The organism is Haloferax namakaokahaiae (assembly GCF_042663225.1).
In the GTDB taxonomy this organism is placed as follows: Archaea; Halobacteriota; Halobacteria; order Halobacteriales; family Haloferacaceae; genus Haloferax; species Haloferax namakaokahaiae.
Window position 1 is genome coordinate 273447 of record NZ_JBHTAA010000001.1, and the last position, 442690, is coordinate 716136.

The 442690-nt window shown below is 62.6% G+C and carries 469 protein-coding genes, 10 tRNA genes and 1 pseudogene (2 of these 480 only partly in view); 243 read left to right on the top strand and 237 right to left on the bottom strand.

The window, feature by feature from the left end; genetic code table 11:
- A protein-coding gene (locus tag ACFQJC_RS01495; RefSeq protein ID WP_390221476.1) for a cupin domain-containing protein crosses the window boundary here: on the bottom strand, positions 1-355 show its 5' portion. The gene continues 56 nt to the left of window position 1, outside the view; the window shows 355 of its 411 coding nt (coding positions 1-355); it begins with the start codon at positions 353-355; the stop codon falls past the left edge of the window.
- A gap of 137 nt (positions 356-492) precedes the next feature.
- On the opposite strand from ACFQJC_RS01495, the gene ACFQJC_RS01500 reads away from it, so the two are divergent.
- The 5 genes from ACFQJC_RS01500 (at position 493) to ACFQJC_RS01520 (ending at position 5722) form a co-directional block, all read left to right on the top strand.
- Complete coding sequence (locus tag ACFQJC_RS01500) at positions 493-1326, top strand: phosphoenolpyruvate hydrolase family protein (RefSeq protein WP_390221477.1); 834 nt, start codon at positions 493-495, stop codon at positions 1324-1326.
- A gap of 25 nt (positions 1327-1351) precedes the next feature.
- Complete coding sequence (locus tag ACFQJC_RS01505) at positions 1352-2587, top strand: Tm-1-like ATP-binding domain-containing protein (protein WP_390221478.1); 1236 nt, start codon at positions 1352-1354, stop codon at positions 2585-2587.
- A gap of 105 nt (positions 2588-2692) precedes the next feature.
- Positions 2693-3589, top strand: coding sequence for a Vms1/Ankzf1 family peptidyl-tRNA hydrolase (locus ACFQJC_RS01510; protein WP_390221479.1), 897 nt, complete (start codon positions 2693-2695; stop codon positions 3587-3589).
- A 70-nt stretch (positions 3590-3659) separates the two neighbouring features.
- The gene (locus tag ACFQJC_RS01515; RefSeq protein WP_390221480.1) at positions 3660-4685 is read left to right on the top strand and encodes a DUF1611 domain-containing protein; all 1026 of its coding nucleotides are present in this window, start codon (positions 3660-3662) and stop codon (positions 4683-4685) included.
- Positions 4685-5722: a dipeptide epimerase gene (locus ACFQJC_RS01520; protein WP_390221481.1), complete on the top strand. Its 1038-nt coding sequence runs from the start codon at positions 4685-4687 to the stop codon at positions 5720-5722. The genes ACFQJC_RS01515 and ACFQJC_RS01520 overlap by 1 nt, the downstream gene beginning before the upstream one ends.
- Here ACFQJC_RS01520 and ACFQJC_RS01525 read toward each other — a convergent pair.
- Both ACFQJC_RS01525 and ACFQJC_RS01530 read right to left on the bottom strand, forming a co-directional pair.
- Entirely contained in the window at positions 5719-6852 is a 1134-nt protein-coding gene (locus tag ACFQJC_RS01525) for a DUF7972 family membrane protein (protein ID WP_390221482.1), read from the bottom strand. The two genes, ACFQJC_RS01520 and ACFQJC_RS01525, sit on opposite strands and share 4 nt — an antisense overlap.
- A 79-nt stretch (positions 6853-6931) precedes the next feature.
- On the bottom strand, positions 6932-7744 hold the full coding sequence (locus tag ACFQJC_RS01530; protein ID WP_390221483.1) for a PspA/IM30 family protein: 813 nt from the start codon (positions 7742-7744) through the stop codon (positions 6932-6934).
- 53 nt (positions 7745-7797) lie between these two features.
- Between ACFQJC_RS01530 and ACFQJC_RS01535 the strand changes: the two genes are divergently transcribed.
- On the top strand, positions 7798-8409 hold the full coding sequence (locus ACFQJC_RS01535) for an alpha/beta hydrolase (RefSeq protein WP_390221484.1): 612 nt from the start codon (positions 7798-7800) through the stop codon (positions 8407-8409).
- 103 nt (positions 8410-8512) lie between these two features.
- A complete protein-coding gene (locus ACFQJC_RS01540) occupies positions 8513-9259 on the top strand; it encodes a hypothetical protein (RefSeq protein ID WP_390221485.1) in 747 nt (248 codons plus the stop codon).
- Between the two features lie 121 nt (positions 9260-9380).
- On the opposite strand, the gene ACFQJC_RS01545 is transcribed toward ACFQJC_RS01540, so the two are convergent.
- From ACFQJC_RS01545 to ACFQJC_RS01605, 13 genes and pseudogenes are all read right to left on the bottom strand, one after another.
- The gene (locus tag ACFQJC_RS01545) at positions 9381-9815 is read right to left on the bottom strand and encodes an NUDIX domain-containing protein (RefSeq protein WP_390221486.1); all 435 of its coding nucleotides are present in this window, start codon (positions 9813-9815) and stop codon (positions 9381-9383) included.
- A gap of 48 nt (positions 9816-9863) precedes the next feature.
- Positions 9864-10193 carry a transcription factor S gene (locus ACFQJC_RS01550; protein ID WP_390221487.1) on the bottom strand — a complete coding sequence of 110 codons (330 nt, stop codon included), beginning with the start codon at positions 10191-10193 and terminating at the stop codon, positions 9864-9866.
- 35 nt (positions 10194-10228) lie between these two features.
- Positions 10229-10615, bottom strand: a pseudogene (locus ACFQJC_RS01555) (DUF8135 domain-containing protein); the annotation flags it as partial.
- 1 nt (position 10616) lies between these two features.
- Entirely contained in the window at positions 10617-11492 is an 876-nt protein-coding gene (locus ACFQJC_RS01560) for a hypothetical protein (RefSeq protein ID WP_390221488.1), read from the bottom strand.
- 85 nt (positions 11493-11577) lie between these two features.
- On the bottom strand, positions 11578-12414 hold the full coding sequence (locus ACFQJC_RS01565; protein ID WP_390221489.1) for an RAD55 family ATPase: 837 nt from the start codon (positions 12412-12414) through the stop codon (positions 11578-11580).
- Positions 12415-12492: 78 nt separating this feature from the next.
- Positions 12493-13458: a beta-ribofuranosylaminobenzene 5'-phosphate synthase family protein gene (locus ACFQJC_RS01570; protein WP_390221490.1), complete on the bottom strand. Its 966-nt coding sequence runs from the start codon at positions 13456-13458 to the stop codon at positions 12493-12495.
- Between the two features lie 273 nt (positions 13459-13731).
- On the bottom strand, positions 13732-14409 hold the full coding sequence (locus ACFQJC_RS01575) for a DUF4382 domain-containing protein (RefSeq protein WP_390221491.1): 678 nt from the start codon (positions 14407-14409) through the stop codon (positions 13732-13734).
- A 333-nt stretch (positions 14410-14742) separates the two neighbouring features.
- On the bottom strand, positions 14743-15651 hold the full coding sequence (locus ACFQJC_RS01580) for a DUF4397 domain-containing protein (protein WP_390221492.1): 909 nt from the start codon (positions 15649-15651) through the stop codon (positions 14743-14745).
- A gap of 275 nt (positions 15652-15926) precedes the next feature.
- Complete coding sequence (locus ACFQJC_RS01585; RefSeq protein WP_390221493.1) at positions 15927-17066, bottom strand: DUF4397 domain-containing protein; 1140 nt, start codon at positions 17064-17066, stop codon at positions 15927-15929.
- Between the two features lie 366 nt (positions 17067-17432).
- Complete coding sequence (locus tag ACFQJC_RS01590) at positions 17433-17750, bottom strand: DUF7126 family protein (protein WP_390221494.1); 318 nt, start codon at positions 17748-17750, stop codon at positions 17433-17435.
- Positions 17747-18664: a glutamine-hydrolyzing GMP synthase gene (guaA, locus tag ACFQJC_RS01595; RefSeq protein ID WP_390221495.1), complete on the bottom strand. Its 918-nt coding sequence runs from the start codon at positions 18662-18664 to the stop codon at positions 17747-17749. Before guaA ends, ACFQJC_RS01590 begins: the two co-directional genes overlap by 4 nt.
- Complete coding sequence (gene pyrG, locus ACFQJC_RS01600; RefSeq protein ID WP_390221496.1) at positions 18664-20310, bottom strand: glutamine hydrolyzing CTP synthase; 1647 nt, start codon at positions 20308-20310, stop codon at positions 18664-18666. Before pyrG ends, guaA begins: the two co-directional genes overlap by 1 nt.
- 105 nt (positions 20311-20415) lie before the next feature.
- Entirely contained in the window at positions 20416-20973 is a 558-nt protein-coding gene (locus ACFQJC_RS01605; protein ID WP_390221497.1) for a maltose acetyltransferase domain-containing protein, read from the bottom strand.
- Between the two features lie 363 nt (positions 20974-21336).
- On the opposite strand from ACFQJC_RS01605, the gene ACFQJC_RS01610 reads away from it, so the two are divergent.
- The 3 genes from ACFQJC_RS01610 to ACFQJC_RS01620 all read left to right on the top strand — a co-directional run bounded on the left by ACFQJC_RS01610 (position 21337) and on the right by ACFQJC_RS01620 (position 22766).
- Positions 21337-21621, top strand: a complete 285-nt coding sequence (locus ACFQJC_RS01610; RefSeq protein WP_390221498.1) for a HalOD1 output domain-containing protein — start codon at positions 21337-21339, stop codon at positions 21619-21621.
- Between the two features lie 55 nt (positions 21622-21676).
- Positions 21677-22477, top strand: a complete 801-nt coding sequence (locus ACFQJC_RS01615; RefSeq protein ID WP_390221499.1) for an aldo/keto reductase — start codon at positions 21677-21679, stop codon at positions 22475-22477.
- A 160-nt stretch (positions 22478-22637) separates the two neighbouring features.
- The gene (locus ACFQJC_RS01620) at positions 22638-22766 is read left to right on the top strand and encodes a hypothetical protein (protein WP_390221500.1); all 129 of its coding nucleotides are present in this window, start codon (positions 22638-22640) and stop codon (positions 22764-22766) included.
- 73 nt (positions 22767-22839) lie between these two features.
- Here the strand turns inward: ACFQJC_RS01620 and ppc are convergent, their stop codons facing one another.
- Positions 22840-25536 carry a phosphoenolpyruvate carboxylase gene (ppc, locus tag ACFQJC_RS01625; RefSeq protein WP_390221501.1) on the bottom strand — a complete coding sequence of 899 codons (2697 nt, stop codon included), beginning with the start codon at positions 25534-25536 and terminating at the stop codon, positions 22840-22842.
- Between the two features lie 245 nt (positions 25537-25781).
- Here ppc and ACFQJC_RS01630 point away from each other — a divergent pair, with 245 nt between their 5' ends.
- Positions 25782-26633, top strand: a complete 852-nt coding sequence (locus ACFQJC_RS01630; protein WP_390221502.1) for a ubiquinol-cytochrome c reductase iron-sulfur subunit — start codon at positions 25782-25784, stop codon at positions 26631-26633.
- An 85-nt stretch (positions 26634-26718) separates the two neighbouring features.
- Here ACFQJC_RS01630 and ACFQJC_RS01635 read toward each other — a convergent pair whose 3' ends face one another.
- The 3 genes from ACFQJC_RS01635 to ACFQJC_RS01645 are packed head-to-tail and all read right to left on the bottom strand — an operon-like array spanning position 26719 to position 29617.
- Entirely contained in the window at positions 26719-26982 is a 264-nt protein-coding gene (locus ACFQJC_RS01635; protein WP_390221503.1) for a ubiquitin-like small modifier protein 1, read from the bottom strand.
- A 23-nt stretch (positions 26983-27005) separates the two neighbouring features.
- The gene (locus ACFQJC_RS01640; protein ID WP_390221504.1) at positions 27006-28409 is read right to left on the bottom strand and encodes a DUF8167 domain-containing protein; all 1404 of its coding nucleotides are present in this window, start codon (positions 28407-28409) and stop codon (positions 27006-27008) included.
- Positions 28406-29617 (bottom strand): potassium channel family protein, encoded by a 1212-nt coding sequence (locus ACFQJC_RS01645; RefSeq protein ID WP_390221505.1) that lies wholly within the window; start codon positions 29615-29617, stop codon positions 28406-28408. The genes ACFQJC_RS01640 and ACFQJC_RS01645 overlap by 4 nt, the downstream gene beginning before the upstream one ends.
- A gap of 114 nt (positions 29618-29731) precedes the next feature.
- On the opposite strand from ACFQJC_RS01645, the gene ACFQJC_RS01650 reads away from it, so the two are divergent.
- Positions 29732-30949, top strand: coding sequence for an NAD-binding protein (locus ACFQJC_RS01650; protein WP_390221506.1), 1218 nt, complete (start codon positions 29732-29734; stop codon positions 30947-30949).
- Positions 30950-31014: 65 nt separating this feature from the next.
- Here ACFQJC_RS01650 and ACFQJC_RS01655 read toward each other — a convergent pair whose 3' ends face one another.
- The 6 genes from ACFQJC_RS01655 to ACFQJC_RS01680 form a co-directional block, all read right to left on the bottom strand.
- The gene (locus tag ACFQJC_RS01655; RefSeq protein WP_390221507.1) at positions 31015-32475 is read right to left on the bottom strand and encodes a universal stress protein; all 1461 of its coding nucleotides are present in this window, start codon (positions 32473-32475) and stop codon (positions 31015-31017) included.
- A gap of 7 nt (positions 32476-32482) precedes the next feature.
- A complete protein-coding gene (locus tag ACFQJC_RS01660) occupies positions 32483-33256 on the bottom strand; it encodes a nucleoside phosphorylase (RefSeq protein ID WP_390221508.1) in 774 nt (257 codons plus the stop codon).
- 84 nt (positions 33257-33340) lie between these two features.
- On the bottom strand, positions 33341-33865 hold the full coding sequence (locus ACFQJC_RS01665) for a hypothetical protein (protein ID WP_390221509.1): 525 nt from the start codon (positions 33863-33865) through the stop codon (positions 33341-33343).
- A 57-nt stretch (positions 33866-33922) separates the two neighbouring features.
- Positions 33923-34813 (bottom strand): ATP-dependent ribose-1-phosphate kinase, encoded by an 891-nt coding sequence (locus tag ACFQJC_RS01670; protein WP_390221510.1) that lies wholly within the window; start codon positions 34811-34813, stop codon positions 33923-33925.
- Positions 34814-34908: 95 nt separating this feature from the next.
- Complete coding sequence (locus ACFQJC_RS01675; protein ID WP_390221511.1) at positions 34909-35271, bottom strand: DUF7344 domain-containing protein; 363 nt, start codon at positions 35269-35271, stop codon at positions 34909-34911.
- A 185-nt stretch (positions 35272-35456) separates the two neighbouring features.
- On the bottom strand, positions 35457-36269 hold the full coding sequence (locus tag ACFQJC_RS01680; protein ID WP_390221512.1) for a DUF63 family protein: 813 nt from the start codon (positions 36267-36269) through the stop codon (positions 35457-35459).
- Between the two features lie 65 nt (positions 36270-36334).
- Between ACFQJC_RS01680 and deoC the strand changes: the two genes are divergently transcribed.
- On the top strand, positions 36335-36973 hold the full coding sequence (gene deoC, locus ACFQJC_RS01685) for a deoxyribose-phosphate aldolase (protein ID WP_390221513.1): 639 nt from the start codon (positions 36335-36337) through the stop codon (positions 36971-36973).
- Between the two features lie 25 nt (positions 36974-36998).
- Here the strand turns inward: deoC and ACFQJC_RS01690 are convergent, their stop codons facing one another.
- Both ACFQJC_RS01690 and ACFQJC_RS01695 read right to left on the bottom strand, forming a co-directional pair.
- A complete protein-coding gene (locus ACFQJC_RS01690) occupies positions 36999-38222 on the bottom strand; it encodes an outer membrane protein assembly factor BamB family protein (RefSeq protein WP_390221514.1) in 1224 nt (407 codons plus the stop codon).
- A 102-nt stretch (positions 38223-38324) separates the two neighbouring features.
- Positions 38325-38726 (bottom strand): DUF5518 domain-containing protein, encoded by a 402-nt coding sequence (locus ACFQJC_RS01695; RefSeq protein WP_390221515.1) that lies wholly within the window; start codon positions 38724-38726, stop codon positions 38325-38327.
- A gap of 285 nt (positions 38727-39011) precedes the next feature.
- Here ACFQJC_RS01695 and ACFQJC_RS01700 point away from each other — a divergent pair, with 285 nt between their 5' ends.
- Positions 39012-40310 (top strand): tRNA (N(6)-L-threonylcarbamoyladenosine(37)-C(2))-methylthiotransferase, encoded by a 1299-nt coding sequence (locus ACFQJC_RS01700; protein ID WP_390221516.1) that lies wholly within the window; start codon positions 39012-39014, stop codon positions 40308-40310.
- Between the two features lie 30 nt (positions 40311-40340).
- On the opposite strand, the gene ACFQJC_RS01705 is transcribed toward ACFQJC_RS01700, so the two are convergent.
- The 4 genes from ACFQJC_RS01705 to ACFQJC_RS01720 form a co-directional block, all read right to left on the bottom strand.
- Entirely contained in the window at positions 40341-41090 is a 750-nt protein-coding gene (locus ACFQJC_RS01705) for a class I SAM-dependent methyltransferase (protein WP_390221517.1), read from the bottom strand.
- A 93-nt stretch (positions 41091-41183) separates the two neighbouring features.
- Positions 41184-41612 carry a GNAT family N-acetyltransferase gene (locus ACFQJC_RS01710; RefSeq protein WP_390221518.1) on the bottom strand — a complete coding sequence of 143 codons (429 nt, stop codon included), beginning with the start codon at positions 41610-41612 and terminating at the stop codon, positions 41184-41186.
- Between the two features lie 68 nt (positions 41613-41680).
- Positions 41681-42622 (bottom strand): cation diffusion facilitator family transporter, encoded by a 942-nt coding sequence (locus ACFQJC_RS01715; RefSeq protein WP_390221519.1) that lies wholly within the window; start codon positions 42620-42622, stop codon positions 41681-41683.
- Between the two features lie 80 nt (positions 42623-42702).
- Positions 42703-43248 (bottom strand): HIT family protein, encoded by a 546-nt coding sequence (locus tag ACFQJC_RS01720; RefSeq protein ID WP_390221520.1) that lies wholly within the window; start codon positions 43246-43248, stop codon positions 42703-42705.
- An 82-nt stretch (positions 43249-43330) separates the two neighbouring features.
- On the opposite strand from ACFQJC_RS01720, the gene ACFQJC_RS01725 reads away from it, so the two are divergent.
- Positions 43331-44227: an EamA family transporter gene (locus tag ACFQJC_RS01725; RefSeq protein ID WP_390221521.1), complete on the top strand. Its 897-nt coding sequence runs from the start codon at positions 43331-43333 to the stop codon at positions 44225-44227.
- Between the two features lie 57 nt (positions 44228-44284).
- On the opposite strand, the gene map is transcribed toward ACFQJC_RS01725, so the two are convergent.
- Positions 44285-45175 carry a type II methionyl aminopeptidase gene (map, locus tag ACFQJC_RS01730; protein WP_390221522.1) on the bottom strand — a complete coding sequence of 297 codons (891 nt, stop codon included), beginning with the start codon at positions 45173-45175 and terminating at the stop codon, positions 44285-44287.
- A 156-nt stretch (positions 45176-45331) separates the two neighbouring features.
- Between map and ACFQJC_RS01735 the strand changes: the two genes are divergently transcribed.
- The 3 genes from ACFQJC_RS01735 (at position 45332) to ACFQJC_RS01745 (ending at position 48861) form a co-directional block, all read left to right on the top strand.
- Positions 45332-46033: a metallophosphoesterase family protein gene (locus tag ACFQJC_RS01735; RefSeq protein ID WP_390221523.1), complete on the top strand. Its 702-nt coding sequence runs from the start codon at positions 45332-45334 to the stop codon at positions 46031-46033.
- A 103-nt stretch (positions 46034-46136) separates the two neighbouring features.
- Positions 46137-48401 carry a polyphosphate kinase 1 gene (gene ppk1 / locus ACFQJC_RS01740; protein ID WP_390221524.1) on the top strand — a complete coding sequence of 755 codons (2265 nt, stop codon included), beginning with the start codon at positions 46137-46139 and terminating at the stop codon, positions 48399-48401.
- 49 nt (positions 48402-48450) lie between these two features.
- Complete coding sequence (locus tag ACFQJC_RS01745) at positions 48451-48861, top strand: hypothetical protein (protein WP_390221525.1); 411 nt, start codon at positions 48451-48453, stop codon at positions 48859-48861.
- Between the two features lie 6 nt (positions 48862-48867).
- Here the strand turns inward: ACFQJC_RS01745 and ACFQJC_RS01750 are convergent, their stop codons facing one another.
- From ACFQJC_RS01750 to ACFQJC_RS01760, 3 genes are read right to left on the bottom strand one after another with little or no spacing between them, the layout of a single operon-like run.
- Positions 48868-49128 carry a lipoyl domain-containing protein gene (locus ACFQJC_RS01750; protein WP_390221526.1) on the bottom strand — a complete coding sequence of 87 codons (261 nt, stop codon included), beginning with the start codon at positions 49126-49128 and terminating at the stop codon, positions 48868-48870.
- Positions 49125-50165 carry an alpha-ketoacid dehydrogenase subunit beta gene (locus tag ACFQJC_RS01755; RefSeq protein ID WP_390221527.1) on the bottom strand — a complete coding sequence of 347 codons (1041 nt, stop codon included), beginning with the start codon at positions 50163-50165 and terminating at the stop codon, positions 49125-49127. The genes ACFQJC_RS01750 and ACFQJC_RS01755 overlap by 4 nt, the downstream gene beginning before the upstream one ends.
- Positions 50165-51157 carry a thiamine pyrophosphate-dependent dehydrogenase E1 component subunit alpha gene (locus tag ACFQJC_RS01760; RefSeq protein ID WP_390222322.1) on the bottom strand — a complete coding sequence of 331 codons (993 nt, stop codon included), beginning with the start codon at positions 51155-51157 and terminating at the stop codon, positions 50165-50167. The genes ACFQJC_RS01755 and ACFQJC_RS01760 overlap by 1 nt, the downstream gene beginning before the upstream one ends.
- 167 nt (positions 51158-51324) lie before the next feature.
- On the opposite strand from ACFQJC_RS01760, the gene ACFQJC_RS01765 reads away from it, so the two are divergent.
- Positions 51325-51987: a dienelactone hydrolase family protein gene (locus tag ACFQJC_RS01765; protein ID WP_390221528.1), complete on the top strand. Its 663-nt coding sequence runs from the start codon at positions 51325-51327 to the stop codon at positions 51985-51987.
- On the opposite strand, the gene ACFQJC_RS01770 is transcribed toward ACFQJC_RS01765, so the two are convergent.
- Positions 51971-52123: a hypothetical protein gene (locus ACFQJC_RS01770; protein ID WP_390221529.1), complete on the bottom strand. Its 153-nt coding sequence runs from the start codon at positions 52121-52123 to the stop codon at positions 51971-51973. The genes ACFQJC_RS01765 and ACFQJC_RS01770 overlap by 17 nt on opposite strands.
- Before the next feature lie 140 nt (positions 52124-52263).
- Here ACFQJC_RS01770 and ACFQJC_RS01775 point away from each other — a divergent pair, with 140 nt between their 5' ends.
- Complete coding sequence (locus ACFQJC_RS01775; RefSeq protein WP_390221530.1) at positions 52264-54075, top strand: formate/nitrite transporter family protein; 1812 nt, start codon at positions 52264-52266, stop codon at positions 54073-54075.
- Between the two features lie 21 nt (positions 54076-54096).
- Here ACFQJC_RS01775 and ACFQJC_RS01780 read toward each other — a convergent pair whose 3' ends face one another.
- From ACFQJC_RS01780 to ACFQJC_RS01795, 4 genes are all read right to left on the bottom strand, one after another.
- Positions 54097-54729, bottom strand: coding sequence for a DsbA family oxidoreductase (locus ACFQJC_RS01780; RefSeq protein WP_390221531.1), 633 nt, complete (start codon positions 54727-54729; stop codon positions 54097-54099).
- Positions 54730-54788: 59 nt separating this feature from the next.
- Positions 54789-55220, bottom strand: a complete 432-nt coding sequence (locus ACFQJC_RS01785) for a DUF7522 family protein (protein ID WP_390221532.1) — start codon at positions 55218-55220, stop codon at positions 54789-54791.
- 73 nt (positions 55221-55293) lie between these two features.
- Positions 55294-56229, bottom strand: a complete 936-nt coding sequence (locus ACFQJC_RS01790) for an oxidoreductase (protein WP_390221533.1) — start codon at positions 56227-56229, stop codon at positions 55294-55296.
- A gap of 63 nt (positions 56230-56292) precedes the next feature.
- Complete coding sequence (locus ACFQJC_RS01795; protein ID WP_390221534.1) at positions 56293-57204, bottom strand: isoaspartyl peptidase/L-asparaginase; 912 nt, start codon at positions 57202-57204, stop codon at positions 56293-56295.
- 121 nt (positions 57205-57325) lie between these two features.
- On the opposite strand from ACFQJC_RS01795, the gene icd reads away from it, so the two are divergent.
- Entirely contained in the window at positions 57326-58588 is a 1263-nt protein-coding gene (icd, locus tag ACFQJC_RS01800; RefSeq protein ID WP_390221535.1) for an isocitrate dehydrogenase (NADP(+)), read from the top strand.
- A 79-nt stretch (positions 58589-58667) separates the two neighbouring features.
- Here icd and ACFQJC_RS01805 read toward each other — a convergent pair whose 3' ends face one another.
- Together ACFQJC_RS01805 and ACFQJC_RS01810 are read right to left on the bottom strand one after the other, a co-directional pair.
- Positions 58668-59219: a hypothetical protein gene (locus tag ACFQJC_RS01805; protein ID WP_390221536.1), complete on the bottom strand. Its 552-nt coding sequence runs from the start codon at positions 59217-59219 to the stop codon at positions 58668-58670.
- 50 nt (positions 59220-59269) lie between these two features.
- Complete coding sequence (locus tag ACFQJC_RS01810) at positions 59270-59614, bottom strand: cupin domain-containing protein (protein ID WP_390221537.1); 345 nt, start codon at positions 59612-59614, stop codon at positions 59270-59272.
- Between the two features lie 99 nt (positions 59615-59713).
- Here ACFQJC_RS01810 and ACFQJC_RS01815 point away from each other — a divergent pair, with 99 nt between their 5' ends.
- Positions 59714-60247, top strand: a complete 534-nt coding sequence (locus ACFQJC_RS01815; RefSeq protein WP_390221538.1) for a DUF5817 domain-containing protein — start codon at positions 59714-59716, stop codon at positions 60245-60247.
- A gap of 1 nt (position 60248) precedes the next feature.
- Here ACFQJC_RS01815 and ACFQJC_RS01820 read toward each other — a convergent pair whose 3' ends face one another.
- Both ACFQJC_RS01820 and hmgA read right to left on the bottom strand, forming a co-directional pair.
- Positions 60249-60395 (bottom strand): hypothetical protein, encoded by a 147-nt coding sequence (locus tag ACFQJC_RS01820; protein ID WP_390221539.1) that lies wholly within the window; start codon positions 60393-60395, stop codon positions 60249-60251.
- Positions 60396-60637: 242 nt separating this feature from the next.
- The gene (gene hmgA, locus ACFQJC_RS01825; RefSeq protein WP_390221540.1) at positions 60638-61849 is read right to left on the bottom strand and encodes a hydroxymethylglutaryl-CoA reductase (NADPH); all 1212 of its coding nucleotides are present in this window, start codon (positions 61847-61849) and stop codon (positions 60638-60640) included.
- A 120-nt stretch (positions 61850-61969) separates the two neighbouring features.
- Between hmgA and ACFQJC_RS01830 the strand changes: the two genes are divergently transcribed.
- The 5 genes from ACFQJC_RS01830 (at position 61970) to ACFQJC_RS01850 (ending at position 68170) form a co-directional block, all read left to right on the top strand.
- On the top strand, positions 61970-63505 hold the full coding sequence (locus tag ACFQJC_RS01830) for an amidohydrolase (RefSeq protein WP_390221541.1): 1536 nt from the start codon (positions 61970-61972) through the stop codon (positions 63503-63505).
- Positions 63506-64687, top strand: a complete 1182-nt coding sequence (locus tag ACFQJC_RS01835) for an MFS transporter (protein ID WP_390221542.1) — start codon at positions 63506-63508, stop codon at positions 64685-64687. It begins immediately after the preceding gene.
- A 347-nt stretch (positions 64688-65034) separates the two neighbouring features.
- Positions 65035-65832: an orotidine-5'-phosphate decarboxylase gene (gene pyrF, locus ACFQJC_RS01840; RefSeq protein WP_390221543.1), complete on the top strand. Its 798-nt coding sequence runs from the start codon at positions 65035-65037 to the stop codon at positions 65830-65832.
- A 64-nt stretch (positions 65833-65896) separates the two neighbouring features.
- Positions 65897-66442 (top strand): J domain-containing protein, encoded by a 546-nt coding sequence (locus ACFQJC_RS01845; RefSeq protein WP_390221544.1) that lies wholly within the window; start codon positions 65897-65899, stop codon positions 66440-66442.
- Positions 66443-66565: 123 nt separating this feature from the next.
- Positions 66566-68170, top strand: a complete 1605-nt coding sequence (locus tag ACFQJC_RS01850) for a GTPBP1 family GTP-binding protein (RefSeq protein WP_390221545.1) — start codon at positions 66566-66568, stop codon at positions 68168-68170.
- Between the two features lie 30 nt (positions 68171-68200).
- Here ACFQJC_RS01850 and ACFQJC_RS01855 read toward each other — a convergent pair whose 3' ends face one another.
- From ACFQJC_RS01855 to ACFQJC_RS01865, 3 genes are all read right to left on the bottom strand, one after another.
- Positions 68201-68686 (bottom strand): hypothetical protein, encoded by a 486-nt coding sequence (locus tag ACFQJC_RS01855; RefSeq protein ID WP_390221546.1) that lies wholly within the window; start codon positions 68684-68686, stop codon positions 68201-68203.
- Complete coding sequence (gene mch, locus ACFQJC_RS01860; RefSeq protein ID WP_390221547.1) at positions 68683-69615, bottom strand: methenyltetrahydromethanopterin cyclohydrolase; 933 nt, start codon at positions 69613-69615, stop codon at positions 68683-68685. The genes ACFQJC_RS01855 and mch overlap by 4 nt, the downstream gene beginning before the upstream one ends.
- 197 nt (positions 69616-69812) lie before the next feature.
- Positions 69813-70124 (bottom strand): MTH1187 family thiamine-binding protein, encoded by a 312-nt coding sequence (locus tag ACFQJC_RS01865; protein ID WP_390221548.1) that lies wholly within the window; start codon positions 70122-70124, stop codon positions 69813-69815.
- Between the two features lie 78 nt (positions 70125-70202).
- On the opposite strand from ACFQJC_RS01865, the gene ACFQJC_RS01870 reads away from it, so the two are divergent.
- From ACFQJC_RS01870 to ACFQJC_RS01890, 5 genes are all read left to right on the top strand, one after another.
- Entirely contained in the window at positions 70203-70397 is a 195-nt protein-coding gene (locus ACFQJC_RS01870) for a hypothetical protein (protein WP_390221549.1), read from the top strand.
- A gap of 49 nt (positions 70398-70446) precedes the next feature.
- A complete protein-coding gene (locus tag ACFQJC_RS01875; RefSeq protein WP_390221550.1) occupies positions 70447-71502 on the top strand; it encodes a YihY/virulence factor BrkB family protein in 1056 nt (351 codons plus the stop codon).
- Positions 71503-71540: 38 nt separating this feature from the next.
- Positions 71541-71816, top strand: a complete 276-nt coding sequence (locus ACFQJC_RS01880; RefSeq protein WP_390221551.1) for a DUF7130 family rubredoxin-like protein — start codon at positions 71541-71543, stop codon at positions 71814-71816.
- Positions 71817-71878: 62 nt separating this feature from the next.
- Positions 71879-72133, top strand: a complete 255-nt coding sequence (locus ACFQJC_RS01885) for a hypothetical protein (protein WP_390221552.1) — start codon at positions 71879-71881, stop codon at positions 72131-72133.
- 91 nt (positions 72134-72224) lie between these two features.
- On the top strand, positions 72225-72740 hold the full coding sequence (locus ACFQJC_RS01890) for a hypothetical protein (protein WP_390221553.1): 516 nt from the start codon (positions 72225-72227) through the stop codon (positions 72738-72740).
- A 167-nt stretch (positions 72741-72907) separates the two neighbouring features.
- Here ACFQJC_RS01890 and ACFQJC_RS01895 read toward each other — a convergent pair.
- Positions 72908-72978, bottom strand: a tRNA-Gly gene (locus ACFQJC_RS01895).
- Positions 72979-72989: 11 nt separating this feature from the next.
- Positions 72990-73060 (bottom strand) — tRNA-Gly (locus tag ACFQJC_RS01900).
- 289 nt (positions 73061-73349) lie between these two features.
- Here ACFQJC_RS01900 and ACFQJC_RS01905 point away from each other — a divergent pair.
- The 26 genes from ACFQJC_RS01905 to ACFQJC_RS02030 all read left to right on the top strand — a co-directional run bounded on the left by ACFQJC_RS01905 (position 73350) and on the right by ACFQJC_RS02030 (position 88990).
- Complete coding sequence (locus ACFQJC_RS01905) at positions 73350-74192, top strand: putative RNA uridine N3 methyltransferase (RefSeq protein ID WP_390221554.1); 843 nt, start codon at positions 73350-73352, stop codon at positions 74190-74192.
- 4 nt (positions 74193-74196) lie between these two features.
- Positions 74197-75213: a 50S ribosomal protein L3 gene (locus ACFQJC_RS01910; RefSeq protein WP_390221555.1), complete on the top strand. Its 1017-nt coding sequence runs from the start codon at positions 74197-74199 to the stop codon at positions 75211-75213.
- Positions 75214-75216: 3 nt separating this feature from the next.
- Positions 75217-75963, top strand: coding sequence for a 50S ribosomal protein L4 (rpl4p, locus tag ACFQJC_RS01915; protein ID WP_390221556.1), 747 nt, complete (start codon positions 75217-75219; stop codon positions 75961-75963).
- Positions 75960-76214 carry a 50S ribosomal protein L23 gene (locus ACFQJC_RS01920; protein WP_390221557.1) on the top strand — a complete coding sequence of 85 codons (255 nt, stop codon included), beginning with the start codon at positions 75960-75962 and terminating at the stop codon, positions 76212-76214. Before rpl4p ends, ACFQJC_RS01920 begins: the two co-directional genes overlap by 4 nt.
- 2 nt (positions 76215-76216) lie before the next feature.
- Positions 76217-76942 (top strand): 50S ribosomal protein L2, encoded by a 726-nt coding sequence (locus tag ACFQJC_RS01925; protein ID WP_390221558.1) that lies wholly within the window; start codon positions 76217-76219, stop codon positions 76940-76942.
- Positions 76943-76944: 2 nt separating this feature from the next.
- Positions 76945-77367: a 30S ribosomal protein S19 gene (locus ACFQJC_RS01930; protein ID WP_390221559.1), complete on the top strand. Its 423-nt coding sequence runs from the start codon at positions 76945-76947 to the stop codon at positions 77365-77367.
- Between the two features lie 4 nt (positions 77368-77371).
- Complete coding sequence (locus tag ACFQJC_RS01935; RefSeq protein ID WP_390221560.1) at positions 77372-77833, top strand: 50S ribosomal protein L22; 462 nt, start codon at positions 77372-77374, stop codon at positions 77831-77833.
- Positions 77833-78723: a 30S ribosomal protein S3 gene (locus tag ACFQJC_RS01940; protein WP_390221561.1), complete on the top strand. Its 891-nt coding sequence runs from the start codon at positions 77833-77835 to the stop codon at positions 78721-78723. Before ACFQJC_RS01935 ends, ACFQJC_RS01940 begins: the two co-directional genes overlap by 1 nt.
- The gene (rpmC, locus tag ACFQJC_RS01945; RefSeq protein WP_390221562.1) at positions 78724-78936 is read left to right on the top strand and encodes a 50S ribosomal protein L29; all 213 of its coding nucleotides are present in this window, start codon (positions 78724-78726) and stop codon (positions 78934-78936) included.
- Positions 78936-79370 (top strand): ribonuclease P protein component 1, encoded by a 435-nt coding sequence (locus ACFQJC_RS01950; RefSeq protein WP_390221563.1) that lies wholly within the window; start codon positions 78936-78938, stop codon positions 79368-79370. The genes rpmC and ACFQJC_RS01950 overlap by 1 nt, the downstream gene beginning before the upstream one ends.
- The gene (locus ACFQJC_RS01955; RefSeq protein ID WP_390221564.1) at positions 79361-79705 is read left to right on the top strand and encodes a 30S ribosomal protein S17; all 345 of its coding nucleotides are present in this window, start codon (positions 79361-79363) and stop codon (positions 79703-79705) included. The genes ACFQJC_RS01950 and ACFQJC_RS01955 overlap by 10 nt, the downstream gene beginning before the upstream one ends.
- Positions 79705-80103 (top strand): 50S ribosomal protein L14, encoded by a 399-nt coding sequence (locus tag ACFQJC_RS01960; protein ID WP_390221565.1) that lies wholly within the window; start codon positions 79705-79707, stop codon positions 80101-80103. The genes ACFQJC_RS01955 and ACFQJC_RS01960 overlap by 1 nt, the downstream gene beginning before the upstream one ends.
- Position 80104: 1 nt before the next feature.
- Positions 80105-80458 carry a 50S ribosomal protein L24 gene (gene rplX / locus ACFQJC_RS01965; RefSeq protein ID WP_390221566.1) on the top strand — a complete coding sequence of 118 codons (354 nt, stop codon included), beginning with the start codon at positions 80105-80107 and terminating at the stop codon, positions 80456-80458.
- Complete coding sequence (locus tag ACFQJC_RS01970) at positions 80458-81159, top strand: 30S ribosomal protein S4e (protein WP_390221567.1); 702 nt, start codon at positions 80458-80460, stop codon at positions 81157-81159. The genes rplX and ACFQJC_RS01970 overlap by 1 nt, the downstream gene beginning before the upstream one ends.
- Positions 81156-81674, top strand: coding sequence for a 50S ribosomal protein L5 (locus ACFQJC_RS01975; RefSeq protein ID WP_390221568.1), 519 nt, complete (start codon positions 81156-81158; stop codon positions 81672-81674). The genes ACFQJC_RS01970 and ACFQJC_RS01975 overlap by 4 nt, the downstream gene beginning before the upstream one ends.
- Positions 81671-81847, top strand: a complete 177-nt coding sequence (locus ACFQJC_RS01980) for a 30S ribosomal protein S14 (protein ID WP_390221569.1) — start codon at positions 81671-81673, stop codon at positions 81845-81847. Before ACFQJC_RS01975 ends, ACFQJC_RS01980 begins: the two co-directional genes overlap by 4 nt.
- A gap of 3 nt (positions 81848-81850) precedes the next feature.
- Positions 81851-82243, top strand: coding sequence for a 30S ribosomal protein S8 (locus ACFQJC_RS01985; RefSeq protein WP_390221570.1), 393 nt, complete (start codon positions 81851-81853; stop codon positions 82241-82243).
- 4 nt (positions 82244-82247) lie between these two features.
- A complete protein-coding gene (locus ACFQJC_RS01990) occupies positions 82248-82784 on the top strand; it encodes a 50S ribosomal protein L6 (protein ID WP_390221571.1) in 537 nt (178 codons plus the stop codon).
- Positions 82784-83494 (top strand): 50S ribosomal protein L32e, encoded by a 711-nt coding sequence (locus ACFQJC_RS01995; RefSeq protein WP_390221572.1) that lies wholly within the window; start codon positions 82784-82786, stop codon positions 83492-83494. The genes ACFQJC_RS01990 and ACFQJC_RS01995 overlap by 1 nt, the downstream gene beginning before the upstream one ends.
- The gene (locus ACFQJC_RS02000) at positions 83494-83949 is read left to right on the top strand and encodes a 50S ribosomal protein L19e (RefSeq protein WP_390221573.1); all 456 of its coding nucleotides are present in this window, start codon (positions 83494-83496) and stop codon (positions 83947-83949) included. Before ACFQJC_RS01995 ends, ACFQJC_RS02000 begins: the two co-directional genes overlap by 1 nt.
- Entirely contained in the window at positions 83949-84503 is a 555-nt protein-coding gene (locus ACFQJC_RS02005; RefSeq protein WP_390221574.1) for a 50S ribosomal protein L18, read from the top strand. The genes ACFQJC_RS02000 and ACFQJC_RS02005 overlap by 1 nt, the downstream gene beginning before the upstream one ends.
- A complete protein-coding gene (locus ACFQJC_RS02010) occupies positions 84500-85144 on the top strand; it encodes a 30S ribosomal protein S5 (protein ID WP_390221575.1) in 645 nt (214 codons plus the stop codon). Before ACFQJC_RS02005 ends, ACFQJC_RS02010 begins: the two co-directional genes overlap by 4 nt.
- Positions 85144-85608 carry a 50S ribosomal protein L30 gene (locus ACFQJC_RS02015; RefSeq protein ID WP_390221576.1) on the top strand — a complete coding sequence of 155 codons (465 nt, stop codon included), beginning with the start codon at positions 85144-85146 and terminating at the stop codon, positions 85606-85608. The genes ACFQJC_RS02010 and ACFQJC_RS02015 overlap by 1 nt, the downstream gene beginning before the upstream one ends.
- Positions 85605-86099, top strand: coding sequence for an uL15m family ribosomal protein (locus tag ACFQJC_RS02020; RefSeq protein WP_390221577.1), 495 nt, complete (start codon positions 85605-85607; stop codon positions 86097-86099). Before ACFQJC_RS02015 ends, ACFQJC_RS02020 begins: the two co-directional genes overlap by 4 nt.
- A 3-nt stretch (positions 86100-86102) precedes the next feature.
- Entirely contained in the window at positions 86103-87569 is a 1467-nt protein-coding gene (secY, locus tag ACFQJC_RS02025; RefSeq protein ID WP_390221578.1) for a preprotein translocase subunit SecY, read from the top strand.
- A 371-nt stretch (positions 87570-87940) separates the two neighbouring features.
- A complete protein-coding gene (locus ACFQJC_RS02030; protein ID WP_390221579.1) occupies positions 87941-88990 on the top strand; it encodes an RNA-guided endonuclease TnpB family protein in 1050 nt (349 codons plus the stop codon).
- A 240-nt stretch (positions 88991-89230) separates the two neighbouring features.
- Here the strand turns inward: ACFQJC_RS02030 and ACFQJC_RS02035 are convergent, their stop codons facing one another.
- Positions 89231-89692: a hypothetical protein gene (locus ACFQJC_RS02035; RefSeq protein WP_390221580.1), complete on the bottom strand. Its 462-nt coding sequence runs from the start codon at positions 89690-89692 to the stop codon at positions 89231-89233.
- A 97-nt stretch (positions 89693-89789) separates the two neighbouring features.
- On the opposite strand from ACFQJC_RS02035, the gene ACFQJC_RS02040 reads away from it, so the two are divergent.
- The 7 genes from ACFQJC_RS02040 to ACFQJC_RS02070 all read left to right on the top strand — a co-directional run bounded on the left by ACFQJC_RS02040 (position 89790) and on the right by ACFQJC_RS02070 (position 95752).
- Positions 89790-90401 (top strand): DUF8170 family protein, encoded by a 612-nt coding sequence (locus ACFQJC_RS02040; RefSeq protein WP_390221581.1) that lies wholly within the window; start codon positions 89790-89792, stop codon positions 90399-90401.
- A gap of 82 nt (positions 90402-90483) precedes the next feature.
- On the top strand, positions 90484-91467 hold the full coding sequence (locus tag ACFQJC_RS02045; protein WP_390221582.1) for a ring-cleaving dioxygenase: 984 nt from the start codon (positions 90484-90486) through the stop codon (positions 91465-91467).
- Positions 91468-91538: 71 nt separating this feature from the next.
- Positions 91539-92252 carry a hypothetical protein gene (locus tag ACFQJC_RS02050; protein WP_390221583.1) on the top strand — a complete coding sequence of 238 codons (714 nt, stop codon included), beginning with the start codon at positions 91539-91541 and terminating at the stop codon, positions 92250-92252.
- A gap of 74 nt (positions 92253-92326) precedes the next feature.
- Positions 92327-92680 carry a DUF8159 domain-containing protein gene (locus ACFQJC_RS02055; protein WP_390221584.1) on the top strand — a complete coding sequence of 118 codons (354 nt, stop codon included), beginning with the start codon at positions 92327-92329 and terminating at the stop codon, positions 92678-92680.
- Complete coding sequence (locus ACFQJC_RS02060; RefSeq protein WP_390221585.1) at positions 92677-93618, top strand: alpha/beta hydrolase; 942 nt, start codon at positions 92677-92679, stop codon at positions 93616-93618. The genes ACFQJC_RS02055 and ACFQJC_RS02060 overlap by 4 nt, the downstream gene beginning before the upstream one ends.
- A 60-nt stretch (positions 93619-93678) precedes the next feature.
- Entirely contained in the window at positions 93679-94917 is a 1239-nt protein-coding gene (locus ACFQJC_RS02065) for an ornithine cyclodeaminase, nickel-pincer nucleotide-dependent (protein ID WP_390221586.1), read from the top strand.
- A 115-nt stretch (positions 94918-95032) separates the two neighbouring features.
- Positions 95033-95752 (top strand): hypothetical protein, encoded by a 720-nt coding sequence (locus tag ACFQJC_RS02070; protein ID WP_390221587.1) that lies wholly within the window; start codon positions 95033-95035, stop codon positions 95750-95752.
- A gap of 3 nt (positions 95753-95755) precedes the next feature.
- On the opposite strand, the gene ACFQJC_RS02075 is transcribed toward ACFQJC_RS02070, so the two are convergent.
- Positions 95756-96157 (bottom strand): universal stress protein, encoded by a 402-nt coding sequence (locus ACFQJC_RS02075; RefSeq protein WP_390221588.1) that lies wholly within the window; start codon positions 96155-96157, stop codon positions 95756-95758.
- Positions 96158-96304: 147 nt separating this feature from the next.
- On the opposite strand from ACFQJC_RS02075, the gene ACFQJC_RS02080 reads away from it, so the two are divergent.
- The 4 genes from ACFQJC_RS02080 to ACFQJC_RS02095 all read left to right on the top strand — a co-directional run bounded on the left by ACFQJC_RS02080 (position 96305) and on the right by ACFQJC_RS02095 (position 100179).
- Complete coding sequence (locus ACFQJC_RS02080) at positions 96305-97318, top strand: DUF7490 domain-containing protein (protein ID WP_390221589.1); 1014 nt, start codon at positions 96305-96307, stop codon at positions 97316-97318.
- The gene (locus tag ACFQJC_RS02085) at positions 97315-97629 is read left to right on the top strand and encodes a hypothetical protein (protein ID WP_390221590.1); all 315 of its coding nucleotides are present in this window, start codon (positions 97315-97317) and stop codon (positions 97627-97629) included. The genes ACFQJC_RS02080 and ACFQJC_RS02085 overlap by 4 nt, the downstream gene beginning before the upstream one ends.
- A 62-nt stretch (positions 97630-97691) precedes the next feature.
- A complete protein-coding gene (locus tag ACFQJC_RS02090; protein WP_390221591.1) occupies positions 97692-99014 on the top strand; it encodes a phosphoribosylamine--glycine ligase in 1323 nt (440 codons plus the stop codon).
- Between the two features lie 79 nt (positions 99015-99093).
- Entirely contained in the window at positions 99094-100179 is a 1086-nt protein-coding gene (locus ACFQJC_RS02095; protein WP_390221592.1) for a sodium:phosphate symporter, read from the top strand.
- Between the two features lie 37 nt (positions 100180-100216).
- On the opposite strand, the gene ACFQJC_RS02100 is transcribed toward ACFQJC_RS02095, so the two are convergent.
- Both ACFQJC_RS02100 and ACFQJC_RS02105 read right to left on the bottom strand, forming a co-directional pair.
- A complete protein-coding gene (locus ACFQJC_RS02100) occupies positions 100217-101038 on the bottom strand; it encodes a ZIP family metal transporter (protein ID WP_390221593.1) in 822 nt (273 codons plus the stop codon).
- A gap of 86 nt (positions 101039-101124) precedes the next feature.
- Positions 101125-101817, bottom strand: a complete 693-nt coding sequence (locus ACFQJC_RS02105) for an SDR family NAD(P)-dependent oxidoreductase (protein ID WP_390221594.1) — start codon at positions 101815-101817, stop codon at positions 101125-101127.
- Between the two features lie 93 nt (positions 101818-101910).
- Between ACFQJC_RS02105 and ACFQJC_RS02110 the strand changes: the two genes are divergently transcribed.
- From ACFQJC_RS02110 to cruF, 3 genes are read left to right on the top strand one after another with little or no spacing between them, the layout of a single operon-like run.
- Positions 101911-103413, top strand: a complete 1503-nt coding sequence (locus tag ACFQJC_RS02110) for a phytoene desaturase family protein (protein ID WP_390221595.1) — start codon at positions 101911-101913, stop codon at positions 103411-103413.
- On the top strand, positions 103410-104285 hold the full coding sequence (locus ACFQJC_RS02115; RefSeq protein ID WP_390221596.1) for a prenyltransferase: 876 nt from the start codon (positions 103410-103412) through the stop codon (positions 104283-104285). Before ACFQJC_RS02110 ends, ACFQJC_RS02115 begins: the two co-directional genes overlap by 4 nt.
- Positions 104278-105150, top strand: coding sequence for a bisanhydrobacterioruberin hydratase (cruF, locus tag ACFQJC_RS02120; RefSeq protein ID WP_390221597.1), 873 nt, complete (start codon positions 104278-104280; stop codon positions 105148-105150). The genes ACFQJC_RS02115 and cruF overlap by 8 nt, the downstream gene beginning before the upstream one ends.
- A 35-nt stretch (positions 105151-105185) precedes the next feature.
- On the opposite strand, the gene ACFQJC_RS02125 is transcribed toward cruF, so the two are convergent.
- Both ACFQJC_RS02125 and ACFQJC_RS02130 read right to left on the bottom strand, forming a co-directional pair.
- On the bottom strand, positions 105186-106205 hold the full coding sequence (locus ACFQJC_RS02125; RefSeq protein ID WP_390221598.1) for a phytoene/squalene synthase family protein: 1020 nt from the start codon (positions 106203-106205) through the stop codon (positions 105186-105188).
- A gap of 164 nt (positions 106206-106369) precedes the next feature.
- Positions 106370-106522: an HVO_2523 family zinc finger protein gene (locus ACFQJC_RS02130; protein ID WP_390221599.1), complete on the bottom strand. Its 153-nt coding sequence runs from the start codon at positions 106520-106522 to the stop codon at positions 106370-106372.
- 202 nt (positions 106523-106724) lie between these two features.
- Here ACFQJC_RS02130 and ACFQJC_RS02135 point away from each other — a divergent pair, with 202 nt between their 5' ends.
- Positions 106725-107000: an ArsR/SmtB family transcription factor gene (locus ACFQJC_RS02135; protein WP_390221600.1), complete on the top strand. Its 276-nt coding sequence runs from the start codon at positions 106725-106727 to the stop codon at positions 106998-107000.
- Positions 107001-107004: 4 nt separating this feature from the next.
- Positions 107005-107301 carry a DUF8036 family membrane protein gene (locus ACFQJC_RS02140; RefSeq protein ID WP_390221601.1) on the top strand — a complete coding sequence of 99 codons (297 nt, stop codon included), beginning with the start codon at positions 107005-107007 and terminating at the stop codon, positions 107299-107301.
- Between the two features lie 178 nt (positions 107302-107479).
- On the opposite strand, the gene ACFQJC_RS02145 is transcribed toward ACFQJC_RS02140, so the two are convergent.
- Positions 107480-110581: an adenosylcobalamin-dependent ribonucleoside-diphosphate reductase gene (locus tag ACFQJC_RS02145; RefSeq protein WP_390221602.1), complete on the bottom strand. Its 3102-nt coding sequence runs from the start codon at positions 110579-110581 to the stop codon at positions 107480-107482.
- A 537-nt stretch (positions 110582-111118) separates the two neighbouring features.
- Between ACFQJC_RS02145 and ACFQJC_RS02150 the strand changes: the two genes are divergently transcribed.
- Positions 111119-111331 (top strand): hypothetical protein, encoded by a 213-nt coding sequence (locus tag ACFQJC_RS02150; RefSeq protein ID WP_390221603.1) that lies wholly within the window; start codon positions 111119-111121, stop codon positions 111329-111331.
- Between the two features lie 27 nt (positions 111332-111358).
- On the opposite strand, the gene trpG is transcribed toward ACFQJC_RS02150, so the two are convergent.
- The 4 genes from trpG to trpD are packed head-to-tail and all read right to left on the bottom strand — an operon-like array spanning position 111359 to position 115211.
- The gene (gene trpG, locus ACFQJC_RS02155) at positions 111359-111979 is read right to left on the bottom strand and encodes an anthranilate synthase component II (RefSeq protein ID WP_390221604.1); all 621 of its coding nucleotides are present in this window, start codon (positions 111977-111979) and stop codon (positions 111359-111361) included.
- A complete protein-coding gene (gene trpE, locus ACFQJC_RS02160) occupies positions 111976-113547 on the bottom strand; it encodes an anthranilate synthase component I (RefSeq protein ID WP_390221605.1) in 1572 nt (523 codons plus the stop codon). Before trpE ends, trpG begins: the two co-directional genes overlap by 4 nt.
- Positions 113544-114215 (bottom strand): phosphoribosylanthranilate isomerase, encoded by a 672-nt coding sequence (locus ACFQJC_RS02165; RefSeq protein ID WP_390221606.1) that lies wholly within the window; start codon positions 114213-114215, stop codon positions 113544-113546. Before ACFQJC_RS02165 ends, trpE begins: the two co-directional genes overlap by 4 nt.
- Positions 114216-115211, bottom strand: a complete 996-nt coding sequence (gene trpD / locus ACFQJC_RS02170; protein WP_390221607.1) for an anthranilate phosphoribosyltransferase — start codon at positions 115209-115211, stop codon at positions 114216-114218.
- A 246-nt stretch (positions 115212-115457) separates the two neighbouring features.
- On the opposite strand from trpD, the gene ACFQJC_RS02175 reads away from it, so the two are divergent.
- The 3 genes from ACFQJC_RS02175 (at position 115458) to ACFQJC_RS02185 (ending at position 116049) form a co-directional block, all read left to right on the top strand.
- Positions 115458-115532, top strand: a tRNA-Val gene (locus ACFQJC_RS02175).
- A 43-nt stretch (positions 115533-115575) separates the two neighbouring features.
- Positions 115576-115650: transfer RNA gene (locus ACFQJC_RS02180), tRNA-Val, on the top strand.
- Between the two features lie 213 nt (positions 115651-115863).
- The gene (locus ACFQJC_RS02185) at positions 115864-116049 is read left to right on the top strand and encodes a hypothetical protein (protein WP_390221608.1); all 186 of its coding nucleotides are present in this window, start codon (positions 115864-115866) and stop codon (positions 116047-116049) included.
- 21 nt (positions 116050-116070) lie between these two features.
- On the opposite strand, the gene ACFQJC_RS02190 is transcribed toward ACFQJC_RS02185, so the two are convergent.
- Both ACFQJC_RS02190 and ACFQJC_RS02195 read right to left on the bottom strand, forming a co-directional pair.
- The gene (locus ACFQJC_RS02190) at positions 116071-116508 is read right to left on the bottom strand and encodes a CBS domain-containing protein (RefSeq protein ID WP_390221609.1); all 438 of its coding nucleotides are present in this window, start codon (positions 116506-116508) and stop codon (positions 116071-116073) included.
- A 1-nt stretch (position 116509) separates the two neighbouring features.
- Entirely contained in the window at positions 116510-118810 is a 2301-nt protein-coding gene (locus ACFQJC_RS02195) for a methyl-accepting chemotaxis protein (RefSeq protein ID WP_390221610.1), read from the bottom strand.
- A gap of 134 nt (positions 118811-118944) precedes the next feature.
- Between ACFQJC_RS02195 and ACFQJC_RS02200 the strand changes: the two genes are divergently transcribed.
- Entirely contained in the window at positions 118945-119241 is a 297-nt protein-coding gene (locus ACFQJC_RS02200) for a zinc ribbon domain-containing protein (protein WP_390221611.1), read from the top strand.
- Here the strand turns inward: ACFQJC_RS02200 and ACFQJC_RS02205 are convergent, their stop codons facing one another.
- From ACFQJC_RS02205 to ACFQJC_RS02220, 4 genes are all read right to left on the bottom strand, one after another.
- Positions 119242-119616 (bottom strand): DUF6176 family protein, encoded by a 375-nt coding sequence (locus tag ACFQJC_RS02205; RefSeq protein WP_390221612.1) that lies wholly within the window; start codon positions 119614-119616, stop codon positions 119242-119244.
- A gap of 74 nt (positions 119617-119690) precedes the next feature.
- A complete protein-coding gene (gene sucD, locus ACFQJC_RS02210) occupies positions 119691-120560 on the bottom strand; it encodes a succinate--CoA ligase subunit alpha (protein WP_390221613.1) in 870 nt (289 codons plus the stop codon).
- Positions 120557-121702 carry an ADP-forming succinate--CoA ligase subunit beta gene (sucC, locus tag ACFQJC_RS02215; protein ID WP_390221614.1) on the bottom strand — a complete coding sequence of 382 codons (1146 nt, stop codon included), beginning with the start codon at positions 121700-121702 and terminating at the stop codon, positions 120557-120559. The genes sucD and sucC overlap by 4 nt, the downstream gene beginning before the upstream one ends.
- Positions 121703-121786: 84 nt before the next feature.
- Entirely contained in the window at positions 121787-122257 is a 471-nt protein-coding gene (locus ACFQJC_RS02220) for a DUF7979 domain-containing protein (protein ID WP_390221615.1), read from the bottom strand.
- Between the two features lie 121 nt (positions 122258-122378).
- On the opposite strand from ACFQJC_RS02220, the gene ACFQJC_RS02225 reads away from it, so the two are divergent.
- From ACFQJC_RS02225 to ACFQJC_RS02250, 6 genes are all read left to right on the top strand, one after another.
- On the top strand, positions 122379-123344 hold the full coding sequence (locus tag ACFQJC_RS02225) for an NADPH:quinone reductase (protein ID WP_390221616.1): 966 nt from the start codon (positions 122379-122381) through the stop codon (positions 123342-123344).
- Positions 123345-123418: 74 nt separating this feature from the next.
- Positions 123419-124126, top strand: a complete 708-nt coding sequence (locus tag ACFQJC_RS02230; protein ID WP_390221617.1) for an SDR family oxidoreductase — start codon at positions 123419-123421, stop codon at positions 124124-124126.
- A 230-nt stretch (positions 124127-124356) separates the two neighbouring features.
- A complete protein-coding gene (locus tag ACFQJC_RS02235) occupies positions 124357-125694 on the top strand; it encodes a sodium-dependent transporter (protein WP_390221618.1) in 1338 nt (445 codons plus the stop codon).
- Between the two features lie 173 nt (positions 125695-125867).
- Entirely contained in the window at positions 125868-127286 is a 1419-nt protein-coding gene (locus ACFQJC_RS02240) for a sodium-dependent transporter (protein ID WP_390221619.1), read from the top strand.
- 179 nt (positions 127287-127465) lie between these two features.
- Positions 127466-129010 carry an acyl-CoA carboxylase subunit beta gene (locus ACFQJC_RS02245; protein ID WP_390221620.1) on the top strand — a complete coding sequence of 515 codons (1545 nt, stop codon included), beginning with the start codon at positions 127466-127468 and terminating at the stop codon, positions 129008-129010.
- On the top strand, positions 129007-129270 hold the full coding sequence (locus ACFQJC_RS02250; protein ID WP_390221621.1) for an acc operon protein: 264 nt from the start codon (positions 129007-129009) through the stop codon (positions 129268-129270). Before ACFQJC_RS02245 ends, ACFQJC_RS02250 begins: the two co-directional genes overlap by 4 nt.
- Here the strand turns inward: ACFQJC_RS02250 and ACFQJC_RS02255 are convergent.
- From ACFQJC_RS02255 to ACFQJC_RS02285, 7 genes are read right to left on the bottom strand one after another with little or no spacing between them, the layout of a single operon-like run.
- Complete coding sequence (locus tag ACFQJC_RS02255; RefSeq protein WP_390221622.1) at positions 129267-129926, bottom strand: glycerophosphodiester phosphodiesterase; 660 nt, start codon at positions 129924-129926, stop codon at positions 129267-129269. The two genes, ACFQJC_RS02250 and ACFQJC_RS02255, sit on opposite strands and share 4 nt — an antisense overlap.
- Positions 129927-129983: 57 nt before the next feature.
- Positions 129984-130172, bottom strand: coding sequence for a 30S ribosomal protein S17e (locus ACFQJC_RS02260; protein ID WP_390221623.1), 189 nt, complete (start codon positions 130170-130172; stop codon positions 129984-129986).
- Positions 130173-130196: 24 nt separating this feature from the next.
- Complete coding sequence (locus ACFQJC_RS02265; RefSeq protein WP_390221624.1) at positions 130197-130844, bottom strand: DUF447 domain-containing protein; 648 nt, start codon at positions 130842-130844, stop codon at positions 130197-130199.
- Positions 130841-131695: a triphosphoribosyl-dephospho-CoA synthase gene (locus ACFQJC_RS02270; protein WP_390221625.1), complete on the bottom strand. Its 855-nt coding sequence runs from the start codon at positions 131693-131695 to the stop codon at positions 130841-130843. The genes ACFQJC_RS02265 and ACFQJC_RS02270 overlap by 4 nt, the downstream gene beginning before the upstream one ends.
- Positions 131695-132477, bottom strand: coding sequence for a tRNA-dihydrouridine synthase (locus ACFQJC_RS02275; RefSeq protein WP_390221626.1), 783 nt, complete (start codon positions 132475-132477; stop codon positions 131695-131697). Before ACFQJC_RS02275 ends, ACFQJC_RS02270 begins: the two co-directional genes overlap by 1 nt.
- Positions 132477-133469 (bottom strand): 2-phospho-L-lactate transferase, encoded by a 993-nt coding sequence (gene cofD, locus ACFQJC_RS02280; RefSeq protein ID WP_390221627.1) that lies wholly within the window; start codon positions 133467-133469, stop codon positions 132477-132479. Before cofD ends, ACFQJC_RS02275 begins: the two co-directional genes overlap by 1 nt.
- Positions 133470-133527: 58 nt before the next feature.
- On the bottom strand, positions 133528-133797 hold the full coding sequence (locus ACFQJC_RS02285) for a hypothetical protein (RefSeq protein WP_390221628.1): 270 nt from the start codon (positions 133795-133797) through the stop codon (positions 133528-133530).
- Positions 133798-133890: 93 nt separating this feature from the next.
- Here ACFQJC_RS02285 and ACFQJC_RS02290 point away from each other — a divergent pair, with 93 nt between their 5' ends.
- The 5 genes from ACFQJC_RS02290 to ACFQJC_RS02310 all read left to right on the top strand — a co-directional run bounded on the left by ACFQJC_RS02290 (position 133891) and on the right by ACFQJC_RS02310 (position 138752).
- The gene (locus tag ACFQJC_RS02290; protein ID WP_390221629.1) at positions 133891-135072 is read left to right on the top strand and encodes an HD domain-containing protein; all 1182 of its coding nucleotides are present in this window, start codon (positions 133891-133893) and stop codon (positions 135070-135072) included.
- A 209-nt stretch (positions 135073-135281) separates the two neighbouring features.
- The gene (locus tag ACFQJC_RS02295; protein WP_390221630.1) at positions 135282-135680 is read left to right on the top strand and encodes a DUF5518 domain-containing protein; all 399 of its coding nucleotides are present in this window, start codon (positions 135282-135284) and stop codon (positions 135678-135680) included.
- Positions 135681-135832: 152 nt separating this feature from the next.
- On the top strand, positions 135833-137056 hold the full coding sequence (locus ACFQJC_RS02300; protein ID WP_390221631.1) for an HD domain-containing protein: 1224 nt from the start codon (positions 135833-135835) through the stop codon (positions 137054-137056).
- Positions 137057-137108: 52 nt separating this feature from the next.
- Entirely contained in the window at positions 137109-138122 is a 1014-nt protein-coding gene (locus ACFQJC_RS02305) for an amidohydrolase family protein (protein ID WP_390221632.1), read from the top strand.
- A 78-nt stretch (positions 138123-138200) separates the two neighbouring features.
- Positions 138201-138752 (top strand): universal stress protein, encoded by a 552-nt coding sequence (locus ACFQJC_RS02310; protein ID WP_390221633.1) that lies wholly within the window; start codon positions 138201-138203, stop codon positions 138750-138752.
- Between the two features lie 18 nt (positions 138753-138770).
- Here ACFQJC_RS02310 and ACFQJC_RS02315 read toward each other — a convergent pair whose 3' ends face one another.
- Positions 138771-139850: a biotin--[acetyl-CoA-carboxylase] ligase gene (locus ACFQJC_RS02315; RefSeq protein WP_390221634.1), complete on the bottom strand. Its 1080-nt coding sequence runs from the start codon at positions 139848-139850 to the stop codon at positions 138771-138773.
- Positions 139851-139895: 45 nt separating this feature from the next.
- On the bottom strand, positions 139896-141689 hold the full coding sequence (pccA, locus tag ACFQJC_RS02320; RefSeq protein ID WP_390221635.1) for a propionyl-CoA carboxylase biotin carboxylase/biotin-carboxyl carrier subunit: 1794 nt from the start codon (positions 141687-141689) through the stop codon (positions 139896-139898).
- 208 nt (positions 141690-141897) lie between these two features.
- On the opposite strand from pccA, the gene asd reads away from it, so the two are divergent.
- A complete protein-coding gene (gene asd, locus ACFQJC_RS02325; protein ID WP_390221636.1) occupies positions 141898-142932 on the top strand; it encodes an aspartate-semialdehyde dehydrogenase in 1035 nt (344 codons plus the stop codon).
- A gap of 1 nt (position 142933) precedes the next feature.
- On the opposite strand, the gene ACFQJC_RS02330 is transcribed toward asd, so the two are convergent.
- The gene (locus ACFQJC_RS02330; RefSeq protein WP_390221637.1) at positions 142934-143497 is read right to left on the bottom strand and encodes a GNAT family N-acetyltransferase; all 564 of its coding nucleotides are present in this window, start codon (positions 143495-143497) and stop codon (positions 142934-142936) included.
- Positions 143498-143572: 75 nt separating this feature from the next.
- On the opposite strand from ACFQJC_RS02330, the gene ACFQJC_RS02335 reads away from it, so the two are divergent.
- Both ACFQJC_RS02335 and ACFQJC_RS02340 read left to right on the top strand, forming a co-directional pair.
- Entirely contained in the window at positions 143573-144040 is a 468-nt protein-coding gene (locus tag ACFQJC_RS02335) for an HPP family protein (RefSeq protein WP_390221638.1), read from the top strand.
- Positions 144041-144127: 87 nt separating this feature from the next.
- The gene (locus tag ACFQJC_RS02340) at positions 144128-144583 is read left to right on the top strand and encodes a universal stress protein (protein ID WP_390221639.1); all 456 of its coding nucleotides are present in this window, start codon (positions 144128-144130) and stop codon (positions 144581-144583) included.
- 7 nt (positions 144584-144590) lie between these two features.
- Here ACFQJC_RS02340 and ACFQJC_RS02345 read toward each other — a convergent pair whose 3' ends face one another.
- Entirely contained in the window at positions 144591-144989 is a 399-nt protein-coding gene (locus tag ACFQJC_RS02345; protein ID WP_390221640.1) for a VOC family protein, read from the bottom strand.
- Positions 144990-145523: 534 nt separating this feature from the next.
- Between ACFQJC_RS02345 and ACFQJC_RS02350 the strand changes: the two genes are divergently transcribed.
- The gene (locus ACFQJC_RS02350; protein WP_390221641.1) at positions 145524-145946 is read left to right on the top strand and encodes a PH domain-containing protein; all 423 of its coding nucleotides are present in this window, start codon (positions 145524-145526) and stop codon (positions 145944-145946) included.
- 133 nt (positions 145947-146079) lie between these two features.
- Entirely contained in the window at positions 146080-146592 is a 513-nt protein-coding gene (locus tag ACFQJC_RS02355) for a hypothetical protein (protein ID WP_390221642.1), read from the top strand.
- 1 nt (position 146593) lies between these two features.
- Here ACFQJC_RS02355 and ACFQJC_RS02360 read toward each other — a convergent pair whose 3' ends face one another.
- Complete coding sequence (locus tag ACFQJC_RS02360) at positions 146594-147472, bottom strand: hypothetical protein (RefSeq protein ID WP_390221643.1); 879 nt, start codon at positions 147470-147472, stop codon at positions 146594-146596.
- Positions 147473-147933: 461 nt separating this feature from the next.
- Positions 147934-148004: transfer RNA gene (locus tag ACFQJC_RS02365), tRNA-Pro, on the bottom strand.
- Positions 148005-148142: 138 nt separating this feature from the next.
- Between ACFQJC_RS02365 and ACFQJC_RS02370 the strand changes: the two genes are divergently transcribed.
- A complete protein-coding gene (locus tag ACFQJC_RS02370; RefSeq protein ID WP_390221644.1) occupies positions 148143-148415 on the top strand; it encodes a hypothetical protein in 273 nt (90 codons plus the stop codon).
- On the opposite strand, the gene ACFQJC_RS02375 is transcribed toward ACFQJC_RS02370, so the two are convergent.
- The 4 genes from ACFQJC_RS02375 to ACFQJC_RS02390 all read right to left on the bottom strand — a co-directional run bounded on the left by ACFQJC_RS02375 (position 148412) and on the right by ACFQJC_RS02390 (position 151635).
- Entirely contained in the window at positions 148412-149281 is an 870-nt protein-coding gene (locus ACFQJC_RS02375) for an RNA-guided pseudouridylation complex pseudouridine synthase subunit Cbf5 (protein WP_390221645.1), read from the bottom strand. The genes ACFQJC_RS02370 and ACFQJC_RS02375 overlap by 4 nt on opposite strands.
- A gap of 2 nt (positions 149282-149283) precedes the next feature.
- Positions 149284-149862, bottom strand: coding sequence for a (d)CMP kinase (cmk, locus tag ACFQJC_RS02380; RefSeq protein WP_390221646.1), 579 nt, complete (start codon positions 149860-149862; stop codon positions 149284-149286).
- 117 nt (positions 149863-149979) lie between these two features.
- A complete protein-coding gene (locus ACFQJC_RS02385) occupies positions 149980-150900 on the bottom strand; it encodes a DUF106 domain-containing protein (RefSeq protein WP_390221647.1) in 921 nt (306 codons plus the stop codon).
- 108 nt (positions 150901-151008) lie between these two features.
- The gene (locus tag ACFQJC_RS02390; protein WP_390221648.1) at positions 151009-151635 is read right to left on the bottom strand and encodes an adenylate kinase; all 627 of its coding nucleotides are present in this window, start codon (positions 151633-151635) and stop codon (positions 151009-151011) included.
- 337 nt (positions 151636-151972) lie between these two features.
- Between ACFQJC_RS02390 and ACFQJC_RS02395 the strand changes: the two genes are divergently transcribed.
- The 6 genes from ACFQJC_RS02395 (at position 151973) to ACFQJC_RS02420 (ending at position 158675) form a co-directional block, all read left to right on the top strand.
- Positions 151973-152968 (top strand): YeiH family protein, encoded by a 996-nt coding sequence (locus ACFQJC_RS02395; RefSeq protein WP_390221649.1) that lies wholly within the window; start codon positions 151973-151975, stop codon positions 152966-152968.
- Between the two features lie 72 nt (positions 152969-153040).
- On the top strand, positions 153041-153439 hold the full coding sequence (locus ACFQJC_RS02400) for a hypothetical protein (protein ID WP_390221650.1): 399 nt from the start codon (positions 153041-153043) through the stop codon (positions 153437-153439).
- Positions 153440-153646: 207 nt separating this feature from the next.
- Positions 153647-154126, top strand: a complete 480-nt coding sequence (locus tag ACFQJC_RS02405) for a universal stress protein (protein ID WP_390221651.1) — start codon at positions 153647-153649, stop codon at positions 154124-154126.
- Positions 154123-156339, top strand: a complete 2217-nt coding sequence (locus tag ACFQJC_RS02410) for an amino acid permease (RefSeq protein WP_390221652.1) — start codon at positions 154123-154125, stop codon at positions 156337-156339. Before ACFQJC_RS02405 ends, ACFQJC_RS02410 begins: the two co-directional genes overlap by 4 nt.
- 85 nt (positions 156340-156424) lie before the next feature.
- Positions 156425-157375 (top strand): alpha/beta fold hydrolase, encoded by a 951-nt coding sequence (locus ACFQJC_RS02415; RefSeq protein ID WP_390221653.1) that lies wholly within the window; start codon positions 156425-156427, stop codon positions 157373-157375.
- Positions 157376-157652: 277 nt separating this feature from the next.
- Positions 157653-158675: an AIR synthase family protein gene (locus ACFQJC_RS02420; RefSeq protein ID WP_390221654.1), complete on the top strand. Its 1023-nt coding sequence runs from the start codon at positions 157653-157655 to the stop codon at positions 158673-158675.
- 14 nt (positions 158676-158689) lie between these two features.
- Here the strand turns inward: ACFQJC_RS02420 and ACFQJC_RS02425 are convergent, their stop codons facing one another.
- On the bottom strand, positions 158690-159652 hold the full coding sequence (locus ACFQJC_RS02425) for an alpha/beta hydrolase (RefSeq protein ID WP_390221655.1): 963 nt from the start codon (positions 159650-159652) through the stop codon (positions 158690-158692).
- An 82-nt stretch (positions 159653-159734) separates the two neighbouring features.
- On the opposite strand from ACFQJC_RS02425, the gene kynU reads away from it, so the two are divergent.
- Together kynU and ACFQJC_RS02435 are read left to right on the top strand one after the other, a co-directional pair.
- Positions 159735-161012 carry a kynureninase gene (gene kynU, locus ACFQJC_RS02430; protein WP_390221656.1) on the top strand — a complete coding sequence of 426 codons (1278 nt, stop codon included), beginning with the start codon at positions 159735-159737 and terminating at the stop codon, positions 161010-161012.
- Positions 161013-161134: 122 nt separating this feature from the next.
- Entirely contained in the window at positions 161135-161605 is a 471-nt protein-coding gene (locus ACFQJC_RS02435; protein ID WP_390221657.1) for a hypothetical protein, read from the top strand.
- Between the two features lies 1 nt (position 161606).
- Here the strand turns inward: ACFQJC_RS02435 and ACFQJC_RS02440 are convergent, their stop codons facing one another.
- The 4 genes from ACFQJC_RS02440 to ACFQJC_RS02455 are packed head-to-tail and all read right to left on the bottom strand — an operon-like array spanning position 161607 to position 163788.
- Complete coding sequence (locus ACFQJC_RS02440) at positions 161607-162305, bottom strand: SDR family NAD(P)-dependent oxidoreductase (RefSeq protein WP_390221658.1); 699 nt, start codon at positions 162303-162305, stop codon at positions 161607-161609.
- A gap of 50 nt (positions 162306-162355) precedes the next feature.
- Positions 162356-162766: a desampylase gene (locus ACFQJC_RS02445; RefSeq protein WP_390221659.1), complete on the bottom strand. Its 411-nt coding sequence runs from the start codon at positions 162764-162766 to the stop codon at positions 162356-162358.
- Entirely contained in the window at positions 162753-163322 is a 570-nt protein-coding gene (locus ACFQJC_RS02450) for an NUDIX hydrolase (protein WP_390221660.1), read from the bottom strand. The genes ACFQJC_RS02445 and ACFQJC_RS02450 overlap by 14 nt, the downstream gene beginning before the upstream one ends.
- A gap of 52 nt (positions 163323-163374) precedes the next feature.
- Positions 163375-163788, bottom strand: a complete 414-nt coding sequence (locus tag ACFQJC_RS02455) for an Lrp/AsnC family transcriptional regulator (protein ID WP_390221661.1) — start codon at positions 163786-163788, stop codon at positions 163375-163377.
- A 97-nt stretch (positions 163789-163885) separates the two neighbouring features.
- Between ACFQJC_RS02455 and carA the strand changes: the two genes are divergently transcribed.
- Both carA and ACFQJC_RS02465 read left to right on the top strand, forming a co-directional pair.
- Positions 163886-164962 carry a glutamine-hydrolyzing carbamoyl-phosphate synthase small subunit gene (gene carA / locus ACFQJC_RS02460; RefSeq protein ID WP_390221662.1) on the top strand — a complete coding sequence of 359 codons (1077 nt, stop codon included), beginning with the start codon at positions 163886-163888 and terminating at the stop codon, positions 164960-164962.
- 175 nt (positions 164963-165137) lie between these two features.
- Positions 165138-166166, top strand: a complete 1029-nt coding sequence (locus tag ACFQJC_RS02465; protein WP_390221663.1) for a PAS domain-containing sensor histidine kinase — start codon at positions 165138-165140, stop codon at positions 166164-166166.
- A gap of 6 nt (positions 166167-166172) precedes the next feature.
- Here the strand turns inward: ACFQJC_RS02465 and ACFQJC_RS02470 are convergent, their stop codons facing one another.
- Together ACFQJC_RS02470 and gatD are read right to left on the bottom strand one after the other, a co-directional pair.
- Positions 166173-167078, bottom strand: coding sequence for a GNAT family N-acetyltransferase (locus ACFQJC_RS02470; RefSeq protein ID WP_390221664.1), 906 nt, complete (start codon positions 167076-167078; stop codon positions 166173-166175).
- Positions 167078-168325, bottom strand: a complete 1248-nt coding sequence (gene gatD, locus ACFQJC_RS02475; protein WP_390221665.1) for a Glu-tRNA(Gln) amidotransferase subunit GatD — start codon at positions 168323-168325, stop codon at positions 167078-167080. Before gatD ends, ACFQJC_RS02470 begins: the two co-directional genes overlap by 1 nt.
- A gap of 200 nt (positions 168326-168525) precedes the next feature.
- Here gatD and ACFQJC_RS02480 point away from each other — a divergent pair, with 200 nt between their 5' ends.
- Positions 168526-169017 carry a hypothetical protein gene (locus ACFQJC_RS02480; RefSeq protein ID WP_390221666.1) on the top strand — a complete coding sequence of 164 codons (492 nt, stop codon included), beginning with the start codon at positions 168526-168528 and terminating at the stop codon, positions 169015-169017.
- Between the two features lie 22 nt (positions 169018-169039).
- Here ACFQJC_RS02480 and ACFQJC_RS02485 read toward each other — a convergent pair whose 3' ends face one another.
- Together ACFQJC_RS02485 and ACFQJC_RS02490 are read right to left on the bottom strand one after the other, a co-directional pair.
- Complete coding sequence (locus ACFQJC_RS02485) at positions 169040-169693, bottom strand: ArsR family transcriptional regulator (protein WP_390221667.1); 654 nt, start codon at positions 169691-169693, stop codon at positions 169040-169042.
- Positions 169694-169758: 65 nt separating this feature from the next.
- Positions 169759-170436: a DUF1405 domain-containing protein gene (locus tag ACFQJC_RS02490; RefSeq protein WP_390222323.1), complete on the bottom strand. Its 678-nt coding sequence runs from the start codon at positions 170434-170436 to the stop codon at positions 169759-169761.
- A gap of 117 nt (positions 170437-170553) precedes the next feature.
- On the opposite strand from ACFQJC_RS02490, the gene gpmI reads away from it, so the two are divergent.
- The gene (gpmI, locus tag ACFQJC_RS02495; RefSeq protein ID WP_390221668.1) at positions 170554-172092 is read left to right on the top strand and encodes a 2,3-bisphosphoglycerate-independent phosphoglycerate mutase; all 1539 of its coding nucleotides are present in this window, start codon (positions 170554-170556) and stop codon (positions 172090-172092) included.
- Positions 172093-172125: 33 nt separating this feature from the next.
- Here the strand turns inward: gpmI and ACFQJC_RS02500 are convergent, their stop codons facing one another.
- Positions 172126-172785, bottom strand: a complete 660-nt coding sequence (locus tag ACFQJC_RS02500) for a TVP38/TMEM64 family protein (protein ID WP_390221669.1) — start codon at positions 172783-172785, stop codon at positions 172126-172128.
- A gap of 88 nt (positions 172786-172873) precedes the next feature.
- Here ACFQJC_RS02500 and ACFQJC_RS02505 point away from each other — a divergent pair, with 88 nt between their 5' ends.
- The gene (locus ACFQJC_RS02505) at positions 172874-173242 is read left to right on the top strand and encodes a DUF5830 family protein (RefSeq protein ID WP_390221670.1); all 369 of its coding nucleotides are present in this window, start codon (positions 172874-172876) and stop codon (positions 173240-173242) included.
- Positions 173243-173301: 59 nt separating this feature from the next.
- On the opposite strand, the gene ACFQJC_RS02510 is transcribed toward ACFQJC_RS02505, so the two are convergent.
- Positions 173302-174357 carry a DUF7115 domain-containing protein gene (locus ACFQJC_RS02510; protein ID WP_390221671.1) on the bottom strand — a complete coding sequence of 352 codons (1056 nt, stop codon included), beginning with the start codon at positions 174355-174357 and terminating at the stop codon, positions 173302-173304.
- Positions 174358-174485: 128 nt separating this feature from the next.
- Here ACFQJC_RS02510 and ACFQJC_RS02515 point away from each other — a divergent pair.
- Positions 174486-174634 (top strand) — tRNA-Met (locus tag ACFQJC_RS02515).
- A 74-nt stretch (positions 174635-174708) separates the two neighbouring features.
- Here ACFQJC_RS02515 and ACFQJC_RS02520 read toward each other — a convergent pair.
- Together ACFQJC_RS02520 and ACFQJC_RS02525 are read right to left on the bottom strand one after the other, a co-directional pair.
- On the bottom strand, positions 174709-176082 hold the full coding sequence (locus tag ACFQJC_RS02520) for a hypothetical protein (protein ID WP_390221672.1): 1374 nt from the start codon (positions 176080-176082) through the stop codon (positions 174709-174711).
- Between the two features lie 147 nt (positions 176083-176229).
- A complete protein-coding gene (locus ACFQJC_RS02525; protein WP_390221673.1) occupies positions 176230-178902 on the bottom strand; it encodes a DUF7827 domain-containing protein in 2673 nt (890 codons plus the stop codon).
- A 751-nt stretch (positions 178903-179653) separates the two neighbouring features.
- Between ACFQJC_RS02525 and ACFQJC_RS02530 the strand changes: the two genes are divergently transcribed.
- From ACFQJC_RS02530 to ACFQJC_RS02540, 3 genes are all read left to right on the top strand, one after another.
- On the top strand, positions 179654-180079 hold the full coding sequence (locus tag ACFQJC_RS02530) for a type IV pilin domain-containing protein (RefSeq protein WP_390221674.1): 426 nt from the start codon (positions 179654-179656) through the stop codon (positions 180077-180079).
- Positions 180079-180555 (top strand): type IV pilin domain-containing protein, encoded by a 477-nt coding sequence (locus ACFQJC_RS02535; RefSeq protein WP_390221675.1) that lies wholly within the window; start codon positions 180079-180081, stop codon positions 180553-180555. Before ACFQJC_RS02530 ends, ACFQJC_RS02535 begins: the two co-directional genes overlap by 1 nt.
- A gap of 96 nt (positions 180556-180651) precedes the next feature.
- Positions 180652-181125, top strand: coding sequence for a type IV pilin domain-containing protein (locus ACFQJC_RS02540; protein WP_390221676.1), 474 nt, complete (start codon positions 180652-180654; stop codon positions 181123-181125).
- Positions 181126-181163: 38 nt separating this feature from the next.
- On the opposite strand, the gene ACFQJC_RS02545 is transcribed toward ACFQJC_RS02540, so the two are convergent.
- From ACFQJC_RS02545 to ACFQJC_RS02560, 4 genes are all read right to left on the bottom strand, one after another.
- A complete protein-coding gene (locus ACFQJC_RS02545) occupies positions 181164-181358 on the bottom strand; it encodes a DUF8178 family membrane protein (protein WP_390221677.1) in 195 nt (64 codons plus the stop codon).
- 56 nt (positions 181359-181414) lie between these two features.
- Positions 181415-181978 carry a DUF1684 domain-containing protein gene (locus ACFQJC_RS02550; RefSeq protein WP_390221678.1) on the bottom strand — a complete coding sequence of 188 codons (564 nt, stop codon included), beginning with the start codon at positions 181976-181978 and terminating at the stop codon, positions 181415-181417.
- 39 nt (positions 181979-182017) lie between these two features.
- Positions 182018-183001 carry an aldo/keto reductase gene (locus ACFQJC_RS02555; RefSeq protein WP_390221679.1) on the bottom strand — a complete coding sequence of 328 codons (984 nt, stop codon included), beginning with the start codon at positions 182999-183001 and terminating at the stop codon, positions 182018-182020.
- Between the two features lie 111 nt (positions 183002-183112).
- On the bottom strand, positions 183113-183376 hold the full coding sequence (locus ACFQJC_RS02560; protein WP_390221680.1) for a DUF8028 family protein: 264 nt from the start codon (positions 183374-183376) through the stop codon (positions 183113-183115).
- A 289-nt stretch (positions 183377-183665) separates the two neighbouring features.
- On the opposite strand from ACFQJC_RS02560, the gene ACFQJC_RS02565 reads away from it, so the two are divergent.
- The gene (locus tag ACFQJC_RS02565) at positions 183666-184616 is read left to right on the top strand and encodes an asparaginase (protein ID WP_390221681.1); all 951 of its coding nucleotides are present in this window, start codon (positions 183666-183668) and stop codon (positions 184614-184616) included.
- A gap of 53 nt (positions 184617-184669) precedes the next feature.
- The gene (locus tag ACFQJC_RS02570; RefSeq protein ID WP_390221682.1) at positions 184670-184960 is read left to right on the top strand and encodes a transcriptional regulator; all 291 of its coding nucleotides are present in this window, start codon (positions 184670-184672) and stop codon (positions 184958-184960) included.
- Positions 184961-184995: 35 nt separating this feature from the next.
- Here ACFQJC_RS02570 and ACFQJC_RS02575 read toward each other — a convergent pair whose 3' ends face one another.
- The 6 genes from ACFQJC_RS02575 to ACFQJC_RS02600 all read right to left on the bottom strand — a co-directional run bounded on the left by ACFQJC_RS02575 (position 184996) and on the right by ACFQJC_RS02600 (position 192249).
- Positions 184996-185934, bottom strand: a complete 939-nt coding sequence (locus ACFQJC_RS02575; RefSeq protein ID WP_390221683.1) for a DMT family transporter — start codon at positions 185932-185934, stop codon at positions 184996-184998.
- A 104-nt stretch (positions 185935-186038) separates the two neighbouring features.
- On the bottom strand, positions 186039-187370 hold the full coding sequence (locus ACFQJC_RS02580) for an ABC transporter ATP-binding protein (protein WP_390221684.1): 1332 nt from the start codon (positions 187368-187370) through the stop codon (positions 186039-186041).
- Entirely contained in the window at positions 187363-188529 is a 1167-nt protein-coding gene (locus ACFQJC_RS02585; protein ID WP_390221685.1) for an ABC transporter ATP-binding protein, read from the bottom strand. Before ACFQJC_RS02585 ends, ACFQJC_RS02580 begins: the two co-directional genes overlap by 8 nt.
- A 1-nt stretch (position 188530) precedes the next feature.
- Positions 188531-189595: an ABC transporter permease gene (locus ACFQJC_RS02590; protein WP_390221686.1), complete on the bottom strand. Its 1065-nt coding sequence runs from the start codon at positions 189593-189595 to the stop codon at positions 188531-188533.
- A gap of 17 nt (positions 189596-189612) precedes the next feature.
- Positions 189613-190611: an ABC transporter permease gene (locus ACFQJC_RS02595; protein WP_390221687.1), complete on the bottom strand. Its 999-nt coding sequence runs from the start codon at positions 190609-190611 to the stop codon at positions 189613-189615.
- A 3-nt stretch (positions 190612-190614) separates the two neighbouring features.
- Positions 190615-192249 (bottom strand): ABC transporter substrate-binding protein, encoded by a 1635-nt coding sequence (locus ACFQJC_RS02600; RefSeq protein WP_390221688.1) that lies wholly within the window; start codon positions 192247-192249, stop codon positions 190615-190617.
- Between the two features lie 152 nt (positions 192250-192401).
- Here ACFQJC_RS02600 and ACFQJC_RS02605 point away from each other — a divergent pair, with 152 nt between their 5' ends.
- Positions 192402-193034, top strand: a complete 633-nt coding sequence (locus ACFQJC_RS02605) for a ribonuclease H family protein (protein ID WP_390221689.1) — start codon at positions 192402-192404, stop codon at positions 193032-193034.
- Between the two features lie 117 nt (positions 193035-193151).
- Positions 193152-193841: a twin-arginine translocase subunit TatC gene (locus tag ACFQJC_RS02610; protein ID WP_390221690.1), complete on the top strand. Its 690-nt coding sequence runs from the start codon at positions 193152-193154 to the stop codon at positions 193839-193841.
- A gap of 24 nt (positions 193842-193865) precedes the next feature.
- Here ACFQJC_RS02610 and ACFQJC_RS02615 read toward each other — a convergent pair whose 3' ends face one another.
- Together ACFQJC_RS02615 and ACFQJC_RS02620 are read right to left on the bottom strand one after the other, a co-directional pair.
- Entirely contained in the window at positions 193866-196121 is a 2256-nt protein-coding gene (locus tag ACFQJC_RS02615; protein WP_390221691.1) for an NADP-dependent malic enzyme, read from the bottom strand.
- A gap of 108 nt (positions 196122-196229) precedes the next feature.
- Positions 196230-197336 carry a M24 family metallopeptidase gene (locus ACFQJC_RS02620; protein ID WP_390221692.1) on the bottom strand — a complete coding sequence of 369 codons (1107 nt, stop codon included), beginning with the start codon at positions 197334-197336 and terminating at the stop codon, positions 196230-196232.
- 120 nt (positions 197337-197456) lie between these two features.
- Between ACFQJC_RS02620 and ACFQJC_RS02625 the strand changes: the two genes are divergently transcribed.
- From ACFQJC_RS02625 to ACFQJC_RS02650, 6 genes are all read left to right on the top strand, one after another.
- On the top strand, positions 197457-198287 hold the full coding sequence (locus tag ACFQJC_RS02625) for a COX15/CtaA family protein (protein WP_390221693.1): 831 nt from the start codon (positions 197457-197459) through the stop codon (positions 198285-198287).
- A gap of 222 nt (positions 198288-198509) precedes the next feature.
- Positions 198510-199325 (top strand): basic amino acid ABC transporter substrate-binding protein, encoded by an 816-nt coding sequence (locus ACFQJC_RS02630; RefSeq protein ID WP_390221694.1) that lies wholly within the window; start codon positions 198510-198512, stop codon positions 199323-199325.
- A gap of 49 nt (positions 199326-199374) precedes the next feature.
- Positions 199375-200202 carry an amino acid ABC transporter permease gene (locus tag ACFQJC_RS02635; protein ID WP_390221695.1) on the top strand — a complete coding sequence of 276 codons (828 nt, stop codon included), beginning with the start codon at positions 199375-199377 and terminating at the stop codon, positions 200200-200202.
- Positions 200202-200930, top strand: a complete 729-nt coding sequence (locus ACFQJC_RS02640) for an amino acid ABC transporter ATP-binding protein (protein WP_390221696.1) — start codon at positions 200202-200204, stop codon at positions 200928-200930. Before ACFQJC_RS02635 ends, ACFQJC_RS02640 begins: the two co-directional genes overlap by 1 nt.
- 377 nt (positions 200931-201307) lie before the next feature.
- Positions 201308-202924: a histidine kinase N-terminal 7TM domain-containing protein gene (locus ACFQJC_RS02645; RefSeq protein WP_390221697.1), complete on the top strand. Its 1617-nt coding sequence runs from the start codon at positions 201308-201310 to the stop codon at positions 202922-202924.
- A 202-nt stretch (positions 202925-203126) separates the two neighbouring features.
- On the top strand, positions 203127-203831 hold the full coding sequence (locus ACFQJC_RS02650) for a UbiA family prenyltransferase (protein WP_390221698.1): 705 nt from the start codon (positions 203127-203129) through the stop codon (positions 203829-203831).
- An 11-nt stretch (positions 203832-203842) separates the two neighbouring features.
- Here ACFQJC_RS02650 and ACFQJC_RS02655 read toward each other — a convergent pair whose 3' ends face one another.
- Positions 203843-205297: a replication factor C large subunit gene (locus ACFQJC_RS02655; RefSeq protein ID WP_390221699.1), complete on the bottom strand. Its 1455-nt coding sequence runs from the start codon at positions 205295-205297 to the stop codon at positions 203843-203845.
- Between the two features lie 159 nt (positions 205298-205456).
- Between ACFQJC_RS02655 and ACFQJC_RS02660 the strand changes: the two genes are divergently transcribed.
- A complete protein-coding gene (locus ACFQJC_RS02660; RefSeq protein ID WP_390221700.1) occupies positions 205457-206092 on the top strand; it encodes a GNAT family N-acetyltransferase in 636 nt (211 codons plus the stop codon).
- Positions 206089-206709 (top strand): GNAT family N-acetyltransferase, encoded by a 621-nt coding sequence (locus ACFQJC_RS02665; RefSeq protein WP_390221701.1) that lies wholly within the window; start codon positions 206089-206091, stop codon positions 206707-206709. Before ACFQJC_RS02660 ends, ACFQJC_RS02665 begins: the two co-directional genes overlap by 4 nt.
- Before the next feature lie 62 nt (positions 206710-206771).
- Here ACFQJC_RS02665 and ACFQJC_RS02670 read toward each other — a convergent pair whose 3' ends face one another.
- The gene (locus ACFQJC_RS02670; protein WP_390221702.1) at positions 206772-207971 is read right to left on the bottom strand and encodes a metal-dependent hydrolase family protein; all 1200 of its coding nucleotides are present in this window, start codon (positions 207969-207971) and stop codon (positions 206772-206774) included.
- Positions 207972-208109: 138 nt separating this feature from the next.
- Here ACFQJC_RS02670 and ACFQJC_RS02675 point away from each other — a divergent pair, with 138 nt between their 5' ends.
- The gene (locus ACFQJC_RS02675; protein WP_390222324.1) at positions 208110-208682 is read left to right on the top strand and encodes a DUF7978 family protein; all 573 of its coding nucleotides are present in this window, start codon (positions 208110-208112) and stop codon (positions 208680-208682) included.
- A gap of 30 nt (positions 208683-208712) precedes the next feature.
- On the opposite strand, the gene ACFQJC_RS02680 is transcribed toward ACFQJC_RS02675, so the two are convergent.
- Both ACFQJC_RS02680 and ACFQJC_RS02685 read right to left on the bottom strand, forming a co-directional pair.
- A complete protein-coding gene (locus ACFQJC_RS02680) occupies positions 208713-209255 on the bottom strand; it encodes a GNAT family N-acetyltransferase (RefSeq protein ID WP_390221703.1) in 543 nt (180 codons plus the stop codon).
- 78 nt (positions 209256-209333) lie between these two features.
- Entirely contained in the window at positions 209334-210029 is a 696-nt protein-coding gene (locus tag ACFQJC_RS02685; RefSeq protein WP_390221704.1) for a metal-dependent hydrolase, read from the bottom strand.
- Positions 210030-210168: 139 nt separating this feature from the next.
- Here ACFQJC_RS02685 and ACFQJC_RS02690 point away from each other — a divergent pair, with 139 nt between their 5' ends.
- Together ACFQJC_RS02690 and ACFQJC_RS02695 are read left to right on the top strand one after the other, a co-directional pair.
- Positions 210169-210876, top strand: a complete 708-nt coding sequence (locus tag ACFQJC_RS02690; RefSeq protein WP_390221705.1) for a helix-turn-helix domain-containing protein — start codon at positions 210169-210171, stop codon at positions 210874-210876.
- 75 nt (positions 210877-210951) lie between these two features.
- Entirely contained in the window at positions 210952-211257 is a 306-nt protein-coding gene (locus ACFQJC_RS02695; protein WP_390221706.1) for a DUF5789 family protein, read from the top strand.
- Positions 211258-211447: 190 nt separating this feature from the next.
- Here the strand turns inward: ACFQJC_RS02695 and hmgB are convergent, their stop codons facing one another.
- The 4 genes from hmgB to ACFQJC_RS02715 all read right to left on the bottom strand — a co-directional run bounded on the left by hmgB (position 211448) and on the right by ACFQJC_RS02715 (position 217047).
- Positions 211448-212785 carry a hydroxymethylglutaryl-CoA synthase gene (gene hmgB, locus ACFQJC_RS02700; protein WP_390221707.1) on the bottom strand — a complete coding sequence of 446 codons (1338 nt, stop codon included), beginning with the start codon at positions 212783-212785 and terminating at the stop codon, positions 211448-211450.
- A gap of 63 nt (positions 212786-212848) precedes the next feature.
- Positions 212849-215392: an Ig-like domain-containing protein gene (locus ACFQJC_RS02705; RefSeq protein WP_390221708.1), complete on the bottom strand. Its 2544-nt coding sequence runs from the start codon at positions 215390-215392 to the stop codon at positions 212849-212851.
- Positions 215393-215482: 90 nt separating this feature from the next.
- Positions 215483-216070, bottom strand: a complete 588-nt coding sequence (locus ACFQJC_RS02710; protein ID WP_390221709.1) for a DUF2150 family protein — start codon at positions 216068-216070, stop codon at positions 215483-215485.
- Between the two features lie 128 nt (positions 216071-216198).
- Positions 216199-217047 carry a TatD family hydrolase gene (locus ACFQJC_RS02715; protein WP_390221710.1) on the bottom strand — a complete coding sequence of 283 codons (849 nt, stop codon included), beginning with the start codon at positions 217045-217047 and terminating at the stop codon, positions 216199-216201.
- A 100-nt stretch (positions 217048-217147) separates the two neighbouring features.
- Between ACFQJC_RS02715 and ACFQJC_RS02720 the strand changes: the two genes are divergently transcribed.
- Positions 217148-217597, top strand: a complete 450-nt coding sequence (locus ACFQJC_RS02720) for a hypothetical protein (protein WP_390221711.1) — start codon at positions 217148-217150, stop codon at positions 217595-217597.
- A 31-nt stretch (positions 217598-217628) separates the two neighbouring features.
- Here ACFQJC_RS02720 and ACFQJC_RS02725 read toward each other — a convergent pair whose 3' ends face one another.
- The gene (locus tag ACFQJC_RS02725) at positions 217629-218096 is read right to left on the bottom strand and encodes an NYN domain-containing protein (RefSeq protein WP_390221712.1); all 468 of its coding nucleotides are present in this window, start codon (positions 218094-218096) and stop codon (positions 217629-217631) included.
- Positions 218097-218446: 350 nt separating this feature from the next.
- Here ACFQJC_RS02725 and ACFQJC_RS02730 point away from each other — a divergent pair, with 350 nt between their 5' ends.
- Both ACFQJC_RS02730 and ACFQJC_RS02735 read left to right on the top strand, forming a co-directional pair.
- Positions 218447-219739: a RimK family alpha-L-glutamate ligase gene (locus ACFQJC_RS02730; RefSeq protein ID WP_390221713.1), complete on the top strand. Its 1293-nt coding sequence runs from the start codon at positions 218447-218449 to the stop codon at positions 219737-219739.
- 123 nt (positions 219740-219862) lie between these two features.
- Positions 219863-220141 carry a DUF7999 family protein gene (locus tag ACFQJC_RS02735; RefSeq protein WP_465261316.1) on the top strand — a complete coding sequence of 93 codons (279 nt, stop codon included), beginning with the start codon at positions 219863-219865 and terminating at the stop codon, positions 220139-220141.
- Positions 220142-220159: 18 nt separating this feature from the next.
- On the opposite strand, the gene tuf is transcribed toward ACFQJC_RS02735, so the two are convergent.
- The gene (tuf, locus tag ACFQJC_RS02740; protein WP_390221715.1) at positions 220160-221422 is read right to left on the bottom strand and encodes a translation elongation factor EF-1 subunit alpha; all 1263 of its coding nucleotides are present in this window, start codon (positions 221420-221422) and stop codon (positions 220160-220162) included.
- Between the two features lie 431 nt (positions 221423-221853).
- Between tuf and ACFQJC_RS02745 the strand changes: the two genes are divergently transcribed.
- Positions 221854-222138 (top strand): hypothetical protein, encoded by a 285-nt coding sequence (locus ACFQJC_RS02745; RefSeq protein ID WP_390221716.1) that lies wholly within the window; start codon positions 221854-221856, stop codon positions 222136-222138.
- Here ACFQJC_RS02745 and ACFQJC_RS02750 read toward each other — a convergent pair.
- Both ACFQJC_RS02750 and ACFQJC_RS02755 read right to left on the bottom strand, forming a co-directional pair.
- Positions 222135-223211 carry a sensor histidine kinase gene (locus ACFQJC_RS02750; protein ID WP_390221717.1) on the bottom strand — a complete coding sequence of 359 codons (1077 nt, stop codon included), beginning with the start codon at positions 223209-223211 and terminating at the stop codon, positions 222135-222137. The two genes, ACFQJC_RS02745 and ACFQJC_RS02750, sit on opposite strands and share 4 nt — an antisense overlap.
- A 383-nt stretch (positions 223212-223594) precedes the next feature.
- Complete coding sequence (locus tag ACFQJC_RS02755) at positions 223595-224413, bottom strand: TrmB family transcriptional regulator (RefSeq protein ID WP_390221718.1); 819 nt, start codon at positions 224411-224413, stop codon at positions 223595-223597.
- Positions 224414-224791: 378 nt separating this feature from the next.
- On the opposite strand from ACFQJC_RS02755, the gene ACFQJC_RS02760 reads away from it, so the two are divergent.
- The 5 genes from ACFQJC_RS02760 (at position 224792) to gcvPB (ending at position 230210) form a co-directional block, all read left to right on the top strand.
- On the top strand, positions 224792-225592 hold the full coding sequence (locus ACFQJC_RS02760) for a TrmB family transcriptional regulator (RefSeq protein ID WP_390221719.1): 801 nt from the start codon (positions 224792-224794) through the stop codon (positions 225590-225592).
- A 378-nt stretch (positions 225593-225970) separates the two neighbouring features.
- On the top strand, positions 225971-227062 hold the full coding sequence (gene gcvT / locus ACFQJC_RS02765) for a glycine cleavage system aminomethyltransferase GcvT (RefSeq protein ID WP_390221720.1): 1092 nt from the start codon (positions 225971-225973) through the stop codon (positions 227060-227062).
- Positions 227062-227442: a glycine cleavage system protein GcvH gene (gcvH, locus tag ACFQJC_RS02770; protein ID WP_390221721.1), complete on the top strand. Its 381-nt coding sequence runs from the start codon at positions 227062-227064 to the stop codon at positions 227440-227442. Before gcvT ends, gcvH begins: the two co-directional genes overlap by 1 nt.
- A 1-nt stretch (position 227443) precedes the next feature.
- Positions 227444-228787, top strand: a complete 1344-nt coding sequence (gene gcvPA / locus ACFQJC_RS02775) for an aminomethyl-transferring glycine dehydrogenase subunit GcvPA (protein ID WP_390221722.1) — start codon at positions 227444-227446, stop codon at positions 228785-228787.
- Position 228788: 1 nt separating this feature from the next.
- A complete protein-coding gene (gcvPB, locus tag ACFQJC_RS02780; protein WP_390221723.1) occupies positions 228789-230210 on the top strand; it encodes an aminomethyl-transferring glycine dehydrogenase subunit GcvPB in 1422 nt (473 codons plus the stop codon).
- Positions 230211-230229: 19 nt separating this feature from the next.
- Here the strand turns inward: gcvPB and ACFQJC_RS02785 are convergent, their stop codons facing one another.
- The gene (locus ACFQJC_RS02785; protein WP_390221724.1) at positions 230230-230400 is read right to left on the bottom strand and encodes a DUF7838 family putative zinc beta-ribbon protein; all 171 of its coding nucleotides are present in this window, start codon (positions 230398-230400) and stop codon (positions 230230-230232) included.
- Positions 230401-230570: 170 nt separating this feature from the next.
- On the opposite strand from ACFQJC_RS02785, the gene ACFQJC_RS02790 reads away from it, so the two are divergent.
- The 3 genes from ACFQJC_RS02790 to ACFQJC_RS02800 all read left to right on the top strand — a co-directional run bounded on the left by ACFQJC_RS02790 (position 230571) and on the right by ACFQJC_RS02800 (position 234109).
- A complete protein-coding gene (locus tag ACFQJC_RS02790) occupies positions 230571-231011 on the top strand; it encodes a hypothetical protein (RefSeq protein ID WP_390221725.1) in 441 nt (146 codons plus the stop codon).
- 96 nt (positions 231012-231107) lie between these two features.
- Positions 231108-232508 (top strand): arylsulfotransferase family protein, encoded by a 1401-nt coding sequence (locus tag ACFQJC_RS02795; protein ID WP_390221726.1) that lies wholly within the window; start codon positions 231108-231110, stop codon positions 232506-232508.
- On the top strand, positions 232505-234109 hold the full coding sequence (locus tag ACFQJC_RS02800) for a glycosyltransferase family 39 protein (protein ID WP_390221727.1): 1605 nt from the start codon (positions 232505-232507) through the stop codon (positions 234107-234109). The genes ACFQJC_RS02795 and ACFQJC_RS02800 overlap by 4 nt, the downstream gene beginning before the upstream one ends.
- Here ACFQJC_RS02800 and ACFQJC_RS02805 read toward each other — a convergent pair.
- The 4 genes from ACFQJC_RS02805 to ACFQJC_RS02820 all read right to left on the bottom strand — a co-directional run bounded on the left by ACFQJC_RS02805 (position 234089) and on the right by ACFQJC_RS02820 (position 238205).
- Positions 234089-235222, bottom strand: a complete 1134-nt coding sequence (locus tag ACFQJC_RS02805) for a hypothetical protein (protein ID WP_390221728.1) — start codon at positions 235220-235222, stop codon at positions 234089-234091. The genes ACFQJC_RS02800 and ACFQJC_RS02805 overlap by 21 nt on opposite strands.
- A gap of 159 nt (positions 235223-235381) precedes the next feature.
- A complete protein-coding gene (locus tag ACFQJC_RS02810; protein ID WP_390221729.1) occupies positions 235382-236380 on the bottom strand; it encodes a metal ABC transporter permease in 999 nt (332 codons plus the stop codon).
- The gene (locus ACFQJC_RS02815; RefSeq protein ID WP_390221730.1) at positions 236377-237120 is read right to left on the bottom strand and encodes a metal ABC transporter ATP-binding protein; all 744 of its coding nucleotides are present in this window, start codon (positions 237118-237120) and stop codon (positions 236377-236379) included. Before ACFQJC_RS02815 ends, ACFQJC_RS02810 begins: the two co-directional genes overlap by 4 nt.
- Complete coding sequence (locus tag ACFQJC_RS02820) at positions 237117-238205, bottom strand: metal ABC transporter substrate-binding protein (protein ID WP_390221731.1); 1089 nt, start codon at positions 238203-238205, stop codon at positions 237117-237119. The genes ACFQJC_RS02815 and ACFQJC_RS02820 overlap by 4 nt, the downstream gene beginning before the upstream one ends.
- 182 nt (positions 238206-238387) lie before the next feature.
- On the opposite strand from ACFQJC_RS02820, the gene ACFQJC_RS02825 reads away from it, so the two are divergent.
- The 5 genes from ACFQJC_RS02825 (at position 238388) to ACFQJC_RS02845 (ending at position 240449) form a co-directional block, all read left to right on the top strand.
- Positions 238388-238630, top strand: a complete 243-nt coding sequence (locus ACFQJC_RS02825) for a glutaredoxin family protein (RefSeq protein ID WP_390221732.1) — start codon at positions 238388-238390, stop codon at positions 238628-238630.
- Complete coding sequence (locus tag ACFQJC_RS02830) at positions 238627-239160, top strand: cob(I)yrinic acid a,c-diamide adenosyltransferase (protein ID WP_390221733.1); 534 nt, start codon at positions 238627-238629, stop codon at positions 239158-239160. Before ACFQJC_RS02825 ends, ACFQJC_RS02830 begins: the two co-directional genes overlap by 4 nt.
- Before the next feature lie 230 nt (positions 239161-239390).
- Entirely contained in the window at positions 239391-239642 is a 252-nt protein-coding gene (locus ACFQJC_RS02835) for a hypothetical protein (RefSeq protein ID WP_390221734.1), read from the top strand.
- Between the two features lie 63 nt (positions 239643-239705).
- Positions 239706-239780, top strand: a tRNA-Val gene (locus tag ACFQJC_RS02840).
- 210 nt (positions 239781-239990) lie between these two features.
- Positions 239991-240449 carry a hypothetical protein gene (locus tag ACFQJC_RS02845; RefSeq protein WP_390221735.1) on the top strand — a complete coding sequence of 153 codons (459 nt, stop codon included), beginning with the start codon at positions 239991-239993 and terminating at the stop codon, positions 240447-240449.
- Positions 240450-241161: 712 nt separating this feature from the next.
- Here ACFQJC_RS02845 and ACFQJC_RS02850 read toward each other — a convergent pair.
- Complete coding sequence (locus tag ACFQJC_RS02850; protein WP_390221736.1) at positions 241162-242154, bottom strand: tyrosine-type recombinase/integrase; 993 nt, start codon at positions 242152-242154, stop codon at positions 241162-241164.
- 572 nt (positions 242155-242726) lie between these two features.
- Here ACFQJC_RS02850 and ACFQJC_RS02855 point away from each other — a divergent pair.
- Together ACFQJC_RS02855 and ACFQJC_RS02860 are read left to right on the top strand one after the other, a co-directional pair.
- Entirely contained in the window at positions 242727-242903 is a 177-nt protein-coding gene (locus tag ACFQJC_RS02855; protein ID WP_390221737.1) for a DUF5786 family protein, read from the top strand.
- A gap of 615 nt (positions 242904-243518) precedes the next feature.
- A complete protein-coding gene (locus ACFQJC_RS02860; protein ID WP_390221738.1) occupies positions 243519-244277 on the top strand; it encodes a hypothetical protein in 759 nt (252 codons plus the stop codon).
- A 101-nt stretch (positions 244278-244378) separates the two neighbouring features.
- Here the strand turns inward: ACFQJC_RS02860 and ACFQJC_RS02865 are convergent, their stop codons facing one another.
- Positions 244379-244882, bottom strand: coding sequence for a GNAT family N-acetyltransferase (locus ACFQJC_RS02865; RefSeq protein WP_390221739.1), 504 nt, complete (start codon positions 244880-244882; stop codon positions 244379-244381).
- Between the two features lie 156 nt (positions 244883-245038).
- Between ACFQJC_RS02865 and ACFQJC_RS02870 the strand changes: the two genes are divergently transcribed.
- Complete coding sequence (locus ACFQJC_RS02870; RefSeq protein ID WP_390221740.1) at positions 245039-245281, top strand: hypothetical protein; 243 nt, start codon at positions 245039-245041, stop codon at positions 245279-245281.
- Here ACFQJC_RS02870 and ACFQJC_RS02875 read toward each other — a convergent pair.
- Positions 245278-245604: a hypothetical protein gene (locus ACFQJC_RS02875; RefSeq protein WP_390221741.1), complete on the bottom strand. Its 327-nt coding sequence runs from the start codon at positions 245602-245604 to the stop codon at positions 245278-245280. The two genes, ACFQJC_RS02870 and ACFQJC_RS02875, sit on opposite strands and share 4 nt — an antisense overlap.
- Positions 245605-246089: 485 nt before the next feature.
- On the opposite strand from ACFQJC_RS02875, the gene ACFQJC_RS02880 reads away from it, so the two are divergent.
- A complete protein-coding gene (locus tag ACFQJC_RS02880) occupies positions 246090-247277 on the top strand; it encodes a DUF7282 domain-containing protein (RefSeq protein ID WP_390221742.1) in 1188 nt (395 codons plus the stop codon).
- Positions 247278-247322: 45 nt separating this feature from the next.
- Here ACFQJC_RS02880 and ACFQJC_RS02885 read toward each other — a convergent pair whose 3' ends face one another.
- The 6 genes from ACFQJC_RS02885 to ACFQJC_RS02910 form a co-directional block, all read right to left on the bottom strand.
- Positions 247323-247706: a hypothetical protein gene (locus tag ACFQJC_RS02885; protein WP_390221743.1), complete on the bottom strand. Its 384-nt coding sequence runs from the start codon at positions 247704-247706 to the stop codon at positions 247323-247325.
- Positions 247707-247799: 93 nt separating this feature from the next.
- Positions 247800-248483, bottom strand: a complete 684-nt coding sequence (locus tag ACFQJC_RS02890) for a haloacid dehalogenase type II (protein WP_390221744.1) — start codon at positions 248481-248483, stop codon at positions 247800-247802.
- Between the two features lie 76 nt (positions 248484-248559).
- A complete protein-coding gene (locus ACFQJC_RS02895; protein WP_390221745.1) occupies positions 248560-250467 on the bottom strand; it encodes a DUF7289 family protein in 1908 nt (635 codons plus the stop codon).
- A complete protein-coding gene (locus tag ACFQJC_RS02900) occupies positions 250468-252633 on the bottom strand; it encodes a DUF7289 family protein (RefSeq protein ID WP_390221746.1) in 2166 nt (721 codons plus the stop codon).
- A gap of 4 nt (positions 252634-252637) precedes the next feature.
- Complete coding sequence (locus ACFQJC_RS02905) at positions 252638-254758, bottom strand: type II secretion system F family protein (protein ID WP_390221747.1); 2121 nt, start codon at positions 254756-254758, stop codon at positions 252638-252640.
- Positions 254748-256967, bottom strand: a complete 2220-nt coding sequence (locus ACFQJC_RS02910; protein ID WP_390221748.1) for a type II/IV secretion system ATPase subunit — start codon at positions 256965-256967, stop codon at positions 254748-254750. The genes ACFQJC_RS02905 and ACFQJC_RS02910 overlap by 11 nt, the downstream gene beginning before the upstream one ends.
- Positions 256968-257345: 378 nt before the next feature.
- On the opposite strand from ACFQJC_RS02910, the gene ACFQJC_RS02915 reads away from it, so the two are divergent.
- Positions 257346-258488, top strand: coding sequence for a CBS domain-containing protein (locus ACFQJC_RS02915; protein WP_390221749.1), 1143 nt, complete (start codon positions 257346-257348; stop codon positions 258486-258488).
- A gap of 21 nt (positions 258489-258509) precedes the next feature.
- On the opposite strand, the gene radB is transcribed toward ACFQJC_RS02915, so the two are convergent.
- Positions 258510-259199 carry a DNA repair and recombination protein RadB gene (gene radB, locus ACFQJC_RS02920; protein WP_390221750.1) on the bottom strand — a complete coding sequence of 230 codons (690 nt, stop codon included), beginning with the start codon at positions 259197-259199 and terminating at the stop codon, positions 258510-258512.
- Between the two features lie 93 nt (positions 259200-259292).
- Here radB and ACFQJC_RS02925 point away from each other — a divergent pair, with 93 nt between their 5' ends.
- From ACFQJC_RS02925 to ACFQJC_RS02935, 3 genes are all read left to right on the top strand, one after another.
- Positions 259293-260027, top strand: a complete 735-nt coding sequence (locus tag ACFQJC_RS02925) for a RuvC family protein (protein WP_390221751.1) — start codon at positions 259293-259295, stop codon at positions 260025-260027.
- Between the two features lie 64 nt (positions 260028-260091).
- A complete protein-coding gene (locus tag ACFQJC_RS02930) occupies positions 260092-261042 on the top strand; it encodes an alpha/beta fold hydrolase (protein WP_390221752.1) in 951 nt (316 codons plus the stop codon).
- A gap of 44 nt (positions 261043-261086) precedes the next feature.
- Entirely contained in the window at positions 261087-261488 is a 402-nt protein-coding gene (locus ACFQJC_RS02935; protein WP_390221753.1) for a VOC family protein, read from the top strand.
- An 18-nt stretch (positions 261489-261506) separates the two neighbouring features.
- Here ACFQJC_RS02935 and larC read toward each other — a convergent pair whose 3' ends face one another.
- A complete protein-coding gene (gene larC / locus ACFQJC_RS02940; RefSeq protein WP_390221754.1) occupies positions 261507-263003 on the bottom strand; it encodes a nickel pincer cofactor biosynthesis protein LarC in 1497 nt (498 codons plus the stop codon).
- 198 nt (positions 263004-263201) lie between these two features.
- Here larC and ACFQJC_RS02945 point away from each other — a divergent pair, with 198 nt between their 5' ends.
- A complete protein-coding gene (locus ACFQJC_RS02945) occupies positions 263202-265427 on the top strand; it encodes a CDC48 family AAA ATPase (RefSeq protein ID WP_390221755.1) in 2226 nt (741 codons plus the stop codon).
- A gap of 84 nt (positions 265428-265511) precedes the next feature.
- On the opposite strand, the gene phoU is transcribed toward ACFQJC_RS02945, so the two are convergent.
- The 5 genes from phoU to ACFQJC_RS02970 form a co-directional block, all read right to left on the bottom strand.
- A complete protein-coding gene (gene phoU, locus ACFQJC_RS02950) occupies positions 265512-266192 on the bottom strand; it encodes a phosphate signaling complex protein PhoU (RefSeq protein WP_390221756.1) in 681 nt (226 codons plus the stop codon).
- 141 nt (positions 266193-266333) lie between these two features.
- Complete coding sequence (pstB, locus tag ACFQJC_RS02955; protein WP_390221757.1) at positions 266334-267176, bottom strand: phosphate ABC transporter ATP-binding protein PstB; 843 nt, start codon at positions 267174-267176, stop codon at positions 266334-266336.
- A gap of 49 nt (positions 267177-267225) precedes the next feature.
- A complete protein-coding gene (gene pstA / locus ACFQJC_RS02960) occupies positions 267226-268881 on the bottom strand; it encodes a phosphate ABC transporter permease PstA (protein ID WP_390221758.1) in 1656 nt (551 codons plus the stop codon).
- Positions 268882-269841, bottom strand: coding sequence for a phosphate ABC transporter permease subunit PstC (pstC, locus tag ACFQJC_RS02965; RefSeq protein WP_390221759.1), 960 nt, complete (start codon positions 269839-269841; stop codon positions 268882-268884).
- Positions 269842-269903: 62 nt separating this feature from the next.
- Positions 269904-270953: a PstS family phosphate ABC transporter substrate-binding protein gene (locus tag ACFQJC_RS02970; protein WP_390221760.1), complete on the bottom strand. Its 1050-nt coding sequence runs from the start codon at positions 270951-270953 to the stop codon at positions 269904-269906.
- A gap of 342 nt (positions 270954-271295) precedes the next feature.
- Between ACFQJC_RS02970 and ACFQJC_RS02975 the strand changes: the two genes are divergently transcribed.
- The gene (locus ACFQJC_RS02975; protein WP_390221761.1) at positions 271296-272297 is read left to right on the top strand and encodes a PhoU domain-containing protein; all 1002 of its coding nucleotides are present in this window, start codon (positions 271296-271298) and stop codon (positions 272295-272297) included.
- A gap of 126 nt (positions 272298-272423) precedes the next feature.
- Here ACFQJC_RS02975 and ACFQJC_RS02980 read toward each other — a convergent pair whose 3' ends face one another.
- A complete protein-coding gene (locus tag ACFQJC_RS02980; RefSeq protein WP_390221762.1) occupies positions 272424-272798 on the bottom strand; it encodes a 30S ribosomal protein S8e in 375 nt (124 codons plus the stop codon).
- A 132-nt stretch (positions 272799-272930) separates the two neighbouring features.
- On the opposite strand from ACFQJC_RS02980, the gene ACFQJC_RS02985 reads away from it, so the two are divergent.
- Both ACFQJC_RS02985 and ACFQJC_RS02990 read left to right on the top strand, forming a co-directional pair.
- Positions 272931-273377 carry a DUF2240 family protein gene (locus tag ACFQJC_RS02985; protein WP_390221763.1) on the top strand — a complete coding sequence of 149 codons (447 nt, stop codon included), beginning with the start codon at positions 272931-272933 and terminating at the stop codon, positions 273375-273377.
- Between the two features lie 48 nt (positions 273378-273425).
- Positions 273426-273809 (top strand): hypothetical protein, encoded by a 384-nt coding sequence (locus ACFQJC_RS02990; protein ID WP_390221764.1) that lies wholly within the window; start codon positions 273426-273428, stop codon positions 273807-273809.
- Positions 273810-273831: 22 nt separating this feature from the next.
- Here the strand turns inward: ACFQJC_RS02990 and ACFQJC_RS02995 are convergent, their stop codons facing one another.
- Positions 273832-274491, bottom strand: a complete 660-nt coding sequence (locus tag ACFQJC_RS02995) for an HAD family hydrolase (RefSeq protein ID WP_390221765.1) — start codon at positions 274489-274491, stop codon at positions 273832-273834.
- Positions 274492-274581: 90 nt separating this feature from the next.
- Here ACFQJC_RS02995 and ACFQJC_RS03000 point away from each other — a divergent pair, with 90 nt between their 5' ends.
- Positions 274582-275853, top strand: coding sequence for a DNA double-strand break repair nuclease NurA (locus ACFQJC_RS03000; RefSeq protein WP_390221766.1), 1272 nt, complete (start codon positions 274582-274584; stop codon positions 275851-275853).
- Positions 275854-275872: 19 nt separating this feature from the next.
- Here ACFQJC_RS03000 and ACFQJC_RS03005 read toward each other — a convergent pair whose 3' ends face one another.
- Positions 275873-276229, bottom strand: coding sequence for a DUF7113 family protein (locus tag ACFQJC_RS03005; RefSeq protein WP_390221767.1), 357 nt, complete (start codon positions 276227-276229; stop codon positions 275873-275875).
- A gap of 112 nt (positions 276230-276341) precedes the next feature.
- On the opposite strand from ACFQJC_RS03005, the gene ACFQJC_RS03010 reads away from it, so the two are divergent.
- The 3 genes from ACFQJC_RS03010 to ACFQJC_RS03020 all read left to right on the top strand — a co-directional run bounded on the left by ACFQJC_RS03010 (position 276342) and on the right by ACFQJC_RS03020 (position 279594).
- On the top strand, positions 276342-278288 hold the full coding sequence (locus tag ACFQJC_RS03010) for an ATP-binding protein (protein WP_390221768.1): 1947 nt from the start codon (positions 276342-276344) through the stop codon (positions 278286-278288).
- A gap of 70 nt (positions 278289-278358) precedes the next feature.
- On the top strand, positions 278359-278787 hold the full coding sequence (locus tag ACFQJC_RS03015) for a universal stress protein (RefSeq protein ID WP_390221769.1): 429 nt from the start codon (positions 278359-278361) through the stop codon (positions 278785-278787).
- A gap of 135 nt (positions 278788-278922) precedes the next feature.
- Complete coding sequence (locus ACFQJC_RS03020) at positions 278923-279594, top strand: nitroreductase family protein (RefSeq protein ID WP_390221770.1); 672 nt, start codon at positions 278923-278925, stop codon at positions 279592-279594.
- A 420-nt stretch (positions 279595-280014) separates the two neighbouring features.
- Here ACFQJC_RS03020 and ACFQJC_RS03025 read toward each other — a convergent pair whose 3' ends face one another.
- On the bottom strand, positions 280015-281127 hold the full coding sequence (locus ACFQJC_RS03025; RefSeq protein ID WP_390221771.1) for a KaiC domain-containing protein: 1113 nt from the start codon (positions 281125-281127) through the stop codon (positions 280015-280017).
- Positions 281128-281266: 139 nt separating this feature from the next.
- On the opposite strand from ACFQJC_RS03025, the gene ACFQJC_RS03030 reads away from it, so the two are divergent.
- Positions 281267-282088, top strand: a complete 822-nt coding sequence (locus ACFQJC_RS03030) for an NAD(+)/NADH kinase (RefSeq protein ID WP_390221772.1) — start codon at positions 281267-281269, stop codon at positions 282086-282088.
- Here ACFQJC_RS03030 and ACFQJC_RS03035 read toward each other — a convergent pair.
- Both ACFQJC_RS03035 and carB read right to left on the bottom strand, forming a co-directional pair.
- A complete protein-coding gene (locus ACFQJC_RS03035) occupies positions 282085-282807 on the bottom strand; it encodes an SDR family oxidoreductase (RefSeq protein ID WP_390221773.1) in 723 nt (240 codons plus the stop codon). The genes ACFQJC_RS03030 and ACFQJC_RS03035 overlap by 4 nt on opposite strands.
- Positions 282808-282908: 101 nt before the next feature.
- Complete coding sequence (gene carB, locus ACFQJC_RS03040) at positions 282909-286157, bottom strand: carbamoyl-phosphate synthase large subunit (protein WP_390221774.1); 3249 nt, start codon at positions 286155-286157, stop codon at positions 282909-282911.
- Between the two features lie 144 nt (positions 286158-286301).
- Between carB and ACFQJC_RS03045 the strand changes: the two genes are divergently transcribed.
- A complete protein-coding gene (locus ACFQJC_RS03045) occupies positions 286302-287324 on the top strand; it encodes a S66 family peptidase (RefSeq protein WP_390221775.1) in 1023 nt (340 codons plus the stop codon).
- A 121-nt stretch (positions 287325-287445) separates the two neighbouring features.
- Here ACFQJC_RS03045 and ACFQJC_RS03050 read toward each other — a convergent pair whose 3' ends face one another.
- The 3 genes from ACFQJC_RS03050 to ACFQJC_RS03060 form a co-directional block, all read right to left on the bottom strand.
- Positions 287446-287976, bottom strand: a complete 531-nt coding sequence (locus tag ACFQJC_RS03050; protein WP_390221776.1) for a DUF5815 family protein — start codon at positions 287974-287976, stop codon at positions 287446-287448.
- A 123-nt stretch (positions 287977-288099) separates the two neighbouring features.
- Positions 288100-288351, bottom strand: a complete 252-nt coding sequence (locus ACFQJC_RS03055; protein WP_390221778.1) for a hypothetical protein — start codon at positions 288349-288351, stop codon at positions 288100-288102.
- Between the two features lie 140 nt (positions 288352-288491).
- Positions 288492-288722: a hypothetical protein gene (locus ACFQJC_RS03060; RefSeq protein WP_390221779.1), complete on the bottom strand. Its 231-nt coding sequence runs from the start codon at positions 288720-288722 to the stop codon at positions 288492-288494.
- A gap of 166 nt (positions 288723-288888) precedes the next feature.
- Here ACFQJC_RS03060 and ACFQJC_RS03065 point away from each other — a divergent pair, with 166 nt between their 5' ends.
- Positions 288889-290106, top strand: coding sequence for a GNAT family N-acetyltransferase (locus tag ACFQJC_RS03065; protein ID WP_390221780.1), 1218 nt, complete (start codon positions 288889-288891; stop codon positions 290104-290106).
- A gap of 98 nt (positions 290107-290204) precedes the next feature.
- Here ACFQJC_RS03065 and yciH read toward each other — a convergent pair whose 3' ends face one another.
- From yciH to ACFQJC_RS03085, 4 genes are all read right to left on the bottom strand, one after another.
- Positions 290205-290510, bottom strand: coding sequence for a stress response translation initiation inhibitor YciH (yciH, locus tag ACFQJC_RS03070; RefSeq protein ID WP_390221781.1), 306 nt, complete (start codon positions 290508-290510; stop codon positions 290205-290207).
- Positions 290511-290671: 161 nt separating this feature from the next.
- On the bottom strand, positions 290672-290800 hold the full coding sequence (locus ACFQJC_RS03075; RefSeq protein WP_390221782.1) for a hypothetical protein: 129 nt from the start codon (positions 290798-290800) through the stop codon (positions 290672-290674).
- Positions 290801-290979: 179 nt separating this feature from the next.
- On the bottom strand, positions 290980-291156 hold the full coding sequence (locus tag ACFQJC_RS03080; protein ID WP_390221783.1) for a DUF1059 domain-containing protein: 177 nt from the start codon (positions 291154-291156) through the stop codon (positions 290980-290982).
- Between the two features lie 146 nt (positions 291157-291302).
- A complete protein-coding gene (locus ACFQJC_RS03085; protein WP_390221784.1) occupies positions 291303-292133 on the bottom strand; it encodes a hypothetical protein in 831 nt (276 codons plus the stop codon).
- A 306-nt stretch (positions 292134-292439) separates the two neighbouring features.
- On the opposite strand from ACFQJC_RS03085, the gene ACFQJC_RS03090 reads away from it, so the two are divergent.
- Positions 292440-292928, top strand: a complete 489-nt coding sequence (locus ACFQJC_RS03090) for a hypothetical protein (protein ID WP_390221785.1) — start codon at positions 292440-292442, stop codon at positions 292926-292928.
- Between the two features lie 187 nt (positions 292929-293115).
- Here the strand turns inward: ACFQJC_RS03090 and ACFQJC_RS03095 are convergent.
- A tRNA-Ile gene (locus ACFQJC_RS03095) sits at positions 293116-293189 on the bottom strand.
- A gap of 170 nt (positions 293190-293359) precedes the next feature.
- Entirely contained in the window at positions 293360-293845 is a 486-nt protein-coding gene (locus tag ACFQJC_RS03100; RefSeq protein WP_390221786.1) for an FxsA family protein, read from the bottom strand.
- A 157-nt stretch (positions 293846-294002) separates the two neighbouring features.
- On the opposite strand from ACFQJC_RS03100, the gene ACFQJC_RS03105 reads away from it, so the two are divergent.
- Both ACFQJC_RS03105 and ACFQJC_RS03110 read left to right on the top strand, forming a co-directional pair.
- Positions 294003-295649 carry a DUF255 domain-containing protein gene (locus ACFQJC_RS03105; protein ID WP_390221787.1) on the top strand — a complete coding sequence of 549 codons (1647 nt, stop codon included), beginning with the start codon at positions 294003-294005 and terminating at the stop codon, positions 295647-295649.
- A 72-nt stretch (positions 295650-295721) separates the two neighbouring features.
- A complete protein-coding gene (locus tag ACFQJC_RS03110) occupies positions 295722-296525 on the top strand; it encodes a TrmB family transcriptional regulator (protein WP_390221788.1) in 804 nt (267 codons plus the stop codon).
- Between the two features lie 19 nt (positions 296526-296544).
- On the opposite strand, the gene mptA is transcribed toward ACFQJC_RS03110, so the two are convergent.
- The 6 genes from mptA to ACFQJC_RS03140 form a co-directional block, all read right to left on the bottom strand.
- Positions 296545-297471: a GTP cyclohydrolase MptA gene (mptA, locus tag ACFQJC_RS03115; RefSeq protein WP_390221789.1), complete on the bottom strand. Its 927-nt coding sequence runs from the start codon at positions 297469-297471 to the stop codon at positions 296545-296547.
- Between the two features lie 88 nt (positions 297472-297559).
- Positions 297560-297955: a DUF7124 domain-containing protein gene (locus ACFQJC_RS03120; protein WP_390222325.1), complete on the bottom strand. Its 396-nt coding sequence runs from the start codon at positions 297953-297955 to the stop codon at positions 297560-297562.
- Positions 297956-298099: 144 nt separating this feature from the next.
- Positions 298100-298345: a hypothetical protein gene (locus tag ACFQJC_RS03125; protein ID WP_390221790.1), complete on the bottom strand. Its 246-nt coding sequence runs from the start codon at positions 298343-298345 to the stop codon at positions 298100-298102.
- A gap of 129 nt (positions 298346-298474) precedes the next feature.
- Complete coding sequence (locus ACFQJC_RS03130) at positions 298475-299716, bottom strand: NAD(P)/FAD-dependent oxidoreductase (RefSeq protein ID WP_390221791.1); 1242 nt, start codon at positions 299714-299716, stop codon at positions 298475-298477.
- Between the two features lie 106 nt (positions 299717-299822).
- Complete coding sequence (locus ACFQJC_RS03135; RefSeq protein ID WP_390221792.1) at positions 299823-300206, bottom strand: hypothetical protein; 384 nt, start codon at positions 300204-300206, stop codon at positions 299823-299825.
- A 96-nt stretch (positions 300207-300302) separates the two neighbouring features.
- Positions 300303-301202 carry a winged helix-turn-helix domain-containing protein gene (locus tag ACFQJC_RS03140; RefSeq protein ID WP_390221793.1) on the bottom strand — a complete coding sequence of 300 codons (900 nt, stop codon included), beginning with the start codon at positions 301200-301202 and terminating at the stop codon, positions 300303-300305.
- A 107-nt stretch (positions 301203-301309) separates the two neighbouring features.
- Here ACFQJC_RS03140 and ACFQJC_RS03145 point away from each other — a divergent pair, with 107 nt between their 5' ends.
- A complete protein-coding gene (locus ACFQJC_RS03145; RefSeq protein ID WP_390221794.1) occupies positions 301310-301906 on the top strand; it encodes a DUF6149 family protein in 597 nt (198 codons plus the stop codon).
- Between the two features lie 63 nt (positions 301907-301969).
- Here the strand turns inward: ACFQJC_RS03145 and ACFQJC_RS03150 are convergent, their stop codons facing one another.
- The 3 genes from ACFQJC_RS03150 to ACFQJC_RS03160 all read right to left on the bottom strand — a co-directional run bounded on the left by ACFQJC_RS03150 (position 301970) and on the right by ACFQJC_RS03160 (position 305563).
- Positions 301970-303454, bottom strand: coding sequence for an MATE family efflux transporter (locus ACFQJC_RS03150; protein WP_390221795.1), 1485 nt, complete (start codon positions 303452-303454; stop codon positions 301970-301972).
- Positions 303451-304110 carry a TetR/AcrR family transcriptional regulator gene (locus ACFQJC_RS03155; RefSeq protein ID WP_390221796.1) on the bottom strand — a complete coding sequence of 220 codons (660 nt, stop codon included), beginning with the start codon at positions 304108-304110 and terminating at the stop codon, positions 303451-303453. Before ACFQJC_RS03155 ends, ACFQJC_RS03150 begins: the two co-directional genes overlap by 4 nt.
- A 139-nt stretch (positions 304111-304249) precedes the next feature.
- Complete coding sequence (locus tag ACFQJC_RS03160; RefSeq protein ID WP_390221797.1) at positions 304250-305563, bottom strand: NAD(P)/FAD-dependent oxidoreductase; 1314 nt, start codon at positions 305561-305563, stop codon at positions 304250-304252.
- A gap of 95 nt (positions 305564-305658) precedes the next feature.
- Between ACFQJC_RS03160 and ACFQJC_RS03165 the strand changes: the two genes are divergently transcribed.
- From ACFQJC_RS03165 to ACFQJC_RS03175, 3 genes are all read left to right on the top strand, one after another.
- The gene (locus ACFQJC_RS03165; protein WP_390221798.1) at positions 305659-307368 is read left to right on the top strand and encodes a histidine kinase N-terminal 7TM domain-containing protein; all 1710 of its coding nucleotides are present in this window, start codon (positions 305659-305661) and stop codon (positions 307366-307368) included.
- Positions 307369-307428: 60 nt separating this feature from the next.
- Positions 307429-308310: a homoserine kinase gene (locus ACFQJC_RS03170; RefSeq protein ID WP_390221799.1), complete on the top strand. Its 882-nt coding sequence runs from the start codon at positions 307429-307431 to the stop codon at positions 308308-308310.
- 134 nt (positions 308311-308444) lie between these two features.
- A complete protein-coding gene (locus tag ACFQJC_RS03175) occupies positions 308445-308936 on the top strand; it encodes a universal stress protein (RefSeq protein WP_390221800.1) in 492 nt (163 codons plus the stop codon).
- A gap of 108 nt (positions 308937-309044) precedes the next feature.
- On the opposite strand, the gene pdxS is transcribed toward ACFQJC_RS03175, so the two are convergent.
- Positions 309045-309953, bottom strand: coding sequence for a pyridoxal 5'-phosphate synthase lyase subunit PdxS (pdxS, locus tag ACFQJC_RS03180; protein ID WP_390221801.1), 909 nt, complete (start codon positions 309951-309953; stop codon positions 309045-309047).
- A 112-nt stretch (positions 309954-310065) separates the two neighbouring features.
- Here pdxS and ACFQJC_RS03185 point away from each other — a divergent pair, with 112 nt between their 5' ends.
- Together ACFQJC_RS03185 and ACFQJC_RS03190 are read left to right on the top strand one after the other, a co-directional pair.
- Positions 310066-310827 carry a DUF1405 domain-containing protein gene (locus tag ACFQJC_RS03185; RefSeq protein WP_390222326.1) on the top strand — a complete coding sequence of 254 codons (762 nt, stop codon included), beginning with the start codon at positions 310066-310068 and terminating at the stop codon, positions 310825-310827.
- Positions 310828-310920: 93 nt separating this feature from the next.
- Positions 310921-311976, top strand: a complete 1056-nt coding sequence (locus ACFQJC_RS03190; RefSeq protein WP_390221802.1) for an enolase-like domain-containing protein — start codon at positions 310921-310923, stop codon at positions 311974-311976.
- Between the two features lie 30 nt (positions 311977-312006).
- Here the strand turns inward: ACFQJC_RS03190 and ACFQJC_RS03195 are convergent, their stop codons facing one another.
- On the bottom strand, positions 312007-312930 hold the full coding sequence (locus ACFQJC_RS03195) for an HFX_2341 family transcriptional regulator (protein WP_390221803.1): 924 nt from the start codon (positions 312928-312930) through the stop codon (positions 312007-312009).
- A 294-nt stretch (positions 312931-313224) separates the two neighbouring features.
- On the opposite strand from ACFQJC_RS03195, the gene ACFQJC_RS03200 reads away from it, so the two are divergent.
- Positions 313225-313668 (top strand): DUF7344 domain-containing protein, encoded by a 444-nt coding sequence (locus ACFQJC_RS03200; RefSeq protein WP_390221804.1) that lies wholly within the window; start codon positions 313225-313227, stop codon positions 313666-313668.
- Positions 313661-314023, top strand: coding sequence for a HalOD1 output domain-containing protein (locus ACFQJC_RS03205; RefSeq protein ID WP_390221805.1), 363 nt, complete (start codon positions 313661-313663; stop codon positions 314021-314023). The genes ACFQJC_RS03200 and ACFQJC_RS03205 overlap by 8 nt, the downstream gene beginning before the upstream one ends.
- Before the next feature lie 64 nt (positions 314024-314087).
- Here ACFQJC_RS03205 and ACFQJC_RS03210 read toward each other — a convergent pair whose 3' ends face one another.
- Positions 314088-314471 carry a hypothetical protein gene (locus ACFQJC_RS03210; RefSeq protein ID WP_390221806.1) on the bottom strand — a complete coding sequence of 128 codons (384 nt, stop codon included), beginning with the start codon at positions 314469-314471 and terminating at the stop codon, positions 314088-314090.
- A 546-nt stretch (positions 314472-315017) separates the two neighbouring features.
- Positions 315018-315194, bottom strand: coding sequence for a hypothetical protein (locus tag ACFQJC_RS03215; protein WP_390221807.1), 177 nt, complete (start codon positions 315192-315194; stop codon positions 315018-315020).
- 266 nt (positions 315195-315460) lie between these two features.
- On the opposite strand from ACFQJC_RS03215, the gene ACFQJC_RS03220 reads away from it, so the two are divergent.
- A complete protein-coding gene (locus tag ACFQJC_RS03220) occupies positions 315461-316171 on the top strand; it encodes a hypothetical protein (protein ID WP_390221808.1) in 711 nt (236 codons plus the stop codon).
- A 90-nt stretch (positions 316172-316261) separates the two neighbouring features.
- On the opposite strand, the gene ACFQJC_RS03225 is transcribed toward ACFQJC_RS03220, so the two are convergent.
- The 4 genes from ACFQJC_RS03225 to ACFQJC_RS03240 form a co-directional block, all read right to left on the bottom strand.
- Positions 316262-316822, bottom strand: a complete 561-nt coding sequence (locus ACFQJC_RS03225) for a cysteine hydrolase family protein (RefSeq protein ID WP_390221809.1) — start codon at positions 316820-316822, stop codon at positions 316262-316264.
- A complete protein-coding gene (locus ACFQJC_RS03230) occupies positions 316822-317619 on the bottom strand; it encodes a YqcI/YcgG family protein (RefSeq protein ID WP_390221810.1) in 798 nt (265 codons plus the stop codon). Before ACFQJC_RS03230 ends, ACFQJC_RS03225 begins: the two co-directional genes overlap by 1 nt.
- A gap of 72 nt (positions 317620-317691) precedes the next feature.
- A complete protein-coding gene (locus ACFQJC_RS03235; RefSeq protein ID WP_390221811.1) occupies positions 317692-319191 on the bottom strand; it encodes a sodium:solute symporter family protein in 1500 nt (499 codons plus the stop codon).
- Entirely contained in the window at positions 319191-319406 is a 216-nt protein-coding gene (locus tag ACFQJC_RS03240; protein WP_390221812.1) for a DUF3311 domain-containing protein, read from the bottom strand. Before ACFQJC_RS03240 ends, ACFQJC_RS03235 begins: the two co-directional genes overlap by 1 nt.
- A 158-nt stretch (positions 319407-319564) precedes the next feature.
- Here ACFQJC_RS03240 and ACFQJC_RS03245 point away from each other — a divergent pair, with 158 nt between their 5' ends.
- Positions 319565-320308 carry a sugar phosphate isomerase/epimerase family protein gene (locus ACFQJC_RS03245; protein ID WP_390221813.1) on the top strand — a complete coding sequence of 248 codons (744 nt, stop codon included), beginning with the start codon at positions 319565-319567 and terminating at the stop codon, positions 320306-320308.
- A gap of 217 nt (positions 320309-320525) precedes the next feature.
- A complete protein-coding gene (gene dnaG / locus ACFQJC_RS03250) occupies positions 320526-321839 on the top strand; it encodes a DNA primase DnaG (RefSeq protein ID WP_390221814.1) in 1314 nt (437 codons plus the stop codon).
- 12 nt (positions 321840-321851) lie between these two features.
- Here the strand turns inward: dnaG and ACFQJC_RS03255 are convergent, their stop codons facing one another.
- Positions 321852-322265 carry a GNAT family N-acetyltransferase gene (locus ACFQJC_RS03255; protein ID WP_390221815.1) on the bottom strand — a complete coding sequence of 138 codons (414 nt, stop codon included), beginning with the start codon at positions 322263-322265 and terminating at the stop codon, positions 321852-321854.
- Positions 322250-323563, bottom strand: a complete 1314-nt coding sequence (locus ACFQJC_RS03260; RefSeq protein WP_390221816.1) for a DUF92 domain-containing protein — start codon at positions 323561-323563, stop codon at positions 322250-322252. The genes ACFQJC_RS03255 and ACFQJC_RS03260 overlap by 16 nt, the downstream gene beginning before the upstream one ends.
- 154 nt (positions 323564-323717) lie before the next feature.
- On the opposite strand from ACFQJC_RS03260, the gene ACFQJC_RS03265 reads away from it, so the two are divergent.
- Both ACFQJC_RS03265 and ACFQJC_RS03270 read left to right on the top strand, forming a co-directional pair.
- Positions 323718-324326, top strand: a complete 609-nt coding sequence (locus tag ACFQJC_RS03265; RefSeq protein ID WP_390221817.1) for an undecaprenyl diphosphate synthase family protein — start codon at positions 323718-323720, stop codon at positions 324324-324326.
- 197 nt (positions 324327-324523) lie between these two features.
- Positions 324524-325882, top strand: a complete 1359-nt coding sequence (locus ACFQJC_RS03270; protein WP_390221818.1) for a serpin family protein — start codon at positions 324524-324526, stop codon at positions 325880-325882.
- A 42-nt stretch (positions 325883-325924) separates the two neighbouring features.
- On the opposite strand, the gene uppS is transcribed toward ACFQJC_RS03270, so the two are convergent.
- Positions 325925-326854 (bottom strand): polyprenyl diphosphate synthase, encoded by a 930-nt coding sequence (gene uppS / locus ACFQJC_RS03275; protein ID WP_390221819.1) that lies wholly within the window; start codon positions 326852-326854, stop codon positions 325925-325927.
- Between the two features lie 115 nt (positions 326855-326969).
- Here uppS and ACFQJC_RS03280 point away from each other — a divergent pair, with 115 nt between their 5' ends.
- The 7 genes from ACFQJC_RS03280 (at position 326970) to ACFQJC_RS03310 (ending at position 331922) form a co-directional block, all read left to right on the top strand.
- Positions 326970-327374 (top strand): DUF5778 family protein, encoded by a 405-nt coding sequence (locus ACFQJC_RS03280; protein ID WP_390221820.1) that lies wholly within the window; start codon positions 326970-326972, stop codon positions 327372-327374.
- 49 nt (positions 327375-327423) lie between these two features.
- Positions 327424-328485, top strand: coding sequence for a siroheme decarboxylase subunit beta (gene ahbB / locus ACFQJC_RS03285; protein ID WP_390221821.1), 1062 nt, complete (start codon positions 327424-327426; stop codon positions 328483-328485).
- A gap of 1 nt (position 328486) precedes the next feature.
- Entirely contained in the window at positions 328487-329134 is a 648-nt protein-coding gene (locus ACFQJC_RS03290) for a precorrin-2 dehydrogenase/sirohydrochlorin ferrochelatase family protein (RefSeq protein WP_390221822.1), read from the top strand.
- Positions 329131-330501, top strand: a complete 1371-nt coding sequence (gene hemA / locus ACFQJC_RS03295; protein WP_390221823.1) for a glutamyl-tRNA reductase — start codon at positions 329131-329133, stop codon at positions 330499-330501. The genes ACFQJC_RS03290 and hemA overlap by 4 nt, the downstream gene beginning before the upstream one ends.
- A gap of 47 nt (positions 330502-330548) precedes the next feature.
- A complete protein-coding gene (locus tag ACFQJC_RS03300; protein ID WP_390221824.1) occupies positions 330549-330824 on the top strand; it encodes a 4a-hydroxytetrahydrobiopterin dehydratase in 276 nt (91 codons plus the stop codon).
- Position 330825: 1 nt separating this feature from the next.
- Positions 330826-331188, top strand: a complete 363-nt coding sequence (gene lwrS, locus ACFQJC_RS03305) for an LWR-salt protein (protein WP_390221825.1) — start codon at positions 330826-330828, stop codon at positions 331186-331188.
- Between the two features lie 71 nt (positions 331189-331259).
- Positions 331260-331922, top strand: a complete 663-nt coding sequence (locus tag ACFQJC_RS03310) for an HAD family hydrolase (RefSeq protein WP_390221826.1) — start codon at positions 331260-331262, stop codon at positions 331920-331922.
- 44 nt (positions 331923-331966) lie between these two features.
- Here the strand turns inward: ACFQJC_RS03310 and ACFQJC_RS03315 are convergent, their stop codons facing one another.
- The 3 genes from ACFQJC_RS03315 to ACFQJC_RS03325 all read right to left on the bottom strand — a co-directional run bounded on the left by ACFQJC_RS03315 (position 331967) and on the right by ACFQJC_RS03325 (position 335900).
- Positions 331967-332713 (bottom strand): response regulator, encoded by a 747-nt coding sequence (locus ACFQJC_RS03315; RefSeq protein WP_390221827.1) that lies wholly within the window; start codon positions 332711-332713, stop codon positions 331967-331969.
- 77 nt (positions 332714-332790) lie between these two features.
- Positions 332791-334692 (bottom strand): molybdopterin biosynthesis protein, encoded by a 1902-nt coding sequence (locus ACFQJC_RS03320; RefSeq protein WP_390221828.1) that lies wholly within the window; start codon positions 334690-334692, stop codon positions 332791-332793.
- On the bottom strand, positions 334680-335900 hold the full coding sequence (locus ACFQJC_RS03325; protein WP_390221829.1) for a molybdopterin molybdotransferase MoeA: 1221 nt from the start codon (positions 335898-335900) through the stop codon (positions 334680-334682). Before ACFQJC_RS03325 ends, ACFQJC_RS03320 begins: the two co-directional genes overlap by 13 nt.
- Before the next feature lie 129 nt (positions 335901-336029).
- On the opposite strand from ACFQJC_RS03325, the gene ACFQJC_RS03330 reads away from it, so the two are divergent.
- The 5 genes from ACFQJC_RS03330 (at position 336030) to speB (ending at position 339896) form a co-directional block, all read left to right on the top strand.
- On the top strand, positions 336030-336449 hold the full coding sequence (locus tag ACFQJC_RS03330; protein ID WP_390221830.1) for an Hsp20/alpha crystallin family protein: 420 nt from the start codon (positions 336030-336032) through the stop codon (positions 336447-336449).
- 8 nt (positions 336450-336457) lie between these two features.
- Positions 336458-338134: an ABC1 kinase family protein gene (locus ACFQJC_RS03335; RefSeq protein ID WP_390221831.1), complete on the top strand. Its 1677-nt coding sequence runs from the start codon at positions 336458-336460 to the stop codon at positions 338132-338134.
- A 57-nt stretch (positions 338135-338191) separates the two neighbouring features.
- Positions 338192-338620, top strand: coding sequence for a DUF5518 domain-containing protein (locus tag ACFQJC_RS03340; RefSeq protein WP_390221832.1), 429 nt, complete (start codon positions 338192-338194; stop codon positions 338618-338620).
- Positions 338621-338696: 76 nt separating this feature from the next.
- Positions 338697-339071, top strand: coding sequence for a translation initiation factor IF-5A (locus tag ACFQJC_RS03345; RefSeq protein ID WP_390221833.1), 375 nt, complete (start codon positions 338697-338699; stop codon positions 339069-339071).
- Between the two features lie 15 nt (positions 339072-339086).
- A complete protein-coding gene (gene speB / locus ACFQJC_RS03350; protein WP_390221834.1) occupies positions 339087-339896 on the top strand; it encodes an agmatinase in 810 nt (269 codons plus the stop codon).
- 39 nt (positions 339897-339935) lie between these two features.
- Here speB and ACFQJC_RS03355 read toward each other — a convergent pair.
- Positions 339936-340023 (bottom strand) — tRNA-OTHER (locus ACFQJC_RS03355).
- Between the two features lie 278 nt (positions 340024-340301).
- Here ACFQJC_RS03355 and ACFQJC_RS03360 point away from each other — a divergent pair.
- From ACFQJC_RS03360 to ACFQJC_RS03385, 6 genes are all read left to right on the top strand, one after another.
- Positions 340302-341063 carry a Nif3-like dinuclear metal center hexameric protein gene (locus ACFQJC_RS03360; protein WP_390221835.1) on the top strand — a complete coding sequence of 254 codons (762 nt, stop codon included), beginning with the start codon at positions 340302-340304 and terminating at the stop codon, positions 341061-341063.
- Between the two features lie 101 nt (positions 341064-341164).
- Positions 341165-342217, top strand: a complete 1053-nt coding sequence (locus ACFQJC_RS03365) for a deoxyhypusine synthase (RefSeq protein WP_390221836.1) — start codon at positions 341165-341167, stop codon at positions 342215-342217.
- A gap of 123 nt (positions 342218-342340) precedes the next feature.
- Entirely contained in the window at positions 342341-343438 is a 1098-nt protein-coding gene (locus ACFQJC_RS03370; protein WP_390221837.1) for a hypothetical protein, read from the top strand.
- A 230-nt stretch (positions 343439-343668) separates the two neighbouring features.
- On the top strand, positions 343669-344670 hold the full coding sequence (locus ACFQJC_RS03375) for a DUF7972 family membrane protein (protein ID WP_390221838.1): 1002 nt from the start codon (positions 343669-343671) through the stop codon (positions 344668-344670).
- Positions 344671-345022: 352 nt separating this feature from the next.
- On the top strand, positions 345023-345340 hold the full coding sequence (locus ACFQJC_RS03380) for an amphi-Trp domain-containing protein (protein ID WP_390221839.1): 318 nt from the start codon (positions 345023-345025) through the stop codon (positions 345338-345340).
- A 49-nt stretch (positions 345341-345389) separates the two neighbouring features.
- Complete coding sequence (locus ACFQJC_RS03385; RefSeq protein ID WP_390221840.1) at positions 345390-345596, top strand: DUF1328 domain-containing protein; 207 nt, start codon at positions 345390-345392, stop codon at positions 345594-345596.
- A 218-nt stretch (positions 345597-345814) separates the two neighbouring features.
- On the opposite strand, the gene ACFQJC_RS03390 is transcribed toward ACFQJC_RS03385, so the two are convergent.
- The 6 genes from ACFQJC_RS03390 to ACFQJC_RS03415 form a co-directional block, all read right to left on the bottom strand.
- On the bottom strand, positions 345815-346900 hold the full coding sequence (locus tag ACFQJC_RS03390) for a GNAT family N-acetyltransferase (protein WP_390221841.1): 1086 nt from the start codon (positions 346898-346900) through the stop codon (positions 345815-345817).
- Between the two features lie 184 nt (positions 346901-347084).
- The gene (locus ACFQJC_RS03395; protein ID WP_390221842.1) at positions 347085-348926 is read right to left on the bottom strand and encodes a cation:proton antiporter domain-containing protein; all 1842 of its coding nucleotides are present in this window, start codon (positions 348924-348926) and stop codon (positions 347085-347087) included.
- Positions 348927-349294: 368 nt separating this feature from the next.
- The gene (gene eif1A, locus ACFQJC_RS03400) at positions 349295-349579 is read right to left on the bottom strand and encodes a translation initiation factor eIF-1A (RefSeq protein WP_390221843.1); all 285 of its coding nucleotides are present in this window, start codon (positions 349577-349579) and stop codon (positions 349295-349297) included.
- A gap of 266 nt (positions 349580-349845) precedes the next feature.
- Positions 349846-350040: a cold-shock protein gene (locus ACFQJC_RS03405; RefSeq protein WP_390221844.1), complete on the bottom strand. Its 195-nt coding sequence runs from the start codon at positions 350038-350040 to the stop codon at positions 349846-349848.
- A 216-nt stretch (positions 350041-350256) separates the two neighbouring features.
- Positions 350257-350511: a HalOD1 output domain-containing protein gene (locus ACFQJC_RS03410; protein ID WP_390221845.1), complete on the bottom strand. Its 255-nt coding sequence runs from the start codon at positions 350509-350511 to the stop codon at positions 350257-350259.
- Between the two features lie 73 nt (positions 350512-350584).
- Positions 350585-351232, bottom strand: coding sequence for a helix-turn-helix domain-containing protein (locus tag ACFQJC_RS03415; RefSeq protein WP_390221846.1), 648 nt, complete (start codon positions 351230-351232; stop codon positions 350585-350587).
- A gap of 103 nt (positions 351233-351335) precedes the next feature.
- Here ACFQJC_RS03415 and ACFQJC_RS03420 point away from each other — a divergent pair, with 103 nt between their 5' ends.
- The 3 genes from ACFQJC_RS03420 (at position 351336) to ACFQJC_RS03430 (ending at position 353680) form a co-directional block, all read left to right on the top strand.
- The gene (locus ACFQJC_RS03420; RefSeq protein WP_390221847.1) at positions 351336-352178 is read left to right on the top strand and encodes an ion transporter; all 843 of its coding nucleotides are present in this window, start codon (positions 351336-351338) and stop codon (positions 352176-352178) included.
- Positions 352179-352247: 69 nt separating this feature from the next.
- Positions 352248-352739, top strand: a complete 492-nt coding sequence (locus ACFQJC_RS03425) for an SRPBCC family protein (RefSeq protein ID WP_390221848.1) — start codon at positions 352248-352250, stop codon at positions 352737-352739.
- A gap of 125 nt (positions 352740-352864) precedes the next feature.
- Complete coding sequence (locus ACFQJC_RS03430; RefSeq protein WP_390221849.1) at positions 352865-353680, top strand: hypothetical protein; 816 nt, start codon at positions 352865-352867, stop codon at positions 353678-353680.
- Here ACFQJC_RS03430 and ACFQJC_RS03435 read toward each other — a convergent pair.
- Complete coding sequence (locus ACFQJC_RS03435; protein WP_390221851.1) at positions 353677-356160, bottom strand: methyl-accepting chemotaxis protein; 2484 nt, start codon at positions 356158-356160, stop codon at positions 353677-353679. The two genes, ACFQJC_RS03430 and ACFQJC_RS03435, sit on opposite strands and share 4 nt — an antisense overlap.
- A 363-nt stretch (positions 356161-356523) precedes the next feature.
- On the opposite strand from ACFQJC_RS03435, the gene ACFQJC_RS03440 reads away from it, so the two are divergent.
- Both ACFQJC_RS03440 and ACFQJC_RS03445 read left to right on the top strand, forming a co-directional pair.
- Entirely contained in the window at positions 356524-357495 is a 972-nt protein-coding gene (locus ACFQJC_RS03440) for an aldo/keto reductase (protein ID WP_390221852.1), read from the top strand.
- Between the two features lie 87 nt (positions 357496-357582).
- Positions 357583-358326: a fumarylacetoacetate hydrolase family protein gene (locus tag ACFQJC_RS03445; RefSeq protein WP_390221853.1), complete on the top strand. Its 744-nt coding sequence runs from the start codon at positions 357583-357585 to the stop codon at positions 358324-358326.
- 27 nt (positions 358327-358353) lie between these two features.
- On the opposite strand, the gene ACFQJC_RS03450 is transcribed toward ACFQJC_RS03445, so the two are convergent.
- Complete coding sequence (locus ACFQJC_RS03450; RefSeq protein ID WP_390221854.1) at positions 358354-358572, bottom strand: DUF8015 family protein; 219 nt, start codon at positions 358570-358572, stop codon at positions 358354-358356.
- A 201-nt stretch (positions 358573-358773) separates the two neighbouring features.
- Between ACFQJC_RS03450 and ACFQJC_RS03455 the strand changes: the two genes are divergently transcribed.
- Together ACFQJC_RS03455 and ACFQJC_RS03460 are read left to right on the top strand one after the other, a co-directional pair.
- On the top strand, positions 358774-359382 hold the full coding sequence (locus ACFQJC_RS03455) for a translation initiation factor IF-2 subunit beta (RefSeq protein ID WP_390221855.1): 609 nt from the start codon (positions 358774-358776) through the stop codon (positions 359380-359382).
- Positions 359383-359457: 75 nt separating this feature from the next.
- A complete protein-coding gene (locus tag ACFQJC_RS03460) occupies positions 359458-360465 on the top strand; it encodes a PAS domain-containing protein (protein ID WP_390221856.1) in 1008 nt (335 codons plus the stop codon).
- On the opposite strand, the gene ACFQJC_RS03465 is transcribed toward ACFQJC_RS03460, so the two are convergent.
- Complete coding sequence (locus tag ACFQJC_RS03465; protein ID WP_390221857.1) at positions 360462-361478, bottom strand: NAD-dependent epimerase/dehydratase family protein; 1017 nt, start codon at positions 361476-361478, stop codon at positions 360462-360464. The genes ACFQJC_RS03460 and ACFQJC_RS03465 overlap by 4 nt on opposite strands.
- A gap of 81 nt (positions 361479-361559) precedes the next feature.
- Between ACFQJC_RS03465 and ACFQJC_RS03470 the strand changes: the two genes are divergently transcribed.
- Complete coding sequence (locus ACFQJC_RS03470) at positions 361560-362375, top strand: helix-hairpin-helix domain-containing protein (RefSeq protein WP_390221858.1); 816 nt, start codon at positions 361560-361562, stop codon at positions 362373-362375.
- Positions 362376-362393: 18 nt separating this feature from the next.
- Here ACFQJC_RS03470 and ACFQJC_RS03475 read toward each other — a convergent pair whose 3' ends face one another.
- The 6 genes from ACFQJC_RS03475 to ACFQJC_RS03500 form a co-directional block, all read right to left on the bottom strand.
- A complete protein-coding gene (locus tag ACFQJC_RS03475; protein WP_390221859.1) occupies positions 362394-362666 on the bottom strand; it encodes a hypothetical protein in 273 nt (90 codons plus the stop codon).
- 125 nt (positions 362667-362791) lie between these two features.
- Positions 362792-363208 (bottom strand): peptide-methionine (R)-S-oxide reductase MsrB, encoded by a 417-nt coding sequence (msrB, locus tag ACFQJC_RS03480; protein ID WP_390221860.1) that lies wholly within the window; start codon positions 363206-363208, stop codon positions 362792-362794.
- Between the two features lie 59 nt (positions 363209-363267).
- Complete coding sequence (locus tag ACFQJC_RS03485) at positions 363268-363681, bottom strand: hypothetical protein (RefSeq protein ID WP_390221861.1); 414 nt, start codon at positions 363679-363681, stop codon at positions 363268-363270.
- A gap of 3 nt (positions 363682-363684) precedes the next feature.
- Complete coding sequence (locus ACFQJC_RS03490) at positions 363685-364386, bottom strand: RAD55 family ATPase (RefSeq protein ID WP_390221862.1); 702 nt, start codon at positions 364384-364386, stop codon at positions 363685-363687.
- 83 nt (positions 364387-364469) lie between these two features.
- Positions 364470-365243 (bottom strand): aldo/keto reductase, encoded by a 774-nt coding sequence (locus tag ACFQJC_RS03495; RefSeq protein ID WP_390221863.1) that lies wholly within the window; start codon positions 365241-365243, stop codon positions 364470-364472.
- Complete coding sequence (locus ACFQJC_RS03500; protein WP_390221864.1) at positions 365240-365926, bottom strand: HAD family hydrolase; 687 nt, start codon at positions 365924-365926, stop codon at positions 365240-365242. The genes ACFQJC_RS03495 and ACFQJC_RS03500 overlap by 4 nt, the downstream gene beginning before the upstream one ends.
- A 135-nt stretch (positions 365927-366061) precedes the next feature.
- Here ACFQJC_RS03500 and ACFQJC_RS03505 point away from each other — a divergent pair, with 135 nt between their 5' ends.
- Positions 366062-367099 carry an NAD(P)/FAD-dependent oxidoreductase gene (locus tag ACFQJC_RS03505; RefSeq protein ID WP_390221865.1) on the top strand — a complete coding sequence of 346 codons (1038 nt, stop codon included), beginning with the start codon at positions 366062-366064 and terminating at the stop codon, positions 367097-367099.
- 47 nt (positions 367100-367146) lie between these two features.
- On the opposite strand, the gene ACFQJC_RS03510 is transcribed toward ACFQJC_RS03505, so the two are convergent.
- Positions 367147-368892, bottom strand: a complete 1746-nt coding sequence (locus tag ACFQJC_RS03510; RefSeq protein WP_390221866.1) for a Rieske (2Fe-2S) protein — start codon at positions 368890-368892, stop codon at positions 367147-367149.
- Between the two features lie 143 nt (positions 368893-369035).
- On the opposite strand from ACFQJC_RS03510, the gene ACFQJC_RS03515 reads away from it, so the two are divergent.
- Entirely contained in the window at positions 369036-369899 is an 864-nt protein-coding gene (locus ACFQJC_RS03515) for a CehA/McbA family metallohydrolase (RefSeq protein ID WP_390221867.1), read from the top strand.
- 27 nt (positions 369900-369926) lie between these two features.
- Here the strand turns inward: ACFQJC_RS03515 and ACFQJC_RS03520 are convergent, their stop codons facing one another.
- Positions 369927-370118, bottom strand: a complete 192-nt coding sequence (locus ACFQJC_RS03520) for a hypothetical protein (RefSeq protein WP_390221868.1) — start codon at positions 370116-370118, stop codon at positions 369927-369929.
- Between the two features lie 128 nt (positions 370119-370246).
- Between ACFQJC_RS03520 and ACFQJC_RS03525 the strand changes: the two genes are divergently transcribed.
- A complete protein-coding gene (locus tag ACFQJC_RS03525; RefSeq protein ID WP_390221869.1) occupies positions 370247-371170 on the top strand; it encodes a 2-dehydropantoate 2-reductase in 924 nt (307 codons plus the stop codon).
- Between the two features lie 28 nt (positions 371171-371198).
- On the opposite strand, the gene ACFQJC_RS03530 is transcribed toward ACFQJC_RS03525, so the two are convergent.
- From ACFQJC_RS03530 to ACFQJC_RS03540, 3 genes are all read right to left on the bottom strand, one after another.
- Positions 371199-371609, bottom strand: coding sequence for a DUF8036 family membrane protein (locus ACFQJC_RS03530; RefSeq protein WP_390221870.1), 411 nt, complete (start codon positions 371607-371609; stop codon positions 371199-371201).
- Complete coding sequence (locus ACFQJC_RS03535; protein WP_390221871.1) at positions 371606-371887, bottom strand: ArsR/SmtB family transcription factor; 282 nt, start codon at positions 371885-371887, stop codon at positions 371606-371608. Before ACFQJC_RS03535 ends, ACFQJC_RS03530 begins: the two co-directional genes overlap by 4 nt.
- 119 nt (positions 371888-372006) lie before the next feature.
- Positions 372007-372639 carry a hypothetical protein gene (locus ACFQJC_RS03540; protein WP_390221872.1) on the bottom strand — a complete coding sequence of 211 codons (633 nt, stop codon included), beginning with the start codon at positions 372637-372639 and terminating at the stop codon, positions 372007-372009.
- Positions 372640-372798: 159 nt separating this feature from the next.
- Here ACFQJC_RS03540 and ACFQJC_RS03545 point away from each other — a divergent pair, with 159 nt between their 5' ends.
- The gene (locus ACFQJC_RS03545) at positions 372799-373428 is read left to right on the top strand and encodes a DUF7979 domain-containing protein (protein WP_390221873.1); all 630 of its coding nucleotides are present in this window, start codon (positions 372799-372801) and stop codon (positions 373426-373428) included.
- A gap of 21 nt (positions 373429-373449) precedes the next feature.
- On the opposite strand, the gene ACFQJC_RS03550 is transcribed toward ACFQJC_RS03545, so the two are convergent.
- Positions 373450-373902: a hypothetical protein gene (locus ACFQJC_RS03550; protein WP_390221874.1), complete on the bottom strand. Its 453-nt coding sequence runs from the start codon at positions 373900-373902 to the stop codon at positions 373450-373452.
- Positions 373903-374144: 242 nt separating this feature from the next.
- The gene (gene ahbB / locus ACFQJC_RS03555; RefSeq protein WP_390221875.1) at positions 374145-375188 is read right to left on the bottom strand and encodes a siroheme decarboxylase subunit beta; all 1044 of its coding nucleotides are present in this window, start codon (positions 375186-375188) and stop codon (positions 374145-374147) included.
- Positions 375189-375283: 95 nt separating this feature from the next.
- Between ahbB (ACFQJC_RS03555) and ACFQJC_RS03560 the strand changes: the two genes are divergently transcribed.
- Positions 375284-376363: an anthranilate phosphoribosyltransferase gene (locus ACFQJC_RS03560; protein WP_390221876.1), complete on the top strand. Its 1080-nt coding sequence runs from the start codon at positions 375284-375286 to the stop codon at positions 376361-376363.
- A gap of 1192 nt (positions 376364-377555) precedes the next feature.
- Here ACFQJC_RS03560 and ACFQJC_RS03565 read toward each other — a convergent pair.
- Together ACFQJC_RS03565 and ACFQJC_RS03570 are read right to left on the bottom strand one after the other, a co-directional pair.
- A complete protein-coding gene (locus ACFQJC_RS03565) occupies positions 377556-378569 on the bottom strand; it encodes a succinylglutamate desuccinylase/aspartoacylase family protein (RefSeq protein ID WP_390221877.1) in 1014 nt (337 codons plus the stop codon).
- A gap of 80 nt (positions 378570-378649) precedes the next feature.
- Positions 378650-379627: a bile acid:sodium symporter family protein gene (locus tag ACFQJC_RS03570; protein ID WP_390221878.1), complete on the bottom strand. Its 978-nt coding sequence runs from the start codon at positions 379625-379627 to the stop codon at positions 378650-378652.
- Positions 379628-379756: 129 nt separating this feature from the next.
- Between ACFQJC_RS03570 and ACFQJC_RS03575 the strand changes: the two genes are divergently transcribed.
- Entirely contained in the window at positions 379757-380275 is a 519-nt protein-coding gene (locus ACFQJC_RS03575) for a peptidylprolyl isomerase (RefSeq protein WP_390221879.1), read from the top strand.
- Positions 380276-380277: 2 nt separating this feature from the next.
- On the opposite strand, the gene ACFQJC_RS03580 is transcribed toward ACFQJC_RS03575, so the two are convergent.
- Positions 380278-381474: a hypothetical protein gene (locus tag ACFQJC_RS03580; protein WP_390221880.1), complete on the bottom strand. Its 1197-nt coding sequence runs from the start codon at positions 381472-381474 to the stop codon at positions 380278-380280.
- Positions 381475-381568: 94 nt separating this feature from the next.
- On the opposite strand from ACFQJC_RS03580, the gene ACFQJC_RS03585 reads away from it, so the two are divergent.
- From ACFQJC_RS03585 to ACFQJC_RS03615, 7 genes are all read left to right on the top strand, one after another.
- Entirely contained in the window at positions 381569-381913 is a 345-nt protein-coding gene (locus ACFQJC_RS03585; protein WP_390221881.1) for a ferredoxin, read from the top strand.
- 40 nt (positions 381914-381953) lie between these two features.
- A tRNA-Leu gene (locus ACFQJC_RS03590) sits at positions 381954-382038 on the top strand.
- Between the two features lie 158 nt (positions 382039-382196).
- Positions 382197-382787 (top strand): NUDIX domain-containing protein, encoded by a 591-nt coding sequence (locus tag ACFQJC_RS03595; RefSeq protein ID WP_390221882.1) that lies wholly within the window; start codon positions 382197-382199, stop codon positions 382785-382787.
- Positions 382788-382851: 64 nt separating this feature from the next.
- Positions 382852-383589: a tetratricopeptide repeat protein gene (locus ACFQJC_RS03600; protein ID WP_390221883.1), complete on the top strand. Its 738-nt coding sequence runs from the start codon at positions 382852-382854 to the stop codon at positions 383587-383589.
- 51 nt (positions 383590-383640) lie between these two features.
- Positions 383641-383817, top strand: coding sequence for a DUF8015 family protein (locus ACFQJC_RS03605; RefSeq protein ID WP_390221884.1), 177 nt, complete (start codon positions 383641-383643; stop codon positions 383815-383817).
- Between the two features lie 73 nt (positions 383818-383890).
- Positions 383891-386248, top strand: a complete 2358-nt coding sequence (locus ACFQJC_RS03610) for a methyl-accepting chemotaxis protein (protein ID WP_390221885.1) — start codon at positions 383891-383893, stop codon at positions 386246-386248.
- A gap of 333 nt (positions 386249-386581) precedes the next feature.
- Positions 386582-387085 carry a DUF5813 family protein gene (locus tag ACFQJC_RS03615; protein WP_390221886.1) on the top strand — a complete coding sequence of 168 codons (504 nt, stop codon included), beginning with the start codon at positions 386582-386584 and terminating at the stop codon, positions 387083-387085.
- A gap of 86 nt (positions 387086-387171) precedes the next feature.
- On the opposite strand, the gene ACFQJC_RS03620 is transcribed toward ACFQJC_RS03615, so the two are convergent.
- Together ACFQJC_RS03620 and ACFQJC_RS03625 are read right to left on the bottom strand one after the other, a co-directional pair.
- Positions 387172-387408 carry an Lrp/AsnC ligand binding domain-containing protein gene (locus ACFQJC_RS03620; RefSeq protein ID WP_390221887.1) on the bottom strand — a complete coding sequence of 79 codons (237 nt, stop codon included), beginning with the start codon at positions 387406-387408 and terminating at the stop codon, positions 387172-387174.
- 2 nt (positions 387409-387410) lie between these two features.
- A complete protein-coding gene (locus tag ACFQJC_RS03625) occupies positions 387411-388094 on the bottom strand; it encodes a potassium channel family protein (RefSeq protein WP_390221888.1) in 684 nt (227 codons plus the stop codon).
- A 108-nt stretch (positions 388095-388202) separates the two neighbouring features.
- Here ACFQJC_RS03625 and ACFQJC_RS03630 point away from each other — a divergent pair, with 108 nt between their 5' ends.
- Positions 388203-388436, top strand: coding sequence for an Lrp/AsnC ligand binding domain-containing protein (locus tag ACFQJC_RS03630; RefSeq protein WP_390221889.1), 234 nt, complete (start codon positions 388203-388205; stop codon positions 388434-388436).
- Positions 388437-388443: 7 nt separating this feature from the next.
- Here ACFQJC_RS03630 and ACFQJC_RS03635 read toward each other — a convergent pair whose 3' ends face one another.
- Positions 388444-389490, bottom strand: a complete 1047-nt coding sequence (locus ACFQJC_RS03635; RefSeq protein WP_390221890.1) for a thiamine pyrophosphate-dependent dehydrogenase E1 component subunit alpha — start codon at positions 389488-389490, stop codon at positions 388444-388446.
- 129 nt (positions 389491-389619) lie between these two features.
- Between ACFQJC_RS03635 and ACFQJC_RS03640 the strand changes: the two genes are divergently transcribed.
- A complete protein-coding gene (locus tag ACFQJC_RS03640; protein ID WP_390222327.1) occupies positions 389620-389940 on the top strand; it encodes a hypothetical protein in 321 nt (106 codons plus the stop codon).
- On the opposite strand, the gene tmk is transcribed toward ACFQJC_RS03640, so the two are convergent.
- Positions 389941-390537: a dTMP kinase gene (gene tmk / locus ACFQJC_RS03645; RefSeq protein ID WP_390221891.1), complete on the bottom strand. Its 597-nt coding sequence runs from the start codon at positions 390535-390537 to the stop codon at positions 389941-389943.
- Positions 390538-390725: 188 nt separating this feature from the next.
- On the opposite strand from tmk, the gene ACFQJC_RS03650 reads away from it, so the two are divergent.
- The 5 genes from ACFQJC_RS03650 (at position 390726) to cofG (ending at position 395867) form a co-directional block, all read left to right on the top strand.
- Positions 390726-391631, top strand: a complete 906-nt coding sequence (locus ACFQJC_RS03650) for a complex I NDUFA9 subunit family protein (protein WP_390221892.1) — start codon at positions 390726-390728, stop codon at positions 391629-391631.
- A 216-nt stretch (positions 391632-391847) separates the two neighbouring features.
- Positions 391848-393032 carry a tubulin/FtsZ family protein gene (locus ACFQJC_RS03655; RefSeq protein WP_390221893.1) on the top strand — a complete coding sequence of 395 codons (1185 nt, stop codon included), beginning with the start codon at positions 391848-391850 and terminating at the stop codon, positions 393030-393032.
- Positions 393001-393792, top strand: a complete 792-nt coding sequence (locus ACFQJC_RS03660; protein ID WP_390221894.1) for a hypothetical protein — start codon at positions 393001-393003, stop codon at positions 393790-393792. The genes ACFQJC_RS03655 and ACFQJC_RS03660 overlap by 32 nt, the downstream gene beginning before the upstream one ends.
- 5 nt (positions 393793-393797) lie before the next feature.
- Positions 393798-394412 (top strand): 2-phospho-L-lactate guanylyltransferase, encoded by a 615-nt coding sequence (cofC, locus tag ACFQJC_RS03665; protein WP_390221895.1) that lies wholly within the window; start codon positions 393798-393800, stop codon positions 394410-394412.
- Positions 394413-394703: 291 nt separating this feature from the next.
- Positions 394704-395867 carry a 7,8-didemethyl-8-hydroxy-5-deazariboflavin synthase subunit CofG gene (cofG, locus tag ACFQJC_RS03670; RefSeq protein WP_390221896.1) on the top strand — a complete coding sequence of 388 codons (1164 nt, stop codon included), beginning with the start codon at positions 394704-394706 and terminating at the stop codon, positions 395865-395867.
- A gap of 13 nt (positions 395868-395880) precedes the next feature.
- Here the strand turns inward: cofG and ACFQJC_RS03675 are convergent, their stop codons facing one another.
- Entirely contained in the window at positions 395881-396429 is a 549-nt protein-coding gene (locus ACFQJC_RS03675) for a metal-dependent hydrolase (RefSeq protein ID WP_390221897.1), read from the bottom strand.
- A 29-nt stretch (positions 396430-396458) separates the two neighbouring features.
- Positions 396459-397829: a 7,8-didemethyl-8-hydroxy-5-deazariboflavin synthase subunit CofH gene (cofH, locus tag ACFQJC_RS03680; RefSeq protein ID WP_390221898.1), complete on the bottom strand. Its 1371-nt coding sequence runs from the start codon at positions 397827-397829 to the stop codon at positions 396459-396461.
- Between the two features lie 131 nt (positions 397830-397960).
- On the opposite strand from cofH, the gene ACFQJC_RS03685 reads away from it, so the two are divergent.
- The gene (locus tag ACFQJC_RS03685) at positions 397961-398353 is read left to right on the top strand and encodes a DUF5518 domain-containing protein (RefSeq protein ID WP_390221899.1); all 393 of its coding nucleotides are present in this window, start codon (positions 397961-397963) and stop codon (positions 398351-398353) included.
- A 109-nt stretch (positions 398354-398462) separates the two neighbouring features.
- Positions 398463-398711, top strand: coding sequence for a hypothetical protein (locus ACFQJC_RS03690; RefSeq protein ID WP_390221900.1), 249 nt, complete (start codon positions 398463-398465; stop codon positions 398709-398711).
- A gap of 50 nt (positions 398712-398761) precedes the next feature.
- Here the strand turns inward: ACFQJC_RS03690 and ACFQJC_RS03695 are convergent, their stop codons facing one another.
- A complete protein-coding gene (locus ACFQJC_RS03695; protein WP_390221901.1) occupies positions 398762-399475 on the bottom strand; it encodes a DUF2270 domain-containing protein in 714 nt (237 codons plus the stop codon).
- A gap of 229 nt (positions 399476-399704) precedes the next feature.
- Between ACFQJC_RS03695 and ACFQJC_RS03700 the strand changes: the two genes are divergently transcribed.
- On the top strand, positions 399705-400724 hold the full coding sequence (locus tag ACFQJC_RS03700; protein WP_390221902.1) for a phosphoribosylaminoimidazolesuccinocarboxamide synthase: 1020 nt from the start codon (positions 399705-399707) through the stop codon (positions 400722-400724).
- 282 nt (positions 400725-401006) lie between these two features.
- Here the strand turns inward: ACFQJC_RS03700 and ACFQJC_RS03705 are convergent, their stop codons facing one another.
- Entirely contained in the window at positions 401007-401147 is a 141-nt protein-coding gene (locus tag ACFQJC_RS03705; RefSeq protein WP_390221903.1) for a hypothetical protein, read from the bottom strand.
- A 33-nt stretch (positions 401148-401180) separates the two neighbouring features.
- Positions 401181-402167, bottom strand: a complete 987-nt coding sequence (locus ACFQJC_RS03710) for a formyltetrahydrofolate deformylase (RefSeq protein ID WP_390221904.1) — start codon at positions 402165-402167, stop codon at positions 401181-401183.
- A 176-nt stretch (positions 402168-402343) separates the two neighbouring features.
- On the opposite strand from ACFQJC_RS03710, the gene ACFQJC_RS03715 reads away from it, so the two are divergent.
- From ACFQJC_RS03715 to purQ, 4 genes are all read left to right on the top strand, one after another.
- Positions 402344-402583: a hypothetical protein gene (locus tag ACFQJC_RS03715; RefSeq protein ID WP_390221905.1), complete on the top strand. Its 240-nt coding sequence runs from the start codon at positions 402344-402346 to the stop codon at positions 402581-402583.
- Between the two features lie 47 nt (positions 402584-402630).
- Entirely contained in the window at positions 402631-403509 is an 879-nt protein-coding gene (locus ACFQJC_RS03720; RefSeq protein WP_390221906.1) for a winged helix-turn-helix domain-containing protein, read from the top strand.
- Positions 403510-403581: 72 nt separating this feature from the next.
- Positions 403582-403833 (top strand): phosphoribosylformylglycinamidine synthase subunit PurS, encoded by a 252-nt coding sequence (gene purS / locus ACFQJC_RS03725; RefSeq protein ID WP_390221907.1) that lies wholly within the window; start codon positions 403582-403584, stop codon positions 403831-403833.
- A gap of 1 nt (position 403834) precedes the next feature.
- A complete protein-coding gene (purQ, locus tag ACFQJC_RS03730) occupies positions 403835-404509 on the top strand; it encodes a phosphoribosylformylglycinamidine synthase I (protein ID WP_390221908.1) in 675 nt (224 codons plus the stop codon).
- Positions 404510-404532: 23 nt separating this feature from the next.
- On the opposite strand, the gene ACFQJC_RS03735 is transcribed toward purQ, so the two are convergent.
- Both ACFQJC_RS03735 and ACFQJC_RS03740 read right to left on the bottom strand, forming a co-directional pair.
- Positions 404533-406011, bottom strand: coding sequence for an HTTM domain-containing protein (locus tag ACFQJC_RS03735; RefSeq protein ID WP_390221909.1), 1479 nt, complete (start codon positions 406009-406011; stop codon positions 404533-404535).
- A gap of 545 nt (positions 406012-406556) precedes the next feature.
- Positions 406557-407633: an archaeosine biosynthesis radical SAM protein RaSEA gene (locus tag ACFQJC_RS03740; protein WP_390221910.1), complete on the bottom strand. Its 1077-nt coding sequence runs from the start codon at positions 407631-407633 to the stop codon at positions 406557-406559.
- Positions 407634-407725: 92 nt separating this feature from the next.
- On the opposite strand from ACFQJC_RS03740, the gene ACFQJC_RS03745 reads away from it, so the two are divergent.
- Both ACFQJC_RS03745 and ACFQJC_RS03750 read left to right on the top strand, forming a co-directional pair.
- A complete protein-coding gene (locus ACFQJC_RS03745) occupies positions 407726-408814 on the top strand; it encodes a hypothetical protein (protein ID WP_390221911.1) in 1089 nt (362 codons plus the stop codon).
- 126 nt (positions 408815-408940) lie between these two features.
- Positions 408941-410872 (top strand): aldehyde ferredoxin oxidoreductase family protein, encoded by a 1932-nt coding sequence (locus tag ACFQJC_RS03750; protein WP_390221912.1) that lies wholly within the window; start codon positions 408941-408943, stop codon positions 410870-410872.
- A 100-nt stretch (positions 410873-410972) separates the two neighbouring features.
- Here the strand turns inward: ACFQJC_RS03750 and ACFQJC_RS03755 are convergent, their stop codons facing one another.
- From ACFQJC_RS03755 to ACFQJC_RS03780, 6 genes are all read right to left on the bottom strand, one after another.
- Positions 410973-412349, bottom strand: a complete 1377-nt coding sequence (locus ACFQJC_RS03755; protein WP_390221913.1) for an outer membrane protein assembly factor BamB family protein — start codon at positions 412347-412349, stop codon at positions 410973-410975.
- A 61-nt stretch (positions 412350-412410) separates the two neighbouring features.
- Positions 412411-412749: an AzlD domain-containing protein gene (locus ACFQJC_RS03760; RefSeq protein WP_390221914.1), complete on the bottom strand. Its 339-nt coding sequence runs from the start codon at positions 412747-412749 to the stop codon at positions 412411-412413.
- Complete coding sequence (locus tag ACFQJC_RS03765; protein WP_390221915.1) at positions 412749-413438, bottom strand: AzlC family ABC transporter permease; 690 nt, start codon at positions 413436-413438, stop codon at positions 412749-412751. The genes ACFQJC_RS03760 and ACFQJC_RS03765 overlap by 1 nt, the downstream gene beginning before the upstream one ends.
- Positions 413439-413565: 127 nt before the next feature.
- Complete coding sequence (locus tag ACFQJC_RS03770) at positions 413566-414006, bottom strand: DUF8048 family protein (RefSeq protein ID WP_390222328.1); 441 nt, start codon at positions 414004-414006, stop codon at positions 413566-413568.
- Complete coding sequence (locus tag ACFQJC_RS03775) at positions 414003-414260, bottom strand: MoaD-like domain-containing protein (protein ID WP_390221916.1); 258 nt, start codon at positions 414258-414260, stop codon at positions 414003-414005. The genes ACFQJC_RS03770 and ACFQJC_RS03775 overlap by 4 nt, the downstream gene beginning before the upstream one ends.
- Position 414261: 1 nt before the next feature.
- Complete coding sequence (locus ACFQJC_RS03780) at positions 414262-414540, bottom strand: ubiquitin-like small modifier protein 1 (protein WP_390221917.1); 279 nt, start codon at positions 414538-414540, stop codon at positions 414262-414264.
- 291 nt (positions 414541-414831) lie between these two features.
- Here ACFQJC_RS03780 and ACFQJC_RS03785 point away from each other — a divergent pair, with 291 nt between their 5' ends.
- Positions 414832-415614, top strand: a complete 783-nt coding sequence (locus ACFQJC_RS03785) for a DUF502 domain-containing protein (protein WP_390222329.1) — start codon at positions 414832-414834, stop codon at positions 415612-415614.
- Between the two features lie 226 nt (positions 415615-415840).
- Complete coding sequence (locus ACFQJC_RS03790; protein ID WP_390221918.1) at positions 415841-421000, top strand: beta strand repeat-containing protein; 5160 nt, start codon at positions 415841-415843, stop codon at positions 420998-421000.
- Between the two features lie 150 nt (positions 421001-421150).
- Here ACFQJC_RS03790 and ACFQJC_RS03795 read toward each other — a convergent pair whose 3' ends face one another.
- The 5 genes from ACFQJC_RS03795 to ACFQJC_RS03815 all read right to left on the bottom strand — a co-directional run bounded on the left by ACFQJC_RS03795 (position 421151) and on the right by ACFQJC_RS03815 (position 427898).
- Positions 421151-421468: a HalOD1 output domain-containing protein gene (locus tag ACFQJC_RS03795; RefSeq protein WP_390221919.1), complete on the bottom strand. Its 318-nt coding sequence runs from the start codon at positions 421466-421468 to the stop codon at positions 421151-421153.
- Between the two features lie 173 nt (positions 421469-421641).
- Entirely contained in the window at positions 421642-423597 is a 1956-nt protein-coding gene (locus ACFQJC_RS03800) for an archaea-specific SMC-related protein (protein WP_390221920.1), read from the bottom strand.
- Between the two features lie 30 nt (positions 423598-423627).
- Positions 423628-424287 carry a rod-determining factor RdfA gene (gene rdfA, locus ACFQJC_RS03805; RefSeq protein WP_390221921.1) on the bottom strand — a complete coding sequence of 220 codons (660 nt, stop codon included), beginning with the start codon at positions 424285-424287 and terminating at the stop codon, positions 423628-423630.
- Between the two features lie 358 nt (positions 424288-424645).
- Entirely contained in the window at positions 424646-425683 is a 1038-nt protein-coding gene (locus tag ACFQJC_RS03810; protein WP_390221922.1) for a DUF1616 domain-containing protein, read from the bottom strand.
- A 103-nt stretch (positions 425684-425786) separates the two neighbouring features.
- Positions 425787-427898, bottom strand: coding sequence for a DUF4129 domain-containing protein (locus tag ACFQJC_RS03815; RefSeq protein WP_390221923.1), 2112 nt, complete (start codon positions 427896-427898; stop codon positions 425787-425789).
- Positions 427899-427986: 88 nt separating this feature from the next.
- Here ACFQJC_RS03815 and ACFQJC_RS03820 point away from each other — a divergent pair, with 88 nt between their 5' ends.
- From ACFQJC_RS03820 to ACFQJC_RS03830, 3 genes are read left to right on the top strand one after another with little or no spacing between them, the layout of a single operon-like run.
- On the top strand, positions 427987-429405 hold the full coding sequence (locus tag ACFQJC_RS03820) for a DUF58 domain-containing protein (RefSeq protein ID WP_390221924.1): 1419 nt from the start codon (positions 427987-427989) through the stop codon (positions 429403-429405).
- A gap of 5 nt (positions 429406-429410) precedes the next feature.
- Positions 429411-429917: a hypothetical protein gene (locus ACFQJC_RS03825; protein WP_390221925.1), complete on the top strand. Its 507-nt coding sequence runs from the start codon at positions 429411-429413 to the stop codon at positions 429915-429917.
- The gene (locus tag ACFQJC_RS03830; protein WP_390221926.1) at positions 429914-430864 is read left to right on the top strand and encodes a DUF7982 domain-containing protein; all 951 of its coding nucleotides are present in this window, start codon (positions 429914-429916) and stop codon (positions 430862-430864) included. The genes ACFQJC_RS03825 and ACFQJC_RS03830 overlap by 4 nt, the downstream gene beginning before the upstream one ends.
- A 38-nt stretch (positions 430865-430902) precedes the next feature.
- On the opposite strand, the gene ACFQJC_RS03835 is transcribed toward ACFQJC_RS03830, so the two are convergent.
- The 6 genes from ACFQJC_RS03835 to ACFQJC_RS03860 form a co-directional block, all read right to left on the bottom strand.
- The gene (locus tag ACFQJC_RS03835) at positions 430903-431889 is read right to left on the bottom strand and encodes an AAA family ATPase (RefSeq protein ID WP_390221927.1); all 987 of its coding nucleotides are present in this window, start codon (positions 431887-431889) and stop codon (positions 430903-430905) included.
- 87 nt (positions 431890-431976) lie between these two features.
- Positions 431977-432885, bottom strand: a complete 909-nt coding sequence (locus ACFQJC_RS03840) for a DUF4350 domain-containing protein (protein WP_390221928.1) — start codon at positions 432883-432885, stop codon at positions 431977-431979.
- Positions 432886-433161, bottom strand: coding sequence for a hypothetical protein (locus ACFQJC_RS03845; protein WP_390221929.1), 276 nt, complete (start codon positions 433159-433161; stop codon positions 432886-432888).
- Positions 433162-433277: 116 nt separating this feature from the next.
- A complete protein-coding gene (locus tag ACFQJC_RS03850) occupies positions 433278-434534 on the bottom strand; it encodes an ABC transporter permease (protein ID WP_390221930.1) in 1257 nt (418 codons plus the stop codon).
- Positions 434527-435762 (bottom strand): FtsX-like permease family protein, encoded by a 1236-nt coding sequence (locus ACFQJC_RS03855; RefSeq protein WP_390221931.1) that lies wholly within the window; start codon positions 435760-435762, stop codon positions 434527-434529. Before ACFQJC_RS03855 ends, ACFQJC_RS03850 begins: the two co-directional genes overlap by 8 nt.
- Positions 435755-436504 (bottom strand): ABC transporter ATP-binding protein, encoded by a 750-nt coding sequence (locus ACFQJC_RS03860; RefSeq protein ID WP_390221932.1) that lies wholly within the window; start codon positions 436502-436504, stop codon positions 435755-435757. Before ACFQJC_RS03860 ends, ACFQJC_RS03855 begins: the two co-directional genes overlap by 8 nt.
- Positions 436505-436629: 125 nt before the next feature.
- Here ACFQJC_RS03860 and ACFQJC_RS03865 point away from each other — a divergent pair, with 125 nt between their 5' ends.
- Positions 436630-437163 carry a metal-dependent hydrolase gene (locus ACFQJC_RS03865; RefSeq protein ID WP_390221933.1) on the top strand — a complete coding sequence of 178 codons (534 nt, stop codon included), beginning with the start codon at positions 436630-436632 and terminating at the stop codon, positions 437161-437163.
- A gap of 74 nt (positions 437164-437237) precedes the next feature.
- On the opposite strand, the gene ACFQJC_RS03870 is transcribed toward ACFQJC_RS03865, so the two are convergent.
- The 3 genes from ACFQJC_RS03870 to ACFQJC_RS03880 all read right to left on the bottom strand — a co-directional run bounded on the left by ACFQJC_RS03870 (position 437238) and on the right by ACFQJC_RS03880 (position 441060).
- Positions 437238-438416 (bottom strand): cell surface protein, encoded by a 1179-nt coding sequence (locus tag ACFQJC_RS03870; RefSeq protein ID WP_390221934.1) that lies wholly within the window; start codon positions 438414-438416, stop codon positions 437238-437240.
- 110 nt (positions 438417-438526) lie between these two features.
- Positions 438527-440839 (bottom strand): PGF-pre-PGF domain-containing protein, encoded by a 2313-nt coding sequence (locus ACFQJC_RS03875; protein ID WP_390221935.1) that lies wholly within the window; start codon positions 440837-440839, stop codon positions 438527-438529.
- Between the two features lie 41 nt (positions 440840-440880).
- Positions 440881-441060, bottom strand: a complete 180-nt coding sequence (locus ACFQJC_RS03880) for a hypothetical protein (RefSeq protein WP_390221936.1) — start codon at positions 441058-441060, stop codon at positions 440881-440883.
- A 460-nt stretch (positions 441061-441520) separates the two neighbouring features.
- On the opposite strand from ACFQJC_RS03880, the gene ACFQJC_RS03885 reads away from it, so the two are divergent.
- Together ACFQJC_RS03885 and ACFQJC_RS03890 are read left to right on the top strand one after the other, a co-directional pair.
- Positions 441521-441772, top strand: a complete 252-nt coding sequence (locus ACFQJC_RS03885) for a hypothetical protein (RefSeq protein WP_390221937.1) — start codon at positions 441521-441523, stop codon at positions 441770-441772.
- Between the two features lie 533 nt (positions 441773-442305).
- Positions 442306-442690 carry the 5' end (the start) of a glycosyltransferase family 2 protein gene (locus ACFQJC_RS03890; protein WP_390221938.1) on the top strand. It continues 854 nt past the right edge of the window, so the window shows 385 of its 1239 coding nt (coding positions 1-385); its start codon is at positions 442306-442308; the stop codon falls past the right edge of the window.

Sequence of the window (442690 nt, forward strand, 5' to 3'; positions counted from 1 at the left end):
CGAGAACCTCTTCCGGTCCCGGCGGTGCGTAGACTGCTAAGAGCGTCAGCGTCTCCCAGCCCGTATTTACGGTTCCGTGCTCGACACCGGCGGGGATGTACACCATCTCACCGGCAGCGATTTCTCTCGTGTCGCCCGCGACTTCTTGTTCGCCCCGCCCACGAACGACGTACAGTATCTCCTCGCTGTCGGGATGCGTGTGGAGTTCGTGACCCTTCCCCGGTTCGAGTTGGACGACACCGGCACTGAAGCGTTCAGCGCCGGTCACCTCGGGCGAGCACATCCACTTGAGCGTTCCCCAGTCGAACTGCTGCGTATCGACCATCTCGGGACCGACGTAATTCGTGTTCGTCATTGACACACAATTGTTGATTCTGTGTTGATATTAATCCTGGTTCGGCAAAATATCGCTTCTTCAGACCGTCTACTCATCGTTCATCTTCTTGTCACCCGAAAGCTAATAATTATTCTTCACGTTTGTTAGGGCCACACATGATGTTCACACGAGAGGAGTCGCTCTCGCGGCTTCGTGAGACGGTCGAAGCGGGCGAACCAATCATCGGCGCGGGTGCAGGGACGGGAATCTCGGCCAAGTTCGCCGAGCGAGGCGGCGTCGATTTGCTCATCATCTACAACTCCGGCCGGTATCGGATGGGTGGCCGCGGGTCGCTCGCGGGGTTGCTCCCGTACGGCGATGCCAACGAAATCGTCCAGGAGATGGGCCACGAAGTGCTTCCCGTGGTCGAAGAGACACCCGTTCTCGCCGGTGTCAACGGGACCGACCCGTTCCGCCAGATGGACGTGTTCATCGCCGACCTCAAGCGCCGTGGATTCTCGGGCGTCCAGAACTTCCCCACGGTCGGTCTCATCGACGAGGACAGCGGGTTCCGCCAGAACCTCGAAGAGACGGGGATGGGCTACGACAAGGAAGTCGAGATGATTCGTGAGGCGGCCGAACAGGACATGCTCACCTGCCCGTACGTCTTCACGGAACAACAGGCCCGCGACATGGCCGACGCGGGCGCGGACGTGGTCGTCTCTCACATGGGGCTGACCACCTCCGGCGACATCGGAGCCGAGACGTCCTTGGACCTCGACGCCGCCGCCGAGCGCGTCCAGGCCCACTGTGACGCCGCGAAATCCGTCAACGACGACGTGCTCGTCATCTGTCACGGCGGCCCAATCGCCTGGCCCGACGACGCCGAGTACGTCCTCAACAACACCACCGACGTGGTGGGCTTCTTCGGCGCGTCGAGTATCGAACGCCTCCCGACCGAGCAGGCCATCGAAGGCCAGGCGCGGGAGTTCAAGGAGATAGATTTCTGAGCGCGACACCTCGCGCACTCTCACCATGAGCGTCATCATCATCGGTACACTCGATACGAAAGGTGCAGAGATTGGCTTCGCCCGCGACGTCCTGACCGCGCAGGGTCTCGACGTTCACGTCGTCGATACGGGCGTGATGGGAGACCCGGCGTTCGACCCCGACACCGCCGCGTCCGCGGTGGCCGAAGCGGGCGGTTCGACCCTCTCGGAACTCAGAGAACGAGGTGACCGCGGTCACGCCATGGAAGTGATGGGCGACGGGGCCGCAGCGGTCGTCAGCCGTCTGTACGAGGACGGAAATCTCGACGGCGTGCTCGGTCTCGGCGGGTCCGGAAACACCTCGGTCGCAACGGCGGCGATGCGGGCGCTCCCGTACGGTGTCCCCAAAGTGATGGTCTCGACGATGGCCTCCGGCGACACCCGCCCCTACGTCGAGTCGCGGGACATCATGATGCTGTACTCCGTCGCGGACATCGAAGGACTCAATCAACTCTCGCGGCGCGTCATATCGAACGCGGCGCTCGCGGTGGTCGGGATGGTCGCAAACGACCCCGACGTCGAGGTCGAAGACCGCCCGACCATCGGCATCACGATGTTCGGCGTCACGACGCCCTGTGTCAAGACGGCCCGCGCGTATCTGGAAGACCGAGGCTACGAGACCATCGTCTTCCACGCGACGGGCACCGGCGGGCAGGCGATGGAGAACCTCGTCGAACAGGGCGTCATCGACGGCGTCCTCGACGTGACGACGACCGAGTGGGCCGACGAACTCGTCGGTGGCGTCCTCAGTGCCGGTCCCGACAGACTCGACGCCGCGGGCGCGACCGGAACGCCGCAGGTCGTCTCGGTGGGCGCACTCGACATGGTCAACTTCGGCGCGAAGGCCGACGTGCCCGCGGAGTTCCACGACCGCAACCTCCACGTCCACAACCCGCAGGTCACCCTCATGCGAACGACCGAAGACGAGTGCGCCGAACTCGGGCGCATCATCGGCGAGAAACTCAACGCCGCCACGGGACCGACGGCGCTCGCACTCCCGCTCGACGGCGTCTCGATGCTCGACGTCGAAGGCGAGGATTTCCACGACCCCTTCGCCGACGCGGCGCTCTTCGACGCGCTCAGAGCGACCATCGACGACCACGTCGAACTGATAGAACTCGACACCGACATCAACGACGAGGCGTTCGCCGAGACCATGGCACAACAACTCCACGAGTACATGCAGGCGGCCGAACTCGCGCCAACGTTGGGCGAGGACTGACGCCGAATCCCGGCCGGAGGCTCACCGAAATCCTGCCCACGCGAGGCCGATTTTGACCCGTCATCGGACCGAACGCTCAAGTAACCGGACTGCACGCTACTGCGTATGTTGGACGAGTTGTTGGGTCGCGCCGAACTCAAAGACCGCATCGCGGAGCTAGAGGACGAACGCGACGCGCTCGAAGGCCGACTCGAAGGGGAGTCCCAGCGCCGCAAAGACGCAGTTCGAGCGAGGCAAGAGGCGGAAGTCGAGGTCAACCGCCTCGAAGACCGCATCGAGGAGTTAGAAGACCGCGTCGAACGAATGGGCGACGACGACGACGCGCTCGACTTTCGAGGGACCGAAGACCTCCGCGGCGGCCGTCTCCGCGAGGTTCTCCGCCGACTCGACTCGCTCGAAACCTCGCCCGAAGGCGCGCTGACAGCTGCCATCCCGAACGAGCGGTCGCTCCCGTCGTCGGTCGAAGACGCCTTCGGCGACCGAGCGCAACTCGTTCGCCGCGCGACGCCCTGTCTCGCACTCACCGACGACGCCGGACTCGTGAGTGTCGCGCTCGAACCACCGAGGCTCCCCGACGGATTCGACGCGTGGGACGATGGCTTCGCACTGGAAGACGACTGGTTCCTCCCGCAGTCGGCGACGAAAATCGCGCTCGTCCGCGCCGACCTGTTCGCCCTCGGCAGCTACGAGGACGGCGAACTCGTCTATCAGACCGGGTTCGAGAGCGACGTGAAGTCCGCTCACTCGAAAGGCGGCTTCTCGCAGGCGCGCTTCGAGCGCATCCGCGAGGGACAGATAGACGACCACCTCGACGACTGCCACGAGGCGCTCGACGAACACGCCGCAGACGGTGACCTCGTCGTCCTCGGCGAGCGAACCGTCCTCGGCGAGTTCAGAGACAGGGCGACACAGACCGCGACGGTCGATGCGAGCGGCGAGCCACGGGAGGCACTGGAGATGGCCGCCCACGAGTTTTGGACCACCCGACTGTACCGACTCTGAGGCACGACGCCGTCACCGGACGGCTGCCGAATTGGCCGCGTTTTTAGGGTGGCACGTCGTGGCACCCTATATGAGCGACCCACAACGAGTCGTCGTCCTCGCACACGAGAAATTCCCCGACCACGCCAAGACCGCGACTGGCGTTCTCAAGTACGCCGACTACGACGTAGTCGCCGTTCTCGACCGCGACAAACCCGGCACCTCCACCGCCGACCACCGCCGAGACCTCCCCGACGTACCAATCGTCTCCTCGATGGCCGACGCGCCCGACGCGGACGCCCTTCTCGTCGGCATCGCCCCCATCGGCGGCGGGTTCGACGAGACGTGGCGCGAAGACGTGCGAACCGCCCTCGAACGCGGCTGTGACGTCATCGCCGGTCTCCACTACTTCCTCAACGACGACATGGAGTTCAGCACGCTCGCAGAGGAGTACGGTTGCGACATCAACGACGTTCGGAAACCCCACGACGATATCGGCGTCGCCCAAGGCAAGAGCGCCGACGTGGACGCCGAAGTCGTCCTCACCGTCGGTACCGACTGCTCGGTCGGCAAGATGACCGCGACGCTCGAACTCGTCGAGGCCGCCCGCGAGCAGGGTATCGACGCCGGGTTCATCCCGACCGGCCAGACCGGCATCATGATTGCAGGCTGGGGCAATCCCGTGGACCGCGTCGTCAGCGACTTCACTGCCGGCGCAGTCGAGGAGATGATTCTGGAGAAGGGCGACGAGTACGACGTGCTCTTCGTGGAAGGCCAAGGCAGCATCGTTCACCCCGCCTACTCCGCGGTCACCTGCGGCATCCTCCACGGCGCGATGGCCGACAAACTCGTCCTCTGCCACGAATCGACCCGCGAGGCGATCCACGGCTACGAGTCGTTCTCGCTCCCCGACCTCTCCGAGTACGTCTCGCTCTACGAGAACCTCGCCGCCCCCGTCCACGAGGCCGAAATCGTCGCGGGCGCGCTCAACACCTCGAACATCGACGACGACGAGGAGGCCGCCGCGGCCGTCGAAGCCTACGGTGACGACATCGACGCCCCCGCAATCGACCCCGTTCGCTTCGACGCGACCGACCTCATCGACGAGGTGTTCTGATGCTCACCACCTCGTTCGAGCGTATCTCGATGCCGTTGGCCGACCCGTTCGAAATCGCCCGTGGAAGCATGACCGAAGCCGAGAACGTCGTCGTCAGAATCGAAGACGAGGGCGGCATGATCGGCGTCGGCGCGGCCGCCCCGTCGTCGCACTACGGCGAGACCGCGGCGACGGTCGAAGCCGTCCTCCCCGATCTGTTGGCGGTCGTCGAATCGGTGGGTGACCCGCACGCCCTCGAAGAAATCGAGCGCCTCATGGCCGAGCGCGTCCGCCGCAATCCCGCCGCGCGAACCGCCGTCAGTATCGCCCTTCACGACCTCGCGGCGAAACGCCTCGGCGTCCCGCTCTACAAGTTGTGGGGACTCGACCCCGAGCGAACGCCCACCTCGTCTTTTACCATCGGATTGGCCGACCTCGACACCATCCGCGAGAAGGCCGCCGCCGCGGTCGAGTCGGGGTACAGCGTGCTCAAAATCAAGCTCGGAACCGACCGCGACGAGGCGATTATCGAGGCCGTCCGCGACGAAGCGCCCGAGGCGACGATTCGCGTCGATGCGAACGAGGCGTGGACGCCCCGCGAAGCGGTGGCGAAGTCCGAGATGCTCGCCGACTACGGCGTCGAATTCATCGAACAACCCGTCTCAGCGGAGGATTACGAGGGCCTCAAGTTCGTCTACGAACGTTCTGCGCTCCCCATCGCCGCCGACGAGTCGTGTATCACCGCCGCCGATATCCCGCGGATTGCCGACCGCGTCGATATCGCCAACCTCAAACTCATGAAGTGCGGCGGACTCGTCGAAGCAAAGCGCATGATTCACGCCGCCCGCGTCCACGGCTTAGAGGTCATGCTCGGGTGTATGATAGAGACGAACGCCGCCATCGCCGCCGGGTGCCACCTCGCGCCCCTCCTCGACTACGCCGACCTCGACGGGTCGCTGCTCCTCGCCGAAGACCCCTACGAGGGCGTGCCGATGCCCGAAGGCGACATCGACCTCGAAGCACTCGACCGGTCGGGAACGGGCGCGAGACAGGTCTAATCCGACCCGTTCGACTCGTTCGACTCGTTCGACTCGCTCGACTCACCCGCCTCACTCGACCTATCCGCCTCCTCATCCGACCCCTCCCAGTCCAGATTGTCCTCTCTCGTCTCCGTCCGCAACACGAACGGCCCGATAGAGAGCGTCCGCTTTGCGACCGTCGCTATCCGAAGGACGTAGGCCGCGAGAATTGCGAACGGCGCGAGCGACACCGCGGAGACGAAGGCGGTGACGATGAGGAGGTTCGAGAAGCCGAGTGTCGAACCGGTGACGACGCTCGAATCGTCGAGAAAGAGAATCGCACTGATGCTCACGACGAGTGCGGGCAGTGCCGCGTAGAACATCGACCGCGAGAGGTTCACGAGCTCCCACCGGAAGTACAGCGTCTTGATGTGCTCTCTTGCAGGGCCGAATAGCTTCAACGCATCGCTGAGTGCGGCGAGCGCGTCGTTCGTCGCATCCGAGACGTCGTCGCTCGTGTTCCGCAGTCGCGCGGCCTGATACAGCTTCCACGAGTAGTTGAGGTCGAGTGCCGCCGAAATCACGTCGAACGTCCCGAACTGTTTGCCTTCGAGTCGCCCCGACACGGCGTTGGCGTTCTCCGAGACCTCCGAGGCGAACGTGGTGAGTCGAGACTTCGTCTCGGAGTCGGGTTCGTCCTCGACCGCCTCGATGAGCGCCTCTGCCCGCGCCTCGATTGCCTCGGTAAGCGACCGGAGAAACGCCGATGGTTCCGGCGGTGCGACGGGCGCGTCGATTAACTCCGAGACCGTGTTTCGGAAGTCGAGTTCGCCTTCCATCCGGTCTCGTTGGTCGCCCAGCGGACCGAGTTCCTGCGAGAGGACGAGTTGGTTGATGGTGACGACGAGCGTGACGCCCGTGACGATGGAGGTCAAAAGCCCCTGTCCGAGCGTCTCTATCGGGTCCGACGACTGGACGCCCGACGGGAACGCCGTTGGGTCGAACACCCCGATGGCGAGAATCGAACAGAAGATGACGACCAACGGCGCGACGGCGACGAGCCATCGATTCGCCTGTAAGTAGACCCTGAGTTTGAGCCGACTCGTCGTCCCGCGCTCGCGCATCTTGTCGCTCGGCTCACCCGACGATGTTTCGGTTGCATCCGGCACAAAAGGCAGTTCGTTGACAATCCTAAAAGCACTGACGACGACCGGTCACCCACCGAGTCGGTCCGTCGCAGCGCCGTGATTATGACGACTCTTCTTCGTTCTTCAGTTCTTCAAGTTCGGCTTCGACTTCTTCGTCCACGACCTCTTCTTCCACGTCAACCTCGACGTCGGCGTCCGATTCCTCGGCGGGTTCCGACTTCCCCATCTCGGCTTTCAGCGTCTCCAATTCGGCATCGACTTCCGAGTTCGACCGCCCCGCTTCGAGTTCGCGCTCGATGGAGTCCTTGTCCGAAATCACGTCTTCGAACGCACCGGAGTCCATGAGTTCGTCCATCGCCGCCGAGCGCGCTTCCATCTCGTCGGTGCGCTCTTCGGCGCGTTCGAGCGCCCGGCCAACGTCGGCCATCTCGTCGCCGACGCCCGACATCGCCTCGGAGACGCGACTCGACGCTTCGGCCGCCTCGTAGCGAGCCTTCATCGTCTCCTTCTTCGTGCGGAACTCTTCGATACGGCTCTGGAGTTCGTCCTTCTTCTGGACGAGCGAGTCCTGGGTGTCCTGCAGATTCGCAATTTGACCGTCGAGTTCCTCGATTTGGTTCATCTTGGTCTGCTTCTTTTCGAGGGCTTTGCGCGCGAGGTCCTCGCGGTCCTGCCGGACGGCCTCTCGGGCCTGGTCGTTGTGTTTTTCGACGTTCTCTTCGAGTCGCCGTTTCTGGATTTCGAGGCGCTTCTTCTGTGTCGTCAGGTCCGCGATTCCCTGCTTGACCTGCTGGAGTTCGTCGCGCATCTTCTCGTAGGAGTAGTCCAGCGTCTCCGTCGGGTCCTCAGCACGGTTGAGGAGGGCGTTTATCTTCGAGCGGATGACGTACGACGTGCGAGAGAGAATTCCCATACCACTACCTTGTTCACGTTCGGCTTAAAACCTCACGCGAATAACCAGTCCATATGGCCGATACAATCCTCGTCCCCGGCGCGCGCGACGTTCGCGGAACGCTCGACAGCGCCGCCGACGAGTCGAACACTATCGTCGTCGCTTGCCCACCTCACCCCCAACAGCGCGGCCACCGCGGCGACGAACGACTGGTCGCCGTCAGCGACGAATTGAACGACCACGGAATCGACTGTCTGCGATTCGATTACGGAACGTGGGACGAAGGCCGCGGCGAGAAGATAGATACGCTCCGAGCGGTCGAGTGGGCGAACGAGCGATACGAGCGCGTCGGCCTCTTCGGGTTCAGTTTCGGCAGTGCGATGGCGTTGCTAGCGGCGGCCGACGGGGCAGAGATTGAGGCCGTATCGGCGCTCGCGCCGCCCGCGACGATTGGCGATGGATTGGACGTTGTCGGCGCGTTCGAGCGGATTCCCGTGCCTGTACAGGTGGTGTACGGAACTCGTGACGACATCGCAAATTGGGAGCCAGTCGTCGAGGTTGCTCGGGAGTTCCACCAGCCAGTGGTGGAGTTCTCGGCGGACCACTTCTTCATTGGGCAGACTGGGAAAGTCGCTGAGAAGGTTGGGGAGTTTTTGCGAGTGAATGTTGGGGGGTCTCATGTATGAATAATATTTGAAACATGGAAAGAATACAGTTGAAGAGCTGGTTTTTCATCCCTTCGAGTATTGAGTAAAATAATTAATATGTCTCCATTCGATTGATTTGCGTATGGAATTTGGAAGAAGTATCGTGATGTTTGTGTTTGGGGGGACAGTTGTCGGTCTCATTGCACTGATTGCTTTTTCAGAATATTTTGGCCTTGGATACACAGGTGCGATTGAAGCATCCGGGTCACTCCTCTTTTCTGGATTGCTTGTTTGGTTATACCATCAGCAATCACAGATAATGAACAACCAGGAGGGACTGATGGAGCACCAAAACCAGATGATGATGGAAAGTCACCGTCCCCAACTCATGTTTGAAATTTCTGGATTTAAGCCGAAAGAGGACATCGTTTCATACGATGTGAAGAATGTGGGTCCAGGAGTAGCCTATGACATTGGCTTGGAACTTGAATTTGACCCGAGAATAGATGGACGCGAGACTCTGGTTTCGTACGGAACAATTGTCGGTGTACCAGAGCAAGAACCGACGTCACTTGGTGTTCTTCGGTCGGGAGAGGAGGAGACTATGGATTTCAAGATCAGTCTATCGAATCCAGACCAAAATGGAGACAATGAGTCACTTCCAGTTACTCAAGCACTTTCTAAGTTCGACTACTCGGAATTCAAGAAGGCGCGAATATACGTGAAAGAGGTCTATTCAGATGCACGTGGAGAAGGTTGGGGTAGTAGCGTAATTGAACAGATCCCATTTTATTCTCATGAACCAGTTGACAACGTTGAGAGCCTCTGGTCCTATGGGCTGGCGCACTTAGACCTCGAAGAGGCCTGGATTGATGTGGAGGAAGATTGACCGTCCTGGAAAAATCTCTCGCAGTAACCACAATCAGACTTTGGAGGGCATTTTTCATGGAACAAGTTTGTGAGAATATTCGCCCGCACTCATCACACACGACGTCGTCGGTCGGCTTGATTCATTTTACGTGCCGGTGTTCTTCCAAACGCTCCACATACTCTACGAGAAACTCCGGCGCATCTCTCTCACGAATCTCCTCGGCCGTCAGCCAGTGAACCGCCGCAACTTCATCTGACGCCCGCGGATGTGCCTCGCCACGCTCGTACTCACACAGCGTGACGACATTCAAACACGGCGTCCCGTCGTCGGCTTCGAAGGTGTTGCTCAGGACGTACTCGACTTCCCCGACTTCGATTCCCACCTCTTCTCTCAGTTCGCGTCTCGCGGTCACTTCGAACGAGTACGTTTCACCGGGACTCGTCTCGACTTTCCCGCCCGGAAACGCCAACATTCCCGGTGCGTGTTCTTCGTCCGCGCCGCGCTCGATGAGGAGGTATTCGTCGTCGCGGACGACTGCACCATCGACGTTGACGATGTACGCGTATTCGTCCATTGAACTGATTCCAGAGCGACAGGAGAAAAAGAGTGGGCTTTCGGTCGATTACCCGTACTCTCGCCACCGCAACCCGCACTCTTGACATTTAAAGAAGCGCGTCGGCGGTTCGTCGGCAGACCCGGTTTGCTTGATGGTGTACCACGCTTTCGTGTGGCCGCACTCGTCACACACCACGTCGTTGGCGGTCGGTTTGCCTTCGAAAGCCGCGCCTTCTTCGGTCTCGATGAGTTCGTCGTCTGACTGGGCTTCGGTGGAGACGAAGGTCGCCGCGAGTTCTTCGTCGCGGTCGGCGGTGGCTCCGCAGTCGTCGTTGGTACAGACCATCGACCCGTCTTGGGAGACCATCATCGTTCCGCAGTCGTCGCAGAACTGCATACCCTCTTCTACCCGCCCGAGTCACAAAGAAGCTATCACTCGCCGTCCCGCTCGACCATCGGGCAGTTTCGAACCCGGAAGTGGTCGCTATCGACGGCTTCGAGGATGCTCGTACCCTCGTGGCCGCACCCGAACGTCGGCGGTGCCTCGAAGTGCTCACAGCGCTGGCAAAAGGACTCCTTCGGGACGACGTGTTCGACACCCGATTCGTCCTCCTCGATGGGCGTCGCCTCGGCATCGACGCCGACGGCCGGTTCCTCTCTCTCCCCTTCGACCAAGGCGGTCCACACGTCTTCGTCCAACTCCTCGACGTCGATAGACTCGAAGAGTTCGTCCACCGACTGGCCCTCTGTCTGTGCGTTTCGGTCGGAGACGCGGCCTGCGAGGTCCGAGAGCGGCGCGCGCTTCGTCTCCGAAGCGTCGTCAGTCATCGCCCTCTCCGTCCGTCATCGCCGTCTCTTCTCGTCGGTAGCGAAATTCGACCTCGTCGGCCACCTCCTCGCCGTCCTCGGCGACGGCTTCGAGTATCTCTTCGACGTCTGCGTCGTCGCTCTCCGTTCCCGTGAGCGCCGGTGGGGGTCCGGTGTGGAGCGTCGCAGAACCGAAGAAGCCAGACGAGGGTGATAACTCCGTGAAGGCGGTCCGGCAGGCGGGGCACCTCGGTTCGGCGAGCAGGTCCAAGTGGACTTTCGTCTCGCACGACTCACAGGTCGCTTTGCGGTCGTTGTTGGCGTTCGCCACGCGCAGGAGTTCCGCGAGCGTCTCGCGTTCGAGTGCCTCGGCTTCGATATCGACCGTTCGCGCACGGAGATCGACGAGCACCTTGGCGACCGTCTGTAACTTCGTTTCGAGGTCTGTCGTCGTCTCGTCGAGATAGGTGAGAACCTCTTCGTAGTTCTCGAATCCGCCATCGACGTACTCGTCGAGTCGTTCGACCTGTTCGCGGAGCGCCTCGACAGTCCGAGTCGCATCGTCGATATCCGCCGTCAGTTCCGGGTGAGTGTGTTCTCGCGGTGCCTTATCGTCCGCCTCGCGTTTGACCTGGACGACCCGCATCCGAACGTCGTCTATCTTGTCGTCGAACTCGGATTCGGCTTCCGAGAGTTCCGATTCGAGCGCGTCGAGTCGGTCCGCCAACGATGCTACATCCCCCTCCCCTGCTGTTTCGCTCACCGTCAGTCGGTACAGTCCGACTGCTCGCGCGAGAATGGCGTCTGCGTCCTCCCCCGTCTCGTCTGCGTACGCATCGAGCCATTCGCGGAGGTCGTCCGGGAGCGACCCTCCAGTGTCCACTGCCATCTACCTCCCGTTTGTATGCCAAGGGTTAAGAATTATTGCTGACTGTCAACCAACCCGCACACTCGCCGAGAAGCGACCGAAGGCGTCACCGAATCTTCCGAACGTCGCTCACGTCGAGACCGCTCTCGTTTATCTCCGTCTCGAATTGGATGATGTTCTCGCTCTCCAGTTGCGAGAGGACGCCGCGGAACTCTTGGACGACCATCGTCCGCGCGCGTTTCGACCCGCCGCTCTCCCAATCGAACAGGAGGGTGCCATCTGTCGCGCCTTTGAGGACGCCGAGTTCCGTCTCCGAGAGCGCCTCCGTGCTCACGTGCACGAGAACGAGTCCACCCCACTCGTGGACTGCTTTGCCCAGTCCTTTGACGAGCATCGAGATATCCGCCCACGACATCTCCTCGGAGATGCTCGCTACGAGGTCGGTCAGCGAGTCGATGACGACGAGATTCCCCGGTGCGTGCTCGCTGAGCGTGTCTCCGAGGGCGTTCATCAGCGACTCACGGTTGTGTCGCTCCCCGAGGTCCTGGAGTCGGGTCGCTTCGCCGAGATACCACTCTCGGGGAATCGGACTCAGTTGAAAGTACTCGGCCGAGAGGTCGTGAAAGTGGACGTGGTCGCCCGCCGTCTCGACCACTTCTTCGTCCATCGTGTAGGAGATTTCGCGGCGAAGGTACGACTCGCCCGCGGTAAAGGAGATGTAATGTATCTCGGGTGGCGGCGTCGCCGACGACCCGAGTTGTCCGTAGTGGAGGTCGAACAACTCCTCGTCGGCGTTGACGAGCGCGTTCATCATCACGCTCGTGTAACAGAATTCGCGTGCGCCTGCCCCAGACTCCCCCGCGAGGAGGACGACGTTCCCCGACGGGACGCCACCGCCGATGATTGCGTCGAGTTGGGAGACCCCTAAGGGGATGTGGTCCATGTCCCTACCCTCACAATCTCGTGGGTTAGTCGTTTCGGGGACGAGACCCGACTTCACTCCAGCACCCGAACGGCACCGTTAGCGAATGGCGCTCGCGCCGACGTTTCGGCCTTCGGCGACGGTGACGGTTCCTTCGATGCCAGCGTCGTCGAGCGCGGCGTTACCCGCGTCGAGAGCGGCACCGACGTGGTCGGCGTCGGTCACGCCGTACACCGCCGGTCCCCACGACGACTGGCCAGTTCCGTACACCGCGGGCGACTCTGTGAGCGACGAGACGAGTTCGCCCACCGGCGGCCGATAGACGCCGCCCTGTTCGTCTGCGTACCACGTTCCGTTCAGACGACCGATGGTCTCCACCGCTTCGCCAAACCGCTCGGCCGACCCTTCTGCGAGTGCAGGCAAGAGCTTCTGCGTCACGATTCCAGAGATGCGGTCGCTCGTCGTCGCGTCGGCGCGCTCGACGACGCTCCGCATGCTCTCGTCTTCCGCAGCACCGCTCCGTCCGGGGTCTGCGTCGGGGACGACCAACAGGAATCGCCAGTGGTCGGGAATCTCGTGTCGGGCGACCACGGGTGGGACCGTCCACGACCCGATTGCCGGCCGGTCGGTGGTAAAGCGCGTCGTCGGGTGGCCTGCGTCCAACAGCGCACCACCGGATTCGAACGTCGCAACCCCGATTCCCGAACGCCCGCCGCGGCCGAGTTCTGGCGCGAGCGAGCGAATTTCGGCGGGCGTTTCGGTCGCCGTGGCAACCGCGCGAAGGACGGCCAAGGCGAGTTGCGTCCCGCTTCCGAGTCCGGCGTGTCGCGGCAGCGAGCGCTCGACGGACACCGCCGCGCCGGGGACGTCGAGGAGCGCGACTGCTCGGTCGGCGTACTCTTTGGCCGCGGGGTGACGGCATCGAACTTCGTCGGCGGGTTCGGCGGTGACGACCACCCGCGGCTCGTCGAGCGCGACGCCCACCCCGCCGTAGAGGCGGTCGCGGGCGAGGCTCAAGTTGCAAAAGCCGAAGTGGAGTCGTGCGCCGACCGAGACCCGAACCATGTCATCTCACCTCGGAGAGGTGTGATAAAGCGAGTTACGGCAATGGCAATTCGGGCCACTATTTTCGGTGCTCAGGAGGGAGAGGAGACCGAAGTTGGGGCGGAGGGCGAACGCGACAGGGGGAAGAAGACGGGGCAGACAGGGAGAGTGGAAAGGTGGAGGGTGGGAGACGGAGGACGGCGGGGGTGTCGCGGGGCCAGAGTGCCAGCCTTGGGGTAGCGAATGAACGGACTCAGTGTGTGGGAAGTCCGCGATGGAGCGTGTGAACGGCCGTTATTCGGCCGTCGTGGTCGTGTTCGACTCAGTCGTCGTCGTCGTCTCTGTCTCTGTCTCTGTCTCCGAGTCGGTTGCCGTCTCTTCGGTCGAACCGTTTCCTTCCGAATCCGTCGATTCAGACTGTTCTTCGCTCGATTCGTAGGTCACCGTCACCTCCTCGGCGACTGGTTGGAGGACGTACTTCCCCGAGCCACCGGCCTTCACGGGCGTGAAGTCTGCCGTGAACGACGTGGTCTGGTCGGCGCGAATTTCGAACTCCTTCTCGAACTTCAGCGGTGCCGACCCGGGGACTTCGACAGTCGCCTCGGAACCATCGGTGAGCGTCGCGTCTGTCTCGCTCACCTCGACCTGGAGGTACTCGTAGGTTCCCGTCTCAAGTTCGAAGGTAGAGACGAGCGCAGAGGCGTCACCTTGGAGGTTCACGAGGTCGAGTTCGGTCTCGTCCGCGTCGAGAGATTTCGCCTCCCCGTCGGCGGGTTTCACGCGGACAGTCGAGATGGTGACGAGACACGACTCGAAGTCTGCGATGTCTCCGGGCTTGTCGCTCACGTGCGTTGCCAGTGTGCCCGTCTCTGCGGAGGCCGTGCCCATACACCCGGCAGTGGCCACCGTACTTGCTGCGGCGATTCCAGCGACACGCTTCACGAGCGTTCGTCGATTGAGCTTCTTCGTCATTGTGATGTGTGTAGGTTCGCAAGCGCCGACCGAATCGGCAGTCGCGTGATTCCGTTTCGCTGCACTCGGCGCTGTGGTCGGCGGGTTATTCAATGGGGGAAATCGGGGCACCGAATTACGGTCGCTGGACGTGGATTTCGATACGTTTGCGCCGATTTGCACCGATTTTCGCGGGGATATCGGCGGTGTTCGAGCGGCTCGCCGAAAGTGGTGGTGAACCAGCGATGGGCGGTCATCCGCGCGAACGACCAGCAATAGCGACCGCTGTTCTCGATCCATGCAACCAGTAGAAAAATTCGCGTCGAGAGTGGATTTCGTATCGACGCTCGACAGTTAGCCGGCCGTCGTCGTCGTCTCGTTCCCACTCGGCGTTTCGGTCGTCGTCTCCTCTCTGGCCATCCGTTGGGCGAGCGTGTCGTTCGAGTTCAGGACGCTGAGTCCGGGAAGTTCCGGACCCTGTGGGGCCACGTAGCCGATGACGAACACCGAGTAGACTTGGTCGCCCTCCAGTTCGACGTCGCTGAGTCCCGCGACTACTTCTTGGGTCTGTGCGTCGTCGATGTCGATGCTGTAGACGCCTGCGTCGAGGACTTCGTAGCTAGACACCTCGCCGAATTCGAGGTTCGAGACGAGGTCGTCTCCGTTGGCGCGGGTGATATCGACGGCGGGCGCGTCCGAGGAGAAGTGGCCGAATCGGACTTTGGCTTGTGAGTCGGAGGCGGGTTCCTCGTCGTCTTCGAGGACGACGGCGCTGATGTTGTCGAGTTCGTCCGCCGCGACAATCGTGTAAGCGGACCCCGCATCGAGCGTGAGGTCTTCGTCGATAGCGACGAGGTCTTCATCGACCTCCGTCGTCGTCTCGGTCGTCCCCGTCTCGGACTCGTTGCCCATCGTTTCCGTCTCGGTGGCCGTCGTCCCGGTGTCGGTTGACGTTTCGTTGTCCGTCGGTGTCTCCCCTTCTATCATCTCACCGGCGAGTACGACCTTGACGTTGTACGTGTCCGCAGGGACGACGAAATACTGCGAGAGCGCACCGTACGGGACACCCTGTAGCTCTGGGAACGGTTCGTCGTCTATCAGTACGTTCACGACCGGTGTGTCCGGCGAGAAGTGCCCTACCCGGAAGAGTGCCGTCTCCTCTTGGTCGCCCATCTGTGCGCCGGCAACGTTGACGCCTCCGGCGAGCAGGAGACTCCCGCCACCGATTGTCTTCAGTATCGTACGCCGCGATAGTTGGCTCATCTGCAAATGGAATGACGTGTTGGTTCGCTATAAGCTTATTTCAGAGAAATTGTAGAGATATAAAGTAACGCATCGATGAGTTTCTGGCCCGTCTGACGGTCAGAAACTCGGCTCTCTGCGCCTCTTGTAGCAAGGTAGTTCGGGGACGACTAAGCCTCGAATGTCAGACGGACTCGTCTGTGAGCGATGTTCGACACACGGCAATCGCTCGCCTCAGCGTGAGTCGGAGCCTGCGCCTTCGTGAGAAAAAACCGCCGGGAAATCGACCGAGTGCGTTACGAGGTGGTCGTGGTCGTAGTCGTCCCCTCGGTCGTGGTTCCCTCTTCAGTGGTCGTTCCTTCTTCCGTCGTGGTACCTTCCTCGGTCGTTGTCCCTTCTTCGGTGGTCGTTCCTTCTTCCGTCGTCGTTTCGTTGCCGGTGGTGGTTCCGTTTGTGGTGGTCGTCGTTCCTTCGCCCGTCGTCGATTGCGCCATCGCGGCCGCCTCGGTGTCGTTCGACAGGAGGACTTCGAATCCCGGCCCTTCGGTCTCGACGTAGCCGATAGCGAACGCCGAGTACACGTCGCCGGGGACGAGTTCGACGCCCGGCAGTTCGAGGACCTGGTCAATGCCTTGCGAGGTGACGATTTCCAGGTCGTACGTTCCGCCTTCGACGGTTTCGTAATCGGAGACCTCGCCGTACGCGAGTTCGGTCAAGACGTTGGGACCGTCAACGACCGCGACGTCAACCTCGGGCGCGTCGGGTGCGAAGTGAGCGACGCGAATCTCGGCGTCGATTTCGTCCGCGTCGTCCGACGTCTCTATCTCGTCTTCGAGGACGACCGGTTCGATGCTCTCGAACTCGTCTATCGCGGCGATGGTGTAGTTGACGCCCGTATCGAAGGTCACGTCCTCGTCGATGAGAACGACCGATTCCTCGCTCACTGCGGTCGTCGTCGTGCCGTCGCTCGCCGTGGCCGTGCCAGTCGCTGTCGCGGTCGCGGTGCTCGTGGCCGTCCCGGTCTGGTTCATGGACGTATCCGACTCGTTCATCGACGTGTCGGACTCGTTCATCGAGGTCCCCGATTCGTTCATCGGCGTCTCGGTCGTCGCAGTCGCGGTCGAGGTACCGGTCGAATCGCTCGGGGTAGAGGCCTCGCCAGTCGCGGTGACGACTTGGATGTTGTACGTGTCCGCGGGCACCTCGAAGTACCCAGAGAGGGTTCCGTACGGGACGCCCTGCAACTCGGGGAACGGTTCGCCATCGACGAGGACGGTGACCGCAGGCGTATCGGGCGAGAAGTGACCGACACGGAACAGCGCCGTATCCTCGGATTCTTCGTCTGTCTGTGTTGCGACGATGCTCGCACCGCCCGCTAGGAGGACCCCGCCTGCACCGAGACCCTTCAGGATGGTGCGTCGAGTGATTGAACTCATGTGCAATCCGTATGACGTGTTGTACCATCATAAGTTTATTTCATACATTTCGACTAGAACTAAACTAAGGAAACTCTGAGTTACCCCGGTACACGACAGTCTCGAACGGGGTTTTCTCGGGGTTGACGAAAAATAAGGGTCGAAACACCATCATTTGTCGATGAAACTATATTACCTGATACTATCATCGTTTCCGCTCGGTTTCGACGAAGAGGTCCGCCTCGTCGTCTCGTCATCTCTGTCGGGTTCGAACGAGACGGGAACCGACCGAAGTAGCGAAGAGACAGGGTATCGAGCGCTTCGCCGCTACCTCGACGATAGAAAAGGAGAGACGGCGAAAGCCGATACTGGTCGAAACGCGTCGGCTCAGACGAGTTCTTCGGCGACGACGTCGGCCGCGAGGAGGTTCGGGTCGATAGCCAAGTCGGCCTGTCCGCTCGCAAACTCGGGAAGCGAGTCGTACGAGTAGGTGACGATGCGAATCTCCGAGTTCAGTTCTTTGGCGACCGAGATAGCCGTCGCGTCGGCCATGTCGGTGAGGACGAACAGGTCTGCCTCTTCGACGCCGGCGTCTGCGAGGGTCTCCGCGCCGACGGGGTCCGACAGGCGGACGATTTCGACGCCTTCTGCTTCGAGTGCTTCGCCCAGTCCGTCGCCGTCTGGTCCTGCGATGAGTGCAATCATTCGTATTCGATGGTCGCTGGTGGTTTGTGCGTCACGTCGTAGACGACGCGCGCGACGTTCTCGTTCGTTCCGGTGATACGCGACTGGATGCGCTGGAGGGTCTCCCACGGGAGTTCCTGTGCGCGGGCGGTCATGCCGTCGCGGGATTCGACCGAGCGGACGGAGACGATCCATCCGTGGACGCGGTTGTCGCCCTTGACGCCGGTGCCCTTGCCGATGACGGCGGCGAACGCCTGCCACGGTTCGTGTTTTGCGACTTCTTCTTCGACGATGTGGCACGACTCGCGGGCGACCTGTACCTTCTCGGGGGTGAGTTCGCCGATGACGCGAACGGCGAGACCCGGGCCGGGGAAGGGCATTCGCTCGGCGATGACCGATTCGAGACCGAGTGCGCGTGCAACCTCGCGGACCTCGTCTTTGTAGAGGTCGCGGACGGGTTCGACGATGCCGTCGAAGTCCACGACATCGGGGAGACCGCCGACGTTGTGGTGTGACTTGATGTTGCCTTCGGACTCGATTCGGTCGGGGTAGATGGTCCCCTGTACGAGGTACTCCGCGTCCGTGTCCTTCGCTTCGCGCTCGAACTCGCGGATGAACTGTTCGCCGATGACCTTGCGCTTTTCTTCGGGGTCGATGACGCCTTCGAGCGCGTCGAAGAATCGGTCTTCGGCCTCGACGATTCGAAGGCTCTCCATGAAGTCGAACGTCTCCGCGATTTCTTCGGTCTCACCCTTGCGCATCAGACCCGTATCGACGTAGACGGGCGTGAGTTGCTCGCCGACTGCTTCGTAGGCAAGGGTGGCCGCGACGGACGAATCGACGCCGCCCGAGAGCGCGATAATCGCGTGTTCGTCGCCGATTTGCTCTCGGATGTTGGCTTTGGCTTCCTCGATGAACTCTTCGACGTTCACCATTACGCCATCACCTCCTCGTCGAGTTTGCGCGCGTCCAGTTCGCCGAGTACCGCCTTCAGCAGGCCGACGAAGGGCGGACTCGCGCGGTCGGGGCGCGACCGGAATTCGGGGTGGTACTGCGTCCCGAAGAAGAACGGGTGGTTCGTGAGTTCGAGAATCTCCATACGGTTCTCTGCACGGCCGGAGAACCGAAGGCCTTCGGATTCGAGTTCGTCGATGAGTTCGGGGTTCACTTCGTAGCGGTGGCGGTGGCGCTCCGTACAGGAGTCGTCGCCGTAGAGTGTTTCGGCGAGCGTGCCCGGCGTGATGTTCGTCGTGTGCGCGCCGAGACGCATCGTCCCGCCCATGTCTTCGACTTCGTACTGTTCGGGGAGCAGGTCGATGACGGGATACGGGGTGTCCTCGTCGAGTTCGGTCGAGTGAGCGCCCTCGTGGCCGAGCACGTTGCGCGCCTGTTCGACGACGGCCATCTGGAAGCCGAGACAGAGTCCGAGGAACGGGACGTCGTTCTCGCGGGCGTACCGAATCGCGTCGATTTTACCGTCGGTCCCGCGAGACCCGAAGCCACCGGGGACGACGATGCCGTCGGCGTCCTGCAGGCGTGCTTCGTGTTTCTCGTCCATCTCGTCGGCATCGACCCACAGGATGTTGATATCGACGCCGCACTCGATGCCGGCGTGCTTGAGCGACTCGTGGATGGACATGTAGGCGTCTTCGAGCGCGTACTTGCCGACGAGCGCGATATCGACCGACCCGGTTCGCTCGGCGGTGACGAGTTCGCGCCAGCGACTGTCGCGTTCTTCCTTCGGAAGCGCCTCGCCATCGATTTGGAGGCGTTCCATCACGTACTCGTCCAAGCCTTCTTCTTCGACCATCAGCGGGACGTGGTAGATGTCCGGCACGTCGGGGTTGGAGAACACCGCTGCGTCCGGCACGTCACAGAACTGCGCAATCTTGTGTTTGGTCTCGGCTTCGAGTTTGTCGTCCGACCGGCCCACGAGAATATCGGGTTGCAGGCCGATGCTCCGGAGTTCCTTGACGGAGTGCTGGGTCGGCTTCGTCTTCTGCTCGCCGTTCTTCGAGTACGGGACGAGCGTGACGTGGGTAAAGAGCACGTCGTCGTCGTCCTCTTCGGAGGCGAACTGGCGCAGGGCTTCGAGGAAGGGCATCGACTCGATGTCGCCGACGGTGCCGCCGACTTCGACGATACACACGTCGGTTCCTTCGGCGGCCTCGCGGATTCGTCGCTTGATGTCCTCGGTGACGTGCGGGATAATCTGAACCGTCTTGCCGAGGTAGTCACCGGCGCGCTCCTTCTGGATGACGTGCTGGTACGTCTTGCCCGTCGTGATGTTGTGGTCGGCGGTCATGTCGATGCCCAGGAATCGCTCGTAGTTCCCGAGGTCCAAATCGACTTCCGCGCCGTCTTTGAGCACGTAGACTTCCCCGTGCTCGTAGGGGTTCATCGTGCCCGCGTCAACGTTGAGATACGGGTCGATTTTCACTGCTGTGACGTCGAATCCGGCGTTCTTCAGGAGACGGCCGGTGCTGGCGGCCGTGATTCCCTTTCCGAGGCCGGACATGACGCCCCCCGTTACGAAAATGAACTTGCGCCCGAGTGTAGGGTCGTATTCGTCCGTCGGCATACTGACTGTGCGCAACTGGACTTCAAAACGATTTCGGAGCCAACGGTGTATGGCAATTAAACTCACACTACCAATTGATGAAAAAACGGTGACCAAATTGCTCGTTTAGTCGAGTTCTTTGATGATTCTCGCGGGGTTGCCGCCGACCACGACGCCGTCCGGGATATCCTTCGTCACGACCGAGCCAGATGCCACGACGACGTCGTCGCCGATGGTCACACCGGGATTGATGACCGACCGACCGCCAATCCACGCGTTGTCGCCGATGGTGACCGGCTCGCCGAACTCCGGGCCTTTGATTCGCTCGGCGGCGTCGATGGGGTGGGTCGCCGCGTAGATGTGGACGCCCGGCCCGAGTCCGGCGTTGTCGCCGATTTCGATGGGGCACACGTCGAGGAAGACGCAGTCGAAGTTGGCGAAGAAGTGCTCGCCGACGGAGATGTTGTAGCCGTAATCGCATTTGAACGTTGGCTCGATTTCGAACGTCTCGCCCGCGTCGCCGAACAGTTCGCGGACGAGTCCCTCGCGGCGGTCCGTCTGCGTCTCGTCAGTGTCGTTGAACAGACGCGTGAGTCGTCGCGCGCGCTTGCGCTCTTCGACTAACTCCGGGTCGCCCGCGTCGTAGAGTTCTCCGGCGAGCATCTTCTCCTTCTCAGAGACCATTGGGTCGGGTTTTCGGGGCGAACGGGAAGTAGGTAACTCAGCCGGAGACCACACCGAACACTGTCTGTCCGGCCTCGAACGAGACAACGCCGAGCGACTGTCCGACACGTGGGTCATACCTCGGAGTCGTCACTTGTCCGTAGAGTTATACGTATGCAGTTGGATACCAACCTACGGAATCACAGGGCACCCAAATGTGTTCGGCTCCGCCTCTACAGGAGCCACTTGACCGAAGTCCCATTCGGTCAATTCACCTCGACCTATTCGTGTGGCCGTCACGCGGAACGCATCACAGAGTTCTCACACGTTCCGCAGACCACGATGACAGATTTCGATACACATACCTCGACGACTACGCAGACCGTGAATGCCGACGCAGACCGCTTTCAGACTGCGTTCGACCCTCGTGAAGACTCCGTCACCGAGACACTCATCCAAGCAGTCGCATCGGTGACGAACCGACGACCCAACCACCTCCCAGTGTTGAACGACTACATCGACCCGGACGCGCTCGACGCACTCTTTCGACCGAAGGGGAACGAAACGGATGCTGCGTCTGACCACACGATATTTTTCAGATACGCGGAGTGCAACGTCCGAATCGACGCGATTGGCGTCGTGACGATTACGTTCGACAATCGAGTGTAGCCTGAGGGCTACCGCAACCGTAGCGTTTGAACCTCTTCACCGAGTTCGTACACACATGACGAACTTCCCGCAACTCGGATTCGGGACGTACAAACTCGAAGACCGCGACGAGTGCGTGTCCGCAGTCACGACCGCCCTCGACGTCGGCTACCGCAACATCGACACCGCCCAGATGTACGACAACGAGGAGTACGTCGGCGAGGCGCTCGCAGCGTCCGACGTCCCTCGTGACGAGGTGTTCGTGGCGACGAAACTCGATACGAGTAACCTCACCGCCGAAGCGGTCAAAGAAACGACCAAAGAGTCCGCCGACAAACTCGGTCTCGACACTATCGACCTCCTCTATGTCCACTGGCCGCTCGACACCTACGACGCCGACGAGACGCTCGCCGCACTGGACGAACTCTACGACGAGGGCTTGATTGCGAACCTCGGCCTGAGCAACTTCCGGCCCGACCAACTCGAAGCTGCCATCGAGAAACTCGACGCACCGCTCTTTGCGCACCAAGTCGAGATGCACCCGCTGCTCCAGCAGCGCGAACTCCGCGAACTCGCCGACGAACACGACCACCATCTGGTCGCCTACTCCCCGATTGCACGGAATCAGGTCGCCGACAACGACACCATCGTCGAAATCGCCGAGAAACACGACGCTTCGCCCGCGCAGGTTGCGCTCGCGTGGATTATGTCGAAGGGTGCGACGGCGATTCCGAAGGCGTCCAGCGAGGCGCACATCCGCGACAACTTCGCCGCGCTCGACCTCGAACTGGACGCGGAAGATATCGCGGCTATCGACGAACTCGACGAGACGAACCGCATCGTCGATTTCGACGCCGCGCCGTGGAACCACGCCTAAGTTCGTTCACGACCGTCTGAAACTCTCGAATTCGGTCGTCTCAGAGGAACGTTTTTCGCCGCTGTTGTCCCGCTGAAAGCAGTAGTGAACATATATGATGGATTACTCCGTAGAGTCAATTATGGCGACAGTGGTGGTGGCCTGTCCACATTGCGGACAAATGGTGGAATCGAACTACGACGGTGACGCACACTTCGACGGGGTTCGGCAACGACTCAAGAGTGAGTACCGATTAGCGCGCGAGACCTGTCCGGTCTGTTCACATCCGTACGACCTCCGTCGCGCGTAAAAGTAGAAGCGAGAAAACGAGCACCGAAAACTGAGCACCGAAAATCCCCCTGGCGGGGTGGCCGTGGGCGTGCTTATCCGGTGTTTTTCATCCCGGCGGCAATACCTTTGACCGTCAGCCGAAGGGTTCGTTCTTCTTCGTCCGTCCGGTGGGTCTGTGACAGCAGGTGCGTCTGCAGCAGGTTCAGCGGGTCAACGTAGGGGTTCCGGCGTGAGAGGCTCTCTTCGAGCCACTCGCGCTTGAGCAGTCCGTCGCGGCCGGTGATATCGAGCATCAGCGAGACGGCGTCTTCGTACTCCGCCTGGAGCCGTGGGAAGTACTCGTTGCGCAGGTCTTCGTCCGCGAGGTTCGCGTACTCGGCGGCGATTTCGAGGTCCGTCCGCGCCAGCGACGTCGCCGCGTTGTCGAACACGCTGTGGAAGAACGGCCACTCGTCGTACATCTCTCGAAGGGTGGCGAGGTCGCCGCCCTCGTCGAGGTAGGCTTCGACGCCCTGGGCGAGCGAGTACCAACCCGGGAGGATACACCGCGATTGCGTCCACGAGAACACCCACGGAATCGCCCGCAGGTCTTCGACGGTGCGCTCCGCGTCGGAGCGAGAGGCGGGCCGAGAGCCGAGGTTGAGTTCCTCGATGACCGTGATGGGCGTCGCCTGCTCGAAGTAGGAGACGAAGCCGTCGGATTCGAGGAGGTCACGGTACTCGGCGCGGGCCGCCGCTGCCATGATGTCCATCGCTTCGACCCAGTGGTCGGGGACGTGCTCTTCGGGTTCCCGAATCGACTGGAGTCGCGCGCGAACCTGCGCGTTGAGCATCTGTTCGAGGTTGCGCTCGGCGATACGCGGGTTGCCGTACTTCTCGGCGATGGCCTCGCCCTGCTCGGTGAACTTGATTTGGCCGGTGACCGTCTCGTTCGGCAGTGCGAGCATGGCCTCGTTCATCGGGCCGCCACCGCGCGAAATCGAGCCACCGCGGCCGTGGAACAGTCGCATCGTCACGTCGAAGTCGTCGCAGATGGTGGCGAGCCGACGCTGGTTCTTGTAGAGGTCCCAGTTGGCCGCGAGGAAGCCGTTCTCCTTGTTGGAGTCGGAGTAACCCAGCATAATCTCCTGGACGTCGTTGCGGGCGGCGAGCGCCTTCTCGTAGGCGTCGTTCTCGAACAGCGTGCCCATGATACGGCGCGCGCCGTTGAGCGCGGACTCGGTTTCGAGGAGTGGCACCACGTCGAGACCACAGTGGTCGGGCAGGGAGACGACGCCCGCTTGGTCGGCCAAGAAGAGCACTTCGAGGACGTGCGACGGCTCTTCGGTCATCGAGATACAGTACGTGTCGATTGCGCCGACGCCGTACTCGCGCTGCCACTCGCCGAGTTTGCGGAAGCGACGAAGGACGCGCTGTGCGGTATCGGAGAGGTCTTCGACGGCTTCGAAGTCCACGACCGGTTCGTCCTGGAGAATCGCGTCGGTGAGGAGTTCGACGCGTTCTTCTTCGGTTCGCCCGCGGTAGTCGATTCCCTCGTGGGCGAGCGCGTCGTGGACGGCTTCCGTGTGGTTCTCTTGGTGGTCGCGCAGGTCGAGGCTGGCGAGCGTGAACCCGAAGGTATCGACCTGTCGCATCAGGGGTTCGACGTACACGTTTGCGACCTGTTCGGCCCCGATGCTCCGGAGACTGGCGTCGATGACCTCCAGGTCGTCCATGAGTTCCGCGGGTTCGTTGTAGCCGTTGGGTCGAACGTCCTCGATGCGGCGGAGGCGCTCGCGCATGAGCTTCAACTTCTGGCGGTAGGGTTCGTCGGGGTAGCGCTCGTCCGCCTCTTCGGCGACGACCGGCAGCAACTCGCGGTCGGCCTTGAGCGACCGTTCGAGTTCGTGACCGGTTTCGACGCGGGTCGCGTCCTGACTCAGCACGCCCGAGAGGCGCTTGAGCGAGTCGCTGTACTTTTCGAGGACGACGTTTCGCTGTCGTTCCAGCGTCTCCTCGGTGACATCGACGGTGACGAACGGGTTGCCGTCGCGGTCCGACCCCGCCCACGAGCGGAATTCGAACAGTTTGGGCACGTCGAGTCCCGGATACTCGCGGTGGATGACCTCTTCGAGTTCCTCGTACACCTCTCCGACGACGTCGAAGAGGATGCTTTCGAGGTACCATTGCACGTTTCGGGCTTCGTCTGTCGGTTCCGGGCGGCGATTGCGCACCTGGGAGGTCTGCCAGAGGCTCGTCACCTCTGCGACGATGTGTCGCCACTCTTGGTCGTTTTCGAGGTCGGTCAGTCGTCGTTCGTCGAGGGTTTCGAGTCGGTTCGCAATCGACCGAAGCTTCGCCTTGACCGTCTTCCGACGTGCTTCCGTGGGGTGAGCGGTGAACGTCGGTTCGATGAGCACGTCGTCGAGGACGGTACCCAGGAGTTCTTCGTCCACGTCTTCGTCGCGGAGTTCGTCGAGTGTATCTAAAATCCCGTCTTCGAGCGTGCCTTCCTGCGACCCTTCGCGGATGACACGCACGCGCTCGCGCTCTTCGGCGAGGTTGATGAGTTCGAAGTACGTCGTGAAAGCGCGCGCGACGATACTCTCCGTCTCGGGTTCGAGTTCCGAGAGCACTTCGTACAGGTCTTCTCGAGACCCGGTCTCGCCCTTTCGGTAGGCTATCGCCGCTTTTCGAAGCTCTTCGACCGTCTCGAACGACGCCGTCGAGGTTTGCGCCTCCAGTACGTCCCCGAGCAGTGCCCCAAGCTCGCGGACGTCTTGGCGGACGTCCCTGGTGTGCAATCGCATCGTTATACTCAGATACGAGTAGCAACTTGTAAAAGTGCACGAGTAGCGTCGAAAAATTGCCCGAGTTTCAGTTCTCAATGAATGTTTGACAACGACTACTGTTTTTCTCGGCACAGGCTTGAGTCGGACGCTCGGACGAACACCCGAGACAGGCGAGCGGACACACCCGAGAGCGACCGAGGTTCTGTGACCGAACAACAGGGGGGATTCGTCACGCTTTTACTGGCCCACTCGAAGTTCAGAACATGAGCGATAGCGACAAGTACCCCAGCGACTCAGGTCGGCGTCGGTTCGTCAAAGGCGTCGTTGGGGGAGCGGCGCTCGCGGGCGTGGGAACGACTGGCGCGGCCGCAATCAACTCCGCGACCACCTCACCCGGTGCGGGTGGCGGTGCGACGCAAGCGTACGCAATCGAGAACACTGGCGGCCCCGCCCCGCGCGGTATGCCACAGATTCCGGTCGAAATCGACTCGGACGGCTTCATCAAGGGCGTCTGGCCGGAAGTGAAGACCGAAAATCAGGGCGGTATCGAAGTCACCGTCGCAAGTACTGAAGACTACAAGGGCACTGGCGTCACCTACTCCTCCGAGTGGTTCCAGTACTGCGGTGTCGAGTCCTACGAAGGCATTCAGCCCGACTACGAGTCTGACAACTACTTCCTCTCCGACTCCGGTGCCTACGAGTGGCAGTCTGAGACCTACAGCGCCGGTGACCGCCTGAACATCAACGACTTCTCCGACTACACCGAGTGGGGCAACGGCATCGGACGAGCGGGTCTCGGCAAGCCCGCGACCGGCACGTGGCGCTCGCAGGACAGCGAGGACACGATTCCGATTCAGATAATCCGCTCGCCGCTCATCGAAGAAGCGGCCCAGGATAACGAGTGGCTGGCCGCTTCGACTGACCAAGGCGTCATCGCGTGGCTCAACAAGTGTACGCACTTCTGTTGTGTCCCCGGCTACAAGCAGGCCGCCGACGCCGCGAAGTTCGGTGCGGAAAACGACGTCTACTGTCAGTGCCACCAGTCGGTCTACGACCCGTTCTCGGTCGTCCAAACGCTGTTCACCGCTCGCCCGCGACCGCACAGCGGCGAATAACGAATTCGGTTCTTCTCTCTCCTCTCTCGCGTTGCACGCTCTGAGCGCCGCTCTTCGCCCGTGAACAGTCGAAAAGAGAACCTCGTTAGCCCCCGCTCACCGGCGGGAACAACGCGAGTTCGTCGCCCGTCTGTGCGGGCGTTCCGAGTTCTGCTGGTTCGCCGTTCCGAAGCACGTTGATGTGGTCGTGGAGACTGCCATCGGTGGCGAGCACCCGCGATTCGAGCGCTGGGTGAGATTCGAACAGCGCATCGAGGGCATCACCCACCGTCGCCTCGTCTGTGACCTCCACCGACACCGTTCGCGCCTCGGCGACTTCTGCGAGGTCTGCGAACAACTTCCACTCCATGACACACACTCCTCGTTCTGTGGTCATGAGGATTGCGCCCCCGTATCGAGACCCTCGCCACTGAGTTCGGTCCACTCGGGACCGTCGCCATCGCCGTCCGAGTCGTCGGTATCCGAGTCGCCGCCGTCTGTCTGGGCCATCGTCGCCCGCTGTTCGACCTTCCTGAGCAGTTCCGGCCGGGCGACGACGTAGAGTACGTCACCGGCACCGAGTTCGCGGGAGTTGCTCGGGATGGCATCGACCGGCTTGTTCGTGGGACGGATTGCGACGACGGCCGCCCCGACGTCCGCAACCGGCCGGCCGTCGAGTTCCGCGCCGTCGGCGACGGTGACGACGGCCATCGTCTCGTCGGCGTTCCGCAGCAACGACGCGAACTCCCGGTCGATGTGTGGTTCGGACGGCAGCGTGACCAGTCGGTACGTTTCCGCCGTCGAGAGCGCCGCGGCATCGTCGGCATCGAGCGCGATAGTCGCCGTGTCGTCGGCGACGCCGCGGAGTTCGCCGAAGGCGACTCGCTTCGCAGACGGCCGTTCGATGGGTTGTTCCGCCGCTTCCCCGTCAACGGCTGTTTCATCCGCGTTCCCGTTCGAAACGACGGCGTGTCCCTCGTCGGACGTCCCGCCATCTGATGACGTACTGGGCGTCGGTATCGACCACACCTGCACCGGGTCGCCGGCGGCAGCGCCCGGGCCGGGGTCGCCGCGAACCGGGACCGCGACCGTTCCAGGTGCGAGTGTCACCCCGAGTCCGGCGATTCGGCTCCCGAGTGCGAGGTAGGTGACCGCCCCGTCGTCGTCGAACTCGACGTCCACGTGGCCGACGCCGTGGTCCTCTTTCAGACGCGACGCGAGTCGGTCGCGGAGTTCGTCCGTCGAGAGACGTCGCGGGAAGAGCAGCGTCTTGCCCGCAAGCTGCTCTTTGACCGACTCCGAGACCGGGTCGTACGCCTCGATGTCCTCGATTTCGTCGGGGAGCGTGACCGACGTGACGCGCCCCACCGTTCGAACGAGGCGGCTCACTTCGGCGTCGAGTTCTCTCGCGCCCGCGACGGCGAACACGTCCGTGGCGATACGGTCGCCGACGAGACGGCCGACCGGCGAGATGAGCGCCGCACCGATGAGGACGCCGGCGTTGAACAGTACCGTCTCGGGGTTGAACACCTCACTACCGGTCTCACCGAGCACGTCTGCGAAGAGACCGACGGTGTTGAGATACAGTGCGACGATTGCCGACCCGAACAGCACGGCGAGCGCCTGCGGAATCTCCGCTTTCGTGAACCATCGATAGCCGAGCGCCGCCAGCGCGGCGGTCAGGAATCCACCGACGAGCAGTCCGATGAATCGCAGAATCGGGAGGACGAGCGCGTCGTCAACCTGTGGGACCGAAATCTGTGAGAGGACGGTGGCGAGAACTATCGGTTCGCTCATGCCACGACCTCCGAAAATCGGTTCAAATCGCTCCTCGTCCCGACGGCGAAGACGGTATCACCGGCGCTGACGCGGTGGTCACCACGAGGGGCTATCTTCCACGCACCCTCGTGACGGACGGCGAGAATCGCCACCCCGTACGTCTCTCGAACCTCTGCCTCGCGGAGCGTCACGTCGTCCAGCACACCATCGACGGCAGGGGTGACTCGCGCGAAGCGTTTCCCGGCGCGTCGGAGCAGCGAGACGAGTTCGAACTCGCGTCGGACGCCGCGCGAGCGGACTTCGAGTCGTCGAACGTCGCTGCCGAGCAGTGATTCGACGTTGCTGCGCTCGACGGCGAGCGTGACACTCCCGGCCCCGCCTTCAGCAGTCGGCGCACGAGGCGTGACGAGAGGCCGGTCGTCGCCCGCTTCGTCGTCTGTCTCCGACTCGGTCGAATCCGCCGAGGCGGTGATACCCGCGACGGTTGCATCGATTTCTCGCTCGTCGGTGACGACGGTCACCTCGTCTCCCTGTGCGAGTCCGGTCGGGACGAGCGTCGAGACGGAGACGGCGCGCGTCCCGGATTTCAGACGACGAGAGACACCCCCGCTCGGCGGGGCCGCGGCGACCGTCGCCTTCGCTTCTTCGTTGATGCTGACTTCGACCGCTTCGAGGTGGAACTCGCTTTGCAGCCGGTCGGCGAAGCGTGTCTCCAACTCTGGAATCGGAATATCGGCGGGGAACATCCACTCACCGTCACGAATCTTCGACCGCAACTCGGCCGAAATCGGCGGGTAGCCCTCGACGTCGCCAACGTCGCCGGCGACGGTCACGCGGACCTGCCCGCGCCCGCCGACGAGTTCGACCACGTCGGTCGAGAGCGTCCGCTCGGTGAGTTTTCGCAACGAGACCTTCCGCGGGATTTCGGTCGCAAACGCGTCGCCGCGATTGTGGGCGTAGAGCGCCCCCATCAGGACGACGAGGAGGGCGACGGTGAGTCGAACTTGGTTCGCAGACTGCGTGATGCTCGGGTCGGCCAGTGCCATGAGACCGCCGCTCGCGCCGGCGATGGCGACGCTGAGGACGACCACGGCGAGTCCGGGAACCGTGATGCCGGTGATGTAGCGAAACCCGAACCCGAGTGTCCACGCGACGAGCGCGGGCACCAGCCCGGTTAAGACGCCGAAGTAGAGACCATAGACGACTTCGACGGGTAATGAAGCCATAGCCGGTTCCACTCGCTGACGGACCAAATGTGTACCGGGGAGCGTGCGAACAAGTCACGTCCGTCGAGACCAGACCAATCCACTTTTTTCGTGGCACCTCGTGGACTCGGTGATATGGTGTCGGTACGTGACTGGTTCGGTGCTCGGACGACCATCGGCGTTGTCTTTCTCGCCGCGGTGTTCTCGACGGGTATCGGACTGGTGAACATCAGCGTTCCCGCGACGGGCGGCGTGCTCGCCCCGTACATCCCCGAGTCGGTCCGCCTGCTCGCCGGATTTACGGGCACGCTGACTGGCTTCTTGCTCCTGGCGAACTCCTTCGGGCTTCGTCGTCGCCTCCGGTCGGCGTGGTATCTCGCGTTCGTCTTGCTCCCCGTCTCGGCGATACAGGGCTTGATTCAGGGGTCGATTGGCGCGGTTCTACTTGTCGCCCTCTCGCTCGTCGGACTCGTCTTGCTCGTCATCAACCGCGGCGTGTTCGACCGTCCCGTCGATCTCTCGGTGACGCAACTGTCGGCACTGCTCGCCATCGTCGGGTCGTTATCCTACGCGACGGCGGGAGCCTACGCCCTCAGAGAACAGTTCAACGGCATCGAGACGCCTTTCGACGCGCTGTACTTCGCGCTCGTCACCGGCAGCACCGTCGGCTACGGCGACATCACTCCCGACACGGCGATTGCCAAGCTATTCGGCCTTTCGGCACTTCTCGTCACCGTTGCGAGCTTCGCGGTCGCCCTCGGTGTCCTGCTCACGCCCGCTATCGAAGCACGACTCACCAAAGCACTCGGACGAATGACTGACACACAACTCGACATCCTCGAAAACCACGTTCTCATCCTCGGCCACGGAGAACTGACCGAACCGATTCTCGAAGAACTCGAAGACCGGGCGTCCGTCCTCATCATCACGCCCGACACGGAACGCGCCCAACGGCTCACCGAACGCGGCTTCGACGTGCTCACGGCCGACCCGAGCGGCGAGGAGTCGCTCGAACGCGCCCGCGTCGAGACCGCTCGCGCCGTCATCGTGGCGACCAACAACGACGCAGAAGACGCCCTCGCCATCCTGACCGCGCGGCAACTCAACCCGGATATCCACATCGTCGCGGCCGCGACCCACCGCGAGAACGAGAACAAACTCCGGCGCGCCGGCGCGAACACCGTCATCAGTCCGGCCGCGCTCGGCGGCCACTTCCTCGCCGAGTCCGCTATCGGCGGTCGTGGACTCGAAGGGCTCGAGACGAAACTGCTCGACGAAGAACCGGAGAAAGTGATGGAACAGACCGGCGTGGACCCCGACGAGGAGTTCGGCGAGGACGCGGGCGACGACTGACCGACCGGCGACGACCGACCGGCGACGACCGCCCGGCGACTGACCGCCCGACGACCGCCCGGCGCTTACTTGGAGTGGCCGCGGTCGAAGACGGCCACGTCGGAGTCTATCTCTTTGATTCGTTCGAACGTCGGCGGCGAGATGAACCGCGAGGCCGCCGACCGCTCGCCGCTGGAACCGAGCACCACGAGGTCGTAGGTCTGGGCGTTCGCCGTCAGAAAGTTCGTCACGGGTGCGCGGGCGACGCGCGTCTCGATGTTGCCGTCGGCCGTCTCGACGAGGTTTGCGAGTTTCGTCTCGGCGCGCCGGCGTTCGACCTCCGAAGCGATACACGTCGTGACGCTCACGCTCCCCGTCTTGCCGGCCAAGCGCGTTGCGAAATCGACCATGGCGTGTGCGGTGTCGCCGGGCCGAGAGACGAGCACGAGCACACGCCGCCACTTGTGTCGGTCTTCGACCGACCGAAACGCCACCGTGTCGTACTGGCCGCCGAAGAGACCGCGAACGTAGTCCGAGAGGAAGCCTCTGTCTTCCTCGTACGGACACGCCACGAGGTCGCAGTTGGTGTTTTTCGCGGTCTCTAAGGTCGTCGGCAGCGGTTCGCCGCGGGCGACGACGACTTCGACCGGGACGCCGATACGCGTTCGAATCTGGTGGGCGACCCGTTCCAGTCGTTCGACTGCGGCGTCAGCAGTTGGATTTCCAGTGCTCTCCGCGGCGAGGTCACCCGGACGCCGCTGGGTCTCTTCGCTGGAGTCGATTGGCCGTGCGCCCTCGGTCTCGCGCGGTTCGAGCACGTCGAGGAGGACGACTTTGCCGGCCGTGTGTGCGGCCGCCAACCGTGCGGCGAAAAAGGCAGTCTGGTTCCCCGTGTCGCCCCGCATGGGCACGAGCACGTGGTCGTCGCCGCGGACAGTCTCGTAGAGGTACTCTGCTCGTCGCTCGTAGAACTCGTTACGCCACACCCAGAAGAAGAGCGCGATGACGACGCTGGCGAAGAAGATACTCACCACGTACTCGACGGGTTCGACGTCGCCCGTCACGAGCGTCAGCAACGCGGTCGAAAACGCCGATGGGGCTTCGACGTCGAGCGCCCACGTCGCCGCTCCCGCGAGCAAGATAGCGAGCGCGGCCGAGGTGGGGTGGACGATAACCGTCTCCGAGGGCACGTACGCCCACTGGGTAAACGCGAAGGCGACGAGACCACACAACGCGCCCACGGTGAGCGCGACGACGAACCGGACGGGCGACGCATAACGGCCTTCGGGGTCGGCAAAGAGCGTGTACGTCCCCGCCGCGAGCGGTGGAAACAGCAGGAACGAGAGTTCGGTAATCGCGTTCGAGATGAACGTCACCACCGCGATGAGGAGCGGGATGACGAGCAGAACCGTCAGGTGAAGGAGGTTGTTCGTGTTCTCTATCCAGCGCCGAAACGCCGCGAGTTCCCGTCGCTCTGCCCGTCGAACACGGGTAGAGAACGCTTTCGCGCGACCGAGAATCTTCTCGGGAAGGCGGCGCAGTCGCATCGAGAGCCTAGTGCAGGTCGGCGACGGCGTCGAGCGAGATTTTGATGGCGCGCTCGACGTTGTTCTTCGCCTTCTCGGGGAGTTCGTCGTCGGAGTCTGCACCCTTCTGCGTGCCGGCGACGAGGTTGCCATCGACCGTACAGATGGCACCGGCGCGGAGTCCCTTGCGGCGGGCGAGCGAGAACACCGTCGCGGCCTCCATCTCGATAGCGAGCAATCCGGCGTCGTTCCAGTCTTCGACGTACTCGTCGGACTCGTTGTAGAACGCGTCGTCGGAGACGATGGGACCGACGTGTACGTCTTCGTCGTTCGATTCGGCGGCGTCGCCAGACTCCGTCTGGCGGCCTGCTGAATGTGATTCAGCAGCGTCAACGAGCGACGTGAGCACGTCGTAGTCCGGAACTGCCGGGTAGACTTCCGACTCGTAGCGCTTCGAGGTGCCCTCCTCTTTGGCCGCGCCGGTTGCGACGATCATGTCGCCGATTTCGATGTCTTCCTGCAGCGCGCCGATTGTGCCGACGCGAATGAACGTCTCGACGCCGACCCGGGAGAGTTCTTCGACCGCAATCGCGGCGGAGGGACAGCCGATTCCGGTCGAGGAGATGGTGAGCGGGACGCCCTCGTACTCGGCGTTGACGATTTTGTACTCGCGGTTCGCTGCGACTTCCTCGACGTTCTCGCACTGCTTGGCGATGCGGTCTACACGCCCCGGGTCGCCGGGGATGAGTGCAATGTCGTGAACGTCGCCTTCTTCGACGAGGAGATGGGGCTGTTTCGCCATACTCGAACGTCTCGGGTCGCGGTGAAAAACGACGCGATTCGTGAGGTTCGAACTCGACGGTCTCGCCCCGTCCGAGTCGGGCGTTCAGGCGACACCGGCGAACACTGCCGGCGCGAGCACGAACATCGTCACCCCGAAGACGAGCGACGAACGGAGCCACTGGCCCCTGACGGCGGTCGCTCGCTCCTCGTAGATACTCCGTCCGGCACGAGGGAGGACGAAGTGGGCGAACAGCAGGTAAATCCACACCATCACGAACAGGGTTGCGACGAGATGGGGAATCGCATCGACGCCGAACAGTGGGAGGTCCGGGAACAGCATATCCGACGTGAGAAAGACGAAGGCGTACAGGACGCCGGCCATCGCACCCGCCAGGTAGTGGACGACGTTCGCATCGACGAAACTCACCTCGTCGGGTCGGCTTTTCCGAAGCACCGAAGCGGCGATGTACGCGGGCGTAAAGCCCTCGTCTTGTCGCCACATCGGGACGCCCATCACGATTGCGGCCGCGATACCGACGAGCGCGCCGAGGGCCAACTGCACCGTGAGCGAGGCCCCGGCTGCGAGCGCGTCGAGTACGACGACCGCGGTTCCCACCAGCGTCAGCATCGTTCCGACGATAGCCGGGAGGGACTAAAACGTGTGGGGTCGGACTGGTCGCGGGGGTTACGTCGCCTCGACGAGGTCGGCGAGTCGGTCCCAACTGAGTTGGGTTCGCGCCCCGGGTTCGGCGGCCGTGAGCGCGCCACACGCGTTCGCAACCGACAGTGCTCGCTCGTAGCTCGCGCCGTCGAGTCGCGCGGCGATGAATCCCGAGGCGAAAGCGTCGCCCGCGCCGGTCGTATCGACGGCATCGACCGGGTAGCCCGGGTGGACGTACCGGTCGTCGCCGTCACGAACTTCCGCGCCGTTCGGCCCGTGTTTGAGCACGAGCGTCGTCTCGTTCAACGCGTCGCTGATACCGCCGTTTCCAGCGGCTTCGTCGAGAGCGGTCGCCGCCTCGCGGTCGTTGAGGAAGACGAAATCGACCGTCCGAATCGCGTCGGCGTAGCCGCGGTCGCCGATTCGGCGGCCGGGGTCGAAGCTCACCGTGATGCCAGCCTCGGACGCGCGGTTGGCGAGAAGCGCCGCCGTCTCGGGGGACTGACTCGTCAAATGGAGGTGCTCTGCGGCTTCGAGCGTGCTCTCCGAGAGGTCGGCGGCGTGGAAGGCTTCGTTCACGCCCGGCGAGCCGAGGACGAACACGTCGCCCGCGGCATCGACGACGATGTACTTGACCGTCGTCGGCCCGGTATCGGCGGTCACGACGGACCGACAATCGACGCCTCTGGAGGCGAGTTCGGCGACTGCACCCCGCCCGTGGCTGTCGTCTCCGACACTCCCGAGCAGCGCGGCTGAAACGTCCAACCCGACGAGTCCGCTGGCGACGTTCGCGGCGCTGCCGCCGCCGGCACCGACGCGAGATTCGACCGTCGCCTCCCCGTCGGGGGCGGGAAGGGCATCGACGCGAAGTGTCACGTCCCAGTTGACGTGACCGGCACAGATGACTCGGGACATGCGTCTCCGTGAATCGTTTCGCCGGCCAGATAACTCTCTCGGGTCACTCGACGGGCAGGAAGGTAAGCTGAACCGAACCGTGTCTAAAAAGGGGGTTATTTTGCGCCAGTTCGACTACGCCGCAGAGATTCGAGCATCTCTTCACCTCTTTCGAGGAGGTAGTCGAGGCGCTCGTCGTCCAATGATAACACGAGTCTGGAAGACGGGTCGTAGGTGATGACTCCTGTGTCATCGAGCTTCGGAAGGTGTTGGTGGTGGAGTTGGGTCTTCGAACATCCACCATCAGGGACCACCGACTCGAACGCGTCGCCACCTGGCTCGTCGATGTGCATCGAGAGCGTGGTCAGCGCCATCGGTGTTCCGTGGGTCTGAAGCACGCGCAACACGTGGTTGCGGTGTCGATTTACGAGGATGTCAGACACGACCAGCCTGTCTTCCATCGAGTTCGAATCGTTCATTGGTAACACTAGTACCCCACCTACTGTTCGACGTATGTCAGCAAAAATGTGCGTTATTTTCAATAACCGCCCCCGAAAACGGGAACGAATTGGTATGGTTGGGTAAAATAACCTCTTTTTCTTGGGCGTATCCCGACTGTCCGTTTCTAATCGGGCACCACCGACGTGGGAAACCCGACGCCAGTTCACACGCCAGAGACGGCGAACAACAGCAGGTTGTGGACGCCCGGCCCGAGTCCGACCGCGGCGACGAAACCGAGGAGCAGCGAGCCTTCGGTCGGGTCGTCGCGTACGAGGTCCGCGAGGAAGACGACCACGAGCGATGCGATGGCGACTTTCACGAGCACGAAGAACCAACCGACGCCGAGCACGCCGGCCGTCGGGAGCGCCGCGCCAACGTCGAGGATGACCTGTGAGAGCGGGGTTCGCTCGCCGAACCCGAGCACGTCGATGCCGACTGCGGTCGAAACCGCGTCGAGCGTGTGGCCGAAGATTGCGAGCACACCGAGCGGTCCGGTGATGCTCACCTTCGGGTCGATTCGCTGGAGAATCCCCCACGCGAGCGGGGCGACGACGACGGAGGCGAAAAATCCGACCGCCGGCCAGAAGATGCTCAGCGTCCCACTCTGGTAGCCTGCGACGAGCGTGATACCGACGAGGAGGGCGGCGAACCCCACGCCGAGTATCGCAAGCAAACGGGCCGAAAACGCCCCCGCTGAGTCGAGACCGAGCCACGTCAATCCAGCGAGTACGGTGACGGAGAGGTACACTGCGGGCGTCCCGGCGAACGGTTCGATAATCGGCGGAAGCAGTCCCGTGACGAACTGGACGTGCAGTGCGGACCCGGCGACCATCCACGGGACGAGCGCGAGGACGTGGTCGGCCGAAACGGTCGGGCGACGGCGACTGAAGCCGACGCCGACGCCGACGAGTCCGGCGACGAGGACGACCAGATACGGAAGCGGCGGCAGCGCGAACCCTTCGGGCAGGATGGCCATGCAGGAGGCGCGGCCGGGCGCAGTGAAAGCCTTACGTTCTTTAGCCCGCCCGAATTTGAACCGGTATGAACCAATCCGACCTCGCCGCCCGCATCGACCACACCGTGCTCGGTCCCGAAACGACGATGGCAGACGTCGAGACCGTCCTCGACGAGGCCGACGAGTGGGGTATGAACGCCTGCATCCCGCCGTGCTTCGTCGAGGAGGCCTCGGAGTACGCCCCGGATGTCGTCCTCGCAACGGTCATCGGCTTCCCGCACGGCCAGAACACGACGGCCGCAAAGCGCGAAGAGGCGGTCGATGCGTGGCGCGCAGGCGCTGACGAACTGGACATGGTCATCAACGTCGGCCGCCTCAAAGCCGGCGACGACGAACTCGTCACCGAGGACATCTCGGAAGTCGTCGCGGCCGTGCCGATTCCGGTGAAAGTCATCATCGAGACGGCACTCCTGACCGAGGAAGAGAAACACCGCGCCTGCGAGGCGGCCGAAGAAGCCGACGCCGCGTTCGTCAAGACCTCCACTGGCTTCGCCGACGGCGGTGCCACGGTCGAAGACGTGGAACTGATGGCCGAGTACCTCCCCGTCAAGGCCTCCGGTGGTGTCGGCTCGTACGAGGACGCGCTGGCGATGTTCGAGGCCGGTGCCGAGCGCATCGGTGCGTCGTCGGGCGTCGAAATCGTCTCGGGCGCACCCGAAGAATAAGCTGGTTCGACTCTTTCGACTCTCACTACTCTGCGCGAAGCGCGACGAGTCTCGCCGGTTCGTTTTCGCCACCTGCTTCGACTACGAACAGCGCGTCGTGGGCGGGTGTCGGGCCGGTGAGCGCCCCGCCAGTGAGCGAGTACTTCCAGCGACGTGCCCCGATTCGAGTGTCGTCGATGCCGACGCCGCCGGAGCGGTCGAAGGCGATGACGCCGCCGCTGTCGTCGCTCGTATCCGAGACGAAGATGGTGTTGCCCGCGCCAGCGGGAGGCGCGAAGAAGTCGCCGTCTGCGGACCACTGTTCTTTGCCGTCGTGAACGTCGTAGGCGTAGAGACCGCTTCCGTCGGTCGAGAATACTCGGTCGGGAGCGACGACGACCGAGTCGTGCGGTGAGGATTCGTCGCGGTGCCAGCTCGGTTTTCCGGCGTGCATCGCCCCCCGTAGGTACGCAACACCCGCACCGAACGCCCCGGCGACGACATCACTCGAATTCGGCAGCGCGAGTGCTTCGATGCCACCGGGCAACTTGGTACGCCACAGTCCCGTCGGCTCTCGTCTCGGTCCGTCGTCGTAGAACATACTCACCTCGCCTCCTTCCGTCCCGACGACGAGACGATTGTACTCGGCGGCGAGAGAGATGACCGGTCCGAACACTCGTATTCGCCACTCGACGGTGCCGTCGCTGACGCGAATCCGGTAGACGTAGCCATCGATATCGGCGGCGTAGAGGTGGTCGTCGTCCGGTCTTGGCCGAACGATGGGTGCCCAAATCGACGAGACTGTGGGCGCGCGCCAGACTTCGTCGCCGTCGTGGGTGAGTGCGAGGACACCATCTTGGCTCCCACTCTGGCCGACGTAGACGTGGTCGGAATCGACCATCATCGACGGGTCGAAAGAGTTTCTCGTCGTTGCAGACCATCGCTCGCTCCCGTCGGCCACGTCGAACGCTCGGAGCCGGTCGGGTTCGAGGTAGTAGACGGTGTTCTCGAAGACTAGCGGACGGCTGAGGTCTAGTTCACTGACTTCGACGCCCCACGACTCGGTCGGTTTCGAATCTGGCCCGGTCGCCCGAGGGTTGTAACTCGTGCCAGTCGGCGAGAAGTTCGGAAATGGCCAATCGGCGCGGCCATCGCCGGTGCTTCCGCGTTCGCCACCGAGACAGCCAGCGAGTCCGAGTATCGAACTCGCACCGATGGCGTGGAGGAATCGTCGTCGTGTGGGGCGCAAAAAGAACTCACGGGAGGGCATTTGCTACGACTTCAAAACCGGGTGACAAATATCTTGTCGCCTTCGGGAGCGAATCCTCTCGAAAGCGCAGTCGTAAATGAGGAAGTCGGAAGGAAGGGACGCTTAGGCCGCGGGTCTGCTGCGGCGTGCTTCGGAGCGGTCGTGGAGCATGCTGCCGAGTGCGCCACCGACGACGCCGGGGATACCGGCGACGGCGATGAGCACGATGGCGGCGGCGAAGGTGGTCAGCCCGAAGAACACACCCTCGAAGAGGATGTTGAAGATGACCAGCCCGATGGCGACGATAATCGCGCCGAGCATGGTGGCGACGAGGCCGTTGACGGCACCGTCGGTCATTCCGGTTGCGACCATGTAGCCCGCGACGAGTCCACCGATGACGCCGATGAGACCGAAGCCGAGGACTGGCAGTGTGACGGTCGTAAAGGGAATTGTAAATCCACTGAGTAGGCCGAGCAGGAGTGTCGTCCCGAAGCCGTAAGCTATTGCACGTATGTTGAGTTCCATAGCAGTTCTATATTCGCTAGATAAGATGATGAATTATATTCGCGGAATAGCGTACAATACGTCGGGCGAGAGCATCCGTCTTTTCGCTCTATCCGGTTTTCAGACCGATTAGGTTCCATCTCGGCGTCCACTCTCGTTTCCAACGGCAGGACTGAAATCGTCACGTCACGGACGTGGCGGCGAAAGTATTTTTGTGGGCTGGCACTGGTTGACGAATCTCTGTTGGCGAGGGACGACCGATACCGCGGCCCTTTTGCCTGCCCACATGGTACGTGCCATAACCGAATGGCCCGATACCACATCGAAACGTACGGCTGTACCTCGAACCGCGGCGAGAGCCGAGCCATCGAGAGCGCGCTCCGCGATGCCGGGCACTACCGCGTCGAGGGTCCCGAGGAAGCCGACGTTGCCATCATGAACACCTGTACGGTCGTGGAGAAGACGGAGCGCAACATGCTCCGACGGGCCAAAGAACTGGAGCGCGAAACGGCGGACCTCATCATCACCGGCTGTATGGCCCTCGCGCAGGGCAACGACTTCCGCGAGGAAGGTATCGACGCCCAGATTCTCCACTGGGACGACGTACCGAACGCCGTCACCAACGGCGAGTGTCCGACCCCCGGCCCCGGCGTCGAACCCGTCCTCGACGGCGTCGTCGGCATCCTCCCCATCGCTCGCGGGTGTATGTCGAACTGTTCGTACTGCATCACCAAGTTCGCAACCGGGCGTGTCGATTCGCCCTCGGTAGAGGAGAACGTCGAGAAGGCTCGCGCGCTCGTCCACGCCGGAGCGAAGGAACTCCGAATCACGGGTCAGGACACCGGCGTCTACGGGTGGGACAAGGGCGAGCGAAAGCTTCCGGAACTCCTCGACCGCATCTGCACGGAAATCGAGGGCGACTTTCGGGTCCGCGTCGGCATGGCTAACCCCGGCGGCGTCCACGGCATCCGCGACGAACTCGCCGCGGTGTTCGCCGAGCACGATAAACTTTACAACTTCATCCACGCGCCGGTGCAGTCCGGGTCGGACGACGTTCTAGAGCACATGCGCCGGCAGCACCGCGTGGACAAGTTCAAGGAAATCGTCGAGACGTTCGACCGAGAGTTAGGATACTGGACGCTCTCGACGGACTTCATCGTCGGCTACCCCACCGAAACCGACGCGGACCATCAACGTTCGATGGACCTCCTGAAGGAGGTTCGCCCCGAGAAAATCAACGTCACGCGCTTCTCCAAGCGTCCCGGCACCGACGCCGCCGACCTGAAGGGTCTCGGCGGGACCATCAAAAAGGAGCGCTCGAAGGAGATGTCCGAGGCGAAGATGGACATCGTCGCCGACGCCTACGAGTCGATGATTGGTACCCAACACGACGTGCTCGTGGTCGAAGAGGGCCACGGCGACTCGGTGAAGTGCCGCGACGAAGCCTACCGCCAACTCATCGTCCAGAACGCATCCGAGTACGGACTCGAACCCGGCGACTTCGCCACCGTCGAGGTCACGGCACACCAGACCGTCTACGCGTTCGCAGAGCCGGTGGAGACGCCCGCCGAGACGGCCGTCGCCGGCGCGAAACAGCACTCCTAACGACTCCCCGTTCTCCCGACTCCCCGCAGTTCACGGCCGAATCGACCACACGAGTTCGTCCCGGGTCGAGTTCGGGAACTCGCCGTCGAAGTTCGTCAGTTCCCACGACGACGCGCCGACGAGTTCCAAGAGGAGTTCGAACTCCCGCTTCGTCATCGACTTGATTCGGTAGCTCTCGGAGACGACGAGTTCGTCGTTCGCATCGAACAGCGCCTTCTCACCGCGGACGATGCCTTCGATTTCGTCTTCGAAGTCGGCGCGGTGCATGATGCGATACGTCTCGCCGTCGAGTTCGACCTGTTCGGTCTCTTCGGTGCCGTAGTTCTCGATGACGAACTCGCAGTCCGGCGCGTAGAAGTTGAGTACCAATTCGCCGTCGTCGTCGGTCGCGGCGAGCAACGATTCGAGCGCCGCCAGTTGGTCGTCGATGGTGAGGTTGTGCAGGAACGCCCGAAACGGGACGATGACCAACTCGTAGGGGTCGTCCACGACGAAGTTCCGCATGTCGGCGTGCCACACCCGCGGGTCGAGTCCCTCCTCGTCGGCTTTCGTCCGGAGTCTGTCGAGCATCCCCGTCGAGATATCGATGCCCGTCGCATCGACGCCGTGGCGCAGGAGTTCGAGGTAGATACGACCCGTGCCACACCCGACTTCGAGCACGCGCCCATCGACTTCTCGGGCGCGCTCGACGTAGTACGACACGTCTTCTGTCGGCGACGTTTCTGCGTCGTACACCGAAGCCCACACGTCGTAGAAATCGACGACGCCGCGAGAATCCATAGACAGTCTCCGGCCGAGCCGGGTATAAAATTTGGCTAGACTGAAATCTCGATTGTCGGCAGTTGACTGGTGGTGGCTGGGTGTCGGCGACGATTACTCGCGCCGTGGAACGCCGTCGTCGGTCACCCGGAGAAACATCGCCTTCGATGCCGGTGCACTGTACTCGAAGCCCCACTGCTCGTAGAAGCCGTCCACGTCGGCGAGGAGGTTCACGAACGCCGACGGTGGCGCTTCGCGGTTCAGATACGCGACGAGTTCGTCCACGATTCGCGTGCCGAGTCCTCGTCCCTGGTGGTCCGGGTGGACCGCCACATCGACCACCTGATAGACGGTTCCGCCGTCGCCGACGAGTCGCCCCATGCCGACGATTTCCTCGCCGTCGAGGACGCGCACGCCGAACACCGTGTTCGGAAGCCCTCGCTCTGCGGCCGCGAGCGAACGCGGTGCCATCCCGGCCGCATCGCGGAGATTCACGTATGTTTCGGGGTCGGGAAATTCCGGGACGACGGTGTACTCGGTCATCGATTGAGGGTCACGCGCTCGGAGCCTAACGATTCTGTTCTCCGTGTCGCTTCACTCGAAGCTGTGCGCTACGGCCGCTTTCCGTCCCCGCCGTCCGGCGAGAAGGTCGTAAACCGCTCGGTCTCGTCGTCCTCTTTCCACTCGCCGAGTTCCTTGGGGTCCACGTGGACGAACACGTCGTCCACTTCGTCGATGTTGCGGATGGCTTGGACGACCCACGATTCGATTTCGTGGGCTTCGGTGACCGTCATGTCGCCTTCGACTTCGATGTGGAGGCTCACGTCCACTTCGGGACCGACGTAGTGGGCGACCACGTCGTGTGCGCCCTTCACGTCGGGGTGCGACAGCGCCGTCTGGATGATGAGCGCTCGAAGGTACTCCGGCGGGGCGGCACCGACGAGGTAGTTCACGTTGTCGCGGACGATTTCGTAGCCCGTGTAGATGATGCCGATAGAGACGACCATCGCCGCGAGCGGGTCGAGGATGGGATAGCCGGCTTGCGCGCCGAGGACGCCGACGAGCGCGGCACCCGCGGTCAGGATGTCGTTGCGGTTGTCGAGGCCGGCGGCGACGAGCGCGGGCGAATTTCGGTTTTTTCCGACGCGCTGGCAGTAGCGATAGAGACCGAACTTGATGACGGCCGCGGCGACGAGCACGAGCACGCCGTAGGTCCCCGCGGGGCTCCCGTAGGAGCCTTCGAGAATCCGGACCGTACTCTGCCAGAGAATCGCCCCGCCCGCGGCGAAGACGCCCACGGCGACGAACAGCGCGACGAACGGTTCGATTCGCTCGTGGCCGTGCGGGTGCTCGAAGTCCGGTGGCTTCGTCGTGAGATACAGTCCGGCGAGAATGATGATACTGTAGATGGAGTCCGAGAGGCTGTTGACCGCCTCGGATCCGACGGCCAGACTCCCCGTGGACCACCACACTGTACCCTTCCCGACGGCGAGCAGGAGGTTCGCTGCGAGGACGACGAACCCGACCCGACGAATCGCCTGCGTTCGGTCCATTACCCGACATTCGGGGGTGGGGTTGAAATGAGCTTCGGGCGAGAGCGACCGTTTAGACGCGGTTTACAAGAGTTTTAGATTCAATCAAAACTAAAGCGAACGGCGCTTTGGTCGTCTTCGACAGTCGCCCCGTCGAGGCTCGCAAACGCCTCGTGGAGGTGGTCGTACGACTCGTCGAGCGCCTGCACGATGACTTTCGTATCCGAGAGTATCGGCATGAAGTTCGTATCGCCGTTCCACCGCGGGACGACGTGGGTGTGGAGGTGGTCGTCGATAGAGCCACCCGCGGCAGACCCGCCGAGGTTCTCGCCCGCGTTGAAGCCGGCGGGGTCGAATGCGGCGTCGAGCGCGTCGATGGTCAGCGATTTGAGTCGGGCGTGGTCCAGCAGTTCTTCGTCCGTGAGGTCGGTGAAGTCGCCGGTGTGCTTGTACGGGATGACCATCACGTGCCCCGGCGCGTAGGGGGCGTTGTTGAGGATGACGAAGGAGTGTTCCGAGCGCGCGACGATTTTGCTCTCTCTGTCCTCGTCGCGTTCGGGGAGTGCACAAAACGGGCAGGAGTACTCCTCGTCGTCGCGGTCACGCGTCACCCACTCGATGCGCCACGGGGCGAACAGTTGGTCCATGTCGGGTGGACGAACCGAGAGGTGCAAGGCGTTTCGGTCGTCGGAAAGTCACCTTCATCCGTCAGGGATACGGAGACAGGGTATGGTCCTCAGCGATGGGTTGTTGGTGTACCTCTTTGCGCTCGTCCCGGCGGTCATCTGGGGCTTTACCCCCGTCTTGGACAAACGAGGGATGTCGTACGACGGCACCGCCTTGCAGGCGTCGCTCGTCGTCGTCGTTGTGGACCTCTCGTTGGTCGTCTCGTTGCTCTTGTTTCGCGGAACTGCGCCCTTCGCGGGAATCGATTTAGCCATCGTGGGCTTGTTTCTCTTCGCCGGGGCGACGGGAACGGCGCTCGGTCGGCTGGCAATCTTCGTCGGCGTGGACCGAGTCGGGGCGAGTATCAACAGCGCAGTCGTGAGCGCTCGCCCGCTGTTCGCAACGGCGTTCGCCTTCGGACTGCTCGGTGAACCCGTCTCGTTCTCTACGGGCGTCGGTATCGTCGTCCTCGTCGGCGGATTGGTCGTCCTCAGCCTCGCAAAGGGCGGCGACCTCTCGGGGTGGGAGACCCGTGACCTCGTCTACCCACTCGCTTCGGGCGCGCTCTTCGCCTTCGGAAACGTCCTCCGACGATTCGGACTGGAGACGGGCGGTGCGGACGTCCTGCAGGCCGTCGCCCTCAACGAGGCGGGTGCCCTCCTCGTCTTTCTCGGCTACGCCGCCGTCCGCGGGGTCGATGGGTTTCGCTCCGCCGACCGTCGGTCCTACGGCTACTTCGCCGTCAGCGGCACACTCACCGCCGTCGCCCTCATCTCACTGTTCAGCGCGCTCGCGCTTCCGGCGGGACAGGTGGCAATCGTCGAATCGCTCGCGGCGACTGCTCCGCTGTTTACCACGGTCTTCGTCTACTTCCTCCTGCAAGACCTCGAACGAGTCACCCGCGGCGTCGTCACTGGGGCGATGCTCGTCGTCGTCGGAACTGCGTTGGTGACGTTTTGACCGGTAGTGTGTGCCAAATCTACCGAAACAGAAATCGCACCGAAAAGTCGATACCGATTACTCGGTCAAATTCACGTAGCCGTCTTCGGTGACGATGACGGTGTGTTCTGCCTGCCCGACCATCGCACCGTCTTCTTCCTTCAAGACGGGGTAGCTTCGGAGGACGCCCTGCTGGACGAGGCGCCGAATCGCCATCTCGGAGCGGCCGCCGTCGAACCAGCGCCCGGCGAAGGGGAGCAGTTTGTACTCTTCTCGAATCTCGTCGAGGAGTTTGCGGGACATCCGGTCGCGGACCGAGCGGTCGTTGACGAGGCTGTAAATCTCGTTCTTCGAGCCTTCGGTCACCTTGCCCGTGCCGTCGGTTGCGAACGGTTCGATTGCGACCACGTCGCCGACTTCGAGTTCGACGCCGCGGTCCGCGCCGCGATTCGGAATCGTCGGGTCGGTGTGGGCGTCCCACTGCTCGACGCCGTGACCCGAGAGGTTGAGCACCGGCGTGTAGCCGTAACCGCGAATCACGTCTTCGATTTCCGCGCCGATTTTCCCGGTGTGCGCGCCCGCTTCGACCATGTCGAGGGCGGCGTCGAGCGCCTCTTCGGCGGATTCGACGAGTTCGTCGTTGCCCGAGAGGTCCACTGTCACCGCGGAGTCGGCGATGTAGCCATCGATGTGGACGCCGAGGTCCAGACAGACCATGTCCTCGCCGAACTCGGTGTCGTCGTTGCGGCCGGGACTGGCGTGCGAGGCTTCTTCGTTGATGCTGATGTTGGCCGGGAACGCACAGCCGTCGGCGAGTTCGCAGATGCGCTCTTCGGCGTACTCGGCGACTTCGAGGTGCGTGACGCCCGGTTCGATCATCTCGGCAGATTCGTCCATCACCGTGCGGAGGACCTCCCCTGCGTTTCGATACTTCTCGACCGTCTCTTCGTCGAGGGGTCCGATGCTCATGGCCGCGAGTTAGTCACCCCACGGGAAAGCGGTTGCGGGATGGGAGAGTTCGCCCTCGGCCAGCTCTGAGCCTGCCGCGTGACTATATAGCTCATACAACTTCTACTAGCAAGGTTTTCTAACGTATAGCGTCATCCTACGGGCAGACTGACTACTATGAGCGCACTCACATTCCACCCCGACGTTGCCGACAAGCACCTCCGTGTGAATCTCAACGAGTGGGACGACGTGTACGTCGTCGGCGACGTCCACGGGTGCCTCCCCGCGCTCGAACAACTGGTCGAACGCCTCGACCCCTCGCCGGAGGATTTGGTCGTCTTCGTCGGTGACCTCGTGCGCAAAGGTCCGGACAGCAAGGGCGTCATCGACTACGTCCGCGAGCGCGACAACTTCCTCACCGTTCGCGGCAACAACGAGGAGAAACTCATCCGCGGCACGAAGGAAATCGACGCGCTGACCGACGACGACCTCGACTGGATCGAGAGCCTCCCGGTGGCTATCTCGTGGGAAGGCGGTCTCGTCGTCCACGGGGGCGTCCACCCCGACAAGCCCCTCGCAGAACACGACATCGACGACCTCGAAAACACCCGCGCGATGAACCCCGGCGACAGCTACGACGGCCCGTTCTGGTTCGAACACTACGAGGGACCAGAACGCGTCTTCTTCGGTCACACCGTCATGGCCCACCCCGCGGTCTACGACTACGCGATGGGTCTCGACACGGGTGCCGTCTACGGCGGCGCGCTCACCGCCTACGACCTCCGCGCGGACGAACTCGTCGCCATCGACGTGGAGGAGACCCACGAGGAACGCTCCGACTCGAAGATTATCGAACCCCGCCAACCGGCCCTCGTCTGAGCGCGTTTCCGCCCCGTTTTCGTTTCGCCCCGTCTTCTGTCCACGCCTCCCGCCGAACGAGCGTCGCAGTAAAGTCCACCCGTGACCCACTTCTCGATACGAAATGTCTGAGGAAGATGGTTCGGTGCCCGACGGACGACCCCGGCTCTCGCTCGATGGCGGCGTCACGGACCCCGTCAGCGTCGGCCAACCGACGCGAACAGTCTCTGCTTCCGATGTGGACCTCACCGACTCGTCGCTGTATCTCAACCGCGAACTGAGCGAACTCGCGTTCCACGAGCGCGTGCTCCACGAGGCTATCGACGACCGGAATCCCGTGCTCGAACGCGTGAAGTTCCTCTCGATTCTCACCTCGAACCTCGACGAGTTCTTCATGAAACGCGTCGGCGGTCTCAAACAGCAAATCGACGCCGGCGTCACCGAACTGTCGCCCGACGGGCGCACGCCGAACGAACAGTGGCGACTCGTCCTCGACCGTGCCCGTGACCTGCTCGACCAGCAGAGCGCGTGCTATCACGAACTCGTTCACCCGGCGCTCGCGGACGCCGGAATCCACCTCGTCGAGTACGACGAACTCACCGAAGATGCACAGGTCGCGCTGCGCGACTACTTCGAAGCCTCGGTCCTGCCGACGCTCACACCGCTGACGTTCGACCCCACGCACCCGTTTCCGTTCATCTCGAACCTCTCGCTCTCGCTGGCGGTGCTCACCCGCGAACGCGACGACGACTCGCTGAAGTTCTCTCGGGTGAAGGTGCCCGGGAACCGACCGCGTCTCGTTCGCGTCGCCGACCACGTCGAAGCGGACGCCCAAGGGGAGACGAGTGGCGAGGGAACGGACGAGCGCGAGGGCGAACAGTTCGTCCCGCTCGCTCGCGTCATCGAAGCCAACCTCGACTTGCTCTTTCCGAACGTCGAAATCGTCGATACCTCGCTCTTTCGGGTGACGCGAAACGCCGAGGTCAGGCGCAACGAGGAGGTCGCAGAGGGTCTCATCGACACGATAGAGGACGTGCTTCGACAGCGTCGGTTCGCCACAGTCGTCCGCGTCGAAGTCGAAGACTCGACGCCCAAGCGGGTCTGCGACCTACTGGTCGAACAACTCTCGCTCTCGCCCGAGGAACTGTTCGAACGAGATGGTCCGCTCGATTACACGGGTCTCACGCCGCTGTTGGACCTCCCTCGGCCAGACCTCGCACTCGACAACTGGCGACCGCAACCACATCCTCGATTCGCGGGACTCACGGCCGACGAACCGGGGGAACTGTTCGCCGAAATCGCCCGGAAGGACGTACTCGTCCACCATCCGTACCACTCCTTTACGGGCACGGTCGGGAGGTTCCTCGAAGCCGCCTCGAACGACCCTCACGTCTTGGCTATCAAAGCCGCAATCTACCGAACCGCCCCCGACTCGGAGGTCATCGAGACGCTCATCGAAGCCGCGAAGAACGGCATCCAGGTCGCCGTCATGGTCGAACTCAAAGCCCGATTCGACGAGGAGAACAACCTGCGATGGGTCCGCCGTCTCGAAGAGGAGGGCATCCACGTCGCCTACGGGACGCTCGGTCTCAAGACGCACTCCAAGACGGCGCTCGTCGTCCGCGAGGAATCCGACGGCGTGCGACTCTACTCTCACGTCGCCACCGGGAACTACCACTCGCAGACGGCGAAACTCTACACCGACCTCGGTCTCTTCACCGCCGACCCCGACGTGGGACACGACCTCGTCCGCCTGTTCAACTACTTCACCGGTCACTCGCGGCACGACACCTACCGAAAACTGCTCGTCGCGCCGACCAACCTCCGCGAGGAGATGACGCGACTCGTCCGCCGCGAAGCCGAGAACGCCCGCGACGGCAAGCCGGCGCGAATCGTCGCCAAACTGAACGCACTCGAAGACCCCGAGATGATTCGAGAACTATACAAAGCCTCGATGGCTGGCGTCGAAATCGACCTCGTCGTCCGCGGCATCTGCCGACTCCGACCCGGAATCGAGGGAATATCGGAGAACATCACCATCTCTAGCGTCGTCGGCCGATTCCTCGAACACTCGCGCATCTATTACTTCGAAAATGAGGGCGACCCAGAGTACTATCTCGGTTCCGCCGACTGGATGGTCCGAAATCTCGACCGGCGCGTCGAGGCCGTCACACCCGTCGAAGACCCCGAACTCCGCGTCGAATTAGAGGCCGTCCTCGACGCACTACTCTCTGATAATCGCAAGCGCTGGGTGATGGATTCCGAGGGCCGGTACGAACAACTCCGACCCGGCGATGCGGAAGCAGTCGAGGCTCATCGGGTGCTGATGGACCGGGCGCTCGCCGCGACACATCGGGCGGAGTTGCTGGGCGACGTGGACGACGACTGAGAACATCCACGGCAGAAGACATTTATCGAAACTCGTCGCAGTCCAGACGATGCCCTCCTTCGAACCGCGGCGGCGGTTTTTGACGCGTGCTGGTGGCGTGCTCGGTTGTGGTGTTTCGCTGGCCGGGTGTCTCGGTGGCACGCCGAGTGCGGGTGACGAGCTATCGAACACCAGCGCAAAGCAACGCGCCCTCGACGCGGAGCGGGAATATCTCGAATCGCGTCTCGGGAATGCGTCGTGTCTCAGCGAATGGGGAATCACGGCGACGACGACAAGCAAAGAAGCAGCTATCACAAATCGAACGGCAGAGGGGGTATTGGTCGAAATTCGACATCCCTACTCGTACGAAGCGAAGCACGGTGATTCGTACAGTATCGCAGACCAGTCTTCGCAAGCCACCTATCTCGTCACGAACGAAGGTGCCGAGCGAGTCAGCGGCGACGATGTCTCACCCTGCTGACTCTCGCTACTCACTCGATTCGATTCGAGCCAGCACGTCACTCCTCCCAAAGTCGCCGCCTTCGGCGACCAGCACCTCCGAAATCGTCCCCGTCGCTGGTGCGGGCACGTCCACGCTCACTTTCTCGACTTGAATCTCGCAGATGACCTCGCCCTCGGAGACCGACGAGCCTTCGTTGACGAACCAGTTGGCGAGGTAGCCTTCGTCTACGTCCGCGGCGTCGTCGGGCCAGACGGACGCCGAGGTGACCTCGACGTCCCCGCTCATTCGTGGAGTTCCCGAATCGCTTCGGCGATGTCCGCGGTACCGGGGTTGACTTCGTCTTCCAGCGAGCGAGCGTACGGAATCGGCACGTCCGGAATCGCCAGTCTGCGGACTTCCTTCAGGTCGTCGAGCGAGTGTTCGGCGACGCGAGCGATAATCTCGCCGGTGACGCCGAACGACTGGTAGTCCTCGTCCACGACGAGGAGTTTGCCCGTCTTTCTCACCGATTCGAGGATGGTCTCGGTGTCGAGCGGAACGAGCGTCCGCAGGTCGATGACCTCGGCTTCGATGCCGTCCTCGGCGAGGTCCTCGGCCGCTTCGAGCGCGCGGTGGACGTGCAGGCCGAGCGAGACGACGGTCACGTCGCTGCCGACGCGCTTCACGTCCGCCTCGCCGAACGGAATCGTGTAGGCCTCCATCGGGACGCCCGTCTTCGGGCCGGTTGGCGACGGCATCCAGCCGAGACCCATCAGGCGCTTGTGGAACATGAAGACGACCGGGTCGTCGTCGCGGATGGCGGTGTGCATCAGGCCCTTGGCGTCGTAGGCGTTGCTCGGGACGACGACTTTCATGCCCGGCAGGTGGGCGAAGGTGCCGTAGAGGGTCTGGGAGTGCTGGCCGGCGTCGTTGTAGGTGCCGCCCACGGCCGTCATGAGCACCATCGGAACGGAGACGGAGCCACCGCTCATGTAGGTGTTCTTGGCCATGTTGTTGTAGATCTGGTCCATCGCAACGCCGAAGAAGTCCACGAACATCAGTTCCGCAATCGGGCGCATGCCGGACATGGCCGCGCCGACGGCGGCACCGATAAACGCCGTCTCACTGATGGGCACGTCCATGACCCGGTCACGGCCGAACTCGTCGAGGAGACCGGTCGTACTGGAGAAGATGCCGCCGTAGTCGGCGACGTCCTCGCCCATGACGAACACCTCGTCGTTGTCGCGCATCTCGGTGGCGATGGCTTCGACCATCGCCCTGCTCATGGTCAGTTGTCGTTCGGTCTCTTTCGCTTTGCTCGCGTCTTGTGGTTCTGTGGACATTATTGCTCACCTCCGTCGGTGACTGCGGGTGCCGGTGGGTTCGTGAATACGTCTTCGTAGGCTGTCTCCGGGTCGGGTTCTGGCTGGTCTTTCGCCCACTCGATTGCCTCTTCGACCTTCTCGTGTGCACGCGTTCGAATCTCGTCGATTTCGTCGTCGGAAACGTCGTGCGCGCGCAGGTCGTCTTCGAGGCGTTCGATGGAGTCGCGCTGTTTCGCGCGCTCGATATCGCCTTCCGGTCGGTAGGCTTCCGCGTCGCCCATGAAGTGACCCATCCGGCGGTGGACCTGCACTTCGAGGAGCGTCGGCCCGTTGCCGTCGCGGGCGCGACTCACTGCGCGCTTTGCGGCCTCGTAGACGGCGACTGCGTCGTCGCTGTCGATGCGCTCGCCGGGCATGTCGAAGCCCTGTGCGCGCTTCGAGCCGTCTTTCACGTCGGTCACGCGGTCTTTCGGCATGCTAATCGCCCAGTCGTTGTCCTCGATGACGAAGACGACTGGGAGTTTCTGCACGGCGGCGAGGTTGAGCGATTCGAAGAAGCCGCCTTGGTCGATTGCGCCCTCGCCGAGGAACGCGACAGCGACAGAATCTGTGTTTCGTTTCTTCGCGGCCATCGCCGCGCCGACGGCTGGGGGGCACCCTTGGGCGATGATACCCGAGCAGGCGAAGTTCACGTCGGTGTCGAACAGGTGCATGTGACCGCCCTTTCCGCGGCAAAGCCCCGTCTCACGCCCGAAGATTTCGGCTGTCATCTTCTTGAGGTCTACCCCCTTGGCGATGGCGATGTGGTGGGGTCGGTGCGGGGCGGTGACGGTGTCGTCGTCTCGCAGGTGAATGCACACGCCCGCGCCCGACGATTCGTGCCCGGCGGCGAGATGAAGTTCACCCGGAATCGGTCCTGCTGAGATGTCGAATGCGGGCTGTTTGCCGACGAGGTACTCTTCCTGTAACCGCTCTTCGTACTGTCGAGCAGTCACCATATTCTCGTACATCGTTTTCAGCTCGCTCACACTAGGCATAGCATTGGAACTGTTCTCTAGAAAATCTATTAATATTAATTGTGTAAGACATGACTGTCTCGACGGTGAGAATGCCGAAATCAGGGTTCTTGGCGCTTGCAGCGCACGAAGCTAAGTCACTCAACGGAGTACTCTACGGTATGACTGACACGATTGTAGTCCCGGTCACGATACCCGCAGACGGGGTCGAACTCGAAGGCGAGTTGGCGTTGCCGGCGGACGCAACCGGTCTGGTCGTGTTCGCACACGGGAGCGGGAGCAGTCGCAAGAGTCCGCGAAACAACTACGCCGCGAGCGTCATCCGCGAGTACGGCGTCGGAACGCTGCTCTTCGACTTGCTGACCGAAGAAGAAGACGAGACGTACGAGACGCGATTCAACATCCCGCTGTTGACCAAGCGACTCCTCGATACGACGGCGTGGCTTCGCCACCGAGAAGACACCGAGTCGCTCGAAGTCGGCTACTTCGGGTCGAGCACTGGCGCGGGTGCCGCACTCCTCGCCGCGGCGGAACTCGGCGACGAAGTCGGTGCGGTCGTCTCCCGCGGCGGCCGAGTGGACCTCGCCGAATCACGACTCGACGACGTGACGGCGGCCACGCTGTTCATCGTCGGCGGTGCGGACTCGGTCGTCCTCCAACTCAACCACGACGCCTTCGAACAGCTCGCGTGTGAGAAATCCATGGAAGTCGTCCCCCGAGCGGGACACCTCTTCGAGGGACCGGGGCAACTCGAAGCCGTCTCGGACGTGGCCGCCGAGTGGTTCGCCGGCCACCTCGCCAAGGCGGCTATCGAGCGAACTTGAGGTCGCGGGCGGGGCCTTCGACCGCAACCCACCACCGCCACCCGGTTCTCGGGTGTCGCCGCTCGACGTGGTGGCGGAACTGTTCGACCGAGTCGAAGTCGCGGCCGCAGGCATTGGGCCGGTGCTGACTGCTCATTATGCGTACCGAGACGCCGGCGAGCGGAACTCGCGGCGCACGGGACGAGACAGATACCTCTGGCCGAGGGTCTCGGCGTCGTGTCGTCTCCGTTCGTATCAGTACGTTTAGGCCGCCTTGATTGGAATCATCTCGCACTGATGACAGAGTCAGACCCTCCAAACCCAGAAGAATCGGTTCGGGAGGCGGTCGAACGGTCCCGAAGCGGCGCACCAGCAGTCGGGTCTGTCGTCCGCGACCGATTCTCGTCGGACGAGGTGTTTCAGCGAATCGTCGCCGCCGCCGACGAGGAGATTACCTCCGGCGCGCGCGAGTTGTTCTTCAGCGCGCTCGCCGCGGGGTTCGCCATTACAATCACGTTTCTCCTGTACGTCTCGATGAAGGCATCGACCGGCGGCGACCCGGTGTTGAGCGCGCTGTTGTACCCGCTCGGATTCGTCTACATCATCATCGGCGGCTACCAGCTCTACACCGAGAACACGCTGCCGCCGGTCGCGCTGACGCTCGAACGACTCGCCAGCGTCCCTGCACTCCTGCGCAACTGGGTGGTCGTCCTCGCCGGGAACCTCCTCGGCGGAACCCTCGGGGCGGCCGCACTCGCCTACGGTGGCGTCCTCTCGCCCGAAGCCGCGGATGCGGCGCTCGAAATCGCGCAGGCGGGCGTCGAAACTCCGTGGACCAGCCTCTTCTTCAAGGCCGCGTTCGCCGGGCTCATCGTCGCTGGCGTCGTCTGGGTCACCTTCGCCGCGCGCGATACGATTTCTCGGCTCGTCGTCGTCTACATGGCGTTTCTCGCCGTCCCGCTCGGCGGTCTCTTCCACGTCGTCGTCTCCTACACCGAGATGGTCTACCTCGTCATGAACGGGCGGTTGTCGTTCCTCGTCGGACTCAACGAGTTCGTCGTCCCCGTCTTGCTCGGTAACACGTTCGGCGGGGTTGTCCTCGTCACCATCGTCAACTACTTCCAGACGACCGAGAACCGACTGGAGTCCGCCCGATTCGAGGGCGCAAAACGACAGCTCTCGATGTCCGAGTGGGCGCTCGGTTCGCTCGTCGGTCGGTCGTACGTCCCGCTCATCGAGGCCGACGAGGCGGTCGAGAGCAATCCCGACGCCTATCATGTGGTCGTTCCCATCTCGAACCCGAGAACGGAGGCGCACGTCGTCGAACTCGCCTGCACGCTCGCCAAGGGGAGAGAAGACGCCGTCGTCGATATCGTCCACGTCGTCCAGGTTCCCTCACGCATCTCGCAGCGCTACGGCGCGGCGCAGAACGACCGAATCGTCCAGCACTCGAACCAGTTGCTCGAAGGCGCTCGGGAGCGGGCCGCGGGGTACGAGGTCGAAGCCCGCACCTCGACGGTCGTCTCTCACCGCTCGTTCGAGGAGATATTCACCATCTCCCAGCGCAAGGACGCCGACCTCGTCGTCATGGGCTGGGGCAACGACCGCATCTGGGCGGGCGGCAAAGCGGAGCGTCGATTGAACGAGTTGGCGAACCGCCTCCCCTGCGACTTCCTCGTCCTCAACGACCGAAACTACGACACCGGGCGACTCCTCGTCCCGACCGTCGAGAGTTCGCACTCGGAACTCAGCGCCGAAGTCGCGCGCGCCCTCCGCGACACGGTCGGGTCGGAGGTGACGCTCCTCCACGTCGTCGATGGCCCGGACGACCGCGAGCGCGGCGAATCGTTCCTCTCGGAGTGGGCCGAGACACACGGAATCCCGGACGCGAATCTCGTCGTAGACGACTCCGGCGACGCCGAGCGGGCCATCGAAGAGTACGCCGACAGTCACACCATGATTCTCATGGGCGCGACGGAGCGCGGACTCCTCGCTCGGTTACTGACCGACTCGCTGTACTTCGACGTGGTCAACGACACCGACCACCCGATTCTCCTGGCCGAACGAGCGACGAACAGAACCCTCAAAGAACGACTGTTCGGCCGCTGAATTCGGCCTCCGTTCGTCGTTTCAGAACCCTTCTACCAGTCGTTCGAGTTGCTCCGGCGGGACCGCACCGCGGGCCGCATACCCGTCGTAGGCGAACGTCGGCACGCCGGTGACGCCGTGTTGCTGTGCTTCGGCGAACTTCTCTCTTACTTCCGCTCGGAGTCCGTCGTCGTCGAGTGCCGAGCGAATCTCGTCGCCGTCGATGCCGGCGTCCTCGGCGAGTTCGACCAGCAGGTCTTCGTCGCCGATGTCTTTGCCCTCCTGCCAGAGCGCCTCGAAGATGGACACGTCGAATTCGAGCCACGTGTCGTTGTCGTAGTGCTGTTTGACGTGGTACGACGCGACCTGGGCGGGGAGTGAATCGATGTCCGTGGCGATATCGAGCGTCATCTCGACGCCGTACTTCTCCTGGAGGCGGCGCACGCCCTGTTTCGCCTGCTCGTAGTACTCGTCGTCTTTGCCGTCATCGACGGAGAAGTCGATAGTCCCGTCGGGTCGGCGCTTCTGGCTTCGCAGGTCGAAGGGATGCCAGTCGATGTCGAGTTCCTCCTCGCGGGAGTCCTGATAGCGCTTCAGCGATTCGCGGCCGAGGTAACAGAACGGACAGACGTAGTCCGAGTAGACCGTGATGTGCTCGGGTTGAGACTCGCTCATACACACTCGTATCGACTACGGTTACAAAAGAGCGTTGGGTGGACGTGCAGCGTCTCGCCTCACCGGACGGCACCGCGCAACATCTGTCGGATGGCGACTTCCATCTCTTCGAACTCTCGGAGTTCGAGTTCGTCCGTCGTCACGAGCACGCCCTGTGTGCCGCTGACGACGCGGCCGATAAAGCCCTCCGAGAAGACCCGGAGGGTGAACTCGTACTCGCCGAAGTCGGTGCGGGTTTCGGATTCGTACGCCTCCTTGTTGTAGCGTTCGTCCGGGCCGAATGCGACACGTTCTGCCTCGACGAGCGCGGCCTTCGCATCGCGGGTTTGCGCTGTGTCCCCGCCGTAGAGGTCACGGCGGATATAGAGCAGTTCGAACTCCTCAGGCGTGAAGTACACCACGCTCCGGAGGGAATCACCGAGCGTCGCCCGGCACGTGCTGACGAGCGCATCTGCAAAGGCTGGTGTGTTAACGTCTGACGCAGAGGACATGACCCCATATAGCACTCCTCAGTATTTTATTTCTCCTCTAATTTGGAGAAAAAGACGGAGGATGGAAAGAAGGTCAGGCGAGACGGAACCGGCGAGCGGTGAGGTCTTCGGAGACGTCCCACAGTCGCTCTGCGGTCGCCTCGTCTTTCGAGCGCGCGCTCGAATCCGCTTTGCCGGGGTATCCGCGCATGCCGAACAGCCCCTGTGGGCCGATGTAGTCGCCGCCTTCGACCGACTCCTCGGTCGCGGCGTAGAGCAGTGGAAGCGCGCCCATCTCGGCCGACTGGGCGATGACCGTGTTGGCGAGTTTGTTCATCAGGAGGCGAACCCGAGAGCCGGTGGCCTCGGGGCCGCGGTACTGGAGGTTGGTCGCGGCGTAGCCGGGGTGCGCGCCGACGCTGACCACGTCGTCGATGCCGGCCGCGTCGAGTCGGCGGTCGAGTTCGTACGTGAAGAGCAGGTTCGCCAGTTTGCTCTGGGCGTAGGCCTCCCACTTGTCGTAGTCGCGCTCGCTCTGGAGGTCGTCGAAGTCCATCTTCCCGCGCTCGTGAAGCCCGCTGGAGGTGTTGACGATTCGGGTCTCGCCCGGCGTGTCTCGGATGCGGTCGAAGAGTTCGGCGGTCAGCGCGAAGTGACCGAGGTGGTTGACGCCGAGTTGCATCTCGAAGCCCTGTTTCGTCTCACGACGGGGAACCGCCATGACGCCCGCGTTGTTGCAGAGGACGTGGAGTTCGTTGTGGTTCGATTTGAACTCGTCTGCGAACGCGTAAACCGATTCGAGGTCGGCGAGGTCCAGTTTCGAGCGCGTGAGTGACGCCGCCGAGACCTCCGAGCGAATCTCGTTCGCCGCGTCCTCGGCTCGGTCGAGGTCACGACAGGCCATCACGACGTGTGCGCCCTTCTGTGCGAACATCGTGGTCGCCTCGAACCCGAGACCGCTGTTCGCGCCGGTGACGACGACAGTCTTCCCCGAGCAGTCGGGGACGTTCTCGACGGACCAATCTGTCATATGCGAGCAGAAGGACGCCGTCGGCTAAACAGTGATGCTGGCTTCGAAATCTGCTGGTTCTCGCTATCGTTCGGCGGTGCTCGTCTGCATGCCGTCGGAGTTGAACGCCGACCCGAAGCCGTCGTCGTCGAGGAGGATGACGCCCGCATCGGAGCCGGTGAGTTCACCGAACTCCTCGATTGCGAGGTCGGCGGCGGTCTGTGCGTCGCATCCGCGTTCGAGGTGCCGAACCGCACGTCGTGCAAGCGTGACGCGGGCGATATCCTCGCCAGCGCCGGTCGTCGATGCCGCGCCTGCTGGGGAGGCGTAGAAGCCAGACCCGACCTGCGGCACGTCGCCGACGCGACCCGCGAGGGCGAACCACCGGCCGCCCGTGGAGGTCGCCGAGGCGAACGTCTCGCCGTCGGTGGCGACGGCACCGACCGTATCGTAACCGGGGAGGTCGGAAGAAGAGAGGTGCCCGTCGCTCGCCTTCGCCGTCGGGTCGCTCGTGCTGCCGCCGAATCGGTCCGCGAGCCACGCGAGGTGCTCGGTCGGTGAGCCAGTCGGCGCGTCCGCGTCCTCCCAGCGCTCGCGCGTCTCGTCCGTGAAGAGGTCCACCCCGGTTTCGACCCCCACGTCGGCGGCGAAGTTCACTGCCGGTTCCCCGGCGAGGAGGACGTGGGGCGTCTCTTCGAGCACCGCGCGAGCGACGGAGACGGCGTGTTCGACGCCCGCCATGCCGCTCGCAGCGCCCACTTCTCGGTCGCTCGTCATCACGCCCGCGTCGGTCCGGACGACGCCGTCGGATTGGACCGCGCCGCCGACACCGGCGTTGAATCGGCGGTCCGATTCGAGGTGGCGAACCGCGGCTTCGACCGCCGAAATCGGGTCGGGTTGGTCTGCACCACGTGTCGCTGCCTCGTCACACACTGCCTGTCGAGGGGCGGGTTCGTCGGGGACGCCACCGGCCCCACCGTGGACGATAATTCGCATACCAGTGGCGACTCGAGGGGTGTGCCTAAACGTACCGAACCGGGGCGAATGCGGTGAAGCTTGCGTATCTGGGGCGATAACGGCAGGACTTTTACCCCCTGTTCAAAACCCCCTATTGTTCATGAGCTACGACCAGATCGAGGTCCCTGCAGAGGGAGAGAAGATCACGCTCGCTGACGAGGAATCCGGCGAGCTTTCTGTACCGGACAACCCGATTATCCCCATCATCTACGGCGATGGCATCGGTTCTGACGTTGGTCCGGCCGCGCAGAAGGTCCTCGACGCCGCCGCAGAAGCAACCGGTCGCTCCGTCTCGTGGATGCGCGTCTACGCCGGCGCATCCGCCCGCGAGAAGTACGACGAGAACCTTCCCGAAGACACCGTCAGCGCCATCCGCGAACACCGCGTCGCCATCAAAGGCCCGCTCACGACGCCCGTCGGCGCTGGCTTCCGCTCGCTGAACGTCGCGCTCCGCAAGAAGCTCGACATGTACGCGAACGTTCGCCCGACCTACCACCTCGACGGCGTCCCGTCGCCCGTCAAGAACCCCTCGGCGATGGACATGGTCACGTTCCGCGAGAACACCGAGGACGTGTACGCCGGCATCGAGTGGGAAGCAGGCACCGACGAAGTCGAGCAGGTCAAGGAGTTCGTCGAAGAAGAGATGGGCGCGACGGGCGTCATCCACGACGGCCCGGTCGGCATCGGCATCAAGCCCATCACCGAGTTCGGAACGAAGCGTCTCGTCCGCGAGGCAATCGAGTACGCACTCGACAACGACCGCGACTCCGTGACCCTCGTCCACAAGGGTAACATCATGAAGTTCACGGAAGGCGCCTTCCGTGACTGGGGCTACGAACTCGCCGAAGAGGAGTTCGGCGACGTCACCATCACCGAGGACGAACTCTGGGAAGAGTACGACGGCGAGAAGCCCGAGGACAAGGTCGTCGTCAAGGACCGCATCGCCGACAACATGCTCCAGCAGCTCCTCACCCGCACCGCCGACTACGACGTCATCGCCACGATGAACCTCAACGGCGACTACATGTCGGACGCCGCAGGCGCACAGATTGGCGGTCTCGGCATCGCACCCGGTGCGAACTTCGGTGAAGGTCTCTGTCTCGCAGAACCCGTCCACGGTTCGGCACCCAAGTACGCCGGTCAGGACAAGGTCAACCCGACCGCGATGATTCTCTCCGGCCGTCTCATGTTCGAGTACATGGGCTGGAAGGACGCCGGTCTCCTCATCCGCGACGCAGTCGAGAAGACCATCTCCGAGGGCGACGTGACCTACGACCTGCACCGCCAGATCGAAGGCGGCAACAAGCTCGCAACGAGCGAGTTCGCCGAGAAGATTGTCGAAAACATCAACGAACTCGCGTAAGCGGGTTTCGCTCCCTCACAGGGATACTATCTGAGGCCATCTGGCCTCGTTTTTCACACGGTGAGCAACGGCGCTCTCCCTACTCCTCGCAGTCGAATCGCTGGTCGCCCTCCGCAATCGTAACGCTCCGGTTTGTCGTCGCCACCACGTCTCCCGACTGTCGAACCTGCGCCCTGAGCGTCGTCGTCTCGCCGACCGAGAGCGTCTCGTCGTCTTGGACGAGCCACGACACGTCCCACTGGTCCTCGCCCGTGCCGCGGAACGTCTCGGTTCGAGTCTCTTCGAGTCCATCGACGCTCACTTCGAGCGTGTAGGGGGTGTCGCCGTCGCGGTCGAAGCCGGTAGGTAGGCCGAGCGTTCCATCTGCTCTCACGTGCAGGCTGTCGCCGGGCGTTCCGTACGAGATACACGAGTACGCCTCCCCGGATTCGGCACCCTCGGGGTAGTCCATCTCGTCGTTGAGTTTGACCGAGGAATCTGCTATCTCGACGGTCACCTCGTCGGTCGAGAGTTCGTCGGTGAGCGGGGCGAAGAGAACGAGCGACCCGACGCTGAAGGCAGTGACGACGAGGAAAGCGAGAATCGACGCCGGACGTGGGGGCCAATCGAGTAACCACGGGAGGAGGTTCACAGCGGACAACTCTCGAAGGAGGGCCTAAAATTGTCGGCCCTTCGTCATTCCTACTCCTGCCAATCGGCGAAGTCGCGCGGTGGCGAAAAAATGTCGAGACCGGTTACCGTCTCTTCACCGCGATTCTCGGCGCTGTGGGGTTCGTTGGCGGCGAGCGAGTAGGCGTCGCCGGGGCCGAAAACGAGTTCTTCCTCGTCGTCGCCGACGATGAACGTCAACTCGCCGGAGACGATGTAGCCGACTTGCTCGTGGTGGTGGTCGTGCATGGGGACGACTGCGCCGGGTTCGATGCGGAAGTACTGGACGTTCATCTTCTCGCCGCCAGCGAGCACGCTCAGAAAGACGTCGTCTACGGCTTCGGTCGGGTCTACGTCGTCGAGGGATACGCGGTCCATGGTAACAGCGCGTAGGGAGACTGGATAAATCCGACCCTCAGTACGGTCCGAGGGACATCCGTCCAAACGTTCAAACCCGATGCCGCAAAACTCCTCGACATGTACGCGGTGGTCGGTTGCACCAACTGTTCGAACATGTGGCTTCTCTCGGATCCGAAGGCGTCGAAGACCGCCACCTGCCCTCGTTGCGGCCGTCGGCATCAGACGAAGAAACTCCGGCACTTCTTCGAGTCCGACGATAAGGACGCGGCGCGGCAGGCGCGCGCCGCTCTGCTCGCCAAGAAACACGGCGATAGCGCGGAGTTCGCACAGGTCGAGCACGTTTCCGACTTAGGCCGGCAAGTCGAGGAGTCGGGCATCGACGACCGCGAGTACCTCGAAGGCTCCGGTCTCGACGCCGACGAGGTGTTCCAAGCGGGAGAGCGAGCCGAAAACAAGGGCAACTCGGGGTCGCCGGACCGAGTGACGATTATTCGAGATGCGGTTCGTGACGGTGACCGACCGACCGAAGACGAAATCGTCGCCGTCGCCGTCGAGCGTGGTGTTCCCGCGGAGAAGGCGCAGGACGTGCTCGAAAAACTCCGACGCCGGGGCGAGGTGTCGGAGTCTCGCGGGCGATACAGGTTACTCTGAGTTAGAGCACGCCGAGCAGTTTCGCTATCGAGAGGGCCGCAGCGACGACGCCGAGCGTCAACTTGAGCAGTTTGAGTGCCAATGCGAGGCGGCGTATCTGTGCTTCGCTTTCTGTGTCGGGGTCTGACCAGTGGAGGGGGACGTTCATGGAGGGGGGAGCGCTCGCGGATGCTCACTGGGCGAGCGCGATAGCGTCCTACTGCGGACAGGAGAATAAAATCGAGCCAAGGGAGCGTGGTGAAAGTGAAATGCTGAGAATCCAGCACGAAGTCGAAGATTCGACGTAGAGAGTGTCACTGTCTCCCGATTGGCTCGATTCGGGCGCGCGAAAGTAGTCACCCGAGTTCCCGAGATGGTGGCCGGCTACTCACCCGCGAACTGGCCGACTGATTATCGGCCGTGTTCGGCGTGCGCGCTCGCAAGGTGCCGCGAGGCGAGCGCCGAGAGGAGCGAGAGTTCGCCCGCGAGCGCACCGACGGCGATACACTCTGCGAGGGCGTCGGCGTTCGAACCGGCCGGGTCGCCGCCGCCGCGGACGCCGATGATGTCCAGTCCCTCGGACTGCGTGGGGAGCTTCGTGCCGCCGCCGACGGTCCCGACTTCGAGCGAGGCGAGCGAGACGGAGACGTACAGGTCGCCGTCCTGCACGTCCGCGGTGGTGATGGCGTTCGAGCCTTCGACCACCTGCGCTTCGTCCTGTCCGGTGGCGAGGAACATCGCGGCGACGACGTTGGCGACGTGGGCGTTGAAGCCGAAACTGCCGGCCTTGGCCGACCCGATGAGGTTCTTTCGCGTGTTGAGTTCAGAGATGGCTTCGGGCGTCGTGTGCAGGCGTTCCTCGACGACTTCGCGCGGAATCAGCACGTCGGCGGTGACGCTCCGCCCACGACCTTCGACGGCGTTGATGGCGGCGGGTTTCTTGTCCGTACAGAGGTTGCCCGAGAGGGCGACGAGCGAGGCGGTCGTCTCCGCTTCGACGACTTCGCAGGCCGCACCGGTCGCAATCGTCGCCATGTTCATCCCCATCGCGTCTTTGGTGTCGTAGCGGAAGCGCAGGTAGACGGAGTTGCCGACGACGTAGGGCGTCACGTCGAGGAGTTCGCCGTGGTTGGTCGTCTCCTCGGCGGCGTCTTTGAGCGCCTCGAAGTTGTTTCGCGTCCACTCGACGAGGGCTTCCGCTTCGGCTACGTCCGCGACGCGGAAGACGGGCGCGCGCGTCATCCCCGATTTGAGGACGCGTGCGGTCGCACCACCGGCGGAGTCGATGACCGAGCACCCGCGGTTGACGCTGGCGAGCAGTGCGCCTTCGGTGGTTGCGAGCGGGAGGTACGTGTCGCCCGAGATGGCCCCGCCGTCGATGCTCACGGGTCCGACGACGCCCATCGGCACCTGAATCGCCCCAATCATGTTCTCGATGGCCGAGTCGGCGACGTCGGCGGGGAAGCCGTAGTTACCGACTGCGTCGAGCGAGGCACCCGACTGCTCGGTCACGAGAATCCGGCGCGCTTCGGTCGCAACGTCGGCGTCGGCGTGTGCTTCGAGTTCGTGGAATCGGAGTTCGCCCTCCCGAACACGGTCGGCGAGAGACGCGGCGTCAGTCATGCCTCAGGCTACCCAGTCGCGGCCCTAACGAGTTCCGGTTCCCGTCCATCCGCGACGCTCGGGAGGGACTTTCGACGGTTCATCCCACCCTTTTTGCCTTCCCGCATCGCGGAGTGAGATATGACTGCGCCAGCGGACCTCGTGCTCACGAACGCGGAGGTCCACACGCTGGAATCGCTCGACGAGACCTACGAGGCACTCGCCGTCCGCGACGGGCGTATCGTTCGAGTCGGCCGCGCCTTCGACGTCGAGATGCTCGCGGGCGTCGAAACCGAGGTCATCGACTGCGACGGGCGAGTCGTCCTGCCGGGGTTCATCGACGCCCACACGCACCTCCCGATGGTCGGGAAATCGCTCGTCCACGCCGACCTTTCGGGCGCGGAATCAGTAGCCGAAGCGCTCTCCCGTCTCCGAGAACGCGCCGAGGAAGTCGCTGACGAGGAGTGGATTATCGGCTTCGGCTACGACGAGAGCGCGTGGGACGACGCGCGGTACCTCACCCGCGACGACCTCGATTCGGTCTCCGGAACCGCTCCAGTCGTCGCCTTCCGCGAGGACATCCACACCGCGGGCGTGAACTCCGTCGTCCTCGACCGGTACGTGGACGAACTCCCGGACGAAGGCGTCAAACGAGAGGGCGGCCATCCGACCGGTGTCATCGTCGAGGGCGCGGTCGATGCAATCCGCGAGGCGACCGAACCCGACCGCGAGGAGATGGAAGCCCTCGTCCGTGCCGCCCAGGACGACGCAACGTCGAGAGGTGTCACCGGCATCCACGACATGATTCGCGGGTCCTTCGCGCCCGAAGTCTACCGTGACCTCGCCGAAAGTGGTGCGCTGAACCTCCGAGTCCGGACCAACTACTGGTCGGACCACCTCGAAGCGCTCGAAGAAATCGGCCTGCGAACCAACCACGGCGACGGACTCGTCCGGATGGGGGCCATCAAATCGTTCACGGACGGCAGTTTCGGTGGCCGGACCGCGAAACTCGGTGAACCGTACGCCGACGCGCCGGGCGAGACCGGCCAGTGGGTCGTCGAACCCGAGGAGTTGCAGCGACTCGTCGCCGAGGCCGACGGCGCGGGCTACCAACTCACGGCGCACGCAATCGGCGACGAGGCCATCGACGCCGTACTCGACGCCTACGAGACGACCGACGACCCGCGCGGCGCTCGACACCGCGTCGAACACGTCGAACTCGCCTCCGAGGAAGCCATCGAGCGATTCGCCGACCTCGGCGTCGTCGCCAGCGTCCAACCGAACTTCCTGAAGTGGGCGAAAGATGGCGGACTCTACGACGCCCGACTCGGCGACCGGCGACTGGAGACGAATCGCTACCGCGACCTACTCGATGCGGGCGTCCCGCTCGCGTTCGGCAGCGACTGCATGCCGCTCGACCCCCTGCTCGGTATCGACCACGCCGTGAATCATCCGAACCCAGAGCAGTCGCTCACCGTCACCGAAGCCCTCCGGGCCTACACGAGCGGGGCCGCCTACGCCGGATTCGACGAGGACCGATTGGGTACCATCGAGGTCGGGAAACTGGCCGACTTCGTCGTCCTCGACGAGTCGCCGTGGGAAGCCGAGTCGATTCGAGACATCGACGTGGCGATGACCGTCGTCGATGGCCGAATCGTCTACGAGGCACCGCGCTGAATGGAACGCGGTCTCCGCTCGCCGGTCGCCAAGTACTACGCCTACAAAGCGACCGAGTTCGTCTCGTTCACGGCCGCAATTTGGATTCTGTTCGTCCGGTCTCGGGGACTCTCGTTCGCCGAGGTCGGCGCGCTCAACAGCGTCTGGTGGGTCGCGCTCGTCGTCAGCGAAATCCCGACTGGCTACCTCGGTGACCGACTCGGTCGGCGCTCGGCGATGGCACTCGGGACGGCCATCATCGCCGTTTCGACCGCCGCGATGGGCGTCTCCACGACGTTTCTCCAACTCGCCGTGGTCTACGCGACGTGGGCCGTGGGCCAGACGTTCCGAAGCGGGAGCGACGACGCGTGGCTCTACGATTTGCTGGACGAGACCAACGAGACGCACGAATTCGCCAGTGTCAAAGGCCGCGCGGTCGGTATCGGTCTCGCAATCGGCGCGGTAACCACGTTCGCGGGCGGCGTGTTCGCCGACGCGGCGAACTACTCGGTCCCGTTCTTCGCAACCGCCGTCGTCACCGCACTGGGGATTCCAATCCTCCTCTCGGTGCCCGAAACCGGCGATGGCGGCGGCGACTTCTCGCCACGAATGGCGGTGGCGGTCATCCGCGACAAACTGGCGAAACCGCCGCTTCGGAGTTTTATCTTCTACTTCGCGCTGCTCTTCGGCGTCGTCAACATGGCCTACATCTTCGACCAACCGATTATCCGCGACGTGGTCCTCGAACTGGGGATTCCCGAAACGACATCCAACACGGCCGTGAGCGCTTCCTACGCCGTCTTCTCGCTCTTCGGTGCGGCCGCGAGCTATCGTTCCGGTTGGATTCGAGACCGCGTGGGGATTCGAAACTGGTTCGTCGGCGCACCCGTTCTCCTCGGTCTCTCGTATCTCACGCTCCCGATTTTCGGGCCGCTCGCGTTCCCGGTGTTCATGCTCGCCCGCGGTCTCACGAACGTCTCCACCACGCTCGGCAACCAGTACGTCAACGACCGCGTGGACTCGGTCGGGCGCGCGACGGTCCTCTCTGCGGCGGGGATGCTCTACTCGCTCGCCGTCGTCCCCTTCGAACTCGCCGGGGGCGTCGTCGCCGACGTGATTTCGCCGACCGGTGCGCTCGCGCTCTTCGGCGGTGTGTTGCTGGTCGGCGTTGGCGTGTCGTGGGTTGGCGGTCGTCCACTGTAATTCGACCCGAAGACACTCTCTCAGGAGAGTCCCCGCTCGAGTCTGACAATCTCGGCTCGAAATGTCTTGTGATTATGTGGGTGAACTGACGGCCTTATGTCATTGTGAATTCATATAGAACCTGCCGGGTCGCCTCTGACAATACCGGCATCCGTGCCCGAGTGGAGTGCCCGGTCCAGTTCGGGCAGTGTTGGGAGGTCCCCATCCTCCTATCTTCACCCACGAGTTGACATCACTGCCGACGGACGATTTCGATACACCACGCTTCGATATCGCCGTCGAACCTACGTCAGTTCCTCGGCGCCGAAGGGAAAACCCCTTACTCCCTGTCGTCGCACTCCGGTTCAATGGGCTTCTTCGACGACGTCGCCGCGCGCATCGAGCAAGTAGATAGTGTCGTCTGTGTCGGTCTCGACGCCGATATGGACCGGATTCCCGAACACCTCTTGGAGAAGGACCTCCCGCGCTGGGCGTTCAATCGGCGCATCATCGACGCGACCCACGGGCACGCCGCGGCCTACAAACCGAACGCCGCGTTCTACGAGGACGCCGACGGCTGGCGGTCGCTCCGCGAGACCATCGCCTACGCCCACGGAAAGGGCGTTCCCGTCCTCCTCGACGCCAAGCGCGCCGACATCGGTAACACGACCCGCAAGTACTCCCAACTTCTCGACGAAGCCGACGCGATTACGGTGAACCCCTACATGGGCCGCGACTCGATTCAGCCGTTCCTCGCCCGCGAGGACAAGGGCGTCTTCGTCCTCTGTCGGACCTCGAACCCCGGTAGCGCCGACCTCCAGTCACTCACGCTCGAAACCGGCGAACCCCTCTACGAGCGCGTGGCCGCCCTTTGCGACCTCTGGAACGAACACGGCAACGTCGGGCTCGTCGTCGGCGCGACCGGACCCGAAGAACTCGAATCCCTCCGCGAGCAGGTTCCGGACCTCCCGTTCCTCGTCCCCGGAATCGGCGCACAGGGCGGTGACGCCGAGGCCGCAGTCGAGTTCGGACTCGCCGACGGCGTCGGTCTCGTCAACTCCTCGCGCGGTATCATCTTCGCCGGCGAAGGACGGGGCGAGCAGTTCCACAAAGCCGCCGGACAGGCCGCCAAGAAACTGAAGAACCGACTGAACCAGTACCGGTAGGTCTCGTTCACCGATTCTGACGCATCGGCGAGACGTTTACGAGCATCGACTTCTAATCTCGTCTGTGGACCGCGACCGACTCGTCTTGGGCCTCGCGGCGGTGTTCGCGGGTCTCACCATGCTGCTCGTCGTGTTGGCCTTCGTCTATCAGCCCTTTTTGCTGGCGGTAGCCCTGCCGTTCGGCGCGACGACCTACTTCATGTACTCTTCGGTGAGCGGCCGCCTCGCGGAGCAGTTCGAGCGGGAGCGCGTCCGCGCCGACGAGTTCGGTGGCTTCGGCGCGAGACGGCAACGCGAGACGAGCACGGGTGGCTTCGGCGCTGGCCCGCGCGGCGACCCGCGCGAAGGTCCCGGCGCGGGACGCTACCGCAACGTCGGCGAACAGGAGTACCGATACGAGTACCAACGTCGCCAGCGCCCGCCGCAGTCTCGAAACGGGATGAACCGCGACAAGGCGCTTCGGACGCTCGGGCTCGACGCCGACGCGACGCAGGCGGACATAAAAGACGCCTACCGGAGACTGGTCAAAGAGACACACCCGGACTCGAAGTCCGGTGACCAAGAGGCGTTCAAGCGCGTCTCGAAAGCCTACGAGCGACTCTCAGAGTAGGAATTAGGCGGAGAGACGCCCACGTTTCCCCAAATTTACATCCCACTTACTTGTGTGTGCTATTGTACCACGGGTATTGCTATCGCGGAAAGCGTTTTCACGGTTGGTTTCCTACGCCCCGCCATGAGCGCCGATCGGGCCGTCCTCGAAGAGGCCCTACAGCGTGGTGAACAGGAGGGTGGGAACGTTGAGTTCAAAGAGCGTCTCACCCGCGCCGTTCACCTGGCAGATGGCCGCATGGAGTCGCTCGCCGCCCAGCTCCGCCACCGAGTGCTCTCCGGTGATGGTGTCGCAACGTACGTCGTCGGCGTGACAGACGACGGCGGAATCGCGGGAATCGCTCCCGAAGACTTCTCCGAGACACTCGACGTGCTCTCGCTGCTCGCCGAAGAGGCGGGCGCACACATCGAAGACGTCGAGACGTGGGGCGTCGGCGACGGCGCAGAACGCGGTCTCGTCGGTCTCGCAACCATCCGCGAGGGCGGCATCCTCGACGTTGACGACGACCACATCGTCGTCGGCACGGCCGGCCACGTTGACCACGGTAAGTCAACGCTCGTCGGGTCGCTCGTCACCGGACAACCCGACAACGGCAACGGCAGTACGCGCTCGTTCCTCGACGTTCAACCCCACGAAGTCGAGCGCGGTCTCTCGGCTGACCTCTCGTACGCCGTCTACGGCTTCAACGACGAGGGACCGCTGCACATGCAGAACCCCCACCGGAAATCCGACCGCGCGAAAATCGTCGAAGACGCTGACCGACTCGTCTCGTTCGTCGATACGGTCGGCCACGAACCGTGGCTTCGGACGACGATTCGCGGACTCGTCGGCCAGCGACTCGACTATGGCCTGCTCGTCGTCGCCGCGGACGACGGCCCGACGCGGACGACCCGCGAGCACCTCGGTATCCTCCTCGCCATGGAGTTGCCGACCGTCGTCGCCATCACGAAGGTCGATGCGGTCACGCCCGAGCGCGCCGAGGAGGTCGAGCGCGAAGTCGAGCGCCTGCTCCGCGACGTTGGCCGAACCCCGCTTCGAATCGAGCGCTACGGCGTCGAGGCCGCTATCGAGGAGATTAGCGAGTCGGTCGTCCCCATCCTCCGTTCGAGCGCGGTGACGATGGAGGGCATCTCCGAACTGGACCAACTGTTCGAGTCGCTCCCGAAGCGACAGGCCGACGAGGGCGACTTCCGGATGTACATCGACCGAACCTACTCGGTGACCGGCGTGGGTGCCGTCGCCTCGGGGACGGTCAACTCGGGGGCGGTCGAAGTCGGCGACCAACTCCTCGTCGGCCCGATGGCCGACGGCACGTTCAGAGAGGTCGAGGCTCGCTCTATCGAGATGCACTACTACCGCGTGGACCGGGCCAACGCCGGACGAATCGTCGGTATCGCGCTCAAGGGCGTCAGAGAGGAGGAACTCGAGCGCGGGATGGTGCTCGTCCCCGCCGGCTCCGAGCCGAACGCCGTCCGCGAGTTCGAAGCCGACGTGATGGTGCTGAACCACCCGACTCGGATTCGAGAGGGCTACGAACCCGTCGTCCACCTCGAAACCATCTCCGAGGCGGCCATCTTCCACCCCGAAGGCGGGCAACTCCTCCCGGGCGATACGGGCACGACGACGGTGGAGTTCAAATTCCGGCCGTACTTCGTCGAGGAAGGCCAGCGATTCGTCTTCCGTGAGGGTCGCTCGAAGGGCGTCGGCACCGTGACGAAGGTTCGCTAAGAGAGGACGGCCCGAGCGGAAAGAACCGAGTCAGGCGTCGGCGACGACGTAGCCCTGTTCCTGCGCTTCTGCGAGTTCGAACAACACCGCCCAGTCCAGCAGTCGCTCGACGCGCGTCCGCCAGCGCGACTCCCAGCCTTCCGGGTCGCGGTGACGCTCCCACCGAGGGACCCATTGCTCGAATTGGTCGAACACCTCGTCGGCGGACTGCGGGTCTTCAGTCAGCGTTTGGACGACTTCTCGTGCGCCGAAGACGTGCTCGACGAACGCCTTTCGCAGGTCGTCGGTCGAATGCTCGTCGCGGACGCGTTCGAAGCCGCGACTGGCCTCACGAGCGAGTCCGAGCGACTGGCAGAACACCAGCCAATCGCGGCCCTCGTCGCGCGACACGTCGAGTTGGTCGGCGATGCGACTGCAACAGTCGTCCTCCGAACCGGGGATGAGCGGGACGCCTCGATGCGCCTCCGACAGGCGGTCGAGCGACGCCGGTGCTGGCGGGACGGGCTTTCGTCTCACAGGTCGAACGAGTCGGCGAGAATCTCCTCGTCCGTCTCGCCGAGGGTGTACGCCGGGCCGTCGATAACGTCGATGGTCGCCTGTGCGGGACCGAAGACGTTCGGGTCTACCTCCGAGAAGTCCCACTCGGCGTCCTCGAACAGGTCCACGAAGGGAACGCTGTACTCGCTTCCGGCACTGGAGACGACGCCGTCGAAGTGGTCGAAGTCCTCGCGGACGGTCATGTGGACCTGCCCGCCGTATGCGACCGAGTCGTTGGTTCGGCCCATAGCGACGCTCTCGTCGTAGCTGACGGGCGCGAGCGGGGCGGTGCCGCTGATAGAGACCACGTTCGTCGGGTCGTAGCCGAGTTCGAAGAGGTTGAACATCGCCAACTCGGCGGTTCGGGCCGCGCCCGTGACGCTCCCGGCGAGCGAGCCGGTGGCGTACGTCGGCAGGAAGATGGCGCTCGGTTCGAGGTCGGTCATCTCGGCGACGTGTTCGGCCACTTCGTCGGTTGGGAGGTCGATGCTCTCGACGGCGAGGACGGTCAGGTCGAACTCGTCGTAGTAGCCGAGTTCGTGGAATTCCGCCTCTTCGCCGACGAGCGCGCGGGCGGGGCCGGAGCCGAGTCCGTCGAAGTCGTCGAAGACGAGTTCCCACCCGGCCTTCTGCGAGCAGAGGAGTGCGAGCGCGGGGCGGTCGGTCGAAATCTCGACGTGGGGTCGGGGCGTTCCCGCAACCTCGCCCATCCGGGTCTGGACGGTGGCGAGTCCGGCGGTTTGTATCTCCGTGAGGAGCATCCCCGCTTCGACGCCGCCGTCCGCATCGACGCCGAAGTCGATGACCGTCGCTCCGGAGTCGAGTTCGTGGCCCTCGATACCGAGTTCCGCGGCGAAGTCGAGCGCCTCGTCAACCAGTTCGATGGCCATTCGATTGATGCTGTCCATGCGCGCCGATTGCGCGTCTTCGCCTAAAGGGTTTGTCAGTCCCACCCCACCTTTTTACTTCGTCGGGGCCGCCTTCGGCGACCCACTCCTCGTAAAAATCTGGACCAAAAAGTGCTGCGAGGTTCGCTACACTCACATCGCAGTGCAGCAGCATGGTGGACCCACCAACACAGGCAACGAGTGTCGATATATAACTCTCAACGCTCGCGTTTCGCGGGCCGCCCGAGGTGCTCTTCGACGGCCGCGACTTTGTCGCTCGCCGACTGGCTCACCGTGCGCTTGTCGTCTATTTTCAGGAACGTGCTCACCCGGTCGCCATCGACGGCCTTGTGCGCCGCGCCGACCGCGGCGAGCAACTCGTCGATGTCGTCGGCTTCGATAATCGTCCCCATGGGATTCGTCTCGTAGGAGACATCGAAGTCGTCCAGCGCGGCCACGGCCTTGGCGACTTCGCCCGACATGCTGTCTTCGATGACCGGTGCGACGCTCAGCAGTGCGATGACTGTCATGACTCACTCATCGCGCCGGAGTGTGGTAAAAACGAGGTGTGAGACAGTCAACTATTCGTGAACGAAATCGACGCGGATATGAGGTGGATTCTCTTCGAATCCGATATGTTGCGCTCGATATCGACTCGCCGAACGCTCTTTGCGCTCTCGTCCGTTGCGACTGCCATCGGCATCTGCGCCGTGATTGGCGCGCTCGTCGGCTATCGCGCCGAGTGGACGGTGACGGGGCTGCTTCTCGGCGTTGCAGTCTTCGTCTTCGTCTCCCAGCGGTAGGTCGAAAATTCCGTCCTGATTTTTCTCGCCGGCTGACGTATCGAGGGGTATGAATCCACGCGTCGAGCGCGCGCTCCTCTACAGCCGAGCGATTTTCTTCGAGGTACGTACCGAACGGCTGACGTTCATGGCCGGCAGCATCGCCTACGGTGCGTTCGTCTCACTCCTCCCGCTGTTCTTACTCGTCCTCACTGCCGTCTCGGTGACCGGCAACGAAGACCTCCGGGGGAGCGTCATTCGACTCATCCAGTCGGTCCTCACACCCGGCGCGAGCGACGTCATCGTGGCGGAACTCGAAACGTCGAGTCAACTCGCCGGTCTCTCGCTCGTCGGCGTGCTCGTCCTCGTCTGGGGGACGCTCCGTATCTTCCGCGGTCTCGACACCGCCTTCTCGGATATCTACGAGTCCGAGGCCGCCAACACCTTCGCCGACCAAGTCTCGGACGGCATCGTCGTCCTCGTCGCCGTCTCGCTCACCGTCGTCGCCGCCGCGCTCATCAACTCGGCGCTCACGTCGGTCGGGGGGTCGGTCGGCTGGGTTCTCAACCGTGCCGTCCTCATCACCGCCCTCGTAGCGACGCTCTTCCCGATGTACTACATCTTCCCCGACGAGGACGTGACGCGCCTCGAAGTCCTCCCGGGGACGGTGGTTGCCGCCGTCGGGTTGGCGATATTCGAAGGGCTGTTTCGGTTCTACGTCCAGTTCAGTAGCCAATCGCCCGAATCGAGCGTCATCGCGGGCGTGCTCGTCCTCCTGACGTGGCTCTACTTCAGCGGACTCGTCATCCTCTTCGGCGCGGTCGTCAACGCCGTCCTCTCGAATCGGTCGCAGGACGTGAACGTCCCCCCGCTCTTCGGCGGCATCAGCCCACAGGAGAAAGCACACCTCGCCAACCGAATGGAAGTCGCAACCGCGCTCGAACACCTCGGCCGCCTCATCGATGGCTCCGACGACGATATCGAGATTCACGTCGGCGAGAACGCCGTCCGGATTCCCCGCCCCGGAAAGGTCGTCGTCGATACGGACACGAACAAATTCCTCCCGGAGGGACCGGTCCGACTGGAGCTTCGATGGTCGTCGTGGCCTGACAATCAGGAAAAATGAGAACGGCGATTATGCGTTCGGCGCGCGAACGTATCTCCATGGCAATCCGGACTCCACCCCACTCGACGAGAACAGTCGTTCCTGAGCGCGAATCGTGGGACGACGTAGAAGTGAGCGCGACGACCGAATCACGAGCGGTGCGACCACCGACCGTCGTCGAGAATCGGCGGATGGTAAACCACACCCTCGCCGAATCGCGTCTCGTCTGGCGGTGCGACGACTGCGGCGAACTCGGGCACTTGACGGCGTTCCCCGTCGCCTGTCCGAACTGTTCGGCTCCGCGCGAAGCACTATACTACTTCAGAGAAGACTGACTCGGCGACGGTGACCGCCCGCCGACCGCGACCGTTTTTTGGCTCGCATCCGCAGCACAGGTATGTACCTCTCTCACCCCGTTCGCCGGATGCGCGACGACCCCTTCGACGACGAGCGCGCGGAACTCCGCGTCCACCCGGAATCCGACGACGCGCGGTCGAAACTGGAGGCACTCGTCTCGGACCTCGGCGGTACCGTGGGGAACGAACTCCAGTTCGGCGGCATCATCGTCGTCGTGGACGAGACCGACGTCTCGGCGCTGTGCGAACTCGACGGTATCGAGCGAATCGAAACGTCGGATACGCTCGGCTATTAGTCGGATAAGCTCGGCTACTAATTTGTTCTCCGCTCGCACGTGCGCGCTAGGCGGCCTCAACTGATTTGTACCTCGGGGCGAGAGCGACAGTATGGCATCTGCACTGCCGCTCTCGCGGCTCGTCGGTCTGGTCGCGGCTATCGTCGCAGTCGGTGTCGTGGTTTCGCGTAGCGCACTCGAAACCGGCACCAACCCACGCGTCGATCCCACGAACGGGCTGTGGGCGGCCATCGAGGCACAACCCCTGTTCATCGTCGGCGCTGTCGCCGCCGTCGTGGGGAGTGCTCGCAGTCGTCCGGTTCCGTCTCTAGTAACCATGCTCCCGGTCGATTTCGACATCGCGCTCCTCGTGTTCTACGTGGCGCTTCTCGGAGTCATCGGCGTGCAGTACGCCCGCGGCGCGCTCCCACTGGAGCGAGTGGTGCTGCTCGTCTCGATGTGCGCGACGTGGCTCGCCTACAGTCTGTTGCAGGTGAGTCAGGACGGTCTCGTTGCGACCGGGACGATGCTCAATTCCGTTCTCGACGGCTTCTCTGTGGTTCTGCTTCTCGGTGGCCTGTATGGGTTGTACTGGTGGTGGCGGAATCGGGAGTCTGTGGGGTCGTAGGGAGTCGAGTCTGGGATAGAAACTCAAGGTGCGTCGGCTGGGATTGTGAACTTCACTCGCAACGCTTCGCGTTGCTCGCTAGTTCAAATCCCACCGTTTCGCATTCACTCACTCAGACGGAGCGACGCGACGAGACGCGTCGCTTGGTGAGTTGAGTTCGAGAGAAGTGCGTCGGCTGGGATTTGAACCCAGGTTGTGACCATGGCAAGGTCACGTGATACCACTACACTACCGACGCATGTCCGAAAGTGCGCTGGCTGGGATTTGAACCCAGGTTGTGACCATGGCAAGGTCACGTGATACCACTACACTACCAGCGCATTCCGCGCGTGTTGTGGCGCTTGCTGCGTTTCTGGATAATGCCGGGTTGATAAATAAGACTTGCGAATCTGGGGGAGAAATCGGACGACAGCGCGGCACCTGCTACCACATCAGTGGCATCAAAATGGATGTTTCAGATTTCCTGTTAATTCGTACCATGGGTCATTCGCTAATTCCTCACAAACCGGTGCGTGGGACGCTCTAACACCCCAGAAACGATTCGCTACTCTTTTAGGTAGGCCCCCGGTACAAACGCCACAGTCTAGATGAGACGAGGATGAATTCGGCATGACACGCAGCGTACTCGTGCCGTCCTCACTCGTCCGGGAAGCCGAAGACCAACGCGAGGCAACTCGCAAACTCGGCTACATCGCCCGTGCGGCGGTGATTTTCCGGGCGGACCGACTCGTCATCTTCCCCGACGAAGATGGCGAGACGCGATGGGGCGGTGGGTTCGTCGAAACCATACTTCGGTATGCCGCAACGCCACCATACCTCCGGAAGGAAGTGTGGGGCAAGCGGGACGAACTCCGCTACGCTGGTATCTTGCCGCCCATGCTCGTGTCGTCTACGACCGCAGGTGACTCAGACGAGTTGCCTGCGTTGCGAGAAGGAATCGTGACCGAGGTCGGACCTGACGACCGCGTTCGGGTCAATTGCGGAATGCAACACCCGATCTCCCTGTTCGTCCCGCCAGGGATGGACATCACAGAGGGAGAGCGCGTCGCTGTCAGGATCTCTTCGCGAGAACCGGTCCGTGCGCGGATTGTGGACAAGCCTCTTCCGGGCTTTTCCGTTTCCCGCATGGACCTCACGGAAGCACTCGGCCTACCAGATGCTGGCGTGCGAATCGCCACGTCTCGCTATGGCGAGTCGCTGTCGGTCTCCCGACTGGGAGAACTGACGACCCGCATCGCCGACGCCGACGGGATGACCGTCGTCTTCGGTTCTCCGGGCCGAGGCCTTCCGGACATCCTTGGGTTGGACCCCGAGGATGTCGCAGACGTCGAACCTTCCGGTGGTCCGGGGTTCGACCTCTGGCTCAATACGATTCCGCGACAGGGCAGCGAAGTGGTGCGAACTGAGGAAGCGATGTTCGCGTCGCTCGCGTCCCTGACACTCACGGAGTGAACACATGCCACAACCAAGCAGACCACGAAAAGGCTCGATGGGCTTCAGCCCACGCAAGCGCGTGACCAAAGAGGTTCCGCGCATCAAGTCGTGGCCCGATGATGACGGCTCCCCTGCACTGCAGGGCTTCGCTGGCTACAAGGCCGGCATGACGCACGTCATGATGGTCAACGACGAGGCAGACTCCCCCCGAGAGGGGATGGAAGAAGCCGTTCCGGTGACCGTCGTCGAGACGCCACCGATGCGTGCTGTCGCCATTCGCGCCTACAAGCAGACGGCGTACGGACTCAACCCGGAGATCGAGGTGTGGGCAGACGAGTTCCACGACGAACTCGACCGCACCCTCGACCTGCCGGCAGAATCAACGTTCGAAGAGGACGCAGAGGCATTCCGCGAGGCCGTCGAGGCCGGCGACGTCGATGACGTTCGCGTCATCACGCACACGGTGCCCTCGGACCTCAAGAACGTCCCCAAGAAGAAACCTGACGTGATGGAAACGCGCGTCGGCGGCGGCTCCATTCAGGAGCGCGCCGAATTCGCTCTCGAACTCGTCGGCGACGGCGGCGTTCACGAGATGTCCGACGTGTTCCGTGCCGGCGAGTACCTCGACGCCGCGGGTGTCACGAAAGGTAAGGGTACCCAAGGTCCCGTCAAGCGATGGGGCGTCCAGAAGCGGAAGGGCAAACACGCCCGTCAGGGCTGGCGGCGCCGTATCGGTAACCTCGGCCCGTGGAACCCGTCGCGCGTTCGCTCGACGGTTCCCCAGCTCGGTCAGACCGGGTACCACCAACGCACCGAACTCAACAAGCGTCTTATCGACCTCGGCGAGGGCGACGAGGCAACCGTCGATGGTGGCTTCGTCAACTACGGTGAGGTCGAGGGCTCCTACGCGCTCGTCAAAGGCTCGCTCCCGGGCCCGAACAAGCGCCTTCTGCGGTTCCGCCCGGCCATCCGGCCGAACGACCAACCGCGCCTCGACCCCGAGGTGCGCTACGTCTCTACCGCATCGAACCAGGGTTAAACCATGCAGGCAACTATCCGCGACCTGAACGGCGACGACGCAGGCAGCATCGACCTGCCTGAGGTCTTCGAGACGGCTTACCGTCCGGACCTCATCAAGCGCGCAGTCATCGCCGCGCAGGCCAACCGAAAACAGCCGTACGGTTCCGACCCCTACGCCGGCATGCGCACGCCGGCAGAGTCCTTCGGAAGCGGCCGCGGCATGTCGCACGACCCACGTCAGAATGGTGTCGCTCGACGTGTCCCGCACGCCGTCTCCGGCCGCCGCGCCCACCCGCCGAAGGCCGAGAAGGACCAGGGGAAGAGCATCAACACGAAAGAGCGCAAACTCGCAGTCCGCTCGGCACTCGCCGCGACGGCGAACCCCGAACTCGTCGCAGAGCGCGGGCACCAGTTCGACGACGACCTCGAACTGCCGCTCGTCGTCTCCGACGACTTCGAGGACCTCGTGAAGACGAAGGAAGTCGTTGACCTCCTCTCGTCGCTCGGCGTCTACGCCGACATCGAGCGCTCCGAAGACAACAAGAAGGTCAAGGGCGGCCAGGGCAAACTCCGTGGCCGCAAGTACACGCGTCCGAAGTCGATTCTCTTCGTGACGTCCGAGGAGCCATCGAAGGCTGCTCGCAACCTCGCCGGTGCCGACGTCGCAACCGCGGCGAACGTCTCGGCCGAGGACCTCGCACCCGGCACCCACGCCGGTCGCCTGACCATCTTCACCGAAAGCGCACTCGACGAGGTGGCTGACCGATGAGCACCATCATCGAGCACCCCCTCGTCACCGAGAAGGCGATGAACATGATGGACTTCGACAACACGCTCCAGTTCATCGTCCACATCGACGCGAACAAGTCCGATATCCGCGAGGAGATCGAGTCGCGCTACGATGTCGCCATCGAGAACGTCAACACGCAGATTACGATGAAGGGCAAAAAGAAAGCAACCGTCCGACTCTCTGAGGACGACGAGGCGCAGGAAGTCGCCTCCCGAATTGGGGTGTTCTAACGATGGGACGCCGAATTCAGGGCCAGCGTCGTGGTCGCGGTTCCTCCACGTTCCGTGCACCATCGCACCGCTACAAGGCCGAACTGTCCCACAAGAAGTCTGACGACGACGACACCATCTCCGGTACCGTCGTCGGCATCGAACACGACCCCGCTCGCAGTGCACCGATCGCACTCGTCGAGTTCGACGACGAACAGCGCATGATCCTCGTCCCCGAGGGCGTCGCCGTCGGTGAGGAGATCCAGATTGGCGTCTCCGCCGAAATCAAGCCCGGCAACACGATGCCGCTGGCCGAGATTCCCGAGGGTGTCCCCGTCTGTAACGTCGAGCGTCAGCCCGGCGACGGCGGGAAGTTCGCCCGCGCATCCGGTGTCAGCGCACAGCTGCTCTCGCACGACCGCGAGGTCGCAGTCGTGAAGCTGCCCTCGGGCGAAGTCAAGCGCCTCAACCCCACGTGCCGTGCGACCATCGGCGTCGTCGCCGGTGGCGGTCGAACGGAGAAGCCGTTCGTCAAGGCAGGGAAGAAGTACCACAAGATGAAAGCGCGTGGTATCAAGTGGCCGCGCGTCCGCGGTGTTGCCATGAACGCCGTCGATCACCCGTTCGGTGGCGGCGGTCGGCAGCACCCCGGTCAGCCGAAGTCCGTCTCGCGGGACGCCCCGCCGGGCCGGAAGGTCGGTGACATCGCCTCTAAGCGCACCGGTCGCGGTGGCAAGGGAGGTAAGTAATCATGAGCACGCAATACCGTACCGGCCGCGAAGGTGAGTTCACCTACCGTGGCTACACGCTCGAAGAGCTGCAGGATATGGAGCTCGACGAAGTCGCGGAACTGCTCCCCGCTCGACAGCGGCGAACTATCACCCGTGGCCTCTCGACGGACCAAGAGAAGTTGGTCACGAAGGCCGAAAACAAGACGGAAGAAGAAACGGCGAACGCGCCGATTCGCACGCACCTGCGTGACATGCCGATTCTCCCGTCCTTCGTTGGACTCACCTTCGCTGTCTACACCGGTCAAGAGTTCGAGCGCGTCAAGATTCAGCCCGAGATGATCGGACACTATCTTGGCGAGTTCCAACTGACCCGGTCGTCAGTGACCCACGGGCAGGCCGGTATCGGCGCGACCCGGTCCTCGAAGTTCGTGCCGCTCAAGTAAAACCATGGGAATCAACTACAGCGTCGAGGCCGACCCGGAGACCACCTCCAAGGGGATGCTCCGCGACCGGCCCATCAGCCTCAAGCACAGTAAGGCCATCTCCAAAGCGATCAAGGGGATGTCCGTCGCCGACGCCGAGGACTACCTCGAAGCCGTCATCGACGGCGAGCGGTCGGTTCCGTTCAAGCAGCACAACTCGGGCGTTGGCCACCGGAGCGATATCGAGGGCTGGGACGCAGGACGATACCCCGAAAAGGCGTCCAAGGCGTTCCTCGAACTCCTCGAAAACGTCCGCAACAACGCCACCGAACAGGGCTTCGATGGTCCATCGATGGAAATCATGCACGTCGCAGCCCACAAAGTCGGCGAGCGTCCGGGCCGGAAACCCCGCGCCTTCGGTCGCGCCGACCCGTGGAACACCCCAATCTGTGACGTCGAACTCATCATCGAGGAGGTCGAAGAATAATGGCTGACGAACACCAATTCATCGAAGACGGACTCCAGAAGTCCCAGATCGACGAGTTCTTCGCAAAAGAACTCGGCCGCGCAGGCTACGGCGGCATGGACGTCGCCAAGACGCCGATGGGCACCCAAATCGTGCTCAAGGCAGAGAAGCCTGGTATGGTCATCGGGAAAGGCGGGAAGAACATCCGTAAGGTCACCCGCGAACTCGAAGACCGCTTCAACCTCGACGACCCGCAGATCGACGTTCAGGAAGTAGACGAACCGGACCTCAACGCCCGAATCGTCGCAGACCGCCTCGCCAACGCACTCGAGCGTGGCTGGTACTTCCGCAAAGCGGGCCACACGACCATCGACCGCATCATGGACGCCGGCGCACTCGGTGCCGAAATCGTCCTCTCCGGCAAGGTCACTGGCGCTCGCTCGCGCGTCGAGAAGTTCAACCGCGGCTACATCAAGCACAACGGCGAACCCGCCCAGGAAATCGTTGACGAAGGTCAGGGCGTCGCCGTCATGAAGCTCGGCACCATCGGTGTCACGGTCAAGATCATCCCGCCGGGAGCACGTCTCCCCGACGACTTCGAAGTCGAAGAGGGCGCAGAGCCTGAAGCGGTCGAACAGATCGAAGAGACCGAGAGCGTCGAAGACCTCCTCGAAGAGGAACCGGAAGAAGTTCCGGACGTCTCCGAGGACGCCGACGCAGAAGCCGAAGAACTCGACGAGGACCTCCTCGAAGAGGAAGCCGTCGAAGAAGCAGAGTCTGACGACGAGGAAGTCGTCGAGGAAGAAGTCGTCGAAGACGACGAGGAACTCGACGAAGAAGTCGCTGAGGAAGCGGCCGACCTCGTCGCCGAGATGGAAGCAGAAGACGACGAAGAGACGGAGGAAGAATAAATGGCAATCCTCTACACCGAAGAAATCCGCGACATGACGCCCGCAGAGCGCGAAGCCGAGCTCGAAGAGCTCGAAACTGAGCTGCTCAACGCGAAGGCAGTCCAGGCGGCAGGTGGCGCACCGGACAACCCCGGCCGCGTCTCCGAGCTGAAGCGGACCGTCGCCCGAATCAAGACGATTCAGGGCGAAGAAGGCGACTTCGACGACGAATAATGTCACTCACACCCGAGACCCTCACGCGACACGAACTCAACGGTCTCCACACGGAGGTCGTCGATGCGGCGAACCCCGACCTGGTCGGGATAGCCGGTCGTATCGTCGTCGAGACGATGCAGACGTTCCACGTCGATGACGGGACTCGGGTGCGACAGGTGCCCAAACACGGGGCAACGTTCGAATTTGCGATTCCACGCACAGATGAAGCCGCCGACGCCGCGAAGGCGTCGGGGACCACGTCCAAACTTCGGTCGGATACTACTGGCGGATTAGATGCCAGTCAGTCTGGTCGGCGCGCCGAGGACCACTCGGCGGCTTCTCGGGACTCCGAGAATTGCGAGGGCGTGGCCTACGTTACGGTGGATGGCTCACAACTGCTCTCACGACCCGCATTGCGCACCGAAACAAGAGGTAGCTCGAAATGGCAATAGGACTTGACGTTCCAACGCCTCCGGAACCCGATAATCCGGAGGACTACGACTACGACAAGTGTCCGTTCTACGGCTCGCTCTCCGTCCGGGGTCAGACCCTGGAGGGGACGGTCGTCTCGACGGACATGGCAAAGACCGTCATCGTCGAGCGGGAGTACGACGTATTCGTTCCGAAGTACGACCGCTACATGAAGCGACGTTCCCGCATCCCGGCACACGTGCCGGGCGTGCTCGAGGGACTCGCTGTCGGTGACGAAGTAACAATTGCGGAGACACGCCCGCTCTCGAAGACCAAATCCCACGTCGTCGTGGAGGTCATCGGAGGAGACGACTGATGGAAGCACTCAAAGCCGACATCACGAAAGGCGTCGCCCGCGGCTCGCTGATCACGTGCGCCGACAACACCGGCGCGCGCGAACTCAAGGTTATCAGCGTCGCTGGCTACTCCGGCACGAAGAACCGCCACCCCAAAGCAGGCGTCGGTGACAAGGTGACCGTCTCGGTCACGAAGGGTACGCCCGAAATGCGCCGCCAGGTGCTCGAAGCCGTCATCGTTCGACAGCGGAAATCCATCCGCCGTCCGAACGGGACGCGCGTCAAATTCGAGGACAACGCGGCGGTCATCATCGACGAGATGGAAGAACCGCGCGGGACCGAAATCAAGGGTCCCATCGCGCGAGAGGTGGCCGAACGCTTCGGGAGCATCGCTTCCACTGCGACGATGATCGTATAGTATGACTCGACAACCACGCAAACAGCGAAACAAGACACGCGACGCACCGCTCCACGAGCGGCACAAGCAGGTCCGCGCGACGCTGTCCGACGACCTCCGCGAGGAGTACGGCCAGCGCAACGTCCGCGTCAACGCGGGCGACACCGTGGAGGTTCTCCGCGGCGACTTCGCCGGCGAAGAAGGCGAAGTCACCGAGGTTGACCTCACTGACACCGTCATCTACGTCGAAGGCGTCACCGTTGCAAAGGCCGACGGCGAAGAGGTCCAACGACCCCTTCAGGCCAGCAACGTTCGCGTGACCGAGCTGGACCTCGAGGACGACGTCCGCGAGGCCCGACTTGAGGAGGATAACTAATGACTCGACACCAGAAACGACTGTCCGTACCGAAGTCCTGGCCGGTCGAGCGCAAGGAAGGAACGTTCACGGTCAAAGCCGGAGCCGGCCCGCACGGCAAGGCAGGGGTTCCCCTGCTCATCGTCCTGCGCGACGTCCTCGGCTACGTGGACTCCAAGAAGGAAGCGCAGTACGCGCTCAACCAGCAGAGCGTCCTCGTGAACGGCGACGTCGTCTCCGACGTCCGCCGTCCCATCGGGATGTTCGACATCCTGGCGTTCGACGAGCGTGACGAATTCTACCGCGTCTTCCCCGACGAAGGTGGTCGTCTCGCACTCAGCCCCATCGATGCCGACTCGGCATCCAGCCGGCTCGGGAAAATCGTCCGCAAGAACCAGGTCAAGGGTGGCAAGTTCCAGCTCACCCTTCACGATGGCTCGACGCTCGTCATCGACGACGCCTCGGAGTACGACAACAAGGACTCCATCGTCATCGACAACGAGTCGAAAGACATCGTCGCACACTTCTCCTACGAGGAGGGTGCACTCGTGACGGCTATCGCCGGCTCCCACGCCGGTGAAATCGGAGAGGTCTCCGAAATCATCGTCACGCCTGGCAGCGGAAACAACTCGGTCGTCGTCGAAACGGAAGACGGCGGCTTCGAGACCATCGAACCCTACGTGGTCACCATCGACGAGAAGTTCGCAGGTGATGACGAATGAGCGAGAGTGAAGTCCACGAGATGCGCCAAGCGCGCATCGAGAAGGTCGTCGTCCACATGGGCGTCGGCGAAGGTGGTCGCACGCTCGCCAAAGCCGAGGACATCCTCGAAGAAGTCACGGGCCAGCAGAGTGTTCGTACCATCTCTGGCCGTGCCTCGCAGGACTTCGGCATGCGCCGCGGCGAACCCGTCGGCGCGAAGGTCACGCTCCGCGGTGAGCAGGCAGTTTCGTTCCTCGAAACCGCACTGCCCATCGCCGACCTCTCGTACTCGTCGTTCGACGAGACGGGTAACTTCGGATTCGGTGTCGAAGAGCACACCGAGTTCCCGAGCCAGGAGTACGACCCGCAGATCGGTATCTTCGGACTGGACGTGACGGTCAACCTCGTCCGCCCCGGCTACCGAGTGAAAAAGCGCGACAAGCGCGCTCGTCAGATTCCGTCTGCACACCGCATGACGGTTGACGATGCCGTCGCGTTCCTCGAATCCACCTTTGACGTGGAGGTCACAGAATGAGCGACAGCGAAACAGAACAGACGGGCGAGCACGCAACCCAGCGCACCGGCCAGCAGAACGAGTGCCGACGCTGCGGTCGGAAACAGGGACTTGTCGGCAAGTACGACATCAACCTGTGCCGTCAGTGCTTCCGAGAGATTGCCCGCGAAATGGGATTCAAGAAGTACCGATAAGCAATGGCTGACAACGACCCACTCAGTAACGCACTCTCCGGCGTGGACAACGCAGAGAGTGTCGGACACCTGTCCCACGAGATCCAGCCCGCCTCGAACATCATCGGCTCCGTCCTCGAAGTCTTCTACGACCGAGGATACATCGACGGCTTCGAGTTCGTCGATGACGGTAAGGCCGGCCTGTTCGAGGTCGAACTAAAAGGCGCTATCAACGAATGTGGCGTCGTTAAGCCCCGCTACTCCGCGGGTGCCGACGACTTCGAGAAATGGGAGAAGCGATTCCTCCCTGCCCGCGACTACGGGGCACTCATCGTCACGACGAGCCACGGCGTCATGAGCCACTACGAGGCCCGCGAAGAGGGCATCGGTGGCCAGATCATCGCCTACGTCTACTAGAACAATGAGCCGAATAGAAATCCAAATCCCGGACGACGTATCCGCCGAGGTTTCCAACCTCGAACTCACCGTCGAGGGGTCCAACGGAAGCGTCACCAAGCGCCTCTGGTACCCCAACGTCTCGGTTTCCGTCGAAGACGGTTCCGTGGTCATCGAGAGCGACGTCGAGAACGCGAAGACGAACGCGACTATCGGCACCTTCGAGAGCCACGTCGAGAACATGCTCCACGGCGTCACCGACGGCTGGGAGTACAAGATGGAAGTTCACTACGCTCACTTCCCGATGCAAGTGAGCGAGGAAGGTGGCGACGTCGTCATCAAGAACTTCCTCGGTGAGAAGTCCCCACGACGGACGCCCGTCCGTGGAGACACCAACGTACAGATCGACGGCGAAGAACTGACGCTTTCCGGCCCCTCGAAAGAGGACGTCGGGCAGACCGCCGCCGACATCGAACAACTCACGCGCGTCAAGGACAAGGACACTCGCGTGTTCACCGACGGCGTGTACATCACACAGAAGCCCACGACTGGTGATGCCTAATGTCTGAAGAAATCACTGAACTCGAAGACATCAGCGGTGTCGGCCCGTCGAAGGCCGATTCGCTCCGCGAAGCTGGCTTCGAATCTGTCGAAGACGTCAAGGCCGCAAGCCAGTCCGATCTGGCCGAAGTCGAAGGCATCGGCAACGCGCTCGCCGCGCGTATCAAAGCAGACGTCGGCGCCCTCGAAGTCTCCGAAGAGACGGAGGCAGAGGTCGAAGACGAGACCGAAGAAGCCGAAGCCGAAGAAGAAGCAGAAGAAGACGTCGAAACGGAGCTTCAGCCCCGCGGTCACGTGGACAAGAAGCCCCAGCTCGACGACGACACTGCTCGTGCGCTGACGCAGAAACTGCGCGAGGGTAAGCCGCAGTTCAACCGTCAGGACTACCACAAGAAGATTCGCACGCCCACCTCGTGGCGGCGTCCCCGTGGTGGTCTCTCGAAGCAGCGTATCGGCATCAAGGGCAAAGGCCCGAAGGTCGAAGCAGGCTACCGCACGCCCAAGGCGGCACGCGGCCTGCACCCGTCCGGCTTCGAAGAAGTCCGCGTCCACAACGTGGACGACCTCGAAGGCGTAGACGGCGACGTTCAGGCTGTACGCATCGCATCGAAGGTCGGCGCTCGCAAGCGCGAGCAGATCGAAGACGAGTGTGAGGACCGCGAGATTCGCGTCCTCAACCCCACCTACGTCGAAGTCGAGGTGGATAACTGATGACGGACCTGAAAGCACAGAAGCGAATGGCTGCCGACGTCCTCGACGTTGGCAAGGGTCGCGTTTGGTTCGACCCCGAGGCACAGGCCGACATCGCGGAGGCCATCACGCGCGAAGACATCCGTGAACTCGTCGAAGAGGGCACGATTCGCGCCGAGGACGCGAAGGGCAACTCCAAGGGTCGCGCACGCGAGCGCGCCGCCAAGCGTTCCTACGGCCACCGCAAGGGTGCCGGCTCCCGCAAGGGTCGTTCCGGCGCTCGACAGAACAAGAAAGACGCATGGGTCAGCCGCATCCGCGCCCAGCGCCGTCGCCTCAAGGAGCTTCGTGACGAGGGAACGCTCGACCGTTCCCAGTACCGCGAAGTGTACAACAAGGCGTCCGGTGGCGAATTCGACAGCGTGGACCGGCTCGAAGCATACATCCAGAACAACTACCAGGTGGAGATTCAATAATGGCGACAGGACCACGATACAAGGTTCCGATGCGTCGTCGCCGCGAAGTCCGGACGGACTACCATCAAAGGTTGCGCCTGCTGAAATCGGGTAAACCCCGCCTCGTTGCTCGCGTGAGCAACAAGCACGTCAGGGCGCAGCTGGTCACGCCGGGCCCACAGGGCGACGAAACGCACGCTGCAGCGACCTCTGCCGACCTCGCCGAGTACGGCTGGGAAGCCCCGACGGGCAACCTCCCCAGTGCGTACCTCACGGGGTACCTGGCAGGCAAACGGGCACTGGCCGCCGGCGTCGAGGAAGCGGTCCTCGACATCGGTCTCAACACGGCCTCGCCCGGGAACAAGGTCTTCGCAGTGCAGGAAGGAGCAATCGACGCTGGCCTCGAAATCCCCCACAGTGAAGCCGTACTCGCAGACTGGGACCGCAACCGCGGCGTCCACATCGCAGAGTACGCAGAGCAGCTCGACGAGCCGCTCTACAGTGGAGAGTTCGATGCCACGAACCTTCCCGACCACTTCGACGAAGTGCTCGGGAATCTTCAGGAGGACGAATGAGCAGAAACAACAACGGCTGGGAGCCGCGAACGCGGCTCGGCCGCATGGTGCAGAACGGCGACGTCACGTCGATGGACCAGGCGCTCGAATCCGGGCTTCCCCTCAAGGAACCCCAGATCGTCGATCAACTCCTCCCCGGACTGGAGGACGAAGTGCTCGACATCAACATGGTCCAGCGCATGACCGACTCTGGCCGCCGGGTGAAGTTCCGGTGTGTCTGTGCTGTCGGTAACCGTGACGGCTACCTCGGCTACGCTGAAGCCCGCGACGACCAGGTCGGCGGTGCGATTCAGAAAGCCATCGAGGTGGCGAAACTGAACATCATCAAGGTAGACCGCGGCTCTGGGTCGTGGGAAGACCGCGCAGGCGGTGTCAACTCCCTCTCGCGCAAAGCAGAAGGGAAGGCTGGCTCCGTGACGGTCAAAATCATCCCCGCCCCGCAGGGTCTCGGCCTTGCGGCAGCAGAGACGGTCCGCAACATCCTCGAACTCGCAGGCGTCCAAGACGCTTGGACCAAGAGCGACGGGAACACGCGGACGACGGTCAACCTCGCCAAGGCGACGTACAACGCGCTGAAGAACGCTTCGCAGTCCCGGACGCCACGCCGCGCGCGTGAAATCCGACGTGAGGTGAGCGAATAATGCAGGCTATCGTTCAGCTTCGCGGTGAAGTCAACATGGCCCAGGACGTTCGTGACACGCTGGAGATGCTCAACATCAACCGCGTGAACCACGCGACGTTCGTCCCGGAGAACGACGCCTACCGAGGAATGATTACGAAGGTCAACGATTACGTCGCACATGGTTCGCCCAGTGTCGAAATCGTCGCCGAACTCATCAGCACGCGCGCGGAGCCGCTCGAAGGCTCGGCCGACATCGACGATGAGTGGCTCTCGGAGAACACCGACTACGACGACGTCGCCTCGCTCGCGCAGGCTATCGTCGATGAGGAGACGACCCTCCGCGAACAGGGTCTCTCCCCGGTGCTTCGTCTGCACCCGCCACGCGGCGGTCACCGCGGCCAGAAGCACGTCACCAAGGAAGGTGGCCAGCTCGGTAAGCACGAGACCGACCAAATCGACGAACTGCTGGAGGCAATGCGATGACGTCTAAGAAACGACGACAGCGCGGCTCGCGCACCCACAGCGGTGGTACCCACAAGAACCGGCGCGGCGCCGGTCACCGTGGTGGCCGCGGCCGTGCCGGACGCGACAAGCACGAGTTCCACAACTACGAGCCGCTCGGCAAACACGGCTTCAAGCGCCCCGACGTCCTCCAGGACGAGGTCGCCGAAGTCAAAGTCCAGAAGCTCGACGAGGACGCCGCACTCCTCGCCGCCGACGGCGTTGCCGAGAAGGACGGCGACACCTACACCATCGACGCCCGCGACGTAGCCGAAGACGGCTGGGACGTGGACGTCGTGAAGGTCCTCGGTGGCGGGCAGGTCCGCAACGAACTCAACGTCGTTGCCGACGCCTTCACCGCAGGTGCCGTCGAACGCATCGAATCGGCTGGCGGAAGTGTCGAACTTTCTGAGCGCGCTCAGGAAGCCGAAGACGCCGACGAAGCCGAAGCAGAGACGGAAGACGAGGAATAACTCATGGGATGGAAGGACGCCGCTGAACCTGTGCTGACGCGGATGCCCGCAGTTGCGCGACCGGAGGGACACGTACCGTTCCGCCGGAAGCTCACCTGGACGGGTGGCATCCTCGTCTTGTACTTCTTCCTGACGAACGTGACGCTGTTCGGTCTCGATGCCGGTTCCGCGAACGACCTGTTCGGTCAGTTCCGGTCCATCTTGGCCGGCCAGCAAGGGTCGGTGCTCCAACTGGGTATCGGTCCAATCGTCACGGCGAGCATCGTCCTGCAACTCTTGGGCGGTGCCGACCTGCTCGGGCTAGACACGAACGACCCGCGTGACCAGATCCTCTACCAGGGTCTCCAAAAGCTGCTCGTCGTGGTCATGATCGTCCTGACGGGCCTCCCGATGGTGTTCGCTGGCGGCTTCCTGCCGGCAGATACGCAGGTCGCCCAGTCGCTGGGTATCGGCGTCGGTGGCGTGAAAACGCTCATCTTCGCCCAAATCGCCGTCGGTGGTGTCCTCATCCTGTTCATGGACGAGATTGTCAGCAAGTGGGGCGTCGGCTCCGGTGTTGGGCTGTTCATCATCGCCGGTGTCAGCCAACAGCTCGTCGGTGGGCTGTTCAGCTGGCAGGGACTCGGCGGTGCGTCGGGCTTCTTCCCGACGTGGATTGGCATCGTCACCGGTGCGGTCCAACTGCCAACGTCGCCGACCGACCTCGCATCGACGCTGATCCTCGGTCAGGGACAACTGCTCGCGCTCGTCACGACGGTCCTCATCTTCGGCATCGTCGTGTACGCCGAGAGTGTTCGCGTCGAGATTCCCCTCTCGCACGCTCGTGTGAAGGGTGCTCGCGGACGCTTCCCGGTCAAGCTCATCTACGCGAGCGTCCTGCCGATGATTCTCGTTCGCGCCCTGCAGGCGAACATCCAGTTCCTCGGGCGCATCCTCGATAGCCAGTGGGCGGGTATGCCCGCATGGCTCGGTCAGTACACGCAGGGCACCGTCACCGGTGGCCTGTTCTACTACCTCGCGCCCATCCAGTCGCGTGCCGACTGGATGTGGTTCCTCGGGCTCACCTCGGCCGACCCCTTGGACATCATGATTCGCGTCGCTATCGACCTCATCTTCATGATCGTCGGTGGCGCGATATTCGCGGTGTTCTGGGTCGAAACGTCCGGGATGGGTCCCGACGCGACCGCACGGCAGATTCAGAACTCCGGGATGCAGATTCCCGGCTTCCGTCGCAACCCACAGGTCATCGAGAAGGTCATGGAGCGGTACATCCCGCAAGTGACCGTCATCGGTGGCGCGCTCGTCGGGCTACTCGCCGTCATGGCGAACATGCTCGGCACCATCGGAGCCGTCTCCGGGACGGGGCTGCTCCTTACGGTCTCCATCACGTACAAGCTGTACGAGGAGATCGCCGAGGAACAGCTCATGGAGATGCACCCGATGATGCGCCAGATGTTCGGTTCGGAATAACGGACGTCTGAACCTCGGCCGCTCTTCGGCCGAATTCACTTTCTTAGGACGACTGACGAAGGCCAGAGACTGGTGAGGCCGCGTCTTGCTGTTCGACCATCAGATGAGACCGTCGATACAAATCCATATGAGTCGGTCAAAACAGACGTAAGTCCCGTTTCTGCACCGTGTGACACGTTCGACAGCCCTTCGAAACAGTCTCAGATACACCCGAGTATGACGGCCCGTTCGAGTCGTTACGGAAAATCGAGGAGAAAGCCCCGTGCTTTAGCGCGGGGATGAATCCGACACTACCTTTCACGAACCACCGCCGATATCACGGCCTGATATTCCAATAGTTTCTTAAGATAGCGCACCTGATTACAACTGTAATGGTCACGGTGACTGTCACCGCGAAGTTCCACAACCCATCCCTCTCACGGCGGAAAGAGTGGCAACAGGGCACCCGTCTCTACCGCGACACCAAGCAGTTCTGTATCGACGGATGGCAGAACGGCGACTTCGGCAAGTCCGTGACCACAGCCAGCATTGATAACGGCCTCTACTCGGCTATTCAGAACCAAGCCATCCGAGAGGCGAAATCCGACCACAACAAGGACGGAGAGGTTCGATACCGAGAGAGTCAACCGTTCGCCGTCAACAACCAGAACTGGGAAATCGACATGACCGAGAACGGCACAGTCGTCGTCGGCTTCCCGTGTGTCTCTCAGTGGTGGTACACGCCTATCGAAGTGTACGACGACATTTCCGACCCCGTAGACCGACTGGTCGAGGGCGACGCGAAGAAGACGCGACTTCAAGTGTACCGCCGTGGTGACGACTGGTACTGTACGTTCAACGTTGAGTACGACACTGACACGTCAGGTGAGACGCCCGTTGGTGTCGATATTGGTGAACGGCACATCCTCGCTGTGACGGCCTACGGTGAGGGTGAGTCAATGCTGGTGTCGGGTGGTGAGGCGAAGTACGTTCGACGCAAATATCGTTCCCTACGCGATTCGCTTTCGGAAGCGGGTGCGCTTCGCGCACGTAACCGTGTGGGTGACAAAGAACAGCGTCGAATCAAAGACCTGAATCACAAACTCTCCCGTCGCCTCATCACGTTCGCGGAACAATTCGAGAATCCCGTCATTCGGATGGAAGACCTCGAAGGTATCCGCGAGAACAGTTCGTGGTCGGGTGTCCACTCATGGCACTTCCACCAACTCCAACAGTTCATCACGTACAAAGCCGAACGTGTGGGTATTCGTGTCGAGAAGGTCGATGCGTACCATACCAGCCAACGATGTTCAGCGTGTGGTTCGATGGGAGCGCGTGATGGCGACCACTTTTCGTGTTCGGAGTGCGACCGTGGACGACACGCCGACCTGAACGCTTCAGAGAATATCGCACAACGGGAGGGAGAACCATGCACGGCGTAACAGTTCGGCTGACGCGAACCGTGCTACCTCGCTGGTTGAATAGCAAACCGTCTTTGACGCCCGCTGTATGCGGGGAGGAAGGCCCCATTGACAGGGCTACACGCGCTGAAAAGCACGCCGTTGGTCACAACTCGGTGGCAACCTTCGACGGGTCACGCGAAAGCGTACTTGAACCCCGAGGAAACGCGCAACCTGAATATCCACTTCGTGGAATCCTCGCCCTTTAGGGCGGGGAGGATGTCAAAACCAGTCGGGAGTGGGCCGATGCTCGTACGACTCGATATCTTCGAGCGTGACTGGATGGCTTTCGGGGTCTTGTAGTTCGAGGTCGGCCGCCGAGTACAAATCGTACAGGAGACCGATCTGTTCGTAGAGGCCCACCTGCTTGAGAAGGTCGATACCGTACTCGGTGACCGCGAAGTACGTGCGTGGAATCCCGTTCGGGACGGGCGACTCGGATGGTTCGAGCGTCGTCACGATTTGCGGCTCTCGACTTCGCAAGTCCGAGAGATGGTCGCGGATGGTGCTCTCGGTAATCTCGTTTCGAGCGCCAAGCTCTGGTGAGCTGAGTGCTCCGGTCGGGCTGGCGAGTAGTTGCTGCATGAGCCGCAATTTCGTCTCGCTCAATATCAGTTTGAGATCGGCAATTCGGTCCTCGTCGATGCCGTGGTCGGGGACATCTCGGGTGGAGACGGCAGCCATACGTATCCCATTGCATCCCACCGGCATATGTTTTGCGACGACTATCGACAAACATCTGCTGGAAACCATTACATTCTGCGGAAGAGTACGAAACACGATGTCCGACGACGCCCCGCCCCACATACGAAATCTTCCACGCCTCGACGACGCGAACTTCGTCTACCGAGGGTACGACGGGCAAGATGCTGCCCGAATCCACGCCGCTGCGATCGGTCTATTCGCCGATATCGACACGTTGACGCAGGCTGACGCGACGAAGTACTTCGTCCTCGGCAGTTACAAGTCCCCGCAGTCTAGTCGTGACGGTCCAAAAGACCGACTCAAACGCGCAGCCGAGCGTTTCAGAACCGAGCCGAAGGCGGCTGGGTTCCTCCTCGAAGAACTCGACCCCGACAACGAGGAGTGGGGGAATTTCTATCTCAAGTATCGGTACGCGCTCGTCGGCACGGACTACGCGGTGTTCGTCGTCGAGGACAACGACGGTGGCCACGAACTCGAACTGGGAACCGCACCACTCGAAACGACCTACATCCTCAAGCGAGACTACACGCTACCGTCTATCGACAACGACCTCGAATACGAGAAGTACGATGCGATGATGGCGACCCTGTGCTCGCTCATGGAGAAGAACGGACACCTCTATACCTGGCAAACGACAGACGACCTCGACGTGGCGCTCTCTGACCTCATCGACGACACCCTCCCGTAACGAGGCTTCAGCTCTCTCACCCACTCCCGGTAACACCCACGTCAGCGGATACTCAAGTTCTTCGAGTCCCTACAGTCGCCTAATGACGACACCCACACAGGGCATCCATCACGTGACCTGCATCGCCAGCGACCCGCAGGAGAACCTCGACTTCTGGGTCGAGACGCTCGGCCTGCGACTGGTCAAGCGCTCTATCAACCAAGACGACCCGAGTACGTACCACTTCTTCTTCGCCGACGCGGAGGGGAACCCCGGAACGAGCATGACGTTCTTCCCGTGGGAGAACATGTCGAGCGGGAAGGTCGGAACCGGGCAAGTCTCCCGAACTGCGTTCCGCGTCCCCGAAGGCAGTCTCGACTACTGGGAGGAGCGATTCGACGAGTACGGCGTCGAGTACGGCGACCGAATCGAGCGCTTCGGTGAGACGGTCCTACCGTTCGAGGACCCCGACGGCCTGCCGGTCGAGTTGGTCGAAGTCGAGATTCCCGACGACGACCCGACCGTACCGTGGACTGAGTTCGTCCCCGAAGAGAACGCCATCCGCGGCTTCCACTCGGTCACACTGTGGCTGGCCGACCCGCCCCAAACGAAGGACCTCTTGGAGACGATGGGATTCGAAGAAGTCGGCACCGAGCAGACCGAGGGCGACGTGGCCGGCGACGAGCGAACCCGATTCGCCGCGGCCGGCTCGGTCGGCAAGTACGTCGATATCGTCCCGACCATCGAGAGCGGCCGACAGGGCCACGGCACGGTCCACCACGTCGCCTTCCAGACGCCGACCGACGAGGACCAGTCGGCGATGCGCAAGGCGGTCCAGTCGAAGGGCCTGCGCCCGACGCCGCAAATCAACCGTCACTGGTTCCGGTCGGTCTACTTCCGCGAGTTCGGCGGCGTGCTGTTCGAGTTGGCGACGAGCGACCCCGGCTACGACAGCGACGAACCCCTCTCTGACCTCGGCGGCCGTCTCGTCCTCCCCGGCAAGTTCGAGGGCCAGCGCGAGCAAATCGAGGCGGGATTGACCGACGTGACGGTTCCGAGAGCGGAGTCCGCCGAAGCGGACGACTGAGACGGCACCGAGCGGAAACCGCCGACGACGTATCCGTCCCTTTTTTGAGATGCCTTACGCACGCCCGGAGTATGAACACGGGACGACTCGCGCTCGATATCGAGACGGCCAGCCCCCACGGCCCGCCGCGCGACTTCACGAACACGGACAAGTTCGAGTTGGTCGCCGTCGGGCTTGGATACCGCACAGACGGCGGCGACGTGGAGGTGACGGTGTGTCGCCGGCAGGGCGATTGGGGCGTCGAGCACACCGCGAACCTCCTCCGCGAGGTCGTCGAGTGGTGCGAAGAACGCGACGGTCCGGTTCTCACCTACAACGGCACGCACTTCGACGAACAGCACCTCCGCGCGTGGGCCGACCACGTCGCGGACGCTGGTGCGTGGCCCGGTGCTCCCGCACGTGTCGAAGCGCTCTTTTCGGACCACATCGACCTCGGACCGCTCGCCGCCGAGGCGTTTCCCCACGCGGTCAACGCCGGCCGCGACATCCCCGCGCTGTGGAAAGCCTGCGAGGAGGCGGGAATCGAGCAACCGAGCGTCTGGTACGACGACTACGACCTGCCGGCCGACTACCTCGAACAGTTGGGAATCGACGGGTCGGCCGTCAAAGGCGCGCACGTCGGAACCGCACTCGGCGAAGCCTACGTCGATGGCGTCGCCGCCGGCATCGACGGCACGCGGACGCACGACGAACTCGTGCGACTGCTCGAAGACTACGCCTCGGGCGACATCGAACCGCTATTCGCGTTACACGACGCGCTGAAGCGGGCGAACGCGCGGCAGTAGCGGGTTTTCGTCACTCTCTCGGCACGACGTGTCGCGCGGCAAACGTTTAGCCGACGGGTGCCGTATCACCTCGCATGAACGACCTCAAACCGAGGGCCGCGATAGAGGAGGAACTCCGCGGCAACGGTATCAGCGTCGAGTCGATTTCGCTCGGCGAGTCGGTGTCGCTCGTGTATCTCACCTCGTTTCCGGACGTGCAACCCGACCACGGAGAGGTCGGCCGCGCGGTCAAGGCGTTCCTCGAACTCTCGGAGGGTGAGTGGGACCCGAAGACCGTCGAGGCGACGATTCTCCGCAGCGACGACGACGTGCAGGCGACGTGGACACTCGAAGCCGAGTGGATTCGCGGCTACAACGAGTACCGTCTGGACGACTACGAACTGACCGACCGCGTCCTCGACAGCATCGAATCGGAGGACGCACAGTGAGCGCGTGGCGTCATCGCGGCCCGGTCACGCGCGAGCGCGGCCCCCGCCGACCGTCGCACTTCGACTACTCCCGGGTGACACTCACCTTCGACAGCGAAGGCACCGAGTGTACCGGGTGGCTCTACCGCCCGGACGACGTGGAGTCGCCCACGGTGGTCGTGCTGGCCGGCGAACTCGCCGCGGAGCGACGGTTCGGCCTTCGACGCTACGCGGAACGACTCGCAGAAGCGGGATTCGCCGCGTTTTGCTTCGACTACCGGAACACCGGGGACTCGTCCGGTGAACCGCGAAATCTCGTGGACCCGGACTCGCAGGTCGCCGACTGGCACGCCGCCATCGACGGCCTGCGCGAACAGTCGGAACTCGATATTGGCGGAATCGTGGTGATGGGAATCGGTCTCTCGGGTGGCTACGCGCTTCGGGCGGCCGCCGAGGACGGAACCATCTCGGCCGTCGTGGCGCAGTATCCGATGCTGAACGGAAAAGCAATCTTCGCCGGGCGAGGTGCGAAGGGGACGCTCTCGGCGCTCGTCGCGGGCGTCCGCGACAAACTCCAGTCTCGCGTGTTCGGTCCCCACACGGTGCCCGTCATCGGCGACGGCGCTTCGATGTCGGTCTTCGAGGACCCCGGCGTGCGAGGGTCATATCGCCAACTCGTCCCGCCGGGGAGCACGTGGAACGACGAGACGCCGGCGCGTATCTTCCTCTCGCTGTTCCGGTATCGGGCCGTCTCCGACCCCGAGGAGATTTACTGTCCGACGCTCCTCGTCTCGGGGACGCGCGACGACCTCGCGCCTGCGGACGCCGTCGCGTCCCTCGCCGACGACCTCCCGAACTCGACGCTCGTCGAGTTACCGGTCGGTCACTTCACGCACTACGACCGGGGATTCGAAGCGACGTTCGGGCACCTCGTGACGTTCCTGCGGGCGAACGAGTAGGCGAGACGCACAGTCGCCGCGTCCGTAACCGACTTCACCCCCTCGGTCAATTTTCCGTCAATGACGAAGACGCGCACCGTCGAACTCGAAGGCCACATCATCGACTCGGGGATGATGCAACAGGCCATGGGTATCGTGATGGACCTCGGTGGGAACTTCGATATCGAGGAGTTCGATGTCGGCCGCCAGAAGGACAAGACCTCGTACTGCCGGATGGCGGTTCACGCCGACGACGAACGCGACTTGCAGGAGATTCTCCACGAACTGCACCAAATCGGCGCGAACCTCACCGACCCGGTGGACGCACACGTCGAACCCTCTCCCGCAGACCAGGTCGTCCCGCTCGGCTTCTACTCGACGACCAACCACCCGACCGAGGTTCGCTACGAGGGTGAGTGGCTCACGGTCGAAGACATCGAGATGGACTGCGCGATAGTGGTCGAACCCGGCGACGACGGCGAGCCCGCCCGCGCCTACACGAAAGTCCTCAACGGCATCGAAGCAGGCGACCTCGTCGTCACCGACGAGGCGGGCATCCGCGTCAAGCCGCCCGAGCGCCCCCGTGATGCCTCCGGCCCGTTCGGCTTCATGCAAGGCGGCGTCTCCTCGGAGCGACCCTCCGACTCGCTCATCGAACAGGTCGCCGAGGCGATTCACGAGACGAAAGACGAAGGCGGTAACGTCCTCGTCGTCGCCGGTCCCGCGCTCATCCACTCCGGGGGTGGCGACGCGCTCGCCGACCTCATCCGCGAGGGCTACGTGGACATGATTTCGGCCGGCAACGGCTTCGCCACCCACGACATCGAACGCGGTCTGTACGGCACCTCTCTCGGCATGGACATGGAGACGATGGAACACCCACGGAAGGGCCACAAACACCACATCTACACCATCAGCGAGGTCATCCGCGCCGGCGGCATCGCCGAAGCCGTCGAAGACGGACTCATCAAAGAGGGCGTGATGTACGAGTGCGTGAAGAACGACGTGCCGTACGTCCTCGCGGGGTCGATTCGGGACGACGGCCCGCTTCCCGATACGATTACGGACACCATCGAAGCGCAGAACGCCATCCGCGAGCAGGCCCATCAGGCCGACATGGTGCTCATGCTCTCGACGCTCCTGCACTCCGTCGCGGTCGGGAACTGTCTGCCGTCTACTGCGAAAACCGTCTGTGTGGATATCAACCCCGCAACCGTCACCCAACTGCTCGACCGCGGGTCGTCGCAGGCGATTGGGATGGTCACCGACATCGGCACGTTCGTCCCGACGCTCGCCGAGAAAGTGCTCAACGGCGAGTGAGGCCGGGGGCTGAATGAGACGAGGAGACTGACCGACGACGAGTACGCGCGAGCGAACGTCTATTTTGCCTGCCAATTGGCGATGGGATTATCTCGTCGAACTCCGATGGGCGCGTATGAACCGACCGTGGAGCATCCTCGCCGTCTCGCTACTCGTCCTCCTCGCGGGCTGTGGCGGCGGCGTCAGTGGTGGACAAGACGGAACGGCCGCGACGACCGCGGCCGCGGGCGATGCGACGGCCGATGGAACGACGACTGCCGCCGAGGGAGAGTCCCAAGCGGCGATGAGCACGACCGAGTTCGACTTCAACCAATCGTGGGACACGCAGTACCGCGCGGGCCAGTACTACCGCTACGAGATAACGAGTCCGAACCTCGACGAGACGGCGAGCTACGAGTGGGAAGTCGTCGAGACGAACGAGACGAGCGTGACGATTCGAACGACCGTCGAAACGTCGAATGGGACGAGCGAGCAGACGGTGACCGCCTCGCGCGAGGAGTTGTACTCGGAACTGGCGGGGTCGCCCTCGGGGTCGATTGCGACGCTCGGATTCGACTCGCCGTACTACGCCAGCGTCGAGGGTGAGACGCTCGAAGTCGGCGACTCGTGGAACCTGTCGAGTCCGAGTGGGAACGTGAGCGTCACCGTGGACGAAATCGAGACGTACGCCGACCTCCGGTGTGCGAACTTCGTCGTCCGGATGAACGACAGCCTGTTCTGGGAGAGTTGCGTGACGCCGGAGAGTCCGCTTCCGGGCTACGTCGCGTTCTACGACGAGAACGAGACCGAACCCGCGTTCGAGATGACGCTCGTCGAGTACCGTCGCGGCGACTGAGACCTACACTTTTTCCAGCGGAATCACTGCCATCGGGACGTTCGCGTTCAAGAGGATGTCCTGTGCGGTGCTGCCGAAGACGATTTTCGAGGTGGGATTGCGCTTGCGAATACCGATGACGAGCTCGTCGGCGTTCACTTCGTTGACGTAGTCGAGTACGTCTGTCGCCGGTTCGTTACCGCGGATGAGTTGGTGCGTCTCGACCGTTACGAGGTCACCGAGTCGTGAGGCGACCACGTTGAGCGCGTCGTCGCCGTCGCGGACGTCGTCGCTGTCGGTCTCGTCTCCGCCGAAATGAGAGTTCACCGCGTGAACGACGTCTCCGTCTTTGATACGTCGAGTGAGGTAATCGCAAATCTCTGCGCTGGTCCTGACCGAGTTCGTTGCGACGACGTACGTTGCCATGGTACACCTCCACATTCGATTGTTAAAAATGCAACTCTACACCAGTGGTGTTCGATTACGACTCTCGGACCCACCCGAGACGACGCCCTCTCTCAGCGCCCATTGGTCAGACACAAAACATATACCCCATCCATAAATTCTCAGATTATGGATAGGAATGCCCTCCTCGCGGGCGGTGCGATTGGCATCGTCGCCATCGCCCTCGTCACCGCCCTCGTCGTCCCCGGTGTCCTCGCCGACCCGACGGACGACGGCCCGGTCCGACCGGGGCGAATTTCCGTCTCCGAGGTCACGATTGCGGCCGGTGCCGCGACCGGAGAGACGGCGACGCTGGACATCGAGACGCGAATCGAACACGGCGGTAACCCGACGGACAACGTGAGCGTGCTCGTTCGGGCTATCGACGAGGAGTCGGGACTTCGGATGGCGACAGAACAGGTCTCGGTCGGCAACCTCACCCGCGACGGCGAAGTCACCGCCGGCACCAACCTCACCGTCCCCCGCGAGGGTGGCTACGATATCGACGTGATTCTCTACCGGAACGCCGAGCGCGTCGATACGGCACAACAGCGTATCCGCGGTGTCGAGGCCATCAAGCCGCCGTACCTCCGGACGAACACCGAGTTCACCGAGAGCGAAGCACTGCCGCCAGTTTCGTTCTCGATTGCCGAGGCGGGCGACAACCGCTCGACGCTCGACGTGGGCGCGACGCTCACGAACACCGGCGACACGCCGACCGACGACCTGAGCGTTCGATTCGTGCTTCGACAGGCCGAGTCGAACATCGTGGCGTCCCAATCGACGGTGGACGTCGGTGAGGTCGGACCCGGCCGAACGGCGACGGTGGAGACGCCCGTCACCGTTCCGAACGACTACAACTACTACATCGACGCGGTGTTGGTGCGCGATGGCGTCGTCATCGACACCGCCCGCGGCGCGGCGAACCTGAACCCAACGAGGACGATTAGCGTGAACGAGACGACAGAAGAAGTCGAACTGGAAGTGAGCGATTTCGAAGACAGCGACACGACGAGCGGTGACGACGACTACCGAACCGAGGAGTCCGGCGCGACGCAGACCGGCACGCCCGGATTCGGTCCCGTCGTCGCGCTCGTCGCACTCTGTGCGAGCGTGCTCGCCCTTCGGAGGTGGAGACAATGAGCGACGAGACGGCCACGAACACCGGTTCTCAGCCGACAAAACGACAGCACGCGCCCGACCCCGACGCCGATATCGACGACGCGGACCGCGAATTCGCCTCGCGTCTTCGTCGCTACCTCGACTACGCCGTCCTCGCGGGCCTGCTGTTGCTCGCGCTCATCGCGGTGTTACAGTTCTACCTGAACGCCAGTCAGACGATTTCGACGTGGGTCACGCCCGAGTACCGCGCGCCCTTCCAAGCCGTGTTCAACCTCGTGATACTGCTCGTCTCGGGTCTCGGTATCTCGATTCAGCTTCGACGCCTGACCTGAGCACCCTGCGAGAGTCACTCAGTCAGCGTATATTTTTCAGGCTTCCCTGAGAGGTGCAGTCTATGAACTTCCTTTTCGTCTCGATAGACGGACTCATCGGCGACATCGCCTGGCGCGTTCGCAACGAGGGCCACGAGGTGCGCTACTGCATCGAGAACGAGGACGAACGCGAGATTGCCGACGGCTTCGTCGAGAAGGTCCACGACTGGCAGGAACACACCGAGTGGGCCGACACCATCGTCTTCGACGACATCTTCGGCTACGGCACCCACGCCGAGCGACTCCGTGAAGAGGGCAAGGCCGTCGTCGGTGGCACTGCCTACACCGACCGCCTCGAAGACGACCGAAACTTCGGCCAGCGCGAGTTGAAGAAGGCCGGAATCGACGTACTCCCCCACGCAGAGTTCACCGACTTCGACGAGGCCGTCGAGTGGGTTCGAGAGAACCCCGACGCCTACGTCATCAAACCGAGTGGCAACGTCCAGAACGTCAAGCGGCTGGTCTTCGTCGGCGAGGAAGACGACGGCTCTGACGTGATTCGCATCCTCCAGTCGTACAAGCGCTCGTGGGGCGACAAAATCGAGCGCTTCGAGATTCAGCGCCGGGCCGACGGCGTCGAAGTCGCGGTGGGCGCGTTCTTCAACGGCGAGCGGTTCGTCACGCCCATCTGTATCAACTTCGAGCACAAGCGACTGTTCCCCGGCAACGTCGGCCCCTCGACGGGCGAGATGGGCACGAGCATGACGTGGACGGGCAAGAACGACATCTACCGCCGAACGCTCGAACCGCTCGAAACGCGACTCGCCAAAGAGGGCTACGTCGGCTACATGGACCTCAACTGCATCGTCAACGCCGACGGTGTCTACCCGCTGGAGTTCACCCCGCGATTCGGCTATCCGACGATTTTCCTCATGGAGGAGGCGATGAAGACGCCGATTTCGGCGGTGTTCGCGGACATCTCCCGCGGCCGCGACCCGGGAATCGAGGTTCACTCGGGGTTCCAAGTCGGCGTCCGCGTCTGTCTTCCGCCCTTCCCATTTACCGACCCGCAGACCTTCTCGGAGTTCGCCTCGAACGCGCCAATCGGCTTCGAGTCGAAGCCCCCGAAAGAGTGGACCGAGCGCCACCGCCTCGAAAACGCACCCGACGGCGTCCACATCGAGGACGTGAAGTGCGTCTCCGACCAGTGGCGCGTCGCCGGAACCTCTGGCGTCGTCATGGTCGTCGCCGGAATGGGCGATACGATGGCCGACGCACGGACGCAAGCCTACGGCCGCATCGACGACATCCTGCTTCCCAACATGTACTACCGCGACGATATCGGCGAGCGCTGGATAGACGGCGAGGGCGACAGACTCCACTCGTGGGGCTACCTCCGAGACTGAGCGGCGAGCCAGCGGATTTCTGTCGGCTTCTGTGAGTCCGGCGACAGGTTCCTTGACTCGCGCGTCGTAACTGGAGGGTATGCAGGCAACGTCGCAACTGGCACGCCTCCGTGAGGTGGCCCGACCGCTCGGCGCGCTCGTCGTCGGTGTCGCGGCGTTTCTCCTCTCGATACGGCTCCTGAGTGGAGCGTCTGCCGCGCTCAGTCCCTCACTCGTCCCCGTACTGGACCGCGTCGTCATGGGACCACTGTCTGCGCTCGGTGCCAGTTGGTTGGCGACGTATCCCGTGCTCAACGGGACGGCCATCGCCGCGCTCTCGATGGTGTTGTACACCGAAGCGCTCGTGACGCCGCTCGAACTGTTCCTCATGATTTGCGGGTCGCGGTTCGGGTCGGTGACCATCGTCCTGCTCGTCGGTTCCGTCGAGTACGTCCGCCAGCGCGACGTTTCGCTCCGAGATGCGATGTGGTTCGGTGTACTCTCGTTTCTCGTCACGTGGAGCGTGTATCTCCCGGTGACGGCACTCGGTTACGTCACCCTCGCGCCGCTCACTCCTCGTCTGTCTGCGATGGCGTCCCGGTTCACTCTCGAATTCGCCGCGCTCGACTCGCTCGAACCGTTTATCGAGCGCATCGTCGAAACCCTCGGACCGCTCGGTGCCGGACTGGTCGCACTCGGGTTGCTTCTGGGGAGCCTTCGACTGTTCGACTCGGCGTTCGATGCAGTGGATGTCGAGCAGGTTCGTGACTCGCTCGCGCGACACGGCAGAAACCACTGGTTTCTGTTCGCCATCGGCTTCGTGGTGACCGCGCTGAGTACGAGTGTGGCGTTCTCGCTCGGCGTCGTCGTCCCGCTCTCGGTACGTGGCTACGTCGAACGAGACGAGCTACTGCCGTACATTCTCGGCGCGAACGTCGGGACGCTCATCGACACAGTGGCCATCGCCATCGTCCTCGACGAACCGGTTGGGCTTGCAGTCGTCCTCTTCACCGCGGCGCTCGCTACGTTGGTTGCAACCGTGTTCGTCGTCGCGTACCCGTGGTACGAAGCGGCCATCGAGACCATCTTCGAGACAGCGGTCGAGACTCGTCGCCACTTTCTCGCCTTTCTCGGTCTGCTGGTCGCGTTGCCACTCGTACTGCTCGTCGTCGAACGACTCGTGTGAAGAACAGTCGGCGCAGCCTCAGAGAATCGGCACAGAATCAGTTGAGCGCCAGCCAGGCCGCGAAGACGACGAACCCGCCGACGAACGTGCTCGCCGCGGCGTGGAGGCGGAGTTGGTCGAGGATGTGGTGGGCGTGTTCGTCTTCGACCGAGAGCATGTCGTGAATCTCGCTGCCGATTTCACACCGGGGGAGGAAGTCCATCGCCACGTGGAGGAAGACGCCCGACGCGAAGCCGAAGACGAGTCCGCGGATGGCACCCGACGCGGGGACGGCAACCGCACTGGAGACGATGGCGGCGATGCCGAGTCCGGCCGCGGGGAGCAACAGTGGCGCGACGGGTCGGTCGTTCGCCGTGAGACGGCGCGCGGCGGCGTAGCCGGCGGGACCTTTGTGCGAGACGATTGCGAGACCGAGACCGACGCCGACGTCGATGTTGCCGTAGATAAGCCCGATAATCGCACCGGCGGAGATGGCGTGGGCCGCGAGTTCCGTCACCGTCCGGTCGATTGGGAGGTCCATGTGCGCGAAGCGGTGGCCGATAGTGTGCGACCCGAACCCGGCGAGGATGCCGAAGGCGATGCCGAACCCGCCGAACTGCGGGTGGTGGCCGAGCGCCTGCGGGACGAGAAAGACGGCGGCGCTCGTCACCATCGCGCCGCTCGCAAGTCCGTAGCCCCACACGAGCCCCTCCGCGTGGTCACCCCGGGCCCGAACGCCGAGCGGGGCGGCGAGTGCCATGGCACCGAACGCAGCCCACGAGACGACGAGCAGTTTCCACGCCTGCGTCGTGACCGCGTAGGCCGAGAGCGCGAGGAGAACCACGACGCTGCCGACGCCGATGGCTGATGACCGATTCATGTTGTGAACAATCTTGCTGAGGTTAATAAACTGCCCGATTCGGGTCCCCCGAGGGTTCTATCTGGAGAGGTGCCGAAGCAGGTGAATCAGCGGGTCGCCTGCTTCCACGCCTTCAGGTCGAGGACGCCGCCGTCGAAGTCGTCGGGTGCCGCCTCGGTTGCCGCCCACAGGAACATCGGCGCGACGTCGTCCGGGTCGCGGCCGTCACCGCCGGTGAGGTCGGTTGCGACGAGACCAGGGTCCACGATGCCGACCGGTTGGTCGAGTTCGACCGCGAACTGTCGGACTGCCGCTTCGGCGGCGGCTTTCGAGACGGCGTACGCGCCCATTCCGGGTTTCGCGTCGCGGGCGATAGCGCCCGAGGGGACGAGAATTCGGCTGTCGCTAGTCATGTGCGGGAGGGCCTCTTTGACGGCCGTGAAGACGCCTCTGACGTTGGTTCGCAGCGAGTCGTCGAAGGCGGCGTAGGAGTCCTCGGCCAGCGGCATCTCGCCCGGCGACCCGTGACAGACCGCGGCGTTGGCGACGAGTACGTCGATTCCCCCACCGAGGCGGGCGGCCGTCTCCATCAGGCGCTCCATGTCGAACTCGTCGCGCACGTCGGAGCGGAGACCTTCGGCAGTGCCGCCAGCGTCCTCGATATCTTCGAGAACCGCGTCGAGGGCGTCTGTATCGCGTGCGCAGGCGACGACGGTCGCCCCGTGTGCGCCGAATGCGCGGGCGACGGCGGCACCGATACCGGAACTCGCGCCCGTGACCACGACAGTGGTGTCGTCCATACGCGCCATTGGGAGTGACCGTGCTAAAGTGATACTACTCGGAACCCCGCTTTGGTCAGTCGATTTATGTGAACGTCGTTCTTACACTCTTGCATGAATTCTGTCTCGGACCTCGACTCGCTGTCGGGCGAATCCGTCGTCGTCATCGGCGGCGGGTTCGGCGGTCTCTCGACGGCCTGCTATCTCGCTCACGCGGGTGCCGACGTCACCGTCTTGGAGAAGAACGAACAACTCGGTGGCCGCGCCAGCACCCTCGAACGAGACGGCTTCACGTTCGACATGGGTCCGTCGTGGTACCTCATGCCCGACGTGTTCGAGCAGTTCTTCGCCTACTTCGGGAAGTCGCCCGAGGACTACTACGGCCTGACGCGACTCGACCCCCACTACCGCATCTTCTTCAAAGACGGCGACCGGGTGGACATGGTCCCAGACCTCGAAAAGAACAGGGAGGTGTTCGAGTCCTACGAACCCGGCGCGGCCGACAAGTTCGACGACTACCTCCGGAAGTCCAAGCGCAACTACGAAATCGGGATGGAGCACTTCGTCTACAAAGACCGGCCGAACCTGCGCGACTACGTGGATTTCGACGTGCTCCGGTACTCGTGGGGCCTGTCGCTCATCGGGTCGATGCAGGACCACGTCGAGAACTACTTCGACCACCCCAAACTCCAGCAGATCATGCAGTACACGCTGGTGTTCCTCGGCGGCGCGCCGAACAACACGCCCGCGCTCTACAACCTGATGAGCCACGTCGATTTCAACATGGGCGTCTACTACCCCGACGGCGGTCTCGCGGGCGTCGTCTCGGCGATGGTCCAACTCGGCGAGGAGTTGGGCGTCGAGTTCCACACCGACTCGCCGGTGACCGAAATCGCGGGTCGGCGCGGCGGGTTCGCCGTCCGAACCGAGGACGGCCGCGAGTTCCTCTGCGACCAGGTCGTAAGCGACGCCGACTACGCCCACACCGAGCAGGAACTCCTCCCCGAGAGGAAACGCCAGTACAGCGCCGACTACTGGGAATCCCGGACGTACGCGCCCTCGGCGTACCTGCTCTATCTCGGCGTCGAAGGCGACGTGGACGAACTCGCCCACCACACGCTCGTCCTCCCCACCCAGTGGGACGACCACTTCGAGCACATCTTCGACGACCCCGCGTGGCCCGACGACCCGGCCTACTACCTGTGTGTCCCCTCGAAGACCGACGACACGGTCGCCCCAGAGGGTCACAGCAACCTGTTCGTGCTCGTCCCCATCGCGGCCGGTCTCGAAGACACACCCGAACAGCGCGAGGCCTACCGCGACCTCGTCCTCGCCGACATCGCCGAACACACCGGCGTCGATTTGCGAGACCGAATCGTCGTCGAGGAGTCGTTCTGCGTGAACGATTTCGCCAGCCGCTACAACAGCACGCAGGGGACGGCGCTCGGTCTCGCACACACGCTCACCCAAACCGCGCTCCTCCGTCCCGGCCACGCCTCGAAGAAGGTCGATGGCCTGTACTTCACCGGGTCCTTCACGACGCCCGGTATCGGCGTGCCGATGTGTCTCATCAGCGGGCAACTCACCGCGGAGAAGATGGCCGAAGACGCGCGATGACGGAGACAGAGATGGCACCGACTTCGAACGGCACCGTGCGGGACCGACTCGTCTACCTGTTGGTCCTCTCGCGGCCGCGATTCTGGCTCTACTTGGCCGGTCCCGTCATCGTCGGCGTCGCCGCCGCCGCGACCTCGCTTTCGGATCTCTACTCGCTCGAAGCGGTCGCCCTCTTCGCGTACTTCCTCGTCCCAGCGAACGTCTTTCTCTACGGCGTCAACGACGTGTTCGACCGCGACGTGGACGAAGCGAACCCGAAGAAAGACGACCGAGAGGCGCGCTGGCAGGGTGACCCGGTCAACCTCGCCGTCGTCGTCGGCAGCGGTGTGCTCGGCCTCGGGCTGTTCGCGTTCACGCCCCCCATCGCGTGGCCGTGGCTGGTCGCCCACTTCGTCCTCGCTATCGAGTACAGCGCCCCTCCCTTCCGGTTCAAGACGACGCCGATTCTCGACTCGGTGTCGAACGGCCTCTACATCCTGCCGGGCGTGGCCGCCTACGCGACCATCGCGGGCGTGAATCCACCCGCGCTCGCCGTCGTCGGCGCGTGGCTCTGGACCATGGGGATGCACACCTTCTCGGCGATTCCCGACATCGAACCCGACCGAGACGCCGGGATTCAGACGACGGCGACGTTCCTCGGCGAGCGCCGAACCTACTGGTACTGCGCGCTGACGTGGGCGGGTGCCGCCCTCTCGTTCGCAACCGTCGATATCCGACTCGGTGCCCTTCTCGCGGCGTATCCGCTCGTGGTGCTCGGTATCGCTCGCTCGAACGTGGACGTGTCGAACGCCTACTGGTGGTACCCCGCGTTGAACACCGTCGTCGGCATGCTCATCACCCTCGGGGCACTCTGGAGCATCGTATATGGCTGAGGGACTTCGCCTTCCTCGAACGCGGCGGGACGCCGAAGCGGCGCTCGACCGACTCGTTCGAGAGAATCGCTTTACGATTTCCGTGTTCTTCCCACTGAACGGTGCGGTACTCCTCGTCGCAAGCGCGATGGGGTGGCTGCCAGACCCGCTGGCGTTCAACGCCTTTCTCATCCTGTTCGGTACCCTCGTGATGCGCTCGCCGCTCCTCGTCGGCGTCCTTCCCCTGTTCACCCGCCGCGCCGTCGTCGGCGTGGGCGCGCTGACCGCCTACGCCTACGCCATCGAGTACACCGGCATCACGACCGGGTGGCCCTACGGGTGGTTCTATTACGGCATCGACCTCGGTCCCACCGTCGCGGGCGTCCCCATCGGTCTCCCGGTGTTCTTCATCCCGCTCGTGATGAACGCCTACCTGTTGTGTCTCCTGTTGCTCGGAAGTCGCGCACAGAACACGCTAATTCGACTCGTCGCCGTCATCCTCACCGTCCTTGCTATGGATGTCGTCCTCGACCCGGGTGCGGTTTCACTCGGGTTCTGGGAGTACTACAGACTCGGTGAGGATGCCATTCTCTTCTACGGCGTCCCGCTGTCGAACTACGCCGGATGGGTCGTGAGCGCGACGATTGCCGTCCTCGCGCTCGATTGGGCGTTCGACCGGAGTGCGCTGCTCACGCGCCTCGATTCGACCGAGTTCATGCTCGACGACTTAGTGAGCTTCGTCATCCTCTGGGGCGGCATCAACGCGTGGTTCGGCAACTGGATTCCCGTCGTCGTGGCCGGACTGTTCGGTATCGGACTCCTCAAAACGGACCGCTTCGACTCTCGACTCCTCCGGATTCCGCGGCGGTTCCCGTGGCAGTCGTGATGTTCAGCGAATGACTTCCGCAGCGGTCCGAAAAATCAGTCCCAGCCCCACCGACTCAGCGCGCGCCGCCATCCGGAGAACCGACCGCGGCCACGTCCGCGTCGAATCGGCGTCGAACCCGGTCCAACGTCCGCGTCGAACTCTTCGTCTTCCGGGTAGGGAACGACGCTGACGGCTTTGAACACGGCGACCGGGTCGCGCCACACAGCCCAGTAGAGACTCGACTTGGCCAAGAGCGCCACTTTTCTGGCCGAACTCAGTTCCGGCGTCGTCGAGAGCGTGTCGTAGCCGAGTTTTCGAATCGACCGGTGGTGGTCGGCGTAGAGTATCGCCGCGAGCAACACCGGGAACTGGCAGTCCGCGGGGAGGTGTTCGATGCCGGCGACGCCCTTCCGGTAGAGCGATTCGGTCCGGCGGAGTTCGTCCTGCATGACGTTCACCATCCGGTGGTCGAATTCGAGTTCGAGCACCTCCTCGTGACTGAGGTTGTAGCGCTGGAGCGTCGATTCGGGGAGGTACACTCTGTCGCGCTCTCTCACGTCCTCGCCCACGTCGCGGAGGAAGTTCGACATCTGGAACGCCTGCCCGAGCGCCGTCGCGTGCGGGAGCGCCGTCTCGGGGTCGTTCGGGCGCATCACGCTGGTCATCATCCGCCCGACGGCCGACGCAGAGCCGTCCATGTAGGCTTCGAGTTCCTCGTACGTGGCATACCGGTCTTTCTCGATGTCGGACTCCATCGCGTCGATGAAGACGTTCACGTCGTCGGGGTCGATACCGTACCGCTCACGCAGTTCGGCGAACGCCGACAGCACGGGGTCGTCCGCTTCGCTCTCGCCCAGCGCTTCGGCGCGGAGGCGTTCGAGTTGCGCTCGCTGTTCTTCCGGGGGGGCAGTCTCTGCTGCATCGACAACTTCGTCGGCGACCCGGAAGAACGCGTACAAGACGTAGGTGGCGTGGCGAACGCGCTGGGGCAACAGTCGCGTCGCAAAGTAGAACGTCTTGCCAGTCCGCTGTTGTATCGCTTTCCCGGCTTCGACCTGTGATTCATCTACCATCGTTTCGTTACTGAGAGTCCTGCCGGTCGGAAGCCGGCAGTAATCGGATTCGTATTCAGTTCTTGGGGTGCAATCGACATAACACTTCGTGCCGTAGTGAAATCAACCGGGAAACCCACAGCCAACGCGACATCGCCCGGCGGACGACAACGTGTCAGCAAATCTCACCAGAACGTGTCGCTACAGTCGTAGACGACGCCGTGTTCCGGACAGACGTACTTACAGTGGCGATGGTCCATCGACGCACCACAGAAGGGGCAGGGGCGGCCCTGGGTGACCTCGAGTGTGCACGCGTCGCCGGCGACCTCGTCTTCCATACGTGTCGTTCGTAGGACTCGGTTGACATATGGTTTACTGCCGATTCCCGGCGTCTGCTGCCGCTTCTTCCGGATTCCACCCACATTTGGTAGTGATGTGGAACAACGCTCATACGCCGGGGGTCCCCACCAACAACGTGTCGAGCACGAAGAACCCGTGGGAATATTACGCACCCCGACAAATCAGGAGCAAGAAGCGTCGATGGAGAAGGCCCTCTGGTATCTACTCACGGCAACACGAGGCGGGACGAACCGCGTTCGCATCATCCGGTGTCTCTCGGACCAGCCGATGAATGCGAACCGACTCGCCGAAGAGCTTGATGTCGGCTACAAGACCGTCAGACATCACCTCGATATGCTCGAATCACACGGCGTTATCGAAGGCGGCGACAACAAGTACGGTCGGTTGTACTTCTTGACCGACCAGTTCGAGCACAACCGAGAGACGTTCGAAGAAATCGCACGACGACTGGAGTAACACGATGGCAATGGGAACTCAAATCATGGCAGCGAGCGCCCTCTCGGGCGTGAATATCGTCTTCCTCGCCGCACTCTGTGTGGTGTGGATACGAAACTACCGAACCTTCCGGACCGCGCTCGTCCTCGGCCTACTGGCGTTCGCAGTGGTAATGCTGCTCGAAAACGCCTTCGCGCTGTACTTTTTCTTCACCATGCAGAGTTTCTACTCGGGCGACCCGCACGTCCAACAGGCCGTGCTCGTGCTCCGCAGCCTCCAACTCGTCGCGCTGGCGACGCTGACGTACGTGACGCTTCGATAACGGCTCCGTCTTGCGCTTCGAGGACGATATCCCGTTTTCTCACAGTTCCGCGACGTGAACCGAGTGTCGAGTCGAATCGCTCGGCGAGCCCAGTGCTGAGAGAGTGAGGGTAAAGAGAAGAGAGCGGAGAAAGCGGAAGAAAACGAAAGAACGCTACGGAGTTAGTCGCGTGCTCGGTTTAGCACTCGGACCAACCGCAGCTCTGACAGGTCTTACACCCTTCAGAGTAGTAGAGTTCCATCGCGCCGCACTCGGGACACTCGGGACTCTCGCCGGCCGCGAGCAGGTCGGCGATTGCGTTCGAGTCGTCCTCGGCGTCCGCGTCGGCTTCGGGCGTGTCGTCAGCCGTGACAGACGGCTGTTCTGAAGCCTCTGCTTCCACTTCGGTCAGGTTCTTCTGCCGCGGGTAGCCCTTGTCGATGTCGCCGTCGAGGTAGCGGCGCATGGCCGTCCCGATGGCATCGGGGATGGAGTTGATCTGTTCGCCCTTGTCCCAGGCGACCTTCGGGCTTCGGATGCCCTTCAGTTCGTTGGCAATCTCCTCGGGGTCCACGCCGGAGCGGAGCGACGTGGAGATGGTCTTGGCGAGCGCCTCGGTGAAGGAGGCGGTGAAGCCACCGGAGTTGCCGATGTTGGCGAACAGTTCGAACGGCTGTCCGTTCTCGTCCTCGTTGATGTTGACGTAGAGCTTCCCGTAGCCCGTGTCGATGCGCTGGGTGACGCCGTAGAGCACGTCGGGGCGCGGGCGCTTCTTGCCGACGTCGCTCGGCGAGTCGGCGAAGGCGAGTTCGAGTTCGCCGCCGATGAGGTCGGCGACTTCCTCGCTTTCGAGGAACGCCGACACGTCGCCGAACACGTCACGAATCTGCGAGACGATGGCCTCTGCGGCCTCTTCGTCGTCGGAGAACTCCGCGTTCTTCGCGCGCGTCGTGAGGACCTGCTTCGAGCGGGTGCCGTCGCGGTAGACGGTCACGCCCTTGCCGCCGTGGTCGTAGATGTAGCGGTAGACCTCGTCCATGTCCTCTTTCGAGGCGCTGTTCGGGAAGTTACAGGTCTTGGAGATTGCGGAGTCCACACCCTCCTGGAGGGCACACTGGACGCCCGCGTGTTCGAGACCGGTCAGGTCTGCGGTGACGACGAACAGTTCCGAAATCGCGTCCGGAACCGACGAGAGCGACGAGACACCGTCGAACTCGTTGTTCGCCATCTGGTCTTGGGCTTCGCGTTTCACGGCCTCAACGTCGATGTCGTTGGCCTCCAGCGCGCGGAGGAAGTAGTCGTCGAACTCGACGAGCATCTCGTCGCCCTGCACGTCGTCGGAGACGTTCTTGTAGTAGGCGACGTTGTAAATCGGCTCACAGCCACCGGTGGTGTTGGAGACCATCGAGGTGGTGCCCGTCGGGGCGATAGTCGTCGTGTTGTGGTTGCGGATGGGGAAGCCGTCGGCCCAGTCGTCGGCGTCTTCGCCCGTGTGGTGTTCGAACCAGTCTCGGTATTCGGTCGGGTTCGCGTACTTGGAGTCTTCCCACGCGTCGAACGGACCGCGCTCTTCGGCGAGTTCGTGGGAGGCCCACTTGGACTGGTGGTTGATGTGGGTCATCAGCTGTTGGGCGATTTCGTTGCCCTCCTCGGAGCCGTAGCGGACGCCGAGTTGGATGTAGAGCTGTGCGAGACCCATGATGCCAAGTCCGATTTTGCGGAGTTCGCGGACCTTCTCCTCGATCTTCTTCACGGGGAAGTCCGACATCGTGACGACGTTTTCGAGGAAGCGCGTGCCGTTCTCGATGCGGTGGTCGAACTCCGACCAGTCGATTGCGTCTTCGAGGAACGCATCGACGGCCGCCGACATGTCGGCGTACTCGTCGCCGTGCTGGTCGTACCAGACGCGCCAGTCGGGGGCGTCGAAGTCAACGAGCGTCGAGAGGTTGATGTGCCCGAGGTTACACGCCTCGTACTCTTCGAGCGGCTGTTCGCCACACGGGTTGGTTGCGAGGATGCGGTGGTCGGGGTGCTTCTCCACGTCGAACGAGTGCTGCTTGTTCGCGCGTTCGAGGTAGACGACGCCGGGTTCGCCGTTCTCCCACGCGCCCGCGACGATGTGGTCCCACATCTCCGCGGCCGGGATGGAGAGGACTTCGCCGACTTCGACGTACTCGCCGAGGTCGAACATCTCGTAGATTTCCTTCGTCTGCGGCGTGGCGACGTGCGGCTCTTCGGTGCGCGGGTTGGTGAAGACGAACTCCTCGTCGTTGTACAGCGCCTCCATGAAGTCGTCGGTGATGCCGACCGAGATGTTGAAGTTCGAGAGGTGGCCTTCGACGGCGTTGCGGAGGTGTTTGGGGACGCGTCCGTCCTCGTCGATGAGTTCGCGTGCCTCTTCGAGCGCGTCGGCGAACTTGGTGTGCGTGAAGTCGTCGGGGTCGTTCAGACGGAGCGTGTGTGCGAGCGAGACGTCCTTGTTCTTCGCGTGGATGAACTGAATCACGTCGGGGTGCGAGACGCGCATGACGCCCATCTGGGCACCGCGGCGGGCACCGCCCTGCGCGATGGTCTCACACATCTGGTCGAACGTCCGCATGAAGGTGATGGGACCGGAGGCGATACCGCCGGTCGAACCGACTGCGTCACCGTAGGGTCGGAGGTTCCAGAAGGCATAGCCCATGCCACCGCCGGACTGGAAGACCTCCGCGGCCTCCTTGGCGGTCTGGTGGATGTCGGTGATGTCGTCGCCCGGAGAATCGACGAAACACGCCGAGAGTTGCTGGAGTTCGTCGCCAGCGTTCATCAGGGTCGGCGAGTTGGGCATGAAGGAGAGCTGGTTCATCATCTCCTCGAACGTCTCACGCTTCTCGACGACGACGTCGGCGACGGAGTCGGGGAGTTCGGGGACGAGCGTCTCGTAGGCGAACTTGTTGACGTTGTAGATGGAGAGGGTCGCCTCGGCGTCTGTGTCGTCGGCGGTGACGCCCGTGCCGAAGACTTCCGCGGCGAGTTCGTCGCGGCGCGGGTGGTCGGGCTTGATGAGGTCCGGCGTGACGGTGATTTCGAGGCCCTGCTTTTCGGCTTCGAAGACGGCCTCGGCGAGCGCGATGTTCTTCGCAACGCGGGGGAAGAGGTCCTCCTGGGTCTCGATGAGGTCCCCGTTGGCGTCCTTGCGAAGGTAGCGCGCGGGCAGAATGTTGTTGTAGGCGTTGCCCGTCATGCGCTCGGCGAGCGTGTCGCCGTCGGTGCGCTTGATGGGCAGTACGAGTTCGTCCGCGGAGAGTTCAGCGTCGCTCATAGGCTATTCCTCCTGCCCGACTCGTGTTCGGGCAGTCGTTGGTTCGTAGGTTCGTGAAAGTCCGCTCATTTGTGACGATAGTTGTGTGTGTGATGTGGTCGGTTAAGGCTTCGGACTCAGCGTCGATTTCGTCCCAGAAGTATCAGATCGAGTTTGTATCTTTCTGGGGTCCGTGCCGTGGTCCGATACGTACATTTCCAATGAAGGCGCGCTGGCCACATAACGGTAGGTAGAGCGGAGCGGAAGTGAAATCAAATACTGAATAATCGCAAGACATGACTGTCTTATCCAGTAGAACGTGAGGGGGGAGTAGCACACGCTGAACGAGTAACATGGGACGGTCTCTCGCGTTCTGTCGGACATTATAAAGGGACCACGTCGGAAAGTGATTCGAAGATGTGTCAGAATGAATATGGTGGATAAAAACGCCACCCGAAGGCAGTGATATTCGCCGATTTCAGCGGTCTCGAACCACCGCTATTCGAGAGTCGATACCGCGCCGCAAACTTATTCTCACCCGCGGTGTCATATCTAGCTATGGCACTACTACCACTCCTCTTCGTCTTCCTCCAAATCGAGGGTCTTCTGGGGTCACCGCTCGGGCAACTGCTCGCCGTCATCGTCGGCATCGGCGTCGTCGTCCTCGTCGGGAGAGTGTTCCTCAAAGTCGCGTGGCGACTCGTCACCATCGCGGCGGTCATCGTCGGGGCGCTGTTGCTCCTGTCGTTCCTCGGCATCAACGTCCTCTAACGACCGGACGAGACTCTTTTCGAATACCTACTGCGGCGCGACTTCGAGACCCGCCACCGACGAGAGGAAGTTCCCAACGATACCGTGTCCCGACCCCGTGAGCACGCTCTCGGGGTGGAACTGGACGCACTCGATTGGATACTCGCGGTGGCGGACGCCCATGACGAGCGCCTCGCCGTCGTGGTCGGTCGTCGCCGAGACCTCGAAGCAGTCGGGGACTTCGGTGGCGACCAGCGAGTGATAGCGCCCGGCAGGGAAGCCCTGTTCGAGACCGGAAAAGACGCCGACGTCGTCGTGGTCGATGGGGTAGGCCTTCCCGTGGATTGGCTCCGGCGCGTGGCCGATGGTCCCGCCGTAGGCGTAGACGGCCGCCTCCAACCCGAGGCAGACGCCGAGCGTCGGAATCTCCGTCGAAAGCTCTCGAAGCACGTCGTTCGTCACGCCCACGTCGCGGTCGTTCTTCGGGTGGCCGGGACCGGGCGAGATGACGAGCGCGTCGGGGTTCAGGTCTCGAATCTCGTCGAGCGAGGCGGTGTTCTTCCGCACTTCGATGTCGATTGGCTCGCCGCCGACGGTCTGTTCGGAGAAGTACTCCACGAGATTGTACGTGAAGGAGTCGAAGTTATCGACGATGACGAGTCGGGTCATCGGGTCGCCTCCTGCGGTTCGTACTCGATGCGACGGAGCGCGTCGAGCACGCCGCCCATCTTCTGTTCGGTCTCTTCGTACTCCGAGACCGGGTCGGAGTCGGCGACGATTCCCGCGCCTGCGCGAACCGAGATTTCGTCCTCGTCGCCCGAGGTATCGACCGTCGCCGTCCGAATGACGATGGCCGTGTCGGCGTCGCCGGTCCACGAGTAGTAGCCGACGCCGCCGCCGTAGACGCCGCGCGGCGACGATTCGAGGTCGTCGATTATCTCCATCGCACGAACTTTCGGCGCGCCGGTGAGCGTCCCAGCGGGGAACGTCGCGCGCGTCGCGTCGAACGCGTCGAATTCGGCGTCGAGCGTCCCCGTCACCGTCGATTCGATGTGCTGGACGTGGCTGTACTTGACGACGCTCATGAACTCATCGACGCGGACGCTTCCGGGCGAGGAGACGCGCCGAACGTCGTTGCGGCCGAGGTCCACGAGCATCGTGTGCTCGGCGCGCTCTTTGTCGTCGGCGAGGAGTTCGCCCGCGAGTCGGCGGTCTTCGACCGGGCCGGCACCGCGCTGGCAGGTGCCTGCAATCGGGTTGACTACGACGCGGTCGCCGCGAACCGAGACGAGCGTTTCGGGACTCGCGCCGACGACGTGTCTGTCGCCGTGGCGAAGCAGGTACATGTACGGCGAGGGGTTGACCTCGCGGAGCGACTCGTACAGGCCGACCGGGTCGATTTGGCCGCGAAGTCGTCGGGTGCGCGAGAGGACGCCCTGATAGATGTCGCCGTCGCGGACGTGTTCTTTCGTCTTTCGAACCGTCTCCTCGTAGGACGCGCTCGACTCGGACTCCTCGCCGGTTCGTTCGAACCCACCGAGGTTCGGCACGTCGGCACCTTCGAGTCTGTCGGCGACGCGTTCGGCCTCGGCGACGACCGAATCGTACACGTCTCCGGGGTCGTCGTCGGGCGTGACGACCGGCGTACAGACCAACTGCACGGTGTCTTCGCGGTGGTCGAACGCGAGGGTTCTGGTGGTCAGGACGAACTCGGCGTCGGGATTCTCGGTCTCCGGGCGCGTGCGACCGACCTCTTCTAGCCAGAGGTCGTAGACGGCCTCGTAGGCGAGAAAGCCGACGAGTCCGCCGGTGAGCGTCTGCCGGTCGCGCGCGGGGAAGTTGACTCGGGGGAGCGCCGGGAGCGCGCCGCGAAGCGAGTCGAGCACGTCGCCCTCGGTCTCGCGGATGAACTCGGTTGCAGGTCCGCCGAGGTCGGTCACGTCGAAGCCGTCGGGACCGACCGTGACGACTGCTTCGGGGTCGTAGCCGACGAAGGAGTAGCGGGCGTGCGAGTCCGCGTCGGTCGTCGCCGACGAGAACGCACCCTGCGGGTTACTCGATGCGACCTTCTCGGCGCTCTCCAAGAGGAAGCCGTAGTCGCTTCGGTCGGTGAGCGTCGTGTAGGCAGCGAGCGGTTCGGCGTCGATACCGAGGTCGGTTGCGAGGTGTGCGACGACCGGTTCGTCGTACTGTTCGACCTGTGCGACGAACTCCTCGCGCGGCGTTTCCGGCGTCATGCGAACACTCCCGCATCCTCGAAGACGTTCGATTTCGACGAGGCGTCTCTCGCTCGGGAGACGAATTTGACGACCGAACTGTGGTCTTTGATTCCGCCTTCGCGTTCGACGCCGCTGGCGACATCGACGCCGTACGGGTCGGCAGTCTGGATGGCCTCGGCGACGTTCTCGGGCGTCAAGCCACCGGCGAGGATGACGGGGGCTTCGACTGCTTCGACGAGTTCGCGGGCGGCGTCCCAGTCGTGCGTCTGGCCGGTTCCGCCAGCACCGGATTCGGAGGGGGTATCGACGAGGATGGCGTCGGCGACTGCTTCGACTTCGCGGGCGCGTTCGAGGTCGGTGGCGGCGACGACGGGGACGACGCGAACGCCCTCCTCGCGGATGGAGGCGAGTTCGTCGGCAGTAAAGTCCGCGTGGAGTTGCAGGATGTCGGGGCGAACCTCGCGGACGAGTTCGAGGGCCCGCTCCACGGAGTCGGGCATCGTGACGAGCGTCGCCGCGACGAACGGTGAGACGCCGGCGACGAGTTCGCGGGCGCGCTCGACCGAGACTTCTCGTGGCGTCTCGACCGGCACGTCGGCGATGACGCCGACCGCATCGACACCGGCGGTCTCGGCGGCGCGCAGGTCTTCCTCGCGGGTGAATCCGCAGACTTTGACGCGGACCATTCAGGCCTCCCGGAGCGCGTCGAGTTTCGCGGCGGCCGCGCCGGAGTCGATAGCGTCACGGGCAGTGTCAACGCCGCCTTCGAGCGATTCGGCCAGTCCGGCCACGTAGATTGCCGCGCCAGCGTTGGCGAGGATGAGGTCGCGTTTCGCGCCGGTCACGTCGCCGGAGAGGATGCCTTCGAGGTCGCGGGCGTTCGCTTCGGGCGTGCCGCCCGCGACGGCGTCGATGGGGGCGGTTTCGAGTCCGAGGTCATCGGGGGCCAGGGTGTACTCGGTGACGTCGTCGCCATCGACTTCGGCGACGGTCGTCGCATCGTGGAGGGCGATTTCGTCCATGCCGGAGCCGTGGACGACCAGCGCGCGCTCGACGGGCATGTGAGAGAGCGAGCGTGCGATGACTGGGACGAGGTCGGGGTCGTAGACCCCGAGTACTTGGGCGTCCGCGCCTGCGGGGTTCGTCAGCGGGCCGAGGACGTTGAAGATGGTGCGCATTCCCAGTTCTTTCCGCGGGCCGATGACGGCTTTCATCGCCGGATGGAACACCGGTGCGAGCATGAAGCCGACACCGTTGCGCTCGATAGACCGCTCGACTGCAGCGGGTTCGGCTTCGACGTTGACGCCGGCGACTTCGAGCACGTCGGCGCTTCCAGAAGAGGAAGACACGGAGTAGTTACCGTGTTTGGCGACGGCCGCGCCCGCTCCTGCGGCGACGAGCGCGCTCGTCGTCGAGACGTTGATGGTGTCGTAGTCGTCGCCGCCGGTCCCGCACGTGTCCACGAGCGGTTTCCGCGATGGCGAAATCGTTCGCGCGGCGTCGCGCATTCCCTGTGCGAAGCCTGCAATCTCTGCTTCTGTCTCACCTTTCGCGCGGAGCGCGGCCAGCAAGCCACCGATTTGTGCCTCTGTCGCGTCCGCAAACACTGTTCGGGAGACCGTTCGTGCCTCGTCAACCGACAAGTCATCGCCGGCCGTTACCCGTTCGATATATTCCTGCATTGGTAGTCACCGATGTACGAGTTCGTGTTACGATGTACAAATGTGCACATCAACTTAAGGATGTCGGGGTGGTGAATTTCGCCGCGACTCACGGGGTTGTATCGCAGAGGAGAGTCGGAACCGGCGTCTCGCGGTGTTTCACCGCATCGTGTCGAGAATCGCCACACAGGGTTTGATTCGAAAGCTTAAATTGTACCCCCGGACAACGGAGAGATGCGTCCGAACGGGCGTGGGAAGCAACACACCGGGTTGGTGGTCTAGTCTGGTTATGACACCTCCTTGACATGGAGGAGGCCGGCAGTTCAAATCTGCCCCAACCCACTCACTTCTCACGTTTTCGGGGTTTGGGCGATGTTTGCACCTCGGGTTGGTGGTCTAGTCTGGTTATGACACCTCCTTGACATGGAGGAGGCCGGCAGTTCAAATCTGCCCCAACCCACTTCTCTTCGACGCAACGACCGCGAGAGACCTCTGTGTCTCTCGCGTCTGCATCGTGTGTTGTGGTCCGGGCAGATTTGAACCAGCGAGCAAATCTCTGATTTGCGAGTGAGGTTCGTGCGAACGAAGTGAGCGTGAGCACGTGAGACGACAGCCTCACGAGGTTCAACTCTGCCCCCAACTATCTTCACCAGCCAGAATAGACGTGAGAGAGATGCACCGCTGGTCCCAACTCGTTCTCCGCTGGAAACTCCTCTTGGGGGTGGTACTTCCAGTCTGTTTCCTCGCTGTCGCGCTCGCGGTGGAGACTCCAATACGAGGAATCGGCGCGGCCGTGTTCGTTGCACTCGCACTCGGCGTCGTCTACGTATTCATCCGATTCGTGAACGAGAACGCCTAAACAGAACTCACCAAACGACCCCTACCGAAACCGCCTTTCGGACTCCCACTTCTTTTTCATCTCTATCATCTCCCCGACGCCGCGAGCGACGTCCGAGACGTGAAACGCGATATCCGTGGCGGTGACGATGCCGACCATCTTCGCGCCGTCTACGACGACGAGTTTCTTCACGCGTTCGTCTTCCATCTTCTTGGCGGCGACGCGAACCGTCGAATCTGGTCGAACCCACTTGATTGGATTCGACATGACCGCTCGGGCGGGGATTTTGTGGAGCGGGCGGCCGCTTTTCACACCCGCTCGAAGGGCGTCTGATTCGGTGACGATGCCTGCGGGCGTGCCATCGACTCTGACGACGACGCTGCCCGCGCCTCGTTTCAGCATCGTACGAGCGCAGTCTGCGACGGAAGCGGAACTATCGACCGTGGCCACCGACTCGGTCATTATCTCTTCGATTTGCATCTTACTGTGACACCGCCTCCGGCTCGAACAGGTCGTCGGCAGTCTCGACTTCGGTCGAGTCTTCGCGGCGTGGCGTACTCCCCTCACGGCGCGACGCATCCGTCTCGTCGAGCGAGGCGTCTGCGACTTCCCCGTTCGACACGTCGAACTCGTCGAGTAAGTCGTCGAGGTGCGTCACGTACGTCGTCAGTTCCCGAAGGTCCTGATTGACCCCGAGGAGGGCGGCGCTCTGTTGTTGGGCCGCCGCGGAGACGGTCTCCGACTCGGCGGCCGTCTCTTCGGAGATGCCCGCGATTTCGTCGGTCATCGAGAGCACCTCCTGCGAGGAGTTGGCCTGATTCTGCGTCGCATCGGAGATTTCGCGGACGCTCGCGGAGGTCTCTTCGACGCGTTCGACGATGCCGTCGAAGGAAGCGAGTGCATCGTCAACAGACTCCGCGCCTTCTTCGACGCGCGATTGCATCCGTTCGATGCGCTCGATGACGGCGTCGCGTTGGGCTTCGATTTCGTCGATGAGCGACTGGATGTCGCCGGCGGAGGCTTTCGTCTCCTGGGCGAGCGACTTGACCTCGTTGGAGACGACGGCGAATCCTTCGCCGGCCTCGCCGGCGCGGGCCGCTTCGATGTTCGCGTTGAGCGCGAGAATGTCGGTCTGCTCGGCGATTTCGGTGATCACGTCCACGATTTCGCCGACGCGAGAGAGTCGGTCGTCGAGTTCGTGGACCTCTTCGACGGTGGCCTCGGTCTCCGAGCGAATCGTCTCGATATCGGAGAGCGCTTCGCTCGCTGCACCCTGCCCGTCGTGCGAGCGCTGTTCTGCTTCCTCGGTGAGTCGAACGAGTTCGTCGGCCGACGAGGCGATTTGCTGGACCGACGCCGAGAGGTCGTTGACCTCGTTCGTGACCGCGACGAGGCTATCGGTCTGTTCGGTCGCCCCGTCGGAAATCTGCTGGACGGACTCGGACACCTCTTCGCTCGCGCTGGCCACTTCGTCGGCGCGCTCGGCCACGCGATTGGCGAGCGACGAGACGTCCTCGCCGAAGGCCGAAACCGTGGCGACAGTCTGTTCGATGTCGTCCATCATCTCGTTGTACGCGTCGGCGACCATCCGCATGTCGTCGCTGTCGGAGTCGTCCGGGAGGCGAACGGTCAGGTCGCCGTCTGCCGCCGCGGCCATCGAATCGCTGTAGCGGCGGGCGTCCCCCCGTTGGTTCTTGAGGTCGGTTCGGAGGTTGTCGATACCGGCGATGACCTGCCCGAGTTCGTCGTTGCGAGTCGTCTCCACCTCGACGTCTAAATCGCCGCTTCGGAGCGAAGAGACGGTCTCGGAGAGGTCGATGAGCGGGACGGCGGTGCCGACGCGAATGAGGAGCGTGAACGCGACGAAGCCGAGGAGACTCAAGAAGATGAGCGTCGCAATCTGGATACCGACCGACTGCGAGAGCGCGTAGACGTTGCTCGCGGGCGCGTGGAGAAGCAGTACGTCGCCGCCTTCGAGCGGGACGTGAGCGACGACGTGCGGCGACGAGACGAAGCCTTCGACGGGAGCGAGGCGCGAGACACCCGTGCCGCCACTGAACGCGTTTTGCAGTCCTGCCGCGCCGAACGCCGGGTACATACCACCGGCTTGGCCGCCGCCGCCGTCGTAGAAGACGGTGCCGTCGGACGAGACGATTTGTGTGAACTCGCCTTCGACACTCCCCTCGAAGGCCGTGCCGAGCGACGAGGCTTCGGCGACTAAGACGATTGCCTGCGGTTCGACCGAGGAGAGCGGGGCGACGAAACCGATGTATGCGACGCCGTCGGAGACGTAGACGTTCGTTCTATCGACCTCGTCGTCTCCGAGGTTCGTCCCGGCGGGAACGGGAATCGACCCGCTTTCGAACAACTGCGACCCGGTCGCGCCGTCCTCCGAGGAACTGAGGACCTCCGTCGTCTCGGTGTTGATGAGATAGAGACCGGCGACGTCGGCGGGCATGTCATCTTTCGCGTCGGCGAGTGCGCCGGACGCGCGTTCTGCGACGGCGCTACTGGTCGCGGGGTCGTCGGCGACGATAGTTGCGAGTCGCGTCCGCGTCTCGAACCACGATTCGACCTGAATCGACTGGCGCTGTGCTTCGGTCAGCATGCCCTCGCGGGCGTTTTCGTCCAACGTCGCGGCCGTCTGTTGATACTGGACCGCCCCGATACCAGCGACGAGAATTGAGACGAGAAGTAAGATGGAAACGAGCTGTCTCATGTAGCTCTGTGTAATCGCATCTGGAAGCCGGAGCTGGGCTTCATCGACGAGATTTCTACTCATTAGCAAACGGTACAGAATTCGGCGCATAAATCCACGGCCTCGAATATCAGCCACGATAATTCAGACGGGATGTGTCCGGCGGCGGTGATTCTCACAGGCGTCAGAGATAGGTTCGTTGGACGCTAGCAAGCCGCATGGAAGTCGAACTCCGCCTGCTGCTGGCGGGCTTCTGTATCGTTGCCCCGTCCCTCCTCTTCGTCGGCTTCGTTCGCCTCTTAGACGGCATGCGAGAAGGAGACTTCGTCGAACGAGTACTCGATAGACTGGACGACGATATCAGCGAGACTGGGACGGCCGTCGATCCGACGTTGTTCCTCAGAACGGCACAAGAGAAGTCGCGCCAGCGAATGCTTCCCTGTGGCGAGTGTGGCGCGCCGAACGTGGCAGGAAGCGCTCGCTGTGGGCTGTGTGGGATGAAATTGCGGTCGTAGTTACTGGACGAGCAACTCACTGGGTCGGTCGGGACTCACGCCGTGAAACAGCGGCCGGAACGACCCAGATTCAGCCGGGTCTTCGAGGAGCGTCTCCAGCAGTTCGTCTTCGAGGTCGTGGAGCGGATGGGTCGAGTTCGCTCGCGCCTCGATGAGTTGTTCCATGTCTTCGGCTTCGAGGTACCAGACGAGATAGTCCGCGTCGTCGCCGTACTCCACGAAGAGCGATATCGTGTAGAGCGACTCCGCACGCCAGATGTCGAGTATGCCCTCTGTGTCGGCGTCGGCCTCTTCCCGTAGGTCGGCAACCCACTCGACGAGTTCGTCGGTCTTGCCGGGTTTGATACGCTGCTTTCTGACGAACGTGTCAACCATGCGTAGATATTCGAGTAGGTACCGATAGTTCTGGTGGCGCGGGCGTCGAAAAATGAGAGACGGTTCCTCGAAGCTTAGAGGAAGTCTTCGATGTAGTCGGCGACTTCGTTCGGGGTGTCGCCGACGGGGACGCCCGCGTCGTTGAGGGCGTTAATCTTGGACTCTGCGGTGCCCGTTCCGGACCCGGAGACGATTGCGCCGGCGTGACCCATGCGCTTGCCCGGCGGTGCCGTGCGACCGGCGATGAAGCCAGCGACGGGCGTGTCCATGTTCTCGGCGATGAACTTCGCGGCCTGCTCTTCGTCCTCGCCACCGATTTCGCCGCACATGACGACGGCGTCGGTGTCGGGGTCGTTCTCGAACGCTTCGAGCGCGTCCACGAACGAGGTGCCGATGATGGGGTCGCCGCCGATACCGATTGCGGTGGTCTGGCCGATGCCGCGCTCGGTCAGGTTGGAGACGACCTGGTAGGTGAGCGTGCCGGAGCGGGAGACGAGACCGACGTTCCCCTCCTCGAAGATGTTTCCGGGGAGGATGCCGAGTTTGGCCTCGCCGGGCGTGATGATACCCGGACAGTTGGGGCCGATGAGACGCGTATCGACCTCTTCGAGGCGCTTGTTGACCTTCGCCATGTCCTGGGTCGGGACGCCCTCCGTGATGGCGACGACGAGGTCGAGGTCCGTATCGAGTGCCTCGAAGATAGCGTCGGCGGCGAACGCCGGCGGCACGAAGACGACGGATGCGTTCGCGTCCTCTTCTTCGACGGCTTCACTGACGGTGTCGTAGACGGGGACGCCTTCGACTTCCTGGCCGCCCTTGCCGGGGACCGCGCCCGCAACGACGTTCGTTCCGTAATTTATCATCTGCTGGGTGTGGAACTTGCCTTCCCCACCCGTGATGCCCTGTACGACCACGCGCGTGTCGTCATCGACGAAAATGCTCATTGGGAGACCTCCTTTGCGTTCTCGACAGCCTGTGAGACTGCGTCCTCCAGCGTGCTCTCGACCTGAACCAGGTCCGTGTTCAGAATCTCCATGCCTTCTTCGGCGTTCGTCCCTGCGAGGCGCACGACGACGGGTTTCGGAATCTCGTCGAAGCTCTCGAGCGCTTCGTTGATACCCTTGGCAACCTCGTCGCCGCGGGTGATGCCACCGAAGATGTTGAACACGACGGAATCGACGTTCTCGTCGGAGAACACCATGTCCAGTGCGTTTGCGACACGGGACGCCTTCGCGCCGCCACCGATGTCGAGGAAGTTGGCGGGCTTGCCGCCGAAGTAGTCCACGAGGTCGAGCGTCGTCATGACGAGACCGGCACCGTTGCCGATGATACCGACGTTACCCGACAGACGGACGTAGTCGAAGCCGTACTCGCCGGCCTTGGCTTCGAGGTCGTTCTCGTAGGAGTCCTCTTCCATCGCCGCGAGGTCGTCGTGGCGGAAGAGCGCGTCGTCGTCGATGTTCATGACGGCGTCCGCGGCGATGATGTCGCGGTCGGACGTGATCATGACGGGGTTGATTTCGATATCCGAGGCGTCGTTCGCCTCGTAGAGGTCGTAGAGCGTCGTGAGGAAGGAAGCGACGTCGAAGGCGACGTCGCGGGGGATGCCTGCTTCGAAGACGACCTTGCGGGCCTGATACGGGTGCAGGCCGAACGCGGGGTCGATGTGCTCGCGGGCGATCGCGTCGGGAGTCTCCTCGGCGACTTCCTCGATGTTGACGCCACCTTCCGTCGAGACCATGGCCACGGGCTTGCCCTCGGCGCGGTCCATCGTGATACCGACGTACAGTTCGTTCTCGAAGTCAACGCCTGCTTCAACGAGGACCTTCTCGACCGTGTAGCCTTTGAGGTCCATTCCGAGAATGTCCTCGGCCGCCTGCCGAGCCTCGTCCTCGTCCATTGCGATCTTGATACCGCCGGCCTTGCCACGCCCACCGACGTGAACTTGTGCCTTGATAGCCGCAGGGTATCCAATATCCTCGACCGCCTCCATGACCTCGTCTACGGACGACGCCAGACGGGACTCAGGAACTGGAATCCCGGCTTCTGCGAAGATGTCCTTCGCCTGATATTCGTGAAGCTTCATTACCATGCGTGGGAGGGGAAGGCACGCGCTTAAATCCCATTCATCTTCGTTCAGGAGGAACCGGTAGTAAGGCCCAAGAGAAGTTTACTCACGGACAGAAAAATAGACGCCAGTGAGTCCAAAGGCGACTCCGAGTGCGGCGAGGACAGGGGCAATCAGATAGACCTGATAGAAGGCTAGTATGTCGATGCCGCCGCCGCGTTGGTCGGCGTTGAGTGAGTAGACGACGCCGTCGTACCGAACCGGGTAGTAGCCGTGGCCGACCGCGACGTGGTCGTCCGCGTAGTACAGGTCGGGTGCGGTCTGGTTCTCGTCGTCCACGACGTAGGTGTCGTTCTCAGCCGCGAGCGCGCTGTCGAATGCGTGCTGTGCCTCGGCCGAGAGGTTCTCGTAGGCAACCACGTCAGACTCGTCGTACGAAAGTCCGTCCGAACCGGGTGTGACGCTGACCGCGTAGTCCACGTCGGACGAGACGGTCCAGATTGGCATCGCGGCCGCACCAGCGAAACAGACGACAGCGACCGCGAGGAAGACGATATCTCGTCGGGAGGGCATCAGTGTCGAGTATTCAACAGCCTGATAAGTACTTTCGGTGGGGCGACGACCTCCGACGAAACACCCACCAATTCTCTCCGGGTCGTCCGAGTTTAACACGAATGACGACACACAATCATCCATGCGCGCAGTCAGATTCCACGAACACGGCGGACGCGACGTACTGCAAGTAGACGACATCGACACGCCAGAACCGCAGGCGGGCGAAGTGCTCGTCGAAGTCGCCGCGGCGGGCGTCAACCCCGTGGACACGTACTTCCGCGAAGGTTCGTACACGCCGTTTGCGATGCCGATGATTCCCGGCGTGGACGTTGCCGGCGAAGTCGCCGCCGTCGGTCCCGACGTCACTGGGTTCGAAGAAGGCGACGCAGTCGTCGGAACCGGCATCGGCAAGGACCACTACGGCGGCTATGCCGAATTTGCGGCGGTGCCGACAGACCGACTCGCCGTCGTCGCCGACGACGTTGACCTCGTCGCCGCGGGCGGTGCGGGCGTCGCGGGTGTGACCGCGTGGCGCGCGCTGGTTGACCACGGTGGGATGCAACTCGGTGACACCGTCCTCGTCCACGGCGGGTCCGGCGGCGTCGGCCACGCCGCGGTCCAGCTCGCGGCCGCCGCGGGCGCACACGTCATCGCCACCGCGGCACCCAAATACCACGACAGAGTCGCCGAACTCGGTGCAGACGTAGTCCTCGACTACAACCGCGACGACCTCGCAGACGCAGTCACAGCGGCCGCGAAGGGCGACGGCGTGGACCTCACGCTCGACCACCGACTCGACGACTACCTCCAGTTCGACGCCGACGTGGCGACGACTGGCGGCCGCGTGGTCGGCATCGGCGAGAACGACCCCGAAGTCGGCTTCGACCTCTCGTCGTCGGCCCGCGGGAAGGACCTCCAGATTACGATGATGAGTATGTTCAACACGCCCGACCTCTCGGCCCCGCTGCGCGAGTTGGCCGGCCAGATGGGCGCGGGCGAGTTCGAAATCGACGTGGCTCGAACGTACGACCTCGACGAGGCCGGCGAGGCCCACCGAGCCGTCATGGAAGATAGTTTCCTCGGCAAGTTGGTCATCACGCCCTGAACGTCGGGCACCTCGCGGTCTTAGTCCCGTATTTGCCCGGCGAGTTATGTGACCTGACAACGTAGTACCATTCTATGAACGTCGAGTTCGATTTTACCGACCGAGTTGTACTCGTAACCGGTGCCAGCGGTGTCCTCGGCAGCGCAGTCGCGCGAGCATTCGATGCTGCGGGCGCAACGGTCGCGGCCGCGGACGTGGTCCAACCGGACGAGGACGACGACTTCTTCCAGTTACAGCGAATCTCGTTCTACGAAGGCGACTTCACCGACGAATCCTCGGTCGAGACGGTCGTAGAAGACGTCATCGCAGACCACGGCGAAATCGACTTTCTGGCCAACATCGCAGGAACGTGGAAGGGCGGGACGCCGCTCCACGACACGGACGTCGAGACGTTCGACTTCCTCTTCGACGTGAACCTGAAGACGATGTTCCTCGCGTCGAAACACGCGATTCCGTCGCTCCGCGAGACGGAAGGAGCAATCGTCAGCGTCTCGTCTCGGTCCTCACTCGAAGGCGGCGAGGGCGACGGCGTCTACCGCGCATCGAAAGCAGGCGTCCGTCTCCTCACCGAAACGATTGCCGAGGAGCATCGCGGCCGGATTCGCGCGAACGCGGTGATGCCGAGCGTCATCGACACCCCCGCGAACCGCGAGATGATGCCCGATGCCGACTTCGACCGGTGGGTAAAGCCCGAGGAGATAGCACAGACCGTGTTGTTCCTCTGTTCGGACGCCGCATCGGTCACGAGCGGTGCGGCGGTTCCGGTGTACGGTGAGGCCTGATACCGTTCGACGTGCGAGATAATTCCACGCTTGCGCGCGCAGATTTTTACACACTACGTGAGCGATTCACGAACACGACACACGTTAGAAAATAGAGGATACTTCGGGTCGAGATTCGGACAATCGTGCCACCATATAAGAGTGGTTGGAGAAATATGTGAATTTTTCATCCGTTATGCGACGACATACCGCGTCATTTATCACACCACTATCGGCAAGACGTGATAGACATGAGCGAACGTGAAACATGGGCGACCCGGGCAGGGTTCATCCTCGCCGCCGTCGGCAGCGCCGTCGGTCTCGGGAACATCTGGCAGTTCCCCTTCAAGACCGCACAGTTCGGCGGGGCATCCTTCCTGATCGTCTACCTCGTCGCAGCGCTCGGCATCGGCCTTCCGGCCATCCTCGCCGAGTTCGTCATCGGACGAAAGACCAACCTCAACACCATCGACGCCTTCGAGAAACTCGGCGGGAAGAACTGGCGCATCATCGGCGCGCTGGGTCTCTTTACCGGCTTCTGGATTCTCTCGTACTACAGCGTCGTCGGTGGCTGGGTGCTCCGCTACATCGGTGGGAGCCTGACCGGCGCGTACTTCGCCGCGCCCGCCGAGTACTTCGGCCAGATTTCCGCCGGCATGGACGCACTCGTGCTCCACGCCGTCTTCATGGCGCTCGTCGTCGGCATCGTCGCACTCGGTATCGAGGACGGTATCGAGAAGGCGACGAAGCTGATGGTTCCGAGTATCGTCGTCATCCTCGGCGCGCTCGCCGTCTTCGCCTTTACGCTCCCCGGCGCGTCCGAAGGCTACGCGTACTTCCTGTCGCCCGACCTCGACGCACTCGCCGCGAACTTCGGCGATATCGTCCCGTTCGCCGTCGGCCAGGCGTTCTTCTCGCTCTCTATCGGCATGGGCGCGATGATTACCTACGCCTCCTACATCGACGGCGACCAGAGCCTCTTCGGCGACGGCATCACCATCGTCTTGCTGAACACGTTCGTCGGCATCCTCGCCGGACTCGTCGTCCTGCCGCTCCTGTTCGCACAGGGTATCGACCCCAACACGAGCGGGCCCGGTGCGGTGTTCATCAGCGTCGCTGGCGCGTTCGGAAACCTTCCGGCGGGACGACTCATCGGCGTCGTCTTCTTCGGCGTCGTCCTCATCGCGGCGCTCTCTTCGGCGATTAGCCTCCTCGAAGTGGTCGTCTCGTGGGCCATCGACAACTACGACGTGACCCGTCCACAGATGGCGGTCGGTCTCGGCGGCGTCATCTTCCTCCTCGGCGTCCCGTCGGCTATCGACACGGCGTGGCTCGGCTGGTTCGACACGCTCGCCTACAAGTTCCTCCTGCCAGTCGGCGTGCTCGGCATCCTCATCTTCGCGGCGTGGGTCTACGGCGCACCCGCGGTGAACGAACTGATGAAAGGAAGCGGACTGGGCGACGGCGTCGGTCTCACGTGGCTGTGGCTCGCGCGCACGCTCGTCCTCCTCGCGGTCGTTGCGACGCTTCTCTTGGGTCTCCAGACCCTCTTCCTCGGTCCGGAGCCTGCAATCGTCCCGCCCCTCTGAGGCGGCGAAACGTCCCTGATTTTTGAATAGTTACGAATCGTAGGCAGTGGCGAATATTTTCTGAGCATTCGTCAGCAATCTCTGCTCATTGCCCCCCTCAAACCGTTAAATTTCTGCGATGACGTTTCTTCGGTTCGAAAGAGCTTTTAGGGGATGACTGGCAATGGCAGTCAATGGCACGAGAAACGTGGGCAACACGCCTCGGATTCATCCTCGCCGCCGTGGGAAGCGCGGTCGGACTCGGGAACATCTGGCGATTCCCGTGGCAAACCGCGGAAAACGGTGGCAGCGCCTTCTTGATAGTCTACCTCGCAATCGTCCTCCTCGTCGGCGTCCCTGGACTCCTCGCCGAGTTCGTCATCGGCCGGCGCTCGAACAAGTCGCCGGTCGGCGCACTCCGCGACCTCTCGGGGTCGAAGACGTGGGGGGCTGTCGGCGTCTTCTCGGTCGTCACCGGCATCACGCTCCTGTCGTTCTACAGCGTCGTCGGCGGGTGGATTCTCCGCTACTTGCTCGAAAGCGGCGTCTCGCTCGTCGGCGCGAACCCCGCGTACTTCGCCAATCCCGGCCAGTACTTCGGCGGCGTCTCCGCCGGTGCTGACGCGGCGCTCTATCACCTCCTCTTCCTCGGACTGACCGCACTCGTCGTCTTCGCGGGCGTCCGCAAGGGCATCGAACTCGGCACCAAACTCATGATGCCCGCCGTGGTCGTCCTGCTCGGCGGATTGGCCGTATGGGCCGCAACCCAACCCAACGCCGCCGCTGGCTACAGTTTCTTCCTCCGGTTCGACCCCTCGGTCCTCTCGGAGAACTTCTTCGCAATTCTCGGTCCCGCCGCCGGCCAAGCGCTGTTTACCCTCTCGCTCGGTGCGGGCACGATGATTACCTACGCCTCCTACCTCGACGAGGACCGTTCGCTCCCCTTCGACGGGAGCGCCATCGCCGTCCTCAACACCTTCGTCGGCGTGCTCACCGGTTTCGTCGTCTTCCCGCTCCTGTTCTCGCAGGGTATCAACCCCGCCGAGACGGGCACCGGCCCGGGCGCGCTCTTCGTCGGTCTCGCGGGCGCGTTCTCGCAACTCCCCGCCGGAACGCTCATCGCCACCGCCTTCTTCGCCGTCGTGACGCTCGCGGCGCTGTCGAGTTCCATCAGCATGCTCGAAATCCCCGTCGCGTTCCTCGTGGACGAGTACGACATCGAGCGCCGCAACGCCGTCGTCGGGATGGGCGCGCTCGTCGCCATCACCGGCACCGTCTGCGCGTTCAACCCAGCTATCTTCGGCTTCGTCGCCGGACCGCTCGTCAACGCGTTCTTGACCGCCGGTCTCGCCGCGTTCCTCCTGTTCGTCGGCTGGGTCATGGGCCGCGACGCACTCGACGAGTTCACCTCGGGCGTCGGCTCGTTCGGCGAGTCGCTCGCCACGCCGTGGCTCTTCGCAGTCGGCGTCGTCCTGCCGCTGTTTCTCGTCTTCACGCTGCTCTCGCAGTTCGGCGTGGACGCGGCCATCGGCTTCTGGCAGACCGTCGCCATCGCCGCCGTTGCGAGCGTCGTCGCGTTCGTCGGCCTTCGAAACGCGAACTCCGTCATCTAACGACGGCGTTCTCTCTCCGTTCTCGACGCGAAGAGTGGCGATGCAGGTGGCCGAGTGACCCATGATCGTTCGATACAATCTACGACGACTGTCGAAAGTGGGGTTACGAGATTGCGGAACTCCTTTGTTCCCGGACTGCGCACCGATGTTCCAATGAGTGAAGGTGGTCTGTTGTGACCATGGATGACCGGATCGACGAACTCCGGGAGAAGCGCGAGGAAGCGCAGAAGGGCGGCGGCGAAGAGCGAATCGCCTCCCAGCACGACAAGGGCAAGATGACCGCCCGCGAGCGCATCGACTACTTCCTCGACGACGACTCCTTCAACGAGTTCGACCAGTTCCGCACCCATCGGAATCACAAGTTCGGCATGGAGGAATCGAAACTCCCCGGCGACGGCGTCGTCACGGGGTACGGAACCGTAGAGGGACGAACCGTCTTCGTCTTCGCCCACGATTTCACCGTCTTCGGCGGGTCGCTCGGCGAAGTCTTCGCGGAGAAAGTCTGCAAGGTCATGGACAAGGCGATGGAAGTCGGCGCGCCCGTCATCGGTCTCAACGACTCCGCCGGCGCGCGGATTCAAGAGGGCGTCCAGTCGCTCGGTGGGTTCGGCGAAATCTTCCGCCGCAACACCGAGGCCTCGGGCGTCATCCCGCAGATTTCGGCCATCATGGGACCGTGTGCCGGCGGCGCGGTGTACTCGCCCGCCATGACGGATTTCACGTTCATGGTCCGCGATACGAGCCACATGTTCATCACCGGCCCGGACGTCATCAAGACGGTCACGGGCGAAGAGGTGACCTTCGACGAACTCGGCGGCGCGACGACCCACACCGCCACCAGCGGGGTCGCACACTTCGCTACCGACACCGAGGAAGAGGCGCTCGACGACATCCGCCACCTCCTGTCCTATCTCCCGCAGAACAACGTCGAAGACCCGCCGCGCGTCGAACCGTGGGACGACCCCGAGCGCGTCACCGACGAACTCGCCGACGTGGTTCCCGACCAACCGCGCAAGCCCTACGACATGAACACCGTCATCGACGGCGTGCTCGACGAGCACTCGTTCTTCGAAGTGCAGGAGGACTTCGCCAAGAACATCGTCGTCGGCTTCGGCCGACTCGACGGCCACTCGGTCGGTATCGTCGCCAATCAGCCTCGCGTCAACGCCGGTACCCTCGACATCGAATCCTCCGAGAAGGCCGCCCGCTTCATCCGCTTCTGTGACTCGTTCAACGTCCCGATTCTCACGTTCGTGGACGTGCCGGGCTTCCTCCCCGGAACCGACCAGGAGCACAACGGCATCATCCGCCACGGCGCGAAACTCCTCTACGCCTACTCCGAGGCGACGGTGCCCCTCATGACCGTCATCACGCGCAAAGCCTACGGCGGCGCGTACGACGTGATGGCCTCGAAGCACCTCGGCGCGGACGTGAACTACGCGTGGCCGACCGCCGAAATCGCCGTCATGGGCCCGCAGGGCGCGGTGAACATCCTCTACCGCGACGAACTCGCCGAGGCCGACGACCCGGACACCCGACGCGACGAACTCATCGAGGAGTACCGCGAGGAGTTCGCCAACCCCTACACCGCCGCGGACCGCGGCTACGTTGACGACGTTATCGAACCGGGCGAGACGCGCTCGCGGCTCATCGCCGACCTTCGCATGCTGAAGTCCAAGCGCAAGTCGCAACCCGACAAGAAGCACGGCAACATCCCGCTATGAGCGACGACTTCGTCGAGGGGCTCTCGATTCCCGACGACGCGGACCCCGAAGAGGCGGCGGCCATCGTCGCGGCCGTCGGCGCGCACATCCGCGACCAACTCGCGGCCGCCGCGGCGAACGGAAACGACGAACCGACGTGGAACGACAAGAAGTGGCAGTACGCCGGCCGCCTCGACTCGGTCACCGGATGCGCCCGTCGCATCCCCGACGGCGCGCCGACGAACGCGTGGGCCGCCTCGGGCCGCACCGACCGGTTCTAAGATTCCGCGATTTTCGGGTCGTCCACGATGACCCCATCGATTCCCCACTCGGCGAGTCGCCGGACCGTCTCTCGGTCGAGGACCGTCCACGCGTTGACCTCGAACCCCTCGTCGTGTGCCGCTTCGACTCGCTCGCGCGAGAGCAGGTCGTACCGCGGATGAATCGCCGCACAGCCGAGTTTTTTCGCCATGCGGAGCGAGCGTCGCCACCACCGACTGAACAAGAGAGCGGTCGAAAGGGACGTCTCGGCCGTCACTTCTCGGAGCGCCTCACGCTCGAACGACGAGACCAGAATCTCGTTGGGAACGTCGGCGACGACGCGCTGCAAATCGGATGCCACCCCCGCGTGTTTGCACTCGACGTTGACGCACGTCGAATGGGGGATGACTTCGAACACCTCCGAAAGCAGTGGAATCGACTCGTCGGAGTCGCCGACGGTGAGCCGTCGGAGTTCCGAGAACGGCGTGTCGGCGACGCGTCCGCTCGCACCCGTGAGCCGAGACAGCGTCTCGTCGTGGAAGACGACCAGTTCGCCCGAGCCACAGCGCCGAACGTCGAGTTCGATACAGGGGACGACCTCGGCGGCCGCTTCGAACGCGGCGAGCGTGTTTTCGGGGGCGAGTGCGGGACACCCGCGGTGGCCAACGACGCGCATGGCTGTCACTATGCGCTCGGAACGTGATAGAGAGAACGGAGAATCCTGTTCGACGAATTACGCGGCCTGCCCGCCTTTCTTGCGGGTGATGTAGCCGGCGATGCGGTTGCGGACGCTCTTCGACTCGACGGTCGTCAGCTGCGAGACGCTTTCCTTGTTCGTGTCGAAATCCGTGTTGAACGCTTCCGGATAGCGCTCGAGCAGGATGGTGCCGAGCTGCTTGACGTACTTGGGCTTGATTGCCATGTCGGTGAGTTCCTTCGACGCACACTAAAACGATTCGTTCCGTCTCTCTGCGGCCCGCTCTCTCCACCCAGTTATCTCGTCGATGCGCTCGAACGCCTCGCGGTCGATAGCCCCCCCGCACTTTTCGACCGTCTCCTCGAAGTACGCGAGTCTCGCCAGCAACTCGTCGGTGTCGAAGGCAGGTACGTCCAACCGAGAGGCGGCCACCGTCGCGTCGATGACCGCGCCGAACCCCCGGTTGATGGTGAACGGTCGGGTGTGCTCGACAGCCGAATCGACGGGTCGTAATTCCCACCGCTCCCACTCGGTCCCACCATCCTCGCCCGACTCGACCAACTCGACTTCGATTTCCGCCCACGCGTCGGCCGAGTTCAACACCGGCGCGTCCGCTTCGCGGATGGTCATCGCGGCCGCGACGAAGTCTCTCGGGTCGCTGACGAACTGGACTACCCCACCTCCCTGCCGGTGAAAGTTCCGACGGGTTCGCGTGTTGCCCCACGTCGTCGCAGTCACCGGTTGTTCGGGTCCACTGGGTTCGTCAGATTCGCTGGGTTCGTCAGGCGCGTGCAATCCCAGCGCGGCCATGTTCCACCGGCCGTTCGGACCCAGCGTGGCGACCACCGATTCGGTGACGCCACGGAGTTCGACGGGCCATTCTTGCACTCCCGTCACAGCGGCACCCCCCGCTCCAGTGCGATGAAGGTTGCCGCACAGACGATATCCGCGGTCGTCCCGGGATTGATACCCTCGGCGACGAATTCGGCTGCGAGCGCGTCTGCTTCCTCGCGGTCGGAGACCTCGGCCGCGCGCGCCATCACCTCGCGGGCGACTTTCTCGCCGTGGTTCGTCACCACGAGCGTGTCCGGTTCCTCGGTCAAGAGGTCCACGAACGCCCTCGAAACGCGGTCGGTGACTGGACCTTCGTCCGCCAGAATCGACTTGGCCGCTCGGAAGGAACGAGCGAACCCGCCGGTCCACTCGCGGGCGTTCGCGTCGCGTTCGGCGCTGAGTTCCATCACGTCGTACAGCGTGAGTTCGCGCTCGCGGAGCGCGGACTCGGCACCCGACCCGCGGCGAACGTCGAGGTCGTGGGCGTCCTCGGGCGGGTCGCCGACGGCCACATCGACGTGTTCGAATCCTCGGTAGAACGATACCGCGTCGTCGATAGTCGTCGCTTCGGCGACGCCGGTCACACCCTCGGGCGAGAGGTCGCCTTCGGCCGCCGCCTTCACCAGCGGAACGAGCAGGAGCAGACAGCCGAACTGGGTGTTTCCGCCGCCCTGCTTGCTCATCCCTTCGACCGCGGTTTCGAACGCCTCGCCGACTGACGCGCCCCTTTCGGCGAGTCGCAAGCCTTCGGAAGAACCGACTGCACCGGCGAGGAACTGTTCGAAGTGCAGGGCCGAGAGGTCGCGCGTTCGGTCCACGTTCCCCGGCTTCGGCGTCCCCGCGACTTCCAAGAGGAGCGCGAGTTCGGCGTGTCGCGCCGGGCCGAAGCCACGGTTCGAGACGGGAGCAGGCATCAGACAGGAACCTCCCGGTCGTCGCCGTCTATCTCTCCGTCTCCGTCGCCATCGAACCACTCGGCCGTCGCGTCTCGAACCCGTTCGAGCACCGTCGGGTTGTCGCTCGGCCGCCCGACGCTCACGGCGTCTGCGCCGTGGTCGAGGTACTCGTGAACCGTCTTTCGGTCTCTGACGCCGTTGTTGGCGACGAGAAACAGGTCGGGTGCGGTGTCGGCGACGTCGGCGACGACAGATTCGGAGTCCATCGCATCGACGTGGAGCCACGTCGCGCCCACGTCGGCGAGTTTCGGGGCGAGTTTCGAGAGGTCTACGCCCTCGATTTCGGTTCGGACTTTCACACCGACCGGTGCCCCAGACTCGGCGGCGGCTTCGACGTACTCGCACAGTCGCTCGGTGTCGCGTAGGAGCGCCTCCCCACACCCGATCTCGCACAACTCGGCTTGCCGACAGTGGGCGTTGATTTCGATACCAGCGCCGTAGTTCGCGCAGACTCTCGACGCCTCTCGAACCGGGTCGGCGCTCGTCGCGCGGACGTTGACGGCGACGAACAGGTCGAGGTCGGTGACGGCCGCGAGTTGGGAGTCGAGGAAGTCGATTGGCTCGTCGGTCAGAAACTCCGAGCGCCCACGGGCGACGAGTCGCTGTGCCGCTCGCTGTGACTCTTCGTCGAGTGCGATACCCCCGAGAACCGCCGCATCGACGTACGGTTCGGCCGCCCGCGCCCAGTCGGCGTCAGATTCGCCGCTGAGACTGGCGACGGCGACTCGCGGAAGAGACACTACGACACCTCCGCAAGTGCTTCGGCGACGGCCCGCGAGACGCGAGCGGCGTCGTCTGGACCGTCGATTCTCGTGTCGGTTCGGACGATTGGTCGGTCGAGGCTCGTCCCGTCGTCGGTATCGAGGACGAACGCGTCCGCGAACGGGTATGCCTCGGCGACGCCGGCGGTCGATGCCTCGTAGCCGACGCCTTCCATGAGGCCCGCCGCGGGGCCGGAGAACACCGTATCTTCGACGAACGGCGAGACGGCGACGACGGGCGTCTCGTGGAGGGCGTCTTCGAATCCGTCGAGTGCGAGCATCGGGCCGATGCTGGTGATAGGGTTCGACGGGCCGACGACGACCGGGTCGGCGAGCGCCTCGCGGACTCGTGGGGTGAGAGTCGCCTCCTCTGCACCGCGGAATTCGACGGCCTGCACGTCGGGTTCGGCCCGGCGATGGACCCAGTACTCCTGAAAGTGCAGCACGCCCTCGTCGGTGTGAATCATCGTCGCCACCGGGTCGTCGCTCATCGGCAGGAGCGAGCTATCGAGACCGAACGCGTCGGCGAGCGTCTGGGTCACTTCGGTGAGCGAGTTTCCCTCGTCGAGGAGCGACGTGCGGGTGATGTGGACGGCGCGGTCGCGGTCGCCGATTTCCATGAACTCGGCGATACCCGAGAACCGCCGCCAACGGGCGAGTTCTCTCCCACTCGTTTGGGCGTCGGCTGCGAGATATCGCGGCCCAGATTCGAGACCCGCCGCGTCGGCGAGGCGGTGGAGTTCGTCGTCCGTCTCGGTGGTGTCGTCGGCGATGCCCCACCATCGCTCGGTGTCGAGGACGCCGCCGCCGTGAAAGAGAACCGTGTCCACGTCGGGGCAGACGAGGTGGCCGCCGAGTTCGACGTCGTCACCCGTGTTGGCGACGACCGTCGTGTCGGCGGGGTCGAACACCCCTGCGGCCCCGTCGAGGAGTTTGGGGGTGCCCGTGCCCCCGGCGAGAAACGTAACCATACCTCGGCCTATGTCGAGCGGCGGTTTGAAAGTTCTCTCACAGGGAAAGCCGGCCGTGTTACAGTCCGCCTTGCCCACCGCGGTAGGCAATCGAGCGGTCGAACGATGTCGGCATGACCTGTCCCGCGAGCGCCTTTCTGATGAAATAGCCGGTGAAGCCGGTGCTCATCGCCAGACCGAAACTGAACATCACGGCCAAGATTCGAATCTCGGTCACGCCGACCCAGAGGCTCTCGACGAGCAGCCACAGCCCCCACAGTGTGAGACCGCCAGCGCTGAGGAGCAGGAGCGACGCGAACGCGTTACCGAGCGTCGATTTCAGGCCCATAGCTGGCCGTGAAGCGCCCGACGTAAACCGTTTTGGGCCTCGTCTATCCCGCCCCTCGAAGCAGATAACTCTCTCCGCTCTCGATTCGAAGCCATGACCGCCGTCAAGGACAGCGTCCACGACTACATCTCGCTCGACCCGGTCGCCGCCGACCTCGTGGACACCCCCGAGTTTCAGCGCCTCCGCCACATCAAGCAGTTATCGACGGTGCGTCTCGTCTACCCCTCCGCGAACCACACTCGTTTCGAACACAGCCTCGGCGTCTACCACCTCGCCTCGCGCGCCCTCTCACATCTCGGCATCGACGGCGACCGAGCGGCACACGTCCGCGCCGCCGCCCTCCTCCACGACATCGGCCACGGGCCGTACGGCCACCAGACCGAGGATTTGATTCGCCGTCGAACCGGACGCGACCACGACGAGATTGACGACTTGCTCGGGAACTCCGTCGCGGGCGAGGTGCTCGAATCGCACGGTCTCGACCCCGCTCGCGTCGCCGACCTCGTGGACGGAAACGCCGGTCTCGGCCAACTCGTCTCGGGCGAACTCGACGCGGACCGCATGGACTACCTCGTCCGCGACGCCCACCACACCGGCGTCCCCTACGGCACCATCGACCACGGGCGACTGATTCGAGAACTCCGCTATCGGGAGGGGAATCTCGTCCTCGCCGAGGGCAACGTCCAGACGGCCGAATCGCTCTTGCTCGCCCGAGCACTCATGAACGCCATCGTCTACCGCCACCACGTCTCGCGTATCGCCGGCGCGATGCTCGAACGCGCCTCGGAACGACTCGTCGAAGACGGCCTGCCCATCGAGGAGTTCGCGCGGATGGCCGACCACGACTTACTCGTCGCACTTCGAGAGCGGGTACCGGAACTCGGCGAGCGAATCGAGCGCCGAAACCTCTACAAACGCGCCGTGTGGGCACCGCTCGAAGTCGTCCCCGCCGACGTGGTCGAACTCACGCACGCAGAGACGCGCGCCGCCGAGCGAGAGATTGCAGATATCGCCGACGTAGCGCCGAAGTCGGTGCTGGTGGACGTCCCGCCCCGCCCCGGAATCAAGGAGTCGCGGAGTCGCGTCGTCGTCAACGGCGTCGTCCAGCGCCTCGAAGAGACCTCCGAACTCGTCGGGGCGTTGCGCTCGACAGAGCGGACCCAGTGGCGTCTCGGCGTCTACGCCCCGGACGACGTTCGTGACGAAGTCGCCGCTGCGGCCGCCGACGTGTTCGACCTCTCGCCGCACGGAATCGACCGGTGGACGGTCCTCTGAACTGTCGAATACGGTTCCATTTCGACCACGTGTGACCAGCGATTGTCCAGTGACAGAATCCTTATTGTTTTTCTGGTCAATTTCTAGAAAACACCGTTCAAGGGCCAGATAAGAGTTTTTAGAGTAGAATTGGTACTATCTGGGGTTCGGTACGTTCCGTGAAATTGTGAAGGGTGATTATCTCTTCACCCGTCGTCATATCTCTTGTAATGGATATCAATTGGCGCGCCGTGCTATACGGCCTTCTCACCAGCATCGTCCTCGGGATTCTCAGCGGGCTTGCAGTCCCGTATACGGACCTCTCGCTGCCAGTACTGGGAGCGGGGCTGACGGGTCTCATCGCGGGCGCAGTCGCCGGCTACTACAACAACCGCTCGACCACGAGTGACGCCACTGCTGGCGCGCTGGCGACCATCATCGGTGCACTCGTCATCGCCGTCATCCTGACCGTCGTCGGGACGCTCCTGGCGGGCATCTTCGGTCTCGGACTGGGACTGGGACTCATCGTTCTGGTCGTCGTCGCGGGCATCCCCGGTGCCGTCGGTGGCCTGGTCGGTGGCTACCTGCACCGCGGCCGCGAAGACAGAGTCGGCCGCCCCGCGGCGTGAGCGGGCGAATCACGCCATCATTTTATCGGAATCGACCATCGGGACGGCAGTCTCTCCGCTACCGTCCATAGCTCACTCACTGCCCGTTTCCCCTACCGCCAGTTCCCCTCACCGCCCGTTGCCTTTTATCCCATGACGGTCGAACGTCACCTATGACGACCATCAAGGACAGCGTCCACGACCACATCGAGGTCGAGGGCGTGGCCGAGACCCTCCTCGATACGCCGGAGATGCAACGCTTGCGGCGAATCAAGCAGTTGGGCACGGTCCAGTACGTCTACCCCTCCGCCAACCACACCCGCTTCGAGCACAGTCTGGGTGTCTACCACCTCGCATCCCGCGCCCTCTCACACCTCGGTATCGAAGGCGACTCCGCCGCCCACGTCGAGGCCGCCGCGCTCCTCCACGACGTCGGTCACGGTCCCTACAGCCACAACATCGAGGACGTGACCCACCGCCACACCGGGAAGTACCACGACGACGTGGCGGAACTCGTCACCCGCGGCAACGTCGGCGACGTGCTCGAAGCCGAAGGATTGGACCCGAAGCGAGTCGCCAATCTCGTCTCGGGCGATGGAAAGTTCGGCCAACTCGTCTCGGGCGAACTCGACGTGGACCGCATGGACTACCTCGTCCGCGACGCCCACCACACCGGCGTCCCCTACGGCACCATCGACCACGAACGCCTGATTCGAGAACTCACCTTCGTCGATGGCGAACTCGTCCTCGCCGAGGGGAACGTCCAGACGGCCGAGTCACTCTTGCTCGCCCGAGCGCTGATGAACCCGACCGTCTACGCGCACCACGTCGCCCGCATCTCGAAGGCCATGCTCAGGCGCGCCTCCGAGCGCCTCCTCGAAGAACCGGATATCGACGCCGAGGCCCTCCGCCGGATGGACGACGCCGACCTGCTCGTCGGCCTTCGACTCAACCCTTCGACGGAAGCGTTCGCCGAGCGCCTCGCCACACGCAACCTGTACAAGCGCGCCGTCTGGGCCGAGCTTTCGGACGTTCCCGAAGCCGTGCTCACGGCCGACCACGAGGAGATATCGAAACTCGAACGCGCCATCGCCGACAGCGCCGACGTGGACCCAACGTCGGTCATCCTCGACGTACCCTCCCGGCCGTCGATGAAAGAGTCCACCTCGCGCGTGATGGTCAACGGCGAGATTCGACAGCTCGAACGCGAATCACCGCTCGTCCAGGCATTGCGAACCGCACAGGAACAGCAGTGGCGACTCGGCGTCTACGCGCCCGAGGACGCCACCGAGCGCGTCGGCCGCGCCGCCGCGAATCACCTCGGACTCGATATCGACGGCGCGCTCGTCAAAGACGTTCGTCGCGGCATCCACACGACGCTCGACGAGTTCGAATAATCGAGACCGAGATTCGGGGGCTTCAAGGCCCGTGGACTCTGATTCGTGGGCAATGAGGCTGGAGGGAACTGTACTTCGTGGGCCGGAACTAGAGCCAATCAGCGGGCGCGTCGTCGTCGAAGACGGCGAAATCACGTCCGTCGAGGAGGTTGAGACGGATTCGACCGATATCGTCCTCCCGGCGTTCGTCAACGCGCACACGCACCTCGGCGACTCCATCGCCAAAGAGGCCGGAGAGGGACTCTCGCTCGACGACCTCGTCGCCCCACCGGACGGACTCAAACACCGACTCTTGCGTGCCGCCAGCACCGACGAGAAGGTCGGGGCGATGGCGCGCTCGCTCCGTATGATGGAAACGGGTGGGACCGCCGCGTGTCTCGAATTCCGCGAGGGCGGCGTCGATGGCGTCGATGTCATCCGGCAGGCGCTCACCGACCGCGACATCGAAGCGGTCGTCCTCGGCCGCGAGACCGAGAGCGCGATGGAGGTCTCCGACGGGTTCGGTGCGTCCGGCGCGCGAGACGCCGAGTTCGGTTCGCTCCGCAACGCGACCGAGAAGGCGGGCAAACTCTTCGGCATCCACGCGGGCGAGCGCGACTCGCTCGACATCAACGCGGCACTGGACCTCGACCCGGACTTCCTCGTCCACATGGTCCACCCGGAATCGCTGCACCTCGAACGCGTCGAAGACAGCGAAATCCCCATCGTCGTCTGTCCGCGCTCGAACCTCGTGACGGGCGTCGGCGTCCCGCCGATTCGGGAACTCGTCGAGCGAACCACCGTCGCCCTCGGGACGGACAACGTGATGCTCAACAGTCCCTCGATGTTCCGCGAGATGGAGTTCGCCTCGAAGCTCGCGGACGTACCTGCAACGGAAGTCCTCAAGATGGCCACCGTCAACGGGGCCGAAATCGCCGGACTCGACTACGGCGTCGTCGAAGCGGGCCGCCCCGCGAAACTGCTCGTCCTCGACGGTGAGTCGGACAACCTCACCGGCGTGCAGGACGTGGTCCGCGCCGTCGTCCGGCGTGCCGGGATGGCAGACATCAAAGACGTGTATCTCTGAGACAGACCGGGAAACTCGATTTTTCTCCGACTCGTCGCAAACGGTTATTACGCGGGACGTAATACGTTATCATGTGTCATGGTAATGTACGACCGGATTATCGTCCCAATCGATGGGTCGGATGGGTCCGAGCGTGTTGCGACCCACGCCGCCGCCCTCGCTGCAGTCCACGGAGCGGAACTGCACGGGATATACGTGGTGAACGCCGGAAGCTTCGCAGGGCTTCCGATGGAGTCCTCGTGGGAAGGACTCGACGACCTCTTGCGCGCCGACGCTGAGGCCGCCGTCGAACTAGTCGAACGCGCCGCCGAGGCGCACGATGTCCCGGTCGAAACACACGTTCTCGAAGGAACACCCAGCCGCGAGATAGTGAAATTCGCCGAGCGAGGAGACTGCGACCTTATCGTGATGGGTACTCATGGTCGCGGCGGCATCGACCGCCTCCTCCTCGGCTCGGTCGCCGAAAAAGTCGTCCGCGCCTCGAAGGTGCCGGTCCTGACCGTCCGCATCGAAGGCAACGACACGGAGTCGCCGCGACTCGACGTCGAAGCGCCGACGGCCACGGACGCGACTGACGGTGCAGAGGTCGTAACTGACCCAGAAGCGGTCACCGCCGACGGCGACGAGTAGCGAGACGAAACCGGTCGTTCAGGTCGGCCGAAGGTGCTCGCAGTCGCCCGCGTGCACTCGCGTTTTTCCATCGTCCGTCTCCACGACGAGCGTGCCCGGCCGTTCGACATCGACGGCGACGCCTTCGACGACGCCCGTCGCCGTGTGGACCCGAACTCGCTGCCCGAGCGTGTCCGCTCGCTCGCGCCACGCCGGAAGCACCGATTCGAGGTCGGCGGCGAGTTCGCTGAACCGTTCGAGCACCCGCTGGACGAACACCCGGCGTTCGACCTCGCCCGCTTCGGCTGAGACGCTCGTCGCACCCTCGGGCAGTGTCGCTGGGTCGAGGTTGACGTTGATGCCGACGCCGATGACGAGCCACGAGACTCTGTCGGCTTCCCCTTCCATCTCGGTGAGGATGCCGGAGAGTTTTCGGTAGCCGTGGGTTGACTCTGTTTCTTCGTTCGCTTCGCTCATTTCATTCGCGGAGACGTTGTCAGCATTCGCTGACATGCCTCCACTCGCTTCGCTCGTGGAGACTACGTCGGACGCTTGCGCGCCCGACGAGTTATCGCTCGCAGCACGCTCCCGCGTGCTGCTCACGATAATGTCGTTCGGCCACTTGATTCCCGCATCCACACCCGCTTCGCGCGCCGCATCGCACACCGCAACTGCCATCGCCAGCGTGTACAACGGCGCGTAGGCGGGCGGTTCGTCCGGCCGAATCAAGAGACTCATCCAGACGCCGCCGTCGGGGGCGGTCCACTCGCGGTTCTTTCGGCCTCTGCTGGCCGACTGCTCGCGGGCGACGACGGCGACGTTTTCTCTTCCTTCGGTGGCGAGTTCGCGCGCTCGGTCGTTCGACGACCCGAGCACCTCGTGGAACTCGATGTCGTAGTCGGCGTCGAGTCCGTACTCGATTGCCCGGCCGCCGTACTCCGGAACCGCGGTGACGGCGTAGCCGTCTCCCGTGCTCTCGATTTCGAAGCCGTCGTCGCGGAGGGCTTCGACGTGTTTCCAGACCGCCGCCCGAGAGATTCCGAGTCGGTCGGCGAGGGCCGGACCGGAGATGGGACCCTCGGCGAGTGCGGACAGCAGGGCGCGCCGGCTATCGCTCATACGCTCGCTACTCGGGCGCACGAAAAGAGGTTCGCGGTTTGTACCCTATTCGAGGACGAGCAGCACGTCGCCCATGTCCACGCTGTCGCCCTCGCCGACGAGGACCTGCGAGACGGTGCCGCCGCGCTCGGAGACCACGTCGTTCTCCATCTTCATCGCTTCGAGGACGCACACCGTGTCGCCGGGTTCGACTTCGTCGCCCTCCTCGACTTCGACCGAGAGAATCGTCCCCTGCATCTCGGCGGTGACCTGCTCGCCGTCGCCTTCGATGACTTGCTGGCCGTCGTTGCCGGAGTCGTTGCGCTTGCGCGGGCCGGACGGCTTCGAGTTACCCGACGCGTTGCCCAGTGGGATTGCGGGCGCGCCGCGCTCTTCGAGACTGACCTCGAAGCGCTTGCCGTTGACTTCGACCGTGAACGTTCGCTCGGTCACGTCTTCGTCGTCGTCGTCCGACGAGACGTCTTCGGGCGACCAGCGCTCGACTGCGGCCTGAATGCGCTCGGATTCGAGTTCCTCGTCGAGGTACTTCGTCGTGTGCGTGCCGTTGCGGAACTCCTCGTCGGTGAGCATGAGGCGATGGAACGGAATCACCGTGCGGATGCCTTCGATGTCGAATTCGGCGAGTGCGCGCTCACCGCGGATGATTGCCTCCTCGCGGTCGGAGCCGGTGACGATGAGTTTCGCAATCATCGAGTCGTAGTCGCCGCCGATTTCGTCGCCCTGACGGACGGCGTCGTCCATGCGGACGCCGATGCCGCCCGGCGGGTCGTAGGTGACGAGCGTGCCCGTCGCGGGCGCGAAGTTCTTCTCGGGGGCTTCGGCGTTGATGCGGAACTCGATGGAGTGGCCTTCGATTTCCACGTCGTCCTGTTCGAAGTCGAGTTCTTCGCCGGCGGCGACGCGAATCTGCCACTTGACGATGTCGAGACCGGTGACCTGCTCGCTCACCGTGTGTTCGACCTGAATCCGCGTGTTCACTTCCATGAAGTAGAACTCGCCGTCTTCGACGAGGAACTCCACAGTACCGGCGTTGGTGTAGTCGGCGGCCTTGACGCCGCGGCGGGCGGCCTCGCCGATTTCCTCGCGGAGTTCGTCGGTGAGCGCCGGAGAGGGTGCCTCCTCGATGACCTTCTGGTGACGGCGCTGGAGCGAACAGTCGCGCTCGCCGAGGTGGCGGACGTTGCCGTGCTCGTCGGCGAGAATCTGGACTTCGATGTGGCGCGGCGCTTCGAGGTACTTCTCGACGTAGACCGAAGCGTTGCCGAAGTAGGCTTCACCCTCGCGCTGTGCCGTCTCGAACTGGTCGTCAACCTCCTCCTCGGAGCGGACGACCTTCAGGCCGCGGCCACCGCCGCCACCTTCTGCCTTGATGGCGACCGGGTAGCCGTACTCGTCGGCGACTTGCTTGACCTCGTCGGCGGATTCCGCGGGTTCGGTCGTCCCGGGGACGACGGGCACGTCGGCGTCCTGCATCAGCGCGCGCGCCTTCGTCTTCTCGCCGAGGCGTTCCATGGCGGCCGCCGAGGGGCCAATCCAGACGAACTCGCTCTCTTCGACCTTGCGAGCGAACTCGGCGTTCTCCGCGAGGAACCCGTAACCGGGGTGGATAGCGTCCGCGCCTGCCTTGCGCGCGGCCTCCAAGACGGCTTCGTGGTCGAGGTACGAGTCGGCCGCGCGAGCGGGACCGATGTTGTACGCTTCGTCGGCGTAGCGGACGTGTCCGCCGTGCTTGTCAGCCTCGCTGTAGACCGCCACGGTTCGGACGCCTAACTCCTCGCAGGCCCGCATTACTCGGACTGCGATCTCGCCTCGATTGGCGACGAGAACCTTACTGAACATTTGCGGTAGACTATCAGGGAACTACACGTTATTCTATCGATTACCAACGCACGTCGGATAGCCGTTCGACGATTGACGTTTTACGTGTTCGACCGTGATGGAACCGGCGGCAAACCTGACGCTCGCCCGCGATATCGGGCGATTCTCGGCAATTACTGCGCCGCAAACCCAAACGGCCTTATGTGTGTGATACACTAAGTCACGGCTAATGGCAGTACGAGTCGGAATCCTCGGCGCAACCGGTGCGGTCGGACAGCGATTCATCCAACTACTCGAAGACCACCCGGTCTTCGAACTCGCCGCGCTCACCGCGAGCGAGGCGAGCGCAGGAAAGCAATACAAGGAAGCCGCGAAGTGGCGCGTCAACACGCCCATCCCGGACGACATCGCCGAGATGGAAGTCGTCGGCACCGACCCCTCCGAGGTCGGCGACGACGTTGACCTTCTGTTCTCGTCGCTCCCCTCCTCGGTCGCCGCGGAGGTCGAACCCGACTTCCTCGAAGCGGGCTACGTCGTCTCTTCGAACTCTTCGAACGACCGGATGGCACCCGACGTGCCGCTGACGATTCCCGAAATCAACGCCGAGCACCTCGACCTCATCGAAGTCCAGCGCGACGAGCGCGGCTGGGACGGCGCGCTCGTGAAGAACCCCAACTGCTCGACCATCACGATGGTGCCGACGCTCGCCGCGCTCGACCAGTTCGGTCTCGACCGCGTCCACGTCACGACGCTCCAAGCCGTCTCCGGCGCGGGCTACGACGGCGTCACCTCGATGGAGATTATCGACAACGCCATCCCGCACATCGGCGGCGAAGAAGAGAAGATGGAGACCGAATCGCGCAAGCTCCTCGGCTCGTTCGACGGCGCGGAAGTCGCCCTCCACGACGCCGAAGTCAACGCCTCCTGTAACCGGATTCCGACGCTCGACGGCCACCTCGAAAGCGTCTTCGCCGACCTCGCCGAGGACGCCACGCCCGACGACGTCGCGGCCGCGATGCGCGAGTTCCCCGGTATCGACCTCCCGAGCGCGCCCGACCAACTCATCCACGTCTTCGAAGACAGTTCCCGGCCACAGCCACGTCTCGACCGCATGCGCGGCGACGGCATGCAGGTCTCGGCCGGCGGCATCCAAGCGACGGCCAACGGCGTCAAGTACAACTGTCTCGCTCACAACACGATTCGCGGTGCGGCGGGCGCCTCGGTCCTCAACGGCGAACTGCTCGTCGAAGAAGGCTGGATTTAGACTACAACCAGCGTTTCTCGTCGGCTTCGTTTGCTGCGGTCATCTCTTTCCACTCGTCCACGAGCAACCCGTATCGGAGCACGTCGATGTGCTCGCCATCGACGAAGCCCTGTTCGCGGTGGTGGCCCTCTTTCTCGAAGCCGACCTTCTCCAACACCGCCGACGACGCGGGGTTCGTCTCGTAGACGTTCGCGTACACCTTGTGCAGTCCGCGCTCGTCGAAGGCGTAGCCACACATCGTTCGCAGTGCGTCCGTCGCGTAGCCGTTACCCCACTCACTCGGCGCAATCATGTAGCCGACTTCGGCCACGCCCGCGTCGTTCGGCGGCTTGAGTCCGATGGTACCGACGGTCTCGCCCGCTACTGCGACGATGAAATTGATACTGCCGTCCTTTCCGCGGGCTTCGACCCACTTGCGCTCTTGACTTCGCGTGATTGGGTCGAGCGCGGCGATGCCACGTCGGATTCGCGGGTCGTTGACCAGGTCGTGGAGGAAGTCCACGTCGTCGCCGTCTACGGTTCGCAACTCGATTTCGTCGCCGTCGAGGAACAGTGCTCCGGGCATTCCCTCACTGTTTCGAGCCCAGCCACTTGAATCAGATAGCCACCGTTTTCAGCGAGCGACCGCAGACTCGGGAGTGTGCCACGACGAGCTATCGAGACGGGTGTCGCCGCGGGCGGTCTCTTTGCGGTGCTCGGACTCATCGCGTGGGTCACCGGTCAACCCTTCGTCTTCCCGAGTCTCGGGCCCTCGGCGTTCGCCCTCGCGTTCGAAACACGGCGTGAGAAGGTCCGTCCACGACGCGTCGTCGGCAGCCACCTGATTGGCGCGCTCGCCGGGTTCGCGGCGTACTCGGTGCTCGCCTCGGGCGTCTCGCTGACTGCTGTTCCACCCGCGTTGTCGATTGCCGGCCTGCAGTTGATTCTCAGCGGCGTCGTCTCGGTCGTTGTGACTGGGTGGGGGATGCTGGTGACGGACACCGTCCACCCGCCCGCGTGTGCGACGACGTTGATTGTGTCCCTCGGGTTGCTATCGTCGGCTTTTGACGTGGGTGTGATTGTAGTGAGCGTAGTCGGGTTGGTTGCGGTGAGCGAATTGCTTGAGTAGTCGCCACTTCGAGAGACCAGTTTCGCGGAGATGACGTGTTACTTGGATTGAATACCATTTCTTCACACTCTGCACGGAATTGCACGTATGACACTGGTCGTTCCGTTCGACGGGTCGGAACTCGCCGAGGCGGCGCTCGTCCGTGGCGCGGAGTTCGGTACCGTGTTCGACGAAGGCGTAGTTGCTGTGACTGTGATTCCGGAGAGAAACACCAACTACGCACGCGAGCGGGGATGGATTGGACAGGAGGAATCCTTCGATATCGATGCTATCGTCTCCACCTTACGGGACCGAGTCGCGGAACGCTGTCCGGACGCCGAGTTCGAACACGTCGTCGTGGACCGCCATGCACCCTCGGGGACGATTGCGCGCGCGATTCGCTCGCTCGCGCGCAACAGAGACGCCTCGATGGTGTTCGTCGGCAGCGACAACGCCGGGCACTTCGTCTCGTCGGTGAGTACCGTCGGCGGCAACGTCGCCAGCGACGACGCCTACGACGTGGTCATCGTCCGGACTCCAATTTCAGCGAAGCGTACCGAGTGAAATAGAGTTACTCAGCGCTCTCGAGCAGATTGTACGGGTTCCCGTACAGGTCTACGATGTTCGCGTGGGTACCCCACGGCATCTCTTCGGGTTCTAACGTTATCTCGACGCCACGGTCTCTCAGTTCTGCGACCGTCGCGCGGCAGTCGTCAACGGCGAGCACCGTCGGGGTCGCCTTCCCGATGCGGTCTCGCATCTCGGCGGCTTGCGCCTCGCCGAACTCGTCGGTCGGTTGTTGGAGGGCGATTTCTACGTCGCCGCCCTCGGGTGCGACCGTCACCCAGCGCATGCCGGGTTCGTAGGCTTCGTCGTCGCGGAGTTCGAAGCCGAGTTTGTCGGTGTACCACTCGATTGCTTCGTCCGCGTCTTCGACGAGCACGGTGACGTGTGTGAGGTCCGAAATCATCGAGATAGTGTAGGCTCGCTACGAGGTTAAGGCGGATGTAGGGAGTGAAAGTAGAGGTCCTGACTGTCTCGATATCCTGACGGTCACCGTGGTTTTTGGGTGTCCCCGCGAACGATAGACGAGACGGAGTTCTACAAGAGTGCGGCCTCCCAGACTTGCGTCTTACTGCAAGTCTCGGAGGAGGCGAACGCAGTGGAAGGAAGTGATTGACAATTTGCTACCCACGAGTGTGTGCCTCTGACTGCCGCAAGTGCCAATTGATTTTCAGTAATATGGGTTTTTCGCCCGTGAGTGAGGTTAAAAAAATTATTCGGCCGACGGATCTGCGGTCGTAACTAAGGTCAGCCCTCTCGCGGGAGGCCGCTCTTCCTTCGACGTTCGGCACGCAGAGAATGTTGGAAATCGAATGCGGTTACTTCGACTCGCTCGGCTCTTTTCGTCGATACTGCGCATCGAGCAGGGACACACCCTCCCACTCATCAATTCACGTGAATGAACACAACGTTCTTGTCATCGAAGTTTGATGATGTGGCAATGAGTCAGAGGGATATCCCCCAAGCGCAGGCCGACCTCGTCTCGTTGCACGAAGGCGAGGAGGTGCTGGGAACCGTTTCGTTTCATTGGCTCAATTGGTTGGGCCAAATCGTCATCGGACTCGTCGCGCTCCCCCTGTTCGGTCTCGGACTGCCAGTGCTGTTTCTCGTGCATCGAGCCTGGAAGAAGAGCGGTTGCATCGTCACGGACAAACGAATCATCCACATGATGGCCGACATTGGCTCGGTCGAGACGATCGAGATTCGATGGGACGACATCAGGAGTATCTCCACCTACGAAGCGTTCGGCGGCGGCGGCGTGAAACTCGATACCGGTGCGGGTGAGATTGCGATTAAGGTTACGAACCCCAGAGAGATGGCCAGTGTGCTTCGTGAAGAGATGAACCGGCACTCGGCGGCGTGAGGTAATTTTTCTGGCAGAGGAGTAGTGTTTACCAGAGTCGATTAGTCAGGAATAGTGTAGTAAGTTCATCGATCGAATAAGAGTATATCTGTTGATATGAATCGTTATAGTCTAGCCTTGTTTGCTATTCAGTGTGCCAATCACTGAACAAGTAATACAGATATTAAACAGCAATGCAACAGGAAATCTTGTTCTACTACTAGCGGCCGTGGTGGGTGTTGTTGGAAATTATGGTCTTTACTTACGGAAACGAAATAACCGAGCGAAGACTCTTCGGAGGTCCCTGTATTCTGAAATCACTAGTATGAGGCCCGTTGTTCAAGCCATGCATCGAGAAAAAGATGCAATCTCAATGGACCCACTAGACCCACGAAGTTTCCTGATCGACTCCGTATACCAAGCATCTTCTGACGAGTTGGGGTTACTGACCGAAAGCGAAGTCTCGGCAGTAGTGGATTTCTATAGCACTGCGATTAGCATCCAACGAATTATTGGTGACAATTTCCACACGGCCTATGACCAAGTTGATAGGAGAGATTTACTTTTTAAATTAGATGAAGCACAGTATCAGTTGAAACAGCACATAGATTTCACATCTAGATCAGAATTTAATCAACAGCTTGAGCCTGAAAAAGTGCGCCAGTAGATCAATACTGAAGTGTGACATCAAGTGAAATGTTCTGAGTAGTATCGCGGCCCAATTGACCGTAGTCTGTTACTGAGATGCGATTAACTCTTGCTGTATCTGCTTTACGCTGAGTGAATTCACATGAAGCAATTGCGTATTTATACCCAGAAACTATGTTAGCCCTGTTCGGAAACAGCCTTGAAAGGAATTCGTCCTTCTGATACAATGGGTTCTCGCAGATGACTTGGTCAATATATCCATCTCTCCCCTCAATACAATCTTTTACATCCACGGTGACGCTTGAAATTGATTTTCCCGAAAGCATCTGAGTAGTTGGATTCCACGGTTTTCCAGTACCGAATTCAAGCCCAGTACGGGCAAAGAACTCATCTAGCCGGCCGTCGTTCAACGGGAGTCCGTCAAGAATAAGTCGAATCTCGAAGTGCCTAAAGTCTCGATGTGCTGCTGAACCTCGTGTTCTAGTAGGTTTCCAAGGATTAGCATTGATGACGAGGTAATCGCCAGTACCGAGTAGTTGAATGTAAATGGCGGATTCGTTCTTATATCTCTCAAGAGCAAAATCCTCAGGCACGGACTCATAGCGCTCAACTTGGTTTTGAAGCTGTTCATGGAATTCGTCAATCCCACTTCCAACCCAACTGCCGTTCGACTGATGGATAACGTAATGACCAGAGTCAATGTGACTTGACACAATCTTTGATTCTGAAAGCTGTTTGAATAGCTCCTTGATACGACCGTTATTTGGTTGAGGAAGCCTACACTGGTAAAGATAAAGTTGGTAATCTACGATGAATTGGTGCTCGTAGAAAGTTGCAACTTTAGAAATATGTCCTCCTGGAACCGGTATGAAAACAGGACCGTCGGTTTGCAAGTCCATTTGTGACTGTCTCAAATCCAAGTTTCACAGTCACTCACATTAGATTATCTACACTCATGTAAGCGAGTCTGGCCAGTATAGAATTTAATGTATGCACTGAGTGGAATTGCGTGTTACTTGATTCTTCAAGATGGATTCTTTTTAACTCGGCGTGGCTACGGACTTTGTCTACATTATTGTACCGCGAAGCGAGCAACGCGAGCCTTCGCGGCCTTTTTTGGTCCAGATTTTTACGAGGCGGGTTCCCGCAACGAGCCGAAGGCTCGTGAGGAAACCCAACGAAGTAAAAAGGTGGAGTGGGACCGCTGAGAATTGAACAGCGGAAGACGGTCACCTCGCTACGCTCGGTGCTGCGACTTCCTGGCTCAATGCTCAGCGGACGGCATCATTCACTCAACACAGTGTGTCTCGCCGGGGTCCTACGGACCCACGGCTCGCGGATTTGTGTTGAGAGAAATGTATGGGACCGCTGAGAATTGAACTCAGGTCCTACCGACCCCATCGGCAGAGGATACCACTACCCCACGGTCCCAGGGTGCATTCAAAGCGATGCGTGTCTCGCGGTTAAGCCCTTCGTTTCGTTGCAAGCCCGAGACGCCATAGCGTGCGATTGCGTTTCACACGACGGGGCGACAACACCTTTACTCGTGCCGGACGACGTGACAACTGAATGCCACCCGTACTCGACACGATTCCATTCGACGTCCTCTACTTCGTCACCGCGGCGATACTCGTCGGTGCGGTCGGGTACGGCGTCGTCCGGTGGCTCACGAGCGACGACAGCTCGCCACCACCCGAGTCGAAACCGGCGGAATCGTACGGCTATCCGCTCGCGTCGTGGCGGTACGTCTACGACGTGGACAAAGACGGGGCGAAGCGCGAGCTACAGTCGGTTCACGAGCAGGCCGAGACGCTCTCGAAAGCCGACGAAAAGCGTCGCTAAATCAGCACGCGTTCGAGCGAGACGACTTCGCCTTCTTCAGCCTCCGCATCGCCGACGAGTCTTCCGAGACAGACAACAGCGCCATCGTCGGTGTAGCAGGCGACGAGGTCACCGTGTGAGGCGTCCGAATCGACGTCGAACACGCCGGGAGCGTACACGGGCGCGCCGTGGGCGACTTCGCGGGCGGCTGAGCGAGCGATGGTCACCGACGGGAGGTGCGTCAGTGCGCGCTCGGCGGGCGCGACGACGTCCCGAATCCACGATTCGTCGCCCTCCTCGGCGAAGACGAGTGCGTCCTGGAGGTTGTAGAGATTCACGAGCGTCGAGTCGTCGAACGGGTCGGTCGCGGTGCGGCGGAGATGGCCCATGTGGCCGCCGGTCCCGAGAGCGAGACCGATGTCGTGACACACCTTGCGGATGTAGGTGCCCGACTCACACCGAATACGGAGGAGTGCCTGTCGGTCCTGCACTTCGAGGAGGTCGAGGTCGTAGATTTCGCGGGCGCGGAGGCGACGTGAGACGGCCGACTTGCGGGGCGGTTTCTGGTACAGTTTCGTCTCGAACTCGGCGACGGTCGAATCGATGTCGGCGGGTGCCGGTCCGTGGAGTTCGAGCACCGAGACGTACTCTTTCGAGCCTTCGAGGAACACCTGCGCCATTCGGGTGGCGTCGCCCAGAAGGATGGGGAGACAGCCCGTGACTTTGGGGTCGAGCGTACCCGAGTGGGCAGCGCGCTCACGGCCAGTCATATCGCGGACCCACCCGGTCACTTGGTGGGCCGACGGCCCCGGCGGCTTGTCGAGGTTGACGACGCCGAACGAGAGCAGGTCGTCGAGCGTCCGATGTTCGGGTGGGTCACGAAGCATGGTTAGAAGTCGTAGCGAACGCCTTCGACGGGGTACTTGCCTTCGTCGTCCGCAGGGTCGTAGGCTTCGACCGCCGCGGTGATGATTGCGGGCACGTCGGCTTCGCCCCAGCGGGCCGTGTTGAGCGCGATATCGTAGATAGAGAGGTCCGTAATGTCGATGCCGTAGTACTCCTGATAGCGCAGGCCTTCGCTTTCCTCACGCGTCGTCGTCTCCTCGCGGGCGAGTTCGACCGACTTGTCCTCGCGGTCGGCGATGCGCTCGGCGCGGACGGAGACTGGGGCGTCCAACCAGAATCGAAGGTCGGCTTCGTCGCCGGCGAGCCAGCCAGCGAGTCGAGATTCGAGGAGTACGTCGTCGCGTTCGACCGCGATGGTTCGGAGTCGGCGGTCGAGGTCGCGGTCGATTTGGTCGTCTTCCTCGGCGAGTTTGTTGAACTCGACGGCCGTCATGTCGCGCTCTGCGGCGAGTTCTCGGAAGATGTCCCCGCCGCTGATGTGTTCGAGGTCGAACGCCTCGGCGAGTGCGGCGGCCGTGGTACTCTTTCCGCTTCCCGGTGGCCCGGAGACGGTCAGTAACATATGCATGCTGAGAGCGGTCGGCTAAAAGGTGTTATCGTTAGCGTCCGACCCTGTGGGGGCTTCTCACGGCGGTCTTCGAGCGTCGGTCTCCCGGTTCGAGAAAGAGAGAGTCGAGTCTTACGCGCTCGACGGCGTCATGTCGATGTTGAGACCCTTGCGGATGATCTGGGTGAAGCCCATCGAACAGAGGAAGTACCAGATAATCCACGCCTGCATCGGGCCGAGGACCGCGTCTTTCCACGCGACAGTCCCGATCATCGGGAGCACGAGCGGTTCGAGCGTGACGTGCGGTTGGGCGTTCGCCCCGCCGACGCCGATGGCCCAGTACATCCAGAGGAACACCGGGATGGTGAGGAACATAATCCACACCATCGGCCGGAACTGCTCTTTGAACATGCCCATCTGGTCGCCCATGGCCTCCATCTGCTCTTCTTGAATCTTTTCGAGCGCCGCGTCGTCGCCGCGTTCTTTGGCGTCTTTCTGCCGCTTCTGGATCTCTTTCATCCGCTCTTGGTACTTGCCCATCTTCTCCATGTCCATGAGGTTCGCCTGCAAGAGCGTCGAGTAGAGACCCGTCGCCAGTGCGAGCACCATCACGACGGCGTAGAACGGGAGCATCGTCGCCAGCGGGCCGAGGAACACGTCCATGACGCCGCCGATGACGTCCCGAACTTCGGAGACGGAGTAGCCGAGGAAGAGACCGACCGTGACGACGGCCGCGCCTTTGTCGTACTTCGACCACGAGGAGTCACCGGTATCCACGGACGTCGAGGTTGCGGAGGCCGACCCCGAGTCCTCGTCCGGCGCTTCGAGTCCAGCGCGGGTCGCATCGGCATCAGCCAGTTTGAAGCCTTCGTCGCCATCGACGAGGATGCCCTTCTCGATGAGGCGGCCCCACTGGCCGCTCGTCAGCTCGTCGCGGACGTCCGCCCACGCGACTTCGCCGTCGTCCGCCCGTTCGAGGACGGTTTCGACCGCATCGCGCATGTCGGCGTCCGAACCGACGAGCTCGCGCACCTTCGATTCGATTCGTGCCATTACCCTGCCTTGGCAACCGGGCGTTATCAAGGTTTTACTCTGCGATTGACGCGTCCGCACGGCTCGTCGGGGGAGTTCGCCGCGAAAAAAGCGAGCGTCGGTGCGCAGTTACGCGTCGTCGAGGACCGCTTCGATGTCGTCGAAAACCTCGTCCGGCGTCTGCTCGCCGTCGATTTCCACGAGCACGCCTTCGTCGCGGTAGTGCTCGATGACGGGTTCGGTGTTCTCCTCGAAGACCGAGAGTCGCTCGCGGACGGTCTCTTCGGTGTCGTCGTCGCGCTGAACGAGTTCGCCACCGCACTCGTCACAGACACCCTCCTCTTCGGGCTGGTTGAACTTCACGTGGAAGTTCGTGCCGCACTCCGAGCAGACGCGACGGCCGGTGAGGCGCTCGACGAGTTCGTCTTCGGCGACCTTCAGGTAGAGCACGGCGTCGAGGTCCGTAATCTCCGTGAGGTACTCCGCCTGCGAGAGGTTGCGCGGGTAGCCGTCGAGGACGTAGCCGTCGGCGTCTGCGAGCGCCGCCTCGACGATTTCGTTGACCATGCCGTCGGGGACGAGTTCGCCCTTCTCCATGAACGAACGCGGCGTGCCGTACTCCGTCTCCATGTCCTTGTTCGCGCGAAGCGCGTCACCGGTCGTGACGTGCTCCACGTCGTACGTTTCGGCCAGTCGCTTCGACTGAGTGCCCTTGCCAGCGCCGGGTGCGCCGAGCAGCAGGATGCGCTTTCCCATACCCGACCCGTCCCGGCGAGAGCATATAGTGTTGAAGAAAGCAACTCACATCTGCGAGATTGTATCCGAGAGAAAGCAGAAATTGTTGCTGCATCTTCTCGCATCGACACGTTCTTCCCCTCAATTCGGGCTTGTCTTCCAGCGATTGTTGCCGATTCCGCCGACACAGAGCGACAGTTTCAACGCGGAGAATCTCTTGGCACCAATCGATGCGTGATACATCGACGAATTCGGACACCCTCACGCAACTCTGCGCTCGGTGGTGTTCACTAGAGCGCGGTTGGCGAGCAACGCTCCTCGGACCCGCACTCGTGACCATCGTCGCCGTGGGAACGCCGTGAGCGCGGCGGGCCGAAGTCGGGTCCGACGACTCCTCCCGGGAGTCGGCCTGCTCGTCGTGCTCGCGGCTGGGTCGATGCTCGTCGCGGGCGTCGTCCCCGGCGTCAACGCGCTCTTGCTCGGCGTCTTCTTCGGCGCACTCGTCGCCAACACCGTCGGCGTCCCCGAGTGGGCGGAGGCGGGCGTCGGCACGCAAAAACTCCTCCTCGAAACCGGTATCGTCCTTCTGGGTGCGCGTATCGCGCTCGACGAACTTGCCGCCTCCGGCCCGGTCGTTCTCGGTCTCGTCGTCGTAACCGTCGTCGCCGGCGTCGGCTTCGTCGAACTCCTCGCGGGACGCGTGTTCGGACTCGCCGAGAAGACGAGTTCGCTCCTCGCCGCGAGCGCGAGCGTCTGCGGCGTCTCGGCGGCGACAGCCATCGCCGGAACCATCGAAGCCGATGGCGAGTCACTCGCCCACGTCGTCGCCGCGGTGCTCCTGTTCGACGCACTTACCCTCGCCTTGTTCCCCATCGCGGGCGACCTGCTCCCGCTCTCCGGCCAGGAGTTCGGCGTCTGGGTCGGACTGAGCATGTTCAGCACCGGTCCCGTCACCGCCGCCGGGTTCGCCCACTCGGCAGTCGCCGGGCAGTGGGCCACGGTCACCAAACTCGCGCGCAACTCGATGCTCGGCGCGGTCGCCCTGTGGTACGCGTTCCGCTACGCCGACGGCGAAACCGACAGCCTCCGCGGTCTCCTCGATGGCGTCCCGCGATTTCTGGTCGGCTTCGGTCTCGTCGCGGGTCTCACCAACAGCGGCGTGCTCTCTGCCGACGCCCTCGCCGCCATCGACACCGCGAGCGACACGCTGTTCGCGCTGGCGTTCGTCGGACTCGGACTCGACGTTCGCCTCGCCGCGATGCGCGAAACCGGTCTCACCCCCGTCGCAGTCCTCGCTGCACAACTCCTCGCGGTCAGCGCGGTGTCGCTCGCGCTCGTCACGGCGCTGCTTTGAGGCCCCACGGCGACCCACGACCCCCGGCGACGACGCGGGTGGCTTTTGTACCGAGACGGAGTACCGGCAGGTATGACGAGATTCGAGGCGGCCACCACACGCGAGCGACGAAAACTCTTCGCCGACGCCGTCGTTGCCCACCGCAACCGCGGCAGCGCGTTTCTCACCGTCGAAGCCGACTACGACCCGGACGTTGACGGCGAAGACGCCCCGGCACCGTGGATTCAGTTCGCCGACCGGACGTTCAACATGGACGTGACCGACGACGAACTTGAAAAGTTGAAGGGAATGTTGTCCTCGTACCCGGAGTTCCGTATCGACCAACTCGAAAGTCCAGAGACCGCAGAGGGGACGAACGTCCGAATCACCGCACGTTCCGATGCGAACCGACTCGCCGCGTTCACCGATGACGCGTTTCAGACCGTCTACGGCCGCGACGAGGACTATCGCGCGTGGGTCGTCGCGGTTTGAACCAAGAATCTAACGAACGTCTATTTTCTTGCCGAATTTCCCCGTCGCATTCGGCAGGTTTGCGAACTTCTAAACCAATTCACGTCCAAGCGCCCACTATGGATTCCCGACGGTCACATTGTCTGGGTGGATCTCACGGCACCGTGCGGTCCGCTCCCGCCGGGTGGAACCGACCGAAGAACACCTCTGAAAGCCCGCTCACAGGTAATGACTGAGACAGTCGAGTCACTGTTCGCTCGGCCGCTGTTGCCGATTGCGAACGAAGCGGACGCCACCGCGACGTGTCGTGCCGCCTTCCCGCACATCGCCGGCCAACACGGACAGGCAACTGTCGTTCACGTCATCGAAAAAGCGGGCGGCGCACCGGACAAAGCAGGCGTCGAGCAACGCGAAGAACTCGCCGACGAAGTGTTCGACATCGTCGCTCGAATCGCCGACGAGTTCGGTCTCGACGTGAAGACCGAACTTCGCTTTGCGACCGACGTCGCCGAAGAGATTCTGGACGTCGCCGACGAGACTGACGCCACGGCAATCGTCTTTTCACCCCGCGAGGGTCGCGGGTGGTGGGACCTGTTTTCGGGCGACGTACGCAAGCACCTCGTCCACAACGATGAGCGACCGGTCGTCGTCCTTCCGGGGAGCGACGAGACGGAACCAGATTCGACGACCGACGACGGTGACCGATGACTGACGAAGAACTCGCCAAAGACCTCGGCCCGCTCGCGGCACTGACGATCGGTATCGGGACGATGATCGGAGCAGGCATCTTCGTCCTTCCCGGCGCGGCAGTCGCCCAGGCGGGACCGCTCGCCGCCGTCGCGTTCATCCTCGGCGGCGTCATCGCCCTCCTCACCGCCGCATCGGCCAGCGAACTCGGGACGGCGATGCCGAAATCGGGCGGCGCGTACTACTACATCAACCACGCGCTCGGACCCCTGTTCGGCAGCGTCGCCGGGTGGGGTAACTGGATGGGTCTCGCCTTCGCCTCGGCGTTCTACATGACCGGCTTCGGCCAGTACGTCGTGACGTTCCTCGACGTCCCGAGCCTCTCGCTCGGGGTCGTCACCATCTCCGGCGTCAAACTCGTCGCGCTCGCCGGTGGATTGCTCTTCGTCTTCATCAACTACGTGGGGGCGAAAGAGACGGGGACGCTCCAGAACGTCATCGTCATCATCCTCTTGGGGATTCTCGCGGTATTCACCGTCTTCGGCCTGTTGAACGCGGACATCTCGAAGCTTCGCCCAATCGTCCCGCCGGACAAGGGCGTCTCGCCGCTGCTCCCCGTGACGGGTCTCATCTTCGTCTCCTACCTCGGATTCGTCCAGATTACGTCCGTCGCAGAGGAGATCAAAGACCCCGGACGCAACCTCCCGCGTGCGGTCCTCGGGAGCGTCATCATCGTCACTGCGGTGTACGCACTCGTCCTCGTCACGGTGCTCGCCGCAGTCGATAACAGCCTCGTCGCCAACAACGACACCGCCGTCGTGGACGTTGCACGCTTACTCATCGGGCCGGTCGGCGCGATTGCGATGCTCATCGGTGGGTTGCTGGCGACTGCATCGAGCGCGAACGCGTCGATTCTCGCCTCCTCGCGCATCAACTTCGCCATGGGTCGTGACCGACTCGTCTCGACCGAACTCAACGAGATACACCCGCGGTTCGGCACGCCGTATCGCTCGATTGCGATTACGGGCGGGTTCATCCTGCTGTTCATCCTCCTCGCGGACGTGAACACGCTGGCGAGCGCCGGAAGCGTGCTGCACCTCATCATCTACGGGCTGTTGAACGTCGCGCTCATCGTGATGCGCGTCGCCGACCCCGAGGACTACCAACCGGATTACACGGTGCCGTTCTACCCGATTACGCCAATCGTCGGCGCGATTACGTCGTTCGCACTCATCGCGTTCTTCGCCGACACGATCGTCCTGCTCGCGCTCGGATTCGTCGTGTTCGCCATGCTCTGGTACGCCGTGTACGCCCGCGGGAAGGCGACCAAGACCGGCATCCTCGCAAAGACGGTGCTCCAACGCTCCGAAAAACTCCCGGACGCCGCGGTGTCGGCCGCGACGAGCGTTCAACCCGACGGCGGGTATCGCGTCTTGGTTCCGCTGGCGAACCCTGAGAGCCAACGCGACCTCGTCCAACTCGCCGGGTCGCTCGCAAAGAACCGCGGTGGCACGCTCGTCGGTGTCCACATCGTGCAGGTCCCGGACCAGACCGCACTCGCCTCCGCGAAAGCCGAGTACGACTTCTCCGAGGCCGACCAACTCCTCGAATCGGCGCGCGAGAGCGCACAAGCGATGGACGTGCCGTTCGAGACGCACACCGTCCTCTCACACCGGTCGTTCGAGGAAGTGTTCGACGCCGCCGAGACGTACAACGCCGACCTGATGGTGATGGGCTGGGGACCGACTCACGGCTCTCCCGGCCGCGCAGAGAGCGCACTCGACGAAATCACGAGTTCGCTCCCCTACGACGTGCTGGTGCTGAAAGACCGCGGATTCGACCCTTCGGACATCCTCGTGCCGACCGCCGGTGGGCCGGACTCCGACCTCTCGGCGTCGATTGCGCACGCCTTCCGCGAGGTGTACGATTCGAACATCACGCTCCTCCACGTCGCCGACGACGTGCAGGCGGGTGAATCGTTCCTCAGTGAGTGGGCCGCCGAGCGCAACTTAGCCGACGCGAACCTCGCCGTCGAGTCCGGTGACGTCGAGCACATCATCGAATCCTACGCCGCGGATTCGTCGCTCGTCATCATCGGTGCGACCGAGCGCGGACTGCTCTCGCGTCTCCTCAGCGGGACGCTCGTCATGGACGTCGTGGACGACGTGTCCTGTTCGGTCCTCCTCGCCGAACAGACACGCCAGCGGAAACTCCGCGAACGTCTGTTCGGGTAACAGCAGCGCTCACTCAGCGATTTTTCCGCTACGTGTCGGTCAGCTTGCCGGGGAACATTTGATGGTTGACGACGTAGCCAGTTGCATGTCAACGTCATCGGGGGTGGGTTGCAGCGACGTCGCACTACCCACTGCGGCGGACGGGCGAATGGTCGATGTCGGCGACGTCTCACTGTACGTCGTCGAAGCGGGACCGGAAGACGGAGAACTCGTCGTCTTGCTTCACGGGTTCCCAGAGTGTTGGTACGCGTGGGCGGACTACATCCGACCACTCTCCGAAGCGGGCTATCGTGTCGTCATCCCCGACCAACGCGGCTACAACCGGAGTGACAAACCGGACGGAGTCAACGCCTATCGAATGGACGAACTCGCGGGTGATATCGTCGGTCTCATCGACGCCTACGGGAGGAGACGGGCGCACATCGTCGGCCACGACTGGGGTGGCGCGGTCGCGTGGTGGGTCGCACTCACCGACGAGGACCGCGTCCACTCGCTGTCCGTCATCAACCTACCCCACCCGAGCGTCTTCGCCCGTCACCTTCGGCGCGACCCGAGACAACAACTGCGCAGTTGGTACGTCCTGTTCTTCCAACTCCCGAAGCTTCCCGAACTCCTCACTCCGCTTCGAAACTGGGAGACGCTCCATCGCGTGATGGACGACTCGGCGCTGCCGGGGACGTTCTCTCCGACGGACTTCGAGCACTACCGCACCGCGTGGAGCGCCCCCGGCGCGTACAACGCGATGGTCAACTGGTATCGCGCACTCGTTCGAGAGCGCCCGACACCGCCGAAGCAATCGGTCGGCGTCCCAACGCTCGTCCTCTGGGGGGCGAAAGATGGGTTCCTGTCTCGACAGATGGCCCGCGAGAGCCTCCGCTACTGCGACGATGGCCACCTCAGGGTCTTCGAGGATGCGACCCACTGGGTACACCACGAAGAGCCAGTCGCCGTCGCACACTGTCTCGTCGAACACCTCGACGACCGGTGGCGAACCCCGAACAACACCCCCGACGAGGCCGGCCGTCGCGTTATTTAATCCCCACTTGCAACTAGCAAACAGTTTCTTCGCTGTGATTTTCCTATATAGCTCCATCGAGAAGACTTAGCGACTTACTTGTACTCCGAGCGAAACTACACAGGTGACGCGGTCAGTCCGGTGGTGGGACATTTCATACCCCTTCGAACCGATTCCGCGTCGTTCTTCATGAGCGTGGGACGGGGGACCGTCCCATCTTCCCACATCCCGAGTGAAACGACTGCTTCGCCTCGACGCAGATGAGTACGTTCTTACTCGCTCGTGTCCGAATTCGTGTATGACAGACCTCGGAAAGGTCGATCGCGGCTTTTTCGCCGAGTACATCTACCCTCGACTCGGCGCACACCGTGACGACGTGGCTCTCGGGCCGACCCACGGCGTCGATTTCGGTCTCCTCGACCTCGATGGAACGGCCGTCGCGCTCGCAACCGACCCCGTCTCTATCCTCCCGGCACTCGGGTTCGACCGCGCGGCCAGATTCGCACTCGATATCATCCTCACCGACGTCGCCGTCTCGGGTCTCGACCCCTCGCACCTCGCAATCTCCTTTACGCTCCCGCCCGAGATGACCGACGACGAGTTCGCAACCCTCTGGGCCGCCCTGCACGAGGAGGCCGACGACCTCGGCATCTCCATCGTCACCGGCCACACCGCCCGCTACGGCGGGTGTTCGTATCCGTGGATTGGCGGGGCGACCGCGCTCGCAGTCGGCGACCACGAAGACGTGGTTCGCCCGGACGGCGCACGCCCCGGCGACGACCTGCTCGTCACGAACGGTCCCGCCGTCGAGACGACCGGTCTCCTCACGACACTCTTCCCCGACGGGTTCGACGGACTCGACGCCGAGACGCTCGCCACCGCACAGGAGCGATTAGACGAGACCGGCGGCGTCCGCGACGCGATGACCATCTCGGCGGCGGGCGGACGGGGCGTCCACGCCATGCACGACGCCACCGAAGGCGGCGTCCACGGCGCGCTCACCGAAGTCGCCGACACCGCGGGCGTCCGTCTCGAACTCGACTCGTCGAGCATCCCGATGCGCCCCGGCGTCCGCGAGGTGTGCGACTACCTCGATATCGACCCGTGGCGCTCGACCACCGCCGGCACGCTCCTCGTGGCGTGCGACCCCGGGGTGACCGACGACGTGGTCTCGGCCCTCACCGACCGCGGAACCGCTGTCGGCGTCGCCGGAACCGTCACCGAAGGCTCGGGCGTCGTCATCGATGGCGAGGAGATAGAGCGACCCACGGGCGACCCGTCGTGGGACGCCTACGAGCGACTCGCGCGCGAAACCGAGTAGTCAGAGGCCTGTTTTCAGAAGCCAGTCTTCACGGCGTCCGCAACCCTGTCGAGCGCGTCGTCCGCGGCATCGACGCTCGCGGTCAGACTCAAGAACCCGTGAGGCATGGCCGGTTCGTGGTCGTGGACGGCTTCGACGCCCGCATCTCGGAGTGCCGTCGCGTACGCCGCGCCCTCGTCTCGAAGCGGGTCGAATCCCGCCGTGACGACGTAGGCGGGCGGCAAGTCGGCGTGCGATGGTGCGCGGAGCGGGGCCGCGAAAGGGTTTCGTCGGTCGATTTTTGAGTCCAGATACGTCTCGTGTGCCCACGCGACGTCACGCCGTGTGAGCAGCGGTCCCGCGGCGTTCTCGTCCAGCGAGGCGTGTTCCAGCGACAGGTCGGTTATCGGATACAGGAGGAACTGGCTCGCAATCGTTGGCCCGCCGAACTCGCGCACGGAGAGACACGTCGCGGCCGCGAGGTTGCCGCCGGCGCTGGTTCCCGCGACGGAAATCGATGCGGAATCAGCACCAATCGAGTCGCCGTGTTCGGCGACCCACTCGACCGCCGCAACGCAGTCTTCGAGTCCCGCCGGGAACGGATGCTCCGGGGCGAGTCTGTAATCGACCGAGACGACGACGCACTCGGCGCGAACGGCGAGTCGCCGACAGACGCCGTCGATGGAGTCCAGCGTCCCCATCGCCCACAGGCCGCCGTGGAAGAAGACGAGTACTGGGCGCTGTTCGCCGGGCGCGGGATGATACACGCGAATCGGGATTTCGCCAGCGGGTCCGGAGATAGCGAAGTCGGTGACGCGCGCGACCGCGGGTGCGTCGCTCGCCGCGAACACCTCGTCTTCGATGCGGCGGGCGCTGTCGATGTCCAGCGCGGACCACTCGGGGATACCCAACTGCGAGACGTCGTCAACGACCGCTTGGGCCTGCGGGTCGAGTTCGTCCGCCGCAGGCGCAGACGCGACACCAAATTCCTCGTTCATACACCCCCGGCGGGGCGAACCGAAAAAAGCCCGACGCTACCGGGTCACGAAGTTACTTCTCGCGCCCACCCGTCTGTCGGCCATGGACGGCGACCACGATATCTCTCTTTCCGACGCCCGCGAACGTGACGCGTCGGACCCGCTTTCGGACCTCCGAGACCGCTTTTCGATTCCCGACGGCGAGTTGTACATGGACGGCAACTCGCTCGGTCTCCTCTCGGAAGATGCGGAGGCAGCATTGGACCGCGCGGTCGAACAGTGGCGCGAACTCGGGATTCGCGGGTGGACCGACGCCGACCCCGACTGGTTCACCTACGGCGAGCGACTCGGTGAGCGACTCGCCCCCCTCGTCGGCGCGACGGCCGAAGAAGTCGTCGTCGCCAACTCCACGACGGTCAACATCCACGCGCTCGTCGGCACGTTCTACGACCCCGACCGCGGCGAGAAAATCGTCGTCGATTCGCTCGACTTCCCGACCGACCACTACGCGATTCGCGCGCAACTCCGAAGCCATGGGATGGACCCCGACGAGGCCCTCCGCGTGGTCGAAAGCAGAGACGGTCGAACCATCGAGACCGAGGACGTACTCGACGCAATCGACGAGAACGTGGGGATGGTGTTTCTCCCCTCCGTGCTGTATCGGAGCGGCCAGTTGTTCGATATCGAGACCATCACCGACGCGGCCCACGACGCGGGCGCACTCGCCGGATTCGACCTCGCGCACTCGGTGGGCGTGATTCCGCATTCGCTCTCAGCAGTTGGCGTGGACTTCGCCGTCTGGTGCCACTACAAGTATCTCAACGCCGGTCCGGGTGCGATTGCCGGTCTCTACGTCAACGAGCGCCATTTCGGAACTACGCCCGCACTCGCCGGATGGTGGGGCAACGACAAAGCGACGCAGTTCGATATGGAATTGACGTACGACCCCGCCCACTCGGCGGGCGCATTTCAGGTTGGGACGATTCCAATTCTATCCGCTGCGCCGCTCGACGGTGCGCTCGATATCGTGGAGGACGCCGGCGGCGTCGGAGCACTCCGCGAGAAGTCGCTCGAACTCACCGATTTCCTCATCGAACTCGTGGACGAGCGACTGCCGGAGTGCGAGGTCGGAACTCCCCGCGACCACGACGCCCGTGGCGGCCACGTCGCGGTCGAACACGACGAAGCCTACCGCATCAGTCTGGCGCTGAAAGAACGCGGCGTTATCGTCGATTACCGCGTGCCGAACGTCGTTCGAATCGCGCCGTCGCCCGCGTACATCGGGTTCGAAGACGTGTACCGGACAGTCGAACATCTGCGAGAGATTTTGGATGGAAGTGAGTACGAGGAATTCGAGCGACGAAGTGCCGGCGTGACGTGAGAGGCCGCAGGGTCGTCGGGTCTCGAACGGCAAACGGCGGTCCCATTGGAATGGCTAGCACCGACTGGTGAGGCAAGCAACGGATGGATTCATGCGGCTAGGTAACGTATTACGTGGCAGTCATGTTACGCACTGTACTCAGAGTCGTCGGTATCGTCGAGTTCTTTCGACCGGGTGCGCTCGTCCGGACTGCAGAGCGACTGGCGCTCGAAAACCCAGACGAGTGTGAGATGCGACCCTGGATGACTCCCGTGATGCGGAGTGAGGGGGCGATACTCATGGTCCTCGCGCGTCGGGGTGGGTCGTTGTCGTCGTTCAAGAAATTCGTCGGCGTCATCGGAGTCCTCGCCATGCTGTTCCCTCGCGCGTACGTCGATTACGGGAGCAAAATCGCCTACGCCGACGCAGGAAACTGCGAGTGGAAACCGTGGGTGTACCCGGCGACCCGACTCGTCGGCGTGTACTACGTACTCGTCGCGCTGAACGAATTCAGAAAGGGCACTGCCGAACCCCCCGTGGAAGAAAATTCGAGCGACCGCGAGTTCACGAGCCTACTCCGACGCGCCGCACCGCTACCGATTTCCGGTCGATAGATTACCAGTCGATAACTTCCTTCTTCCGCCAGAACTTCCCAGATTCGCTACCGGGCTTGAACCGCGCGAGCCACGTCGGCGTCTCCGCACCCTCTTCGACCGAGCGCGAGGCGTTCTCGCCGCCCATGTCGGTTCGGACCCATCCGGGGCAGACGGAGTTCGCAATCAGGCCGTCGTCGCCGTACTGGCCCTCCAAGTAAGCAGTCAGTCCGTTGATTGCGGTCTTCGAGATTCGATACGAGGGCGACCCGCCGGACTGTGCTTCGCCGATTGCGCCCATGCCCGAAGAGACGTTGACGACGCGCCCGCCGTCGTTCTGGAGGAGCAGCGGAACGGCGTGCTTGCACAGCAGCATCGGCCCGCGGACGTTGACACTCAGGGTCTTGTCGATAGCGTCGGTTGGCTCTGCGACGAGGTCGTTTCCGAACTCGCCGATACCGGCGTTGTTGACGAGGATATCCAGTCGGCCTTGGTCGGCGAAGATGCCGTCTACGACTTCTTCGATGTCGCCTTCTTGGGTCACGTCGAGGATGACGCGCTCGGTTCCCTCCGGCGTCTCGTTCAGCATGCTTCGGGACCCGGCGTAGACGGTTGCGCCGAGGTCACGGAGGTTGATTGCGATTTGGCGGCCGATACCGCGGTTCGCGCCCGTGACGAGGGCGACCTGTCCCGTCAGGTCGTCGTAGAGTTCGGGTTCCATACGGGGGTGTGAGAACTCGGGGCGGTTATTCTCACCGAAGGCGGGTGAGGTTACCTGCTGATTTCGAGTGGTTCGAACACATCCGCAGTCCACTCGTAGGCGTTCATCCGCCCATCTGGCGAGCAGATGAGATATACATAGCCCGGCCACGACGCCTGCTCGCGGTCAGTGGCACTCGGAACCGGTGCCGACTCGGGGTGCGAATGATAGAATCCGAGCACGGAATCGCCCGACTCCTCGACGCTTTCGATTTTCGTAAGGGTCTCTTGGGGGTCGAGTTCGTACGCGACGCGCGGCTCGTCGGCGACGTTGGAGACGGGGAGAATACGAGAGAGAGTGTTTCCAGTGCCGGCGAGGATGCCGCAGACCTCTGCTGGAGGGTCCCGCGATGCGCCCTCTCGGACGTGGTCGAGGAGTTCCTCGCGGGCGTTCGGTTCGAGCGTGAGCTTACTCGAAGTCACGGCGCATGGCGATTTCGAACCACGGGCACAGGCGCAGTTGGCGGTACCACTTGGGGTGGTCGTTGAGGTGCTCGTAGTCCACCCAGAGCATGCCGGCGATTTCTTCCTCGTCGGGGTCGAGCGTGGTGTCTTCGAGGGTGACCTTCAGGACGGCGCAGACCTCCCATTCGAGACCCGAGTTACCGTAGTAGCGCTTGTACTCGAACTTGTCCGTCACGCGCAGGTCGGAGTACTGGTCGGGCGTGATGCCGAGTTCCTCTTCGAGGCGCTGTTTCGTGGCGTCTTCTTGGCTCTGGCCCTCGACGGGGTGGGAGGCGACGGTGCCGTCCCAGTGGGTGTCCCACAGGCGCTTGTTGGGCGCGCGCTGAGCGAGGAGGAGTTGGCCCTCCTCGTTGAAGACGAGACACGTGAAAGCGCGGTGGCGGATGCCGTCGCCCGTGTGGGCCTCGAGGCGGTTCACCATTCCCTCTTTGTTGTCGTCGGAATCGACGGCGATGACATCTTGCATGGCGTTCTTGTGGAGTTCCGTGGCCTCGTCGGCCTGTGCGTCGCTCATGTCCTGTTCGTCGGAGTCGGGGGTCAATTATGCTTCGATGCGAACCGGAAATTCAGCCGAGTCGCTCGTCGAGAATGAGGCGCGTCTTCGTGCTCTTCACGTCGTCGTGCTCGCGCGCACGCGTGATGAGTCCGTTGACGGCGCGCGTGTCGGCGGCGTCTACGACGAGGACGATGTCTTCTTCGCCCGACACCTGCCAGACGAAGTCCACGTCCTCCCACTCGGCCATCCGCTCGGAGACGCTGTTCGTGTCCACGTCCACCGCGACGGTCACCTCTATCATCGCCTTCAGGTTCCCGGTTCGAGTGGAGATAGTAAAGCGCTCGATGACCCCGCTCTCGACCAAGCGTTCGACGCGGTTGCGGACGGTCCCCTCTGACGTGCCGACCTCGGCCGCAATCTCGGTGTTCGGCGTCCGAGCGTCCCGTCGAAGAATGTCGAGGATGCGCCGGTCCAAGTCGTCCATATCCCATTTGCACCCTCCACACTCTTACAGATTACGAATTTCGTAACTCGGCTTCGAAAGTAACACTTATGCACCCACATTCCGTTCGTATCTCGTAATGTCGGACGCCTACCTGGCTCTGGAGGATGGCCGCGTCGTCGAAGCGCGTGGCCGTGTTCCGGGTCGCACGCGCGGTGAACTGGTGTTCACAACTGCATACACTGGCTACGAAGAGAGTCTAACCGACCCTTCGTACGAAGAACAGGTTCTCACGTTCTCGTACCCCCTCATCGGTAACTACGGCGTCCGAGCCGAGCGATTCGAGTCCGACCGAATCCACCCCCGTGCCGCCGTCGCCCGCGAGTTCACCGACGAAGTCGTCGAGTGGCTCGCAGAAGAAGGCGTCCCTGCGGTGGACCACATCGACACCCGCGACATCGTCACGTCCGTCCGCGAGCAAGGCGCGATGAAAGTCGGTATCGTCGTCGGCGACGACGCGACGCCCGAGGCCGCGAAAGAAGAACTCGCAAAGTGCAAAGGCATGAGCGAACACACCGACATCGGCGCGCAGGTCACGACGACCGAGCCTGTGACCTACGAAGGCGACGGCGACACCACCGTCGCGCTCGTCGATTGCGGTGCGAAGAAGTCCATCGCAGAGTCGCTCGTCGCTCGCGGCGCGACCGTTCACGTCCTGCCCTACGACGCGACCGAAGCGGACGTCTCGGCGCTCTCGCCCGACATCCTGTTCATCTCGAACGGGCCGGGCGACCCCGAGAACTACACGGCGACACACGACCTCGTCGAAGCGTTCGCGGGTGAGGTTCCACTCGCCGGCATCTGCCTCGGCCAGCAAATCATCGCCAGCGCGCTCGGCGGCACCACCGAGAAGATGGCCTTCGGCCACCGCGGCGTCAACCAACCCGTCCGCGACCTCGACTCGGGGAAGGTCATCATGACGACGCAGAACCACGGCTACACCGTCGCCGAACCCGGCACCCTCGACGTGACCCAAGTCAACGTCAACGACGGCACTGCAGAAGGACTGGCCAGCACCGACCTGAACGTCATCACGCGTCAGTACCACCCCGAAGCCCACCCGGGTCCCCACGACTCGCTCGGCTTCTTCGACGACGTGCTTGCGATGGCCCCGGCGGGAAATGAGAAGACGCGGAAAGTCGTCGCCTCCGACTAACCGCGCACCACCACCGACGTTCGAGACGTATCTGACGGCGTTTGTGACGTATCTGACGACGTTCGAGACGCATCTGACGACGCCAGAGACACCGCCGTAGACTCCGCTGGTAGGCAATCGGTTACGTTACTTTTCCGAAGAAACCGTCAACTCGTTGTAGCGCATACGTGAGCGTATGGCAGACGTGTCGCTCATCGAACGCGGGTTCGATGAACTTCCGACAGAGGTGGCACTCCTCAACGGGTCAGGTGATATCGTCTACACGAATCGAGCGTGGCGAACGTTCGCCGAGGCGAACGAGTACGTCGGGTCTGTCGATTCGGTCGGCGTCAACTACTTCGACGTGTGTGATGCTGCCAGTGAGGAAGACGAACTCGCTGGCGTCGTCGCCGACGGCATCCGGTCGATTCTCGCCGGGCAGCGGGACATCTTCACGGCCGAATACCCGTGCCACTCTCCCTCCGTGTACCGGTGGTTCCTGCTGATTGCCGTCCCGTTTCTCACCCAACGCCACGGGAAGTTCGCGCTCGTGATGCACCTCGATATCACCGACCGACGGCTCGCCGAACTCCAGGTCAACGAGAAGAACCAGCATCTCACGATGCTCATGCACCTGTTCTCGTCGGAACTCACCGACGAACTCGAACGGGCGCGGGAGCTGACGCAGAAACTCGTCGAAGACGACGGCGAGGATGCCAGAGCGCTGCGAGAGACACTCAATCGAATCGAGTCGGTGCTGGGACGAAGTGTCGCGCTCGCCGACCAGACGCGAGTGGTAGAACTCGAACGGGTCGATTTCAGAGACGCGGCCACGCGAGCGTGGGGTGACCTCGGCCGACACGGTGACGTCTCGTGTCGCATCGTCGGCGACGGCACCTTCGACGCAGATAGACACCTCCTCGGGTTGCTTCTCGCGTCGATTCTGGTCAACCGAGTCGAGGGAAACGTGCAATCGAAAGCCCCGACGTACGTCGTTATCGGCACGACCACAGACGGTCTCTACATCGAAGACAACGGCACGCCACCGTCGAACGAACAGCGGACGATAGCCACCCCGGCGGGGCAGTTACTCGGCGTCGATTACGAATCGGTCGGTCTCTCGATTGCGAGTCGCATCGCCGACCTGCACGGCTGGTCGTTCGAAATCGTTGACTCAGAACTCGGCGGCATCCGCATCGAAGTAGACGGGATTTCGTGGGAGTGAGTCCGGTTACGACAGTTCGGCGTCCATGACGAACGTCGGTTCTTCGGCGAGACCGCTGTGGGTGTAGGCGACGTCGGAGGCCCACTCGACGCCTTCCGGGACGAGCACGCGCGTTCGGTCGGCACCGACTTCCGCGGCGTCCCGACGAACGGCGTCCATGAGCGCTTGACACGCCGGTTGTGAGTCCCACGCCGCGACGGCGTACTCCGCCCACGTCACCGTCTCGCCGTCGATTTCTCGGGCGTACGTGCGATTCCGATAGGTCATCCCCGAGACGCGGTCGTCGCCGACGACGAACAGGCGACCGTCGTCGGCCACGTCGTGGAGGCGCTCGCGCGTCAGTTCCGAGACGGCCCACGACTCGACCGGGTCGAGCGCGAGACCCTTCAGTTCGTGACGCGTGTCGCTGTCGGTCCAGAAGGCCCACGCGGCGTCCGCGTCGGTACTGACGCGCAGGTCGCTTTCGGCGTCGAGGTCGGGGTCGGGCGTGGCCCACCGGAACTCGATTCCGGGTTCGAATCCAGCCGCGCGTGCGGTGGAGAGACTCGGGATGTTCCACGAGTGAATCATGTTGCGAACGCGTTTCGCACCCTGTTCGCGCGCCCAGTCGAACAGCGCGTCGTTGAGTTTCGACGCGTAGCCCTGCTTTCGGTGGTCGGGTGCGACGCGCATGCCCTGTGCCCACGCCTCGTACTCCGAGAGCATCACCATCTGCGCGATGGCGACCACCTCGTCCGACGGCGTCTCGTCGCCGATATCGACGAGCAGGGTGACCTGCGTCTGCTCGCCCGGGTCTATCCAGTCGTGGTAGATATCGGGGATGTAGTCCGAGCCACCGCGGTCGGACCACGTGTCGCTCGTGAAGGCGGCGACGGCGTCGTAGTCGTCGGGTCGGGCGGATCGTATCTCCATTACTCCCACGGGACCGAGCGTTCGGTCAACTCGCCTTCGAGGTTCCGGCCCATCGCCTCGGCCGGGTCCGCGAGGTTCGCAAGCGCCCACATGAGTTTGACTTTGGCCGTCCCCGGCAGGGTGTCGCCCGCTTCGACGACGCCCGCATCGAGCAGGTCGCGGCCGGTGTCGTAGACGCGGTCACAGACGCGGCCTTCGAGACACTGCGAGGTCATGGCGACGACGGTGCCGTCCGCGACGAGTTCCTCGATGCGCGGAATGAGGTCGGTGTGGATGTGACCGAGACCCGTCCCTTCGATGATGAGACCGGACTTGCCGTCGAGGTAGTCCAGTGCCGCGGGGTCCATCCCCGGCGTGAACTTGACGAGTTCGACCTCGCTGTCGAGGTCGGCGTGGAGCGCGAGGTCCACCGACCCGCGTTCGGCGTAGTCGCGGCGGTAGGTGACCTCCTCCGCCTCGTAATCGACTTCGCCCAACGGTTTCGCGCCGATAGTCTGGAAGGCATCGCGCCGCGAGGTGTGGTTCTTGCGGACGCGAGTCCCTTCGTGGAGGGCGCACACGTCGTCGGACTCGGAGGCGTGCATGCAAATCATGACCTCCGCGGCGTCGGCTTTCGCGGCCTCGACGGCGCAGACGGCGTTCATCACGTTGTCCGAAGACGGGCGGTCGGCCGAGCGCTGACTGCCGGTGAAGACGATGGGAACCGGCGTATCGAGCATGTACGACATCGCCGACGCGGAGTACTGCATCGTGTCGGTGCCGTGCATGACGACGACGCCGTCCGCGCCCGCCTCTATCTCTTCGACGATTGCCTCGGCGAGGTTCACCCACACCTCGGGCGTCATGTTCTCCGAGAGGATGTTGGCGACGACCCGGCCGCGGTAGTTCGCGCGCCCGGCGAGGTCCGGGACGGCCCGAAGCACGTCTTCGGCGTCGAACTGCGCCGTCACCGCGCCCGTGCGGTAGTCCACCGTCGAGGCGATGGTGCCGCCGGTCGAGATGAGCGAAATCGTCGGGAGGTCGTCGTCGAACTCGATTTCGGAGGCCGCGCCCGTCTCCGACTGCGCGTCTTCGACGTCGTACACGTCGGTTTCGAGTACTTCCACGTCCGAGTCGTCGCGGTCCATGCCGATGTTGTAGCCGCCTTCGAGTTTGATGACGAGGTGGTCCTCGGTCGAAGAGGGCATCAAGACGCCTTCGTTCGTCACGTCTCCGCGCGTGACGCGGACACGGTCGCCTGCATTCATATCGCGGGATAGCGTGGCGGCAGACTTCAAACCCACCTTTTTACGGTTCGGGGTCGCCTTCGGCGACCCGCTCACCGCAAAAATCTGGACCAAAAAGTGCTGAGCGGCTCGTTTCTCTCGCCGCTCAGTACAACCTCTGGACAGCAACCTCGACCACTTCTAACACAAAAGCCATCCATCTCGCCCGCGACACCCTAGATATGCAACGGTCCGACCAACGCGAGTCCGAATCGTCTGTCGATGACATCCTCGCAGGGCTGAACCTCGACGACGAGGAGTCGGCCACGACGAAACGGGGTGGCAAGAGTGGCGGCCGACTCAGCGGTCTCTTCTCGCCGAAGACGTTCCTCCTCGCGCTCGTGCTCTCCGTCGTCGGTGGCATCATCGGCGGCGCAGTTCCAGTCGTCGGCTTTCTCGGTACCTTCCTCGGTATCGCCGCCGCTGGCTTCCTCCTCGGGATACTCGGTTCGACCCGTCGATACGCCGAAGTCGGTCTCGCCGGGGCAGTCGCCGCGGGGTTCGCGTTCCTCCTCTCGACGCTCCTGTCGGTGTTCGCGCCCTTCGCGCTCCAGTTGCTCGCCGAGTACGGAGTCGCCATCGCTGGCGTGGGTTCTGTGACGGGCGCGCTCGCTGGTCTCGTCGGACACTACTTCGGCCGAGATTTGCGGGACGGGTTGACCCGCGAGTTGTGAAACCCGACTTTTGAAAATCTAATTAGTTGATGTGCCATCCGTCGGTTCGGCGACTGACGAGTCCGCCCTCCGCGAGGCGGTGGAGCGCCGCATCGACGATTCCGGGGTCGGCGTTCAGTTCGCGCGCAATCGTGCGGACCGTCCGCGACCCGTGGGCGATGGCGGCGAGGATTTGCGCGTAAAACCGACTGTCGGCATCGACACCGAGGCGTTCGTTGATTCGGTCGAGAACCTCGGTGAGTCGGCCTTGGACCCACCGCTGAGCGAGCGAGAGTTCGTTGTCGAGTTCCTCTAAGTTCCCGAGTTCGCGCGCGAGCGAGGAGATGTCGTTGCTGTCCGACTGCTCGACTTCGAGCGAGACGTGTGGACATCGCCCTTTCATATCGAGGGTCGGACTCGGTGGATACGCGCTCTTGGCACCGAATCCGTAGGGTGAGACGTTCACCTCCAGTCTGAGGTTACGAGAGATGTGGAAGTACTTGCGCCGCTGGTCGTCGGTGTGTGATTCGATAAGCCCCGCCTCTTCGAGTTTTCGCAGGTGGTCGATGACGGCTTTTGGGCTGACGCCGAGGTACTCGCTAATCTCGGTGACGTAGCACGGTTTGTGCGAGAGTAGCCGCAGAATGCGGCGGCGGTTTTCGTTCCCGAGTAGGTCAAGCAGTACCGCGGAATCCATTACTCACCCATAGTCGGTAGGCGGGCAAAAGGTTGACTCATGGTGAATGCTACGCAGTCGCCCGATTAGCTTCGAGAGCGCTCGGTCAGCGATGAAAACGCTTGCGAAGCGAGGTAGACCGAGAGGAACGAGAGTCCGACCGTGATTCCAGCGAGGAGCAGACCGGCGTCGTACTTCAGCGGGGGATAGAACCCGAATCCGTAGTCGTACACGTCGTTGACCAACGCGAGGGCGAGCGCGAATCCGAGCGCGCCGCGCGTCGTCGCGCCGTACTTCGGGATGAGGAGCGCGAGGCCGAGAAAGCCGATGTGGGTGAGCATGATTCCCCAGTAGTCCCACAGGAGTGCCCCAGAAAAGCCGAAGTAGAGGTCGGGCCGGAGGTTGAGCGCGACGGCCGTCCAGATACCGTACTTGACGAGCCAGACGAACGCGAGGGTGTGGAGATATGCGAGCGGTCGATTTACGGGTGCGTCGGCAACACGCTTGCCGAGGTTCGGGAGCAACGTCGCCGCCGAGAGCGTCATCAACGCGAGTGCCGTCGGTGAGTCTCCAAACAGTGGGTAGAGAAACGTCGGAACGTCCGCGAGCGACGGGTCCGAGTGGACGTAGAAGCTCACGCCGACGAGGAACGCCGAGGCGTTGAGCGCGAGAAAGACGACGAGACTCGGGCCGTTGCCGAGGTAGTACTCGGCCCAGTCGTCGAGTCTCGAATCGAACTCCCGTGCGATATCACGAAGCCCCATCGCCGAGTCGAACGGTGCGCCCGGAGAAAAGGCCGTCGGGACGGTGTGTGAACCCGTCTCAGGTATCACACCTGCCGAGAGCAAAGGACAATTACCGCGGGACGCCGAAGCACCGGCATGGACGCAGCACTCATCATCCTCGATGGCTGGGGACTCGGCGAACACGACCGCCGAAGCGCTATCGAGGCGGCCGCAACGCCGAACTTCGACCGCTACCGTGACACTGGCGCGTTCGGTACGCTCATCGTGGACGGCCGCCGCGTCGGTCTGCCGGAAGGCCAGATGGGCAACAGCGAAGTCGGCCACCTCAACATCGGCGCTGGTCGCGTCGTCAAACAGGCCTACACCCGCATCGGCGACAGCATCGAAGACGGGTCGTTCGACGAGAACGAGGCCGTCACCGACGCGCTCGACCACGCCAAAGAGACCGGCGGGCGCGTCCACCTCATGGGTCTCGTCTCCGACGGCGGCGTTCACTCCGACCAAGACCACCTCTCCGCGCTCATCCGACTCGCGGCAGAACACGGCGTCGAAGCCGTCTCACACGCCTTCACCGACGGCCGCGACACCAGTCCGACCGGCGGCGAGGCGTACCTCGCGGACCTCGAAGCAGTCATCGACGAACACGGAACCGGACAGGTCGCCACCGTCTCCGGGCGCTACTACGCGATGGACCGCGACCAGAACTGGGAGCGCACCAAGCGCGCGTACGACGCAATCGTCGAGCGCGAGGCCGAGTGGACTGCCGACAGCGCCGTCGAAGCGGTCACCGACTCCTACGCCCGCGGCGACACCGACGAGTTCGTCGAACCGACGCTCGTCGATGACGCGCCCGCCCTCGAAGACGGCGACAGTGTCATCTTCTTCAACTTCCGGTCCGACCGCGCTCGCCAACTCGTGCGTATGCTCTGCGATATCGAACCCGCGTGGGAGTTCGAGACCACGCCCCCGGAGATTCTCATGACGACGATGACGCAGTACGACAAGACGTTCGCCATCCCCGTCGCCTTCCCGCCGGAGCAACCCGAAGACACGCTCGGCGAGGTGCTCTCGGCGGCCGGCAAGACGCAGATGCGACTCGCGGAGTCCGAGAAGTATCCGCACGTCACCTACTTCCTCAACGGCGGCCGCGAAGTCGAGTTCGACGGCGAGATTCGCAGTATCGTCAAGAGTCCCGACGTGCCGACCTACGACCTCCAACCCGAGATGTCGGCCGAGGAACTCACCGACACCGCCATCGACATCATCGAATCGGACGACCCGAACGTGATGGTTCTCAACTACGCGAACCCCGACATGGTCGGTCACACGGGCGACTACGACGCCGCAATCGCCGCCGTCGAAGCGGTTGACGAGCAACTCGGCCGACTGGTCGAGGCGGTCCAGTCGCACGGCGGGCACGTCTGTCTCACCGCCGACCACGGCAACGCCGACGATATGGGCACCGAAGACGACCCGAACACGGCCCACACGTACAACCCCGTCCCGTTCGTCTACCTCACCCCCGAGGCGAGCGACGAGGACGCCGAGCACCCCTACTCGGGCGGCCGCGTGATTCGAGACGATGGCTCGCTGTGTGATATCGCGCCCACGCTGCTCGAACTCGTCGGCGTGGACCAGCCATCGGCGATGACGGGCCAGTCGCTCCTCGACTGAGACCGGCTACGCGCTCCCATTTTCTAGCCAGCCCTACTGATGCTGGCCGACGTTTGCCCGTTCGTTTTCTCGATTCTCTCGATAGTAGCGATAGGCAGGCCCGACGAGCAGTGCGACACCACCGAGGGCGATGAGCGCGATGAACTCCGGATGGAGGACTGCATCGAGCGACTCGGTCGTGAGTGTCTCGACCGACGCGCCCGCGACGACACCCGCGACGGCCCACGGAATCTCACCGAGTGCGGTCCCGAGGACGAACGCGCCGAGCGGGACGTTCGCCACGCCGGATGCGACAGAGACAACGTCCGACGGGAGCGGAATCAGCCGACTCGCCGTGACGCCTCTGACCGTCCCCGTCACCGAAATCGCCTCTTCGCCAATCTCCGCGAGTCGCCCGCCACGCCCGTATCGACGGGCGACGAGGTAGGGCGGGATGCTCGTCGCCACGATGAGTGCGAGTGCGAACGGGATGCCAATCGGGCCGAACCCGTACCCAATCAGGAGCGCGAGGAGCGTCGTCGGCCACGCGAGAAACGGCCGAATCGCCGCGAGCGCGAGTGCGACAGCGACGAGTCGAACCGGGTCGGCGGCGACCCACGCGGCGCGCTCGGTGACTGCCGCCGGTGAGACGACGAACGCCCCGATAGCGAGGGCGGCAATCACTCCTCCGGCGATAAAACGGGTGCGGGTCACGGCGCTTGCACTTCATCGACGAGGCGCGACCAAACCCTTTGTGCTTCGGAGCGTTTTAGCCGCCTGCGACTCGACTGTGTGGCGAGTCGTGACTGAACGAGAGCCTGAGCGCGTCGAACTCGCGCTCGAACTGCTCGCCCACATCGAAGCCGACGAACTCTCGCTCGCGGAGGTCGTAGACCGCATCGAGACGGTGACGACGGACCCGTCGCTCACGCGTGACATCCTCGATACCGCCGAGATGCGCGGCATCATCGAGCGCGACGGCGCGAGGGTTTACCACCGACGCGGTGGGACGTTCGTCAGATTCGAGAGCCAAGTCGTCCAGCGAGAGGGCGAGTTCGACTGTCGCCGCTGCGGGGCGTCGATTTCGACCGGCCACTTCGTCAAATTCGAATCCGGCGAACTCGGGCCGTTCGGCTCGTCGTGTATCAGGAAAGTACTCGGCCGCGAGTAGTTCCGAGTGCTCGGCCGCGAGTAGACGAGTCGGCGAGCGAAACACGCTGTCGTCGGTCGTTATCGGCCGCGACGAAGTTCCTCGATGAGTTGTTCGAGGAGCTGTTGCTGCTGTTGAATCTGCTCGGTCTGCGCTTCGACGACCTCTCGGAGTGTCTCGATTTCGGCCTCGAGGTCGGCGTGAGACGATTCTGCGTGCGACGAATCGGCGGCCGATTCGAAAGCGGAGCCTTCGAATCCGAGGTCCGCCGCGTCGGCGACGGCGTTCTGCGTCGATTCGCTCGTTTTTGCCGTGGCTCCAGCAGCGCCAGACGTCGCTTCGACGGTCTGTTCGACGGCCTGTTGTGCGCCGTCTTCGTCGCTTCGAGTCGCGTTCTTCGGCTCCTCGGCGAGTTCTCCGGGGTTCGCACTGAGGGGGTCGGGACCTGCGCCGAAGTCTGTATTGTCGCGGTCGGCGTCCGCTTCGTCTTCCTCGTCGGGGGCGACGCTCAGGCGGAACTCTTCGAGACTGCCGACGCCGTGGTGTGCACAGAGCGACGAGGAGAGACTCTCGCGGACGAGACGCGCCTGTTCGTTCGGCGTCTTGAACCGCTCTTGGCGGCCGTTTGACGTGAGGACGACGGTCGTTGCGACGCTTCCGGACTCGAATTCGAGGTCGGTCACGTCGTCGTAGTGGTACGCGTCGTAATCTTCGTCCCAGACGGCACTGCCGATGTGGCGGACGAGGCGGTGCTCGGCGACGATGAGCGTGAGTTCGCTAAAGCGGAACGCCTGGACGACAGATTCGTCGGCGTCGAGGACGCCCGCGCTCGTGAGCACACCTTCGAGAATCGGCTGGAGTGCTTCGTCGAGACGTTTTACTGAGAGTCCGAACTTCTCACTCCCGTCGAGTCCGTAATCGAGGAGAATCTTCCCCTTTCGACGCCCTTCGCTCACCGAGATTCGCTCGGCGTTGAGCGGGTATTCATCGACTGACTCGTCGGAGAGCAGGCCTTCTGCGCGGTAGACCAGCGTCCGTGACGGCGTCACGAACAGTTCGTCCTCACCTCCGAGATGGATGCGCGAAACCACGGTCTCGCCGTCGAGGGCCGACTGGACGATCTCCGGTTGGCTCATGCGTGGGACCACCCAGTGTTAGAGCATAAATCCGTGGGTGATTCTTCCAATCGAGTACTGTGGTGACGCGACCCGCACCCAGATAAGATGAGAAGGTTAAATACTACCACCGCACAACGCCAAGTTGAGCCCGGGTGGCTTAGCTGGACATAGCGCCGCACTCATAGGGTTTCACAATCGGTGCGGAACGCCTTGGAAGCCTCCGCCCCCCGCGAAGTCATGCCGGCTTCGCACCTGGGACATGCGGAGATCGTGGGTTCGGAGCCCACCCCGGGCACTATCTTCTACTGAATCTACTCCCTGAGAACGTAGTTCATCCGTTGAATTTGCAGAGCGCCGTTCTCTGTGCGTTCACACCTGAATCACGTACGCCGACGCATCCCGATACTCGTTCGGCAGGTCGCCGATGCCCCAGCCTTCGCCGGTCGTCTCGATGTAGTAGTATTTGCGGTCCTCGTAGGTCCAGTAGTAGCCCGGCAAGTCGTCGCCGTAGATGCCGACGGCCATGTGCCCCGGCGGTTGAATCAACACCATGTCGTAGCCGAACGGTTCGCTCTGGAGAATCCCGGCGAGCATGATACTCGTGTCCTCGCAGTCGCCGCCGAGTTCGACCAACGTCTCGATGCTGAACTTCGTGAAGTCGTCGTAGCCGGTCGAGACGCTATCGGGGACGTAGGGGAGGCGTTGGACGAAGTCGATGACGAACTCGACTTTCATCCGTTTGTCGGTGAAGCCGATATCCTCCGCGATGCCGTCCAATAAATCTGCGAACTCGGCGGCGAAGCCGTTCTGCATCTCGTACTGGACGAACTCCGGCCGACTCCGACCGTGGTCTCGCCGCCACGCCGCGGCGTAGGCACTCTTGAAGATGTAGTACGAGGCCTCCCAGTTCTGCCCGTTCGTTCGCCCGTAGATGGTGAAATCGAACACGCCCTCGGCGTTCGTTCGGACGTACTCGTCGGTCGCTTCCGATTCGAGACCCGCCAATTCGTCCGGCGTCACGCGGGCGATTTCCGATGCACCAGACTGGAGCGTGAACGGGTCGCTCTCGCCGACGTGGGTCACGTCGTTCGAACTGAGTGAGTCTATCGATTCGCCTTCCGGGACGAAGAACGCGAGATAGTGGAGGGTCTCGTCTCTCGCTTCCTCGGGAACGTCGATATCGACGGTCACCGATGTCGAGTTACTATTCCCCATCTCGACGCTCGTTCGACCCGAAGCGAACGACCCAGCGCGGGGAAACTCAGCGAGCGAGACGTAGAGGTCCGAATTTTTGGTAGAGTATCCCTCGACACTCTCTTTCCACAACCGCACGGTGACCGAGTGCTGGGAGTACGACACGATGTGATTCCGCCGGTCGAACACCGCTGGATTGCGTGCAGTCAGTCCCTCCACGTCTTCGGAAGCGACTGTCGTGGACGCCGTGGTCGGTTCGGGTGTCGGCGTGGCGGTTGGCGACTCTGTGGTCGTCACCTGTGTTGTCGTCGTCGCCGTCGTCGTCTTCGCTGCTTGGGTCGTCGATTCGAGGTCCGACCGACGCGAGACTGACGGGTCACGAGGCGCGTAATCCTCCGAGTCGATCACGCCATCGCCATCCGTATCCTGAATTTGAGAACCGCCGCCGCCGGTACAACCCGCGAGTCCACCGAGCGCCGCAGACCCAATCCCAGCGAGAACAGACCGTCGTGAGGGACCGACTGTCTCCTCACGTGTTCTATCCGTCATACCTACACATCCGCTCGTCACGGTGTTGAATCCACCTGCTCGAACGGACGCGAACGATTCGAGTACGAAAATCAGCGCCGCCGCTCACCGGTCGAGCGTCGAAAGAATGGAAAAGGCCGGGAAAATCCCGGTAGTTAGCTATCGGCGTTAGTCGCGGCGGATAGCGAGGAGTGCCGCAGCGACGAGTGCGACGAGGGCAACAGCGACGCCGAAGCCGGGCGTACCAGTCGAGGTCTCGCCTTCGCCACCGTCAGTGGTGGTTTCTTCAGCGGCCGTCGTCGTGGTTTCCTCAGCTGCGGTCGTCGTGGTTTCCTCAGCCGTGGTCGTCGTGGTTTCCTCAGCCGTGGTCGTCGTCTCGGTTGCCGTCGTTTCCGTTTCCACGGACTCGACAACGTTACCGTCAACTTCGACGTCAGGAGCGACGCCACCGTCAGCCGTCACGGTGAAGGTGTCGTCAACAGCCTGTTCGCTGAAGTCGAACGTGCCCGTGAACGTACCGTTCTCGGTCACGTAGACGGTTGCCGTCTTGAGGAAGCGAGGCTGGGTGTCACCCGAGGAGCGCACGCGGAGCGTGATCTCCGTACCGGGTGCCGTGTTCGACGTGCCCGAGATGGTCACGTCAGCCGTGTTGGTGACGTTGACCGGGTCACTGTCGAAGTCGTGCTCAGCCTCGACGTTCTCGTAGGACGTGGATGCCGAGGAGTCTTCGTCAACGAGCGCGACGCCCGAGTCAGGGTCCTCGAACATCTTGAACTCGACGTCGAACTGGTCGTCGTCGGCGACGTCAACGGAGTTCGTCTCGCCGCTGTCGATGACACCGTTGTCGTTCGTGTCACGAACTGCCTCGACGTCTTCCGAGTTGTAGACGACGAAGTAGGTGTCGTTGCTACCGTCAGCGATGACGGTTGCGTTCGTCAGGTTGAGGATCTTGGGGTCGCGGTTCGGGCCAGGGTTACTCTGGTTGACCGTCAGCTGGTAGGAGCCGCTGTCGAAGAAGTTCGACACCGTCTCGTCGCCTTCGGGGTCAACCGTACCTTCGAGACCCGCTGCTTCGATCTGGATGACAACCTTGTCGCCGAAGGCGATTTCGGAGTCTTCGGTCAGGTTGCCGTTTTCGAGTGCCTCAGAGACCTCGTCGAGGTCGCTGACACTCTCTGCGTCAGGAGCGGTCCACGTGCGGACGTTTTCGACGCCGCCTTCCTCGAGGACGAGGGTTGCGACGTTCTCAGCGTTACCCGCGGAGGTACCGGTCTGGACTTCGAGGTCGTAGTCGCCAGCGTCGATGAGGTCCGAGGTGTTCTCGGTGACTTCCGTCTGACCATCGTCGCCGGTGAGAATCTCGTCGTCGCTGTCTTCGACGTCGAAGACGTCGTTGACGTTCGTCGAGGTGGACTCAGCGGAGTTCCAGAGGACGACGACTTCGCCGTCGTCGTTACCGTCCTCGACGGTGACGTTTGCTGCGTAGCCCTGGTCGGACGTACCGATGGACAGAGTTGCAGTGTCAGCGTTTTCGAGCAGGACCGGGATAGCGACGACGTCACCGCGCTCGTCGGTGACGACGGACTCGTTGAAGTCGGCGCTACCTTCTTCGGCTTCGGAGACGGTCACCGTGTCGGAGGTGGCCGTGACACTGGAGCCGGTGTCGGTGACTTCGACGGTGTAGTCGCCAGCGTCGATGTCCTCGTCAGCGACGTCGAAGGAGAATTCGTATTCACCTTGGCCGTTGAGCGAAGCATCTTCGATGGTTGCGACTTCTTCGTCGTCGTCGTCAAGCACTGCGATGTCGATGGTGCGGCCGCCCGCGTTGGCGGAGACCGTACCCTCGATGGTGTCTTCGGTCGTGACGTTCAGGTCGTCAACCGAGATTTCGAGACCGAGGTCCGTAACGTCAATCTGACCGCTGGAACTGCCAACGGTGTAGTTGTACGTTTCGAGTTCGCGGTTGGACGTGTCGAAGACGAAAACCTGCGAGTTCGTTCCGGTGGAACCGGAGAACTGGTAGTTTTCGCTGTCGTCCTGCGTGTCGTCGGACTCGATGTCAACGGTCGTGTCCGTTGCGTTGTCAGTGATGGCGACGATTTCGCCCTGGTACGCGTTCGGGCTGTTACCGTTTGCGGTGACCGTCGCAACCGTGACAGAGACGTTGCCGTCGTCGTCGAGACCGTCGAGTTCGTTACCGGAGACGTCAGTCACGTCGCTACCGACGTTGAGTTCGACGTCGCCAGTGACGACTGCGCTCGTCTCGAGGATGAGCTGACCGTCAGCGCCGTAGTTGACGTTCGTGATTGCGTTGTTGACTTCTTCTCCGTCCTGGTAGAGCGCGAAGTCGCTGGCGGTGATGCCAGTGTCGAACTGTTCGTCGATGACGAGCTCGATGACTGCCTCGTCGTTGGACGTGTCGTTGTCGTAGTGGACAACGGAGTCAATCTCAGGGGCCTCGGAGTCGGAGATTGCGAAGCTCGTGGTGGAGTTGTTGACGATCGAGTCGTTCGTGTAAACGAAGATCGTGTACGTACCACCGTTCACGTCGCTCACGTCGAGCGTCTCGCTGAGCGAGGTTGCGCCACCGAGCGAGTTGTTAGTCGTAGACGGTTCGCTTCCGTCGAGTGCGCCGTCGCCGTCGACGTCGACGAACGCTGTTGCGTTCGCCTCGTCGCCGTCAAGCGTGGCGTTCACAGTCAGCGTAGAGCCGGACTGTGACGCGTCGACAGCAGACGGATCGGCAGCGGCAGTTCCCGTAAACGCGATGGACCCGGCGAAGACCGAGAAGACCATCAGCGCAGCGAGAAGTACCGCGCGGATTTGCTTATTGCGTGTCATGGTTTGATGGGTGTTGCAGTCGGGGACATCGCTTTCGTCTGTCCTCGCGTTAAACCACTCCGAGCAGAACTCGGGCCGAGGGAGAGGTACTCACAGATGCCTCCATGGGCAGGGGTACAGTTCGTATTCTTGACCCTTTCCGGTAAATACTTTGTGTGATTGACGCGAGTCAATACGTTTAAAATCGGGACGTACGAGGCTCGAAAAGCCAGCCTATGCCACAAAGGTTTTGTATAGTAGGTGTATTGTCATCTAGCGCGTGCGCACGCCACCTTGGGTAGAAACGGCGTCCCCCGTTTCCGGGGGGCATCTCCGTTTTCAGAGTGACTAACTGCAATAGCGAGGCATGCGCGTGCGAGAAACGATCACCCGTTCTCGTCGGACTCGATCTCCCCACGTCCAAGTACCGTATTGTTGTTCATCGCGTGTGCCCACGCCGCGCGCGAGACGCTGATTCGCAGTTCGAACGAACGTGGCAATGAAACGACCAACAACGTCTAAGGAGTTCTCCCTATGGCTCCGAAATCGGATGACATTGCGTACTTAAAGACTGTATAAAGGGCATATTAATGAGTAAAATAAACCCCTAAATGTGTTGCTAAGTTGTCACCCACATTTAAGTTAGTTGGGAGATACGTGGCGATTGGATACACGAAGACGGATGCCGGGCAGGGATTCGGGCCGACACCCACACCCACTGCGCACACTGCGCAACGGCATGACCTCGTCAGGCGTGTTCGGAACACAAACCATGCAACTCAAACAGCTCTTCACGGAAGACCGTGCAGTCAGCCCAGTCATCGGGGTCATCCTGATGGTGGCCATCACAGTGATTCTCGCTGCAGTCATCGGCACGTTCGTGCTCGGACTCGGCGACCAAGTGAGCGAGACCGCACCGCAGGCGAGTTTCAGCTTCGATTACAACGGTTCTACGGGCCTCACTATTACCCACGAGAGTGGTGAAGCAATTCCAACCAGTCAGATCAACATTACTGGTGACAAACTTCCAGCAAACCCGACGTTCTCAGCTGGAGGCGACAACCAAGTAAGTGCTGGTGAGTCCGCCGACATCACTCTGACGTCTGCATTTACTGATGGAGACACTGTTCGCGTCGTCTGGACCTCAGAAAGCGGCAGTTCCTCTTCGACCCTCCAGAAGTGGACTTACAACGGATAATGAACGTCAAACAACTCCTCGCTGACGAAGATGCGGTGTCGCCAGTCATTGGCGTCATCCTGATGGTGGCCATCACGGTCATCCTCGCCGCAGTCATTGGCACGTTCGTGCTCGGACTCGGTGACCAAGTGAGCACGACTGCACCGCAAGCGAGTTTCGGCTTCGACTATGATGATGCCGGAAATGGTAACCTCACTGTTACACACGAAAGTGGCACCTCGATTGCTTCGTCACAGGTTAACGTGACTAGTAGCGAAGCAATCAATAGCAGTACGGCAGGTGCTGGTGTGACTGCAGCTCAAAGCCTCTCCTGGGAGGATCTCTCTGGAAGCTCTGCAGACATCTCTGCTGGTTCATCGATTACTGTCCACACAGACAGCGGAACGATTGGTGACAACACCGTCCGAATCGTCTGGTCTGACGAGTCCGGTTCCAACTCTGCAACGCTGCAGAAGTGGTCTGGTCCCGACGCGTAATCGACTAACCGCCCTTCCTTTCAGCATCTTTCGCAATCCCCGATAGTATTACAACCGACCCGCGAGACACATCAACTCGTAGTACATTCACGAATTATGAAACTACGAACCCTCTTTACAGACGACACTGCTGTCTCGCCGGTCATCGGGGTCATCCTGATGGTTGCGATTACCGTCATCCTCGCCGCAGTCATCGGCACCTTCGTGCTCGGACTCGGTGAGCAGACGGCCACTGCGCCGCAAGCGAGTTTCGGCTTCGACTACAACGGTAGTGCCGGAAATCTCACAATCACCCACGAGAGCGGCCAGTCGATTGATGCGACGCAGGTTAACGTGACATCGACGGTTGCCTTGGATGACGCCGGAGACAACCCTCTAGCTGGACCGAATGAGAAATCTGAAAGTTGGAATGGCTTGTCGGGCGTTGACGAAATTTCTGCTGGAGAACAAGTGGTTGTGCAAGAACAGAATACCGATGACCTCGACGACGCAACCGTCCGCCTCGTCTGGACTGACGAATCCGGTTCCACGTCGGCGACGCTCCAGAAGTGGACTGGTCCTGACGCCTAATCCGGCGAAAAACGACTTTTTTTGACGACGGTTCGGTCTTAGACGGCGCGGCCGCCTTCAGACGTGCCGACGAGATACGTCCCCGCGACGAGTGCGGCGGCGGCGGGCACGAGCGCGTACGTCAAGAGTGACGTTTGAGCGACATTGGGAAGCGCGCCGGGCAGGAGTCCGACCGTTCCGATGAGTATCAATACGAGGCCAAGGAGCACTTGGCGCGAGCTGAGCAGTCCCATACTGTCTGTCTTTGAGGAAGCACACAATATGGACTTTGCGCTTTCGGTTGCGACGGCTACTCGTACTGCAACTCGCCCGCGGCGACGACGACCGGAAGCCAGTTCTCTTCCGGGGGGAGCGGGCAGTCGAACGTCTCCGAGAACGCACAGAAGGGGTTGTACGCGAGGTTGAAATCGACGACAATCTCGTCGAGGTCCGAAAGCGGGCCGTCGGGCGTCAGTTCCATGTATCGCCCGCCGGGGTAGGTCTGCTGTCCGGTGGTCTTGTCGCGGAAGGGAACGAAGAGCGTGGGCGACTGGTCGTGCTCCTGTCGATAGGCCCCGAGTTCGAGCGACTGGTCCCGGAGTTCGAAGTGGAACGTGGCGACCCGAAGATACCGGACTTCGCGGTCGGCGGAGGTGTCCATCGTGACCGGTTCGGGGTCGGCGTGGGTCTCGACGCGTGCTGTCACGCGAGCGTCCGGGCTCGGTTCGAAGTAGTCGAGACCATCGAACCCGTCCCTCTCGGCGGGGGGAATCGGCGATTGCGGGTGCTCTGCGAAGAATTCGTCCTTCTCGGTGCGCTTTGCCCGGAGTTCGGAGACGTACGCGTCGGAGTCGAACGCGTCGGCGTCGGTCATGGAAGGCCCTTGCGCTCGCGGCCACCTACACCTGACGGTTCAGACCGAGCGCTGGTGTTTGGCCTGGGCGATGCGCTCGAACTGGTCGGTCGTAAGGTCGAGTTCCGCGGCGAGCAGGTCCTCTTCGAGTTGCGTGGGTGTTCGAGCACCGATGATGGGTGCGGTGACTTGCGGGTGGGCCATGAGCCACGCCAGGCTGACCTGCGCCGGACTCGCGCCGACTTCCTCGGCGACCGATTCGACCACGTCGAGCACGTCGAAGTTCTCCGAGACGAGGTAGGAGTTCGCAAAGCGCTGGTCGTTCGCGGCGCGTGAGGCGGCCGGTGGGGCTTCGTTTCGGCGGTACTTCCCCGTCAAGAACCCGCCTGCGAGCGGCGACCACGGGATGACGCCGATGTCGTAGTCGGCACACATCTCCAGATAGTTGCCTTCGACCTCTCGGTTGACGGCGTTGTACCGCGGCTGAGCGAGTCGGAAGGGTTCGTAACCGCGTCGGTCTGCGAGTTCGTTCGCCTTCACGACTTTCCACGCGTTCGGGTCGAGCGTCGAGGTGCCGAGGTAGTTGACCTTGCCGTCGCGGACGAACGAGTCGAGCGTGCGCATGAACTCCTCGACGGGCGTCTCGTCGTCCCAACGGTGGATGTAGAGGAGGTCGATGTAGTCGGTTCCGAGGCGGTCGAGGATGCGGTCTATCTGGCGGCGGAGGTGTTTGCGGTTGAGACCCCGGCCGTTGGCGTCCTCGCGGGTGGGCCAAAATATCTTCGAGGCGATGACGAAGTCCTCGCGGTCACGCGTCTCCAACCACTCGCCGATGTACTCCTCGCTGGCTCCGTCGCCGTACATGTCGGCGGTGTCGATGAACGTGCCGCCCGCCTCGGCGAACGTATCGAGCAGTTCGTGGGCGCGTTCGACATCGACTTCGACCGCTCCGGTGTCGTTGCGTCGGCCGAAGCGCCACGTTCCGAATGCAATCTCCGAAACTTTCGTCCCGGTGTGACCGAGTGGGACCGTTTCGAGCGACATACCTGAACTCACACGCTGGCCGTGATAAATCGCCTCGATTCACCCGTGGCGGTCGCGTCGCTCGAAAGTCGAGGGAGAGAGGAGAGATGCGGGGGGCAGGATTAGAGCGTACTACGAGCGTGCGTAGTTGTGGCCGACGATGAGCGCGAGGGCGTTGAGCGCGACGAGCGCCGTGAAGACGGTGATTTCGCTCTGATTGAGACCGTTAAACAACAGTGGAAGATACAGGAATGGAAGCGCGACAGCTGCCCAGAACCCGACGAATCGAAACGGGGCAGTGACGACTTTTAGACCAGTGTTTACGTGCTGTTCGTTCAACATCTCTCTCAATTCGACAAGGCGCTCGCGTGGGAGCGTTGATGGGGAATTCGACATCGGTGGGGGGCACACCTCTACCAGTACATCGACGTGAGGGGTGATAACTCCATCTGAGGATTTGCATTATTTCATACTCCTTTAGACCAGATATTCAAGATAATTTGAAATTTTATTTTTATCCGTACGACCATTTAACGCTTCAATTCGAATTCTAACGTTTTCATTCCGCTCGAATATCTGTGATTTTTGATTATCTTACTGACACGATAGTCAGCGACTACTGGACTGTTGTCGTGTAATTCTGCCAATCCAAAGTTTCGACACGGGTGGAGATTAACTACTGCATATGCCTCACATCCGCGTCGTGAGTTGCGGAGGAACCATCGCAAGCGAACCGAGTTCGGCCGGTGCGGCCCCCGAAAAGACCGCGACAGACCTCGTCGAACGTGTTCCTACCCTCGAATCGTACGCCACGCTCTCGGCGGTCGATGTCGCCTCAGTACCGGGATTCGACGCCGATTTCGAGTCGATTTTCGCCGCGAGAGACGCAATCGAAGACGCGTTCGACGCGGGGGTTGACGGCGTCGTCGTCACGCACGGAACGGACACCCTCGCGGATGTCGCGTTCGCCCTCGAACTGTGTTGTGACCCCGAGGGTCCAGTCGTCGTGACGGGTGCCCAACGCCGCTTCGACGAACCCGGAAGCGATGCGCCCTCGAACCTGCTGACGGCGGTTCGCGCGGCCACGGACTCAAAGTTCGATGGAACCGTCACCGTGGCCTTCGACGACGAACTCCACCGCGCCCGCGACGTGGTCAAGACCCACACCAACGCGCTCGACACCTTCCAGTCGCCCGGAAAGGGGCCAGTTGCGACGTTCACCCGTGAGACCGTTCGCTCCCACCGCGAGGCGACGAGCGACCTCCCGCAGCTCGACCTCTCGCTCCCCGTCGAGGTGCGAGTGCCCGTCGTCCACTCGGGCGTCGCCGTCGATGGAACGCTGTTCGACCGCGCCCTCGCCGACGCCGATGGCATCGTCGTCGAGGGAACCGGTCTCGGAAACGTCACCGGCGCGCTCGGCGAACGTCTCGCCGAAGTCGCAGAGGACGTCCCAATCGTCGTCTCCTCGCGGTGCCACGCTGGCCCGACGGAACCCGTCTATGGCACCCCGGGCGGCGCGGTCACGCTCGACCGCGCCGGCGTGCTCTTCGCCGGCGACCTTCCGACCTCGAAAGCCCGACTCCTGCTCACGTTCTGTCTGGCCGCAGGGGGCGACCCCGCCTCCGTCTTCGAGTGACTCACTGACCCACTTCCCGTAGCGATTTATCTCCCGACCACCACGGTCAGGCTATGGCAGACCTCAATCGCACGGCGAAACGGATGTACAACATTCACCCGCACTCGATGTATCTCACAGTCGGCGACATCGAGGGAACGTTCACGCTCCGGAGCGCCGAGTTCTTCCAGACCGAGTTTCAGGCGGAAGGCACCCGAAAAGACGACGACGCAGTCTACCGGTTCACGACGACGGAAGACAACGAGACGGTCATCGTCGGCCGTCAAGAAGCAGGCGAGGGCGGGTGGACGATGGTCGGCGAAGTCGAGACCGTCGAACGCGTGGACGACGAAGCCGACGATTGACGATTGTCGATTGACGATTCCGACGCGGGCGACGACTACTCGTTCACTCGGTCGGCACGCCCGCCGAGTTGGTGTCTGAGTTCCTGCCGAATCGCGTCCCGTTTGAGCAGTACGAACCCGAGGAAGATGAGCGCGAACCCGCCCGCGGTCGAGGCGTTCGGAACTTCGCTCAGGAACAGCCATCCCGAGAGGGCGGCGAAGATGGGCGCGACGTAGGAGACGAGGTTGATTTCGACCGGGCCGAGGCGCTCCAAGAGGTCGAAGTAGATGAGGAACCCGAGCGCGCTCGCGGCCAGCGCGAGGTAGAGGAGTGCGGCGATTCCCTCCGTGGAGAGAACTACGTCCGCGAGCGACTCGCCGAGTCCCACAGAGAGCACGTGCATCAAGAGCGCACCGAAGAGCATCGACCACGCTTCCATCGTCTCGATAGGCATCTTCGAGTCGATGCGGCGGGTGAGCACCGAACCGAACGCGAACGCTGCGGTCGCCCCGAAGATGAGGAGTTTGGCGACAGTGCCGCCGGCGAGGAGGTTCGAGGGGTCGAGTTCAGAGAGCACTGCGACACCAGCGAGACCGAGCAGCAGGCCGACGATGCCGACCGCAGTCAGTCGCTCGTCGGGGAGGAGACCCTGTGCGAACCCCGTCGTGAGGACGGGATTGAGGCTCACGATGACCGCGGCGGCGGCGCTCGTCACCGTCGGGTCGGTCTGTCCGATGAACAACAGGGCGTGATAGGCCGCGATGAGGAGGACCGCGCCGACTCCGACTTCCATCCAATCTGCACGACTCCGGGGGAGCGGCGTCTCGGTGGCGTAGAACGCGTAGGCGAGCATGATGAGACCGGCGATGTCGTAGCGAACCGCCGCGAAGAACACCGGCGGAAAGTACGCCAATCCGGCCTTGATGGCCATGAACGCCGAACCCCACACCGCCGCGAGAACCATGAACAGTACGAGGTTACGATACCGGGTCACAGCGATGATGCGCTGGCGGGGTGTGTCAACGTTTCGTTATCGGAAGCACTGACGAAGCCGAAAAAAGGTCGTGTCGTCTCGCCAGCGTCGGGTCGTCGTCGCGGTCAGTCGTCCGCTTCGGCGACGGCGCCGTTCGTCGTCTCGATGACCGTCACCTCGTCCGTTCCTTCGAAGAGGTGGCACGCGGCCGGGTGTTCCGTGTCGCCGACGGCCGGGCGGCGTTCCTCGCACGGACTGGCGAAGTGGGTGTACAGTACTTCCTGTGCCTTCTCGCTGTCGCCCGCTGCGAGGTGGCTCAGTGCCGTATCGAAGTGGCCGGCAACCGCCCCTCTGAGTTCGACATCGACGAAGCGTGACCGCGCTTCCTCGATGAACGCTTCTTCGTCGGTGCGCTCGGGGTCTGCGGCCTCCCAGATGTGTTCGGGATTCACGTCGCCGGCGGCGAACGCATCGCGGAGGTCCATCACCGAGCGATACGTCTGCTGGTCGATATCGAGGTCTTCGGGCGGAATGACCACCGGACAGCGCGTCCGGAACCGACATCCGGACGGCGGACTCTTCGGTGACGGAACGTCGCCCGAGAGCGCTTCGACGCGTCGGCCGTGTTCCGACATGCCCGCCCGCGGAACACTCTCCAAGAGCGCCTGCGTGTACGGGTGTTTCGGCGAGTCGAACAACTCGTCGGTCGGCCCGAGTTCGACGATGTTGCCGAGGTACATCACGGCCACGCGGTCACAGATGTGGCGGACGACACTCAGGTCATGTGCGATAAAGAGGTACGTCAACCCGAACTCGTCTTGCAGGTCGTCGAGGAGGTTGAGCACCTGCGCTTGGACGCTCACGTCGAGTGCCGAGACCGGTTCGTCGAGGACGATGAACTCGGGTTCGAGTGCGAGCGCGCGAGCGATGCCGATACGCTGGCGTTGGCCACCGGAGAACTCGTGTGGGTAGCGGTCGAGGTGGTTCGCCGATAGCCCGACGCGTTCGAGCAAGTCGGCGACCTTGTCTCTGCGCCACTCGCGTTTCGTCTGCTCGCCCGGGTCTTCCGGGATGCCGTGAATCGTGAGCGGTTCGGAGACGATATCGCCAATCGTCATCCGCGGGTCGAGACTCGAAAACGGGTCCTGGAAGACGATTTGGACGTCCCTACGGAACTGCTTGAGTTCCGTCGAGTCCATCTCGAAGACGTTCTCGCCGTCGAACAGCACCTCGCCGTCGGTCGCTTCGCGGAGTCGCAAGAGCGTCTCGCCGGTCGTGGACTTGCCACACCCGGACTCGCCGACAAGCCCGAGCGTCTCGCCCGGTTGGATGTCGAACGAGATGCCATCGACGGCTTTCACGCTCTCGGCGTCGCGGCCGAGGAGGCTGTCGATGAGCGTGTCCTGTTCGAAGTAGTACTTCTGCAGTTCGCGGACTTGGAGGATCGGCTCAGTCATCGGCCACCTCCGGTGCTTCGACGGCGTCCGTCGGGTCGAACTCGCGTTCTGCGAGCACACACCGGACGCTGTGTCGGTCGTCAACGTCGTACTCTGGGATGCGGGTGAGACAGTCGTTCATAGCCTTCGGACAGCGGTCTGCGAAGAAGCAGGCGTTGGGCATCTCCGATTCGAGCAGGCTCGGCACGTTCCCCGAAATCGGTTCGAGTCGTGCGGAGGGCGCGTCGAGGTCCGGAATCGACCCCAACAGCCCCTCGGTGTACGGGTGGACCGAGTTCTCGAAGATGTCTTCGAGCGTGCCGCGCTCGACGATTTCGCCGGCGTACATGACGCCGACGCGGTCGCACATCCGGGCGATGACGCCAAGGTTGTGCGTAATCATCAGGATGCTCATGTCCTCTTCTTCTTGGAGGTCACGGAGCAGGTTCAGAATCTGCGCCTGAATCGTCACGTCGAGCGCCGTCGTCGGTTCGTCGGCGATGAGGATGTCGGGTTCGCCGGCGAGCGCCTGCGCAATCATCGCGCGCTGGAGCATCCCGCCCGAGAACTGGTGCGGGTACTCGTGTGCCCGGTCTTCGGGGTCGGGAATCCCGACCTGTTCGAGCAGTTCGACGGCGCGGTCCATGCTCTCCTCGGAGACGTAGTCCTGCGACGGGACGAGCGTATCGACGATGTAGGACCCGAGCCCGTAGCCTTGCGTCCGCGAGCGCGTGCTTCGCGGATTCGACCGGGCGCGTTGCTGTGCCTCGACCGCTTCGGCGATTTGCTCGCCGACGGTAATCGAGGGGTTGAAACTGCTCATCGGGTCCTGGAAGATCATGCTGAACGACGGCCCGCGAAGCGACCGGCGGACGCCCTCGGGGAGTCGTCGAATGTCCACGAACTCGCCATCGACGGCGTCCGGTTTACTGTCGCGGAACTCGTCGGCGAGGTCGGGGTTCCGGTACCAGATTTCGCCGCCGGTGATTCTGCCGGGCGAGTCGATGAGGTCGATGACCGAGAGCGCCGTCACCGACTTACCCGACCCGGATTCGCCGACGATGCCGAAGATTTCGCCGTCTTCGACGTCGAACGAGACGCTATCGACGGCGTTGACTTTGCCATCTTCGGTGAAGAAACTGGTCGAGAGGTCCCGAATCTTGAGGATTTTCTCGGCCACGTTAGACACCTCCCTCCCCTTCGATACCGGGGTCGAGCGCGTCACGCAGCCAGTCGCCGACGAGGTTCAGACCGATGACGGTGACGACGATTGCCAGTCCGGGCATCGTCGAAATCCACCACGCGGTCGATTGGTACTGCCGGCCGAGGGCGATGTCGAAGCCCCACGAGACGCTCGCCCCCGAGAACCCGAGGAACGACAGCGCTGATTCGAGGAGGATAATCGCGGCCACCTGAATCGTCGCCAGGACGAGAATCGGCGTGATGGCGTTCGGGAGGACGTGTCGGAGCATCGTCCGCCCGTCGCTCGCACCGAGGGCGCGCGCGGCCTTTACGTACTCTTCTTGGCGAATCGAGAGTGCTTCACCGCGGGCGACCCGCGCGAACCACACCCAGTTGACGAGCGCGACGACGAGAATCACCGTCCCCGGGAGGATGATGTCCTTCGGCATGTTGGTCGAAAGCCCGAGTGCCGACCGGAACGCGCCGGAGATTCCGGTCACCACGAACGGGTCGGGAATCGCCACTTTCGCCTGTCCCCAGACGCCGACGAGGGCGATTGCGAGGACGAGCGAGGGGAACGCGAGCATGATGTCGGCACCGCGCATCAACACGTCGTCAACCCGGCCGCGGTAGAACCCGGCCGAGAGACCGACGGTGACGCCGATGAGTGCGGCGAGCGTCGTCCCGAACAGACCGACGAGAATCGACGTGCGGGCACCGTAGATGACCCGAGAGAGGATGTCTCTGCCGTTGGCGTCGGTCCCGAGCGGATGTGCCAGCGTGGCGTTCGTGTACACGGTCTGTTCTTCGGTCTGGACCTGACCGTTTTCGATGACGACACTGCCGTTTTCCATGAGGGTCACCTCTTTCGTCTCTTGGGTACTGAACCCGAGCGGCGGTTGGCGTGCGTTATCGAGGGTCTGTTTCATTGGGCTGTACGGCGAGATAAACGGGGCGAAGATTGCCATCGCCAAGATGAGGACGACGACGACGATGCCAATCTTTGCGAGGACGCTCCGCGAGAGTTCCCGGCGGAGATTCCGTAGTGTACGTTCTGATATCATTAAAAATACCGACGAGGTTAGTCGTAGGCCACCTGTGGGTTGACGTAGGCGTACAGGGCGTCTACGAGGATGTTCACGAGGACGAACCCGACAGCGACGGCGATGAGCGAACCTTGAAGGACCGGCCAGTCGCGCGCGTTGATGCTGTTGATGATGAGCGTCCCCAGTCCGGGCCACGCGAAGACCGCCTCCGTAATCACTGCGCCCCCGATGAGCGTCCCGAGTTGTAACCCGATGACGGTGATGACGGGGATGAGCGTGTTACGAAGTGCGTGCTTGTATCGGACGAGCGTCTCGGGAAGTCCCTTCGCACGAGATGCTCTGACGTAGGTCTGCCCGAGTTGGTCGAGCATTCCACTTCTGGTCAACCGCGTAATGAGTGCGGTGAAGTACGTCCCGAGTGTGATCGCCGGAAGCGTAATGTGATACACCCAGGTTTGAAAACCATCGACTGCCGCGCCGAGGTTCCCATCGATTGCTCGCATCATGATTCCGTCCAGTCCGATCGGGCGTTGGCTCGTCGGGAACACGTTGAGCTGCACCGCGAACACGATGATGAGCATCACGCCCAACCAGAAGTTCGGCGTACTGATGCCGACGAGTGAGAACACCGTCGCACCGTAGTCCGCAGGCTCGTGCCGTCGGGTCGCCGAGACGACGCCGAGCGGAATCGCAATGATGACCGCCACGACTGTCGCCGCGATGGCGAGTTCGAGCGTCGCGGGCAGTTTCGTCACGACTCGCGCCGAAACCGGCGTTCGGGTGACGAGCGAGACGCCCAAATCCCCGAACGGAATGCCGGAGATGAAATTCCAATACTGGACGTACAGGGGCTGGTCGAGCCCGAGTTCGGCGATAACTTGCGCTCTCACTTCGGGCGTGACGTCCGGCGGTAACAGGACGTTTGCCGGGTCGCCCGGGGAGATGAATCGCAGTCCGAAGACCACGGTGATGACCCCCCAGATGACGAACAGCCCTTGGAGCGAGCGCTTGATGAGGAACCTCGATAGCGACATCGACTACTTCTGGCTCATCGCGTACGCGTCGATACGCTCGTCGGAGCGGGCTTCCCACTCGATGGCGTCGTTGACGCCGTAGACGCTGTACTGCTGGTTGAGGAAGATCCACGGAGCCTGCTCGTGCGCGTAGGCGTTCGCCTCTTGGAGCGTCGCTTCGCGTTCTTCGCCGGTCTGGTTGCCCGCATCTTCGAGGTAGGAGTCGAACTGCTCGTCCTGCCACGTGGTGAGCGTCCCGTCGGAGGCGAGGAGCGCCGCCATGACGAGACCACCGTCGAAGGTCGCTTCACCCCAGCCGATGAGGAACCAGTGCGGACGGGCCTCGATGGAGCCTGCGAGCAGTTCGTCAACGAGCGAACCGAAGTCGCGCTCGCGGACCGTCGCGCTGACGTTCGGCAGTTCGTCGATGTAGCCGGCGACGGCCTGTGCGATTTCGAGGTCTTTCAGGTAGCGACCGACCGGCGTGTTGAGTTCGATTTCCGCGCCCGCGTAGCCGGAGGCTTCGACGAGTGCTTCCGCCTCTTCGGGGTCGTACGGGTAGTCTTCCACGCTGTCGTCGTGGCCGACGAACTCGGGAAGCGTCGGTTGGTTCGTCGTCGCACCGAAGCCGCCGAGGATGTTCTGAACGATGCTCTCGAGGTCGATCGCGTAGTTCATCGCCTGGCGGAACTCGACGGAGTCGAACGGCTCGACGTCGTAGCGCATCGCGTTGTAGATGATACGCGTCGATGGTGCCGCGGCGACACGCGTGCTGTCGTTGTTGTTGACGCGCTGGACTTCCTGCGGCGGGACGTTGACGACGACGTCCGTCTCACCGGCGAGCAGTTGGTTGACACGCGTGCTCGCTTCTGCGGCCGCACGGAAGGTGAGCGTCGAGACTTCGGCGGGTTCCTGCCAGTAGTCTTCGTAGCGCGTGAGGACGACTTCCTCGTCTTCGGTGTACGATTCGAGCTGGAACGGACCGGTCCCGTTCATCTGCTGGCCGACTTCGGCCTTGCTGCGCTCTTCGACCCACGATTGCTGCATGACGTCGAGGTAGGTCGCAAACTCGGAGAACACGATGGGGTTCAACGAGGAGTTGTTGACCGTGACGACGCCGTCGCCGGAGGCTTCCGCGCCCGCGACGCCAGCGAGCTGGTCGCTCTGCGGGCTTGCGAAGCTCACTTCGGGGTCAACGACGCGGTTGATGCTGTAGGCGGCGTCTTCTGCGGTCAGTTCGTCGCCGTTGTGGAAGGTGACACCCTCCCGGAGTTCGAACTCGACGGAGTTGCCCTCGGCGCGCTCGTAGTTCGTTGCGAGTGCCGTCTGGACAGCACCAGTCGCGTCACGGGTCAGCAGGCCTTCGTACGCGTGGAGCACCACGATGTCGGTCGGCGTCTCGCGGTGGTCCTGCGGGTCGAGACCCGAGGGCATCTGACCCTGCGTGATGGTGACTTCGAAGTCGCCCATCGTCTCGCCACCACTCTCGGTCGTGGTCGTCGATTCTTCCGTCTCGGTCTCTTCGCCACCAGACTCGGTGGTCGTCGTTTCCTCATCACCACCGCCGCCGGTACAACCTGCAAGCGATGCGGCGGCTGCCGCGCTGCCAGCTAGCTTGAGGTAGGACCGTCGGTTGATATGAGAATCGCTATCACTCATCGAAGGTAGATTGCGGCCACCATTTATATAACCTTTGCAAAATCCTAGCATACTGAATTTTGGCCTACATATATACCGATAGGATGTGACAGATTGACTGTCTGAATGGAACCCGGGGTACGTTTATTACCACCCCTGACCGAATGATTGGTATGGCCGTTACCGGCCGTCCAACGCTCAGAAATCTGTTCGATGAGTCGCCCACCCCTCACATTGCGCACCCGCCGCGCACACATCAACGGCACTTCTACGTCGCCACAGATGGGTCGTATCGACCCGAGGGTGGCGGTTTGGGCGTCGTCATCGAAGCCCGCGATGGCGAACGAGTTGCTCGTCTCTCACTCCCGGATGTCGCGCCGAACAACAACGTCTCAGAGTATCGAGCGCTGCATCTGGGTCTCGACGTACTCGCAGACCGCGCCCCACCGACCGCGCGAATCGGCATCCTCCTCGACCACGACGACCTCGCGGCGAACGTGAACAACGCGGTACTCGCCAGTGCGCACCCCAACTGGAAGCCGCCGAAGCCGATTTCGGTGCCCGAAGGGAGCGAACACCACTGGCGTGGTATCCGCGCACGAATCGCTGGCTTCCACGAAGTCCGCGCCGCTCGTCTCAACAGTCGAGAGAACCCGGCACACCCCCTGGCGAATGCGCCGAACGAGTATCAACACGTCAATCGGCAACCCGCACGGTGTGTGCTCCCCAACCCGCCCGAGTTCGACACCGAGCGTGATGCGAGCTATCTCCCGCCCTCGCGGTTCGAAGGCCGCGCAAGCGACTGAGTCGCTGGCCTGACGCACACCCTGCGTCTGCCGGCGACCCCTCGCACGCGGAGTGAACTACCGAGTGGTCTCTCACTCCGACAAAAAGTTGACAACAAATTCGAGCGAGTGACGACTATGGATGCCACCAGCGAGACACTCGATGGATTCGACCCGCGGAGTTCGGGTCTCTCGCCGCTCGGCGGCACCCTTCGTCGCCACTGGATTCGTCTCGCGTTCAATGGCGTTCTCGTCGGGTTTCTCGCGTCGCATATCCTCCAAGACCCCGGTGTGCTGTCGTTGACTGCGGGTCGCCACCAAGATGTCGCGTTCACGACGACCGATTACCTCGTCCGCCTCGAAGTCGGCCTGCTCGTCGGGGCTATCGCCGGCGGTCTCCACCTCCTCAACCTGACGAGTCGTCATCCCGATGTCTCGCTCTGGGGTGAGCGGAGATCTCTCGTCGCTGCGGCGGTGCTGGCCGGTGGTGGTCTCTTCGTCGGGCGCGCGGTTGCGCCGACGCTCGTTTCGCTCCTCGTCGCTACCGACCGACTCGCTCCAGCTGCTCGGCAGTCGATGCTCGAACTCGAACTGTTCTTCCCCGTCGCCGTCGCTATCGGTGTCGCGGCGGCACCAACACTACTCGCACTGAGTCGTTCGGGCGCGGTTACACCCCGACTCAGCGGGCAGGCACGCGGCGCGTTCGTCCTGCTGACGGTGTCGTTCGCGGCGCTGTTCTCGCCACCGGACCCGGCGACGTTCGCGCTGTTCGCTATCCCGCCGTTCGTCGGGCTTGGCGTGGCTATCTGGTGGGTCGAGTTTCGCTAACAGAAAAGCTCGTGTTCGAGTGTTCTATTCGGTCTGTGCGTCCACAACTGCCGTTGCGGCGAGATTGACGATGTCCTTCACTTCGTCGCCGCGCTGGAGGACGTGAACCGGCTTGTCCATGCCGACGAGCATCGGGCCGATTGCCTCCGCGCCGCCGAGGCGCTGGAGGAGTTTGTAGCCGATGTTACCCGCTTCGAGGTTCGGGAAGATGAGCACGTTCGCGGGCGTTTCGAGGTCCGCGAAGTCGTAGGTGCCTTCGAGGATATCCTCGACGAGCGCCGTGTCGGCCTGCATCTCACCATCGACGGGGAAGTCCACCTCGGGGTCGTCCTGGAGCACCTTGACAGCGTTTCGCGGCTTGGCGGTCCCCTCGTTGCGAACACTGCCGAAGTTGGAGTAACTGAGGAGCGCGGCGCGCGGTTCGACGTTGAACCGGCGGGCAACTTCCGCCGTGTGCTTCGTGATTTCGGCGAGAATCTCCTCGTCGGGGTCGAGATTGACCGTCGTGTCGGCACAGAAGACGACGCGGTTCTTGAACGTCAGCATGTACACACCGGCGACGTAGTTGACGTTCTCCGCGGTGCCGATGACCTGGAGCGGCGGTCGAAGACCGGTCGGGTAGTGGTGGGTCAACCCGGTCAGCATCGCGTCGGCGTCGCCCATCTCGACCATCACGCTGGCGAAGTAGTTGGTGTCGCGGCGGATGGTCTCGGCCGCCTCGGACTTCGTGAGTCCCTTCCGTTTTCGGAGTTCGTGCAGTCGGTCGGCGTAGTGGTCCCAATCGCCGTCTCGCGGGTTGGCAATCGTCGGGTCGAAGTCGAGACCGAGTTCCTCGGCCTTTCGGAGGATGGTCTTGGTGTTACCGACGAGGATGGGTTCGGCGATGCCTTCGTCCTGCATCTGGTAGGCCGCGCGTATCATCTTCTCGTTGGTCCCCTCGGAGAGCGCGACCCGCTTGGGGTTGGACTTCGCCTTGTTGAGGACGACGCGCATCATCTCTCGGGACTTGCCGAGACGCGCTTCGAGGCGCTCGCGGTACTCGTTCATGTCGAGGCGGCGACGCGCGGCACCGGAGGTCATCGCGGCCTGCGCGACGGCGGGCGCGACTTCGAACAGCACGCGGGGGTCGAGCGGTTTGGGGATGAGGTAGTCGGGACCGAACTGGAGCGGGTGGTCGCCGTAGGCCTTGACGACGGCGTCGGGCACGTCTTGGCGGGCGAGTTCTGCGAGTGCCTCGGCGGCGGCGCGTTTCATCGCCTCGTTGATTTCGGTCGCGCGAACGTCGAGCGCGCCGCGGAAGATGAAGGGGAACCCGAGGACGTTGTTCACCTGATTCGGGTAGTCCGAGCGCCCCGTCGCCATGATGACCATGTCGTCGCGGGCGTCTTTGGCGTCCTCGTAGGTGATTTCGGGGTCCGGGTTCGCCATTGCGAAGATGATGGGGTCGTTGGCCATCGACCGGACCATCTCTTGGGAGACGATGCCGCCGATAGAGAGACCGGCGAACACGTCCGCGCCCTCCATGGCGTCTTCGAGCGACCCCTCTTCGACGGGCTGGGCGAACTCTGCTTTGTACTTGTTCACGTCGCCCGCTTCGACGCGGGATTCGGTGATGATGCCCGACGAGTCGCACATCGTGATGTTCTCCTTGCTCGCACCGAGGGAGACGTAGAACCGAGCGGTAGCGACCGCGGACGCGCCCGCACCAGAGAAGACGATATCGAGTTCGTCGATATCTTTCTCGACGATATCGACGGCGTTCAAGAGGGCCGCCCCGGAGATGATGGCGGTCCCGTGCTGGTCGTCGTGGAAGACTGGAATGTCCATCTTCTCGCGGAGTTGTTGCTCGATTTCGAAGCACTCCGGGGCTTTGATGTCTTCGAGGTTGATGCCGCCGAAGGTGGGTTCCATCGCCTTCGTCGCGGCGACGAAGTCGTCCACGTTCTCTATGTCGAGTTCGATGTCGAACACGTCGATGTCGGCGAAGCGTTTGAAGAGGACGCCCTTTCCTTCCATGACGGGCTTGCCCGCCTGTGCCCCGATGTTGCCGAGTCCGAGAACGGCCGTCCCGTTGGAGACGACACCGACGAGGTTCCCCTTCGAGGTGTACTCGTAGGCCGCCTCTTCGTCTTCAGCGATATCCAGACACGGCGCGGCAACGCCCGGCGAGTACGCGAGACTCAGGTCGCGCTGCGTGTTCGTCGGTTTTGTCGTCGCAATTTCGATTTTACCCGGCGGGTCTTGCCGGTGGTATTCACGAGAATCGTCGTCCAATCCCATTGCCCTGTGATGCAGGGCCCGTAGGCAAAAAACTATGCAACTGCGTCGAACTGAGTTACGACAATTGCCGAATCACCGCCAGACAGAATCGAGGTGCGCGTCGAAAAATTACTCCACGTCGAGGTGAAGAATTCCGTGGCGTTCCAACTCGACGTGTCCCGATTCGTCGCTGACGGTCTCGGTCGGCCACGTCCCCGTCGAGGTCATGATTTCGATGTCGGCGGTGGTGACGAGCGCGGTGTCTTCGCTCTTTGCGCCCGTAATCGTCGGGTTGTAGGCGTATCCCATCGGCGAGTGAACTTCGTGTTCCGCGTCGGGCGTGGCGAACCACTCTCGGCCAGCGAATCCGGCCGCACCGCCTTGGTGGTGGTTCAGCCACTCGTCGGACTCCCCAACGGCGTCGTAGGCGTCGCGGATGTCGTCGAACACGTCGGCGCTCGTACCGCCGTGTCGGGCGACGCGCTGAGTTCCGGCGAGCGCGTTGACCTCGACCCGCATCGCTTTCTCGTGGCGGTCTTCGAGCCAGTCGGGCGCGTCGAAGGCGACCGTTCGCGTACAACTCGCGTACAGGCCGTCTCGCTGTGCCGTCACCGAGATGAGCGCGTAGTCGCCGAGTTCCTCCTGCGTCGGCGTGTAGTGACGGTACTTCTGGGCGCGGCGTGCGCCGCCGACGAGCGCGACGGGGACTTCGATTCCCATCGCGTGGAGCGTGACGCGAAGGCCCGAGGCGACTTCGTGTTCGGTGTCGGTCGGTTGGACCTGCCGAGCGACGCGCTCGACGGCGCTGGCGACGTCGCTACACAGGTCGCGGTACGTTTCGATATCGTCGTCGGTCAGCGGTTGCCGGACCTCCGAGGCATCCACATTTTCGAAGTCTGGCACGTCGAAATCGGCCGCCGCGGGCGTGGGCGAGACGGCCGCGACGCCGCTTTCGAGCGACCCCTCGTACCACTGGTACTGGTGCATCCGCACGTCCTCGTGCGAGACTTCTTCGTGGAGCAGGCGCGTGGCTTCGATGTTGTCGGTGACGACGTGGAATTCGTCGCCGTCGTAGCCGGCGGCCGCGACGCCGAGCGGCGCGTCGCGGGAGACGACGTTGTCACCGCCGGTGAGCCACGCGAAGGAGTTGGGTCGAGCGAACCAGACCGCTTCGAGTCCGCGCTCGTCGAGGAACGCGTCGAGTCGGTCTGCCCGAGATGCGAGTCGGTCGTCCATGCCTCGGACTCTGACCGAACCGACTTGAATCGGACGGCCTGCGCTCCCCTCGTCGCTTTGGTGACACCTTCGACGCCCATACCTGCGAGATATAAGTTTGCGCAGGCCTGAGCATCGCGTATGACACCACGGCTTCGCCGCCTCCTCCTCGGAGGTGCCGCGCTAACGGGCGTCCTGATGGTACTGGGCGTCTACACGGCCGCCTCTGGTGCTGGCCTGACGTGTGCCGGTCGCTGGCCGTTCTGTGACGGCTTTTTGGGACTGTTCCCCGCCAACTGGGGCAGTTTCATCGAGTGGTTCCACCGCCTCGTCGCCATGATTACCGGCTTTTTCATCCTCGGGACGACGGTTCTCGCGTGGCGCGAAGGCGTCGCCGCACGCATCCGCTACGCGCTCGTCGCCGCGACGGTCATCCTCCCGTTCCAAATCGTCCTCGGCGCGCTCACCGTCACCGAGTACGAGTGGGTCATCCTCACCGCGCACTACGTCGTCGCCACGTCCATCTTCACGGCCGTCGTCGCCGCGGCGGCGTGGGGTGTCGCAGACCGCGGCGTCTCCCGTCTGACCGAGACGATTACCGTCGCCGCACTCGGCATGCCCGTGATGGTGCTTCTCGCACCGCACAGTTTCGTCTCGTTCGGCCCGACGTCGCAGGCGATTTACTACGTCGTCGGTCTCGCCACCTACGCCGCGCTCGTCGCCGCGACGTTGTGGGGTCGCACGCCGCGCGCACGCGAGATGTTCAGCGGACGCCTCGCCGTGCTGACCGCCCCGTCGAGCGTCATCGTCGTCGCTCTGCTCATCATGGGTCGGCAGGTGTACGGACCCGCCCTCGAACTCGTCCACCTCGGTGGCACCGTCGTCGCCGCCGTGTTGGTCGTCACTGCGGCAGTGCTCGTTCGACGGAATACGCCTCCCACACGACCCGTGTCGGTCAACGACGCCGACTGAGACGGGTGTCGAAATCCATCGTCTTCGACGCGCCCGTCGGACTCTAATTCAATAACCTCGATTTTTCTTAGACCGATGTTCTACTGATTTACAATCGTCTGTGTGCATTTCAATACTGACTTCATTCCACAAATTCTCTGGCAAATTTCACCATAGTCCACTGATAATCCCACGCGCGTACCGAAGGAGTGTTATACGCCCGTGAAGTAAGAATTGCTTGTTATGAAACGACGTACCTACCTCAAGGGTGCCGCAGGTGCCGGAGCAGCCTTCACGCTCGCTGGTTGTCTCGGCGGCGGTGGCGGTGGAGACGGCAGCGAAACGATTACCATCGGTTCGGACATTCCGTATCGTCCGTTCGAGTACGAGACGACCGAGGGCGAACTCGTCGGCTTCGACGTGGACATCGCACAGGCCGTCTTCACGGACCAACTCGGCTACGAACACGAGTTCCAGCAGACGAGTTTCGACGGCATCATCCCGTCGCTCAACAACGGGAACTTCCGCGTCATCATGTCCGCGATGACCATCACCGAAGAGCGCGCAGAGCAAATCGACTTCTCGGACCCGTACTTCACGGCCTACCAGACTATCGTCGTCCTGAACGACAGCGAAATCGCCGCGAAGGAGGACCTGAAGGGCAAGACGGTCGGTGTCCAGAAGGGGACGACCGGTGCGGCGGCCGCTGAGGAACTCGCATCCGAGTTCGGTGGCGACCTCACCATTCAGCAGTACGACCAGATTACGGGTGCGTTCGACGCGCTCATCAACAATCAGGTCGTCGCGGTCATCAACGACAACACCGTCAACGCCGAGTTCGTCGAGCAGAACGGCAACGTGAAATTCCTCGAAGGCGAGGGCGCGGCGGCCGAACAGGGCAAGAACGCCCCGCCGTACCTCACGCTCACCGTCGAAGAGTACGGAATCGGCTTCCGTCAAGACGACGACGAACTCCGCGAGGAGGTCAACGGCGCACTGCAAGCGATTCGTGACGACGGCACGTACGACGAGATTTACTCCGAGTACTTCTCGGGCTAACCTCGTTCCGCCGCGCGTTTTTATACCAACACTGTGATACTTACTACCAATGGCTGACTCATACTCGGAGGGACGCCCGACTGACGACTACCGAGAGGGCTTCCTCAACGACAAGACGCTCAAGCGCGTCGGCGCGATAGTAGCGGGTCTGTTCACGCTCGCCGTGGGCGCGTTCATCGCCGCAATCATCTTCACGCAGGTGGATTTCGAACTGTTAATCGAAATCATCTACCCGCAGTTCGTCTTCGCGTACCTTCGGGTACTCGGAATCTTCCTCGCGGGGAGCGTCCTCTCTATCATCGCCGGCGTCATCGTCGGTCTCGGACGCGTCTCGAAGACGCGACTCACGAACACGGTTGCGAGTGGATACGTCGAGTTCTTCCGCGGCACGCCGCTGTTGTTCCAACTCATCGTCATCTACTTCGGGGTGCCGGCGTTCTGGCCACCGGGCCAGTTCCCCATCTCCAACTGGGCGATTCCGGCCGCGATTATCGGTCTGACGCTGAACCACGCCGCCTACGTCGGCGAGGCGATTCGCGGCGGTATCAACGCCGTTCCGGACGGGCAGATGGAGGCCGCCCGCTCGCTCGGCATGTCCTACGTGCAGTCGATGCGCGAAGTCGTCCTCCCACAGGCGTGGCGCAACTCGCTCGCCGCCATCGGGAACGACCAGGTCATCCTCGTCAAGGACACCTCGCTCCTGACGGTCATCGCCGTGCCCGAACTCATCAGCGCGTTCCGCAACATCAACTCCGCGACGTTCGACCCGTGGACGCCGATTCTCTTGGTCGCTATCGCGTACCTCGGCATCACCCTGCCGCTCGGCAGAGTCGTGCGGTATCTCGAAGCCCGCGCCGACTGGGGAGGTGACCGCTAATGAGTCTCTTAGAGTTCGACGAGGTAGACAAGTTCTACGGCGAGACGCACGTCCTCAAAGACGTTGACCTCAACGTCGAAGAGGGCGAAGTGTGCGTCATCGTCGGTCCCTCGGGGTCCGGTAAATCGACGCTCCTTCGCTGTGCCAATCGCTTGGAAGAGATTCAGGACGGAGAGATTCGCCTCGAAGGCCAGTCTATCTCCGACCCCGACGCCGACATCAACCGACTGCGTCAGCGCATCGGGATGGTGTTCCAGAGCTTCAACCTCTTCCCGCACAAGACGGCACTGGAGAACGTGACGCTCGGGCCGATGAAAGTGAAAGGCGAGAGCCGAGACGCCGCGAATAGTGAGGCGCGCGAACTGCTCGACCGCGTCGGCCTGTCGGCACAGGAGAGTTCCTTCCCGAACCAGCTTTCGGGTGGTCAGCAACAGCGCGTCGCCATCGCCCGCGCACTGGCGATGAACCCGCGCGTCATGCTCTTCGACGAGGTGACGAGTGCGCTCGACCCCGAACTCGTGGGCGAAGTGCTCGACGTGATGCAGGGACTGGCCGAAGAGGGCATGACCATGCTCGTGGTCACCCACGAGATGGGCTTCGCGCGCGAAGTCGGCGACCGCGTCGTCCTCATGGCCGACGGCAAAGTCATCGAGGATTCGCCGCCCGAAGAGTTCTTCACCAACCCCAAAACGGACCGCGGCAAGCGCTTCCTCTCGAAGTTGCTCTGAACACGGCCGTGGGGACCACCCCCGACGGTCGCGGTCCAGTGGGCATCTTTTCTAAGAAGTAGTTGACTGTCAAAATTGGGAGAGATATCAGCTCTCATATCTAACCGAGTGAGTGAAAAGCTCACGAACGACCCGCGTACAAATCCAGCAACTCACAGAATTTTAACAGTATCAGACCGCCGTACTCCGACGGACGTAATTGTGAGAATATGAACACTCTCGGCCGACATTTCGGGCTCTCAGCCACTCCTCGTGATAGATACTAATGTCTCACAGTAGTCAAGAACATCAGATGAGGGAACAATTCAATAGTATCCTCTGAAAATGCAGAGGTGCGCATGGAAAGTTGGTTCACTCCAGAAATTGCCATTTTACTTATGTATCTCGGAGTGGCACCATCTATCGCAATTTGTTACTTCGTGTGGGACGACCGTCGCAAACCCGGCGTGCTGTGGTTCATCCTGTCCATGGCGACCGGTGGTGCGTGGGCGTTTCTGTTCGCAACGTTCACCCTCGTCAAAGACCCCGGTCTCACACTCGCGCTGGCGAACTTCTTCTGGGTAGTGATACCGACTGCAGCAGTCACGATGTTTCTCCTCGCCTACGAGTTCGTGTTCAAGCGTAACGTCTCACGGCGGGTCGCGGTGGCGGTGTTCCTCCCAATCTTCGTCTTGTTCGTCCTTTCGTGGACCAACCCCGACAATCTGGTGTTTACGCCCGAGTACCGCGTTGGGCCGAACGGGTATCTGTACGCACCCAGTTTTGGCGGCCCCGTCAAAGTCTTCGTCACGAAAATCTACGGATACCTCCTCGTCTTCTTCGCGGCGGGGATGTTCGTCGGCGAGGCGCTTCGAACGACCGGCGTCCAACGACGGCAGACACTCTATCTCTTGGTCATCTTCTCGATGCTCATCCTCTCGACGATGGTCAAAGTTGCCGGACTGGTTCCGGACTACTTCGACCCGACGTCCGTCGTCTACTCGCTGTCTGGAGTGCTCTTTGCCTTCTCTATCAACAAACACGGGCTGATGAAGTTCGTCCCCGTGGCGCGAGAGCAGACGTTTCAGGAGGTCTCAGATGCGATTTTCGTCATCGACACCGAAGGGACCGTCGTCGATGTCAACGATGCCGCACGAACGTTGTTCGGGTCGCAAATCATCGGCACGCAGATAACAGACGTTCTGGACGACCACGCGACTGCAACCCAGAACGGACCGACGAAGACTTTCGAGTTACAACACGACGACGAGACTCGCTACTTTTCGGTTCACACTTCGACGATGGCCTACGGGAGGGGTCTCGAAGGCGAGATAGTGGTGTTGAGCGAGATTACGGCGCTCAAAAAGCGGGAGAACGAACTCAACCTCCTCAAACAGATTCTCTCTCGGGTGTTCAGACACAACATCCGAAACGACCTCAACGTCATCGCTGGACACGCACAAATCATCAGAGATAGCTCACAGGACGACGTCGCGGGGTGGGCCACGCGAATCCACGACCGGTCGATGAAAATCGTCAAACAGGCCGAAAAAGCGGGGAAGATAGAGTCGGTGTTCTCCTACGACGAGACCGTCCAGCGGTCGCTCGCGGACCTCGTGAACAAGGCGAGAACGAACGCTTCGGCGGATTTCGATTCGAACGTCTCGTACGACGTTGCGGACGTGTTCGTCGAAGTGCATCCCCGCTTCGACCTCGCGGTACAGGAACTCATCGACAACGCGCTGACTCACCACACCGGACCCACCGAATCGACCGTCGTCGTCTATTCCGAGGTGACCGACACGAGCATCACGTTGGTGGTCGAAGACGACGGTCCCGGACTCCCACCCGGTGAGATCGACGTGCTGAAAGCCGAAGAAGAGACAGTACTCGAACACGGCTCTGGAATCGGACTGTGGCTGGTCCACTGGATTGTCATACGGTCTAACGGTGAACTCCTCGCCGACGTCACCGACTCGGGAACGCGTGTCCGTATTCGTCTCCCCAAACCGTGACCGAGAGCCATCCGAGAGAGTGGGCCGCATCGAAACAGATGCAGACAGTCGATACGTACTCGAAAATGAGACCGACACACTTCCATGAAATGGCTGACAATAGGCTTATCAAACCATATACAGACCGTCTCGTATGGGTGTAGGAACGCTCCGATTCTTGTTTTTAAAATTAAATATCTGGTTGTGTCTCGGGTCGTCGCTGATGGTCGGTATCTCCGCTCTGGCGTTGTCTATCCCGCTCGCGTCCGTCGGCGTCGGATTGCTCCTCCCGCCGCTGTTGTTCTACTTCATCTACGTCGAAGACCGGCGAAACGTCTCGCCCGAAGACGAGGTGAACCAACCGTACCGAACCGCGCTGGTTCGGCGATATCAAACGGCGCTCCTCGTCACTGAATCCGCCGCGTTAGCTGGCTACACAGTCTTGTTGGGATGGCTCGTCCTCGAGCGACCGGACCTCGGCGTACTGTACTTCCTCTTGGGACATCTCCCACTCGGCGTGCTCGTCATCTACGGACACCTGAAGCGACACCCGACGTTCGACTCGGTGGCAGTCGGGGCGACGTGGGCGTTCGTCATCGTCTTCGCGCTCGTCGTCTCGACCACCCAGCGCGTGACGTGGGAACTCGTCGGCGTCTTTCTCGGGTGGTTCTTCATCACGTTCGCCGGAGTCGAATCGCGGAACATCCAGGACATCGACGGCGACACACAAACGAATAAGACGACGCTGGCGGGGTATCTCGGCCAGCGACTCACGATCGCCTTCGTCGCGGTGATGAAATCACTCGGCGTCGTGACGTTCTGGCTCGTTTCGGGCCGACTCGTCGCAGTGCTCGCACTCGGCTATCTGCTGTTGCTCCGACTGTTTCGAACGTTGACCAAGCGAGAGGCGAACCGAATCGGCGACTAAGCGACTGACGCTCAGAAGAAGTCGGACAGTCCGGCCTGTCCGTCGTCCGACGACGCTGATTTCTCCGAGTCCGTCCCGGCATCGTCGTCGAACACGTCCGGTTCGTCGTCTTCCTCGTCTGCATCATCGATTTCGATTTCGGCAGCGTCGTCAGCCAGCGAGTCCATCCCCGCGAACGCGCCGTCGGCGTGTTCCTCGATTTGTTCTTCGCGCAGCGTTTGGGCGTCTTCGACCACCGACTGAACCTTGTTGGTCGTCTCGCCGCTCCCGGTGATGTAGGAGACGTGCGACTCGTCGAGGTCGTAGTAGGCGGCCATCGCCACCGTCAGTTCTCGGGGTTTGCAGTGATGCGTCAGCGCCGAGAGGAACGGGAGCACTTCGCGGCGGGCGGTCGCCGTGCTGAACCCGCCTTTCGTCGCAATCTGCTGGAGCACCGTATCGCGCGTCTTGTTCCGCGTCGAACGGTAAGGCGCGCCACCATATCTGGTCCACCCACCGCGGGTTCGGTCGCGGGAGGCGGCGACACCGGCAGAGAGGTTGTCCGTCGCATAGCGCCAGTAGGAGTAGTTCTGCGAGGCGCGCACCCGCCCGAGCCATCGGTCGGCGTTGGCCAGGAAGTCGTAGGCGCGGGCGAGTTCGTCGGGTTCGTAGACGAGCGACACCTTGTCCTCGACCCACTTGGTGAGGTCGTCGGGCGTCTCGTCCACGTCGTAGGTGGTGTAGAGCGCCTCCTGTGCCGACTCCTCTTTCAAGACGGCGTCGAGGAACTCGAAGAGACCGACCGTTCGGTTGCGGTCGCCCATGACGACCATCTCTTCGGTGATTTCGTCGCGCCCTTCGGCGATTGCCTGCAGGTCGTTGACCGCAGACCGGAGGTCGCCGCTGGTCTGCTCGGCGATGCGTTCGAGCGCCTCCGACTCGAACTCGATTCCCTCCTTTCGGCAGATGTCGCGGAGGACGGGAACGATGGAGCGAGACGACACGTCGCGGAACTCGATTTCGCGGCAGGCGTTTCGCAGGCCGCGACTCATGTCGTAGAACTCGTTGGCGATGAGGACGATTGGCTGACTCGAAGATTTGACGAGGCGCGTAATCGCGCTCGTGCCGCCGCGGTCGTAGTTGCCGTGGATGTTGTCCGCCTCGTCGAGGATGACCAACTGCCGGGTGGACGTACCTGTCGAAGAGCCCGAGAGCGTGGCGTTCTTCGCCGCACGTCCGGCGAACCGCTCGATAACGTCGGCGGTTCGCTGGTCGGACGCGTTCAACTCGACCGTCTCCCACCCCATGTCCTGTGCGAGCGCGTGGGCAGCAGAGGTCTTGCCGATGCCCGGACTGCCGTGGACGATGACCGCCTCTCGGTGGTCGTCCCACGTCTTCGCCCACTTGCCGAAGGCGTCGCGGGCCTTGTTGTTGCCGCGGACCTCGGAGAGCGTGGATGGGCGATATTTCTCCGTCCAGTCTACCATTGAATCGAGAGAAGAGCGAGGCGCGTTTAGTGGTTGCGGAGCGAGGGTACTCGGCGGGTGACGACTGGGCGACTGGCATCGAGGACGAAACTGCGTCGTCTGCTACCAAATGTCAATATCCAGAAAAATTATACCCCCCGCCCGAGTGCGCTCAATTCCATGTTTCCCGACGAAATTGTGACCCCGCGGCTCCGGCTGCGGCCGTACACGCGGGAGGTCGTTGACCCGTTGGACGCCTATCAACACATGGGTGCGTCACGGTCGGCTACCATCAAAGAAGAGACCGAATACGTCACGTGGGACCCCCACGACACGCCCAAAGAGACGCTCGACTACTTCGAGTTCACCGAAAAGAGCCGAAAGGAGGCGACCGGTGCGACCTACGCCATCTTCCCGCGCGAGGGCGAAGACGGCGCAGGTGAGTTCGCTGGCACGGCAGGCTTCAAACCCGAGTGGGACAAGAAGCGCGCCGTCTTCGGCATGTGGCTCAGAAAGGAGTTCTGGGGCCGCGGCTACTCGGGCGAGCGAGCGGCGGCCTTTTTCGCCTGCGTCTTCGACGTGCTCGACCTCGAAGTCGCCTACGTCCACGCGCTGACGGGGAACGAGAAGTCGTGCCGAGCCATCGACAAGTACGTCAGCCGAGCGGGCGGGCAGGAAGACGGCACCTTCCGCAACGAAGTCGTCCACGGTGACGACCCGGCCGATACGCGGGCGTGGTCGGTGACCCGCGAGCAGTGGGAGGAGGCGACCGGCGGCGAGTACGAGGCAGAATTCCACTGGGAGGACCGCCGATGAGCGACCTCTACCCGACGAAAATCGAGACCGAGCGGTTGCGATTCGTGCCGGTGCACACCCAGCACGTCCTCGACGCGTACGAAATCTGTTCGGCCGACGAAATCGAAGACGTGACTCGGTTCATGCCGTGGGGTCGCCACGAGACGCCGAAGACGACGTTCGACTTCCTCGCGCAGGAGGAAGAGGCGTGGAACGACCACGAGACCGCCGATTACGCGATTACCCTCCGCGAGAGCGAAGACGGCGCTGGCGAGGTCGCTGGCTTCGGCGGCCTGCACACGGAGTGGGACCGTCGCGTCGGCGGACTCGGTCTGTGGCTTCGTCCCCCGTTCTGGGGGCGCGGCTACTCGGGCGAGCGGGCAGAAGCGCTCGCGGCGCTCGCCTTCGACGTGCTCGACTTAGAAGTCGTCACGGTGAGCCACGTCGTCGAGAACGAGAAGTCGAAGCGCGCAATCGAGAAGTACGTCGAAAGACTCGGTGGCCGACGCGACGGCACCAAACCGAACAACATAATCATCGACGGCGACCCCCGCGACGAGTACTTCTACAGCGTCTCGTGCGAGGAGTGGCTCGACGCGACGGGCGGCGAGTACGACGCCGAGTTCTACTGGGACTGACCCAGTTCGGTACTACTGGGACTGGCTCAGTTCGGTGTTACTGGGACTAGCTCAGTTCGGTGTTACTGGGACTGGCTCAGTTCGGTTCGACCGGCTTTCGGGAGGCTCCCGGCGACCACTTCGCCGCCTTTGAGCACCGCGGTCGGGTCGTTCAGCACCGTCAGGTCCGCCAGCGGGTCGTCGTCGAAGACGAGGATATCGGCGTACGCGCCCGGTTCGACCACGCCACACCCATCTAGTCCAATCGCCTCGGCCGAGTTTTCGGTCATCGCGCGAATGGCCTCCAGTGGCTCCATCGCGTGCTGTGCCATGAACTGAATCTCGGAGGCGTTGCCGCCGTGGAAGTTGAACGGCGTGCCCGCGTCGGTGCCGCCCGCGATGGTGACGCCCGCTTCGACGGCCATCCGGAACGATTCGAGGTGTCGCTCGTAGACGACTTCGGTCTTCGCCACGTCCTCTTTCGTCGCGGCTTCCGTGTTGCGGACGATATGATACGGCGCAGAGAGTGTTGGCACGAGCGTCGTGTCGGTGTCGAGAAAGAGATCGATGGCCTCCTCGTCGAGGAACGTCCCGTGTTCGACCGTATCGACGCCGGCCTCGATGGCCGCTTTGACGCCCTCGGCACCGTGGGCGTGGGTGGCAGCGTGGACGCCTCGGTTGTGTGCCTCGTCCACGATGGCGTGGAGTTCGTCGTCGGTGAACGCGACCGCACCGGGGTCGCTGCCGGGCGTGGTCACCCCGCCGGTCGTCATGAACTTGATGAAGTCCGCACCCTGCTTGACCTGCTCTCTGACGGCTCTTCGAGCGTCCACGGGACCGTCGATTTCCCGGCCCATGTGGTGGCCGTGCCCGCCGGTGATAGTAACCGACCGGCAGTTCGCAATCATCCGCGGGCCGGGCACGTCGCCAGCCTCGATGGCGCGCTTGAGCACCACGTCGAGGTCGCGGGCACCCATCGCACGAACGCCCGTGATACCCGCTTCGAGCGTCTTTCGCGCGTTTCGGGCTTCCACGAGCGTGAGTTCGGCATCGGACATGCCGACGACATCGACGACGCTTCGCTCGCCAGACAGCGAGAAGTGGAGGTGTGCATCGACGATGCCGGGCGTGACTGTCTTCCCGGTGAGCGAGACGACGCGCTCGTCGTCTCGGGGGTCGAGGTCGCCGACGTTCTCGATACGCCCCGATTCACCGTCGATTCGGATATCCGTCTCGGCGACGAGAGAGTCCCCGGAAATCAACCGTCCGTCACGAAGTAACATAGCTTCGCTCTCGCCGCACACCTCTTGAACGTAGCTGTCTTTGGTGGCGTGTGTCACGCGAGTGACCGCTGGTATCGCCCCACACGGCGGCCACGAGACATATATGGGGGACGGACATTCCCTGTTGATACCATGTCAGTGGCGACTGCATCGGCCTCTGATTCGAACCGAACAGCCAGCACCATCGCGGTTGGCGCAGCCACCGGTCTCGGTGCCGCCATCCTCGGGTATCTCGCAACCTATCTCGCCACGTCCTCGACTATCGAGAACTCGACGGCGAGTCAGGTGCTCGAAGCCCTCGGCCAAGACATCTCGACGTGGAAGGTCGTCGGCTGGGTGTTCATGAACGCCCACGGCGTCGTGACGACGTTCCCCGCCCTCTTCGGCGGTACCTCCGCCGTGAACCTCATCGAGAACGTCGATGCGTTCTCGGCAGTCCTGTACGTCGTTCCAGTCGTCGCGCTCGTCGCCGCGGGCGCGCTCGCCGTCGTCGTGAGCGGCGCGACCACGACGAAAGCCGGCGCTATCGCTGGCGCATCGACCGTCGTCGGTTACCTGCCGGTCGCGGTCGCGGGCATCGCGCTCTTCGCTATCACCATCGGTGAGTCGGTCGCCCGTCCGGACCCGGTGACCGCAATTCTCCTCGCCGGCGCTGTCTACCCCGCGTTGGTCGGCACGCTCTCGGGCGTTGCGACGGCGGCGCTCAGATAACGCGCGTTCGTTTTCGCGCTCGCTCTCTTCTCACAGGTCGCGGGCGACGAGTTCGCCCCAGTGGTCGAACCCGTAGCGGTCGTAGAACGCCCGCGCCCGCTCGTTCTTCCGGTCTACGTCCAGTACCATCCGGTCTAACGGGAGGTCCTGCGAGCGGGCGTGGTCGAGGACGGCCGTCATCAACTCGTCGGCGACCCCCGTCCCGCGGTAGTCGGGGTCGAGGAAGATTTCGTTGAGCACCGCGGCGTCCCAGACGAACGTCATCTCCTCGGGGAGTGCGAAGGCGTAGCCGACGAGCGTCGGGTCGTCCGTGTCTGTGGCCGCCGCATCGACTTCCTCCGTGACTTCAGCGACGACCACACAACCGGGGTCCGACTCCGCACAGCGTTCGACCCACGCGAGGTAGCGCGCCCGATAGTCGTCGGTGAGTTTCGCTTCGTATTGTTGGAGTTTGTCGTCGCCGCCGGTCCCGTCGCCGATACCGAGTTCGAACCCGCGTTTCAGCTCCCAAAGTGCGTCGGCGTCCGTCGGTTCGTAGGGACGAACTTCGACGCCTCCTGCTGGACTGCTCATGGCCTCCCCTGTGCCGCCATCGGATATGAACGCTCGGACTCACCGCTTCGGGTCGGACTCGCTCAAACCGGTTCGCGCTCACTGTTCCGGTTCGTGACTCGATTCGGGCGTCGCGTCCGTGCGCGAGCGAACTCGGAAGGGAGCGCGAGCGTGGATGCGTTCGAGCGCGAGGCGACTCGTCACCACGCCCGTACCGATGACGACGAGCATCAACTCCAACCCCGACGACGCGAACGGGGCGATTCGCTCGGCGTCCGCGGGGTCTGTACCGGGAGTCGGGTCCACGACGGTGCTGTAGTGGAAGTCAGCGGTAGTCGGGGCCGGTTCGGGTGGACGGACTTCGAAGAACGTCTGGACGAACCCGCGCGTGCTCGACCACTCCGCGTGGCCGTTGACGGCGTAGAAGGCGTCGTGGACCGGATAGAACGCGTTGACGCCGTTGGTGAAGAGGTCCGGAAAGATGCCGCCGCCGAGCAGGGCCGCGATGGCGACCCACGCGACGACGACGCCGCGCACCCCCCAGCGCCGCCGAATCACCGACTGACGACGAATTCGCGTGTCGTAGACGACGAGCGCGACGAGTAAGAGAGGTAACAAGAGCGTGTGGAGGAGGGCGCGATGACTCCCGGGGAGAACCGTACTCGTGAACGAATCGAGGTCGGGCACGGCGGTGGCGACGAGGACGACGGCGAGACTGCGCGTGTCGAACCACCGGCCGAGGAGGGCGACTCCGATGAGTCCGCCGACCGCGAGATGAACGAGGGTCGATGGCATACCTCACACTCTGGCTATCGGATAATGAGCCTTTCCGGGAGGTTCGTCAGGCGACGAATGCCCCTTTCGACACGCTTTTGCGGTGGACTCTCGCACCTCTTCGCATGCCTGTCTCGTCCGTCGTACAGAGGTGTACCCAATGACGGCGACTCCCCGCGACGACCTCGCCCGCCGTATCGCAGGCGAAATTACCCTCTCGTCCGACCCCGGTGCGACGCTCCGGAAGTGGCGAACCGACTTCGATATCTCGCAGACGGCACTCGCCGAGCAACTCGACGTGTCCTCCTCGGTCGTCTCCGACTACGAGAGCGGCCGCCGCGAGAGTCCCGGTATCGGCGTCATCCGCCGCATGGTCGAAGCCCTCCTCGACATCGACGAGGCCCGCGGCGGCAGTCGAATCCGCCAGTACGCCCGCGTCCTCTCGGCCGGGTTCGAGAGCGAAATCGTCCAAGACCTTCGGGAGTACCCCACGTCGATTCCGCTGGACACCTTCTACGACGCTATCGGCGCGACCAAAATCGTCGATGGCGACCAGGACCGCATCAGCGGCCACACCGTCATCAACAGCATTCAGGCCATCACGCGCCTCTCTTCGGAGGAGTTCTACCGCCTCTACGGGCAATCGACCAGTCGCGCACTCGTCTTTACCGACGTGACCCGCGGCGAGTCGCCACTCGTCGCCATGCGCGTCGTCACCCCCACGCCCAACGCCGTCGTCCTTCACGGCCTGACCGAGGACGAACTCTGGGAACACGCGCCGTCGCTGGCGACAATCGACGGCTTCGCGCTCGCCGTGACCAACGCCGACCTCGACGAGATGCTCGGCAACCTGCGGAAACTTCCGTAGGAGAACAACTCGGGACGCTTGATTGTCTGCCGAAAGCCGAAAAAAGCCGAAGGTACTTCCGGCGAATGGCAGTGTATGCACATCCACCGCCTCGAAGCGTACCTCTCGACCGAATTCGTCTACCCGGTCAGTACGCGACAAGTCATCACCCAAATCGGCACTATCGAAGTCGAAGCTCCCGACGTCGATGATTCCGAGAGCATCGAGACGATTCTCGAACCGCTGGGGTCTGTGGTCTGCGACTCACCGCAGGACCTCTACAACACGATTCTCGGCAACCTGAGTGACGACTTCATCGGTCGGAAGTTCTACGACGACCGCGGGGCGAACCCGATGCCGACACCGAAGTCGGCGACGGACCCGGAGAACCAGTCGTTCTGAAAATCGAGGAGCTACTTTTTGCGGCGTGAACGGTTCGCGTGAGCGACTCGCGTTACTCCACGTATTCGTAAGCTCGGAGCAATGAATTGCTCCAGCTCCACACTCACTCCGTTCGTGTGAATCCCGAAGCGGCAAGCCGCTTCGTCTCCGCGTTCGCTTCGCTCACGCGGACGCAACCGCTAGAGTACGTCTATTCGACGTACTCGTAGCGGCGCTCGTTCATCCGGCCCCATCCCGTGAAGACGAACTCTTCTTCGGGTTGGGTGAGTTCCTCGACTTCGACTTCCTTCTCGTGGTTGTGCACGTCGTGGATGAGTTCGTACTCGTCGAAGGAAATCTCGTAGCGCGCGTCGAGTTGCTCGTCGATGTTGAGCGCGTCCATCTCTTCGAGCCAGTTCTCCTGGACGGTCTCGGCGTGAATCTCTGCCTGCGCGCCCGACCCGTAGGAGCCGACGAGGAGCTTCTTGCCGACCATGTCCGTGCCTTCCTCGGCGGCGGCTTTCAGTGCCGACGTGCGGGCGATGTGGACCGACCCGGTGTACCAGTTGCCGACGACGCTGGAGATGTCGAGCGTCGGGTCGATGACGCGGTCGTACCACTCGCGGTACGCGTCGGTCGTCTTGAGTTCGTCCATGTAGGCGCGGATGGCCTCTTCGTACTCGTCCCACGTGTCGAACTGCTCTTCGCGGGGTTGGCGTCCGATTTCCTCGGCGAGTTCGTCCTCGATCTCCGTGTCGCGGCTCATGTGCCGGAAGCCGAGCAGTGCGGCCTTCCGAACCATGCCGGGGAACGGCGTGTGGAACGGGATGTACTCGAAGTTGTCCGGGTGGGTGCGACCGGCGACGCTCTCGTAGTCTTCGAGCGCCTCGCGCATGCGTGCGAGGTAGACCTGCATCGAGCGCTTGCCGTCCACAGACGGGAACTGCTGATTGGGCTTGAGGAAGTCCGTCTCGTCCATGCTACCGTAGCCCTGTTCGGTCGAGAGTTCGACGATGTCGGGGTCTTCGTCGATGAGCATCGCCACCGCGCCCGCGCCCTGCGTCGCCTCGCCGGGGTCGCCGCGCTCGTAGAGTGCGGTGTCGGTTGCGATGACGAGCGCCGCGCGGCCGCGGTTGCGACCCGCCTTAATCCAGTTGTATGCGTCGTCGAGACTCTGCGTCCCGGCGATGCACGCGAACTTGCGCTCGCCCTTGTTGGCGTGGCGGAAGTCGCCCTCGAACACCTGTTCGAGACAGCCGGCGATGTACGTCGAGACCGGCTTGGAGTTGTCGAATGCGGACTCAGTTGCAACGTCGATGCGGCCGATATCGTCCGGTGTCAGGCCCTTTCGGACCATCAGGCGCTTTGCGGCGTTCGCGCCCATCGTCACGATATCCTCGTACACGTCCGGGAACGACGAGGTGTAGAGCCCCAGCCCTTTGGTGTACTTCTCCGGGTCTTCGCCCTTGACCGGTGCGAAGGTGTTGGGAAGGTCTAAAACGAGGTTACCCGTCCAAATCTCGATGGCGTCGATGCCGACGGAAGTCATGGTCGGACGTACAGAACGGGGGGATAAGATTTTGTCGATGGGGAGTTACGTCGGTTGTCGAAATTACGGGTCGGTCCCGTCGGCGGTGTCGGTGACGAACACGATGTCAACGACCGTGCCCGTGTCGTCGTAGACCAGTATTCCGACGCGATAGTCGGTTCCTGCGCCGTCACCACTGAGTATCTGTTCGTTGTTCCGACTTCGAGCGGCCACTTGCGTGGTTGCGGTTGCCCCGTTGCCATTGAGGTTGAGTGCCGCGAGTTCGACCTGGCTGAAGTCACCGGACGAGACGGTGTAATCGGCCCGGTATCTGACGTTGTTCGTGTTCGTGTTCGTCCGGTCTTCGACGTTGAGCGAGCTAACCGACGCGCTACTGCCGTCCGACAGGTCGTCGTTGCCCGCCGGGTTCTGGGCGTCGGTCGTGTCAGTCATCGTTCGAGACTCTGCTACGTACTCCCCGCTCGGACCGTCGTAAATCACATCGACCGTAACCTCGAAGGACTGTCCCTGTCCGTAGCCGGGTTCTGTGCGGACACTCCCCCGCTGGGTCGTTTGTTGGCCGGAGTCGGAAGCGCTGCTCTCGGTCGATGCCATCTCGACCTCGACGCGTTCGAACGAAGCGTTCGTATCACCGATGTCGTACGAGACGACGAACGCCGGGTCGTTCGAGCGGACGTTCGTCAGGTCGTCAACCCGCATCGAAATCGACGGGCTTGGCGGCGTGTCGGTCACGGTGATAGTCGTCGTTTCCGTGTCCGTCGAACCCCCGTCGTCAGTGACGGTTAATTCGACGGTGATGGAGGTGTCTTCAGAGACAGTCTCGGGCGCGTCGAACATCGGCGTCGCCGAGTCGGAATTGGAGAGGCTCGCGTCGCCTGTCGGGTCGTTCGTGATGGTCCAGTTGTAGTCGGTAATCGTCCCGTCGCTGTCCGAACTTCCCGTCCCATCCAACTCTATCGACGAACCAGCACTCGTCGTGTACGGTCCCCCGGTATCGGCGGTCGGAGGTGCGTTACCACCCGGGGTATCGACCACGGTCAGATTCAGCGTATCCGCCGCGGACGTGCTGCTCACCCGTATCACCACGCTGCCGGTCGAACCGACGGTTGCGACGGTCGAGAATACACCGTCGCCGTTGGAGTCACTCTCCTCGGACGGTTGCAGGTTCGTCACGACACCGGAGTCGTTTGCGTAGAAATCGACGTTCACGAACGCTTCGTTGGGCGTCGTGAACGCTTCGAGGTCGAACTTGTCGTTCGAATCCGCTGCCAAGTCGTACGTACACGTGTCGCCGTCACAGTTCGTTATCCCGGGCTGTGACTCGATGGCGCTCTCGTCCCACTCGATATCGTACGAGGAGGAACCCTCACCGCCGCTTTGAGCATCGTACACGTCGAACGTCGTCGTCACGTCGGGGCGACTGGCCCCGTCGTAGGCACCGTCTCCCGGACTCTTGTCAGCGCTCGCTCGGACCGTGACCGAGTCCGAACCACTCTCGTCGGGGTCGTATTCGACGGTGATTCGGCCGTCTCCGTCGGTCTTTACTCCGGACAGAGTCGTGCCACTCGTTCCGTTCTGAGCCACCAGTTCGCCCGAACCCGCTGTGACAGAGAGGTTCACCGTCTCGCCGGAAACCGGGTTGTTGTAGCGGTCGCGGACTTCGAACGTCAGCGGCACCGTAGCATCGTCTCGGGCGCTGTTCGGAACGGAGCCGACGCGAGTCAGGTAGTGTGCAGACGGCTCATCGACACCGCTTCCGAGTCCGACGACGCCGATTCGAAGGTCGTAGGTCGCCCCGCGTTCCAGCTCGACGACGACGGTGTTCCCCGGGCCGGGTCGCACGTCGGAGACGTAGGCGTCGGGGTCGGTTCCTGCCGAATCGAGTTCGCCAGCGTCTTCGAGAGACGTCTCCCACTCGTCTGCGGTGAGGTTCGTCGGAATAGTCAGCGTCACGTTCCGCGACGAGTCGTTGCTCGTGATGGGCACGCTCCGGACGCTCGGACTCACCGACTGCGCGTCCACACTCGCCGCTCCGACACCGTTCTCGGAGTAATTCCCCGTGAGGATGACGAGCGAAATGCGACGGCCATCGACGAGTGACTGCGGCGAGAGTGTGCCGTTGTAGCCGTTCTCGAAGCGATTGTATGCGAGGCTGTTCTCGTACACCGTCGTCGGCGTCTCTTGGAGAAGGTTGTAGTCCGGCGTGTACACGAGCGATTTCGTCGAGAAGCCAACTGTCCCACTGACGTAGTCGCTCACTTCGTCGTCACTGGTCGTTACGTTCGAAACCGAGAGTGTCCCTAACTCCTGTGTCCGTAGGGACCCAGAGGCGACGCCGGGATTGACGAAGAACGTCCGACTCGGATAGCGCGTCCCGAGTGTAATCTCGCTGGGCGAGGTGGTCGCCTTCGATGCGCTCTCGACGATGGCACCCCGCAACGAGGTGAACTCGTCGTGGACCTGCTGGTTGTGTTGGAACTCGACCTGCTCGTTCTGGTTGGGGACGACCGTCGCTTGGTACATCGACATCGAGATGATAATCATCCCGAACAGCAGCACTGCCCCGACCTGAACAGTGACTGCGCGCGTGTCGTCCCGAAACGTCATTCGTACGTGTAGCCGAAGTAGACACCTAAAAAGTCTCCCCTCCGGGATGTCACGAAAACGGGAAGAACGCGAGTGGAAAAGAGACCGAACTTACTCGTCTTCTTCGACGACTTCCGGTTCCGAGAGGCCGCTCTTGAGGCTGTCGAGACCGTTGACCCACTCGGTGACGTAGCCGAATTCGATCTCGTCGAGGACTCCGATGTCGAGGTCCTCGCCGTCGATGACGACGGTACCGACCTGCACGAGGTAGCCGAGTGCGGCGTCCATGTCCTCTGCGGCTTCCGCGTCCGCGGCCGCGAGGATGTACGCCTCGACAGTGTCTTCGAGTTCGGTCGGACCGGCGACGATGTACTCCTCGGCGGCGAAGAACGCACACGAGAGACTGGTCTGGACGCTGCCGATGAGCATGACCGCCTCTTCGCCCTCGTCTTCGAACTCCGGTTCGCTCATGACGATGTCGTGGACCGTCGAGAGTTCGTCGAGCGCGCCCTCTTCGTCGAGGGTACCGTCGTCGTACGCCGCGAGAATCTTCGCAATGGCGATTGCGGCGTCGTTCTGGATGTTCATCAGCAGGCGGCCGGTGTCCTCGCTTTCGAGGTCGAGGTCCTCTTCGGAGACGCGAGTCAACCAATTTTGCCACCGTTCTGGCGAGTAGTACCGTTCTTCGGCCTCAGTCATACCTACACCGTCCCGTGCCGGACTCAAATGCCTTTCCTATCTCTGGTTGAAATCATGTCATTCACAGGCGTGTGGCGGTGTGGCGAGGAACCGCCGAATTACCGGTCGAACGGCGCTTCGGCGTCGAATTACCGGTTCAGCGTCGCTTCGGTGTCGATATCGTACACGTGCGCGGGCGTCTCGACGTGTGCGTTCGCCACCGCATCGTCGTAGCCTTCTTCCAGTAGCCAATCGACGCGTCGCGGGACCGTCTTCGGACCCATCACCGCGCCGGGACGGTCAGGGTCGTCGATGAAGTCGGTCTCCATGAGGAACGGCTCGCCGCGCGCGACGGCGTCTTCGAGGCGGTCCTTGTCGCTCATGACACTCGGCGTGCCGCCGGTGAGGTGTCCCTGCGCGTAGTGTTTGACGACGCGTTGTTCGGGGACGCCGCGCTCGGCCGCCCACTCGGCCACGTCGGAGAGGTCCGTCGTCGATTCGGTGTGGAGTTGGAGCGCACAGTCGTGTTCGGCCGCGAGCGAGAGACCGTGTCGGAGGACGGCGTTCGACGCCTCCCACACGGCGTCGGTCACGTCGTAGTGCGGGCGGCCGGATTTGAGCGCGAGCGCGTCGCCCGACTCGACGTATTCGGCCGCGACGGAGAGTCCCGTGCACATCAGGTCGCGCGCGTCTTCTGGGTCGTAGCCGCGGTCATCGACGAGTTTCGAGACGAGTCCGGGGTGGACACCCAACACCGGCCACGCGCGGCCGTCGAGAAGTTCGGACGCTTCCTTTACGACCTCGATGGTCGTCTCGAACGTCGGCCGGAAGTCCTCGCGCGTTTCGACTTCGTGGCCCAGCAACCACGACGGTTTGTTGACGACGAGGAGATGCGTCCCGCCGCTGCGCGCGAAGTCTTTGACGGCCTCCAGTCCGCGGCCGTGGTCCGGGTCGAGGTGGAGGTGATTGTCGAGAACCGGCGTGTCGAACTCCTGCATGTGCGCAGGGTCGTCGTGGTGGGAAAAAAGCGAACCGTTCGAGCGCCCCGACAAGTCACTATCCCAACACGTAATTCGATGGCGAGCGCATCGACCACCGATGGTGCCAGTCGCATCGATGTTGACAGTCGTCGTGAATAGTCCGTTCGCGGTGGTGGTTCTCACCGCGAGTGTGGTCGCGTTTCAGGCGTCGATTCTCATCTCGCTCGGTTGGTGGGTTGCCCGCGACGCCAGCGCCCGCGGCTTCGACCACACGCTGCTGTTGGGCACTGTGTCGGCTCTCACACCGATTGGGTTGCCGTACTACCTCTACATGCGGTATCGAACTGCCGACCAGACTCGCCAGAGACCGGCGTCGAAGACCGACCGACTCCTCTCCACGTGGGCGAGTGCAGGAGTGGCTGCGTTTTTGACGAGTGCCGTCCTCGCCCCGCCGGACCCGTTTTCACAACTGTTCTACGAGTTAGCCGGACTCGCCATCCTCCTTCCGTGTGCCTACTTTCTGGTCTACCGCGGTGGGTACCGTCGAATTCGCGGGTCGAACACCTGAGGTCACTCGTCGTTCGTCACGTCGTCGAAGGTCACTCGGTCACGTCGTCGAGGGTCATCGCGTGCGTGGCGGCGTTCTGGAGGGCATCGGAGCGGCCGTAACTCCCCGGCGCGAGCGCTATCGTCTTGATTCCGTACTCGTTGGCGACTTCCAGTGCGGGCTTGAAATCGGTGTCCCGCGAGGCGATGACGATGGCGTCCGCGAGTCCTTCGATGGCGTATCTCGTCATGTCGATAGCGAGTCTCACGTCCACGTCGCCGCTGGTGACGACGACTTCGAACCCGCGCGCTTCGGCCGCCTGAATGAGACCGGGGGTCGCGTGTTCGTCGAGATAGAGTCTGGTCGCGCTCATCTGCCCGCCGAGTGCCCGTGCCGCTTCTCGGATGTCGTCGAGGTCCACGTCGAACTCGTCGCGGAGGACGTTCGGTCCGTCCACGAAGAGGGCGACGCGGTCCGAGGGGGCGGCCCCGGGACCGAATAACCGCCGCAAGAGGTCCATACTGTGTGTCACCCGAGTGCCGGGTAAATCTGTGCTGGTTCGGAGATTGCGCGTTTTTTGAGAAGGTGCCGACAGTCTCGGAAAATGTACTGTGAAATCTGAATTTCAGTCAAGCGAACCACTATTTACCCCTCTACCGAAGCCGAGAACGCCCATGGCAGGCCCGCTGGCCCTCCAACGACGAGGCACTCCACGCAGACACTCACTACGCAATCCAGCAGGTGAACGCAGTGGTGGCATGAGGCACAGCAGTCCGGGCGACGAACGCCGAGAAACTGTTCAGCGCGCCTGACTCTCGGCTTTTTCGAAACCACGACGAACTGATAGCGTCTGCTGTCGTACTCCTACGCATGCACGGGGAGACGCAAGTCACGGTGGGTGTGCTTGGATTTCACGACAGTCGTGAGACCAAGGCAATCAGTAACGCCATCAGCGAGTTGGGTCACACCGCCGTGTGGCTTCACGAGGACGTTATCGGCGTGGACGTCTCGCCCGATGGGGTGACGCTCGAACCCGACGTGGACGTCGTCGTCAACCGGCTCCTCCTCTCGAAGTCTCGAATGCCGCTCGAAGACCTCTCGATTGCGAGTTGCTACGCCGCGGTTCGTCCCGTCTGCAACGACCCGCGAAACGTCCTGTTCGCGGTGCACAAACAGGCGACTGCGGCCCGTCTCGCCGCCGAAGGAATCCCTATCCCACGTGCGTATCTCTCGACGAGCGAGGACAAACTCAACGAGACGCGACCGGAGTTCGGCCACCCCGCCGTCTACAAGACCGCCGTCGGGACGAACGGGGGCGGAACGTGGCTCATCGACGACGACCGACGACTCTCGAACGTCGTGAACGACAAGCGGACGCTCCTCCAGTCGTACGTCAAACTCGAAAAGCGACACCGCGACCTGCGAGTCTACGTCGTCGGCGACGAAATCGTCGGCGCGATGTATCGATACGCGCCCGAGGGAGACTGGCGAACCAACGTCGCACTCGGTGGCGACGTCGAAGACGCGACCGAAGACCTCACACCGGCAGCCGCGGACGCTGCACTGGGTGCGACGCGGGTGCTCGGTCTCGATTACGCCGGTATCGACCTCATCGAAGGACCCGACGGTTGGGTCGTCCTCGAAGTCAACCCGACCGCCGGATTCCGCGGTCTGTACCGTGCGACCGGGCGCTCGCCCGCGGTGTTCATCGCCAAGTTAGCTATCGAGCGCGGCGGCGGCACCGTGGACGAGGAACTGGTCGAACGGCTTCAGTACGTCCTCGACGGGCGTCCACCCGAAGACGCACCGTCGAAAGTCAAAGACGAAGCGACACCGGTCATCGGCTACACCGAGCACGTGGTCGTCACCGGTGCGAGCGACTCCAAGACCGTTATCGCACACGTCGATACTGGAAGCAAGACCACGAGCATCGCCCCCGAGGTAGCGGTCGAAATCGGGGCCGAACCACCGGCGCTCGTCGCCGGCGAAGACGTCGCGCCGCGGGTCGCAATCGTCGTCGAACTCGGTGGACTTCGGCAATCTGTCACGGCGACACTCGACGACGATATCGAAGCGGACGCACCGCTCCGAATCGGCCGTGACGTGCTCCGACACTACTACGTGGACGTCCACCGACAGCTCCCGGACGCGGCACCTGTCTAGAGCAGAATATTCAATAAAATTAACCAACTATGCATCCTTTATCTCATTAATCGGCGACTATTCTTTAAATTGTTCGCAATATTGCACCTCAACCTTGGCTTTATCATTGTTTGACGCCCACAAATGGATGTGTCCCACCAAACAGCAACTGCAGAACCCAAAACGTACACGGTGGTAAGTGAGGTGAACGACCACGGAGCGGCGACACTCCGGGGCGAAAACGGTTCGACGTACCACGTCACGTCGTACGAAGACCCGACGCTTCGCTCGGCGTTAGAACAGTGTCGGACCGCAGACCGCGTCCGCGTGGAGATGGAGCGTGCGGGCGTTCGGGCGAACGTGTGGCACGTGACCGGACTTTATCCGGGGGCGGACAGCGGCGCTCTGCAGCAGATTCGGTAAAAATCGATTTTCGAAGTCTTATTCGTAGACTTCCAGGACCTTGCCGGCCGCGATAGTCTGGCCCATATCGCGGATTGCGAAACTACCCAACTCGGCGATTTCCGAGGACGGCTCGATGCTGAGCGGTTTCTGCGGGCGCAGTGTGACGACAGCGGCGTCACCGGCTTTGATGAAGTCGGGGTTCTCCTCTGCGACCTCGCCCGACGAGGGGTCGAGCTTCTGGTCGATAGATTCGAACGTACACGCGACCTGTGAGGTGTGGGCGTGGATGACCGGCGTGTAGCCGGCGGTGATGACCGAAGGGTGTTGCATGACGACGATTTGCGCCTTGAACGTCTTGGCGACGGATGGCGGGTCGTCCGCCGGGCCGCACACGTCGCCGCGGCGGATATCGTCCTTGCCGACGCCGCGGACGTTGAACCCGATGTTGTCGCCGGGGCCGGCCTCGCCGACTTCCTCGTGGTGCATCTCGATGGTCTTCACTTCGCCGCCGGCATCGGAGGGCATGAAGACGACGTTGTCGCCTTTCTTCACGACGCCCGTCTCGACGCGGCCGACGGGAACCGTCCCGATGCCGGAGATGGTGTAGACGTCCTGAATCGGAATCCGAAGCGGGGCGTCCGTCGGCGGCGACGGTTCCGGGAGGTTGTTGAGCGCTTCCAGAACCGTCGGGCCGTCGAACCACGACATGTTGTCGGAGTGCTCGGAGATGTTGTCCCCTTCGAACGCGGAGATGGGGATGAAGCGCGCGTCGTCGCTGTCGAAACGGACCTGTCCGAGGAGTTGCTGCACCTCCTCTTTGACCTGCTTGTAGGTGTCTTCGCTGTAATCGACGACGTCCATCTTGTTGACGGCGATGATGAGCGTCTCGATACCGAGGGTGCGGGCGAGGAAGACGTGCTCGCGGGTCTGCGGGGCGACGCCGTCGTCGGCGGCGACGACGAGAATCGCGTGGTCGGCCTGCGAGGCACCCGTAATCATGTTCTTCACGAAGTCGCGGTGACCGGGCGTGTCCACGATGGTGAAGTAGTACTTGTCCGTGTCGAACCGCTGGTGGGCGATGTCGATGGTCACCCCGCGTTCGCGTTCTTCGGCGAGGTTGTCCATGACGTACGCGAACTCGAAGCCCGATTTGCCCTTGGACGCTGCCTCTTCACGGTGCTGTTCGATGATGTGTTCCGGTACACTGCCTGTCTCGAACAGTAATCGGCCAACGAGTGTCGATTTCCCGTGGTCGACGTGTCCGATGATGGCGAGATTTTGATGTGGTTTGTCTGCCATGGGTATCAGGGCGATGTTCGCCCAGTTTGGTAGGATATGACACGCAGGCGTATATCCCTTTTTGCGAGACACAGGCCCCGAAACATTCGAATTCACGCGAAGGAGTATGTCAGTAAAAACGTACTATCTAACTGCATACCAGTTCGATGGCGTGGATGTGGCAGTCGAGCGGAGAGACGCCTAGCGAGAAACAGCCTCAGAGACAGTCGAGTGGGTCGCCAACGACAATTAGAGCGTCCGCATCGCGGCTTGCATCTGGGCGAACGTCGCCGTGCGGCGGACGGACGAGGAACGGGCTTCGGTGTCGTGGTCGAGAGTTTTCACAACTATCATAGTAACTATTTCGGGAGCGGCTCTAATAAAGCTATCCCCGGGGTGGACACCACTTGCGAGGGGTGTTCCTTTCTGGGTTCGGCGCGTGGTCACTCTCAATGCGCTACGAATCAGTGCTCGTCGCACTCACACCAACAGCGGTCCGCGACCGAATTCGCAAGCGCGTCGAAGGGATACGGTCGTCGAAAGTCGAAGACGGGTTCGAATTTCGGACGAACTCGGGGCTCCTCGTCGGCACCGTCTCGCCCGCAACACTCCCCGATGGAAGTACAGGGTCGCGTCTGCGGTATCGGACGAGCATCCTCTCGGCGACGGCCGCCCACGCTGGGCGAACCGGGAAGGAGCTTCGAGAAGCAGTGTCGAAGAATCTCGTCCGGGATTAATCGGAACTGACGTGTGAGGTCTGTGCGCCCGCAGGGGCGTGTTTGAGTCTGAGCGTCGCGTTCGTCCCGCCGCCGGACGACCCGATGTCGAAGGTTCCATCGTAGGCTTGCGTAATCCACTTGACGACCCACAGGCCGAGTCCTTGTCCGTGATTGACTTGCGTAATCTTGCTCGCGCCGGTCACGACGGACCGCTCCATCTCGGGAATTCCCGGTCCGTTGTCGGAGACGGAGAGTTCGACCACGTCGTCGAGGACGGTGGCCTTCACGGTCACCGTCGGCGAGTCGCCGTCGTTGTATTCGGCCGCGTTTTCGACGAGATGCAAGAGTGCGGAGCGGAGTCTCTCGCCGCCTTTGACCGCAGTTCCGGAAGCGACGTCGATAGAGAACTCCACGTCGGGGTGGTCGGCGCGAGCGAGTTCGACCACCTCACTCGCAAGTTCCGTTACGTCTACCGTTTCGAGCGACTCGTCGGACGAGTCGAGCGCCCAGAAGATTTGTTTCACGCTGTCGTTCATCCGCCCGAGTTTGTTTGCGTGCGACTGGACCGTTCGTGCGCTCTGTCTCGTCGTGTCGTCGGAGGCGCTCTGTACCAGTACGTCCGCGTAGCCGCCGATAATCTGGGCTTCCGTCCGGAGGTTGTGTCGAAGCAACCTGTTGAGGACTTCCAATTTTTCGGACTTCGAAGCGAGTTCTTCGGCGCGAATACGACGAACGTCGTTGAACCCGATGAGGACGTGCGCGAAGGCGCTGACTGCGAGTACGTCGGCGACGAGGAACGTCGGAACCTCGTACGGGACGTAGAGCGACGCCAGAATCAGAATCGCGCCGAGGACGACGACGCCCAGTAGATTCCACCCGGCGATTCGCGCGGCGTTTTCGGTCGTGATATCGCTTCGGTACAACAGGACTCCCGCCCCCGCGACGACGAGCGCAACGGCGGCACCCAGTGCGGCCAGCGTGAGTCCGAGCGGGGACTCACCTGCGACCGTCAGACGGGCGAGCGGCGTTGTCGCAAGTGCGAGACCGGTCACGGTGACCGACCCGCAGACGAAGGCTCGTTTGAATGTCATGCTGATTTACCGTACAGTCTCGAATACGATAACGATTCACACACGATATCAATTCTGGCAATCAGTTCGGCAGCTCTGGAAACCGTGTCACTCAATTAATCAAAAAGAACGAAACATGTAAAATGACGGTGATTTAGGTCCGTGTACGTGGCAGAGTAGTATCGGGAGGAGTCTCCGTAAGATGTGTCTCTGACAGCCCCTATGTGTGCCCCTCGGCGTGTTTCGGCCGATGGTCAAATCGAAACACACCGTACTAGGGATATTCATCCATCGTTCCTCCCCCGTGGAGCGGCGAACGCAGGCAGTACTCCGATTATTCGTGGGACGTCGTGTCGGGTAATTCGTAACTGCCGTCTCGTCGCTTCCCTGCGACCGAACACGGTTCAGGTTCGGTCGTCTGCTGCGTTCTCTTGCTCACTGCGCTCTAGCCGCCACGTGAAAATCCCCTTCAGTACGACGACTAAACTGTTCGCCTCACCCGCACCCCAAATCGCAGTCTCCGACCGAGAACGAGCCGGGTGAGCAGTGTCACCGCCGTTGAGAACGCTGACGAGCGTCTTCGTCTCGTCGGCCATCATGAGCCGTCCTGCTGGCGTATCCGACCAGAGCCACAGTGATTCGAACATCTCTGCTTGCGGAATCTCGTCTTGAATTTGTTCCTGTACTGTCGCTGAAATCCCTGCTAATTTGATCGATACCCCGCGCGCTGCCGCACGTTTCAGCGCACTCAGAATGTTCTCAGTGAGGAGGTCCTCGACAGTCATGTAGATGATTTCGTCCGTTGCGGAATCGAGCAACTCGATGGTTCGTTCGGTGACCGCCTGTCGTCCATCGACGGTCCAGACGCCCCGTTGCTCTTCCGTCCGTGCAATCGGTTCGAGTTCGTCGAGGGCGTCGATTAGGACTTCTGTCCGGTATCGAAGCTCGTGTTCGAACTTCCGTCCGGCCGTCTCGGACGAAACCGCCCAAAATTCTTTCGGGGACGACTGTTGGATATCCACGAGTCCTCGCTCGTGCAACTCTTCGACCGCATCGTAAACGCGGGTCCGTGGGACGTTCGACACCTGGCTCACTTCTTTCGCCGTTCCCGTCCCAAGACTGGTGAGTGCGACGAACGTCCGTGCGGCGTAGTTACTCAACCCGAACTGTTCGAGTTGTTCGATTGCTGTGGTACGGGTGTCGTCGTTCGAGTCAGTACGCATGGCCGGAGAGTTTGTTTACAGAAAACCCAATCACAGGACGTGATTGAGCCGGCACGGATCGGGATGTGGTTGGGACACGAATCCAGATGCCGTGCCGGCCTTACGATATGATGGGAACTCGTATAATGTTTTTGTGATTATCTGGGTGAAATCTAGTGTCCGGAGTCGAAGCGTTCTAGCCACCATCATTTGCTGTGGGCGCGTGTTTTTCACTACAAGAGTGACACAAGCGCACTAATGGTCTCCATTTCGAATTCGTGGTTTGCCCAAAATCGCTAGTCTAGACTCTACTCCTACCTTTCTAAGTGGTAACAACTATCCGTGCACAGGGTCACTATTCGGGAACGCCGGGGTTTCCCGGCGAGCAGGTTGGGACACATGAGCACGGAAGATGCATTAGAGGAAGCAATAGACGTTCTCCAGCAACTTGGATTAAAGGAATACGAAGCAAGGTGCTTCGTCGGACTCTCACGCCTGTCGTCAGGGACAGCGAAACAACTCAGCGAGATTACTGACGTTCCACGAACCCGCGTCTACGACGCGGTACGAGTTCTCGAAGCACAGGGACTCGTCGAGGTCCAACATTCGAGTCCGCAGCGGTTTCGAGCGGTATCGCTGCCGGAAGCGACCGACACACTGCGCGACCAGTACGAGGCACGAGTCAACCGGCTGACGAATGCGCTCGAACGGGCTGAGAAGGTCAGCCTCGAAGACGACAAATCGGTACAAGAGGTGTGGGCGATGACCGGGTCGGAAGCGATTAGACATCGGACGAGCAAGTTAGTCAGCGATGCATCGACTGAAGTTGTTCTCATCATCGGTGACGAGCCGGTTTTGACCGATGAGTTAGTCAACGACCTCAACGAGGGGAGTAACGAAGTAGACCTCCTCGTCGGAACGGTAGACGAATCACTCCTACAGCAGGTCGAAGACGCTGTCCCGAACGCCGAAACGTTCGTCTCGGAACTCGAATGGCTCCGAAACGATACTGACATCGACGAAGTCACCATCGGGCGATTACTACTCGTTGACCGCTCGGCGATTCTCGTCAGTACGGTAGTGCCGGAGACGGGGGAAGAACAGGCGATATTCGGAGAAGGGTTTAAAAACGGGCTGGTCGTCATCACTCGCCGGTTGATGGCCCAGGGGTTGGTTCCGGCGCGCGACCCGAATACGTAGAAGCGAGACTGTCTCTCTATTTTTCGCAGATGGCTCGTGAGTACTTCAGCGTCGTCTTTATCGTAGCCACGTCCACAGTTACCGACAGTTCCGAAGCGTTCGTTGACGTCCCCACTGTTCTCGAATCTCGACTCGAACTCCGATACCAGCAGTCATTCGAGACGCAATCGATTCCGCCGCACTATTCATATCGCAGTATCTGATTTATCCACTGGTGGCACCCCGAGACGACGGGACTGCTACGGTCACGCATTTTCTGCCATAGTGTTGCTCATGTGTGCCTTTTTCTCGATTTAGACTGGCCGATTAACTCACGTTCGTGTATACTCACAGAGAACAGATACCAAAGCATTACTTATCGCAGTTCACACTGCAGGTATGGGCCTTCGCAAGCCGCCGTTACACTCCGTCCACGACTCGCTGGGCGCGAGGTTCACGGCGTTCGGCGGATGGGACATGCCGGTGGAGTACGACTCCATCAAGGCAGAACACGCGGCCGTCCGCGAGAGCGTCGGCATCTTCGACGTTTCGCACATGAGCGAAATCGAGGTGTCCGGCCCGGACGGCACCCAATTGATGCAACGCCTGACGACGAACGACGTGACGGCTCTCGAACCCGGTGATTCGCAGTACGCTGCGATAACCACCGACGAGGGAATCATCATCGACGACACCGTCGTCTACCGACTTCCCGACCGAGACCATCCCGTCTATCTCTTCATCCCGAACGCGGGCCACGACGAAGAGATGTACGACCGGTGGACCTCGTTCCGCGACGAGTGGGGTCTCGACGCAACCGTCGAAGACGTCACCGAGGAGTGGGCGATGTTCGCCGTGCAGGGACCCGATGCACTCTCGACCGTCTCGGAGACGACCGATGCGGACCTCGACGACCTCTCGAAGTTCCAGGCGACGTATGCTGACGTGGCCGGAATCGAGTGCTGGGTCGCGCGGACGGGCTACACGGGCGAGGACGGCTTCGAAATCCTCTGTCCGTGGGACGACGCCCAGTCCGTCTGGGAGTCGCTCGATGCGACCCCTTGCGGACTCGGCTGTCGTGACACCCTCAGACTGGAGATGGGCTACCTGCTCTCCGGACAGGACTTCGACCCCGAAGAGCAGCCTCGAACGCCCTACGAGGCCGGAATCGGCTTCGTCGTCAAGTTAGACAAAGAGTTCGTGGGCCGCGATGCCCTCGAACAGCAGAAAGAAGAAGGCGTGGCCGAGAAGTTCGTCGGCTTCACCCTTCTCGACCGGGGAATCCCCCGACACGGCTACGACATTGCGAACGCCGACGGCGACGTAATCGGCGTGGTGACGAGCGGAACGATGAGTCCGACGCTCTCGGAACCCATCGGTCTCGGCTACGTCCCCGCCGAGTACGCGAGCGCAGACACCAAAGTTCGCGTCCTCGTTCGTGGCCGCGAAAAGCGCGCACAGATAGTGACACCACCCTTTATCGACCAATAATGTTCGAAGTTCCCGACGACCGCAAATACCTGGAATCGCACGAATGGACCACCACCGACGGCGACACCGTCCGCATCGGTATCACCGACTTCGCACAGGACGAACTGGGCGACGTCGTCTTCGTCGAACTCCCCGCCGAGGGCGACGACATCGACGCCGGCGAGGAGTTCGGCGTCGTCGAGAGTATCAAGGCCGTCTCGGACCTCTACTCGCCCGTCTCGGGCACCGTGAGTGCGGTCAACGAGGACCTGTTCGACGCGCCCGAACTCGTCAACGAGGACCCGTTCGGCGACGGTTGGATGCTCGAAATCGACCTGTCGAACCCCGACGAACTCGACGGACTCCTCTCTCCCGACGAGTACCGCGAGCAGACGGAGTAAGATGACCGCAGGCAACGGACGGCGGGTCGGAAGCCCGTACGCACCCCACACAGACGCCGACGAAGCGGCGATGCTCGACGCGATCGGTGCCGAGAGCGCCGAAGCGCTGTTCGACATCCCCGAGGAGGTTCGGTTCGACGGCGAGTTCGGCATCGAACCGACCGACGAACAGGAACTCAGGCAATCGATTGCGGACCTCTTCGCGCAGAACGACGACCTCGTGGAGTTCCTCGGGCGCGGCCACCACGCACACTACGTGCCCTCGCTCGTCTCGGACCTCTCGCGTCGCTCGGAGTTTCTGACCTCCTACACGCAGTACCAACCCGAGATTACGCAGGGCTTCCTGCAAGTGCTCTTCGAGTACCAGTCGATGCTGGTCGAACTCACGGGTCTCCCCGTCGCAAACTGTTCGATGTACGACGCCGCGACTGGGCTTGCTGAGGCCGCACTCCTCGCAAACCGTCTTCGACGTGGTGCGAGCGGCCATCGCGTGCTCGTCCCCGAGCACATTCACGACGGCCGACTCGGCGTCCTCGAAAACTACCTCGACGGCGCGGAGATGGAAATCGGCGAGTACCCGATGGACGACGGCGCGGTCGATGTAGACGCCCTCGCCGACCTCGTGGACGACGAGACGGTGATGGTCTACGCCGAGAGTCCGACCGTCCGCGGCGTCATCGAGGAGAACCTCTCCGAAATCGGCGCTATCGCCCACGACAACGAGGCGCTGTTCTGTCTCGGGAGCGACGTGGTCGCGCTCGCACTGCTCGAAGAACCGGCGAGCGTCGGCGCGGACGTCGTCGTCGGCGAAGCGGGCGCGCTCGGTCTCGGAACGGCCTACGGGATGGGTCTCGGCATCTTCGCCACCCGCGAGAAGTTCCTGCGGCAGGTTCCGGGCCGTCTCGTCGGCGTTTCGGAAGACGCCGCCGACATGCGAGCGTTCACGCTCACACTCCAGACGCGCGAACAGCACATCCGCAAGGAGCGCGCGACCTCGAACATCTGTACGAATCAGGCGTGGGTCGCCCTTCGGACGGCCATGCACATCGCGTGGCTCGGCCCGGACCGCCTCGTCAACCTCGCCACTGACGCCGTCACCGACGCCCGCGACCTCGCGGAGCGATTGGACGACATCTCGGGTATTCAGGCACCGGTCTACGACCGCCACCACTTCCGCGAATTCGTCGCCCACACCGACCAACCCGCCCCGGCAATCGTCGAGGACTTAGAAGACCGCGGCTTCGCGGTCCACTTGCTCGACGACCACCACCTACAGGTGTGTGTATCGGACGTGAACGCCCACGCCGCAGACGACCTCGTCGCGGCCTTCGAGGAGGTGGCATAAGATGGATTTCGACCAAGCGCGATACAGCCGTGACGACGTGTACGAACCGCTCCTCTCGGAGAAGGACAGCACCACCGTGGAAGTCGATTCCGAGGGCGTCCTCCCCGACGACCTGACCCGCGACGAACTGACGCTGCCGGGTCTCTCGGAACCGCAACTCGCCCGGCACTACACGCGGCTCTCGCAGATGAACTACAGCGTCGAGACGGGTCCGTACCCGCTGGGGTCGTGTACGATGAAGTACAACCCCTCGTTTACGGAGGACGTCGCGGCCGACCCGAACGCCGCCGTCCACCCCGACCGCTCCGGGCGGTCGATTCAGGGTAGTCTCGGCCTACTTCACGGCCTGCAAAACTACCTCGCCGACATCGGCGGCATGGACGCGGTGACGCTCCAACCGCCAGCGGGCGCGGCGGGTGAGTTCACGGGCATCCTCGTCGCCAAAGCGTACCACGAATCGCGGGGCGACGACCGCTCGGAGATTATCATCCCGGCCTCCGCCCACGGGACGAACTTCGCCTCCGCCGCGATGGCGGGGTACGACGTGGTCGAACTCCCCTCGGACGAGGACGGCCGCGTCGATATGGAGGCGCTCGAAGCCGCCATCTCCGAGGAGACGGCGGCGCTCATGCTCACCAACCCGAACACCATCGGGTTGTTCGAGCGCGACATCGTCGAAATCGCCGAGATGGTCCACGATGCCGGCGGGTTGCTCTACTACGACGGCGCGAACCTGAATGCGCTCTTAGGCCGCGCTCGCCCCGGCGACATGGGCTTCGACATCATGCACTACAACGTCCACAAGACGTTCGCCACCCCGCACGGCGGCGGTGGTCCCGGTGCCGGCCCGGTCGGCGTGGTCGATGAACTCGCGGAGTTCCTCCCGAGTCCGATGGTCCGCGAGACCGACGCGGGCTACGAACTCTACGACCCCGAGTCCTCGATTGGCAAGGTCCACGGCTTCGCCGGCAACTGGCTCGTTTTGGTCAAGGCCTACGCCTACATCGCGCGTCTCGGCGACGAAGGGCTCGCAGACGCCAGCGCGAAGGCCGTGTTGAACGCCAACTATCTGGCCTCGCAGGTGGATTTGGAGGTCCCGTACGGACCGTTCCACCACGAGTTCGCGGCGACCGCGGGCGACCGCGACGCCGCCGACGTGGCAAAGCGCATGCTCGACTACGGCGTCCACCCGCCGACGACGAAGTGGCCCGAGATGGTCTCGGAGGCGATGCTCACCGAACCGACGGAAGTCGAAGACAAAGCGTCGCTCGACGACCTCGCGCGCGCCTTCAACGAGGCGTACGCCGACTCCGACGAGGAAATCGAGTCAGCGCCGTCGAAGACGAGCGCTCGCCGCATCGACCAGGTGTCCGCCGCGCGCAACCCGCGACTCTCGTGGCAGGCGCTCGGCGACGACGAATAGAACGAAGAATTTTCTTTTCTCAGGCTTCGGCGTAGGTTTCCACGTCGTCCGTGATGTGGATGTAGCCGTAGTCGCACTCCGTGCAGTGCCACTTGGTCTTCTTGCCGAGATGAACCATCATGCTGGCGGCGAGGTAGAACGTGTCGTTCCCGCACTGGGGGCACTCGCGCTCGATTTCGAGGTCGCTCATGATGCTGCGTCCGTGGTCGTCAGTGTTGAAGATATTGGTTCGTAGGCGGGGTTTGGTGGGGTGATAAACCAGATAACGCGATATAGAATCGTGCAATTTCGCTCAATCCCCGCGTGACACCCGATTCAGGCCCCAGAAGAGATTTACACCGACTCAGAGAGCCACAATTAATGGATTCGCTGACACGTCGGCGGCTTCTCCACCTCGGGAGTGTGGCACTGATGGGTGGCGTTGCTGGGTGTTCCAGTGCAGCGGAACCACCGCATCCAACCCTCGGCGAACTCGACGTCGTGAACTTCGATTCGACGTCGTACACGGTTCACGTGCTTCTCTTCCGTGCGGGCGACGTCGTGTACTGGGCCTCCGAACCAGTCGAGCCAGCAACAGACCACACTCTCGGTGGCGCTAGATTCGACGGATACCCCACGGAATCGATAGACGAACTCGTCGTCCGCCGCGACGACCAACCGAAACCCGAGTGGGAGCGGTTCGACCTCACCGAGTACGAAACCGATTGTCTCGGCTTCTCGATTCACATCGGCGACGTCGATAGGCGAAACCCCGGCGAGGTATCGATTTGGAAGACGACCAATCCCAGAGAGTGCGAGTAAAACACCCGTTCCACACTCCCCAAAATGACTGACTTTCTCTGTTATTAAAACGTTCCTTCAGAGTTAATAGCTCAAGTGATGAATGAAGAACAGTAAATGGTCGTTCCCCGCTGGACGGTCCGAGTGTTCCTCGCGGCGCTCATCCTCCTCTCGGCTACCACACTCGCCGTGGGATACGTCGAGGCAGAGCGCTCGAGCCAACAGGTGACCGGTGACCCGAGTGTCGAGCAAGCCTTCCGAACGGGTAATCGAAGCCCCGTCGTCGATGAACGGGACGGAATCACCGTCATCGCCACCGACTCTAACGCCTACATCGGCGACGAGAGCGACGGCGCTCGTGCGCTGGCAGAACTCGTCGCATTCGCCCCCGACGGGCGAATCTTCTACTACCAGAACGACCACACGCGCTACTGGGACGTAGACCCCGTGGAGGGGACGACTTCGACCGTCGAGTTCGTCTACGCCGACCACCTCGACGCCAGTCAGTGCGGCGGCGAGACCGACTGCACCCGAAACGGAATCGAACGAGTAGACCTGATGACCGGGGAGCGAACCCAGATTTACAGTCGCATCACCCCCGGCAAGCACTCGACGCGCTGGCACGACGTGGACCGCATCGACGACGAACACCTCCTCGTCGCCGACATCTACCAAGACCGGGTGTTCGTCGTCAACACCACGAACGAGATTATCGAGTGGGAGTGGGACGCCCAGACCGACTACGACGTGGACGAGACCGGCGGGCCGTTCCCCTCGGACTGGACCCACCTCAACGACGTGGAGTACGTCGAAATCGACGGCAGACCCGTCGTGATGGTGAGCCTCCGCAATCAGGACCAGGTCGTCTTCATCGACATGGAAGAGGGCCTGATGGAAGAGTGGACCCTCGGCAGCGAGGACGACTACGACACCATCTACGAACAGCACAACCCCGACTTCATCCCCGAAGAACGAGGTGGCCCGGCGGTGCTCGTCGCCGACTCGGAGAACGGGCGCGTCATCGAATACCAGCGCGAGGATGGGTCGTGGGTCCAGTCGTGGACGTGGACCGACGAGCGGATGCGGTGGCCCCGCGACGCCGACCGCCTGCCGAACGGAAACACGCTCATCACCGACTCGAACGGTGACCGCGTCCTCGAAGTGGACCCGAACGGCACCGTCGTCTGGTCGGCGACGATAGGATTCCCCTACGAGGCCGAGCGACTCGGAACCGGCGACGAGAGCGCGGGCGGCCAGAGTGCGGTTGCACTCGGTCTGCCTTCGCAGACGCTCGACGACCTCGATACGTCGGTTCAGACGCAGGTCACCGAGACGCTCCCCCCGGACATCGTCAACGCCATCTCGTACGTGTTCCCCCGGTGGGTCGGCACGATAGAGGTGCTGGCGGTGCTGATCCTCATCGGGACGGTAGTCACGTGGATGGCGCTCGAATACCGGTGGGCGGGCTACTCCATCGGCCTTCGAATCCCGATTTCGCTGCGGAGGAGACAATCGTGACCGTTCGAGACACGTCGGCCGAGTCGTCGGCGACGGCCACGATTCGGTCGGTCGCCCACGCCGCACCGCTCACGCCGTCTGACCGGTACTGGCTGTTCTTAGCGATGCTTCCCGGACTCGTCGCGGCGGGCGTCTATCTCTTCGTGATGCCGTATCCGGGTTACGGTGCCGGGTTGTACGCGAAAATCGCCCTCGAACTACAGGCGAACGGCTACCTCTTGCCGGCGCGAATTCCGGGCTACACCGTCGATGGCGTCCCGTTCGCGTATCCGCCGCTCCAGTTCTACATCCTCGCGGTGCTGTTCGACCTCGGGTTCGACCCCATTGCCGTCGCCCGAGTGCTCCCCGCGATTGCGGTCATTGCGACGCAGATTCCGGTGTACCTCCTCACCCGCGACATCACGGAGTCGCGGCCGACGGCGGCGATTGCCACCGCGCTGGTGGTGCTCAACCCGCAGGTGTTGCAGTGGCACATCTCGGCCGGGGGCGTCGTCCGGGCGTTCGCCTTCCTGTACGCGATGGTGGCCATCTACGCGGGGTATCACGTCTTCACGTCCGGCAACCGTCGAGCGATGGTGCTCGGTGCGGCCGCCTTCGGACTCACCGTCCTGACTCACCCGACCTACACGCTGTTCGTCGTCGCAACGTATCTCCTGTTCTGGGTCGTCCTCGACCGGAGTCTAATCGGGTTCGGTCGGGGCGCGCTCGTCGGCATTGGTGGGCTGAGTATCGCCGCCCCGTGGTTGTGGTGGGTACTATCGACGCACGGTCTCGACGTGTTCACCGCCGCAGCGGGCACCCACGGTGGGATTGGTGGCGGGCTCGAAGCGGCCGTCGCGTTTCTGTCGCCCTATCACGTGTTGCTCCTCGCGGCGATTGGCTACCTCGTGGTCCGGCGTGAGTACCTGCTCGTGAGCTGGCTCGTCGTCGTGGCAGTGCTGTTTCAGCAATCGCGGTTCGCCTACGCAGTGGGCGGTATCGCCCTCGCAACTGCACTCTACGACCTGACGATACGGGCGCGCCTGTTCGGTCGCCTGCAGGCGTTCAGCCTCGGCCGGTTCGACCGCAGAGCCATCGGAACGGTGTTTCTCGTCGTCGGTATCGCCGTCGGCGGCGTCTACGTCTCCTCGGAGTTCGCAAGCCAGTCCGACCCGTTGGCGCCCGCGTTCATCGACGATTCCAGCGTCGAAGCCATGGAGTGGGCGGCCGCCGAGACGCCGCCGGACGCGACGTTCGTCGTGGTCGGCGACGCCGCCGAGTGGTTCCCCATGATGACTGACCGAACCATCCTCATCGGTCCGTGGGGTGTCGAATGGGAGGGCGACGGACCGTTCGAACGCCAGATCACCGCCTACGAGACGAGTTCCGAGTGTCAGACGGCGACGTGCGTCGAGCAGGTCGCCGCCAGCGTCGGCGGGTCACCCGACTACGTCTACGTTCCACGCGGGAGGTACACGATTCGCGGCCACGGAATGGTCACCTTCGGGTCGCTCGAACGGTCGTTCGACCGGTCGCCGAAGTGGCAGCGCGCCTACGAGAATAGAGATGTCATCATCTACCGGTCGAAGCCCGTGTTCGAATCAGACGAATCCGAACAGTGAGGCTGCGAGGGTCATCACCCACGCGACGAGTGCCGCGTTCTTCTGCCTGCGGTCGTCGAGCGCGACGCCGTAGGCGAACGCTCCGAGCGAGCTGGCGAGTGCGGCCCGGTGAATCACGAGATCGACCGAGACCTTCGAGACGCCGAGGGCGTTCATGTCGAGGACGAACGCCGCACCGAGACCGACGATTGCGAGCAGCGGTGCGAGGTTCGCGGGCATGTCGCGGGCGAAATGTCGAGCGAGGAGTAGCGGCCCGACGACGAGTACGGGATAGAGCAATCCCGCGAAGAGTTTGGGCGTGACGCCGGGGAACAGCCCTTCGGCGGCGACTCCCGCGACCCTGACGCCCAAGACGAGCGCGACGAGCGTCAGCGGGAACGCGACGAAGTCCGTCTGCTCGGTCTCCCACTGCGTTCGGCTCACGACCGGAGCCGCTGCGGCGATGACGAGCGCGGCGGGGGCGAGACCGACGACGGTCGTCCACCCGTCGCTGCCGCCGCCGCGGTGACCGTGGTAGACGCGGTCAACGTCGCTCACGACCGGTTGCCGCCGAAGGTCGTTTTCGAGCTGTCGCGCCGCGGGTGCGACCCCCGTCACCGTGTGCCGGAGGCGGTACCAATCCCAATACTCCACGTGGGGTTGGAACGCCGTCCAGTTCCCGGATGGCGATGGATACGCGCGGAGATGCGTCCGGGTGCCGAGATACGTTCCGTCTTGGAGTTGGTACTCCGAGTGGACCCACTTCCCGCGGTCGTCGCGCTCTGACATCAGGTACGTGTATCGCGTCGCCCCACGAGCGGGGTGCCACGGCGAGGTATCGAACACGGGGTCGTCGCCTTCGGCCGTACTCCAGTTGAGCGACGAGGGGTCGGTCAGCAATCGCTTCGTTCGCTCGGTGTCACCGTGGACGATGACGGTGAGTGCGAGCGTCCGTTTATCGATGGATTGGCTCTTGCTGGTGTAGGGCCAGACGTAGGTCCCTTCGGTCGGTTGCACGAGGCGGTCGTCTGTTGGGGGACCATCGTGGGCAGTGGTGTTCGGAGTGAGCGCCGCACTCGTCAGTAGGCTTACCCCGAGGAGGACGGCCAGGACCACTGCCAATCGGTATCGCACAGGTCGGGGGTGGTCAGGACCGTATATATATCTCTAGCTTCAGTTTGTTTCATTTACCAGAAATTCAGGGATGAACCTTGCGTCTGCGAAAGACGAGAGTGCGTGATTGTTCTATTCTACCGAGTATCAGTAGAATTTCAACAATATTCTGGGCGTATCTTAGTCCGAGTTAGAACGCGTCTCGGCCGCGTCGATACTCCCGATTTCTGGCGTGTCGTCCGACCCCATTCTCGACTGCATCTTGCCGACGACGACGGTGACGACGTAGATTGCGACGGCGACGAGGACGATGACCCCGCCCGCGGTCGCATCACCGTAGTACGACGCGGCGATACCGAGGATGACAGCGAGTTCGGCGAGCACGACCGAAACGAGCAGCGATTCGTTGAAGCTGCGCGAAACTTGCGCGGCGGCCGCGACGGGGACGACGAGCATGGCCGCGACGAGAATCACACCCATAATCTGCATCGCGCCGACGACGACCAGCGCGGTCAGCATGACCATGATTCGGTTGTACCACGTCACCGAGAGACCGGAGACGGCCGCGGCGGTTTCGTCGAAGGTGACGTAGAGCAGTTGGTTACGCGTGAGCGCGACGGTGCCGACGATGATAGCGAACAGGACGAGGAGGATGGCGGCGTTCTCGGCCGAGACGGTCGAGAGGTTGCCGAACAGATACTGGTTGATACCGACGGCGAGACCACCCGCGTTGATGCTGATGAGCACCGTCCCGAGGGCGAATCCGGTCGAGAGGACGATTGCCATCGACACGTCGTTGTAGGCGTCGGTCGCCTCCGAGATGAGTTCGATGAGCAGCGCGGCGATGATGGCGACGACGACGGCGCTCAGATAGGGGGAGACGCCGAAGTTTAATACACCATTGAGGAACAACCCAATCGCAACCCCGGCGAAGGCGGTGTGAGCGAGGGCGTCGCCGATGAGCGCGAGTTGGCGGTGGACGAGAAACGTCCCGATGAGCGGGGCCATAACCCCGATACACAGGCCGACGAGAATCGCACGGTGCATGAACTGGTACTGGAGGAGTTCGAGACCGGTGGCGTCGGCGAGAAAGAACATCACCTCGGACCAAACGGTGAGGAACCAGTAGAGGGGTACAAGCACCGGGTCGAGCGCGCTCTGTAGGAGAACCGGGTTCATTGGGCACCTCCAGCGAGGCTCATGGGCGTACCGAACGCCCGAGCCAGTGCGTTACTCTCGACGAACTCGTCGGTCGGGCCGTCGAAGTACACCTCGCGGTTGAGACAGACGACGCGGTCGGCGTGGTCGGTGACGGCGTGCAGGTCGTGCTCGATGAGGAGGATGGTGATTCCCGACTCGTTGAGCGAATCGAGCAGGTCGTAGAAGGCTTCGACCGACTCGGCATCGACCCCGACGGTCGGTTCGTCGAGGACGAGCAAGTCGGCCTCGCCAGCGAGTGCGCGGGCGATGAACGCACGTTGGCGCTGGCCGCCAGAGAGTTGCGTCACCCGTCGATTCGCAAACGCGGTCATCCCGACGGTTTCGATAGCTTCGTCCACGATTCGGTTGTCTTCCTCCGAGAGGCGGCCGAAGCCGACGTGTGGGAACCGACCCATCTTGACGACTTCGCGGACCGTAATCGGCATCTCCTTCGACGCGCTCGCGTGCTGGGCGACGTAGCCGATTTTCGCACCCTCGTCGAACGTGTGCGAGGGTTCGCCGAATAAGCGCGCCGTGCCGGCATCCGGGCGAAGTAAGCCGAGGAGCAGTTTCATCAGCGTCGATTTTCCCGACCCGTTCGGGCCGACGATGGCGAGGTACTCGCCGGCGTCGATGCGAAGCGAGATATCGGACACCACCGGTGAAGCAGTGTAGCCGAACGTCACGTCGTCGAGTTCGACGACCGGCGTCTCGGTCATTCGAAGTTCCTCCACTGCTCGTTCCAGCCGTCGAGTTCGATTTCGTCGGGTGATTTGTTCCCGAGGACGACTTCGAAGGTGGGCATGTTGATGTTGTAGGCTATCTCCTCGTAGCCCCATCCGTTCTCGACCCAGTCCTCGCGGACGCCCGCGTAGGGAGTGACGGGATAGTAGGCTTCGACGCTCGTCTCGGCGAGGAGTTGCTTCGCCGGGCGGCGAGTCTCGAAGACGGCCGCGCCGATGTACTTGATTCCGTTCTCCTCGATGACGCGCTTTGCTTCGGTGATATCCGAGGGCGTGATGTCGCCACTCGCGGCGAGGTTGACGACGAGCGGGCGCATCTCGACGCCGTAGCGAACGCCGAGGTACTGGAAGGCGTTGTGGGCCGCCAGTTGGACGACCTTGCGGTCGGCGTTGTCGAAGATTTGCTGGTAGTCGCGGTCGATTCGGTCGAGCACCTCGGTCTTGTACGCCTCGGCGTTCTCGCGGAACGTGTCTTCGTGCTCGGGGGCGAGTTCGACGAACCCTTCGGTGATGTTATCGACCGATTGCTTGGCGCGCTGTGGGTCGAGCCAGAAGTGCGGGTCTTGGCCGCGGCCGTCGCCGACACCCTCTTCTTCGGGGTCGAGGCTCGCGGCGAGTTCGACGAGTTCGACGCCCTCGCGGACGTTGATGAGTTGCGTATCGACGTCGTCGTCTTTCAACGTCTGAATCGCGCGGTCGGCCCACGGTTGGAAGTTTTCGCCGACGTGGATGAAGGCGTCCGCCTCGATGATTTCGCGCGTGATGCTGGCGTTGGGTTCCCAGCCGTGGCCGTGAAGCCCCGTCGGGATGAGGTTCTTGACCGTCAGCGGCGTGTCTTTGGCGACTTTTCGGGCAAAGTCGTAGAAACTAAAGAAAGAAGCGACGACGACCGGACCGTCTCCCGAAGTGTCCGAATCGGTGTTCGTGTTCATCTCTCCACTACTGCCTCCAGATGCACCGCCGAGACAGCCGGCGAGACCGGTTGCGAGGAGACCCGCACCACCGGCGAGTAGCCGTCTGCGAGAGAGCTGTGAGGAGTCAGTTCCGAGATTTGAATTCATTCTTGACTGAAACAGCGCTAGGCAAATATTTAGAAGTTATGTTCTAAACCAGAAATTAGACTAGTCTAAATTTGATGGGGGCGACCCTTCGAAGCTCGAATCGTCGCCAGAAGAGAGTCGAAAGTTCAGCGCCAAACCACCGCCGTCCAAATCTCTTTGACTTCAGAGTCCAAACGGCGGGCATGGGAATTGTCCTGTACGCGCTGGATGGCTGTCCGTTCTGTGAGAAGGTACACGACGCACTCGATGCGAACGACGTCGAGTACGAGACCGAGTGGGTCGAAGCCCTCCACTCGAAACGAAACGAGGTGAAGAAGGTGAGCGGCCAACGTGGGGTTCCCGTGCTCATCGACGAGGACCACGGCGTGACGATGGCCGAGAGTGCGAACATCCTGCAGTACGTCGAGCAGACGCTCGCACGATGAAAGTCTACACCGGACGCGGCGACGAGGGACTGACCGACCTGCGCGATATGACGCGCGTCTCGAAGACGAGTCACCGAATCGAGGCCTACGGCACCGTAGACGAGGTGAACGCCCTCATCGGGACGATTCGTCCGACCGGATACGACGACGTAGACGAGCGACTGGAGGCGATGCAGAACCACCTGCACGTCGTCCAAGCCGACCTCGCCAATCCGAACCCCGAGGACGACGACCCGCAGATTCGCGCCGAGCACGTCGAATCACTCGAATCGTGGATCGACGAGGCTGACGAGGAACTCGACCCGCTTCGGTCGTTCATCCTGCCGGGTGGGAGCGAAAGCGGGGCCAAGATTCACCACGCGCGGGCGGTCTCGCGCCGTGCGGAACGACGCGTCGTCGCGCTCGCGGGCGAAGAACCGATCAACGAGCAGGTGGTCGCCTACCTCAATCGACTCTCGGACGCGCTGTTTACCTACGCGCGACTGGTGAACAAGCGCGACGGCGTGCCCGAGTCGGCACCGACCTACTGACGGCATACCCGCTTTGGAGAGTGAATGGAGTTCCAGGACGGTCGAACCATGCCCACGGTAATTCCGTCCCGGAAGGACAGACGTTGCGGGTGACCCGACCAGCGGGAGTTCGGGTTGCCCGTGTTTTAGGCACGCCTAAGAATTACTAAAAACTGTCGGTCGTTCGGATATTCATGGCATTTGGTACCGAATAGCACAATCGTTTTCTTATTCGCCAGAGTATCTGAGGTATGAATCGCCACTTCAGTGACGCTCGATACTACTTCGGACGGGGGTTCGACCACCTTTACGCGGGCCTTAAAGAAGAGACAGCACCACTACGACGTCGCGTGATGCGAGCGATGGGCTGGGAGACGGAAGACGAAGCGCCGGAGCCGCAGACTCGACGTGAACGTGTCGAATACGGTGCTCGGCAGGCCGCCACTCGGGGTCGGAGAGTCGCCGGAGACGTGCGTCGTCGCGTCGGTCGGACGGGACAGTAGTCCCCGCAATCGACCCACAACGTAAGTCTTAATTGACGCGCCGGGGTACGGAAAACCGTAGCCGGGTTGGTGGTCTAGCCAGGTTATGACGGCTCCTTCACACGGAGCAGGTCGGCAGTTCGAATCTGCCCCAACCCATTACTTCGTTTGTTGCTGAACAAGGAGACGGTCGTATCGCCGTCCAGTGGTTTTCTGTTCAGCCCGATTTGAACCCACCATGCGAGCGGTCGTTGGTGTTCTAACCCGATGACGCCGCGTGGTTCTGGTTGAAGGACAACCCCTACCGGTTAGAAACCTTCGACGGCCAACACCCAATCTTTATCATTTCTGGACATTCCTGTCACAGGTATGAACGGACTACTCGTGTTCATTGCCATGTTGTGGCTTGTCCTTGCAATCGCAGTGGCGTTCCACGCGAATGGGCAAGGACGAAGTGGCTTATTCTGGTTTATTGTCGTCTTCATCCTCGGAATTTTTGGTGTCGTGTTCTACCTACTGGCGATTACCGGCGGTTCATCGGAGGAATCCACCGGAGAGGTCCCCGGTAGTGGTCCAACTGCCCGGAGTTTCGAACGAAGAGTTCGGAATCAACAGACTCTATTTTTTGCTGTGGAAGAACACCTGCGAAATCACGGTGTCGTGACCAAGACTGGGCTACAAAACACGGTTTTCCCCGAACACCCGGTCGGATACGAAACTGAGAGTGATTGGTGGGATGATTTCGTCTTGCCCGAACTCGAAGAACGAGAGAAGTTCGAGCGGGTGGACGGAATCGAAAACGGATGGAAGCTTGCAAGCAACGGTTGAGCTTGATTTGCCGGTAGATAATCCGATGACGCCGCCGGTTATTACACCAGCCGTTACGGAATTTCGGAGAAGATAGTAACCACGCCCGCAACTTCTGCCAATTTTTGGTAGATTCCTGAGCTAACTTGCTCCGTGGACACTATTGGTATATGGGAAGAAGTGAAGGGGCACGCATGGATAGTTGAACATATGTCAAATTCACAATTGAGCCAGCAAGACACCTATGCCGACCGAAGAAAGGCCCAGTCAGAAGAATGAAAAAGTAGCCGATTAAGGGGGAAATACAAAGGGGGTTGTAACTAACGGGGTAATTACTCTCGGAGTAGCTCCCTTTCTGTCATCCAAACCATGAGGGAGAGTTATAGCTATCACCTGCTATTCAATGCGAGTGTACTAAACCTCGCGGCGTCATCGGTTCTAAACACGGTTTAGATTAAATTACACTCTATACGGTTTTAAACTCCAGAGTAGAGCCTTGCACTACACTTTCGCGCATCTCACGGCTACGTCAGAGCCAAGATTGATTCAGAATCCACTCAAGCCAACTGTGCGCTCCATAGGAAGGTTTCTGAGCGCTTGATGAGTCAACCATCATCTAAGTATTCAAGTGGATTCTGAGGGCAGTGAGAGTGGTTAGAATAGAACGGGTTCGGTCCGGAATTTGGATACGACTACTCCCTTGGTGGGGTTATTGAATTTTACAAACGTACAGCTATTTCATATCGAATGCTTCTTTTCTTAATTCTCGTTTCTCGCTCTCTGTTCTCGCATCGTAGTGCTTTTCCAGCGTTTTGGTGCTGACGTTCATCCGGTCGGAAAGCAGTTCCTTCGAATGGCCATCGTTCAGCCACGCTGTGATAGCACTCCGACGGATTGCGTGGGGAGGAACCGATGAGGGACAACGTTGGGATTTCTGATACTCATCTGCGGCCTCACAAGCGGCCTCATCGCGTTGGTGCGGGCAGTCGCCGCTGTAGTGGCAAGGGCGAGTGAGAGCGTTGATGTTCTGTCTGAGGTTCGTACCTGCGGGCCGACCATAGCGAGTCGTCAACAGTGGCACCCTGTCGTAGTCGTCGGTTGTCGGCTTGCGATGCATCTGGATGTAGTCGTCCAGCACCTCACAGACCCACCCGTGGAGGTTCACTTCCCGCTCCGCGTTAGCTCCGTTCTTCAGTGGTGTCGCCTCATCGGGGCGGTGACGGACAGTGACGTACTGTTCATCAGGGTGGTAATCACCGAGGTCAAGTGCTCGAACTGTTCCAAGTCGGAATCCGGTGTCCCAAAGAAGGGCAAAGAGTGCGTGACGGAGGGTTCCATACTCGAACTTTTCCAGATACCCCAGTATCGCCTCGGCGGTGTCGGGTTCTATCTTTGTGTCGCGGGTGTCGTCATCGGGTGAAGGAATAATCATCCGCTCTGCAAGGCCAGCGTCAACGACATCCATCGACTCCAACCACCGAACGAACACCCTGAGTGTGCACATATTGTTTTTCAGGGTCATCTCGCTGATTCCCCCGGTCTCTCGGCGGTGAATCTTGAAGTCGTGGACGTGGAACCCATCGAGGTCGGATACGTCGTCCAACTCGTTTTCGTCGGCCCACTCAACGAAGCGACTGAGTGCATACTTGTGATTCCGGTAGGTCGATTCGGAAACCTCGGGTTTTCGCTCTTTCAGATACCGTTCGACTGCGCGTTCGGGTGACATACTTCGGGTCATGTTTGTTCCCGAACCACGCGCACATCGGGCCGTAGCCGCCGAATGGTGGTTTCGTGTTTATGACGGCTCCTTCACACGGAGCAGGTCGGCAGTGAGCGGTGAGCGGAGCGAACCGCGAATATGACGAGACGCGCACAGCGAACGCAGTGAGCGAGCACGTCTCGGCGCAGTTCGAATCTGCCCCAACCCATTTTCTGATTCCTCGCAACTCCGAGCGACAGCGAGGTCACTGTGTGACCTCGAATGCGAGCGGTGAAACCGCGAGCAGCGAACGTCGTGAGCGGAGCGAGGTGTCTGTGGAATCGAAAATGGTGACGGGGAGATTCGAACCAGCGAGCAAATCTCTGATTTGCGAGTGAGGTTCGTGCGAACGGAGTGAGCACGAGTATGCGGAGGAACCGCCGCAACGAGAGGACACGAGGCTGTGTTTTGTGGAGTTCACGCGAACTATGTGAACGTGAGTACGTTCGACGAACCAATCCCATCTCAGGTGTACGGTCACACGGTACACGCCCGCCCAAACCGTGCAGTTCTTCCGTCGGAGTCGAAAACCGGAGAGTATGGGTTTTGGAAGCTACGACGAGTCCGAACAGGAGCGACAGCAGTCGAACGACGATGAGGATATCGAGGGCGTCAGCGCCCACGAACACGAACACGAAGGGACGGTCAACGTTGAAAGCGACGTCTCGACGGACGCACTCGTTGAGCGTCTCAGCGAGATAAAAAGCGAAGAGTGACCACAGAACGTTAGTTTCCGTCGCTGGGACGCCGTCTCATTCGCTTTTTTGCGATACCTCCTCTCGGCAGCGAAGGATAGTTCTGAGTTCGAAGATGGCTCGCCCCCAATTTGGTCGCAACCCAGAATTAGCAGCGACTGTTCGCCTACCTGTGCATACTGTCTCCGTCAGAGTAGGGTTCCAGACGGTATCCAAACCAGCGCAACGGTCAAAGCCACCCTCAACTCTGGTGACACCGAATGAGTGTGGGTTCGACGTGTTCAAAATAATCAAATTTTAAACATATATCGTCAGAGCATCGCCTCAAAGAGACAATTTTGACGACTCATTGCAGGATCATCTACTTTCTCTGATAATTAATATAGAACGTCCTTGTGGAACGATTCAATCCCAAAATTTCAAATAGTACTGAATTTTGGGGATACTGGCTGTGGATAACTTTCCAATTAGACATACGAGGGGAAGAATACCGATACTTGTGTAAAATTGCCGAAACAATCTCAACCGTTTTTCTCGAAGGCTATCCAATCTTATCACTGATTACACATGAAAATAGAAACACGCACCGCTGCCGTGTTCATGGCTGTATTTCTCGTCACCGCGTCCGTAGTAGGGATGGGATTCGTTGCAGCAGAGAACACACAGCGCATCGGTTCAACAGCAGCGTTGGCTACCGAGAGCGGACCCTCGATGCAGGTCGATGGCGACGCGAGCAACGAATCGTTCAACGTGTCGGAACTCATCGCCCCGCGGGAAGCACAAGCAGGTGACACCATCAACGTCACCGCCACCATCACGAACCCGAACGACAATTCCGCGACACAGGAAGTCGAGTACCGTGTGAACGGTGACGTCGTCGAGCGACGGATGGTCGAACTCGACGCCAACGAGGATGCGACGGTCACCTACGAGGTTGACACGAGCGACTTCGAAGCAGGGACATACATCCACGGTGTCGAAACGCGCGACTACGGTGAGTTAGCGCTCATCGACATCACCGATGAGTCCGGCGACGGTGGGGACGGTGGGACGGCACAGGATAGTACCAGTATAGAGATCACCAACGTACAGGTGACCAACGTTCAGGTCACTAACGTACAGGTCGTCATCATCGAAGCAGACGACGGTAACGAAACGAACGAGACGACCACAACCGAGACGCCTACCACCACGACGACGACCGAGACGCCTACCACCACGACGACGACCGAGACGCCTACCACCACGACCGAAACCGCGACTGAGACTGAGACGGCTACTGAAACTGCGACCGAAACGGCTACCGAAACCGCAACTGAAGCCCCGACTGACAACGGTGAGGCGCCAACTGATGATGCCACCACCGAAGCGCCAGACGGGACTGCGACGGCGTAACGATACGGAGCAGTTCGGCAGTGAGCGGTGAACAAAGCGAACCGCGAACTCGGAGGCGACCAAGGTTCCAACCTGTCCACCTTATTCCCTGAAAAACCACCTCACCACTCCCGCCGTCGCTCGAACAGTCGATACGGAATCGTGGTTCGCCACCCAGTGTGTGGGTCGATTTCGTCGGTCGCTTCGAACCCGGCTTTCTCGTAGAGATGGACCGCCGCCTCGAGTTCGTCAACCGTCCAGAGGAACACGCGTTCGAAGCCTTGCCGGTCGCAGAAGGCGAGTGCCTCGTCCAGTAACTGCTGTCCGAGACCCTGCCCGTGGAGCGACGGGTGGAGGATAAAGTAGCGGAGTTGCGCCCCAGCTTCGGAATCCGGCCGGCTGTCGATGGCGAGTCCGCCCATGACGGTATCGCGTTCGTCGATGACCGTCCACAGGCCGTCCCGACCCGACTGATACCGGCCGACGAACGCGGCGATCCCTTCGGCGATGTCCCGTTCGAACGTGGGACCGAGGTCCCACAGCGCCCCATAATACGTCGCGTGTAACTCGGTGAGGCGACCGACGACACCCGGAACGTAGCCCTCGCAGATTCTCACAGAACCCATTGGCGTACAGTAACAAACACGAGATGCAAATACTCGCGGGGCCACGGGAGGGTCGGAGTTGGAGTGCGAGAATTTATTTTCCAGTTGGGAGTGATAATCGAAGAGTAGGGTCTCGATGGCAACACCCCACAAGTGCACAAACCGGTGTTCGAGTCGATGAGCAACACATTCGTCCGAATAGCGGTCGTGTTCTTTCTCGCACTCGTCCTCAGCGGCGCGTGGATCGGTATCTGGAACCACCAGCAAATCCAGACGTGTCAGGAGCAGGACGATGCGAACTCGGACGACTTCATCGACTGTGAAGACCCGTTCAGCGATATCGCCCGAGGTATCTCGCTCCTTCTCATTTGCGTTGGTGGCATCGGCGGCGTGGCAGCGTATTACCGCTGGTATCGCTAATCATACGACTTGTCCGTATCCAACCGCGTCGAAAACCCAGCGAGCACGAGCGCGACGCCGACACCGATTCCGCCGAGGGTCAAAAAGAGCGGAGCCAACTCGCCACCACCGGTGAGACCGCCCCAGAGTGCAAGGATGCTCGGAAAGAGTACCACCACCGCGCCGACTCGGAACGTGAAGACGAGAATCGGATGGAGTGCGTTCGGTTCGAGGAGACTCCCGTAGACGAACACACCGCCAGCGCCTGCGGCGAGGACACAGTACGATTGAATCACTCGCAACCAGATGCCGCCGCCGGTTCCCACGAGATTGTACAGCCCCAAGGCCCCGCTTGCGGACAGTACAAGCCCGATTCCAAACGTACCGACCCGAAAGAATGAACCAACGGTACGTGGCCGAGGACGTGACATACTACACGATACCGGGAGTCTCGTAAAAACGTATGCTGCATCCCTGTTACGAGAGGCCCTCGAAGAGTGACCGTCCCAGACAGTACCCACGTCGTGCTTTTCACTCGGAGTGGAGAGTCATATTAGAGACATTTTTCGCAATGACCATCCTCGCAAAGAGACAATTTCTTCGGACTGTTGCAGAACAAACGACCTTTTCTGACAATTAAACCGGCCCCTCTCGAAGAGTGTCTCAACTAATTGCAACTCCTAAAAATGCGAAATACAAGGTCTAAGAACCCATATTCCCAAACTGTCTCACGGCGAACGACGAGTAAAATTGTCTCAAATGTGTAAAACTGTCGAAACAATCTCAGACGTTTTTCTGGATGACTTGCATACTTTGTCATCGGTTGTACATGAAACCACGCACACGCGCAGCGACTGTGTTCGTTGCTGTGTTCCTCATCACCGCATCGGTTGCGGGGGTTGGGTTCGCAGCAGCGGGCAACAGCGCAGAACGCATCGACGCACCGACAGACCAGCTCGTCGATGGGCAAGCCTTCGCACAGGTCGATAACGAATCGAGCGAGAACGAGTCGTTCAACGTATCGAATCTCACCGCTCCCGAAGAAGCAGAAGTTGGTGAGACCATCGAAGTCACCGCAGAGCTAGAGAACCCGAACGACGCAGAAGCGACACAGCCTGTCGAGTTCCGCTTGGAGGGTGACGTCGTCGAACGCCGTAACATCACGCTCGAAGCGAACGAGACGGCGACGGTGACGTTCGAAGTCGATACGACGGGTCTCGAAGCCGGGACCTACATCCACGGTGTCGAAACCAACGACTTCGGTGAACTGGCGCTCATCGACCTCGTCGAAGAAGGTGAGGGAGATGGCGCGGCCGCACCGTCAGACGATGAAGAGACGACTGACGAAGAGGCACCCGAAGGCGACGCATCACTGAACTTCGAAGACCAGACCAGTGATGGAATGGTCGTCACGGTCGAGTACGCCGACCTCTCTGAGGGTGGCTTCGTCTCGATTCAGACCGAAGACGGTGAAATTCTGGGCGTCTCCGAGTACCTCGAATCCGGTAACACGTCGAACATCTCGATTCCGCTCATCCCGATGATCGAGGAGTCGCAGACGCTCACCGCGACTGCACACCTCGACACGAACGACAACGAACGTATCGACTACACTGGTCCGGATAGCAACGAAGACGTCCCGTACGAAGAGGACGGCGAGCCGGTGACTGACGACGCGTTCATCACGGTCGAAGAAGAGACGGCAACCCCGACGACGACCACGACCGAAGATAACACGACGACGACGGACAACGAAACCACAACGACGGACGACGAGACGACCACGGCGAACGAAACGACGACGACCGAAACCACGACCGAAACTGAAACCACCACGACGGAGACGGCAACTGAGACAGAGACCACTGAGACGGCTACGGAAACCACCACTGAGACGGCAACCGAAACGGCAACCGAAACCGCAACTGAAACTGCCACTGAAACCGAAACCGAAACCGCTACGGAAACCGAAACCGCCGACGGTGACGGAACGGTGACCACAGACGAAGTGGCCTAAGCACGCGGCTCACGTCGGATATTCCGAGATTTCTTTTTTACGTCGTCACGGCGAGACCATGTCCTGAATCGCACGGAGCATCTCCTCTGGGACGACCAACACGCCGTACCAGACGAGCACGACGACGAGCGCGGTGTACCCAATCGAGATACCAACGTCACGAGCGAGTGCTCGGGGCGTCGTCTCCGGATCCTCGCCCGTCGCGGCGACGAGCGCGCCTTTGTGGAGCATGATAAAGCCAATCACGTTCGTGAGCCAGTAGCCGACGATGATTCCGGGGAGGAACCACGTTGGAACGAAAAAGGCGACGAGAACGCCGAACACGTAGGCTAATGGGAGATTGACTACGAGGTCGTTCCACCACGAAAGCGGCGAGAGGATGAAGCCGATGAACGCGACGATTCCGCCAGTTGCACGCTTTCGTTCCATCCCTACTACTCACCGCGTGAGGAGAATATTCTTCGCACGACGTACATGTGCCTGCGGTAGTCCGGAGATTCCGATAGAACAGTCACCCCAGGATTAGACGCCAAGTTCGTCGGCGAACGCACGCAGGTCGGGAACCGTCAGGTCCGGTTCTGGACCGAACGGCTCCCACGGCGACGACTTTCTATCCACCCAGACGCCCTGCATGCCGGCGTGCTGGGCACCCATCACGTCGAACCAAGCGGCGGTGGCGTGGGCAATCTCGTCGATTGGCGTGCCCGTTCTGGCGGCGGCGTGGCGGTAGAGTTCGGCGTCGGGCTTGAACGTCGCAACCTCGTCGGCGCTGATGACGCCGTCGAGGAGCGACCCGATATCGGCGTGTTCGACCATCGAATCGAGCATCTCCGGATTTCCGTTCGAGACGACGTAGCACCCATAGCCGGCGGATTGCAGTCGCTCGATGGAGTCGCGTACGTCGTCGAACACGTCGAGTTCGTGGTAGACGGCGAGGATTTCGTCGCGTTCGGCTTCCGAGACAGGGACCTCAGAGGCGTCGAGGGCGTACTGAAGCGCGGCGCGGTTGACCTCGTAGAAAGGGCGATAGTCGTCGATGGGGTTGCCGACGAACGTGTATTCGAGCGACCGAGCCCGCCACAGTTTCGAGACGGGTTCGGGGTCGGCCACGTGTTCGGCCAGCGCCTTCTCGGCGGCATCGACATCGACGAGCGTGCTGTACGAATCGAACGTGACGGTGGAGACGCGAGTCGGGTCGAACGACATGGCGCACGATACGTGGTACCGTGTGTTAATGGTACGCCGGTTGTGCAGTCCGGAAAATCGAACGAGGGGGTGTGAGTTAGTCTTCTTCGTCCTCGTCCGCGTCGTCGTCCTCCCAGAGCGTCACGAGGATGACCGCGTCCTGCATGTCGAACGCGCTCTCGTACTCGTTGGTCGAACCGAGTTCGAACAGGAAGATGGCCTGGTTGTCGGCCAGTTCCATGGTCTCGCCGTCGTCGCTGATGTACGGAGCGACGAACTCCTCGACGTCGTCTTGGCCGTCGAAGCCGTTGATATCGGGGACCGGGTCGCCGTTTCGAAGTACCCGGACCTGCTTGTCGTCGTCGGCCGAACTCGCCTTGACGTAGCCCTCGGCCTCGGCGATGACGACGATGCCGTCGCCGCCGGACCCACTGGCGTTGAACGCGCGTTTCTCGCCGTCGTTGACGTTCTCCCAGTCGTCCGGCGCGTAGGTCGTCTCGCCGACGACGAACGTGACTTCGACCGGTACGTCGTACCAGCCAGCCTTGATTGCGCTGCCGAGGAGTTCGAAGTCGCCGGTGAAGTCGCTCGAGGGGACGACGGTGCCGTCGTCGATGTCGAAGTCTTCTTCCGGAATCGGGTCAGGGTCCGGCGTTGGCTCCGGGGTAGGTTCGGGGGTTGGCTCGGGAGTCTCTTCAGGTGTCGCTTCGGGCGTCGCCTCCGGAGTGGGTTCCGGCGTCACTTCTGGCGTCGGTTCGGGGGTTGCCTCTGGAGTCGCTTCCGGCGTTCCTTCGGGTGTCGCGGTGGCTTCGACGTTTCTGACGTTGTACGAGTCGCCGACGCCGCGGACTTCCAACTCGATAGTCGTCGTCGCGGCGGGACCGCCCGCACCGACAATCGAGACGTTGACCGTATCGGACTCGATGCTGGTCACGTCGCTGGGGGCGGTGTAGACGAGTCGAGCGCGGCCGGACTCGTCGGTTCGAACGGTGGTCGAACCGTCGGGTGCCGCGACGGAACCGCCGAGGGGCGTCGTGTCCGCGAACGTAATCTGTGCACCCGCCGCGGGCGCGCCGTACTCGTCGAAGGCGCGAACGACGAGCGTCTGTTCGCCGCCCGCGGGGACGCCGGCTAAGTCGCCTTCTTCGACGATGACGTACTCGGCGTCGGTCGGTTCGAGCGCCGTTCCGATGCTGATGCGAGCGATTCGCAGGTCGTAGGTCTGGCCCGCCGCGAGTTCGACAGTGACCGTGTTGGGGTTGCCGTCTGGGTCGCCGAACACGACGCTCGCGTGGGGTTCGTCGGCGAGCAGGTCGTCCCACGCTGCTTCCGAGAGACCGGTGGGGACCGTGATTCGAATCGGCGAGCCATCGTCCGAGACGGTGAGCGACTCGGTTCGCGTCGAGACGGCGCTGAGCGAGACGGTTTCGCCCGCCGTCGTGTGACCGTCGAGGTCGCCTTCGAGGATGACGAGGTTGACCGTCGTGCCGCTGACGAGCGACTGTCTGTTGACGACGATGTCGCCCTCGGCGTCGAGGTAGGAGACGCCGGACTCGATGACGAGCGACTGGCTCTCGCGTTCGGTGTACTGCGGGGCGTAACGGAGCGTCGTCGCGTTGCCGAACGCGTAGGTCGTGCCGTTCCAGTAGGTCGATTCGGCACCGAGTGCGACGGCGTGTTCGAGCGTGACCGACTCCGCGTCGGTCGTCGTGAACACCCCGGTCGCGTCGGGGGGCGACAGCGAGATGTAGCGGTTGTCGTACGAGAGGTCGGTCTCGACGGCGACGCTTCCCTGCTGGTCGAACCCGGCGGTGCGGAAGACGGCGCTGTCGAGGCTTGCGAGGTCCGACGAGACGCGGGCGTTGTGCGCTGCTTCGTCGCCCGCGGTCCAGACCGGCGTGCCGGCCATCTGGACGACGGCGATGACCGAGACGACGAGCCCGAACGCGAGGATGAGCCCGAGGATTTCGGAGACGCCGCGGGAGTCGGTGGTTCGCCGGGTCATCTAGTACTCCTCCTCCGGCGCGCTGATGTTCAGGTCGCCGTCGGCGTCGAGCGAGGCGTCGGGGATGGAGATGCGCGTCGCGGCGGTGATGGTGATATCGCCCTTCGCGGAGATGGCGGGTTCGCGGCCGCTGACCATCCCGGTGTCGGCGGTGATGACCACGTCGGCGCTCCCCTTCGACGAGGCGATGTTGGCACCGACGACGTACACGTTGGTCTCGGCGTCGATGTCGATGTCGCCATCGGCGAGCATCACGACGCCGTTGAGGTTGATACCGCCCGTCGCGGATTCGACCACCACGTCGTCGTTGTCTTTCACGCTGCTGATGCCCGCACCGGCGAGGTCAACGCCGGTCTCGCCGAGAATCACCACGTCGCCGTTGCTGCTGAGGTCGGCGTTGCGGGCGCTGACGAAGCCACCCGTCGATTCGACCGAGAGTTCCTCGCCGGGTTCGACGGCGGTCATGCCGGCGCTGTCGAGGGTGATGTCGCCACCAGCGGTAATCGACACGTCACCCTTGCCGAGTTGGTTAACCGACGCGCCCGTGAGGTCCACGGTCTCGTCGGCGGAGACGGTGATATCGCCGTTCTTGCCGGCGGTGAGGCTCACGCCGACCGCGTCGAACGACCCGGAGTTGGCCTCGACCGTGATGTCACCGTCGGTGTCGTAGGTGATCACGTCGGTGTGGAGCGAGACGCCCTCACCGCGCAGCGTGACGCTCTCGTCGGCGGTAATCGTCGAGACGCTCGGTGGGACGACGAGCCGGTCCGAACCGGCGTCGTAAACCACGTCGCCGCCGGTTCCGGTGTCGTTAATCTGTCTTCGAGAGCCGTCTGCGCTCTCGGCGTAGACGTAGCCGGGGTCGTAGACGTTGGCGACGAGACCGCGGACGGGGTCGGCGACGCCGTTCTCACGGACCTGTACCTCGAAGGTCATCCGGTCCACTTCGGTCCCCGAGGAGTTCTCGACGGAGATGTCGAACTCGTCGGAGACGACGCCGTCGAGCGAGTCCTGCGCGCGGTAGACGAACGTCGCGCGGCCGTTCGAGTCGGTGACCGTCGAAGTCGTGCCGGGACCGTCGCCGCGGACGAAGACGCGACCGTCGTCGTCGTCGGCAGTGACTTTCGCGTTCGAGACGGGGTTGTTCTGTTCGTCGCGGACTTCGACGACGACGCGCTGGTTCGCGCCGGCGGGGACGACTTCGTTCGCGCCTTCGACATCGACCATGTAGGCTGGTTCCTGGTCGGAGCCTGCGGTGTTGATGCCGACCCGCGAGATGTGCAGGTCGTAGGTTCGGCCGGGTCTGAGTTCGACCGTGAGCGTGTTGTAGTCGCCGCCCTCGGTGTACGTGAGCGACTGGACGTTCGGTTCGTCGGCGAGGAGGTTCTGCCACGTCTCTTCGGAGAGCTGAGTGGGCACCGAGATGGTGATTGGGGTGCCGTCGTCGGTGACGGTGATGTAGTCGGTGCCGGCGCTGACAGGGGTGACCGAGATGGTCGATGGGTCGGCGCTACCGGTGTTCATCTCACCTTCGAGGAGGACGAGCGAGATGGTCGTGCCATCGACGAGGCGCTGGGTCGCGCCGACTTCGTTCGTTTCGTTGCCGTTGGCGTAGGCGGTGTACTGCGCGAATCCCTCGTGGGCGAGCGTGGGCTGGTTGAGCGTGTTGTAGCTCGGCTCGTAGTGGAACGACTGGGCGTCGAACGACTTCGCGCTGCCGTCCCAGTAAGTGCCGGTCTCGCCGGTCGCCACCGCGTTGTCGATGCTGGCGACCTGTTCGTCGGTCATCTTGAGCGTCCCGACGCCGGGCGTGGGCGAGACGAAGAACGCGCGAGTGGGGTAGGTGACGCTGCCGGCGACGGTCGCACGGCTCGTTCGGCCATCGGCCGCGAGCGCGACACTCTCGTCGAGGGCGGCGAAGTCGGCTTCCGCGTCGGTCAGGTGCTCGAACTCGGCCTGCTGGTTCCACGCGGGAACCGCCGAGACTTGCACCATGGCGAGCAGGGAGATGACGAGACCGAACGCGAGGACGGTCCCGAGCACCGCGGATGCGCCGCGGTCGTCACTGCCGAAGTGCGGACTCGCCCGTCCGAGTGACGAGCGGAGTCCGCGGCAGACGTGCCTGAGGGGCGTTTGAACGTATGAGAGCGATTGTGAGGGGGTCATTGATTTACACCAGTGCGAACGCGACGAGGCAGACTGCGGCCAGTCCGAGGGCGTATTTCAGGCCGCTGAGTGCGCTGTTGTCGGCGAGTTTGCCTGCGAGCAGGCCGCTGCCGATTGCTTGGATGAGCGACGAGTGGAGGAACACCACGTTGTAGCGGTCGATTGGGACCGACGAGATGCCCATTGGGAGACTCGACGCGCCCGCGGCCGTCTCGGGCAGCGAGAGTTCGGCGAGCGGGGCGAGGTAGCTCGCACCGAGCATCAGGATGACGAAGAGGTACACGAAGTACCCAATCACCACGATGGCGATGTACGAGCCCATGGCGCGACGGCGCGACTTTTCGAGTTTGTAGCGGTTGCGCGTGTCTTCGGCGGCGACGCTCAGGATGCGCGAGAGGTCGCCGCTGGTGCGGCCACCACTTGCGATGAGGCGAATGACGCGGGAGAGCTGCGGCACGCGGAGGCGCGCGGCGAACGCCATGAGCGCCTTGTTCGTGTCGTGATTCCACGTGATGTCGTTGCGGAGGGTTTTGAGTTCCGAGGCCAGCGCACCCGACGACCAGCGCGAGACGAGCGCGAGCGATTCGGTGAGGGGGATACCCATCTGGTTCGCGCTCGACAGCAGGTTGAGCGTGTCGGGGAAGCGGCGTTCGAGGCTCTGTTCGTAGTGGCGGCGCATCTCGTGGAACACCATGAGGGGCACCGTGACGATGGCGAACGGAACGGCGACGAGCCAGAGCGTCGTGCCGTACGGGTCGGCGAACATCGCATCGAGCGTCGGCGAGGCCAGTCCGAGGACGACGATTGCACCGAGTGCCGCGATTGCCGCGGGGACGGTGGCCAGCATCGTCAGGTAGGGCTGTTGCTTCAGCAGTTCGAGCGGGTCGTCGAGGAGGTCCACGAGGTTGTGGACGACCATCGTTCGGCGGTAGTCGTCCATGCGAGCGTCCGCGATACCGCCGTCAGCGGCGACGTCGCCGTCGCCCCAGCGTTCCTCGCGGGCGCGCTGTAGCTCGTGTTTCGCAACGATGTAGGCGTCAGTGAGGACCGTCTGAATCTCATCGAGGACCGTCGTGTCGTCCTTCGTCCGGACCGTGTCCTGCGTGTAGGGCGCCGAGAGCACGTCGATGAGCAGGAGGAATATCGCCATCCCGAGCGGGAAGACGAGGTAGCTCAGGGCGTACAGTTGGACGAGGGTGTTCCCGCCGAGGAAGCTGATGACCATCAGCGTCACGATGAGCAGGAGCGGCGCGGCGACGAACACCGCGACGAACACCTCCGAGAGCATCGAGAGCGTCTCGATGAACTCTTCTTGCTCTTCGCGGGCCTCTTCGAGGTAGGTCGAAGATTCGCGGTCGAGGAAGGCGGTCACGTCGCCGCCGGAGTCGATGACCGAGAGGAGGTCGTCGAGGAACTGCTCGAAGTTGAGCGACGAGGTGAGGTTGCGCGAGTTGCGCAGCGCCGTGAACAGGTCGTTGCCGAACAGGTCCATGTCGCGGATGATCATCTCGAACTCGCCGGAAACCTCGCCGTAGTCGTCCGCCTCGGCGACGGCGCGGATGACTTCGAGGAAGCTCATCCCGCCGTGGCTCAGGGCGTACATGTAGACGATGGCGTGCGGGAGCAGAATGTCGATGTTCCGACCGCGCATCGTCGCGCGACTCTTGGGCAGGTAGTAGCGGACGTAGTAGGTTCCCACGCCGAGCATCGAGCCGACGAGGAGCGCCAGGAGGAACCCGAGGGCGGGCACCTTCAGCGGGCGCAGGGTCTCGGCGAGACCGGGCGAGACGAGTGCGGGAAGCGACAGTCCAGCGAGGACGCCGAGTTGGGCGAAGACGAACGCGACGAGCGCGCCGACCAGGCCGCCACCGAGCGCGGCGATGGCCGCGAGTTTGACCGACTCGGTGAGGTACACGTCGTAGGTCGTCCCGACGCGGCCCTGGTTCAACCAGCGCTGGAGGTCACGGTGCGCCGCGGGGTGGCGCTTGAAGTACGTTCGGATGTAGCCGTAGCGCTCGCGGAGTTGGCGAACCTCTTCGGGCGACTCCTGAATCGCCTCGCGTGGGAAGTACTGCTCGACTTCGTAGTCGGGCAGGGGCATCCCCATCTCGGAGTCAGCGGTCATTCGCTTCCTCCGCGACGTCGCTGGCGGACTCATCCGCGACGGCGTCGTCCGTGGCGTGGGTGTCGTCGGCCGAGTCGGTCTCGTCAGCGTCTGTCGAGTCGATGTCGTCGGAATCTGCGTCAGTCTCCGAGTCGGCTTCTTCGACCATCTGTTTCTCTATCGCCTCGATTTCGTCCTCGTCAGCGCCGAGGTCGATATCGAACAGTTCCGACAGGAGGTCGGCCGTGTCTTCGGAGACTTCGACCACGTCTTCGCCGTCGAGGTCGAAGGTGGCGTCTTCGGGAGCGTCGCGGTCGCCCGTCGCGTCCGAAACGTCTCGCACACCGGCGTCGTCGTCGATGTCGAACCCGGCGTTCGAGTCGTCACTCTCGTCTTCGACGGTGACGAGCGAGGTGTTCTCGTAGACCTTTTCGAGGAGACCCTGCCGGTCGCGTTCGAAGCGGCGGATGACCGCGGCAACGTCGAGGTAGTGGGTGACGCCTTGGGCGAGCATGTAGCGGAGCACGTCGGCGCGCACGTCCAGTTCGTACTGGAGTTCGCTCTTGGTCCAGCCGCGTTCGGTGGCGATGTCGTCGAGGACTTTCGACGACCCGGCTTTCACGTGCGTGTCGTTGGTCGGGTCGCGGGTGAACGCGTCGGCCAGTTCGACCTCGCCGTCTTCGTCCACGTCCACGACTTCCGTGACCGCGACGTTGCGGCGGGTGCGGTCACCGTCGAGGTAGATCTGCTTCTGGACCGAGATGATGTCGAGTTCCGACAGCATCTGCGAGGGGACGCCGAGCGGTTCGTTGCGCATGCGGTGGACGACACCCTCCGAGGAGTCCGCGTGGAACGTCGTGTAGGCGGTGTGGCCCGTCGCAATCGCGTGGAAGAAGGTCAGTGCGACGCGTTCTTCGGTGCGAATCTCGCCGACGAGGAGGTACTCGGGGCGCTGGCGGAGGGCGGCCTGCAACAGCGCGTACATCGACACCTCGCCGCGACCGTCGGCGGTGAAGGTGTCGCGGGTGACCGATTGAATCCAGTTGTCGTGCGGGAGGGTGATTTCGCGGGTGTCTTCGATGGAGACCACTTTCGCGTGGCCGGGGACGAAGAACGACACCGCGTTCATGGAGGTGGTCTTGCCGGAGCCGGTGCCGCCGGCGAACACCAGCGAGCGGTTGTTCTCGATGGCGAGCCAGAAGTACGCCATCTGTTCGACGCTGAAGGTGTTCGACCGCAGGAGGTCCACGGGCGAGAGCGGTTCGTCCGAGAATTTGCGGATGGTGAAGTTCGACCCGCGGGTGGCGATGTCGGAGCCGAGGGTCAACTGGACGCGGGAACCGTCCGGAAGGCTGGCGTCAACGAGGGGGTCAGAGACCGTGAGTTGCTTGCCCGCGCGCTGGGCGAGGCGAATCGTGAACGACGAGAGGTCGCCGTCTTCGAAGACGATGTTCGACGGCATGTCGCGGTAGGCTCCGTGGAAGACGTACACCGGAACGGCGTCGCCGTCGCAGGAGATGTCCTCGATGAGCGGGTCGCGGATGATCGGGTCGATGCGACCGTAGTGGATGAAATCGCGCAGGAGGAAGTAGTACAACTTCCAGAGCGAGCCGTCTTCGACGGTCGCGGCGTGGTCGCTGATGATGTCGCGGGCCTCGTCGTCGAAGACGTCCTCGCGCTCGCCGTCGTGGTCGAGGTCGCGGTAGAGCAGGCTGTTGCGGAGAATCTTCGTCAGGTCGTCGCGGACGAACGACTCGAAGGAGTCGAGCGCCGGCTCGGTGACGTGGTAGCGGTGTTCGCGCGCCTGCGGGTCGTAGACGATGGAGACGAACGCGAACGGCTTGTTCACCCAGTAGTGCTCGGTGTCTTCGACGTCGTCGAGAAAGGAGAAGTCGAAGAAGCGCTCCTCGATGAACTCGTCCGACGGGGCCGGAGCGAACGCCGTCTCTGAGTCGAGTTCGGCGAAGAACGCTTTGACTTCCCGGAGCACCGCTTCGCGCAGGGTCTCGGGACGTGGTTCGGACTCGCCGGTCTCGGCGTCGGCTTCGAGGTCGTCGGTCTCGGGTTCACCGAACTCGATTCGCTCGGACGCGGGAATTGGAAGTTCTCTCGCGCGTGCGGCCATGGCTTCGACGCCCGTGGTGGGGACCAGTTCGGTCACGCCGCTTCCGTCAGTTCGGACTGTGTCGTCGTCTCGCCCCGAGTGTGTGTTCATTTTGTCAGAAGGCATCATTCTCTGGATACACTGAACGACTGGAAACTGTGTAAGTATGGAGAAGCTATATGTTCGAATCCGGTCGTTAGGACCTAGTTACCCGCGGAATGATTGCGTTCGCCAATTCGAAGCAGGCAGTGGATTTCGTCAAACGAATGGCGAAATGACTCGTTTAGCGACGCCGGGCGCACGCCGAATATGCGCGTGGCGCATTACGTCGCACGAATTTCACATGTTAGCACGGACCATGACATTCAAAAACACAGGTAGATTGCGTCTCTCGTCTGAATTCGACGCTTCCGCCCCGACAGCGCCTTGCGATTTCATGATTTTCAGTTGTGAAGAAAAGGGACGAAGCTTCAAGACAGGACGGGTTGTATATGAAAGTGTATTATGGATATTGCTGATATCGCGACTCCCGATTACGTCGAGGTCAAAGCCACCGAGCGATTAGGCAAGGTCCGCTCTCTCTTTGAGCGTGAAAATCCGAAGGGCATCATCGTGATGGATGATGGTGAGTACGCGGGAGTTGTCGGTGAGAAACAGCTCATCAACTCGCACGTCGAAGACAACACCAAGGCCGCGGCGCTGATGAAGCCTGCCCCCAAAATCGACCGTCACGAGAACGTGCGCGAAGTCGCGCGCATGCTCGTCGAGGGCGATACGAAAATCGCGCCAGTCTACGAGAACGGGGACCTCTACGGCATCGTGACGCAGGACGCCATCCTCGAAGCTGTCCTCGAAAATCTGGACGCCCTCGCAGTGGACCAAATCTACACCGACGACGTGATTACCATCGGCGAACGCGACCACCTCGGGCAGGCTATCCACAGCCTCCGCGAAAACGGCATCTCGCGGCTTCCGGTCGTCAACGGTGACAACCGACTCGCCGGCGTCCTGACCACCTACGACCTCGTCGAGTTCATGGTGCGCGACGAGGGCCGACAGGGCAAACAGGATCGCCGCGGCGACATCGACCGGATGCTCGACCTGCCGGTCTACGACCTCATGACGAGTCCCGCGCTCACCGCGACGCCCGAGGAATCGGTGCGCGACGCGGTGGCGCGAATGCTCGAAAACGACATCGCCGGTCTCATCATCACCCCGGCTGACGACGACGGCGAGGTGCTCGGCGTCCTCACCAAGACGGACGTGCTCCGTGCGCTCACCTACACCGAACAAGAGCGCATGGACGTGCAGGTGACCAACATCGACCTGCTGGAGACGCTCACCCGCGAGAACATCATCAACGCAATCACCGAGGTTGCCGACAAGTACCAGCGGATGAACGTCATGCACGCCCACGTTCGCTTCCACGAACACAAGGAGAAACTCCGCGGCACGCCGCTCATCCAGTGCCAGATTCGCCTCCGCACCAGTCACGGGCAACTGGCGGGCAGTGGCGAGGGCTACGGCGCAGAACACGCGTTCCACGTCGCGCTCGACAAACTCGAACGCAACGTGCTCGAACAGAAGGGCTTCGAAGCCGACGAGCGCTACCGCGGCCAGTTGCTCCGGAAGCTGAACGAACTCTAAGCCGAACCAAAAATAGCTTTTTTAGAACTCGGTACCCGCCAGCCCGCGGTCCGTGATTTTGAACGTCGCCGTCTCGCCGGCGGGCTTGGCGCGGTGTTTTTCCAGCGTGGCACGGCGGTTGCCGCCGCGGAAACGGTCGAGTCGAAGGACCGTCCCCGTCCAGTGTTCGAGCGTGTGGCCGCCGAGTGCGCGCGTGCGGTCGGTGTCGGGGTCGGAGTACACCTGATTCGTCAAAACGACCGCGAGGTCGTGTTTTCGCGCGAGCGAGAGCAGATGCGTCACCTGTCGGGCGACGCGGCGCAACGATTCGCCAGCGTCGCCGTCGGCGGTGCGTTCGAGTCGGTAGAAGCCAGTCGCCGAATCGACGACGATGAGGTCGGCGTCCTCGACGAACTCCTCGGCGTCGCGGACGGCCGCCTCCTGGTCTTCGAAGTCGTACGCTTCGCTGATGAACAGCCGCGAGGTGACCTCGTCCACGTCGCCCGGTGCGACTGCCTCGGCGAGTTGCCGGAAGCGGTCGATAGACAGCCCTTCCGTATCGATGTAGACGACGGTCCCACCTGCTGCTGCGACGCGAACGGCCGCCGAGAGCGCGACGTTCGTCTTCCCTGCGGCAGGCGGCCCGTAGACCTGCGTGACGGTCCCTCGCTCGAACCCGCCGTTGAGCAGGTTGTCGAGCGGCGTACACCCGGTCGAGACTGGCTCTGTCACACCCGACGCTCCGCGCTACCACCCGAAAAAGCCCCCGGTCCGCGCGGGTCGAATCCACGATACCCTTTATTTTGCACGTCACGAACGTCACCTGTGATTGTCGTCGCCACCGCCGATTTCGAACTGTACCACGAAGCGGTCGCTGAATTGCGAAATCGCGGTGTCGATTTTACCACCATCGAACCCGGTGACCCGCTCCCCGAGCGAACGGCCGTCGTTATCGCCGCGCCGGACGACGACGTTGGTGACAGCGACGTCTCGCGCGTGACCGCCACGGGCGAGGAGGCACGGCGCGCAGTAGACGAAGCACTCGCCATGCTCCGCGGCGGGAGCGGCCGGACGATTATCGGCGTTGACCCCGGGACGAGACCCGGAATCGCGGTCCTCTCGGGTGAGACTATCGTCGCCGCCTTTCACGTCCCGCTCGCGGACGCGGTGTCGGTCATCGAGCGCGAGGCGAACGACGCGATCGACCCGCTCGTCCGCATCGGCGACGGTGCACGCCTGCAGGGGGCGAGAATCATCAACGACCTCCACGAGATTCCCGTCGAACTCGTGGACGAGACGGGGACGACACCCTACCTCGGAACCGGCGCGCGTGGGATGGGTGACGTCCTCGCCGCAGTCAACATCGCCCAGATGGAGGGCGAACCCATCGAATCGCGCGAGATAACGCCGACGGATGGCGAACTCCAACGAATCAAATCCCGCTCGCGCGAGGAATCAGAGGATAATCGCACCATCGACGAGGCACTGGCGCGCCGGGTCGCCGCCGGCGAGTTGGATATCAGCGAGGCGCTCGACGAACACCGCGAACGAGATTCGTAATTCGCTGACTGTGTGAGCGGCGAGAAATTGACTTCATGTCAGTCGCGCGCGTACTTCTCCTACCATGACCTCCATGAGCAAGCGCGCACTCGACAAGGCCGTCGAAGACTTCGACAGTATCGGAACCACACACGTCGGAACCGGATGGGTTGACCGGTCGGCCTATCCGTTCGAGTCGAAGTGTCTCGGTCTCTCCGACGGAGCGGTCCACTACGTCGATGAAGGTCCCGAAGACGGCGGACAGGCGACACTGCTCATGTTGCACGGAAACCCGACGTGGTCGTTCCTGTACCGCCACTTGATTCGACACCTGCGAGGCGAGTACCGCTGTCTCGCACTCGATTACCTCGGGTTCGGTCTCTCGGAGCGCCCGCCGGGGTTCTCGTATCTCCCCGAGGACCACGCCGACGTGGTCGAGGAGTTCGTCGAAGAACTGGGACTCGAAGATATCGTCCTCGTCGTCCAAGATTGGGGCGGCCCAATCGGTCTCTCTTACGCTATCGACCACCCGGAGAACGTCCGCGGTCTCGTCGTGATGAACACGTGGCTGTGGCCGGTCGCCGACGACCCCCACTTCGCTCGGTTCTCGCGGGTGCTCGGCGGCCGAATCGGCCGCGAACTCTGCGAGCGATTCGACCTGTTCACGCGCGTGGTGATGCCCCTTGGATTCGCGGACCGCTCGAAGTTCGCCTCACAAGCACGCGAACAGTACCTCGCCGCGACTCGCGCGGGCAGAACTGGAACCGGCGTGTTCCCGCAGTCGATTCTCACCTCGTCGGCGTGGCTCTCGTCGCTGTGGGAGCGCCGGGACCGAATCGCCGACGTTCCGACGCGACTCATCTGGGGGATGGAAGACCGGGCGTTCCGGCCCGCCGAGTTGCGGACGTTCGAGAGCCTCTTCGAGAACTCTTCGACCGTGAGACTCCACGGCGTCGGCCACTACGTCCCCGAGGAGTTCGGCGTGAAACTCATGCCGCTCGTTCGGAGTTTCCTCGAAGAGCTGGACGAGGAGTAGCAACACCGGCGAGATTTATCGCCAATCCGCGAGTCTATTCTCGAATGGACCCCCGAATCACCGTGGTGACACTCGGCGTCGCTGACCTCGACACGTCGATTCAGTTCTACCGCGACGGTCTCGGACTCCCGCTCCGGGAGCGCGAACCCGACAGCGACATCGTCTTCTTCACGCTGGAGGGGACGTGGCTCGCACTGTACCCGCGAGAACTCCTCGCCGAGGACGTGACCGTTCCAGCAGATGGCGAGGGCTTTTCAGGCGTCACTATCGCGCACAACGTCTCTACGAAATCGGCCGTCGAAGCGGTTCTGGAAGAGGCGGCGGTCGCCGGCGGTCGAATCGTCAAACCGGCCCAAGAGGTGTTCTGGGGAGGGTACTCGGGCTACTTTTCTGACCCCGACGGCCACCTGTGGGAAGTCGCGTATCCGATGCTCACCGAGGAGTGAATAGGAGAAGGCCGTCCGCTACTCGTCCGCCGCGACCGCATCGACGGCTCTCCGCATCACTTCCCGAACCGCGAGACCGGTCTCTTTGGCGACGGCGAGCGCGTCGTCGAACTCGGCGCTCCGGTCGTAGACGGTCCCGTCGGCGTCGCTGGCGACCTTGACCGTCACCTCGTAGCTGTCGCCGTCGATGTTCAACTCGGCCGTCTCGAACTCCCTGTGGGCGGTCCAGCGGTGGCCCGCGCCGTGTTCGCGGATTCCGAGCGTTCCCGTCTCGATTGCGAGGCGGTAGGCCACGCGCTCGACGTCCTCGGGGCGGACGACGACCTTCACGAGGTGGCCGGGTCGGGCCTTCTTCATCGTCGTCGGGAGGATAGTCACGTCGCGTGCCCCGGCGTCTTTCAACGTGGATTGGAGACTCCCCAGAATCTCGGGTGTGGCGTCGTCGAGGTTCGTCTCGAGGACGGTGATTTCGTCGCGGACGAGGCGCAACCCGCCGTCGCCGACGAGCGCGCGGAGGACGTTCGGATGGTCGGGGAAATCCCAACCGCCCGCGCCGTAGCCCGATTTCGAGACGTTCATCGACGGGAGCGTCTCGACGCCGTCGGCGAGGTGAGCGAGGATGGCAGCGCCAGTGGGCGTCAGCAGTTCGGCCCCGACCGGCCCGCCGCGAATCGACCAGTCGGCCCGTTCGACGACGTTGAGGACGGCGGGCGCGGGAATCGGGTAAGTGCCGTGGCTCATCGACGCCTCGCCGCCCCCGACCGAGACGGGGGCGGTGACGACGCGGTCTACGTCGAGGTCAGAAAGGAGGAGGCACGCCCCGACCACGTCGGCGATAGCGTCGTCCGCGCCGACTTCGTGGAAGTGCGTCTCGTCGAGGTCCGTCCCGTGGACCTCCGCCTCGGCCTCGCCGAGGACGCGGAAGATGGCAGTCGCGTCCTCGACGACCGAGTCTGGAAGGTCCATCGACTCGACGAGTTCGACGACTTCGGGGTAGGTCCGGTGTGGGCCGTGGCCTTCGGCGTGAGTGTGTTCGTGCGAGTGGTCGTGACCGTGCTGGTGTCCGTGGTCGTGGTGGTGATGGTGACCATCGCCGTGGTCGTGATGATGGTCGTCGCCGTGTCCGTGGTGGTGCTCTCCGTCGTCGTGTGAGTGGGCGTGGAAGTGGCCGCGCACGCGACTTCCGTGGTACTCGTCGGCCTCACCGTCAGACTCCGAAGCTTCGGTCTCGGCGTCGTCCGTCTCAGCGTCAGCCGCCTCAGTGTCGTCTCTCTCCTCGCCGAAATCGCCGCCGTGGCCTTCGCCGCGCGGGTCGCCGCCGTCGGTCTCTGCGAGCACGACATCGACTTTCGTCGCCACGATGCCGTTCTTGTCTACGTCGTGGATGTGGTAGGAGACGTCGAGGGCGTCTTCGACCGGCGAGAGGACCGCCGGGTCGGCCCCGGCCGCGACGAGCGCGCCGAGGAGCATGTCCCCGCTGGCACCCATCCGGCCGTCGAACGCGAGTAATCTCATACGCGTTTTGTCGGCTCGCAGGGGTAAAAACGCCCGGCATCGCGGCGTTCGGAGAGTGCCGCAGTCGCTAGGGATTAATAGCTGCCCGTCCTACGGTGTGCTACGCTGTGACTAGGTGTGGCCGACCCCCCGAATGCGGTTCGGGGAAGAACTTATCCGGTGGCCTCCCCGAGATATCAGCATCCCCGCGAGTAAATCATGAACGAAGTCCAACTCGAAGTGGCGAAAGCGTACCCGAACGACTCGGGTCGCGGTATCGCCCGTCTTGACCCGGACACCCTACTCCATCTCAAGCTCTCGCCGGGAGACATTATCGAGATTGAAGGAGGGAAGAAGACCGCCGCCAAAGTGTGGCGCGCAGACCGGCAAGACTGGAATACGGATACGGTCCGCATCGACGGGTTCACGCGACAGAACGCCGACGTCGGTATCGGCGAGCGCGTGACCATCCGAAAAGCCGAGGCTAAGAAGGCCGACCGACTCGTGCTGGCACCGCCCGAAGAGGCGAGCGTCCAGTTCGGTTCGGACGCCGCCGGCATGGTCAAACGGCAGATTCTGAAACGACCCGTGGTCGAACGCGACATCGTCCCGGTGATGTCGAGTACGAACCACCCATTCATGCGGTCGCCCGGGCAGGCGATTCCGCTCATCGCAGTCGAATCGAAGCCCGAAGGCGTCGTCCTCGTCACCGAGGACACCGACGTCGAACTCCGCGAAGAGCCGATTTCGGGGTTCGAAAAGACCGGCAGCGGCATCACCTACGAGGACATCGGTGGGCTGACCAACGAGATTCAGCGCGTCCGCGAGATGGTCGAACTGCCGATGAAGCACCCGCAAATCTTCAAAAAACTCGGCATCGAACCGCCGCAAGGGGTGCTGCTGCACGGCCCGCCGGGTACCGGGAAGACCCTGCTCGCGCGCGCCGTCGCCAACGAAACCTCGGCCAGTTTCTTCTCTATCGCTGGCCCGGAGATTATCTCTAAATACTACGGTGAGTCGGAACAGCAACTCCGCGAAATCTTCGAGGACGCGAAAGAGGAGTCGCCGAGTATCATCTTCATCGACGAACTCGACTCCATCGCGCCCAAGCGCGAAGACGTAACCGGCGAAGTCGAACGCCGCGTCGTCGCCCAGTTGCTGACGATGATGGACGGCCTCGAAGCCCGCGGTCAGGTCATCGTCATCGCGGCGACGAACCGCGTCGATTCGGTGGACCCCGCGCTCCGTCGTCCCGGCCGGTTCGACCGCGAAATCGAAATCGGCGTCCCGGACGAGGAAGGCCGCAAAGAGGTCCTGCAAATCCACACCCGCGGCATGCCGCTGTCGGACGACGTGGACCTCGACGTGCTCGCCGACGACACCCACGGCTTCGTCGGTGCCGACATCGAGGCGCTGACCAAAGAGGCCGCGATGAAGGCACTGCGCAGGTACCTGCCCGAAATCGACCTCGACCGCGAGGACATCCCACCGAGTCTCATCGACCGGATGGTGGTCAAGCGCGAGGACTTCAACGGCGCGCTCGGCGAGGTCGAACCGAGCGCCATGCGCGAGGTGCTCGTCGAGATTCCGAAGGTCACGTGGAACGACGTGGGCGGACTCGAAGACCCGAAACAGAAGGTCAAAGAGAGCGTCGAGTGGCCGCTCACGTCGCCCCAGAAATTCTCTCGAATGGGTATCGAGCCGCCGAAGGGCGTCCTCCTGTACGGGCCGCCCGGGACGGGGAAGACCCTCATCGCCAAGGCCGTCGCCAACGAGACGAACGCCAACTTCATCTCGGTTCGCGGCCCGCAACTCCTCTCGAAGTGGGTCGGCGAGTCCGAGAAGGCGATTCGCCAGACGTTCCGCAAGGCGCGACAGGTCTCACCGACGATCATCTTCTTCGATGAGTTGGACGCCCTCGCGCCCGCCCGCGGCAACGACATGGGCAACAACGTCTCCGAGCGCGTCGTCAACCAACTCCTGACCGAGTTGGATGGCTTGGAAGACGCAGGGAACGTCATGGTCATCGCGGCGACGAACCGCCCCGATATGATAGACCCAGCGCTCATCCGCTCGGGTCGCTTCGACCGCCTGGTGCTCATCGGCCAACCCTCCGAGGAGGGCCGCGAGCAGATTCTCGACATCCACACCCAGCAAAGCCCGCTGGCTCCCGACGTGAGCCTCCGCGAAATCGCCGAGATTACGGACGGCTACGTCGGTTCGGACCTCGAATCCATCTGCCGCGAGGCCGCAATCGAGGCGCTCCGCGAGAACGACAGCGCCGAGGAAATCGAGATGCGTCACTTCCGGAAGGCGATGGAGTCGGTCCGGCCGACCATCACCGAGGACCTGATGAGCTACTACGAACAGATTCAAGACCAGTTCAAAGGCGGTGCCCGCGAGGGCTTCACCGACACCCGCGACGGTCGTCTCGGCTTCCAGTAAGTCGATTCGGGCCGTCGCTATCGATTTTTTAACGCTCGACTGGAGAGCGGTGTGCGTCTCGAACGAAAACTGCAGAAAGAAGGCTTAGAACAACAGCGCGTCGTCGTTGTCGAGCATGTAGAGCGTCCGCGCGGCGATGTTGACCGCGTGGTCGCCGATGCGTTCGAGGTCACGAACCGTGAGCAGGAGTCGGCGCACGTCCACGAGGAACTCTTCCATGTCGATGTCGCCGTCGCCCTCGAAGTCGTCGCTGGTCATGATGTCGCGGACGATGGTCTCGGAGGCAACGTCACACATGTCGTCGAGGTCGTCGTCGCGGTCGGCGACCGAGAAACACAGGTCCGAATCCTCTGCGTCGTAGGCGTCCATCGACTGGTCCACCATGTCGAGGGCGGCATCGCCGATGCGCTGGATATCGACTTCGGTGTAGAGGTCGCTCTCGGCGTCGATGGCGTACTGTGCGAGGTTGGTTGCGAGGTCACCGATGCGTTCGAGGTCGGTGATGATTTTGAACGACGAGGCGATGAATCGCAGGTCGCTCGCAACGGGTTGCTGCAGGGCGATGAGGTCGATGCAGTCCTTTTCGAGGTCGAGGTAGATGCGGTTGATCTCGTGGTCGCCCTCGATGACTTGCCGCGCTTGTGCTTCGTCTTTGTCTTCGAGCGCCGAAAGCGCCTCGCGGACGCGCTCTGCGACGAGTTCGCTGAGGTAGAGGACGTCCTCCCGGAGTTCCTGGAGGCTCTTTTGGTAGCTTTGTCGGGACATGTCTCGTAGTGCGCGCTTGTTCGGCTAAAAGGTTACCCTTGACTACCTATTGCTATGTAGGACTATTTATTTACAAGAGATGTCGATTCGGTAGTCACTCCAGAATACGAGTACGTCGGGCGAAAAGAGCCGTTTCGAACCTTACCCGAACTTGCCCGTGATGTAGTCTTCGACGCGTTGACTCTCGGGGTTCTCGAAGATTTTCTGCGTGTCGTCGAACTCGACGAGTTCGCCGCCGGTGAGGAACACCGCGGTCTTATCGGAGATACGCGCGGCCTGTTGCATGTTGTGGGTGACGATGATGACCGTGTAGTCCTCGGCGAGTTCCTCGACGAGGTCCTCGATTTGCGAGGTTGCGACGGGGTCCAGCGCCGACGCCGGCTCGTCCATCAGGATCACTTCCGGGTCGGGTGCAATCGCGCGAGCGATGCAGAGGCGCTGTTGTTGGCCGCCGGAGAGTTCGAGACCTGATTCGTCGAGGCGGTCCTTGACCTCGTCCCAGAGTGCGGCCCGCTTGAGCGAGCGCTCGACGATTTCGTCGTGGTCACCCTCGATGTTCTGGATGTTCAGGCCGTAGGCGACGTTGTCGTAGATGCTCTTCGGGAAGGGGTTGGGCTTCTGGAAGACCATCCCGACGCGACGACGGAGTGCCACGGGGTCAACGTCGTCGTCGTAGACGTTTTTACCCCGAATCGAGAGTTCGCCCTCGACGCGGGCGCTATCGATGAGGTCGTTCATCCGGTTGATACACCGGAGGAACGTAGACTTCCCACACCCCGACGGTCCCACCATCGCGGTCACGCTGTTCTCGGGGATGTCCATCGTGATATCGTGCAACGCCTGGTCCGAACCGTACCACACGTTGACGTTGCGTGAGCGAACGATGGTGTCTCGGTCGGTCAAATCGAGCGATTCGGACATGCCATCGGTCACGTCGGTTTCGATGAGCATGTCGTCCGTCGTCGGGTCCTGTGTATTGTTCATTTGAGACGGTTCAGACTTCGATTGGTTGTTTTGGCTCATAATCGTGTTGTTAGCTTTCGCGTTCGTACTTGTTGCGCAGGACGATTGCGACCGAGTTCATCGCCAGAAGCACCGCGAGGAGGACGACCACACCGGCCGGGACGGCCTTCGTGTAGAAGTCCTCGCTGGCGAAGAGACTCGACCACGCGTACACTTGCAGCGGCATCGCGCTCACCTTCGACGAGAGTTCCGTCGGGAGGTTGAACAGGACGTTCGGCGCACCGATCATGATGAGCGGTGCGGTCTCGCCGATAGCGCGACCCAGTGCGAGAATCGTCCCGGTGAGGATACCGGGGAACGACTCGGGGAGCACGACGTTGCGAACGGTCTGCCAGCGCGTCGCGCCCATCCCGTAGGACGCCTGCCGGAGGTCGTTCGGGACCGACCGAATCGCCTCGCGCGAGGAGATGATGACGATGGGCAGGATGAGCAGCGAGAGCGTCGCCCCGCCGATGAGCACCGTCCCGGTTGGCTGGCCGAGGTAGTTGACGAACACACCCAGTCCGAGCAACCCGTAGACGACGGAGGGGACGCCAGCGAGATTCGAGATGTTGACGTCGATAAAGCGGGTGAACTTGTTGTTCGGGGCGTACTCTTCGAGGTAGACGGCGGCACCGACGCCGACCGGGAACGACATCGCAGCGACCGTACACATCAGGAGAATCGAGCCACCGATTGCGGGGTAGAGACCGGCGTTCTCCGCGCTCCCGCTGTGTGCGCTGGTGAGGAACTGCCAATCGACCCACGACTGCGGACCGGCGAAGCCGAGGGTGTTGACGACGAACGCGCCGAGGAGCGTGCCGCCGAGGACGACGGCGACGAACACTAACCCAGTGCGGTCTTCTTCGTTCGTCAGTGCGTTCCCACCGGCGTACGCCGCGGTCGGGAGGAGCGAGACGGAGGTGATAGTCGCCATCGCCACCGCGCCAAAGCCGGTCATCGACCCGACGAGTGCACCCACCGCGGTCAGAACGAACGTGGCCACACCGACGGCGAGTCCGGTCTTGTCGCCGCGGATGTCACCGAAGTACTGGCCGATGACGACGGCGGCGGTCCCGCCGAGCATGAGCGAGACCATCACCCACGGCGTCGGAACGACCGGGAGGGATTGGACGAGGTCGGCGACGCTCGGGATAATCGATGGCAAGCCGAGCGTCGAGCCGATGAAACCGGGGAAGCCGAACAGCGAGAGGTAGAACAGCGCACCGGTCAGACCGACGCGCGCGCCGAACGGAATCTGCCGGTCGTACTTCGTGAGTCCGACCACGACGAGGGCGGGGAGCACGAACGCCACGACGAACGAGAAAGCCACCAGCGGCGGGATGATGTCGATGAGGACGAGCGCCAAGCCGCTGGCGAACATGAGCGAGACGACGAGCATGCCGATGACCATGCCGCCGAACGAGAGCGCGCTCTTGTTGCGCTGGTACAGATACCCTCCAGCGAGCACCGTCGGGACGACGAGCGTGACGAAGAACGTCAGGTGCCAGGCGGGGTCCGCGGTGAACGGTTGGAGCGCGTCGTTGGCGACGTAGACGAGCAGTACCGCGAGCGTGACGATGCCGAACATCGTCGCCGCCATGAGCAGGTAGCGGAAGATGGTTCCGGTCGTGCGGCTCACTTGGCCGAACCCGGAGATAGTTCGCGGGTCGTTCTCGGTCGCCATTTAGTAGACCTCCCGATACTTCTGTGCGACGTAGTCGCTGATGATGTTCATGACGAGTGTGATGAAGAACAGCACGAGACCGATAGCGAACAGACTGCGGTAGGCCAGGCCACCGCCGGTGATGTCACCGGTGAGCAGTTGGACCATCGCGGCGGTCATCGGCAGGGCACCTTCGAGGTACGACGCCGGGTTGAGAGGGTTGAGGAACTTCGCTTGTGCCCCTGCGGCGACGGTGACGGCCATCGTCTCGCCGATCGCCCGCGAGAGCGCGAGGATGAACGACGAGAAGATGCCGGAGAGCGCCGCGGGCACGACGATGCCGGTGGACACGTCGAACTTGGTCGCACCCATGCCGTAGCCCGCCTGCCGGAGTTCGTCCGGGACGGCGGACATCGCGTCTTCACTGATGGAGGCGACCATCGGGATGATCATGATGCCGACGACGATGCTCGCCGAGAGCAGGTTGAACGTCCCGATCGAGGGGATCACCGTCTCGATGGCGGGCGTGATGTAGATGAGCGCGAAGAAACCGTAGACGACGGTCGGAACGCCCGCGAGGATTTCGAGGGCGGGTTTGAGAACCGACCGCGCTTGCGCGCTCGCGTACTCACTCAGGTAAATCGCGGTGGCGACTCCGAGCGGGAGTGCGATGATTGCCGAACCGATGGTGATCATCAACGTCGCCGAGACGAGCGACAGCACACCGAACTCTTGGCTATGGATTTGCCACGTCGTCCCGGTGAGGAAATCGACGAGCGATGCTGTTTGACCTTCGACACCCATCAGCGACGCGGTGATAGTGAAGAACTTCGCCGCTTCGGTGACGAGGAGTACGACGATACTGATGGTCGTCACGACGGACAGCGCCGCACACAGGAAGAAGAACGACCGTGTCAGTAACTCCCGCGGAGAGTTCTCCGTTCGCCGCGTGAAGTCGGTAGCCGGGTCATCTGTACTCATTGGATAGTATGAATCGTGGGGTATGAAAAAACGCTTCGTTACTCTATTCTGCCGTTAGGAGCCTAGTTGGCCTCTTCGATTGCCGAATTGAGTTTGTCGAGCATCTCCTGTTGTTCCTCTTCGCCGAGCGGGACGTACCCGACTTCGTCGGCGACGATTTCCTTGCTGGTGGAGTTCTCCATCCAGTAGGTTGCGAACTCGGCGACGTGTTCGTTGGCGAGCGATTCCTTCGCGGGGTACGTGAAGAGCGGGCGCGAGAGGGGGTTGTACTCGCCGGAGAGTGCGGTGTCGAGCGACGGTTCGACGAAGTTGCCCTCGTCGTTCTCGATGGCGACCGCCTGCACGGCGTCCGTGTTCTCGCTGTAGTACGCGAATCCCATGTAGCCGATGGCGAACTCGGAGCCTTCGACGCCCTGGATGATGGTGCGGTCCTGTTCGGTCGCGGAGTAGTCCTGGCGGTGGCCCGGACCTTCCTCGCCGATGATTGCCTCGATGAAGTAGTCGTACGTTCCGGACGCGTCAGTGGGACCGAAGATTTCGATTGGCTCTTCGGGCCACTCGGAGTTGACGTCGGACCACATTTCGGGCTGTTCCTCGGCCGAGAAGATGGTCTTGAGTTGCTCGACGGTGAGACCCTCGCCGATGAAGTCGTTGTCGTTGTTGACGATGACCGTCAGCGCGTCGGTTGCGACCTTGAGTTCGACGGGCGTGACGTCGCTGCTCGAACACTGGTCGGCTTCTTCGGGCTTGATTGGGCGCGACGCGTTGTTGAAGTCCGTCTGTCCGGTACAGAAGTAGTTGGCGAAGCCGCCACCGGAGCCAGTGGACTGGATGTTGATGCTGACTTCCGAGTGTTCGGACTGGAAGCGCTCTGCCATCGCGGTGGCGAGCGGGAACACCGTCGAGGAACCGGCGATGTTGATTTCGCCGGAGAGTCCTTCGGAGTCGGAACCGGAGTCCTCGGAGTCGCCGCCGTCCGAGCCGCCCGATTCGCCACCGTCCGAACCGCCGGTGTTGCTCTCGGTACAGCCGGCGAGACCAGCAACGCCAACTGCACCAGAAGCGATCAGGAACTTACGTCGGGACAGGACATCGTCCGTTTTACGCGTCATCAACTTTCAGGAGCCGAGTTACGGGTAAATACCCTGCTATGACAAATATATAGTCGTACATGGTGGTATGTTTTCAGACAAAGTGCCCCCAGACCCCCGATACCAGTCACTTCGAGATGAGCACGAGTCTCTAAATTCGTGCAGCATGTGAACGAATGACTAACTGAGGGTTCTCTATTGTCCCTCACGAGAGGATACATACATCCGCGAAAATCGTCCATAACCACGCCCGTGTGTAGAGAGATATCTCTCTCGTTCCAGTTCTACCGTTCAATGTGGAAAGTAGCAACCCATTATATAGTGATAGACAGATTTATTGTGGAAAGGTGTTCACAAAGTGGTATGGTCGAAACCCGAAAGGTGCAGGTCACCGGTGGCTCGACGTACACAGTCTCTATTCCGAAAGGCTGGGCCACCGAGAACGGAATCTCAGCCGGGAGTGAAGTCGAATTCTACCCGGAAGGCGATTCGCTGTTTTTGACCCCTCGCACCGAAGAGGAGCGAACCGAGGGCACCCTCGAAATCACGAACCTCGAGGGCGACGAACTCACGCGCGCGGTGATGACGATGTACGTGAGCGGCTTCGACATCATCTCGCTGGAGAGTTCGCGCATCAGCACCGACCAGCGACGCACGATTCGAGAGGCGACTCAGAGCCTCGTCGGTCTCGAAGTCCTCGAAGAGACCCGCGACCGAGTCGTCATCCGCGACCTGCTCGACTCCTCTGAACTCTCGATTCACAACGCGGTCACGCGCATGCGCCTCATCGCCATGTCCATGCTCGAAGACGCCATCAGCGCGCTCGCCGAGTTGGACGAGGACATGGCCCGCGACGTCATCCAGCGCGACGACGACGTGGACCGCCTCTGGATGGTCGTCTCGCGCATCTTCCGTGCGACTCTCCGAACCCCGAAGGCGGCCGAAGAACTCGGCCTGCCGCGCGAGGTCTGTTTCGACTACCAGTCGGCCGCCCGCCAACTCGAACGCATCGGCGACCACGCGACCAAGATTGCCCACCTGACGCTCAACTTCGAGCAACCGGTCAGCGAGGAAATCATCGAGGCAATTGAAGACCTGTTCGCCGAGGCGCAGACCGTCGTCAACGGCGGCATGGACGCGCTCTTCGCCGACGACAGCGCCGAGGCGACGCGACTGGCCAACGAGTCGCGCGAGTCGGTGCAGGTCATCGACGAGCGCGCTCGCGCCATCGACGAACTCCTCCGTGACCTCGACCCCGCCCGCGCGCAACTGCTCGGACTCATCGTGGACTCCGTCTCGCGTGCGGCCGACTACGGTGGCAACATCGCCGAGACGGCGCTCCAGAAGGCCGCCCCAACGCCCTGAACGCGGTTTCGACTCCGTTCTCTCGTTTTCGACTCTTACTTTCGTTCGTCTTCTCGCGCGAGCGATGGCTCTCGCTCTGAAAACGAGTCGTCGGTGCCACGTCAAATCGACGTGGCGAGAGAGAATCTATTCGTCGGTGCGGACTGCGTTGACCTGACCGTCCTGTCCGGGTCGGGAGGTCACGCGTGCGCGGCCGGCGCTCGTGTCGATGATGGAGCCTTTCGTGATGATGTTACGACGTGCGTAGTTCACGTTCGACGGGTTGTCAACGACACCTTCGATTTCGGCTTCGGTGACGTCTGCGCCGTCGGCGACCTGCACGACGTTGGTCGAGAGGGCACGGAGCTTCGACTCGTTACCGCGGGAGTCGATAACCTGGAATCGTGGCTCGCCGACCGTCGTTGCGGCGGGTTCACGACCCAGCTGGTAGCGCTTCTTGTTCGAGGACGGCTTGCGTCGTCCACCGGTCCGCTTTCGCTTGGAGCGTCCTTGGTCCTTCATACGGGGTACAAACCTCGGTGAGTACTTGAATCGCTCGACTCACGTCTTGTGGTGCCGTGACACGGCCGAAGGCCCGAATCGGCCGGCCGGGAACACAAACCGTTTAGTTCGCCCGCCGCACCCGTCGAATCGATGAGCCTCGATGTCACCGTCGCCGTTCCCTTCCGCCAGCACGGGGCGACTCGCCTCGGGGAAGGCGAGTTCGTCGTCGCCCTCTCGCTCGACCGCGACTGGTTCTCGCCGGACCAGGCGAAGCGCCTTATCGACCTCGCCGCGGGCCGCGGATTGGTCGAACTCGACGACGGCGAAGTCGTCGCCGCCTTCGACCCCGCCGACGTGACGGTCCCCGAAGAGTTCGAACCCGACGCGTCGGTCCTCCGCGAGCAGTCCGCCTTCGAGCAGATTCTCGACGCCTGCGTCGCCGCCGGCATCGAGAAACACACCGCCGTCGCCGACATCAACGACCGGCAGTCCCGACTCGGCGTGACCGCCGAAGCGGCCGCCGTCCTCTTCGCCCGCGAGAACGACATCGACGTGACCGACGCCGCCGCGAAGGCGAAGTCGTCGCTCGGCGAGTAGCCGACGAGAAAACGACACCCCAAAACCCTCCCTCGGCGAACGTCGAGTATGGTCGTCGATGCTCTCTCGGACGGCAAGCGAATCGCCCAGTTGCTCGCCTCGGAACTCACGGGCCACGAAGACGCATTCTCTCTCCTCGAAATCGTCGAGTCCGACCCCGACGTGGAACCGACCGACGACGGCGCGTTCGCCTTCGGCGTAAACCACGGCGACGAGCGAGTCGCCGAGGTGTTCGTCCAACCGGACCGCGCCCGCGTCGAGTTCGTCTCTCACCCGGACCTCGCCGCCGAGCACGCGAGCGAGGCCGACCTTCGCGTTCGCCCGAAGGCCGTTCGCCCGCCGCGGACGCTCGTCTTCGTCGAAGACGGCGCGCAAGTCAAGTGGTTACTGCCGACGTTCCGCGCGCTCGTCGCGGCGTTCGACGACGAATAGGAGAATCAGAGATTCGAACGAGTCAGAGGTCGGCGAGCAGTTCCGGCAGGCGCACCGACAACTCGTCGCGCTCGATGTGTGCGATGGCCCGCGGGTCCGGGTCGTCGCCCTCCGGGCCGAGCACTTGGACGGGGATGAGACCCGCCGCGTCTGCCCCCGCGATGTCGTGTTCGACGCTATCGCCGACGTAGACCGTCTCTTCGGCGGGGGTTCCGAGCGCCTCTAACAGCGCGTCGAACGAGCGACCGTCCGGTTTGCCGGCCTCGAGCGCGCCCGTGACGAGCGCGACGTCGAAGTGGTCGTACCACCCGAGTTTCTCCAGTTTCGACTCCTGTGCGAGCACCGGACCGTTCGTGAGCACGCCGATTCGATAGGTGGTCCGAAGCCCGGCGAGCATGGCTTCGACGCCGGGAACCGGCTCGACGGCGTCGGTGATGCGTTCGCGGTAGGCCGTGGCCACGTGCTCGGGGTCCACGGCGGTGTCGTGGTCGTCGAGCAGCGTCTCGAAGATTGGCGTTCGGGTCTCGCCCGTGAGATGTTGCTGGTGCGCTCTGAGATACGCCTCTCTGGACAGCGGCGGTGCGCCCGTTTCGCTCGCTGCCTCGGAGAGAATCGTCTCGCGGTCCCGGGTCGGAACCGCGAGCGTGTAGTCGAGGTCGAACCCGACTGCGGAGACTGGCATCGTCGGCCGACCGTTAGTCACCAACTGATATGAGGGTGCCGACACTGAGAGGAGGGGCGTGTTTTTTACCATCGAGTGTGAGGCCGAGGTATGACCCTCGACCCCGTCCACGTGGACGACATCGCGCGCATGGCGAGCACCCTCGCCGGCACGATGGACGACACCGACCACGACGACGTGGCCCGGACGGTCTGGGAGCAGTGGTTGGACCCGCTTCGACCCGTCGGCGGCGGCCGCCCCGTCGTCGAACCACTCGGCGAACAGCGACTCAACGCCGCCGTCATCGACGACGTCGCCCTCGCCGAACCGCCGTTTCCGACGGTTCACGGCCTCGATTCGGGGACAATCAACCCCACGACGTTCAAGAACGGTCTCGTCCTCGACGTGGCCCACGCCGCGATGGCCGCCGAACCCTCGGACCTCGACCTCCACCGCAACCGCAGTATCGTCATGACCGCGCACACGCGCGACCCGACCGCCCCAATCGGCGAAGAGGAGTGGCGAAAGTCCGACGAAGGCTACGGCCGACGGCGCGTCATCCGCGCCCCGCGCGTCAGTCGCTACGCCGAGGGCGTCGTCCACGCGCTCTCGCTCTACCTCGCCGAGAGCGCGCACGCGCTCGAACACGCCGACCACGTGTCCGACCTGCTCTTTTTGGACGGCCCGCTCTACCCCAAGGAACTCCTCAACTGGCGCGATAGAGACGCCGAACTCCGCGAGTTGACGCGCGAGGCCCAACCGAAGGCCATCGTGGAGAACTACATCCGCCTCGTCGAGCAGTTCGTCGAGCGCGGCGTCCCACTCGCCGGGTTCGTCAAGAACCCCTCGGCGAAACACATCGTCAACACCGTCGAGCGACAGTTCAAGGAATCCGGCGGCGGGAAGGTACCGTGGATAGACGACGTGGCCTTCTTCATCCAACTGCTCGAACAGCGGACCGGCCCGGACCTCGACGACCGCCGGACCGACGAACTCACCTTCACGAACTGGTTCGTCTCTCGCGGCGGGTCGGACAGGCAAGTGAGCGCCGACGGCGACGCCTTCGGCATCGACCGCAAACTCGACCCCGAAGCGTACACGGTCACGTTCTTCACCATCTACGACCCGCGGACCGACGTCGGCTACCGCGTCGAAGCACCCTACGCGGTCACGAAAGACCCCGAGGTGCGCGAGAAACTCACGCTACAGGCGGTGCGAGACGTGGCCGCCAATCGCGGGCCGCCGACGGCAATCGAGAAGGCCGACGAGTTAGCCCGCGTGAGCGTCGGCGAGAAAGCCGCGCTCCGACAGAAGTTGGCAGAAGAGATGTCTTCGGAGGCACAGTACGCCTACGACGACGTGCGGTGGCCGGCAGACGAGTGATTCGAGCGGGTCGTTCCCGTCAAACCGGTCCCGCCGGCGACCCTTCTTCTTCGGGTCGGATGACGTCGATTGTGACGTCGTCGCCGGCGACACCGACGCGCGCGAACTGCGTGCGGATGTGTTCTTTGGCGGCGCTGAGTGCCTGGTCGCGGGTGTCGAACCCCCGCGGGAGCGGGTTGTCGAACGCGACGCGAATCGTCCGACCGTCGATAGTCGTCTCGGTGCCGCCGCTCTCGACTTCGTAGAACTCGTCGCAAACCCACACGTACGGGGCCGCTTCGTCCGGCGCACCGCGGTACTTCGGCGCTTCTTCGCCGCGCTCGAATATCGTCCCCGTGAGCGCCGTGCCACCGCCGTGTCCACGAACCAGAAGCATAGATGTGGTAGGAGCGCGAGCATCAAAAGTCGTGCGCGGGATGGGGGTACATACCAGATGGTCTCGCGGAACGTGCTGAGGGTTTTTAATCGATGCCGCCAACGGTGTGGGCATGAGCGATTTGGGGGATTTCACAGATATTCGTGGTGACGAGGGTGATGGGAACGGCGAGTCGTCTCGCCGAACCACCCCGCGGAAGCCCATCGAAGAGACTAGCGGCGAGGAGGCGTCCAATGGCGAGGAAGCCTCCAGCGGTGAGGAAGCGTCCAACGGCGAGGAGGCATCGAACGGCCAGCAAGCGTCGAACCGCGACGCGTCCACGTCGGCCGCCGAGGACGACAGTCTCTCGTTCGAATCGTACGATGCCGACCCGGTCGGAACCGAGCGTGGACTCGGCGCAATCGCCGTCTCCCAAGGGCTTCGTGTCTCCCAAGACAGCGACCGGACGACGCTCCGCGCGTTCGTCACGACTGGCAACCGCGAGCACGTCCGTCTCGGCACGTATCTCATCGTCCCCTACCCCGACGAGGAACTCCTCTTTTGCCACATCGTCGGACTCGAATACGCCCAGGAGTTCCACGCCGACGACGCCACCGAAATCCACGCTCGGCGGGCCATGCGCCGTTCCGAAGACGAGTTCAAAGAACGCGACTACAAGTTCATGGCCGAGTTGGAACCCCTCGCCGTCCTCTTCTCCGACGACGACGAACTCAAACGCCGGATGGTTGACCGCGTGCCCAAACCCGGCGCAACCGTCGGCGAAGCGAAGGACGCGACCCAAATCAAGACCGGCCTGAAGATTCCCGAAGACGGCGTCTTCCTCGGCCACCTCTCGGTCGGTGGCGAGAAGGTCCGAACCTCCGCGTCGCCGCCGACTATCGACTACCGGCTCAACGACAACTACGCCGACGGCGACCCGCTCGTCTTCCGCCACTCGCTCGTCGCGGGCGGAACTGGCTCGGGGAAGACCCACGCCTCGAAGAACATCCTCCGCCAGTATCTCTCGCCCGAGCGAACCTACGAGATGGACGACGGCCGCGACGTGCAGACCGCTGTCGTGCAGTTCGACCCGCAGGACGAGTACGCGCAGATGCACGACGACAACGAAGAGCTGGACGCGAAGACGGCCCAGCGCTACGAGCGCGAGGGCATCGCCCACGGCGGCCACGACGACACCGTCGCGCTCGTGCCCAAGATGGCCGGGTCGTCGTACGCCGGTGCGAACCATCGCGCCGAGCAACTCGAATTCACCATCCCCTTTTCGATGGTCGAAGACCTGCCGTGGCTGGTCGCGGGAAGCAGCCTCAACGAGAACCAGTACCCGGCGTTGCTCTCGCTCATCAACCGCTTCTTCCGCGACTACGGCGACGCCGGCACCTACAGCGAGTTCCTGACGTTCCTCGACGACCCCGCGCTCAAAGAAGAACTCCACGAGTCGGGGCGCGTCCACGAAGCGACGTTCGACGCGGTCAAACGTCGGGTTCGCGGCATCCCCAAGGGCGTCTTCGACCAAGACGCCAAGCCGATTACGGAGTTGGACCACGAACTCGTCCGACCCGGCGGACTCACGGTGGTCCCGACCTACCACCTGCCGACGAGTCGCGCCAAAGAGTTGTTCGTCCTCGCCGTCTCCTCGATGCTCATCGACGACAAACTCTCGAACGACCCCGAGAGCGACCGAATCAAGGAGACGCCCGTCGTCCTCGGGATGGACGAGGCGCACAACTTCCTCTCCGATGCGGACAGCGTCCAGGCCCAGAAGGTCATCAAAAAGTTCACCGAAGCCGCGAAACAGGGGCGCAAAGAGCGCCTCGGCCTGTTTCTCATCACGCAGGACCCGCAAGATATCGCCGACCCGGTGTTCAAACAGGTGAACACGAAAATCGTGCTCAACCTCGGCGACGAAGACGCCATCAAGAGCGTCAACATCCCGCCGAACCTCGAAAGCAAGGTGCCCTACATGGAGAAGGGTCAGATGGTCGTCTACTCGCCCGACAACTCCGACCCCGTCGAACTCATCGGCCTGTCGAACTGTGTGACCCGCCACGGCGACCGGTAGATGAAAACCGGGAGACAAATCGGCACCCGACGCGGCGCAGGTTTTTGTCCTCCCCCCGATTACTCGCGGTATGGCCACCCACATTCTCGTTCCAGTCGATGGGTCGGAGCAGTCCATCGAGGCGCTTCGATTCGCCGCGACGGAGTGGCCGCGCGCGAAGCTCACCCTGCTGAACGTCATCAACCCCAGTACGGCCAAATACACCGACAGCGCCTTCAGCGGCTCTGAAGAGTGGTATCAGAAACAGAAGCGAAAGGCGACAGAGACGTTCGCGCAGGTGAAAGCCGACGCCTCGCTCGTCGATACCGACCGCGATATCTCGACACGAATCGCCGTCGGCAAGCCCGCCAAGACCATCGTCGAAGTGCTCGAAGCAGACGACTACGACCACGTCGTCGTCGGCAGTCACAGCCGAACCGGCGTCTCACGCGTCATCCTCGGCAGCGTCGCAGAAGCGATCGTCCGCGACTCGCCCGTTCCGGTGACCGTCGTCAGATAAGTCAACTCGGGCTCACGTCAGTGGCGTGAATGTAACCTGGTGAATCCAACGCCATGAGCCCTGCGAGCACCCTGAAATCGGACGATTTACCCGGATTCACGGGGCCTATTATTCTGTCCTTCGTTGGGCCTTCTAATGGAATTCGAAGAAGTCGTAACGACGCGCCGGTCGCTCCACGAGTACGCAGACGAACCACTCGACGACGAGACGCTCGAATCTATCTTCGAGAACGCCGTTCAGGCCCCATCGAGCTACAATCTCCAGCCGTGGGAGTTCGTCGTGTTGCGCGAAGACGAGACCCAAGAGGCCCTCCGTGCGGCCGCCTACGACCAAGAACACGTGACGGGTGCCGCCGCGTCCATCATCGTCCTCGGGAACAAAGACCCCGAAGCACACGCCGAGACCGTCGTCGAGGACATGCTGGAGAAGGGCTACCTCCCCAACGAGGAGGTCGCCGAAGGTATCCTCGACAACATCGCCGGAATGGCCGACCTCCCCGAAGAAGAGCGCCGCGTCTGGACCGTCCGTTCCACGTCGTTGGTCGCCATGAACCTCATGAACGCCGCGTGGGACGAGGGCGTCGCCACCTGCCCAATCGGCGGTTTCGACCCCGACGCGGTGCTCGATGCCTTCGACATCGACGGCTCTCAGTACGAACCCGTCATGCTCCTGACGATGGGTATCCCCGCCGAAGACGCCGGCGAACTGCAAGCAGAACAGAAGTACCGCCGCCCGGTTGACGAAGTCGTCCACTACGAGGAGTTCTCCCCGAATCGACTCGCTGAGCCTGCACCCGCGGACGACTGAGGCGACCTGTCTCGAATCCTCTCTCGCCGGACGTCCATCCACCCGTCACTCACCGGACGTACATCCCCTCGAACCACTCGCGTTTGACACCTCGTGAACGATGCGGACGCGAGGGCAGAGGATGTCAAGATAGTTCACCTCCGGACAGAATATCCACCCCCTGAAAAACTCAGAGTTTGACGAGTGACTAAGAATCATATACGAGTATCGTGTAGCCGAAGACGAGGACGATATCGTATGTTCATCATGTCGAGCGACGATTTCTCGGTTCACACCAAACAGTGTGACGCGGTGACTGGAATGTCACTGAGTAGTCTTCCCGACGAAGTAGATTCGTTAGACGATTTGGAGTGCGAGTGTTGGAACGAGTTCAGTTCTTTCGACGAGATACCGGGCGCATAACGAGCGGGCCGAGCGACCTCAGAAGATGTTCGCTTGTTGGTAGACGCTGATTCCGTCGTTCGTGAGTTCGTACGGCTTGGTCTCGCGCGAGTGGTTCGCATCGCGTATCTTCTGAATCTCGATTGCGAGACGCGTCTCACGGAAGTCGTCGGGGCGGACGTACTGGAGGATGAACACCGCATCGGAGAGATACTCGACGATACCGTGTCGAGACGCGTAGGGATTTTCTTGACTCGCCTCCGAGGTGAGCATCGTCGTCACGCCAGCGTCTTTCAGCGAGCGCGCGAAGTTGAACACCTCGCTCCGGCGTTTCGACGGGTGGTCGTACATCATCTCCAAGAGCGACACCGAGTCGAGGACGAGGCGGTCGGCCCCGAAGTCATCGACGAGTCGCGGGAGGTCGTTACGGATGCTGGAGAGGCTGTTCGCCATCTCGACCGGGTCGAGGTCGACGATTGCCAGTCGGTTCTCCGCTTCGTACTCACCGAAGGGCCACCCTTTCTCCTCGGCCGTCTCGAGGATGCGACGGCGACTCTCTTCGAGCGTGATGTAGACGCCACTGCCACCGTCTTTCATCACCTCGTTGAGGAACTGCAGGCCGAAGGTTGTTTTCCCCGTCCCGGCGCTCCCAATCGTCACCATGAGCGAGCGTCTAGGGACGCCGCCGAGAATCATGTCGTCTAGGCCTTCGATACCGATATCGATGCGGTCGATGTCGGACTCGAACTCCTCCTCGTCGAACGATTGAGCCTCGGACGAGTCGCCGCCACTGAAGCCGAACACTTCGTCGAAGTCGTCGCTATCGCGTGGTGGGTTCGAGTCCATCGCGCCCGCATCGAAGCCGTCGAGGTCGGGCGCGTTTTCGAACGCAGTCGCAAAGTCCGTCGCAAACGGGTTGTCGCCCGCTGGCTCGTCCGACACGTCTGGTGCATCGAATTCGGTTGGTTCTGCTGGTGGGAAGTCGCCGTGCTCCTGGTCTGCTTCGGCGTCGGCTGTGTCGGTTGTATCAGGCGCGTCAGTTTCATCGGCCGCATCTGCCGCGTCGGTTGCACCGTCGTCGATATCGCCGTCAGACTTCTCTCCGTCGCCCTCGCGGAGCGCACGCTCGAACCAGTCGTCATCGTCGCTCATGGGGACCACCGGATGACGGAGGAACCTGCGTCGATGCCTGCCATCACTGCAACGTCGGGGGCGAACGTGATGAACGTTTCTCGTACTGTCGGACGACCATGACGGTGTGTTTTTTGTCGGGCGCACCGAACCGCGGGGCATGAACGTCGGCATCGTCGCACAAAAGGGCAACAGGCAGGCCGCGACCCTCGCAAGAGACATGCGCAAGGCGCTTTCGAAGGTCGATGTCGAAGTCCGGTTCGACGAGGCGACCGCCGCCGCGCTCGACCGCTCGGGCGTCCCCGTCGAGACGTTCCACGAGTGTGACCTCGTGGTGAGTATCGGCGGCGACGGCACGTTTCTCTACGCCGCTCACGGGTCCGACGGCGTCCCAATCGTCGGCGTCAACCTCGGCGAAGTCGGCTTCCTGAACGCCGTCTCGCCGGAAGACGCGCTTCAGACCGTCCTCGAAGAAGTCGCCGCCTTCCGCGACGGGTCGCAGACGATTCGAGACGTGCCGCGCATCGTCGCCTCCGGCGACGACTGGGAGATGCATCCGTCGATGAACGAAGTCGTCATCCACGGCCCGCGACGCGGCCACGGCGGCGGCGCGACGTTCGAAATCCGCGTCGATGACTCTGTGTACTCGGTCGGTCACGCCGACGGCGTGCTCGTCTCGACGCCTGCCGGGAGCACCGCCTACAACCTCAGCGAAGGCGGCCCGCTCGTCCATCCGGGCGTCGAAGGACTCGTCGTCACCGAGATGGCCGCCACCGAGGGCATGCCGCCGCTCGTCGTCTCGCGCGATTCGACGGTCACCGTCTCGGTCGAAGACGCCCCTTCGGCGGTCGTCGTCGGCGACGGGCGAACCCGGCGGTCTATCGACTCGCCGGCGTCGATTCGTATCGAGCCATCGGACTCGCCGGTGCGACTCGCTGGGCCGACCTCTGATTTCTTCCAGGCGTTAGGAAAACTCGACTAATCTGCGGGTTCGACCGACGGCCCGCCCCACGGCAGTTCGACCAACCGGTCCGGGGAGTTACGAAGGCCGAGTCGAGAGACGATTTCGAACGTTCGGTTCTCGGTCGCTTCGGTGAAGAGCGACCGCACGAGCACGTCTGCGACGTCCGCGCGCGAAATACTGCCGCTCACCGAGTCGCCGCCTTCGCCGACGAGGACGTCGCCCGTCGCGGGTGCGTCGGTGAGCGCGCCGGGGCGGATAATCGTATGGATGAGCGACGACTCCCGCAGACGGGACTCGCTTTCGTCTTTCGCCGAGAGCACGCCCGTGGCGGTGAGAATCGCGCGCATCGAGAGCGGGATTCCGTCCTTGGAGTCGCCGACGCCGATAGAAGAGCAGAGAACGAAGCGTGAGACGCCGGCGGCGGTGGCCGCGTCGATGAGATTGACGATTCCCTCGCCATCGACGAGAGTCCCGCGGATGGTGTCCATCCCGGGTGTCGAACCGACCGTCGAGACGACCGCATCGACGCCGATGACGGCCTCGCGCGCGTCTTCGGAGTCGAGTAAGTCGCCGACGACGACCTCGTCAGCGCCGCGTGCCAACAGGTCGTCGCGCTCGTCGGCAGCGCGTGTCAACGCCCGCACCGTGGCGGGTGTCTCCGCGAGTCGGGCGAGCACGTGTCGCCCGGTTCGACCTGTCGCGCCCGCCACGAGGACGCGCATGCCAGTCTGTGTCATGGTCGTACGTCGGACCGAGGCTCAATAACCTTCGTGAAGGCGACAAAAGTCCGCAGGAGTCGAGAGTCGGTGCGTTCGAGGTGGTCGAAGCCGCGAGCGGCTTACTGGCCCCAGTTGGCAACCGTGCGCGGGCGCTCGGAGACGGGAGCCACGTCGATCGGTTCGTCGGCCGCCGCGCGCGCTTCGAGGGCCGCCTTCGTGGAGGCGAGCGTCGAGAAGTAGGTGACCTCCTCTTCGACGCATTCGGTCAGAATCGCGCGGTCACGCGAGACCACGAAGTCGAGTTCGCCCTCGCGGAGCGCGCCGACGAGGTCGTCGAGGTCGCCGGGTGTGACCACGTCGTAGTACTCGGCGAACGCGTCGAGGAGTGCCTGTCCCTCCTCGGTGTCGGCGTCTGGGAACTCCTCGTCCGAGAGGTCCACGAGCACCGTTCCGGCCTCTGGAATCGGGTCGTTCGCGGCGGCCTGTGCCTTCTCGTAGGCCTTGGCGAACGTCGTCGCCGTCCCCATGACCTCACCCGTGGACTTCATCTCCGGGCCGAGACGCGGGTCCGAACCCGGCAGGCGGTCGAACGGGAGGACGACCTCTTTGACCGAGACCTGCTCTGGAATCTGTTCTTCGATTTCGAGTTCGTCCAGCGTCTGGCCGGCCATGACCTTCGCGGCGAGCTTTGCGATTGGGACGCCCGTCGCCTTCGAGACGAACGGAACGGTACGCGAAGAGCGCGGGTTGGCTTCGAGGACGTACACGTCGCTCTCCCCGTCGTCGTTCTGCTTGACGGCGAGTTGGACGTTCATCAGGCCGACCGTTTCGAGCGCCGTGGCGATTTCTTCGGTGACTTCGCGGACGCGAGCCATCGTCTCGGCGTCGAGCGAGCGCGGCGGAATCATACACGCGGAGTCGCCGGAGTGAATCCCGGCGGCCTCGACGTGTTCCATCACGCCGCCGATGAGGACGCGTTCGCCGTCACACACCGCGTCCACGTCGAGTTCGACGCCGTCGGCGAGGAACTGGTCGATGAGAATCGGCTTGTCTGGCGAGACGCGCACCGCCTCCTCGATGTACTCTTTCAACTCCTCGTCGGAGTGGACCACGTCCATCGCGCGGCCGCCGAGGACGTACGAGGGGCGGACGAGCACCGGGTAGCCGAGGTCGTTGGCGAGTTCGAGCGCCTCTTCCTCGCTGGTCGCCGAGCCGCCTTCCGGTTGAAGGATGTCGAGGTCGTCCATGAGGCGGTTGAAGCGGTCGCGGTCCTCCGCGAGGTCCATCGCGTCCACGCTGGTGCCGAGGATTTCGCACTCGACGCCGCGGCGCTTGAGTTCGGCTTCGAGTCCGTGACCGATGTTGACCGAGGTCTGGCCGCCGAACTGGACCATCACGCCGTCGGCGTCGATGGCCTCGATGACGTCCGCGACCTCTTCGGCCGTGATCGGCTCGAAGAACAGTCCGTCGGAGGTGTCGTAGTCCGTCGAGACGGTCTCGGGGTTGTTGTTGACGACGTGCGCGTCGATGCCTTCGTCGCGGAGTGCTTGGACGGCGTGGACCGCACAGTAGTCGAACTCGACGCCCTGCCCGATGCGAATCGGGCCGCCGCCGACCACGACGACGCTCTCCATGTCGCGGTCCACGCGGAGTTCGTTGCCCGCGGCGTCGCCCTCGAAGGGACCGCGGAAGAACTCGGGTTTGCGCGAGGAGTAGTAGTACGGCGTCTGTGCGGCGAACTCGCCGGCGCAGGTGTCTACCTGTTTGTACACGCGCCCGGGGACGTTCTGTTCGACGGTATCGACGGTTTCGCCGGTCTCCTCGGCGATAGAGGCGTTCGTGTGGCCTGCGGAGGCGGCCGCGGCGAAGTCACCCTCGGCGGCGTCCTCGACCGACTCGACGACGCGGGAGAAGCGTTCGACGTACCACTCGTGGATGTCGGTGAGTTCGACGACTTCTTCGACCGAGTAGCCGCGTTCGAACGCCTCGAACATGGCGTACGGACGGTCGGGCGTCGGCTTGACGAGGTACTCTGCTTCGAGTTCGTCGTCGGATACCTCGTCCCAGTCGGCGGCGGGGTCGTACTCGGAGGAGCGAAGCGCCTTGAGGAGCGACTCTTCGAAGGTCCGGCCGATTGCCATCGCCTCGCCGGTGGACTTCATCGCCGTGGAGAGTTCGAAGTCCACGTCGCCGAACTTGTCCTTGGGCCAGCGCGGTACCTTCGTCACGACGTAGTCGATTGCGGGTTCGAACGCCGCCGTCGTCTCGCCGGTAATCTCGTTCGTAATCTCGTGGAGGCGCTTGCCGAGGGCGACTTTCGCGGTCACGCGGGCGATTGGGTAGCCAGTCGCCTTGGAGGCGAGCGCCGAGGAGCGCGAGACGCGCGGGTTCACCTCGACGACGCGGTACTCCCCGCCGGGGGTGCCGTCGTCGTGCCACGCGAACTGGATGTTACACCCGCCCTGAATCCCGAGTTCGCGGATGACTTCGAGGGCGGCGTTGCGCATCTCCTGGTGCCCCTCGTCGGGGATGACCTGCGACGGGGTGACGACGGTGGACTCGCCGGTGTGAATCCCCATCGGGTCGATGTTCTCCATGTTGCAGATGATGATACACGAGTCGTCGGCGTCGCGCATCACCTCGTATTCGAGTTCGACCCAGCCGGCGATGGACTCGGTGATGAGCACCTCGTTGTTGCGCGAGAGGCGAAGCCCCTTGCGAACGCGGGCGAGGAGTTCGTCCATCTCGTGGACGACGCCGGAGCCGGAGCCGCCGAGCGTGTAGGTCGTCCGCGAGATGACGGGGAGACCGCCGACGGAATCGACGGCTTTCTCGACGCGTTCTGTGAGCGCCTCTTCGGTGATGTTCGAGACGTGTTCGCCGTCTTCGAGTACGATGGTGGTCGAACGGGGGACGGGTTGGCCGATTTTCCGCATGCGCTCGCGGAACAGGTCGCGGTCTTCGGTCGCGTAGATGGTATCGAGCGGCGTCCCCATGATTTCCACGTCGTACTCTTCGAGGACGCCCTCTTCGGCCAGTTCTGCGGTGACGTTCAATCCCGTCTGGCCACCGAGTCCCGCAATCACGCCGTCTGGGCGCTCCTTGCGGATGATTTCGGCGATGGCTTCGGTGTTGATGGGTTCGATGTACACCTTGTCGGCCATCTCCGGGTCCGTCATGATGGTCGCGGGATTGGAGTTGACGAGGACGACTCGTGCCCCTTCCTCTCGTAGGGCGCGGCAGGCCTGCGCGCCGGAGTAGTCGAATTCCGCCGCCTGTCCTATCTGGATTGGGCCACTTCCGATGAGCAAAATAGTCCGGTCGTCGGCGTCTGCCGGTGTGCCGGGGTGGGTGTCCTCGTCGGTCATCGTCGGTTTTGAGTCCGTACATCGTAATAAGTCCGGCGAAAAATTACGAGGTCCGAAATCGAATTACGATTTTCGAAAAGTGGCTGAACCGTCGAATACTCACCCGAGCAAGGCTTTTGAAGCGATTCCGAGTAGACACGAGGCATGCTCCCCGTCTTTACGACGCCACCACCGCTCGGTTCGGGTGACGAAATCGCCGTCGTCGCACCGTCGCGTCCAATCGAGGAGTCGAAGCTTCAACGCGCGTGCGACAGGCTTCGAGAGACGTTCTCGCTCGACCCGGTCATCTTCGAGACGGCGACGAAAGACTGGGAGTGGCTCCGCGACAATCCCGAGGCACGCGCGGAGGACATCATGCGCGCGTTCGAAGACCCGGCGGTTCGGGGCGTCGTCGCTGTGACCGGCGGCGACGACCAACTTCGCGTACTCAAGCACCTCGACCCCGACCGACTCACGTCGTCGCCGACGCGCTTCTACGGCTTCAGCGACAACGACAACCTCCGGCTGTTCCTGTGGAAACACGGCATCGTCAGCTACGGCGCGGTCCTCCATCCGACGGTGACGGTGGACCCAGAACTCCACCCGTACACCGAGCGCTACCTCCGACGCGCCTTCTTCGAGGAGTCACTGGGCGTGGTCGAACCGTCGCCGGAGTGGGCCGACGAGTGGTTCGACTTCGAGACGGGAGACCCGCGCGAGTGGCGCGAGAACGACGGTCGAACGTGGCGGGGTGAAGAGACCGTCACCGGGCGCGTGTGGGGCGGGTGTTTCTCCATCGTCAAGTGGCACCTCCAGACCGAGCGCTATCTCCCCGACCCCGGCGACCTCGACGGCGCGGTTTTGGCGCTCGAGACGTCGGAAGACGTTCCGCTCCCGCGCGAGGTCCGGTATACGCTCCGGGCGATGGGTGAACGCGGGTTGCTCGGACGGTTCTCTGGTGTCGTGGTCGGCCGGCCGCAGACACACTCACCGGGACTGGAGTGGAATCCGGGAGACGACTACCGCGAGCAGTTGCGAGACGAAATCTGTGCCGCGCTCGACGAATACAATCCCGACGCCACCGCAGTGTTCGACGTGGAGTTCGGCCACTGCTCGCCGATTGCGCCGCTGCCGCTCGGAGCGAAGGTGACGCTGGACCCGACGGTCAGACGGATTCGATTCCAGTAATTCGGTCGCAGGAGGGTCGTCTCGGGAGAACCGGTCGCAGTAGGGTCGTCTCGGGAGAACCGGTCGCAGTAGAATCGGTCTCAGTGAAATTGGTCGCGGTGGAGGGCGCTCGCCTCCGGTCTCACATGTACGGTTCGGGGTCGAGGTCGCGTTGGGCGCGGTAGGTCTCGACGAACTCGCTCACGTCGAATTCGAGCATCTGGCGTTCGAACTCGGAGACGGCGACTTCGTCGTCGGCGTGGCTCACGGCGTGTTCCATGAGTTCGACGACGAGTTCGACGATTATCTCGTGGAGCCTTCGAGAATCGAAATCGGTCACCCAGACGATACCCGCGCCGATTTCGCCGTCGTCAGAGACGTCTTCGGAGACGACCGACTGCGGGAACTCTTCGAGGACGAGTCCCATGAGGTGTGCCGTCCCGAACTCGGGCATATCTTCGCTGGTCGTCTCGATGGCCTCGCGGAGAACTTCGAGGAGGAACTCGGGTAAGAATCGGTCCGCGGGATGAACGTCCATCACGACCGCGTGCGTGTCGCCACAGGGGCAGTCGAACTCTCGACGGCCGAGGTCGAGCGTTCGGACGCGCTTTTCCTCGCCGCAGGGCAGGTCCACGACGGCCCCGCGACCGCCGGGGACGCTCGGTTCAGACATAGTGAGGGGTTGCGGTTCTCATCGTTTAAACGTCGCGTTCTCGGGAGTCACGTGCGGAAAGTAGAACAGTGTCGTTCGAGTGTGGTTCGGATGGTGTTCGAATCGATGGTTCGAGCGCGTGGTTCAGCGACGGGCGGTGACGTAGAGCAGCGGTCCGGCGATGAGCAGCACGATACCGAGGAAGAGGTAGTGCGGCTTGGCGATCGCCACGGGCGTCAGGAGGAAGATAAGCCCGAAGACGATGGTGTTGATGCCGATGATACGCTGGGACTTCAGCGGGAGCGCCCCGACCGTCGATAGGATGAACACGAACAACAGCGCCTGCCCGATGTTGTAGTTCAGCAGGAAGCTGTCGATGAGCTGAAGCGGAAGCATTCTTGTTCTCCGGTCGGTGCGAATCGACTATCAAAGTTCCGTTATTCTCGTTCGCCTTCGGGGCGACCCGTGACACCGCCAGCGTGGGGTCGCTCAGAACGACACGTCCGGTCGCCCACAACGACACGTCCGGTCGTGAGCTAGAACTGCTGGTCTTCGGGACCCGTGATGTCCATGGGTCGAAGCCAGCCGTACCAGACGACGACGACCATTCCCGCGTACCCGAGGACGAACACGAGCATCCCGAGGTCGGTGTAGCCCGCCTCGCCGAGGAATCTGCGGAGGAGTCCCGGCACGATGATGCCGCCCGTCACGACGGCGATGAGGAGCAACCGACTCCGCGTGAGTAGCGAATCCTGCGTGTTGGCCATGTCTCCGTCTCGGAGGCGAATCGACGTGAATCACACGGTTCGACCTGCGTGTCGAGAGAATCGCGGACGAACCTCGGACGAACCTCAGACGAACCTCGATCGAGGGCAGAAAACTGCTGGACAGTGCCCACCCAAAGCATATATCACCACCCCGCGGACGGATTTTATGAACCTCCATTCTCTGCCCGAGAGCCACCGCGAAGCGTACCGCGACGTGCTCGGTTACGCGTTTCGACCCGAGAGCGGTCCCGACTGGGACCACTCGGACCACCCCGACCCGGACATCTATCACCCGTACGGATTCTACGACGCGCCGCCCGACGCCGACCCCGACGACCTCTCGACAGAGGACCTGTTGACGGTGTGTGCGTACTACGACTTCAGCGCACGCGTCCGCGACGAGTGGCATCCCCTCCCCGGAATCACGGCGGTCGCCTCGCCGCCCGAACTGCGACGACAGGGCCACATCTCCGAGATGTTCGACCAGTTGCTCGTCGAACTACGCGAGTCGGGTCGCTATCTCTCGGCGCTCTGGCCGTTCGAATACGAGTTCTATCGCCGCTTCGGGTGGGCGACCTCGAACAACTACGCGCAGACGAAAATCAGCCCCGACGACCTCGCCGACGTGGTGCCCGACCCAGATGGCGAGTTCGTCCGCCTCGAAGCGGACGACTGGGAGCGCGTGGACGGACTCTACCGGACGGCCTCGACGGAGGACCTCGCGCTCGACCCGACCGAAGGCTGGTGGCGCTATCGCGTCTTCCGAGGCTGGGAGAGCGACCCCTACGTCTACGGGTGGGAGAGAGACGGCGAACTCCGCGGCAACCTCATCTTCCGAATCGAGGGTGACTGGGACAGCAGAAGCATGACCGTCGTGGCACTCGTCGCCGTCGATAGCGAGGCGCGCGGGCACCTGCTCCGGTTCCTCCGGGATCACGACTCACAGGTGGACGAGATTACCATCGGCAGGGAACACGAGTCCACACGGCTCATCGACGACCTGCCCGACCCGCGAGCCGCGACCGTCGAAATCAAGCCCGGTCCGATGGTCCGTATCGTAGACGTGCAGGCGGCGCTCGAAGCCGTGTCGCTGGACGAGACGACGACCGATTCGCTCGTCATCGACGTGACCGACGACCGCTGTGCGTGGAACGACCAGACGCTCCGTCTCGACGTGGACGCCGGTTCGACGACGGTCACACAGACCGACGCAGACGCGGACGCGACCGTCGAAATCGGCGCGCTCTCGCAACTGCTCGTCGGTGCGCGAACCGCAGAATCGCTGTCGCGGACGGCGTACCTTTCCGCGCACACAGCGGGTGCACTCGATACGTTGGATTCGGTATTCACCCAGCGCGACGTGTACCTCCGAGAAGGGTTCTAATCGAGAGCCAGCGACTCCTCTCGACCGTGATTTTTCGAAACGGCGAAGAAGAGAAGCGACTGAACCGACCGGCGGTTACAGCCGTTTGACCATCAGTCTCAGGCGACTCTGTACCCGAGTTCGTCGAGGATGTCGCGGGCGCGCTCGACGTGATTTCCCTGTAACTCGATTTCGTTATCGACCACCGTGCCGCCGCAGGCGAGTCGGCGCTTGAGTTCGGAGGCGAGTTCCTTCAACTCCGAGCGGTCCGCCTCGAACCCCGAGACGACGGTCATTGGTTTGCCGTACCGACGGGTGTCTTTGCGAATCGAGAGCGTCTGTCCGACCTTCTCCAAGTCGGCGTCGATGCCGAGTTCTTCGGGAAGGCCCGTGATGGATGCGAAGTCTTTCTTCTTCTTTTCCACGTTCGAGAGAGGGGCTACACGCGTAAGTGGTTATCTCCGATGGTCACGCGGCGCGCACACTCACAATGGTAAAACGATTGTCGCCGCGAAGGGCATCGCGGCGAGGGGGTTGATGATGACCACGCGAGTGGCCGTATGAAAACTGAAACTGAATCTCGTGGTTAGTCGCCCGGAGTGTTGCCGCGCTGGTAGCGACCGACCATCTTCCACATCGCCACGTCGAGTTCTTCGCCGTTTGCGGCGGACTCAAGCTGGCGGTACAGTTGTTCGGAGACGTCGATGGTTGGCATCACACATCCATATTACCTGTACGGGTTTAATACTACTGGAATACGGAACTGAGTAAATTTGTTCGGAGAACGTTCGAGTCTGGTGTGGGAATCGAAAGACAGCGTCGTGGTTCGTGAAGTTACGAGCGTCGTTCAGAACAGACAGTCACAGAGCGGGATGTGACCAAGAGCGTGCAGATTCAGTTCCACCGTGGCGCGTCGTCGTACGTTTTGAGCGCGAGTTCGCCCGCTTCGAGCGGGTCCACGGGCGTGTCGTGCTCGTCGGCCATGTGCTCCATGACGAGCACGCCGACATCTTCGCGGGAGGAGGCGGTGGTGTCGTAGCCGCATCCAGAGAGACAGGTGAGTTTAAACATTATATGAGTACATAGCCCACAATAGTGATATAGCTTTCTCTACTTTGATGAGGGCTTTTCAGAAATTCTGGTTGAACACTGAGTTTGGAGAGAAGGTTCTGTTTGTTCGTTTGTTTAAACTCGTTTTGTGGGTTGGATGTTTGTTTTTAGATTGTGGGTAGTTGGTACGTCGCGGCGGCGACGAGGCCGCCCCAGACCATAGCGAGTGCGTGGGCGTAGATGTTCGTCGTCGTGCCGTCCGAGACGATCGTGCTCGGAAAGAGCATGTAGACGTAGATTACGAGCAGGGCGACGATGAGCACGACGTTCATAGCGTCGATGGCGATGGGTTTCCATGCCTCGCGCGGGCGCTCGAACCCGACATCGCTCTGGCGGTACATCTCGCCGACCGACAGGACAGCACCCAATCCGGTGAGTCCAATCACTGTCGGTGAAACCGTCCCGGTGTAGATGACCAACAACTCGTTGAGGAACACGAGCACGATGAGAAAGCCTGAGTACCAGACCACGGTGCGCGAGTAGGCCGTGCTGATGAGCGCGAGTAGTGCGACGAACGCGAAGCCACCGAAGCCGGAGACGACGCCCGAGAATCCCCGACTGGTAGTTTGCAGGTCGGGGCCGAACTGGTGGGTGAACACCGCAAACGTCGAGAGTTGGGTGAGCACCGGCACGGCGAGGAGGAGTGCGGCGAAGGTGACGTGGAACCATCGGCGTTCGCCCATGCGGAGACAGAGCATCCACGTGAGAAGCGCCCCGACGGCGTAGCCGCCGAGGTTGTTGTAGAGGTGGGAGTCGGAATTGTGGAAGTACGCCGCCGTGAGCAGTCGCCACGGTTCGGAGAGGTCGAAGGTGAAGACGAACTGGGAGTGGATGGATTGGGGCGTGAGGAAGTGAAGGGCGAGTAAGAGCGGGACTGGGGCGAGAAGCAGGGCTACGTCGCGGGCGAGGTTGGTTTTGGTGTGGGTGAGGGGTGGCACAGGGTCGTTGGCTGGTCGATGGGTGCTAGAATATTGAGTTTTCTTCATGTGAGGATTTGAGTCCTCACAAGATACGACGGAGGTCGATTACGCACCACTTGTCGAAGAATGTACCCGATAAGGTCGTCAGCGACCGCATGAACGTGGGTCTCGATATTTTTGAGAAGCACTACGACCCAGGGACGAACGCGATAAGGTCGAGTAGAGGAGAAGGTATTTGGATAATATTTGAATGCCTCCGTTTCCAAAGTCCACTTTACAAATAAACAATATGTCTTTCAAATGTCGATGAAAATGGCATATTGAATGACAGGGTTCCCAACAACACCCGAATCGCTCGTCAACATCCTCCGGTCATTTTTAATAGATGTCTGGAACTGGGCACTTGACGTAATCTGGGAAAGTATATCCTTCGCACTTTCTCCCCTCTCCCTTTTTGGGAAAATCGGGTTGTTGCTCGGAATTGGCGCGCTTTTACTGGTCGGCATTCAAGCCAGTAGACAAGGCTACGAAGGCCGTGTTTCACAAGCTGTAGCGCTGATGGGATTCGCGTCTGTCCTTCTCATTATCGTTGATTTCCTTCCCTCCGAGGTTCTCAGATGGCTGATGGGATTTGTTGTTCTTGGTATTATCGTAGGAGCCTACAATTTGAAGAGTTACTTCGCGGGAGATACAGAGTCAACAGAATGGTACGATACGTATCGTCGCCTCTTTGGGTCACTCACGCTCGCCTTAATTCTGATAATTCTTGCTCTTCAGTATGTAGTTGGTATCGACTTACCTCTGCTCCCCTGAGTTCGGAATTGCCTGACTCATTGCCACAGCTCATCAAAAACGGAAGACACCGATAAGCCGCGAGAGAGTTGTGGTCGAACTAATCGGGGACAAAGACTTCTCTTCAGGTGTAGTTTCGTCAGAAGTTGGGTGGCCGGGGAGTTTCAGCCCCTAACTCACATCGGCAACGAATCGTTGCCAATGGGAGTGGGCCAACGCGGATTTGAACCGCGGGCCTCCCGGTTATCAGCCGAGCGCTCAACCTGACTGAGCTATTGGCCCAGGTAAGCGCATTCACTCGTTGTGCGCTGTTGATTTTAAGACTTTCTTTTCGGAGGCGCGGTGAGATGTGTTATTGAATGTCTGCGTCGTCACGCGATTTTCCGGCAAGCGAGACAACTCTCTGTGAGGGTCAATCGAGCCAGAAAATCACGAATCGAACGAAAAGTGGGTTATTCGGAGTCCTCGCCGCCGAATCGGTAGGAGTTCGGGTCGGCGTCGTAGACGCCGTCGTCCTGCGGGAACCCGCCGACCCAGACGTTACCGGAGATGAAGCCCTCGGCCTGCTTGTCGAGGTAGGGTTTGACGACGGCGCGCTTGAGCACCTCGCGGATGGGGTAGCGCGTCACCGGGATGGCGAGCAGGAAGCCGATGGTGTCGGTGACGAGACCCGGGGTGAGGAGAAACGCACCCGCGGCGATGAGCAGGCCGCCGTCCATGAGTTCGTTCGTCGGCAACTCGCCGCCGGCGAATTTGGTCTGGAGCGAGCGAAGGGTGTGTCGCCCCTCCGCGCGGACGAGCAGCATGCCGACGAGACCGGTCAGGACGACCAGCGCGACCGTCGGTACGAGATTGATGTACTGCGCGACGACGACGAGCAACAGCGCATCGGAGAGGGGGATGAGGAGCAAGAGCGCGAGCAGTGTGCGCGTACGCATAGCCGACCATACCGGTTCGCGGTGCATAGCCCTTTTGTCCCTGACACGGGCGAACCATCCCGACGAAGCGGAAAATTCCACGCCGTGCACGATGAAAACTGACAGCCGACTGGCCTGCCTCGAAGCGCTTACCCGCGTCCACTGCGCAGAAGGGGGTATGACCGACGAGACGCGCGTCGAGTGGCGTCGATGGGGTGCCGCCGCGTTCGAGGAGGCACGGGCGGCCGACAAGCCGATTCTGCTCTCGCTGACCGCGACGTGGTGTTCGGACTGTCACGAGATGGACGCCGAGACCTACGGCGAACCGCGTATCGCGGCGAACATCAACGACGACTTCGTCCCGATTCGCGTCGATGTGGACCGCCAACCGCGCATCCGCGAGCGATACAACATGGGTGGCTTTCCCTCGACGGTCTTCCTGACGCCCGAGGGACTCCCGATGACGGGCGCGACGTTCATGCGCCCGACGGGGATGCGGCAGGTCATCGAGCGCGTCCGCGAGGTGTGGGACAAGAAAGGAGACGACGCCGGGCGAATGCCGCGGGCGCTCGCGGGCGACAAGCCACCGGCGGGCGAGGTGGCCCCGCGCATCGAAGAACACATCGCCGGGCAGCTCTCGGTCGTCTTCGACGAGCAACACGGTGGATGGGGCGATGCCGCGAAGTTCCCGATGCCGCGGACCATCGAGTTCGCGTTGAAGCGCGACCAGCGACGGGCGCTCCAGACGCTCGATGCAGTGCGCGACAGCCTCTACGACCCGGTCGAAGGCGGCTTCTTCAGATACGCCAGCAAGGCCAACTGGGCCGGGCAGAACCGCGAGAAGACGCTCGAATCCAACGCCGCGCTCCTGCGGGCCTTCGCAAACGGCTATCGGTACACCGGCGAGGAGGCCTATCTCGACCCGGCGCTCGGGACGGCCACGTTCTTGCAGGAGTCGCTCTGGACCGGAACCGGGTTCGGCGGGAGCATGGGTCCGGCAGACGGTACCGACTACTATCTCTTGGACGAAGAGGGGCGCGAAGGTGCGCCCGGCCCGCGCTCCGACCTCACCGTCTACGCCGGCGGCAACGCTCTCGCCGTGGACGCACTGCTCGTCTTGGCGGGTCTCACCGACGACGAAGACGCCCGCAGCGTTGCCCGGCGGACGCTCGGTCGAATCGCCGGAGACCTCGTCGATGACGGCGTCGTGACCCATTTCTCGTCAGGCGGCGGCGCTGGCGAGACGCGCTTGCTCCAAGACCACGCGCGCGTCGTCGCGGCGGCGTGCAGAGCGCGACAGGTCCTCGGCACCGACGGCGTCGGCGGCACGTCGCCGGTCGAACTCGCTCGGTCTGTCGCAGACACCGCAATCGACACCCTGCTCGACGACGGGTCGTTCCTCGACGGTCCCGACTCGGGTGAGGGCTTACTCTCGCACCCGCTGCGACCCATCGACGCCAACGTCGAGATGGCGAACGCGCTGGTGGACCTCGCGGTGCTCACCGGCGACGACTCCTACCGCGAGGTGGCCTCGGACGTCGTGGGGTCCTTCGCTGGCGCGTGGGACCGTATCGGCGTCCAAGTCGCCGAGTACGGGGCCGTCTCGGCGCGCCTCCTCCGCGACCCGCTGGTAATCGAACTCGGCGACGTCGGGTCGGACCTCCACCGCGCCGCGCTTCGCGTCGCGGACCACGAGGCGGTTATCATCCCTGAATCGGGAATCGAAGACGGCCGCGCGCGTGTCAGTAGCGGTGAACAAGAACGTGAAGCAACCACTCCAGAAGAGTTGATGCAGGCCGTTTCGGCGGTAACACCGGACGCGTAGTGCGCTCAGTTCCAACCGGTAACTAGTGTAAACATCCGGTTTGTTTATACCGGAGTGATGAGACGTGCCGCTATGGCCAGTCTTCGAGACCTCGGATTATCTGAGTATGAAGCGCGAGCCTACCGTGCACTCCTCCGCGTCGGTGCGACAACCGCGAAGGAGTTGTCCCGCGCGAGCGACGTTCCGATGGGACGCATCTACGACGTGTTGAACAGCCTCGAACAGTACCACCTCATCCGGAGTCAGGCCGCGAGTCGGCCGAAGAAGTACGTCGCGGTCGAACCCGACACCGCGCTCGACCGACTGCTCGAAAGCAAGCGTGAAGAACTCGAAGAGAAGGCATCGCAGTACGAATCGGTCGTGGACGAACTCGCCGTCGAACTCGACGCCGCAGAGCCGGTTCACGACCAGTTCTGGACCGCCGCGGTCGGTGCCGACGAGACGATAGACCTGCTCATCGAGCGCCTCGCTGCGGCGGACGAGAGCCTCATTATGGTCGCCGGCACGCCCTCGCCACAGTTCGACCTCGGTGCAGTCGGCGATATCGTCCTCGAAGAACTCGAATCGGCGCTCGACCGCGGCGTGGACGTGTCGTTGCTCATGTCGCCTGACCTCGTCGAGAGCCTCCCGGAACGCGTCGGCCAGCAGTACGTCGATACGCTCGCCGACCACCCCGGCTTCCACGTCCGAACCGCGGAGAACGTCACTGGCGTGTTCAACCTCATCGACGGTGTCGAAGTGTGTATCGAGGTTCCGAATCCGATGGACCCCGGACAAGCCTTCGCACTCATCGACCTGAAAGACCCAGAGTTCGCGGCGAACCTGCGAGAAACGTTTAATCCGCGCTGGGAAGCCGCAGTGCCGCTGTCGTTCTAGTTCTCTCCGGGCTGTCGCTCTAGTTTTCGACTTCGGCGCGGAGTTGCCCGAGCGTCACTTCTCGTTCGGCGTGGGCGTTGTGCTGGTGAATCGATTCGTCGTTCGACTGCTTCATGTGGACGACGGTGTCGTCGGCGAGGTGGTCGAGGTTTTCGACCACGGATTCGGCCATCGAGCGGACGCAGTCTTCGACGAACTTCGCGTCGGCGTGGGCGTGGTACGTCATGTGGTCCTCGTCCGGCCGCTTTGCGAGGTTGTAGATACGCGCCGACATGGAGTCGCGGGCCATCTCGACGAGGTCCATCAGGTCCACGTCGGGCGAGCCTTCGGTTTCGACGGTGAGCGTGGCGTGGCCACGCTGGGAGTGGCCCGGTTGTGGGACCTGTCTGAGGAACTCCTCGATGGTGTCTTCATCGACGCTGAGGTCGTGTAACACGTCGCGGGCACGGGATTCGGACATGCCCTGCGAGCAGGGACAGACCGTCATACCGACGACTTCGGCACCGATTTCTTCGCGGGTGCCTTGGTCGGTGGCTGTCGCGCTGGCGATGATTTGAATCGTACTCTGCGTGGAAAGCCCGCTCGCGGGGGTGTCCTCGCGGACGACGAGTTCGGCCGTCATTCGGACGTCGGCCGTCGAGGTGTACTCGTGTTTTGCGAGGAGTCGTTCGGCGGCGTCGCCACACATATCTTCGACGCGGTAGGCGGGTTCTTCGACGGCGGCTTCGAGAACCTCGTCGATGACCTGCATATTTCTGCTCATGTCGATTCCCTTGCGGCCGCCGGGGAGGTCCACGAAGACTTCGAAATCCGCCATCAGGACCAACGGGCGCTTGTCGCCTCGGGCAATCTTGACGAGCTTCTCGACGCCAGTGACGCCGACCTGGCTCAAACCGACGGACACGTCTGGTTGAGAGGCCTGAACGTCAGGCAACTGGTGACTCATCGCTGGTTGGAAAGGGCTGTTGCTGATTAGTGCTTTCGATAGGGAACAGAATCACTGGAAGAAGCCTTATTACTGCCGACACCAACGACTACGGCCAGTCGTCGCGGCCGTCGTCTTCGAACGGGTCTTCGACTGGCTCTCGGTCACCAGCGAGTTCCCACTCGGCGGCCGCCGCAGCGTCTTCGACCGGGAGGAACTCCCACCCCGTCTCCTCGGCGAGTTCGCGGTCCTCGTCGGTCGTCCCGACGAAGACGTGCCGGTCGGTGTCGAACTGACGCATCACGTTTTCGAGGCTCTCTTTGACGCCGCGTGGACCCGAGAAGAAGTCTTGGCGGATTCGCTCTTTGCGCGTGAAGTTCGTCACGACGTACGTCGGCTTCTCGCTGACGACACCGACGTACTTCGTCCACGTTCGTGCGTCGCTAAACGCCGCGTTCGGGTCGCCGAGGCGCTTGAGCGCCTCGAGTTCGAAAGCGAGCGTCATCGTCCCTTGACCGCCCTCAGCAGACATGTGCGGGAATTGGTGACGAGACGTGGAAAACCACTTCGGTCCTCGTCGGGGAAGAGCGTTCCCCGCCAGCACCGACCGAGCGTTCGCTCGGGGAGGGGCGAGCGGCGAGAGAAGGACTTACCGGACGAGGAGGTACTCGGTGAAGACGACGACGTCACCGCGAGCGAGGCCCGTAGACTCCGTCTCGAGGTCGAGGTCGAGGTGGCCAGACACCGACCCATCGACGATGGCCTGCTGGGTGCGGTCACTCAACTGGTCGAAGTGATGAACGCGCGTATCCGGAGAAACGTCCGAGATGGGAACGACAGAAGGGGCGACTGCGAGGTCCGTAACCGAAGCTGACGATTCGTCCTTTAGTGACATGTGTTATCACATACCACCAAGCCACATAAACCTTCGTGATATTCGACGGGTGTACCCGCCGCTGTCTGTGAACGTTCGGTCGTCTATCGCGTTGAGAAAACCGGCGTCGGGCGTGACGCCAAAGAGAGATTACTGCTCTGCTGCCGCGCCTTCGAGGTCGTCGAGTTCGAACTGCTGTTTCATCAGCACGTCCGTCTGTCCGGAGATATCGACCTGTTCGCGCATGAGCTTCTTGTACTTCGTCTGGGGCGAGAGGTCGCCGATGAGGACGCCGCCGACGATTTTGCCGTCCTTGATGGCGAGACGCCGCCACTCGGTGTCGGAGTACTTCGCTTCGACCGACTCGTCGCCGAGGGTCGGGTGACCGAACGAGAGGAACGGGAAGTCGAAGTGCGTAATCGAATACGAGGAGACCCAGCGGAACTCTTCGCTCTCGTACTCGACCATGTTCTTGGCCGCGATGGTGCCCTGCTCTTTCGCCGACCCCCACGCGCCGTTCTGGGCGCGCTCGCCGAGGATGACGTCGTGGAACTCGGTGATGTCGCCCGCGGCGAAGATGTCGTCGTGGTTCGTCTTCATGAACTCATCGACGTGGATACCGGTGTCGTACTCGATGTCCGTGCCGTCGAGGATTTCGGTGTTGAAGTTCAGACCGATGGCGATGCCGACGAAGTCCGCGGGGTAGCGGTCGCCGTTGGGGTCGATAGCGGCCGTAACCTGGCCGTCGTCGTCCATCTCGAAGTGGTCTACACCGGAGTCGAAGACGGGTTCGACGTTGCGCTCGCGGAGCGCGTTGTGGATAATCTCTGCTCCTTCTTGGGAGAGCGCGTAGCGCCACCACGCCTTGCCGCGCATCAGGTACTTGCCTTCGACGTCCTGTGCGGCCGTAATCGCCGCGAGGTCGATGCCGAGCAGGCCCGCGCCGATGACGACGGAGTTGTCTGCTTGTTCGATGTGTTCTTTGATGTCGCGCGCGTCCTGGAACGTCCAGAAGTGGTGGATTCCCTCCGCGTCGGAGTTCTCGACGGGGAGTTGGGTCGGGGTGCCGCCGATGGCGAGAAGGAGTTTGTCGTAGGAGTATTCCGAGCCGTCGTGTGCGGTGACGGTGTGCGCCTCGGGGTCGATGTTCGTGACGAGCGTGTTGAGAACGAGGTCAACGTCGCGGTCGTCGTACCACGATTCGTCGTGGATGGAGATGGGCGCTTCGGGCAGTTTACCCTTGGCGAATTCTTTGATCAGAATACGATTATAGAGGGGTTCGCCCTCGTCTGTGAGGATGGTGATGTTCGCATCGGGTTCCAGCTCGCGGAGGGTCTCAGCCGCGGAAGCCCCCGCGACGCCGTCACCGACGATCACGTACGACTGGCTCATAACCCGACGTTTGCATTCGGGGTTAATGTGGATTGCTATCTCCCTCATTATTATACCGAAGACGGAAAAACGCGCAGAGAAGCCCGAGAGAGGTGACTGAGTCGGGTTAACGGTCGTCTTCGGTGTCGTCGGGGCGACCACCGTCGGTCATCCGGCGGGGCGTCGCATCGGGAAGGGCGTCTCCGGTGGGACCGCCGCGAACACGGCGGAGGAGGGTGCGAGCGTCAGCGGGGACGCCAGTTCTGACGATGGCGAGCAGACCGGCGCGGAGTGCGACCACCGCGACGACGAAGCCGACTGGCCAGCCAGCGAACACCGCGAGGAGTCCGAGACCGGGAGCGAGCGGGGCGACGAGCGTCGCGGCCACCGCAGCGGCGACGATGCCCACGACCGCGGCGACGGTGAGCACAACCGTGTTTGCGAGCGTTCCGAGACCGTGTGGAGCGGGGTCGAGCGGGTCCGGAAGTCCGAGGTAGTTGGTGTGGGTCATGTCTTTGTCCTCATCTCTACAGATGGGCTATGACCCTAAAAGGGTAAGCAGAATGATATTTTTGTAAGCCCACTTACCGGAGCGGATTTATGCAAATTAATAGACAGTTTCGACGGTCGAATCGACGCACTGGAGCGACTCGTCGAGTTCGACGGTCAGTTCCTCGTCCTCGTGGCGGATGGTGACCTCGATTCGCCACGGGTCGGTATCGACGACGGTGAGCGCGTCGTCGCCGACGACCCACGGGAAGTGCCAAAAGCGCGTCCCGCACACGTCGTCGCCGCGCGCGGAGAGGAACGAGAGGACGGCCGACTCGTCCAACAGGACCAGCCCGATGGGAGAGACGACGGTGTACGCGCACTGCGAGCAGCGGTGGCTCACGACCACGTCGAGGTCGAACGGGGCCGTCTCCGAGGAGAGCAAGGTTTCGGTCGTGCCGCCGCACTCCGGGCAGACGCCGTCGGCGGCGAGGCAGTGGAGGTGGCGAACGCGTTGGTCGAACGCCGAGAGAAGGTCCTCGGGCGACCGGCCGTCGAGGCCGCCCGGCGGGAACTCCTCGTGCGCGTGAATTCGACCACACGCATCGCAGGTGAGCGTCAGGCGTTCGTCCTGATAGGTGGCGACGAGGTCGCCGTCACAGGAGACACACGAGCCGGAGGCGACGAAAGGTTCGACCACCGGGTCTTCGTTGAACGTGCCAGCGAGAACGGCGCGGACGACTTTCTCGCCCGCGAGACGGAAGTCGTAGCCCTCGTCGGTCTTCTTGACGAACTGGCCGCGGAGTTTGCCGAGATGGTAGTTGAAACGGGCGCTGTCGTCCACGCCGACGCGGCGGCGGAGTTCGGAGAACGGAACCGGTCGGTCCTCGGAGTCCCACAGCGCTTCGAGAATCGCCAATCGCGTCTCGTCGGCGACGATGGAGAAGGCCTCGGCGGGCGCGAGACACTCCTCGCAGTCGAGAATCGACCGCTTTCGAGCCGAAACGGAGTCACTCATGATTCAATCCACGTACACGAGAATAATAAACGGAGTAGTAAAATCTCCTTTTGTCCAATTCCATACACGTGCCCTTTAGGTGCTTTCGACCCGAAGCCGACGACGGAATGAAGCTTCGGCAGAACATCCGCCACTTCGCGGCGAAGAAAGCACTCACGATGCCGGTCGTCGGCGATATCGCCACAGAAAAGCTGGTGGACCTGCACGTCCGCATCTTCGGCGAGCGCGCCGACCCGGACCACAGAGAAGAACGCGAAGCCCACATGGAGGCGTTTTTCGACTGCACGTTCGACACCTACGTCGCCGCGCTCGAATCCGGCTTCCCGGAGGCAGAGGCCCGCGAAATCACCCACATCCAGTCGAACTTCGACTTCTACAACCACGGCTGGACCGAGATGATGGAGTTCCCCGTCGATGAACTCGAAACGCACTACGAGCGCTACGAGGCGTTCTTCTCGCGCTACAACATCGACATCGCCAACCCGCTCGGCGACTTCGAGACTATCGACATCCCCGAAGCCCCCACGACGATGGAGAAACTCGACGACCCCGAGCACCCCCACGCCGAGGGTGGGTTCGCCGACGACGCCTACGTCGAAGACGCCGAAGGCAACCTCAACGTCGGCGGGAAAGAAGAGCCGGAGAGCGTCGATTTGAACGCCGCGCCCGGGATGCAGGACGTAGAGGACGAAGAAGCGGCCTGAGAGAAGAAGCGGCCTGAGGAGAGAAACGGCCTGAGGAGAGAAACGGCCCGAGAAAATCCGATTTCAGTCGTCGCCCGGAACTGGCCGTCCAGTCTCGACGACGCTCTCTTTCCACGTCCCGCGGGTGAACCACGCGAACGCGAGGAGCGCCGCGGCGACGTTCGAGAAGGCGATGCCGTACCAGACGCCGGTCGGTCCCATCCCGAAGAACTGGACGAGGACGAACGCGGCGGGAATCCGAAGCACCCACAGCGAGACGAGCGAGAACGCCATCGCCGTGCGAGTCGAGCCACTGCCGCGGAACCCGCCGTTGACGACGTTGAACGCCCCGAGGAACAGGAACGTCGGGCCGACGATGGTGAGGTAGTCGATACCGACCGAGATGACGGCTTCCTCGCCGGGGATGAACACCGCGACGATGGGACCGGCGAAGAAGTACGCGACGGCCGAGACGAAGACCAGGACCGCCGAGATGAGACCGACCGCCCAGAAGACGGCGCGCTCTGCGCGGTCCGCCCGGTCGGCACCGAGGTTCTGGCCGACCACCGTGGACGTACCCTGCGCCAATCCGATTGCGGGCAGGAACACGAGCGAGGTCAGGCGGTTGCCGATACCGAATGCGGCGACGGCGATTTCGGTGTTCACGCCGACGGCGTTGACGGCGGCGTAGGCGACGAGCGCGGTCAGCGCCGTCACACCCAGTGCGCGCGTCGATTGCTCGATGCTCGACGGCGCGCCGATTTGGACGATTTTCTCGACCGTCTCGCGCTCGGGGAGCAGGTCGCGCGGCGAGAGGTCGATGCCGACGCGCCCCGAGAGGAGGAGCCAGAAGCCGACGAGCGCGCCGACGCCGCGAGAGAACACCGTCGCAATCGCGGCACCCTGCACGCCGAATCCGGTGAAGCCGGTCGCGGCAAACAGCGAGTTGCCGAGCGCGCTCAGGCCGAGCACCCCGAAGATGGGGTTCGAGTCGAACCCGAGGATGAGAAAGGGGTCGAGGACGACGTTGATGACGACGCCGAAGGCCATCAGGTACATCGGGGTCCTCGTGTCGCCCCAGCCACGGAGCAGGGCTTGGAAGATGAAGAAGCCGAACATGAACGAGACGCCGAGGAAGATGGTTCTCGTGTACTCGACCGAGAGTTGGTGGACTTCCGTCCCCGGCGTCGTCCCGATGAGCGGGAGGAGAATCGGCGTGACGAGGTAGCCGATAGCCGCGAAGATCGCTGATAAGAGAATCACGAACCCGAGGGTCTGACCGGCGACGTGGTCCACTTCGTCGTGGTTGCCCGCGCCCTTGTTCTGGGCGACGAGCACCGTCCCGGCGACGGTGAAGCCGCCACCGAACGAAATCATGAGGAAGACGAGCGGCCACGAAAAGGACAGCGCTGAGACGGCCTCGGAGCCGACGCGACCCACCCAGAAGGTATCGGCGAGGTTGTAGGCGACCTGCATTATCTGCGAGAGGACGATGGGTAACGACAGCACCAACATCGGCTTGACGAGGCCGCCATCGACGAGGTTCACGTCGCGCGTCTTCGCGCTCATCGGTCCTCCGTCAGCAGGTCGGAGAGGACGAACTTGTCGATGGCGGTGCGAACTTCGGTCGGCACGTCGCGCGGATGAATCGCCGACTCGTCGTCGGTCGCCTCGGAGAGGACGACTCGCTGGAGGCGCGCGCCGTCGAGTGCGGCGAACAACAGTGCAGTCATCCGGTCGGGATCCACCTCGCGGAAGACGCCCCGTTCGATACCGTCGCGGATAATCGCCGAGATTCGCTCGCGGATGACGCGCTCGTTCTTCGCAATCTGCTCGCGGTAGGCCTCGTCGTAGGGCGCTTGCGTCCGCAACTCCATCAGCGCGAGACCGAAGGTGTCGTACTCGTCGTCGTCGCCGTCGCCACCGTCGTTGGGGACCATCTTGTCGAGCAGATACCGAAGTCGCTCGTCGGGCGCGTCACCCTCGGTCGCATCGACTTTCGCGTCGAAGCGCTCCATCAGGTGCCGGAGAAACGCGAGGAGCAAGTCGTGTTTCGTGCCGTAGTGGTAGTGGAGGAGCGACTTGCTCTTTCCCGCCTCGTCGGCGATTCGTTGCATCGTCAGGTTGGCGTACCCCTCGGCGCACAGCGCCCGATAGGTCGCCTCCATCAGCGTCTCGTGGACCTCGTCGGGGACCGACTGGTCGGAGGGTGATTCCGCACTCACTAACTGACCAGTCAGTCAGTGGCGTAAAAAGCGATTGTGGTCGGCTGACCGTTTGCCGGAAAGCGTGCGTGAGAATATCGTGGGCGGGCGGTGGTCCTCGAAGGGGAGAACGGCGAGGGAGAGATGTCGAGCGAAGCGCTCAGGACTTCTCGTCGATACGGTCGGCGACTTCGTAGCCGGCGACGATGCCGCCGTTGAGCGAGCGCTCGGGGTACTGCGCCTTCGAGGCCATGCCCGCGTAGTAGACGCCCTCGGCGACGTCGTCGGCGAGGTCGTAGGGGACGACGAGGTCGAGATAGCCGCGTTCGTACACCGGGCCGGCGCGGGGGTTGCGAGAGACCTTGAAGTCGGTGACCGAACTGCGGTCGAAGTCGGGGAACATCGACTCGATTTCTCCGAACCACACGTCTTCGACTTCGTCGTCGCTCATCTGCCAGAGGTCTTCTTCGGGACCTTGGACGTAGCTGGCGACGTAGAGGAGGTGGTCGCCGCCGTAGCGTTCTTTGGGGATGAAATTCGTGTGCTCGATGAGCGAGCCGAAGGGGGCGTCGTGGGCGATGTTGAGCCAGTAGGTGTCCATCAGCGACTCGGACATGGTGGCGAGTCCGCAGACTGCGCCCTGAAAGTCGATGTCGCACTGGAAGCCGGTGAGGTCTTCGAGGACGTTCGGCATCGCCGCGACGACGACCGAATCGACTTCGTGCGTCTCGATTCCGTTTTCCGTCTCGACGGTGAGTGTGTCCACCGAATCGTCGTTCGTCGTGAGTTCCGTGACGCGCGCACCGGTCTCGATGTTCTCGCGGCCGACGGCCTCGACGAGGGCGTCGATGAAGGGCGCAAATCCGCCGTCGAAGTAGCCCAGAATCTCGCCGCGAAGCAGGTCGCGTTCGCCCCGGAACCTGACGCGTCCGAGGAACCACGCCGCCGACACGTCGTGTTTGCGCTCGCCAAACTTCCCGTCGAGGAGCGGGTCCACGAAGTTGTCGTAGACGCCCTGCGTCGTGTGTTCGACCACGAAGTCTTTGATGGGGACGTGCTCGTACGCTTCGAGGTCGTTGTAGGCGTCGAAGTCGGGGATGCCGCCGCGAACGTCGATGCCGAGCGTGAGCATCCCGAGTCGGAACTTGTCGTAGAAGCTCATGTGAGGGTAGGCGGCGATTTGCCACGCCGTATCGAGCGGGTGGACGACGCCATCGACGTAGTAGGCGTTCTTGCCGATACGCCACTCCAAGTCGTCGCCGAGACCGAGTTCCTCCGCGAGTTCGACGATTGTCTCTTCGGACTTCGAGAGGTGGTGGTAGTACCGCTCGATGTCGTCGCCCTTCGTCTGGTACGTCGCCGCGAGTCCGCCCAGCGACTCCGCGGCTTCGAAGATACGAACGTCGTGACCCCGGTTTTGGAGTCGGTGCGCCGCGGCGAGACCTGCGATGCCGCCGCCGACGATGCCTATCATGCCTCGGAGTTATCGGTGTGGTGGAAAGTCCTTTCTGGTTGTCCCTGCCAGGAGGGTGAAGCTTAACCCCTCGTATCCGAGAGCGAGTAACAGCAATGTACAGCGCGGCAGACTGGCAGGTGACACCGTACACCCTTCCGCTGGGGGTCGGTGCGGCGCTCTTCGTCGTTCTCGGCGTCCACCTGCTGCGTCGCAACGACGCGAATCGTGCGCTTCCCGGTGCGACGCAGGGAGCGTTACTGCTTCTCGCGTCGGGATTCTGGATGGGGGTCTACGCGCTCGAACTCTCTCGAACCGACTTCGCCACGGTGGTGTTGCTCAATCAGGTTCAGTATCTCGGCATCGCACCGGTGCCGTTGCTCTGGTTCGCGTACATCCTCCGCCACACCGGGATAGAAGACGTCCCGAAACCCGTCTGGGCGGCGCTGTCGGGCGTCCCACTGGTGACCGTCGCGCTCGTCTTCACGAACAGCGTGCACAACCTCATCTGGGACGGCCTCGCCCTGTCGAACGAACTCGGCTACGTCGTACTCGTCAACGACCACAACATCGGCTTTCTCGCGTTCATCATCTACGCCTACACACTCATCGTCATCGGGGTCGGCCTGTTGCTCCGAACCCTCCTCGTCGCGGACGAACTCTTTCAGAAGCAGACCGTCGGTCTCCTCGTCGGCGGACTCGTCCCCGCCGTGGCGGGTCTCGTCTACATCTCGGACTACAACCCCACGCCCGGCTTGAACCTGCCAGCACTCGCCTTCAGCCTCGCTGCGGGGGCCGTCGCCTGGAGCGTCTATCGACACCGTCTGTTCACCCTCGTCCCCATCGCGTGGGAACTCGCCGCCGAGTCGATGAAAGGCGGTGCAATCGTCATCGACGACCGAGACAGGGTTCTCGACGCGAACCCGACGGGCGAGCGGTATCTCAGCGCCGACCTGGCGGCGTGTTACGGACGACCTATCGACGAACTCGTCGCGTCGTCGATTGCGACGGCGCTGACCACCGAGAGTTCGGTCGAGACGACGGTCGAAATCGACGGACGCGAGCACGACGTGCTCGTGAGTTCGACGCCACTCAGCGGCGGCCCGACGGCCGGGCGACTGGTCGTCATCCGCGATATCACCGAACAAAAGAGCAGAGAGCGCCGTCTCGAACGCCAGAACGACCGTCTCGAAGAGTTCGCCTCGGTCGTCTCACACGACCTTCGAAACCCGCTGACGGTCGCCTCGGGCTACCTCGAACTGGCGAGAGAGACCGGCGACGACGAGTACTTCGACCGGGTCGAGGACTCCCACGACCGGATGGAGGAGATTATCGAAGACTTACTGACCCTCGCTCGGCAGGGTGAGACGCTCTCTGACCTCTCGCCGGTCGGCGTACAGACGATTGCCCGCGAGGCGTGGGACAGCGTCGCGGCCCAGCAGGCGACACTGGACGTGAACGTCGAACAGACCATCGACGCCGACCGCGGGCGCTTCAGACAACTGTTCGAGAACCTGTTTCGGAACTCGATAGAACACGGGTCTCCCACCGGCGACGTTCACATTCGGGTCGGCGCGCTGGAAAACGGCTTCTTCGTCGAAGACGACGGGCCGGGCATTCCCGAGTCCGAGCGCGAACGGGTCTTCGAGCGAGGCTACACCACCCACGAAGACGGGACCGGCTTCGGACTGCCGATTATCCGCTCGATTGCGGACGCTCACGGGTGGGACGTCGAGTTGACGACTGGCGACGAGGGCGGGGCGCGGTTCGAGTTCACCGGCGTCGAGTTCTCGACGGCCGACGTGGACGCGACGACGAACGATTAGGCGGACGCGGACGGTTGCGACGTTCGCCAGCTTTTTATCTGCGATACGGGAAGTCGGGGCATGGTTACGGTCCGCGCACCTGCGACGAGCGCAAATCTCGGGAGTGGTTTCGACGTGTTCGGCGTCGCTCTCGACCGCCCGGCAGACGTCGTTCACGTCGAGAAGGCGGACCGGACAACGATCGAAGTGACGGGCGTCGGGAGTCAGTACATCCCGACCGACCCGAACCGAAACGTCGTCGGGGCCGTCGCCGAGGAACTCGACGCGCCCGCTCACATCCGCATCGACAAGGGCGTTCGGCCGTCCTCCGGACTCGGTTCTTCGGCGGCGAGTTCCGCCGCCGCCGCGCTCGCGCTCAACGAGTTGTACGACCGCGGATTGTCCCGTGAGGAACTCGTGCCCGTCGCCGCCGAGGGCGAGGCAGTCGTCTCCGGCGAGGCGCACGCGGACAACGTCGCGCCCGCGCTGCTCGGTGGCTTCACCGTCGCATCCGCAGCAGGTGTGACGACGGTCGATACCGACATCCCGCTGGTCGCCTGTCTCCCCGAAATCGCGGTTTCGACCCGCGATGCGCGGCGCGTCGTTCCAAATCGCGCCGATATCGAAGACCTCGTGCACACGGTGGGCCACGCCGCGACGCTGACCGTCGGGATGTGTCGCCGCGACCCGGAACTCGTCGGCGCGGGCATGGACGACCGAATCGTCACGCCCGCCCGAGCGGAACTCATCAACGGCTACGAACTCGTTCGTGAGGCCGCCCTCGACGCGGGAGCGACGGGCGTCACCGTCTCGGGGGCAGGCCCGTCCGTCCTCGCCGCCTGCCGACCCGAGCACCGGACCCGCGTTGCGGCGGCGATGGTCGCCGCCTTCGACGAGACCAACGTGGACGCCCGCGCCTACAAGACGCGAGTCGGGAACGGAGCAGAAATTTTCGAATTCTGACTCGTACATAGACAAACACACGCACAGCCTATTTTGCCGATTTCGCTCGTTTCAGACTTCGTAACAGAATAACATGGTTCGTGCTAGCACGATTCCGAGAAGGCTTTTATCATCTTCACATAATATCTACGAACATGGAACGAGCACTCGTCGTCGTGACACCAGATGAGCGGTCCAAGCGAATCCTCCGGGAAGCGGGCGCATTCGCCGCCGGCAGCGGGGCGGAACTCGTCGTCCTGACCATCCTCCCCGAGAAAGAGTTCGAGCAGACGCGTTCGGCGCTCGCCGCCGTCAACTCCTCGGACGTCGTCTACGGTATCGACCAAGCGGTCGATTCGGCCTCGCGCAAGGCGAAGCGACTCGCCCGCGACGCGCTCGACGGCATCGACGTGGAGTACCGCGTCATCGCCGACATCGGCCCGGAAGAAGACACCATCCTCGAAACCGCGCGCTGGGAAGCCTGCGACCACCTGTTCATCTCGGGTCGCCGCCGCTCGCCCGCCGGGAAACTCATCTCCCGCGACGTGACCCAGAAGGTCATGCTCAACTTCGACGGGCCAGTGACCGTCCTGCTCGCCGACGAAGACGAAGCGACCTCGAAGAACGCGGCCAGTCTCTCGGCCTGAGCGCGAGACGGCGAGGCGAGGAGCGACACACCTTCCTTTTGTTTTCTCACCCGCCGAGCGCGTCGCTCGCCGTGTGGAAAACTGAAACGAGAGTGAGAAAGACTCGCGTTAGACGCCGCGGCCTTGGAGTTTCTTCTCTTCGGGCATATCGACGTTCGCCTCGCCTTTCATGCCTTTGCCGATTCCCGACGAAATCTCGGCGAGTTTCGCGGGGTCGTCCCAGTTGTTGACGGCCTCGACGACTGCCTCGCCCATCACTTCGGGGTTCTCGGCACCGAAGATACCCGAGCCGACGAAGATGCCGTCGCACTCGTGGTACATCATGAGCGCGGCGTCGGCGGGCGTGGCGATACCGCCCGCGGCGAAGTTGACGACCGGAAGCCGACCCATCTCTGCGGTCTCGTGGACGAGGTCGATCGGGGCTTCGTGCTCGCGTGCCCACTTCTCGCGCTCGTCGTGCTGGAGACCCGTCAGGGTACGAATCTGGTGCTTGATGGTGCGCTGGTGGGTGACCGCCTGGTTCACGTCGCCCGTGCCAGCCTCGCCTTTCGTGCGAATCATCGCGGCACCCTCGTGGATGCGACGGAGCGCTTCGGGGAGGTTGCGAGCACCGCAGACGAACGGGGCGGTGAACTCGCGCTTGTCGATGTGGTAGTCGTTGTCGGCGGGGGTGAGGACTTCGCTCTCGTCTACCATGTCCACGCCAATGGATTCGAGAATCTGCGCTTCGGTGTAGTGGCCGATGCGCGCCTTGCCCATCACCGGGATGGAGACGGCGTCGATGATTTCCGTGACCGTCTCGGGGTCGGCCATCCGAGAGACGCCGCCGCGCTTGCGGATGTCGGCGGGGACGGCTTCGAGGGCCATCACCGCGACTGCCCCCGCTTCCTCGGCAATCTTCGCTTGTTCGGCGTTGACGACGTCCATGATGACGCCGCCCTTCTGCATCTGCGCGAATCCGCGCTTGACGAGTTCAGTCCCGCGGCGGAGTTCGTTGAGGTCGGTCTCCTCAGGCATATCCGGTGGTTGGACTGGCCGTACTTAAGCGGTTACTTCCGCCCGTGAATACATGTCACAGTGGTGTTCGGAAGACCGGCACGGCTTTCCGGTCACCCTCCATGGCGACAGTATGGACGTGGCGACGCAACTTCGCCGATACATCGACGACCCAAGCCGCCTGTTCGGAGACGAGAACTTACCGCCACACACGAACCTCCCGTGGTGGCTCGCACCCCTTCCGCGATGGCTGGAGAACTTCGGTCTCAACATCGCGTGGCTCGTCGTCGTCGTCAACCTCGTCGGCACCGCCTTCGGCTTCTGGTACTACGGCATCCACCCGTTTTCCGACCCAGTTATCCAACTCCAGTTCGCCCAAGAGCCGCTCGTGATGTGGCCGTTCGTCCCCGATAGCCCCGTCGCAACGCTGTTTATCGCCCTCTCGCTCGCCCTGTGGAAACTCGGTCGCTCGAACGAATACGTAAACGCGCTCGCCTTCTTCGGGTGCTGGAAACTCGGCCTCTGGACGCCTTTCGTCCTCGCTGCGTTCGCCGACTCCTTCCTCGCGTACACGTGGTTCCCGATGTACCTCTTCTTGTTCTTCAGCCACCTCGCCATGGTGGTCGAAGCGTTCCTCATCCAGCGCTACTCGGAGTTCCCGATTGGCGCTGTGGCCGTCGCCGTCGGCTGGTACGCGTTCAACGACCTCGTCGATTACTTCTACCCAATCGTCGGCGACCCGCACCACACGGCGCTCCCCCTCGCAGATTCCGCGATGGCCTACGGAACGACCGTGCTCCAAGTCGCCGCCGCGGGTGCCGTGTTCCTGACGCTCCTCGCCACCTTCGTCGCGCTGGCGACACGAATCAAAAAGCTCGAACTCGGGACGCTCTGAGTCGCCCCGTTCTGATTCGACACGCTCTGCGCTGACCTCACACTTCTCCGCACTGACCCACGCTTTTCTGCGTCGCGCACCAACCACTGCTCGATGACCCTGTTCGACCACGTCGCCGACCTCTCGCTCTCTATCGACGCCGTCTCGCGCGAGCAGTTCGAACGCGACACCTCAAGCGACTTCCTCCGCAAGACGACGGTGTTCTCGTTTACCGGCGAGGGGGAAACCGGCCGCGGCGAGGACGTGACCTACGACACGGAAGACCACGACGCCCTCGCGGAGACGTCCGACGACGTGTTCGGCCTCGCGGGCGACTACGACTCGTTCGCCGACTTCTCGGCCGCCCTCGACGAGGTGGACCTCTTTCCGACGAAAGAACCCGAGCGAGAATCATCTGAGCATTACCGTCGCTGGGCGCTCGAATCGGCGGGTCTCGACCTCGCACTCCGGCAGCAGGATACCGACCTCGCGTCTGCTGTCGGCCGCGAGCGGAGTCCTGTCCGGTTCGTCGTGAGCACCCGCCTCGGCGACGACCCGAGCGCAGACCGCATCGAGATGCTCCTCGACCGCGATTCGGACACGGAGTTCAAACTCGACCCCATCTCGGCGTGGGACGACGACCTCGTGGCGACGCTCTCGGACCTCGACTGCGTCCGCATCCTCGACCTCAAGGGTAGATACGAAGGAACCACCGTGGACCAAGAACCCGATGCCGACCTCTACGAGCGCGTGCTGTCTGGCTTCCCCGACGCAGTCGTCGAAGACCCGGCCTTTACCGACGAGACCCGCCCGCTGTTCGACGGCGAGGAGGGGAGAGTCTCGTGGGACGCACCGATTACGGGCGTCGAATCGGTCGAGAGCCTGCCGTTCGAACCCTCGTGGCTCAACATCAAACCCTCGCGCTTCGGGACGGTCGAATCGCTGTTCGAGACTATCGAATACGCCGAGGAGAGAGGGATGAGCCTCTACGGCGGCGGACAGTTCGAACTCGACGTGGGCCGCGGCCACATCCAACTGCTCGCATCGGTGTTCTACCCCGACGGTCCGAACGACGTCGCGCCCGGCGGTTACAACCTCCCCGAACCGCCGGCAGGTCTCGAAACCAGTCCGCTCGAACCCGGTAGTGAACCGTCAGGGCTGGATTTCTAATACTCGGTCGCGTTCTCCTCGTTCTCCTCGCTACTCGTTGTCAGCGTGCGAGCGCACCCACAACTCGCCGATGCGAGACAGACGAGTTTGGTAGGACTTCCCGACTTCTTTCTGCTCGATGTAGCCTTTCCCACCGGGGCCGAGACGGTCCACGTTGTAGATGACCTTCGACCGGAAGGAGTCGGTGTACTCCTCGTTCATCTCGCGGGCCAGCGCCTCGGCGAGTTCCGAGACGGACCCGAACTCTCCGTGTTCGCCGAGTTTGAACAGGATGACCTCCTCGAACGGTTTGACGTTCGAGAAGGAGGCAACTGGAAGTTCGACGATGTGTCGGTCGCCGATTTTCTTCGCGCCGATGGTCGTCCCGCGCTCGTCGAACTCCGAGAGCAAGTCGTCGGCGGTGTCGAGGTGTTTGCGAATCTCGTCCTCGTCGATTTCGCCCGATTCGAGGATTGATTCGAGGAGGTTTCCCGTCCCGCGGAGTTCCTCGGCCAACTCGGTTTCGAGGTACTTCTCGGGTGCCGTGTAGTAGGTGTGAATCCGGTCTCTGTCGGCTTGTCGCTCCACCATAATCGAGTGCGCCGCGGTGGCGAAGGCGAAGGAGACGGGCCGGGGCATCGCACTCACGTTCACCCAGACTTCGCCGGGTTTCTCCTCTTCTCCCCGGCGCTCGTCGTCCGCGTCGAGTTCGTCGTTGATGAGGTCGTAGGCCTCCTCGAAGGCGGCGTCGTAGTCGTACACGTCCGAGACGATGACGCGCTCGGTCTCCGCGCCGAGGAGGTTCTGAAAGTCTTTTTCGAGTTTCTTCGAGAGGTTTCGAGAGTACTCGACGTTCGCCTCGCTCCCGACGGCCCCTTCGAGTAAGATGACGCGGTCAACGTCCAACTGGTCGCGGATGAGCGGCGCGATGAGTCGGTCGTAGTCGAACCCGACGGGAACGATGTGCGTCTGCATACGTGGGACGTAGAGGTGGCATTTATTAAAGAGCCAGTCTCACGGCCACTGTTCTGTTCGCTGTCGATGGTCGCCACGCGTTTCCGGTTTCTCGACCTCGCATTCGACTCCTCGGCAATTGATGTTGCTCTCTTCCGTTCGTCGATAGTGGAGCACACGCCTGTGGGCCGACCCGGTCGATTGATTCGTGAACCGCATACGATGTGGATAAAATTACTCAAAGTCGGGAGGAAAATCACCTTATTCTACCTAATTCGAGAAATTGTTAATACCGCTCTCACTGTCTCTACGCTCATGGCTGGCGAACGAAAGGTGAACGAGGGGATATCATCCGACGTGTCCACATCACCCGATACGAAGCTCCCTCCCCCACCGGAGATACTCGCAATCGAACCGGTGTACGAGGCGCTGGGTCACTCCCGACGGCGGTACTTGTGCTACACGCTTCTCGAAAATACAGAGTGGTCGATGACCGACTTGGCGACGAAAATCACCGCGTGGGAGTGGGGAATTCCCGAACACGAAGTCACAGCAGACCAGCGCGAAAAGGTGTACGTCTCGCTGTATCACGCCCACGTCCCGAAACTGGTCGATGTAGGCGTAATCACGTTCGATGAGACGACCGAGACGATTTCGACGGCCGAACACGCCGAACAAGTGTTGACCGTCCTCGAAGGAATTGGTGCCAGCAAGGACGCCAATCAAGAAGTGCACGCACGGAGTGAGATGGATGAGTAAGGATACCGACGACAGAGCAACGAGCGACGACAGCACGGGGTTTGGCATCGGCACGAACTGGTCGCTGGTAACTCAGCGCCAATACGAGCCCGAGGATGGGGGCGAACTCACGGCCGCAATCGTCTACGCAATCGCAGAGGCCAAAGGCGTGGCTCCGATGGAGTTGAAGTCGCCACCGCTGTACGACTCTGTGGACGTGCCAGCCATCGAAGCCGCCTTCTTCGGGCCAGACGTGACCAATGGCTCTCGACAGGGTGTTGGGAACGTCGAGTTCCAGTACACCGACTACCTCGTGAAAGTCCGGAGCGATGGTTGGATACAGGTTTACGAGGCGACCAACGCAGACCTGCCGTAGAAGCAACCACAGGTCGTCACTCGCCTCGAACGTTTTCACTTACCTCGAACGTTCCCACACGCCACTACTCCAGTTTCGAGATATCGAAGTGGACGCCGCCGCGGAGGTAGTCGATACCCAAGAACAGCATCACCGGGACGAGCGTGACCAGCATGAAGCCACCGAGGAACAGCTCCTGTCGGTCGCCGCCGAGCATCGGAAGCGTGTTTGCGAGCATCCCAACGCCGAAAAAGACGTAGCCGAGTCCCGCAAACACGTTCCAGCGAACCCTTCTCGAACCGACAGTCACCGATTCTCGAACTCCGGCGACGACGAACAGGAGTCCAGCGAGGGCGAACGACGCTAACCAAACGAGTTGAGGGAGCGAAGACGAGAGTCCGAGGATTGTGGCACCGGCCACGATGAGCAGGTCAAACGCGCCGATGACGATGAGAAACCGTCGGTCCATGTGATGTGGTTCCGGGCCGGAGTTGAAGTTCTATCGACATGATTGTCGGGGATTCAGTTGGCCAGCATACTCGGTCTGCGAAATTTCGTGTTCTGCGTCTGGAGTCATCGACTCGACTCGGACTGAACCTGATCCAATCTACCGAGAGGCAGACATCTTGTTATTCGCCAGACATATTATTCTCAAGCGAATGGTAGTAGCATGGGTTATCTTCGTCATGCTGTTTGGTACATCGGAGAGAGTGGTGTAGTGACAATCGTTGGCCTCGTGTTCTTCTTTATGCTACAGTTGAGAGTCTCGTTCGACCTGTGGCCCCTCATTTTGATAGTGGTCGCAATCACCAACATTTTCATCTTGTTCCGCCGGTTCAGCCTGCTGTTAGACGACTACGTCGAGCGGAACTCGTACAGATTTTCTAAATGAGTAGAGTACCTGCTCTACGGGGGAAGTTCGACGTGTTGAGCCGTTTACGACGAATCGTTAGAGTCGCGGCTCTGCTGAGGGTAGATTGGGGTTATGAAAAATGGGAAGAGCTGAGGTACGTTTTCACGGTAGTTCGCAGGTCGTCCCAATCGCCAGTTCTTCCCGTTCGAAATACGCGGCGAGACACCCGTAGTTGCAGAACTGCCCCGTTTGATTGTCGCGCTGGTTCGCGCCCTCATTCACGAAAACCGGGTCGTGGCGCTCGATGTCGCATCCGCAGTAGGTGCACTCGTGTTTCATGGTCAGAGATTGGAAGTGGAGACGCGAAATTCTTGTGCCCAGCCCGCGGCTGGGTAGGTTGAGAAAATCATACAAACGGTGTGTCACCGGCAACCGAGTTCGACGGGAACGATGTGCGTCTGCATATGTTTATGAGGTCAGCATAAACTCGGCCAAGCTTTTCACTCTCTTTTTTTGAATTCTTTCGCTTTACTATGTAGAAACAAAACATCTGGTTAATTTGTCATCGGCGAATGGATTAATATCGTTGAATTATCATACAAGGTATGCCACGTCCATTCCGACTGTTTACTGTCTATGACTTCTTCAGCGTTTTCTTACCGGGGCTTGCTACTGTTCTGGGGTTATTTATGATATTGCCAGAAGAGATCGATATTAACTTCTTCGTAGCGTTAATACCAATATTAGTGCTATCGTTCGTGTTCGGTCAAGCACTTCATTCGCTTTCTGCACTTTCTGAATCACTCTTAAATTCTACTCCGTTAGTGACAAGCCATCGAACCCAATTTTCGAACTACATTCTAGAAAACGGTAATGAACATGTTGTTACTAAATTTAAAGAATGTTGTGCAGCGACATTTCGTGACGATAGTTTGCTCCTCGAAGAAGGTGATGTGCCTGATGCTAGCGAATGGAAAAGTCTCTATCCGTTCGTTCAAAGTCGGATATATACAAATGGGAAAGGTCGCTCTCGGACCTTTCAAGCGATTTTTGCTTTCTCTCGGAGTATGTCTGTCTTCTTATTTGGCCTACCCATTCTCTATTTAATTCACTACAATCTCAGTTATCTTGGCTTGATAATCAGTAGGCCCCCGAAGTACCTATTATTCTTCCCGAATTTTCAAGAATTCATTGAAGCCGTTTGGCCTCTTTCATGGATGGGAATGGCGATTTTTATTTATTCATCCCATACATATAAAAAACACTTTTCGCAATATTTAGTCTCAGATTTTGTTTCGATAGAGTTGGATGACTAATTGATATATCGTTTTATGATTAATTTGAATCAAGATTTCGCTGGCTCAAATTTGCGCCCTCTCCATCTACGATTGACAGCAATGAGACTATCAGCAGTCTCCGAAAACATCTGCCAAAACTACAACCTCCGCAAACTCCCCATTCAAATGCGCCAACGCCGTCCGGTGCATCTCATCCGCCGTAAACGACTCTCCTTCAACACCCTCTCTTTCAAAAGTCGCCGTCGCGTCCGCGACCAAATAAACGTCAAAACCCAGATTCTCGGCCATCCGCGTCGTCGTCGAGACACAGTGGTCGGTGGTCAACCCACACACCACCAAGGTCGAATAGCCATGCTCCCGAAGCCACTCCTCTAGTCCAGTCCCGATAAACCCGCTATTGACGTTCTTCGTCAGCACCAACTCGCCGTCTTCAGGCACAGCCTCGGTTTTCCACGCAAACCCGTCCTTATCGCTCCGAAGCGGCGAATCAGGCTCTTGGGAGTCGTGGCGAATGTGCACCACTGGCCGCTCATTCTCGCGCCACGTCGCCAGCAACTCGGCGACCTTCGACTCCATGTCGGGGTTGTTGCGCTCGCCGTAGACTGGACTATCAAAACCGGTCTGCATGTCGATGCAGACCAGAACCGCATCAGCAGGCAGTTCGACCATCAGTCGTCCGCCGGGGCCATGGTCATCTTCGGGTGGTCTCGGGTGATGCGAATCGGGCACTCGTCGGGGGCTTGTGACTCGTCGGCGGAGAACATGTACTGGTGCCACTCGCGGTCGCCTTCGACGCCCCAGTCGCCGAGGTCGGCGTGGGGGCAGACGCCGTCGTAGTCCTCGATACGTCGTTGGATGACCTCGCGGGCCTGCTGGCCTGCCTCGGTGTCGGCGGTGATGCCGTCGAACAATGCGCGGGGTTGGAAGGTGATTTCGAGTCCCCACGGGCAGTAGCGACTCATGCGCTGGTCGTAGAAGGGCGCGCGGGTGGTCGGGAACATTGGTTCGCCGCCGAAGGAGAACTCCCACTCCGAATTATCCGGGTCGGTGGGGATGTCCTCGGGCCACGGTTCGGGGTCGTTGACGTGGAGGAACTGGAGGACGTGCCAGAGATGTTCGTGGTACTCGGCTTCGCTCAGGTCCTCCGCTGGTGGTTTGAAGAAGGCGACGAGCGAGCATCGCTCCGAATAGTCCGGATACACGTCGATGTATTCGAGCAGCGTATCGCGGAGGGCCAGCAGGTCGTCCTTGTGGGTCATGGAGTCCACGAAGGTGTAGAGGGCGTCACCCTGTCGCTCCGATTCGATGCCGAAGTAACACGGGAAGGGCGAGCCGTCGTGCTCGCCGAGCATCGTCTCGCGGAACGTTTCGTAGTGCTGGACGGCCCACGCCGGCAACTCGCCGTCGGCGATTCGTTGCCGAAGTACGTCCTGTTCCATGAGCACTTGCAACCCCGACTCGTTCATGACCGGGGGTTGGTGTGCGTAAATTTGAGTATTCGGGTTTGTGTGCCGAACAGCACGAAAAGATGAAGTAGTTCAGTCGGCGCGGAGTTCTTCGGAGAACCGGGCCTGGTTCTCGTCGGGTGCGGCGGCGGTGAGCACCGAGACGCCGACGGTGAGGACCAGCGAGAGGAGCATGCCCCAGAGCGCGTAATCCCACGTGAGGTAGGTCGCGCCGAAGACGGCCACGCCGCCGACTTCGACGGGCGGGACGAAGACGTGCGCGAGGTAGAACGCCTGACTACCGACGATGCCGGCGAACATGCCGGAGCGAGTCGTCCGCGGCCAGTAGAGCGCGACGATGACGGGCAGGGCCATCTGCGCGAAGCCGCCGAACGCCGTGTCACCGACTTCGATGAGCGTGCCGGGACGGAACAGACTGGCGACGAAGGTGAGCGTTGCGAACAGTGCGACGCCGATGCGAGCAATCCACGCCTCGCGGGCGTCGCTCGCGTCGGGGGCGACGAACGGGCGGTAGAGGTCGCGGGTGAAGTACGACGACCCCGAGAGGAGCATCGAGTCGGACGACGACATCATCGCGGCCATCGCGCCCGCGACGACGAGCGCGGCGAACCAGACGGGCGTGTACTCGTTGAGGAGGACGGGCAGGACGTTGGCACCCTCGGGCACCGAGAGACCGAGTCCGGCGGCCCACGAGCCGAGGATGAACGCCGGGACGAAGAGAAGGACGACCAGCACGGGCCAGAGCGCGAAGGAGCGCTTGAGCACCTTCGCCGACCTGGCGACGAAGAATCGCTGATTTATCTGCGGGAACATCGCCACGCCGAAGGCGATGGTAATCGCCGAGGAGATGATGAACTGCGGGGTGTAGAGACCGCCGCCGAGCGAGACGAACTCCGGTTTGTTGGTCACGAGCGCGTTCGAGAGTGCGGCAGGGCCACCGGCGGCGGCCGCGACCCACCCGACGGCGAGCCAGACGACGCCGAGCATGAACAGCCCTTGGAGGGTGTCGGTCCACGCGACGCCGCGGAGTCCGGAGAGCACGACGTAGGCGATCATGAACACCGTGATACCGGCGGCACCGGCCCAGTAGGGGACGATGCCGTTGGTGAGACCGACGATTGCTTCCCCGGCACCCATCTGTTGGAGCATCACGTACGGGAAGAGCCAGAAGAGGCTGATTCCGGCGACGAGCGCGCGAAGGCGGGTCGAGCCGAATCGGTCGCCGAGCATCTCACCGAGCGTCACGTAGCCGTGAGCCTTCCCCACGAGCCACTGTTTGTAGCCGACGACGTACCAGAGGATGGCGAAGAGAATCCCGTCCATGACGCCCATGACGAGAATCCACTCCGGACCGGCACGGAAGGCGAGGTCCGGGCCGCCGAAGAACGTAAAGGCCGAGAGCAACGTCGCAAACGTCGTAAAGAGCAGGACGACGGTGCCGATAGAGCGACCGGCGAGGTAGTAGTCTTCGGCCTGCCTGCTCGTGAGACGATAGGCGAGCAGGCCAATGGCGAGGGCGACGACGAGGTAGACTCCGATGACGCCCAACTGGATTGCGAGTGCCGACGCCATCAGCGGGTCACCTCACCCATCCCGCGGTCCCACGCGTTGCGGGTGAACTGATAGAACACGACCGTCGCAAGCCCCATCCAGCCGATGTGCCACCAGAGCCACAGTGGAAGTCCCGCGACGACGCGACTGTCACCCCAGAGGAACCACGGAACGGCGAACGTTACGAGGACCGCGAAGGCGGCAATCCAGAGATAGTCGATACGTGTCTTCGGCATGATTGGAGACGATAATAGTTAGTCATAGGTAAGTGTTGCTCTATTAACCTACACTTGCCCTTATTGGAGAGAATTTTTCTTCAATATCGAATATCGAATCGAGAACGCCTCTGATGGGCAGTCGGAAGGGTTTCGTGACGGGCAGGTGAGGTGTGGCCATGGACTTCGCTCTCCAACTGTACTCACTGCGCGAACTCGACGAACCGACACCGGCGCTCGTTCGACGCGTCGCGGACGCCGGGTTCGACGGTGTCGAGTTCGCTGGGTTGGACGACGACGACGCAATCGGGACCGCACTCGAAGAGACTGGTCTCGTTTCCCCCGCCGCGCACGTCCCCATCGAAGACCTCGAAGCCGACCTCGACGCCGTCTGCGAGCGGTACGGCGCTCTCGGCGTCGAGACGCTCGTCGTCCCCTACCTCCCGCCGGAAGCCTTCGCCGACGCCGACGCGGTAGACGAGACGGCACACCGATTAGACGACCTGACCGCTCGCTGTGACGACCGTGGGTTCCGACTCTGCTACCACAATCACGAGCACGAATTGGCGAAAATCGACGGCGAGCGCGCGATAGACCGACTCGCAGAGAACTCGGGTATCGGGTTCGAACTCGACCTCGCGTGGATTCTCGCCGCCGGTGCGGACCCCATCTCCTACATCTCTCGATACGCCGACCGAACGCCGCTCGTTCACCTCAAAGACGTCGTCGTGGACGACACGGCCGAACGCGGTGGGAACCCGGTGAACCTCGGCGAGGGTGAACTCGATATCGACGCGTCCGTCGCCGTCGCCCGCGACGCAGGCGTCGAGTGGGTCATCGCCGAACACGACTTCCCAGACGACCCGGCCGCATTTTGCGACGCCGCGGGGAGCACGGTTGCGGACCTTCGGGAGTCCTTCTAGAACCGAGTTAGACGGGTCACGAAACCGACGAATCGTGTCCGACTCCGGGTTTCAATTCGCAGACGTTCTCGATGGATTAGTTGGTTCGATTTCTGGAGTTATCGAGCCACCGCGATAGATATTTCCCTCGTGCACGACTTATATACGAGTAGACTGTGGGCTTCGCCCACTAACATCACCATCAACTCATCATTCCCCCACACGGGGGCTTTCACCAATGGACGACACCGCAAAATATCTCATTCACGCTTCAATCTCCGCCGATGGGGTGGTCGAACGGAGTGACGTCGTCGGCGCGGTCTTCGGGCAAACCGAAGGCCTGCTCGGCGACGACCTCGACCTCCGCGACCTCCAGCAGTCCTCCAAAGTCGGACGGATAGACGTACAGATAAGTTCCGAGAACGGCCACTCGTTCGGGAATCTCACCATCGCCAGTAGCCTCGACAAGGTCAAGACGGCTATCCTCGCCGCGTCGCTCGAAACGCTCACTCGCGTCGGGCCGTGTCAGGCTGTCATCGAGGTGACGAACATCGAAGACATCCGCGAGGCGAAACGCCGGATGGTCGTCGAACGCGCGAAAGAACTGCTCTCGTCCTCGTTCGACGACACCATCATGTCCTCGACCGAGATTCTCGAAGAGGTCCAAGAGAGCGTCCGCGTCGAGGACATCACCGACTATCACGGACTCCCCGCCGGCCCGCGTGTCGCCGACTCCGACGCCATCATCGTCGTCGAAGGCCGCGCGGACGTGCTGACGCTCCTCCGGTACGGCATCAAGAACGCCGTCGCCGTCGAAGGGACGAACGTCCCGGACGAGGTGGCCGCGCTCACCCAAGAGCGCACCGTCACCACCTTCCTCGACGGCGACCGAGGCGGCGAACTCATCCTGCGGGAACTCTCGCAGGTCGGCGACGTGGACTACGTCGCGTTCGCCCCCGACGGCGAGTCGGTCGAAGACCTCGACCGCGAGGCAGTCATCAAATCGCTTCGAAACAAGGTCGCGTTCGCGGCGCTTCCCAACGAGGGCGACCTGCGCGCCGCAGTCGCAGTCGCCCAGCAGAGTCTCGACGCGCCCGGCCACCTCTCGGAACCGCCGACGCCGGACGACGACACCATGCCGTCGCCGACGGACGCGACCGAAGTGTCCAACGAGACGACTTCGGACGGCGGTGCGGTCGCAGTCGAACGCACCGCGGACGGGTCAGCCGTCGAAGCCGTCACGGTCGAACAGGAACGAAAGACGCTCGTGGACCACGTGAGCGAAGTCGTCAGCGACGAGAGCGGACTCGCACGCCTCCTCGACCACGACCTGATGCTCAGCGACGAAGTCGCCGTCGAGAAGATTTACGAGACACTCGAACACACCGACTCCGTTCCGCTCGTCGTCATCGTCGATGGCGAAGTGAGCCAGAAACTCGTCGATATCGCGGCCCAGCGCGGCGTCCAGCACGTCGTCGGTCGCTCGAAAGGCGAGTTCGTCAAGAAGCCAATCAGCGTTCGCGTCCGTACCGCCGACCAGTTACTCCCGTAGCTGGCTCTCGTTTTACTCCCGCGAACGAACCATCCGAACGCCAGGCTCGCCAGCGAACGCGTCGGTCACTCGTCCAGCGTTCTCGAAACCGAGGCTCTCGTAGCACGCCTGTGCCACGCGATTCTCGACGTGGACGAACAACGACAGTTCGGCGTCCGGTCGTCGGGCGTGGTACGCCTCGATGAGCGCCGATGCACGGCCTTCCCGGCGGTACGCCGGTTCGACGACGAGTTCGGCGAGGTGGTCGCCGATAGCGAGGAGATACCCGACTGGCGTCTCGTCGTCATCGACCGAAACGAGCACCGTCCCGACGGTCGGCCACGAATCGAGGAGTTCGGGCGACGGATGAGTGAGCAGTCGCTGGAGAGAGTCGAGTCGTGCTCGCTCGTCAGGAGTCGCGGGACGAACCGTCACAGTGGAAGCCACACGAGCATCGCGCCGAGCGCGCCCGCCAGCGTTGCGAGGAAGTTGACCGCCTGATTGCCGAGTCCAGCGCCCTCGACCGTCGCGCCGAGGAGGCTATCGACGGTCATGCCGACGACACCACCAGCGAGGACGGCGGCGGCGGCGAGTTGCGAGGGGAGTGGGAGCAACACGAGGGCGAGTCCGGCGACGATGGCCGCACCGACGATGCCGGCGAGTTCACCCTGCCACGTCACCGCGCCGTCGGTTCCCGGTTGGACGCGCTCGAACGACGTGATGAGACGAGGGTTGTCGAACAGCCCGCCGATTTCGCTCGAAAGCGTATCGCTCATCGCGGCGGCGACAGAGCCGGCGAACGCGAGGACGAACAGGTTCGCGCCGAGTTCGTGCCCGAACGTCTGTGTCGTCGCAAATCCGACGACGGCGACGAGCGAGACGGCGGAGTTGCCGAGGACGTTGCCCGTTCCCCGCGCGCCTTCGTTCTCTTCGGCGACGCCACGGGATTCCTTCTGGTCGTAGCGGAACTTCGTGGCGAGACCGCCGATACCGAAGAACGAGATGAGGACGACGAACCATCCGATGCCACCGAGGGCGGTTGCGAGCAGGCCGAGGAAGACGCCGGTCAACATGCCTGCAATCGACGCCGTGCCAATCGCGTAGGCCGCATAGCCGAGGGCGACCGTCAGCCCGATACCGAAGGCGGCTTCGAGCGTCGAGACCGGTCCGGCGAGTAGCTGGACGCCCCAGAGGACGAAGGCGATAGAGACCATCACGAGCGGGTCGTCGCGCTCGTAGAGCGTGGTTCGGAGGAGTGCCGCGAGGAGACCGCCGAGGACGGCGAGAAACGCGAAGCGAGGGAGCAACGGAGGCGTGTTGGAGATAGACGCCACCGCGACCTGTCCGAACGTCCCAGCGAGGAACGCACCGGCGACGAACCCCGCCGTGGTGAGGAAGTCGTCGGCGAATCGCTCACCGACGAGTTTCGCACCGAGATTGCCGTATGCGAGCATGAGCACGCTGGCGACGAATATCGACATCGGGAGTTTGACCCGCGGAATCGTCGCCAAGAGCGCCAGTCCGGTCGCCGCCAACGCGAACCCGGCGAGACCGTTGAGACGGCCGTCTTTGCGGTCGCCGGGTCGAGCGAATAGCTCGAACAGCGGGCCGTCGTCGATGACGAAGGCGGCGAGCAGCGCGACGGCGGCGAAGGGGGCGAACGCGGCGCTCCCGAGAGAGGGCGCTGCCAGCGCTAACGTCCCAACGCCTGCGAATCCTCCCGCTCGCCGGAGCGTCGAAGTCACATCGTCCGATTTCCCCGACGCGCACTTAACCCTCCCGACATGGGAAATCGCCGGTTGGAAGCAGGTTCTCACGCTTCGAATCGCTCGCTGATTCCCCACCCACTCGCGCGTGAGAACCCGAACAATTAGGTCCGACGACGGCGGATGAATCGCCGTGGGACTGTACGACCACTACCTCGCGCTCAGATTCCGGTTAGACGAGACGGCCGCGCCGCAACACATCGCCCTCGTCATCACCGAACGCGACCTCTTGGAGCAGGGCGCGTACGACACCCTCTCGAAGTTCATCCAGTGGGCTTTCGAGTACGGTGCCGAGCGCATCACCATCTCCGTGAGCGTCCTCGACGAGGCGGTGGTCCCGACACTCTCCCGAGAGCTTCGAAGCCTCGATGCCCCCCGAGAAATCGAGGTGCGCGAACCCGGCGACACCGAGCGCGCCACCGCCCCGATTCAGGTCAACATCGGTCTCGGCGGCAAGCGCGAGTTCGCCGAAGTCGTTCGCTCGCTCGCCGAGGAAGTAGACGCCGGCGACCTCGACCCCGAGGACATCGACGGCACCGAAGTAGAACAGCGACTCGTCTTCCCGAGCGAACCCGATTTGGTCATCAAAACGGGTGCCGAGCGCCTCTCGGATTTCATGATTTGGCAGTCCGTCTACGCCGAACTCTACTTCACCGACGTGAACTGGCGCGACTTCAGAAAGCGTGACTTCTTGCGGGCGCTGCGGGATTACAAGGACAGACAGCGGAGATTCGGGCGATAAGTGAAAACGAATCGCCCGAACGCTGTTGCGCTCGAAGAGTGCAACAGAAGTTCGGTCGGTAGGACAAATTCCGCGGCAGCTCTGCTGACGAGGTAGTTCGGACGCTGACGAAGGAAGCATCAGCGACCGACCGTGATAACACAAACAGCGGTGTGAGTCAACAGAAAGTATATTCTCAGTTGTCTGAACAGTCCAGTATGAACCGCCGCGAGATGCTCGCGCTCTCTGGCGCACTCGCCGCCGCAACGCTCGCAGGATGTGCGGGCGGTGGTGGGTCGCCGACGGAAACAGAGACGACGACAACGCCACCGACCGAGACGCCAACCGAGACGCCAACTGAGACGCCGACCGACGAACCACCGACAGGTCAGCCATCGGTCGATGACGAGCAACTCGCAGCGCTCGCGGCCGGAAACGCGAACTTCGCCCTCGAATTACACCAGTACCTCGCAAGCGAGTCCAGCGGAAATCAGTTCGTCTCGCCGTACAGCATCTCGGTAGCGCTGGCGATGACGTACGCGGGTGCCCGCGGCGACACCCGGGCGGAGATGGAAGAGACGCTCCACTACACGCTCGGCGACGAGATTCATCCGACCTTCTCCACCCTCCAATCCGCACTCGACGAGCGACAACAGACGACAGACCCGATGGACGGGAGCGACGTTGACGCCTTCCAGTTGGCCGTTGCGAACGCGCTCTGGGGACAGGAAGGCTACCCGTTCTCCGAAGACTACCTCGCTGTACTGGAAGCGAACTACGGCGCAGGACTTCGGGAAGCAGACTTCGCTGGCGACCCGACCGGCGAGCGAACCCGAATCAACGAGTGGGTCGCCGACCAGACCGAGGACCGAATCGAAGACTTACTCCCCGCCGACGCAATCTCCCCGCAGACGGTTCTCGTCCTCACCAACGCGATTTACTTCATGGCTGGGTGGTTACACAAGTTCGACCCCGAGAACACCGAGGAGGGGACGTTCACCGCGCTGGACGGGAATGAATCGACGGTTCCGCTCATGCGACAGGAGTTGAAGACGAACTACGCCTCGATTCCCGGGGCGCAGGCCATCGAACTTCCGTACGTCGGACGGGAGGTGTCGATGGTGTTGATTCTGCCCGACGAAGGCGAGTTCGAATCGTTCGAGCAGAGTCTCGACGCGAGTCGGCTGTTCGGCATCTTCGAGGAGATGAGCGACGCGCTGGGAGACGTGATTCTCCCTCGGTTCGAATTCGAGACCGAAGTCCAACTCTCGACGGCGCTCTCGGAGATGGGCATGCCCGGCGCGTTCGGTGGCGGTGCCGACTTCAGCGGCATGGTCGAAGACGGCGGCGGCGGGCTCTTTATCGACGACGTGTTCCACAAATCGTTCGTCTCGGTCGATGAGGAGGGGACCGAAGCGGCCGCCGCGACGGCGGTGGTCATGGAAGAATCGTTGCCACCGCAGTGGGGCGAACTGCGGTTCGACCGCCCGTTCCTCTTCTGCATCCGTGACCGCCCGACCGACGCGATTCTGTTCTTGGGTCGTGTCGTCGATGCCGGCGCTGCGCAGGGAGAATAGCGTCGAGCGACGCCTCGTGCTCACTTCGCCGACGCCTCGAACTCAGTCCGCCGACTCGTCGCTCCGTTTTGCCAACTCTTCGGAGACCTCTGCGGCCCCTGACGAGGGGAGTTGCTGGCGCAACCGACCAGCCACGGCCTTCGCGTCGGCCAGTTCGACTTCGGCGACGGCGCGGACGAGCGCGACGGCGCGTTCCGTGCGGGTTCGCTGCCACGACTTCTCGCGGGACTCGTAGGTTCGAATGCCGCGGAGGAAGTCGATGCGCGAGAACTCCGGCCAGTAGGGCGCACAGAAGTAGACGGCGGCCTCGTTGCCGTTGGCGTGCCACGGAAGGAAGTTGGAAGTTCGCTCGTCGCCGCCGGTGCGGATGATGAGGTCCACGTCGCGGACGTGTTGGCGAGAGAGGCGGGATTCGACAGCATCGACATCGACATCCTCGGGGGCGAGCGTGCCGGATTCGACCGCGCGACACACGTCCCGGGCGGCCCCGAGGAGCTCGGCGCGGCCGCCGTAGGCGAGTGCGATGTTGAGCGTGAAGTTGTCGTACTCTGCCGTCTCGGACTCGGCGAAGTCGATTGCCTCCTGCACCCGGTCGGGGAGCATGTCCACCTCGCCGATGGCGCGGATGGCGACTTCGCTCTCGTGGACGCGCTCGGCCTTTGCGAACTCGTAGAGTTTCGACTCGAAGAGGTCGAACAGCGGTTCGCGCTCGTGGTCCGGTCGGTCGAAGTTCTCGGTCGAGAAGGCGTAGAGCGTGAGTTCCTCGATGCCGAGTTCTTCGCACCACTCCAAGACGCGCTCTGTCGTCTGCGCGCCGGCGCGGTGGCCATCGGGCGCGTCGTCGCCCTGTTCGCGGGCGTAGCGCCGGTTTCCATCTTGAATGATTGCGACGTGAGTGGGACCGTCGCCGATTTCGCGGCGAAGCATGCGCTCGTAGGCGCGCTGGAATCCCTGTCGAACCCACCCGAACATACCTGTTCGTGTATTGGTGGGCGCATGTGTCTTGTGGGTTTCGGCGGACAAACTCGTCTCGACGAATTCTCACGCAAATCGCCACCCGTTTGTATCCCGGCGCGAAGCGTGATACATGAGCGAGACCATCGACGACGACCTGTACAAGCGTACCCTCGCCCTCCTCGAACCCGGCGACATCGAACTCGTGGGCGCAATCGTCCACACCGACCTCTCGGGACGGGAAGACCTCGAAATGCACGAGTTGACCGTCGCAATCAACGACGTCATCGCCGGCCACGCGAACAAGGGCGACGCGTGGATTTACGCCGGCAACGACGACACGGACTTCTCGTCGAACCAGTTTCAGGGTCTCTCGGTCGAAGACGACGAGTTCGTCTGGGAGTGTCAGCAACTCCTGCGCGAGGGGACCTTCGACCTCGTGTTCTACTACGAGGCGACGGCGGACCAAGAGGCAATCGTCGCCGACCTCGACGCGCTGGACCACGTCGAGCGCGTGACGCCCGTCCCGAGCGAGTAGGGCGACCAAGCGAGTCGTTTATCGTCCTCGCATCCTGAGTCACGCCTATATGACTCAGGCGGACGCGGACCTCTCTCCTCTCGACCGCGCCATCGTCAATGCCTTCCAAGGCGGGTTTCCCGTCGTCGAACGCCCGTTCGCACCCGCCGCCGCAGCGCTCCGCGAGCGCGGCATCGACGTGACCGAGACCGAACTGTGTGAGCGAGTGCGAACGCTCGACGAAGACGGGATTCTCTCCCGGTTCGGCGCGCTCGTCAACGCCGAAGAAATCGGTGGAACGGCGACCCTCGTCGCCATGCACGCCCCGCCGGAACGCTTCGACGAGGTGGCCGAGCAGGTGAACGCCCACCGGGAAGTCGCCCACAACTACGAGCGCGAGCACCCGCACCTCAACATGTGGTTCGTCGTCTCCGTCGCCGACGAATCGCGCGTCGAGGAGGTGCTCGGCGAAATCGAAGACGAGACCGGCCAACCGACGTACAACATGCCGAAACTCCACGAGTTCCACGTCGGCGCGAAGTTCCTGCTCGACGGTCCCATCTCTGACGGCGACCTCGACCTCTCGAACCTCGGCCCCGACGTTGAACCGTCGGGCGAGCAAACACTCACGCCCGACGAGCGCGACCTCGTGCTCGAAATTCAGGGTGGTCTCCCGGTCACCGCGACCCCCTACGCCGACGTTGCTGACGCGCTCGGCCAAGACACCGGGTGGGTCGTCTCGACCATCAAGCGGTTCGAACTCGAAGGCAAGGTCCGGCGCGTCGGCGTCATCCCGAACCACTACGCCCTCGGCTACACGGAGAACGGCATGACCGTCTGGAACGTCCCCGACGACATCGTGATGGAGGTCGGCCCGGAAATCGCCAGCCTCGACTTCGTGACCCACTGCTATCGACGCCCGCGACACGACGGCGTCTGGCAGTACAACTTCTTCGCCATGACCCACGGCCGTTCAGAAGCAGAGAGCGAGGCCCGAATCGAGCGCGTCCGCGAGGTGATGAGCGACTACTGGGAGGTGGGAGACGACGACTGGGACACCCTGTTCTCGACGCGAATCTTGAAGAAGACGGGCATTCGAATGGACGAACGAGCGGACGCGAACACGGAGTGAAATGATACCGCTGGTGCACGATTTCAGGGGTGAGACGGTGCTCGTCGTCGGTGGCGGACCGGTCGGTGCGCGCAAGGCCCGGCGCTTCGCCGACGAGGCGCGCACCGTCGTCGTCAGCCCCGAGTTCGCCGAGGGAGCCTTCGGCGATGCAGAACTCGTTCGTGCGGCGGTGACGGTTGACGACGCCGACGACTGGGTCGCCCGATTCGACCCGGCACTCGTCGTCGCGGCGACGAACGATTCCGAGGTAAACGACGCACTCGTCGCGGCCGCCCGCGACCACGGTGCGCTCGTCAATCGCGCCGACCGGAGCGGCGAGCGCGACGTGGGGAGCGTCGTCGTCCCCGCGACCATCGAAGACGGCGACGTAGCGGTCGCAATCACGACTGGCGGCGCGAGTCCGGCGCTCTCGAAGTACCTCCGCGAACGCATCGAAGCCGAGTTGGCGGGGGCGGGCGAGATGGCCGAATTGACCGGCGAACTCCGGGCGGAGTTGAAGGATTCGAATCGCACACCGGCCGAACGCCGTGACGCGATTCGCGCCGTCGTTCGTGACCCGTCAGTTTGGAAGGCTTTACGTAGCGGGGATACAAACCCCCGGCGAGAGGCAGCGCGCGTGATTCGAACCACAGAGAACGAGGACGCATGAAAGACACAGGCATCATCTCCGGTATAAGCGTCGCCCACGACCGGGCCAGTATCCCGGAGATTGAGTCCGCCTCGGTCGAAGACGTACACACCGTCGTCGAGCGATTGCTCTCCCGAGACGGCGTGGCCGAAGCGTACTCGCTCCAGACGTGCAACCGCGCGGAAGCGTACGTCGTCACCGACGACGCCACCGCGGGTCGCCGTGCGCTCGAAGACTTCGCCCTCGACGTTCGAGAGGGCGCGGTTCGCCACATGGACCACGAAGAGTCCCTGCGTCACCTCATGCGTGTCGCGTCGGGACTCGAATCGCTCGTCCTCGGCGAGGACCAGATTTTAGGACAGCTCAAAGACGCCATCGAGATTTCGAACGACGTCGGCGGCATCGACCTGATGCTCGAAGACGCGCTCATGAAAGCCGTCCACGTCGGCGAGCGCGCCCGCGACGAGACGGCCATCAACGAAGGTGCCGTCTCGCTCGGCAGCGCCGCCGTCAGACTCGCACGCGCCGAATTGAACCGGCCGATTTCGTCGGTCAACGCGCTCGTCGTCGGTGCGGGTGAGATGGGGACGCTCGCGGCGAAGGCGCTCGCCGCGGCCGACGTCGCCGAGATAGTCGTCGCCAACCGAACGAAATCGAACGCCCAACACGTCGCCCGCGAGGTGCCCGCGGACGCCACCGCGACGGACCTCGCCCGACTCGAACAGCAGTTGACGGCCGCCGACCTCGTCATTTCGGCGACCAGCAGTCCGGAGTACGTCATCGACGTGACCGACCTCGAAGCCGCCGGCGAGACGATGCTCATCGACATCGCCCAACCGCGCGACATCCACCCCGAATCCTCGGGGCTGGAAACCGTCACGCTCCGCGATATCGACGACCTGGAAACCGTCACCGACCAGACCGAGAGTCGCCGCGAGGAGGCCGCACGCGCCGTCGAGGAGATGATAGACGACGAACTCGACAACCTGCTCGATGCGTACAAGCGCAAGCGCGCCGACGACGCGATTAGCGCGATGTACGAGGGCGCAGAACGCATCAAGCAACGCGAGGTTTCGACGGCGCTCTCGAAGTTGGAGGCTCAAGGCGACCTGACCGACGAACAGCGCGAGACGGTCGAGTCGCTCGCCGACGCGCTCATCGGACAGTTGCTCGCCGCGCCGACCAAGAGCCTCCGCGACGCCGCGGGCGACGACGACTGGACGACCATCCAGACCGCGATGCGTCTGTTCGACCCGAGTTTCGACGACGGCGCGGTCGAGATGGACGCCCCGCCGACGGGGGTGCTTCCGGAGGACGCGATTTCGTCAGACCTCCCGGACGACGAAGACATTCCCCGACACGTCATCGAGCAGTTCTCGGACGACTGACCCCGCTCGCCCCGAATCCTTATTCTACTAGCCCTCGACACGTTTGTATGGCACAGCGACTGTCCGACGACGAGGTTGACTCGAAACTCTCCGGTGGGTGGGAACGCGAGGGAGACGAAATCGTTCGCGTCTACGAGTTCGACTCCTACCTCGACGGCGTCGAGTTCGCCACGGAGGTCGGCGAAGTGGCCGAAGAGGAGTTCCATCACCCCGAGATAATCATCCGATACGAGGAGGTGGAAGTCCGCCTGACGAGCCACGAGGAGGGCGGAATCACCGAGAAAGACCTGCGACTTGCCGACCTGTTCGACGACGAGTTCTGAGATGGCGACCTACGTGTTTCGAGTCGGCTTTCGACTCGACACTGCGCCCGGCGTTCGGACGACTCCCGAGACGTTCGAGACGACGGTCCGCGTTCCGGCCGCGACGCCGGGCGAAGACGGGTGGTTGCTGTTTCGAGACGCGCTCTGGCGTGGCGAACTCAACGACGAACGCCACGGCCGTAGATTGGCGGAGTCGTGGCTCGGCGTCCCAATCGACGCGTGTTCGTTCTCGGAGTTGCAGACGACAGAAGAGGAGTTAGCGGCGCTTCGTGAAGCGATTGCGTCCGACCTCGACGCGTTCAACGCCGAGTCCGTCCGTGAGGTCCTTCACAAGTACTTCGGCAGCGCGATTCGCGTCGAATAAGATGACAGTCCGGAATAATCTCTCGGCTGACGGAAGAAATTTATCCACTAACGACCTATTGAACAGTCCGAATGGTCCTCGATGACTACGATTTCTGGCTGTTCGACCTCGACGGAACCCTCGTCGATGCCGAGTGGTCGTACACGCGTGACGTGTTCGACCGCGTCGGCGACAGACTCGGGTATCCCTTCTCCGACCGCGAGGCCGAGACAATCTGGCACGGGCTCGGGGGTGCCCGCGACCCGACCCTCCGCGAGTGGGGTATCGACCCCGCCGAGTTCTGGCCTGCCTTCCACGCAGAAGAAGACCCGTTGAAACGCGCCGAAGTGACCTACCTCCACGACGATGCCGAACGCCTCATCGAAGCGATTCACGAGACGGGCCGCCCCGTCGGCGTCGTCACCCACTGTCAGCAGTTCTTGACCGACCCGGTGCTCGACCACCTCGACGTGCGCGACTGGTTCGACACGGTCGTCTGTTGTACCGAAGAGACCGGGTGGAAACCCGACCCTGCGCCGGTGAGACGCGCAATCTCGCAGTTGGGACTCAAGTCCGAACTCCGCACAGACGGCGGTGTCGCGGGCGTCCTCGCCGGCGACGGTGAGAGCGACATCGGAGCGGCGTGGAACGCCGGTCTCGACGGCATCCACGTGGAGCGACACGGACCCGACCACCGGGGTCGGTGCGTCCTCGGCGACTACCGACTCACGTCGTTCGACGAGTTGGTTCGGTAGGCGAGCGGTCGCTCAGGGGTTCGAAAGACGAAGAGAAGTCGCGGTCAGTCGAGGGCCGCCGAACGGGGTCGGGCGTAGATGTCGCCCGCACTAGTGACGGCGAGTTCGAACGCGCCGTACTCGAAGCGAACTTCGACGTTCGACTCGGCTTGTTCTTCCACGAGCGGTTCGAGAAGCGCCTGGAGCGCTTCCGGGTCGATTGCGTCGAACAGCGGTTCTTCGATGGCCGTGAGACCGGCGTGTTCCTCTACCGCCTCGATGATGGTTATCGGGAGTTCTCTCTCGCCGACCCACTGACCGATGAGGTCCCACTCCTCGGCGAGACCGAGCGATGCCTTGGATGCCGCGTCGGCGTGCGTCGAGAGTGCCTCTTGGAGCGCGGACTCGCCCGCTTCGAACGCAGAGCCGAACTCGTCGCTCTCGTTGACCATTCCCTCGACGCGCTTGAGGACAGTCGAGAGGTCGTCGGGACCGGCTTTTTGTACGTACTCCGCGACACCCGCAGACGTGGCGATATCGGCGACTTCGACCCACTCTTTTGCCGTGAAGAGTAGAATCGGCAGGTCGTCGTCGTGCTGATTGATTGCCGTGACGAGCGGAGTGCCGTTTGGGAGCACAAGCGAATCACTGACTACGCAGTCGATGTGTGTTTCGTCCAGCACATCGAGTGCTTGTGCCGCCGACGTCGCGGTCTCGAGAGAGACCGAATCGACCCGCTCGAACGCCGCTTTGGAGAGCGCGAGCATGTCTGGGTCGTCGTCGACATGGAGGACAGCCAAATGGCGATGCATGTTGACCATCTATACACCACAGCGATATATGTGTTCACATTTTTTATATTTCTTGATGACAAGAATGTCGCTGAATGTTACTCTCTCGGTCGCGTGTGGTAGCCGCTCAGACCGTCGATAACGTCTGCGGTCGATTCGAGTGCGGCTCTGAGTGCGCCGACACCCGGCTTTTCCATTCGCTCCGGCGCGGCGAAGACGCGAACGGGTTGGTCGCCGAGCGAGACGAAGTCGAGTCCGAGCGACTCGGCCGACGTTCGAAGGCCCAGTCCGATATCGGCGCGTCCGGTGAGAACGGCGCGAGCGGGGCTTTCGAAGGCTTTGGTCGTTCGGTCGAACCCTTCGATCGCCTCGACGAGTTCGTGTCGCGTGCTCCCCCGTTCGTCGGCGAGGTCACCGAGTGCCGACGCGAGCGCCGTTCGAAGCCCCGAGTTCGTATCCCGGTTGACGAACCGGAGGTCGGCATCGACGAGGTCCGAGAGACCAGTGACGTTCGCTGGATTTCCGTCGGGAACGACGAGTCCCCACTCGCGCGTCCATCCTCCGAGTTCGACACCCACCTCGTCGGGGTCGGTGTCGCCGGCGACGACCGCGACGTCCGGCACGCCATCACGCAGTCGGCGACGACCCTCGCGCGACCCGACGGCGAGATAGCGAGTGGAGGGCACGCGGTCTAACAGTCGAGACAGCGCCGGGTCGTCCTCGCCGACGCCGAGCACCGCGGGCGGTCGAACGTCGGCCGAGAAGAGTTGGACTTCGACCGTCTCGCCCTCGGCGAGATACGACACGTCCGGCGGGACTTCGACGATGCCGTCGGCTTCGACGAGACTCGTCGTCGCGCCCGACCCCTTATCGACCGGGTAGACGAGCAGTTCGCCCTCGTCGTCGGCGACGAGTCCGACCGGCATGAGTCGCATCCGGCCTTCGGCGTAGCGCTCGCGGACGGCCATCGAGCCTTCGATGGTCGCCGTTCGGGACTCGGGGAGTCCCGCTGCATCTCTAATCTTCGGGGCGACGAACGCCCGGAAGATGGTGAGCGCGGAGACGGGATACCCCGGCAAGCCGATGTAGGCGCTTCCCTCGCCCAGGGTGCCGACGAGCATCGGTTTCCCGGGTTTGACCGCGACGCCGTGCATGAGGAGTTCGCCGCGCTCTTCGACGACGCGGTAGATGACATCGACCGCGCTGGCGGAGGTAGAACCCGAAGAGAGCACGAGGTCACACTCGTCGGCCGCCCGACGGAGTAAGCGCTCCATCTCGTCGTAGTCGTCGCCCGCGTGGGGGTAGAGTTCGGGGACTCCGCCCGCCTCCTCGACCCCCGCGGCGATGGTGTAGGAGTTCACGTCGTAGATTTGGCCCGCTTCGGGGCGCAAGGATTCGCCGGGGCGGACGAGTTCGTCACCGGTCGAGACGATGCCCACCCGCGGTTTGCCGCGAACTGGCACCTCGTCCACGCCGAGCGCAGAGAGCAGTCCGATTTCGCGCGGCGTGATTCGCGTGCCGGGACCGAGTGCTCGTGCACCGGCGGCGATGTCGGTGCCGGCGGGCATCACGCTGTCACCGGGTGCGACGGCCTTGTAGACGGCAATCGAGCCGTCGCGCTCTTCGACTCGTTCGACGATGACGACGGCGTCGGCACCGGGTGGCATCACCGCGCCGGTCGAGATTTCGACGGCGGTTCCGGGTTCGACTTCCACGTCCGGCTCACTCCCGGCGTGGACTGCGCCGGCGAGTTCGAGTTCGATTGGGTCCATCTCGTCCGCGCCGAAGGTGTCGCGGGCGCGAACCGCGAAGCCGTCCATGCTCGCCCGGTCGAATCCGGGCACGTCCATCTCCGCGTCGATGCGCTCGGCGAGGACTCGACCGCGCGAGTCGGCGAGCGAGACGGTCTCTGTGTCGGGGTCGAGTGCCAGCGAGTCGATGGTCTCGTGGGCCGCCTCGGGCGAGGCGAGGTCACGGAACTGCTTTCTCACGCGGACCACTCCCAGCCTTCGACGGCCACGGTGTCGCCTTCGTCGTAGCCCTCGACGCCTTCGGGGACCACAACCCAGCCATCCGAGAGGGCGACACTCGATAGGATACCGGAGCCACTGGTTCTGGTCGGTTCCGCAAGGGGTTCGCCCTCGTCGTACGCGAGTCGCACGCGGGCGAACGTCCGAGTGCCGGGCGAACTCGGGAGTTTGCGCGTCAGGCGCGCTTCGACCGTCGGCAGGGGACGCTCCGTGAGGTGCCCCACGTGCTTGAGGACGGGTCGGAGGAACTGGAAGGCGTTGACGACGCAGGCGACGGGGTAGCCGGGGAGCATGACGATTGGCGTCTCTTCGACCACGCCGAGGGCGACGGGGTGACCGGGTTTGAGCGCGACACCGTGGACGACCACCTCGCCGAGTTCGGAGACAACGTCCGGAATCAGGTCGCGCTCGCCGACCGACGACCCGCCGGTGGTGACGATAACGTCGTGGTCGAGGTTCGATTCGAGCGCCTCACGAAGCAGGTCGGGGTCGTCCACGACGATGTCACGATAGCTGGCGTCGCCGCCCCACCGTTCGACCAACCGCGTGACGGTGAGTCCGTTCGTCTCGATGATTTCGCCGGGAGAGGGGTCGGATTCGACGAGTTCCTCGCCGGTCGGAATCACCGCGACGGTCGGGCGCTCGTAGACGGAGACGGAGTCAGCGCCGACAGAGCGGAGCAACCCGAGGTCGGAGGGCCGAAGTTCGTGGCCGACGTCGAACAGTTGGTCGCCTTCCTCCACGTCTTCGCCTCGGTCACCGACGTTTTCGCCCTCGGCGAGCGCGTCGAACACTTCGAGTTCGTCGCCGAGGCGGTCGGTGTCTTCGACCATCACGACGGCGTCGGCACCGTCGGGGAGGTCGCTGCCGGTGTGGACGCGGACGGCGATGTTCGGTTCGACCGTCTCGTCGGCGACACGGAGCACGTTCGGCGAGCGACGACTCGCCCCGAAGGTGTCGCGGGCGCGGACGGCGAAGCCATCGACGGCAGCGCGGTCGTAGCCGGGGACGTCTGCGAGCGCGACGGCGGGTTCGGCGAGCGCGCACCCGTCCGCGTCCGCCAGCGGGCGTTCGACGGTCCGTTCGTGCGGCGAGAGTGCCGCGAGAAACGTCTCGCGGGCCTCGCCCAACCGGGTTCGTTCTTTGAACCCGGCAGTGCGTCGGTCGTCGGTGTTCATGCCCGTCCTTTGGTGCGGGTGACAAAAAGCGTCGGCCTCGGTCGAACCCGGCGGGATTGGCCGGTTTTCGCACGGTGGCAGGCGAAAACGACCGCCGGGTTTTTCGACCCCGCGTCCCTATGGTCGCTCATGTCCACACTGCGCGACGCGCTGTCCAGCCTTCCGGACGCTGTGTTCGCCGACCTCCTGGAGTCCGACGAGGAGTACCTCCTCGTCCTCGACCTGCCCGGTGTGACGGCCGAGACGGCCGACCTTCGGGTCGAAAACGGCCGACTGGTCATCGAAGCGCGACGCGACAAGCGTCTCCCGACCGAGTTCGAGTACGTCCGCGAAGAACGCCCGCTGTTCCTCGATGCGGAGGTGCCCCTGCCGCCGGACGCACTGGGTGACGAGGCCGCGGCGTCTATCGACCGCGGAGTGCTCGAAATCCACCTCCCCAAGCGCTCGAAAGCCGGTGAGCGGACGATTCCGATTACGTCTGCAGAAGGCGACGAGGGAACCTCGTCGGCCCGCCAGGAGACTTCTGGCGACGTTGACGAAGACGCCTGACGAGGCTGGTGGACACACTAGTGAATCTCCGTGCCTACTGGCGGTTTCTCGTCGTTCTGTACCAGTTCTTTCCGCTCATCGTCGCTTACACCCGCGACAGACGGAAGTACGTCTTCTTCGGCGGCCGACGGCGCGTCTCTCGGGAGATGCGCGTCGAGCGCGCCGAGGTACTGTTAGCCTCGCTGTTGACGCTCGGGCCGACGTTCATCAAACTCGGGCAACTGCTCTCGACCCGGCCCGACATCCTCCCACCGGAGTACATCGAGGTGCTCGGGACGCTCCAAGACGACGTTCCGGCCGCGCCGTGGCCCGAATCGAAACAGGTCCTCGAAGAGGAACTCGGTCCCGTCGAGGAGGCGTTCGACTCGTTCGATACCGACCCCATCAGCGGGGCGAGTCTCGGACAGGTGTACGTCGCCGAGTACGAGGGCGAACAGGTCGCCGTGAAGGTCCGCCGCCCCGGAATCGAAGAACTCGTCGAGGCCGACCTGCGCGTCATTCGCTGGTCACTGCCCCTTCTCATGCACTTTATCGGCGAGAGTCGGGCGTTCTCGCTCGACAATCTCGCCGACGAGTTCGCAAAGACCATCCGCGAAGAGATGGACTACGTCGAGGAAGCCGCGACCCTCGAGACGATTCAACAGAACTTCGCCGACAACGGGTCGCTCGTCATCCCCACGCCCGTCCACGAGCGCTCGGACGACCGCGTGCTCACGATGGAGTACCTCCCGGGGACGAAGATTAACAACGTGGAGCGACTGGACGAACTCGGCATCGACCGGACCGAGTTGGCGTCGAACCTCCAGCGAATCTACCTCCAGATGATCGTCGAAGACGGCGTCTTCCACGCCGACCCGCACCCCGGCAACCTCTCTGTCACCGACGACGGGAGGATTATCTTCTACGACTTCGGGATGCACGGCGAGGTTGACCCCTTCATCCAGGGGAAGATTGTGGAGTTCTACATCGCCGTCGCCAATCAGGACGTGGACGCCATCCTCGATACGCTCATCGAGATGGGGACGCTGAGTCCCAACGTCGATAGGCAGGTGATGGGCGACGTGATGGAACTCGCCATCGCCGACGCCCGCGGCGACGACATCGAACAGTATCGCGTGAACCAAATACTCGAACAGGTCGAGTCCACGATTTACGAGTTCCCGCTTCGACTGCCTCGGAACCTCGCGCTCGTGCTCCGCGTCGCGGGCGTCGTCGAAGGGGTCTGTGTCACACTGGACCCGAACTTCGATTTCATCTCGGTCGCAACCAACTACCTCACCGAGGAGGGCTACCGCGAGGAGAGCATCCAGAAAATCGTCGAAGGCGTCGGCCAACAGGCACAGAAGACGGCGCAGTCGCTCTTTCGCGTCCCGCCGAAACTCGACCGCGTCCTCGACCGAGCGGACCGCGACAACCTGACGGTCAACGTCAAACTGGAGGACAGCAAGGGCGTCTTCGACCGACTGGCAAAACGCCTCATCTACGGCATCTTCCTCTCGTTCGGCTTCGTTTCTACCGTCTTGGTCTACGCGTTGAACCCGGAGAACCTCGTTGCGGTCGGTGCCGCTGGGATTCCGACGGCGTTCGTCGCCATCCTGTTGTGGCGGTCGTTCCGAGCGAAGAAGGGAATCCGTGCAACCCCGCAGTTCACCCGACAGAACCTCCGGGAACGCCGACAAGAGTAATCACTTCTGAGAACCGGGCGCACACGTTTATTTGCGTCCACCCGAGTACGTCCCTGTATGACACAGTGGCGGGTGGTGGTCATCGGGGTGGGTCTCGCCGCATGCACCGAGTTGCTCGTCTACCTCATGACGGGGCAGTTCACCCTCGTCGGCGGGGTGACCGGCAGTGCGCTGGCGGGGTACGTCGTCGGGACCGACCCGGCGGACGGTGCGTGGCACGGACTGTTATCGGGCGTCGTCTGGGGGAGTCTCTTGATGCCCCTGTCGATTCTCCTGACGTTCCTGAACGAGACGCCGATTCTCTTTCCGTTTCAGTACTTGCTCCCGTTCTTCGAGACCTCGGGCGAACTCACGACGGCGATTATGCTCGCACTCTCGTTGCCGAACGTCGCGTCGGGAGCACTCGGCAGCGTCGCCAGACGGGATGCCGAGGGGACGTGGTTCGACCCGAAGATGGCGGAGGTCGAAGCCGTCGAGGAAGCTTGAAACGCGATTACGGCAACACACCACGTAGGAGCGCCGTTCCAAACCGTTTATACCCTCCTTCCCATAACGGAGAGACATGGCGAAAGAGCAAAAGCAGGTTCGCGAACTCCAAGAAGGGAGCTACGTCATGATGGAAGAAAAGCCGTGCAAAATCTACGCCTACAGTACCGCAAAGCCCGGTAAGCACGGCAGTGCGAAGGCTCGTGTCGAAGCCCGCGGCGTCTTCGACAGCAAGAAGCGTTCGCTCTCGCAACCTGTCGATGCGAAGGTCTGGGTCCCGATTATCGAGCGAAAGCAGGGTCAGGTCGTCTCTGTCACCGGCGAAGACGCTCAGATTATGGACCTCGAAACCTACCAGACGTTCACGATGCGCATCCCCGACGACGAGGAACTCAACCCCGAAGACGAAATCGAGTACCTCGAATACGAAGGCCAGCGCAAAATCGTCTAAACGGGGGACTTCGAGATGTTCCCCGGGGCAATCACGGACCGTGAAGTAGCATCCTACGTCATCGTCGGTGCCCCGCTCGACATCTCTACCTCCTTCCAACCTGGAACCCGTTTCGGACCGAATCGAATCCGTCAGTTCGGCGGGTCGTTCGACGACTACGACCGCCGAACTGACCAATTTTTCACCGAGTTGAGCGTCCACGACGCGGGCGACGTCCGCGCGTGGGACGACGCACCCGAATACATCGAGTGGCTCACCGGGAGCGTCCGCGACGCCGTGTGGGACGACGCCGTCCCCCTCCTCGTCGGCGGCGAACACACCGTCACCGCCGCGGGCGTCGCCGGCGTCGAACCCGACGTGTTCGTCTGTCTCGACGCACACCTCGACCTCAGAAAAGAGTACGACGGCAACGAGTGGAGCCACGCGACCATCACCCGCCGCACACTGGACGAACTCGGCGTCGAACGCGCAATCGTCCTCGGGGCACGAACCGGGTCGCCCGAAGAATGGGAACGCGCCGAGCAGGACGACGTGACCGTCGTGCCACCCGAAGAAGTCAGCGAGTGGGAGCCGGATTTCGACGACGAATCTGTCTATCTGAGCGTCGATATCGACGCTGCCGACCCGGCGTTCGCACCCGGTACGGGGACGAAAGAGCCGTTCGGGTTGACTTCGCGCGAGATGCGCGACGTGGTTCGGTCGGTCGCACCCCACGCCGACGGGTTCGACGTCGTCGAGGTCAACGACCGGGACGACGGACAGGCGGCGACGCTGGCGGCGAAGTTGCTTCGGGAGTTCGTGTTTTCACACGCCGACGCACGATAGCACCTGCACGTAGTCGGTAGTAACGCGAAAAGCAGTGAACGAAAGGGGGTGGATTCGAACCACCGAGGCCGTCTTTCAGGCTACCCACCGCAATGATGGATGCTCTACCAGGCTGAGCGACCCTTTCACGTGGAATTCGACCACGTACGTACATTCGCCCGTTCCGTATTGAGTACACGCCGACTATACTCGGGTAGGCAGTACATACACGACAAATAGAGTATGTATTCGGTCTGAATATTTGGTCTGAGCGTCGGAACTCGTCGCCCGATAGCGGTCGGTTTCTGCCTCCGAGTTGCATCGGCAGTGTTCGGTACCCACACTGTTCAGCCCAGTCGATGGAGAGTCACTCGCTGGATTCCACCAAGCCGTTTCTTACAAGTCCCCGAACGCCAACTGACGAGTATGCAACTCTCCGAAGTCGTCGCCCGATTCGACGAGGTGCTCTCGCCCGACGAGTTCGCCGACGTGGACGCCAGCCCGAACGGCTTGCAAATCGGCCCGGACGAAGGCGAAGTCGAAACCGTCGTCTTCGCCGTCGATGGCGCGACGGCGACGTTCGAGAAGGCAATCGAACTCGACGCCGACCTCTTCGTGACGCACCACGGCCTGATTTGGGGCGGACTCGAGAGGGTCACCGGCAACGAATACGACCGAATCGCCCCGCTCATCGAGAACGAGATCGCGCTCTACGCCTCGCACCTCCCGCTCGATGGAAATCAGAAATACGGCAACGCCGCCGGTGTCGCCGACCAGCTCGGTCTCGTCGAACGCGAACCCTTCGGGTCGGTCGGCCCGGTTCACATCGGCCAGTACGGCGAGTTCGAGTCCGGAAAGACGAGCGGCGAGATTCGAGACGCATTGGACGAACTCGAAGGCAACGACGGCACGCAAGTGCTCGACTTCGGTCCCGACGAGATTTCGTCGGTCGCCGTCATCACCGGGTCGGGAACCGATTGGCTGGACGAAGCGGAAGAACGCGGTGCGGATGCACTCGTGACGGGCGAAGGCAAGCAGAAAGCCTACCACGAAGCCCGAGAAGCTGGAATTTCGGTATTCCTCGCGGGTCACTACGCCACGGAGACGTTGGGCGTGAAGAATCTCCAATCGCTGGCTGAGGAGTGGGGACTGGAGACGGAGTACGTCAGCTACCCGACCGGGTTGTAAATCGCCACCCCGGGTCGTCGGCCACTTTCGACGCCTGCTATCTCCTCGCACAGTCTCGCCGGACCGGGGCGTTCAAACGCCCCGCCATCGCAGAGAGAGGCATGAGCGACCACGACGACCACGAGGAGGGCGGTCACGACCACGACGGTGGCTACGAGATGCCGCACCGCGAAGAGTTCCAACACGACCCGCTCGGCCACACCGAAATCACGAGCGGCATGACCGTCGGCGAACTCGTCCAGCAGTACGGCCACGCCGGTATCGGCGCGGCGGACGTACACGAGGCCGCAGACATCTACTACGAGATGCTCGCCGACGACGACTGCACGGTGTTCATGTCGCTCGCCGGCGCGATGGTCCCCACCGGGATGCGAAAGGTCGTCTCCGACCTCATCCGCGACGGCTACGTGGATGCCCTCGTGACGACCGGTGCGAACCTCACGCACGACGCCATCGAAGCCATCGGCGGCAAGCACCATCATGGTGCCGAGCATCACGACGAGAAGACGCCGCGGGAACACGACGAAACGCTCCGTGACGAAGAGGTGGACCGCATCTACAACGTCTACCTCCCGCAGGAGTACTTCGCGCTGTTCGAGTCGCACCTCCGCGACGAGGTGTTCCCGCCGCTGGAGGAAGAGGGAATCGTCAGCATCGAGCGACTCTGCCGCGAACTCGGCCGCGCTAACAGCGAGGTCAACGAGCGCGAAGGTATCGAGGAGGACGCCGGTGTCGCCGCCGCGGCCTACGAAGCGGACGTGCCCATCTACTGCCCCGCAGTGCAGGACTCAGTGCTCGGGTTGCAAGCGTGGATGTACTCCCAAACGTCGTCGTTCTCGCTCGACGCGCTCTCGGATATGACGCCGCTGACCGACCTCGCCTACGACGCCGACACGGCCGGATGTCTGCTCGTCGGCGGTGGCGTCCCGAAGAACTTCACGCTCCAGACGATGCTCGTCACGCCCGGCGCGTACGACTACGCCGTCCAGATTACGATGGACCCCGCCGCGACCGGCGGGCTATCGGGGGCGACGCTCGACGAAGCCCGCTCGTGGGGTAAACTGGAGAAAGACGCTCGCAACGCGACGGTACTCGGCGATGCGACCATCATGCTCCCGCTCCTCGTCGCCGCCGCCCGCGAACGCCTCGAATAACGTACTCGCTGGTCGTCTTCTTCTCGCCGTTTTCACCCGCCCGTCTCGCCGCAGTCGTGCCGTTCTCACACCCGAGAATAGAGGAGAAACACCTAACAGCCGCGTATTCAATCGGTAGCACGAATGACGGCTCCCTCGCTGGCCTCGCTCATCGACGAGTGCTCGGACGTCGAACTCGCCGCCATCTTCGAGCACATCTGGGAGGCTCGCGGGTACGAGACGCGCGTCCGCTTCAAAGGCCCGAACGTCCTCGTCGAAGCCGAGGGAAAGACGCCGGACGGGACGCCTCGTGAGCTTCGAATCTGGATTACGTCGAGCAAGCGGATAACCGCCGATATGACGAGTGCGTTCGTCCGAAACTGTGATTTCGCGGGCTTCGAGCCGTATCTCGCCGTCGTCGGGCGGGGGTCGATGAATCCCGATGCCTACCAGACCGGCCTGGTCAAACACGATGCCTCCGGTATCGCCGTCGAAGTGCGAGAGACGGGGACCGAGGAGTTCGTCCGCGGACTCGTGGGTGAGAAAGAACCCATCGCTCGAAACTGGCTCGGCGACCCGACCGACCCGGGCGAGGAAGGTGGCGACAAGAGCGACGGCGAAGGTGGCGAGGGCGGCGAGGACCCAGACGGAGTCTCACGTCGCGCCGCGCTGAAGAAAGTCGGACAGTACGTCGTCGGTGGCTTCGTCACCTACGTCGTGGTCGAACAGATTTCTGATTTCGTCCAGTCGTCGCCGAAACTCCGCGCCGAGGTCGAAGCCGGGCGCGAGTGGGTCGATTCCCACCTCCCCGACGTGTCGCTCCCGGCCGTCGAGTGGGAGGTGCCGACGCCACAGCCGCTCTACGACGAGCACGGGAATCCGAACACGGAGCCGAAACCGAGTGACGAGCCGACGACCACGGCGACGATTCCGTACGGCGAACTCGCGTCGAACCCCGAAGGCTACGCGGGCGACGTAGTCACCTACACCGGGCGAGTCGATTCGACGAGAGAAGACGAGTCGGTTCGGCTGGCGACGGTGACCGTCGCGGACGAAGGCGGTCGCCTGACCGGCGACGTGGTCACCCGATGGCCGACCGGACGGTTCTTCGACGACGCAGTCGGGTTCCGACTGCTCGAAAACGACGAGATACGGTTTTGGGGGACCGTCGCAGGGTCGATGTCGCTGTCTGGCGGGCCAACGGTTCCCCTCATCGACGTGCAAGCGCTGGAGAAGGCGTAGGCATGGACGAAAAGTGACTTGCTGTTCTATTGGATAGGTGGAAGTGGCCGATGACGAGGCACCCGTTCCGAACCGAACTAGGCACTCGGTGATGCGGAGCCCTATGAGTGCCGAGGCCGAACGATGACCGACTCGGCTACTGCGATACGAGCAACCACTTCGTAGTGCCGACTTGTATTTGCAAGTGATAGTTTCTGGTCGCTCGGAGCGCGAAGTTCTACACTCGATTGATGGCAGAACGAACAGCGATTCCTCTTATTGAAGAGTCAGTCACCGGATTGCACGAAAAACCGCTCGCGCGGTTTTTCATCTTCGCTAACCGACTGGTTCTCGCAGGCGTATTGTTACTCGTCGTACTGGTTGTACTGACTGGACTGGACTGGCTCAGCGGACTCGCGTCCACCAACCGGGACCCGCTGTTCTACCTGTTCAGCGCGCTGACCGGTGGAAACTTCACGCTCGTCACCATCATCGTCTCTATCAACCAACTGGTCGTCTCCCGACAGCTGAGCACGCCAGGTGAACTCCGGCAGCAGATAGAAGAGACAAACGAGTACCGTGAGTCCGTCATCAAGACGCTACCTGATGACGACGTGGCACCGGTGACCCCGACGGAGTTCCTCCACCTCCTGTTGCGAGCGATTACGGAGTCGTTGGCTCGACTGGAGCACGGCTCCGAGGACATCGACGACGACGATGCCGTAGAACTCGTTACCAAACTCGTCGATGACCTCACCACGCACATCACCCACGTCGATAGCCTCCTACAGAACACGGAAGACAACATTTTCAGCGCGCTCTCGGCGACTCTGACGACGAACTACTCCCAGCACATCTACCGCGCCCGCAGGCTTCAGCACGACTACGAAGGGATTCTCTCGGAGTCGGGGGACGACACGCTCGACGAACTCGTCCTCCTGCTTCAGCAAGTAGATGTCGCTCGCCAGTACCTCAAGACGCTGTACATGCAGGAGGAACTCTCTTCGCTGTCGCGGTGGCTCCTCGCTGTCGGCTTCGTTGCCGTGTTAGTCTGTATTGCGATGCTGCAGTTGTTCGTCGCCGCCTCCAGTACAGAACTCTCACCAGTGGTACTGTCCGGTCTGACGACGCTCTCGGTCACCGTCGCGTTAGCGCCCCTCGCCGTCGTGCTGTCGTACGTGTTACGCATCTCGGCGGTCGCCCAACGAACCGTCGCCATCACGCCCTTTACCACGACCAGACAGGAGAGTTAACCAGCCGAATTGCGCCGTTTCACAGGTACACTGGAATAACTGCCGACCATGGGTGTCGAGGGGACCGGTTTCTGGGAGATTGGTCTTCGGTCCCGATTCGATATCAGATTTAGATCAGTGCCCTCGAAAGCGACGCGCCTCCCGCGGTTTATTCCGACCGACGAGACAGTGGGAGATACACCTACTGTGTTGGTGCCGTGAATAGCGACACATCGACGCGTACAATCGAGCGACTGCTCCGTTGTCGAGATAAGTCCGAGAAAATGCAGACTATTCGTGGTTCGGGACAGTCACAGAAGGAGCACTGAGCTATCTACTGAATAACAATCACGATACGGCCTGTAATGTAGTTGTGAACAACTTCGAACTCGAGCGAGAAGAGACGCGGAACGGCGTCGCAACGTACCTTCGACAACTCGCAGATGGTCTCGAACAGGGCAGCAAACTCACCCTCGTCGCCGGTGACGAGAGTGCGACGATAAACCCGCCAGAAACGGTCCACCTCAAGATAAAGACGGACACCGACGGGTCGTGGCTCGGCGGCGAAAACGGACGGTCGTTTAGCCTCGAACTGGGGTGGCAAGCAGACGAGGTAGACTCGAACCAAGAACTGACCATCGTCACCCAATCGAATACGAGCCACCGTGTGCAGGGAGATGACCCGTTATGAGCGCTCGGGGAGTCCCACAACGCGGTGATAGAGAGACGGGTGAGAGCCGATGACTCCGACACAGGTCTGGTTACTCGGCCTACTTCCAGCCCAGTTGTTCAGCGGGGAGTTCCTCACGTACGCGCTCGTCTTTTTCGTCCTCGCCGTCGTCGCTGGATTGGTCGGATTTCGCGGTGTTGCCGGCATCTCGATGGAGATTGCGAGGATATTCGTCTTGATCTTCCTCGTGTTGGCCATCATCACGCTCATCCTCTGAACACACGCGATTCGGAGCCGGGTTTCCGGGTCACCTCTCGTTTTTGCGTGGGGCCTTCACAGTACTACTCCGTCGAACATCGACAGCGGGGCACTCTTCGATAACGGCGTCTCGGCGGCCAGATAGTAGTGGTCAACGGAGAGGGTTCCGAAATAACCGAACTGAGCGGGAACCGGCCACGTGAGTCCCTCAGTGAGGAGGTCGCTCTACATCCCCGACTACAGTCCTTTCTCGACGATTCGTTGTCGGCCGAGTTTGAACAGCGGCCACATGAGCTGGTTCTTGCCTCGCTCCCACTGGAGGACAGGCACTGGTTGTGCACCGTACTGTGTCTTGAATCGGAACACAGAGTTGTCGAAGTGTGACCCAGCGGCACCGAAACTGTAAGTCTCGAACCCCTCTTCGATGCCCCATTGCATCGCCCGAGCGTGGATGAGTTCGGACGGGTAGTAGTCGTAGCAGTCGCGGTCTGGAATCGCCGACAGCCAGTGATGGAGCGTCGAGTTCTCCGTGTCGAGGAGGTAGATGTACTTCCCCTGTACGTGTCCATCCACGGACGCCGTGAACACGCGAACGCGCTCGTCGAAGTTGTCTCGGAGGGTCTCGAAGAACGAGAACGGGACGAGATTTCCGCCGACGCGCTCGATGTTCTGTTCGTACATCTCGTAGGTCCGATGCATATCGGTCCCGAGCCGGTCGATATCGACGTAGTGGTCTTGTTCGTGTGCGCGGCGGACATCTTTTCTTCGGGATTTGTCCATCGACGCGAGAATCTGCTCCCAGCCATCCGACAGGTCGATGAGGAACGTGGCGACGTTCGAGTTCGGTTCGTAACCGCGCGCGCGCAAGTACTGGCCGTATCGGATATGGCCGAGGTCGTAGGTCGAGATGAGGTGGTAGAGGAGATTACTGTCCGTCGCCGAATCGAGCGCGTCGAAGAGGCGGTCGATGTTCTCGCGTTCGTTCGAGGAGACGATCGGTCCACCGTGGCCGACGCCGCCGGACTCCATCACCGAGATATCGAACGCCGAGATGAGTGCGTTCGGAACGGAATCCGGGACGGTCAACTCCGAGACGAAGTTGGGAAAGAGGGCGATTGGGTTGGAGTCTTTGTTCACGACGACGTGCCGCGGTTCGTAGTCGAATCCTTCCTCGACGGCGGCCAGCCATTCGTGACGATGGAACAACGTCCCTTGGTCGGCGTGGGTGACCAAGTTGTTCCACTGATTCTCGTTGTAGTCGTGGATGCTTCGCAGAATAGACGTCCCATTCTCGTCTACCTGCGAATATTTCGCGCGGGGCATACTCCGGAAAACTGGCGGTAGTATATTGGTTATTTGTCACCTTATCGTGGCTGTTACAGTACTCAACCGTTTCACCGTTCATCTGAGAGCGACACAGCCGTTCGAAACAATCTCAATTCGTCGTGAATGGTATGTTAATGGCTCGACGCACCCGGGACGCCGATTCGCTCCGATTCGAGCGCAGTCATCCGTTTTCGGTGAGTAGCTCTCGGGCCTTCTTGACTGCTCCCGACCGGCCGAAGATAGTCACGTGGTCGCCCTTTCGAAGGACCGTCTCCTGTGTGGGGACGATAAACTCCGTATCACGCTTGATGAGGACGAGAACTGCCTGGTCAGGGAGGTCGATTGCGTCGATCGTCTCGCCATCGACGATATCCGAGATGACCGTCTCCTCGGCGAACTTCTGTCGGTGGTGGGTCGTCTCACGCCACTCTGACAGCGTCGGCAGTGCGACCAACTCTTCGATTCCGTTCACGGTTGCTGCCGTCGGCGTGAGCGTCGAGACGCCGATATCGTTGAACGCCGCGGCTTTGGTCTGGTCGTTCACGAGCGAGATGAGTACCTCGACATCGAACGTGGACCGTGCGATTTGACACGCGAGGACGTTCACCGCGTCGTCTTTCGTGGCCGCGATAAGCATCTCTGCGTTCCGTGCGCCTGCTTTTTCCAGGGTGTCGGTATCTGTTCCATCGCCGCGAACGACCGAATAGCCGGCGGCCTGGAGGGACGAGACGACGTTGTCGTCTCGTTCGACGATGACGGGGTTCTCGCCTCGTTCGTCGAGGTTGTCTGCGAGCAGTCGTGCGACGTCGCCGCCGCCGATGATGAGTGTTGTCATGGGAACGATGTTGAGTGAACGCGCGATGAGCGGTGCGCCGCCCGCTTCGGTGACGACGGTCACCAGAATGACCAGAAAGACGAGGTTCACGACGCTCGTCGCGTTCGCCACGCCCGCCGAACTGAGTTGCAGCGAGAAGAGCGTCGCCGTCGCCGCGGGAATGATGCCCCGCGGCCCGATAGCCGCGATGAACGCACGCTGGTTCAGCGAGAACTCCGAATCGTACGTCGAGACGAAGACGGCGAGCGGTCGAATCACGAACATGGCGATGAGGACGACGCCGACCCCGGCAAGACCGAGTTCGACGATATTCTCGAACTGGATGAGCGCCGCGAGGACGATGTAGACCGCGCTGAGGATGATGTTCGAAATCGTGCCGTTAAATCCGGCAATCTCGTCACGAAACGGGATGTCGATGTTCCCCATCGCCAAGCCCGCGACGGCAACCGAGACGACGCCCGCTTCGGTGGCGAACTGACTGGCGACGGTGTAACTCAGCAGTGCGGCGGCGAGGACGACGATTCGTGAGTCTCTGACCGAGTTGCTGAACCGCCGGAGGACGAACGCGAGGGCGAACACCGTCACCAGTCCGAACAGCACACCGATTGCGACTTGGCTGACGAAGTCTGCGACGATATCTCCCTCTCCGGTCACGCTAATCGACCCGATTACTATCGAGAAGACGACCGCACCCAACACGGACGCGACGGGGTCGTTGACGATGCCTTCGGTTTCGAGGATGCTCGAAACTTTCTCCGGGACGGAAATCTGCTCCAAGACGGGCGTGATGACCGTCGGCCCGGTGGCGACGAGGAGCGCCGAGACGAGAAACGAAATCGTCCACTGTAAGCCGAGCAACCAGCGAATCACCAGTCCGAGTCCGACGAACGTGATGGCAGAGCCGACGGTGACGAGATACAGCGTCGGCCGGGGTGTCGCGCGAATCTTCGAGCGGGTGAGCGAAAACGCCCCCTCGAAGATGATGACGGCCACGGCGATATCGACGAAGAGTGAGAGTTGGTCGTCGCTGAGCGAGGCGGTGAAAAATCCGACACCTTCCGGTCCGATGGCGATGCCGAGGGCGAGTAGGAACACGACGTTCGGTACGCCAACTCTGTCAGAGACGAGTTTCGAGACGGCACCGAGCGCGATGATGACCGAGACGATGACCAGCGGGTCTTCTGCCATTGACTCCCTCTGTGGCGGCCACACCCGCCTTCGACGTCCGTGGTCGCCAACGGGGTCGTTGACCTATGTGAACATGGCGGTCAGCATACAAAAACAGGTCTTACCGGTTGTGGACAGATTCCCTCGCCGAGCGCTCGCGGCGGAACGAACAACTTGGGTGCGGACCACCATCTATCTGGGAACGCTCCGCGGAGACCACCATCCGTGAATTTCTACTCCGGGCGTCCTAAGGGCTCAGAGCAGAACAACTGTCGGCACCGCCGCTCTCGAATTCGAATTGAACGGTTCACCGCGCGCGACGGGTGCTGGCCCACGCTCACACGCACGAACTCAGCTAGAAGAATGCTCGCCTCTCGGCGAATAAATCATCAGTCGATGTGGCCTTCGCGGCGGAGTTGGTCGGCGTCTTGCTCGGAGTAGCGCCATTCGATGTTCGCTTTTTCGTCCTGCCAGGACCACGGTTCGACGATGACGGTGTCGCCCTCGTTGATCCAGGTTCGGTACTTCATTCGGCCGGGAATTCGGCCCATTCGCTCTTTGCCGTCGTTACAACGGACGCGAACGTGGTTTCCACCGTTATGCTCTGTGACCACTGCGAACAGTTCGTCTCCCCGAGGCATTCGGAGATTTCGACGTTGAGTTTCTTCGCTCACGGGTTACCGTAGAGTGGCACACGGATAAGTTATCGGAGAGGCCTGATACCGTGTGACAAGCGGAGAAAAACACCAGTTCAAGCCACGTGCAGACGCGAGACTATCGCTCGGCCGATGTGAGCACGTTAACGGAGAAACCGGTCGTTCACGGTGGGTTGGAAATACACTTGACACGAGCACCTGAGCCGATGCTATTTGCACTCGAAGTGCAAGTGGTCGTAAAATCTGATGTCGTTGACCGCAGTTACGCGGCGTACTAAACGGATTTAAAGACGCGTCAGGTTCGCTGCGCGTGGCCCCTTGGGGGACTGTTCGATATCGAATTCAACATCCTGGTTCTCTTCGAGGTCCGGGCCGCCGATGTCTTCCATGTGGAAGAACACGTCGTCGTCCGCATCGTCCGTCGAGATGAAACCGTAGCCGCCTGTGTCGTTGAAGAAATCAACGTTTCCTTTCGCCATTGCTTTTGGACAAAACAGCCATCGACAGTTAATACTTGCGAGGGTTGTTGTACCATGGGTGAGAGAAATTTGAATTTATTTCTCCACTAGGCCATTAAATAGACAAACGTCTGTGGATTGGTCGGGTTTGCGAGGGCACGCCACCTGATTCGAACGCCAGAGTCTGTGCTTCTGTGGTATCCGCAGTTCGACAAAACGATGAGTGAGAGACCGGTTCTACTTCGAGAGTGGATTGGTCGAGACACCGCCATCGGCGTAGACGGTCACTTCGTACCCGGAATAGCGAAACGAGATGGTCGAGAGACTTCGGTCACTTTCGACGAGAGCGTCCAGTGCTTCCGGGTCGATAACGTCTGCGAGTGGCGTCGTGATGTCGAGCGGGTCGATAGATTCCTCGTGTGCGACGGCCTGTACGACTCGGACGCTCGGACGCGAGTGTGCCGCGTGTCGGGAGAGTAGTTCTCGTGTCATGTCTGTAGTCACTCTTTGACCGCCGGCTGCTATCTGTCTCTGCCTTGACTATGTAAGAGAACGACACCTGCCCCTACGTATCCTCGACGAGACGACTGACGAGGGTCCGGGTTCCGCGTCGCAGCCGCCCCGCGAGCGCCTGTCTGGAGATACCGAGCGAGGCCGAGATGTCTTCGAGCGTCGCGCGCCGCGGTTCGTCGAAGTAGCCTCGGTCGAACGCGAGAAGGAGCGCTTCGAGTTGCGCATTCGAGAGTTCTTGCCCGTCGCCGTCGCCGTTGCCACCGCCCTCGTAGATTTTGTTGAACTCCACGGAGATGTCTCGGTCCGTAAACCACTCGAAGAACTCGCTTACTTCGTTTCGGTTCTCGGCACGAAACGTCAGTTCCCACACCCGGTCTGTGCCGTAGCCGCTGAGTAGCGAGAGGTTGTGCTCCGAGAGTTCGACAATCGTAGACTTCACCGACCGCGACCACTCGATGCGGTACAACGTGCCGTGTCCGTCCACCTCGTCTACGACGCTGATGTGACGAATCGCTTCGTGGACGTCCGCGGCGTGGACGATATCCTGCTGACTCGCCCCGCGAATCCAGAGGTACGGAATCACGGCCGAACTCGTCGGGACGAGTCGGTCGAGTTCGATTCTGATGCCGGGGATATCGACGAAGACCTGACCAACGTCGAACTCGCGGGCGGGGACGATAACCTCGACAATCGTGGCCATACCGGTGATTCGCAACGGAGAGACGTGATTCTACTGACCGTTCGCAGTCGCACGAGACATATCACCAGAGAGATTCATTACGGTTCGGCCACGGAGATGGTGTATGGGTACGCACGCCTCGTCGCGGACGCCGCGTGGACTCCGGGAGCGAGTAGAGTTCTACCTCCTCGACCACGAGACGCCGCTCGGCAAAGCCATCGACATCTCGCTTCTGGTGTTGAACCTGGTCTTCGTCGGGGTGTTCGTCGCCCAGACCTACCCGCTCTCTGCGGCGACCGAAGCGCTGCTGTGGCAGGGAGAAGTTGCCATCGCGCTCGTCTTCGTAACCGAGTACGTCCTGCGCCTCTACGGTGCGTCGAATCGACTGGCAGAGGTCACCAACCCGTATACGATGGTGGACCTCCTGTCGGTGCTGCCGACGCTCTCGGTGCTGTTGTTGCCGCCGTCTCTCGTCCTGTTGAACGTCGGGTTCCTCCGGGTCCTTCGCGTCATCCGCGTGCTCCGGTTTTATCGGTTCACGAAGGACGAGGAGTTCTTCTTCGGGACCGTCTCGGTCGAGACGCTTCGCGTCATGAAACTCCTCTTGACGGTGCTCGTCCTGTTCTTCGTCACCGGCGGGTTGTTCTACAGCGTCGAGTTCCGCGCGAATCCGGGCGTGGGCAACTTCGGCGACGCGTTCTACTATATGGTCGTCACGCTCACCACCGTCGGCTTCGGCGATATCACCCCCGTGACGCAGGCGGGTCGCTGGGTGACCGTCGCTGGCGTGCTGGCCGCAGTCATCGTGATTCCGTGGCAGGCGGGGAAAATCGTCCGCGAGTGGGCGCACAGAGACCAGGTCAACGTCGTCTGTCCCGACTGCGGTCTCTCGTATCACGACCCGGACGCGTCTCACTGCAAGGCCTGCGGACACGTCATCTATCAGGAGTACGAGTCCCCGGAGTAGTCGGTCGCTGACCTCGGGAAGTGAATTCGACACGAGAGCTATCTTCTCAGCACGCGTGAATTCAGTACGATGAAAGCATCCGCAACAGTCGAGGTGCGCAGACCGATCGAAGACGTGTTCTCGTACGTCGCAGACGTCGAAGCGATGGACGAGTGGGTCGTCGGCGTCGGTGAAACACGCCGTGTCTCCGGCGAGGAGACCACCGTCGGTACACGCTACGAGAGCACCTACACCTACGGTGGTCGAACCCAACCGATGGTGCTCGAACTCACCGCTATCGACGCACCGCACCGACTCGAAATGACCGCCGTCGAAGGTCCGTTCCCGTTCGATGCACGCCTCGACTTGAGCGAGACGCCGCAGGGAACGCTCGTCACGAACACCATCGACAATAAGCCGGACGGCCGGTTCACAGCGGTGATGTTCACCCTCTTTCGGCCACTCATGCGATGGCTGATGGCTCGGCAACTCCGAGGAGAACTCCGCGAGTTAAAAGCGAGGCTCGAAGCCGACGTAGAAACCTACCAGCCACCCGCACCGGGAGAAACGTCAGTAAATTGAATATATTGGCTTGTTTTTGAATTTACACTTGTTAGCGAAAAAGAGAAAATAGGCGGTAGAGGGCGACAAAACACCTCTGTTTCACCAATGGATTAATGAGACATCAATCCTAACGAGAGTGTCAAATGGGGGAGTATAGTAGGCGGTTCAACGGGGACACGAGGGTTCTCTATCGGCAGGCGGTTCGGACACCACTACCCAATAAAGACGCCGAGCGCGTCTTTTACGAGAACATGATGCGCGTCGCGGACGCACAGGTCAAGAAAGCAGAGATGCTGGAAGACCCCGACATACCGCTCATCGAAGCGTACGAGCGACAGCTCGAAGGAATTTCTGCGACGTACAAAGCCCGCCTCAACCAGATAGCGGGTGACGACTACGAGCGCGTCGCCATGGAGTATCACAACGGCGAACGAGAAGACACGAAAGGGGCGCTCGCCGCGTACTACTTCGAAGGGTTGTGGCGGATGCAACAGCGAATCACCGTCGCGGACATGATGTTCTTCCCGATTATCCTTCGGTACCCGGACAGCTTCACGGTGAATATCAGGTTCACCAGCGGCTACATGACGACCGAGTCGGTGCTGTACGAGTCACCGGAGCACTCCGAAGAGGACATCGACGAGAAGTACTTCGAACGGTACTACAACGACAGCATTTACTCGCAAAAAGAGGCCGCCGAGAAGATTCGGGACTGGGCAGAGATAATCCGCGAGGAGTTTCAAGACCCCGACGAGGTGCCGTTCGACGAGCGAAAGTACGGTGGCATCGTCTCTGCGGGCGGGCGGCGCGGGTCGGTGTTCTCGTCGATGCTCAAACGTGTCGAACCCGACCCGGAGCGCTTTTCGGACAGCATCGACCATCCGATGCTCGTCGAGGAGGGCTCGGAAGCACGGCGAACCGAAGAAGAGCTACTCACCGAAGACGAGTTACTCATCTAACGCGACGACGGGCGAGGGTCGCCCCCGTCCGTCTCCGCCGCGTGGACCGTCGGAAGCGACGCGTCCACCGACGCATCCGACAGCGAATCCTGTGAGTCTGAGTCACCGTCCACGCTGTCGTCGCCGTCCAGTTCGTCGTCGCAGTCCACGCTGTCGTCGCTGGCGACTCCAACTGCAGCCTCTTCGCCAGCGACGACGTCGAATCGGTCGAGCGCGAATTGGAGTTCGTCGGCCGACGTGGCGAGATTCGACACCCGGTCGGCGACCACCGAGAGCGAGTCGTGCTGTTCGTCCGCCGCGTCAGCGGCGTCTCGTGCGCCGGCGCTCGTCCGCTCGCTGATGGCCGAGACGTTCTCGACCATCGAGACGACTTCGGTCGTCGCGCGGGCCTGTTCTTCGGTGGCGCGGCGAATCTCCTGAATGCCGTCGGCCGTCTCTTCGATGTCGTCCACGATGGTATCGATTGCCGTCGCTGCGGCTTCGATGGTCTCTGAGCCTTCTTCGACACGAGTGCGGGTCTGGCGAATGTCCGAAGCCGTCGTGTGTGCCTGGTCGCGGACGCGGTCTATCGACGCGCCAATCCGTCCCGTCGCGTTCTGCGTCTCCTCGGCGAGTTGCTTCACCTCGTCGGCGACGACGGCGAAACCGTCGCCCGCATCGCCTGCGTGGGCCGCCTCGATGGAGGCATTCAAGGCGAGGATGTGCGTCTGCGTGGCGATTTGGTCGATGAAATCGACGACGGACTCTATCTCTTCGATGACCGATTCGAGTTCCTCGACCTGTTCGACCGTCTCGTCGGTTGACGATTCGATTTCGTGGAGTTCGGTGAGCGTCGCGGCGGCGGCTTCGCGGCCGTCTTCACCGCGAGCGGCCGCCTGGTCGGCCCGTTCTGCGACTTCGGTCGCGGAGGCGCTGACCTCCTGAATCGTCGCCGAGAAGTCGTTCATGCGCTCGGTCACGTCGTCGAGGTGTCGGTCCTGTTGGACCACGTCCGAGACGATTGCTGCCATCGACTCCGAGACGGCCTCGCTCGACTCGGCCACCTCGGTGATGTTCGTACTCGTCTCGTCGCTCGCGGCCGCGACGGACCCGCTGAACGTCTGCACGTCGCCGACGACCGTCGCAAACTCGTCCATCGTCTCGTTGTAGGTCCGAGCGATAGCGGCCATCGCCTCGCTGTCGGCGTCGGGGTCCATCCGACACGCGAGGTCACCCTCGGCGGACCGTTCCATGACCGCGCGGTACTCCTCTGCTTTCGCTTCGAGGTGGTCGTTGAGTGCTTCGGCGGCGTCGAGGCTCTCTTTGAGCGAGTGACGCATCTCGTCGAACGAGCCGTAGAGCGTCCCGAACTCGTCGATTCTGTCGGTCTCCAAATCGACGTTCAGGTCGCCGTCGGCCATCTCCTGTGCGCGAGCGCTCAGTGCTTTGAGCGTTCGCGTCGTCCCGCGGCCGACGACGGCGGCGACGACGCCGAGCGAGCCAACCGCGACGAGAATCGTCACGAGGAGTCCGCTGCCGACACTGTCGCTGACGCTGTACGCGCTCGTGGTCGGCACCGCAGTCGCAAGCACCCAATCGACCCCTTCGACGGGCGTGTACGCGACGACGTCGTCGCCGACTTGTTCGAGAGTGGTTCCGTTTTCGACCGGGTCCGTCGGCCCTGCGTGCGTGCTGTTGGCCGTCGAGGCGATAGCTGAGCCACCGGACCCGTAGAGCGTCGTCTGACTCCCGGCCATCGTCTGCTCGGTCGCTCGAATCTGCGCGGGGAGGCTGACGGTGACGAGGATGGCCACTTCGGCGTTCTCCGGTGGCTTGCTCGCCATCACGAACGATTGCTCGCCGTCGATTGGCGACTCGAACGTCTCCGACGAGGTGTACACTTTCTCCGGTTCGGGGTTGACGTGTCGTCTCACGTCGTCCCACGGCAGACCCGCTTCGGCGACGGTCTTCCCTTCGAGCGAACTGGCGGTGCTCTCGACGATTTCACCCGTGTTGTTGTCCACGTAGTGTATCGCCGTGATATCTCGTTGCCCGAGTTTCGCACTCTCCTGAAAGAGATGGTCGCTCACTGCGCGTGTGTTGCCGGTCTGGAACTGCCACGCCGAGGATATCGATACCGCTTCGGTCTGCTTGCTCGAAAGCCACGCCTCGATGCCGTCGGCCTGGAGTTCTGCGGTCGAACTGAGTTGGTGTTCGACCTGCGAGTCGAGCGTGTCCTGCACGTTCGTGTAGGTGAAGACCCCGACGCCCGCCATGACGACCATGGCGACGAGCATCGCTGCGAAGAACTTCCTCGCGTACGTCTGGCGGAGTGGTCGGGGGACGACCGACTCCGAACCGAACTTTCTCACTCCGCGAACCTCCGATGAAATCTGCGGCGTCGAAACGCCCGCGTCGAAGTCGGCGGAATCAACCTTCGATTTGACGGTCCCGACTGCGGTTCGAAGCAGCGTTCGAACGCGCGCCCATCGTTCTCCCATTGCTCGTGAATTTCGACCCATATGTGATAAAGCAATCTACTATATAGTCTTTCATTGGGAACGTTTGTTCTGGGAGAGCACCGGCGACATCTCACGAACACGGGGTACGGATAAACCCTATTTGAACCCGTGATAAGGCCCATTTCATGTTGCATTGTAGATTGGCCAGCTCATCGAGCAAATCCTCAGGCATCAACATAGCTGTTCCTCACCGATGCATTTTTGTGGGATTTTGACCCATTATCTGGGAGAATATATAGAATCAAAGTTGAGAGTGACGCGCTGACGTGTTTCCAGTGACGCGCTCGCCCGAGAATCTCCGCCTGGGCGTAGTTTATCTGTCACACCACCGAACACCAGACGATGGAGTACACGACGTTCGGTTCGACGGGGATGACCGTGAGCAAAATCTGTCTCGGCTGTATGAGTTTCGGGGCGGACTGGGACGACTGGACGCTCGGCCGCGACGAGAGCAGGGAACTCATCGAGCGCGCAATCGACCTCGGAATCAACTTCTTCGACACCGCGAACGTCTACTCGTACGGCGAGTCCGAGGAGATTCTCGGCGACGTGCTCGCCGACTACGACCGCGACGAGATGGTCGTCGCCTCGAAGGTGTACTTCCCGATGCGCGAGGACGACCCGAACTCCGGCGGACTCTCGCGCAAGACCATCGAGCAAGAGTTAGACAACTCGCTCGACCGACTCGGTATGGAGACGGTTGACCTCTACCAGACTCACCGCTGGGACTACGACACGCCCATCGAGACGACGATGCGCGCGCTCGACGACGCCGTTCGGCGCGGAAAGACGCGATACGTCGGCGCGTCGTCGATGTGGGCCTATCAACTCGCCGAGGCCCAGTACACCGCCGACTCGCTCGGACTCGACCGCTTCGTCTCCATGCAGAACCTCTACAATCTCGCCTACCGCGAAGAGGAGCGCGAGATGATGCCCTACTGTGCGGAGAACGACATCGCCACGATGCCGTGGAGTCCGATGGCCGCCGGGTTCCTCACCCGCCCGCACGAGGAGTTCGAGGCGACCACACGCGGCGAGCACGAGGCCGACGTTGGACGGCCGTACCTCGAAGGCGGCGGCCCCGCGGTCAACGAGCGCGTGCAGGAACTCGCCGAGGAGAAGGGCGTGAAGATGGCCCAAATCGCCCTCGCGTGGCAGTTCCACAAAGACTGGGTGACGACGCCTATCGTCGGCACCTCCAGTGTCGAACACCTCGAAGACGCCGTCGAAGCCCTCGACATCGACCTCTCCAGTTCGGACGTTGAGTACCTCGAAGAACCGTACGAACCGGTTCGCGTCTCGGGTCACGAATAGGCCGAGACTCGGGTTTGCTTCGCTTTCTCTAGACACACACGGCCGCCAGCCGTAGGGCTAAGTGACTCGCGTGCCCACCCTCGGGCGATGCGACTGGCACGAATTCAGACTGCGGAGGGGGTCGAAACCGGGGAGTACGTCGGCGACGATTCGACCGGCGAAACCGGCATCGTCCGCGTAGAGAGTGGGGAGTACACGCTCGGCGAGGACGCCGAACTGCTCGCGCCGTGCGAACCGTCGGCGCTCTACTGCGTCGGCCGGAACTTCGCGGCGACGCTCGACCAGATGGACTACGACGTGCCGGACGAACCGGACTGGTTCATCAAGCCACCCGTGTCGGTTCGCGGGCCGGGCGCGAAGGTCACCTACCCAAGGTGGACCGACGAACTCACCTACGCCGGCGAGTTGGCCGCCGTCATCGACCGCGAGTGTTCGAACGTCTCCGAGGACGAGGTCGCGGACGTGGTGCGCGGCTACACCATCCTCGACGACCTCGACGCGCTCGACCAACCGGGTCGAACCGCGCGCAAGGCGTTCGACGGCTCTGGGCCACTCGGCCCGTGGATAGAGACCGACGTGGACCCGACGAACATCGACATGACCACCCACGTCGGCGGCGAGTTGCGACAGGAGTCCAACACCGAATTGATGCTCTTCTCACCGACCGAAATCGTCTCCCACCTCTCGGAGCACTACACGTTCAAACCCGGTGATGTGGTCTCCTTCGGCAGTCCGGCGAACCCCGGACTCGTCGAGCCGGGTGACACGGTCGAAATCTGGTACGAAGGCGTCGGAACGCTGAAACACGAAATCGTGGCTGCGTCGGATTAAAAAAAAGGAAATGTCGCAGGCGGGCGGTCAGTTCAGCGCCTCGACTTCCTTCGTGAGGTCCGCCGGTTGGTCCACGGGTCCGTTGACGAACAGGCCGTGAGCCATCACGACGGCGGCGATTGCGCTGAACCCGACGATGGCCGTCGTCGGAGCTATCGCGGTGAACTGCCCCACGAGAACGCCGGCGACGAGGCTTCCGAAGATGCCCGCGAGGACGAGGTCGTAGTACTGCCACGTGTAGCCCATACGAAGAGGTTCGAGCGCCAGCACTGAATTGGTATCGACCAGTTCCGCGAAACGTGGTTTCGAAACGAAGGCAGCGATAGTCGGATGGGGACGCTTCGGGCCGCTCGCGTCGGTATCCGACGACCGACCAGACTGCTCTCGTGGCTTCCGCATCCGAGACGTTGACGGAACGGCTATACGTTGCGAGAAACTCGTGTGCCTATGGAATACCAATCGGCGCTCGATAGAGCACTCGATATTCTCCCCGAGCGGAACGTCGAACAAGAGCGATTGCGAGTCCCGGACCCGCAAGGCGAGACTGACGGCGCGTTCACGCGTCTGACGAACCTCGGCGAAATCGCCGACGCGCTCTCGCGCACACCCACGCACCTGCACAGTGCAGTCCAGCGCGCGCTGGGTACGAGCGGACAGCTCGAAGGCGACCGCGCCCGCTACAGCGGTTCCTTCTCCATCCGCGACTTCAACGAGGCGATCGACGACTACGTGGACGAGTACGTCATCTGTTCGGAGTGTGGCCTGCCGGACACCCGACTCGTCACCGAAGACGGCGTGGACATGCTTCGCTGTGAGGCGTGTGGTGCGTTCCGTCCCGTCCAGAAGCGTTCGAGTGCGAGCCAGAACCGACAGCGCAACGCCGTCGAAGAAGGTCGCACGTACGAAGTCGAAATCACCGGAACCGGTCGGAAAGGCGACGGTGTCGCACAGCGCGGCGAGTACACTATCTTCGTCCCCGGTGCCCGCGAAGGCGAAACCGTCCGCGTCTACATCAAGAACGTGAGCGGGTCGCTCGCGTTCGCCGAGAAGGCATAATCTCCCGATTTACGCTGTTTTACGAGAGCTACACCTTCCCAAATGCATATGAGAGTGTCAACCATACCGTCGAGTATGTCTCGGGCGAGTGAAACGGCAGTCACTCATCTGTTCTCTCAGCGCCTGCGAGACGACCCAATCGAGGTCCTCCACGTCGAGGACGACCGGCGATTCGCGGAGTTGTCGGTGGCGTTCTTGGAGCGCGACTCGACCGACTCGCCACCGCTCGAAGTCCGAACGGAGACGGACCCGACCGCGGTGACCGACCAGCTGGACGAGGTCGATTGCGTCGTCAGCGACTACGACATGCCCGAACGTGATGGTCTCGAACTGTTGGAGAAGGTCCGAGAGTTCGACGCAGAACTCCCGTTCATCCTCTTTACCGGCCGCGGTTCGGAGGAGATTGCGAGCAAGGCCATCTCGGCCGGCGTCACCGATTATCTCCGAAAAGGCGGCGGGGCAGAGAACTTCGACGTGTTGGCGAACCGAATCCGCAACGCCGTCGCAACGCGCCGCGCGGAGCAGGCGGCCGACCAGAGCCATCGCTTGCTCAGAGACGTCATCGACCAACTGCCGCAGTGCATCTTCGTGAAAGACGTCGAGGGACAGTACCTCCTCATCAACGAGGCGGGTGCCGCCTCGTACGGCGAGACACCGGCCGAAATCGAGGGCAAGACCGAGTCAGAAGTGAACGACCCGGAGCTAGCCGCACGGTTTCACGAAGAAGACCAAACCGTCATCGAAGACGGCGAGACGGCCCGCATCCGTGACCAGTACCGCATCGACGACGAGGGTGACGAATACGTCGAAGAGGTCACGAAGACGCCGTTCGGCGTCGAGACGGCGTCGCCGACAGCCATTCTCGGCATCGCCGACGAGGTGACCGAAGAACGGCGCAAAGCGGCGCAGCTCGACAGCGCGAGAGAACTCGCCGCGCAACTTCGAACGCGATTCGACGCAGGCGACGATTCACCGACACGCGACGAACTCGTCGCGGCCCTCGACGACCTCGAAACGACGCTCTCGGACCCCGACGAAATCGACCTGAAAGACGTGCTCCAAGACGACGAAGACGAGTCCTAATTCGGCGATTCGAATTCGGCGACGAACGCCTCGGTGTGCTCGCGCCACGCGGCAGCGAGGTGGTCGTCGAACGGTTCTGTGTCCCACGAATCGATAGCGTCTCGCTCGTCCAACCACTCGACGACTCGGCGAACGCCCGTCTCGAAGTCGATAGAGTACTCGAATCCGAGGTCGGCTTTCGCCCGCGAGTTGTCGAACACCGTACTGTACTGGAAATGGTCGCGGAGCATTCGCGTTCGCTCGGGGGCGACCGCGCGGAGCACGTCGGTGGAGACGTGGACGAGGTCCGGTTCGGGCGCATCGAGGGCGCTGGCGACGCGAGCGTGGTACTGATTCCACGTCATCGTCTCCTCGCTCGTGACGTTGTAGGCTCGCCCGCCGACGCCGGGATTCTCGACCGCGCCGACGAACGCCCGCGCGACGTCGTCGCGGTGGCACGGTCCCCACAGCGAGGTGCCGTCACCGTGGACGATAATCGGCTTTCCCGCACGGATTCGGTCGAGGTAGTACGACCCCATGCCGAGGGTGTGAACGAGCCGGCTTCCCTCGCCGTAGGTGTTCCACGGTCGGAGGACGACCACGTCGAAGTCGTCGCCGTGCGCGTCGAAGAACACGTCTTCGGCGGCGATTTTCCCGGCGGCGTAGTCGCTGACCGGCGGGTTCCGCGGACTCGACTCGGGAACGGGGTTCGATGGCGGCGGTCGATGGTACACGTCGATAGTGCTGCAAAAGACGAAACGTTCGACCGAGTCGGGACAGCAGGCGAGTGCGTCACGGGCGGTTTCGCCGTCGAAACAGGCCATATCGACGACAGCCTGTGGAGAGGCGTCTTCGAGCGCCGCCGCGAGTCTGTCGCTGTCGCCGCGGTCACCACTGACCGTCGTCACCGACGCCGGCAGTCGGTCCGCTGTCGTCCCGCGCTGGAAACTCGTCACTTCGTGACCGGAATCGACCAGTCGCCGAACGATGCCGGTTCCGAGGAGTCCCGTGCCGCCGATGACGAAGACGTGCATACCTTCCTGGTGTGTGCTGGCGACAAAAAGACCGCCCCGACGCCGAAAACAGTCATCGTGTTGGCTGACCAATAGTAGTGGATGAAAGTGTACACGACCGATGGACTGGTGTTCGAGTGCGGCGGCTACAAAGCGGTGCGCGCGGGCGGCGTGGTGCTCACGAGAGACAAGAAGCGAAAGCACGTCATCGGCTACGTACCGGCGGCACAACTGCGGTACATCCTGCCGGACGATATCGAACCGGAGACCAACAAACCGACAGAACATGAAGAAGCGGCGGCCGAGTCGGCGACGGACGGGCATTCAATACCGACAGACGGAGAGGCAGATTCGGTCATCGACCTCACCAGCGAACCGGCGACCACGACGACCAGCGATGGCGGCGAATCCGAAGCCAAGAGAGACGACGAGACGGACGCCGACGCGGACGGCGAATCGGTCGTCGCGGCCGAAGTCGCGGCCGACGAAATCGGAGTCGTGAGCATCGCGGGTGACGAGCAGGCCAGTTCGCACAGTCACGAGGAGTTGACTACCGAACTCGCCGACCACGACGGGCGACTCTCAGACCACGACGAGCGACTGGGCGAACTCGAACGCCGCGTTGACGAGTTGTCGGCGCAGATGACGGGCGTACTCGAAGCAGTCGAAGCCGAACCGTACGACCCAGAGGCGCTCACGAACATCCGCGGTATCGGGTCGGCCTACGCGACTCGACTCGGTGAGGCCGGCATCGACTCCATCACCAAACTGCTCGAAGCGTCCGTCGAAGACGTGGTAGCGGCGACCGAAGTCGGCGAACGCCGTGCCGAAGAGTGGAAACAGCGCGCCGAAACACACCACGAACGCGAACTGGTGACGAGCGCGTACGCTGCGGAACGAGAAGTAGACGAAGAGTAGTCTCGCGGAGCGGGGTCGTCAGGTCAATCGGACGAAGAGGAGTAAGACGCCGAAGAGGGTCGAAGCGCCGCTGATGACGAGCAATCCACCGCTCACCACGAGAACCGACCCACTGAACGAAATCGGGGCACCACTGGTTGCGATACTGGTCAGCGAGAGACCGGCAGTCAGGTCGGCGACCGGGCCGAGAATTGCGATGCAGAACGTGAGCGCACCGACGAGGACGAACGCGTACGGCGTGAACGAGAACTCTCGTCGAGGGTGTCGGTGCGCGGAGTAGCCGCGAGACATACCCCTTCTTCGACGGCATGGGTGTTTGCTACGAATCGACTACCAGCCGACACCGCGCGTTATCCACGACCTACCGCGTTCGGTGAAACACACCGAAACGTGACAGTCAGGGAGTTACGAACTGCCTACTCGCCGTCTTCGGCCTCGGAATCGGCGTCGAACTCCAGTGCGACCGAGTTGATGCAGTAGCGCTCGCCAGTCGGGTTGGGGCCGTCTTGGAAGACGTGGCCGAGGTGGCCGCCGCAGGTCTTGCAGACGACTTCGACGCGGTCCATGCCGTGACTCGTGTCGCGGCGGCGTTCGATGTTCGAGTCGTTGCCGTCGAAAAAGCTCGGCCACCCGCAGTTGGAGTGATACTTCGTCTCCGAGTCGAACAGTTCGGTTCCGCACCCGGCACAGCGATAGGTACCGTCGTCGGTTCGGTCCACGTGTTCGCCCGAGAATCGGGGTTCGGTGCCCTGCTTTCGGAGGACTCGGTAGGCTTCGGGCGAGAGACGTTCGCGCCACTCGGCGTCCGAGAGTGAGAATTCCTGGTGTGCCATACGAGAGAAACGAGCGCCAGTCGGAAAGCCGCGTCGGCGACGAGTACCTACGCCCGAAACTACTTTCGTCGGAGGAACTTCGGCAGGCGCAACCGACCCAAGTCGTCGGATTCGATGTCGAGAAGCGACGTGCGGCCGACGGCGCTGGGAATGCCGGCGCTGTCGGTGGGGCGGAGCATCCCGACGGAGGGACCGGTCTCTTCGACGTCGTCGTCCCGTTCGACGAGCGCTTCCCACGCGTCGGCTTTCGTGTCGAAGTCGCCGCGTTGGTTACGAACGCGTTGTTTTCCCTCTTCGAAGGAGAGTTGGAGGAGACTCCGACCGTAGGCGGTGTTCGCCTGTCGGCGGAGTCGTTCGAACTCCTCTCTATTTGGCGCACCGAGGGCTGTCGAGACGCCGAGTGCGTACATTCGGCGAATCAGCGCCTCGTCGGAGAGCGTTCGCCACTCTGTTCCGAATTCCTGGTCGTACATGCGTTAGAGATCGACTTTCGTCCGCGGATCGACGATGAGTCCGTTGTCCGTGAACTCGAGCGAGCGGATGTCGCAGTCGATGTTCGTCCCGCGCATCTTGATGACCTGGATACCGCGGGTCATCCCCGTCGCTTCGAGGTAGTTGTGGAAGAAGATGACGCCGTGAGCGAGGAAGTGTTCGTCCGCGTACGACGAGGGGTCGGTCATCTCGGAGATGAGCAGCGTCGTCGCCTCGCCTTGCTTGAGCGCCGTCAGGAAGCGTGTCATCTCCTCGTCGCCGTTGGAGAAGAACAACCGAAGTAGCATCGTCGAGTCGATTACGAGTCGGTCAACCTGTCGTGAGTTGACGAACGCGACGATTTTGTCGGTCAGACTCTGGACGTTCGAAGAGCCGCTCTGCGAGAACTGGTTCAGAAGGTGCTTGCCCTTCGGACTCACGAGGTTGATGTATCGGAAGGCCTCCGAGTTGGTGAGCGTCTCGAAGCCGAAGTTGTAACTCGACATGTCGTGGACGAGTTCGTCTTCGGTCTCGTGCATAGTGATGTACATGCACGTCTCCCCATTTCGGAGTCCCTCGGCGATGAACTGTGCTGTGAACGTGGTTTTCCCACTGCCTGGAGGGCCACTGAGAACGTATAGTCGGTGTGGCAGGAACCCGCCCTGAATAAGGTCGTCGAACCCACTTACCCCACTCGGAATCCGCATGGTCTCACTCACCGTGCGTCCTGTAATAATCGTTCCGGGACGGGTAAGCAATCTGATGTAAATGGGAGATTATTCCGTCGAATTCACTCCGGAAATAGCTCGACCTCGCGCTCGATGCCGTCGATGCGTTCGACGTCTTCCGCGTCGAGACTGAGCGCCGACGCTTCCATGTTCGCTCGGAGGTGTCGCTCGCTCGATGCCTTCGGAATCACGCACACGCCCTTCGCAACTAACCACGCGATGCTGACCGCTTCGGGAGTCGTATCGTGTTTTGTTGCGACTGCGACGACTTCGTCAACCTCTCGGACGCGCCCCCCGGCGAGCGGTGAGTAGGCGACCACGTCGTAGTCGTGTTCGCGTGCGTGTTCGAGGAGTTCGGGACGCTGGAACAGGGGATGATACTCGGTCTGGTGTGCCGCGAGCGGTGCGTCCAACAGCGCTCTCGCCTCGTCCAACTCCTCGACGGTGAAGTTGCTCACGCCGACGTGTTCGACCCGGCCCGACTCGACGAGTTCGTCGAACGCGCGCAGGGTCTCCGGCGGGTCGTAGGTCTCTATCGGGCGGTGAACGTAGAGCAGGTCTACGTAGTCGGTGCCGAGTTTCTCCAGACTCGCGCGCGTGCTTTCGAGTACGTCGTCGTATGCGAGGCTGTCGGCCCACACCTTCGTCGCAAGAAAGACATCGTCGCGCGCGACCGTCGCCTCGGTGATGGCGTCGCCGACGACTCGTTCGTTGTCGTAAATCTGGGCGGTGTCGATGTGGCGGTAGCCGAGTTCGAGCGCCGTCGTGACCGCCGTCGCCTTCTCGGGCGTGTCGAGACCCATCGTCCCGAGTCCGGGGGTCGGCAGGTCGCTCATCGCGCCGTCTCCGTCGAGTCGAGGACGGGAACGCCGTCGAGGGTGAGCAGGTCGTCCAGCCCCTGAATCTCGTGGGTCGGGTCGGGCGACGGCGTGTGGTCGCGGCGGTGACCGCGGCGAATGAACGCCGAATCGACGCCCGCGGCGTGAGCGGCGACGATGTCGCTGTCGCTGTCGCCGACGTACAGGGGAGATTCGACCCCGAGGTCGTCCATCGCCCGCTCGATGTAGTAGGGGTCCGGTTTCTTGCGCTGGAGACTCGTCATCGACGGTTCGCGGCCGTACGCGGTCGGAAAGAGGTCGGCCACGTCCAGTGTCTCGACCACGTGATCGATAGTCGCCTGCTGGTTGTTCGAGACGATACCCATCGGGGCGTCGATGCGGCGAACCGCGTCGAAGTCGTCGTAGGGGGTTTTGTGTCCGGCATCGATTGCCTCGCATTGCGCTGCCGAGGCGAGTTCGTCGCGGGTGCGGAACAGCGTCTCGGCGTCGAGGTCGTAGGTATCGGCGACGCTGTGCACGTCTTCGGGCGTGACGTGGATGACGACTTTCTCGACGTGGTCCGGGTCGGGGTCCGAGACGCCGAGTGTGGCGAACGTCTCCCACGTCGCCTCGCGGAGGACGGAGAGTTCGACGAGCGTGGTGAGCACGCCGTCGTGGTCGAAGATGACCGAATCGTACATACATCGTGTGAGAAATCGAAGGGGTGAATCGTTTTCGCCTTCCGGCACCCGTTGAGATTCGCCGGGGAGAGAGCACTTTAGCACACGGAGTCCCGAGGTACGGGCAATGCTGGCTGGAGCAGACGGAGCGTGGAAATGAGCCGAGACGTGTGTATCGTCGGCGCGGGCGTCGCCGGCATCGGGGCGGCCTACGCACTGCGAACGACCGACGCGAACGTGACGATACTCGAGAAGAGTCGCGGGGTCGCCGGCCGCGCGGCGACGCGTCGAAAGAACGGGTGTCGCTACGACCACGGCGCGAACTACGTCAAAGAGTACGACGAGCGCACCGCCGACCTGATATCGGACCTCGGAACCGACGGCTTGGTCGATATCGAGGAGCCGATTTGGACGTTCGACGCCGCCGGCGACATCGCCGAGGGCGACGACCGAGACGAGCACAAGTGGACGTGGGAGGCCGGAATCACGCAACTCGGCAAGCGCCTGCTCGACCAGACGAACGCGACGGTCGAACGCGAGACGCGCGTCGCCGCAATCGACCGCGACTACGAGACCGGCGTGTGGTCCGTGGTCGATACCGACGACGTTCGACACGGTCCGTTCGACGTGGTGCTTCTCACGCCGCCCGCCCCCCAGACCGCGGGTATCCTCACCGAGATGGGCTGGGGCAGTCAGGAGATGGTCGCCCTCCGCGAGGCGATTGGTAGCGTGTCCTATCGGACGATTCGCTCGGTGATGTTGCACTACGACTTCGAGCGCAACGACCCGTGGTACGCCCTCGTCAACCCCGACAAGGAACACGATATCGGTTGGCTCGCCCGTGAAGAGTGCAAAGACGGGCACGTCCCCGACGGCGAGAGCCTGCTGGTCGTCCAGATGAGTCCCGAGTGGTCCAGCGAACACTACGACGACGACCCCGACGAAATCGCCCGAACGGCGGCCGACAAAGTCGCCACATTGCTCGGCGACGAACGCCTCCGCGACCCGGATTGGGTAGACCATCAGGGCTGGCGGTACGCGCTTCCGAACGGGAGCGCCTTCGAAGAGGTCATCCGCCGCGGCGAGGAGGCAGGTCTCTACTTCGCCGGCGACTGGACCGTCGGCGAGGGGCGGGTTCACGCCGCGCTCTGGAGCGGTATCGAGACCGGCGAGCGAATCATCGACCAGTTCTGAGCGACAGTCGCGCGGCCGAGGGATTCAGTCGTCCGCTTCGTGAAACGTCAGTCGTCCGCCGCTGTCTCGTGGATTTTCTCGCCGCGCTGGAGTCGCGCTGCGATGGTGAACGTCTGTTCTCGCTCGCGGCGAGTGGGTGAGTGCGCCGCGAGATACCGTGCGACCCCGACCATGAGCGTCCGCGCTTCTTCTGGTGGTCGTTCGACCGCCTGCGTGAACCCGGCTTCGAGCGCCTGATAGGTGTGGAACCCGGCGTCTTCGCGCAGGAGCGCCGCGGCCAACTCGTTTCGGAGCGTCTCGATGTCGCCACCCGAGTCGAGGAAGTGGGCGGCGGCCGCGCCCGCGTTGTTGACCTGTCCTTCCATGTCGAACGCGTGGTCGAGTCGCTCCAACGCGTCGTCGGGGTTCATCCCGTCGTCCAGCGTCGGGAGCGGGGCCGGTGGGGTGTTGAGGAAGCGGTCGAGATAGACGTTGATGGCGGCGTCGAACACGCCGCGATAGAGTTCGGTCGCGTCGGTTCGGCGGGTGAGTCGATGGACCGCGTTCGCGTAGGTGAACGTGTGGTGGACGGTGTTCCAATCGGAGAACTCGTTGGTGGTCGAGAACTGGGCGACGCGCATGCCGGCCGCGAACGCGACGAGGCTTGCGAGGTCTTCGGGCGTCGCCCCCTCACGAATCGCCTCCACGAGTACGTCGATAATCGCGTCGGGGTCGTCGTCGAGAAGTGTCTCCAGTACGTCCTCCGGTTTCGACCACGTTCGACTCCGACCGAATCGGACGAACTGGTCGAGTTCGTCGAACGTGTCGTCCAAGCGCCCGGCGAGGTCGATAGGCCGCCGCCACGACGCGGACTCCTCTGCTCTGTCTGCTCTCGCAAGACCGCGAACCAGACTCGGGAGCACGTCCTCGGCGTGTTCCCAGCCGATGTGGTCGAGCGACTCGAACGCCTTGTTGACGAAGTCGAGTGTGTGGCCGGTGTCGAGATACCGGTGGTCGGTCGCGGCCGCACCGAGCATGTGCGCGAGGTCAGAATCGTCGTAGCCGGCGGCGATTGCGGTTCGCAGGACGCGTTCTGCGCCGTCGGGGTCGCGGACTTCGATGCTCTCGCGGAACCACGACAGCAGGCGGTCGAAGTCGGCGTCAACGTCTTCGAAGGCGTCTTGGTCGAATCGCGGCGGTTCGCCCGACGTGTCGCTGGCGACCTGAATCAGGCCGTGATACAGCGCGCGTTTGGCGTTGTCGCCCTCCACGTCGCCGAGGACGTTCGCCATCGCGGTGAGGATGGTCAGACCGGGACCCCATCCGTCGCGTCGGAACTGCGCGCCGAATCTGACGCCCGTCTCGATGGCGTCGGTGGCGGGGACGCCCTCGTCTTGGAGACCGATGACCGCCTTGGCGACGACGAGACGGAGGTTGCGTTCGAGTCCGTCTTCGAGGCGGTTTCGCCAGTGGACCGCGGGCGGTTCGTCGGGTTCCGGATACGGATTCACGAAGACGGTCCCCTCTCGAATTTCGACCGGATACGAGAGCACGTCGTCGGCCCACGGGTCGAAGGTGTCGCCGCAGGACAGTTCGAAGCGCGCGTGGTGCCAGTGGCACGTGAGAACGCCGTCATCGACGGTGCCCTCGATGAGAGGGAAGCCCATGTGCGGGCAGGCGTTGGCGACGGCCCGAACCGACCCCTCGTGGTCGAAGAGGGCGATGGCGCGGCCGTCGAGCGAGACGAGTTTGCGACCCGTCTCAGCGAGTTCGTCGCGGTCGCAGGCGGGGACGAATGTGTCAGGGACTGCCATACACTGGTTTGGCGCGGAGCGTTCCTAAAGATTCGCTGAAACGAATTTACGTAAACTCCACGACGGGAGTGAGGTCGCCCCCGAGCGACGCGCTAGCACGATTCGGACGTGGATTTTTCGTCTTCGAAGTCGAAGCATGTTGTGTGTCCACGCTGACTGTCCGTCTCGACCCACACGTTCACTCCGAGGGGTCATACGACGCGCACGACCCAGTGGAACTCATCTTGGAACAGGCCGCCGAAATCGGTCTCGACGCCGTGGTCATCACCGACCACGACGTCATCGACGAGTCGATTCGCGCGGCGCAACTCGCTCCGATGTACGGTCTCGTCGGCATCCCGGGTGTCGAAGTCTCCACTGCGGACGGCCATCTGCTCGCCCTCGGTGTCGAGAAACTGCCACCCCGGCGACGACCGCTCGACGAGACTGCCAAGTGGGTCCACGACCACGGCGGCGTCGCTATCGTCCCGCACCCCTTCCAGCGGAGTCGCCACGGCATCCGAAAGAGACGCCTCGCCGCCTATCACGAGAAGTCCGGCCACGAGGCGTTCGACGCCATCGAAACCTACAACTCGTGGCTCTTTACGGGCTACAAGAACCGCCGCGCTCGTCGCTTTGCGGCCCGTCGCGCCTGCCCCAGCGTCGCCGGCAGTGACGCGCACAAAGTCGGGTACGTCGGCCGCGCGTACACCGAAATCGAGATTCCGGATATGTCGCGGGCGTCGCTCACGGCCGACGACATCCTCGATGCGATACGCGAAGGTTCGACGCGGGTCCAAGGCCGCCGAACCCCGCTGCCGACGAGCACGAAGCACTACGCCGGTGCCGCCGGTCGGAAGTCCGCTTACTACGCGAAACAGGGCGCGCTCGTCAGCGCTATCCTCGCCAAACGCGGGGCGCTCAAGTCCGGGTACTACGCCAAAATCGGCGCGCTCAAGAGCGGCTATCTAGCGAAGCGCGGCGCGATTCGCGGCGCGCAGTTGCTCGGTCGGTTCGCCTCGCGGTAGATTCACGCTCTGTTTGCCGTCTTTGTACTAGAGACGGTCGGTGAATGAGACGATGAGCGAGACGATAGCGACGAGTCCGACGCCCGCGAGAAAGAGCACCAACTGATTCGAGTAGTGTCCGTCACTGTTCATGACCGAATAGACTGTCTGAATCGAGAGCAACAGCGCGATGACCATGAGCCATCGCTGAATCGACTGGAGGCGTTCTTCGGAGGGCACAGTTCTCGCATCCGCAGCGCACCATCAAAAAGTCCCCACGATACGATTCCAACGCACCGGGTGGGGTAGCGCGTTCGAGAGAACTCCGCCTTCCAAACCTCTTTTAGCCGGCCTTCTGTACTCCGGCTATGAAATTCGCCATCTTCGGGGCGGGTGGAGTCGGCGGGTATCTCGGGGCACGACTCGCAGACGCCGGACAGGACGTCCACCTCATCGCGCGCGGGTCGCATCTCGATGCGCTCCAGTCGGACGGCTTACGCGTCGAGAGCGTCGCCGGCGACACGGCCGTCGAACTCCCGGCGACCGACGACCCGGCGGATATCGGAACGTGTGATTACGTCTTGCTCTGCACGAAAGCCTACGACGTCAAAGGGGCCGCAGCGGACCTCGCACCGCTGCTCGGCGAGGAGACGGCGGTCGTCTCGTTCCAGAACGGCGTCGATAGCGAGCGATGGGTCGCCGAAGTCGTCGGCGACGACCACGTGGTCGGCGGCGTCGCCTACATCTTCTCGACCATCAAAGAACCGGGCGTCGTCGAACACACCGGCGGACCAGCGCGGTTCGTCTACGGCGAACTCGACGGCCGAGCGTCCGATAGAATCGTCGCACTCCACGACGCCTTCTCGGCGAGTGACGGCATCGACGCGGTCCACGCCGAAGACATTACGGTCGAACTCTGGCGGAAGTTCGCCTTCATCTGTGCGCAGGCGGGGATGACTGCGACCACACGTCTCCCAATCGGCGAGATTCGCCAGAGCGACGCCAGCTGGGAGATGTTCGGCGACATCCTCACCGAGGTAGATGCAGTCGCCCGCGCGAAGGGCGTAGACCTCCCCGAGGGTCTCGTTTCGGACTGGCTCGACTTCGGACGCGACCTCGACCCGGCGATGTACTCGTCGCTCCACTACGACCTGACGAACGAGAAGCCGATGGAACTCGAAGCGCTCCACGGGTCGGTGGTTCGCCACGCAAAGAGCGTCGATGTCGAGGTGCCGATGAACGAGGCGGTCTACGCGATTCTCCAACCGTGGGCCGACCGAAACAGTCGATAGAAAGCGGCGACGTTCTCTCGCCTCGTTCTCACCGATAACTCTGATACAAGAGGACGACGACGGCGACCGACGCGAACAGGTCGGGGAGGAACGTGAACGCCCCGATGCTCACCTGTGGGCGGAAGCCGAAGACGATGGCCGCCAGCGGGTTCGAGGTGACTGCGTACAGCAACAACGCGACGGTGAACACGACCAGACTCATCGTAAACGGGTTGGGCAGGTCGAAGTAGACGCGGAGATAGTTGAACGCGAGCGCGACGAGCAAGACGACGTTGAACGTCGAGACGAGCAGTTTCACCTGCAAGAACAGCGCGAGTCGTGGCCCGAGAGGTCGCCCGAGCACTGCGGGGAGGCCCAAGGTTGCGACGAGCGCGACGAGGACGCCGACGAGCGTTATCAAGAGCGTCCGGGTCGTCGGGTCGGGGTCGGTCTCGCTCATTCGAGGTCGGCCTCCCGCGCGATTTGGTCGAGGATGTCTACGTTCTGTTCCATACGGTCGGAGAGGAAGTACGTCTTGCCGTAACCGTCGCCCATCGTTGTCAGGACTCCATTTTCTTCGAGGAGTTCGAGGTGGTGCCGCACCGTCTTGTAGTTCAAATCCAGTTCGTCGGCGAGTTGGTTCGCGTTCATCGGCGTGTCGGCGAGCGTCCGAACGATACGCAGGCGGTTCTTCCCGCCGCGCGCACCGCCGATGAGCCACCAGAGCACCCGACGCATCTGTTTGCACCTCTCAGTTGGGGTATAAAAACGATGCGGGCCGCTGAACCGCCCCGCACGGCAGCCATGTTCGAAACGGAGGGTGACACGAGTGGTCAGAGGGAGCGGAGCGGTTGCGCTCAGCGACCAGCGCGGCGGTGGTCGCGGTCACCGTCGTGGCGGTGCCAGTTCCGGGCCGAGCGCTCGTTCCAGCGTTCTCGAAGGTCGCTCACGTCGTAGCCGAGTTCTTCGAGCGTGTCGAGGGCGACTTCGCGGAGTTCGCCGGGGTTCGCACCGTCTTCACGGGCAGTCTCGACTGCATCGCGGACCGTCTCGACATCCTCGTCGCTCAGGTCGTAGTGGTCTTGCAGTCGGTCGAGTTTCCCGTCGAGGCGGTGCTCGAAGAGGACTTCGCGCATGTCCTCGTGGGTCACGCCGTACTGGTGGAGTCGGCCGTGGACGACGAGGCGAATCGCGTGGGCGGACGCGCCGTCGGCGCGCATCTCGCTTACCTCGTCTTCGATGGATTGCTTCTCCCTGTCGGTCAGGTCGAACTGGTCGAGGAACGTCGAAAGGTTGGTGTAGGTGGGGTCTGCCGTCGGTCGGCGGTCGGGTCTGTCGGCGGTCGTCTCCCTCTCTGACGGTTGGTCAGTGGTCTGTGCGTCGTCGGTCGGTTGTTCGGTCGTCGTCTCCTGTGCCGCGGCGAATCCAGCGATACCGCCGGAGACGACGAGCACGGCGAGGAGTGCGCCGATGAATGTCTTGCTTCGCATTGGGATGTCACCCACTCATCTCGTGGCCGAGGGGTTTGAAGGAGATTTGCCGAACTCGGACACGAGACGGACAGCAGACGGGCACGAGTTAGACCCAAATTCCAGTGGAAACGGGGGTCGGTCCAGAAAGTACTTGTCAGCGGTTCGTAGAGTTGGGGCATGAGTCGCCGGGCCGTCTTTGCACTGTTCGCTGCGGTCGTCGGGTTGTCACTCGTCGCGTCGCCGGTGTTGATGTCGGATTGGGACGAGCAGGCGGTGTTGATAGCAGACCCAATCGAGCAGTCCCAACTCGACGACGAAGTTCCGGTCCTCCAGTACGACGACCTCTCACCGGACGCGCAGACGGCGGTTCGAAAGGCTATCACACCGCCTGACGGTTCCCACATTGTCTACGGACGTGAAGACTGGCCTGACGAGTTCTTCTACAGTGACTATGCCAGTCCTGGCAGCGGCCAGTACGCCGTCGTCTATCAGGACCAGTACTACGAACTGATGACATACGCAGGGGGTAGCTTCCCGTTCGTTTTTTGGTCCTACGAACTCCCACTCATCGGCTACGGATTCGTGTTGCTATGGCTCACCAAACGGACGTATCTCGGTCGCTATCCAATCCGAAATATCGTACCTCTCGCCGCACTCGGCGTTATCTTTCACCTGCTCGGCCCCGAGTTCGACTTTCCCGTGCTCGAACCGATGCAGTTAGTCGGGTTGTGGACCGTCGCCGCCGTCGGAATTGTACTCGTAGCGGCGAGGGAGTACTTCTACGCCGGTTCACCGACCGAAGCATAGCCGGTCGATGTGGTTGGCTCACTACTCGTTCTGCTCTCTCCGTATCTCACTCCGCGGCTGGCCCCCCTCGAAACACCTGTCTGGGAGATATACCGTCGCCGGTTGCTCACCCGAAATCTGAATGTCGATTTCGAGTAGCATGAACTCCGTGTCGCCGAAGGAGTCGGCCACGCGGCCGGTGAGTGGCCCTGCGGAAGACCGAAGCACCTCGTCCGTCGCCTCGTCGCGGTAGAGGAGACCGAGATAGTACTCGACCGAAGCGGGTTCCATCCGCAGCGAGAAGTCGGTACAGTCCAGCGAGACCGTCGCGGTCGCGCGCGTGAACTCGATGGTTTGGGTCTTGGACTCCGTTTCGGTGTCTCTCGCCGGTGCCACATCTGCCGGGGCATCCGGTCTCAGCGTCGCGCCGCGGTCGGCCATCACCGGAATGTCGTTCTCGGGTGTCGCCGCAGACGCCTTCGCTGTCCATCCCACCAGCCCAATCCCCAATATCTGTAGTATGCGCCGCCGTGATTGTGGTTCCATCGTGTGTGGTCGTAACCGCCCGAAGCGAGTCACTGCTCCCCCGTCTCGCCGTCGTTCCGAATCGGTTCTCCGAGCTATTCGGGAAAGCTATGCGACTCCCCAAAAGTGTACTCAGACATACACGTTCCAATGTCAAAGCCGTTTTGCCAGCCCGGACCGCGGACTTTCAGGAGTAGAGGAGGGTCGCTGAATCAGTCGTCGGAGCTAACGAGTTCGTCGTACTGCGCGCCGGTCTGTTTCAGCGTCTTCGTGGAGTAGAGTCGCTCGTGCTCGAACGGGAGGTACTCCGCGGCGAGTTCGTCTATCTTCTCGTCCACCGCCTCGGCTTCGCGGCCGTGAATCATGGTGAAGAGGTTGTACTGCCAGTTCTGTTCTGGACGGCGCGGGCGGTGATAGCAGAGGGTGACGTAGGGGAGACTGCCGACCTGTTCACCACGAGCGTCGAGTTCGTCGTCGGGGACGTTCCAGACGACCATGCAGTTGTTGTGAAACCCGGTAACGACGTGGTTGACGACACAGCCGATGCGCTTGATACAGCCGTCGGCGAGGAGGCGTTCGATGGACGCGATTACGTCCTCTGGGTCGGCGTCGATTGCTGCCGCAACATCGCGGTAAGGCGTCTTCGAGAGCGGAAACCCGTCTTGAATCTCCACGAGGAGGCGAGCGTCGAGGTCCGAGAGGTTTCCCGTGGCGTCCTCTGAAATCCGGGTGGCGCTGACTTCGGTCCCTTCGAGGCTCTCGCGGGCGAAGCGGTCCTCGTTCATCACCGGGAATTCGAGGTCGATGTAGTAGTCGGTGAGCATCGGGAGGTTGAGCACCTCGCATCTGGTGCGTTCCTCGATTTCCGAGAGGATTCGGTCGCGCGTCGCCCGCGACCCGGCGGTGACGACGAACCACATGTTCCACTCGTGGTCGCGGCGGTAGTTGTGGTTCACCTGCCGGTAGCCGTTGATGACCTCGGCAACCTCGTCGAATCGGTCTTCGGGCGCGGCGACGGCTGCGAGCGTCGAACTCCCGATGACCGGCGGATTGAGTACCGCGCCGAAGCGTCGGAAGATGCCTCTCTCGCGGAGTCGTTGGACCCGGCTCAGGGCGTCGTCCTCGTCGGTTCCGAGTTCCTCGGCGACGACGCGAAAGGGTCGTTCGGCGACCGGAAAGCCACTCTGGTAGTCGTCGATGAGGGCGGCATCGATTTCGTCGAGGTCGTCTCGCCACTCCTCCGACAGCGCGCTCATTGTCGCGGCTTAGGAGTGGGCAAGCCTATCCCTTTCGGAGCCGCGCGGCGGGAACGAACAGGACGTTTTTTGCGCGCTCACTCGAACATCCAGCCATGACGACTGCCGACACCGAGTTCGGACCGTGGCCGCTGAAGCGCCTGATGACCGAGGTCGTGGGCACGGGCACGAAATCGGCCGAGGACATGAGCCGCGAACAGGCGACCGAAGCGATGGAGCGCATCCTCGCGGGCGAACCCGACCACACGACGCTCGGGGCGTTCTGGCTCGCCAACCGGTGGAAACACAACAACGCCGAGGAACTGGCGGCCTACGCCGACGTGATGGCCCAGTACGTCGAATACGCCGAACCAGACGCGGACCCCGTAGACTGCGGTGCCAACTACGACGGCAAGGGCAAGACGGCCATCCTCGGCGTCGGCGCTGGTGTCGTCGCGGCCGCCGCGGGCACGCCCGTCGTCGTCCACTCCGGCGACCGCGTCCCCACGCAGAAGCAGGACGCCTACAAACACGTCCTTGACGCGCTCGACGTTCGGACGGAACTCGAACCCAGCGAGTCGGCGGACATGGTTGACGAGACCGGCTTCGGCTTCTACTACCAGCCGAAGTTCAACCCCGCGATTCACGACCTCTGGGAGCGCCGCGACAACATGGGCGTTCGCACCTTCGTCAACACCATCGAGACCATCGCCAACCCCGCGAACGCCTCGACGCACCTCGGGTCGTTCTACCACCTCGCCTTCGCCAAGAAGATGACGGACACGTTCAAAGCGAGCGAGCACCACGACCTCTCTCGCATCGTCATGTTCCAGGGCATGGAAGGCTACGACGATATCCGCCCCGGATACACCAAGGTCGCCGAGTGGACCTCGGGAGAAGGAGACGGCACCTTCGAGGACTTCGATATCGAGACCGCCAACTACGGCATGGACTTCGAGTACGACGACCTCGGCGTCAACGAAGACGACGTTGCGGGCGACTCGGCCGAAATCACGGAAGCCGTCCTCGCCGGCGAGCGCGACGACCGCTTCGCCGACGCTATCGCCCTCAACGCGGCGCTTCGCATCTACGCCCGGCAGGACGCAGAGTCGATTGATGAAGGGCTTGAAATGGCTCGTGAAGCCATCGACTCCGGTGCGGCAGCAGCAGTGCTCGAAGACCTGCGCGACTTCTGAGGGTCAGGCTTCGACCACGTCGAATATCGCGCCAAGCGTTTTGTGCTCGGTTTCTTCTGTGTGTACATCGAGCGCCGCGAAACAGTAGCGACCCGGACGAAACGCAACACCACCCACAGTACGGAAATCGAGCGAATTCTCGGACGGGGTGCGACGAACGAGAACGGTCCACGAGTACGAGTCGTTTGGTGGGATTACTGCACCGATATCGATAGGCGACGGTGTGTCTCCTACCACCGTCCAGCCACGGTTCGTTTGTCGCCAGATTCGCCAGTACGCCGGAGCGAGACCCAAAGGCTCAGACTGTCGATTCACGAGATTGAACTTCGTTTCATGACCCAATTTGACTCGCTCTCGTTCTGGGTACAGAAACACCGATTCGTCGGTCACGTCATGATAACACAGGCCGATTTCATTCGGACACGTCGTGTCGTCGCCAACCTGACTTTCTGGACTCGCAGTCGGCACAGCACATCCTGCGAGACCAACCACTCCGACAGAACCCACAAATCGCAATAGATTGCGTCTTCGCATGTCCACGACTCCATTTCCGCCGCTAAAGTCTTCTCGCCTGCGTTTTTGAGTCGTCGGCAGCCCTGTTGGACGGGTCATCAACGTCGAATATCGCGCCAAAGGATTTGTTCTCGGTCGGCTCTTCCCCGCCAATATCGACATTACGCACTTCGAAACAGTAGCGGCCGGGTTCGAAGGTGACTCGATTTAGTCCACCCCACCCACGCTCCACATCTTCTGGGACCTCCGCTTGAACCGGGACTGACCACGTGTACGAACTGAGAGGACCAATCTCTGCACCGACCTGTTAGACGTTGTCGTCTGGCCGGATATCTCGCCAGCCCTCGGTAGTGTGTCGCCAGAGCCAACAGTTGTCGGGTCCGATTGATAGCGTCGAATCCGTTCGGTTGACCAACGAAAACGCTACCTCCGCACCGAGTTCAACGCGCACTTTCTTTGGGTCCAAAGACACGGGTTCGTCACTCCCTTCGTGGTGGCATTGGTCAATTTCGACAGGGCAATTCACGTCACTAAATCGACGCTCAGAACTCGAATTCGGCGCAGCACACCCAGCCATGCCAGCAACCCCAAAAAGCCCCACAAACCGCAACACGTCGCGTCGTCGCATGACAGCGACTCCAACCGCGAGAATAAATGTCTTCTCGCCTGAAGTTCGGCCCTAAATTTCGAACTCCTCGTCAGCGGCGTCGAACGGATCCTCTTCGTCGCCATCCAGCGGGAGCGCCACGCCAACGAGCGTCGCGCCGGCGGTGACGGTTGCCTCGCGGGCGACAGAGTAGACGACGCCAGTGCGTTCGGCTTCGACCTCTTGGAGCATCTCGTAGGTCGTCGGGTCGTACACCCAGCCGAGGTGGTCGCCGGGGCGCACGTCGCGGCCGAGTTCGAGGTCCTCGCGGGCGACGAAGAGACCGGATTCGGCGGCGGTGACGCGCCCGAGGTGGTTTTTGTACGTTTGTCCGTCCCACGACTGGACCGCGCCGGAGAGGATGCCGAGGTGGCGAGCGAGGTTGAGGACGCCGGAGACGCCCGCGTCGATGGCGTCTTCGACGAGTTGCTTGTTGTGGGCGAGTTCGGGCGTGATAGACGGAATCTCGGCTTCGGTGGCGGCGACGCGGAGTTTGCCGCCGAAGTTGCGTTCGGCCCACTCTTCCTCGGCGTCTTCTCCGGCGGCCTCGGCGAGCAGTACGTCGATTCCGAACGCTTCGGCGAGGGTCCGAGACTCCTCGTGGCCTTTCCGGTAAACGGTGTGGGTCAGCATGTCGGGACTGCCGGTGTGGAGGTCCACGATGGCGTCCGCATCGCTGGCGTACTCCCAGAGGGTGGCGGCCATGCGTTCGTGGAGCGAGCCATCGGCATCGCCGGGCCAGACGCGGTTCATGTTCGGGTTGACGGAATCGACCGACTCGGGCGTGGTGTACGAGACGCGGTCGAACGTCAGCGGGTCGGCCACCGGGACGGCGACGATGCGGCCGTCGAACGATTCGCGGTCGAGGCGACTGTGGAGTCGCCGGAGGACTTCGGTACCGTTTATCTCCCGGCCGTGTTGGGCGGCTTGAACGTAGAGTGTCGGCCCGTCGGTCGTCCCGTCGTCCGGTTCGTAGACGTGAACCGTCGTCTGGATGGGGACACCGGACGGGAAGCGGGCGAGTGTCACGGTCTCCGCGGTGTGCATACGCACCGCAACGCTATCGTGTCTCTTGTAGGTAGGGGGAATCCGCAGTCGGCGAAAAAGACGGTACCTCGTGTCGGTTCTCAGTCGTCTGTCGGTGCGTGGGCCGGGCGACTGGCCTCCTGCCGCGAGAAGTAACTCGCCAGCGCCGGGCCGGTGACGTTGTGCCAGACGCTGAAGAGCGCCGGCGGCAACGCGGCGAGCGGCGAGAAGAACGCGACGGCGAGGGCGGCGGCGAGACCACTGTTCTGGAGGCCGACTTCGAACGTCGTCGTCCGAACGCGGTCGGCGGGCATGCCGGCGAGCGTGCCCGCGCCGTAGCCAGCGCCGAGTCCAATCGCGTTGTGGAGGACGACGGCGGCGATGGCGGCCGCACCGGCACCGAGAATCGTATCGACGTTGAGACCGACGACGGCCGCGACGATGGCGACGATGGTCACCACCGAGACGAGCGGGAACACGTCGAGTCCAGCTTCGGCGGCCTCAGGTGCGTAGCGGTCGAGCAGATATCGGAGCGCGAATCCGAGTACGACCGGGATGAAGACGATTTGGACGATGCTCACGAAGAGGTCCATGAAGCCCACCTGTAACTGCTCGCCGGCGAGCGCGACCACCCACGCGGGCATGACGATGGGCGCGGCGAGCGTCGTGACGGTCGTAATCGCAACGGAGAGCGCCACGTCGCCCTCGCCGAGGTAGGCCATGACGTTCGAGGCGGTGCCGCCCGGCGCGGCACCGACGAGGATGACGCCGACGGCGAGTTCCGGCGGGAGCGAGAGGGCGACGGTGAGCGCGTAGGCCGCCAACGGCATCACGAGCCACTGCGCGATGGCACCGACGGCGACGGCACCGGGTTGCTCGGCGAGTCGTTTGAAGTCGATTGGTTGGAGCGTCAGCCCCATCCCGAGCATGATGATGCCGAGTCCGAGCGAGATGTGGGGTGCAATCCACGTGAACAGACCCGGTTCGACCAGCGCGAGACCCGCCGCGACGAGGACGAGCACGACGAAGTACGTGTTTGCGACGTTCGAGGCCTTCCGGAGAACCGAGAGCGCGCTCATTGAAGCGACCCTCTGTGCCATTGATATGTCATCTCATCACAATCGTTCGTGTCAAATTGATATGTCTATCGGTTCGGCCGATGTAGTCGGAGCGGCACGGTTTTCAGTCGCCCGCACGACGGGGTTGGTATGAGCGACAACCCAACTGCCACGCTCCACACGACGAAGGGCGACATCACGGTCGAACTGTTCGCGGACAAGGTTCCGAACACGGTCGAGAACTTCATCGGTCTCGCCACGGGCGAGAAGACGTGGGTCCACCCCGAGACGGACGAGACGAAAGAGGACGAACCCCTCTACGAGGACATCCTCTTCCACCGCATCATCGACGGCTTCATGATTCAGGGTGGCGACCCGACCGGAACCGGCCGCGGCGGCCCGGGCTACACGTTCGACGACGAGTTCGACTCCAGTCTGAGCCACGACGGCGCCGGCGTCCTCTCGATGGCGAACCGCGGCCCGAACACCAACGGCTCGCAGTTCTTCATCACCCTCGACGCACAGCCGCACCTCGACGGCAAGCACGCCGTCTTCGGCAAGGTCACAGACGGTATGGACGTCGTCGAGGAGATTGGTTCGGTCCCGACCGACCGTCAGGACAAGCCAGTGTCTGATGTCGTCCTCGAATCCGTTGACGTCGAGCAGTAAGCTCAGCGCGCGTTGACGGCCCACAGCGGCGGTTCAACCGTCGTCTCGTCCATCGCATCGTATTCGAACCACACTGTTACTCTCACACCGTCTCGCGTCTCGTAGGTCACTTCCATCGAGCGGACTAACCCCGATTCTTCGATGACCGCGCTGGCGGTGTACGTCACCGACCGCGGGAACTCGTTGCCGCTGCCCACGACTTCGTACAGTTGGGTCCCGTCGTCGTCGGTCGTCGAATTCACTACGCGAGAGTTCTCCGTCGAGAGATACCAGTCGATGTACGATTCGGCGCGCACTGCCTGGCGGCCGGGGCCGTCCACGCTTTCGGGGTCGATGACGCGGACGGCGACGCCGTCTGGTTCCGCCGGGCGGCGAGCGTATCGGAACGAACCGTCGGCGAAGGAGTCTTCGGAGGCGGTCGGCCGCGGGAACGCGCGCAGGGTGCCACTCCGCTGAACCGACGACAGATAGCGGTTCGGCGCTTCGACGGCGACGGTTTCGACTTCGCTTCCAGTCTGACTGCCGGCAACCGATTCACGGTACCCAATCGTCCACTGGTAGGAGCGATTTCCGAGCGCCTCGCGGTGGGCTTCGGCGAGAAGCGTGGCGTTCTCGACACCGGCAGTCGAGAAGCCGGGGGCAATCGAACGGGGGACGGGCGTCGCAGTCGGCGTCTGCGTCGAAGTCGCCGTGGCCGTCGGCGAGGCACCTTGAGTCGCCGACTGAACGCCGGAGAGTGGAATCGTCCCCGTCGCAACCGCGGCGGCGGCGACGAGGAGGAGAACGACGAGAACCAAGAGCGGTCGAACCCACCGCCGTCGCGGGCGCGATGCGACCGGCGCGCTGAGGACGGCCCCGAAATGTGCCGAAAAGAGGCGATCACTCTGGGCTTCGGGAAGTCCGTAGCGAGCCATATCGAAGACGTCGCCGACGGAGTAGACCGTCGCATCCGGCCAATCGCGCCCTCCCAGCGCGACGATGACGGTGGCGTCTGCCGGCGGAGCGCGCGTTTGCAGAAACGAGTCTTTGGCGATGGCGATGCGTTTGGTCTCGCCGCCACGGACCGCGACGAGGGTTCTGCCCTCGGTACTCACGTCCCACCCGCGTGCCGCCCAGAGGTCGGCGAGAAACTGCTGTTGCTCTCGGAGGGAGCGGGAGCGAAACGCGCTGTCGAAGCGTTCGCGTCGAGGGCGGTCCATCGGTTATCGTAGGGGTGCGAGGCGGAAAGAGCCACCGGGCACATGCCAGAAGCCGACCGACAGCGCAAAGTCGCCGCGGTTGCAACTGCCGCCGATGAGTGAGGAGACCGAGCGTCCGAAGCCGAGCGATTTCGGAAGCGACGCAAACGCTCCGCCGGTCGAAGAAAAGCCCTACAAGATTATCTTCGAGGCGAACAAGTGCTTCGGCGCGGGGCGCTGTGCCGAAGTCGCCGACAACTGGGAGATGGACCTCGCAAGCGGTCTCGCCCGCGCGAAGTCCTACTTCATCGGCGAGGACGAACTCGACGAGAACATCCGCGCCGCGGAGGTGTGCCCGGCGAAGAAAGGCCGTGGCGTCATTCACGTTATCGACCGACGGACGGACGAGGAGATTTCGCCGGACCCGAACGGTGACGGGTCGCTGTCGGTCGATTGGTAATCGAAAGCACTTTTCTTCCCCCCTGTTAACGGTGATTCGAGCGGGGGTGGCTGAGCCTGGCCAAAAGCGGCGGACTTAAGATCCGCTCTCGTAGGAGTTCGCGAGTTCAAATCTCGTCCCCCGCACTTGTGCCGAGTCACGAAGTGACGAGTGCCAAGTGCGGCCAAGAGATTTGAATCAGGGAGCGAACGAACGTGAGCGACCGTGGGTCAAATCTCGTCCCCCGCACTCACTCCAGATTACGTACTGAGGTATATAACGGAAACCGAGTAACCGATACCACGTGACGTGGCAGGAGATAAACCTCGAAGCGGTCGAACGACGGCGTGACCACCTCTTCGACCGATTCGGTACGGCACCAATCGTCGAGCGGCACGACACACCAGACCCAGACGAGTTCGAAGACTGGGTAGAGATGTCCAACGAGGGATACATCGGGAGTGCGTACGCGCTCGTCAGGCGGCCACCAGACGAACTTTCGCCACTGACCGAATCGATGGCGGTCGAGAAACCGGAGCGAGAACGCGTCCTGTTGATTCTCGGGCGGGGAAGTTCCAAGTGGGGCGTCCCCGGCGGCGGACAGGAAGGCGACGAGACGATGGAAGCGACCGTGAAACGTGAAACCGACGAGGAAGTCGGGATATCGGTCTCGCTGACGGGACTCGATCATCTGCGCCACGAAATCGCCACCTGTGAGGGGTACGACGAGCGACTCCACGTGCTGCGAGTGTTCTTTCAGGCCGAATACGAGGGCGGGTCGATTACGACCCAACCCGGTGAGCTGAACGGCGCGGCGTGGTTTGCGACGCCACCAGCCGAAAACCGGTTGCTGCCGTCTACGCGGCGCTTGCTCGAAAACTGGACTCCCGACTGAGATTCGTATTGCCAAATGATAACACGCCGAACACGCTATCTCGCTGCCCCGCGAATACACACGAATGGGATCGACGCGAAAACACGACTACTCGGATGGGCAGGGGTTCGACGACCCCTACAGGGGGTTCGACCTCGACCCACCGGAGTTTCGCCTGAATGGCCGTCAGATAGACCCTGCGGACAACCATGTACTGGCAGAGTTCGTGGATGAATCGCAGGTCGTCCCCGACGACGTGGACGTGGCGGCGCTGGTCGAGATTGGACTGACGTACGTGGAACTCGGCGAGTACGAGCAAGCCATCGATAGCTTCACGCGAGCAATCGTCTACGGGGAAGAAGACTCGGAGCAGGTACAGGAGGCGCTGGTGAACAAGGGAGTCGCCCACGCGCAACTCGAAGAGTACGACGAGGCAATCGGTGCCTACCGCGACGCGCTACGTATCAACGGCGATAACGACCACGCCGCGACCGCCGAGACGAACCTCGCCTACGCGATGTGGGAAGACGGCGACTCGTCGCACCCGCTGGAACACGCCGAGCGGGCGGTCGAACTCGACGCACACGTGCCGCACGCGTGGTACAATCGCGGGTACTTCCTGCTCGAACGGGGACTCGCCGAAGAGGCGGTTCGCTGCTTCGAAAACGCCATCACGCTCGGGATGCGCAACAGGTGGGTCTACGAAGAGCGTGCCCGCGCCTACGAGTTACTCGGCGAGCACGAACGGGCCGAAATCGAGCGTGCGATGGAAGATATCACCCGGATTCCCACGGATGGGGGCCACACAGAGCAAGGCGAATAGACCCGCCGCCCCAAACTCTTTGACGCCTCGCGTAATAATATGTAATTAGCTATGCACCCACCGATTTCGCCCTCTCGGTTCGACCTGACGCTCGCCGTGATGGCGGCGTTCGTCCTCGGGGGCGGCACCCTCGGCGTGTTGCTCAGCATCCCGCTGTACCTCGGGATGAGCAGCGGTGCAACTGGGGCGGCAGCGGTGGCCGTCGTCACGACGATTTCTGAATTGTAGTCGTGTCTTTGTTATCGGTCCTGATATTCAGACAGTCAGGACTTTATCAGAGATTTGCCTGTCACACGGTAGCATGAAATTCGCTACGGTCGTGCCGAAGGTACTCAGGCGGAGTTACCTTCGGAAATTCCTACTCGTCGTCGTCGCCGTTGCGGTAGTGTTGGGCGGGCTAGGAGTCTACGTGTCCGGAACCGTGGGCACGGAGGTCAGAGCGGATGCGCACTCCGACCTCGAACTGGTGGCATCGTTGGAGGCCGAAAAACTCGCAAATTGGGTCGATGGCTACACGCGCACGGCACGGATGCTCTCGGAGTTCGAAGCAGTCCGGTCGGGTAATCCGGACGAAATCGAACCCGTCCTCGACATGGAAAAAGAGCGCCTCCCGCCCGAAGTGCTCGCTATCCACTACGTGAAGCCGTCGAACCGAGACATCGTCCGGAGTACGGACTCGACGCTGGAGACGAAGACGATGGAGGACCTCGACATCTCGTGGGCGGTCGGGTCGCTCACGATGCTCGACCCCAGCGGCGTGGCTATCTCTGAGGTCTACCGCTACGCCGGCGGCGAGCGCATCGCCTTCATGAGTCCGGTCGAAGGACAGGACGCGGCCGTCGTCGTCGTGGTCGATGCGACCCGGCACGCCGAGGCACTGAACGAACCTATCAAAGGCTCGCACACGCGCGTCGTCAACTCGAAAGGCGTGATTGCCATCGACAAGTACGGCAAGAACGTCCTGCGATTGTACAACGACGGCGATGAGACCCCCGGACTCGATGCGGCACAAGAAGGGAGGTCGGGCGTGCTGAATCGGGACGGAACGCTCGTCGCCTACGCCCCCGTCGAGGGAACCGAGTGGGCGGTCCTCATCGAATCGCCGCCCGCACAGACCTACGCCGTCGCCTCCTTCGTCGAAGAACAGGTGACGGTTCTCATCGCGGTCGCCCTCGGCGGACTCGCGCTGGTCGGCCTGAGCATGGGTGGCGGAACGGTTCGGTCGCTCCGTCGTCTCCGCAGGCGTGCCGAAGCACTGTCGAGCGGCGACCTCGACGTGGACCTGACTACCAGCAGAGTAGACGAGTTTGGCGCACTCACGGGGGCGTTCGCCGAGATGCGTGACTCGTTACAAGCGAGGATTCAAGAGGCAGAACGAGCACAGCAAGACCTCGCCACTGCGGCGGCCGACTACCGCGAGACGATGGAAGATGCCGCGGACGGCGACCTGACCGTCCGAACAGACGTCACGCCACAGGACGAGGCGATGGCGGCCGTCGGCGACGGTATCGACGCGATGCTCTCGGACCTCGAAGCGACGATTGGCAAGGTGGCGTCGTTCGCGGCGACCGTCGAAGAGACCGGCGAGCGCGTCACCGCCGGAACCGAAGAAGTGACCGCGGCATCCGAGCGCGTCGGGCGAGCGACCGCCGATATCTCCGAGGGAGCGGGCGAACAGGCGTCGCTCCTCGACGAGGTGTCCTCCGAGATGCAAGACCTCTCGGCGACGGTCCAAGAGGTCGCCGCCTCGGCCGACGAACTCGCCGAACTCGCCAGCGACGCGAGCGAACACGGTTCGGTCGGTCGAACCGCGACCGAAGACGTACATGAGGAGATGGTCGAAATCGACGAGCGAATCGTCGCCGCGACCGACGGCGTGGAAGCGCTGCGGGAGGAAGTCGCCCAAATCAGCGACGTCGTGGACCTCATCGAAGACATCGCCGACCAGACGAACCTGCTCGCGCTCAACGCCTCTATCGAGGCCGCCCGCGCCGGCGACGCCGGTGCCGGATTCGCCGTCGTCGCACAGAGCGTCAAGGAACTGGCGGGCGAGACGGCCGATGCGACCACCGAGATTGCCGAGTCGATTTCGGAGGTCGAGACCACTGCCGACGAGACCGTCGCCGAAGTGCACGCCGCCCGCGAACAGGTCGATGTCGGCGTCGAGACGGTCGAAGACGGGAAGGCCGCCATCGACGAAGCGGTCGAACAACTGGACGAAGTCGATATCGGCGTCGCCGCAATCGACGACGCGGCGGCGACCCAAGCGACGGCCGCGCAGTCGGTCGCACGACTGGCCGACGAGGCCGCGTCGATTGCCTCCGAAGCGCAGTCCGAATCCGCGGCCGTCGCGGACGCCGCCAGCGAACAGAACGACGCGATGCTCGGCGTCGCAAGCGAGATGCAAGAACTCTCCGAGGTGACCGAAGAGCTTCGGTCGCTCGCAGACAGATTCGACGTTTCGGCCGACGCGAGCGAGGACGTGGAACTGGGCGCAGAGCTGGTCGGTGAGGACGCCGCAGAGTCGTTGGCCCCCAGCGACGAAACCGTCTCGTCGCCGACGATGTCCGAACTCGCCGCCGACGGGGCTGGAAGGGGTGACGGCAGTGCTGGAAACGACGACAGCGGGGCTGGCAGCGACGGCGAGTCAGGCGAATAGAATTCGTCGTCCCGCCGGCTGGATTTTCTCCGTGGTCGATGGAGACTTCGTATTCGATGTGGAGAGTGGACGGAGTGTTCAAAAACGACGGTCGCGCGGCTCAGTGGGTGAGTGTTTCAGAAAGGGATGGGCAGCCGCACGGGAGCGGCCCGTGCGGCGATGCCGCCCTAAATTTGGTCCCCGCTGACGCTTCGGCCCTCCAGATCGAAGCGTCACATGAAAGGTCCGCGGCAATATACTTAAACGTGCCGCCACGCCGCGATTTGTCGCTCGTTTCGACCATAGACGGGCTGACACAACGGGCTTTTCTCTCGGGAGTGCTTTGAGTCCGCCATGAGCGAAGAGGACGAACTTTCCGGTCGAGTCCGACGCGCCTTCGGCGACCACGGGTCGTTCGAGCACGCGAGCGGGCGAACGTTCGAGTCGGTGACGACGCCGTTCGACGGGAGCGTCACCGCCGCCGAGTTGGAGAACGGACACGTCGAGTTCGATATCGTCGTTCGCGTACCGATGCTCTCGGCGGTGGTCGAGGAGGGTGTCGCCGACGTGGTCGAAGATGGCTGGTACGAGACGTTCGAACTCCGAATGGAGGACGCCGGCGGCGTGACCGCGAAGGAACACGACCTCGTCCCCGAGGTCCGACGGAGCGGCGGGGAGGCCGTCGTTCGCGTCACCTTTACCGACATCAACGAACGCCGCGGCGTGGACGATGCGGGCGCAGTCATCGACTACGTCGAGGGGACGTTCGTCCAGGGAATCATCCCCGGCTACGATTACACCGAACCAGTGTCGAGCATCCTCGACCAAGCCAGAGAGACCGCCGGCGCAGGGTTCTGAGCGGACCGGAGTCTCAGGTCTGAGCAGACTGAAGCCTCACCGACTCACGCGAAAGAAAAGAGCGTCGGGGTGGACTGTAGGTTTCGTCAGTCCATTGCGATGTACGTCTGTGTGTCTTCGATACCTTCGACGGACTGGATGCCGCCGGCAATCTCTTTGACGTTCGCGGGCGACTCCACGTCTACTTTGACGATGAAGTCGATGTCGCCGGCGACGATGTGGACGCTCTCGATGCCGTTATCGACGTCGAGCAACGCCGCTTTCAACTCGTCGATGCTCCCGGAGACGGCCGAGGCTTTCACCATGATGTAGGCGTGAACCACGGTCAGACACCTCCCGTCGCCGCGGCGACTTCGTCACCGACGAGTAGTTGTCGAACGTCGTTGAGCACGTCGAATTCGGCGAGGACCGCGACTCTGTCACCCGTTTCGAGCGATTCGTCGGGGAGCGGGATACCCATCGGTTTGTCTTTCTTGCCGAACGCCAGCAACCGTGCCTGCGAGGGCAGCGCGACTTCGCCGATGCTGTACCCGTTCATCGGCGAGTTTTCGGTCACCGTCACGAGGATGACCTGCAGGCTTTTGGCGATGTCGGCAATCGCCTGAATCGACCCGCCGAGGAGTGCGTTCTTCGCCCCAATCGCACCGAGGCGCTCGGGGTAGACGATTTCGTCCACCTCTTTGGCGTACTTTTGGTACACCTCTTCGCGGTAGTCTTCGTCCACGCGGAGCACCGTTCGACAGCCGAAGTGCTTGGCGATCATACAGGCAGCGAAGTTCACGTTGAGGTCCGCCGTGAGCGCCCCGAAGGCGTTGGCGTCCTCGATACCCGCTTCGAGCAACGTCTCTTCGTGAGAGCCGTCGCCTTCGACGACTTCGAATCCCATGTCTCGGGCGCGACTCGCCCGGTCACGGTCTAATTCGACGAGTGTGACCTCGTGGCCCTCTTCGCGGAGAACGCGCGCTGTTCGAAGCCCAACCCGACCAGAACCAATGATAACGAACCGCATGCGAATAGGGTATGACGGCGGAGGCAAATAACCTTACCCCGCGGGAGTCGAATCGGGTGGTTCGAACGGGAGCAAGGCTTTTGCACCGAGTGATAGAATATCTCACACATGGTTCATGCGTTTATCATGGTGAAAACGGGCGCCGGTGAGTCCGAACAGTTGCTCGCTCCCATCCGCGAGTTGGAGACGGTTTCGGAAGCCCACATCGTCGCGGGCGCGTACGACATCATCGCCGAGGTCAAAGCGGACGCCGTCTACGAGGTACTGAAAACCGCCTCCAGCAGGGTCCAAGGGCTGCAAGGCGTCACCGACACGAAGACGTACATCTCGCTCGACGAGTAGCGGGCGCTCAGCGGTCGATGTGGGACGGGCCGTGTTTCTCGACGAACTCCATCACTTCGGCACGCTGGGCTTCGAGTTCCGGCGTGTGCTCTGCGTACACGTAGTCGAACAACTCGTCGGGACCGGGTTCGTCGGCAGCCTCTGCGACGCTCACCGCCTCTCGAAGCTCTTCGTCGGCATCGTCGTACATCGACTCGATGAGTTCGTCGTCGGCGATGTCGCGTGTTCGACAGAACTCCTCGAACCGTTCGAGCGGGTCACGACGGCGCCACTCGGGCATGTCCTGTTGTCCGTCGCGGTAGCGCGAGGGGTCGTCCGCGGTCGTGTGCGGTCCCTGTCGGTAGGTGAGGCTCTCGATGAGCACCGGGTTGCCGTCGCGGGCGTGTTCGAGGGATTTCTCGACGACTTCTCTCACTGCGAGCGGGTCGTTCCCATCGACTTGAATCCCCTCGATTCCGTAGGCTTCGGCCTTGACCGCGATGGATTCACTGGCCGTCTGCTTTTCCTGTGGAAGTGAAATCGCCCACCCGTTGTTCTCACAGAAGAAGACGACGGGCGCGTCGAACACGCCGGCGAAGTTCAGACCCACGTGGAAGTCGCCCTCTGAAGTCGCACCGTCGCCGAAACAGACGAGTGCGGCGTAGTCGTCGTCGGTGTAGTTGGAGGCCATACCGACGCCGGCGGCGTGGGGAATCTGACTGGCAATCGGGACCGCCTGCGGGAAAATCGGCAGTCCGTGGTCGGACTCGTACTCCGAATATCCACGGCGGAACAGGAACATGTCGCTCGGCGGGACGCCGCGAGCCAGTTGGAGCGCGTTGGAGCGATAGGTCGGCAACAACACGTCGTCCTCGCGCATGGCGTGGGCCGCCCCGATTTGCGAGGCTTCCTGACCCCGATAGGGCGGATAGCCGCTCATCCAACCGCGTCGTTGGAGGGCTAGTGCGCGCTCGTCGAATCGGCGCGCTCGAATCATGTCGCGGAGCGCAGCGCGGGCATCGTCCTCGGTGAAGTCGGTGTCGGCCAACCCGCGCTCGTCGATGAGTCGATGCATAGCGATTTCTCACGCTCCTTCATGATAAACATCACCACTCAGAAACAGATTCACCACACGACAGTCGGTTCGACCGACGCGTACGTCCGGGAACGACAGGCCAAAGACGCCTCACTCCGTAGCGCGGGTATGGTCTCAGTCGTCTCCCTCGTCCTCATGGGGGTCGTCATCCTCTTCCACACGCTCATCGCGGCGGTCATGACGCGTTTTTTCCGCCTCCGCCTGAGCACCCAGTGGGGGTACATCGTCTACTCCCTGCTTCTCATTCCACTGGTGCTGTTCTTCTCGACGCTCGTCTTCACGGGCGTCCTCGGCATCGGTGTCAACCTCGGAAGTCCGGCCGCCGCCATCGGCGTGATGATTGGGATGCCGCTCGTGCTCGGCTTTACCATCGACACGCTGTACGTCCCGCCGCCGGAAGAGTACGAGAATATGCCCGACTCGCGGTAGCTAGTTGGCTTGTTCGAGAATCTCTTCGAGCGCCGCTTCGACAGCGTCGAGGACGTCTTCTGGCGCTTGCGTCGCATCGACGCGGACGAACCGCTCCGGTTCGGCCTCGATGAGTCGTTCGTAGTTCGCACGCACGTCCGCGAGGTACGCGGCCTGTTCGAACTTGTTGGTCGAACCGCTTCGCGCCGCGGCCGTCTCCGGGTCCACGTCGAGGTAGATGGTCTTGTCCGGGGTGCGCGAGAAGGCGGCGTGGATGCCCATGATGTACTCCATCGGGCGGTCGAGGTCGGTGTCGCGGAGCGAGGCGGCTTGGTAGGCGTAGCGCGAGTCGGAGTAGCGGTCGGAGATGACGAGTTCGCCGTCGGCGAGGTTCGGCCGAATCACGCGCGAGAGATGGTCTGCGTGGTCGGCAGTGAAGAGAAAGAGCGTCGCCAACGGGTCGGCGTCGTCGTCCGCGATAGCGCGGTTGACCGCCTCACCGTACCACGAATCGTCCGTCGGCTCGCGGGTGAAGACCGCGTCGGGGTAGGTGTCGTGGAGGGCCTCCCAGACGGTGGTCTTTCCGCTCCCGTCGAGTCCTTCGAGGGTGATGAGCATACCTCCTCTGAGACCCCCCGCACGAAAAAGCGCCCCGAACCTCGGTGGGTGTCGTCACCGAGCGCGCTCGAACGGCTCTTCGACCTCGCCCACTCAGGACCTCGAATGCCTTGCCGTCGGAGCGTTATCGGGCGAAATACACCGGTATCGCCCGTTAGCTTTACCGTCATTCCGTCGAACATTATGGCATGAACGTGCTTGTCGTCGGCGGCAGTGGATTCATCGGAACACACCTGTGCCGAGAGCTATCCTCGCGCGGACACGACGTGACAGCGCTGTCACGGGACCCCAGCAGTGCGGACCTCCCAGACGGTGTCGAGGGAGTCGCAGGCGATGTCACGGACTACGACTCCATCGCGGACGCGTTCGACGGGAAGGACGCGGTGGTGAACCTCGTCGCCCTCTCGCCGCTGTTCGAACCGAAAGGCGGCAACAAGATGCACGATATCATCCACCGGCAGGGCACCGTGAACGCCGTCAACGCGGCCGAAGAACACGGCGTCTCTCGATTCGTCCAGATGAGTGCACTCGGTGCCGACCCGAACGGCGATACCGCGTACATCCGGTCGAAGGGCAACGCCGAGAGAGCGGTCACCGACTCCGACCTCGACTGGGTCATCTTTCGACCCTCCGTCGTCTTCGGCGACGGCGGCGAGTTCGTCTCCTTCACGAAACGGCTCAAAGGGATGTTCGCACCGGGAGTCCCGCTCTACCCGCTTCCCGGAAACGGAAAGACGCGATTCCAACCGATTTGGGTCGGCGACCTCGTGCCGATGCTCGCGGACGCAGTCGAAGACGAGGCGCACGTCGGACAGACGTACGAGATTGGCGGACCGGAAGTACTCACCCTCCGCGACATCACGGAGATGGTGTACGACGCCGAGAACAAGTCGGTCTCGATCGTCCCGCTGCCGATGGCGCTCGCGGGGGTCGGTCTCACCGTCTTGGGTGCGGTGCCGGGGTTCCCCATGGGACCCGACCAGTACCGGTCGCTCCAGTTCGACAACACGACCACCGACAACCAAATCGGAGCCTTCGATGTCACCGGTGCAGACATGAAAACTCTCCAACAATACCTCGCTGAGCGTACCTGATTTTCGGGGTGCGCGCAAGCGGTCCGATTAACCTCATATAAAAACCGCAATTTTATCCCCGTTAGTAAACGGCCAAAAAGTATAATGGTAGGTTAACGACCGCCCTCCGTCCCCCGTTTTTTCCACCCAACGTGTCTACGTAGGTACACTTATTCATCACAACGCTTATAGTCACGTTAGTACTGGCATTCACGCAATGGCGAGGGGACCGAACCTATGAAGCTTGCAATGATCGGATTCGGGCAAGCTGGTGGAAAAATCGTCGACAAATTTGTCGAATACGACCGCCAACGCAACGCGGGCATCGTCCGCGCGGCCGTCGCAGTCAACTCTGCGAAAGCCGACTTGCTCGGATTGAAAAACATCCCGAAGGACCAGCGCGTCCTCATCGGCCAGTCCCGCGTGAAGGGACACGGGGTCGGTGCGGACAACGAACTCGGCGCGGAAATCGCCGAGGAAGACATCGACGAAGTACAGGGTGCGATCGACAGCATCCCCGTCCACGAAGTGGACGCCTTCCTCGTCGTCTCTGGTCTCGGTGGTGGCACCGGCTCCGGCGGTGCGCCCGTGCTCGCAAAGCACCTCAAGCGCATCTACACCGAACCCGTCTACGGGCTCGGTGTGCTCCCCGGCTCCGACGAAGGTGGCATCTACACCCTGAACGCCGCACGCTCGTTCCAGACGTTCGTCCGCGAGGTAGACAACCTCCTCGTGTTCGACAACGACGCGTGGCGCAAGACCGGCGAGTCCGTCCAAGGCGGCTACGACGAAATCAACGAAGAGATCGTCAACCGCTTCGGCGTGCTCTTCGGCGCGGGTGAGGTCACCGACGGCCAGGAAGTCGCAGAGAGTGTCGTTGACTCCTCCGAAATCATCAACACGCTCGCTGGCGGCGGCGTCTCCACCGTCGGCTACGCGTCCGAAGGTGTCGAACCCAAGAAGAAGAGCGGCGGCCTGTTGTCCCGCATCACCGGCGGCAACGAGACCGACGACAACCTCGACACCGCTCACACCACCAACCGAATCACGAGCCTCGTGCGCAAGGCCGCACTCGGCCGCCTGACCCTCCCGTGTGAAATCGAAGGCACCGAGCGCGCACTCCTCGTCTTGGCTGGCCCACCGGAGCACCTGAACAGAAAAGGCATAGAGCGCGGGCGGAAGTGGATCGAGGAGCAGACCGGTTCCATGGAAGTTCGCGGCGGTGACTACCCGATTCCGGGTGCCAGTAAGGTCGCCAGTGTCATCCTGCTCTCGGGCGTGACGAACGTCCCGCGCATCAAAGAGCTGCAGCAAGTCGCTATCGAAGCGCAGGACAACATCGAAGAGATTCGAGAGGAGAGCGATTCCAACTTGGAGAACCTCGTAAACGATGACGAAGACGAACTGGAGTCGCTTTTCTAAGCTGGCGTTCGCACTCGTCGTGCTCCTGTCGGTCGTTGCGGTCCCGGCAGGTGCCGTCAGCGTCGCGTCCGAGGACGTTCCCTCGGAAGCGGCCGTTGGCGACCAGGTGACGGCATCCGTCACCCTCGACGAGTTGTATCAGAACCCACAGCTCGAATCGTGGACCCTCGCTGGGAACACGGAACTGGAGTCCGTGACGTGGACCGTCACGTACTACGACCAGACGGGTGCGAAAGTCGGCCAGGAGTCCTTCGACGGGCAGAACTTCACCGGTGGCGAAATCGCCGCCGCTGACGGGACGAGCGAAGTCGAAGTCAAAGTGACCGGGACGGTGCCGGAAGTCGAGGAGTACTCCTACGACCCCGCCCAGTCCTTCACGGTCATGTCGCTCAACCAGACCCGCGAAGGCGGTTCCAGCAACGACATCGGTTCGTGGAGCGCGACCCACAACACCGACGAGAGCGCGGCCGCGCGGACAGCGTTAGATTCGGCCGAGGCGGCGATTGCAACGTCGAGCGGCAACACCCAGGAGGCCGAGCAGTCGTTCAACAACGCCGTCGATGCCTACAACAGCGGTAACTTCGACCTCGCAACGACGCTGGCCGAAGAGGCCGAGACGCGCGCGAACCAAGCAGACCAATCGAGCCAAACGACTCAACTGCTCATCTACGCGGTGGGCGGACTCGTCGTCGTCGGCCTGCTCGTCGGTGGATTCCTCTACTGGCGCTCCCAGCAGGACACCTACGACAAACTGGGCTGATTCTCGTGCGGGTCGTCGTCCCGTTCGGGGTTCGCTCCCCGAAGACGCGACTCGACTCTCTCTTCTCACTCGAAGAACGGCGCGAACTCGCAGTGGCGATGCTCCGCGACGTGCTCGACGCGCTCTGCGGCCACGACCCGGTCGTCGTCGCGGACGCCCCGTTCGAGGCGTCGCTCGACGTTCCCGTCGAACTGGACGACCGCCCGCTGACCGAGGCGGTCGCGGCGCGACTCGGCGGCGACGAACCAATCGCCGTCGTCATGTCGGACCTCGCGCTGGCGACGCCCGAATCGATTTCCAGACTGTTCGAAACGCGGGGCGATATCGTCGCCGCACCCGGTCTCGGCGGCGGGACGAACGCGCTCGTCGTGCGACACCCTGAGTTCACCGTCGATTACCACGGCGCGTCGATTCGTGACCACCGCCGAATCGCGCGCGATATCGGCGCGACGATGACCGAACTCGACTCGATGCGGTTGGCCATCGATATCGACGAGCCGAGAGACCTCGCAGAGGTTCTCATCCACGGTGAAGGCCACGCTCGGGCGTGGCTCGTCGAAGCAGGCGTCGAACTGCACGACTCAGGAAGTCGGGTGACCAGCCGCCGAAATCGCCGATAGGTCCTTAGTGTATGCCAACAAATAGCAAGTGGCGCGGTGATAGACGTGTGCCCGGCGGGAACTGAGGCCACGCGTGCCGCGCCCTCCCGTGCCGTCGCCGAGACGACGCGTGAGGCGGAGTGGACCGAATTGCAGTGTGGGATAATCAGCAATTCGACAGCAAGTCGTCTTGCACGCAACACCGCTCTTCGGTGAGTCGGGAAGTGTCTGGCACCACCACTCGACTCCATTTCGATTCGACGACCGACCACGAGTGACACGTTTTTGAGGGTCCACGACAGACCGAGAGGTATGTTTGTGGGTGCAGACGAGTACGACATCGAACTCGACATCGACCCGGCCGCTGTCGAGCGATTGCTGGCAGTCACTCCCGACGACGTGTCGGCACCCACGTCGCTGTCGTTCTCGCGGAACGTCTTCATCCCGCTCACGACGGCGTGTCGCTACACCTGCACCTACTGCACCTACTACGACGTGCCGGGCGAGGCGACGCTCATGTCGCCCGAGGAAATCCGCACGGCCGTCAGGCGCGGCGCGGACGCCGGGTGTACCGAGGCTCTGTTCACCTTCGGCGACGACCCCGACGAGCGCTACACCGAAATCCATCGCCAACTCGACGAGTGGGGCTACGAGAGCATCCGCGACTACCTCTATCGGGCCTGCGAAATCGCGCTCGAAGAAGGGTTGCTCCCGCACTCGAACCCCGGCGACCTGACCCGCGAGTCGTTCGAGATGCTCGCGCCCGTCAACGCGAGTATGGGCGTGATGCTGGAGACGACCGCCGACGTGGCCGCCCACTCCGGCGGCCGCCGAAAGACGCCCGGCCAGCGACTCAACACCATCCGCGCCGCGGGCGAGGTCGGCATGCCCTTCACGACCGGCATCCTCGTCGGTATCGGCGAGACGTGGCGCGACCGAGCGGAAAGTCTCCTTGCGATTCGGGAACTCCACGAGCGGTACGGACACGTACAGGAAGTCATCGTCCAGAACGTCGTCCCCAACGAGCGGTCGTCGTTCGAGCGCCCGTCGCTCGAAACGATGCGCCGCGTGGTTGCGATGGCCCGCGTCGCCCTGCCCGAAGAGATTTCGGTGCAAGTGCCACCGAACCTCTCGAACGCGACGGAACTCGTCGAGTGCGGCGTCGATGACCTCGGCGGCGTCTCGCCGGTCACTGACGACTACATCAACCCGGACTACGCGTGGCCCGCACTCGAAGAACTCGTCGAGATTGCCGATTCGGCGGGTGTGCCGCTCGAAGAGCGACTGCCCGTCTACAACCGGTTCCTCCCTGACGCGTTCAGAAGTGAGGACGACGATGTCGCGTCCGGGGCAGACGACGGCGCGTGGCTTCGCACGCCCATCGCCGACCGCCTCGAAGAGAACGACGTGCACGGGTCGCGCCTCCGCGACGTTGCACGCGGCGAGGGACCGCTCGCGCTTCCAAAACTATCCTGACTGACACCAGCACTCAGATGCCGAACCACTCGGGCATCCGCTTGCGGAATCCCGTGTAGAAGAGTGCGATAGCGACGCCGACGGCGACGAACACGCGAATCGCGCCGTCGAAGGCGAGAAAGCCGGGGACGAACAAGAGCAGCGTCAACGCGAGGTCTTCGGGCGCGCCGTCGTACCGGACGATGTACTTCGGGCGAAGCCAGCGACGAAGTGGATGGACGTACACCGCCCGCGGAGACGTTCGATTCCACGGCCGCAACTCGTCGCCTGCGCCGAACCAGTCCGTGATGGAGTGCACTCCCGCAGAGAGGAAGAAGAACGCGACAGCGACGAGGAGCGGCCCCGGAAAAGCAAGTGCGAACGCGCCGACGAGAAGTCCGGCCACGGTGTAGTAGACGGGAAAGTGCAGGCTCTTGCGGTGGGTACCGACGAACAGGTCAACGTCGGGGAAGACGCCGCCGACGAGCGCGGCAATCGCCGCGACCGTTGCGAACTCGGGGGCGACCACGACGAGCGCGGTTGCGAGCGACAGGCCCGCCGCGGCGTGCGTCGTCGCCATCATCGCACTCGCACCTTCATCGCACTCGTCCCTCAGTCATCCGCCGCCGCGGGCGAGTCTTGGTTCGTCAACATCGGCGTGCCGTCGGCCCGCGGCCCGAGCATCGGCCCGTGCGGCCCGTCGTCGATGTCGAGCGGGCGGCGCGTCCGGTAGTCGGTCGAGCGCTCGACCGGGTGGCGGCCGATTGCGGTTATCATCTCGACGTAGTCGTCGAACGAGCGGAACTCGCCGAACTCGCCGCCGGCGCGCTTGGTAATCTCCTCGGAGAGAATCGTCCCCATCAGGTCGTCCGCGCCGCAGTTGAGCAGTTTCAGCGCTTTCGCGTTGCCGAACTTCACCCACGAGGACTGGATGTGCTCCACGTTGTCTAAGAAGAGGCGCGCGACGGCAATCATGAGTTCGTCTTCGTCGTCCGACGCGCCGCCCGTGACGAGGCCGCGGTCGTAGAGCGGCGTGTTCTGGTAGACGAACGAGAGCGGGACGAACTCCCTGATGCCGCCGTAGCGGTCCTGCAAGTCGCGGACGACTTTCAAGTGGCGCACGCGGTGCATCTCGTTCTCGACGTGGCCGTACATGATAGTCGCGGTCACGTCCAACCCGGCGTCCATCGCGCCTTCCATCCCGGCGACCCACTCGTCGGTGCCGATTTTGCCCGGGCAAATCACGTCGCGCACCTCGGGGACGAGAATCTCAGCGGCGGTTCCGGGAGCGCTGTCGAGGCCCGCGTCCGCGAGTCGGCGATACACGTCTTCGTAACTCCAGTCGGTGCCGCGTTTGGCGTGATGAGCCTCTTCGGGTGTCATCGAGTGGACGTGGACGCCATCGACGGACATCGCGTCCAACTGGGTGGTGTAGCTCACAGGGTCGGCGTCGTACACCGCGGGCGGTTTGTAGTTCACCTCCGCGGCGGGGTTGTCGTAGGATTCGAGAATCTCGCGGTGTTCCTCGTCGAGGACGAGCGCCGGGTGGAGGCCGGAGACGGAGGTGACCTCGTAGATTCCCATATCGACCGCGCGTTCGACGATTTCGCGCGACTCCTCGGGCGACTTGGTAAAGCCCGAGTGTTCGATATCCGAATCCGATTCGAACAAGTGGGCGGTGTTCTTGAAGTTGCAGAACAGGCACCCGGTCGTACACGCCGTCGTCACGTTGTTGTTCAAATTGGCGACGAACGTTACCTCGTCGCCGACCATCTCGGCGCGTCGGCGGTCGGCCGCTTCGAGGACGAGTTCCTTTCGAACGGGGTCGATACCGTCGAACTCGGTTCCGGTCGTCATCAGTTCGACGCCGTCATCGACGGTGAGTCGTGCCCCCGCTCGCGCCTTCTGCAAGGCGTTTTCGAACGACTGGTCGGTTTCGGGAAGGTGCTCGAATCCGAAGTCGTCGCGTGGGGGACCAGCCATGTTAGAGAGCCACGACCCACGGTCGTAAAAACGGGGCGGTCCCGGTGGCCTCCGCCGGAGTCGAAATCACGCGACTCCGTGCGGTCCGACGCAGAGAAAGGATTAGGCCACCGGGTTGCATGGGTTCAGCCATGTCACAACCATCGCTACAGGACGACAACGAGAGCATCCTCTTCTCGGCGCTCGTCGGCGCGGCCGTGAGCGTCGTCGTCTCGTTCATCCCCTTCTCTCCGATTCTGGGCGGCGCAGTCGCCGGCTATCTCACCGGAAGCGACCGTGACCTCGCGCTCAAATCCGGCGCGCTCTCGGGCGTCTTCCTGAGCCTCGTCGGTCTCGTCATCGGTGCCATCGTCTTCCTGTTCTTCAGTTTCTTCGCCATCTTCGCGCCGTCAGAAGTCGGACTTGGTCTCCTCGGCTTCGCCGTTATCGGCCTGTTCGTCTTCGCCCTCACGCTGCTCTACACCGTCGGTCTCAGCGCCCTCGGTGGCTACCTCGGCGCGTACCTGCACGAAGAGTTCGCCTGAGAGTCACACCACTCTACGACTCTCGCCAGTGCGAAGTGGTTCGCGTTCCAGACCGTCGGGGACAGGCCCAATTAGCTATTTTGCGCTCGCGCCCCCACATCGAAGTCCAATGTCCGACGACACCGAAGCGGACGTGACCGACCGCGACCCCGACATCGAAGACGACGAGGGCCACGGAATCACCGTCGAAGGTGGTGGCGACGCCGGTGCCTCGTCGCCCGAAGAGAGCGAGGAAATCGACGCGGAGAACCCGGACGAAGCCGAGGAACCGGACGAGGAAGACGAGATGCGGGCCGAGGAAGCAAAAGAGACCGAGAACGTCGATAACCACCGCGACGAGGAACCGTTCTACTCCTGAATCGTCGAGGGCGGCCCCCCCGACTTCGTCGCCGAATCGGGGTTCGGGGGTCAGCGCTCTCGTCGCCAGCGACCCGGCTCTTCGCCGTGGAACTCGCCGCGTGCCTCGCGCTCGTACGGCCAGAACGTCAAGGCGGTGATGGCGACGAAGAAGAGCGCGACGAGTCCGGCGATGAACACCCCCGAGATTCCCGGTACCGACGCCGTGACGGTCCACGGTTCCGACGGGGCGTAGAGCGTGATTCGAAAGACCCACGCGAGCCCCAGCAAGACGAAAATCGCGTAATAGACGCGCCGAAGTCGGCGACCGACGGCCTCCCGGAACGACACTTTCAACGTCGGCGTCCGGAGGTCCGCCGCGAGTTCGACGCGCCACGCTTCGAGGGGGGCGTCGCTGGGGTCGAAGGCGTTTGCGAACACGTTCTCTTCGAGCAGTCGAATCCGGGCGCGACTCGCGTCGAAAGTGCGGTAGCGCCGCACGTCGAACAGCAAGAAGAGCACGACACCGAGCAACCCGATGAGCAACAGGTAGGCAGAAGAGTCGGGTCCCTGAAACGCGAGCGCCAAGACGACGGTGACGAGGACGATAGCCCAGTCGGTCGTGAGGTCGAGTCGCGTGAGGAGATTCCCCGATTGCGACACCTCGCCGCGATAGTAGTGCGGGATGAGCGAGAGAAACTCGTCGCGCTCGGCCCCCGCCTGTGCTGCGACCGCTCTCGCTTCGGTCGTCGTCGCGTCGAACTCGTCCGAGTTCTGGTCTGCCATCAGCCACCACCCGGGGCGGCCGCGTGCAGTCGGCGCTCGGTGACGAGTCGGGTGACAGAGGGGGTGTGTAACATCGGTTACAGTTGGCTCCGAATCGGGATGAACTACTCGCGTCTCGTCCCGCTAGAGGCCGAGAATATACACGTCCGTGGATACTACTCGCGTCGAGACTCCGAAGATGCGCACAGAAGTGGAAGGTTCTTAGTGGGTGGCCGACACAGGAGCGACCATGACCAGCGTGAAGGACTTTCGCGTCGAGGAGGAACCGACGGCGACGGACCTCGGCCGGGGCCGCTTCGTCTTCACCGACCGCTACTCCGTCTTCGACTGGGGCGAGATGCCCGACCACATCCCGAGCAAGGGCGCGAGTCTCTGTCTGATGGGCGCGTACAACTTCGAACTGCTGGACGTGAACCACGTCCCCACGCACTACCTCGGAGTCGTCGAAGACGGCGAAATCAAAGACCTCGGCGAGTGCGAGTCGCCGCCGACCGAGATGGCAATCGAACTGACGCAGGTTCCGGACCTCCCGCACGTCGAGGGCGCGTACGACTACGACGCCTACCACGACGCCGCGGGCGACAACTACCTGATTCCGCTCGAAGTCGTGTTTCGGAACACCGTGCCCGTGGGGTCCAGCCTCCGAAAACGCGGCACGCCAGCCGACTACGGACTCGACTACGACGAGTGGCCCGAGGAACCCGTCTCACTCCCTCAGCCCGTCGTCGAGTTCTCCACGAAGTACGAAGAACAGGACCGCTATCTGAGTCGTGAGGAGGCCGACGACATCGCCGGGAAGGTCGATATCGACCGCCTCGAAGAACTCGCGCTCGCGGTCAACCACATCCTCACCGACCGCGCCGCACAGGCCGGGTTCAGCCACGAAGACGGCAAAATCGAGTGTCTGTACCACGACGGAACGGTGAAAGTCGCGGACGTGGTCGGCACCTTCGACGAGAATCGCTTCTCCTACGACGGCCAGCAGGTCTCGAAAGAAGTCGTCCGCCAGTACTACAAGCGCGTCCAACCCGAGTGGGTCGAAGCCGTCAAAGCCGCGAAAAAGGAGGCCTTGGAGACGGGCGAACCCGAATGGCGCGACGAGTGTGCGGTCGAACCCGAACACCTCCCCGACGAAATCGTCACTGCGCTCGCCGACATCTACTGTGCGGGGACCAACGCGTACGTGCAGTACGACTGGTTCGACGCCCCCGACATCGAGGACGCGGTGGCGACGATTCGGGATATATAACCGACTCTGACCAGTCCGGGGTTCGCCGCGAACATCCAGTACTGGTACTGGTCGAATCTCTCTTCGTTTCGACCCGAATCGACGCCACCAGCGACGACTAAAACTCTCGTCCGGTCGCTTCTTCTGCGGTCTCTTCGAGTCCCTCCGAGAGCGCCTCGTCGGTGCCGCCATCGAGGTATCCTTCGACCATCTCCGCGAGAATCTTGAGTACGTTCATGGTTCCGAGACAGTCTAGGTAGTGAATAAGATATTGGCTGTCAGGTTACAGAACCGGCCTCAAGGCTACTCGTACCGCTCGTTCTTCTCCCCGCCGTCGGGGTCGAAACAGACGGACTCGACGCGGAGGGCGAACTCGCCGAGCACCTTGACTGCGCCGGGACCGTTCGGTCGGCCACCGAAGTCGGGAGTGGAAGTGTCGGTCATCCCTCTCCGTGGGAGGGAGACCGAGAAAAGGACTCAGTCTTCGGACTGGTCGGGCGCGAGCGCCTCTTTCGACACGTCGAGGGCGTCGATGATGCCGTCCACGGGTCGGTCGGGGTTCGACTCCTGTGCTTCGCGGGTCAAGCCGAGTTGGTAGGCTTCGCGGTTGGCTTCCTCGCGGAGACTCGTCCGCCCGCGGTGGACGGTGAGCGCGTCGTTGAGGTGGAGTTGCACCGCTTCGAGCAGGGCGTCGGCTTCGAGCGGTTGCCCGCGGTTCTTGATGTCGTCGAGCGTCGCGTCGTCGGGCACGTCGAAGGCACGCTGGGCGATAATCGGCCCTTGGTCGAGGTCCGTCGTCACGTAGTGGGCGGTGACGCCCGCGATGCGGACGCCGCCTTCTTTCGCCTGTCGGTAGGCGGCCGCGCCGGGGAACGACGGCAGGAGCGACGGGTGGATGTTGATGATGCGGTCCTCGTAGCGGAAGACGACCTTCGGGCCGAGGATTCGCATGTAGCGCGCGAGGACGATGAGGTCCACGTCGTACTGTTCGAGCAGTTCGAGGAGGCGGTCCTCGTTGGCGGTCCCCTTCTCGTCGCCGATGTCGTGGAAGGGAACGTCGTAGTGGTCCGCCAGCGGTTCGAGCGTACTCCGGTTGCCGATGACGACCGAGATGTCGGCACCGAGGTCGTCGTTCGCCCACGCTTCGAAGAGGGCTTCCAGACAGTGCGATTCCTTCGTGACGAGCACCGCGATTTCGCGGGTCTCGCGGTCTGCGGGGAACCGGACTTGGATATCGACACCGAGGTCGTCGCCGAGGGACGTGAGGGCACCGCGAAGTTCCTCGGGCGTGGTGGTCATCTCCGAGGTGTCCGCGTGAAGGGTCATCCGGAAGATGCCTTCGCGGACCGCTTGGTCGAGGTCCTCGATGTTGATTCCGCGCTCGAACAGCAACGTGGTCACGTTGGCGATGAGTCCCGTCTTGTCTCCTCCGATGACCGTAATTTCGGTTAGGTCGGTTGTCATGCCGTCACCTCCGGCTGTTCGATGGTGAACATAACACTTCCTGCGTGGGCGAGTGGTAAACGCCTGTCGCTCTCCGCAATCAGTTTGACCGAGTTACCGAACGACGCTTCTGTTCGCGGCCGTACATAAGTACCATTCTGCTATCAATTATCACGGTCGTCGGCGTACAGAGGGTGATGACTGCGAACGCCCGACGACCACTCCGTCACCAGAACCGCCTCGCGCCGCTGCGGTCGATTGTCGCTCCGCTCGTCGTCGTCATCGTGCTTGCGATGCTCGCGCCGAGTGTGAGCGCGGTCCTCGCGCCAATCGCCGCCGTCCCGCTCCTCGTGGGGTGGTGGCTACTCGGCTTTGGCGCGGCGCTGACACTCCCGTTCGCAGTCATCGCCGCGGTCACGGTGGTGATAGAGCAGTGAGTCACGCCCGCAAACCGATTAAGTCGGGAAGCGACGTACCGGACGCTATGGCTACGCGCAAGACATCGGAGATAATCGACTCGGAGACGGAAGCCGCGTTTTCGCTCTTGGCCGACGAGACTCGGTTGTCGATTCTTCGCGTGCTCGCCGACTCGCCCCACGAACGACTGACGTTCTCGCAACTGCGCGAGCGCGTCGGCGTCGCCGACAGCGGCCGATTCAACTACCACCTCGGCAAACTCACCGACCTCTTCGTCAAGAAATCGGAGGGCGGCTACGAGTTGCGACTCGCCGGGTGGATGGTCGTCGGCGCGATTCTCGCCGGGTCGTACACCCGCGGCGAGTCTATCGGACCGGTTCCGGTCAGCGCGCCCTGTGCGATTTGTGGCGGAAGCGTCGAAGCGACGTACGCCGACGAGACGGTCGCAATCGCCTGCGCGGACTGCGATGCGCACTACACCAGTGCGAGCATCCCGCCGGGCGTCTTCGAAGGCCACGACGACGCCGAACTCCCGGACGTCGCCGACATGTACACGCGCTCGGTGTTCTCGCAGGCTCGACTCGGCTTCTGCTCGCGGTGTCACGGCCGTATCGAACCCCGACTCGTGACCGAAACGAACGAGTTACTCATGCACGACTGCGAGGGACCGACTGCCGCCTACACCTGCGAGCGGTGCCACGACGAGCACGTCTCCAGTGTGCACCTCGCCTTTATCGACCATCCGGCGGTCGTCTCGTTCTACTACGACCACGACGTGGACCTCACTCAACCCCACCTGTGGGGGAGCGCGTGGCGCACGAAACCAGTCGTCGAACTGGAATCCGAGGACCCGCTTCGCGCTCGCGTCGAGTTCACCGTGGGAGAAGAGACGCTGACGCTCGTCGCCGACGAGGACCTCGAAGTCCTCGATATCGAACGCCAGTAGCCAATATGCACGTTCGTGAACAACTAACCAAACCCAAAACCGTTTTTGCACATCACTACGCATCAGCACCTGATGACGACATACACCGCGACGGTGACGGTGCGACTCAAGCACGGCGTGCTGGACCCGGAGGCGGAGACGACGAAGCGCGCGTTAGAGCGTCTCGGGTTCGAACTCGACGCCCTGCGCTTTACCGAGCAGTACGAAGTGGACCTCGACGCCGAGAGCGCCGAGGTCGCCGAAGAACGCGCCACCGAGATGGCCGACCGCCTGTTGGCGAACCCGACCATCCACGACTACGACGTCGTCGTCGCCGAGGCCTGAGATGATCGCAGTCATCCAGTTCGGTGGGTCGAACTGCGACCGGGACGCGGTTCGGGCCCTCTCGGACCTCGGCTTCGAGGCCGAACGCGTCTGGCACGAAGACCCACTTCCGGAAAACACGACGGGCATCATGCTCCCCGGCGGGTTCTCCTACGGCGACTACCTCCGCGGCGGCGCGATGGCCGCGCGCTCGCCCGTGATGAACGCCGTCCGCGACGCTATCGAGGACGGAATTCCGGTCCTCGGCGTCTGCAACGGCGCGCAGGTCGGCTGTGAGTCCGGCCTGACGCCCGGCGCGTTTACGACGAACGCCAGCGCCCGCTTCCAGTGCGAACGCGTCTACCTCCGCGTCGAGAACGCCGACACGCCGTGGACCAGCGCCTACGAAGAAGGCGAGGTCATCGAACTCCCCATCGCCCACGGCGAGGGTCGCTTCGAAATCGACGACGAGGGCTACGAGGAACTCGAATCGGAGAATCGAATTCTGTTCCGCTACTGCGACGCCGACGGCAACGTCACCGACGAAGCCAACCCCAACGGGTCGCGCGGCAACGTCGCGGGCATCCTCGGCGAGAACGAGTCCATCGCCGTCTTGATGCCGCACCCCGAGCGCGCGTCGCTTCCGACGCTCGGCAACACCGACGGCCGCGGCGTCCTCCAGGGCTTCGGCAACTAGGCAGCACTACTGGAGTGCGATAATCAGCACTGGGAGGTTGCGAGCGTCTCCGTCCGCGACCCGCCCGCGTTTTCTCCGGCACGGTCGAACTTTCTGAGCGTCAGCGAGACGCGTTCTAACTCGGTGTCGTGCGTCTCGTCCCAATGGTCGCAGACGTGCTGCGAGAAGCTCTCGATGACCACCGGGACGCGCATCATTCGCATGTTGGTGAGATACTTCCGCCAGCGCGCCGTCTCGTAGGCAGCACCGTGTTCGAGCGTCTCCTCGACCGAGCGGTCAGTCTGCGGGAAGGCGACCACCTCCTCGCCCGCCGTCGTCTCGCCGATGACCGCATAGCGCGTGTCGAACGTCGGCGGTGAGGCGAACATGGGCCACGTGTAGTCGGTCGATGCCGCGGACTCTGCGACCGGTTCGGGAGCGGGGACGTAGCCGAGAGTCATCCCGTTCCACAGCACCATCACGACCAAGCAGCAAACGAGGCCGACGCGCAGCGCGTTGCGGCCGAGCGTGCGAAGGCGGGTGGTCGTCGCACCACCGTCCGAAACGACGTTGCCGTCGCGTCCAGACGCCGCAGTGCCAGCAGTGCGGATACCTGCATCTGCCAGCGCGCGTTCGAGGCGGTCCCAGACGTCCGCGTGCAGGAACGGAACGAGGGCCGCGAGGCTGATGAGCGGGAACATCCCGACGGTCATCATCACGAGCATGCCGACGTGGATGCTGGCGAAGACGGCGGTCAGGGCGGTTCGGCGGCGGCCGGTGAGGAGGACGAGCGAGGCGGACGCGACCAACAGACCGAGCCAGAGCCACGTCGCCACTTCGGAGACCAACGGCAGCGTCCCCACCGCGCGCCCGAACGCCGTGGTGTACGTTTCGAGGTGGAGGACGATACGAATCTCTTCGCCGCGGAGCCACCCCGGATGCTGGAGTTTGAAGAGTCCAGTGACGGTGTAGACGAAGACGACCTGTAAGAGGAGACCGGCGGAGGCGACGCTGACGATTCTCTCGGGAGTCGCATCGGAAACCGTCGCCGCCGAGCGTCGCCGCGCGTCCACCGACCAGCGACGTCCCAGCGGGAGGAACAGCCCCCAGAACAGGAGGCGTTCGAGCAACAGGTCGCCGCTGTTGAGCACGAGGAGGTTGCGGACGTGCAGCGAGAGCAAGAAGACGAGCGAGACGAGGGTGACGAATTTGGTTCGATAGCCCGCAATCAGAGCGACGGCGAACGCGCCCGCGACGACGAACAAGAGCGCTTGGAGCCACAGCGACCCGGAGAGCGCGTGGAGCGAGAGCGGCCCAATCGTCGGCGTGACTTCGAAGGCGGCAGCACGGGGGAAGACGCCGGCGTCGGTGTAGAACGTCGAGAGGTTGCGCGCACGGAGGAGGAGGTCGAGGAGGATGACGAAGCCGAGTGCGATGCGAAAGGCGGCGAGGGCGCGGGCGTCGATGGCGACACGGCTCGCAAGTGCGCGTCGAACACGTGGAGAGACGGGGAGGCGAGTCATGACGACAGCGAAGCGAACTGCTCAGTAGAACGAACTGATGTGTCGGATAAATGCTTTCTCTCTCGCGGGTGGCGCGTTGTAAGCCAGTCGGTCAGCCAGTTAGTCACGCAAAAAATCACACACGGTGGTGGAGACAGACCGCCCGCCGTTGCAGAGCGCAGTACAGGGTCGTGGGGCGAAAGTGCAGCGTACACGATGAGCGATAGGGTTGACTTGGATGTGGAGGCATCAGCTTCGTGACCCGCATACCGCGTACTAGGGAACGAGCGCGTGGGGGGCGTCCGTGGCTATCCATGCCTCGGCGTTTTCCTCCTCGCGGATTTCGAACCAGCCATCTGCGTAGTAGACGGTCTTGTATGTGTGTGTCGTCATGATGCGGGCAGTCCGGGTGAACACGACCGAACTCCCATCCGTGTGAATGCGTTGCACTATCTTTGATACAAATATCCTATCGAGCGGTTAGGAGTGAGCTATTTTGGGATGTGGTACCCTAAATCTGAACTATTCGACTAATTCACGTAGAAAAGTGGAAAAGTAACGCGTAGTCAGCGAACGAGCGGCATCGAGTAACTGGTCTCCTCCTCGATGACGAACTGCCACGTCGCCTCGCACTCGCAGGACACCTGGTCGAAGACGCTTGGGTCCTGTCGGAGGTTGAAGTCCTTGATGGCCTTGAACACGAGTTCGTCGCACTCGCCGCAGTTGTGCGCGCCGCGGTCCTGCCCGCCACCGACAGGGTCGGAGACGACGATTGCGTCTTCCTCGACCGTCTCGCGGAGCACGTCGGCGACCGACCAGAGCCACGGCGGGCGGTATCCCCCGTTGAAGTGGAGTTCGTCCACCATCGTGTAGCGCTGGACGTTCGTCGGGTTCATCGAGACGGTGTGGCAGTTCTCGACGGCGGCACAGCGCCGGACGGAGGACTTCATGTCTTCGAGCGCCTCGCCCTCGGAGAGGAACGGCGGCTTCATCAGGAGATAGGCCTTCACGCCTGCGCCTGCGGCGGCGGCCTCGTCGCACGCGTCTTCGAAGTCCGCGAAGTCGAAGTACTTGTTCACGCAGTCGTGGCGAACGCGGTCGGTCGCGGTTTCGAGACCGACCGCCACGTCGGTTTCGAGGCCGCGGTCGGTGAAGTCGGCGAGTTTCTCTCTCGTGACGAAGTCAGGGAGCGACTCGACGACCATCCGGTCGCGGTCGGCGAACGTCTCGGCGATGGCGTCGCGCGTCTCCGCCGGGACCTCGCGCTCGTCGAGGAACGACCCGGAGGTGTAGATTTTGATGAGACCGGCCTCCTCGCCGAGGTTCTCCTCCTCGTGGTCGAGACAGACCTGAATCTGGTCCATGAGCGCCTCGTGGGAGACGGTGCCGCCCTCGACGGACTCGGCGACGTAGCCGCACATGGTACACCCGCCCGCGCGTGCCCAGCGACAGCCGCCGGTGTTGAGGATGATAGTGAGAGAGTCGTAGACGCCGTCGGGCGTGTTGTCCTCGTCTATCCACACCCGCGTCGGCTCGTGCGGGTCGTACGTCTTCTGTTTCTGGGAACGGATGTCGCGCATCACCTTGTTGTGCGCGTCCATCCCGCGCCCCCGTTCGTAGACCTCGGGGCTCGGCTTACTCATTGGACTCCTCTATCGGATGGGACGGTAAAGCCGCTTCGTCTGCGCCCGAAGGGGGCGTTGGCTTTCATATGTGACCCATTCCTATCAGAGGTATGAATCGCCGCGCCCTCCTCACGCTCCTCGCCGCAGGTGCCACTGGACTTGCCGGTTGTGGAACGCCGAGCGGCGAAACCGACACCCCGACGCCCGAACTCGGTACCCGCGAGGAGACGGCGACACCCCAAGAAGAACGAATCCGCCAGCAGTTCACGCTCTGGAATCCGACGCCCGACCCGGTGTTCGTCACGTCGGTCGGCATCCGCGACGAGCGCGACGTGTTCTTCGAAAATGCCGACCTCCTCCCCGGCGAGCGCCGCGACCGCTGGGTGTCGGTGCCCGACGCCGACCTCGAAGTCCTCATCGAGACGGACACCGGCCTGCGAACGAGTTCGACGTGGACGGTGGACCCCTTGTTGGACGGGTTCGAAGTCGTCGTCGAGCGGGACGCCGTCGCGTTCTGGCATCGCGTGAGTTGCTCGCCGACCGATGGCTGTGCGCTCGACACGGGCGGCGAGGCCGACGACCTCCCGCTGGTCGGCGACGGGCAGTCGCGGTGGTACGCGCCCGCGGGCGTGGTCATCGAGAACTCCGGGCCAGCGACGGAGATTCGCCTCGCTATCGACTGGTACGACAACCAGATTCTCGACCGGTCGTACCGCCTCCCGGCGGGGACCCGACTGGGCGTGCCCGTCACCTACCGAACCGGCATCTACCGCGTCGTCGTCGAGACCGACGAACAGACCATCGACACGCGATGGCCCGTTCCCGACGAGCCGACGAAGTACGTGGACGTGGGAACCGGTAGCGTCGGGTGCGGCCCGGCGAACTCCACGCTCACAGTCGCCAACCGCGACGACGTACCGCATCGAATCACCATCGAAATCGAGCGTGAGACCGAAGACGGTGGGGAGACCGAAGACGACGAAGAGACCGTCGAAGAATCGCTCGACCTCGAACCGGGCGAGGTGCAGTCGCTCGTGCCGGTCACCACCTCCGGTCGGTACGAGGTGTTCGCACGGTTAGAAAACGGGTCGGAACTGTCCGGTACGTGGTGGTCCTGCCCGCCGCGCGGCCCCGCCGCACTCGTCATCGATGCGACTGGAAACGTGACCCTCAGCGTCGCTGGCCCGCAACCAGGATGATTAGCCCGGACAGACCCGATTCCAAGACAGTAGAGCGTCAATCGAGAATCACGTAACCACTTTTGGTTACTGGCCTGTGGGAATCACTAACTCATTCCCACCCGTATATAATCAACGAGCATTACAATGACCGAACTCGGTGGATATCAGGACAGAGTGGCACGGGTGGACCTCACAGCAGGTGATGTCCAATACGAAGGCATCGACGACGAAGACGCGAAGAAGTACATCGGGGCACGCGGCCTCGGTGTGAAGTACGTCTTCGAGCAGGGCGCGGACGTGGACCCGATGGGTCCGGACAACCTGCTCGCGTTCATGACCGGCCCCCTCACGGGCACCCAAACCGTGATGAGTGGCCGACTCGCGGTCGTGACGAAGTCCCCGCTCACGGGGACCGTCACTGACTCTCACCAAGGCGGGTGGAGCGGTGCCCGTCTCAAGTGGTCCGGAATGGACGGCCTGCTCTTTTCGGGTAAATCGGAGAAACCGGTGTACGCCTACATCGAAGACGGCAATCTCGAACTCCGAGACGCGTCTCACGTCTGGGGCAAGGGCGTCCACGAGACCATCGAGACGCTCGAAGAGGAGGTGGACGGGAGCCTCGGGAAGAACCTCTCGATTATGGCTATCGGGCCGGCCGGCGAGAACGGCGTCAAATACGGCTGTATCGTGAACGAAGACGACCGCGCGTCCGGTCGCGGTGGCACGGGGACGGTCATGGGGTCGAAGAACCTCAAGGCCGTCGTCGTCAAATCCGGCACGCGAATGCCCAAGCCCGCGGACCCAGAGACGTTCAAGCAGGGCTATCAGCAGGCGATGCAACTCATCCGCGAGTCGGAGGTCACCGGCCCGAACGAGGGCGGTCTCTCGCTCTACGGGACGAACGTCCTCATGAACGCGGGCGAGGAGATGGACGGTCTCCCGACGAAGAACGGCAAGTACACCTCGACTGGAGCGTACCGCGAGTCCGAGGGCGTCGATATCGACGCCGAACGCGTCTCCGGCGAGAACGTCCGCGAGAACATCCTCGTGGACGAACCGACCTGTCACTCCTGCCCGGTCGCCTGTAAGAAGGAAGTCGAGGTGACGGTGATGCACAAGGGAAGTGAGATGAACGTCCGCGGCGAGTCCTACGAGTACGAGTCGGCGTACGCACTCGGCCCGAACTCCGGACACACCGAGCGCGACGAAATCGCGGTCATGATCGACCGCTGTAACGACATGGGCGTCGATACCATCGAGATGGGCAACATGATGGCGATGGCCATGGAGATGTCCGAACAGGGCAAACTCGACGGCCTGAGCGAGCAACTCGACTGGGGCGATACCGAACGCATGATCGACCTCATCACCGAGGTCGCACACCGCGACGGCGACCTGGCCGAGGCAATCGGAGAAGGTGCGAACGGTCTCGCCGAGCGCTTCGACGCCTACGACAACTCGCTGGCGGTCAAGGGCCAGACCATCCCCGCCTACGACCCACGCTGTATGAAGGGCATGGGCATCGGCTACGCCACCTCGAACCGCGGTGCGTGCCACCTGCGTGGCTACACGCCGTCGGCGGAGATTCTCGGCATCCCGGAGAAGCACGACCCCTACGAGTGGCGCGGCAAGGGCGAACTCGTCGCCCTGTTCCAGGACATGCACGCCATCTCCGACTCGTTCGACATCTGCAAGTTCAACGCCTTCGCGGAGGGTATCGAAGAGTACGTCCTCCAGTACAACGGCATGACCGGTCTCGACGTGACCGAAGACGAACTCATGGAGACGGGCGACCGCATCTACACGCTGGAACGCTACTACAACAACCTCGCCGGCTTCGACGGGTCGGACGACTCACTGCCGGGACGCTTCGTCCCCGGCGACGAGGCAATCCCCGGACAGGGTGCCTCCGAAGGCCAACTGTGCGAACTCGACGAGATGAAAGAAGAGTACTACGAACGTCGCCAGTGGGTCGATGGCGTCGTCCCCGACGAGCGCCTCGCCCAACTCGACATCGACATCGGTCCCGGAACCGGTGTCTCCAGCGGCGACTCGACGGCACCGGCAGACGACTAGTCGAACAACGGCGGCACGCGACTTCGCCACGAATTCGAACATGGGGTCGGAGTCGAACCACGCGACACCGCTTTCGTTTTTACTACACGCGAGCGACGGCTCACTCAGGTCCAAATGCGTAGATACCATCGTACGTGGCGAGTACGGCGAACCCTTCTGCGAAAATAGGGCTGTACTGTACCGGCGAGGAGAGCGAAACTGTCTCGATAGTCTCTCCTGACGAGGCATCGAGACGAACCAGACGGTTTGGTGAGTCGTCACGACGGTTTTCTACGAAAAATACCTCGTCTCCCGCCGCAGTTGGTGACGTAATCTCGGTATCTTTTCCCGCTGCAACTCGCTCCCAGACCATCTCCCCGGTCTGTGGTTCAAATGCCCGAACGCGGTCGCTCGCTGAAGTGTAAGATTCGAGGCGCGTCACCAGAACGTCCGAAGTCAATGCGCCGAGCTCGTAGGAGGGGTGTGCGATTTGCGTACTCGTCTTCCCGGTGGTGAACAACTCAGTCTGTTCGTCTCGCCACAGTGGTTCGCCCGTGTCGAGTGAAATAGCGACGAGTGACCCAGCAGTTACGTACGCGATGCCGTCGCCGATGAGTGGTGGGCCACCCACACCCCTCGGAAGTGTCGCCTCGAACGTCACCTCACCTGCTGTGGGGTTGACCCCGAAGAGGTAGCCGAAGTCGTCGTTCTGGTATCGGTAACGCTCCCACGCGGTGAAGTAGACCCGGCCATCGGCGACAGCAGGTGTCGGAAGAAGGGAGTCTGTGCCAAGATTCGCTTCCCAACACCGTTCTCCCGAGCGAGCATCGATACCCATTATCGGTGTTCCAGGGCCACCGCCTGACGGGTCTTCGAGCAACAACATCCCTTCAGCAGGCACGAGCGGCGGAACAGACCCTAATTCGTCGAACGAGTAAGTCCATCGCGTTGTCCCATCACGCACCGCCAGCGCATTCACCGTCCGACCGTCCTCGTCAGTGTTGGTGTGGAAGTAGACAGCGTCACCGACCGCGACGAGCGGAAATCGTTGATTACTCCCCTCGAATTCAGTCGTCCACAGCGACTCGCCCGTCCGCAGGTCGAACGCGTGGAGTACTTCGCGGTCTGACGTGACGGCCTCACCGACGAAAATCCGGTCGTTCGCAACGACCGGCCGTCCGTATAAATCTGCATCCCATTCGACGTGCCACTGCTCTTCCAGCGTCTCAGGTGCGGCACGAGCAGGCGCGGCCGAGGTGTGTCGCCGGTCGTAGTTTGGAAACGGCCACTCGTCCGCTTCGGTTGCGAATGGAGTCGTCTCACAGTCGTGTGACTCGAAGGGTCGTGCACCGAGGACGTAGCCACCGACTCCACCGAGAGCGAGCGCACCGCCAAGGCCACCGAGCGCCACACGGCGCGAAATCACCACGTCGCCGGTGGGTTCAGATTCGGCCACATCACTGTCGGTGGAGTCAGCCGAATCGGGAGAGGAGGGCATCGAGTGCGACTTCTTAGGGCCAAATGATAGAATTTTTGATGCGACTTATGGAGCGTCCAGTTCAGACAACGAACCGCAACAGCCACAGCACGGCCATCCCCACGCCAATCGTCGCAAGCACGTTCTCGGTGTACCACGCGACGATGGCGGCGACGATGCCAGCGACGAGTTGTTCGTTCCCGAGTGCGAGGTCGATAGTCCCCGTCGGCGCGACGAGTTCCGGCGCGACGAGCGCCGCGAACACCGCCGGTGGCACGTACTTCAGCGCGCGTTCGGCGAGCGGCGGCACCTCGTCGATGCGGCCGAACAGGTAGATGAACGACCCGCGGATAGCGAAAGTCAACGCGCCCGCGACGAGGATGACGCCCCAGATGGTCGTCCCGTTGTAGTCGGTCGGCACTACCGGTCACCACCCAGCGTATCGACCGCCAGTCCGGCGAGGACGCCGACGACCGCCGCAATCATGAGGTTGAGGTGGAACGGAACGCTCAGCGCGACGACGGCGACGATGCCGCCGACGAGTCCGGAAGTGGTCGAAGCGCGGTCTTTCAGCGTGGGGACGAGCAAGGCGAGAAAGACGAGCGGCGCGGCGAACTGGAGTCCCCACTCGGGCGGGAGACCCGACCCGAGGACCGTTCCGGCGAGTGTCGAGGCGACCCAGACGACCCAGAGTGAGGCCCCCGCCCCGACGAAGTACGCGAGGAGGTCGGTCTCTCGGTCCTCGCCGTACCGGGCGATAGAGACGGCGTAGGCTTGGTCGGTGAGGAGATACGAACAGACGGTCTTCCAGCGGGCGGCGAAGGAGCGAAAGTGGGGTGCAATCGACGCCGAGTACATCAGCATCCGGAGGTTGATGACGACGGCCGTGCCGAGGACGACGGCGAGCGGTGCGTTCGCGCCGAGGAGTTCTATCATGGCGAGTTGCGAGGCTCCGGCGAAGACGATTGCCGAGAATCCGACTGCTTGCAGGGCCGACATGCCCTGCTCGATAGCTGCGACACCCGCGACGAGTCCGAACGGAACGATTCCCAAGTGGAGGGGAGAGACGTCGCGGATACCCGCCCGAAGGTCGGAAGTGCGTATTCCCATTGCCGAGAGAACGAGATACCTCCCGAAATAGGCGTCTATCGCCGTACGGCTTGCCGGCTCTATCTACGTACCGCCCGTCGCAATCTCAACGTGCCGCCCGTCGCTCTAACGAGGACCGCTCGTCGCGCTATCGACGACCGATGACCGCGACTTCGCGGATTTCGAGGGCCGTCTCGAACTCGTCGCGGCGGTCGGTGTCGGTGCCGAGTCGGCGGAGGTGTTCGGCGTGTGCTCTCCGGACGGCATCGACTTCTCGGGGGGAGAAGTCCATGTCCAAGCCCTGTGTGTCCCAGTGGCCCAACGGGACGAAGAAGATGGCGAGTTCCTCGTCGGCGTAGACGCATTCGAACTCGCGGACGTACTCCAGTGCGTGTTCGGCGAGGTGCTCTTGTGCGGCATCGAGCAGGTAGGGGACGACGCTCGCCGGCACGCTCGCCTTCGCGGCGGCCATCATGATGGCCGTCCCGTCGATTGCACCGCCCTGTGGGTCTTCGGACATCGTTTCACCCGTCTTTCCGGTTCGTTCAGGCTCCGTTCGAGCCGAGTCGTCGTCCAATCCCATCATCAGCCACCTGCGCGCATCGCTTTCTGTGCGAACTCGTCGATGAGCGGGTCGAGCGTCGCTTCGTCACCTTCGAACACCAGTTGGACCTCCGTGAGCTGAATCGACTCCGTAATCGAGACCGGTTCGGTCGCTATCTCGACCGACCAGTCCGGGCCGACGACGCGGTCGTCGCCATCGGCAGTGCCGCCGAGGTTCTCTAAGTAGTGAATCGCAAGTCGAGTCGAGATGCCACGAAACGCACGCTCGCGTGTGACCATCTCAGCCTCCTGCGACCGGCGGGAAGACGCTCACCGTGTCACCGTTTTCGAGGGTGGTTTCGAGTCCGTCGAGGTGGAGCACTTCACGGCCGTTTTTCAGCACGTTCACGTGCGGGCGGAGGTCACCGTTTTCGAGTATCTGCCCCGAGAGGCCGCCGTACTCGGCTTCGAGCGAGTGGAGGACGTCGCCAATAGTTGCGCCTGCATCGACGTCTCGTGTGAGAGTCTTCTGCCCGACTGCCTCACGGAACGTCGCAAAGAAGCGCAGTTCGAGTTCCATACCATTGGTCGGCGCTCGTCAACCAAAAAGGTACGTCGCGGCAGGCGAACTGAACGGCGACGGGTGGCGAGTTATGCGGTGACAGTTCCGGTCCGCTGTGGCGACAGTTCCGGTCCGCTGTGGCGATGGTTCCGGACCGCTGTGGCGATGGTTCCGGACTCCTGTCGTGATGCCACCACCATTTTATCACCCTGATGGATACGTGAACTCGTGCCCTCCCCCGGCAGTCCACAGTCACCGAAGAAAATCGCCACGACCGCGAAGCAGACCGGCCAGTCGCTGTACGAACGGGTGTACAATACGATACTGACCGGCGTTGCGATACTGATTCCAATTGTCATCACGCTGTACGTCCTGCGAATCGCAATCGACTTCGTACGGGATGCGCTGAATCCGTTCGTCGATTTCCTGCAGTGGGTGGGTATCATCCAGCGGTTCGAGCGCGTCGAGTTCATCAGTCTCCTCATCGACCTCGGCATCTACTCGTGGGTCATCGACTTCTTCGGCGAGTTAGTCGCACTCATCGTCCTCTTCGCGGTCATCGCCGTCGTCGGGACGGTGGGTCGCAACCAGTACGGCGAGAAACTCATCGGCGTGTTCGACTTCGTCGTCTCGTCGATTCCCGGCATCGGAACGGTGTACAAGAGTTTCCGACGGATGGGCGACGTCGTCCTCGACGAGGGGGCAGAGGAGTTCCAGGACGTCAAACTCGTCCAGTGCTTCGACGAGAACGTCTACGTCCTCGGCTTCCAGACGGGAGACGCGCCGGCGACTATCGAGCACTCGACCGGCCACGTGGAGATGGTCTCGATGTTCCTGCCGTTAGCACCGAACCCGGTGACTGGTGGGATTCTCACGTACATTCCGAAACAGGACGTCTACGATATCGACATGACCGTCGAAGAGGGAATCAGGAGCATCCTCACGAGCGGCGTCGCCACCGACAGCGAACCCGCGAACATGCTCAACGTCGATATGGCCGACCTTCGGAACTCGGAGCGATTCCAAGACCTTCGTGAGGCGATGGTGACCGCGAGAACCGAGGACGAGAGTGACGAGAGCCAGAATCGCTGACGAGAATTGCGGCGTGTCCGACGAGAAGCCGAATGTGACTGCTACGAGTGGGAGTTAGTGTCGATTGGGTTGTAAGTAGTGTGACCCTGAATTTCTTTTTTGATAATCTCTACGAACGCTTAATAACTGCCGATTAAGTCATGTGTCATAGATGTCACATAGACGGACGAGAGCACTCCTGCTATCGATTGTCCTCTTGATCTCTACCGTTTCGGGTGGTGTTTCAGTGGGGGCTGCTGCCGATTCGACGGTGACGGTGACTGGGTCAGTCGAAGATGCGAACGGACAACCGCAGAGTGGGTGGTTCACGCAGTTGACTCCGAACGGAGACTACGGGTACGTAGCATCGGACGGGACCTTCGAGATTACCGTCGATGCGAACGCGGACTACAGTCTCAAATTCAGCCAGTACAATCACACGTACGCGGCTTCCGACTACTATCCGAAAGACGGCGTTCCGGACGTCTATGCCCTCGACACCGTCTCGGTCGGCGATACCGACGAGGCCCTCGGGACGTACCAACTGCCGACGACGCACGACGTCAACATCACAATCGTGGACGAATCGGGCGCTCCGGTGTCGAACGCCACAGTGTACATTCAACACGAGAACGGCGATGCGTCGGCGAGCTCTGACGGTGAAACCAACGCCGACGGCGAGTTCGTCTGGAACGACGCCGTCGAACCCGGTGCAGAGGTCACCGGCAACGTCAGCGTTCACGTCTACCCGCAGGCAGACACGCTCGGAAACGCCCATCCAGAGTACACCATCACTGGCGACCGAAACATCGAAATCACGCTCAGAGAACAGCGTGAAGTGACGGGGCGCCTCGTCTCGCCCGACGGACAACCGATTGCCGGTGCGGACCTCACCGCACTCACCAACGGGAGTATCGAATTCGGGGAGACGGACTCGAACGGGAATTTCAGCATCTACCTTCCGACGGACGATTCGTACAGCATCGGCTACCTCGAAGCGCGGTCGAGCACGAGCGACGACGCCGGTGAGGTGAACGGCGTGGCCGACATAGCCGAAATCGCCGACGTGAACTCGTCGGTGACCAGCGACGTAGGTACCGTCACTGCACCGGTCGGTCACGAGGTGTCGATTCGTGTAATCGACGACAGCGGAGAACCCATCCCGGACGCGCAGGTTCACCTCGACGCGGTGGACGCACAGAACGACAGCCGGGGATTCAGTTGGATAGAACACGTGGACGACGACGGCTACCTCTACGGTGAGGTTGACACCACGCACGGATTCGAACTCAACGGGACGGTCAACGTCACGCCAGTCGCACCCGATGGCGATTACAGGGACGTAGAGGGGCAACTCGTCACGATAGACGGCCCCACGACGCTCACGTACGTCGTGAATGGCGACAACTGGACGCGACAGATTCCACTGTCGCTCAGTGCGAACCAGACGACGATTCCTGCGGGTGACGACGTGTTGTTGAGCGTCGCCAGCGACAACGACGACCCAGTGGGTGTCGTGAACCTCACCGTCGAATCCCCGAACGGCAGTTCGGCGACCTACCAGACCGACGCCGGTGGGGAAGTCGCCGTCTCGACGAACGGGACGGGCGACTACGCGGTGACCGCGACGAAGGGCGACACCAACAACACGACGTACGTCTCGGACTCGCTCACCGTCACGGCGAAGGAACCAGGCCGGATTTCTATCGACACCATCGACCCGCCCGCGGAGGTCGTCCGCGGTGAGAACGCGACGGTCGATATCACGCTCTCGAACCCCGGCGCGTTCGAGGCGACCGACACCCTCACCGTCGGAAACGGAACGGGAACCAGTGACAGCACGCTCACGCTCGCCGCGGGCGAGACGCGCACGGTCACCCGCACCGTCGAAACCACCGATACGACGAGTGAGTCGCTCACCGTCACCGTCAGCACGAGCACCGACTCGGCGACTGCGACGGCGACCATCCTCGAACCGGCGAACATCTCGGTGGACGATTACGCGCTCGACCAGACGGCGATTCTCGCCACCGACCCCGTCAACGTCACGGCGGTGCTGAACAACACCGGCGAGGTCGAAGGGGCGGACGATATCTCGCTGTCGGTCGATGGGAACGCGGTCGAAAACCGGACGGTGACGGTCGGACCCGAATCGACGACGACGGTGACCATCGAGACACTCGTCGCGTGGCAGACGTACGGGACGCACAGCGTCACGGTGGGCAACCAGACCCAGACGGACATCACCGTCCTGCGGCCGACCAATCCCGACGCCTCGGTGTCGATTACCTCGCTCGCCGACGGCGACGTTCTCGGTTCCGGTGCTCACACCGTCTCGTACGACCTCTCGAACACGAGCACCGGCGTTGACCACGTCGAATATCGCGTGGACGACGGGTCGTACCAAACGGTTTCGAGCGGTCTCACGACGACGACACAGGACATCTCGGTCGGCGAGGGCGAACACACCGTGTCCGTCCGACTCGTCGATAACCTCGGCAACGAAATCGCCGTCTCCGAACGACAGTTCCGCGTCGATACCGCGGCACCGGTCGTCTCGCTCGACGCGAATCGGACGACTGCTATCGGTTCGAACGACCCCGTCAATCTGACGGTCGGAAGTACGGATTCCGCACCCGAGAGTACGACGTTCGTCGTCACGAACGGGTCGGGCGACCTCTCCGAACGCGACGTCACCGACGCGGTGGCCGACGGAACGACGACTCTCTCGTGGAATGCGACGGACGGTGGGTCGGCGCTCGCCTCCGGGTCGTACACGCTCGAAGTGCGCAGTACGGACGCCGCCGGCAACATGAACACGACGACGCAAGCGGTCTCGGTCGATGCCGATGGACCAACCGTCAGTGCGACGGGCGTGACCGACGGCACCGAGACGAAGACAGTGTTCGTCAACGGCACCGATTCGGTCACTATCACGGGCACAGCGGGCGACTCCACGTCGAACGTCTCGACAGTCCACGCGGTCGTCCGCTCCGACTCGACGACCTTCCAGCAGGTAGTCGAAGCATCACTGTCGGGCGACGGCACCTGGAGCGCGACGCTCGATGCGAGCGTGCTCCCCGACGACGGAAACTACACCGTCGGCGCGTACGCGACCGACGAGGCGAACAACGACCGTGAGACGTTCAACGACTCGCTCACCGTCGTCTTCGACCGTGAGGCACCCGAAGTCGGTGTCTCGTTCCAGAACGTCTCGGGTTCGACTGGCCACCTCAACGTCACCGCGAGCGAACCACTCAGTTCAGAACCTACCGTGACCGTCTTCACGCCGAACGGCAACGAGCGAGCGGTCTCGCTGACTGCCTCGGACGGCGGGTGGACGGGGACGTTCTCCTACGACGGTGACGGCGAGTACCGCCTCGTTGCGAACGCGACCGACCGCGCCGGCAACCGCGGGACCGCCGACGCGACCGCACAGGTCAACACGAACGTTGCGACACAAGACAACGCCACCATCATCAAGAACGACAAGACGGGGGCGTTCATCGAACTCCACACCGACGCCGACGTGAGCGACGGATTCGGGGCGCTCACCGAGACCAACGCACCGCTCGCCGTTCTCTCGGCGAAGCTCTCCGGAAACCAGTTCATCGAAGGTGAACTCGGCACCGATCTCGACGAAAACTTGACTCACGCGCTCATCGGCATCCCGGTGAACGAGTCAGAGTTACCATCGGGAATCGCCCCCGGAAACGTCGATATCCGGCGGTTCAACGAGACGACCGACGAGTGGGAACTCGTCGGCGAGACGACCGTAGAGACGCGTAACGTCACCGGGACGCCAATCGAGTACTACGTCGTCAACGTCTCGCACTTCTCGACGTACGGGGCGGTGGCGACCGACGAAACCGCACCGTCTATCGACGACAGCCACCTCTCTGGGGCCGGTTCGCCCTACGGCTACGACACGGAGGCGGTCGATGTGTCGTTCGAGTACAGCGACGCCCAGAGCGGTATCAACGCCAGCAACGTCTCCCTCTCGCTCGACGGGCAGACGATTACCGACGGCTACGCGGGCGAGTTGCAAGTGACCAGCAGTTCGACGACGCTGACCGCGGTGAACCTCGTCGGTTCCGGCGACCACACCGTGACGCTCGAAGTCACCGACGAGGCGGGTAACAGCGAGACGACGACGAAGACGTTCAGCGTCGAAGAAGACACCACCGCTCCCGACCTCTCGACGGCGTTCACCAACACCTCCTACGCGTACGGAACCGAGACGGTCAGCTTCGACCTCTCGTACTCTGATTCACAAAGCGGTGTCAATACGAGCGGTGTCGAAGTCTCACTGGACGGAAGCGACGTGACCGCACCTGCGACTGTCACCGCCAGCGGCGTCGAGTACACCGCGAGCGACCTGACCGACGGGAGCCACACGCTCAGCGTGACCGTCCCCGACGACGCGGGGAACTCGAAGACGCTCACGCGGACGTTCAGTATCGACGGCGACGAGACGGCACCGACGATTACGTCCGTGACCCACACGCCGACGGCGAGTGGCACGCGCTTCGCATCGACGACGACGCAAGTGAAGACGAGTGTCGAGTACACTGACACTGAGAGCGGTATCGACGCCAGTGCTGTCACCGTCGAATTCGACGACGGAAGTGGTTTCATCGACGTGACCGACCAATCTGTCGTCACGACGGCGCAGGCGAACTACACGGCGTTCGACCTCTCGCCGGGGACCTATACCATCCGGACGACGGTGGCCGACGCCGACGGGAACGAACGGACGTCCGAGCGAACGTTCGTCATCGGGACGGGCACAGCACCCCAACTCTCTGGTGGGTCACTGACGCCTGCCGCGGACGGTGAGACGTTGCCAGCAGGAACGGAGCAGGCGACGATTGAACTCACCTACTCCGACGCAGAAGGCGACGTGGACCCGAGCGATATCAGCGCTACGTTCGACGGCGAGGACGTGACTTCCGACCTATCGATTGCCGATGGCATCATCACCTACCAGGCGACTGGACTCGCCGACGACACGAGTCACACGCTCACCGTCGAGGTGGTCGATAGTGCGAGCAACTCGGCTTCGAAGAGCGTCTCGTTCGACGTCGAAGCGGAGTCACAGACCGAAAATAGCGGGTCGGGTGGTTCGTCCGCGGGCGATGCCACCGATTCGAGCCCCGAATCGCTCGACAGTGAGACCACAGAGACGACCACCATGCCTGCGACGACGGAGCAGTCTCCCGACGACGACTCGGAACCGACGGTGACCGAATCGACGCAGCCATCCGAGACAACTGGACAAACGACCGACGGTGACGAATCGGACTCGGAACCGACGACCAGTTCGACCGACACGCCCGGCTTCAGTCTCGTCACTGGTTTCGGTGCGTTGATTGCGCTACTCGCGTTCGCTCGTCGCCGACAGTAATCGGCGGCCGAGAACCGAATTTTCTACAGAGCAAAGTCGAAATTCGCGTTCGTGCGCTCGCCAACTCTCGTCTTCGACCAGACGACAGTTTCGTTCGCAGCACCGTGACGGTGCAGTCAGTGTACGGAACCAGTCGGTACGCGCCGTCAGCTAGAGGTCCCGGACGACGATTTTGCCGACGCTCGAAATCTCGACCGACACGTCGTCGTATCTAAATTCGAGAAAACCGCGGTTGATAGTCGGAGATGACGGATTCTCGGTCCCGAAAAGTGCATCGAGCGCGTTCGGGTCCGCGTAGTCTGTAAGCGACGAGAGGTCGGTGACGCCACACGATTTGTGCTCGCAAACTGCAGCCGTGATCGCTTCAGAGATAGTCTCTGGCCGTTCACAGTCGTACCATACTCGCGTCTCGTTCGACCCCTCGTTCTCAACATTGATAATTGTGTTGATGGTTGACACCCCACTCATTCTTGTCCCTTAGAAATTAAGATGAGAGGACATGTTATATTTCTTGCGTACCGTCGGTATACACTGGAGCATTTTTATATGGTCCACAGCTCGGAAACAGAACGTAGCCCTATCGCTGGTCGTTACAGACGATACACGGGGTGCGAGAGAAAACAGGTTCTCGGCGACGCGACTCAGGACGTGGAACCGCTTCCCCACTCGACGCGCGTGTAGGTCGAATCGAGCGCCTGTGCGTCCTCTGGGAGCAACGCGGTGACGAGGAACGTCGGGTACTGCTCGAAGTGGTCAACGAGGCGTGCGATTCGATTCGAGTCGATGGCTTCGACCGAATCGAGCAGCATGAACGGAACGTCCTCGTGCACGTCGTGAACGAGGTACCCCGCGAGGGCGAACACGAGTCCGATGACCTCTCGTTCGCTCTCGCTCAGGTGGTCGATGGAATCCTCGTACACCGCGCCGGAATCGGTGGTGCGGACGATATGAAGTTCGAGTTGCGTCTTTTTGACCTTCCGACGGCCCTCTCGAACCCGCCGCTCGACTTCTTCTAACCACACGCGTTCGATGTTGTCGTACTCGAGGAGGTCCAGGACGGTCTCCATCTCCTCGTTGAACGAATCGACCGCCGAGGTGACGAGTGATGCGATTTTCGTCCGGGCGTCTTCGAGGTCTGACTCCAACTCGTCGTACCGTGCCTGCAGTTCGTCGCGCTCGTCGAACTGCCGTTCGATGTCGTCGAGCGAGTCGTTCACGTCGGCGAGTTCGTCACGGGTTCGGTCGAGTGAAAACTCGGTCTCGTTCAGTTCCTTGTGCAGCTCGATGAGGTCGCTCTCGGCCTGTCCGCGGATGTCGGCGGCCTCGTCTTCCAACTGTTCGACGCGTGCCGCGAGTTCTTCGCGCTGGTCGGTCAGTGAGTCGATTTGCTCGGTCCGCGTCTCCAGTTCGCCTTCGAGTCGGTCGAGTTTTCGACGGACGTTCTGGCGACGGGTTCGGGACTCCTTTGCGGCCCGAAGGTCGCCTTCGAGGTCGTCGAGTTCGCGGCGAAGGTCCGCCCGCTGTTCTCGCTTGTCGTCTCTGAGCGCCCGCAGTCGGTCCGTCGTCTGTTCGATTTGGTCTTGATCGACTTCCGTCCCGCAGGTCCAACAGGTGATGGTCTCCGATGCGAGGAGTTGGTCGGTGAGCGCACCGTCGCCCGACGGCTCACCGAGCGTCTCCTCGACGAGGTCCGCCTTCCCGTCGAGAACGTCGTTGGTGTACTGAACGATAGTCTGGAGGTCTGCAATCGTCGTGTTCAGCTCCTCTATCTGGGTTCGAATCACGTCGATACGCCCCGAGACCGCCTCACGGTCGATGTCGGCTGCTTCGAACGAGTCCAGTTCCGACTGTAGCTCTGAACGCTCCTGTCGAAGCGATTCGACGCTCTCGCGCTCACTCTGCAGTCGGAATCGAGCGGTTTCGAGGTCCGAACGCGCCGCCTGTAGGTCGTCGAGGACGCTGTCGAGTTCGTCTCGGTTCTCGCGTTGTTCTTCGACGGTCTGGTCTTCGTCGTCGATACGGGCCGCGAGTCGGTCCCGTTCGGATTCGAGGTCGGCTATCTTCGACGTGAGTTCGTCACGCCGCGTCTGGAGCGACCGCTCGTCCGCTTCGAGCGTGGAGAGCGAGTCCAGTTTCCGCTCGACCCGTTTGCGCTCGGATTGGAGTCGGTCGATTCGTTCCTCGATGGCGTCCGTATCGACCGGCGACATGATTACCTCGTGGAGGTTGCGGTTGGTGAGTACCGCCTGCCGCGACTCGTTCGAAGCGAGCAGGAACGCGAACAGGTCTGCGGTCGTCGTGTCCTGAAGGTACGGTGTCCCACTCGTCGCAGTGCGTCCGTTCTCTCGTTTGAGGACGCGCGTGTACGACCGGCCGTCGAGGTCGAGTTCGACCGACCCTTCGTCGGCGTCTCCTTTGAGACTGGCAGCGTCGCTCCCACACGCTGCCATGAGAGCGCGGAGGAACGACGTTCGGTTCGTGGCGTTGCGTCCGGTGAGGACCGTCACGCCGGGAGAAAGCGTGACCTCGCGGCTATCGATACCACCGATGTTTCGAATTCGAACGGTTGCGTGTTGAAGGGCTTCTGATGTGCTCATTCGTTGGATTGGTTCTGGCTTGTTCGGTCGTTACTCGTCTGCTGCGGGGCCGTTCGCCGACGCGTCGCAGTTGCAGTGTCCGGAGGAGAGCAACGCCGTCGGCGTCAGTCGTGTCTCACAGTCGGTACAGGTCACGCGGATGTCTACATCGACTTCGTACGACCCGATAGACACCTGGTTCGCCTTTATCAAACGGTCGATGACGTCGATGGTGACCGTTCGAAGGCGAGACCGAAGCTTTCGAATCGTACTGAGTCCGGATTCGACGGCGTTCTGCTCGTCGTCGGGAGACTCACGCTCGACGTTCCGGTGCCGTTTCAGGTAGTTGTACACCGACTGGTAGGAGATGATGTCGGCCTCTAACTGCTCGACATCGACGCCCTTCTCACGAAGCGCGTTCCGCGCCTCCGTGCGACTGCCGGCGGAGACGTCGTCGTCGGTCAAAAGTCGGTAGTAGTTGTCGGCTTCGCCGTCGAGAACGTGAGCGCCGGCCTGGTCGAGTGCTGCCTGGATGAGTCGCTTGTTGACCTCGACTTCGAGTTCGCGGAGGCTCTTCTGTCCGCGGTCGGCACCTAACCACGCAGCGACGACGTCGTCGCCGAGACCAGAGAGTTCGTAGCGGTCGGCTATCCGCTCTATCTTGGGGCCCCGGCCACCACGGCGGGAAACCTTGTTTCCTGAGTTGCGCATCCTGTCGATACTCTCGTACGTTCGATGTGGAGTGTTGTAAGCATTACTCGATTGGAATCAGAATTGATAAAATTAGGACAGGAACTCGTTACATCGAGTCGGGTTCGTATAGCAATTATATCGGTACAATTTCACAGCATTGGAAACTCCAGTATTGCTTATTTTTTGAACAATCAATTTCTAGATTCATCGAATGCATATAAGATAATCAACCTATGGGCATCTTCACACTAGACAATGCAACTTATACTGGCTCATACACTTCCCCACATAATTTATTCTCTCACTCCCGGTTCCAATATTGTGCGCTCTTCGAATTCATGATTGGCAGTAATCCTCGCTGCACGACCCACCTCGGTTACGCCGTCGTCGCTGTCGAGTTGGCTCGGACGGTGACCCAAAGGTGGAGTTCACGGTAGGCGTTCTCGACGCTCGGCGAGTCTGGTTCGTCCCCGATGTACAGGAGGTAGGTGAGTCGAAGGCGCTCGCCGGTCATCGTCGGTTGGATTCGGTGGCGTCGGTGCCACGTCTCGTTGTCGGCGAGCGACGGCGAGAACGCCGCCAGTCGGTCCTGTTCGAGGACCGTCGTCGAGTTGTTCTGTCTTTCGACTCGTTGGAGGAAGACGACTGCCGTGTAGTTCACCTGTCGGTGTTCGTTGTTCCCGATGCCGACGACGAGTGGGACCGACTCACCGACGACGAGTTCGTCGGGGTAGTCGTCGGCGACGAGGTCGCCGTCGTCGTTCTCGGTGAGCAAGTAGAACTCACTGAACGACTCGCCGTCCGTGGGGACTCCGACCGCGTAGCCGACGCTCGCCGCCGCGAGGACGACGCTCACGACGAGAACCACGTTCAACACGGCATCCGCTCGTGTCGCAGGCTCGAAGAGTTCTGATTTGCCGGCATCGAACCACGCCTCGTAGGGAACCGAGAAGCGTTCGTCCGGCGGGAGTTCCGTCCGACGACCGGCGGCGACGACGACGCCGACGAGCGTGAACCCGCCGACCGCAACGAGGATGGGGACGAGTCGGATACCCCACGGGGTGAAGTTGAGCACGAGACCGAGCAGCGGGACGACGGCGATGCTCGTTCCGAACGAGAGGGCGACGCGTTCGATACCGTCGATTCCCCGTTGGTCGACGGCCGCGTCGTGGTCGTCGTCGCGCTCGATGGTGACCGGGCCACGTTCGGGAAAGAGCGCGGCGACGAGCGCGTATCCGGGGGCGAACAGGACGAACGGAAGACCGAGGACGACTCGAAGCGGCGTCTCGTCGAGACCGGGCACGAGCGCCGCGAGGAGGGTGCTCACGACCATCACGAGCACGAACGCGAGGTCAGCAGGGAGGGCACGTAGCGGGCGAGGGAGATAGAGTCGCCAATCAGAGCGCTCCGACATCTACGTGGGACTGTGTGAAGCGAACACAAAAATCAGTTGGTCGGCCGTCACGACGTGCGGCGAGCGGTGACGAGCGCACGCAGTGCGGGTCGAGGTCGGCCGCTCACGCGGCAGCGACGAGCGTCGCCGCGACCTCGACCAGTTCTTCGGCTTCTGTGTCGCTCACGGAAACACCACTGTAGGCTGCTTTCTCGTATCCGGCGGTGAGCGTTTCGAGCAGGTCGCCGTCTGCGACGCCGGCCGCGACACAGCGGTCTGCGAACTCCCAGTGCGTCGCCGAGTCGTCGATATCTGCGGCATCAGCGAGCGCACGACGAACCGCGGTGTACGCGACGACGACCGCGTCAGTCTGATTACCTGCCGAGCGCATCGCTCTGGCCGACTCCAACGGCGTCGTCTCGGTCGTGAGGTCGAGTTCGCCTTCCGCTGTGTCCCCCAACGAAGACAGGTCGGCATCCACCATCTCCGGGACCTCGGTGGCGGTCCGTCGCCGAAGCAGCACCACTGTCGCCAGTCCGACGAAACCAACCGCCGCCGCGGCCCAGAGGAAGTCCGTCACCGAGGGTGGAAACCCAGCACTCAGACCGCCGGCGTTCGATGCGTCCACGGGCGACCCGCCAGTCTCGACCGATTCGACACTCGTCGTCGCCGACGACGATTCGAGGTTCGTCCCGCCGCCGTCGAATTCGACCGTAATCGTCGCGCTCTCGTTGCTCGCCCCTGTAGGCGGGCGGACTGCCGTTCGATAGGTCCCCGACCCATCGGTCGTCGTCGTCAGCGTTCGATTCCCGATGTGAACGACGACTGGTTGGCCATCGACGGGGTCGCCTTCTCGTGTCGAGAGCGCCCCCTGCACGACGAGCGACCCACCCTCTGCAGGGCGAGCAGTCGCGTCGAGAGCGGTCTGTTCGCTCGTGATATCGACGTTCGTCGTCACTGGGTCGAACCCGACTGCGAGCGGCTCCCGACTCGGGGCGACCCGAACTGTCGCATCACCTGTCGAGACCGACGCGCCGACCGTCCCAGTGAGCGTCACGTTTCCGGTCGCTTTCGTCGCCCCCGTCACGAGTTTCGACCCGGCCAACGACGCCGAAATCGGGAAGCGACGAACGGGCGTCTCGTTGACGACCAGAGCGACATCGACGGCCAGCGTATCGGCGTAGCCATACGCGGAGCGGGCGGGTTCGGTCACCCGTGCTGTGGCATCGGTCTGTGTAATCGACACGGCGAGCGAGCGCGTCGTCGTCCGGTAGAGAGAGGTGCTCGCCGGGCGGTAGTGGACAGTCAGCGTCGAGGTGTTCACCGGCACGCGCGTCGGTCGGTAGGTGAGCGTGAACGACCCATCCGCACGGACGGGAGTTCGAATCGTCTGCTTCCCAATCGTGAATCGAGCGGTGTCTACGTCAACTGGCGTCCCGTTCTCGGCTACGAGCGTCCCCGACAGCACGAACGGGTCGGTGAACGATATCTCCTGGTCGTACGATTCGACCGCCATCCGCGTATCGACGAACTCGCGTTCGACGACGGCGTCTCGCTGTTCCGAGACGTTGGCCTGAATCGACGCGAGTCGCGTCTGACTCTCCGAGAGGTCGCTGCCCGTCCGGTTCGAGATAACCGCGAACGCGGTCGAAATTCGGGCAGACTGCCGCTCGGCATCGTCGGCCAACCGTGTCAGTCTCCGGGCGAGTTCACGAGCACGGGCGTCGTCGCCGGCTTGCTTCGCCGCTCGATAGGCGCTTCGCGTCTCCCGGAACGACTGGACCGTCTCGATGTACGCTCGTTGCGTCTCTTGGACCGTCGCGTACTGGTCGCCGGCACCGTCTCCATCGGTCTCACCATCGACCTCGACGTACTTGCCGAGTGAGTCGTCGTAGTCGTCGCCGAGTGCAGCCTTGGCCGCGTCGTACTGCCGTTGGCTGAGTGCGACCGTACTCGCGTCGATGTCGGTGTTCATCCGTCCGGAGAGATACGAGAGGAGGGTGTCGAGTTCGTTCTCGTCGTCAACCTCGTCGGGATTCTCGTGGATGACCTGACTACTGTTGTTGGTGGGCGTCGTCTGTTGGCCGAAGAACTGCGGTGAGCGGACGGTCGGCTGCGAGACACCGACCTCGCCGTCTTCGTGCGGAACAGTCGCCACCGCAGGTGAGACGAACGCACTCAACACGACGAGCGTGGCCCACAGTAGACGAAGCTCTACTTCCCAATCTCTACGCACTACTCGTAGCCAAACGGGCGACTGTATTGGATTTTCGCATTCGGTCGAACGCAAACATTCAATTGCGGTGCCACGAATCACTGTGACGATGGTACCGACCCGCCGGTGGACAGTGTTCGCTGGGGCCGCGTGTTTCTTCGTCGTCTTCGCCGTCATCCTCGACGAACCCGCCCCGCTGTTCGCCGCGGGTGGACTCACCGCGTGGCTCCTCGCCGCGCAACTCGATTCGTTTCGGACGATGGCCGCCGCAGACGACGCGCTCTCGACGAGCGTGTCGGTCGAGCCATCGACCGTCCCCGTCGGCAACCAGGCCGTCGTCACCCTCGCTGCGTCGCTCGCGTCCACGATAGACGCACCCCTCGACGTCGAACTCGCATCGCCGCCGAGCGTCGATGTGGTCGCCGAAGAACAGCGACACCTCAGGGTCGAAGCCGGCGAGGCGTCCGGGTCAACCGTGTGTCGCATCTCGTGCCCCGTTGCCGGCCACGTCTCGTTCGACACCCTCCGTGTCACGCTGCGAGGCCGACTAGGTCTCTTCACGGAGACGACGACCGTCGAGACCGACGCGACGTGTCTCGTCGAGCCACCGTCTCCTGACGGAATCCACGTCGGACAGGGCGGTGAACGGACCGGAACGATATTCGGCGAGCACGCCAGCACGCAGAGCGGACCTGGGTTAGTCCCGCACGAGACGCGGCGATACCTTCCCGGAGACACGCTCTCGCAGATCGACTGGCGAACGACCGCACGGATGAACTACCCGCACATCCGCGAGTTCGAATCGGAGTCCGACCTCCTCCTCTCGCTCGTCGTCGATGTCGGGTCCAACATGGCCGCGGGGCCAGACGGGCGAACGATGTTCGCCTACGCGCGCGAGGTCGCACTCGGACTGGTCGAGACTGCGGCGTCCTACAACGACCCTCTCTCGGTACGACTCGTGACCGACGAGGGAACCGCCTGGGAGTTCGGGCCGTCGTCCTCGTCGAACGCGTATCACGAGAGTCGCCGGGAACTCCTCGCGTTCGACCCTCCATCGGGGGCCACGCACTCGTCCAAGTCGGCCAGCCCACTCGCCCCGGCGGACGCGCTCGCTCGACGCGAGACGCTCGAAACCGACGATTCGCCGTTCGCAACCACGCTCCGGCCGTATCTCTCCGCGTCGAGGACGTACCTCTCGCGCGTCAGTGAACGGCCGCTGTTCGATGCGGTCAAGACGGCGTGTCACCGCGTCGATGGCGACGACCACCTCGTCCTCGTCACCGACGACACGTCGAACGTCGAGACGTACGAGGCGGCCGTGGTCGCCTCACAACGCTGTACCCAGACGACGGTGTTTCTCACGCCGACCGCGCTGTTCGCGGAGGCACCCACCGACCGGAGTCGGTTGGTGGCGTTCGAGGAGTTCCGCCAGCGCCTCGACGGATTGCCGTCCGTCGAAGCGTACGAAATCGCACCACGAACCGCCCTCGAAAGAGCGACTACCGACACGAAGACCCCGACCACGTGATTCCGATGCCCGACAGACACACGAGCGAACCGACTGTGCCGACCATTCGAGACGTCGTAGATTCGAACGAACTGACGCCGGTAGACGGGGTCGGTGTCGTCGCGTTCACCGCGGTGGCGACCCTCACTCACGGCGCGGCGGGCGCGCTCGCCGGATGCATCGTCCTCGTGATAGCGGCGCTGACAGCCGGTCCCACGGCGTTCGTCGCCGCCCAACTGTTACTCGTTACCGTGTTCTCGCAATGGAGTCCAGCGACGTTCGCCGCGGCGCAGGGTGCCGTCTTCCCGCTCCTCGCGGGTAGTATTCGTTCGCGCCTCATCTCTCGCCGCCTCGTCGGCTTGACAGTCGCCTACGTCGGCACCCTCGGCGTCGTCTGGGCGCTCGTCACGAACCTCCGATGGCTCTGGCAGGCCGGCGTGCTGTTCGTCGTCGCCGCCGCGGTGAGTTCGTACGCGATTCATCGGTACGAACGCGTCTCGCTCGGACTCGTGAACGCGGAGGGGAACCGATGAGCATCGACGGTTTCGACGAGCGAGCGGACGACCACCGAGCGGACGGCCACCGAGCGAACGACCACCGAGCGGACAGCCACCGAACCGACGTGGCCGCAGACGAGCACCTCGACAGTGACGCGTCAGACGACGTCGCAGCACTTCGCCGTGAGAATGCTCGACTTCGCCAACGGTACGCCGACGTTCGGAAGAATCAGTATCGACAGACGTCACTCGCCCTCTTCGCACTCGGCGTCGTCGGCGTCGTGAGCGCCGCGCTCGTCCCACCCGTCCGCGAGACGCTGCTCGTCCTGGGTGCGATTGGCCTGTTCGCCGCGGCGGTCACGCGATACGTGAGTCCCGAGCAGTTCATCCCCGTCGGCGTCGGGTCGTCGGTCTATCGCACGCAGGCACGAAACGCCGACGCCATCGCCGACGAACTCGGCCTGCAAGACGCGCGCGTGTACGTCCCCGACGACGACGACCGAGCGACGGTTCGACTGTTCGTCCCCGAGCGTCGGTCGTACACGGTTCCGGAACCGGACGCACTCCGTGAGACGTTCGTCATCACCGACGACGAGACCGAACGCGGCGTGGCGTTCGCGCCGAGTGGTGCCGGTCTCTTCGACGAGTTCGAAGAGAGCCGAGACGGACCGCTCGGTGACGACCCGGCGACACTCGCTCGACAGGCGACCGACGCGCTCGTCGAACTCTTCGAGCTCGTGGAGACCGCGGACGCAGAAACTGACCGCGAGCACGGCCGACTGACGGTTCGCGTCGGCTCCTGTCGATTCGGGTCGGCGGCGACGTTCGATACGCCCGTCGCCTCGTTCGTCGCGGTCACCGTCGCCCGCGGACTCGACGTGCCGGTCACCGCCGAAGTCACGTCGAGCGACGACACCGACTTCGTGGTGACCTGTCGCTGGGACCCAGCGGACACCACGAACGCGACAGTTGGAGAAACGTAGCCGTCGCCGAGAGCTTCAGTCGTAGCCGTCGCCGACATTCAGTCGTCGTCCGCAGTCGAGACCGGCAGCGATTCGGGACGCTCGATACCCGGCATCGAAACGGTCGAGACGACTTCCGCGACGAGTTCGCGCGGGGTGCGACCGCTGATGTCGGCTTCCGTCCCGAGGACGAGTCGGTGAGAGAGAATCAGTGGTGCGAGTCGTTTCACGTCGTCTGGAATCACGTAGGCGCGCCCCCGAATCGCGGCCGCGGCCTTGCTCGTATGGAGAAACGCGAGTGAGGCACGCGGTGAGGCACCGAAGTCGATTGCCTCGTGGTCGCGCGTCGCCGCGACCAGGTCGAGGATGTAGTCGAACACCTTGTCGTCTACGTGGACGTCTTTGACGACCGACCGAGCGGCACCGATGTCGGCGTCGTCGATGACGGTCGAGATGTCCGTCGGTTTCAGCGACGGTTCGTGGTGGAACCGTTCGAGAATCTCGCGTTCGGCGGCGCGCTCGGGAACGTCAACGACGACTTTGAACTGGAAGCGGTCGCGCTGTGCTTCCGGGAGGTTGAACGTCCCTTCGTACTCGATCGGGTTCTGCGTCGCCACCACCACGAACGGTTTCGGGAGGTGGAGCGTCTCGCCTTCGATGGTCACCTGCCCTTCTTCCATGGCCTCCAACAGCGCCGACTGGGTCTTCGGCGTCGCGCGGTTAATCTCGTCGGCGAGCACGACGTTCGAGAACACCGGTCCGCGTTGGAGGTCGAACTCGCCGCGGTTCTCGCGGTAGATGTGCGTCCCGGTGATGTCCGCGGGGAGCACGTCCGGCGTCATCTGAATTCGCTGGTAGTCGAGGTTGCCGGCGTGTGCGAAGAGGTTCGCAATCGTCGTCTTGGCGACACCGGGAACGCCTTCGAGGAGGACGTGGCCATTCGTGAGTAACGCGATTGTGAGGGCTTCTATCGCGTCTTCGTTCCCGACGAGGACCTCCGATGTCTCGTCGAGGATGGCCGAATATAGCGCTTCGGGAGCGGTCATTCTTACTGCTACTGCGGCCGGTGGTCACATATAATTGCGGTCTTTCGACACGTCGCCGCGACACGTCGGTCCGGTGCTAACCCCGTGCTACGACGCCCCCGAGCGCCTCCGTCCGAGGGCGACGACGATACTGAGTCCACCGGCACCGAACACCAACTGGAGCAGGGGTGACGCACGAATCGCGTGCAGTGCGACCTGTAGCGGCGGCCGTTCGTCCACGTGCGAAACGTCTACGAGCAACGACTCGTGTTGACCGACCAGTGCCTCGACGAACGCGCGGTTGTCGGAGCGTTCGAGCATCGAGTTGATGAACAGACTCGGGTCGCCGACGACGACTACCTCGCCCGACCCGAGCCGTTCGACGGACACCACCGGGTACGACCGGAGCGTCTCGTTCTCGTCGAGGGTGGCGTCGCCGTCGCGGTCGAGATACGAGAAGTTCGACGAGCGGGCGAGCACGGTCGCCCCATTCGGCTCGATGGTCGTCGGGTGATTCAGCGTGAGTTGGTCCACGTCACGGGCGAGTGGGTCCGACGCTGTCCGGGTCGCTATCGGAAGCGACCCGGTCTTGTACTGGTGTCTGTCGTCCCGAAGCGGCGTCCCGTTGACTCGCGCACGGGCACCGAGTCGGGCGAGCAGGTCGTTACTGTTGGGTCTGAAGTCGTCGGCGACGACGAGCGTCCCGCCGCTCTTGACGAACGATTCGATGCGAGTCGCTTCGGCGGTCGTGTAGCCCCGTTCGGGCGAGACGACGAACGCGACCGTCTCGGGCGCACTCACGTCGTCGTACTCGGTGGTGTTGTAGACGACGGTCGATTCCGTCTCGGCGTCCGCAGCGACGTCACGAATTCCGGAACCGCCGTCCCACGCGGTGTTGAACGCGCCGTAGGTGGACGCCGAGGTGCTGGTCCCGAAGCCGACAGTGAGGAGTAACGCGAGACAGAGACCGACGACGAGAAGGGTCGGAGTGCCGACCTCACGTGACCCGATGCGCACTCAGAGCACCCCCGGCGGGAGGATATCGAGAATCCGTCGGACGACGATGTAGCCGAAGACGACGAGACCGCCGCCGATGACCCACAGGAGTCGCCGTCGCCACGTCGGCGTCACTCCGATGGGTGCGGTGAGTTCCACGACGACGAGAAAGCCGATGAGCGACACGACGAACACCAACTCGTAGGACAGCGAGTCGAGGAGGACGAGCACGAGCGTCGCTCCGAGCATCCAGGCGAGTTGCGCGCGGAGGAACCGCTCGCGTCGTGCCGTTGCCATACACTCTCGTGGTGGGGCGGGGATAACTAAACTATCGCTTGCCAGACAGGCGAGCGTGAGGTGGGAGTGAGAGGAGAGTTCAGAGGAGTGAGGGGAGAGGACAGACGACCCGAGCGTTACAGATGGTCGAGCGGTCTGATACTCGAAATCTGCCGACTGACGGCGAGCGAGGAGACGACGCTCACGACGAACGCGATGGCGAAGCCGCCCGCGAGAACCGACACGGGGAGGGTGACGAGGTCACCGAAGCCGACGAGGAGTTCGGCCATGCGATTCAATCCCCGTGCGGCCGGGAAACTCAACGCGACGCCGAGTAGGCCGCCGACCGTTCCCAGGAACAGCGCCTGAAAGACGAGCGTCGTCGAGAGCGTCGAAGAGGACGTGCCGAGGGCTTTCAGCGCGGCGAACTCGCGTTGCTGCTGGTAGACGTGCGATAATAGGATGTTCACGGTGAGTGCGAGCCCGGCGAACAGCGCGAGGAAGACGAGACTCGCGCCCGCCGCCATGAGCACCGCCTGGTCGCGGAGGAGTTCGGCGAGTTGTTCCTCGTTGGTTCGCACGTCGTAGTCCGGGTACGCCGATTCGAGTTCGGTTGCGACGGTCTCCGGGTCCGCACCGTCTTCGACCGTGAGCGTGACGAGCGTCGCCTCGTCCGACCCGGTCGTTCCAGTGATCTCCTGAAGTTCGCTCAGGTGGACGACGACGCTCGGCGCGCCGAGGAACCGAGAGAACGTCGGCGAGATACCGACGACAGTGAACTCGTTTTCGCGGGCGATTCCGGTCGTTCCGCCGATGTACAGCGAGTCGCCGACGGAGATGTTCATCATCTCGGCCGTCCGCTGGTCGATGACCACCTCGTGGGTCATCGGTCCCGAGTAGTCCCCGTCGGCGTAGTGCACGTCCGGTGAACTGAATCCAGAGCCGTTGGTAATCTGAACAGACCCGCCTCGCGCGGGCGCGCCGACGCCGACGAGCGTCTCGTAGTCCGACGAGTTCGACCTGACGTACACCGTCTGGAAGGCCATCGGTGCGGCCACCCGAACGTCGTCGCGGGCGTTCAACTCGGCTTCTAACTCGTGTGCACCGACGATGGTGTTCTCGAACCCACCGACGCCGGTCGGCGAGAATCTGACCGGGCCGCCGGTCATCCAGATGTCGCGGCCGGCCGAGTCGAACTTCTGTTGGCCCGTCTCGATGACGCCGAGACCGGTTCCGGCGAGGAGTGTCGCGGCGAGGACGGCGAGCGTGATTCCGAGGACCGTGAGCACCGTCCGACCGCGGGCGTGGTCCAGTTGCGCGACTGCGAGTCCTGCCGCGGCACGAACCCGAGCGAGGCGCGGGAACGTCGCGGACTCGGGTGTCGAATCAGTCACGCGACATCGCCTCCAACGTCGGCGTCCGCCACGTCAGCCACGCGGGATAGACCGACGAGATGACGCCGATGAGTCCCGCGACGATGACGCTGTAGGCGACGAGAATCGGGTCGAACAGGGCGACTCGAACCCCGAGGAAGTCCTGTGTGAGTGCGTTCGTCAAGGCGATGCCACCGACGCCTGCGACGACGCCGACGACGCCGCCGACGGTGGAAACGATGACCGTCTCGGCGACGACGAGCACCGTCTGTGAGCCAGTGCCGTAGCCCATCGCCGAGAGGACGGCGAGGTTCTTGCGGTCGGCGGTGACTTCGAGACCCATCATCGTGGCGACGAACAGCACGCCGACGAGGACGGCGACGACGAGCGAGACGGCCGCCACCGCCAGCGGGAGGCTCGACGTCGAGGCCCCGCGAACCGCCAACCCGGTCTGGGTGACCACGGTCGTCTCTGGGTAGAGCGCCTCGATATCCGACTTCACGCTCGGCGAGTCCGTGCTCACGAGGAGTTGGTCTGCGAGGTCACCCTGCGCCGACCCCGTCATCGTCTGGAGTTCCGAGAGGTGGACGAGCGCGACCGGAACCGGACCGACGCCGCTCGACAGGTCACTCTCGCGGACATCGACGACGGTGAACGTCGCCGTCGAAGCCCCGACTGTCGCCGTCACGTCGTCGCCTTCGGAGACACCCAGTAACTCCGCAGCGGCGCTGTTGAGGACGAGTTCGCCGGTTCGTGGGCCTGTGTAGGTCCCGTCGGCGTAGTGCGGGTCGCCCGGGGTGAGCGCCGCCGTCGAGACGCCGATGACCGCCGTCGGCGTCTCCGGCGGGACGATGCCAGCGGCGAGGACGTACTCCGTCTTCTGGCCGTCTGCTGGGGCAATTCGGACGAGCTGCGTCTGGACGGGCGTCGCGTACTCGACGCGCTCGTCGGCCCGCAGCCGCTCGGTTATCGAGTGTGTCTCGCCGAGTTGCGGACTGCCGACCGAGACGGCGACCGACGAGGCAGTGCTCGCCTCGGGGACGACCCAGTAATCGACGCCCTCGCTCTGGATGGCGTTCTCCGCGCCGATGCCGAGCGCGATGCCGCTCACCGTCGTCATGAGTGTCACTGCGAGAGCCACGCCGAGGATGCTCAACAGCACCTGCTTCGAGGACGACGTTCGAAGGCGGCCGAGGACCCGTCTCCCGGCGAGACCGACGAGACCGACGAGTCGGTGCCGCCTAGGCATCGCTCACCACGCGGCCGTCACGGAGTCGAACGACGCGGTCCGCGCGGTCGATGACGTGCTGGTCGTGCGTGGCGACGACGACCGCACGGCCGTCGGCGGTCTCTTCGACGTAGTCGAGGACGCGGTGGCCGGTCTCGGTGTCGAGTTCGCCGGTCGGTTCGTCGGCGACGAGGACCGCCGGGTCGGAGACGAGTGCGCGAGCGATTGCGACTCGCTGTTGCTCGCCGCCGGAGAGTTCACCCGGTTTGTGCGTGGCGCGGTCACCGAGTCCCACCTGTTCGAGGAGTTCCACGGCCCGGTCGCGGCGCGCGCGTTTCGACACGCCGCGTTCGATGAGCGGGAGCGCGACGTTCCCCCGCGCAGAGAGCGATGGCAACAGGTGGAAGTGTTGGAAGACGATGCCGACCGTATCGCGTCTGAGCGCCGTGCGACCGCGAGACGAGAGCGATGCGGTGTCGGTCCCGGCGACGGAGATGGTACCCCGGTCCGGGGTGTCGAGCGCGGCGAGGAGGTGCAAGAGCGTCGATTTGCCGCTCCCGCTCGGGCCGGCGATGGCGACGAACTCGTCGGTCGAAATCGAGAGCGAGACCTCGTCGAGCGCGCGGACTGTCGGCACGTCGGCCTTCGACGAAAACATCGACGCCGACCCGCGGGCGTACTCGCGGACGACGGTACGGCACTGGAGGGCAGCGACCGAGTCGTCTTTCGGGAGAGACTGGTCTCTGACGACCGAATCAACCATACCAGCACATGATGGGTGAGGTGACATATACCTACTGTGTCGGCCGAGGCGAGACGCCGAGTCGGCGACCGTCCCTCATCGCGGGACCACACGGTTGATAACCGTCGGCGTCGTCCCACTCGATAGTGTTTCCAATCGGTCATCTCGCACTCGGATATCTCTCGGCCGCGCTCGTTCGAACCGGTCGCGGCCACCGACTCCCCGACCAGTGGGTTCTCGTGGCGGCATTGCTCGGGTCGCAACTGCCGGACCTCATCGACAAGCCGCTGGCGTACTACGACGTACTCGTCAGCGGGCGCTCGCTCGGACACTCGCTTTTCTTCGTGCTTCCCGTGTTGACCGTGGTGTTCTTCGCGGGGCGGCGAGCAGGCTACGGTGAGTACGCGCTGGCGTTCGTGGTCGGCACGCTCTCGCACTTTCTCGGCGATACGTATCGGCTCGCACTGGCCGGCGACTGGGAGTCACTCACCTTCTTACTGTGGCCCGTCTTTCCGGCGACCGTATACCCGTCCGACGGGATTCCACCGTGGATTCGCGTCATCGACTCGATTGGCCAGCCACAGCATCACGTCGAGTACGCACTGGCGGCCCTCGCGTTCACACTCTGGATGTACGGCCGCTACACGCGACTTCAGCGCGGGTCGAGAGTGCAAGCCTGAGGAATCGCTGAGTTCGAACCTGCGGGGCAGAACGTCGAGCGCTGCACCTCGACGGCGTGAACACCGACAGCGAGTCAGTCCTGCGCCAGTCGCCGGCCGACCGCATAGGTGACGAGGAGACCGAAGATGACCTGTGGCGCTGTGTTCGGAAGCTCTGACGACGTCGTCTGTTCTTGCGTCGTCTGGTCGTTCGGCGTTTTTTCGTTCGGCGCCAACACGGTGTCGGTGGAAGTCGCCGACGTGTCCGTCTTCGCGGTCGTCGTCTCTTCGAACGTCGTGGATTCAGTCGTCGTCTCTGCCGTCGTCACCATCTCGGACGTCTCCGATGGCGTCTCTGTGTCGGTCGGCGCGGGTGTCGTCGTCTCGGACGACTCGGTGGTAGACGAACCGCTGTCCGGTGGCCCGCCGTCCGGTGGCCCGCCGTCCGGTGACCCGCTGTCCGGTGGCCCGCCGTCCGGTGACCCGCTGTCCGGTGACCCGCCGTCAGACGAGCCATCGCCTCCAGAATCCGACTCGTCGGACGACTCGGTGGACTGTTCGACCACGTCGATGGCCACTTCGTCGCTCACGCCGACGAGTTCTCGTTCCCCGAGAGCTGTGCCGTCTGACCGAACGACTGCATAGAGTGAGTAGCCGCCCGGTGCGAGTTCGTCGGTCGGGACGGTCGCACGGTACGTCGATTCTCCGGCGTCCGTGGCATCGACTCGAACGTGGTTCGAGCCGTTCGTGGCGGCGATTTGTACCTCTCTGACTGGTTCGCCCGACGCGACTTGGTCGAGTTCGACGGCGACATCGAGTGCCGAGCCTGCTTCGACAGTCGTGTTCGATTCGACCACGACAGCGTAGGCGCGAACCACGAGGGGTTCGACCGCGTACACCTCGTCGGCCGACTGATTGCCGACGGCGACCGCGTACGTGGCGGGGTCCAGACCGTCGGTATGGAACGTGACCGTCGTCCCACCGCTGGCGGTTCGACTCCGTCGAATCCGCTGTTCGGCGTCGAGGACGGAGAGCGAATAGTCGGCGTCAGACGGTGCATCGACCGAGATGGTGACACGCTCGCCGACGTCGGCCCTGCCGACCTGCGTGACCGTGAACTCGCCGTAGGAGGTCGAGACGTCTCGGTCCACGGTATCGATTGCACCGTCGATGGCGATATCGTAGCCACCGGCGGCGAGCGAGGAGGGTGCGACAGCGACGAGGAGGAGTGCGCTGACGACGAGGACAGAACTCGAGATGCGGGGTCGAAGCATCAAGCTACGATTGTGTGACCGTCGCTAAAAGTCTGTAGGCAATCACGTCGGGTCGCCACCCTCGGCACGGCCGTGTGAAAACCCGGCCGCAATCGAGTGGTGTGGCGTGGTCAGTCGTGGCGGACCGCCGCGAGCGCAACAGCGAGGAGTGCGACGAGCGCGACGACGACGCCGAACCCGGGCACGGGCGAACTCGTCGTGGTCGGTTCGGCCGTCGTCTCCGTCTCGGCGGTCGTGGTGGTGGCCGTCTCCTCGGTTGGTGTCGGCTCTTCGGTCGTGGTCGTCTCTTCGGTTGGTGTCGGTTCCGCGGTCGTCGTGCCGCCGTCGTCTACCTGCTTGGCGACGACTGCGAAGTAGGAGAATCCAGGGGTCTCGGCTTCGATGACGACCGTCTCTCCGGAGTCGTTGACGACGCGCGTTTCGAGCGTCTCCCACGCGCTCGTGTCGTCGTCGTAGCGTTCGACCTGCAAGTCGTCGGCGCTCACGCCGAGTTCGTCCAGTTTGCTCCGTTTGACGGTGAGCGTGAGCGTCGCCGGTTCGTCCTCGACGGCATCGGGCACGTCGATTTGGAGCCAACTGACCGGCTTGCCAGTCGGTCGCCCCAGGGTTCCGGGGAGACCCGCCCGTTCGCGGACAGTGACTTTTCCGCGTACGGTGCTATCGAACCCAATCGACAGGCCGGTGACGCCACGGCCGTCAGGTAGTGACCCGTCGAACTTCTTCTCCAGCGAGAGTTGGCTGCTGTCGTAGGTTCCATCGGCCTTCAGCGGCGGACCTGCGTTGCCGCCACCGCCGCCACCGCCAGCAGGAGTGTCGCCGTCGTCATCGTCGTCGTCCGTACCGCCGTCGTAGCCACCGCCACCGCCGTCGTTGCCGCCACCAGTGCTACCGCCGCCACCGCTCGCTTCCGTCACGGTGATGCTCCCGATGGATTCGCTGTTGACTCGGAGCGTGTAGGTTCCCGGCGTGTCTATCGAGACGGTGTAGGTGAGCGTCTTGGTCTTCCCGGGGTCGAGTTTCGCGCACTGCCGTCCAATCTCGTTCCCGTCTGCTTTGAGTTTGGCAGCACACTGACCCACCTTCGTCCCGTAGTTCTTCATCGTGACGGTGACCGTGAACTCCTCGCCCGCTTCGACCGAGGTCGGTGAGATACTGACCGACCCGGGGACGACGCGAGTCCACGGTGCCGATTCGTAGACGCGGAGGAGTTCGCGGTTCGAGACGGTCTTCGTCGTCCCCTTCTCCGTCGCCACGTGCACGAGGACGTACTCGCCGTCGGGACCCTCAGGAACGGGAACGTCGATGGAGGTGTCCGCGGGGCCGACCGTCGTCACGGCCGTCGCATACACCGTCGCTTTCGGCTCGACGACGGTGACGCCGTCTATCCGCGATTGCGAGGTGGAGTTGTTCAGGCGTTCGAACAGTGACATGGCGGTCGTGGTCCCACTGAACGACTGACTTCCGGGCTTTATGCCCATGATGTTCGCCTCTTCGGAGAGGTTGGCCGACCCGTTTATCTCCGCGATTTCGGTCTCGACCGTGACGTCGTCTCGGTCGGTCGCGTTGATGGTGTGGTCGTACTGGTCGAGCGCCGTCTCGTTGAAGACCGCAATCGTGTGTCTGACGTCGCCCGAGAGTCCACAGGCGTTCACATCGACGGTCGTCGTCTCGCCTTGCTTCACGAGGGGATCGGTCACGACACAGGACTTCCGTTCGTGGACCGGGACGGCATCGACACCGACGACGGTGACGTTGCCGTTCGTCTCGAGGTTGCCATCGTCGTTCGCGTCCGAAAAGCCCGTTCCGTCATCGACGGTGACGACCGCGACCATCCATATCCCGGACTCCGTGGGCGTGAACGAGAAGTCGTTGACGCCGCTCTTTCCGGTCCCGTCGGCGACGACTTTCGCGGTGATATCGTCGTTCGTCGTGAGGTTCTCAGCGACGGCGGCGGGTGACCGCGGCACTGAGGCACCCGATTCGACCTTCGCCGCGACGAGTTGCACGTCCTCGCCGTCGATCAGATCGACGTTCCGGATGCCCTGGAAGGTAAAGGGAATCCGTTCGCCCTTCTTGTACACGTACGCTGGGTTCTTCAGGAGGTCTTTCTTCGTGTTCTGGTCGGTCCGGACGAACGTATTACCGGTCTTGACCTTCCACTCCGCGGCGTTCTGGAACTGCGGGTCGGTCTTGTTGGGTCGAAGCGTCAGTATCGATCCGTCCCAGACGCTGATGTTCTCGGTCGCGTTCGTGAGTTCGTCGTCTGGAACGCTGAGGCTGTTTGCGGGTGATACTCCCCCCGGTGACCCATCTGTGGTGGTCTCGAAACCTGCAGCTGCGGGACCTGCAACGACCGAGAGGACCACGATGAGTGAGAGTGTGAGACTCAGCCCGTTCAAGCTGAGCCTACGGCGGCGGCTCATGTGTATTTCGACTAATAGAATAGACATAATACTTTTGAATGTCACGATTTCATCACTATCTGTTCGAGAATATCCCACCGTTTTATCTGCTGATTCCAGCGGTAGTCGCCATCTGTGGGTGGCGTACCGACCGACACATCCACCGTTACCGGTGTGAACCTTGTCACGGCTACGCCGACGCCGATGGCCGTGTCGAACGGTTGCGTTCGGTCTTCGAACACGGGTCATCCGCCGGGCGAGTCGTACACCTCGACTGTCAGAGCGGTTTAGTATAACACTCTTATTGCTGTTATACCAGCGCGACTCTCGGTGGGGTATGAATAGACAAGCTCCCGCTCATCGAACGCGGCGACATGGGTCGCGTGCGCGGAGTTGGACAACGACTGCGCTCACACTGCTCGGCTCGCTCGTTCACCACCATTCAGGAGTGAGTCGGTTCGAGTGACCGACGAAGCGGTACAGCGTCGAGAGATGTCTGTCGGCCGCGGTGAGTTCCATCTAGCACATACCATCTCTACATGTGTAGTACACGTACGCGAGCCGTCTCACACGGTCTGAATCGAGTCGAAAAGTGAGAACAATTATGCCACTGCGAATTGGAGTATTGGTTGAATCGGTCCGTCGTCGTCGAGGGGACGAGACACGTAATCACCAGCAGCATGCCTCGAACAGAATCACGCAATGGATAAGATACGATACGACGCAGGGGATATCGTCCCGGAGGAGGTTACTCCGGCATCTACCAGTCGAGTGTTCATGCAGTTCGCCGTCCCCGTCGAGATTTACTACGGGTTCGGTCGGGTGGTACACATCTATCCGACAGAGCGGATAGAAGACCCAACGGAAATCTTCGCGGTGGACGATACGCCAGTCGAACTGTTGGTCACGGACGACGTTCAGTTGTACACGACTCCACCCGACGAGTTGCAGTGACAGGGGTCAAACGAGACGTTGCGGGTTCGTTTTCTCGATCGACTCGAAATATCTCTCCGTGGGTTACGCCGTTCGAGGACGGCGTATCGACTTCGAGGACTGTCGGAGACGTCACGAGCGACTGTTCGGCCGGCGCTACTCCGTCAGCGCTACTCCACCAGTGCCGGCCGATGCGTCACTCGCGTTCTCGTCGCCACCGACGGAACCGACGTCTTTTCTGGGAGGTAAAACAGCCATATCTTTGTTATACCTGCGTCGAGATGACCGTCACACCGGTGTGGAGAGCGTCGGAGCGTCGAGTTTCGGTGACGGACGGCGAACCCCTACAGAACGCGTGAGCGCCCCCTCAGTGAGGAATATTCCTAATATTGTTCCCCAGACCTATCAGCGTTGCAGACTTTGTAGACGATAAACTCTTTATGACCGAACTTTCCTCTATTATGTAACAAGCGTCAGCCAAGCGTGTGTGCTCTCGTACAGTCCGTGTACAGAGTCGCATAGCGGCAGCTGAGCCACTGAACCAAGACGAACTCATGAGTACGAAACTACGTTCCACGCCCGACGTCTCACAACAGGAGACCCGCGAGGTAGCGGACTCCTCGGACGGCCAACTAAGCGGCGACGAGTTACTCCTGCCCGCAGAGAGCGACCTCACGCCGACGCTGTCCGTCGTCATGCCGACGCTCAACGAGGAGGGAGGCATCGCCGAGTGTATCGACCGAATCACGAACGCCCTCGAAGCACTCCAGGTGTACGGCGAAATCGTCGTCTCGGACAGTTCGACCGACCGAACGCCCGAGATTGCCGCGGAGATGGGTGCCATCGTCGTCGAACCCGACCAGAAGGGCTACGGCTACGCCTACCTGTACGCGTTCGAGAAGGCCCGCGGCGACTACATCGCCATGGGTGATGCCGATA

Excerpts from the sequence above, each read along its gene's own strand:
- uppS (WP_390221819.1), bottom strand. The coding sequence starts at position 326,854 with ATGTTCGGGTGGGTTCGACAGGGATTCCAGCGCGCCTACGAGCGCATG.
- ACFQJC_RS03830 (WP_390221926.1), top strand. The coding sequence starts at position 429,914 with ATGAGCATCGACGGTTTCGACGAGCGAGCGGACGACCACCGAGCGGAC.
- ACFQJC_RS01715 (WP_390221519.1), bottom strand. The coding sequence starts at position 42,622 with ATGGACCGAACGCAGGCGATTCGTCGGGTCGGGTTCGTCGTCCTCGCA.
- ACFQJC_RS01720 (WP_390221520.1), bottom strand. The coding sequence starts at position 43,248 with ATGGACCAACTGTTCGCCCCGTGGCGCATCGAGTGGGTGACGCGTGAC.
- ACFQJC_RS01585 (WP_390221493.1), bottom strand. The coding sequence starts at position 17,066 with ATGAGTTCAATCACTCGACGCACCATCCTGAAGGGTCTCGGTGCAGGC.
- ACFQJC_RS02015 (WP_390221576.1), top strand. The coding sequence starts at position 85,144 with ATGCAGGCTATCGTTCAGCTTCGCGGTGAAGTCAACATGGCCCAGGAC.
- ACFQJC_RS02195 (WP_390221610.1), bottom strand. The coding sequence starts at position 118,810 with ATGAGTAGAAATCTCGTCGATGAAGCCCAGCTCCGGCTTCCAGATGCG.
- ACFQJC_RS03130 (WP_390221791.1), bottom strand. The coding sequence starts at position 299,716 with ATGAGCCAGTCGTACGTGATCGTCGGTGACGGCGTCGCGGGGGCTTCC.
- deoC (WP_390221513.1), top strand. The coding sequence starts at position 36,335 with ATGAACCAATCCGACCTCGCCGCCCGCATCGACCACACCGTGCTCGGT.
- ACFQJC_RS02890 (WP_390221744.1), bottom strand. The coding sequence starts at position 248,483 with ATGTCGTTCGACCCGACTCGCGTCTCCACCGTCACGTTCGATTCGTAC.
- ACFQJC_RS02150 (WP_390221603.1), top strand. The coding sequence starts at position 111,119 with ATGGCACTACTACCACTCCTCTTCGTCTTCCTCCAAATCGAGGGTCTT.
- ACFQJC_RS03050 (WP_390221776.1), bottom strand. The coding sequence starts at position 287,976 with ATGTCTGAACCGAGCGTCCCCGGCGGTCGCGGGGCCGTCGTGGACCTG.
- pccA (WP_390221635.1), bottom strand. The coding sequence starts at position 141,689 with ATGTTCAGTAAGGTTCTCGTCGCCAATCGAGGCGAGATCGCAGTCCGA.
- ACFQJC_RS02830 (WP_390221733.1), top strand. The coding sequence starts at position 238,627 with ATGAAAGTCTACACCGGACGCGGCGACGAGGGACTGACCGACCTGCGC.
- ACFQJC_RS02590 (WP_390221686.1), bottom strand. The coding sequence starts at position 189,595 with ATGATATCAGAACGTACACTACGGAATCTCCGCCGGGAACTCTCGCGG.
- ACFQJC_RS01675 (WP_390221511.1), bottom strand. The coding sequence starts at position 35,271 with ATGAACGATTCGAACTCGATGGAAGACAGGCTGGTCGTGTCTGACATC.
- speB (WP_390221834.1), top strand. The coding sequence starts at position 339,087 with ATGTTCCCCGGGGCAATCACGGACCGTGAAGTAGCATCCTACGTCATC.
- ACFQJC_RS02945 (WP_390221755.1), top strand. The coding sequence starts at position 263,202 with ATGAACGAAGTCCAACTCGAAGTGGCGAAAGCGTACCCGAACGACTCG.
- ACFQJC_RS01575 (WP_390221491.1), bottom strand. The coding sequence starts at position 14,409 with ATGACGAAGAAGCTCAATCGACGAACGCTCGTGAAGCGTGTCGCTGGA.
- ACFQJC_RS03635 (WP_390221890.1), bottom strand. The coding sequence starts at position 389,490 with ATGCATCGACTCATCGACGAGCGCGGGTTGGCCGACACCGACTTCACC.
- ppk1 (WP_390221524.1), top strand. The coding sequence starts at position 46,137 with ATGTCTGAGGAAGATGGTTCGGTGCCCGACGGACGACCCCGGCTCTCG.
- ACFQJC_RS01545 (WP_390221486.1), bottom strand. The coding sequence starts at position 9,815 with ATGGACGAATACGCGTACATCGTCAACGTCGATGGTGCAGTCGTCCGC.
- ACFQJC_RS03735 (WP_390221909.1), bottom strand. The coding sequence starts at position 406,011 with ATGACTCGCCTCCCCGTCTCTCCACGTGTTCGACGCGCACTTGCGAGC.
- ACFQJC_RS01645 (WP_390221505.1), bottom strand. The coding sequence starts at position 29,617 with ATGGCTTCATTACCCGTCGAAGTCGTCTATGGTCTCTACTTCGGCGTC.
- ACFQJC_RS02080 (WP_390221589.1), top strand. The coding sequence starts at position 96,305 with ATGGATAGGAATGCCCTCCTCGCGGGCGGTGCGATTGGCATCGTCGCC.
- lwrS (WP_390221825.1), top strand. The coding sequence starts at position 330,826 with ATGGCGACCTACGTGTTTCGAGTCGGCTTTCGACTCGACACTGCGCCC.
- ACFQJC_RS01785 (WP_390221532.1), bottom strand. The coding sequence starts at position 55,220 with ATGTCCTCTGCGTCAGACGTTAACACACCAGCCTTTGCAGATGCGCTC.
- trpE (WP_390221605.1), bottom strand. The coding sequence starts at position 113,547 with ATGACGCCGGAAACGCCGCGCGAGGAGTTCGTCGCACAGGTCGAACAG.
- kynU (WP_390221656.1), top strand. The coding sequence starts at position 159,735 with ATGGACGGCGACCACGATATCTCTCTTTCCGACGCCCGCGAACGTGAC.
- ACFQJC_RS02390 (WP_390221648.1), bottom strand. The coding sequence starts at position 151,635 with ATGGGAAAGCGCATCCTGCTGCTCGGCGCACCCGGCGCTGGCAAGGGC.
- ACFQJC_RS03005 (WP_390221767.1), bottom strand. The coding sequence starts at position 276,229 with ATGCTTCTGGTTCGTGGACACGGCGGTGGCACGGCGCTCACGGGGACG.
- ACFQJC_RS03425 (WP_390221848.1), top strand. The coding sequence starts at position 352,248 with ATGAAAGCATCCGCAACAGTCGAGGTGCGCAGACCGATCGAAGACGTG.
- purS (WP_390221907.1), top strand. The coding sequence starts at position 403,582 with ATGACGACATACACCGCGACGGTGACGGTGCGACTCAAGCACGGCGTG.
- ACFQJC_RS02225 (WP_390221616.1), top strand. The coding sequence starts at position 122,379 with ATGCGCGCAGTCAGATTCCACGAACACGGCGGACGCGACGTACTGCAA.
- ACFQJC_RS02245 (WP_390221620.1), top strand. The coding sequence starts at position 127,466 with ATGGATGACCGGATCGACGAACTCCGGGAGAAGCGCGAGGAAGCGCAG.
- ACFQJC_RS03560 (WP_390221876.1), top strand. The coding sequence starts at position 375,284 with ATGACGACTGCCGACACCGAGTTCGGACCGTGGCCGCTGAAGCGCCTG.
- ACFQJC_RS03510 (WP_390221866.1), bottom strand. The coding sequence starts at position 368,892 with ATGGCAGTCCCTGACACATTCGTCCCCGCCTGCGACCGCGACGAACTC.
- ACFQJC_RS03065 (WP_390221780.1), top strand. The coding sequence starts at position 288,889 with ATGAACCTCCATTCTCTGCCCGAGAGCCACCGCGAAGCGTACCGCGAC.
- ACFQJC_RS03625 (WP_390221888.1), bottom strand. The coding sequence starts at position 388,094 with ATGCGGTTCGTTATCATTGGTTCTGGTCGGGTTGGGCTTCGAACAGCG.
- ACFQJC_RS01835 (WP_390221542.1), top strand. The coding sequence starts at position 63,506 with ATGGAACGCGGTCTCCGCTCGCCGGTCGCCAAGTACTACGCCTACAAA.
- ACFQJC_RS03745 (WP_390221911.1), top strand. The coding sequence starts at position 407,726 with ATGAATCGCCGCGCCCTCCTCACGCTCCTCGCCGCAGGTGCCACTGGA.
- ACFQJC_RS03245 (WP_390221813.1), top strand. The coding sequence starts at position 319,565 with ATGGACTTCGCTCTCCAACTGTACTCACTGCGCGAACTCGACGAACCG.
- ACFQJC_RS02055 (WP_390221584.1), top strand. The coding sequence starts at position 92,327 with ATGAACGACCTCAAACCGAGGGCCGCGATAGAGGAGGAACTCCGCGGC.
- ACFQJC_RS02450 (WP_390221660.1), bottom strand. The coding sequence starts at position 163,322 with ATGAGCGACGCACAGGCCGACGAGGCCACGGAACTCCACAAGAACGCC.
- ACFQJC_RS01820 (WP_390221539.1), bottom strand. The coding sequence starts at position 60,395 with ATGAACGTCCCCCTCCACTGGTCAGACCCCGACACAGAAAGCGAAGCA.
- rplX (WP_390221566.1), top strand. The coding sequence starts at position 80,105 with ATGACTCGACAACCACGCAAACAGCGAAACAAGACACGCGACGCACCG.
- trpD (WP_390221607.1), bottom strand. The coding sequence starts at position 115,211 with ATGCAGGAATATATCGAACGGGTAACGGCCGGCGATGACTTGTCGGTT.
- ACFQJC_RS03325 (WP_390221829.1), bottom strand. The coding sequence starts at position 335,900 with ATGAACACCGACGACCGACGCACTGCCGGGTTCAAAGAACGAACCCGG.
- ACFQJC_RS02135 (WP_390221600.1), top strand. The coding sequence starts at position 106,725 with ATGGAGAAGGCCCTCTGGTATCTACTCACGGCAACACGAGGCGGGACG.
- ACFQJC_RS01985 (WP_390221570.1), top strand. The coding sequence starts at position 81,851 with ATGGCTGACAACGACCCACTCAGTAACGCACTCTCCGGCGTGGACAAC.
- ACFQJC_RS02405 (WP_390221651.1), top strand. The coding sequence starts at position 153,647 with ATGACTGAGACAGTCGAGTCACTGTTCGCTCGGCCGCTGTTGCCGATT.
- ACFQJC_RS03075 (WP_390221782.1), bottom strand. The coding sequence starts at position 290,800 with ATGCCAACCATCGACGTCTCCGAACAACTGTACCGCCAGCTTGAGTCC.
- ACFQJC_RS03290 (WP_390221822.1), top strand. The coding sequence starts at position 328,487 with ATGATACCGCTGGTGCACGATTTCAGGGGTGAGACGGTGCTCGTCGTC.
- ACFQJC_RS02305 (WP_390221632.1), top strand. The coding sequence starts at position 137,109 with ATGAGGCTGGAGGGAACTGTACTTCGTGGGCCGGAACTAGAGCCAATC.
- ACFQJC_RS02260 (WP_390221623.1), bottom strand. The coding sequence starts at position 130,172 with ATGGCAATCAAGCCCAAGTACGTCAAGCAGCTCGGCACCATCCTGCTC.
- ACFQJC_RS02755 (WP_390221718.1), bottom strand. The coding sequence starts at position 224,413 with ATGCGTACTGACTCGAACGACGACACCCGTACCACAGCAATCGAACAA.
- ACFQJC_RS01565 (WP_390221489.1), bottom strand. The coding sequence starts at position 12,414 with ATGGACCACATCCCCTTAGGGGTCTCCCAACTCGACGCAATCATCGGC.
- pyrG (WP_390221496.1), bottom strand. The coding sequence starts at position 20,310 with ATGCCGACGGACGAATACGACCCTACACTCGGGCGCAAGTTCATTTTC.
- ACFQJC_RS02200 (WP_390221611.1), top strand. The coding sequence starts at position 118,945 with ATGGAAGTCGAACTCCGCCTGCTGCTGGCGGGCTTCTGTATCGTTGCC.
- mch (WP_390221547.1), bottom strand. The coding sequence starts at position 69,615 with ATGGACAGCATCAATCGAATGGCCATCGAACTGGTTGACGAGGCGCTC.
- ACFQJC_RS01950 (WP_390221563.1), top strand. The coding sequence starts at position 78,936 with ATGTCACTCACACCCGAGACCCTCACGCGACACGAACTCAACGGTCTC.
- ACFQJC_RS02570 (WP_390221682.1), top strand. The coding sequence starts at position 184,670 with ATGGCAGACCTCAATCGCACGGCGAAACGGATGTACAACATTCACCCG.
- ACFQJC_RS02140 (WP_390221601.1), top strand. The coding sequence starts at position 107,005 with ATGGCAATGGGAACTCAAATCATGGCAGCGAGCGCCCTCTCGGGCGTG.
- ACFQJC_RS02625 (WP_390221693.1), top strand. The coding sequence starts at position 197,457 with ATGACACCACGGCTTCGCCGCCTCCTCCTCGGAGGTGCCGCGCTAACG.
- asd (WP_390221636.1), top strand. The coding sequence starts at position 141,898 with ATGGCAGTACGAGTCGGAATCCTCGGCGCAACCGGTGCGGTCGGACAG.
- ACFQJC_RS02455 (WP_390221661.1), bottom strand. The coding sequence starts at position 163,788 with ATGGACGACTTGGACCGGCGCATCCTCGACATTCTTCGACGGGACGCT.
- ahbB (WP_390221875.1), bottom strand. The coding sequence starts at position 375,188 with ATGAGCGCGCTGTCGGAGGAGTGGCGAGACGACCTCGACGAAATCGAT.
- ACFQJC_RS03205 (WP_390221805.1), top strand. The coding sequence starts at position 313,661 with ATGAGTAAGGATACCGACGACAGAGCAACGAGCGACGACAGCACGGGG.
- ACFQJC_RS01590 (WP_390221494.1), bottom strand. The coding sequence starts at position 17,750 with ATGATTGCACTCATCGCAGGACCAGACGGCGACGGACTGGGCGAAGCA.
- ACFQJC_RS02360 (WP_390221643.1), bottom strand. The coding sequence starts at position 147,472 with ATGGACTTGCAAACCGACGGTCCTGTTTTCATACCGGTTCCAGGAGGA.
- ACFQJC_RS01890 (WP_390221553.1), top strand. The coding sequence starts at position 72,225 with ATGGCATCTGCACTGCCGCTCTCGCGGCTCGTCGGTCTGGTCGCGGCT.
- ACFQJC_RS01550 (WP_390221487.1), bottom strand. The coding sequence starts at position 10,193 with ATGCAGTTCTGCGACGACTGCGGAACGATGATGGTCTCCCAAGACGGG.
- phoU (WP_390221756.1), bottom strand. The coding sequence starts at position 266,192 with ATGTCCCGACAAAGCTACCAAAAGAGCCTCCAGGAACTCCGGGAGGAC.
- ACFQJC_RS03195 (WP_390221803.1), bottom strand. The coding sequence starts at position 312,930 with ATGCAGACGCACATCGTTCCCGTCGGGTTCGACTACGACCGACTCATC.
- secY (WP_390221578.1), top strand. The coding sequence starts at position 86,103 with ATGGGATGGAAGGACGCCGCTGAACCTGTGCTGACGCGGATGCCCGCA.
- ACFQJC_RS02345 (WP_390221640.1), bottom strand. The coding sequence starts at position 144,989 with ATGATTTCGGACCTCACACACGTCACCGTGCTCGTCGAAGACGCGGAC.
- hmgA (WP_390221540.1), bottom strand. The coding sequence starts at position 61,849 with ATGACTGACGCCGCGTCTCTCGCCGACCGTGTTCGGGAGGGCGAACTC.
- ACFQJC_RS02620 (WP_390221692.1), bottom strand. The coding sequence starts at position 197,336 with ATGGACGACCGACTCGCATCTCGGGCAGACCGACTCGACGCGTTCCTC.
- tuf (WP_390221715.1), bottom strand. The coding sequence starts at position 221,422 with ATGGCAGACAAACCACATCAAAATCTCGCCATCATCGGACACGTCGAC.
- ACFQJC_RS02540 (WP_390221676.1), top strand. The coding sequence starts at position 180,652 with ATGAAACTACGAACCCTCTTTACAGACGACACTGCTGTCTCGCCGGTC.
- ACFQJC_RS01615 (WP_390221499.1), top strand. The coding sequence starts at position 21,677 with ATGACGAACTTCCCGCAACTCGGATTCGGGACGTACAAACTCGAAGAC.
- ACFQJC_RS01535 (WP_390221484.1), top strand. The coding sequence starts at position 7,798 with ATGGCCGATACAATCCTCGTCCCCGGCGCGCGCGACGTTCGCGGAACG.
- ACFQJC_RS02350 (WP_390221641.1), top strand. The coding sequence starts at position 145,524 with ATGAGTCAGAGGGATATCCCCCAAGCGCAGGCCGACCTCGTCTCGTTG.
- ACFQJC_RS03855 (WP_390221931.1), bottom strand. The coding sequence starts at position 435,762 with ATGCCTAGGCGGCACCGACTCGTCGGTCTCGTCGGTCTCGCCGGGAGA.
- ACFQJC_RS03240 (WP_390221812.1), bottom strand. The coding sequence starts at position 319,406 with ATGCCGAAGACACGTATCGACTATCTCTGGATTGCCGCCTTCGCGGTC.
- ACFQJC_RS01700 (WP_390221516.1), top strand. The coding sequence starts at position 39,012 with ATGGCCCGATACCACATCGAAACGTACGGCTGTACCTCGAACCGCGGC.
- pdxS (WP_390221801.1), bottom strand. The coding sequence starts at position 309,953 with ATGCCTGAGGAGACCGACCTCAACGAACTCCGCCGCGGGACTGAACTC.
- map (WP_390221522.1), bottom strand. The coding sequence starts at position 45,175 with ATGAGCATCGGACCCCTCGACGAAGAGACGGTCGAGAAGTATCGAAAC.
- ACFQJC_RS03710 (WP_390221904.1), bottom strand. The coding sequence starts at position 402,167 with ATGACAACCGACCTAACCGAAATTACGGTCATCGGAGGAGACAAGACG.
- ACFQJC_RS03755 (WP_390221913.1), bottom strand. The coding sequence starts at position 412,349 with ATGCCCTCCTCTCCCGATTCGGCTGACTCCACCGACAGTGATGTGGCC.
- ACFQJC_RS03010 (WP_390221768.1), top strand. The coding sequence starts at position 276,342 with ATGAGCGATTTGGGGGATTTCACAGATATTCGTGGTGACGAGGGTGAT.
- ACFQJC_RS01885 (WP_390221552.1), top strand. The coding sequence starts at position 71,879 with ATGTACCTCTCTCACCCCGTTCGCCGGATGCGCGACGACCCCTTCGAC.
- ACFQJC_RS03135 (WP_390221792.1), bottom strand. The coding sequence starts at position 300,206 with ATGACCCACACCAACTACCTCGGACTTCCGGACCCGCTCGACCCCGCT.
- ACFQJC_RS02760 (WP_390221719.1), top strand. The coding sequence starts at position 224,792 with ATGAGCACGGAAGATGCATTAGAGGAAGCAATAGACGTTCTCCAGCAA.
- pstA (WP_390221758.1), bottom strand. The coding sequence starts at position 268,881 with ATGGCGACCGAGAACGACCCGCGAACTATCTCCGGGTTCGGCCAAGTG.
- ACFQJC_RS02930 (WP_390221752.1), top strand. The coding sequence starts at position 260,092 with ATGACCTCCATGAGCAAGCGCGCACTCGACAAGGCCGTCGAAGACTTC.
- ACFQJC_RS01775 (WP_390221530.1), top strand. The coding sequence starts at position 52,264 with ATGACAGAGTCAGACCCTCCAAACCCAGAAGAATCGGTTCGGGAGGCG.
- ACFQJC_RS01605 (WP_390221497.1), bottom strand. The coding sequence starts at position 20,973 with ATGGTCTCTGAGAAGGAGAAGATGCTCGCCGGAGAACTCTACGACGCG.
- mptA (WP_390221789.1), bottom strand. The coding sequence starts at position 297,471 with ATGAGTCACCAGTTGCCTGACGTTCAGGCCTCTCAACCAGACGTGTCC.
- ACFQJC_RS01750 (WP_390221526.1), bottom strand. The coding sequence starts at position 49,128 with ATGAGCGGGGACGTCGAGGTCACCTCGGCGTCCGTCTGGCCCGACGAC.
- ACFQJC_RS02795 (WP_390221726.1), top strand. The coding sequence starts at position 231,108 with ATGGTCGTTCCCCGCTGGACGGTCCGAGTGTTCCTCGCGGCGCTCATC.
- ACFQJC_RS01725 (WP_390221521.1), top strand. The coding sequence starts at position 43,331 with ATGGTCCTCAGCGATGGGTTGTTGGTGTACCTCTTTGCGCTCGTCCCG.
- ACFQJC_RS03420 (WP_390221847.1), top strand. The coding sequence starts at position 351,336 with ATGGGTACGCACGCCTCGTCGCGGACGCCGCGTGGACTCCGGGAGCGA.
- ACFQJC_RS01755 (WP_390221527.1), bottom strand. The coding sequence starts at position 50,165 with ATGTCCACAGAACCACAAGACGCGAGCAAAGCGAAAGAGACCGAACGA.
- ACFQJC_RS03060 (WP_390221779.1), bottom strand. The coding sequence starts at position 288,722 with ATGGCCAACACGCAGGATTCGCTACTCACGCGGAGTCGGTTGCTCCTC.
- ACFQJC_RS02605 (WP_390221689.1), top strand. The coding sequence starts at position 192,402 with ATGGCCGTTACCGGCCGTCCAACGCTCAGAAATCTGTTCGATGAGTCG.
- sucD (WP_390221613.1), bottom strand. The coding sequence starts at position 120,560 with ATGAGCATTTTCGTCGATGACGACACGCGCGTGGTCGTACAGGGCATC.
- ACFQJC_RS02860 (WP_390221738.1), top strand. The coding sequence starts at position 243,519 with ATGGGATTCGTTGCAGCAGAGAACACACAGCGCATCGGTTCAACAGCA.
- ACFQJC_RS03580 (WP_390221880.1), bottom strand. The coding sequence starts at position 381,474 with ATGGACCGCCCTCGACGCGAACGCTTCGACAGCGCGTTTCGCTCCCGC.
- ACFQJC_RS02255 (WP_390221622.1), bottom strand. The coding sequence starts at position 129,926 with ATGCGCGTCGTTGGCCACCGCGGGTGTCCCGCACTCGCCCCCGAAAAC.
- ACFQJC_RS02435 (WP_390221657.1), top strand. The coding sequence starts at position 161,135 with ATGTTACGCACTGTACTCAGAGTCGTCGGTATCGTCGAGTTCTTTCGA.
- ACFQJC_RS03370 (WP_390221837.1), top strand. The coding sequence starts at position 342,341 with ATGACGGCTCCCTCGCTGGCCTCGCTCATCGACGAGTGCTCGGACGTC.
- ACFQJC_RS01980 (WP_390221569.1), top strand. The coding sequence starts at position 81,671 with ATGAGCGACAGCGAAACAGAACAGACGGGCGAGCACGCAACCCAGCGC.
- ACFQJC_RS02535 (WP_390221675.1), top strand. The coding sequence starts at position 180,079 with ATGAACGTCAAACAACTCCTCGCTGACGAAGATGCGGTGTCGCCAGTC.
- ACFQJC_RS01505 (WP_390221478.1), top strand. The coding sequence starts at position 1,352 with ATGAGCGTCATCATCATCGGTACACTCGATACGAAAGGTGCAGAGATT.
- ACFQJC_RS03610 (WP_390221885.1), top strand. The coding sequence starts at position 383,891 with ATGAAATTCGCTACGGTCGTGCCGAAGGTACTCAGGCGGAGTTACCTT.
- ACFQJC_RS02370 (WP_390221644.1), top strand. The coding sequence starts at position 148,143 with ATGCCACCCGTACTCGACACGATTCCATTCGACGTCCTCTACTTCGTC.
- rpmC (WP_390221562.1), top strand. The coding sequence starts at position 78,724 with ATGGCAATCCTCTACACCGAAGAAATCCGCGACATGACGCCCGCAGAG.
- ACFQJC_RS02815 (WP_390221730.1), bottom strand. The coding sequence starts at position 237,120 with ATGACCGAGACGCCGGTCGTCGAACTCGACGACGTGACGTTCGGCTAC.
- ACFQJC_RS03215 (WP_390221807.1), bottom strand. The coding sequence starts at position 315,194 with ATGAAACACGAGTGCACCTACTGCGGATGCGACATCGAGCGCCACGAC.
- ACFQJC_RS03765 (WP_390221915.1), bottom strand. The coding sequence starts at position 413,438 with ATGGGAATACGCACTTCCGACCTTCGGGCGGGTATCCGCGACGTCTCT.
- pstB (WP_390221757.1), bottom strand. The coding sequence starts at position 267,176 with ATGAACAATACACAGGACCCGACGACGGACGACATGCTCATCGAAACC.
- ACFQJC_RS02980 (WP_390221762.1), bottom strand. The coding sequence starts at position 272,798 with ATGAAGGACCAAGGACGCTCCAAGCGAAAGCGGACCGGTGGACGACGC.
- ACFQJC_RS03660 (WP_390221894.1), top strand. The coding sequence starts at position 393,001 with ATGACGAAGACGAACTGGAGTCGCTTTTCTAAGCTGGCGTTCGCACTC.
- ACFQJC_RS03415 (WP_390221846.1), bottom strand. The coding sequence starts at position 351,232 with ATGGCCACGATTGTCGAGGTTATCGTCCCCGCCCGCGAGTTCGACGTT.
- ACFQJC_RS03170 (WP_390221799.1), top strand. The coding sequence starts at position 307,429 with ATGGTTACGGTCCGCGCACCTGCGACGAGCGCAAATCTCGGGAGTGGT.
- ACFQJC_RS02690 (WP_390221705.1), top strand. The coding sequence starts at position 210,169 with ATGACGGCGACTCCCCGCGACGACCTCGCCCGCCGTATCGCAGGCGAA.
- ACFQJC_RS02330 (WP_390221637.1), bottom strand. The coding sequence starts at position 143,497 with ATGCCCGGAGCACTGTTCCTCGACGGCGACGAAATCGAGTTGCGAACC.
- ACFQJC_RS02290 (WP_390221629.1), top strand. The coding sequence starts at position 133,891 with ATGACCGCCGTCAAGGACAGCGTCCACGACTACATCTCGCTCGACCCG.
- ACFQJC_RS02030 (WP_390221579.1), top strand. The coding sequence starts at position 87,941 with ATGGTCACGGTGACTGTCACCGCGAAGTTCCACAACCCATCCCTCTCA.
- ACFQJC_RS02695 (WP_390221706.1), top strand. The coding sequence starts at position 210,952 with ATGCACATCCACCGCCTCGAAGCGTACCTCTCGACCGAATTCGTCTAC.
- ACFQJC_RS02125 (WP_390221598.1), bottom strand. The coding sequence starts at position 106,205 with ATGGTAGATGAATCACAGGTCGAAGCCGGGAAAGCGATACAACAGCGG.
- ACFQJC_RS02645 (WP_390221697.1), top strand. The coding sequence starts at position 201,308 with ATGTATCTCGGAGTGGCACCATCTATCGCAATTTGTTACTTCGTGTGG.
- ACFQJC_RS03125 (WP_390221790.1), bottom strand. The coding sequence starts at position 298,345 with ATGTCACTAAAGGACGAATCGTCAGCTTCGGTTACGGACCTCGCAGTC.
- pyrF (WP_390221543.1), top strand. The coding sequence starts at position 65,035 with ATGGGCTTCTTCGACGACGTCGCCGCGCGCATCGAGCAAGTAGATAGT.
- ACFQJC_RS01975 (WP_390221568.1), top strand. The coding sequence starts at position 81,156 with ATGAGCGAGAGTGAAGTCCACGAGATGCGCCAAGCGCGCATCGAGAAG.
- ACFQJC_RS03475 (WP_390221859.1), bottom strand. The coding sequence starts at position 362,666 with ATGTCTCGCGGCTACTCCGCGCACCGACACCCTCGACGAGAGTTCTCG.
- ACFQJC_RS03055 (WP_390221778.1), bottom strand. The coding sequence starts at position 288,351 with ATGCTTCCGCTTCAGCTCATCGACAGCTTCCTGCTGAACTACAACATC.
- ACFQJC_RS02560 (WP_390221680.1), bottom strand. The coding sequence starts at position 183,376 with ATGTCGAATTCCCCATCAACGCTCCCACGCGAGCGCCTTGTCGAATTG.
- gatD (WP_390221665.1), bottom strand. The coding sequence starts at position 168,325 with ATGAATGCAGGCGACCGTGTCCGCGTCACGCGCGGAGACGTGACGAAC.
- ACFQJC_RS01530 (WP_390221483.1), bottom strand. The coding sequence starts at position 7,744 with ATGGGAATTCTCTCTCGCACGTCGTACGTCATCCGCTCGAAGATAAAC.
- cofD (WP_390221627.1), bottom strand. The coding sequence starts at position 133,469 with ATGGTTACGTTTCTCGCCGGGGGCACGGGCACCCCCAAACTCCTCGAC.
- ACFQJC_RS02400 (WP_390221650.1), top strand. The coding sequence starts at position 153,041 with ATGACGAGATTCGAGGCGGCCACCACACGCGAGCGACGAAAACTCTTC.
- cmk (WP_390221646.1), bottom strand. The coding sequence starts at position 149,862 with ATGTTACTGACCGTCTCCGGGCCACCGGGAAGCGGAAAGAGTACCACG.
- ACFQJC_RS03505 (WP_390221865.1), top strand. The coding sequence starts at position 366,062 with ATGAGCCGAGACGTGTGTATCGTCGGCGCGGGCGTCGCCGGCATCGGG.
- ACFQJC_RS03090 (WP_390221785.1), top strand. The coding sequence starts at position 292,440 with ATGACAGGGTTCCCAACAACACCCGAATCGCTCGTCAACATCCTCCGG.
- ACFQJC_RS02070 (WP_390221587.1), top strand. The coding sequence starts at position 95,033 with ATGAACCGACCGTGGAGCATCCTCGCCGTCTCGCTACTCGTCCTCCTC.
- ACFQJC_RS02065 (WP_390221586.1), top strand. The coding sequence starts at position 93,679 with ATGACGAAGACGCGCACCGTCGAACTCGAAGGCCACATCATCGACTCG.
- ACFQJC_RS03330 (WP_390221830.1), top strand. The coding sequence starts at position 336,030 with ATGTCCACACTGCGCGACGCGCTGTCCAGCCTTCCGGACGCTGTGTTC.
- ACFQJC_RS02745 (WP_390221716.1), top strand. The coding sequence starts at position 221,854 with ATGCGCTACGAATCAGTGCTCGTCGCACTCACACCAACAGCGGTCCGC.
- ACFQJC_RS03720 (WP_390221906.1), top strand. The coding sequence starts at position 402,631 with ATGGCTACGCGCAAGACATCGGAGATAATCGACTCGGAGACGGAAGCC.
- ACFQJC_RS02825 (WP_390221732.1), top strand. The coding sequence starts at position 238,388 with ATGGGAATTGTCCTGTACGCGCTGGATGGCTGTCCGTTCTGTGAGAAG.
- ACFQJC_RS03365 (WP_390221836.1), top strand. The coding sequence starts at position 341,165 with ATGAGCGACCACGACGACCACGAGGAGGGCGGTCACGACCACGACGGT.
- ACFQJC_RS02000 (WP_390221573.1), top strand. The coding sequence starts at position 83,494 with ATGACGGACCTGAAAGCACAGAAGCGAATGGCTGCCGACGTCCTCGAC.
- ACFQJC_RS03100 (WP_390221786.1), bottom strand. The coding sequence starts at position 293,845 with ATGCGTACGCGCACACTGCTCGCGCTCTTGCTCCTCATCCCCCTCTCC.
- ACFQJC_RS02530 (WP_390221674.1), top strand. The coding sequence starts at position 179,654 with ATGCAACTCAAACAGCTCTTCACGGAAGACCGTGCAGTCAGCCCAGTC.
- ACFQJC_RS01695 (WP_390221515.1), bottom strand. The coding sequence starts at position 38,726 with ATGGAACTCAACATACGTGCAATAGCTTACGGCTTCGGGACGACACTC.
- ACFQJC_RS03385 (WP_390221840.1), top strand. The coding sequence starts at position 345,390 with ATGACTCCGACACAGGTCTGGTTACTCGGCCTACTTCCAGCCCAGTTG.
- ACFQJC_RS03375 (WP_390221838.1), top strand. The coding sequence starts at position 343,669 with ATGGCAGAACGAACAGCGATTCCTCTTATTGAAGAGTCAGTCACCGGA.
- ACFQJC_RS01865 (WP_390221548.1), bottom strand. The coding sequence starts at position 70,124 with ATGACAGTCATCGCACTGCTGAGCGTCGCACCGGTCATCGAAGACAGC.
- ACFQJC_RS03545 (WP_390221873.1), top strand. The coding sequence starts at position 372,799 with ATGAGTCGCCGGGCCGTCTTTGCACTGTTCGCTGCGGTCGTCGGGTTG.
- rpl4p (WP_390221556.1), top strand. The coding sequence starts at position 75,217 with ATGCAGGCAACTATCCGCGACCTGAACGGCGACGACGCAGGCAGCATC.
- ACFQJC_RS02545 (WP_390221677.1), bottom strand. The coding sequence starts at position 181,358 with ATGGGACTGCTCAGCTCGCGCCAAGTGCTCCTTGGCCTCGTATTGATA.
- ACFQJC_RS02220 (WP_390221615.1), bottom strand. The coding sequence starts at position 122,257 with ATGCCCTCCCGACGAGATATCGTCTTCCTCGCGGTCGCTGTCGTCTGT.
- ACFQJC_RS03340 (WP_390221832.1), top strand. The coding sequence starts at position 338,192 with ATGACACAGTGGCGGGTGGTGGTCATCGGGGTGGGTCTCGCCGCATGC.
- ACFQJC_RS02895 (WP_390221745.1), bottom strand. The coding sequence starts at position 250,467 with ATGACCCGGCGAACCACCGACTCCCGCGGCGTCTCCGAAATCCTCGGG.
- ACFQJC_RS03875 (WP_390221935.1), bottom strand. The coding sequence starts at position 440,839 with ATGAGCCGCCGCCGTAGGCTCAGCTTGAACGGGCTGAGTCTCACACTC.
- ACFQJC_RS01630 (WP_390221502.1), top strand. The coding sequence starts at position 25,782 with ATGAGCGATAGCGACAAGTACCCCAGCGACTCAGGTCGGCGTCGGTTC.
- ACFQJC_RS02240 (WP_390221619.1), top strand. The coding sequence starts at position 125,868 with ATGGCACGAGAAACGTGGGCAACACGCCTCGGATTCATCCTCGCCGCC.
- sucC (WP_390221614.1), bottom strand. The coding sequence starts at position 121,702 with ATGAAGCTTCACGAATATCAGGCGAAGGACATCTTCGCAGAAGCCGGG.
- ACFQJC_RS02905 (WP_390221747.1), bottom strand. The coding sequence starts at position 254,758 with ATGACCGCTGACTCCGAGATGGGGATGCCCCTGCCCGACTACGAAGTC.
- ACFQJC_RS01560 (WP_390221488.1), bottom strand. The coding sequence starts at position 11,492 with ATGGCAGTGGACACTGGAGGGTCGCTCCCGGACGACCTCCGCGAATGG.
- gcvH (WP_390221721.1), top strand. The coding sequence starts at position 227,062 with ATGTTCGAAGTTCCCGACGACCGCAAATACCTGGAATCGCACGAATGG.
- ACFQJC_RS01745 (WP_390221525.1), top strand. The coding sequence starts at position 48,451 with ATGCCCTCCTTCGAACCGCGGCGGCGGTTTTTGACGCGTGCTGGTGGC.
- ACFQJC_RS03300 (WP_390221824.1), top strand. The coding sequence starts at position 330,549 with ATGGCACAGCGACTGTCCGACGACGAGGTTGACTCGAAACTCTCCGGT.
- ACFQJC_RS03845 (WP_390221929.1), bottom strand. The coding sequence starts at position 433,161 with ATGGCAACGGCACGACGCGAGCGGTTCCTCCGCGCGCAACTCGCCTGG.
- gcvPA (WP_390221722.1), top strand. The coding sequence starts at position 227,444 with ATGACCGCAGGCAACGGACGGCGGGTCGGAAGCCCGTACGCACCCCAC.
- ACFQJC_RS01810 (WP_390221537.1), bottom strand. The coding sequence starts at position 59,614 with ATGGACCGCGTATCCCTCGACGACGTAGACCCGACCGAAGCCGTAGAC.
- ACFQJC_RS02935 (WP_390221753.1), top strand. The coding sequence starts at position 261,087 with ATGGACCCCCGAATCACCGTGGTGACACTCGGCGTCGCTGACCTCGAC.
- ACFQJC_RS01770 (WP_390221529.1), bottom strand. The coding sequence starts at position 52,123 with ATGAGCAGTCAGCACCGGCCCAATGCCTGCGGCCGCGACTTCGACTCG.
- ACFQJC_RS03800 (WP_390221920.1), bottom strand. The coding sequence starts at position 423,597 with ATGAGCACATCAGAAGCCCTTCAACACGCAACCGTTCGAATTCGAAAC.
- ACFQJC_RS01875 (WP_390221550.1), top strand. The coding sequence starts at position 70,447 with ATGAATCCACGCGTCGAGCGCGCGCTCCTCTACAGCCGAGCGATTTTC.
- ACFQJC_RS01955 (WP_390221564.1), top strand. The coding sequence starts at position 79,361 with ATGGCAATAGGACTTGACGTTCCAACGCCTCCGGAACCCGATAATCCG.
- ACFQJC_RS02285 (WP_390221628.1), bottom strand. The coding sequence starts at position 133,797 with ATGGGCCTGAAATCGACGCTCGGTAACGCGTTCGCGTCGCTCCTGCTC.
- ACFQJC_RS03485 (WP_390221861.1), bottom strand. The coding sequence starts at position 363,681 with ATGTACGACCAGGAATTCGGAACAGAGTGGCGAACGCTCTCCGACGAG.
- ACFQJC_RS02010 (WP_390221575.1), top strand. The coding sequence starts at position 84,500 with ATGAGCAGAAACAACAACGGCTGGGAGCCGCGAACGCGGCTCGGCCGC.
- ppc (WP_390221501.1), bottom strand. The coding sequence starts at position 25,536 with ATGCGATTGCACACCAGGGACGTCCGCCAAGACGTCCGCGAGCTTGGG.
- ACFQJC_RS03015 (WP_390221769.1), top strand. The coding sequence starts at position 278,359 with ATGGCCACCCACATTCTCGTTCCAGTCGATGGGTCGGAGCAGTCCATC.
- cruF (WP_390221597.1), top strand. The coding sequence starts at position 104,278 with ATGGCTGAGGGACTTCGCCTTCCTCGAACGCGGCGGGACGCCGAAGCG.
- ACFQJC_RS02270 (WP_390221625.1), bottom strand. The coding sequence starts at position 131,695 with ATGCCTGCTCCCGTCTCGAACCGTGGCTTCGGCCCGGCGCGACACGCC.
- ACFQJC_RS03585 (WP_390221881.1), top strand. The coding sequence starts at position 381,569 with ATGAGTGAGGAGACCGAGCGTCCGAAGCCGAGCGATTTCGGAAGCGAC.
- ACFQJC_RS02105 (WP_390221594.1), bottom strand. The coding sequence starts at position 101,817 with ATGGACGACACCACTGTCGTGGTCACGGGCGCGAGTTCCGGTATCGGT.
- ACFQJC_RS01920 (WP_390221557.1), top strand. The coding sequence starts at position 75,960 with ATGAGCACCATCATCGAGCACCCCCTCGTCACCGAGAAGGCGATGAAC.
- ACFQJC_RS02095 (WP_390221592.1), top strand. The coding sequence starts at position 99,094 with ATGCAGGCAACGTCGCAACTGGCACGCCTCCGTGAGGTGGCCCGACCG.
- ACFQJC_RS02665 (WP_390221701.1), top strand. The coding sequence starts at position 206,089 with ATGAGCGACCTCTACCCGACGAAAATCGAGACCGAGCGGTTGCGATTC.
- ACFQJC_RS01650 (WP_390221506.1), top strand. The coding sequence starts at position 29,732 with ATGGTGTCGGTACGTGACTGGTTCGGTGCTCGGACGACCATCGGCGTT.
- ACFQJC_RS02310 (WP_390221633.1), top strand. The coding sequence starts at position 138,201 with ATGGTAATGTACGACCGGATTATCGTCCCAATCGATGGGTCGGATGGG.
- ACFQJC_RS03775 (WP_390221916.1), bottom strand. The coding sequence starts at position 414,260 with ATGGTCACACGCGAGCGTGCGTTTCGTGGCATCTCGACTCGACTTGCG.
- ACFQJC_RS01515 (WP_390221480.1), top strand. The coding sequence starts at position 3,660 with ATGAGCGACCCACAACGAGTCGTCGTCCTCGCACACGAGAAATTCCCC.
- ACFQJC_RS03600 (WP_390221883.1), top strand. The coding sequence starts at position 382,852 with ATGGGATCGACGCGAAAACACGACTACTCGGATGGGCAGGGGTTCGAC.
- ACFQJC_RS02490 (WP_390222323.1), bottom strand. The coding sequence starts at position 170,436 with ATGGGGCTTCGTGATATCGCACGGGAGTTCGATTCGAGACTCGACGAC.
- ACFQJC_RS03885 (WP_390221937.1), top strand. The coding sequence starts at position 441,521 with ATGGATAAGATACGATACGACGCAGGGGATATCGTCCCGGAGGAGGTT.
- ACFQJC_RS03535 (WP_390221871.1), bottom strand. The coding sequence starts at position 371,887 with ATGCGTCGGGTGCTCTGGTGGCTCATCGGCGGTGCGCGCGGCGGGAAG.
- ACFQJC_RS02375 (WP_390221645.1), bottom strand. The coding sequence starts at position 149,281 with ATGCTTCGTGACCCACCCGAACATCGGACGCTCGACGACCTGCTCTCG.
- ACFQJC_RS03200 (WP_390221804.1), top strand. The coding sequence starts at position 313,225 with ATGGCTGGCGAACGAAAGGTGAACGAGGGGATATCATCCGACGTGTCC.
- ACFQJC_RS02715 (WP_390221710.1), bottom strand. The coding sequence starts at position 217,047 with ATGCAGGAGTTCGACACGCCGGTTCTCGACAATCACCTCCACCTCGAC.
- ACFQJC_RS02250 (WP_390221621.1), top strand. The coding sequence starts at position 129,007 with ATGAGCGACGACTTCGTCGAGGGGCTCTCGATTCCCGACGACGCGGAC.
- ACFQJC_RS02300 (WP_390221631.1), top strand. The coding sequence starts at position 135,833 with ATGACGACCATCAAGGACAGCGTCCACGACCACATCGAGGTCGAGGGC.
- ACFQJC_RS01540 (WP_390221485.1), top strand. The coding sequence starts at position 8,513 with ATGGAATTTGGAAGAAGTATCGTGATGTTTGTGTTTGGGGGGACAGTT.
- gcvPB (WP_390221723.1), top strand. The coding sequence starts at position 228,789 with ATGGATTTCGACCAAGCGCGATACAGCCGTGACGACGTGTACGAACCG.
- ahbB (WP_390221821.1), top strand. The coding sequence starts at position 327,424 with ATGACTCAGGCGGACGCGGACCTCTCTCCTCTCGACCGCGCCATCGTC.
- ACFQJC_RS02415 (WP_390221653.1), top strand. The coding sequence starts at position 156,425 with ATGTCAACGTCATCGGGGGTGGGTTGCAGCGACGTCGCACTACCCACT.
- ACFQJC_RS02850 (WP_390221736.1), bottom strand. The coding sequence starts at position 242,154 with ATGTCACCCGAACGCGCAGTCGAACGGTATCTGAAAGAGCGAAAACCC.
- ACFQJC_RS02670 (WP_390221702.1), bottom strand. The coding sequence starts at position 207,971 with ATGTTACTTCGTGACGGACGGTTGATTTCCGGGGACTCTCTCGTCGCC.
- ACFQJC_RS03495 (WP_390221863.1), bottom strand. The coding sequence starts at position 365,243 with ATGAGCGACCTGCCGACCCCCGGACTCGGGACGATGGGTCTCGACACG.
- ACFQJC_RS02855 (WP_390221737.1), top strand. The coding sequence starts at position 242,727 with ATGGGTTTTGGAAGCTACGACGAGTCCGAACAGGAGCGACAGCAGTCG.
- ACFQJC_RS01680 (WP_390221512.1), bottom strand. The coding sequence starts at position 36,269 with ATGGCCATCCTGCCCGAAGGGTTCGCGCTGCCGCCGCTTCCGTATCTG.
- ACFQJC_RS03270 (WP_390221818.1), top strand. The coding sequence starts at position 324,524 with ATGAACCGCCGCGAGATGCTCGCGCTCTCTGGCGCACTCGCCGCCGCA.
- ACFQJC_RS01850 (WP_390221545.1), top strand. The coding sequence starts at position 66,566 with ATGAGCGCCGATCGGGCCGTCCTCGAAGAGGCCCTACAGCGTGGTGAA.
- ACFQJC_RS01660 (WP_390221508.1), bottom strand. The coding sequence starts at position 33,256 with ATGGCGAAACAGCCCCATCTCCTCGTCGAAGAAGGCGACGTTCACGAC.
- ACFQJC_RS03175 (WP_390221800.1), top strand. The coding sequence starts at position 308,445 with ATGGAACGAGCACTCGTCGTCGTGACACCAGATGAGCGGTCCAAGCGA.
- ACFQJC_RS03690 (WP_390221900.1), top strand. The coding sequence starts at position 398,463 with ATGTCCGACGACACCGAAGCGGACGTGACCGACCGCGACCCCGACATC.
- ACFQJC_RS03105 (WP_390221787.1), top strand. The coding sequence starts at position 294,003 with ATGACCGACGAGACGCGCGTCGAGTGGCGTCGATGGGGTGCCGCCGCG.
- ACFQJC_RS02710 (WP_390221709.1), bottom strand. The coding sequence starts at position 216,070 with ATGACTGAGGCCGAAGAACGGTACTACTCGCCAGAACGGTGGCAAAAT.
- ACFQJC_RS03445 (WP_390221853.1), top strand. The coding sequence starts at position 357,583 with ATGCGACTGGCACGAATTCAGACTGCGGAGGGGGTCGAAACCGGGGAG.
- ACFQJC_RS02685 (WP_390221704.1), bottom strand. The coding sequence starts at position 210,029 with ATGCCATCGACCCTCGTTCATCTCGCGGTCGGCGGACTCATCGGAGTC.
- ACFQJC_RS02050 (WP_390221583.1), top strand. The coding sequence starts at position 91,539 with ATGAACACGGGACGACTCGCGCTCGATATCGAGACGGCCAGCCCCCAC.
- ACFQJC_RS03465 (WP_390221857.1), bottom strand. The coding sequence starts at position 361,478 with ATGCACGTCTTCGTCATCGGCGGCACGGGACTCCTCGGAACCGGCATC.
- ACFQJC_RS01940 (WP_390221561.1), top strand. The coding sequence starts at position 77,833 with ATGGCTGACGAACACCAATTCATCGAAGACGGACTCCAGAAGTCCCAG.
- ACFQJC_RS01570 (WP_390221490.1), bottom strand. The coding sequence starts at position 13,458 with ATGGTTCGGGTCTCGGTCGGCGCACGACTCCACTTCGGCTTTTGCAAC.
- ACFQJC_RS02995 (WP_390221765.1), bottom strand. The coding sequence starts at position 274,491 with ATGCCAGTCTCCGCAGTCGGGTTCGACCTCGACTACACGCTCGCGGTT.
- ACFQJC_RS03110 (WP_390221788.1), top strand. The coding sequence starts at position 295,722 with ATGGCCAGTCTTCGAGACCTCGGATTATCTGAGTATGAAGCGCGAGCC.
- ACFQJC_RS02385 (WP_390221647.1), bottom strand. The coding sequence starts at position 150,900 with ATGGCACGAATCGAATCGAAGGTGCGCGAGCTCGTCGGTTCGGACGCC.
- ACFQJC_RS02790 (WP_390221725.1), top strand. The coding sequence starts at position 230,571 with ATGGATTCGCTGACACGTCGGCGGCTTCTCCACCTCGGGAGTGTGGCA.
- ACFQJC_RS02835 (WP_390221734.1), top strand. The coding sequence starts at position 239,391 with ATGAATCGCCACTTCAGTGACGCTCGATACTACTTCGGACGGGGGTTC.
- ACFQJC_RS03190 (WP_390221802.1), top strand. The coding sequence starts at position 310,921 with ATGACCCTGTTCGACCACGTCGCCGACCTCTCGCTCTCTATCGACGCC.
- ACFQJC_RS02705 (WP_390221708.1), bottom strand. The coding sequence starts at position 215,392 with ATGACGTTTCGGGACGACACGCGCGCAGTCACTGTTCAGGTCGGGGCA.
- ACFQJC_RS03700 (WP_390221902.1), top strand. The coding sequence starts at position 399,705 with ATGACCAGCGTGAAGGACTTTCGCGTCGAGGAGGAACCGACGGCGACG.
- pstC (WP_390221759.1), bottom strand. The coding sequence starts at position 269,841 with ATGAGTACAGATGACCCGGCTACCGACTTCACGCGGCGAACGGAGAAC.
- ACFQJC_RS02090 (WP_390221591.1), top strand. The coding sequence starts at position 97,692 with ATGAACTTCCTTTTCGTCTCGATAGACGGACTCATCGGCGACATCGCC.
- ACFQJC_RS02185 (WP_390221608.1), top strand. The coding sequence starts at position 115,864 with ATGCACCGCTGGTCCCAACTCGTTCTCCGCTGGAAACTCCTCTTGGGG.
- ACFQJC_RS02660 (WP_390221700.1), top strand. The coding sequence starts at position 205,457 with ATGTTTCCCGACGAAATTGTGACCCCGCGGCTCCGGCTGCGGCCGTAC.
- ACFQJC_RS02640 (WP_390221696.1), top strand. The coding sequence starts at position 200,202 with ATGAGTCTCTTAGAGTTCGACGAGGTAGACAAGTTCTACGGCGAGACG.
- ACFQJC_RS02750 (WP_390221717.1), bottom strand. The coding sequence starts at position 223,211 with ATGACATTCAAACGAGCCTTCGTCTGCGGGTCGGTCACCGTGACCGGT.
- ACFQJC_RS03035 (WP_390221773.1), bottom strand. The coding sequence starts at position 282,807 with ATGACACAGACTGGCATGCGCGTCCTCGTGGCGGGCGCGACAGGTCGA.
- ACFQJC_RS02295 (WP_390221630.1), top strand. The coding sequence starts at position 135,282 with ATGGATATCAATTGGCGCGCCGTGCTATACGGCCTTCTCACCAGCATC.
- cofH (WP_390221898.1), bottom strand. The coding sequence starts at position 397,829 with ATGGCTGGTCCCCCACGCGACGACTTCGGATTCGAGCACCTTCCCGAA.
- ACFQJC_RS03225 (WP_390221809.1), bottom strand. The coding sequence starts at position 316,822 with ATGGTCGAACTGCCTGCTGATGCGGTTCTGGTCTGCATCGACATGCAG.
- ACFQJC_RS03145 (WP_390221794.1), top strand. The coding sequence starts at position 301,310 with ATGAAGCTTCGGCAGAACATCCGCCACTTCGCGGCGAAGAAAGCACTC.
- ACFQJC_RS01935 (WP_390221560.1), top strand. The coding sequence starts at position 77,372 with ATGGGAATCAACTACAGCGTCGAGGCCGACCCGGAGACCACCTCCAAG.
- ACFQJC_RS01690 (WP_390221514.1), bottom strand. The coding sequence starts at position 38,222 with ATGCCCTCCCGTGAGTTCTTTTTGCGCCCCACACGACGACGATTCCTC.
- ACFQJC_RS02650 (WP_390221698.1), top strand. The coding sequence starts at position 203,127 with ATGGTCGGTATCTCCGCTCTGGCGTTGTCTATCCCGCTCGCGTCCGTC.
- ACFQJC_RS02655 (WP_390221699.1), bottom strand. The coding sequence starts at position 205,297 with ATGGTAGACTGGACGGAGAAATATCGCCCATCCACGCTCTCCGAGGTC.
- ACFQJC_RS02820 (WP_390221731.1), bottom strand. The coding sequence starts at position 238,205 with ATGAATTCAAATCTCGGAACTGACTCCTCACAGCTCTCTCGCAGACGG.
- ACFQJC_RS01580 (WP_390221492.1), bottom strand. The coding sequence starts at position 15,651 with ATGAGCCAACTATCGCGGCGTACGATACTGAAGACAATCGGTGGCGGG.
- ACFQJC_RS03705 (WP_390221903.1), bottom strand. The coding sequence starts at position 401,147 with ATGACCGACACTTCCACTCCCGACTTCGGTGGCCGACCGAACGGTCCC.
- ACFQJC_RS02550 (WP_390221678.1), bottom strand. The coding sequence starts at position 181,978 with ATGACCGACGCCGACGCGTTCGACTCCGACGCGTACGTCTCCGAACTC.
- ACFQJC_RS03630 (WP_390221889.1), top strand. The coding sequence starts at position 388,203 with ATGGTTCATGCGTTTATCATGGTGAAAACGGGCGCCGGTGAGTCCGAA.
- ACFQJC_RS02915 (WP_390221749.1), top strand. The coding sequence starts at position 257,346 with ATGGATATTGCTGATATCGCGACTCCCGATTACGTCGAGGTCAAAGCC.
- dnaG (WP_390221814.1), top strand. The coding sequence starts at position 320,526 with ATGGACGACACCGCAAAATATCTCATTCACGCTTCAATCTCCGCCGAT.
- ACFQJC_RS03860 (WP_390221932.1), bottom strand. The coding sequence starts at position 436,504 with ATGGTTGATTCGGTCGTCAGAGACCAGTCTCTCCCGAAAGACGACTCG.
- ACFQJC_RS02845 (WP_390221735.1), top strand. The coding sequence starts at position 239,991 with ATGAACGGACTACTCGTGTTCATTGCCATGTTGTGGCTTGTCCTTGCA.
- ACFQJC_RS02110 (WP_390221595.1), top strand. The coding sequence starts at position 101,911 with ATGAATTCTGTCTCGGACCTCGACTCGCTGTCGGGCGAATCCGTCGTC.
- ACFQJC_RS03530 (WP_390221870.1), bottom strand. The coding sequence starts at position 371,609 with ATGAGCGAGACCGACCCCGACCCGACGACCCGGACGCTCTTGATAACG.
- gpmI (WP_390221668.1), top strand. The coding sequence starts at position 170,554 with ATGGACGCAGCACTCATCATCCTCGATGGCTGGGGACTCGGCGAACAC.
- ACFQJC_RS02480 (WP_390221666.1), top strand. The coding sequence starts at position 168,526 with ATGCAACGGTCCGACCAACGCGAGTCCGAATCGTCTGTCGATGACATC.
- ACFQJC_RS03715 (WP_390221905.1), top strand. The coding sequence starts at position 402,344 with ATGACTGCGAACGCCCGACGACCACTCCGTCACCAGAACCGCCTCGCG.
- ACFQJC_RS02235 (WP_390221618.1), top strand. The coding sequence starts at position 124,357 with ATGAGCGAACGTGAAACATGGGCGACCCGGGCAGGGTTCATCCTCGCC.
- ACFQJC_RS01995 (WP_390221572.1), top strand. The coding sequence starts at position 82,784 with ATGTCTGAAGAAATCACTGAACTCGAAGACATCAGCGGTGTCGGCCCG.
- ACFQJC_RS03835 (WP_390221927.1), bottom strand. The coding sequence starts at position 431,889 with ATGACCGCTCCCGAAGCGCTATATTCGGCCATCCTCGACGAGACATCG.
- ACFQJC_RS02565 (WP_390221681.1), top strand. The coding sequence starts at position 183,666 with ATGCCTCACATCCGCGTCGTGAGTTGCGGAGGAACCATCGCAAGCGAA.
- ACFQJC_RS03345 (WP_390221833.1), top strand. The coding sequence starts at position 338,697 with ATGGCGAAAGAGCAAAAGCAGGTTCGCGAACTCCAAGAAGGGAGCTAC.
- ACFQJC_RS03740 (WP_390221910.1), bottom strand. The coding sequence starts at position 407,633 with ATGAGTAAGCCGAGCCCCGAGGTCTACGAACGGGGGCGCGGGATGGAC.
- ACFQJC_RS03430 (WP_390221849.1), top strand. The coding sequence starts at position 352,865 with ATGGGGGAGTATAGTAGGCGGTTCAACGGGGACACGAGGGTTCTCTAT.
- ACFQJC_RS01905 (WP_390221554.1), top strand. The coding sequence starts at position 73,350 with ATGACACGCAGCGTACTCGTGCCGTCCTCACTCGTCCGGGAAGCCGAA.
- ACFQJC_RS01925 (WP_390221558.1), top strand. The coding sequence starts at position 76,217 with ATGGGACGCCGAATTCAGGGCCAGCGTCGTGGTCGCGGTTCCTCCACG.
- ACFQJC_RS03820 (WP_390221924.1), top strand. The coding sequence starts at position 427,987 with ATGGTACCGACCCGCCGGTGGACAGTGTTCGCTGGGGCCGCGTGTTTC.
- ACFQJC_RS03640 (WP_390222327.1), top strand. The coding sequence starts at position 389,620 with ATGGTCTCAGTCGTCTCCCTCGTCCTCATGGGGGTCGTCATCCTCTTC.
- ACFQJC_RS03650 (WP_390221892.1), top strand. The coding sequence starts at position 390,726 with ATGAACGTGCTTGTCGTCGGCGGCAGTGGATTCATCGGAACACACCTG.
- ACFQJC_RS01930 (WP_390221559.1), top strand. The coding sequence starts at position 76,945 with ATGAGCACGCAATACCGTACCGGCCGCGAAGGTGAGTTCACCTACCGT.
- ACFQJC_RS03525 (WP_390221869.1), top strand. The coding sequence starts at position 370,247 with ATGAAATTCGCCATCTTCGGGGCGGGTGGAGTCGGCGGGTATCTCGGG.
- ACFQJC_RS03810 (WP_390221922.1), bottom strand. The coding sequence starts at position 425,683 with ATGTCGGAGCGCTCTGATTGGCGACTCTATCTCCCTCGCCCGCTACGT.
- ACFQJC_RS01765 (WP_390221528.1), top strand. The coding sequence starts at position 51,325 with ATGACTGACACGATTGTAGTCCCGGTCACGATACCCGCAGACGGGGTC.
- ACFQJC_RS02040 (WP_390221581.1), top strand. The coding sequence starts at position 89,790 with ATGTCCGACGACGCCCCGCCCCACATACGAAATCTTCCACGCCTCGAC.
- ACFQJC_RS03410 (WP_390221845.1), bottom strand. The coding sequence starts at position 350,511 with ATGACACGAGAACTACTCTCCCGACACGCGGCACACTCGCGTCCGAGC.
- ACFQJC_RS01960 (WP_390221565.1), top strand. The coding sequence starts at position 79,705 with ATGGAAGCACTCAAAGCCGACATCACGAAAGGCGTCGCCCGCGGCTCG.
- ACFQJC_RS03230 (WP_390221810.1), bottom strand. The coding sequence starts at position 317,619 with ATGAACGAGTCGGGGTTGCAAGTGCTCATGGAACAGGACGTACTTCGG.
- ACFQJC_RS02680 (WP_390221703.1), bottom strand. The coding sequence starts at position 209,255 with ATGAGCAGTCCAGCAGGAGGCGTCGAAGTTCGTCCCTACGAACCGACG.
- ACFQJC_RS03490 (WP_390221862.1), bottom strand. The coding sequence starts at position 364,386 with ATGCGGATTCCGAGTGGGGTAAGTGGGTTCGACGACCTTATTCAGGGC.
- ACFQJC_RS03280 (WP_390221820.1), top strand. The coding sequence starts at position 326,970 with ATGAGCGAGACCATCGACGACGACCTGTACAAGCGTACCCTCGCCCTC.
- ACFQJC_RS03030 (WP_390221772.1), top strand. The coding sequence starts at position 281,267 with ATGAACGTCGGCATCGTCGCACAAAAGGGCAACAGGCAGGCCGCGACC.
- ACFQJC_RS03450 (WP_390221854.1), bottom strand. The coding sequence starts at position 358,572 with ATGGGCTACACGTGGCAGTACTACGACCTCGTCCTCGCGGGCATCTTC.
- purQ (WP_390221908.1), top strand. The coding sequence starts at position 403,835 with ATGATCGCAGTCATCCAGTTCGGTGGGTCGAACTGCGACCGGGACGCG.
- hmgB (WP_390221707.1), bottom strand. The coding sequence starts at position 212,785 with ATGACTTCCGTCGGCATCGACGCCATCGAGATTTGGACGGGTAACCTC.
- ACFQJC_RS02865 (WP_390221739.1), bottom strand. The coding sequence starts at position 244,882 with ATGGGTTCTGTGAGAATCTGCGAGGGCTACGTTCCGGGTGTCGTCGGT.
- ACFQJC_RS02340 (WP_390221639.1), top strand. The coding sequence starts at position 144,128 with ATGACACTGGTCGTTCCGTTCGACGGGTCGGAACTCGCCGAGGCGGCG.
- ACFQJC_RS02885 (WP_390221743.1), bottom strand. The coding sequence starts at position 247,706 with ATGGAACGAAAGCGTGCAACTGGCGGAATCGTCGCGTTCATCGGCTTC.
- ACFQJC_RS02315 (WP_390221634.1), bottom strand. The coding sequence starts at position 139,850 with ATGAGCGATAGCCGGCGCGCCCTGCTGTCCGCACTCGCCGAGGGTCCC.
- ACFQJC_RS02035 (WP_390221580.1), bottom strand. The coding sequence starts at position 89,692 with ATGGCTGCCGTCTCCACCCGAGATGTCCCCGACCACGGCATCGACGAG.
- ACFQJC_RS03140 (WP_390221793.1), bottom strand. The coding sequence starts at position 301,202 with ATGAGTGACTCCGTTTCGGCTCGAAAGCGGTCGATTCTCGACTGCGAG.
- ACFQJC_RS01760 (WP_390222322.1), bottom strand. The coding sequence starts at position 51,157 with ATGTACGAGAATATGGTGACTGCTCGACAGTACGAAGAGCGGTTACAG.
- ACFQJC_RS02880 (WP_390221742.1), top strand. The coding sequence starts at position 246,090 with ATGAAACCACGCACACGCGCAGCGACTGTGTTCGTTGCTGTGTTCCTC.
- ACFQJC_RS01780 (WP_390221531.1), bottom strand. The coding sequence starts at position 54,729 with ATGAGCGAGTCTCAACCCGAGCACATCACGGTCTACTCGGACTACGTC.
- ACFQJC_RS03310 (WP_390221826.1), top strand. The coding sequence starts at position 331,260 with ATGGTCCTCGATGACTACGATTTCTGGCTGTTCGACCTCGACGGAACC.
- ACFQJC_RS03655 (WP_390221893.1), top strand. The coding sequence starts at position 391,848 with ATGAAGCTTGCAATGATCGGATTCGGGCAAGCTGGTGGAAAAATCGTC.
- ACFQJC_RS01970 (WP_390221567.1), top strand. The coding sequence starts at position 80,458 with ATGACTCGACACCAGAAACGACTGTCCGTACCGAAGTCCTGGCCGGTC.
- ACFQJC_RS03390 (WP_390221841.1), bottom strand. The coding sequence starts at position 346,900 with ATGCCCCGCGCGAAATATTCGCAGGTAGACGAGAATGGGACGTCTATT.
- ACFQJC_RS02205 (WP_390221612.1), bottom strand. The coding sequence starts at position 119,616 with ATGGTTGACACGTTCGTCAGAAAGCAGCGTATCAAACCCGGCAAGACC.
- ACFQJC_RS02720 (WP_390221711.1), top strand. The coding sequence starts at position 217,148 with ATGGTGCCAGTCGCATCGATGTTGACAGTCGTCGTGAATAGTCCGTTC.
- ACFQJC_RS02085 (WP_390221590.1), top strand. The coding sequence starts at position 97,315 with ATGAGCGACGAGACGGCCACGAACACCGGTTCTCAGCCGACAAAACGA.
- ACFQJC_RS03455 (WP_390221855.1), top strand. The coding sequence starts at position 358,774 with ATGGAATACCAATCGGCGCTCGATAGAGCACTCGATATTCTCCCCGAG.
- ACFQJC_RS03045 (WP_390221775.1), top strand. The coding sequence starts at position 286,302 with ATGCTCCCCGTCTTTACGACGCCACCACCGCTCGGTTCGGGTGACGAA.
- ACFQJC_RS02075 (WP_390221588.1), bottom strand. The coding sequence starts at position 96,157 with ATGGCAACGTACGTCGTCGCAACGAACTCGGTCAGGACCAGCGCAGAG.
- ACFQJC_RS01710 (WP_390221518.1), bottom strand. The coding sequence starts at position 41,612 with ATGACCGAGTACACCGTCGTCCCGGAATTTCCCGACCCCGAAACATAC.
- ACFQJC_RS01990 (WP_390221571.1), top strand. The coding sequence starts at position 82,248 with ATGAGCCGAATAGAAATCCAAATCCCGGACGACGTATCCGCCGAGGTT.
- ACFQJC_RS02020 (WP_390221577.1), top strand. The coding sequence starts at position 85,605 with ATGACGTCTAAGAAACGACGACAGCGCGGCTCGCGCACCCACAGCGGT.
- ACFQJC_RS03120 (WP_390222325.1), bottom strand. The coding sequence starts at position 297,955 with ATGACGCTCGCTTTCGAACTCGAGGCGCTCAAGCGCCTCGGCGACCCG.
- ACFQJC_RS03000 (WP_390221766.1), top strand. The coding sequence starts at position 274,582 with ATGACCCTCGACCCCGTCCACGTGGACGACATCGCGCGCATGGCGAGC.
- ACFQJC_RS02580 (WP_390221684.1), bottom strand. The coding sequence starts at position 187,370 with ATGACTGAGCCGATCCTCCAAGTCCGCGAACTGCAGAAGTACTACTTC.
- ACFQJC_RS03470 (WP_390221858.1), top strand. The coding sequence starts at position 361,560 with ATGAAAGTGTACACGACCGATGGACTGGTGTTCGAGTGCGGCGGCTAC.
- ACFQJC_RS03435 (WP_390221851.1), bottom strand. The coding sequence starts at position 356,160 with ATGGGAGAACGATGGGCGCGCGTTCGAACGCTGCTTCGAACCGCAGTC.
- ACFQJC_RS02810 (WP_390221729.1), bottom strand. The coding sequence starts at position 236,380 with ATGAACCCGGTTCTCCTACAGAGCGCGCTCGACCCGGTGCTTGTACCC.
- ACFQJC_RS02470 (WP_390221664.1), bottom strand. The coding sequence starts at position 167,078 with ATGGAGATACGATCCGCCCGACCCGACGACTACGACGCCGTCGCCGCC.
- ACFQJC_RS01640 (WP_390221504.1), bottom strand. The coding sequence starts at position 28,409 with ATGAGCGAACCGATAGTTCTCGCCACCGTCCTCTCACAGATTTCGGTC.
- ACFQJC_RS02520 (WP_390221672.1), bottom strand. The coding sequence starts at position 176,082 with ATGACGGATAGAACACGTGAGGAGACAGTCGGTCCCTCACGACGGTCT.
- ACFQJC_RS02970 (WP_390221760.1), bottom strand. The coding sequence starts at position 270,953 with ATGACGCGTAAAACGGACGATGTCCTGTCCCGACGTAAGTTCCTGATC.
- ACFQJC_RS03500 (WP_390221864.1), bottom strand. The coding sequence starts at position 365,926 with ATGTACGATTCGGTCATCTTCGACCACGACGGCGTGCTCACCACGCTC.
- icd (WP_390221535.1), top strand. The coding sequence starts at position 57,326 with ATGAGCTACGACCAGATCGAGGTCCCTGCAGAGGGAGAGAAGATCACG.
- ACFQJC_RS02730 (WP_390221713.1), top strand. The coding sequence starts at position 218,447 with ATGCACGGGGAGACGCAAGTCACGGTGGGTGTGCTTGGATTTCACGAC.
- ACFQJC_RS02725 (WP_390221712.1), bottom strand. The coding sequence starts at position 218,096 with ATGGACCTCTTGCGGCGGTTATTCGGTCCCGGGGCCGCCCCCTCGGAC.
- larC (WP_390221754.1), bottom strand. The coding sequence starts at position 263,003 with ATGAGATTACTCGCGTTCGACGGCCGGATGGGTGCCAGCGGGGACATG.
- ACFQJC_RS03685 (WP_390221899.1), top strand. The coding sequence starts at position 397,961 with ATGTCACAACCATCGCTACAGGACGACAACGAGAGCATCCTCTTCTCG.
- ACFQJC_RS02100 (WP_390221593.1), bottom strand. The coding sequence starts at position 101,038 with ATGAATCGGTCATCAGCCATCGGCGTCGGCAGCGTCGTGGTTCTCCTC.
- ACFQJC_RS03360 (WP_390221835.1), top strand. The coding sequence starts at position 340,302 with ATGCAACTCTCCGAAGTCGTCGCCCGATTCGACGAGGTGCTCTCGCCC.
- ACFQJC_RS02900 (WP_390221746.1), bottom strand. The coding sequence starts at position 252,633 with ATGACCCCCTCACAATCGCTCTCATACGTTCAAACGCCCCTCAGGCAC.
- ACFQJC_RS01500 (WP_390221477.1), top strand. The coding sequence starts at position 493 with ATGATGTTCACACGAGAGGAGTCGCTCTCGCGGCTTCGTGAGACGGTC.
- ACFQJC_RS03825 (WP_390221925.1), top strand. The coding sequence starts at position 429,411 with ATGCCCGACAGACACACGAGCGAACCGACTGTGCCGACCATTCGAGAC.
- ACFQJC_RS03795 (WP_390221919.1), bottom strand. The coding sequence starts at position 421,468 with ATGAGTGGGGTGTCAACCATCAACACAATTATCAATGTTGAGAACGAG.
- tmk (WP_390221891.1), bottom strand. The coding sequence starts at position 390,537 with ATGCTCATCACCCTCGAAGGACTCGACGGGAGCGGAAAGACCACCGTC.
- carB (WP_390221774.1), bottom strand. The coding sequence starts at position 286,157 with ATGACCGACGAGGACACCCACCCCGGCACACCGGCAGACGCCGACGAC.
- ACFQJC_RS02735 (WP_465261316.1), top strand. The coding sequence starts at position 219,863 with ATGGATGTGTCCCACCAAACAGCAACTGCAGAACCCAAAACGTACACG.
- ACFQJC_RS02115 (WP_390221596.1), top strand. The coding sequence starts at position 103,410 with ATGACGGAGACAGAGATGGCACCGACTTCGAACGGCACCGTGCGGGAC.
- ACFQJC_RS02410 (WP_390221652.1), top strand. The coding sequence starts at position 154,123 with ATGACTGACGAAGAACTCGCCAAAGACCTCGGCCCGCTCGCGGCACTG.
- ACFQJC_RS01670 (WP_390221510.1), bottom strand. The coding sequence starts at position 34,813 with ATGTCCCGAGTCATCTGTGCCGGTCACGTCAACTGGGACGTGACACTT.
- ACFQJC_RS02870 (WP_390221740.1), top strand. The coding sequence starts at position 245,039 with ATGAGCAACACATTCGTCCGAATAGCGGTCGTGTTCTTTCTCGCACTC.
- gcvT (WP_390221720.1), top strand. The coding sequence starts at position 225,971 with ATGGGCCTTCGCAAGCCGCCGTTACACTCCGTCCACGACTCGCTGGGC.
- ACFQJC_RS02635 (WP_390221695.1), top strand. The coding sequence starts at position 199,375 with ATGGCTGACTCATACTCGGAGGGACGCCCGACTGACGACTACCGAGAG.
- ACFQJC_RS03780 (WP_390221917.1), bottom strand. The coding sequence starts at position 414,540 with ATGGAACTCGAACTGCGCTTCTTTGCGACGTTCCGTGAGGCAGTCGGG.
- ACFQJC_RS01665 (WP_390221509.1), bottom strand. The coding sequence starts at position 33,865 with ATGCTGACGCTGGTGGGAACCGCGGTCGTCGTACTCGACGCGCTCGCA.
- ACFQJC_RS01815 (WP_390221538.1), top strand. The coding sequence starts at position 59,714 with ATGTACGCGGTGGTCGGTTGCACCAACTGTTCGAACATGTGGCTTCTC.
- ACFQJC_RS02610 (WP_390221690.1), top strand. The coding sequence starts at position 193,152 with ATGGATGCCACCAGCGAGACACTCGATGGATTCGACCCGCGGAGTTCG.
- ACFQJC_RS02465 (WP_390221663.1), top strand. The coding sequence starts at position 165,138 with ATGGCAGACGTGTCGCTCATCGAACGCGGGTTCGATGAACTTCCGACA.
- guaA (WP_390221495.1), bottom strand. The coding sequence starts at position 18,664 with ATGGTGAACGTCGAAGAGTTCATCGAGGAAGCCAAAGCCAACATCCGA.
- ACFQJC_RS03750 (WP_390221912.1), top strand. The coding sequence starts at position 408,941 with ATGACCGAACTCGGTGGATATCAGGACAGAGTGGCACGGGTGGACCTC.
- ACFQJC_RS02555 (WP_390221679.1), bottom strand. The coding sequence starts at position 183,001 with ATGTCGCTCGAAACGGTCCCACTCGGTCACACCGGGACGAAAGTTTCG.
- ACFQJC_RS02975 (WP_390221761.1), top strand. The coding sequence starts at position 271,296 with ATGGTCGAAACCCGAAAGGTGCAGGTCACCGGTGGCTCGACGTACACA.
- ACFQJC_RS01795 (WP_390221534.1), bottom strand. The coding sequence starts at position 57,204 with ATGCGAATTATCGTCCACGGTGGGGCCGGTGGCGTCCCCGACGAACCC.
- ACFQJC_RS02600 (WP_390221688.1), bottom strand. The coding sequence starts at position 192,249 with ATGAGTGATAGCGATTCTCATATCAACCGACGGTCCTACCTCAAGCTA.
- ACFQJC_RS02045 (WP_390221582.1), top strand. The coding sequence starts at position 90,484 with ATGACGACACCCACACAGGGCATCCATCACGTGACCTGCATCGCCAGC.
- ACFQJC_RS02165 (WP_390221606.1), bottom strand. The coding sequence starts at position 114,215 with ATGGTCCGCGTCAAAGTCTGCGGATTCACCCGCGAGGAAGACCTGCGC.
- ACFQJC_RS03605 (WP_390221884.1), top strand. The coding sequence starts at position 383,641 with ATGCACCCACCGATTTCGCCCTCTCGGTTCGACCTGACGCTCGCCGTG.
- ACFQJC_RS03540 (WP_390221872.1), bottom strand. The coding sequence starts at position 372,639 with ATGCGAAGCAAGACATTCATCGGCGCACTCCTCGCCGTGCTCGTCGTC.
- ACFQJC_RS02595 (WP_390221687.1), bottom strand. The coding sequence starts at position 190,611 with ATGTCGCTATCGAGGTTCCTCATCAAGCGCTCGCTCCAAGGGCTGTTC.
- ACFQJC_RS03405 (WP_390221844.1), bottom strand. The coding sequence starts at position 350,040 with ATGGCGAAAGGAAACGTTGATTTCTTCAACGACACAGGCGGCTACGGT.
- ACFQJC_RS03395 (WP_390221842.1), bottom strand. The coding sequence starts at position 348,926 with ATGGCAGAAGACCCGCTGGTCATCGTCTCGGTCATCATCGCGCTCGGT.
- ACFQJC_RS03080 (WP_390221783.1), bottom strand. The coding sequence starts at position 291,156 with ATGTTTAAACTCACCTGTCTCTCTGGATGCGGCTACGACACCACCGCC.
- ACFQJC_RS03210 (WP_390221806.1), bottom strand. The coding sequence starts at position 314,471 with ATGGACCGACGGTTTCTCATCGTCATCGGCGCGTTTGACCTGCTCATC.
- ACFQJC_RS03315 (WP_390221827.1), bottom strand. The coding sequence starts at position 332,713 with ATGCATCGCCATTTGGCTGTCCTCCATGTCGACGACGACCCAGACATG.
- ACFQJC_RS03165 (WP_390221798.1), top strand. The coding sequence starts at position 305,659 with ATGTACAGCGCGGCAGACTGGCAGGTGACACCGTACACCCTTCCGCTG.
- ACFQJC_RS02190 (WP_390221609.1), bottom strand. The coding sequence starts at position 116,508 with ATGCAAATCGAAGAGATAATGACCGAGTCGGTGGCCACGGTCGATAGT.
- cofG (WP_390221896.1), top strand. The coding sequence starts at position 394,704 with ATGTTTGTGGGTGCAGACGAGTACGACATCGAACTCGACATCGACCCG.
- ACFQJC_RS02425 (WP_390221655.1), bottom strand. The coding sequence starts at position 159,652 with ATGAACGAGGAATTTGGTGTCGCGTCTGCGCCTGCGGCGGACGAACTC.
- ACFQJC_RS02230 (WP_390221617.1), top strand. The coding sequence starts at position 123,419 with ATGAACGTCGAGTTCGATTTTACCGACCGAGTTGTACTCGTAACCGGT.
- ACFQJC_RS01520 (WP_390221481.1), top strand. The coding sequence starts at position 4,685 with ATGCTCACCACCTCGTTCGAGCGTATCTCGATGCCGTTGGCCGACCCG.
- ACFQJC_RS02910 (WP_390221748.1), bottom strand. The coding sequence starts at position 256,967 with ATGCCTTCTGACAAAATGAACACACACTCGGGGCGAGACGACGACACA.
- ACFQJC_RS02615 (WP_390221691.1), bottom strand. The coding sequence starts at position 196,121 with ATGGGATTGGACGACGATTCTCGTGAATACCACCGGCAAGACCCGCCG.
- ACFQJC_RS03565 (WP_390221877.1), bottom strand. The coding sequence starts at position 378,569 with ATGCACACCGCGGAGACCGTGACACTCGCCCGCTTCCCGTCCGGTGTC.
- ACFQJC_RS03020 (WP_390221770.1), top strand. The coding sequence starts at position 278,923 with ATGGAATTCGAAGAAGTCGTAACGACGCGCCGGTCGCTCCACGAGTAC.
- ACFQJC_RS03615 (WP_390221886.1), top strand. The coding sequence starts at position 386,582 with ATGAGCGAAGAGGACGAACTTTCCGGTCGAGTCCGACGCGCCTTCGGC.
- ACFQJC_RS02985 (WP_390221763.1), top strand. The coding sequence starts at position 272,931 with ATGAGCCTCGATGTCACCGTCGCCGTTCCCTTCCGCCAGCACGGGGCG.
- ACFQJC_RS01830 (WP_390221541.1), top strand. The coding sequence starts at position 61,970 with ATGACTGCGCCAGCGGACCTCGTGCTCACGAACGCGGAGGTCCACACG.
- ACFQJC_RS01655 (WP_390221507.1), bottom strand. The coding sequence starts at position 32,475 with ATGCGACTGCGCCGCCTTCCCGAGAAGATTCTCGGTCGCGCGAAAGCG.
- ACFQJC_RS02990 (WP_390221764.1), top strand. The coding sequence starts at position 273,426 with ATGGTCGTCGATGCTCTCTCGGACGGCAAGCGAATCGCCCAGTTGCTC.
- ACFQJC_RS02130 (WP_390221599.1), bottom strand. The coding sequence starts at position 106,522 with ATGGAAGACGAGGTCGCCGGCGACGCGTGCACACTCGAGGTCACCCAG.
- trpG (WP_390221604.1), bottom strand. The coding sequence starts at position 111,979 with ATGACCCGACTCGTCATCGTCGATAACTTCGACTCCTTCACGTACAAT.
- msrB (WP_390221860.1), bottom strand. The coding sequence starts at position 363,208 with ATGGCACACCAGGAATTCTCACTCTCGGACGCCGAGTGGCGCGAACGT.
- ACFQJC_RS03695 (WP_390221901.1), bottom strand. The coding sequence starts at position 399,475 with ATGGCAGACCAGAACTCGGACGAGTTCGACGCGACGACGACCGAAGCG.
- ACFQJC_RS01910 (WP_390221555.1), top strand. The coding sequence starts at position 74,197 with ATGCCACAACCAAGCAGACCACGAAAAGGCTCGATGGGCTTCAGCCCA.
- ACFQJC_RS01705 (WP_390221517.1), bottom strand. The coding sequence starts at position 41,090 with ATGGATTCTCGCGGCGTCGTCGATTTCTACGACGTGTGGGCTTCGGTG.
- ACFQJC_RS03185 (WP_390222326.1), top strand. The coding sequence starts at position 310,066 with ATGGACGTGGCGACGCAACTTCGCCGATACATCGACGACCCAAGCCGC.
- ACFQJC_RS02630 (WP_390221694.1), top strand. The coding sequence starts at position 198,510 with ATGAAACGACGTACCTACCTCAAGGGTGCCGCAGGTGCCGGAGCAGCC.
- ACFQJC_RS01870 (WP_390221549.1), top strand. The coding sequence starts at position 70,203 with ATGAGGTGGATTCTCTTCGAATCCGATATGTTGCGCTCGATATCGACT.
- ACFQJC_RS02005 (WP_390221574.1), top strand. The coding sequence starts at position 83,949 with ATGGCGACAGGACCACGATACAAGGTTCCGATGCGTCGTCGCCGCGAA.
- ACFQJC_RS01735 (WP_390221523.1), top strand. The coding sequence starts at position 45,332 with ATGAGCGCACTCACATTCCACCCCGACGTTGCCGACAAGCACCTCCGT.
- ACFQJC_RS03575 (WP_390221879.1), top strand. The coding sequence starts at position 379,757 with ATGAGCGACAACCCAACTGCCACGCTCCACACGACGAAGGGCGACATC.
- ACFQJC_RS02145 (WP_390221602.1), bottom strand. The coding sequence starts at position 110,581 with ATGAGCGACGCTGAACTCTCCGCGGACGAACTCGTACTGCCCATCAAG.
- ACFQJC_RS03025 (WP_390221771.1), bottom strand. The coding sequence starts at position 281,127 with ATGAGCGACGATGACGACTGGTTCGAGCGTGCGCTCCGCGAGGGCGAC.
- ACFQJC_RS02525 (WP_390221673.1), bottom strand. The coding sequence starts at position 178,902 with ATGACACGCAATAAGCAAATCCGCGCGGTACTTCTCGCTGCGCTGATG.
- ACFQJC_RS01790 (WP_390221533.1), bottom strand. The coding sequence starts at position 56,229 with ATGACAGATTGGTCCGTCGAGAACGTCCCCGACTGCTCGGGGAAGACT.
- ACFQJC_RS02420 (WP_390221654.1), top strand. The coding sequence starts at position 157,653 with ATGACAGACCTCGGAAAGGTCGATCGCGGCTTTTTCGCCGAGTACATC.
- ACFQJC_RS02510 (WP_390221671.1), bottom strand. The coding sequence starts at position 174,357 with ATGAGCCAACCGGAGATCGTCCAGTCGGCCCTCGACGGCGAGACCGTG.
- ACFQJC_RS01620 (WP_390221500.1), top strand. The coding sequence starts at position 22,638 with ATGGTGGAATCGAACTACGACGGTGACGCACACTTCGACGGGGTTCGG.
- ACFQJC_RS02440 (WP_390221658.1), bottom strand. The coding sequence starts at position 162,305 with ATGGAACCCGAACTCTACGACGACCTGACGGGACAGGTCGCCCTCGTC.
- ACFQJC_RS02485 (WP_390221667.1), bottom strand. The coding sequence starts at position 169,693 with ATGGATTCCGCGGTACTGCTTGACCTACTCGGGAACGAAAACCGCCGC.
- ACFQJC_RS02785 (WP_390221724.1), bottom strand. The coding sequence starts at position 230,400 with ATGAGCGACCTCGAAATCGAGCGCGAGTGCCCCCAGTGCGGGAACGAC.
- rdfA (WP_390221921.1), bottom strand. The coding sequence starts at position 424,287 with ATGCGCAACTCAGGAAACAAGGTTTCCCGCCGTGGTGGCCGGGGCCCC.
- ACFQJC_RS03160 (WP_390221797.1), bottom strand. The coding sequence starts at position 305,563 with ATGATAGGCATCGTCGGCGGCGGCATCGCAGGTCTCGCCGCGGCGCAC.
- ACFQJC_RS03870 (WP_390221934.1), bottom strand. The coding sequence starts at position 438,416 with ATGCTTCGACCCCGCATCTCGAGTTCTGTCCTCGTCGTCAGCGCACTC.
- ACFQJC_RS03220 (WP_390221808.1), top strand. The coding sequence starts at position 315,461 with ATGCCACGTCCATTCCGACTGTTTACTGTCTATGACTTCTTCAGCGTT.
- ACFQJC_RS03235 (WP_390221811.1), bottom strand. The coding sequence starts at position 319,191 with ATGGCGTCGGCACTCGCAATCCAGTTGGGCGTCATCGGAGTCTACCTC.
- ACFQJC_RS03150 (WP_390221795.1), bottom strand. The coding sequence starts at position 303,454 with ATGAGCGCGAAGACGCGCGACGTGAACCTCGTCGATGGCGGCCTCGTC.
- ACFQJC_RS01635 (WP_390221503.1), bottom strand. The coding sequence starts at position 26,982 with ATGGAGTGGAAGTTGTTCGCAGACCTCGCAGAAGTCGCCGAGGCGCGA.
- carA (WP_390221662.1), top strand. The coding sequence starts at position 163,886 with ATGTCGGACGCCTACCTGGCTCTGGAGGATGGCCGCGTCGTCGAAGCG.
- hemA (WP_390221823.1), top strand. The coding sequence starts at position 329,131 with ATGAAAGACACAGGCATCATCTCCGGTATAAGCGTCGCCCACGACCGG.
- ACFQJC_RS03460 (WP_390221856.1), top strand. The coding sequence starts at position 359,458 with ATGTCTCGGGCGAGTGAAACGGCAGTCACTCATCTGTTCTCTCAGCGC.
- ACFQJC_RS01510 (WP_390221479.1), top strand. The coding sequence starts at position 2,693 with ATGTTGGACGAGTTGTTGGGTCGCGCCGAACTCAAAGACCGCATCGCG.
- ACFQJC_RS03570 (WP_390221878.1), bottom strand. The coding sequence starts at position 379,627 with ATGAGCGCGCTCTCGGTTCTCCGGAAGGCCTCGAACGTCGCAAACACG.
- ACFQJC_RS01880 (WP_390221551.1), top strand. The coding sequence starts at position 71,541 with ATGGCAATCCGGACTCCACCCCACTCGACGAGAACAGTCGTTCCTGAG.
- ACFQJC_RS03440 (WP_390221852.1), top strand. The coding sequence starts at position 356,524 with ATGGAGTACACGACGTTCGGTTCGACGGGGATGACCGTGAGCAAAATC.
- ACFQJC_RS03675 (WP_390221897.1), bottom strand. The coding sequence starts at position 396,429 with ATGATGGCGACGACGCACGCCGCGGCGGGCCTGTCGCTCGCAACCGCG.